The organism is Brucella pituitosa, from assembly GCF_965577835.1.
GTDB classification, from domain to species: Bacteria; Pseudomonadota; Alphaproteobacteria; order Rhizobiales; family Rhizobiaceae; genus Brucella; species Brucella pituitosa.
This window is the reverse complement of the sequence record NZ_OZ264093.1, coordinates 1,037,940-1,499,312: the sequence shown is the minus strand read 5'-3', so window position 1 is coordinate 1,499,312 and position 461,373 is coordinate 1,037,940. Positions and strand designations below refer to the sequence as shown.

Sequence of the window (461,373 nt, the reverse complement as noted above, 5' to 3'; positions counted from 1 at the left end):
CGACTAAGGCCAAAGCTCTGCCAGCCTTCGGGCAAAACTTTCATCACCGTAACGCGCGCATCAATCGGCTCTCCGGCTTGCGGACCAGATTTGCCGCCTATACGCAGATCGATGACTGCGCCTTCGCCTGCCGCGTGGCAAAAAGTGACGGCCAGTGTATCCCAAATGGTCGCAACCGCGGCTTTCTGGATGTTGCGCTCTATCAGCCTGCGCAGAATATGCGTGCCGTCGCCCGCAACACCACCACCTGGATTATCCCATACATCGGCAATCACGGCAGGCTTTGCAGGGTTGACGGTATGTGCTGCAATCGCACGGTCGATGCCATCGTCGATATCGTACATGGTCATCAATGTCTGCTCACGCATACCAATAAGCTCTCGCCCCAGTTTTTCTGCGAGCGCATCGCCTTTTGCGCGGTCGTTATCAGTGACGACAAGAATACGTGTCCCCATTTCAGGGACATCTGCCGCCATGAAACCATGAATAACCGAGATGGAAAGTATGCCGTCCTTGCCATGCATGGCCTTTATGCGATCGATAAATGAGCGCATGGGTTCTTTGCTTGTCGGGAAAACCCCGATCATGCGGCAGTCAAAGGTAGAAATGACGGGCTTGATTTTGCCCTTCAATGTGTCAAGCGCCATAGACACGACATGTTCACCGCGCTCATAGAAATCCGTATGAGGAAATTCGAGGAAGGCAGCGTAAATATTCAGGTTTTCCACCCGCTTTTGCGTGAGATGACTATGCGGATCGAACTCGCTGGCGACCAGAATGTCAGGTCCCACGATTGCACGCACCCGTTCCAGCAAATCGCCTTCGCAATCATCATAGCCTTGCGCAACCATGGCTCCGTGCAGGCCAAGCACGACGGCATCTACCGGCATTGCAGCTTTCAATTGGTCGAGGATTTCATCGCGCAGTTCTTCAAAGGCTTGTTTCTGCAACAAGCCGCCCGGTTCCGCCCATGTGGCGGTGCCTTCGATAACGGTCAGCCCTTCCGCAGCCGCTCGCTTGCGCAATGCAACAATTGGCGATGAACACAGCGTCGGAGTATCAGGGTGTTTGCCCGGTGCCGCATAGAAAGCCATTTCAAACGACGCGCGGTCGGTTGGTACGGGCGAAAAGGTGTTGGTTTCAGTAGCAAGCGACGCGGTGAAAATACGCATATGGTCTGCCTGGGTTATTTTTGCGGTGCGTAAGCGATGGCTTCAATCTCGATCTTGATGTCAATCATCAGACGGGATTCGACCGTTGTGCGTGCTGGAGGGTCTTTCGGGAAATAGGTTGCATAAACCGCATTCATACGCCCGAAATCACGCGCATCTTCGAGCCAGATGGTCGTCTTGACGACGTCTTCCATGCCAGCCCCTGCAAGGGCTAATGCTGCTTTGACGTTTTCGAGCACCTGCGCGGTTTGCGCTTCGATGCCGCCTTCGACAATCCTGCCATTTGCTCCCATAGGCACCTGACCGGAAATATAGACGGTGTCGCCAGCGCGCACGGCGGGAGAAAGCGGCACATGTGATGCGCCGAATGCCTGTTTCTTGGACATGTTGAACTCCGCTTATTTTACAGCGCCGAGCGAAAGACCTTTGATGAGGTAACGCTGCAGCCATATGAATAGGATTGCGACGGGTAGAGTGGCGACGAGTGTTGCGGCCATGACATAGTGCCATTCAACGGTGTAGCGGCCCGCCACCAACGAGAAAACCTGGATTGGAAGCGTATAGCTGCTCTGACTGCGCAACATGGTAAGCGCCACCACGAATTCGTTCCATGCATTGATGAAAGTGAAGATCGCGGTTACGGCGATGGCCGGTATGCAGAGCGGCAGGAACACTTTGACGAGCGTTTTGAAGCGGCCAGCTCCTTCCATCCATGACGCTTCTTCAAGGTCTTTTGGAATGGTGTCAAAATAGCTCTGTAGCATCCAGACAGTGAAGGCGATGTTGAAGGCCATGTAAATCGCGCCAACCGCCGTAACACTCTCGATCAATCCGTAAGCTGCAAGCAGGCGGAACAGGCCAAGCACCAGCACGATTGGCGATATCATCTGCGAAATGAGCAGGAACTGACGGAATGCGCCGTGGCCCGCAAAGCGAAAGCGTGACATGGCGTAGGCCGCTGGAATGGACACGATGATCGCTCCAACGGAAGCGATGACCGATACATAGAACGAGTTCAGCAATGCATTGCCAAAGCCGGTTCGCACCCACATTTCAGAGAAATTCTGCCAGCGGAATTCGCTTGGCCACCATGTTGGCGACAGGACTTCCTGAGGTGGCTTAACTGCGGTCAAAAACATGACCGCAAAAGGAAACAGCGTCAGCACGATCAGCGGAGCGAGAATGATCCAGGCAAGGATGGTGCGTTTGATTTTGGATGCGATCATGTGCGTTCGCTCCGCATGGATAGCCGGATATAGAAGGCTGTGAAAACCAGAAGGATGGCGAGCATGATCAGCGAGACCGCCGAGGCTTCACCGAGTTTTCCGAGCCTGAAAGCCAGCTTGTAAAGGTGAGTCACGAGAATATCTGTCGTGTTTGCCGGTCCGCCCTGGGTCATTACCCAAATGATCGGGAACGAATTGAACACATAGATCGTGTTGAGCACGATTGCGATGTTCACGAATGGCTTGAGTAGCGGCAAGGTGATTTCACGAAACTGCTGCCAGAGATTGGCTCCCTCCAATGACGATGCTTCGTAGAGATCGTCTGGAATGGAAGAGAGGCCACCGAGAAAGATCGTGGTTGTGAATGGCACTGTTACCAAGATGCCCACGAGAATCTGCATTGGAAAGGCAGTCGTGGCGCTGGCCAGCCACTGAATATTGCTGTCGATAATGCCGAGATTGCGCAGTGCGGAGTTAAGCATTCCGCTTTCGCCGTTCAGCGCCCAGCGCCAGACAATTGCCGTCATGGTCAAAGAGACAGCCCATGGCAGCATAACGATGACGCGTGCGACGGATCGACCGTAAAAATCCATATTCAGGATGATCGCGACTGGTATCGATACGACAAGGGCACCGCCGACAACGGCTACGGTCCATACGGCTGTTCGCCACAATGCATTCAGAAAATCGGGTGATGCGAAAAGGGCTGTGAAGTTTGCACCATCGTTGAAATCGCGCAATTGCCCGAAACGGTTCACATCATGGGTGGCGATCTCAAAGAGATGCACGACCGGCCAGAAGATCACTACCGCAGCCAGCAGCAGGCTTGGCAAGATCAGAAAATAGGGCAGGGTGCGATTTTGCATCGGCCAAAAATTCCACGGAATAAAAGGGACCCGGCAGCAGAACAGTTTAAACTGTCTACAGTTTCCGTCCGCTGCCGGGGTGATGGGATTACTTCTTCAGGATTGCATCCGCCTTGGCGGCAGCTTCCTTAAGAACAGCTTCCGGTTCGCCCTGACCAAGATAGATGCTCTGCATCGCATTGGACGTGATATCGGCGATTTCTTCCCAACCCGGAATGATTGGCGCAAAGCGCGCATCAGGAAGCAGGGCAGTGAAAGCAGCGAGATCGGCATTATTGACGTAATAATCCATCTTCGCTTCTTCCTTGTTTACAGGCAGGAAGCCTTCACCCTGTGTAAACTTGGCGCGCCATTCTGTCTGGAACAGGAAGTCGAGAACTTTCCAGGCCTCTTCCTTGTTCTTCGAGTTCTGGAACATGATAACGGAGTCCGTTACGCCATAAGTGCCACGAGCACCCGTTGGACCGGCAGGAATTGCAGTCACACCATATTTCAGATTTGGTGCTTCTTCCTTGATCTGGTTCGACAGGAACGGCGCAGTGATCATCATGCCGACCTTGCCCTGCTTGAAGAGATTCTGCACATCTTCACGAGCATAGGAGGTGACACCCGGTTGTGTCAGGCCGCCATCAATCATCGACTTATAGAGCTTGGCTGCTTCAAGAGCGCCCGGCGTGCTCAGGCCTGAAGTGCCATCCTTGTTGAGGATTTCCGCACCCTGTGACCACATCGCGTAATAGTAATAAACGTCAGTTTCGATTTCTTTGCCCTGAAGGCCGAAACCATAGTTTTCACCACCAAGCGCTTTGATCTTTTCAGCAGCAGCTTTGACTTCATCCCAGTTTGCAGGAGGGTTGGCGACGCCAGCTTTCTCCAGCAGATCCTTGTTGTAGTACATAGCGCGTGCAGATGCTGCGATCGGCAGGCCGTATGTCTTGTCTTCCAGCACCGAAGGCGACAGGAATGTTTCGATGAAACGACCCTTGAATGCATCGTCCATATAGCCGTCAAGCGGCTCCGCGATGCCCTGCTGTACGAAGTCGATCAGCCAGCGCGTACCAATGATCGAAAGATCGGCATTGGTGCCAGCTGAAATGTCGGTGGTCAGTTTCTGCAGAAGTACGTCCCATGGCACGACTTCAAAATTAAGCGTGATGCCGGGGTTTGCGGCTTCAAAAGCCTTCTTTACTTCCTCAAAATATGGGCCGGTCTTCGAGCTGTACTCAGCGACCGTCATACGCACTTCGCCGGCCTGTGCGGCTGAACCAAGTGCCAGAATGCTCAATCCAGCCAAAAGGCCGGCCTTCCATTTATTGATAGACATTTTCCCGTTCCCTTGTTTGCCCATGCTTCATGTGAAGACGTCTTAATTTTTGTTATTTTCTTACATTATCGGCAAATTTTGCGCTTTCAAGTAAAAAGTTTTGTTGCAAACTTACATTTTCACTTTTAGGCTGGCCTGAATAAGTATGCGCGAAAAGTGCTTTAAAAGGGGAAGAGAGTGGAGCATTCAGGCGAATTTGCCGGAAAATCCGTATTGATTACCGGTGCCGGGGGCGGTGTCGGCACTGCGCTTGTGAAAATATTTTCATCGCGCGGGGCAAAAATTATCGGCTGTGATTCCACTCTGGAAGTCATGCAGGCTGATAATCTTTACAGTCGTCATGCATTTGACCTGCTTGACCGCAACTCGCTGCAGTCTGCCGTAAACACCATTACAGATGCCGACGGCGTGCCTGATATTGTTGTCAACAATGCCGGATGGACCCGGGCTGAATCATTTGAAGAGCTTGATCAGGCGCGAATCAATCAGGAGATTGATCTCAATCTCACTGGGGTCTGTTCGTTTTCTGCAGCGCTTGCACAGAAGATGGCGGCCAATGGCTGTGGTGCTTTTGTCTTTATATCCTCGGTTAACTCGCTTTCGCATTTCGGCAATCCAGCCTATGCGGCAGCCAAGGCCGGCATAAACGCTTTCGCACGCGCTCTTGCAGTTGAATATGGGCAACAGGGATTGCGCGCCAATGTGGTGTGCCCTGGCTCAATCCATACACCGGCATGGGATCATCGCATCAAGAATGACCCTGCCGTTTTCGATAAGCTCAAGCGTCTTTATCCGCTGGGCCGTATTGTCAACGTTAATGAGGTGGCCGAAGCGGTTGCCTTTCTCGCATCTGACCGGGCGTCCGGCATAACCGGCACAATTCTGCCCGTTGATGCCGGATTGATGGCCGGTTGCAGGCCTTTTATTGAAGATATCTTAGGTGGGAACTGAGTGATGAAAAATGTTTCCCTGCGTGGAATTACCAAATCTTTCGGACAGATGAATGTTCTGGATCGCGTTGATCTGGAGATTGAGGATGGCGAGTTTCTCGTCCTCGTTGGTCCATCCGGCTGTGGTAAGTCCACACTTTTACGTATGGTCGCGGGACTGGAGCCAATTTCCGGCGGTGATCTGATCATTGGCGGCGAACGCGCCAATGAACTGCCACCGCAAAAACGCAATATCGCGATGGTGTTCCAGTCTTATGCGTTGTTTCCGCATATGACGGCACGAGAGAATATCGGTTTTGGCCCACGCATTCGGGGCGAGGATAGCTCGACCACAGCAACAAAGGTGGACAAAGCTGCATCGATTCTCAATTTACACTCTTATCTCGACCGCTATCCGCGCCAGCTTTCAGGTGGTCAGCGACAGCGTGTTGCTATGGGCCGGGCAATTGTACGCGAACCATCAGTGTTCCTGTTCGATGAACCCTTGTCCAATCTGGATGCTCAGCTTCGAGTACAGATGCGTACTGAAATCAAGGCGCTGCATCATCGGCTGAAATCAACGGTAATCTATGTGACACATGATCAGATCGAAGCCATGACCATGGCCGACCGCATCGTTGTTATGAATCAGGGTAAGATTCAGCAGATCGGTGCACCGCTTGAACTGTATGATCGACCTGCAAACAAATTTGTGGCGGGGTTCATCGGATCACCGTCAATGAGCTTCATTCCGGGTGCTGTGATCGAGGGTGGCAAGTTCCGCACAACTGACGGCGAAGAGATTTCTACGCCGGGACGCAAGACATCGGAGCGTGGCGCGGAGCTGGGTATCAGGCCGGAAAATTTCATCATCGCGAAAGACGGCGAGGGGCTGACGCTTGCTATTGAGGTTGTCGAACCAACAGGGCCAGAAACCCACGTTTACGGGAAAATTGCCGGTGAAGCTGTGCGGGCCGTATTCCGTGAGCGAATTCACCTTGCACCGGGAGAGCGAGTCCCTGTAACGGCGAAGCCCGAACACATCCATCTCTTTGATAAGGAAAGCGGTTTACCGCTGTAGAACTCGTATGAGCAAGGTTGCGGACATCATCACAAGGCTTCATGCCGCAGCACAGGAGGGGTCGAAATCCGACCGTCGACTGGCTGCACTGGTGTTGTCTGATCCTGATTATGCATCCAAGGCGGCCATATCTGAAATCGCGGCTCGTGCTGAAGTAAGTGAGCCAACAGTCACACGGTTCTGTCGTGGGCTGGGCTGTGACGGTGTGCGCGATTTCAAGTTTTTTCTGGCACAGGCACTGGCAATTGGTGGTCAATATCTGACGGCGGAAGCGCCCGCCCGCGATATTCGCGAGGCGCGTATCGCTGCGGCAGTTACAGATGCGGCGGTTGCGGCTATTCATCGTGCCAGCGATAATCTGGATATGTCTGTCGTCATGAAAATTGCCGAGCGGATAGCTGTGTCAGGCTCGGTTCTTTGCTTAGGCTCGGGCGGCATTTCTTCTATGATGGCGACAGAGTTGCAAAATCGACTGTTCCGACTGGGTATTCCTGTTCTGGCGCAGGTGGATGGGCAGTTGCAGCGTATGTACGCAGCAGTGGCGACGCGAGATACGACGGTAATTGCATTCTCGGTTTCGGGTTATGCCCGCTCTGTGGTCGAAGCGATTTTGGTCGCCCGGCAATATGGTGCGGAAACTGTGGCGATCACCGCTCAAGGATCTGACCTCGCAAAGGCAGCCAATACGGTCATTCCGTTTCAAGCTGATGAAGACGGTAATTTGTATAAGCCGACATCGTCGCGGTTTGCTTTGATGGCAATACTCGACATGATCGCGACTGCGACGGCTGAAGTTCATGGACCGAAAGTGCTTGAGAGCCTGCGCCGCATCAAGCACAGTTTGAACACACTCAAGATAGACGATCCGCGCTTGCCCCTAGGTGACTGATGGGTGACGGATGGGAGACTGACCAATGACACGGCCTAAAACTGTCCACGAAATCGATACGCCTGCTATTCTGATTGATGTTAATCGTGTTCAGGCCAACATCAAGAAAGCGCAGGCTCATGCTGATGCGATTGGCGTAAAGCTTCGCCCGCACATCAAAACGCATAAACTGCCGTTCTTTGCGCGCCGTCAGCTTGAAGCGGGTGCTGTGGGGATTACCTGCCAGAAGCTTGGCGAGGCTGAGGTTATGGCAGATGCGGGAATTGTCGATATTTTCCTGCCCTATAATATTCTGGGTAAGCAAAAGCTCGACAGGCTCTATGCTCTTCATCAGCGCATCACAATCTCCGTCACGGTCGATAACTCCACGAGCCTCGAAGGACTCGTATCGCGGTTTAACAATGAAGGGCGTCCGCTCACTGTATTGGTCGAATGCGATACCGGCATGGGGCGCTGCGGTGTTCAAACACCTGAAGAGGCGCTGGAACTCGCGCGTCAGATCGAGCAGAGTAAGGGGCTCAGGTTTGGTGGGTTGATGACTTATCCGGCGACGGGCAAAGCTGAACAAGCTGAACAATGGCTTGTTCAGGCACGTGATCTCCTCGCTGCGAACAACATCCAATGTGAAACCATTTCAAGCGGCGGCACGCCGGATATGTGGCGTTCTCCAAAGGAGAGTGTGATCACGGAATATCGGCCTGGCACTTATATTTATTTCGACCGCTATCAAGTCGCAAAGGGAGCGGCAACGCTCGATGACTGCGCATTGACCGTGCTGTCAACAATCGTCAGTCACCCGACACCCGATCGTGCGATTATCGATGCCGGTTCCAAGGCGCTTTCAAGCGACACTCTCGGTCTCGCTCATTTCGGAGAACTGGCCGGGAGGACTGATGCTCGTGTCACAGGCCTAAGTGAAGAACATGGTACGCTTAAGGGCGATATTACCGGGTTGAAAGTGGGTGACAAGGTGCGGGTCATTCCCGATCATGTCTGTGTGGTGTCCAATCTCTTTGATGAGGTGCATCTCATATCTGGCGATGATGTTATCGACATCTTGCCGGTGGCTGCACGTGGAAAGCTGAATTAATTAGGGGGGGCGAGTATGAAAGAAGTCATCAATCCATTTGCAGGCGACAAAGATCGTGAGCAGATTTGGGAAATGCTCGTGCGCCGCGATATCGAGGCATTTGTAGGCCAAAACTGGGCGCTTGTTGCCGATGATTTTGATGAGGCGCGGTTCTTGGGCATTCATGCGCATGGAGAGGCTAATCCTGATAAGTGGGATGCGGCTTTTCCAACCTTGACCGCCTATCGCGATGAATGGTTGCGCCAGGCTGCCGAGAGTGCGGCGACTGAATATGCCGAATCTCTGGCTGACGGCGTGTTCCGCGCAACGAATCTTGGCGTCATTGACATCAATGGCGACGTTGCTGTCGCGCGCAAAAAGTTCGATGGCACGATCAAAAAAGCAGATGGAACCCATGATCGGCTGTATTGGCAGACACTTTATTTTTGCCGTCGGCACGGAGAGCGTTGGCGTATTACGGGCTTCATTGGATATATGGTTAATAGCTAATTCAGCCCGGTTTGAACGGGAGGATTTTATGGGCGCGGATCGCTTGATCTGCGCCCATTTTTCTGGCAAATGGCGTCAGATAAGGCAAAAGTATAATCACACAAATTTACTGCAATTAAGAGAAATTATATTCTACGAATACTAAATTGCCTCATGTCGCAGCTAATTGCATATTTGTCGCAGCCCGCTCGTGTGCAGCGCTTTCACAGGATTACTATTATTGGCAGGCTAGCCGATTATTTCTGATAATCGGATGTGTCGGTTAGTCCGCATATTTCGTCGCGCAACCCATCAAAAACAAACAAGGGGACGGGTCGCGCAAAGATGAATCCATGACTGTGGGTGGACATGTCGGGAAATGGTCTATATAAATACGTCACACCAATCGCTAATCATTCTCTGTGGGTCGTTCGCTGCCTGCAAGTTGCGCATGTCCAATTCGCGCAAGAATGAAGAAATAATGATGTTAAAAAGGAGATTAAACCTGCCTGCACAGCGGGGTTAAACATAATGCATGGTATTTTATACAAGGAAGATAGTATGAAGTCGCCTGCTAAGACAAAGATAAGCTTGAATGGCGTGTTTAAAGTCTTCGGCGACGATCCGGAGCGCGCAATGCAGGAATTGCGTGCAGGTAAATCAAAAGCCCAGATTCATAGTGATCATGGTGCTACAATCGGCGTAGATGACGCGACCTTCGATATTAAAGAGGGTGAAGTATTCGTCATTATGGGCCTCTCAGGCTCAGGTAAATCTACACTTCTGCGCCTGCTCAACCGCCTTATCGAACCGACTGATGGTTCCATCGAAGTTGATGGTCGTGACATTGTCAAAATGTCGAAACGCGAGCTGATCGATCTTCGCCGCCGCGACATGAGCATGGTGTTTCAGTCTTTTGCGCTGCTTCCCAATCGCACGGTGTTGAACAACGCCTCTTTCGGTCTTGAAGTGGCTGGAATGGGTGAAGCCGAGCGCCACGAGAAAGCATTGAAAGCGCTGGCCGCTGTGGGGCTCGAACCCTATGCCAATAGTATGCCAGATCAGCTTTCGGGCGGCATGAAGCAACGTGTCGGCCTCGCGAGAGCGCTGGCGAGTGAGCCAACAATCCTGCTGATGGACGAAGCTTTCTCCGCGCTCGATCCTTTGATCCGCACGGAGATGCAGGATGAGCTGAAACGCCTTCAGGCCGAAAACAGCCGCACAATCATTTTCGTGAGTCACGATCTCGACGAGGCAATGCGAATAGGCGACCGTATCTGCATCATGCAGCACGGCAAGGTTGTTCAGGTTGGAACGCCGAACGAAATCGTTTCTTCACCTGCCAATGATTACGTCCGCTCATTCTTCCGCAATGTTGATGTTTCGCGCGTTTTCAAGGCGTCGGATGTCGCTCGGGATGACGAGATGATCATGTTCGATCCAGCACAGTTGACTTCGGCATTAGAGCGTCTTGATGCAAGCGGACAGACATATGGCGTTTTGCTTGACGCCGACAGGATTTATCGCGGTGTCGTTACGCGTGATGCTCTTGCCAGTGGCAGTTTCAAATTGGGTGATGATCAACTTGACAGCGCCGCCGCTATACAGGCCGACGCGCCACTTTCCGGACTTTTGACGCGTGTCGCTGAAAGCCCATGGCCAGTGCCGGTGACGGATCGGAACAACCGATATCTCGGGGCGATCAGCAAGTCGGCACTCCTTGAAACACTCGGCCGCGCTGGCTGATTTTGACACGTATATGCCTGTCGGGCAAAAGCCCGGCATTTTACAGGATTGGTCCAATCCAGAGGCAACAAAATCTGAAATGGACGGTAAAATATGGATTTGAATTTTAGTATTGGCGGATGGGCGGACGTGGTGGTCAACTACATTCTTGACCACTTTACGCCAGCGCTCGATATGATCGCCGCCACAATCGGTTTCGTCACAGACGGAATTCAGAATGCACTTCTTTCCATCCCACCTGTGGCGGGCATCGGAATTCTTACTTTGCTCGCGCTTTGGCGTGTGAGCTGGAAGTTTGCAATTTTCACCGCACTTGCACTGTCGCTCATCATCCATATGGGGCTGTGGAGTGGCACAATGGAAAGCTTGTCGCTGGTGCTGGCTTCCACAATCATCGCGGTGGTGATTGGTATTCCGCTTGGTATCGCCATGGCCCGCAGCGATGCAGTGGCTTCCATTGTCCGCCCTGTGCTTGATCTCATGCAGACCATGCCTGCTTTCGTATATCTCATTCCAGCAGCAATGTTTTTTGGTCTTGGTGCCGTGCCGGGTACGATTGCGACCGTGATCTTCGCGATGCCGCCGGTTGTGCGTCTCACCAATCTCGGTATTCGTCAGGTTCACGCCGAGTTCGTTGAAGCAGGATTGGCATTTGGCTGTACCTCGCGGCAGCTGCTGTTCAAGGTTCAGCTTCCCAATGCCATGCCATCAATCATGGCGGGTATGAACCAGACAATCATGCTGTCGCTTTCGATGGTGGTGATTGCATCGATGATTGGTGCTGGTGGTCTTGGGAACACGGTTCTTACGGGTATTCAGCGTCTCGATGTGGGCAAGGGCTTTGAGGGCGGCCTCGCCGTGGTCATTCTGGCAGTCATTCTTGACCGCATCACACAAAGCTTTGGCAAAGGAAATTCGGGGGGCTTGTTGGGCTTCTTCAAAAGGCTGTCCTTTATGAAAAAGACAGCGGGTGAGCAGTCCTCATCTGCGCTCCGCAAGCAGGAAGTATGAATAACATTAGAGCATTTCCAGCAAAAGTGCGAAGCGGTTTTGCGTCGGATAATGAGAAAAAAACAAATACTTAGAGCGCCGATCTGATCCAATCAGATCGAAACGCGCTCTAAACGGGAACGACAGTTAATCGAAAAAGGAGAAGCCATGTTAGGAAAGCTGACAAAATTCGGTCTCGCAGCAGTAGTTGCAGGCAGCATGACTGCCGGAGCGGCTTTCGCGCAAGATAGCAAAACAGTCAAAATCGGCTGGGCTCCATGGTCTGATGCTGAATTTGTGACCAAACTTGCCGCAAAGCTTATCGAGGACAATCTCGGTCAGAAAGTTGAACTGGTGCAGACCGATGTTGCACCGCTTTACCAGGGTGTAAGCCGTGGTGACATTGATGCGATGATGATGGCGTGGTTGCCTGAAACCCATGCAGATTATTACAAGCGCGTCGAAGACAAGGTCGAAAACCTCGGTCCACTGTATGAAGGCGCGAAGCTTGGCTGGATCGTTCCGGACTATATTCCTGAAAGCGAAATCAGCTCGATTGAAGATTTGAAAAAGCCGGAAGTTCGCGAGAAGCTGAAGGGCGAAATTCAGGGTATCGATCCGGGTGCAGGCTTGACCCGCCTGTCGGACGAAGCAATCAAGAAATATGGACTGGACTATAAGCTGAATATTTCCAGTGAAGCCGCGATGTTGACGACTGTCGACCGTGCGACACGTTCCGATGGCTGGTTTGTTGCCACGTCATGGAGCCCACACTGGATGTTCGGCAAATATAAGCTGCGTTATATTGCTGATCCGGAAGGTGCATTGGGTGGCGCAGAACACGTCGATGCAATTGCACGCAAGGGCTTCAAGGAAGACAACCCTAAAGCAGCAGCATTTCTTTCAAAGATGAGCATTCCGATCAACGAGCTTGAAACTGCAATGTTTGAAGCGCAGGAAACATCTTATGAAAAGGCTGTCGACAAGTACATTGCCGAACATCCTGATCGGATCAAGGAATGGCTGGCTGAATAACAAATCGGTCGGCAATGAATAGAATAAAGCCCCGGCAAATGCCGGGGCTTTTTGCATTTGTGATGTTCAGTAAAATGAAAAGGAGCAGGCTCCTCCCCAAGAACCTGCTCCTTAATGCATCGCCCCCCGCCAAGGGTTGGTCGATGCTTGACGTAATACTATCAAGATTAGGACTAACTCATTGAGGTCGCTAAATCTTGTGTGGCAACTTTAACGCACGTTTTATTATGGATGCAACTAGATTCTGGCTCTTCTTATATCAAATTAGACATTTTTAGGGTTTGCCGGAAAAGCTGATATTTCTACGGGTTTTTCATTCAAGCCCGCAAGCGCGCAGAAAAAGCGTCGAAACTTCTTTTTCAATGCGATCAAGATCGAGCGGTTCGTCGTTGCTCAGTTCCATCATACTGCGGACCTGCGTTTCAAAATCTGCATAATGCTGGGTGACAGCCCATATATGCATTTGAAATAACAGCGGATCGACCGGCTTGATACGGCCATCATCTACCCATGACTGGATGAGCTTTACCGCGTTGTGCGTTGCACTGACATGCTTTGCCCAGTGGCGGCGGAGATAGGGCGCACCGTTGGCAATTTCGGTGGTGAATAGGCGAGAGGCCTTGGGGTTATTCTGACTATATACGAGCTTTGCGCGAATATATTGCCGGATCACCTTTGCCGGGTCTTCCTCGGAGCTGGCACCGAGGAAGATATCTTCCCACTCATCGAGGATGAAGATGATGATATCTTCGTAGAGTTCTTCCTTGCTGGAAATATAGTAATGAAGCTGCGGCTTGGTCAGGCCTGCGCGATGTGCGATGCCTTGCGTTGATGCGCCCACCAGTCCTTTTTCCGCAAACTCATCGATAGCGGCTGTGCGAATAGCACCCTGAATGCGACGCCTGCGGCCGAGAACCTTGTCTCGTCCGGTGAGTTCGTTATCGTCATTCTCGTTGTCGGTTGTCATATCCGCCAGCCAGGATCCGAAGGGAAGCCGCCCTGGCGGCTCCCCGATTTAGTTGGAGGCGCTTATTGGCCCAGTTGCTTCTTGATGTCGAGACCTGCGCCTTTGTTTACGAACGCGTCGGTGGCAACTTTGGTCATGTCCAGTTCGTCGCCACTCACGATTCCGGACTTGCGCGCTAGCTCATAGAACTCCTTGACGCGGTTCATGTCGATTGCGCCGATGCCCTTTTCCAGCGTGTCACCGCTGTCGATAAGCTTTAGGTCCTTGAGGCGTGCAAGTTCGGCATCCAGCGTTTCCTTGCTCATGTCAGCGTTGTCCTTGAGGATCAGCTCATAAGCCTTGCTGTTGTCGCCATAGAGGAAGTTGGTCCAGCCTTCGATGGAAGCCGTCACAAAGCGCTGTACGAGGTCAGGGTTCTTTTCGACCAAATCCTGACGCGTTTCGATGGTGTTGGCATAGGTGCTGTAACCCTGATCAGCGAGCAGGAAGGTTGTGACCTTCGCGCCTTCCTTTTCGGCATAGATCGGCTCGGCAGTCGCATAGGCCTGCTGCACGGTCTTCTTGTCGCTGAGGAACTGCGCGAGGCTATAGCCATATGGACGAAGCTGCTCGTCCTTGAAACCGAAATCCTTTACCAGCCACGGCCAAAACGAGAACTGACCATCCTTGGAAATCAGGATGGTTTCCGCATTGGCGAGATCTTTGAAACCCTTGTATTCGCCTTCATGCGCCATCAGCGCCTGAGGATCTTTCTGATAGAAAGCCGCGACAACCGTTGTTGGCACGCCATTGGCAACATTGTTGAACGACAAAAGCAGATTGCCGGTCAGCAGAAAGTCGAGACGACCAGCGGCAAGCATTGGACGGTTGTTGACTTGTGGTCCGCCCATTTCGATCTTCACGTCGAGGCCGTATTTTTCATAGGTTCCATCGGCGAGGGCCTGATAGAAACCGCCATGACCTGCCTGTGCCAACCAGTTGGTGCCGAGCGTCACCTTATCGAGCGCATAGGCCATTTGCGCGGAAAGGCCCATAGAGAGCGCAGCAAGAGCTGCGACGAGTGTCTTTTTCATTTTTGTTCCCCTTGTTTTAGTTCTTCAATGCCATGTCGGCTGTCCAGCCGCGGGTTTTGCCTGGATTGAGCAGGCCATAAGGATCGGCCTGCTTCTTGAATTCGATCTGCACGCTGTCGATTTCCTTCATGCCGCCGTCTTCGATCGTATAGGCGTGAGGATCGTAGATATCGCAGCCGTCAACCTGTTCCAGCTCTTCGATGAGGCGATACATTTCATCACGGCCTTCAAAGCGCACAAGCGGAAGCGCAAAAATCTGCACCTCACCTTCAAGGCGCGCCATTTCGTGATGCATATATTGCGTCTCGCCATAACGTTCGATCTGGCGATTGACTAGTGCCACATCAAACGGACGAGGGTAGGCAACCTGTAGATAGGTCCAGCCCGGTTCCGCTTTCAGCGCCTGAAGGGTTGTGTGGTTCCAACCACATTCATAGGCAGGCTGAAGACCTGCCTTGTGCAGTTCATCCAGCGTCATTGAGAACGAAACCTTGCCGCCGAACTCTGTGGCCAGCTGTTCAAAACGTGCCAGTTCTTCCGGTGCGATCATTGCGAAAACCGCATCTTTTTCGGATGGGAAGAGTTCGCCAAATTTAGTGTAGAAGCGCGCAAAACGGCGATCCACAGTCGTCAGCAGATAGCAGTCGAGGTTGTCTTCCAGTGCCTTCAGGCAGAAGTTTAGCGTTGCCTCATAAGTATCGAATAATGCTGCCGTATGCACCCATTCTGTTGCTTTCGTCAGGCCGATTTCAAGCTCAAGAATGATCCCGTTGGTACCATAAGCGTGCTGCACCTTGTGGATGTCACGACCTGTCAGTTCGATAATTTTTGGTTCTGGTTCAACAGTGAGAACCTTCACGGAAAAGACGTTTCCATCGTCGCGCAACATACCATGGCGCAGCGAACCAATGCCGCCGGAGCCGCCTGAGAAAAAGCCGCCAATAGTGGCGATGCGGCGGGTCGACGGATACATCAGCAGTTCCTGCCCCGTTTCGCGCACAGCATCGTCGAGGCGGGAAATACGTGCACCACCTTCAACACGAACCTTGCCGGGCTCAATTGCGATGATGCGGTCAATCTTGGTCATATCGAGAATGACGCCGCCTTCAAGCGGAACACACTGGCCATAGTTGCCGGTGCCGCCACCGCGAACGGTGATCGGAATGCGAAGCTTGGCGGCAGCAGCTGCCACGCGGCGCACTTCATCCTGATCTTTCGGGATGACGACGAGATCGCCGAGATAATGGCCGATGTCTTCGGTCAGGATCGGACTGTACCAGAAATAATCGCGGGAACGCAGTTCGACCTGCTTGGGGTCGTCATAAATGCGGATACCTTCGATTTCGGCGCGAAATGCTGCCCAGTCATAGATGCGCTGTGGTGCGACAGAATTCATGGGGTTCTCCGATTAAATTATAGTTCCATCACGCCAGATGACGCGACGCGTCTGCGGACGGCTGATGAGGTCGTTAATGTCTGTGGCGTCATGCCAGATGAAATTCGCGGTCCCGCCTGCCGACAGCCCATGTACGCGGTCGCTTCCAATGAAACGGGCGGGTAGGGTAGTGATGCTGTCGAGCCATTCATCCGGCTCAAGATGGCAGACCGGGGCTGCGAGGCGCAGAACCGAAAACGGATCGTAATCGCCATAGGGATAGAAAGCGTCGCGCACATTGTCGGAGCCAAGCATGGCGTCCATACCTGCCCGACGCGCTTCTTTCAGCGGTGCCACACCGCGAAGGCGAGGCGACTTTCCGCCAAGCCTGTCTTGCAGATAGAGATTGGAAGTCGGCAGCGAAACGAGTGCGGTTCCCGCATCCGCTGCAGCATCGAGAATGCGGCTCAGTTCTTCCGGTGAACGCAGCGAAAGCGAGCAAGCATGGCCACAAAGGACACGGCCCGCCATCTTGTGGCGCTTGGTTGCAGCAACGATCAGCGAGAAGCCGTCAGCCTCCGGTTCAAGCCCTTCATCGACGTGAAAGTCGAGCTTGAGATCATACTGCACGGCCAGACGAAACATTGCTTCGATCTTGGCTTCCAGATCAGCATTGCGATAGAAGAAAGCACCGAGCACGCCGCCATCTTTTGCGACCCGTTCGGCAATCGCTGCTCCTGCGTTCAGCACAATATCGCCATGGATGAGGGCTGCAAGCTCAAGGTCGATGTGGTCTTTCCATTCCTGACGCAGCTCATTGAGAACTGGCCACGCGGTCGGCACATCAGACATTGTCCAGTCGACATGAGTTCGCATGGCACCAACGCCTTGCGCATAAGCTGCTTCAAGGCCGCGCGTAGCACGCGCGCGAATATCGTCGGCGTTCCAGTTTTGGCGATCAACGTTCATCAGATCGATGGCATCGAACAGACACTCGACTTTGGCGCTGCCGCGTTCGGCTATACGGCCAATCGTGAATGTCTTGTCGAGATGCACATGAACGTCTGCGAGAAGCGATGTGATAAAGCCGCCGCCTGTTGTTTGCGATGGCTTCAGCGATGCAATGCGCCCACCATCGATGCCGATGTCGTAGTGACCGCTCATGCTAGTAATGGCGACACCTCTTAACATATCAGCGTTCACGGCGGATCTCGCTTTCATGCCAGCGTCCAAGAACAAGGCGCGAAAGCCAGCTTGTGATAAGGAAAATCACAATGCCAAGCAACGAAACGAGGAAAAGTGCAGCAAACATGCGCGGGATTTCGTTGCGGAAGCTTGATTCCAGAATACGTGACGCGAGGCCTGTGCTTTGGCCAGCGCTGCCTGCAACAAATTCCGCTACCACAGCGCCGATCAGCGAAAGGCCACCAGCGATCTTGAGCGCCGCCATAAAGTAAGGCAGTGCGCTCGGTGCAAGCAGATAACGCAAGCGTTGCCACGGCGAAGCGCGATAGAGTTTGAACAGATCGCGCAGATTGTGATCCGCACTGCGCAGGCCGATGACTGTGTTTGACAGGATCGGGAAGAAGGCCACGATCCATGCGCAAATCAGCAGCGCCGAGAACGTATCGCGCACATAGATCAGGATCAGTGGCGCAATAGCGATAACCGGCGTTACCTGAAGAATAACGGCGAACGGGAAGAATGCCATTTCAATTGGTCGCGACAGCGCGAAGATCATGCCGAGCAGAACACCGCCAACAATCGCGCAAAGCAGCGAAATCAGCGTAAGCTTGACCGTGAACCACATCGACGTCATCAGAGACGGTCCGTCTTTAATCAGTGTTTCACCGATGAGAGACGGGGCTGGGATCAGGTAATGCGGCACTTCGTAAAAGCGTACCAGACCTTCCCAGATACCGAGAGCGATGATGATCGCAAGCGTCGGCATGATGATCCGCAAGTTGCGGTCTCTGCGGGCGAGGCGATGTTGTTCGGAATTCAGAACAGGCAGTTGGGTTTGCATCTGGTTCATTTTCCCGTCCCGTTTTTTCTGTGCATTGTCCTACGCAAAACCGCTCCGCACTTTTGCTGGAAATGCATTAGTGATCGATGTCTTGCGACGAAAGCGTTGCGGTGAGTGCATCGGAAACGCGTGCGCAATCCTTTGCGTAAGCTTCCGTGGTGCGGAAGTTTTCAGCGCGTGGATAGCTACCCTCAATCGCGATATCGGCAACCACGCGTCCGGGGCGTGCGGCCATGACAATGACGCGGTTTGAAAGATAGACCGATTCATAGACGCTGTGTGTGACGAAGATCACGGTGAGACCGTGTTCCTGCCAGAGCCGCAACACATCGTTATTGAGCTTGAAGCGTGTCATTTCATCGAGCGCTGCAAACGGCTCATCCATAAGCAAAAGACGAGGACGCGTGACCAGCGCGCGGGCAATCGACACGCGCATTTTCATGCCACCGGAAAGCTCACGCGGATAGGCGCTGGCAAAACGGGAAAGCCCGACCTGCGTCAACACTTCTTCAACGCGCGGCGTGGCTTCTTTGCGAGAAAGACCGGAAAGACGAAGCGGCAGATAAACATTATCGAAAACGCTGGCCCACGGCATCAGCGTTGGTTCCTGAAACACGAAGCCGATGTCCTGCGCACCAACCGGACCCTTGCCCGGTGCGTGGCCATTGACACGAATGTCGCCTGCGGAAATGGATTCAAGGCCCGCGATCATACGCAAAGCCGTGCTCTTGCCGCAGCCCGATGGGCCGAGAAAGCTAACGAACTGGCCCTGTTCGATCTTGAGCGACATGTCGCTCACGGCCATGACGCCAGTGCCGTACTGCTTGTAGACGCTGTTAATCTCAATCAGGGAAGATGAAGCTTGCGAGTTGGGGGCCACGCTTATCCTCCTTACCAGGCAGGTTTGTTGGCGAGCCACGAGAGTGGCGCGCGTTCGATTTCATCCAGCACCTCAACCAACCTGTCGGCGGCGAAATCAATTGTCTTGCGACCTTTTTCGGCTGTAGCAAGCGTTGCATCGCCCGCCGCACCGTAAGGATTGATGTCCTGTATCTGCCAGGCGGGTTTTGCGCCGCCACTCAGCGAAAGATGCTTGTATTCGCTTGCAAAAGTTTCCGTAAGGGTACGGAAATCCTGCGCTTTTGACATGTCCACCAAATCCGGATGCAGTTCCAGCATAACCGATGTTTCCATGTCGCCAGCATGAATGCCGTGCCTGAGATCGTGTTCGCTATAGATGCCTTCAGGCATGCCGAGGGCAAACCAGTTGACGCTGACCACCATCATGTTGTGTTTGATACGCAGCTCGCGTGCGACGATATCCATCACGCTGATCTGTCCGCCGTGGCTGTTAAGCAGCACCATCTTTCGCACGCCGCTTGCGGCTACACAGTCGCCAATCTCGCACCACATACGGATGATCGTTTCAGCAGAGAAGGTCAGCGTGCCGGGATAACGGCTATGCTCATTGCTCTTGCCAATGGCTTGCGTGGGGAGAAACAGCGCGTGGCTTTCATCAGGCAGACGCGCGATGGTTTCCTTGACCATGCCGTCCACGATTGCCGCGTCGACTGCTACCGGCAAATGGGGACCATGTTGTTCAATCGCACCAACAGGCAGAACTGCCACGAGCTTCTCACGATTGAGGCGTGAGAACGCTTCGCTCGTATAATCGGACCAATATCGCTTCAAGGTGGCGCTCCTTGCTTGCTTCGGGGCTTGCTTTTGGGCTGGCTGCTGGCTGTGAGCTGCATGCTGAAGCACAGAACTTACTAAACAATCTGACCGATCGGTCAAACTAAATGTTTAAAATTTCAAAGATGCGTGCAATTAAGGTGTGAATCCGTGACGAATTCGCCACGCGACAGCCCGCCACATGATTATGATGCGCGGGAATTTTCCGGAGGTCCTATGGACAACAGATGCATTATTATTGGTGCGGGCCATGCTGGTTCGCAGGCTGCAGTCAGTCTGAGGCAGGAAGGCTATGCTGGCGAAATCGTTCTCATCAACGATGAGCTGGATCTTCCCTATCACAAGCCGCCTTTATCCAAATCCTATCTGAAAGCTCCTGAAAGTGGTGTTCTGGTGCTTCGCCCGGAAAATACCTATCGCGACAATAATATTGAGATGCTTTTCGGCCGTCGCGTGGATGGTGTTTCGCTGACTGACAAAACCGTCACTCTTGACGATGGAAGCATCCTTGCCTGGTCGGAACTGGTATTCGCCACGGGTGCGCGTGCGCGGATTCCTGATGTCCCGGGCGTTGGTCTTGATGGTGTCGTCACGCTCCGCCGCCTGGAGGATGCGCGCCGCATTGCCGACATGATGCCAAATGTGCAGAATGTTGTGATTATCGGTGGTGGTTTTATTGGCCTTGAAATGGCGCATAGCGCCATAGCGCTCGGTAAGAAGACCGTGTTGATTGAGGCGGCTCCGCGCGTTCTCGGACGTTCTGTTGCAACACATATTTCTACCCATGTCGAAGCACGCAGCCGTGCTGCCGATATTACGCTTTTAACCGGACTTGGCGTCACCTCCATTGAAGGTGAAAATGGGCGTGTGACGGGCGTGGCGGCGACAGATGGCACAGTCTTTGCTGCGGATATGGTTGTGCTGGGCACCGGTGCTGTTCCAAACGTTGAGCTGGCAACGCAAGCCGGACTTGCTATCGATAATGGCATTGTAGTCGATGAATATATGCGCACATCAAGCGAGCATGTTTATGCGATTGGTGATTGTGTCAGCTATGCTCATTTCCATGCCGGACGTCGCGTACGTCTGGAATCGGTGCAGAATGCCACGGATCAGGCCAAACATGTTGCACGCTCAATTGTCGGTCGCGGCACGCCATTTCGCGACGTCGCATGGTTCTGGTCGGATCAGGGTGATATGAAGTTGCAGACGGCTGGGCTATCCTTTGACGCCGACCGTCATATTCTGTCAGGCAATCTGGAGGATAATGCTTTTTCGGTATTCCATTTCGCTGGCGATAAACTGATTGCGGTCGACTCTGTCAATCGTCCGGCGGACCACATGATTGCGCGGCGGCTTCTGGCGGCGGGCATCAGTCCTACCGAGGAAGACATCACGGCGGGTGCTGCGCGTCTCAAAGAATTGCTGGCGTCTGCACCAAAAGCTTGAGGACAAAAAATGACTGTTTTGAAACATCTGTCGCCTGCCGATATGGCGGCACCCTTTGCCGCCTATAGCCATGGTGTGAAGGTAAGCACTGGTGCGGAACTGGTTTTCTGCTCCGGTCAGCTTGGTATTGGAACGGATGGAGCTGTTCCGGAAGATGCCGGTGCACAGGCCGAGCTTTGTTTTGAGAATATCCGGCGCATCCTGCGCGATGGAGGCATGGAACTGTCAGATGTCGTGCGTATCAATGCCTATGTGACGGATCGCGCCTATATGCGTGCCTATATGGATGTGCGTGACCGCCTGTTTCCGCAGCCTGCACCAGCCTCGACGCTGGTGATCGTATCCGGTTTTACACGGGAAGAATTCAAGGTCGAAATCGAGGCTGTTGCAGCGCGCTGACACGATACCGCATCACAATAATGCGTATCGCCTTTGCCTGAAAGGAATGGTAGGGTTGTCCGACATCCTCCACTCCCTTCAGGCTCATTCATGTCTCAGTTAAAGTCCTCCGCTGCGCTGCGGGAAACATCGCCGCGTGCATCCGCAAGGTTGGCAGAACTTGCACTTGCCATCGGCGGCTTCGGTATTGGCACCGGAGAATTCGCGATCATGGCGCTTTTGCCTGATATCGCGCGCGATTTGAATGTGACTATTCCGAGCGCTGGGCACCTTATCAGCTCCTATGCTTTGGGCGTGTTGATCGGTGCGCCTGTGCTGGCCGTCCTTGGTGCAAAGCTTGATCGCCGCAAGTTGCTGTTTTTGCTGATGGGGCTTTTTGCCTTCGGTAATCTCGCCAGCGCATTTATGCATGGCTATACTGGTCTTTATATAATGCGTTTTGTTGCGGGCTTTCCGCACGGTGCCTATTTCGGCGTAGCCTCACTGGTTGCGGCATCATTGGCGGAGCCTGGCAAGCGCGCGCAAGCCGTTGGGCGTGTCATGATGGGGCTTACCATTGCGACATTGTGCGGCACGCCATTGGCGACATGGCTGGGGCAAATTGCCGGTTGGCGTGCGATGTTTGCGGCCGTCGGTCTGATTGCCATTCTCACAATGGTGCTGGTCATGATTTATGTGCCGAAGCAGCCTGCCGATGAAGGTGCATCTCCATTGCGGGAGCTGGGGGCATTTCGGCGCAAGCAGGTTTGGCTGACGCTCGGTATTGGCGCCATTGGAACCGGCGGTCTGTTCTCCGTTTTTACCTATATCGCTGCCACGGTGACGGAAGTTTCACATATCGACGTAAAGTGGATGCCGGTTGTGTTTGCCACATTCGGTCTTGGCATGGTTCTCGGCAACATCGTCGGTTCAAAACTGACCGACCGCTCTGTTATGGGAACGGTGGGAATGGTGCTGCTTTACGATATGGCCGTCATGCTGGTCTTTCCGTTTCTGATGCAACATCCAGCCACGGCATTTTTAAATATCTTGCTTGTTGGCGGTGGGTTTGCGCTTGTTCCAGCTCTTCAGACACGCTTGATGGATGTGGCCGCTGACGCACAGACGCTGGCCGCAGCACTCAATCATTCCGCACTCAATCTCGCCAATGCAATTGGCGCATGGTTGGGTGGGCTTGCGGTTGCATGGGGCTTTGGCTGGACATCGACGGGAACCGTCGGTGCATTCCTGGCCGTTGCAGGCCTTGCCGTGTTTGCTTTGTCGATTGTGTTGGATCGCGCAGGGCGGGAAAAGGCTGTACTAGCAGCGTAATCAAGCGCGTAAAAAACAACACCCGTCGCAGGGGAGGCGACGGGTGTTGTTTAGGGTAAGACCGGCTTGGGAGGAGGAGTTCCGGTCTTTATATTCACCGAGGGTAAATGGGAGGAGAAAACACCCCGGCGATATCTGGAAACTGTGAGGACCGCACGGTTTGTCGGGCGCGGTCCCGAAAAGGCTTTCATGTGAAGCCTTATATTTGGCGCTTGCCTTCCGAACTAAACGTAGCTTGTTCTAAAACCGCTTTACGTTTTACGGAATTCGCTATTAGCGGGCAGCAGCCTTGCGTGCGACGAACGGAATTTCCGAAGGCATGATGCCGAGGTCGTTCAGTTCACGTGGGCTCAGGCGGCTCAGTTCGTTTACAGTGTTACGGTAACGGCGCCAGTTGTTGTACGAGCGGATCAGGTTCATTTCTCTCACCTAGTCAAAAAATCAAATCTCTTTGTTGCCAACAGCATATAGGTGGGTTGCTCTGAAAGTTGCAGAGACAGATTTGCATAGCTGCTGTGCAATTTAGCCTGTCGATTGCACGTCTTTTACGCAGCTTGGTCATTATGTGATCACAATTGTCGATCCACATGGGCAAATCACCATATTTGCGGAATTTCGCGACGCTAATCTTTAATGATTCATTAATGCATAGTTGAGTCCGCTATAATCGCCATTCTGAATGGAGAGTTCCCTTTCGCAGCGGAAATAGACAAAGATTTTGTCGCAAAAGTTCGGGAATTTGTCGGCTGAAGACAATAATCCACATGACACCCAAATCGGATTGCTTTAAAGGGTGACATGTCGTGTGCAGGCGTGTGACTCTTAAGCAATCACATTCTTGTACTGTCTGTCTGCGGGAGAGCGCTTTTAAAGCCGCCGAAGGGGAAATCGCCCGAAATCTCTCAGGTACAAGGAACCGCAGACGGGTAAGGCAACTCTGGAAAGTCGGAGGAAACTCCGCGCCGAAGGTGTAAGTATGGCTTTCTATATAGCCATGCGAGTCTCTCAGGCCTGAGACAGAGGGGCACGAAGCAACCGCATTTTGCGGAGGCACACGTGCGACTTTGGAGTTGTTATGGGCGATACCGCAAATCTGAATACCCTGCCTTTGCAGGATCTGCATGAGGAAGCCGGCGCACGCTTTGGCGGTTTTGCCGGCTGGAACATGCCGATCACTTATCCGCTCGGCGTGATGAAGGAGCACCTTCATACGCGTGAGCATGTCGGCCTTTTCGATATTTCACATATGAAGCTGATCGAAGTTTCAGGCGCAGACGCTATTGCTCTTCTCAGCGAGACCTGTCCGCTTGATCCGTCGGTTCTGAAAACCGGCCAGTCGAAATACACTTTCTTCCTCAATGACCAAGGCGGCGTTCTTGATGATTTGATCGTCACGCGCCTTGGTGAAGACCGTTTCATGGTCGTTGCCAATGCTGGCAACGCCGATGCTGATATCGAGCATCTGAATGAAGCGGCATCTGGCAAGGACGTAAGTGTCAATCCGCTGGATCGCGTTTTCTTGGCCATTCAGGGCCCGGAAGCTGAAAGCGTCATTAATGATGCTGGTCTTAAAGGTGCAGAACTCTCATTCATGAGCGGCTTTGAGCCAAAGGCTGGTTGGTTCATGACCCGTTCAGGCTATACCGGCGAAGATGGTTTCGAAATCGGCCTGCCTGCCGACGAAGCGCGCGCGCTTGCAACCAAGCTTCTGGCCGACGAGCGCGTCGAATGGATCGGCCTTGCTGCCCGCGATAGCCTGCGCCTTGAAGCTGGTCTATGCCTACACGGACAGGACATTACGCCGGAAACCGATCCGGTTTCGGCTGGCCTCACATGGGCAATCACCAAGCCGGTGCGTGAAAAGGCTGCCTTCAATGGCGCCAAGGCCGTTCTGGACGCGATTGCCAAGGGGGCGGTCGCCAAGCGCGTCGGCCTCAAGCCCGAAGGCCGCCAGCCAGTTCGTGGCGGCGCAGAACTTTTCGACGAATCCGGTTTTCAGATCGGAACAGTCACATCGGGTGGCTTCGGCCCATCCGCAGGTTTCCCGGTTGCCATGGGTTATGTCGAGGCAAGCCTCGCAGTCCCCGGCACCCGCGTTTTCGCAGACGTTCGCGGTAACAAGGTTCCCGTTGATGTTCATGCACTTCCCTTCACACCGCATCGCTATCGCAAAGGATGATTTCCATGGCCAATATCCTGTTCACCGAAGATCATGAGTGGATCAGCGTCGAAGGTGGCGTTGCCACTGTCGGCATCACGATCCACGCACAGGAACAGCTGGGCGACCTCGTATTCGTAGATCTGCCGGAAGTCGGTCGCACCGTTTCCAAGGGCGAAGGCATTGTGGTTGTGGAGTCGGTCAAGGCCGCTTCTGACGTTTATGCTCCTGTCGATGGCGAAGTGGTTGAAGTTAATGACGCCGTTTCAAGCGATCCGGCTCTCATCAATCAGGCTGCGGAAGGCGAAGGCTGGCTGTTCAAGCTGAAGCTTTCCGATGAAGGCCAGCTTACTGGCCTGCTCGACAAGGCTGGTTACGACAAACTCGTAGGATAAAGAAATGACGCAACAGGTTCTTCCCTTTGTTGCCCGTCATATCGGGCCAAGAGTTGAAGACGAGCGCGCAATGCTTGCAGCGCTCGGCCTTCCTTCCATGGAAACACTGATCACGCAGGCTGTTCCGGCATCCATCCGCCTCAACCGCGCGCTTGATCTGCCAGCGGCTTTGAGCGAACACGCAGCACTTGCTGAGCTTAATGAAATCATGGGCCGCAATGTGGTGAAGAAGAGCTTCATCGGTGCGGGCTATCATGGTGTGCAGACGCCACCTGTCATTCAGCGCAACCTGTTTGAAAACCCGGCATGGTACACGGCTTACACGCCTTACCAGTCGGAAATCAGCCAAGGCCGTCTGGAGCTTCTGTTCCATTTCCAGACGCTCGTTGCCGAGCTTTCCGGCCTGCCGGTTGCCTGTGCATCGCTGCTGGATGAAGCAACTGCTGTTGCTGAAGCTGTGGGCGTTGCTGTTCGCCATCACCGCGACAAGCGCTCGCGCATTCTGCTTGCAGGCGATCTGCATCCGCAGAGCGTGGATGTGATCAACACCCGTGCAGAGCCGCTTGGCTGGCAGGTTGAAGCCGGAAGTGCTGTCGACGACAATACCGCTGCCGTCATCGTTCCATGGCCGGATACGCGCGGCGTTTATGGCGACTTCACCGCTGTCATCGCCGATGCAAAAGCCAAGGGCGCTTTGGTTATCGCTGTTGCCGATCCGCTGGCGCTGACCATTCTGGAAGCGCCTGCCAAGTGGGGCGCTGACATGGCTGTCGGCTCCATGCAGCGTTATGGTGTTCCAATGGGTTTTGGTGGTCCACACGCTGCATATCTCGCAGTATCCGAGCCGCTGACCCGCATCATTCCGGGCCGCATCGTCGGTCAGTCGGTCGATGCGCATGGCCGTGCCGCTTATCGTCTGGCGCTTCAGACGCGTGAGCAGCATATCCGCCGCGACAAGGCAACATCCAACATTTGCACCGCGCAGGCACTGCTCGCTAATATGGCTGCATCCTTTGCCATCTGGCATGGACCATCGGGTCTTCAGGCGATTGCTACGCGTGTCGCAACGCTTGCATCGCGCTTTGCAACGGGCCTCAAGGCTGCTGGTGTTGAGATTGCAGGTGATAGCCTGTTCGACACAGTAAGCATCAAGGTTTCCGGCAAGGCGCAAGCCATTGCTGACGAAGCTGATAAGGGCGGTCGCCTGCTCCGCATCATCGATGCGGATATGGTTGGAGTCACCTTTGACGAAACCTCGACGGAAGACGATCTTGCAGCACTTGCCGTTCTGTTTGGCGCTAAGCCAGTCGGTAACGACGATCTGCTGGTTCCGGGCAAAGGCCGTGGTGAAGGCTTCCTGACACAGGATGTGTTCCATTCACACCGTTCGGAAACTGAGATGATGCGCTTCCTGCGTCGTCTGGCCGATAAGGATCTGGCGCTTGATCGTGCGATGATCCCACTTGGCTCCTGCACGATGAAGCTCAATGCGGCAGCAGAAATGATGCCTGTGAGCTGGAACACGGTTGCCAATCTGCATCCGTTCGCGCCTGCGGCCCAGACTACCGGCTATGCCAAGATGACTTCGGATGTCGAAGCATGGCTTTGCGAAGTCACCGGCTTTGCAGGTGTATCGTTGCAGCCAAATGCTGGTAGTCAGGGCGAATATGCGGGTCTTCTCGCAATCCGTCACTATCACCAGTCACGCGGCGAAGGTCATCGCAACATCTGCCTTATCCCATCATCTGCACATGGCACCAATCCTGCCAGCGCATCAATGGCTGGCATGAGCGTTGTCGTGGTCAATTGCCGTCCGGATGGCGATATCGACATTGATGATCTGAAAGCCAAGGCTGAGAAGCATCGCGATAATCTTGCGGCCTTCATGATTACCTATCCGTCGACCTATGGCGTTTTTGAGGAAGGCATCAAGGCTTTCTGCGAGATCGTCCATGATAATGGCGGTCAGGTCTATTTCGACGGCGCAAACCTCAATGCACTCGTTGGCCTTGCGCGTCCATGCGATATTGGCGCTGACGTCTGCCACATGAACCTCCACAAGACCTTCTGCATTCCGCATGGCGGCGGTGGTCCGGGTGTTGGTCCTATTGGTGTGGCCAAGCATCTGGTGCCTTACCTGCCGGGTCATGTTGATCTTGGTTCCAAGCACGCTGTTTCCGCAGCACCGTTTGGCAGTGCATCCATTCTGGTCATTACGTGGATGTATATCCGCATGATGGGCGGTGCGGGTCTCAAGAAGGCAACCGAGGCTGCAATCCTCAACGCCAACTACATCGCGCATCGTCTGAAGGACGCTTATCCGATCCTTTACACCGGCGCACATGATCGTGTGGCGCATGAGTGCATCGTGGATACGCGTGTTCTCAAGGATAGGGCAGGCATCACCGTAGAAGACGTGGCCAAGCGCCTAATCGACTATGGCTTCCATGCACCGACCATGTCATGGCCTGTTGCCGGAACGCTGATGATTGAGCCAACCGAGTCTGAGCCAAAGTCGGAAATCGATCGTCTTTGCGATGCGATGATTGCCATTGCAGGCGAAGCAAAGAAGGTTGCCGATGGTGTCTGGCCTTCGGATGACAATCCGCTTGCCAATGCACCGCACACGGCAGGCGATACGCTGGCAACGGAATGGACACATCCTTACACCCGTGAGGAAGCAGTGTTCCCGGGAAGCGCTTTGAGCGGTGAGTTCGACACGACGGCGAAATATTGGCCGCCGGTCAGCCGTGTTGACAATGTGGGTGGTGACAGAAATCTTATCTGTTCTTGCCCGCCGGTTGCGTCTTACGGCTGATACAGCTTGCTGGTCGTATTTTAACGTTTTGTAAAGTGACAGGTCGGAGCGGTACTCTATCGCTCCGACAGAAATAAAATTACCGGGTCCGGATGCCGATTTTGTTTGTCGGCGAAAGAACTTGGAATGCGTTTTTACGGCTGGATTGATGACGAGAACCATGTTCTCCGACAGTCATTTCCGACGAGGAATATGCATTGTTTTTGAAGGCGCTGCGGTAACGCGGCGCTTTTTTATTTTCGTTCTAACCGACTGAAATTTAGGCAAAAAAAGAGCCGGACTAAAAAGTCCGGCTAAGTTATGAAGGTGCCATAAAGGCAAACCTCCAGAGGGGAACACTTACCGCGCGCAATGGGAGGAGGCGCAAGCGGTAAGCACTTGTCATATGGACCGGTTGCAACCATTCTTCAACCCCTGAAGCACGAAATTTTTGACCATTTCGGAAAATTCTGAAACTTTTCGGAATTTTGACGGTTTCAGGAAGCTTACTGGTCAATATTCGTGCTCGTCCGGGCTTTCAGAGTGCTCCAAATCGAAACAATCTCCTGTTGCAATGCCAAGATAGTTGCGACTCATAAATCGGACCCCAAAATTTTGGGATGTATTCGCGCTGGCTGATGGCTAGGATGTTGAAGGGAAAAAATACACTGGCATCGCTGCGAACGGGAGAGTTTATGGATTTGCGGCTGCTTCTACTTATGGTTATCGCCGGGATAGGTTTCGGCGTGTTGGCAATTCATTTTCTGGGTGGGGGAACAAAGCGCAGCATTCTTTCTGACGATGAAACGGTCAAAGAGCGCTTTTTTGTCGACTATCCGGAAATCGAGATTGGTGAGATTTGTTATACGAATGATCGTCGTACGGCATTTTTCCCGTTGGGGGAGGCCAAAACGGGGATAGTCCATAGCATTGGGGATCGTTTCTTGACGCGATGCGTGGGTGCGTCCGATGTTCTTGCCCTTGAGAAGAAGGGCGACACTGAACTCATCTTGCACATGCAGGATTTTACCTGGCCCAAGGCACGGCTTCTTTTCAGCAATGCTGCAGATCGGGAGAGAGTGATAAACTGGCTTTCAGGCTCGGATGGGGGGGAGGATCCGACATGGATAGCAATCCGGTATTCTTCGATGTGACGCGCGTTGCAATCCCGCTTTATGTGCTTGGAATTTTGATTGAACTGGTGGCAATCCGCTACTGGCAGCGCAAAGGCGAATTTGAAACGCGCGATGCTTTTACAAGTCTGCTGATGGGCGCCGGCAACGTTGCGGCGGGGCTGCTGCTTGGCTTCGTTTCGTTGACAGCGCTGATTTGGGTTTGGCAGTTCCGCTTTTTCGATCTTGGGCTGCATTGGTGGGTGTTTGTAATAGCCTTCATCTTCGATGATCTGCGCTATTATTGGTATCACCGGATTGCACATCGCGTTCGCTGGGTTTGGGCGGAGCACGTCAATCATCATTCCAGCCAGCATTATAACCTCACAACCGCTTTGCGGCAGTCATGGACCGGCCAGATGACCGGCATGTTCGTGTTGCAGGTGCCTTTGGTTTTGCTCGGATTTCATCCGGCGGTGATTGCCTTCGTTTATGGCTTCAATCTGATTTATCAGTTCTGGATTCACACCGAAGCCATCGACAAACTGCCGAAACCTATCGAGCTTATCTTTAATACGCCTTCGCATCACCGTGTCCATCACGCGACCAATCCGCGTTATCTCGACGCCAATTATGCAGGCACGCTGATTATCTGGGATCGCATGTTCGGCACTTTTGTCGAAGAACTGCCCGAAGACATGCCGCGATATGGCATTGTGAAGAATGTTGGCACATTCAATCCAGTGCGCGTGGCGTTCCATGAATGGGTTGGCATGTTCAAGGACGTGTTCTCATCCGGTCTCAGCTTTCGTCAGCGGCTGATGTATATGATTGCGCCGCCTGGCTGGAGTCATGATGGAAGCCGCAAAACCTCTGAAGATTTGAAGGCTGACTATGTGAGGCTTAACCCATCGGAAGCGGGCAAAGCAGGATTGCCCGGAAATATTGAACGGTAATTCGATAGCATTGCGGACGGCAGCCGAGGCTTGATAGCCGCAGTTCGACACATAGAAAGGCTTCACTATGAAGCCTTTTCAAAGGCTTACTGCGCCTCCATAAAACTTGCAGCCTCATCAGGGGTGGCTAACTTACATCGCTGTAAGTTTCTGAAATAGTTAGAATAATTCTAAAACATTCCCATGGTAGTCAACTTCATTTGGCTTGCAGTGGTGCGCGCGTAGATATAGAAAGATGACCAATAGACGAAGGCTTGTGCCGGTTGTGAAGAGTGTCAATCAAGGGGCGGATTGATCACTCTGCCTTTTGGATGAACTCGAATGCTCGTACCATTTCTCATCATGTTCCGCGAAGGCGTGGAAGCTGCGCTAATCGTTGGCATTATCGCGAGCTATCTGCACCAGACCGGACGCAGCGCCTGGATGCCGGTTGTTTGGATTGGTGTTCTGCTAGCCCTGGCGATGTCGCTGGCAGTTGGCGCGATCCTTCAGCTCGTAAGCGCAGAATTCCCACAGAAGGCGCAGGAGCTTTTCGAGGCCATTATCGGACTCATCGCAGTTTTCGTGCTGACGTCCATGGTTTTCTGGATGCGTAAGGCTGCCCGTTCCATCAAGGCGGAACTGCATCATTCCATCGATGCGGCATTTGAAACGCCAACGCATAAGGGCTTCGGCCTGATCCTGATGGTGTTCTTTGCTGTGGCCCGTGAGGGGCTTGAGTCGGTCTTCTTCCTGCTCGCCGCATTCCAGCAGAGTGAGGGTGGCGCTGCACCGCTTGGTGCATTGCTCGGTGTTCTGCTTGCCGCTCTGGTTGGTTACGGCATCTATCGTGGTGGTCTGAAACTCAATCTGCGCCGTTTCTTCCGCTGGACGGGTGTTTTCATCCTGATTATTGCGGCGGGCATTTTCGCAAATTCGGTGATGGCGCTGCATGAGGCTGGCATCTGGAACCACTTCCAGACGGTCGTGTTCGACACAAGCGAAATCCTGCCGCTCGACAGCACGCTTGGCTCTGTTCTGGCTGGTATCTTCGGCTATATCGCGACGCCTACGATCAGCGAAGTGGTTGCCTATCTCGGCTTCCTCGTGCCTGCGCTCATTATTTTCCTGATGCCGCCTTCCGCACCTGCGCAGAGCGCAGCCGCGAAGCCCACAGTTTAATCGAAGAGATTTTCCATGACCAAGCCGCAAAGCCCAAAACCTGCTGCACCAATCTCCCGCAACCTCGTGCGAGCGGTTCTGGTGCTGGCCATTCTGCTGGTGCTGGCGGCGGGTGCTGCTTTCTATTACGCCTCGCGCGTTTCGGATAAATCGCGCCATGCAGATGGCGATGGCAAAGTGCAGATCGTGGTCAACGCGAAAAGCTGCGATCCAAGTGAACTGACGGTTCCGGCTGGGCGCACGGTCTTTGAAATCGTGAACAAGTCTGACCGCTCGGTTGAATGGGAAATTCTCGACGGCGTGATGGTTCTCGAAGAGCGCGAGAATATAGCACCGGGCTTCAAGCAGACACTTTCCGCCAAGCTTTCGCCAGGCGAATACCAGATTACTTGCGGCCTTCTTTCCAATCCGCGCGGAAAATTGATTGTGACACCATCGGCAAGCAGTGAAGCCGAAAAGGGTAAGATGCCGCTAACCGCTTTCCTTGGTGCGCTGGCTGAATATCAGATTTATCTTGCTACCGAAGTCGCTGAGTTCCAGAAGGCTGTTGCAGCGCTTTCCGATGCCGTTTCAAGCGGCAATATCGAAGCTGCGCAGGCCGCTTATGCGCCGGCCCGTGAAGCTTATGCACGTATCGCACCGGTTTCAGAGTCTTTCTCTGATCTTGATACGGTAATCAATGCGCGCGCCGATTTCTTTGAGAAGCGTGAGCAAGACCCGGCGTTTGGTGGTTTGCATCGCATTGAATATGGGCTGTTTGAACAGAAGTCGCTGGATGGCTTGCAGCCTGTCGCCACAAAGCTTGTTCAGGACGCGGCTGGTCTGAAGGATCGTATCCGCGCGTTGCGTATTTCGCCTGACCGGATGCTGGCAGGCACATCGTCAGCGCTCAACCGCTTTGCGTCTACCGCTGCTGACGCAGGCGACGATCGTTACGCACACACGGATTTGCAGGTATTTGCAGGCCTTGTTGAAGGCTCCGCAAAGACGGCGGACGTATTGCGTCCGATCGTCATCAAGGTCGATCCCAAGGCTTTCGACGGGATCGACGCTCAGGTGTCTGCCGTGAAGGCGCTGCTTACGACCCAAAACGGCAAGGCATATGACACGCTTTCTGCTGATGAGAAGACAAAAATCAAGGACGGCGCAACTGCTCTCGCCGACCAGTTTTCAAAACTCCGCGATCAACTTGGAGTGGATTAATGACCAAGAAATTTTTCAAAAACGATAATACAGATAAAGACCTACCAGTTTCTTCGACACGCCGCGCACTTTTGCTCGGTGCCGGTGCCACAGGCGTCGCGTGTGTACTTGCACCGCAGGCGGCTAACGCGCGCGCCTCCAACAATGGACTTTCATCGGAAAGCGTGACCAATGCACCTGAAAGCGACAAGCTGCAGGAGAGCCAGCCATTTTATGGCGTGCATCAGCCTGGCATTGTGACACCGCGTCCTGCAACTGGTCTCGTGGCCTCTTTTGATGTTCTGGCGCGTGATCGCGCGGGTCTCGAACGCATGTTCAGACTTTTGACAGAACGCGCAGCCTTTCTTATGAAGGGTGGCGAGCCGCCGGCGCTTGATCCTAAGTTTCCGCCATCCGATTCCGGCATTCTTGGGCCGACCGTTACCCCTGATAACCTGACGATCACCGTGGGGCTGGGTAGCTCGCTTTTTGATGATCGTTTTGGGCTCAAGCCGTTCAAGCCAAAGCAGTTGCAGCGCATGACGGGCTTTCCCAATGATGCATTGCAAAAAGATCTCTGCCATGGCGATCTGGTGATCCAGTTCTGCTCCAACACCGCAGACACGAACATCCATGCGCTGCGCGATATCATGAAGAACATGCCTGATCTTCTGATGGTCCGCTGGAAGCAGGAAGGCTCTGTGCCAGTGCAGCCGCCGCATTCGCCAAAAGCCAAGGAAAGCGCACGCAATTTCCTCGGCTTCCGCGATGGATCGGCCAATCCTGATGCTGCTGACAAAGCCTTGATGGACCGCATCGTCTGGATTCAGCCAGGCAAGGATGAGCCTGAATGGGCTTTTCACGGCAATTATATGGCTGTCCGTCTGATCCGCAATTTCGTCGAACGCTGGGATCGCACGCCGCTGCAGGAGCAGCAGACAATTTTCGGCCGTCACAAGGATAGCGGTGCGCCATTCGATGGCAAAACCGAAGCTGATGTGCCTGACTATTCAAAAGATCCGGAAGGCAAGGTTACGCCGATGGATTCTCATATTCGGTTGGCCAATCCACGCGATGCCAATGCCGAACAACATCTGATTTTGCGTCGTCCGTTCAACTATTCCAATGGGGTCACGAAGTCCGGTCAGCTCGATATGGGGCTGCTGTTCATCGCTTATCAGGCCGATCTGGAAAAGGGCTTTATCACTGTTCAGAAGCGCCTCGATGGTGAGCCTCTGGAAGAGTATATCAAGCCAATCGGCGGCGGTTATTTCTTCACGCTACCCGGTGTGAAAAATCAGGATGACTTTTATGCACGAGCACTCCTGCAGGCGAGTGGGCCGCAGAATGCGCGTGGGTGAGGGTCTTATCACCACGGAGAGGTAAACATGAAATATCGTCTGCCACTGCTCGCGTCGGCTTGCGTCGTCGCCCTGTCTCTCAGCTTCGGTGCTGCAAAAGCCGAAGTGTCCCCACTCGATCTGGTTCAGCCTATTGCCGACTACAAGATCTATATTCAGGACAACCTTGATATCCTTGTAAAAGACACGAAGGCTTTCACCGATGCGATCAAGGCTGGCGAACTGGATAAGGCGAAAGAGCTTTATCCTTCCTCGCGCGTCTCATACGAAAAGATCGAGCCGATTGCAGAGCTTTTTGCGGATCTCGATGCTTCTATCGATAGCCGTGCTGACGATCATGAAGATGCAGAAAAGTCGGAAGACTTTACCGGCTTCCATCGCCTCGAATACGGCCTGTTTGCACAGAACTCGACCGAAGGTCTCGATAAATATGCTGACAAGCTCTACGCAGATGTTGTCGAGCTGCAGAAGCGCATCAAGGATATGACCTTCCCACCTGAAAAGGTAGTTGGTGGTGCAGCAGCACTTATGGAAGAAGTCGCAGCAACCAAGATTTCCGGTGAAGAAGATCGCTACAGCCACACGGATATCTGGGATTTCCAGGCCAATGTTGATGGCTCGCAGAAGATCGTCGAACTTTTCCGTCCGCTGATCGAAAAGGAAAATCCTGAGCTTCTGAAGAAGTCGGATGCCAATTTCAAAACCGTCAACGACATTCTTGTGAAATACAAGAAGGGCGATGGTTATGAATTATACGACAAGCTGACCGAAGAAGATCGCAAGGTGATGGCTGGAGCGATCACGACTCTGGCAGAAGATCTTTCGACGTTGCGCGGCACGCTGGGCCTGAACTAAGGTTGTTAAATTGTTTGGAAAATGGCGGGCTTTGCCCGCCATTTTCATTTGTAGTGAATGATATTTATAAAGAGATATTGCCCCTCGGGATATCAAGCCATAGGCTGGGTTGTCTGGATTCATCGAGGAGGATTGTAAGTCATGACCAAGCTGTCGCGCGCAACGCTCAAGAGCTTCAACAAAGTTCACAAGCCTGGTTATGATCTGGAGGCGCTGACACCGGGGATTGTGCATTTTGGCGTGGGCAATTTCCATCGCGCGCATCAAGCGGTTTATCTCGATGATTTGTTTGGTTTGGGGCTCGATCAGGACTGGGCTTTGGTCGGTGCGGGTGTTCGCGCCAGCGACGATGCTATGCGCGATACGCTGAAAGCGCAGGATTGGCTCACCACTGTTGTCGATCAGGAGGCAGAGCATTCGGAAGCGCGCATCACTGCGTCTATGGTCGACTACGTGACGATTTCCACTGACGAAGGGCGCAAAGCGCTGATGTCCTATCTCACGTCACCGGATATCCGCATTGTCTCAATGACGATCACTGAGGGCGGCTACTACATTGATCCGGCAAGCCAGCATTTTGATCCGGCGCATCCCGATATTGTGTATGACGGCGTTCATGCCGACAAGCCGAATACGGTCTTCGGACTCATCGTGCAAGCGCTGAAACTGCGCAAGCAAGCCGAAGTTGAGCCGTTCACAGTCATGTCCTGCGATAACATTCCCGGCAATGGTCATGTGACAGAAGACGCCGTGGTTGGTCTCGCCAGGCTTAGTGATCCGGAATTTGCTGATTGGATTGCTACGAATGTGGCTTTCCCGAATTCGATGGTTGATCGCATCACGCCTGCAACCGGTGCGCGTGAACGCGACATCGCGCTGAAGGAGTTTGAAGTTGAAGATGGCTGGCCGGTCTTCTGCGAAGGTTTCAAACAGTGGGTGGTCGAAGACAAGTTCCCAACCGGGCGGCCGCGACTGCATAAAGTTGGCGTGATCTTCTCCGATCAGGTCGACGCTTATGAGTTGATGAAAATCCGCATCCTCAACGGCGGACATGCGGCGATAGCCTATCCGGGTGGGCTTCTCGACATCCATTTCGTGCATGAAGCAATGGAAAATCCGCTGATCCGGCAATATCTGGAAAAGCTCACCAAGGAAGAAATCATTCCCGAGGTGCCACCGGTTCCAAATACGGTTCTGGAAGACTATCGCCTGCTTATCGACAAGCGTTTTGCCAATCCAAAGATCGGCGACACAATCCGCCGCCTGTGTCTTGACGGTTCCAACCGTCAGCCGAAATTTATTCTGCCGACAGTTTCAGATCGCCTGGCCAAAGGTCATTCGGTCACGGGCCTTGCACTGGTATCCGCTCTCTGGTGCCGCTACTGCTATGGAACGACGGACAGCGGTGCGGTGATCGAACCCAATGATCCGTCATGGGATCGTCTGGTGAAGCAGGCGGTGCTTGCCAAGGACGAACCAACACGCTGGCTTGAGATGACGGATATTTTCGGCGCACTGGCCACAAATCCCGTCTATGTAGAAGCCTTCTCGGCGGCGCTCAAGCGTATCTGGCAGGATGGTACAGCCAAAACGCTCGAACGGTATCTGGCAGACCAGCCGTTATAAAACCTATCCCGAAAAGTGGAACCAGTTTTCGGGATAGGCGTGAAATGAACAGTTACAATGCGCCCGGATAGACTCTGACCGGGCGGTTGTCTTTGACGGACTCCATCACCACAAAAGTGGACGTGCTTGCCACATTGGGCAGGCTCGAGATTTTCTCACCCAGCACCTCGCGGTAACGCCTGATGTTGGGCGTCCGCACTTTCAGCAGATAGTCGAAAGAGCTTGCAATCATGTGGCATTCTTCGACTTCGCGTATCTTGCGCACCGCAATGTTAAAGGCGGTGAGGGCCGCTTCGCGCGTGTCGGATAATTTCACGGTCGTAAAAGCGATATGATCAAGGCCAAGCTTTTCGGGATCAATCGCTGCGCGAAAGCCGATAATATAGCCTTCATCGACCAGTCGTTTGACGCGTGCCTGACATGGCGTCTTGGAAAGACCGACCTTTTTTGACAACTCCGTCATGGCAATGCGACCATCATCGCTCAGCACTTCAAGAATGCGGCGATCGAACTGATCCAGATCGTCTACAGAGTCTATCTTTCGCATTCAAAATGCCTCTTGAGGTCGTTTTAATAAGATCGATTTGCCTTTATATGGTTCAAATGAAGACAGAATGCAATTTGCGTCGATGATAGTGTGCGACCACATATAAGCATAGTTGAACTGGGCCTAAGCCTGTTTTTGCGAGCATTGCACCATGACTGATAAAGTATCCGCTCACACCACTCCTGTTTTCCAGAGCTTCGCGCCGCCAATCCGCGAGCAGACGCCGTTGCGCAAGGCAATCACCGATGCCTATCGTCGGCCAGAAGCTGAATGCGTGACCGCGCTGGTTCAGCAGGCGACCCTTCCTGAAGAAACGACCAAGCAGATCAGAGCGACCGCTCGCAAGCTGATCGAAGCACTGCGTGCCAAGCACAAGGGAACGGGCGTTGAAGGTCTGGTGCATGAATATTCGCTTTCGAGCCAGGAAGGCGTGGCGCTGATGTGCCTTGCCGAAGCTCTGCTGCGTATTCCGGATATGGCAACGCGTGATGCGCTGATCCGTGACAAGATTTCCAATGGCGATTGGAAGTCGCATGTTGGCGGCGGTCGTTCGCTGTTCGTCAATGCTGCAACCTGGGGTCTTGTTGTCACCGGCAAGCTCACCAACACCGTCAATGACAGCGGTCTTTCGGCAGCGCTTACTCGCCTGATCGCCCGTTGTGGTGAGCCGGTCATCCGTCGCGGCGTGGATATGGCCATGCGCATGATGGGTGAGCAGTTCGTCACCGGCGAAACTATCGATGAAGCACTGAAGCGCGCAAAATCGCTTGAAGAGCGCGGCTTCCGTTATTCCTACGACATGCTCGGTGAAGCAGCCACGACTGCTGCCGACGCAGAACGTTATTACAAGGACTACGAGACTGCGATCCACGCGATCGGTCGCGCTTCCGCCGGCCGCGGCATTTATGATGGTCCGGGCATTTCGATCAAGCTTTCGGCGCTGCATCCGCGCTATGTTCGCGCGCAGAGCGAACGCGTCATGGGTGAACTTCTGCCAAAGGTGAAGGCGCTCGCAGCCCTTTCCAAGAAGTATAATATCGGTCTCAACATTGATGCTGAAGAAGCAGATCGTCTTGAGCTTTCGCTCGATCTTCTGCAGAGCCTGATTGAAGATCCTGATCTGGCTGGCTGGGAAGGCATCGGCTTCGTGGTGCAGGCCTATGGCAAGCGTTGCCCGTTTGTGCTTGATTTCATTATCGATCTTGCCCGCCGCAACAATCGTCGCGTCATGGTTCGTCTCGTCAAGGGCGCTTACTGGGATGCTGAAATCAAACGTGCGCAGGTCGATGGTCTGGAAGATTTCCCGGTTTATACCCGCAAGGTTCATACCGACGTCTCCTACATTGCCTGCGCAGCCAAGCTGCTTGGTGCCCGCGATGTGATCTTCCCGCAGTTTGCAACGCATAATGCGCAGACGCTTGCCACGATTTATCATCTGGCAGGCCCGGACTTCAAAACCGGCTCTTATGAATTCCAGTGCCTGCATGGCATGGGCGAGCCGGTTTATGACGAAGTTGTCGGCCCGTCGAAGCTGGGTCGTCCAGCCCGCATTTATGCGCCGGTTGGTACGCATGAAACGCTGCTGGCCTATCTGGTCCGTCGTCTGCTCGAAAACGGTGCGAACTCTTCCTTCGTCAATCGCATTGGCGACAAGAGCGTGTCGGTTGATGAACTGATTGCCGATCCTGCGGAAGTCGTTCGCTCGATGGCCGTGGTTGGTGCACGTCATGACCAGATCAACCTGCCGGAAGGCCTTTATGGTATTCGCAAAAACTCGGCAGGTTTCGACCTTTCCAACGAAGAGCAGCTGGCAGAATTGAGCGAAACGCTGAAGGCCAATGCTACGCGCGCCTGGACTGCGGAACCGCAGGTCGCGGGTGTCAAGGTTAAGGGTGAAAGCCGTCCGGTTCTGAACCCCGGCGATCATTCCGATGTCGTGGGTACGGTTACGGAAATCGCTGCAGACGATGTTGCGCAAGCAATGAAGGCGGCTGAGAAGGCTGTTGCAAGCTGGTCTCAGGTTTCGCCTGCTGATCGTGCAGCCTGCCTTGATCACGCTGCCGACATCATGCAGCGTGAAATGGCAGAACTGCTCGGCCTCATCATGCGTGAAGCTGGCAAGTCCATGCCAAACGCGATTGCTGAAGTGCGTGAAGCCATCGACTTCCTGCGCTATTATGCAGAACAGACCCGCCGCACACTGGGCGTTGCGCACAAGCCCCTTGGTCCAATTGTCTGTATCAGCCCATGGAACTTCCCGCTGGCGATCTTCACCGGCCAGATTGCAGCAGCACTTGTTGCTGGCAATCCGGTTCTGGCAAAGCCTGCCGAAGAAACCCCGCTGATTGCAGCGCAGGGCGTTCGCATTCTGCACGAAGCTGGCATTCCTGCCGATGCATTGCAGCTTCTGCCGGGCGATGGCCGCATTGGTGCAGCGCTTGTTGCAGCGCAGGAAACCTGTGGTGTGATGTTCACCGGCTCGACCGAAGTTGCACGTCTTATTCAGGCACAGCTTGCCTCGCGTCTGCTGCCTAATGGCAAGCCGATCCCGCTGATCGCTGAAACTGGCGGCCAGAATGCCATGATCGTGGATTCGTCGGCTCTTGCCGAACAGGTCGTGTTCGACGTGATTGGTTCGGCTTTCGACAGCGCCGGTCAGCGTTGTTCTGCTCTGCGCGTGCTTTGCCTGCAGGAAGATGTCGCGGATCGCATTCTGACCATGCTCAAGGGCGCACTGAAGGAATTGTCCATTGGCCGCACCGACCAGCTGAAAGTTGATATTGGCGCTGTTATCACGGCGGAAGCCAAGGACATCATCGAGAAGCACGTTCAGACGATGCGCGATATGGGTCGTAAGGTGGAGCAGCTTCCGCTTGGACCTGAAACCGGGAAGGGCACTTTCGTTGCGCCAACCATCGTCGAGATCGACAGTCTGCGCGATCTGAAGCGCGAAGTGTTCGGCCCGGTTCTGCATGTCGTGCGCTATAAGCGTGATGACATGGATCGTCTGATCGATGACATCAATGCAACCGGTTATGGTCTGACCTTTGGTCTGCATACACGTCTTGATGAAACCATCGCTCATGTTGCCGACCGTATCCGAGTTGGTAACATCTATATCAATCGCAACGTTATTGGTGCGATTGTGGGCGTCCAGCCTTTCGGTGGCCGTGGTCTGTCCGGCACGGGCCCGAAGGCTGGCGGTCCACTCTATCTTGGTCGCCTTGTCGAAACAGCGCCAATCCCGCCACGCATGGCTTCGGTTCATACCGATGCAGCGCTCAACGATTTCGCAAAGTGGCTTGGCAATCGCGGCATGAACGAACTGGCGCAAGCCGCTCGTGAAACCGGCAGTGCTTCTGCCCTTGGTATGAATATCGAGCTGCCGGGTCCGGTTGGTGAGCGCAACCTCTACGCGCTTCATGCGCGTGGTCGTATTCTTCTGGTTCCGCAGACTGAAATCGGACTCTATCGTCAGCTGACAGCCACACTTGCCACTGGCAACGAAGCTGTGATCGACGAGGCTTCTGGTCTGCGCAATGTTCTGAAGGACTTGCCTTCGAGCGTTGCTTCGCGTGTGGTCTGGACAAAGGACTGGCAGGCAGATGCGCCTTTCGCCGGTGCGCTTGTTGAAGGAGAGGGCGAACGCCTGACCGACATCAACAAGAAGTTGGCAGCCCTTCCAGGTCCACTCGTGCTGACACAGGCAGCAACTACGGCGCAGCTGGCCCAGAACGCCGATTGCTATTGCCTGAGTTGGCTGCTTGAAGAGGTTTCGACCTCCATCAACACAACTGCTGCTGGTGGCAATGCGAGCCTGATGGCAATCGGCTGATAAGCCTTTACAATGTTTGAAAAAGGCGACCTTCGGGTCGCCTTTTTTATGTTCTGCACAAACTTGCAAAGCTGTGCAGAAACAGAATTATTAGATCGTTTCCAGAATTTTCAGAATGAAATTTACAAAAGCAGATTGACACATAAGTGTAAAAAGCAAAGACTGTGCACAGGCTTGCAAAAAGCCGCAGCGTGGAGGCGCTGATCATAGGGAGGAATAATGATGCGTTGGGCACTTACGGCCGCGGCACTCGCCGCTGGCGTTTCATCATTTGCGGTTTCTGCACAGGCTTCTGGCAATCTCAATCTCATCTGTTCGGCAGACGTTGTGATCTGCGAGCAAATGAAGAATAATTTCGAGAAAGAAACGGATATCAAGGTCAATATGGTGCGCCTGTCTTCTGGCGAAACCTATGCGAAGGTTCGTGCCGAAGCACGCAATCCGAAGACCGATATCTGGTGGGCAGGTACTGGCGATCCGCATTTGCAGGCTGCATCCGAAGGGCTGACGCTCGAATATAAATCGCCAATGCTCGACCAGTTGCAGGATTGGGCGAAGAAGCAGGCAGAAAGCTCTGAATTCCGCACTGTCGGCGTTTATGCTGGTGCGCTCGGTTGGGGCTACAACACCGACATCTTCAAGAAAAAGAACCTGAAGGAACCGGCCTGCTGGGCCGATCTGCTTGATCCGTCCTATAAGGGCGAAATCCAAATGGCTAACCCGAATTCATCCGGGACAGCCTATACGGCTCTTGCCACTCTGATACAGTTGATGGGCGAGGAAAAGGCTTTTGAATATCTGGCAAAACTCAATGCCAATGTTTCGCAATATACCAAGTCGGGATCTGCACCGGTAAAGTCGGCTGCGCGCGGTGAGAATGGTATTGGTATTGTGTTCATGCATGATGCGGTTGCAATGACTGCTGAAGGTTTCCCGATTAAGTCAATCGCACCTTGCGAAGGTACGGGCTATGAAATCGGTTCCATGTCGATCATCAAGGGCGCCCGCAATCTCGAAAACGCCAAGAAGTGGTATGACTGGGCTTTGACAGCCGAAGTGCAGTCAAAAATGAAGGATGCCAAATCCTTCCAGCTTCCGTCTAACAAAAACGCAGAAGTGCCGAAAGAGTCGCCGCGCTTCGAGGATATCAAGCTGATCGACTACGACTTCAAGACCTATGGCGAACCGACCAAGCGCAAAGAAATCCTTGAACGCTGGGACAAGGAAATCGGCGCAAAGGCAAATTAAAGCTTCGCCATATCGGCGACTAGCAATCCATTTTCGTTATCGACCCTCCCGCCGCTATCCGGCGGGAGATGGATAATTGTGTCCACTTTGCCCGCCATGAGCAAAAAATGAGCAGAAAAGCGGATAGATATGAAACAACACAATCGACGGCTTGATGTGGTTCTGGCGCTGGCTTTGGCCGCGCTCCTGATCCTGCCTTGGTATCGCATTGAGCAAGGCTTCTTCCGTTTCAGCTGGCTTGAAGGGTTTTTCAGTCAGGCCGAGAATGCTCCCGGTATTCTGCAAATATTCACTTATGGACGCCCCTGGCTCGCTGTTGTTGCGATACTGATGCTCTTATGTGTCTTTGCACGCTTTGTGATGTCCCCGGAAAAGCGGACATCCGTTCTGATTGGTGCAAGCCTTTTGGGCGCTGGCTTTCTCGCACTGCAAGGACTGGCAATCGGCTTCACCGGCTGGAACTGGACATTTACCGAGGCACTCTTCGGTCAGCTTGCCGATGGACAACCGGCCTTTGGTGCCGGAGCTGTGCTGACTGGTCTTTGTTTTCTGCTGATTTTTTCCTTCGCTCTTGCTGAACGCGGGGTGATGAAAGGCGATGCTTTTGTCGTTTCCTCTATCACGCTGCTCGTCGCATTGGTCAGCGTCTTTGTATTCTATCCGATCTTCAGCATGTTTGCAGGCTCCGTTCAGGATTTTGATGGTTCCTTCAAACCGGATGGCTTCATCGGCAATATTCAGGATTCTTCGATCTGGAGTCTTGCCTGTGTGATCGGCGAGGGACGCTGCGGCGTTGCATGGCGAACGCTGTGGCTGGCGCTAATGACGGCAACCGGCTCCACAGTGCTTGGGCTTTCTTTCGCACTCGTCGCAACCCGCACAGGCTTTCCTTTCAAGAAGGGCTTGCGCATTCTCACAGTGCTGCCGATCATCACACCACCATTTGTCATTGGTCTGGCGCTCACATTGCTGTTCGGTCGCGCTGGTGTGGTGACTGAACAGATTTCCTATTTCTTTGGCGTTGAACCCGGCCGCTGGCTTTATGGCCTTACGGGCATCTGGATCGCACAGGTACTTTCCTTCACGCCAATCACCTTTCTGGTTCTGATCGGCGTTGTTGAGGGTGTTTCGCCTTCCATGGAGGAAGCATCACAAACCCTGCGTGCTGATCGCTGGCGCACGTTCAATCGTGTTTCGCTGCCGCTCATGGCACCGGGGCTAGCCAATGCATTCCTGATCGCCTTCATCGAAAGCATGGCAGATTTTGGCAATCCGATGGTGCTTGGCGGTAGTCACGGCGTGCTCTCAACCGAGATATTCTTTGCCGTTGTGGGCGCGCAAAACGATCCGTCGCGTGCTGCCGTGTTGGCTATCGTGTTGCTCTGCTTCACACTGTCGGCCTTTCTCATTCAGCGTCTGTGGCTATCGGGCAAGAACTTTGCCACCGTCACCGGCAAGGGCGATTCAGGCATTCATGCCGGCTTGCCAAATGGATTGAAGATTGGCGTCTATGCCCTTGTTATTCCGTGGATGATATTCACGGTCGTTGTTTACCTGATGATCCTTATTGGCGGTTTTGTGCGTACATGGGGTCTCGATAATTCGCTGACATTCGATCATTATCGTCGTGCTTTCTCAGTTGCGTGGACCGATAGCGGCTTTGCCTGGACGGGTGTTGCCTGGAACTCGTTCTGGACGACGATGGAAATATCGCTCATCTCCGCACCGCTTACTGCCGCTGTCGGCTTGCTCACCGCATATCTGATCGTCCGGCAGCGCTTCTTCGGGCGCAGTGTGTTCGAGTTTGCACTGATGCTGAGCTTCGCCATTCCGGGCACGGTTATCGGTGTCAGCTATATCATGGCTTTCAACCTCCCACCGCTTGAAATGACCGGCACGGCGCTGATCCTGATTGCCTGCTTCGTGTTCCGCAATATGCCGGTTGGTGTGCGCGGTGGCATTGCAGCGATGAGCCAGCTCGACAAAAGTCTTGATGAAGCGTCGCTCACGCTGCGTGCGGGCAGTTTCCGTACCATCCGCAAGGTGATCCTGCCGCTTCTGCGTCCGGCCATTACAGCTGCACTGGTTTATTCCTTCGTGCGTGCCATCACATCGATCAGCGCCGTGATCTTCCTTGTATCGGCGGAATACAACATGGCGACTTCTTATATCGTAGGCCTTGTCGAAAATGGCGAGTTCGGTGTGGCGATTGCCTACTCATCGGCACTCATTCTCGTAATGGTAGTTGTGATTGTCACCTTCCAGCTCCTTGTCGGTGAACGCCGATTGCGGCGCGAAAACCGCGTTGCCACGCACACGCCGATTAAAACCGTTCAACAGGAGAAAGCCGTATGACTATGATCCGTCCCGGCTCCGTTACCTTTCAAAACGTCACCAAGAAGTTTGGTAATTTCACCGCTCTGCCTGATCTGTCGCTGACAGTTGAACCCGGCACACTTGTGACCTTGCTCGGCCCGTCCGGTTGCGGCAAAACCACGACCCTGCGCCTTCTGGCGGGGCTGGAGCATCCTACATCGGGTCGCATTCTGATCGGTGGCAAGGATGTGACCATGCTCCCTGCCAACGAGCGCGATGTATCGATGGTGTTTCAATCCTATGCTCTTTTTCCGCATATGAGCTCGCTCGACAATGTTGCCTATGGACTTGAATCTTCGGGACTGAAGAAGAAAGAAGCGCGTGAGCGGGCCGAAGAAGGGCTGAAGCTCGTGGGCCTTGCAGGCATGGGGCATCGCCTTCCTGCAGAACTGTCCGGAGGGCAGCAACAGCGTGTCGCAGTTGCCCGTGCATTGGTGCTGGAGCCACAGGTGTTATTGCTCGATGAACCGCTGTCCAATCTCGACGCGCGGTTGCGTCGTCGGGTGAGAACCGAGATCAGAGAACTACAGCAAAGACTTGGTTTCACAGCAGTTTATGTTACCCACGACCAAGATGAAGCTTTGGCAGTATCCGATACAATTATTGTCATGAAAGACGGCGATATAGCGCAGCAAGGCAGTCCGCGTGATCTTTATGAGTCGCCTGCATCTGCCTTCATTGCAGACTTCATGGGTGAGGCAAATGTCGTGCCCTGTGAAGTCATCAGTGCAGCAAATGGAGAAGCTGTTATTCGTATCGGGAAACTCGAGCACCGTTTGGCATCGGCAAAGGCAAAGCCGGGGCCGGCCCAATTGGCGGTTCGTCCCAATGCGGTGAGCCTGCAAGCCCAGAGTGGCGGAGACTTCCCCGGACGCGTGGCACATTCCGCTTATCTTGGTGATCATATTGAATATGAAATTGAGACTGAGCACGGCAAGCTTTTCATTGTCGATCCGGCGGTGGAAGAGGCGCTTGCACCACAAACCGACGTGGCGATTCATTTCAAGCCGCGCGGCCTTGCCATCATCAACAATTGAGCGCATGAACCTTGCGCCTTTATTCCCTCTGACTGGAAACCAAGCATGACATCGGACATTTCAATAGAACTTGAAACGCGGTTTAAGCTTGCGCAGGAAATTGCGCGTGAGGCAGGCGCTATGGCGCTCGATTACTTCAATCGCCGCGAAACACTTGTGATCGAAATTAAACGTGATCCGCAGGATGTGGTGTCCATCGCCGACCGCAATGTCGAACAGCTGATAAATGAGCGTGTTTCGACAACCTTCAGCGAAGATGGCTTTCTGGGTGAGGAATACGGGCTGAATGCAGGTAGCTCAGGCTTCACATGGGTTGTCGACCCCATCGACGGCACCAGTCCGTTCGTCAATGGAATGCCGAACTGGTGCGTTTCCATTGCGGTTCTCAAAGATGGTGAGCCGGTCATCGGTGTTATTCAGGCACCTTGCTTTGATGAGCTTTACACATCTGCCAAAGGGCAGGGTGCAACACTTAATGGCAAAAAGCTGACGCTTGATCCATCTCGCAATATCCGCAATTCGGTGACCGGCATTGGCGCTAACAATTATGTAACGCCGCAGGTGGTTGCGAAGATCGTGGAAGATCTGCTTGAAGCGGGCGGCACATTCATCCGTAATGGTTCCGGTGCGCTTATGATCGCCTATGTCGCGGCCGGGCGTCTGGTTGGCTATTATGAGCCATATATGCATGCATGGGACTGCATGGCCGGTTTCTGCCTCGTTAAGGAAGCAGGCGGCTATGCACATCCTTTCCCGACGGAGGGTGAGCAACTGACCAAAGGCAACAAGGTGTTTGTAGCGGCGCCCGGTGCAATCGATGATCTTAAAAAGATTGCCCGACTGTAAGAAATAAGCCCCGGAAATCCGGGGCTTATCTTTATGACGACGGATTATCGCGCTTATAAATCCAGTCATGATCTGGGTGGTTCTTGAACCGCCATTTACGGATCGGACCGGCCATGACGTTGAGATAATACATCTCATAACCATAGGGCGCGCCGCATGGGTGATGTCCCTTTGGCACGAGAACTACATCGCCGTCAGAAACGGCCATGGTTTCATCGAGACTGCCATCTTCGGTGAAAACCCGCTGAATACCATAGCCCTGCGATGGGTTGAGGCGATGATAATAGGTTTCTTCCAGATATGTCATATCCGGGAAGTTATCTTCATCGTGCCGATGAGGCGGGTAGGATGACCAGTTGCCCTGCGGCGTGAATACTTCCGTCACCAGAAGGCTGTCGGCGACATCCCGACCTTCCATAGCAATATTGAAGATATTGCGGGTGTTGGCGCCTTGGCCGCGCGTATCGAAAGTCAGGCCTTCAGGTCCAAGTTTTTGCGCCTTGCGACCCGGTTTGCCCGGCGCGGTGCAGACAGCAAGCACGCAATCGGTTGTCGCCACGGCATCCCAGTCGCTCTCAGCAGGCACATAGAGACAATGCGGGGCGAGCTTTTCAAACACGCTCATCCGTTCGCCCATTTCGCCGAAATCCTCGCCAGAAGCCTTGAGCTTTGCCTTGCCTTCGACCAGCACCAGAATGACTTCGCGGTCGCCGGTTTTCTCAGTCGCGGTTTCACCTGCTTTCAGACGATAGAGGCCAAAGCCGACATAGCCCCAGTTGGCACTTTCCGGCGTGATGTCATGCACCTTGCCATGCTTGCCATTGGGTTTGCGTAACAGATTGGCCATGGCTCAGTCTCCCTTATCGAGTCCTGCTTCGCGCGCAAATGCTTTGAGCGATTTCAGCCCCAGTGTCTGATATTCAAATGGATTACGCACATCGGGATCTTGCTCTGCTTCGATGACCAGCCAGCCCTGATAGCCGTGCTGGGCTGCGACCTTGAGTACTGGTACAAAATCCACGCCGCCCTCCTTATCGCCCGGAACTGTGAAAACGCCGCGGCGCACACCTTCCAGAAAGGACAGGCTCTGATCGCGCACTTGTGTCGCAATCGTCGGGCGCACGTTCTTCGCATGAATGTGGCGAACGCGACCCATATGGTTCTTTGCAACACGTTCAGGATCGCCGCCGCCAAACAGGCAATGCCCTGTATCAAGCAGCAGCTTGGCGTGTGGCCCGGTATGTTTCATCAGAAGATCGATCTCATCTTCGTTCTGAACAATCGTACCCATGTGATGGTGATAGACGAGTGCAATGCCTTGCGTGGCGGCACACTCGGCCAGTGCTTCTACGCCTGCGCCAAACTTTGCCCAAAGGGCTTCTTCGAGTACCGGGCGCTCAGAGAGCGGCTTGTTATCGTCGCCATGAATGGCGTTCGATGTTTCGCAAACGATGATGACCTTGCAGCCCATGGCCTTGTGAAGATCAAGCGCTGGCTGCATCGCAACCTTCTCATCCTCAACGGAATTGGTAAGAAGATTGAGCGAATGCCAGCCAGAAACGTAACGCAGATTGCGTGGTTCGAGTACTGCTTTAAGTTCCGCTGCAACCTGCGGAAATTTATGGCCTTTTTCAATTCCGTCGAAGCCGATTTTAGAAGCCTCATTGAGGCATTGATCAAGGCTTATATGTGCGCCGAGGCTGCGATCATCATCGTTCGACCAGGCAATCGGGTTGGTGCCATAGAGGATCATCGGTCAGTTTCTTTCTTTGATCTGAGCTTCATAATTTTCACGCGCGGCGCGTACTTGTTCGCGGTCAGAGACTTCCGGCACAGCCACGTCCCACCACCAGCCGCCGGTTTCAGGCGTCGGGTAAGGATCGGTATCGATGACGATAACTTTGGTGCGCGGGCTGTTGCGCGCTTCTGCTAGCGCATCTTCGAGTTCGCGGATGGAGCCGACCTTTTTGCTGTCGGCACCCATCGCACCTGCATGGGCTGCGAAGTCGATATTCGATGCATTCACATGGGTTGTGTGGTCGAGCAGATTGTTGAACTCGGCACCGCCGGTCGCCATTTGCAAACGGTTGATGCAGCCATAACCGCGATTGTCGGTAAGCACGACTGTGATCTTGATGCCCATCATTACAGAGGTCGCAAGCTCGGAATTGGCCATCATATAGGAGCCGTCACCGATCATCACGATCACGTCGCGGTCCGGCTCCGCCATCTTTATGCCAAGCCCACCTGCAATCTCATAGCCCATACAGGAGAAGCCATACTCCATGTGATAGGACATCGGGCGACCGGCTTTCCAGAGCTGGTGTAATTCACCCGGCATGGTTCCAGCCGCGCACATGACGACGGTATTTTCTTTCGACTGACGCTGCACTGCGCCGATCACCTGCATGTCTGTGGGAAGCTGGTTGGCATCACCGGGAGAAGCTGTGAAACGGTCCGCCGCTTCAAACCATTTTGCCTTGAGGCTGCTGTCTAGAGATGGGCGTTTGTAGCCTTTTAATCCTGCAGAAAGCCCATTAAGGCCGACTTTTGCATCAGCCACGAGTGAGATAGAGCCATGTTTGTGACTGTCATAAGGTTGAACATTAAGGGAAAGCAGCTTGCGGTTCGGATGTTTGAACAGTGCCCATGAGCCGGTCGTGAAATCTTGAAAGCGCGTTCCGACACCGATCACCAGATCCGCATTTGCTGCAATCGCATTGGCAGAATCTGCACCCGTAACACCGACCGGGCCAAAATTGAGCGCATGATCCCACGGCAGTGCCGACTTACCAGCCTGCGTTTCGATAACGGGGATATTGTGGGTTTCTGCAAAGCTTTTCAGCTCTTCGTGCGCACCTGAATAATGGACGCCACCGCCTGCAACGATAACCGGCGTCTTGGCAGCCTTGATTGCGGCAATAGCAGTTGCAAGCTCCTGCTCATCGGCTGGCGGGCGTCGCCAATGCCAGACTTTTGGTGCGAAGAACTCTTCCGGCCAGTCATAGGCTTCGGCCTGAACGTCCTGACAGAAAGACAACGTCACAGGACCACAATCTGCTGGATCGGTCATTGTGCGGAAAGCGCGCGGCAGGGCTGTCAGAAGCTGTTCTGGACGGGTGATACGATCAAAATAGCGGCTCACCGGGCGGAAACAGTCATTGACTGTCATGGTGCCGTCGTTGAAATCCTCGATCTGCTGAAGCACAGGATCAGGACCACGATTGGCAAAAACGTCTCCGGGGATGAACAGAACCGGCAGGCGGTTAACATGGGCGAGTGCTGCTGCCGTCACCATATTGGTTGCGCCGGGCCCAATGGAGGAGGTGACAGCGCAGGCGCGTTTGCGACCGAGCTGCTTGGTATAGGCAATGGCTGCATGAGCCATGGTTTGCTCATTATGGCCACGCCATGTAACGAGCTGATCGCGGATACCATGCAGTGCCTCGCCAAGCCCTGCGACATTGCCATGGCCGAAAATAGCCCAGACACCAGCGATGAAGGGATCTCCCTCTGGCGTCATCTGATTGGCTATATAGCGCACAAGAGCCTGTGCCGCTGTCAGTCGAACGGTCTTCATCTTTCCTCCCGGCGGAAATCCGCATTCTCGCAATCTCACAAGACAGGCCTCCACCTGTGCCAGAGATGCGTTTATTTCTGTCGCAGCCTATCCCAAAGATCGCAGAAACCGCGATAGCGTTTTGCCATTTCTGCAACTGCGTCGGTGTCGCTCATTTTGCCGGCGAGCCATTGGCGAGCGACATCGCCCAGAATGGTGCGGCCGATGGCAAAACCCTTCACCAGATCAAAATCCGCAGCGATTTTCAGGCTTGCTTCCAGTTCTTCGGCTGGCGCATCAAGCCCCAGCACAACAATGCCGCGCGTGTGAGGATCGTTATGGGTGATCGCTTCGCAAGCATTGTGCCATGCCTTGGCAGTCTTCAGCGGCTCAAGCTTCCACCAGTCAGGATAAACGCCAATTTCGTAGAAACGCTCGATGACTTTGGCGGTGCTCATATCATCGACGGGCGCTACCTTGGATGGAATGACTTCTAACAGAAACTCGAGACGGTTGCGGCGAGCAGCCGTGAAAAGTCGCTTCACGGTGGCTTCCTGTTGCGCCTTCACGTCGGCGCTGTCATCAGGGTGATAGAAGCATAGAACCTTGACGACGTTCTCGACAGGCCATTCAACAAGGCCGCCGCAATCAGGACCGAGTTCAGGCTCAAGCTCCAAAGGGCGCGAGCTGGGCCATTCGGTTGGGCGTCCGATCCACAGGCCGGTCCCGGCCGCACGGTAGAGCGCATCGCGTCCAAGACGACCGTCGCAAAGAATGCCATAGCCGCTTTCTCCGCCTGAAACCTCCAACGCAGCATTCAGGCATAGTTCTTTGAATTCACCGATCTTTTCATCTGTGGCACCAGTTTCCTGCGCCATCTCCTCCAGCTGGATACGATGGTCAAAAGCGAAGACGCGCATATGGGGCCATTCACCATTACGGTTTGTGGACCAGTGCACCTGTTCAAGTGCCAGATCTTTGCGCAACGCCTTGTCGCGAATACCGGTCTTGAAGAAATATTGCAGCTCTTCCCAGCTTGGATAAGCGGGTGTGCAGCCATGACGCGACACTGCAAAGGCACCACAGGCATTGGCGAACTTCAGGCTGGTTGGCCAGTCTTCACCCTTGAGCCAGCCGCGCAACAGACCAGACATGAAGCCATCGCCCGCGCCAAGCACGTTGAAAACTTCAATCGGAAAACCTTGTCCTGATTGCCCCTTGTCGAGATTGTCAGGAATGTCGCCCTCAAAGACCACGGCGCCCATTGGTCCGCGTTTACAAACGAGTGCCGCCTTCGTGACTTTGCGAACGGCTTTAAGCGCTTCAACCGTATTGGTCGAACCACCAGCAATATGAAACTCTTCTTCGGTGCCGACGATGAGATCAAAGAGATGCAGTGTCGATTGCAGTTTGGTGGTGACGGAAGCGGACTCGATAAAACGGTTCTCGCCATCACCATGGCCGGAAAGCCCCCAGAGGTTGGGGCGATAATCGATGTCGAGCACCGTACGACTGCCGTTTTCCCGCGCAAGCTTCAAAGCTTTGAGGACAGCAGCTTCCGTGCGCGGATGCGACAGATGCGTGCCAGTGGCGAGTACACATCCGGCCTCGGCAATGAAGTCCGGATCGATATCGTCTTCGCAAAGCGCCATGTCGGCGCAGTTTTCGCGATAGAAGATGAGCGGGAAATGTTCCTGATCGCGGATGCCAAGGATCACCAGCGCTGTCAGGCGTTGCGGATCGGTGACGATACCGCGCGTATCCACACCTTCACGCGCAAGTTCGCGCAGCAGAAAGCGCCCCATATGCTCGTCACCGACGCGGGTTATGAGTGCGGATTTGAGGCCCAGTCGAGCAGTACCAGTCGCGATATTGGTGGGAGAGCCACCGACATATTTGTTGAAGGATGACATGTCTTCAAGCAGACCGCCGACCTGTGCGCCGTAAAGATCCACCGAAGATCGGCCAATCGTAATCAAATCCAGCCGCTTCATTAAAGTCCTCCCTCGGCGCATGCTTTTTTAGCTTGAAGAGGCTGCCTGTGAGTCACGACACGCAGCAACCATTCTATTTCTGATTAAAATGGATTTATTATTCCATTTCAATCGAAAAATAGAATGTCGTATCATTTTACGACTGTCGTTCCGTGCCAACGGCGACGGCAAGCGTAATCGCAAGGCAAAGTGTAGCGGAAAGAGAGCGGAAGGCACCGAAGTCAACTTCGGAGACAAGCAGCGACTCATTGGCAAACTTGCTCATTGGGCTGACAATCGTGTCGGTAATCGCAACAACATCAACGCCGCGCGTGGCGGCATTTTCTGCCATGGCAATGGTTTCAGGCGAGTAGGGCGAGAACGAAATCGCGAGCAACACATCGCCTTTACGGATAGCGTGCTGGTTTTCCAGCTTTCCGACAGTGCTGTGAAGCATGGCCGGAACCTGCATCTTTTCAAGCGCGTAGGCCAGATAGCTCGCAACCGGAAATGCTCGCCGAACGCCGATGATGTGAATGGTTTCTGCTGTTGCCAGCAGCTTGACGGCTTTCTCAAGTGCCTCCGGCTCGATGGTCTTCAACAGGCTTTCTAGTGAAGTGCGGCCGGCCTCGGCAAACTCTGCCAGAAGGGCCGGGGCGCTTCCTGCCGCCGTTTCGCGCAAATGCTCAAGACGTGTGGAATAATCGGGCCAACCGCCAGCATAGGAGTCGCGAAAAAGCTTCTGCATTTCCGAAAAACCGGAAAAGCCCAATATCTGGCAAAATCGCATGAAGGCCGAACTTTGAACGCCTGCGCCTTCTGCCATTTCCGCGACCGTTGAAACGGCGATCCGGTCCTGATTGGCGGCAACGTAATCGGCGCATTGCTTCAGGCGCTTAGGCAACCGGTCAGCGACTTCGAGCAGTCTTGCCTCGAATTCTTTTACATTCGCTGGGGTAGGGGCTGGCACACTGGCGGAAGTCTCGGCTTGCGCAGCAACAGCTTGTTCGGTGTCCATTGCCATCCTTTCAGAAACGGTCTCTTGACATCCCATATATCACAATCTAGCAAAATAGAATAAATATTCCATTGAGCTTTGCATCCGTGACATAATCGGGAAATGAGCAGAACGGAATAGCGAAACTGATTTGTCGGTCAATCGAGGATGGCCGTTTTGGGAGGATGAAGGCAATGGTTACACGTCTTGCTCTGCTAGGCGCCGGTCGTATCGGAAAAGTACATGCGGGCGCAATCGCTTCCGACAAGCGGGCGCAACTGATTGCGGTGGCTGATGCCAATCAGGATGCAGCGCGTGCAATTGCTGATGCGGCTGGTGCGGAAGTGCGTTCCATTGACGAGATCGAAAACTCGTCCGATGTGGACGCTGTGCTGATCTGCACGCCAACCAACACCCATGCCGATCTGATCGAACGATTCTCACGCGCAGGTAAGGCGGTTTTCTGCGAAAAGCCGATTGATCTCAATATCGAGCGCGTACGGGCTTGCCTTGGTGTCATCAAGGAAACCGGTGGCAAGGTCATGCTCGGTTTCAATCGCCGTTTCGATCCGCATTTTGCCGCTGTTCGTAAGGCGATCAATGATGGTCGTATCGGCAAAGTCGAAATGGTCACAATCACCAGCCGCGATCCGGGCGCTCCGCCTGCGGAATACATCAAGGTATCGGGTGGTATTTTCCGCGATATGACGATCCATGATTTTGACATGGCGCGTTTTCTGCTGGGTGAAGAAATTGCAACGGTTTCTGCATCTGCTTCGGTTCTTGTCGATCCAAAGATCGGTGAACTCGGTGATTATGACAGTGCGAGCGTCATCCTGACCACGGCTTCCGGTCGCCAGTGCGTGATTTCCAATTCACGCCGTGCATCCTATGGCTATGATCAGCGCATCGAAGTGCACGGATCGGAGGGAGCGGTTTCGGCTGAGAACCAGCGTCCGGTTTCCATCGAGGTTGCATCGAAGGATGGCTATACGCGTCCACCACTGCATGATTTTTTTATGACTCGCTACACAGATGCGTATGCCGCAGAAATTGCAGCTTTCATTGATGCGATTGATAGTGGCAAAGCACCCACACCTTCTGCCGAAGATGGTTTGCAGGCTTTGGCACTTGCCGAAGCAGCACTTCTCTCTGTCAAAGAAGGGCGTGCTGTGAAAGTTGCGGAAGTTCTCGCCTAAGCACGCCTTTTCGTTTGCCTTTCTCTGCAATCGACTGCGATATGCGGAACATGGCTTATGAAATCGACAAGCTGCCGCTCGAAGAGTTTTTTGTGCCCGTGGCGAATGCTACGGCTGCACTAGCAAGACTTGACGAGCGACTTGCACGCTCTCCGATCCGCGATGGAATGCTTGAGCGCATGCATATGCATGATGCGGTTGCATCCATGTGGCTTGAGGGCGAACTGGTGCATCTCGAGGATCTCGTGCTGCACGATGCCCTGATGGATAGCCGCACCCCAAGCCATGCACTGACAATCTCTCATTCTGTGCTGCGCTTGCGACGACAGATTTTCAGTCGTTCACCAAGCTGGGCTCTTAGTCCGGCGGGTATGCAGCAGGTTCTCGGGCGGAATATTGACGTCCGTAGCGAAGAGACGCGTGACTATAGCCATCAGGAAGATGAGGATAACGATCCTCTACTTGATGATGTGGATGCCTTGCTTGCGCGCACGGACGCTCTGCTGAAAGGCATCTTAAAAGAACAGTCGAAACCACAGCCGGTGGAAGCAGATTCGCTTCTTTACGATGACGATTGGGATGAAGACACCCGCTTGCAGGAGTGGCGGGATCTATTTGCCAAGACGGCTCATTTACCACCACTTCTACGTGCTGCGCTGATGCATGATGCATGGTTTTCACTGGAAGTGGTGCAGCGTTCAAACTGGATAGGGCGGCTGCTTGCGGCCGCATATTTGCGCCAGTCGGGCATCGCCACCAATCATTTGCCAGCGCTTAATATAGGTCTTCGCACAAAGCGTCCTGATGAGAGGCGCTCAACCAACCGATTGGTGCGGCTTAAGACATTTCTTGCGGCGACTGAGGAAGCTGCGGAATTAAGCATGAAAGAGCATGACCGCCTTTTGCTTGCGCGTGAGCAGATGCAGCGCAAGCTCAAGGGTCGGCGCTCCAATTCGCGGTTGCCGCAACTTGTCGACATGATGATGCGCAGCCCACTGGTTTCAAGCCAGATGGTCGAGAAAGAACTTGAGGTCACGCAGCAGGGCGCGCTGAAGCTGATTTCCGATCTCAATTTACGAGAAATCACCGGGCGCGGACGGTTCCGCGCCTGGGGTATTCTTTAATTTACTTCTTCATGCAGTGATTGCGCAGATGGGTTGCGAAAAGCTGATACTCGTTGCGTCGAGCAGCATTCGCTCGCCATGCCAAGGCAAGTGAGCGGAAATTGTGTTGTCCTTCATAGGGCACGATGCTGATTTCGCTGCCGCGTGTAACGCCCGCCTTGATAGCGACCTCCGGTAACAGCGTCACACCCATGCCAAATTCAACCAGCTGTACCAGAGTCATGATACTTGTTGCATGAACATCGCCACCTGTCTGTGTGGGCTTTGAACCAATGGCTGCCATGACGTGCTCACGCAGACAATGGCCAGTCTCCAGCAAGAGAAACGGTTGGTCCTGAAGATCGCTCGCTTCAATGCGGTCTCGGTTGGCCAGCGCATGGTCGCGGCGTACCGCAAGAAAAAATGGGTCTTGTCCTATCTCCGCGACTTCAAAATCATCAAGATCATAGGGATGAGCAACAAGCGCCACATCAAGCGTTCCCGAGCGCAGATTGTCGAGGAGGGTACGCGTCAGTCCTTCCCGCACGCTCAATTGCAGCTCTGGAAAAGCCTTGGCTGTTGTTGGCAGCACCTTTGGCAATAAAAACGGCGCAATGGACGGGATGACACCCAATCGCAAGCGTGTTGTCAGCGGGCGTTCGGCCTGACGCGCATGTTCCGGCAGCTCCTCAATTGAAGCCACGATCTCGCGCGCACGGTTGAGGAAATCCTCTCCGGCAGGCAGCAATTGCATCCGTCGCCCCGTGCGATCAATCAAGGTTACGCCAATCTCTGCTTCCAGGGTCTGAATGGCCGCGCTTAATGTGGATTGCGTAACGCCAACCGCCTCGGCTGCGCGCGAGAAGGAACCTGCTTTGACGAGAGCTATAAAATAGTGAAGTTGACGAACACTGATATTGAGCATGGTCTTCAGTCTGAAACTTATCCCCATCGTTTAAATCGATGGATTGGATCGTTTTAATCGCTTTGACCGATTGATTTAGAGCGCCTATATATGACTCGCAAGCAGTTAGTTCTGAAACTTCTGAATTTTCTGCATAACAACGAATTTACAGGCAGGTATGAGATGCTCGGTATCGGTGACAAGCTTCCTTCTTTCAAAGTAACTGGCGTTAAGCCTGGCTTCAACTTCCACGAAGAAAACGGCGTGTCGGCTTTTGAAGAAGTCACCGAAGCAAGCTTCGAAGGCAAGTGGAAGGTCATCTTCTTCTACCCTAAGGACTTCACTTTCGTTTGCCCAACCGAAATCGCTGAATTCGCACGTCTGGCTTCCGATTTCGAAGACCGCGATGCAGTTGTTCTGGGCGGTTCGACCGACAACGAATTCGTGAAGCTCGCATGGCGTCGCGATCACAAGGACCTCGACAAGCTGCCAATCTGGTCTTTTGCAGACACCAATGGTTCGCTGGTTGACGGCCTCGGCGTTCGTTCGCCAGATGGCGTTGCTTACCGCTACACCTTCGTTGTCGATCCGGACAACACGATCCAGCACGTTTACGCAACCAACCTCAATGTTGGCCGTGCTCCTAAGGACACGCTGCGTGTTCTCGATGCTCTGCAGACCGATGAGCTTTGCCCATGCAACCGCGAAGTCGGTGGCGAAACGCTCAAGGCTGCTTAATCAGCCTCAATGATTTGAGACAAGGCGGGTTAAGGCCCGCCTTTTGTTTATTCAGAACTGACAAATAAAGAGGGTTCCATGTCCATTGATGATCTGAAGTCAAAAATCCCGGATTTCGCCAAGGATGTTCGTCTCAATCTTTCGTCTATGGCAAGCGATGAAACGCTGACACCACAGCAGAAATATGGACTGTTCATTGCTTGCGGCATTGCTTCGCGTAACGCCGATGTGCGCAAGGCACTGGTTGCTGAAGCTGCTGGAAAAGTTGATGCGACGGTTGTGCAAGCTGCAAAGTCGGCTGCATCGATCATGGGCATGAACAATGTCTATTATCGTTTTGTGCATCTTGCGACCAACAAGGACTATCGCACCATGCCAGCAAAGCTGCGCATGAATGTGATCGGCAATCCGGGCGTGGACAAAGTCGATTTCGAACTGTGGTCGTTGGCCGTTTCCGCAATCAATGGCTGCGGCATGTGCATCGACGCACACGAAGACGTACTGCGCAAAGCAAATGTGACAACCGAGGTGATCCAGACCGCTGCGCGGTTCGCATCGATCATTCAGTCAGTGGCAATTGCCCTGGAAGCTGCTGACGCCGAATAAGTTTCTTAGTCGAGCTTATATAAAGAAAAGCCCGCGCGGAGCGATCCGCGCGGGCTTTTTTATTTGCGTTAAACGGGGCTTACTCGCCGCGTTTGAACGAAATAAATGCAAAGCCAATCAACGAGACAACGGCTGCGGCAGACATGTAATAGCCGACATAGTCGAAGCTATAATGCGTTGCGAGCCAGGTTGCGATGTAAGGTGCAACCGATGCGCCGAGAATGCCTGCCAGATTGAAGGTAAGCGAAGCGCCCGTATAGCGAACCGAGGTCGGGAACGGTTCAGCAAGAGCTGCGCCAATCGGACCATAGGTCAGTCCCATCAGGCCAAAACCGATAATGAGGAAGGCAAGAACGCCAACGGTTCCGCTGAGGAAGAGTGGAGCCATGATGAAACCGTACAGACCGATCAGGACTGTGACGATGATCATGACAGGACGCATGCCGTATTTATCGGAAAGTAGAGCTGCAACCGGGATGGTGAGGCCGAAGAAGATCACGCCAACCATCTGCAGGATGAGGAACTGTTCACGGCTATAGCCGAGCGCGCGCGTACCCCAACCGAGCGAAAACACGGTCATGAGATAGAACAGTACGAAAGTTGCAACTGCGCCGATGGTGCCGAGGAACAGGCTCGACTTATGTTTCTTGAACAGGGTTGCGACCGGAACTTCGACGCGTTCAGCTTTGTCGATTGCCTTCTGGAATTCTGGCGTTTCAGCGATCTTCAGACGAATGAAGAGGCCAACACCAACCAGCAGTGCACTGGCGATGAAAGGAATGCGCCAGCCGAAAGACATGAACTGTTCTTCGGTCAGAAGTTCAGCCAGGATCAGGAAGATACCTGTTGCGAGAATGAAGCCGACGGGTGCTCCGAGCTGCGGGAACATGCCATACCATGTACGTTTGCCTTCGGGCGCATTTTCGGTTGCGAGCAGAACTGCACCGCCCCATTCACCGCCGAGGCCAAGGCCCTGACCCAGACGGCAGAGAGCGAGCAGGAGGGCTGCCCAGACGCCGATGGATTCATAGGTCGGCAGAAAGCCGATTGCGACCGTGGAAATACCCATGGTCATAAGTGCTGCGACGAGCGTTGCCTTACGGCCAACCTTGTCGCCGAAGTGGCCGAACAACGCGCCGCCGATCGGGCGTGCGAAGAAGGCAATAGCGAAAGTTGCTAAGGACTGGAGCAGCGCCGAGTTACCGTCACTTGCCGGGAAAAAGAGATGCGGGAACACGATTACCGCAGCGGTGGCATAAATATAAAAGTCAAAGAATTCGATAGTTGTGCCGATCATGCTCGCGGCCAGAACGCGGCGCGCAGAATTTTTCTTCGGAACAACTGCTTGAGCGACAGTCATTGTTTCATATCCATATTTGTGGGCTGTACGTTTTGGGAGGAAGCCCGAGATGTTGCCTTCTTAGTGCCACAAAACACGAAACCGCAAGCTTAAAAGGGCTCTCACGTAATTTTCTAATTTCGAATGTGCTCTTTTCGAAACAAAATGAACATACGAAGCGGATTCAAGGGAAAAAGCCAGGGCCTTTCAATTGCCTTAAGGCAGCCTTAAGATGAATTTCGCAACTTGGAATCACAATGACTGCGCAGGCTTTCAGATACGGAAACATTGGCATGAACTTTCGCAAACATTCTGTTTTGCGAATGCCTTCCCGTATGCTGATTGCTCTATTGTCGTTGCTCTTTTTGGTTTCCACGCAGCTTTGCTATGCCATGGCGCACGATCTTCCGCAGACTGTAGCAGTCACCGACTGCCATGAGACGGTTAAGATTCTAAAACATGATATGGGGCATTCCATGCCAGCCGATCACGGCAAGAAAGCATCTGCTGCCTGTGTCATGATGAGTTGTGGCGGCATCATACAGCTTGCTTCAGATGTCACTCTGTTCACGCCGGATCATGAGTTCGGGCTTCCTCCGCGTGTTGCTGCATTGAACAGCAGCGATCCATTTGGCGTATTACGCCCCCCAATATCTTACCAGATCTAATCCCTAGAAATGCTGCCACCTCTTTGGCGGCAATGAGCGCATTCCAGAATTCATGAAATGATTTCGGGCGAGATGCGCATTGGTAGAGATATTATCTGGAGAATGATCATGACGAGCATGACTCGCCGCCGTCTGCTGACGCTTGGTGTAAGCGCGGCTGCTTTATCTGTCGTCCGGCCTTTTGAGGCCTTCGCGCAGGACGCCCATCAGCAACATATGCAGCATGGTGCACCCACAGCACAGGCAAAAGCACAGACTTTGCCTATTCCAACATTATTGGAGCCGGATGCTGCAGGCATCGTAAAGCTGAAAGTTCAGAAAGGGCGCCATTCCTTCACTGAAGGGAGCGATGCGGCTTCTGCGGGGGTTAACGGCACCTATCTTGGCCCGGTTGTCCGTTTGAAGAACGGAGAGGCCGTCACGCTATCGGTTGAGAATGGTATGGATGAGGACACAACCCTTCATTGGCACGGTCTTTTCGTACCATCCATTCTGGATGGTGGGCCACATAATGTGATCGCAGCAGGCAACAGCTGGGAGCCAAAGGTTACAGTCAATCAGCCTGCATCGTTTAACTGGTTCCATCCGCACTTGCATGGCGACACCGCCCGACAGGCACATATGGGCATTGCCGGGCTCATGATTGTCAGCGATGGCAAGGATAGCGAACGCGGAGTGCCTGAAACCTATGGTGTTGATGACCTGCCGCTTGTCTTGCAGGACCGCAGGGTTATCGAAGGCGACAAGGTTTACCAGCCCGATATCATGGATCTGATGCACGGCTTTCGCGGCGACAAGCTAATCGTCAACGGCGTGATTGCACCGCAAGCGCATGTTCCGGCGTCTGTTGTAAGATTGCGCATTCTGAACGGTGCCAATGCGCGGAACTTCCATATCCGTCTCAGCGATGACCAGCCGTTGCATGTCATCGGATCGGATGGCGGCTGTATAAGCAAGCTCGATACAGTCCAACGTCTGACGATCAGCCCAGGCGAGCGCTATGAAGTTCTGGTCGACTTTTCCAAATCGAAAGGCACTCTGGATTTGCTTACGGCCAGCGATGACAGCGGTGGCGGCGATGTGCCTTTGATGCAATTCATCATTAATGACCAAATCGATGGCGCAATCAAAAACTTGCCGACGAAGCTTGATGGCCCTGAGGCACCTGACGTGAAGCTATCAGCACGCAGGCGGTCGTATTTCTTCGATGAACGCATGGCCGAAAATATGAAGCTCATGATGGGCGGCATGTCGAGTGATCCTCATGCCGGGCACAATATGCCAGCGATGAGTGATCACGACATGCATTCGGGTCGGAGCAATACTGACGCCGGACCTGCATTGCAGGCTTTGACATCAGGCGTTCAGATGGCGATTGCTGAAAAACCTTTCGACATGAGCCGTATTGATGCCGAAGTTAAGCTTGGATCGTGGGAAATATGGGAGCTGACGACGAAAGAAATGGCGCATCCATTCCATATCCATGGAGCGTCATTCCGCATTCTGACGTTGAACGGGGAAGCGCCACTGCTCCATCAATCAGGTTGGAAGGATACGGCGTTGATCAATGGCAAGGCCGAAATTCTGGTCCATTTTGATCGCGAAGCTACGCCTGATCATCCTTTCATGTTCCACTGCCATGTGTTGGAACATGAAGACGTCGGCATGATGGCGCAATTCGTTACGACCTGATTTTCAAATATGCTGCGCGCTGTCTCAACCGGCGCGCAGTTTTATAAGTTTCGAACAATTCGCGCCGTAGTGCGTTTACCGCTTATCACCAAACCAAATAAGAGGAGGAGATAATGCGATCTTTCGTTCTTGCTTCAACTATTGCACTTTTCGCCATGCCTGCGTTTGCCCAAGACACAACAGTTAAAATGTACGAGGCTCTCGAAACAGGACAGGGGAAGGAAATGGGGACTGTTACAGTCTCCCAAAGTACTGATGGGCTTTCATTCAAAGCGGATTTAAACGGAATGCCGGGCGGTGAACATGGCTTCCATGTTCATGAAAAGGGCAGCTGTGCGCCTGCCGAACAGGACGGGACAATGGTTCCTGCTCAAGCAGCCGGTGGCCATTACGATCCGGAAGGCTCGAAACATCACATGGGTCCAGAAGGACATGGTCATATGGGCGACTTGCCACTTTTGAAGGCCAATGCTGATGGCAAGGTCAGTGAAACGGTTGTTGCGCCACGTCTCAAGTCGCTGGATGAAATCAAAGGGCGGGCGCTGATGGTTCATATAGGCGGCGACAATTATGCCGACCAGCCCAAGCCGCTTGGTGGTGGTGGTGCACGTATTGTCTGTGGTGTAATCGAATAAACTAACCCCAGTTTTCGATACGGATTTTCGATCCGTCCGAGAAACGCGAAATATGGAACGGCGACGGATCGACAACTGGCGTTTCGCCGCTGACCATATCGGCGACCAATCGTCCTGCACCGGGGCCGATGCCAAAGCCATGCCCCGAAAAACCTGTTGCAACGATTAGCCCATCAATGTCGGGCAGGGGGGAGATGACTGGAATAACATCCGGCATGGTGTCGATCAGGCCCGCCCATTCCTGTGCAATTGTTGCAGATGCAAAGGATGGAATTGCAGCCTTGAGTTTAGCCAACACTGCCGCATTCGCAACACGGTGCGGCTCGGGATCAAGCGTACGAATTTTTTCAAAGATCGAGACCTGATCTGCCGGCCGGAGCTTCCACTGGAAAGCTTCTTCAAAAAAGCGCTCACCAAAACGGAAACGCAGGGATTTCCATTCGGTTGAGAGCGACGGAAGGAAGTCGCGGAAAAAGCGGAAACTGTCAGGCACGATATCCGCAATAGAACCGCCGAGGCTCGCGACCGTATAACCACCATCAAGCCGCTTACGCAGCGCGAAATCTGAAAACGCAATTGCTGGATCGACATTTGCCTCAATCGGGGCCGTGCTAAACACCGATGATTTGACTTTGAGTTGCGGAAGGCGGGCCTTGAAATCCGATATGATCAACCGTGACCAGGCCCCGCCTGCAACGACTATCGCCTCACAGGCAACACGGCCTTTCTCGGTCAAAACTGCTGAAACGCGGCCATTGGTTGTCTCTATGCCGCGCACCGCACAATTTTGCAAAATGACAGCGCCCAGTTCCTGCGCCTTGGCGGCGAAAGCCGGTACTGCTTTCTGTGGCTCTGCACGCCCGTCAAGCGGGGTGATCATGCCGCCTTTGAGCTGACGCGTGAGACCGGGGGTAAGGCTGGCCGCCTGTTTGCTGCTTAAGAGTTCTGTCTCTATGCCGTGCTCGCCCGCGATTTTAATCCACTGAGCATAGCGTTCGACTTCCTCTTCTTTCTCGGCGGTATATGCGATACCCGTGATACGAAAACCGGTTTCTCGCCCGGTACGCTCATTCATGCCTTCCCAGAGGCGCATACTCTCGACAATCAGCGGCATTTCCCGGCTGTCACGACCAGTCCGGCGGCACCAGCCCCAATTGCGACTTGATTGCTCGCCCGCAATTTCACCTTTTTCAAACAGAGCAACAGGTATCCCGCGCTCGGCCAGGAAAAGGGCTGTCGATACTCCGATCACACCACCACCGATAATGGCAACCTTCGTTTCCTGTGGCAAACGCTCAGCGGTTGCCACCTTGTCGGTGATCGGCCCCATGATCAGACTCCTGCAATGCGAATATCGAATTTGGATGAAAGCAACATTGCGCGATTTGCGAGCTTGTTCAACTGGATAGTGCAGCAAATTGTTGCGTCTTCAAGTGCGTTTCGGAAAATGCCTGACACCTTTGGTCGGGTTTTATTGGCAAAGTCGTTCAAGTGCATTTATATGCGGTTCGATGATAACAGGACTCTCGGCCTCATCTATGGACGCACACACTTTGCAAGACACCAAGCTTGGCAACAATATGGCTCCAGCGCTAACGCTCTCAGGCATTAGTCGCCAGTTTGGAACAGTGCGTGCCGTTGATGATATTTCGCTCGATGTTCAACCGGGAGAGATCATCTGTCTCGTCGGTCATTCTGGCTGCGGCAAGACCTCGCTTTTGCGGATTATTGCAGGGATCGACGCGCCGGATGAAGGTCAGCTTGCCATGGGTGGCAAGGCGCTGGTCAGTTCCTCCATCTTCGTGGAACCAGAAAAACGCAACATAGGTGTGGTGTTTCAGGATTATGCGCTTTTCCCGCATCTGACTGTCAGGGAAAATGTGCTGTTCGGTTTGCGCAAGATGCGCAAGGATGAGGCGAAAGCGCGGGTTGATGAGTTACTTGCGCTGGTTGGCCTTGCCGCGATGGGGGATCGCTATCCGCATATGCTTTCGGGTGGCGAGCAACAGCGGGTCGCTCTCATCAGAGCACTGGCACCAAAGCCTGATCTGCTGTTGATGGACGAACCCTTCTCCAATCTTGACCGCGGTTTGCGTGCTCGTGTGAGAAGCGAGACTGTTGCTTTGCTTCGTGCATTGGGTACGCCGGTCATTATCGTGACACATGAGGCCGAAGAGGCATTGTCTACAGGCGATCGCGTAGTGTTGATGCGTTCCGGAAAGATCGTTCAGGCCGGTTCAGCCCGCGAACTTCATAACCAGCCTGCAACGCGCTACGCTGCGGACTTCTTCTGCGATTTCAATGCTCTTGAAGGCAAGGTAAACGGTGTTGTTGTCCAAACGCCTGTCGGCACATTGACGCTTCCGGATGATATGCGAACAGAAGGAGATGTCGCTGTCTATCTGCGTCCACGGGATATCGAGGTCATATCCTGTGAAGCGTCTGCAAAAGACGGGTTGAGCGGTCATATAGAAAACCGAACCTATTTGGGCGAAACCGAGGAACTGACAGTTCGTCTGGATCAACAGGACTTCCGTCTTCGTGTCCGAACAGATCAGCATGTCGCAGCTGATGCAGCGTATGTCACCTTACGGATCGACTGGAGCAAAGCACTGGTTTTTGCGAAAAAATGAGTAAATAACTCATATTTCTTGGCGTGAATTATTGACCCTGAATATGCCAGTTCCTATAATCTTGATGCATTACACATAGTTTCAAATGAACCAAATTCTACCGGAGGTAAAATGCCCAAGATCGCGCGTGCTGGATTGGCTCTAATGGCAGCGACGTTTCTCTCAGGTGCAGCTAATGCAAATGAGGTGAATATTTACACGACGCGTGAACCTGGTTTGATCCAGCCTCTGCTGGATGCCTATAAGGAAAAGACGGGCACCACCGTCAATACCGTTTTCCTGAAAGATGGCCTTGCCGAGCGCGTTGCGTCTGAAGGCGACAAATCGCCTGCTGATATCCTTATGACAGTGGATGCAGGCAATCTGGTTGATTTCGTCGATAAGGGCCTCACTCAGCCGATTGATTCAGCTGCTCTCAAGGCAGCTATTCCTGAACAGCTCCGCGATGCAAACGACAACTGGTTTGGTCTGTCGATGCGCGCTCGCGTTGTCTATGCAGACAAGGATCTCGAACTCGACAAGATCACCTATGAAGAACTGGCTGATCCAAAGTGGAAGGGCAAGATCTGCATCCGTGCTGGCCAGCATCCCTATAACACTGCTCTGATTGCCGATTATATCGCTCATCACGGTGCAGAAAAGACCGAAGAATGGCTGACTGGCCTCAAGGCCAATCTGGCGCGTAAGGCAGCCGGCGGTGACCGTGACGGCGCTAAGGATATTGTTGGCGGCATCTGCGATATCGCAGTTGCGAACTCCTACTATGTCGGTCTGATGCGCTCAGGTAAGAGCGGCGACGAGCAGAAGGCGTGGGGCGATGGCATCAAAGTCATTCTCCCAACCTTTGCCGATGGCGGCACGCAGGTGAACATCAGCGGTGCAGCTGTTGCCAAGAATGCGCCAAACAAGGACGAAGCCGTCAAGCTTCTCGAATATCTTGCATCGGACGAAGCCCAGCAGCTTTATGCAAAGGCTAACTACGAGTATCCGGTTAAGGCAGGCGCTCCGGTTGATCCAATTGTCGCATCTTTTGGTGAACTGAAGATCGACAAGGTCCCGCTTTCGGAAATCGTAAAGCATCGCAAGCAGGCCAGCGAGCTGGTCGACAAAGTCGGCTTCGATAATTAAAAGCTGACTACCAGTGAAAAAATAACGCCGGTGCAAAATCATTGCGCCGGCGTTGTAATATGAAGGTCGACAATAGCATGCCGGAACCTTTGCAAGCCGCATCGTCATCCATGCCTTATCGCACCCGCTCGGGGAGAGGCTGGTTGTGGCTCTCAGGATTGATTACGCTGTTGGTTTGCCTGCCGGTGCTCGCACTGGTAATCGAAGCGCTACGCGGTTCTTCCGGCCTTTGGAGCCATCTTTTCTCGACGATCTTCGCTACAGCCTTCACCGATACGATCATTCTGCTGGCAGGCGTCGGGCTTATCACTGCATTTGTCGGCACGTCTGCTGCATGGCTTGTAACGGCTTATGATTTTCGCGGGCGTGGTGTGCTCGAATGGGCGCTTTTGCTGCCCCTCGCGGTGCCTACCTATATTATCGCCTACGCCTATCTCGATATTCTGCATCCGATCGGGCCGATACAAAGCGCGATCCGCTTTGTGCTTGGCTATGATACGCCGCGCCAGTTTCGCTTGCCGGATATAAGGTCGATGACCGGCTGTATTATTCTGCTCGGCTTCGTTCTCTATCCTTATGTTTATATTCCGACACGGGCGATGTTTCTCACACAGTCCGCCAGCCTGATTGAAGCAGCACGCACATTGGGCGTTACCCGTAGAGGTATTTTCTGGCGTGTAGCATTGCCACTCGCGCGCCCCGCAGTTGCCGTCGGTGTAAGCCTTGCTTTGATGGAAACACTCAATGATGTTGGTGCTGCCGAGTTTCTTGGTGTGCGGACATTGACGGTTTCGATCTACACAACATGGGTCACGCGCTTTGATTTGCCCGGTGCCGCACAGCTCGCCCTGGCGCTTTTGTTACTGGTCGTGGCGCTTGTATCGATTGAGCGTTGGGCGCGACGCAAGCAACGTTTCTCGTCCAACATTCGCCGCTCGCGTGGGTTTGAGCCGCTTAAGGTGAGCGGAATCAACGGCCTCTGGCTATTTGTGCTCTGTGCTGCACCAATTATCATCGGCTTCATCATGCCTGCGACCTATCTCGTCATAGAAGCAGTCAAGCGTATGCGCTTTGCAGGCATATCTCCACGTCTTGCCGGCGAAGCATTCAACACGGTGATGCTGGCGTCGGTCGCAACCGTTCTGGTTCTGTTGTTTGGCATGGTGGTGGCTTATGCGATGCGGCTCTTTCCCGGCACAGCATCGCGCTGGTTCTACCGTTTTTCGACCATGGGCTATGCGGCACCCGGCACTGTGATAGCAATTGGCATCATGATTGTTTCAGGTGCGGTCGATCGGCTGTTTGATGGAGTTTTCACCTATTTCTTTGGTATTTCAACAGGGTTACTGCTGATCAGTACGGGAGCTGCCATCATCTATGCCTATGCGGCGCGCTTTCTGGCAATCTCTGCCGGAGGCATAGATGCAGGGCTCGAACGTATTCCACAATCGCTCGATCATGCTTCACGCACGCTGGGGCGCGGGGTAACCACAACATTCTGTCAGGTACATTTGCCGCTTTCAAAAACGGCTATCGTTGCCGCTGGACTTTTGGTGTTTGTCGATTGCGTGAAAGAACTACCCGCAACGCTTCTGTTGCGCCCTCTCAATATAGAGACTTTTGCCACCCATCTTTATGGCGAAGCTGCACGCGGTACATATGAAGAGGCTTCAGTTGCCGCTTTGGCAATTGTGGCGGTTGGCATAATGCCGGTTATTCTGCTTGCGCGTGTCGGGCGTCGTTTGGGTGGACAACGCAGTTAACAGCGGAAGTTCTGCAATATCAAATTGTTACAAAGCCGTTATGTATCGCGACTTTAACGCGGTAATACTTACCTGCTTCCGAAGTTCCATAAATCCAAAAAATCCAGCTCTATCAAGGGCTTTGGAGTGGTGCATCGGTGCGGCCTGGCCCAGATAGATCAATGATTTCAACACGATATTTCGCGTGAACGCAATAATATGTGACTGTATTATGAAGGGGTTTCCATGCTTCTACCACGTTGAAGCCACAAAGCGGAAGCTGAATGGGCACATGGAAACAACGTCCCGGATTTAGACACGATAGCCATACGGGCTGGTCTTAAAAACTCCGGACATGACTTGGATGATGAAAACAATGCTGGATACGCAACAATGGCTCCCGGTCGAGTTGCTGAATATTGGTTTGGCTGCCGCCGTTTTCTTCGCCTGCCTTGTGCACTCTTTGTGGAAGGCGGTCTTTGATGAGCTCAACCCCGTTTTCTGGCGTCGCACCGCGGCAGTTCTCTGGGCGGGTGTTGTTATCGTTGCTTTGAGCAGCGGAATTGAAAGCTTCAACTGGCCAATGATTATTGGCTGGATGATGGTGGCGGGCGGTGTCGTTGCGACAGCTATCCGCACAGGCATGGGTTATTATCGCCAGTATTCGGCGCATAATGTGCGTCGTACGAAGTTTACAAATACGCGCTTTTCTGGCCCACGCGTTTCTGGACGGTGATAGCCATGTTTGCAAAGACTGCTCAAATGCCTCTGCGGCTACACCGTCCAAATAGTCTGCGTTCGTTCTTTATCCGCGCTTTTGGTTCTGGACGATACCGTAGATATTCGTAGAACGGGCGCCTGAGCGGCAATAGCCGAGAATAGGGCCTTCGGCTTCGTTGAGAGCCGAGGCCATGTCATCGACATTCTCCTGGGTCAGCTGGCCGCCAACAACCGGGATGTAATAGGTCTTGATGCCAGCCTTTTCGGCAACCTTGGCAACTTCGGCAAAGCTGGGCTGATCTTCACCGCCTTCACCATCGGGACGATTGCAGATAATCGTCTGAAAACCTTCAGCCGCAATATCACGCACATCATCCGGCGAGATTTGTCCAGTGACTGAGTAATTGTCGTCGATCTGCCGAATATCCATCGTTTTTCACCTATAATATAAGTCGCTGAAAGGCTCATTTCCGGTTAGCGGGTATAGCTCGTTATCGACTTGATCCGCAAGTGTTGAGCCGCTGGACTTGCCTGCTGCAGAGGTGTTGGATACTAATTCCGCATGAGGGCAGAAATGACAGGCGGCGGAACGACATGACGATGCAGAACATCAGCCAAAGTGTTCCGCGTCTTGCTCGTCGTGAATCCGGCCTCCACGAAAGCAACCGTGATGTCCCGGAAGAAGTGCCAGTGGCGATGAGCTATAATGGCACGACGCATGCTGTTATGATGGCAACACCCGATGATCTCGAAGATTTCGCAGTGGGTTTCAGCCTGACCGAAGGTATCATAGGGTGTATCTCGGAAATCGAAGATCTGAACATCGAAGTCTTTGGAAAAGGCATCGATATTCAGATGCGGCTTGTCGATCAGCGGGAGGAAATGCTTGTCGCTCGCCGCCGCTTTATGGCCGGGCCGGTCGGTTGCGGCTTGTGTGGGATCGATTCCATCGATCAGGCAATACGTCCATTATCTGCGATCAAGGCGGATGGATTTCAGCTGAAAGCGGGATCAATTGTTGCTGCAATGGATGCCTTGGGTGGCGCACAGCAATTGAATAGGCAAACACATGCAGTGCATGGCGCTGGCTTTTTTGTGCCGGGCGAGGGGCTGTTTGCCGTTCGCGAGGATGTCGGACGGCACAATGCTTTAGATAAGCTTATCGGCGCAATGGCGCGTGCTGACCGGCCTGCGGAGAAAGGTTTGGTGGCGATTACGAGCCGTGTCTCAGTCGAGATGGTCCAGAAGGCCGTTATTCTCGGCGTACCACTGCTTGCAGCGATTTCAGCGCCAACAGCGCTTGCCATTCGCACAGCAGACGAAACCAATCTAACGCTCGTAGCGCTTGTCAGAGGCGATGATTTCGACGTCTACACCCATCCTGAGCGTATCGTAAGCGAGTAGCCGGCTTCGCAATCGCAAGGCCGGCCAATCTTTACTATATGAGTGCTGCAATACGAGCGCGTTCACTAACAATCTGCAAAGCTGCGTGCGCGGCTTCAACACCCTTCACCTTGAAATGGTTGAAGAAGAAGTCGTGATGCTCTTTACTGTCGTGGTAATGATGCGGGGTGAGCGATACGCTAAGCACCGGAACTTCGGTCTCAAGCTGTACCTGCATCATGCCGTTGATGACGGCCGTGGCGACGAAATCGTGGCGGTAAATTCCGCCATCGATCACGAATGCAGCGCCCACAATGGCAGCATAGCGGCCAGTCTTGGCAAGCGTCTTTGCATGAAGCGGAATTTCATAAGCACCGGGAACGTCGAAAACTTCGACTTCCACGTTGCTGCCAGTTTTTGCGGCGAGTTCAGCGATGAAGCTCTTACGTGCTTCGTCAACGATATCCGCATGCCAGCGAGCCTGAATGAAGGCAATTTTGAAGGATGTCTTGTTCGGATAGCTCTGGTTCATAGGTTCCTCACGAAACTAGAATCAGGGCGCACAAAGGAACGCGAGCCACGCCGAATTGAGCGTAACCAAACATTCTTTCGCTCTCTTCCATCCGGACTTTAACCGTCGGCTCCGGCATCTCACCGGATCTGCTGACCCTGAAACAAATAGCCGAATCGGCTTTCTGCTGCAGGCGCTCGCGGGCTCGAAGATCGCTCTTCATACCGCCGGTGGGGAGTTTCACCCCGCCCCGAGAACAAACCCGCACACCATTGTGCGAGCGACTGGAAATTATGCATTCCGGAGGATAATGTCCAGTCCACTCACAGTAATTTTATACTGCCTAAAAAAGCACAACGCGTTGCGTTTTGCCGATTTTCCGAACTGAGCAAAGTTTTGTCATCAGAAATATGGTGAACGAACCAAGTGTTTAATTTTACTGGGATATTTGGTCAATTTTTTCAGCTATCGACACGCTTGAATTGAATGTCTCGATTTTTCTCACCTAATCCATATTGACACACATCCCGTATTTGAGCCTATCCTAAGAGCACATCTTGTCTTGCAGGTGATTTTCATTCAAAAAAGACAACGTTGTCAATCGCAGAAGGAGCTGCGAGAAACAGAGTGGGATGGAGGTCTCAAAGCAGATTGAACGATCTTCTGGGTGTGCGGGCCTGATGCCTGACGACAGCATCCGACGAAATTTTGTTTTGTAGAGTTCTACGGGAGGTAGACACATGCATAAGTTTTTCAGAATGGCCGCGATGGGCACAGCTGCCTGTGCAATGCTTGCAGCAATGGCACCTGTTACAGCCAGCGCACAGGACAAGCAGAACGTTGAAGTCCTGCATTGGTGGACAGCTGGCGGCGAAGCTGCGGCACTCGATGTTCTGAAGAAAGACCTTGAAGGCAAAGGCATCAGCTGGACGGATATGCCAGTTGCAGGCGGCGGCGGCACAGAAGCCATGACGGTTCTGCGTGCTCGCGTTACGGCAGGCAATGCGCCAACTGCAGTGCAGATGCTCGGCTTCGATATCCGCGACTGGGCGGAGCAGGGCGCTCTCGGCAATCTTGATGAGATTGCTGGCAAAGAAGGCTGGGACAAGGTTATCCCGGCACCTCTGCAGGAATTTGCCAAATATGACGGCCACTGGATTGCAGCGCCTGTAAACGTTCATTCCACCAACTGGATGTGGATCAACAAGGCAGCCCTCGACAAAGCTGGCGGCAAAGAGCCGACCAACTGGGATGAACTTGTAGCGCTTCTCGACAAGTTCAAGGAACAGGGTATTACCCCGATCGCTCACGGTGGTCAGCCATGGCAGGATGCGACGATTTTTGATGCCGTCGTGCTCTCTTTTGGCCCGGACTTTTACAAAAAGGCTTTCGTTGATCTGGACCCGGAAACTCTGGGTAGCGATAAGATGAAAGAGGCCTTCGATCGCATGACCAAGTTGCGGTCCTATGTGGATGACAACTTCTCCGGTCGTGACTGGAACCTTGCTTCGGCGATGGTTATCGAAGGCAAGGCTGGCGTTCAGTTCATGGGTGACTGGGCAAAGGGCGAATTCATCAAAGCCGGTAAGAAGCCAGGCGAAGACTTCGTCTGCATGCGTTACCCGGAAACACAGGGTTCTGTAACCTTTAACTCCGACATGTTCGCGATGTTCAAGGTTGCTGAAGACAAGGTGCCTGCACAGCTAGAAATGGCGTCAGCCATCGAAAGCCCGGCATTCCAGTCGGCCTTCAACGTGGTCAAGGGATCAGCTCCAGCACGCACCGACGTGCCTGACACCGATTTCGACGCTTGCGGCAAGAAGGCAATTGCTGATGTGAAGGAAGCTGCTGAAAAGGGCACCATGCTCGGCTCCATGGCTCATGGCTATGCAAATCCGGCTTCCGTCAAGAACGCCATCTATGACGTCGTAACGCGTCAGTTCAACGGGCAGCTCTCATCTGAAGATGCTGTCAAGGAACTGGTTACGGCTGTTGAAGGCGCCAAGTAAGCAGATAAGGGGCGTCCGGGACACAGCACCCGGACGCTCTCATTACATACGCTATAATTCATTGAAAATAATGGCTTAATACCGCCGCAATACCTGCGCTCCAAGGTCTTGTTCTAACGCGTGTCTGATCCGAAAATCATATTTTATTTTTCGGGATGCGTTTTTAAACAAGCTGGCAGCACGAGGCGGTAGCTTAAACAGGATGGCGCAGATATGCAGCGTAACAGCCGACTACAAGAACTGGTGCCCAAGCTGGTTCTCGCGCCGAGCTTCTTGATTGTTCTCGTCTTTGTATATGGATTTATTATCTATACAGGCGTTCTTTCTGTCACAAACAGCCGCATGTTGCCGTCCTACGGTTTTGTTGGCCTGTCAAATTATGAAAAGCTCTGGGCATTGCCACACTGGTGGCGAGCGGTCACCAATCTTGCGATTTTCGCCTCGCTCTACATCATCATTTGTTCGGTTATTGGCCTCTTTTTGGCAATCCTGCTCGATCAGAAGATCCGTGGAGAAGGCTTTCTGCGTCCGATCTACCTTTATCCCATGGCGCTTTCCTTCATCGTGACGGGTACGGCGTGGAAATGGTTTCTCGATCCGGGTATCGGTCTTGAGCACACGGTTCGACTTTGGGGCTGGGAAGGTTTCACCTTCAACTGGATCAAGAGCAACACGATGGCAATTTACTGTCTGGTGATTGCTGCTGTCTGGCAGTCATCGGGCTTTGTCATGGCGATGTTCCTTGCAGGTCTGCGTGGTGTTGACAACGAGATCATCAAAGCGGCACAGATAGATGGTGCTTCGACGGGAACAATCTATCGCCGCATCATCATTCCTTTGATGCGCCCGGTGTTCCTGTCGGCTTTTGTGGTGCTCGCGCATCTTGCAATCAAGGCCTATGACCTTGTAATCGCCTTAACTGGCGGTGGACCTGGACAGGCAACTGAATTGCCCGCGACCTTCATGTATTCTTATACGTTTACCCGCAACCAGATGGGTATCGGTGCATCGTCGGCAATCATCATGCTTGTGATGATATTCTCAATCATCATTCCGTATCTCTATTCGGAAATTCGCGGAGGGTCACGCTCATGAGTGTTCAGACCCAGGAAAACGCGATCAACAGTGGCAAGCTGACACGTGCTTTGATTTATTCTGCACTGCTGCTGTTTGCAATTTACTATCTGCTGCCGCTCTACGTGATGCTGGTGAATTCGTTCAAGCCGCTTGAGGAAATTCGCCAGGGCGGTATGTTGGGCCTGCCGCAGCAATGGACAATTGAACCCTGGCTTTCGGCGTGGTCAACAGCACAAATCGGTGTACAGCCCACAGGCCTCAAGCCATTCTTTATCAACTCCATCCTGATGGTTGTGCCTGCGGTAGCGATCTCCACGGTTGTTGGTGCGTTGAACGGCTATGTGCTTACCAAATGGCGCTTCCGCGGCTCGAACATCTTCTTCGGTTTGCTTCTGCTTTCATGCTTCATCCCGTTTCAGATTGTCCTTATCCCGATGGCGCGCGTTCTGGGGATGCTTGGTATTGCGGGCACGATCTGGGGGCTGATCCTTGTTCACGTGGTCTATGGTATCGGCTTCACGACGCTTTATTTCCGCAACTATTATGAAGCGTTCCCGACTGAACTGGTGCGCGCAGCGCAGATCGATGGTGCAAGCTTTTTCCAGATTTTCTGGCGCATTCTTCTGCCGTCCTCTGGCCCGATCATCGTTGTCTCGGTCATCTGGCAGTTCACCAATATCTGGAACGACTTCCTCTTCGGTGCGTCTTTCTCCGGTGCAAATTCAACACCTATGACTGTCGCGCTCAACAACCTCGTTTCCTCCTCCACAGGCGTCAAGGAATATAACGTTCACTTTGCAGCTGCCATTCTGGCGGCTTTGCCAACGCTGATCGTTTACATTGTTTCCGGGCGCTACTTCGTGCGCGGCCTGATGTCCGGTGCCGTTAAGGGATAAGTCTGACATGTCATTTCTGAAAATTACCGATCTCTATAAATCCTACGGCAACGTCTCGGTCCTGAAGGATATCAATATCGAGATTGAGGAAGGCGGCTTTCTGGTACTCGTCGGACCTTCGGGCTGCGGCAAATCCACATTGCTGAATACGATTGCTGGTCTCGAGCCAATTACGTCCGGCGATATTCTGATCAATGACCGCTCGGTTTCCGGCTTGCATCCATCGCAACGCGATATTGCAATGGTGTTTCAGTCCTACGCACTCTATCCGAACATGACGGTGGCCGGAAACATCGCTTTCGGCATGGAAATTCGCAAAGTTCCCAAACCTGAACGCGAGAAAGCCATTCAGGAAGTCGCGGATATTCTGCAGATTGGCCATCTTCTCGACCGCAAGCCGAGCCAGCTTTCCGGTGGCCAGCGTCAGCGTGTTGCCATGGGGCGAGCACTTGTGCGCAATCCGCAGGTCTTCCTGTTCGACGAACCACTGTCGAACCTGGATGCCAAGTTGCGTGTTGATATGCGGACTGAGATTAAGCGCCTGCATCACCGCATGAAGACAACAATTGTCTATGTGACGCATGATCAGATCGAAGCCATGACACTTGCAACCAAGATTGCTGTTCTGAAAGACGGTATCCTGCAGCAGTTCGGTACGCCAGCGGAAATCTACAACAATCCGGCCAATATGTTTGTCGCCGATTTCATGGGCTCACCCGCGATGAACCTTCTTCATGCGGGCATTGAGAAGAATGGTTCTGACCTTGCGGTCGTGCTTGAACAGGGTGAGGGCGAAACGCTGAAGCTTCCGCTGAAAACAGCACCGCATAGTCTTGGCGAGTATGTTGGCAAGCAAGTCATGTTTGGCATCCGTCCTGAGGCCCTTACCGATCCTGATGGGGCGGATCGCAATGCTCATTCGGTGGTTGAAGGCGAATGTCTGATTGATGTTGTGGAACCAGCAGGATCGGATACATTCGCTGTGACGCGCATAGGTGGTAAGCAGGTTGTTGCGCGTTTGCGTGCAGATGCTCGCATTACCGCAGGCCAAAGGTCGCGGCTTGCTTTCAATCTCGACAAGTCGGTGTTTTTTGACCCATCAACTCAGGGTCGGATTTTATAGCGGTTCATTTCATCGGGCTATTCTTTGGAATAGCTCGAGCCGTGAATATGATTAGCTTCTTATGCATGGAAACTGAACGGAGAGTTCATGTCATGCATTGGAAGATCAAACTGGCAATCATGTTGACAACCACCGTCGTGTCGGGCGTGGCTCATGCTGAGAGTAAAAGTCAGTATGAAGCTTTCAGCACGCATCTAATTGCAGGAGACAGGACGACGGCTTTGCTGAATCTTGATGCATGTCAGCAGAAATCCGGTAGCAAGCTCAAAGGAAAGTCTATTCTCGGTGGTGTCGTTGTGCAGTCCTTCATGAAGCTCTCGAACCCCACCCAGTCGATTGTATTTTCAGACGCGCATATGACAGTCCGTGAAGACTTGACGCCTATCCTTGAGTTTATCCGGTATCGTGTAATGCCCGATGATAGCGCAACGATTACAGTTCAAATTCTCTCTCCAAGAACATACGACGCTATAACCGAGAAAAAGGTTTTCGATTGCAAGCTGGGTGATGGTCTGACTTTTGCCTATGGAACGAGGCAATAGCTGCGCACTATTTCCATTTAGAGCACGTCATTCAAAACCGGTTTCCACTTTTCCAGATGTGCTTCAAATCAAAAGGGTGCTCCCAAATTCAGGAACACCCTTTTTCATGCTTGCCTGGAGGGCAAAATTCTATTTTGTGGATGCCGCGTCTAACGCAGGAAGTCCAACCCAAGAAGACCAATTGCCAGTGCGGTATTCAGCGAAATGATCATCATGCCATAGACGATCGCTGTTCTTGTAATATCGCTCATTTTTCTACCTCCTTGAACCGCGACGCCTCCACATCGGATTCTAAAGCTCGAGAACTGTAACAAAATGTAACAGCCCGTTACGGGTAGCGCAACCCATTTTACATAAATGTGAACGAGTGTAACAGGGCGTGAAAATGCAAGAGCAACTCCCAGGAGTTGCGCCGATTTTGGGTATGTCACCGCATTGTGACGCGAAATTAACTGGTAAATTCTGTACAGGCGCTACATAAAGCAGTGGTTATGATTGACTGAAAAGTCGTCTTTAATTCTCTGCTTTTATTCGGATTTTCAACTTGAACCGGATCGTTCCACTCGTGCTGGCAATTGCTCTTTTCATGGAGCAAATGGACTCGAACGTTATTTCAACATCGCTTCCCGCAATTGCCGCTGATATCGGCACCAGTCCGATTGCGTTAAAACTCGCATTGACGGCTTATCTCGTCTCTCTCGCGGTTTTTATTCCTGTGAGCGGGTGGATGGCAGACCGATTCGGTGCCAAGAACGTCTTTCGGGCAGCGATTGCTATTTTCGTTGTCGGCTCACTGGCCTGTGCCGCATCCAACTCGCTGGCCGCTTTTGTTGTCGCACGGTTCCTGCAGGGTATGGGTGGCGCGATGATGACACCGGTCGGGCGACTGGTTCTTATCCGCTCGACACCCAGAAGCGAACTTGTTTCCGCCATGGCGTGGCTCACGATCCCCGCGATGGTTGGGCCTTTGGTTGGCCCGCCGGTAGGTGGCTTCATAACGACATTTTTCTCGTGGCACTGGATATTTCTGATCAACGTGCCGATTGGCGTGATTGGTATCTGGTTTGCAACCCGATTTTTGCCCGACAATGACGAGCGGATCACCAAACGTCTCGACTGGCCCGGCTTTTTCCTATCCGGGATCGCGATGTCGGGCGTGGTGTTCGGCTTATCGGTTGTAAGCCTCCCAGCTTTGCCGCCAGTGATCGGTGTTGTGACTGTAGCCATCGGTCTGGTCTGCTCGGTGCTTTATATTCTTCATGCGCGCCGCATAAGTGATCCGCTGCTTGATCTGAAGCTCTTTGATAATCAGGTCTTTCGCTCAGCGGTTTTCGGTGGCAGCGTGTTTCGGCTGGGCATAGGTGCTATTCCGTTTCTACTGCCGTTGATGTTCCAGCTTGGTTTTGGCATGACACCGTTTGAATCAGGCATGATGACGTTTGTTTCTGCGATAGGGGCCATCAGCATGAAATTCGGCGCCAAGCGTGTCTTCAGCCTCTTCGGTTTCCGAAGAACATTGATGTATGGTTCGCTGATTTCAGCGGCATTCATTGCAGCAAACGGCCTGTTTTTTCCGGAAACGCCCTATGGTCTCATCATCGGCCTTTTACTGATTGGCGGGTTTTTCCGCTCGCTGTTCTTCACCGGTGTCAATGCATTGGCTTTTGCCGAAATCCCTGATGCCAAAACAAGTCAGGCGACACCGATTACAGCCGTCGCGCAGCAGGTTTCAATTGCACTAGGTGTTGCTATGGCTGGTGGAATTCTCGAAATCAGTACCGCTCTGCGGGGCGCCCCACTGCAACTCGCAGATTTCCATATTGGGTTCTTTGTGGTTGCCGCTGTTTCAGCGACAGCTTTCTTCTGGTTCGCAAAGCTGGCACCAGATGCAGGACGCGAGCTTTCCGGTCCGGTAACAATCAAGTCCAGGAGTAAAGAGCGTACAGCTTTGGAGGCTGCGGACTCTGCCAATGGCAAATGAAAAAAGCGGCCGCTCGGACCGCCTTTTTCTCATTCTACCATATCGCGCTAAGGCTAACCCTTAAAGTCGCGAGCCAGAAGATACAGTTCGACAGATTCCGCACGCGATGCTGGTGGTTTGATATGATGAACAGAACGGAATTTCTGTTTCAGCATTGCCAGCAGGTCGTTTTCAGTGCCGCCCTGGAATGTCTTGGTCAGGAAGTGGCCACCCGGCTTCAGCACAGATACCGCAAAGTCGGCCGCCACTTCACAAAGATGCACAGTGCGCAAATGGTCCGTACGGCGGTGACCGGTCGTCGGTGCTGCCATATCTGAGATCACCAGATCAGGCTTGTCACCGAGCGCTTCCATCAGCTTCTCTGGTGCCGTTTCATCGAGAAAGTCCATTTCCAGCAAAATAACGCCGGGCAGTGGATCAACATGCAGATAATCGATGCCGACAACTTGCGGGTTTTCATCCGTGGAACCGACAATCTTGGCAGCGATCTGCGACCAGCCGCCGGGTGCAGCACCCAGATCGATAATTTTCTGCCCCTTTTTCAAAAGATTATAGCGATCATTGATTTCAATCAGCTTGTAGGCCGCGCGCGAACGATAACCGTCCTGCTTTGATTTGTGCACATAAGGATCGTTCAGGTGACGCTCCAGCCAACGGCGCGAGGACTCCTTGATCGTTCCGGCTTTTTTCTTCACACGAACGCGAAGATTGCTTGTGCCAGCACCGCCGCGTCCGCCGGTTTTCGTGCCGCCTTTGTTTCCGCCTGCTTTGCTCATCTTCAATGCCTGTTTCTTACGTCGGTTTTACCGCCAGTTTTGGCAGTTTGGGCGCGGTTATGGCGCCAGGCACCGTCACGCGACATGAGTTCGGTCAATATGCCTTCGCGTAACCCGCGATCAGCAACGAGAAGTTTTTCACTCGGCCAGACATTGCGTATGGCGTCGAGAATTGCACAGCCTGCCAACACGAGATCGGCCCGGTCGGCACCAATACAAGGATTGGCGACCCGCGCGTCAAAATCCCATGACAACAGACGGCTTGTCATCTGTGTCACCTCATCTGATCCCATCCACATACCATCGACGCGACGTCGATCATAGCGCTCCAGTCCAAGATGGATGCCAGCGAGTGTGGTCACAGTGCCTGAGGTGCCGAGCAGGTGAAAACGCGAGCTTGCAGCAAGTTGGCCCAGACAATGGCGTTCGGCAAAACCAGAAAGCAATTCCGTAACGTGACCGACCATGGCGTCGAAGCTTTCCTGCGTGACGTTGCGTCCACCAAAGCGTTCAGCCAATGTGACAACGCCGACGGGCAGGGAAGTCCATGCCGTAATATGTTCGGCAAGACGCGGCGAACGGCGCTGGGATACATCGATCAGCGCGATTTCTGATGAACCGCCTCCAATATCGAAGAGCACAACTGCATCAGTCTCGCGTGTTACGAGCGTTCCACAACCGGAAACAGCGAGACGTGCTTCTGTCTGGCGATCAACGATTTCAAGTTCAAGTCCGGTTTCCTCGCGGACGCGCGCGAGAAATTCTTCGCCATTGGCTGCTGATCGGCAAGCTTCCGTTGCTATCAGGCGTGCGCGTCTGATTTTGCGAGATGCAAGCTTGTCGCGGCAGATTTTGAGCGCATCGATCGCGCGCTGCATAGCATGTTCGCTCAAAAGCCCCGATGAGCTGAGGCCTTCGCCGAGGCGAACAATGCGCGAAAATGCGTCTACCACGCGGAACTGACCGGGGCGCGTTGGCGAAGCGATCAGCAGGCGACAATTGTTGGTGCCGAGATCCAACGCTGCATAAAGCGGTGCTTCCTGCACATTGCTGCGCGGAGTAATGTGCGTTCCAGCCTGATTGCGCTTGGATTGCTGTGACTGCACCGGAGAACTATCTGAGCGAGGAGCTGCATTCTGCGCCTTCGCTACGTTGTCCAAATGCGAAGGCACACCGCTTTGCTGGCGAGCCTGCTTTTTCTTGCGGGCGCGGCGACGGCGATTCGATATTTTTCCGACAGGTTTGCCGTCGACCGATTTGGCATCCACGATGGGAGCCTCAGCAACGACCGGCTTTTGCGTATGCGTCTCCGTACCGCGAGAGACTTTCCCGCGATTGCGACGACGTGCACGCTTGCGTTGGCTTTGCGAGCCTTTGCTTTCCGTGTCTGAGCGTCCTGAATCGGAGGCATTGGGTGCCTTGCCGACTTCTGAAACGGCTTCCTTGCGCGGTTTGCGCTTGCCGTTCTCGGGCGGATTCCGGGTCTGTAGATTGCCCGTTTGTCCACCGGACGCCCCTTGATGCGCCATTCCTGCAGGGCGCTCCTCGGGGTTCTTCAAGGTTTTTATCCTTATGGCGCCGCGCGAACCTGAAAGGACGCAAGCAAGGCGCTTCAATTTTTACGTTGCCCTTAATGTAACAGCGCTTTGGGCATTTACCAAGGGGCAGGCAGGGAAGTGTCATTGGAAAATTCATAAAACAACGAACGAATTTAATAAGGCCCATATGATCGGGGGCTTTCGTTGTTCACGAAAGCCCCTGACCTTGGAATATAAGCTGTTCTGTTGAGTGTTAGATATCGTAACTATGCGCCGCGTTGATCGTGGCCACGAACTGTTTCGTGCGTTCACGCGCCGGATTGACGAAGACGTCGTGCGCACTGCCAGTCTCGATAATGTTGCCCGACTCCAGGAAAACGACATTTTGGGCGATCTTGGAAGCAAGACGTAAATCATGCGTCGCAATAACCATTGTCGTGCCTTCCTTGGCGAGTTTGCTCAGCACATCGACCACTTCGGATGCAAGCTCCGGATCAAGTGCCGATGTAGGTTCATCACACAGAAGCACTCGCGGCGAAGGCGCCAGTGCGCGCGCTATGGCGATACGCTGCTGCTGCCCACCGGAGAGGGTTGCAGGCCAGGCATCAGCCTTGTGCGCCATCCCGACCTTTGTGAGCAGTTCCATCGCCCGTTCCTGAGCCTTTGCCTTTGGCCATTTTAAAACAGTGATCAGGCCTTCCATGACGTTCTGGATAGCAGTCTGGTGCGGGAATAGCTGAAAATTCTGAAACACCATGCCGGTTTGGCGGCGGATCGACTGGATCGCCTGCCAGCTTGGCTTGCGATCCGGATCAAGCGTAATGCTTTGGCCGCCAAGAACCAAAGTGCCTGAAGTTGGAATCTCCAGCAGATTGATGCATCGCAACAAGGTGCTCTTGCCGCCGCCCGATGGGCCGACAAGTGCCGTAACCGTACCTTCGGCGATTTTCACATTGATATCATTAAGGATAACAACGTTATCGAAGCTTTTTACGATATTCTTCAGCTCAATCATGCGTTTGTCTCCAACGTTCCGCCGTAGCGTCTGAAGCGCTTTTCGAGCCGTGCCTGAAGATGAGACAGGATTGTGCTGAGCGCCAGATAGATCAGCGCTGCTTCGATATAGAGGATCAGAGGTTCATAGGTGGTTGCAACGATGCGCTGCGCGGACTGGAAAAGCTCTGGCACCGTAATTGCTGCGGCAAGCGAGGTGTCTTTTACCAGCGAGATAAAGGTGTTCGACAGCGGAGGAACAGCTGTGCGGGTGGCCTGTGGCAGAATGGTGCGGGTCAGTGCCTGACGCCAGCTCATGCCAATCGAATATGCAGCTTCCCATTGGCCTTTTGGCACTGAGGAGATGACCGCGCGAATGACTTCGGAACTGTAGGCGCCGACATTGAGCGAAAAGCCGATGACCGCAGCCGTAAAAGCATCGAGATAAATGCCGGCACTTGGCAGACCGTAAAAGATTACGAACAGCTGCACCAGCATAGGTGTGCCACGGAAAATCCATACGTAGAAGCGCGCGATGAGCGACACCCATACTGGCGCAAACAGGCGTACGAGTGCCGTGAGAAGCCCTAGGGACAGTCCGAAGATAAAGGACAGAATTGTAAGCGGGATGGTGAACATCAGCCCAGCCCAAAGCAGGGTGGGCAGGGAATCCGCCATGAGTTGAAGCCAATCGGGCACGTGTTCGGTCCTTAGATGGAAGATTCCTGAAATAGACGTTTGCTGGATTTCTATATAGCCACAACGAAAGGAAGCCGGAAACATGTTCCGGCTTCCAAAATTGCGATTATCCGAAACTTACTTGTACCCGATAATTATTTGGAGACGTCCTGACCGAAATATTTCTGCGAAATCTTGTCGTAGGTGCCGTCAGCCTTGATTTCATCAAGCGCCTTGTTGATTGCAGCGACCAGATCGTCATCACCCTTGCGGACGATGATGCCTGAAGCATCTGCATTTTCCTTCTCAGCAACGACCTTTACAGGTGCGTTCGGCTGCTGCTTCTTGAAATCAAGATAGGACAGACTGTCATTGAGCGTCGCATCGGCGCGTCCCGTCAGAACCAGCTGGATCGACTGATCGAAGCCATCGGTAGCGACCAGTTCTGCACCAGCTTCCTTGGCAATGCGGCCATAATTACTCGTCAGTGACTGAGCCGACTTCTTGTCCTTGAGGTCAGCAAAGTCTTTGATCGTATCGTTCTTGTCATTGACGATCAGAACAACCTTGGAAACGATGTAAGGGTTGGAGAAGTTGAACTTCTTCTGGCGTTCTTCGGTGATACCAACCTGATTGATGACAGCATCATAGCGCTTGGCATCAAGACCGGCGATAAGACCGTCCCACTTGCCTTCAACAAATTCAGGTTTCACGCCGAGCTTCTGAGCAACAGCTTCACCGATTTCCACGTCAAAACCGACAAGCTTGTTTTCCTTGTCGTGGAAGGTGAACGGTGCATAGGTGCCTTCTGTACCGATCTTCAGCACGCCTGCCGACTTGATGGCGTCGAGGTTTTCACCGGCCATTGCGGTCGAGAAGAGGGCTGCCTGGAGAACACCAACGGTGGCGAGGATTTTTGCGAACTTCATTTGTAAGGTCACCTGTAAAAATATTCGATGAGACGTAAAATACAGGAATTTAATTCTAATGAAGCGTCTAAAATCGCAGCCTTAGCGTATCTTGAAGAAATTATTTCTATTTTATTATCAATTACGGCAATCTGAATCCGTATATCGAGATTTGGCAATTTCTAGTTCTAAAATGTATCGCATTTTATCATATCCATGCGACACACTTTAGTTTTTTGTTTTTACGCATGTCTTTGTCCCAAAACCGGTTCCCACTTTTGGGAGACATGCTGAACCACAATGAAAAACGCCGCCTTTCGGCGGCGTTTTTTACATGATTGCTTTCGCTATCAGGCCTTACCAAAGCCACCGCCTGTTGGCGTCACGACGGTAAAGGCTTCACCTGCTTCCAGAACGGTCTGATCGCAATTGCCGAGCACCTCAACGGTGCCATCCTTGCGGCGCACTTCATTGCGTCCAGTCTGACCGGGCTCCCCGCCTTCCAGACCGAATGGTGCCACGCGGCGATGACCGGACAGGATTGCGAAATCGAGCGTCTTCAGTGCACGGATCGTGCGCTTGGTGCCATCGCCTGCATGCCACTTGCCTTTGCCGCCAGAGCTTTCACGGATATGGAAGTCTTCCAGCAGTACCGGGAAACGTGTTTCCAGAATCTCCGGATCGGTGAGGCGGGAATTGGTCATATGCGTATGGACCGCATCAGCACCATTGAAGCCCGGCCCGGCAGGGGCACCGGAGCAGATGGTTTCGTAATACTGATACTCGTCATTACCGAATGTCAGGTTATTCATGGTGCCTTGTGCTGCAGCCATGGCTTTGGTCGCGCCAAACAGACAGTTGGTTACGGCCTGACTGACTTCAACATTGCCTGCAACAACGGCTGCCGGGAAGCGTGGTGAGAGCATCGAGCCTTGCGGAACGATGATCTTGATCGGGCGCAAGCACCCGGCATTCATAGGAATGTCGCCCTCAACGAGCACGCGGAATACGTAAAGCACGGCGGCGCGTGTTACTGGTTCCGGCGCATTGAAGTTATCAGGACGTTGTTCAGAGGTGCCGGTGAAATCGACCGTTGCTTCGCGTTTATCACGGTCGATTGTGACGCGAACTTCGATCTGGCAACCCTGATCCATTTCGTAAGTGAAATGGCCGTCTGGCAGCTTGTCGAGAACGCGGCGCACACTTTCAGCCGCATTGTCCTGAACATGGCCCATATAGGCTTTGACGACATCTTCACCGAACAGGCCGATGATCTTTTTAAGTTCAGCCACGCCTTTTTCATTAGCGGCGATCTGCGCTTTCAGATCATTGACGTTCTGCGTGAGATTGCGCACCGGGTAGGTCGCGCCTGTCAGAAGTGCAGACAGAGCATCTTCGCGGAAAGTGCCGCGATCAACGAGCTTGAAGTTGTCTATATAGACACCTTCCTGCTCGATATTGACCGCCAGCGGCGACATTGAACCAGGCGCAATGCCGCCAATGTCGGCATGGTGGCCACGGCTCGCAACCCAGAACCGAATTTCACGATTTTCATCGTCAAACACTGGCGTGCAGACGGTCAAATCGGGCAGATGCGTTCCGCCATTGTAAGGCGCGTTGATCAGGAACACGTCGCCCGGCTTGATATCTTTGTTCTCACGGATAGCCGTTGCAACGGATGCATCCATGGAGCCCAAATGCACTGGCATGTGCGGCGCATTGGCGACCAGATTGCCTTCGGCATCAAACACGGCACAAGAGAAATCCAGACGTTCCTTGATGTTGACCGAATAGGCCGTGTTCTGGAGTGTCACCCCCATCTGTTCTGCAATCGACATGAAGAGATTGTTGAAAATCTCCAGCATGACTGGATCGGCTTCGGTGCCAATCGCCGTGCGTAAAGGCAGAGCTTTGATGCGCGTCAGAACGATGTGATCATGCTGGGTCAGGCGGGCCTGCCAACCATCTTCGACAACGATGGTCTGGTTCTTTTCGATGATGATCGCCGGGCCTGAAACGGTCTGGCCGCGCTGGATCTTCTCGCGAAGAACAACGCCTGCATCATGGAATTCACCATGTGAGAAAAAACGTGTGCGCTTTGCCGTTTCAGCCTCAAGGTCGCTTTCCAGAGGTAGGCTCGTTTCCGTTTCGCCTGCGCCGCCACCGACGGCTTCGACTTCAACCGCATCGATAACCAATGCCTTGTTTTCCGCAATGAATCCGAAACGGCGCTTATGTGCGATTTCAAATTCTGAACGTAAACGTTCGGCACTGTCCTCAGCAGGGAAGGTCGCTTCGATCGAAAGTACCGTGTCGGTGCCAGCATAGCGGATATGTGCACGCAGATGACGTTTGATGGCACCGGTTTCGATGCCTTGCGTTGTCAGTTCTGCAACACATTCCTGTGCCAGTTCTTCACCAAGACTATTGAGTGCCGCTGGTGCAGAAGCATCAAGTGATACGCCAAGCGCCTTCTGGCGTGTGGCGCGAATATCCGCCAAGCCCATGCCGTAAGCGGAAAGCAGACCCGACATTGGATGAAGAAGGATGTTCTTCATGCCGAGTGCATCGGCAACGAGGCAGGCATGCTGCCCGCCGGCACCACCAAAGCAGCTCAATGCATAGCGGGTAACATCGTAGCCGCGCTGGACGGAGATTTTCTTGATCGCCTCGACCATGTTCGCAACAGCAATGCGAATGAAGCCGTCAGCAACCGATTCCGGCGATCGGTCGTCGCCAATTTCATCCGCAAGCGCGGTGAACAGCGTGCGAACACGTTCAACATCAAGCGGCTGGTTCTGCTCTGGTCCAAAAATCGCCGGGAAGTAGTCGGGGATCAATTTGCCAAGCATCACATTGGCGTCGGTTAAAGCAAGCGGTCCGCCGTTTCGATAGCAAGCAGGGCCGGGGTTCGCGCCTGCTGAATCTGGTCCAACACGGAAACGACCAGCATCATAATGCAGGATCGAGCCGCCGCCAGCCGCGACCGTATGGATCAGCATCATCGGCGCACGCACACGCACGCCTGCGACTTCCGTTTCAAATGCACGCTCGTATTCGCCATCAAAATGGGCAACGTCGGTTGATGTGCCGCCCATATCAAAGCCGATGACCTGCCCAAAACCCGCCGTCTCACCTGTGCGGGCGAGCCCCACGACGCCACCTGCAGGACCGGACAGGATTGCATCCTTCCCCTGAAAAAGATCGGCAGCGGTCAGGCCACCCGATGACATCATGAACATAACGCGAGCGCCGGTGCGTTCAACGTCGAGTTCATTGGAAACCTGTGCCACATAGCGGCGAAGAACAGGCGAAAGATAAGCATCGACCACGGTCGTATCGCCACGCCCAACCAGCTTGATCAAGGGAGAGACTTCATGGCTGACGGATACTTGTTCAAATCCGATTTCGCGCGCAATGCGAGCGATTTCAGCCTCATGCTCAGGAAATTTATAGGCATGCATGAGAGCAATCGCGATCGACTTATAGCCCTGTTCTTTAAGAGAACGCAGTGCTGCGGCTGCCTCGGCAGAATCAAGCGCTTTTTCAACAGTGCCGTCCGCATGGACGCGCTCATTGAGCTCGGTCACACTGTCATAAAGCGCTTCAGGCTTGATGATTTCGGTTGCAAAGATGTTTTTGCGTTCCTGATACCCGATGCGCAGAGCGTCGCGGAAGCCCTTGGTGGTGACAAGTGCCAGCCGCTCGCCCTTGCGCTCGAGAAGCGCATTTGTGGCAACAGTCGTGCCCATGCGCACTTCGCCAATCAGCCCGGCAGGGACCGGCTCGCCGGTCGTAAGACCAAGATGCATACGGATACCGTGGACGGCTGCATCCTTATAGGCTGAAGGGTTTTCGGAAAGAACCTTGCGTGCATGAAGAGTGCCCTGCGGGTCGCGTCCGATGACGTCGGTGAATGTGCCACCACGGTCGATCCAGAAGTCCCACACCCCGCTTCCCGTTCCGCTCATTCTTGGCTCCCTCATGCATGAAGACAGTGTATTTCGAAATCTTTTCAGAATTTCATACTCCCACTTTATTGACAAAATGTCGATAAGATGGTGACATAAAATTCACATAAATAAGGGAGCCGCAATAATGGGGAATAAGAGAGACTCGGAAGTGGCGGCAGAAATGCCCGCTGAGATGCGAGAGCAGGGCTTCGATGAAGTTTCACTGCCAAAGCATCTGCGTTCCGTTGCATCTCTCGGTCCTATTGTTTCTTCTGCCCATCTCGCTGAAGGTGGCTCACCCGGGATGTCTGAGGTTGAGTATGGCCTTATTCTGGCGTCGCACGCTTTCTCGCGCTGGATGGTTCGCTGCATGGCGGCAGCCGGTTTGCCAGGGCTTTCTCCAATCGAAGTGCTGATCCTGCATTCGATCCGTCATCGCGGACGGGAGAAGAAGCTCGCGGATATATGCCTCGTGCTCGATATAGAAGACACGCACATCGCGACTTATGCCATCCGCAAGCTGGAAAAAGCCGGGCTGCTGACAACCGGCAAGGCGTCTAAGGAAAAGACGGTCAAGATTACGGAAAAAGGCGCGGAGGCTTGCGCTCGCTATGCGCAAATCCGCGAACGTCTTCTGGTCGATTCCACAGCGAATGCCCGTCCATCTGAAGAGACACTATCTGAAGTCGCAGCGCTGCTGCGTTTCATGTCCGGTGCATTCAATCAGGCCACACGGTCTGCCATCACGTTGTAAGAGAGTTACGAGTTTGAACGGAACCGAGTTGAACTTATCTGTTTCAAAACCTCTGCTGACGGTCGAGGGCCTCAGTGTCGAATTCGGCTCGAGCCGGGTGGTCGATGATTTGAGCTTCTCCGTCGCGCCAGGGCGTACTTTGGCTGTCGTTGGTGAATCGGGCTCGGGCAAGTCGATCACGTCGCTTTCCATAATGCGGTTAGCTGACATGAGCGGTGCGAAATTTCCGTCCGGTCGCATTCTGTTCAACAGCCCGAATGGCGAACGCGATCTATTGAAGGCTGATCAGAAGGCGATGCGCGGTATTCGCGGTAAAGACATCGCGATGATCTTTCAGGAGCCGATGACGTCGCTCAATCCGGTGTTCACCATCGGAAATCAGCTTTCCGAAGTGCTGATGCTGCACGAGGGCATGTCGAAAGCCGCTTCTCTTGCGGAAGGCAAGCGCCTTTTGGAAATGGTGCGCCTGCCGGATGCAGAAGGGCTGCTCAAACGTTATCCGCATCAGCTTTCAGGCGGTATGCGCCAGCGTGTGATGATTGCCATGGCGCTCGCATGTCGTCCGAAGCTTCTGATTGCCGATGAACCAACAACGGCACTTGATGTCACCATTCAGGCTCAGATCCTGCATATTATTAAGGATTTGCAGAAAGAACTTGAAATGGCTGTCATTTTCATCACCCACGACATGGGCGTGGTGGCAGAAATGGCTGATGATGTCGTCGTCATGTGGAAGGGCAAAAAGGTTGAAGAGGGTCCGGTTGGGCGCATCTTTGAAGCGCCGCAGCACCCTTACACGCAGACGCTTTTGTCTGCCGTCCCCAAGCTCGGCAGCATGACAGGCGAAGCATTCCCCAAACGTATGCCGGTTATGATGATGCGCGATGGTGTTCCGGTTCTTTCCGGTGAAGAGCGCATTCAGGATACGGCGAGCTATAGTGATAAGCCGCTATTGGCTGTTGACGATCTTTACGTGCGCTTTCCGATCAAGAAAAACCTTTTCGGCAAAGTCACCCATGTCTGCAATGCCGTATCGAAAGTGAATTTCGATATCTATCCCGGCGAAACGCTGGCACTTGTCGGCGAGTCCGGTTCCGGTAAATCGACAATTGGGCGCACAATCCAGCAGCTGCAATCGCCGCTGGCTGGTGATATCCGTTTTAACGGAAAAGCCTATTCTGAAATGAGTTCTTCCGAGCGCTACGCAATGCGTCGTGAAGTTCAGTATATTTTTCAGGACCCGTTCGCATCGCTCGATCCGCGCAAGACGGTGGGCTTTTCCATTGCCGAGCCGATCCGCACTCACGGTCTTCTCGACAATAACAAGGCCATTAATGCACGCGTAGCCGAGTTGCTTGAGCGAGTAGGCCTCGGACCTGAACATGCATCGCGTTATCCGCATGAGTTTTCCGGCGGTCAGCGTCAGCGCATCTGCATTGCGCGTGCGCTTGCTTCAAAACCCAAGCTGATTATTGCGGATGAAGCGCTGTCTGCACTTGATGTCTCCATTCAGGCGCAGGTGATCAATCTGTTCATGGATCTGCAGAAGGAACATGGACTGGCCTATCTCTTCATCAGTCATGACATGGCTGTTGTTGAAAAGATGAGCCACCGCGTTGCTGTTCTGTATCTTGGTCAAATCATGGAACTCGGCTCGCGCAGGCAGGTTTTCGAGACGCCAACGCATCCTTATACGCAGCGCCTGTTATCGGCAGTGCCTGTCGCTGATCCTTCGGCCCGCACCGAACGCGCAGCACTGGAAGGTGAAATTCCAAGCACCACGCGCCGGATTGATGACAAGCCCACCATCTACAATCATCGCGAGGTTGCATCCGGGCATTTCGTCGCCGAAAGCACCTGAAGCATAAGAATTCAACAAAACCCAAAGGGGAAAAACAATGATAAGGAAAACACTTAAAGCCGTTCTCATGGCTTCCGCGCTGTCGGCGGCTGTGTTTGCATCCGCTCCGGCATTCGCCGCAGGCAAACTGACCATTTCATCGCCGCAGGACCCGGGCAGCTGGGACCCGATTGATACTTTCCTCGTCAACTGGGCGTCTGTTGCTACCAATATTTTCGACGGTTTGGTTTATCGCGGCCCTGATCTGAAAATCGTCCCGGGTTTGGCCACCTCGTGGGAAGAACTCGATGAAGGCAAGCGCATCCGCTTCACCTTGCGCGAAGGTGTCAAGTTTCATGATGGCGAGCCGTTCAATGCGGAAGCCGTGAAGTTCACTTTTGATCGTTTGCTTGGTGAGGAAGGCGCGAAAGGCCCGCAGCGTTCCAACTATATCGCAATCGAAAAGGTTGAAGTCATCGACGATAAAACAGTCGATTTTCACCTGAAGACACCGGACCCGGTTCTGATCACCAAGCTCGCCGGTTATGGCGCGATGATCGTTCCACCAAAATACATCACCGAAAAGGGTGACGACTATTTCAACACGCATCCGGTTGGTACAGGCCCATTCAAATTCGTGTCCTATGACCCGAAGGTCAACATTAAGCTCGAAGCATTCGCCGATCATTGGGGCGGTGCACCGAAGCTTTCGGAACTCGAATATCGCTTCATCACCGAGCCTTCGACCGCTGTTGCCGAACTTCAGGCCGGTCGCGTTGATCTCGTCATTCCGCCGACCATTCCGATCGGCATGATCCCTACAATTGAAGGCGATCCAAAGCTTGAACTTGTAACCGCTCCAGGGCCGACAGTTTATGCGCTGCGTTTCAACACCGCTGACGGTATCACCAAGGATGAACGCGTTCGCAAGGCACTCATCATGGCCGTGGACCGCGATGCGATCATTCAGTCTATCCTTGCCGGACAGGCCGAAGCGATTGCAAGTTTTCAGGGTGCTCTCTCGTTTGGTTTTGATCCAAACATGAAGCCACTGCCTTACGATCCTGAACAGGCTAAGAAGCTGCTTGAAGAAGCCGGCGTTCAGCCCGGTGCAACCGTTCAGATTGACGTGCGCGGTCAGGATGCGAGCTTCAATGAAGTGGCACAGGCAGTCGCAAGCTTCCTGCAGATGGTCGGCATCAATGCAACCATCAAGCCTTATGACACGAACGTTCTGCTCAACGACATTATCCCGCAGGGCAAGACCGGCGCGATGTTCCAGCAGGCCTGGGGTGGCTGGACCTTCGATTACGATAACACTGCTTACTCGATGTACCACTCGGGTGAAAAGTGGAACCCCTATGACAAGGACGAAAAGCTCGACAAGATGCTCGAAGCACAGCGTTCGGTTCTCGACCGCGGCGAACGTGAAAAGCTGCTTCAGGAGATCGCACATTACGCAGCTGATCGGGCTCTGGAAATGCCGCTTTACAACCTGAAGGCAATCTTCGGCGTGAACAAGCGCGTGAAGAACTTCGTTCCGGTTCCAGACAGCCGTCTGCGTCTGACTGACGTAACCGTCGAGTAGTAACTAATACGGCGAGCCGGTTATTATCGGCTTGCCGCAGCATTTCGGAGGCGCTCTGGTGGCCGGATTTCTCATAAAACGAATTTTGCAGGCGTTATTCGTGTTAATCGCGATGACGCTGCTCGTCGCATTTGCGATCCGCCTCACGGGCGATCCGGCATTGATGCTGACGCAGGGTGCGGGCAGTATTACAGAAGCCGATCTTGTGCGTATTCGCGAAGGGCTAGGCTTGAACCAGCCGTTCTTTGTGCAGTATTGGCAGTTCCTCAAGGGCCTGTTCACGCTGGATCTTGGGCGCAGCTTTCTTGGCGGCACTCAGGTGTCCGTTCTTGTGGGAAGCGCATTGCCTGCAACGCTGATGCTGGCCTTCGCGTCACTGTTCGTTTCTATCGTGATTTCGGTGCCGCTTGGCATCAAGGCCGCTGTTTCGCGTGGCAAATGGGCTGATCAGCTCATTCGTATCTGTTCGCTCGTTGGCCTGTCTTTCCCTAATTTCTGGCTCGCCACCATGCTGGTGCTGTTGTTCGGCATTTATCTGCAATGGCTGCCACCGAGCGGCATGGGCGGTGTCGCGAGCTTCGTAATGCCAGCGCTGACCATGGGCATCATTCTGACCGCAACCAATGTTCGTCTGGTGCGAACATCGATGCTCGAAACCCTGCAATCGCAGTATATTATGGTCGCCCGCGCCAAAGGCCTGAGCGAGAACAAGGTACTTTACAAGCACGCGTTGCGTAACTGCGCCATTCCACTCATCACCTATATAGGGCTTCAGTTTGGTGGACTTTTGGGCGGTATTGTTGTGGTGGAACGCGTGTTCAACTGGCCAGGCATGGGCACGCTTGCCTTTGAAGCCGTTGCCAGCCGCGATTATCCGGTCTTGCAGGCAACAATCGCAATTTTGTCGATGCTGATTATCGGCGTCAATCTTCTGGTGGACATCGCCTACGGCCTTGTCGATCCGCGCATTCGTACGGAGTAGAGCAAATGGCGACAAAAACATTGAGCCTCGCATACTCGCGCTTTGCAAGCCTGGAGTTTGTCGTCGGCTTTGCGCTGACCGGCGCAATCTGTCTTGCAGTGATTTTCTCCGGCTATCTCTTCCCAGCCGGTGCCAACAAGATCGATCTTCTGGCGCGTCTGACGCCGCCCTTCATAAATCCGGCCCATATTTTTGGCACCGATCCGCTCGGTCGTGATGTACTTGCACGAGTGGTCATCGGCGGCAAGATTTCGTTGTTCGTTGGCTTCGTGTCTGTGATCGGTTCAGTGATCATCGGCACGATCATGGGGCTGGTCGCCGGTTATTATCGCGGTTTCTGGGATATGGCGCTCATGCGCTTTGTCGATGTGCAGCTCGCAATGCCTTTCATCCTGCTTGCGATCACCTTCATGGCCATTCTTGGTGGTGGTCTGCTCAATACGATCATTCTTCTGATTGTCTCGCAATGCGTGCAATATGCACGATTGGTGCGTGGCTCCGTGCTGTCGCTGCGCGAACGTGAGTTCATCCTGTCGGCGCGTGCTATCGGGGTTAGGGATTGGCGCATCATTTTCCAGCATCTGCTGCCAAACCTGCTCGGACCGGTTATCGTTCTTATGACGCTGAATGTCGCCAACAATATCCTTCTTGAATCCAGCCTGACCTTCCTTGGCTTTGGTATTGATTCAACCATTCCAAGCTGGGGCGGAATGCTAGCCGATGGCCGCACCTATCTTCAGACTGCATGGTGGGTAAGCCTCTTCCCGGGCCTTGCCATTCTGTTCACGGTGCTTGGTCTCAATCTTCTCGGTGACTGGCTGCGTGATAGCCTTGATCCAACCGGCAGGACTTCGCGATGAGCGTGATTTTCGAGAAGACCTATCCGCGCTCAATCAATGTCCTGATCGAACGCTTTTCAAAGCCGGAAATGCGCGGCGCAAAACTAGAAGCTTGGTTGTTCGATGATCAGCCAAGCCGCTATGCTGCGGAAACGAAGCTTCGTGAGGCAGGGATCAATGCACATCTACGCTCAGCCTATAAGCCGCTTCTGCATTTTTTCCTTGAAGAAGTGGAAGGGCGCGCAGTTAAAGCAGCATCAATTCGCTATCCACGCCACGACAATTGCGTAGAAAATCGCTTTTTGCTGGAAACCTATCCGCTTTCGGCGCTTCTGCCTGATGCAAAAATCAGCTTCGCCGCCTCGGGCAAGGTCGATTTCTTCTATGAAGTTGATCTGACATTTGCCGATGGCCGTACTGAAAGCCACCGGGTCTTCGCGCCTAATCGCGTGCATGAAGATTTCATCGGCGAAACGCTTGTTTCACCAACCGGCTGGCTGATTGTCGACCATAAGGGCAGCGCAGAAAATGCGCGTTTTGAAACCGCTTATGAAAAGCTGTTTCATGATACGGTTTCGACTATTGCGGCCCATGACTGGGCCAGGGGCGAGCCTTATTTTGAAGAACTGAACATTTCAGTCAGCCTGCCGATCACGGATCGACGTCTTGCCCATGATGAGGAGGCGCTGAGTCTGACGGAAGCTCTGCACGAGGATATCTATTTCTCGCTGCTCGAAGTTTTCCAGAAAAAGTCCGGTCGTCCGGTCGGCGATCGTGGCTTGCAACCAGGTCAGATCGTACCGGAAGTTCGCTTCCGCGATGCCGAGCCAACAGTGAAAGTGGAAACGCGTCCACTTGCAACGGCAGACGCGCTGACTGCCGAGCAGGTTCTTGAAAATGCGCAAGCTCCGCTTTCCGCGGATCAAATCCGCCGTGAGATTGCAAAGCTTGGCGGTTCACCCTTTGAAGCGAAAGCCCGTTCGGGACGCAGCGTTCGCGCGACTTTTGTCAAAGGCAGCGATGCGCCAATGATGATCAGTGCCGGTCAACATGCCAATGAAACCACAGGTGTTGTCGGTGCATTGCGTGCAGCAAATCGTCTTGCTGCGCGCAACGGGGCGCATTTCACGATTTCTCCGCAGGAAAACCCGGACGGTTATGAAATCCACAAGCGTCTCTGTGTGTTGCAGCCGCATCATATGCATCATGCGTCGCGCTATACGGCTTTGGGCGATGATCTGGAATATCGTAGCGGCGAGGGTCTATTTGAGAAAGCAATCCGTGTAGAAGCGGAAGCGCTCACGAATGCGAAGCTTCATGTCAATCTGCATGGTTATCCATCGCATGAATGGACGCGACCGCTGTCGGGCTATGTGCCGCGATCCTTTGCAATGTGGACGCTGCCAAAGGGCTTCTTCCTGATTATCCGCCACCATGCGTCATGGGAAAAAGAAGCCGAACAGCTTATGGATCACGTGACCAGGCATCTTGGCGCGATCGACGGTCTTCTTGATTATAACGATGCGCAGATCAAGCTTTTCGAGCAACATGCAGGCGAAACGGGCTTCCGGATCATAAACGGATTTCCGTGCATGGTCGGTGTTGATGATCGTCATACGGTGCCATTGACACTGATCACCGAATATCCGGACGAAACCATCTATGGCGATGCCTTTGTCAAAGGTCATACGGCGCAGATGGAAACCGTTCTTTCAGCTTATGATGCCTTGCAACTCTTGTTGCCGAGCACACCGGTTGCGTAATTAAAGATAATAGATCCCAATACGATTGCCGCCGATCATTTCGACGGCAATCTCCATCTCGTAAATATCGCGCAGAATGTCCGGCTGAATGAGTTTTTCCGGTGATCCCTGATGCACGACCTTGCCCTTACGCATGGCAACAATATGGTCGGAATAGCAGGACGCGAAATTGATGTCGTGCAACACCAGAACGATAGTCTTGCCCAGTTCATCGGCCGCGCGCCGCAACAGCTTCATCATTGAAGCTGAATGCTTCATATCAAGATTGTTAAGCGGCTCATCCAGCAGGACGTAATCTGTGTTCTGGCAGAGAACCATTGCCACAAAAGCGCGTTGGCGCTGCCCGCCTGATAATTCGTCCAGAAAACGGGAGCCAAGGTCTTCAAGGCCGAGATATCCTATTGCCTGATCGACATGGTTGAGGTCTTCGCGTGTTGGCCGTCCCTTGGAGTGCGGATAGCGTCCGAAAGTCACGAGATCGCGTACGGTAAGGCGCGAATTAATAGCGTTTTCCTGTCTCAGGATCGAAAGGCGTTTTGCCAGCACGTCGCCCGGTGTGGTTGAAACGTCGAGTCCGTCTACGGTCACACGGCCCGTGTCCATTGGGAGCAGACGACTGACCATCGAAAGCAAAGTAGATTTTCCAGCGCCATTAGGCCCGATGATCGATGTAATCCCGCGTGCGGGCAATTGCAGTGTTACGTCATCGACGACGATTGCATCGCTGTAGGATTTGCTGACTTGGCTTATTTCGATCAACGTGCGTTCCCCCTGACGAGAAGGATGATAAAGACGAGGCCGCCCAGAAACTCGATGATGACACTGAGCGCAGTATTGAATGAGAAAATGCGCTCTAGAATGGTTTGGCCGCCGACAATGCACAGGATTGCAAGCAAAACGGCGATGGGCAACACCACGCGATGCTTTGATGTACCTGCGATCATGTAAGCAAGATTGGCGACCAAAAGGCCGAAGAAGGTTATCGGTCCGACAAGGGCAGTTGAAACCGAAACCAGGATTGTGACGATCAGCAGAATACGATGCACAACACGACTATGATCAACGCCAAGATTGATTGCGGGATCACGGCCAAGCGACAAAACATCGAAGACATTGAGGAAACGCAGACCGTAAAGCGTGACAGCCGCCACGATGATTGCCGCAAGCAGCAGAATGTCTGCGTTGACACTGTTGAAGCTCGCAAAGAAACGGTCCTGAAGTATCGCAAATTCGTTGGGGTCGATCATGCGCTGCATGAGGTTCGACAGACTTCGGAAAAAGACGCCGAACACAATGCCGACGAGCATGACGAGATGCAGACTGCGTGCCGCACCAGAAAACAGCCACGCATAAAGCGTGCTGGCAAAAACCACCATGATTGCCGTTTCTGCAAAGAAGCGGGCATTGGGTCCGACCCCGTTCACATGGATAGCGCCAAACGCAAAGACTGCCAATGTCTGGATCAGAATATAAAGCGCATCAAAGCCCATGATGGAGGGCGTGAGAATGCGATTGTTCGTAACGGTCTGAAACAGCACCGTTGAGACTGCAATCGAATAGGCAACCAGCACCATGGCTGCAAGCTTGGTGCCGCGGAAGGTAAGGATGAAAGACCAGCTGCCTTTTGCACCTAACGTCATGAAGGCTGCGCAGGAAACAATGACGAGGATTGCGAGAAGCGTGATGATGAAGCCGGGACGTTTAAGCAAGGCGTGATCCCCGGCGCAAAAGCAGATAGAGGAAGATCGCACTGCCAACGACGCCCATCATCGTACCGATAGGGATTTCATAGGGAAAGCGGATCAGGCGCCCGACGATATCGCAGGCAAGCACAAGGCCCGCGCCCAGTACTGCTACCCATGGCACGGCACGGCGCATATTATCGCCAATGAACATGCTGACCACGTTGGGCACGATAAGGCCCAGAAACGGGATCATGCCAACCGTTACAACCACGCAAGCACTGACCATCGAAACGATAACGAGCCCGAGCGTTACGACGCGGCGATAGTTGAGGCCGAGATTGGTAGTGAAATCTTCGCCCATACCAGCAACTGTGAAACGATCCGCTGCAATATAGGCAATGACAGTCAGGAAGAAGGAAAGCCACAGCAATTCATAGCGCCCACGTAGAACACCGGAGAAGTCGCCGGTGGTCCATGAATTGAGTGCCTGCAACAGATCATAACGATAGGCAATGAAGGTAGTTACCGCACTGATCACACCGCCCAGCATGATGCCGACGAGCGGCACCACGAGAACTGAACGAAGCGGAATACTGCGTAAGATTCTTAGAAAAAGGGCAGTGCCTGCAAGAGCGGTGATGGATGCCACCAGCATCTTACCGAAAACCGGTGTGTCAGGTGCAAACAGAATGACCAGCAGAATACCGAGGCTTGCTGATTCAACCGTGCCAGCTGTTGAGGGTTCGACAAATCGATTGCGGGTGAGCATCTGCATGATCATGCCAGCCACAGCCATCGACATGCCGGCAAGAATGATCGCGAGCGTGCGCGGTATGCGGCTGATCAACAACACTTCTGCTGCGCGATCAGTGCTATTTGCACCAAACAGTGTGCTGAGCGATACATCGCTGACGCCGATAAACAGGCTGATAAAAGCCAATATGACGACAACAATTATAGCTGCGGCGAGTGCCTTCACGCTCAATTCCTGCATTCATGCCTTGTCAGTCGGGCTGTCCCGACTGACTGGGTCAAACATTATTATTTTGCTTTGTCGAAAGCCGCCGAAAGCTGTTGGATCGTGTTGTGCAGAGCGCCCAGACCACCGCCGACCAAATACCAGTTCTGGGCGTTCAGATAGACGACCTGATCGTTCTTCCAGGCGTTTGTCTGACGCACGAGTTCATTGTCGAGCAACTGCTTGGCGGATGTGCCTTCACGACCAATGGCTGCATCACGGTCGAGCACAAAAAGCCAGTCCGGATTGGTCTCAAGAATGAATTCCGAGCTGATTGGCTGACCATGATTGCCAACGGAAAGGTCAGGGGCAGCCGGTTCAACACCAAAGCTGTCATGTAGAACGCCGAAACGGGAACCCGGACCATAGGCGCTGATCTTGCCACCAGACGTCAGGATCATCAGACCCTTACCTTTGCCCTTGGCCTTTTCTTTCAGCGCTGCGAGTTCGCTGTTGAGCTTTTCAACTTCTGCCTTGGCTTCCGTTTCCTTGCCGAAAATCTGCCCAAGCTTTTCGATATTGGCTTCGGTGCCGGAAATGAATTCCTTGGCAGGAACGGTAAGATCGATTGTCGGGGCAATTTTCGCGAGTTCACCATATTTTGCAGCCGAGCGACCACCTACGATGACGAGGTCGGGTTCCGCGGCATTGACGGCTTCGTAATCTGGCTCAAAAAGCGTGCCTACTTTGGTGTAATCAGCACTGTCATATTTTTTGAGATATTCCGGGAACGCGATGCTACCGGGAACGCCGATGATCTTCACACCAAGGCGGTCAAGATTGTCGAGCGTCGCAAAATCAAACACAACGACTTTCTGAGGATTGGTCGCAACCGTCGTTTCACCTTGCGCATGTTTGACCGCCACATCAGCAGCGTTAGCACCGGAGGCGAGGGTGGTCACAACAAGTGCTGCGCCGCATAGACGGGAAAAGTGTTGGCTGAATTTCAGCATGGCGTTCAATCCTTTCGTCAATCTTGTGCTTTATAGTCCGGTTTTCTTCCAGTCAAAGCCGGAAGACCATAATTCAGTTGTTTTGTTCGTCTGGGCTCTCATTGAGGAGGATGAATTTAAGGCTGTCCTCGACCGTGAGCGGGATCATCGAACCGTGGCTTTCATTTTCGAAGCGACGATAGGCGACCTCAAAGCTCGGCAGTTGTTTCAACTCGGTTTGAATATCTGCACCTGATGGTCCACCGCGCAGCTTCTTCAGGCGCTCAGTATCTTCCTGTGACTGGCCCGGACGTTCGCTGCGTTTACCGGAGGATTCGATCAAAAGCCGCATCGGTTTCGGATTGGCTTTGAAGCCTTCCACAAACCGATCCTTATCGGCAAGAATGGAGCGGCCGTTCCACCAGATCGATGGGTCGGCGGCGGCGTAAGTCTGAAATGAATCCGGGTGATTGAAGAGCGCGTAAAGCGTGAAAAGACCGCCAAGCGAGTGGCCGAACAGAGCCTGCTTGTTCTTGTCGATAGCAAAACGTTTTTCGATTTCAGCTTTAACCTGATAATCAATAAAATCGAAGAACGCATCACGACCGCCAGTTTTCGGGATATTGGTCTGAACAGGGATCAAATCATCTGGCGTCGGAGGCGTGAGATCGAAATAGCGCAGGCGAACAATCTCATCCTTGTCTTCAGTCGGATAGCCTATGCCGACAAAAACAGCGTTTAGTTTGGGATTTTCTTCCATCAGCTTTGCTGCAATTGGCAGCATTCGATTGCCATCAGTCATATAGACAATGGGAAAGCCATTGGCAGGCGCTTTATCTGCCGGAGCAGCAACGAGAATCCGATAGTCGATGCCGTTTGCTTGCATGTCAAAGGAGTCGACTTGTGGCTTTCCAGCATGTGCAGAGGCGCTCATGAGAATGCTTCCGAACATAAGGCAAACCTTCAAAAATACGTTCTTTGTCTTGCTCACAAGAGCATCCATTCCATAAAGAAATGACGCCAGCCAGGAGCAGCTGACGTCATAAAGTGTGTTAGAAGCGCGAGGTCATGCCGAGCCAGAGACGACGGCCTTCAACCACGTTATTGGTTTCATCCACAGTGACCTTCTTGTCGAAGATGTTGTAGACGGCGGCGTTGAGCGTCACGTTCTCGCTGAACTCATAAGAGCCGCCGAAGTCGACAGTGGCATAGCCCTTATATTTGCGGGCGATGACCTGACCTCTGCTATTATAAGCATAAGGCTCACCAAGGGTGCCGATGCGCAGGCCAGCGTTGATCTCCGGGCCGTGATAATTACCAGCCGCCCATGCAGTCAAACCATCGACTGGTGTTTCCCAATCAGCGCGGATGTTTGCCATGTGCTTTGGCGTGCGGGCCAGCGGCAGGCCAGCATATTCGCCGGTCTTCTGTTCAGAGTCGGTATAGGTATAGCTACCGCGAAGTTTAATCGTGTCGGTCGCCTCCCAATCCGCTGTCAGTTCTACACCCTGAATAACAGCTTCATCGATGTTGTAGCTGTAATAGAGGACGTAGTTTGGATCCTGAGCCCAGCGAAGTGGCTGACCTGTGATTGGGTCATATTGAATGTTGCTGGCGATCTTGTCCTTGAAGTCGGTGTAGAAGTAGGTCGCACCGAGACGCAAACCCTGCTGGTTATCCCAGAGCGCACTGGCTTCGTAGCTGGTGCTCTTTTCTGGCTGCAGATTTGGATCCCCAATGATGACGCCACAATTACCGGTCGGACCATAGGTACAATTGCCACCGCCCGTGGTGTAAGCGTAGCCCGGCGCGATCGTGCGAATTTCAGGGGCTCGGAAGCCGGTTGAGATACCGCCCTTAAGGGTCAACTGGTCGGTAGCATGCCACACGGCATACCCACGCGGGCTCCAATGCGAACCGTAGATTTCATGGTGATCCATTCGCAGACCACCGGTCAGGGCGAAGTCTGGCGTAATCCACCATTCATCTTCCGCGAAAAGTGCCCACTGCTTGATCGTGAACTGTTCATCCAGACCGGAGCGGTTGCCGGGATTCTGGTCAGTCAGTGTGGCGTCAATAAACTGGCCGCCCGTCACGAGCGTATGGTTGCCATAGAGTTCAAACGGTGTTGTGAACTTTCCGTCGAGGGTGGAGTTGCGGATATGCGGAGAACGCAGGTTCTCGACAAACTCACCTCTGGCGGTGTTCCAGTTGTAGTTCGTTCTTTGAGCAGTTTCCTGCATGAAAGAGAACTCTGAAGTCGTTGGGCCCCAGCGGCCTGTATGGCTGATCGACCAATGATTACGGTCATTGTAGTTATAGGAGTCGAGCGGCGCTGTGCTACCTGTTGCAACCGGATTGATCGTATTGCCAACGGTCGAGTCGCGACGCAAACTTGCTCTGCCGGCTTCAAACTGAATGTCATGATCAGCATTCGGCGTAATTGTGACGCGGCCGGTGATATCGATATCGCGTTGCTCAGGCGTGCCGCTGATGATGCTGTCTTCCTGACGCTTCAGACCTCGCCCCCAAAGCTGCACACCAACCAGATTGGGTACGAGAGGCCCAGTCATATAGTAAGAACCCTGAACCGAATTGCCGAATTTCGAGTGCTGCTGCACCGTGGTGTCGAAACTCAGTGAGCCGCTCCACTTGTCCGAAACCTTCTTGGTGATGACGTTGATGACGCCGCCCATCGCATCTGAACCATAAAGCGATGACATTGGGCCACGAATAACTTCGATGCGCTCAATAGCATTTGCTGGCGGCAGGAAGCTCTGTTCAAAGCCAGAATTGCCGTTGGTGCGGGCATCACGTGTGCTCTGACGCTTTCCGTCAACGAGAATGAGCGTATAGCTGCCCGGAAGACCGCGGATGAAAATATCCCGTTCTGCTGCAGCCCCCGTCACAGCAACACCCTGAACATCACGCAAGGCATCGCCAAGATCGCGATAGGAGCCTCTTTCCAGCTCTTCACCCGGCACGACTGAAATGCTTGCGGGCGCGTCGGTTATGTTCTGTTCAAAGCCAGTTGCAGAAACCACGATCTGGTTGAGTTTGATGCTGCCGTCGTTGCTTACTTGTTCCGCAGCTTGCGCTTCGGCCTGTTTCTTTTTCGCGGCTTCTTCTGCCGTAGTTGTCTGTGCAAAAGAAACGGTTCCACTCAGAATGAGTGCGGTCGAAAGGCATGTGCCCGCAAGAATGGCTTTGGCAAAAAGCGATTTGCTGGCCAATTGCCTGTTCTGCGTACCATCGGCGCGCAATCCCCGAAACAAGCTGGTCATAAATGTTACCCTTAAAGTTGAGTTTTCAGCTCTCCTTATGTATGGCAATAAGATGACGTCAACGGTCATCTTTTATAACGATTCCAAGTTTCATAAAACGCAACTGAACGGACAAGGCAGCAATGACTGGCAAGCGCATGAAATCACAGACAGAGGCTGGAAGTGCGGACGGCGAAAGCCTGAAACTCGGTCAACTACGTCTGTTGATTGCACTTGATGCACTTCTTGTGGAAGGAAGCGTCGGAGGTGCTGCCAGGCAGATGGGATTGAGCATGGCCGCCATGAGCCGGCTGCTCGGACAGATACGCGAGAAATTTGACGATCCAATTTTCATTCGGTCTGGGCGCAATATGATTGCCACTCCCAAGGCAGAAGCTTTACGCGGGCGCTTACGCCGTTTGGCAAATGAAACCGATGCGCTGATGAATTTCGATGGCAATGATACGCCGAAAGCCCATTGCAAAAACAGGCATGGTTGGGCACGCACCAGTGCCATTGTGGCACCGCCACCACTTGGTATCCGCAAAGTCGTGAAGCTTGAAAACCACCCCACGCCGGAACAGCTCGCGGCGCAGTTCGCTAATATTCAGGACGAAAACGACCCTGTAAGACGACTGGCGAAATATATCGCGATTACCGGGCGGAAGGTTGGATATACGCGCCCATTGGAAATGTATGAAGCGGAAGATGCCTTTACCACCATATTTGCAGGGGAGGCAGATCCCATGCAAATCAGTGCCTTGCTGCGATTAATTCATTATCGTGGTGAAACAGCCCCCGAGCTTGCAGGCATGACACAGGCAGCACGCAAATATTGCTCAACAAAAGCGAATAACCGCATATCTGCACTTGATTGGCCTGCTTATCTTTCACCGAACTCCCATCAAGCGCCGTGGTTCATGCTGGCTGCAATTCTTGTTGCAAGGGCCGGCTATCCAGTAGCGCTGCACGGCAATTGTGGTATGGGCGATCTGTCGGGCAAGCTTGAACTCGCGGCAGAATCTCTCAATGTGCCGATTGCCGGGTCGCTTTCGCTGGCTGAAAATGCGTTGAAAGCGCATGGCATCTGCTTCATGCCAGTGGCGGGGTTTGCACCGCAAGTTCATGCATTGCTCGCACTCTATCCACTCTTCGATTCACGATCATCCATTAACAGTCTCGCGCATCTGCTCAATCCAATGGGGCTTCCAGCCTCTTTCCTTGGGGTGACACAGCCTACTTATCGTGAATTACATCGCGATGCAGGAGCCCTGCTTGACTGGCCTTCTGTTTCAGTCGTCTCGACAAGCCGCGATGTCGCTGAACTGGTGCCGCACCATACGCATACGATCCACCGATGGTTTGGCGGTCAGAAATCAGAACTGACACTGCCAACCCTGTCGAAGGCTGGAACCGACAAACACGCAAGCCTGACGACCTTTGAATATTGGCTTGCGGTCTGGTCTGGCGCCGCCACCGACGAGCGCGCTGAACTGACGGTGATCGCTTCAACGGCCATGGCGTTAATGACAGTTCTTGCAGCCGATAATGACAGCTATGGCCAATTCCATAAAAAGGCTGAAGAACTTTGGAAGGCACGTCACCAAAACTGATTACTGATATTCTTGTGATCAATTTTTAAGCAGGCGTCGAAAACTATTCTACTTATGTCGTTTTAGGGAAAAGCATTCCGGTTGTAGAGGCAGAACAGCAAGCCGATGCTTTGTTTGATGTTTTTATAAGCCCTATCGTTCCGCCGTAACTCATAATACACAGCGGGGCGATTTGATGGTCAATCCAATATTCGGTGCAACAGGCACATCCATTTTTGAATCCATGTCGCGCCTTGCCGCTGAAACTGGATCCATCAATCTCGGGCAGGGGTTTCCAGAAGGCTTTGAGCCTCAGGAGCTTGTTGAAGCCGCAATCCAGGCTTTGCGCGATGGCCCGCACCAGTACCCGCCGATGCTCGGGCTTCCATCTTTGCGCAAAGCGGTGGCGGAAAATGCGCACCGATTTCTCGGATTGGACATAGATTGGGAGACTGAGGTTCTTGTCACATCCGGTGCTACGGAAGCCCTGACGGACACATTTCTGGCGCTACTCGACCGTGATGATGAAGTCATCCTCTTTGAGCCGGTCTACGACGCATATGCCACGCTCATTCGCCGTGCGGGCGGTAAAGTTGTTCCGCTTCGCCTGACACCGCCTCATTGGGAACTGCCGCGTGAGGCGCTGGAAAAAGCGATCACTTCAAAAACCAAGCTGATTGTCGTCAACACACCGATGAACCCGATCGGCAAGATTTTTGATCCGCAGGAGCTTGAGTTTCTGGCAGCCCTAGCGATCAAGCATAATCTGACAATTGTCTCGGACGAAGTTTATGAACACCTGATCTTCGACGGAAGACCCTTTCACTCGCTCTTTGCCGTGCCTGATATCCGAGATCGTGTTGTGCGGATCGGTTCCGCAGGAAAAAGCTTTTCAGTTACGGGCTGGAAAGTTGGTTATGTGACAGCTTCCGCGAAACTTCTCGCGCCGATTGCGCGCGCCCATCAATATGTGACTTTTACCACGCCACCCGCCTTGCAGGCCGCTGTGGCTGTCGGTCTTTCATTGCCGGACAGTTATTTCATCAATCTGCGTGAGACGCTGGCAGCGCGCCGCGATCTGCTACTTGGCGGATTGCGTAGTGCAGGATTTGAAATCGCAGATGCTCCGGCGACTTATTTTGCCGTCGCCGATATCAGCGCACTTGATCCAGATGGCGATGATCTCGCCTTTAGCCGCCGCCTCACGCTTGAAGCCGGTGTGACACCGGTTCCGGTCTCATCCTTCTACGGCGAACGCGATGTAAAAAGCCATGTTCGCTTCTGCTTTGCCAAGAAGGAAGCAACCCTTTCAGAAGCTGTCGACCGGCTTGGTCAATGGTCAGCAAAACAAAACTGGCGTGCGGCCTCCTGATGCGCCGTCCCTAAATCACTTCGAGGAATATCTGCATGAAATATACCCCATTCATTCGCGGCGCTCTATTTGCTGTCTTGCTTTCCCTGCTTGCGGCTTCGCCCGCATTGGCTAATAAGATCCGTCTCGGCGTCACATCAGGTCCGCATGCCCAGATCGCGGAAGCTATCGCGCCAATCGCGAAAGCCAAGGGGCTCGAGATTGAAATCGTCGAGTTTTCCGATGGCGCGATGATCGATCCGGCTACGAATGATGGAGACCTCGATGCCAACGGTTTTCAGCACACGCCATATCTTAATCAGCAAAACAAGGATCGTGGACTTAATCTCGTAGCAGTAGGCGGCAACACCGTGCTGCTGCCGATGGCTGGTTATTCGCATAAGTTCAAGACCTTGGCCGATTTGCCGGAAGGTGCACAGATTACAATCCCGAACGATCCAAGCAATGCCGGACGCGCGTTGAAGCTGCTTGAAAAGGGTGGGGTGCTCAAGCTCACACCCGGTGTGACATTCAATGCCACAGAACTCGACATTGTTGAGAATCCGAAGAACGTAAAAATCATTCCTATGGAAACAGCACAGCTTGCCCGTTCGTTGGAAGATGTTGATTTTTCGGTGATCACTTCTCATTTCGCGTTGAGCGCCGGTCTGGTTCCAAGCCGAGATGCAATCCTGATTGAAGACCAGTTGTCCGACTATTTCTGTCTCATCGCTGTTGCGGAAAAAAACAAGGATGCGCCTTGGGTCAAGACACTGATCGAGTCCTACAAGTCGCCAGAAGTCAAAGCCTTCCTCGAACAAAAGTTCGAGGGCAATATCATTGCAGGATGGTGAGATGAACCTTTCGGTTCGCATAGCTGAAACAGCGCGGAGCCAGATTGGCTCCGTACCGCCGATCATCGAGGTCAGGTCGCTGACCAAGACCTATGATCCGAAAGCCGGTGCGGTTTTGGATGACGTGTCATTGCAGGTGGGCAAAGGATCTATACACGGCATCATCGGTCGCTCTGGTGCTGGTAAAAGCACACTGGTGCGGTGCCTGAATGGCCTTGTGCAGCCGACGAGTGGTGAGGTTTTCGTTGCCGGGCGACAGGTTAGCCAGCTTGAAGGTCGCGAATTGCGACAGGCAAGACGCGATATATCGATGATATTTCAGCACTTTAGTCTCCTTTCTTCTAGAAGTGCTGCAGCTAATATAGCACTACCTATGGAATTGGCCGGTGTGCCGCGCGAAACCATTCGCAAGCGCGTAGCCGAACTGCTTGATCTGGTCGGTCTTGACGGAAAAGCCAATGCCTATCCCTCAGAATTGTCTGGTGGCCAGAAACAGCGTGTGGGGATTGCGCGTGCGTTGGCGCTGGAGCCGAGTGTTCTTCTGTCGGACGAGGCAACGTCTGCGCTTGACCCTGAAACAACTGAACAAATTCTCTCACTGCTCAAGGATATAAACCGGCGTCTGGGCCTGAGCATCGTTCTGATAACCCATGAGATGGATGTGGTTCGCCAGATTGCGGATCATGTGACCGTGCTTGAAGGCGGACGCGTGGTTGAGAGCGGTTCGACATTCGATGTCTTCGCCTTTCCTCAATCCACCATCGCGCGGTCATTTCTCTCGAGCATTGTGGCACATGATCTGCCGCCCGAAGTTGCACAGAAACTCCGGCCAGAAGCAGCTCCCGGATCAAATCCGGTATTGCGGATTATCTTCTCTGGGGAGGCGGCACATTCGCCTGTGGTCGCAACGCTCGTTCAGCGCTTTGGCATCAATCCTAATATCCTGCACGGACGCATCGATTACATCGGCGGAAAGCCGCTCGGCATCATGACGCTGATTGCCGAAAACGGTGAGCCTGAACTCGCTGATGTCCTCGCATATCTCAATTCGCTTGAACTGCATGGAGAGGTGCTCGGTCATGTTGTCTGATCTGCTTTCACCCGCACTCGTCAATCCGCTGCTTGAGTCACTCAAGCAGACAATAATGATGGTGGCCGCTTCTGCAATTCTCTCGACCCTGATCGGCTTACCGCTCGGCATCGCTTTGGTGGTCACAGCCCCCGGACAGTTTCTTGAGCGACCAGTTTTCAACCGCGTTGCAGGCACCATCGTCAATCTGGTGCGGTCTACGCCTTTCATCATTCTGATGGTGGCGATTATCCCATTCACCCGCTTTGTGGCAGGTACAACGGTCGGCACCTTTGCGGCGATAGTGCCGCTGACGGTCGCCATCATTCCGCTCTATGCACGCCTCGCAGAAACCGCAATGCGTGAGGTAGATCAAAGTCTTATCGAAGCTGCTGAAAGTATGGGAGCAACGCCGTTGCAGATTATTTTCAAGGTTCTTCTACCCGAGGCTTTACCTGGAATTATCGCAGGCCAGACTGTCACACTGGTGAGCCTTGTCGGCTACTCAGCCATGGCAGGAACCGTCGGAGGCGGTGGCTTGGGCGATCTCGGTATCCGTTTTGGTTATCAGCGTTTCATGCCGGAAGTGATGATCGCAGTCGTCATCATTCTTGTTGCCATCGTTCAATCCATTCAGGTTACGGGCGATTATGCCGCCCGGATCGTCAATCATCGCGTGGCGCGCAGTCGCCGCTCACGCTAAAATTCAGAGGAGACACCTAATGACCGCGCACTCACATCCCATCAATCTGCCTTTGCTGGACATATCCCGCTACAACGGCTCACCGGAAGAACGGAAAAGCTTCATTGAAGAGCTTCGCCGAACCCTTCATGACCACGGTTTTTTCTACCTGACAGGCCACGGTGTTGACCCCAAGCTGATTTCTGATGTTGTCGCTACTGCCAAGCGTTTCTTTGCTTTGCCGACGGAAGAAAAGCTTAAGATCGAGATGATCAACACGTCACATTTCCGTGGCTATAACCGTGCGGGTCTTGAACGCACTCGTGGTGAACAGGATTGGCGCGAACAGCTTGATATCAACACCGAAGCAGAGCCTGCCGACATCGGTCCCGACAGCCCGGCATGGAAGCGTCTGATTGGCCCCAATCAGTGGCCGGAAACGCTGCCAGAACTTAAGCCGCTATTGCTTGCATATCAGGCGGAAGTCACGCGCGTGGGTATCGATGTTCTCAAAGCCATAGCGCAGGCGCTTGGCCAAAGTGAAGATTTCTTTGCGCAGATTTATGAGCCACACCCATCGCAGCTTTTGAAAATCATTCGCTATCCGGGTCGTGATGTTGCTGAAAGCGAGCAGGGCGTTGGCGCACATAAGGACGGTGGCTTCGTGACCGTGCTGCTTCAGGATGTCGTACCGGGCCTGCGTGTTCAGCGTGAGGACGGTGTCTGGATCGATGCACCGCCTGTGCCGGGTACGTTTGTCATCAATACTGGCGAACTGCTTGAACTGGCGACCAACGGCTTTGTTCGTGCTGACGTTCATGGCGTTGTCGCACCACCCGCTGGAACTGAGCGCTTCTCGGTGGCGTTCTTCCTTGGCGCTCGCTATGACGCAACGATCCCTGTGATTGATCTGCCGGACGAACTCAAGACGAAGGAACGTGGCGTAACAGTTGATCCACTCAACACGCTCTTCCGCGAAGTGGGCCAAAACAACCTCAAGAGCCGCCTGCGCTCGCATCCTGATGTCGCACGTGCTCATCATCAGGACCTGTTGGATTCCCCGGAATTCGCCAGCTTGAAGCTGGGTTCAGCGTATTGATAAACCCATCCCTTGACGGTTGATCGTTGTATCTTTCTTTCGTCCGTCAAGGAACAGGCTCGGGGGTACAAAGGCATCATGTGCCCGTTTTGCCACTTAGGGTAGCTGGAAGGATTCGCATAAAAAGCGCCGGATTTCCGGCGCTTTTTTTCTTTAACTATTTGTTTTTACGTATTTCCAGAAAAATCACTTCGCACTTTTTCTGGAAATACTCCAATATTTGTCAGCCGCTGATGAGCTTCACTTCCATGAAGTCTTCGAGGCCCCATTTGCCGCCTTCGCGGCCGTTGCCCGACTGCTTATATCCGCCAAACGGGCTTCCGGGAGCGCGTGATGTGCCGTTGATCTGGATCATGCCGGCGCGGAGCTTACGCGCAACACGTTTGGCTCGTTCCGGGTTGCCCGTCTGGATATAGGCAGCCAGACCGTATGGTGTGTCATTGGCGACAGCGATGGCTTCTTCTTCCGTGTCGAAAGGGATCATCGCCAGCACAGGGCCGAAAATTTCTTCGCGGGCAATGGTCATATCATTATTCACATCGGCAAAGATCGTCGGCTTGACGAAGTCGCCTTCCGAAATGCCCTCCGGACGACCCGTGCCACCGACAACCAGACGCGCTCCTTCATCGATACCCTTTTGAATCAGCGCCTGAACCTTCTCAAACTGGATTGAAGAGGAGAGTGGGCCGATATGTTCGCCGTCCTTGGCCGGATCATCGACTGTGGTCTTGGCAGCTGCCTTTTCGGCGAATTCGACCGCTTTTTCGTAAACCGAACGTTCAACCAGCATACGTGTCGGCGCATTGCAGGACTGGCCGGTATTCTCAAAGCAATGGTTTACACCACGCTCAATTGCCTTTTCCAGATCGCTATCGGCAAATACGATGTTTGGCGACTTGCCGCCGAGTTCCAGTGAAACGCGCTTGACGGTTGCAGCAGCAGCACGTGAGACAGCAGTGCCAGCCCGGGTTGAGCCGGTGAATGACATCATGTCGATATCCGGATGCTGCGACATCGCTTCACCGACAACCGGGCCCTCGCCATTGACAAGATTGAACACGCCCTTCGGCAGGCCTGCCTCATCGACAAATTCAGCAAAGAGCATGGCTGACATTGGCGCAATTTCAGACGGCTTGAGCACGACTGTGCAACCAACAGCAATTGCCGGAATGACCTTGAGCGCGATCTGGTTCATCGGCCAATTCCATGGCGTGATCAGACCGCAAACACCGATCGGTTCACGCACAATGGCTTGATTGGGATGCTTGGGCGAAAGAATTTCTTCAAATTCGAAATTTTCAAAAGCTGCGATGAAAGCTTTGGTATGAGACAGCCCGGCTGCTGCCTGAGATTCACGTGCGAGCTTGATCGGCGCGCCCATTTCCTTGGAAATGGCCTGAGCCATTTCTTCAAGGCGGCGCTCGTAAATTTCAACGATACGGCGAATATAGCCAATACGCTCTTCCGCAGGCGTTTCGCTCCATATTGGGAACGCCTTGCGAGCGGCAGCTACGGCAAGATCTATGTCAGCAACGGAACCTGCAGAAATGACTGCATAAGGCTTTTCGGTTGCCGGGTTGATGACCTCAATTGCTTTTGCTTCAAGCGGAGAACGCCACGCGCCGTCGATATAGAAATCCGTTTTCTGATCCAGATTTTTCTGAAGCATGATGAAATCCTCCAATGCTTTGAATTTTATCTTAAGGGTGACGAACCACCCGTTTCCCTGGTTGCCGCGCAGACTACCCCCCAGCTATGACGCCGTCAAAACACAACGATCAATGGAAACATCAATTTTTCTTATTCATTATCGTAAGCTTCAAACTCAACGCCGAGCGTTTCCAGCCCTTCTTCAATATAATCACCCAGGAGTGGAATGCCGAGCAGATACTTGGCTTCGCGCCCATTGTGGCGGTCGCTTGCGGTCGAGAGAGCTTCTTCCCATTCTTCGGCACTGAAATCACCGCGCCCAACCCACACCAGGGCCAGTAGTTCAATCCTCTCATCTTCATTCAGAGAACGAATTGCTGCGACAAGCTCTTTGCGCGTCGGATTATCATTGGAGGCATCAAGGATATCAACATCGCCGTCGTCGGCGGCATTAGAGCCGGAATTTTCATCAACTGCGGGCACCTGAACGTCATATTCACGTGCTTTGGAGATAATGAATTCGATATTCTCGATATTATTTACCAGCTCAACCATGATGTTCCTCCGTTAACGTCATTTACTACTTATCGAACGTGGGACGATAGGTCTGGGTTCCGCCTTGATTGGCAAGCCTTTACAAAGCACGTGCGGCACCTCTTCCTGCAGCACGACCAGAGAATATGCAGCCTCCAAGGAATGTTCCTTCCAGCGCATTATACCCGTGATAGCCGCCACCTCCAAAGCCTGCTGCTTCTCCTGCGGCATAAAGGCCTGGAACGGGTTCGCCCCGCGCGTCGAGAACCGCTGAATCTAGATCGGTATGCAGCCCGCCCAGTGTTTTTCGGGTCAGGACATGCAGTTTGACGGCAATCAGCGGACCATTATTCGGATCAAGCAAAGCATGAAGCGGTACAGCCCGCGTCAGCCGGTCACCGATATAAGCCCGTGCATTGTGGATAGCGGTTATCTGCGCATCCTTGGAGTAGCGATTGGTAACTTCACGGTCGCGCGCTTCCATCTGGTTGCGGATATGAGTGAGGTTCAGCAGCTTCTGACCCGTCAACTGGTTCATCTTGACGACAAGTTCGTCAAGATTGGTCGCAGTGACGAAATCCTCGCCATGATCGATGAAAGCCTTAACCGGAGGCGGTGGAGTTTTACCGAGACGGCTTTTGATCAGAAGTTTCCAGTCCTTGCCCGTGAGGTCTGGGTTTTGTTCCGAGCCCGAGAGGGAAAATTCCTTGCGAATGATTTTCTCAGTCAGAATGAACCACGAATAGTCGTAGCCCGTTGCCAGAATATGCTTAAGTGTGCCGAGTGTATCGAAGCCGGGCAGATAGGGCGAGGGCAGGCGGTTGCCCTCCGCATCGAACCACATAGAGGACGGTCCCGGCAGAATGCGAATGCCATGATTGGGCCAGATGGGGTTCCAGTTGCGGAGGCCTTCCGTATAGTGCCACATACGGTCGCCGTTAATGACATGTCCGCCTGCCGAGACGGCAATATCGATACCACGGCCATCCACATGTGCAGGCACTCCAAGCACCATATTCTCAGGCGGATTGCCAAGCCTGTCGCGTGGCCATGCTTTACGGACACGCTCTGGATCGCCACCGATACCGCCAGACGTTACGATCACACAATTGGCGGATAGTTCGAATTGACCGGCGACGTCACGTGATGATGATTGTCCGCGCTCAACAGTGGAGGGCACAAGAATATCCCCACGTACCCCGCTTGCCTGACCGTTGGTCATGACAATTTCATTGACACGATGACGACATTTCAGTGTGAGCAAGCCATTTGAAATAGCCTCACGCATCAGGCGCTCGAAAGGAGCGACCACGCCGGGACCAGTACCCCATGTCACATGAAAGCGCGGAACGGAATTGCCGTGCCCGTGTGCTTGAGCGCCTCCGCGCTCTGCCCAGCCGACAACAGGAAACCAGCGCATACCGAGACTATGCAGCCAAGAACGCATTTCACCGGCTGCAAATTGCAAATAGGCTTCAGCACATTGTTTGGGCCAATAATCTTCCGAGCGATCAAATTGCGCCGATCCGAGCCAATCCTGTCGTGCCAGATCAAGGCTATCCTTTATGCCCAGACGCCGTTGTTCGGGACTGTCGACCATGAACAGGCCACCAAGCGACCAGAATGCTTGTCCGCCAACCGAATTTTCACCTTCCTGCTCAAGCAGGATGACTTTTCGTCCGGCGCTGGTTAGCTCATGAGCGGCCACAAGCCCCGCCAGACCTGACCCGATAATAATCGCATCCGCATTCTTCATATCCGCATCCTCCCTCGTCGGGAGAGTGGCTTATGGAGTTGCTGCTGGCAAGTGCAGTCAGGCTGTCAGGAAAGGCAGAACCCAATCGGCAATCAGTTTGATTGAAAGACCGAAAAGCGTGAGCTGGACCAACAGGAAAAATGGGCCATCGGGCATAATGCGAGTGAGCTTTGCTCCGACAAATGTTCCGACGATGGCGGCAGGCAAAAGCCAAAGACCGAGCGACCAGTCGAGATTGGAGAATTGCTGCAATTGCCAGTAAGGGATCAGCTTAACCGCGTTGACGATCGCAAAAAGGATGGTCGAGGTGCCAGCAAAGACAAGCTTTTCAAGATGCTGCGGCAACACATACATCTGGAATGGCGGGGCGCCCGAATGCGAAACAAAGCTCGTAAGACCAGTTAATATACCCCAGAACGTCCCGCCCGGAATATCTGCCTTGCCTGCCTGACGACGATATCTGGCGCCCACCCAGACATTGAAACAGAAAAATAGACCCACCAGCCCCACAAGCATTCCAATGAATGTGCTTGAAAGATGAGAGCTGAACAACCAACCAAGCCCGATGCCAACAATCGCGGCAGGCGTCAGGATCGCCAGATTTCGCTTCGAGAAATGATGACGATAGAGATAAAGACCGAACATATCACTGACGACATAGATCGGCAGCAGAAGAGCAGCGGCTGTGACCGGCGAAATAACCAAGGCCATCAGTGGCACTGAAAGTGTCCCCACCGATGGCAATCCGCCTTTCGATAGCCCGACCAGAAAAGCCGCGATAACGGCAACTGTCATAAACAAAGGGGTATGCTCAAGCATTCAGACAGTTACCATTACCAAAATTAACAAGAGGGTTTGAGCTGTATTTCTCAGCTATGCGCCCATTCCCAATAAAGCGAACGTGCGCGCTTGGTAACAGCACCATATTCCAGCTTGCGTTCATCGAAGCCGATGATTGGCACAACCTTGCTCATATTGCCCGTCGAGAAGATTTCATCTGCTTCGCGGAAGTCCTGAACTTTGAGTGTCGTTTCGTGGACGCTGACACCCGCCTCGCGCAGAAGTTTGATGACGCGCTGGCGCGTGATGCCATTCAGGAATGTGCCGTTTGGAACCGGAGTAAAAACTTCACCGCCACGAACCATAAAGACATTCGAGGTTGCTGTTTCTGCGACATTACCGAGAACATCGGTAACAAGCGCATTGTGAAAGCCCTTGGCTTTGGCTTCGCGCAACATGCGGCCATTGTTCGGATAAAGACAGGCCGCCTTGGCATTGACAGGCATAACTTCGAGGTATGGGCGACGGAAAGATGTCGTTGTAACGGTGAAACCTTTTGGTTCAACCATCGGAATGGCTTCGAGACAAAGCGCAAAGTCGGTCGATTCAGGAGCAGCAGCAACCGTGCTGGAGTCGCCTTCTTCGGCCCAATACATGGGGCGGATATAGACATCCGTGCCGGGAGCAAACTTCTTCAGCCCTTCACGGGCCAGTGCTTCGATGTCATTGCTGCTGAGTGTGGGAGCAAGCTCGAGTGCGCGTGCTGAATCGTTTGCGCGGGCTGCATGCAGATCAAGATCCGGTGTAACGCCTTCAAACAGACGCGCTCCATCGAAAACGAGCGAACCGAGCCAGGTTGCGTGCGATGCGGCACCAAGTATCCGTACATCGCCTTCACGCCATTCACCCTTATAGTAGGTCCACATTGCCCGCTTCTCGGTCATTCTCTTCGTCCTTCATCAATCTCGTTGTCGTGCCAAATCCGGCGCAAAACGCTTTCAGATTACTGATGCAATTGCTGGTAAAAGCGTGGGCGGGATATAAACGTAAGCTGTTATAGCACGCCACCTGAAACTGAAAACCAGTTTCAGGTCTGATATGGGCGCATAATATTCAATCCTGCGAGAGCATTGGCTTACTTCTCTTCGGCCAGAGCAGGCGATGGATCGGAAGTAGCAACCGCTGCCGGACCTTGCACACCACGCTGACGTTCGCGTACAAAAGTGAACAGGCCTGAAATCGTGATCAGGACGATGCCAATCAGCATAGGCAGATCGATATGGTCATGGAATATAAAATAGCCAAACAGGATCGCCCAGAGCATCTGGCTATACTGTGGTGACGCAATCGCGCTCGCAGGTGCGCGCTGCGCTGCAAGCATGAGAAGAATATTTGCCAATGCCGCAAGCAGGCCATAGCCCGCAAGGTAGCCCCATTGAACGGCTGAAGGTGTCTGATAGCTAGGGATCATCAATGCGCCACAGATAAGGATCGGCCCGATAAGACCCGCAGTATAAAGTGAAATACGCTTCTCCTTTTTACCCATGGCACGGAAGATCACGATGCTGAAGGCTCCGCCCAGTCCGCCGCCAAGCGCACCAAGATGGCCGATTGACAGTTCACGGAAGCCGGGGCGCAAAACAACCAGCACGCCGAGGAAGCCGATAATAACCGCCGACCATCGACGCCAGCCAACCTGCTCCTTGAGAAAGATCACCGAAAGTATCGTAACGAATGCCGGTAGCAGGAAGATAAGCGCAAAAGCTTCGGCCATAGAAAGATGCGTGAAGGCCACAACGCTGCCAATCACACCCATTGCAGCCGTGAGCGTGCGAAGTAACCAGAGTTTTATATTTGTGGTTCGAAACATATCGAGCCACTGATCTTCTGGTTTCTTTGTGAAGGGGATGGCCAGTGAGCCCAGAACAGCACCATAAAAGGCGACTTCATAGGGCGACAGCGTGCCATCGAGAAACTTGACGCAGGCGTCGCTTACAGCGAATGCAGCATAGGACGCAAACGCAAGGAAAATACCGTAAAGCATGGTGGTGTCCGCAATGGGCTAGAGATAATCTCCTCCGCAGACCGGATTAATCGATTAAAGCCGGTTTGGCAAAAGGCAATTTTATAAAAATTCAAAATAATGACCGGCCGCTATCCCCTATGACGTAGGCGATTGCGGCGTTTTCAAGAAGGCGAGCTCCAGCGAAAACGCATGCCTCATTTGCAATCATATCCGTGGTGTAATTTTGTGCAAAAGACTATTTAACAGGCATCCAACGAGGAGAAAACAAATGAACATTCGTCAGAAATTCCAGCAGTACGTTTCCCGCCGCCGCGCAATGCGTGAACTCGGTGCAATGGACGATCATCTTCTTGCCGATATCGGCGTTTCGCGTTCGCAGATCCAGAGCGCAGTTTTCGGTAAGTAATCACTGATGGCGCGGCTGATAATTAATCGCCCCGAAAGTGAAACTAAAATAATATAACAAAGCGTCGGTACTCCAGTCCCGGCGCTTTTGTTTTTTCTATGTATATTGCAATTTTATTCTATCGGCGGTTCATTTTAAACGCCCTGCAGATTTCGCAGAACGTCGGCGATCTGCAAATAGCGATAGAATTATTCGCGCCTGATGGCGACACTCTCCAATGAGACAAAACGATATTCAATTTGGGATTCCTGCCACTTGAGTGGAGGGTGACTGAAGGAGTATTGATTTGATGCGGGGGCTGGTGATGAAGATGGGTATGTGAATAGTTGCAACTGCTAATTTACCTGTCTTCATTGCCGCCATTTTATTAAGACTTTCATGACTGAAAGTTACTTTGACTGTTAATGTGAAGCATATTAGCGTTTTGTCTTATTGCCGAGCATTCGCTCAGACAGTGATTATATGCCTTGCGTGTCGGGCAGTCACACGGTTATGTGGCCGCCCGACGGCACAAGGACCTGACCATGCTCAATCTCATCATAAATGGAACTTTTATCGGCCTAGGCGCGACGATAGTTATGGATATCTGGGCATTGGTTCTTGCGCAGTTTCCAGGGCAGTCTCGTCCCAATTGGGGCCTTGTCGGTCGCTGGTTCTGGCATTTACGAGACGGCCAGATATTTCACGATGATATAGCAGCATCAAAGCCCTACGCCCATGAGGTTGCCCTGGGCTGGATCGGCCACTATGCGGTAGGCATTCTCTACGGCATCATCTTTGCGCTTTATGGCGGCGCAGCGTGGTTTGCGAATCCGATATTCCTTCCCGCCTGGATATTCGGAATCCTCACTGTGGCAGCAGGCTGGTTTCTATTGCAACCAGGCTTGGGAATCGGCTGGGCAGCATCGCGTTTGCCAAATGCCGGAAACGTCCGTATTCTCAACCTCGTCGCCCATACATTTTTTGCCTTCGGCATGTATGGCACCGGCGTTCTCCTGAAAACAGTAGCTTAATCATATAGATAGTTTTGGGTGCGGTAACTTAGACAGCTACCATTTTTGAAGCACTTTCAAAAATTAGAGCCTGAATAGGTGGCTGGCGCGCTTCTAAAAGTCAGTCCAAACTAAATCACGTTAATAAACAGGCATTCTTGCGGCAGAACTGTGTTTTTGATCGCGTTGGGTGTATGGGGAACAAATCCGCTCGCGCAAAATGCGGCTGCGGCTAACAAATACGGCAATCGCAATAGATTGCGCCGATTTTAACAGCTGATCGCAAGCAATTGCTCTCGGCTGATCATTGGTGCCTTTGAATGCGAGCTTTTGCCCTGGAGGGACCATGCTGGAAAAGCTGTTCAAATTGCAGGAACATGGCACATCGGTGAGAACGGAAGTCATCGCTGGCGTGACGACCTTCCTGACGATGTCTTACATTATCTTCGTCAATCCTGATATTCTGTCCACAACAGGTATGGATCGCAACGCAGTCTTCGTTGCTACATGTCTTGCGGCAGCATTGGGTTCGATTGTCATGGCGCTCGTCGCCAATTGGCCGATTGGCATGGCACCGGGTATGGGCCTGAATGCCTTCTTCGCCTTTACGGTCGTCGGTGCTATGGGCTTCTCGTGGCAACAGGCGCTTGGCGCGGTCTTCATTTCCGGCATTATCTTCCTGTTTCTCACGGTAACAGGTATCCGGCGTTGGCTGGTCGAGGGTATTCCGCATTCATTGCGTAGTGCGATTGCTGCCGGTATCGGTATGTTCCTGGCTCTGATCGGGCTCAAGAACGCAGGCGTCGTCGTTGACAATCCGGCAACGCTCGTAGGTCTTGGTGACTTGCGTGAGTTTGGTCCTCTGCTTGCAATCGCCGGCTTCTTCATTATTGCAGCTCTTGATGCACTCAAGGTTCGCGGTGCGATCCTGATCGGTATCCTTGTTGTAACCATTGCATCGATTTCGCTGGGTATCACCCAGTTTGGCGGCGTGTTCTCTGCTCCTCCAAGCCTTGCGCCAACCTTCCTGCAGCTCGATATCATGGGAGCGCTGCACACCGGCATCCTGCACGTCATTCTGGTTTTTGTGCTGGTTGAAGTGTTTGATGCTACCGGTACGCTGATCGGTGTTGCCAAGCGTGGCGGCCTGATTGAACCGGGCAAGCCTAACCGTCTTGGTAAAGCTCTGTTTGCAGACAGCACCGCAATTCTGGGTGGCTCGCTGCTCGGTACGTCTTCCACAACAGCATATGTCGAAAGTGCTTCCGGCGTTCAGGCTGGCGGTCGCACAGGTCTGACGGCGCTTGTTGTGGCTCTGTTGTTCCTTGCTGCACTCTTTATTTCGCCTCTGGCTGGCTCCGTACCTGCCTATGCAACAGCACCAGCGCTCGTTTACGTCGCTTGTTTGATGATGCGTGAACTGTCCGAAATCAAGTGGGACGAAATCACGGAAGCTGCACCTGCTGCTCTTACGGCGCTGTCCATTCCGTTCACCTACTCGATTGCAAACGGTCTCGCTTTCGGCTTCATCAGCTATGTTGTCCTGAAGGCTGTAACCGGCAAGGCTCGTGAGGTGCACCTTGCGACCTGGATCGTGGCGGCACTATTTGTGATCCGCTTCGCATTCTTCCCAGAATAACAACAAACGCCGGGGCAACCCCCCGGCGTTTTTCTTTGCACTTTATCTGGCCTACCTTATTTGGGAGTTGAGGTTATGAAACCGAAAGAATTGAAATTGCTCGAGATGCTTTTTAATGTCATCGAGCAAGACATCATTCCCCTGACGGAGCAGGGCGTTGCAAATGGCAACAAGGTTTTCGGAGCAGCACTACTCCGCAAATCGGATTTGTCTCTGGTGCTTGCTGAAACCAACAATGAGACCGAAAATCCGATGTGGCATGGTGAAGTGCATACGTTGAAGCGTTTTTATGAGATGCCTGAGCAGGGACGTCCAGACACAAAAGACATGGTTTTTCTATCGACACATGAACCGTGCTCAATGTGCTTGTCGGCTATTACCTGGACCGGTTTCGACAATTTCTATTATCTGTTCAGTCATGAAGATTCCCGCGATGCGTTTTCAATCCCGCATGATCTGAAAATACTCAAAGAAGTCTTCACACTGGAGCCCGGTGGCTATAACCGCGACAATAGTTTCTGGCACAGCCATTCGATCCCCAAAATGGTGGCTTCTCTTCCGGAGCCCGATCGTTCTCGTTTTGAAAAGCGGCTTGATGCAATTCGCGCCAAATATGATGCAATGTCCGGCGCATACCAATCTTCAAAAGATGGAAACGCTATTCCTTTGAACTAGAGCATTTCCTGTTTTTATTGAATCATTGAAAATGCTCTATCTCTTTGTTTTTTCGCATTATCCGACGCAAAACCGCTTCGCACTTTTGCTGGAAATGCTCTAATTCAAAGGCTGCATATCAATAACGATATGCAGCCTTTTCAATTTTAGATTTTGTCGAGCAGATTGCGCTTCTGCAGGTTCTGCATCAGCGCACGAATGCCAAAGGTCCATTCAGCGCAATTATCGGTGCGATCCACCCAATTGACCAAGCGTCCAAGCTTCGGTGTCGAAATTTCCACCTTATCGCCAATCTCATGAGTAAAGCCCTGACCTGCGCCACGACGGTCTTTGACCGGCGCAAACATGGTGCCGAGGAAAAGAACAGCGCCGTCCGGATATTGATGATTGCGGTTCATCATCTGTCCAGCAAGGTTTTCCGGATCGCGGCTGATTGCTTCCATTGGGCTTTCGCCGGTCATCTCAAAGCCGTCAATACCGTTGACTTTCAGCGAAAGCTTGAGCTTGCGCAGAACGTCCATGGTAAAGTCGCCGTCAAACAGGCGAATAAACGGGCCAATGGCGCAAGACGCGTTGTTGTCCTTGGCCTTTCCGAGCAGCAGGGCGGAACGTCCTTCGACGTCACGCAGATTGACATCATTGCCGAGTGTCGCACCGACGATACGGCCATCTGAAGCAACAGCCAGAACGACTTCCGGTTCTGGATTATTCCATTGAGAGATTGGCAGAATACCAACGGTCGCACCGCAACCGACTGCGGACATTGGCTGCGACTTTGTGAAAATTTCGGCGTCCGGGCCGATGCCCACTTCCAGATATTGCGACCAGAGACCCATTTCCTGAAGCAGCGCTTTAACCTGTGCCGCTTTTTCCGAGCCCGCTGCAACACCGCGCAAGCTGTCGCCGATCACCGGAGCCAAACGGTCGCGCACTTCGCGAGCACGACTCGGATCGCCCTTGGCCTGTTCTTCGATGACGCGTTCAAGCATACTGTCGGCGAAGGTTACACCTGCTGCCTTGATCGATTGCAGATCAATCGGTGCAAGCAATTCGCCCTTTTCGCCGGAAAGATAGTCGTCAAGCGTACCGAGATCAGCGAATTGGCCTGCGTCTTTCAACTCGCCGACCAGTTCCTTACGCTCCAGCAAACCTGATACGGTCGCGGAAAGGCTGGAGAGATTATGTACGTGCCCGTTTACAACCAACACCGGGCAGGGCCCATTTTCGGCCTTCGACCACACGCGTCCGATGAGCACTGCCGAAGCGCTGTCTTCTGGCAGGATGATGGACGAGTTCAGAGTATGCTTGTCTTGCACGGATATTCCTCCCGGTTCGTTCAGTTCAAAATGCGAGTAGTTGGATTTGCAGTCTGGAGGCGTGACGACGTTCAGATCAATGTGGGCACATCAAATGTGGGCACATCAAATGCAGGCCGCTTTTGGCCACGCTGAAAGCATCACAATTTAATTCCTCCAGGATTATATTGTTGGGTTGTCTGATAACTATATATTCAATGCTTGAAAACTCTTTTATGCGTCGATTGGCAGAATTGGAATGAAATAACCTGCCATGCAGCAAAAGTTCACGTAGACCAGAGATTAATGATCGCATGGCTTGAGGTTTTGAAATGCAGGAACGTTCGATATGAATACTGACCGGCAAGCAGCATTAAGACAGGCGCTCGGAGCGGATATGGTGCTAACCGATCCAGATGCTATGCAGCGTTTTTGCCGCGATTTTCCGGGCGACATTGAAAATGTCGCTATAGCGGTTTTGCGCCCGCGGACTACAGAAGAAGTCTCGCAAGCCGTCAAAATGTGCCGTTCGCTTGGTCTTGGTATTATTCCGCAAGGCGGTAATACAGGTTTGGTGCAGGGCGGGGTGCCTGATGGTCAAAGCGATGTTGTTATTCTTAGTCTTGAACGGATGAACAACATCAGGCAAGTCGACCCTGACGATTTTTCAGCTATTGTCGAAGCTGGATGCATTCTCCTTGAAATGAAAACGCAACTTGCCGCACAGGGCATGTTCTTTCCGCTTGCATTGGGCGCTCAGGGAAGTTGCCGGATTGGCGGTAACGTCAGCACCAATGCCGGCGGCGTCAATGTTCTCCGCTACGGCATGACCCGAGAATTGGTGCTGGGCCTTGAAGTCGTATTGCCGGATGGAGCCATCTTTAATGGACTTTCCACTTTGCGGAAGGACAATCGCGGAATTGATCTCAAGCAACTGTTCATCGGTGCCGAAGGCATTTTCGGGATTGTCACGGCAGTTGCGATAAAACTGATGCCTTTGCCCGATAAAATTGAAACTGCAATGCTTGGACTCAATTCGCTGGAGGATGCAATTGCGCTTTATCGCCGAGCGCGCGTTCAATGCTGCGATCTGATGTCGGCGTTCGAGTTTATGCCGCCAGTGGCTTTTACGCTCGCACAAGAAGCTATCCCCGATCTCGTAGCGCCTTTAGGGCAATACCCTGCCTATGTGTTGATGGAGATATCAGGTTCCGGTCTGGTCGATACGGCGGCACTTATGGAAGCATTTTTGAACGAAGCCCTGGAAAGCGGCCTTGTGCTCGATGGCACGATAGCTTCTTCACATATGCAAGCGCAAAATCTGTGGCAGTTTCGCGAAGGAATGAATGCAGGGCAGGGACTCCGCGGAAAGCATTTGCGCACCGATCTTTCTGTGCCGCTATCAAAGCTGGCTGCATTTGTGGCCGAGGCTGAGGCAGAACTGGCAGAGATTTTGCCTGATTGCCTGCCGATTTCTTATGGGCATGTAGGAGATGGAAATGTACACCTCAATGTCATCCCGCCGCGCGATTTGGATATTGCGAGCAAGGATGAGAAGATCAAACTTGCCAAGCAAACCATCAACGCGGTGCTTGATCGCTATGCAGGTAGTATCAGTGCGGAACACGGTATTGGCAGACTGAAGCGGGAGGACTTCGAGAAGCGTCTTGATCCTGTGCGCAAGGCAATTCTGAAGAGTTTAAAACAAGTGCTTGATCCTGATGCGATCATGAACCCCGGATGCCAGCTTTCGCTTGACTTGGGCAAAAACTGACGACAAATCAATGATAGAGGACATACAGGGAGGAGCAAGCAGTGTTCGGTGAAATCAGACGCAATGAGCAGCTGCCTGCCCGCATCGCTTCCGAGATTGTACGCCAAATTACGGAAGGTAGTTTTCTGCCGGGGCATAAATTGCCCACCGAACACAATCTGGCACAGAGCTTTGGCGTCAGTCGTTCGGTCATCCGCGAAGCAATCGCTCAACTGCGCAATGAGGGGCTGATCGAAACTCGGCAGGGCGTCGGAGCTTTTGTCACCGAGCCAGATCGTCGTCATGCAATCCGTATTGAACCAGAAACGCTTGCCGATCGGCATCATTTCCAGAGCCTGTTCCAACTGCGTATGGCTTTAGAGATTGAAGCAGCAGGCCTTGCCGCCGTGCATCACACAGCCGAAGACATGCGCAAACTTGATGAAGCCATGGCTGAGATGAACGGGACAGAGAAATGGACGGATGAGGGTATCTCTGCCGATCTGACATTTCACCGCGCTCTTGCAGCTGCAACGCACAATGAATATTTTCCGCTCGTCTTAGGCTTCATCGCTGAGCGGATAAATCAGGCAATCCGGGCGGCGCGAGCACGCGCTGTGCTTGAAGAGATCGTCGAAGTCACCATCGCTGAACACACTGCTATTCGAGATGCGATAGCACTGCGCGATCCATTGAAGGCACGCGAAGTCATGCGGCATCACGTCGTAAGTGCGGCGAGTCGTGTTAATCTCCAACTCGAAATATTCTAAGGAAAATAAACTTGCATATCATCGTAATGGGGGTTTCAGGCTCAGGAAAGTCAACGGTTGGAGAAAAGTTGGCTTCAGCCCTTAATCTGTCCTTTCTTGAGGGCGACAGTCTGCATCCCAAGGCCAATGTCGACAAGATGGCCTCCGGAATTCCGCTGCAGGATGAAGATCGCTGGCCTTGGCTCGATAAGATTGGCGAACGACTGGCAACGGCAGAAAACGGTATAATCGTCTCCTGTTCATCGCTTAAAAAGAGCTATCGCGACCGCTTGCGCAATGCATCTCGTGGTCCACTGTTGTTCGTGTTCCTCGATGGAAGCTTCGATGTGTTGTATGAGCACATGGGCCACCGTACCGGGCATTTTATGCCGGTGGCAATGCTTGAAAGCCAGCTTGCAACATTGGAAAGCCCTGTTGGCGAGCCTTTTGTATTCCGCGCCGATGTTGCTGATCCGATTGAGAAAATTGTTGCTGCAAGTCTCAACTGGGTTCAGGTAACTGCACAGGCAGACAATCTACTTTAACGGCCAGAAGAACATAAGCGCTGGAACAGTCGCAAGTGCGATGATGATCGATAGCGGCAGTCCAAGCCTCGGATAATCGCTGAACTTGTAGCCGCCAGGCCCCATCACAAGCGTATTGCACTGGTGCCCGATTGGCGTGAGAAAATCGCAACCCGCACCAATCGCCACCGCCATCAGGAATGCTTCTGGTTTGAAACCAAGGCCCGAAGCAAAACTTGTGGCAATTGGGGCCATCACCAGCACGGTTGCCGCATTATTGAGAAACGGCGTGACCATCATAGCCGTGACCAGAATAAGCGCCAGTGCGCCAGCTGGTGGCAGTTGGTGACCTATGCTCGCCAACCCCTCCGCAATAAGCTCTGTACCGCCTGTGGTACGAAGGGCATCGGATACAGGTATCAGTGCTGCAAGCATCACCAGAATAGGCCCGTCAATCTCATCATAGACTTCATTGATCGGAATAACTTTGAAGAGCAGCATGGCAACCGCCGCCGCGAAGAACGCAACGGCGACAGGAACGAGGCTGAGTGCTGTCGCGCCGATTGCCGCAATCAGGATTGCCAGTGGGATCAAACCGCGCCTCACACTACCGAGCATAAGTTTGCGCCGCGCGAGCGGCAACAGCTCAAACTCCGGCAGATAAGCCGAGAGAGCAGCCTGTCGTCCTTGAAGGACGACCACATCACCGAAACCGAGTATGACTTCGCTTAAGCGTTCTGTAATGCGTTCACCGGGGCGACTGACGGCAAGCAGATTGACCTCATAGCGCGAATAAAGGTCAAGCCGCTGGGCGGTAAGCCCGACAAGCCGCGAGTTCTTTCCAATCACGGCTTCCACAACTTCAATATCTGTCGAACCGCTGGTGTCGGAAGGATTGCGGTTTTCGCTTAAAGTCAACTTGCCCGAATTGACAACGAGGTCGAGTGCTTTCGGATCGCCTTCAAGCAACACCACGTCGCCCTCAGCGAGAACGGTATCGGGCAGGGGTGTCATCCGCTGTTTCTTCCGGATGATTGCTGTCACCATGGCCTCACCTTCGGCAGGCTTGATGAGATCGGTGATACGCTTGCCGACCATAGGCGAGTTTTTCAAAATACGCGCTTCTGAAGCGTAATTTTTGATCTTGATTGCTTCATCGAGTGATACGCTCTCGCGTGCACGCTGGGGCACGAGCCAATAAAAAGTAACGAGATAAATCAACCCAACAACTGCCAGAACCGCACCAACCGGCGTGAAGTCAAACATGGTGAAGGGTTCACCAACCATCTCACCACGAATGCGTGAAACCACAATGTTGGGCGAGGTGCCCACCTGTGTCATCAAGCCACCGAGCAACGCACCGAATGCCATCGGCATCAGGAATGTTGATGGGGAAACGTTCGAACGGCGTGCAAACTGAAATGCGACGGGGATCATGATTGCCAGGGCACCCACATTTTTCACGAATGCGGATAGAACCGTGACGATCGCCACAAGAACAGCGAGTTGTAAACGCACGCTGTTCATCTCGGGAAGAAAGCGCTGCACCGCCTCTTGCATAAGCCCGGATCGTGCAACGCCAGCGCTAACGATGAGTGCGCTACCGACGATAATGACGATATCGTCACTGAAACCCGTAAACGCTTTATCGAAGGGTACAACCCCGACGCCAACAGCCAGCAACAGTGAGCAAAGAGCCACAATATCGTAGCGAAACTTACCCCAGATAAATGCCCCCATCATGAGAATAATCACGGCGAAGGACAGTATCTGCTGGTGGGTCATCCTATGCGCTTACCTCGAAAAGAGAAAAATATTCTACTTTGTGTAGCGCATAAAAAAGAAAACGAAAACGGATAATTAGAGCGCCGGGCGCCCTATTGGGCGCGCAAAGGCCGCTCTAACACTTTAAAATTAGAGCATAATTTTACCTTAAACTGATCCAAGCTTAAGGAATTATGCTCTAAATCGAATTCTTATGTATCGGGCGCTCAGAATCCTGAACGCCCGACACTGAATTTAGTTGCTTACGCGACGTCCGTCGGCACCGAAAATATGAATGTCCTTCGCAGACGCACCGATCTTGACGACTTCATCGACCGAGTGTTCCGAACGCCCCTGAACACGGAAGATCAGCGGCTTGCCATCGGTGAGGGAGCTATGAATATAGCTCTCCGCACCGACCAGCTCGATGGCATCAATGCGCACCTCGGCATTGAAGCCATCAGCTTCCGGTTGACCATTTTCTATGATGCGAATGTCTTCCGGACGCACGCCAAAGCTATACTTGTCCGAAGGCAGGGTAACAGCCTTACCCGGCTGCCAGACGTTCTTCTCATCGCTTTCAAGCAGGTTCATGGATGGTGAACCAATGAAAGTTGCAACGAAGGTCGAGGCTGGCTTTTCATAAAGTTCGATCGGCGTGCCAACCTGTTCGATATTGCCAGCGTTGAGAACGACAAGACGGTCTGCCATGGTCATGGCTTCCATCTGGTCGTGGGTCACATAAACGCTTGTGGTGCCAAGCGAACGCTGCAGGCGCTTGATTTCGACGCGCATCTGCACCCGGAGCTTGGCGTCGAGGTTAGACAGTGGCTCATCAAAAAGGAATGCAGCCGGTTCACGCACGATAGCGCGCCCCATGGCAACACGCTGGCGCTGACCGCCTGAAAGCTGGCGTGGCTTACGATCAAGGAACTGCTCGATTTCAAGCGCTTTCGCAGCCTTGGCGATGCGGCGCTCGATCTCGTCCTTTGGCGTTTTACGGTTCTTCAAGCCATAGGCGAGGTTATCGCGCACGGACATGTGCGGGTAGAGCGCATAGTTCTGAAACACCATTGCGATGTCCCGCTCAGCAGGTTCCACATCGTTGACGACGCGATCGCCAATGGCGATCGTGCCGGAACTGATGCCCTCAAGGCCAGCGATCATGCGCAGAAGTGTTGACTTACCGCAGCCAGAAGGGCCGACGAGGACGACAAACTCACCGTCCTTGATCTCCAGCGAAACGCCTTTGATGACTTCAATACCGCCGCCATAGCTCTTGCGGACATTATCAAGAATGATCTTGCTCATTATTTTTCCGTTTCAACGAGACCTTTGACGAACCAGCGCTGCATCAATACCACCACGAGGATAGGCGGTATGATAGCCAGAATGGCCGTTACCATGACGTAGTTCCACGGTGTGGAAGCATCGGCGAAATCCACCATGCGGCGCAGGCCGATGATGATGGTGTTCATTTTCGCGTCATTGGTGACGAGCAGCGGCCACAAATACTGGGTCCAGCCATAAATGAAGAGAATGACGAAGAGGGCAGCGATATTCGTCTTCGACAGCGGCAGCAGAATGTCACGCATGAAGCGGAACGGTCCTGCATTATCAATGCGTGCAGCTTCGACCAGTTCACCGGGAATGGTGAGGAAGAACTGACGGAAGAGGAACGTCGCCGTTGCCGATGCCATAAGTGGCAGTGTCAGGCCTGCATAGGTATCGATCATACCGAGATCGACGATGACCTTATAGGTCGGCAGGATACGCACTTCGACGGGCAGCATAAGCGTGACGAAGATCATCCAGAAGAAGAACATGCGGAACGGAAAGCGAAAGAACACAATCGCAAACGCCGACATGAAGGAAATGATGATCTTACCGACCGCAATCAGCATTGCCACTACAAACGAATTCCACAGAAGCCGTTCTAGGCTGACGCCGACCACACGCTCGACGCCACCGAAAATGGCGTCGCCATAGTTTTCCATCATGTGCCCACCGGGCACAAGCTGGATTGGCGGACGAATGATATCGCCAGAGGTCAGTGTCGAAGCGACGAAGGTATAATAAATCGGAAAGGCAACAACGATGATCCCGATGATCAGGATCAGATGGCCTAACAGATTTGAGACTGGGCGTTTTTCAATCATGGTCGCCTCACTCACGAATAATGCACGCGCTTCTCAATGAAGCGGAACTGGAATGCGGTCAGGGCGATTACGATAATCATCAGAATAACCGACTGCGCCGAGGAGGAGCCGAGGTTAAGATTGACGAAGCCGTCGTTATAAACCTTGTAGACCAGGGTTTCGGTGGCTTTGGCAGGACCACCGCCAGTGACGGCATGGATGATGCCGAATGTGTCGAAGAAGGCATAAACCGTGTTGACCACCAGCAGGAAGAACGTTGTTGGTGCCAATAGCGGGAATACAATCGACCAGAAACGCCGTGCGCCGCGTGCACCGTCAATGGCTGCCGCTTCGATAAGTGATTTCGGGATTGCCTGAAGGCCCGCGACAAAGAACAGGAAGTTATAGGAAATCTGTTTCCATGCTGCTGCACCCACAATCATGGCCATCGCCTGATTGCCGTTGAGCAGTGGATCCCAGGCAAAGCCGCTGCTGCGCAGCAAATATGCAAGCGTTCCCATGGCAGGATTGAACATGAACAGCCACAGCATACCAGCGACAGCCGGTGCCACGGCGTAAGGCCAGATCAGCAACGTACGATAAAATGTCTTGCCGCGAATGACGCGGTCGGCGGCCGTTGCAAGCAATAATGCTGCGCCCATGGCCACAAAAGCGGTCAAAAGATTGAAGACAACCGTAACCTGAACAGAATGCAGGTAATTGGGGTCGGCCAGCACATTCGTAAAATTGGCGAGCCCAACGAATGTAGATTTCAATCCAAATGCGTCTTCGCGCATGAAGGACTGGTAAATTGCCTGACTTGCTGGCCAGAAGAAGAAGATCACAGTCAATATGATCTGCGGGGCCAGCAGGAAGTAGGGTAAGATCTTGTTTGGAAACGTGACTTTCTGCACGGGAAGTTTCCTTGCGGATAGCAATGCCGCCAACCCCTTATATGGGCAGGCGGCACGCTCTAGTTCATCAGATTATTGTGCTGCTGCAATCGCTGCGTTTGCGCGTTTTACGGCGTTATCAAGCGCAGTCTTTGCATCCTGCTTACCACCGAGCATGGCCTCGAATTCCTCATTGAGGATGTCGCGAACCTGCGGCAGATTGACGAGGCGAACACCCTTGGAGTTTTCCGTTGGAGCCTTGCCCATCATCTGAAGGATTGGTGTTTCACGGCCCGGATTCTTTTCATAGAAATCCGAGTTCTTCGTTGCTTCATAAGCAGCCATCGTCACAGGCAGATAGCCGGACTTTTCATGCAGCTTCTGCTGAATCTTGGTCTGCGAAAGGAAGTTGAAGAACTGCGCAATGCCTTTGTACTGGTCATCGCTGAGGCCAGCAAAGACCCAAAGGCTGGCACCGCCCGGGATCGTGTTCTGTGGACCATGACCTTCATAGTAAGGAAGCTGGCCAATGCCGTAATTCATGCCCGACTTGACGACATCGCCGAGGCCGCCCGAAGATTCCGTCAGCATCGCGCATTCGCCGGAAGTGAAAAGCTGCTTTGCTTCAGATGTACGGCCGCCATAGCGGAAGGTGCCATCCTTGGCGAGATCGGCAATAGCCTGGAAGTGCTCAACGAAAAGAGGTTCGTTGATCTTGAGTTCGACATTGGTGCCGCCGAGGCCGTTTTCATTGGTGCCATAGGAAACGTTGTTCCAGGCAGCAAAATTTTCGGTCTGAATCCAGGTGAGCCAGGTCGAAGTGAAGCCACAGGCAGATGCGCCGCTCGACTTGATCTTCTTGGCTGCTTCAAAAACTTCTGGCCAGGTCTTTGGCGGGTTGTTTTCGTCGAGACCAGCCTTCTTGAAAGCGTCCTTGTTATAATAAAGGATTGGCGAAGACGAATTGTACGGGAAGGACAGCATAGTGCCGTCTGGTTTCGAGTAATAAGCAACAATGCCTGGCAGGTACTGCGACTTGTCGAACTTGAAGCCACCGTTTTCGAGCACTTCAGCAGCAGGAATCATCGCACCTTCAGCGGCCATCATGACACCGCTCCCGGCATCGAAAACCTGGATGATTGCTGGCGGCTGTTTCGAACGGAATGCGGCGATGCCCGCATTCAACGTTTCAGGGTAGCTGCCCTTATAGACCGGAACGATCTTGTATTCGCTCTGGCTTTCATTGAACTCTTTGGAGAGCTCATTGACCATTTCGTTGTTGGCACCGGTCATGCCGTGCCACCAGCTGAGCTCCGTCTGTGCGAAAGCCTGCGAACCAATGGTGAGGGCGAGGGCGCCAGTCAGCGCCGAAGTCGTGATCAGACGGGTAAGCATATTTCCTCCTCGGAAATGAGGTTGCGTTAACATCAAGAGTGGAATCCTCCGCTCGGGGTGCCGGAACCTGCATTATTGTTATTACACTTATATGACTGCAATTTCACTGGATCAACTTCCAGATGGCTATAATAGAATAAAACCGAAAATGTTAATGGTTAAAAGGAAAAAAAGCGAAAAAGAATCTATAATATTGGGGAGAAGATGTGGATAGTTTTCTAATCCATCTCTTTATCTTAACAACAACAGCTCTCGACCCTGTAGCCGCCTTACAAACTATCTCCGCATTTGTTCCGTGCTCCTCAGAATTGGATGACCTTTTTGCTCCCATTAAGAGTGCGGTATAAAATTCAGTAAACTCAGGGGCTTGCGTGACCACAAGAATCTCAATTATGTGGTTGCTAACCTTTGAGGGTTGCCGTTGAGTGTGCTCGACATATAGTCAATCCTTACAATCATACATTAGTGCGCCGTGCGTTCTTTCGGACGCACAAAGGACGCTCTAAACTATTGAATCTACGCATCGGCCGAAAAAATCGATTCCGATTTTGGAGGCCGATGCCGCAGAGTAATTGCATATATGGAGCAGGTTGCTGTTCCGAAAACCGCATGACGGAGTTTTTATGCCCATTCGCACTGACTGGAATGCAGCCTCATTGTCTGCAAAGTTTTATTCCAGAATCTGGGGCAAGAATGAACCTGGCGGCGTTATTATCGGGTTCGATCCGCAAGGCGTTAAGTTTGCTTATGCAGGTGGCCTGGAAAGTCTCGCGACTAGGGTTCCTTTCACAGCCAACACCGTTGTCCGCTACGCATCTATAACCAAGCATATCTTCTGCACCATGGCATTGCGTCATGCAGATGTGATCGACCTCAACGATAGGCTTGGCGATCATCTGCCAGAATTGCAGAGCCCCTTGGCTGACGTTTCTATCGGTCGTGCGCTTGATATGACGTCGGGCTTGCCGGATGTGCGCGAATGCCTGACACTGCTGGGATTGTCCGTCTACACACATACCAATGCGGAAAGCCTTTTAGAGTTTCTTTCAACAATGAACCGGCTGAACTTCAATGCCGGTAGCGAAATTTCCTATTCCAATACGGGGTATAGGCTCGTTGAGGCAGCATTTGAACGTAAAGGTCTGTTTTTTAAGGATTTTGTTAAATCAGAAATCAGCGACCTGCTCGACACATTGATTGAAGTCCCGGACATTTGGGCCGACCCCGTCAAAGGACTTGCACCGGGCTATTGGAAGTCGGGAGACAAATGGCAGGAAAGCACGGCTGGCCTTCAACTTTCCGCGTCCGGCAGTCTGGCAGGCAGTGGAATGGCGCTCACAAAATGGGCGCAGGCTCTCCTTGAAGACGAGGGGCCGTTTAACGGTCTTCTTTCGCGACTTTCAGCTGAACGTTTCCTCAATGACGGGCGGCCAACCGGTTACGGCCTTGGTTTGCGTTGGAATGAAATTGGCGGCGCACGCTTCATTGGTCATGGTGGATCGCATCCGGGTTATAAAAGCTATTTTCTGCTCGACCCTGCGGAGAAAACCGGAATCATAGTTGTGAGCAATCGCGAAGACGCTGATGCTTACAAAATTGCGCGCGACTGCATGGCCGCACTCAATGAATTGGATCTGCCTGATACCAGCTGCACCATTCCGGACGGAATATATGTAACTGAAACAGGGCCGTTCTGGATTGAGATGCAGGAAGGTGTCGCTAATTATCTTGGTGCTGAAGATCGTCTCCACGATATAGGCGATGGCTGGTTCTCTTCGCTATCTCCGTCATCGCCAATGACGCTGCGCTGGACTGGCGATGCGCTGCAAGGCAAAATCGGTCATGTAGAGCGCGAATTGAAATCTGTAGCCGCTCGTCCCGCAGGTAAAGAGTTTGATGGCCAGTGGACTGCACCACTTTATGGAGCCTCCTTCACTATCGACAATGGCCATATCATCATGGGAATTGGTCCAACGCGACAGGTCATGCCATTGGAGGATCTCGGACATGGCCGAGCGCTGTTCACATTGCGCGATGGGCCATGGAGCAAGCGCATCTGTATCCATATGCTCGATGAAGATCGTCTCGAACTGGTACTTAACCGCAGCCGCATGATTGAATATCAGCGTTGAAAGCGCTCTAAATATTTGTTTTAACGCGCAGCTTTGTCCGAAAACCGTTTTGCATTGGACAATGCGAAAAAACGGATAGTTACAGCAGCTCCAACGACTCAGTCTTAACTGGAACCGCTGTATGTTATTTTCGGGAAATTGATTCCGAAAATGATTTTGAAGGGAGTGAGCCAATGCTTGAACAGATGATCGATCAGGGTGCTGGTCGCGAACCTGCCGATATCGTGCTGAAAGGTGGCCGCTTCTTTGATCTTGTAACCGGTGAACTGGTTGAAAGCGATATTGCGATCAGCGGTGACCGCATCGTGGGCACCTTTGGGAGCTATCAGGGCAAACAGGAAATAGATATTTCGGGACGCATCGTCGTACCGGGTTTTATAGATACGCATTTGCATATCGAGTCCTCGCATATCACGCCGCATGAGTTCGACCGTTGTGTATTGCCGCAAGGTGTAACCACTGTCGTCTGTGATCCACATGAAATTGCTAATGTGCTGGGCGCGGAAGGCCTCCAATATTTTCTCGATAGCTCGCTTGAAACCATCATGGATATTCGCGTTCAGCTCTCGAGCTGCGTGCCTGCAACACATATGGAAACCTCGGGTGCAGAACTTCTGATCAACGATCTGCTGCCTTTTGCCGATCATCCCAAGGTCATTGGACTGGCCGAATTCATGAATTTTCCAGGCGTTCTCTCCAAAGATCCCGAATGCATGGCGAAGCTCAAAGCATTTCAGGGACGCCATATCGATGGTCACGCGCCACTTCTGCGTGGGCTTGATCTGAATGGTTATATTGCTGCCGGTATTCGCACCGAACACGAGGCGACAAGTGCTGAGGAAGCACTTGAGAAGATGCGCAAGGGGATGCATGTGCTCGTGCGTGAGGGCTCAGTGTCGAAAGACCTTCATGCATTGATGCCGATTATTACCGAGCGCCATTCGCAGTTTCTCGCGCTCTGTACCGACGATAGAAATCCTCTCGATATCGCCGATCAGGGACATCTTGATTATCTCATCCGCACGGCCATTGCCGGAGGTGTTGAGCCGCTTGCTATTTATCGCGCAGCCAGTGTTTCAGCAGCACGTGCATTTGGCTTGTTTGATCGCGGACTGGTAGTACCGGGGCAACGTGCTGATCTCGTGATTGTTGACAGTCTTGAAGGTTGTCATGCCGAAATCGTGCTTTCGGCGGGCCGGGTTGTTTCCGAAGAACTGTTTTCGCGTCGCAACCCGGTCGCAGAAGTCGGACGCAACAGTGTGAAAGCACCGACAGTCAGTGCGTCAAACTTCAGGTCGCAATCCAATAGCGGCAAGACGCGTGCAATCGGCATCATTCCGGGCAAAATCATCACCGAAAGTCTCGAATTTGACCTGAAGGTGGGACCACATGGCGTTGAACCCGATCTTGAGCGCGACGTTGTCAAAATCGCAGTCGTCGAGCGGCATGGAAAAAATGGCAATATCGCCACAGGTTTTGTCCATGGATTTGGTTTGAAAGCAGGCGCAATTGCTTCAACTGTCAGCCACGACAGCCACAATATCTGCATTGTCGGTGTCTCGGATGAAGATATCGCTGCTGCCGCCAACCGCTTGGGCGAAATTGAAGGTGGCTTTGTCGTTGTGCGCGATGGCAAAGTGCTCGCAGAAATGCCTTTGCCGATTGCCGGACTGATGAGCATTGAACCTTATGAAACAGTCCGAGAGCAGCTTCGCGAGCTTCGCCATGCAGCCGAAGAGCTTGGCTCAATTCTTGAAGAACCATTCCTTCAGCTGGCTTTTGTTGCGTTGCCAGTTATCCCACATCTGAAGATCACAGATCGCGGACTAGTCGATGTCGATAAATTCGAGTTTGTTGGAAACTAGAGCATTTCCAGCAAAAGTGCGAAGCGGTTTTGCGTCGGATAATGCGAAAAAATAAAGAAATAGAGCATTTCCAATGATTCAAGAAAAACAGGAAATGCTCTAATAAAATCAGCGATCAATTCGCGTAGAAAGAATGATCGAGGACATGGTGCGCTCAACACCTTCGAGCGCACCAATCTTATCCAGAACAACATCCAGTTCCTGTATCGACGGCGCTTCGACCACAACAATCATATCGAAATGGCCGCTGACTGAGTGCAGCGTGCGCACAGCCATGATGCTGCGCAGTGCGGTTTCAACCTTTGGTGCAAATTTCGGCAGTGCTGTCACCAGCACATGCGCACGCACCAGATCACGCTCAAATTCCGGAGCGATTCGAACGGTATAGCCTTCGATTACACCCCGCTTTTCCAGCTTTTCCAGCCTGCTTTGCACGGTTGTGCGTGACACGCCGAGCCTTCTTGCAAGGTCGGCTGTGGAGGCACGGGCGTTTTCACGCAACAGGGCGATAAGGGCAAGATCAGCATTTGTCGTCATAATGCATATTAAATACGTCATATTGTACAAACAAACAACGTGAAATCGTCAGTTTAGATGCTTCTTTTCGCCGGAAATTGTGAGATTCTTCAGGAATTGAAATTGCATTACCCAACATGCCTTGATTAAGGGGAAAACACATGAAAGAGATCGTTGTTGTAGGCGCGGGCAAAATCGGCGCGACCATTGCCGATCTTCTGGCTTCGACTGGTGATTATGCTGTAACGGTTGTTGACCGTTCGCAGACACAGCTCGATGCGTTAGACACTGGTGCAGAGGTCAAGACTCAGGCTCTCGACATCGCAGACGCCAAGGCTCTTGAAGCAGTTCTTACCGGTAAGTTTGCAGTTCTGAGCGCTGCACCATTCCAGCTGACCACGCTCATTGCAGAAGCAGCTGCGAAGACCGGCGTTCATTACCTCGACCTCACCGAAGACGTTGCCAGCACCAAGCGCGTCATGGAACTCGCACAGGATGCAAATACCGCGTTCATTCCACAGTGCGGTCTGGCTCCAGGCTTCATCTCGATCGTTGCTTACGATCTCGCAAAGCGCTTCGACACGCTTGAAAACGTGCGTATGCGCGTTGGCGCCCTGCCAGAATTCCCGTCCAATGCTCTTAATTACAACCTGACCTGGAGCACCGACGGCCTGATCAACGAATATATCGAGCCATGCGAAGCCATCGTAAACGGCAAGCTGACCAAGGTTCCAGCACTTGAAGAGCGTGAAGAGTTCTCGCTCGACGGCGTGACCTACGAAGCATTCAACACGTCGGGCGGCCTCGGCACGCTTTGCGATACGCTTGAAGGCAAGGTTCGCACGCTTAACTACCGCACGATCCGTTATCCGGGCCACGTTGCGCTCATGAAGGCGCTGCTCAACGATCTCGGTCTTCGTCATCGCCGTGAAGTGCTCAAGGACATTTTCGAAAATGCTCTGCCAAGCACGCTGCAGGACGTTATCGTGATTTTCGTAACCGTTTCCGGCACAAAGAACGGCCGTCTGGTTCAGGAAACCTACGCGAACAAGGTTTATGCCAATCAGGTTGGCAAGATCGTTCGTTCGGGCATCCAGATTACGACCGCTTCAGCCATCTGCGCCGTGCTCGACATGCTGGCCAAGGGCGAAATTGCACAGAAGGGCTTCGTTCGTCAGGAAGACATTACGCTTGATGCATTCCTCGCAAACCGCTTCGGCAAAGCCTATGCACAAGACGATCATTCGACGCGTCTCGTTGCCTGAAAGCACCGTTGAGGCCATATCAGACCCGTTGCGTTAAACACGCAGCGGGTCATTTTGCGTTCAGTCAATGACACCAAAGTTGCGATTGAATTTGTTCGGCTTTACGGGCAATCCGAACTGAGGACTTCATAAAAAGCCCGTAACAAACAAGTGGAATAGGGAAGCGATGTTTAAAACAATTTTGCTGGCCGGACTGGCCTCCGTCGTTCTTGCCTTGCCTGTGCAGGCAAAGGAATGGAAAGAAATCCGTATTGCCAGTGAAGGTGCTTATCCGCCCTTCAACTTCATGTCGCCAAGCGGCAAGCTTGAAGGCTTCGACATTGATATTGCCAATGCGCTTTGCGAAGCCATGGAAGCCAAGTGCGAGATCGTTTCCAATGACTGGGATGGCATGATCCCGGGCCTGCAGGCCAACAAGTTTGATGCCGTTATTGCTTCGATGGCAATCACTCCAGAGCGTGAAAAGCAGGTTGCTTTTTCGGAACGCTATTATACGACGCCACTGGCAGTCGTGGTTCCTAAAGACACCGACATTACCTCGCTTGAGCCTTCTGCATTCGACGGCAAGACTGTAGGCGCACAGGCTGGCACAACACAGGGCAACTATGCCGATGACGTCTATGGCAAGGCTGGCGCAGATGTGAAGCTCTATCCAACGGCTGACGAAGCAAATGCCGATCTGGAAAACGGTCGTATTGACGCTATCGCAGCTGACAAGTTTTTGGCCGCCGACTGGCTGAAGAAGCAGGGCGCTGATTGCTGCAAGTTCCTGGGCGATATTCCGGGTTCTGAAACCAAGATTTCCGTTGCTCTGCGTCAGGGTGACGATGATCTGCGTGAACAGTTCAACGCAGCGATCAAAAAGATCCGTGACAACGGCACTTATGAAACAATTCGCAAGAAGTATTTCGACTTCGACATCTACTGATAAAATTATCGGACGCCGCTCAATCTTTAACTTGAAACAAGCGGCGTCCGGTGCTTCATTCGATCCATAATATTGCGGGCGGGCAACCCGCAAAACAGAACCATAACAACGGTCAAGGGGAATATTATGCTAAAATCAATCCTGTTCGCAGGCGTCGCTTCCATTATCGCCGCACTTCCAGCACAGGCGAAAGAATGGAAGGAAATCAAGATTGCAACGGAAGGCGCTTATCCTCCGTTCAATTTCGTCGCGGCTGATGGTTCTTTGCAGGGGCTGGACGTTGATATTGCGAATGCGCTTTGCAAGGCAATGGAAGCCAAGTGCACGATCGTCGCCAATGATTGGGACGGTATGATTCCGGGCCTTCAGACCAACAAATTTGATGCCGTTATTGCATCGATGAGTGTAACGGAAGAGCGCCAGAAACAGGTATCTTTCACCGACAAATATTATTCGACACCGCTGTCGGTTGCCGTTCCGAAAGACAGTCCAATCACTGCGCTTGATGCAGAAGCCTTCAAGGGTAAATCAATCGGCGCGCAGGGATCGACCACGCAGGCAACCTATGCCGAAGACGTCTACGGCAAAGCCGGTGCCGATGTGAAACTTTATCCGACTGCAGACGAAGCCAATGCCGATCTCAAAAGTGGGCGCCTTGACGCCGTCATTTCGGACAAGTTCCCGATTTCCGATTGGATTAAGGGCGATGGCGGTGAGTGCTGCAAACTGATTGGCGATGTGCCGGGTACGCAGACAGACACAGCTATTGCTGTGCGTAAGGACGACAACGATCTGCGTGAACAGTTCAACGCCGCAATCAAGAAAATCCGTGAGGACGGCACCTACGCAACTGTGGTGAAGAAATATTTTGACTTCGATATTTATTGATCGAAGATAAGTTACTTGTAAAAAGTTTCACTCTTTGATGTATGCAAGGGCGCGCTGGCACATCGTCAGCGCGCTCTTTCGTGTGATGGGATTGGCGGGAATACCATGCAGCAACAAGATGTCATCGTTCTGGGGGCGGGTATCGTCGGAGTTTCCGCAGCGTTGCATTTGCAAGCGCGCGGTCGTTCGGTTGTTCTGGTTGATCGAGGCGAACCGGGGCAGGGCACGAGCTTTGGTAATGCTGGTCTCATTGAACGCTCCAGCGTTATTCCGTATTCATTTCCTCAAGGCTTTGGCACACTGCTGCGCTATGGCCTTAATCGTCGTTCCGACGTGCGTTATGATCCATTCTATGTGTCGCGCATTGCGCGCTGGCTGTTCCAATACTGGCGCGAATCCTCACCAGAACGGTTAAAGATTGCAACAAATGCAATGCTGCCGCTTATTGAAGCGAGTGTTCGCGAACATGATGTGCTGATTGCCCAAGCTGGTTGTGAAAGGCTTGTTCGTTCGCAGGGCTGGATCGAGGTGTTCCGCAATGAACCAGCATTCAATGCGGCCGTGCAGCGCCTTCCGCAATTGCAGCCCTATAATCTCGCCTATGACGTGCTTGATTCCAATACTCTAAGGCAAAGGGAAACGACCCTTGGTGCGGTTGCCGGTGGCATTCATTGGCTTGATCCCAAGACGATCGTAAATCCCGGTGGTCTTGTGCAAGCCTATGCTGATCTTTTCCGCCAAAATGGTGGGATTTTTGTGCATGGCGATGCGGCCTCGCTTGTTGAAGCCGGAAATAGCTGGCAGGTGACCACCGAACAAGGTCCGATCTCTGCACGCGATGTTGTGGTAGCTCTTGGTCCTCAGTCCGGCCTGATTTTCCAGAAATTCGGCTATGCAATTCCGCTTGGTATCAAGCGTGGACATCACATGCATTTTGAGATGCAGGATGGTGCGCGGCTCGGCCATACACTGGTCGATGAGGAGGCCGGTTATGTACTTGCACCGATGGTGCAGGGTGTGCGCCTTTCGACAGGTATCGAGTTCGCTTCGCCTGATGCACCTGCCAACTTCATTCAGCTTAAACGAGCAGAAAAGGTCGCCCGCCGCCTTCTGCCGCAGCTGGGTAATGCTGTGGAAGCGAAACCCTGGCTCGGTTTGCGTCCTTGTCTACCAGATATGCGTCCAGTGATCGGGCCAGCACCACGCCATAAGGGACTCTGGTTTGATTTCGGTCATGCCCATCATGGTCTGACGCTTGGACCGGCCAGCGGCCGCTTGCTCGCTGAAATGATGACAGGCGAGAAGACATTTACCGATCCTGCACCTTATTCAGCAAAACGTTTCTAATAAGCGACTTCAAATATTAGCGAGAGGCCTTGTCAGCGGCGGCATCGCGGGGTTATCAATTCGGTCTCCGTCCAATCCGCGTTCTGCGGCCAAACTGATCCGGAAAAATCTCGTGAAAATGAAAACTTTGGGCCGTACAGGCCTCAATGTAACTGAAATTTGCCTCGGCACCATGACATGGGGCGTGCAGAATACTGAAAACGACGCCCACGAACAGCTCGATTATGCCGTCGATGCCGGTGTCAACTTCATCGATACTGCCGAAGGTTATGCAATTCCGATGAGCCCGGAAAGCTACGGTAAGACCGAAACCTATATTGGCAACTGGTTCAAAAAGTCCGGCAAACGCGACCGCGTCATCCTTGCCAGTAAAATCGCAGGTGGTGGCCGTCAGGAATGGATCCGCGGAGGTGCAAAGCCAAGTCGTGCAAGTGTTGCTGATGCGGTGAATGACAGCCTGAAACGTCTTCAGACAGATTATATCGATCTTTACCAGATTCACTGGCCATCACGTCCGCATTACCATTTCGGTCAGGGTTGGAGTTTTGATCCATCCAAAGTTGACCCGAAGGCCGAAACCGCACAGATTCACGACGTTCTTCTCGGCCTTGAAGATGCAGTTCGTGCGGGCAAAATCCGTCATGTTGGCCTTTCCAACGAAACGGCCTGGGGCACGATGCAGTGGCTGAAAATCGCTGACGAGCACAAGCTGCCGCGTATGGCGTCAATCCAGAATGAATATGGCTTGCTACAGCGTCAGTTTGATTTCGACCTGGCAGAAGTTTCGTTGTTCGAAGACGTTGGTTTGCTCGCTTACTCAACGCTTGCTGCCGGCGTTCTGACCGGAAAATATCTTGGGGGGAAGATCCCTGAAGGCTCGCGCGCTTCCGTTACTGATGGTGGCCTTTGGCGCGACAATTCCCATTCAGAACCTGCCATTCGCGCTTACATTGAAGTTGCAAAGAAGTACAATCTCGATATCGCGCAGATGGCAATCGCTTTTTCGCTGACGCGCCCCTTCATGACCTCAGTCATTATCGGAGCGACATCAGTAGAACAACTGAAGATCGATATCGCTGCGAGCGAAGTAAAGCTTTCAGATGAAGTTCTGGGAGACATTGAAAAGGTCTACCGCACCTATCCGCGTCCACTTTAATTAAAAAAGGCCAGCCGCGTGTTTTGTGGCTGGCCTAGCCTTCAGATCGACGTTCTAACCTATTCTATTTTAAGCATAATCTTATCGGTCCTCGTTTCACGCCGGTCGGACTATGCTCTGAGATAAATCTCGTGTTTTACATGCCACTCGTCGATCGGCGTATCACTTGATGAGCTCACGATCACCAGACGGTCGAACCGCAGCTTTCGCCCTGAAAGCTCTTTGGCGAGGCGCTGCATTTCAAAATGTTTGAGCGTTGAATCGTCAACACCATAGGCCAGCGAGACATGTGGCATAAAGCTCTGCAAGCTTGCTTCACCGGATATTTCAAGAGAATCTTGTTTAAGACGCATCAAGGCTGGAGCTTTTTCCAGCGCTGCGTAGAACGAACGAAAATAGGCCTCGCTTCCGGTAACGTCATCGATTGCGAGTTCCAGTGGTTCGTGTCCAATTGCAAGACTCTTCACCTGTGGCAGAAGCGCTTCTGCTGAACAGTTCATGTCAGGCACGAGCGTTGCATGCGGCTCGAACGCAGGCGAATGGAAGCGTTCACTTAAATCCCGGACAATTTCTTGGAGAAATATAAGATCATCATGCGCAGGGCTCAGCCAAATTGAATGATCGGACATTCAGGTTCTGCTTCCGTTAGCGGTATTATCAGTTTTAAGGGGTCGCACGCTGCCGCGCAGGATGAGCGGTGTGTCAATCATCACCATTTGTGGCGGTGCATTAGGCGCACTCTGCCGCTCATCAAGCAGGCGGATAATCTCCGCTGACAGGCGCTCGGCATTCTGGTCAAACGTTGTGAGCCTATAGGCACCCCAACGCGCTTCAGTGACATTGTCGAAACCAATCACTGAAAGATCGTCTGGTATAGAGAGATTGAAAACGTCGCGCGCGCAATCAATCAGCCCGAACGCCATCAGGTCGTTGACGCAAAACACGGCTTCGACGCGGTCTCGCTCACTGAGCAGGAGTGATGCCGCAGCAAAGCCACCATCATAATCCGTCAATTCTCCCCGCTGAACGCTGACATCCAAACCAACGCTTTTTGCACGAGCGATATAGGCTTCCTCGCGTTCCAGCAGATTAGGGCTGCGAACATTCGATGTCACAAGCCCCAATCGTTTCATGCCGCGCGCTACGAATACGTCAACCGCCGTCTCTGCCGCTTGTCGGTTATTGATCCGAATATGGTCCGGACCATCTTCATTGCGCCCCACAACAATCAACGTATGACCGTTGCGCTGAGCCAGTTCGACAAAAGAGGACGAAGGCATACCGGACAGAACAACTGTCGCTTCCGCTCGATAGCGGAGAAGCGTCTGATGCGCAGCGGATAGATTTTCGCCATGCTGGCCCGTTGGGATCAATACCGGAACGCTGCCACGCGCCGTTAGCCTGCGTGAAAGTGCTGCAATCTGACGCGAGCGGAAGGGGCTCGCCGGATCAGCCGCAATCATACCAACAATACGGCTGCGCTTGGCCAACAGACCACGCGCAAGATCATTGACCTGATAGCCCAGTTTTTCGGCTGCTTTCAGCACCTTTTCGCGCGTGGAAGGCGACACACTGGCACCGGGCGTAAAAGTTCTGGACACGGCAGAACGAGATACGCCAGCTTCGACCGCGACTTCATGAGCGCTGATAAAACGCGGCAGATGTTCTGAGAGCTCATCCTGAAGGCGATCATTGTCTGCCATTGTTATCGACCCACTTTGGAAAGCACATCGGCTCTCAGGAAACGTTCAACCACGAACATGAAGGCAATTGAAGGCACTAGCAGGATCAGCGCGCTGATCGATGCAATCTGGTAATTGCCGCCAGAACTCGCTGTATAAAGCATGAGCGGTAAGGTTGTAATGTCGGGTGCACCCACAAAATATGTCCCGGTGAATTCATCGAGTGATTCAAGGAACACGAAGATGGCGCTGGCAAGCAGGCCAGGTGCTGCAATCGGCAATGTGATATGAAAGAAAGTCTTCATGGCGGATGCCCCCAAGGAGCGTGCGGCTTCTTCCAACTCGCGATCAATTGCGGAGAAAGCAGCAGTCGCAATCCACACTGCATAGACCAGCCCATGCGTCACATGCACCAGAACCACGCCTGTAATCGTGCCATTCAATCGCAGAGAATAGAACATCTGCGCGATATTGACGTAGATTGGCAGATTTGGGAATGCCTGCGGAATCAACAAGATGAGCAGAACGAGCCCGCGAAACGGAAGCTTCAATCGTGCCAGCGCATAGCCTGCCGGAATAGCAAGACCGAGCGAGACGACCACCGTCAGGCTTGCGATAACCACACTTGTTCCGAGCGAGGAAAGCGCATTGCCACGCGCTGAAAACACATTCGCCCAGAAGGAAAAGCCATACTGAATGGGCAGGGTATGCGGAAAATACCAGCGTTCTGCAACTGCCCAAAGAAGCAGATTGGCGAGCGGCCCGAAGATTGCGAAGGCCAGTAAACCAAGCACGATGCCGCGCGGTATCCAGCGCCAGTCAAACACGTTGCTCATCAGCCGTGCTCCTTCATGGTTTGTCTAAGATAAATCCATGCAACCAGACTGGTCATCAGGAGCGAGATGGTGCCAAGCGCATTGGCAACGCCGTAATCGCCATAAGCATTAATGCGGAACGCCATATTAGCGGTGATCATGGTTGGAGATTGGGCGTTGATCATGAGCGGTACGGAAAGCACAGACATCATGGTTACGAAACTGAGGATCAGGCCTACCAGCAGCGTTGGGCGCACTTGCGGAAGTACGATTTCGATTAGAATGCGCAGGCGTCCTGCACCGAGATTGCGCGCCGATTCAATCGTGCTGCGATCAATCGATGCCATAGCACCAGCCAGTAGCAATGTGACGAAGGGCGTCTGTTTCCAGACGAACGCGATCACGATGCCGCGCCAGTCAAGAAAGCTCATAGCTTGGAGTGGTGTCAGAACGCCGCTTTCGATCAGCAGGCTGTTCATCAGACCATTCTTGGCAAGAAACGTGCGCAAGATCTGGCCAACGACAATGAAAGGAATGAACAGCGGCCAGCGATAGAGCCAGCGCAAAACCGTAACGGCACGCTGATTGGAGCCGAGTGTCAAATATCCGCCAATAGCGATGGAAAAAAGCGCGATCAGCGCAGAGGAGAGGGTGACGATCACAACCGTAAACAGCATATCGCTTGAATAAAGCTCAAATGCCTTTGTGAAATTGCCGAAACCCCAGTCTTCGCCAACATGAAATGCACCGGTTATCGAGCCAAACAGCGGCACGATGAACAGAAACAGCACGATGGCCAATGCTGGAGCAACCAGCAGAAAACCCGTCATTCTCTGCGACATGGATATTCCCCGAATTTTTGAATTATCGACCGGATGCGTGCTAGAGCGTTTCCTACTTTGATTGAATCAGCAGAAACGCTCTAAACATTTGTTTTATCGCATTATCCTCACGCAAAACCGCGTCGCACTTTTGCTGGAAATGCTCTAACGCACCCGGTCTATGCCTTTATCAGTTGCCGACCTGACGTTCGTAAGCTTCCAGGATCGCGGTGTTGTATGGTGCGATCGGGAAAGGCTTACCGTAATTGGCCAGATCTTCTGGCGAAATGTCCGTGAAGAGCTTGTTCCAGGTATCGGCATCAAGCTCCGCCTTGACGTGATCGGCATCAATGCCGGGATACCAGTTGAAGCGCTTCACGATGCCTTCGGCCTGAACTTTCGGACTGGTTGCCAGTGCCACGAATTTTTCAGCCAGTTCCTTGTTGGCGCTCTTTTCAGGAATGACGTAATGCATCGGCTGACCCGGCATACCCGGCGAAGGCAGCACAAGCTTCATTTCTGGCGGAAGCTGACCATTGGCCTTCCACGAATAGAACATATCGACCCAGACCGGCCCCATAGCAATTTCGCCGCGGCTCAGCATGTCGAGCGTACCGGCATTTCCCGGCGTCAGCGTTGCATTAGTGGTAAAATCTTTGAGAGATGCAAAAGCCTTATCCCAGTTCTTGGCTTCACCTTCTTCAAACGGGCCCTTCATGAGTTTATCGGCATCGCCGCCATAGGCATAAATCCAGCCCATCACGAAGCTCACGCCTGATGCGCCGCCCTTGATGCCGTTATAGCCGAACTGCTTCGGGTTTTCCTTGGCCCATGTGACCAGTTCATCATAGCTTTTTGGTGGGTTGGCAACGAGAGCTGGATTATAGGCAAGCGCGGTCTGGCTGTTGAACATTGGCATGACATAGCCATCAACATCCGTACCAAGCGCCATCTTGGCGTTGCCGCGCGTTACAAGCTTGCCGCTGTCGATCTTGCTGCGATAGTTTTCGAGAAACTTCTTTTGGACCATTGGGCCGGCAAATTTTTCATGGACAACGGCAACATCGGCGTCCCACTTTTCAACGCCAGCCTTGGATTGTGCTTCGAAGCGCTCGAGAATTTTTTGCGAACCAGCATCGCCCGGTCCCGTGCCGACAACGCGAACCGTCGTGCCCGGGTTTTCCTTCTCGAACAGTGGGCCGAGATATTCGTTCACATAATCGACCATGTTCTGGTCGCCTGCGGTCAGAACGGTCAGTTCATTGGCTGCGGCGGGTGATGCGGTCAGACCAAGGACGAGAGCTGTTTTCAGGATCGTCTTCATCGAATAGTTCCTGCTTCTTTGATCCGCTTAGCGGAAGATTTCGACGGTTGGATATTGGATATCCGGTGAGGTGTGATCGGGAATTTTGTGCGGCTGCGGGCAGTTTAGGGCCCGCAATCCTGTGGTGAGCAGTTGGTACTGCTAAGATCGATTTTCGGCGCAGTTTCATCGCAATGCACACCTGTGCATCTTCAAGATTCCTGCCGAATTGATCGATCAAATCACTTGTCGAACAGAAATAGAGCCTGTTCGGGAATGCGAATTTCTACCTGTGAGCCGGGTTCGTGACTTTCCGGGGCATCGACCAGAAGATGCCTGCGGCCTACGCTAATCATGTGTCGCCAAAGGCCGCCCGGATAGCTGGTCTGGTCGACGGTTCCGGACAGGATAAGTTCCGGCGTTGTGGCTGAATTGGACGAACCGGGTGCCGCGAGCTTTGCCGCTTCACTGCGAAAGCGCGCTTTAGCAATACCGTCAGATAAATTACGGCGACCCGCCGGAATTGTGCTCGCCTTGTTATCTGGTCCGGCGGCAATCTCGATACGGTCAGCTTTGACCGTAACAGGCAGCTCAATAAGGTTTTCAGCCCCCATGAATGCCGCTACAAAATCAGAAGCCGGGTGATTGTAGACTTCTTCGGGAGCACCGGCTTGCGCCACTTCACCGTTGTTTAGGATCACGATGCGATCTGCCATGACCATGGCTTCTTCGCGATCATGGGTCACATGAACCGCGGTAATGCCAAGGCGACGCTGTAGAGCGCTGATCTCATGACGAACCGACAGGCGAATACGTGCGTCAAGATTGGAAAGCGGTTCATCGAGCAACAGGATATCGGGTTCAATAGCCAGTGCGCGTCCTAGTGCAACACGCTGGCGCTGACCACCGGATAGTGCAGCTGGCTTACGATCAAGAAGGGCGTCAAGCCCCAGAAGGCGCGCAACTTCCTGAACTTTTTGTCGGATTGTATCTTTTGCAGTTCCGCGAATGCGCAATCCATAACCAATGTTCTGGGCAACTGTCATATGCGGCCAGAGCGCATAGGACTGAAAAACCAGAGCCATGCCGCGCTTGTCTGGCGGAAGGCGAGTGACATCCTTACCACCGACGCGGATCGCTCCATCGCTAGGCGTATTGAAGCCCGCAATCGCACGCAGCAAAGTTGTCTTTCCACAGCCCGACGAACCAAGCAGCGCTACGAATTCACCTTTCTTGACCGAAAGGTCTACACCTTTAAGAATCTCATTATTGCCATAACGGACGCGTGCATCCGCTACCTCCAAAAACGCAGGCATATGCGTATCCTCCCCAGGATCGACGGCCGGTTTTATTTTTTCTGCACAGCCGTGCAATCTGGATTGAAGCATTTTTATTTTACCTCGACAAGCAACAAATTGAAATGCGCTGGAAAATCGTGAGCAGCTTTTATCAGCTGCCTGTTGATGTCGTTATCTAACGAGGTTTTATAACAGTCGTATGACTGGAGCTGCGCAGCTGTGCAAAAACGTGGACAGCTTTGCAAAGCTGTCCACGCTGCACGCAAGCAGCCCTCAGATAAGGGAGCGGCTTACAAATAAATAATCAAACAGTCTCAGCCTCATGCTGTGCTTCTGTTCGCGCTGTGCGCCATGATGAGAACAGGAACGCTACAATGAAAATTACAGTCATCAGCAGTACGATTGTCGGAGCAGGGGCGCTGTCGATGAAGAAAGACAGATAAACTCCCATGAATGATGAAAAGACTGCAACAATAACTGCGACAATCATCATGCTGCTGAACCTGCGGGTGAGGAGAAAGGCGATTGCACCGGGCGCTATGAGCAATGAGATGGCGAGAATAATGCCGACTGCTTTCAAAACACCGACAATCGTCAGCGAAATGAGGCACAGAAGCCCATAATGCAGAAGCCTGACGGGCAATCCAACCGCACGCGCTTGTGCCGGATCGAATGCATGAAGCAGAAAATCTCGCCATTTCACAATAAGTACACCGGCGGTCACCGCGGCGATGATTGCGGTTTCGATGAGATCGCCTGTGTTGATGCCCAGAATATCACCGAACAGAATGTGATCGAGGTGCACATTTGCGCGTACCGATACGTAAAGCACAAGCCCCAGCCCGAACATTCCGGAGAAAACAATACCCATCACCGTATCTTGCTTGATACGGCTGTTTTCCTTGAGAAATCCGGTCGCAAGAGCGCAAATCATGCCTGCAATGAAAGCACCGATGCCAAAGGGCAGTCCTACCATATAGGCAATGACGACGCCCGGCAGAACCGCATGACTGATAGCGTCGCCCATCAGTGACCAGCCTTTAAGCACCAGAAAGCAGGAGAGCAGGGCGGTTGGTATGGCAATCAGCACCGAAGCGATCAGCGCATAGACCATGAAATCGAACTGAAATGGCATCAAAAGCATGTCAGGAAAACTCATGGCTGCACCTCCCGCAATGCGCTTGCCGCACGTCTTCTCGCTGCCAGCATTCCATGTTTGGGTGCGAGAAAGAACACAGTCAGGAAGACCAGTGTTTGCAATACGACAATGATGCCACCCGTTGCTCCGTCCATGAAATAGCTGACATAGGCACCGATAAAGCTCGTCAGCGCGCCAATAATGACGGCAATCCATAAAAGCCGCGAGAAACGGTCCGTCAGAAGATAAGCCGTGGCGCCGGGGGTCACAACCATACAGATTACCAGAAACGCGCCCACCGTCTGCATTGCAGCAACCGTCGAGGCCGAAAGCAGCGTGAAGAACATGATTTTCAGTGCGGTTGGTTTTAGGCCGATCGAACGCGCATGGCTTTCGTCAAAAAAGACCACCATCAGGTCTTTCCATTTCAACAGCAGCAATGCAAGCGAGACAAAGCCGATGATCGCCAGTTGCAGGATATCGCCCGGTGTGATCGCGAGGATATTGCCGAGCACGATTGTCTGAATGCTGATCGAGGTTGGCCGTAGTGAAATCATGAAAAGGCCAAGCCCAAAGAAGGCCGTGAAAATCAGCCCGATGATGGCATCTTCTTTGAGTTTCGTGCGCTGATTGAGAAACAGCATGGCCGCAGCCGCCAGTCCACCGGAGAAGAATGCTCCTATGGAAAAGGGCAGGCCCAGCATATAGGCACCCGCAACGCCCGGAACGATGGAGTGGGAAAGGGCGTCACCAATCAGCGACCAGCCTTTAAGCATCAGATAGGCAGATAGAAACGCACAGACACCACCGACAAGGGCAGAAACCCACATCGCATTGATCATGTAACCATATTGAAACGGTTCAAGCAGAAGGGCCATCAATCGTGTCCCTTTGTGTTTTGCTCGTATAGAACAAAAGGCCGCTCATCATCGGTGATTACACCGACAGCCGAGCGATTTTGTTTGGTTGCCTCATCCAAAACCAGATGACGCAGAACGCCGCCAAACGTCTTTTCCAGATTGGCTTGCGTAAAAATCTCGTCTGTGGGGCCGTAGGCGAGCACAGTATTCTTGACCAGAACCGTGCGATCACAGAATTCCGGCACACTGCCAAGATTGTGTGTCGAAACCAACATCACACGCCCTTCGTCACGAAGTCCGCGTAGGAGGGTGACGATTGCTTCTTCCGTCTTCACATCTACGCCGGTGAACGGCTCATCAAGCAGGATTACGCGGCCATCCTGCGCAAGTGCACGTGCGAGAAACACGCGCTTCTTTTGCCCCCCGGAGAGTTCACCGATCTGACGCTTACGATATTCGAGCATGTTAACCCGGCTCAGTGCCTTTTCGACCGCTTCGTGATCAGCACGGCGGGGAATCCGCATCATACCCATATGGCCGTAACGTCCCATCATGACGACGTCCTCGACCAGAACAGGAAAGTTCCAGTCAACTTCTTCGCTTTGTGGAACATAGGCGACAAGATTTTTCTTTAGCGCTTCTTTGACCGGCAGACCAAGGATTGTGATTTCACCTTTGGCAAGGCGCACAAAGCCCATAATAGCCTTGAACAGCGTCGACTTGCCCGAGCCATTCACACCAACAAGTGCTGTAATCGTTCCAGTCGGGATATTGAAAGTAGCATTGCGCAAGGCAGTATGCCCGTTGCGATAGGTTACAGTCGCATCTTTCACGTTCAACCCGTTGGCCGCGCTTTGTTCAAGCGCAGCTAGATTGTCAGCATGATGACTGATCGAGACGTTCATTGTTTGAGGCCTTTTGCAATGGTACTCGAAGTGACTTTCAGCAGATCAAGATAGGTTGGCACGGGTCCATCGGTTTCTGAAAGAGAATCGACATAAAGAACACCACCATATTTCGCGCCAGTTTCGCGCGCGACTTGCTCTGCAGGAGCGGCAGAGACCGTGCTTTCCGAGAACACCGCAGTAATGTCATTCTCCCGCACGGCATCAATCACCTTGCGAACCTGCTGCGGCGTGCCTTGCTGATCAGCATTGATTGGCCAGAGATACTGTTCTTTCAGGTTGAAATCTCGCGCGAGATAAGAAAACGCACCTTCGCTCGTCACCAGCCAGCGCTTGTCTGCCGGAATTGAATCAAGCTCAGCATGGATCGGATCAATCGCAGCCTTGATTTGCGCTTTATAATTTTCTGCATTCGCCTTGTAGATGTCCGCATTCTCCGGATCATATTTTACAAAGGCATCACGGATATTGTCGACATAGATGAGAGCCGAGGTAGGGGACATCCAAGCATGGGGATTGGGTTTGCCGCTATATGGGCCTTCACTAATATCCATCGGTACAACGCCGTCAGACGCAACCGCGCTTGGCACATCTTTTAGTCGCGAGAAGAATTTTTCGAACCACAATTCCAGCCCAAGGCCATTCCACAACACCAGTTTCGCATCCTGCGCCTTAATAAGATCGCCGGGTGTTGGCTGATATTCATGAATTTCAGCGCCTGGCTTCGTAATTGATTCAACCGTTGCTGCGTCACCCGCAACATTGCGTGCAATGTCCGCAATCACCGTGAATGTGGTCACAGCTTTGAACTTTTCAGCAGCCAAAGCCGCGCCAGACACTGCGCAAAGCAACACACTCCCGGTAAGGCCAGCCGTCAGAGCCCGCATGAAAAGTCGAATCATTCTCATCTCCTTGATGCCAATCATTTGCAATTGCATAAAACAGAAAATAGCTACCCACAAGCGCTTTTGCAAATCATTTGCAAAAAGGAGGAGTGCATTTTGCGGGCCGGACTGCCTGATAAAAAGAAATTACACCTATAAATTGTATTTTTGATTTTTGTTGTGTAACTTCTCGTATCGTAAATATAGCCCTTTTGGGGTATTTCGGGCGTTTCTTATATCAGAGATACCAATTAATTCAGCTTAGGCAGACGTGCATGCGTTCGGAATCATTCTCATATCTGTTTTTTTGAGACGGGAACAAAGATGCATTCGAAAACCGATAATATTAAGAAAAATCACGATCTTACGTCTTATCCAACGACTTACCCGAGACCGGGGCAGTACACCAAAATGATAAATTCCACAAAAAGCCGCTTCACCTATGGCGTGACTAAAGTTGGTCACCACGTTTATGCATCAGATCAGGCTTTTGCGATGATCTTGTTAGAACCGGTACGCAATCTAAGGTGGAAATCAGAGGGTGACGAAGAATTGGTTTCAAGTTACACCGCTGGAACGGCTTTCGTTATTCCCGCAAAACGAACCATGGAGACCTGCTGGACGGAACCTGTAGAATATCTGCAGGTAACGATCCCGACAGCCAGCAATTCGGTCGAGAATGAAAGAAACAGCGCGGCTGATGGAAGCGCCACAGCCGACAGTATTGTAAGTTTTTCCAGCAAGCAGTGTCTGCAGGTGAGTCAGCTTGTCGTTGAGCAGTTGATGGAGCACGATGAAGAAAAGCAAGACTATCTTGCTTCTCTTCATTCCGTCCTAGCCCATTTGTTGCAACGGAATGCTCTGACAATTCGGTCATCGATGGTGATGCCAGCCGGTCTCAGCAGCTATGCAGCTCGTCAAATAGAGGCTTATTTGAAAGATAAATTCCGTGAACCGGTGTCTGTGCCCGATATGGCTTTGGCTCTGGGGATATCGGCTGGGCACTTTGCAACACGTTTTCGAGAAAGCTTCGGACAGACGCCCCACCAATATCTGATGAGCTTGCGGCTGGATGAAGCTGAGCGGTGGCTGAGAGAAACAGATATGCCAATCAGTACTATCGCGGCACGATTAAGTTTTTCAAGCCAGAGCCATCTTACAACCGCTCTACGAAAATACAGACGTCTTACACCTGGGGAAATCAGACGCCGCAGTTCACACCTGCGATACCGCAGGCCTTAAATAGCCCGCATATTAAATAGCAATCGTAGATGAAGACTAATTCGCCGTTGTTGTCGAGCCACGTTTTAGCCATTTGCGCCAGATGTGAATTTCGCTTCTGCGTCGCAAGCGACGGACGCGGTGAGAGTCGTGAGATAAGACGATTAAACCGAGTGGCAACATCCAGAAGCCGAGGACCGGTAAGAACCCCAATGCTCCACCGACGACGAGTGAACCACCAAGTGTTCTTCGCATCATGACGGATTGCGGCATCGGGATTCGTTTTCCAAGAATCACAATCGCGCGTTTTCGTGGTTTTGGTTCGTATTCTTCAGTCACTCGACATTTCTCACAGGTTGGAATGGGGCGTTCCGCATCTGGAAACGTACCAGAGAATATAGGGTTTCGCGATCAGAATGCAAAAAGTTGGAAAAAATTGAAATTAGGGCTTTGCAAATCAGAAATCCTCCTGCTATACGCCACCTCGCTGACGCAACGAGCACCTCTTCCCCGGTAGCTCAGTGGTAGAGCAACCGGCTGTTAACCGGTTGGTCGCTGGTTCGAATCCGGCCCGGGGAGCCACTTCTCTTCAGAAGTTGCTTATTTCTCAATGTTTTCAATACCTAAGGTTTCCTTCCAGTACACAACGCGGTACACTGAGGGATACACATGGGGCTTATCTTGAAGTACGTGCAGAAGACCGCTGCTGGAACATTCCGGTATCGTCGGCGGGTTCCCGAGGAACTGAGAGCGATCATTGGCAAAAGAGAACTGACCGAGTTTCTGGGTGATACTCAGAAGCAAGCAGCCGTTCGTTACGCCAAAACCCACAGCAAATTTGAAACCACCCTCAGAAACGCATTGCTGAAATCAGCAGGTGCCACACACGTATCCAAGCAAGAGCTTTCAGATTTGGAAATTTGGCAGGGTCTGCGAACACGCCTACGTGAAATGGGCTTTGACCCTCATTGGAATGGCGAGACTGACCTAGATGATCCGCACGACGAGGGAATGCAGCGCGAAATCTTGGCCGACATTCTTGCGGATAGTCATCCTATAGATGATGAGACCGGCTACCCCCTTATCAAAGATCGGGAACAAAGCGCCTTTCTTAATGCGGTGAGAAACGGAATAGGCCGACCACCTTCACCAACGTTGGAAGACGCCAAGAAACTTTATCTCAAAGAGCGTGTCCAAGGCGGGAGTGACGAGAAGAAAAACCGTCTTCATGTCGAGCGGATTATGAATTGGGTCAAGATAGCACTCGGTGGAGACGTCGAGCTTAAGCGTATTAAGCGCTCAGACGCTCGTGAGGTGCGCGATTATTTGATGAATGAGGCGGGAGACGGCAAGCTAAAGCCGACTTCTGTAAAGCGGTATATGAATACACTGAGGGCGATCATCAACTTTGCTATCGAAGAGTTTGACCTTAACGGAGTAGTAAACCCATTCAATGGACTTGAGGTGAAGCGGCAGGGCCTCGAGCGCGACGACCGTCTCCCAATCCCGGAGAACGTGCTTAAAGCGGCCCGTAAGCGTATTCTTGAGCATTCCGCAGAAGGATCGGATTTGCCTCTTATTTGGCGGTTGCTCGAAGGAACCGGGTGTCGTCTTAGTGAAATCACAGGCATGTGGAAGACAGACATCGTTCTTGATGATGAGTTTCCGCATTTGAAGATTGAGCCGCGCATTAACAGGCGGTTGAAGACAAAGGGTTCAGAGCGTCCTGTGGCGCTTGTGGCAGACGCCTTTGTCGCCGCTAAGGAGGCTTTAGCTTCGTCACCAGAGGGTTCGCCATACGTGTTCCCGAAGTATGCAGACAATGCGGGAGATAAGCGGGGTGCTGATATGGCATCGGCAGCGATAATGAAGCACATCAGAACAGTGAGCGATAATAAGAAACATACGATCCATTCACTGCGCCACAACATGAAGGATCGGTTGATCGGCTCGGGTGCCTCACAGCAGGACCAAGACGCAATCCTTGGGCATTCCGCAGGTAAAGTTGGCGACACCTACGGAGGCGTCAGGGCGAGGCTTGTGGCGACCAGCGAGGCGCTTAAGAAGGCGTATGGTCAGACCTAAGTTAGGCGACGAGGGCAGCCTTCATCGAATAAAGCTGAGGAAATAGCCGTCAGCGTTAAGCAGCGGTATTCGCTCGGTCGTTCTTGTCATGGTAGAGTAAATTGAATTTTCTACCATTCGTGGAAAACTTACGAGGGGCCGATGTCTAAAGCCGACATGATTGATGATTTTCCACTCTCCGACCCGCGCAGCTTTGGGTTTCATGCAGCCAAGTTGGGCGTCGGCCTGGGTGATATTGCTTTCCCCGGCTTCGGGTATCTTTTGCAGTTGGGCGTGGATAAGCTAGCTGGTGACCCCTTACAGGAACGTAGGGTTAGGTGGCTTGTTTCTGTAGGCGAAGGATTACGTGAACTTCAGGGCCGCTTTGAAGGTTTTGATCCTTCTGCCTTGAATGAAAATGAAGAATTTCTCAGTGCTGTTTATGACGCTACTGAAGCATCCATGAAGACCCACAAAGAGTTCAAACGGGAAGCGCTTAAAAACACTGTACTTAATGCAGCGGTCAATTTCACGATAGACGATGCATTACGCGGACGTTTCATGTCCTGCATAGACCACTTCACAGAGAAACACGTCCGTATCCTTAACGTCCTACACGATCCGAGCAAATTTCCAGCATGTGTCGATATGGCATCAAGAATGATGGGCGCTCAAATGCACATAATTCGTGCAGAAATACCCGACAGTGAGATTGATGAGACTGTTTTCAGTATAATTATAAATGACCTTTCGAGAGAGGGAATGATCGAAGGCAGCTTGAACACTATGGTGTCGGGAAGCTCATTACTGGCGAAACGCTCAACACCTGTAGGAGATGCGTTCTTGCGTTTTATACGCGCACCGGAGCCTATCTAAAAACCCCGTAACCGGCTCTTTTAAGAAATGTCAGGTAATACGATAGGTGACGGGCATAATAGATGAAGCGGCACGAATTTACGATTGACTAACAGGGGCAAATAGCATCCCCATCGTCATGGGGAAAATTGCACATCGGGCGGATGAATTGGGAAAGCGTAGCATTACAGATGAGGAGATAGGCTTTATTAAAGCTATGCTTCTCAGGGGAATGAAGAATAGAGACATTCAGTTTTATTTTAACCGTCAAGACAGGCCCGTAAACTCCGGTCGGATTACACAGATCAAAGGGAGTAGTTACGGACCGGAAGTCGCCACGGCTACGGAAGAAGCACTGAATTGCTTTCTTTCAAATTTTGAAGCTGCTCAGATAGGTGCAGTCGTCGAAACAGTAGGTGCCGTCCGTGAGCTAACTCTTGGTGAACGAGCTAAGGCTCTATTTGTAAAGACAGCGCAAGGTTGGTCATTAAGCAGTCATGAAACAGAACGTGTCGAATGCAAAGAAAGTTTTTGTCTTAAGCCTGAAGGTCGTTTCGCCGATCCTCTCAGGTCAATAGCGGGTTTGGCCAACAATGATGGCGGTATGCTATTGTTTGGTATTAAAGAGCTTCAGGACGGTACACTTCACGTTAAAGGACTGAGCGATAACGCTTTCACCCAAACCGACCCTTCTGAGTTAAATCGGTGTCTTGCCGGAAGTCTGCATCCTGTACCCGTTTTCAGTACATGCACTATTGAGTTTGACGGCCTGAAAGTAGGCGTTATAGGCGTCGAGAAGCACCCCCATCCCCCTGTTATGGCAATCAAGAATGTTAATAGTGAGGTCCGAGAAGGTGCTGTTTATTTTCGGTACGTAGGTGAAACTAGGGCGATAAAACCCGGCGAGCTTCAACAGATCATTGCTTATCGCGAACAAAAAGCTGTTGCCGAGTTTTCTCGACGGATAACGGGAATTGCTACAGGGGCGATTGCCACCCTCGACCTTAACAGCGGTAAGGTTGAAGGACGTGATAGTAGTTTCGTCATCGATGAGGCACTTCTTCCTAAAATTCAGTTTTTGAGATCAGGGGAGTTTTCAGAAGAAAAGGGAGCGCCTTCCCTACGTTTAATTGGTGACGTTACAGCAGTCCAAGCTGTTAAGACCAATACAATTAGGGGCAATGTCACCGGTGAAGCGATGTTGCTTAACTTTTTGAACGACACGCCTGTCGCTGAACCGGTCCAATATGTCCTTCATTCAGCTCATTCCGCTAGAACATGGTTACCGATTTTTTATTATGTACGGATTTCCACTATGCCACTTGATCGTATAGTGGGGCTTCTAGCTGCGGAAAAGGCAACTTACCCCAAGAGCCGTAACATTGCAGCTAAACGTGTGCAAAGCGGGGGGCCTAGTGCTTACAGGCCAGCTGTTGGACGAGGTAAGCAGTTACTTTCGTCTGTTCTTGACGGGCAAGTGGTTCTACCTACGACTGTCGAAGAGCTGGCTCCGATATTGTCCGCAATCCAAGCAATACCGAGCGACGTTGGGAAGCTGGACTTTCGACTGCTAAAGAATATATTATTAACAGCTTATACACTAACTGATACCAGTCAGGCGGTACGAAGTAGCGTATACAGGGCCTCTTGCCGTGTTGATGAGCTAGAGTTTGCTGCTTCCTTTCCACCCGAATGTTCACTACAAAAATCTGAGCGGCCAATCTGAGATAGATGATTAGCGCAGTACCCCCGTGTACCCCTTCGATAATCCTAATCGTAGGTCATTGAGCGGCCTTACGTACGCACATGCGCGTTTCCCATGGCGTTCGGTAGGTTAAGAGCCAGACAAGGCAGAACGACTGTCCTGAGGTGTCTGTGGCGGGGGGGGCGGGGTAAATAGCCTGCCCAGTGGCAGCACGTCAGCACTTAATCGGGCCTACAGTAGCAGTGGCGAACCTTTCTTCTGTGCATTCCAAGAGTGAAGCATCCCGACTGTCGCCTTAATAGTCCAACAGGGCTTGATCGTGCTGGACTGGACCAAATGCCGTCCCGATAGTCCAATTAGAATAGGTATTGATTTTATGGACTACCTGTCCGATAAGTCTATAACGCTATTTGGACTTAAGGGAACTCTCGGATGAACTCGACACACACCACTACGGCTTCCTACAGGGGACAGCTTGTCGGCTATGCACGTACCTCGACCACAGACCAGAAGGCAGGGCTAGCAGCTCAGGAGCGTGACCTACACGCGGCAGGATGCGACCGCATATTCAGTGAACAGACATCAGCCAAGAAGGCTGAGCGGCCTGAACTTCAACGTGCCCTTGATCATTTGCGAGAAGGTGACACGTTCATTGTCACTAAGCTGGACCGTCTGGCGCGTTCTGTTGCTGACTTGGTGGATATTACGTCTAAGCTGAACAGCAAGGGCGTGGCGCTCCGTATTCTTGCGATGAACCTCGATACAGCGACACCCACGGGTAAGCTTATGCTGAACCTATTGGGTTCCATTGCGGAGTTCGAGCGTGAACTTATGCTGGAGCGTCAGCGTGAAGGCATTGCAGCAGCTAAGGCAGAAGGCAAATACAAAGGTCGTGTCCCAACAGCACAGCGTCAAGCTGACGAAATTATCCGGCTGAAGGATGAAGGGAAGACCGTGGCTGAGATTATGGCAAAGACCGGGGCAGGACGATCAAGCGTATTCAGTATTCTTAAGGAGGCCGGAAAGACGGCTGAACGTGGTGGCTGAGGGGGCGTTTTGAGGATGACTGGAGATTGAGGCTAAGCCCTGAGCAAGAAAGACTACTGAGGTTTGCCACCGAATAGGGGCAACAGAAGCAGTAACCAACTCGAATAGCCTCCACAGTAGCAGCCACCGTCTCGACTTCCAACTCTGAGTGTTCTCCTGTCCATTCTCAGCCGTTTGACCAGTTCAGACAGCACAAGGGCGAATAGGGTGAACAGGAGCAATACCTCAACCAAGGCAATTAGGTTGCACAGGAGCAGGATAAGCGAAAAAGTCCTCAGTTACCGAAAGTAACCATAATAGGTTACGCAGTGGCAGCACCTCGTCCGAATACCCACTCCAATAGCAGTATGCTTACGTACCGCTGTAACTGATAAGACGATTGGCTCCCTGTAGGTGGAACTACAAGAATGGCCTGCACAGCAGCCGCCATGTCTGAACACCTGCTCCAGTGGCAGTATGCGTCATTTCGACAATAGCCCTTACAGTAGCAGCAATCAGCCGATTGAAGCCAGAAACCATCAGCAATGCTGGGACGTATGGCCGCTAATCGGTGTCCGTAGGACAAAACGCGATACGCCAGTCAGACACCTCAACACCGACTTAAACAACATCCTCAGACAACAAAGGAATAACCATGAGTGAACCTCAGGGAACGCGGCTGCTTGCCATACGGCTAGACAGCGTGGTCCTCAATCCATCGACCCAGATCAGAGAGAAGAGCATTAATCCCGAGGTTGTTAAAAATTATCGGGAGGCCATGCGTCAGGAAACCCAGTTCCCTCCAATCACGGTCGTTCCTGTTGACCCCACAGACGACGGCAGGGGCTTCATCTTGATCGACGGCTGGCACAGGTTCAGGGCCATGCAGGAACTCGGGATCGATTACACAGACGCCAATGTCATTATTGAAGCGGACCCGAACAGATACCAATGGCTCGCCGCTCAGGGCAACCGTACCCACGGGCTAAGCCTGACACGCAAGGACAAGCGAAGAGTGTTCAGAGCGTACGTGAAGGCGGGTGAACACCGAACAGGAAAGATTGGCAAGGCAAAAGTTAAGTCGGCAAGACAAATGGCGAAGGAACTCCAAGGGATCGTCAGTCACCGTCGATTGCCAGATTGGATGCAGCAGGACTTCCCTAGCGTGTACAAACTCATGAGTGAACCCGATGCCACCAATGAGGAACCTGAGCAGCCATTTGGGAAAGCCCAGAGAGAGAAAGCACGGGCTAGGGAAATTATGATCCACGCAGGAGAGGTGAAATCAGCATTTTATTCGCTCACGAACATGGAACTTAGGAGCCAAATTAGGCAGCGCTACAGTTTCCTTCAGTTGGAAAGGCTAGAGCGCCCCGAGAGTGCCGTCCAAAAGGACTACGACAACGACGAGTTCTAACAAATTCAATAGGTTAGATAACGTGGTGTGAAATTTCACATCTCCGGGGGGCCAGTGGGTCCCCGAACCACCTGTCCAGCAAGGGGGCAGCGCCAAATTACCCCAAAACAAACAGCATGAAACAGAAAGAGAATTGAAGCATGTACATGAGAAACCAAACACTCCTTCCAGCTATGCCCGAACGAAATTTCCAGATGACGGCTAAGGAGCGCAGGGAGGAAGTCTGGCGGCTTATTCGCTTAGGCCTCGGTAGCCAGGACGATCAAGCACGGGCGACAGGCTTCACCGTGTCCCGCGTATGTGATTATCGCAGACTGTGGAAGTTCATCTTAAGAGAACACCCAGCGATTGTCGACAGTGTGACATGCGAGGAAGCCCTGAGCCTAGCCAAAGAGCAAGGCATTAAGACCAAGCGATAAAATAGAAGAACAGATAACTAATTGGAAAGAATGACAAACACCGAAACCGCTCTGAATGTTACGACACATGCCACCACAATCTACACTGACGGTTCTTCCCTATCGAACCCGGGTCCGGGTGGCTGGTCTGCTATAATCCTCCGCGACAATAGCGAACCTCAGGAAATCTCAGGCGGCACCAATGAGGAAACGACAAATAACCGCATGGAAATGACGGCGGCAATTGAGGCGCTTAAGGCCGTTTCACCAATCGTCTTCCGCGTGACCATCATTAGCGACAGCGAGTATGTCATCAAGGGCATGAGCCAATGGCTTCAAGGGTGGAAGACGAAAGGGTGGAAGTCTTCAAATAAGAAGCCAGTGAAAAATCAGGACCTTTGGGAAGAGTTGGACAAACTCAATTCGTCGCTGATCAGGTGGTCGTGGGTCAAAGGCCATGCAAGGAATGAGTGGAATGAACGGGCAGACGTGGTGGCGAACACAGCAGCGCAAAAGGCGGCAGACTTGATTGCACGGCAGATCAACTAGCCAAGAATACGCGCTATACGCCTCAGAGGTTCTCTTGCAACGACATTCTTGCTTCCCGTGGCGTTTGTGGGCCTCCTTGCAGTTAGAGCGACGCCCACAACAAGTTTTCTAGTTTTATTACCAATTGCCCGAGCAGAAACGTTAATATCCTTATAATCTGAAGGCGGTTATCATACGACTGATCTGGACATGCCACGTGCGGGCCGCGAGCATCACTGGTTTTCAGCCATAAACGCTGCTCTTCTATGAGGGCTTTGCGGCGTTCGTTCTAGCCGTAACTTCGCCGGTAAAATCCCGTATCTATGTGCATTGCCCTTCAAAAGCGCATATGAGGTATTGATCAGAAGTAATGTTGTTTGGATTTGATGTGTGAATTTATCCCTATAATATAGAATTGATAAAATAATAATGAGAGTAAAAATTTGAACGTCACCAAATAGGCGCTTGTATTGATGCCGATAGCACTTTATGCAATATTCGATCTATAGCAGATATTAATTGTTGAACATCTTTTATATTTCTTCTTACGTCAATATAAGTAAGTTGTGGTGGGTTTGAATGGGCAAGCGCAGTTCTAACGGAGTTGAAGCTCTCTAACCGAAATTCGGCATCTGCTTTTATCCTAGCTGATACTAAATCAAAAATGTTATCTATACCGAGTCGCGAGAAGATCACTTTCATATTCTTAGGTGATGGATACTTTTTTTCAGCAAATACCACACCGCCGTCAAAGGTCATGGGTATTTGTCCGCTGCCTTGTAGGAATGGCCAAAGGTCAGCATCTCGTTCGATGGTTCTTAAGAAGCGACCTTCGTCACCAGTATATGCTAGGGTCGAGAAATGCTGGGTTAAGCGGCTTTTCGCGACCGCTACTCTAGTACGCATGGGTATAGCGTTACTTTGCGCGTGGTTCATTGTGCGTATCTTGAATGCCCACGCCTCAAACACTGCTTTTATGTATTCCTCGATAGCTGCGCTAGTCTGCAGGATTGAGCACTGAAAGGCTAAGTCTCGCACTCCATGCGGCACGTGTTTCTTAGTCGCTAAACGTGAATTTCGTATCAGCTGTTCTGTGCGCGTATTAAAGCTATTTCGGTGAATGCTAATTCGATATCGCAAGTTTAAAACCTGTTAAATAATTGAATTGCGCGAGATATACGAGTATTTACGGATGCCTCATCACTAGTTGCTCTTTGTACGCTCTGCGCAAATGCAGGGTCGGTCATGAGGTCAACAAAGCCTTGTTGAACGCTGTTTCTATCTGCTAAGCGCCCCCGAAGTCTGGCACTATTAGTCTCAGCCATCCCGATCATTTGTGCATCATATATAGCCGAATTAAAATTGCCCGCCGTAGTTAAGTTGGGCTTAATTATTTTGAATGCGTTTTTTCCAAAATAATAATCCACGAGATTCAAGTTATCTAAGAATTCTGAAGTCCATTCATCAAGTTCATTTTCACTAATTGAACGGTAAGTCGTCGTAAATGTATCTAGAAATCCAGACAGCGGTTTTGAATATATTTCCCTAGAATGCCTGAATGCGAAAAACCTGAGTATTAGCTCAGCGCCTTTCATCCTCTTGTCCGATTTGATGCCGCTGAGCTTTTTCCATGTTTCATTCTTTACGAGCTCGTCCACACGCTTCATTAATGATCCGTGGTTTACACCATGCCGTAACTCCTGACCGTTAAGCTTTACGGAGCCGGTATTCAACCTCTCAAATACATCGAATTTGATTTGAGGATGTGTATCCTTCAGGATTGTAATGCAGCGTATAGTTCTATTATTAATGTGATCTCGAAATCTCGGGTCGAGTTGACTCCAAGTATAGCCAATTAACTCAGGGTATGTGGTGAGGCCCTGTAATTCAAAACCGTCGTTCAGAAATAGTTTTATTGACATAAGCCTTTGATTTCCGTCAATAACTATAAGGTTATTGTTGGGAGACTGACTGAAATATACCACTGGTATTGGGCATTGAATTATAAGGCTCTCTATAAGCCTTGAAGCCTGTGTTCGCGTCCATACGTAGCCTCTTTGGAACTCTGGAATTTCTATTTTTCCGGTTGCCATCAGTTGGTGCAGGGAGCCGACTGTGAGATCGGCTGTCTCCGTATGTAGGCGTCTCTGCTCGGGAGGAATATTTCTTAATTCAGCGTCGTCTTCTTGCGCCGCTGCAACTGGGAAAAGCTTATCTGCTAGCGCTTGTATCTTCGTTGTCATTTACTATTCCGCCACTGCTGGGCACACACGTCCCATTCTATCATAGTCTGTATTTGAGTATTATTTACAAACTGGAAATCTACGCTACGATACAACACCCGTTTTCTTAATTGCAACCATCTAATGAAGATTAGAACCTCATTCCTAAAGCTATTTGCAGCTTTGGGTTTTTCATCCTGAGAATGTTTTGCGGAACTTATTCAAACATCGCAGGAAACACCTCCGTGCCGATCGCCGAAGCATTTGGAGTTGAAGATCAGTAACTAAAGACACTGCAACGTTCATCTGCAGATTTTCGATAGCCATCAGCCTGAGCCTATACTTCGAACACTGTCACCAAGACGAACAAGAACCTTTCGGCTTCCTATCTCAAGGGGCAGGACAAGGAGTTTATTGACGGCTTCTTTGCAACGCGGGAAGCGTTAGGTCGGGACGATACAGCCGCTTTTATCACTCGCCTATGCGGTCACCAATCCGTCTCCTCAGGCAAGAAGCAGGGACTTTGCGGCACGTCACGACATAACGAACGCTTTGAATGCGTTCAGGGATAGCAAATGGTTCAGCCTGAGTAATCCTAGCATGGAGAACTCAGGCATGGTTGAAGACCATCTTTGGGATTTGTCAAAGAAGTATGCCGCTGCTGGTCTTAGTGGTCAGGACGCGGTTGCTGCTGCAAAGTCGGCAATTGAGAAGTTTGCAATCCATCATAACGGCACCCTTATTGATGTCAGTTCAATCAACACCCGTGCTGAAATGCCAAGTGATTTGAAGGGGCTGTAAAGGCTCAGGTTGCGGCGTTCCTTGAGGACAGCAAGGGGAAGGCTTACGATGCATCTCAGGTTACGATCTATAAGACCGGCGACAAGGATGGTCGTTTCTATCTGGTCGATAAAGACACCATGTTCCCCGTGACTGACGACAACGGGGCAATGCATTTCTTCACGCTCAGCAATCTCAGGGCGTGGGATAACGCAAACCGTCAAATGCTCGAGAAGGCGAATGCATCGTACAACGCATTTAACCAGAGCGTGAACGCCAAGGGTCTGTTTCAGGCGCTCGATAAAGACGGCTCCACTGTCTGGATCAACACGGATAGGGAAATCTGGCACAACACTGCTGAGGAAGGCCAGACGCCAAACTGGAAGAAGACCGGGAAACGTTACAGCAGGACCACTGCAATCAGCCCTAGCGGCTTACCTGTCTTCAAACGCCCTGAGCGCATGAACCAGAAACTCAAGGCTGCTTCAACTTGGTATCAGCGTGTGGTCGTGGGTGCAAAGATCACGGCATCTGCTGTTGCGGACAAGTATGCCGACGAGATGCAGAACGATGCAAGTTACAGCGATATTGCTAAGGAGACAGGAGGCCGGATTGCAGAACCCGTTAAGGCAGCAACAGACGCCACAATTGGCAGCGCAGGGCGTACAGCAGCGGAAATGATCAACGGCGCTCAGGACGTTATCTCAGTCGGGAAGAAAGCTGAGGACGCGATTAATGAAAGGAACCGGGGCCGTTAAGTGCGGATAAGGGGATGATAAAGTTGGCCTCAGGGGAAACTCTGGGGCCGGTTATCTGCATACTCACCAATGACCACGAACTTCAAGCTCGCGTTGGCCTTTTGCCAATTCGATTTCAAAGTTATCGTTCCAGCCTTCGGGAACCTCTAAAACGAAATCAAACTTAAGAGTACCTGATGTCGCATCTCCCGTGCCTATTGTTCGGAGAAATGCAGGAAGTTCAGGGAACCTCTTCAACATATGAAGAGGAGCGCTTGCTATTACTTCAGCAGCACCCGCAAAGCCGTCAGGAACCCGCGCGAACATAACTTCCTCCGCAGTGTTAACGATATGGCGCACTAGGCCACCATATAGTCTACACACATGAATTATCTCATCCACATCGCCGGGAACACCGCTTTCGCCCCATGAGCTTTGAAATTCTGCAAGCAAACCATGCGTTGCTCTTGAGACTGCCAACAGATCATCGACTTTAGTCAATATCCAAGGCGTGAAATTGTCCCCAGATATGAGGGTCTTAGGGCGAATAACTATGCCTTTTTCTAAATCCGCCCCATGCCTTAAGATCGGGCCACAATAGAAATCAATTAATTCGGCAGTTAATATATATTCCCAGTAATCTGGTTTATCTCGAATAATTGCTTGAATGAATTGTGGAAACTCTCGGTAGACCTCAGTCTGCTGAATTTCAGCTTTCTTTTTCAACCGATCGCCATCGGTGCCTAACTCCTTCAATATTTTCTCCTCATGTGCATCCTTCCAGATAAATAATAAACTGTCTGAGAAGCCCCCGGGGTCTTTATCAATCTTCCCGTGGCAGTTTCGGCAAAGCCAGATCGCGTTAGAAATGGATGCCCTTCCGAGATCGGTCATCTCAGGTCGATAGCGCCGTTCACTTGGCCTCGCACCATAAATATGAGCCGCTTCTCCAATCTTAAGAGACTTTTCTTCAGTTGTGTGGGGACCTACTGTCAGAATATCGCAGTCAGGATTACTACAGCGATAAGCCGCTCGTGCAGCCAAAACATCAATTGTTGATTTAGTAAAATCTGGAGCCGCCAACGTGTTTTAAACCCTTTATCATTTTTATGCGTTGAGAGATCAACGATCTTATTTTATATACGCAGAGCAGTACACAAAATTGCATGGACAAAGTACACACAACAATTTTAACCTACTGGTAGATATACATCTAAGGTATTGAAAATAAAGGGTTAAACTGCCCTTGGCTAACGGTTTGATTTCCACAAATCTCTCCGGCCCGGGGAGCCACTTACTTCTTGTAAGTATTTGGAGACATTACGTTTCTCCATCGACTCGAAACATTTCTAGTTTCATTTTTCAACGTGTCATTGAGAACTGTCTTTATTTGTTGTCATTGAATGACGATTGCGAATCGGTGTTTTATTTTGCTTCTTTGCCTAGAAAGCAATCTCGAACAGAGTTTATTTTATAGAATCGTAGCTTGTTTCATCAATCATGGAACCGGATTGCACCCGTCGCAGTTATATCTCTATCTATGCAGGAGAGAAATATGCTGACCGCAGATGCGATGTGGCTTTTTGACGTTCAGGTCACCGTTCACCGTACTTCCGATTCATTTTCTGGTTTTTCGTAACCACTGACGAGTGCTCTGCCTTCAATCATATCTGCGTGTTGAAAACACAACGTGATGACGCCGTATCCTGTTCTTCGACTATCCTGCCTAATATCGCCAAGTCTCATGAATGGAGAAAGATATGAAGCTTTCTGTGATTTCGCTGGCCGCTGCGATGGCTATATTTTCATTTGGCGCGAATGCAGCGCCTGTTTCGATGCCAGAGCCTATCAATCAGAGCGGTTTGACGCATAAAGTCGATTATCGGTGTGGACCGGGTCGTGTAACTGACCGTCGCGGACGTTGCGTGCGTGTGCGTCGTGATGCACCGCCGCCGTCACCTCGCTGGCATCGCGATCGCCCATCCCGTGATTGGAGAGGTGACCGCCATCACAGGTCTGATAGGCATTACCGTGATCGGGGCAATGGCTACTTCATTCCCAAAAAACGCGAATCTCACAACTAGAGCGCCGGGCGCCCTATTGGGCGCGCAAAGGTCGCTCTAACACTTTAAAATTAGAGCATAGTTTTACCTTAAACTGATCCAAGTTTAAGGAATTATGCTCTAGAATTATCCAGCCCGTCAAATCTACAATATTGCCCTGTCAGCTCAACAGCCGTCAGGTTTTTTGCACGCCCTTGACTTGGCGATACATCGCTACATTATCAAGCTAAGATCAATTGGGTGGACGCTATGAAAAGATCTCTTCTTGCTGCCATTATTGCTTTTTCCGCTTCGCCGGTTTTTGCGGATAAACTCTATGACAAGTGTATTGACCAGTCTGACGGAACCAATACTGCGTGGGGACAGTGTGGTGGTGACTGGCTAAAGCGCGCCGACGGTAAGCTGAATGCGACCTGGAAGAAAATCTATGGTCAGGCTGACGGGCAAACCAAAACCGATCTGCTGGCTGAACAACGTTTATGGAACAGCTATAAAGAATCGTCCTGCAATTTCTATGCAAATGGCGATTGGGGAAGGGAAGGCCAAATACTGCATTATCCTAGCTGCAGAGCGAGCGTGATCGAAGCTCGCACAAAGCAATTACAGGAGTATATCTCATTCACTGCTGGTCAGTAGGGCTGCCCCGCAAACGTTAGGAGAGGTCTAGACAACCCTGCCTGTGTTTTGGTGTTCGACGTGGAAGCTGTCCGAAAGGACGGCTTGGATAGGGCTTGAGATTGGCTGGTTCCTGCCAAGCATTGATTGGCGGTATCTGCAGTTTTGATCCTTGTTGATGCAAATAAAGACCTGCCGTCAAATAAGCATCTTCCAGAGCCCCATGGCGAACTCCTACACGCGATAAACCGATTCTGGAAAGACAATGGTCCAGCTTGGCAGATTCACCTCTCCAGAGCCGTCTGGCGCCATCCATCGTGCAATAGACCGGCTGACTGAGCATCTGGACTTCGGCCTTGCGGAATTCCCGTTGAATATAACGCATATCAAATTCAGCGTTGTGCGCCACCAGTTCGTCTGCCCAGCCGAGCCACTGCCGCAATGAGCTTGCCAGATCGGCAAACAGATCCTGATAGCGCGTCATCCAGTTGTCAAATCCATGAACCGCTTCAGCTTGCGGTGAACTGTCTTTTCTTGGATCGAAAATCAAATAGAGCGACTGCTTAAGCAGTTCGTCACCTTCAATTTTCACCGCGCCAAGCGTGATAATGCGATCATACGGTAATAGTCCCGTCGTTTCAGTGTCGAAAACAATGATCTTTTTCTTACGTGTGTGGACTGCGGGCGTGAAAATATCTGTCATGCTATGCCTTGTTCATGCTTTGCCGAAATAAGCATATTTCCTGAACAAGTTGAAGGTTTGCAAAATTGGGAGAGCGACGAAAAGACCAGCTTAAATGTGACACCAATAGCGGTATATGGTCGAGCTGAAAAATTCAGGCAATTAGCTACCCATAAATTTCGGACGCAAATACAATCATGGAAGCCGCGTTGTCCATTCAAGAACCGAGCTTTCTGCCTCAGGCTTTCGAAGCTTCCGAGTTGCACAGCTCCCCACGTTTTGGTGATTGTCTTACATCTGCCGCAAGAGAACTTCTGGCCATTACAGGTCGCTTGCCGCGCGAAGTGCGCTATCTTTCCGACATGCAGAAATGGTTGCTCAGCCAGGCCACGTTTGCTGTGCATTTCGAACACGTGACCAATCCGAACAATCCACCGATCTCGCCGACGAACCTGCTCAATTTCCTCAAAGGCACACCTATTGCCAGCAAAAATACGACGCTGGCATTTCTGCAGGAAACTCGCCACTACAAATTGCTTGAGGCCATCCCGACCGCGGATCGACGGCAGCAAGTATTTCGTGCGAGGCGGGAGACAGAAGGTCTTATTCATTTATGGCTGAGGACGCATCTTGCTGCGTTGGACTTGATGGATGGTGGCAATCGCGCTCGACTTATCGATGCAAACCCCGATTTGTTGCGCTACACCCAACCGCTTATGACTCGCGAGGTTCTGCACAACAGCGATTGGTGCAGACCTGTGGCGAGCATCGCAAATTTTACGCGCGCAGAATCTGGAAATAATATCCTGCACGATGTTGCGTCACGCGCGCCCTGGGAGTTTTCCGGTGATCGGATATGGATCGGGCAGGTAACCTCAAATGGCATATCAAGTCGATACCGCATGTCACAAAGCAACACAGCACGGATTCTCGCTCGTGCTCGTGACGCTGGCCTTATGGGCTGGGAGCGCCCCGGCAATCGTGGCGACTGCTGGCTATCTGCCACTCTGGTTAACGATTATCGCTATTGGCAGGCGCTCAAATTCGCAGCTATTTCCAAAGCTATGCGCAGCGCCGTCATAACAATGGGTATTGGCATCTGAAATAAACCAAACAAAAAAGCGGCCAGACTTTAAAGTCCAGCCGCTATTCCCCGCCCAAAAGTAAGCCTATTCCTCAATGGTATAGGTGCTGAGTTCGCAGAGATCCTGCGTGTCTGTCGTGGTGTCGAGATCATCACTATCCTGAAACTCGAAACGCATGTCGTATTTGCACACGCGACGACCGTCAGCGATCGTGATTTCGATCGTTTCACCCGGATTTAGGACTTGCTGCCCAAAAACATCACCTTCCCATTCATTGACGCCAACTGGAGAAGTATAAAAGTGCGTCAGAACAGAATTCGTACCGTTCTTTAGATTGAATACCAGATCATCTGCTTTTGCGACGCCGACAAACATCAGCAATGCAGCCGAAATGGCACCTGCTATCTTTATTCTTTTCATAATTATTACCCACCCGCTCAACATCGAGCCAAAAAATATTAGTTAGAAATATTTAAGCCGTAAATAGCTGTGATCGTTCAGGAATAACCCTTTTTTGGGCGTAATTTTCTTTCGAGAACTGCCAACAAAATTCTTAAATCTCATTCCATTTGCGTTGATACCTGCAGGACATGAGCGAAACCTCTTTGGCATGACCGTTATATCTTGGCGTCTGATTGAACCAAATCGCTGTAGCTGCGTTGTTTAGCTGTCGTTAACCATAATGGAGGCTGACATGCTGCTATATTCAAAAATTGAAACAGGCATTGCCGCTGCATTTCTGATTCTCGTACCGTTTGTGCTTTTTCTGGTATGAATAGTATGAAGCGCGCATTCCAAGGGCGACATTGAAGGCCGTTAGCTTTGAATGTCGCCCAATCCTCTTTCTGATCACATTGATTTTATTTAATGTTTGGATCCTAATTCATTCATCTCGCGTTCACTCCAACGAGTGATACATTCGTATCAACACAAAAGGAGTGTCCCATGATTAAGAAAGCCGTTCTCGCCGCTATTGCCCTTTCGTTTGTTGGCGCGCCACTTGCACAGGCTCAGGATTATCATCAGCCGCGCAAGCCGGGATACAATCGGGTAGAACCTGCTCGTCCATCGCATGGCAAGGAATTCCAGCGCCATGATCGTCGGGATCAGGGACACAAGCGTTGGTCGCGCGGTGAACGCTACAACAACTGGCAGCGCCATCAGGAAATTCGCGATTACAAACGCTATGGCCTTCGCAAGCCCGGCCGTGGCCAGCATTGGGTAAAGGTCGATAATCAATATCTGCTGGTAACCGCTGCAACCGGCCTTATCGCAGGTATTCTTGCAGCGCGATAAAACGAAAAATCTCAGAGTTTAGAAACAATGAAGGCGGCATTAGCCGCCTTTTTTCATTTGAGTATGTAAACAAGGAAGCAAGCCCAGCCACTGCAAAGCCATGAGACGAACGCTGCGCATGGCTTGCCGAACTACGTGCGAGTCTGCAATGTAGACTTATTGGAAACGTTACCCGTGCCACGTGAAGACAGGAGCGGCGCGTTACAGCGATTCAAGTTGGTGCTAGATCGTTGGGACCGTTTCGCACTTTTGCTGGAAATGCTTTAAGCGGAGAAACTATATGAGCGGCTTTCTGGCCCTTCTGGATGATGTCGCAGCGATCGCCAAGATTGCCGCTGCATCAGTGGACGACATATCCGCGAACGCCGCGAAAGCTGGCAGCAAGACCATTGGTGTGTTGATTGACGATGCTGCCGTCACACCCAACTATGTGGTTGGTATAACCGCCGCACGTGAATTGCCGATGATCGGCAAAATTGCGATGGGAAGTCTCCGAAATAAAGCGCTGCTTATTCCTGTTCTTCTTGCACTCGATTATTTTCTGCCGATAGCAATTACCGCACTATTGATGATTGGTGGTGCTTATCTGTGCTTCGAAGGAGCCGAAAAGGTCTGGCACAAACTTTTTCCGAATGAAGAGCACCATGAAAATGGAGCGCAAGAGGATAAAGACCCAACTGCACTTGAAGAAAAACGCGTCGCAGGTGCTATTAAAACCGATCTCATTCTTTCCGCAGAAATCATGACACTGGCCCTTTCGATGATTGAAACCAACTCAATCTGGATCGAGCTTGCCACGCTTATAGTCGTCGGCATCATGATTACGGTACTGGTTTATGGCGTTGTAGCAGTTATCGTAAAGTTAGATGATTTCGGCGTGTTGATGGCGCGAAAGGGGCGTCTTTCGGCTACACGGGCATTAGGACGCTTTACGGTTCGCGCGGTTCCTAAGTTGCTGTTAGTGCTTACAATCATCGGCACTGCTGCAATGCTCTGGGTTGGAGGAAATATTTTTATCCATGGGTTGCACGGATTGGGTGTTCACCAGCCCTTTGCATGGATTACGGAAACCGCCGCCGACCTTGCAACCTATGTGTCAACTGGCCTTGCCAGCACAGCAAACTGGTTTGCAACTGCCTTCGCAGATGGTGTGTTCGGTTTTGTGCTTGGTTCGCTGATTGTGATTTTCATGGCCAAAATTGCAGAACCACTTTGGAATGCCACGACGGGCAAAGCCTGAACCAAAGCAAAGAGCGAGGGAAAACCCTCGCTCATTTACCTGATGGGTGTCAGATCATGCCGCCATTGGCGCGTAAAACTTGGCCGTTAATCCAACGTCCATCGTCGCCGACCAGAAATGCGACTGCTGCAGCGATATCTTCAGGTGTTCCAAGCCTTTCCAGCGGGTTCATTTTCGCCATCCGCTCAATCAATTCATCGGATTTGCCATTCAGGAACAAATCTGTTGCCGTTGGTCCGGGAGCGACCGCATTGACAGTGATGTCGCGGCCACGCAGTTCTTTCGCAAGAATTGCAGTCAATGTTTCAACGGCGGCCTTCGTTGCGGCATAAACACCATAATTTTCAAGCTTCAGTCCCACTACGCTCGTCGAGAAATTGACAATGCGTCCACCGTCACGCAAGCGTTGGGATGCTTCCCGCATTGTGTAAATACTACCTTTGAGATTAATCGAAATCTGGCTATCGATGACTGAATCGTCGCCATCCTTCACAGAAGCAAGTTTCATAATACCTGCGTTGTTGACCAGCACATCGATACCACCAAAGGCAGATTCAGCGCTTTCGAACATGCGTTTCACAGCTGCTGCATCGCTTACATCGGCCTGATGTGTCACCGCTTGCCCGCCGGACTGGATAATCTCGGCCGCCAATTCTTCGGCCGCATTTTTACTGCCTGCATAATTGACGATAACGGTGAAACCATCCGTTGCCAATCGACGCGCGATAGCAGCGCCTATACCACGTGATGCACCTGTAACGATTGCAACCCTGTCATTGTTGGCTGGCATGAACTTAGCTTTCCTTTGGCGCGCCTTTCAAAGAAGTTTGAGAGGCGACACGCATTAAAATAAATGGCGAGCGTCGATCGATAGCGGTGCGCGCTCTATTCGAGACAAACATAACGCTTCTATAAAGCCGGATAATCATGCATAATTCAGCATCACTATCCGAAAATAGCGAATAATATTATGGACCGATTTGATGCTATGCGGGTTTTTACCCGAGTTGCGGAACGCCGTAGTTTCACGCTTGCTGCGGAAGATTTGGGGCTGCCACGGTCGACTGTTACGGATGCGGTGAAGCAGCTGGAGAAACGTCTTGGTGTCTGCCTTCTTCAACGCACCACCCGCCATGTCAGCCCAACGCTTGACGGTGAAGCCTATTATCGGCGCTGCTTATCTATTCTCAAAGAACTGGAGGACGCAGAAGGCGCTTTTGCCGGACACAAGCCTAAAGGAACATTGCGCATCGATGTGCATGGCACGCTTGCCCGTCATTTTCTGCTGCCAGCGCTGCCACGATTCTTCGAAGCTTACCCCGGAATTGAAATCCACATGAGCGAAGGCGACCGTTTCGTCGATCTCGTCCGCGAGGGTATTGATTGCGTACTGAGAGCCGGAACATTACAGGATAGCGACATGATTGCTCGCCGTGTCGCCTTGCTGAAAGAGATAACGCTCGCCTCTCCGGCCTATCTGGAACGCCACGGCACGCCCACACATCCGGATAATTTGGCCCACAGTCATTGTATGGTCGGATTTCATTCAACATCAACCGGCGGATTGCTGCCTTTAGAATTTACCGTCGCGGGCAGGGTGGTTGAAGTCGGCTTACCTGCACCCATGTCAGTCAATGCGGCTGAGAGTTATGTATCGGCTGCTTGTCTCGGTCTGGGGCTGATCCAGGTGCCGATCTATCACGCCATAAAGCTGATGGAGTCCGGCGAATTGGTTGAAGTGCTTGCGGATTTCCCTCCAAAGCCAACACCTATTTCCCTGCTTTACAGGCGTGAGCGCCAGCTTTCGCCACGTGTGCGAGTTTTCATGGACTGGCTGCAACAAGAGTTCAAAGAAGCGCAAACGTCCAACACGGAACTTGCATTCTTGTAGTCTTGGGATATGTCAGTGCGCGGGGGTCTTTTTCAAACATGGTGTGTTTGCAATCTTTCAGGCGAAACATGCGGTACGCAGCAATGCGGATCGGATTGAACGCAATTGCCTTCTCAGGCCTGGATAAATTGTTTCCGTCTGCTGGCGGACGAGGCGTGGTCTTCACGCTGCATCACGTTGGCCCAAACCAGACTGGTAAATTTCAGCCCAATTCCATTTTGTCGGTTACTCCGGAGTTTCTCACTCAAACAATTCAAACGGTGCTTGAGTTTGGCCTAACGCCCGTTCACCTGCATGATTTGCCGACACTGCTTGCAGACAAATCCGATAATCAAAAGTTTGTGGCTTTCACATTCGACGATGGTTATCGAAATAACGCAGAGATTGCCGCCCCAATTTTCCGAAAATTTGGCATTCCCTATACCGTTTTTCCGACCACGGGCTTTATTGATCGAACACACACAATCTGGTGGGAAACGGCTGAAGCACTTTTAACGAATACGCCGCAAATCAGGTTCGATTTTGGTAGAGGGCTGGAGACAATACGGACTGAAACGGTTGCACAAAAATATGCAGCATTCGACCGATTGACTGCGTTTGTGCGTAACGGTCAAGAAGATGAAGCTGTCCGCCGCATCGACGAACTTGCAACGACGCAATGCGGTATTGATCCTCGTGCTATTGTTGACGAACTGGTCATGGACTATGTGCAGCTATGCGCCTTGGCCGCTGACCCACTCGTTCACATTGGCGGACACACAATCACGCATGTCAACCTTCGCCGAGTGAACAAAGAGCGTCTTGCTCAAGAAATAGACGGATCAACAGCTGCAATTGAGCGTTGTGTTGGCTATCGTCCCAAATCATTCTCATACCCTTACGGCTGGTCCTCGGCTGTTGGGGAGCGCGAGATAGAGATGACAGCAAAGGCCGGTTTCCAGGTGGCCGTAACGACCCAGCCGGCAGTGCTTCAGCGATCAGACGCTTTAAGACCCACCGCCATGAAACGTATTTCGCTCAATGGGAACTTTCAAAAACAGCTTTATGTCAAAGCCCTGATCTCAGGCCTTGCGTTCAAGTTTCTATAGGTTCGGCTCGGACTCGAGCAGTTCCATGCACAAAGCTTTGGCGGCAACGGAAATATCAGGATTGAACACCAGCCAATAGCCTTTCCTGCTTGTGAGCGTAACATCGCAAGCAGGAACAAGTTGCCCCCGTTTAATCGCACCGTCGATCAGTCCGGCCCATCCTAGCGCCACTCCCTGCTCAGCAATGGCAGCTTCAAGAACGAGATTATATGTGTTGAAAACCAACCCATAATTACCGTCGTCGATTTCCTCATCAATGGCATCAAGCCAAGTCTGCCACGTAAACCAGCGATCCCCTTGCAAGGTATCGAGATGCAAAAGTGCTGTTGAGCCCAAACCCTTTCCATTCGGAAACGGCCCGTGCCGCTCAAGAAAGCCGGGGGAACAGACCGGCACAACAGATTCCCCTACAAAAGCGATCGCGTCTTTTGGAAAATCCTCACGTGAGCCAAACAGAACGGCAATATCTGCCTCTCTGTGATCAAGAGGCTGCAACATGGACGACGCAGTGATACGAACATCCACCTCCGGATATTTCGGGCGAAATTTTGCAACACGCGGCATCAACCAGAAGGCAGCAAAGCCATAATCCGTGGCTATTCGAAGCCCCGGTGTTCGTTGCCTGCGCCTGATCTGCTGAATGGCCTCCTCGATTCCATCGAGGCCGAGACGCACTGCCTCATAAAGTATGCGCCCCTCGGGCAAGATTTCCACACCACGGGCACGTCTTGCGAAGAGTGACACGCCCAGCCGGTCTTCCATCCGCTTTATTTGATAGCTGACTGCTGGTTGCGTCATACCCAATTCACGCGCTGCAAGGGTCAGATTTTCCAACCGTCCGACCGCTTCAAAAACGCCAAGACTACCAATATCCCAGGACGAAGAAACCATAGAAAACCTTTATGTCTGCAATAAAAAATGAATGTCTTTTCCCTTATCCATAAAGATGTTTTCCTTGAAGGCAGAATGCAAGTCATAACGAAATTTGATTTTACGGATCGGATTTTGTCAAAGCGGAACAGGGGAAAACGCATGCGCTATCTCAAAATGACAACACTTGCACTGGCGGCGTTCACGGGGCTTACGAGCGTGGCTTCTGCAGCAGATCCTGCAAAGTGCGAAACTATTCGTATGTCTGATCCGGGTTGGACAGATATCACTTCAACAAATTCCATCGCCAGCGTGCTGCTCGACGGTCTGGGCTATAAGCCCGATGTAAAAACCATGTCGGTGCCGATTGGCTATGAGGCCCTTAAAACTGGCAACACCGATGTATTCCTTGGCAACTGGATGCCGGCGCAACAGAAATTCCGTGACGATCTCGATGGCGCCAAGGCTGCTGAAGTTCTGGTGAAAAATCTCGAAGGCGCCAAGTTCACTCTGGCTGTACCAGATTATGTCGCCAAAGAAGGCGTGAAGGACTTCGCCGATCTCGCGGCTCATGCCGACAAATTTGATAAAGAAATCTTTGGCATCGAGCCGGGAGCTCCGGCCAATCAAAATATTCAGAAAATCATCGAAGACAAAAAATTCAAGCTCGACGGCTGGAAGATCGTAGAATCGAGCGAACAGGCTATGCTTGCACAGGTTGATCGCAGAAACCGGGACAAGCAATGGGTGGTCTTCCTGGCCTGGGCGCCGCATCCCATGAACACCAAGCTTAACATCGAATATCTGTCTGGTGGTGATGATTACTTCGGACCCAACTATGGCGGCGCTGAAGTTTATACCCTCTCTCGCACTGGCTGGGCGGGCGAATGCCCGAATGCAGCGAACTTCTTCAAGAAACTTGTCTTCACGGTCGATATTGAAAACGAGTTGATGGATAAGATCCTGAATGAAGGTGCCGAAGGGCCAGCAGCAGCTACTGCATGGCTGAAAGCCAATCCCGAGCATATCGATAAGTGGCTCGAAGGCATCACCACTTTTAAAGGCGAACCAGGAGCAGCGGCGGTCAAGGCAAAACTCGGCCTTTAAACTGCGCTAAACATCCATTTTCGGCGGGCGTTTTCAACGTCCGCCGCTCTGCGTTTGATTTCTTTTAATTTATGGTCTTAGCCAAATGAAAAAGCCGAATATCCTCGTTCTGATGGTTGATCAGCTGAACGGAACATTCTTTCCTGATGGGCCTGCTGAATTTCTGCATGCGCCAAACTTGCGCAAGCTTGCCGAGCGCTCAGCGCGTTTTGCAAATTGTTATACCGCAAGCCCTCTATGTGCTCCGGCACGTGCATCGTTCATGTCTGGACAGCTACCGTCTCGAACGGGCGTCTACGACAACGCTGCTGAATTTTCCTCCGAAATTCCAACCTATGCGCATCATTTACGCAATGCGGGCTATCAAACAGCTCTATCTGGCAAAATGCATTTTGTCGGTCCGGATCAACTGCACGGCTTTGAGCAGCGCCTGACGACAGACATCTATCCCGCTGATTTTGGCTGGACACCTGATTATCGCAAGCCCGGCGAACGCATTGATTGGTGGTATCATAACCTCGGTTCGATCACTGGTGCGGGATCGGCAGAAATTACCAATCAACTCGAATATGACGACGAGGTCGCCTATCAGGCAGAAGCCAAGCTCTACGATCTCGCTCGCGGTCATGATGAACGCCCCTGGTGTCTAACGGTGAGCTTCACACATCCGCATGACCCCTATGTAGCCCGCAAACGCTTCTATGATCTTTATGCGGATATTCCGGAACTTGATCCTAAAATCGGACCATTACCAGAAACCAAAATCGACCCGCACAGCGAGCGTCTGCTGTGTGCCTGCAAGGCCGAAGATTACGATCTCACACGTGAGCAGATAAGAACTGCCCGGCAGGCATACTTTGCCAATATCTCCTATGTCGATGAGAAAATTGGCAGTCTTCTCGATGTGCTTGAACGGTGCGGCATGAGTGAGAACACACTGATCGTATTCACTTCAGATCATGGTGATATGCTCGGGGAACGTGGCCTTTGGTTCAAAATGAACTTCTTTGAAGGCTCTGCGCGTGTGCCACTGATGATCGCGGCACCCCAGTTAACGCCGGAATTGGTAGAAGAAGCCGTATCCACGCTTGATGTGCTACCAACGCTTTCCGATCTTGCGGGCATAGACCTTAAGGGCATCATGCCATGGACAGATGGTGTATCGCTTGTTGATGTTGCTTCAGGAGCAACGTCGCGTGGCGCAGTGCCTATAGAATATGCTGCCGAGGGCACCATTGCACCGATGGTTTCTTTGCGGGAAGACGACTGGAAGCTGAATATCTGTAGGGTCGATCCCCCGCAATTGTTCAATCTTGTGAATGATCCGCATGAACTGGAAAATCTGGCGGCCTCGCCTGAGTATAGGGAAACATTTGAGCGTCTTATCCGCCAAGCCGAGAAGCGTTGGGATCTTGAGCTTTATGATAGTCAGGTGCGAGCCAGTCAGGCGCGGCGCCATGTGGTTTATCCAGCACTTCGCAATGGTGCTTATTATCCATGGGATTATCAGCCATTGCAGAAGGCATCGGAGCGTTACATGCGCAATCATATGGATCTGAATGTTCTTGAAGAAAATCAGCGCTTTCCGCGTTAACTCTAATAAAAAGGCTGATCTTTGATCAGCCTTTTTATTTAACGGAGAATGTCTGAAAGGCGCTTCTGTTCTTTTTCCATGCGATCAAGATTGAGACCTGCAAGCAGATCCAGAATATGCGTCTTCATCAAGGTTTCCGCGTCTTCAACCTTATGCTGCTCAATAGCATCCACAAGCGCATTATGAGCATGGCTTTCGCAGGTCGTTTCCCGGCGTTGCCAATAAAGCGCAATAATCAGCGATGAGCGCGGCAACAGTTCGGCAACAAAACCTGCCAGAATGGAATGCCCTGCAATCTCTGCAAGGTCGAGGTGAAAGCGCGCCGAAAGCCTGATCGCATCGCTGTCGCGACCGGCATGGAGGGCGGCATGTTCGTCATCAAGATGCTTGCGGAGCCTGGCGATATCGGCCGCTGTAGCCACCTTGGCCGCAAGTGCCGCAACTTCCGGCTCAACCAGAGTTCGAGCCTCAAACACTTCTCGCGCTTCTTCCCGCGAGGGTTCGGCAACAAAAGCGCCGCGGTTGGGTTCAAGCCGCGCAAGGCGATCATGCGACAGCGCTTGAAGAGCCGATCGCACGACTGCACGGCTGACAGAATAGATCGTTGCCAGCTCATCTTCCGGTAGTTTGGTGCCAGGCAGTAACTGATGGCTGACGATTGCATCACGCAAGCCTTGATAAACGGAATGCCAGCGTGCCGCCCCATTATTATTGCCGTTTTCAGTCGTGTCTGGTGCGTTAGAGCCAAAAAAATTCATTTGTGTCCGGATGCCAGGTTATTCAGACCGCAGAATGCTCTGCGAACATACAGAGCCTTCAGAGCTTTTCATGTACATATCGAACTCACCTTAATAATTGTCAACAAATTCGGTCATTTGATCTACAACATGGTGTCGATACATTATCCTTATGCTCAGCTCACCGCCCTGGTGAATATGGTTCAAACATCCCTTCAAAGGTCTTTGTCCGCGGTGGCAAATATCCGCCTCTCTTGGATGTCTTCAAGCCGAGACTAACCAGCCCTTCGCAGAGCTTGACCGCAGCGGTGACACCATCAATTACCGGCAAGCCATGTTCCTGCGATAAGGATGCAGCGAGATCAGCCATGCCTGCACAGCCAAGCACAATCGCTTCCGCATGATCATCCCGGATCGCGCGCGCTATCTCTTCAGAAATTCGCTTTCGTGCATCAGAATCGGGAATTTCGAGTTCCAACACGGCAACATCGCTGGCTCTTACACGAGCGCAACGCGTCGCCAACCCGTAGCGTACCAGATTATGCTCGATAGCAGGTACGGAGCGGGAGAGGGTGGTTACCACACTGAACTTGCCTGAAATCAAGCTCGCCATGTGGAAAGCAGCCTCACCGATGCCAATCACAGGCATTGTGCTGGCACAGCGTGCAGCATCCAATCCCGTATCGTCGAAACAAGCTATGATGCAGGCATCAGCCGACGAATGCTTTTGCATTTCGCCGATCATACCAGGAATTGCAAAAACCTCGTCGAAGTAACCTTCTATGCTGGGTGGGCCGTCCTTGGGATTGACGGCTATGATATTGGTATCGGTCGCTGCTACGCTTCGCGCGGCTTCGCCGATTTTACGCGTCATGGAAGCGGTCGTATTCGGGTTGACGACAAGTATGTCCATTTCCTCAAACCATCTTTTTTTATCGTTGTTGATGGCTTAAAGCGCGTTGCCCTTGCAATATTCACTTCGCGCTTCAAGTTATTGTTTTCAAGCAGAAATCCTGATCTCGATTTCTGAAAATTCTTTAGGCATAGTAATGCCTCAAAGCAGAATTCAAGCAGCCGTGCCTTGCCCCCACGACACGGCTGCTGATCCGGTGTCGCAACTTAGATTTCGCCCCCCAGATAAAGTTTCTTCACGCGCTCATCAGAGATGAGTTCTTCTGAATTGCCGGAGAGCACAATCTTACCGGTGGTGAGCGCATAAGCCCGCTGCGAGATACGAAGTGCCATACGCGAGTTTTGCTCAACGAGCAGAACACTCACTTTTTCATCGCGGTTGATGGCTACAATCGAACGCGCAATATCCTGCACAAGCTTTGGTGCAACGCCCAATGATGGCTCATCAAGAAGCAATAGCTTAGGTTTTGCCATAAGCGCGCGCCCGATAACCAGCATCTGCTGTTCACCACCACTCATGGTGCCTGCTGCTTGCGAGTATCGCTCCTTCAGACGAGGGAAGCGGCCCATCACCATTTCCAGCGTATTGGCGATTTCTGCCTTGCTGGAGCGGGTAAAGGCTCCCATCAGGAGATTGTCACGCACGCTCATATATGGAAAGACACGGCGTCCCTCCGGCACCATAGCGATACCCATTTCAACAATCGTATCCGAACGTGTTCCATCAAGGCGACGTCCCTCGAAATAAATCTCGCCTTTGCGCAATTTGTTCAGCCCTGTAATCGCTCGCAGAATTGAGGATTTTCCAGCGCCGTTTGCACCGATGAGGGCTACTGTCTCGCCTTCATTGACTGTCAGCGAAACGCCTTTGAGGGCATATACGTGATCATAATAGAGTTCGGCATCGTTGACTTTCAGAAGCTCTGTCATGATCAGTATCCAATCGTTTCATCTTCTGCGCCGAGATAGGCTTCGATGACTTTTTCGTTCTCCTGAATCTCCTTAGGCGTACCTTCCGCAATCTTCTGACCGAAATTGATGACAACGATCCGATCAGAGATATTCATGACGGCTGGCATATCGTGTTCAACGAGAAGAACAGTGACCCCGCGATCCCGCACGGCACGCACCATTTCCACTGCTTTGACGGTTTCATCGTGGTTCATGCCGGCAAAAGGTTCATCAAGCAGCAGGATCTTAGGCTCCGTGGCCAACCCGATCGCGATGCCAAGCGCTCGAAGATGACCATGGGGAAGGGTCTGGGCAACTTCATTGCGCTGACTGCCAAGCCCTAGAAACTCAAGAATTTCGTCGGCAGAACGGCCAAATTCCTCCTGATCTTGTCGAGCCAGCCCCGTGCCGACATAACATCCGAGGAAACTTGCTTTGGCGCGCAGGTGATGAGCGACAATCACATTGTCTCGCACCGTCATGCCTTTGAAGATAGTCGTTTCCTGAAACGTGCGAACTACGCCTTTACGGGCGACGATGTGCGGAGCAAGCCCCGATATACGTTCACCTTTAAAGCGAACTTCGCCGGTCGTGGGTGTGATAAAAGACGCGATCAGCTTGAAAAGAGTCGACTTTCCCGCACCGTTCGGCCCGATCACAGATAGAATTTCCTTTTCCTTTACCGAGAAGGAAACCTCGTTGACTGCCACAAGCCCGCCAAAACGCTTGGTCAGCCCTTTGACTTCGAGAAGTGCACTCATGATCTCGATCCTTTCTTGCCAGTCAGTCGAAGGCTGAGCAGGCCGTTAGGCAGGAACAGCATCAGAATGATCAACAGGCTTGAGAAGATAAGGAGCTGGAATTTTCCGGTCTGAAACAGGAAATCCCAACCGAAATAGAGGACAAAAGTGCCGATGATTGGCCCGAAAACATAGCCAAGCCCACCAAGGAAGCAGTTGAGCATGAAGTTGACAGAGTCCGTAACAGTGAAACTCGAAGGATAGATTGACTGCGAGATTGCCACGAACATCGCACCGCCAAGACCGCCAAGGAAAGACGAAATGGCATAAGCCAGTACGCGCAGATAAGTAATGTTGACGCCAATAGAGGACGCGAGTTCTTCGTTCTGTTGCAGCGACTGGCAAAGCCCGCCGATGCGCGAATGAATAAGCCGGTAAAGCCCGGCGAAGCAGAGCACCATCAGCACAACCGACACGTAATAGAAGGCTGCACGCGGGTTCTGGAGCGTTGCGAAATCCGGCAGGATCGTCAGGCCGAATATCGATATGCCGCCGGGCATCGGAATGCTGACCATGCCCTTCGCACCATTGGTGATTGGCAAGGCCATCGCCAGCAACCGCGCAACTTCCGTGAGCACCAGTGTGACCATAGCAAAGTAAACACCGCGAAGCCTCAGGATCGGTATGCCGATAAGGATACTGGCGAAGGCACAGAACAGTCCGGCCAATGGCAGCGTCAGCCAGAAAGAAATGCCATATTTGACCATGAGGATGGCCGAAACATAGCCGCCCATCAATGCGTAGGCACCCTGACCGATATTGATGCGGCCAATATAGAAGGTAAGCCAAACACCACCGCTGACGATAGATAACAAGGCCACGGAAGTCAGTGTATAATAAAGGTCGTTGCGTCCGGTTACTTCGATGAGCAGCGGAATGCCGATCAGTACGAGTGCGAGAAAGGCAACGACGCCAAGGAGTTTTGTTGTCTTTGTCATGATTGCCCCCATCAACCCCAAGGTTTGCCCATAAGCCCATTCGGGCGGAGACTGAGGAAGACCATCAGCCCGGCAAAGATGACGAGATAGGTGATATCACCATAAGGACGCAGCACAGTGAGGCCGACCGACTCCAGCATGCCTAGGATGAAGCCGCCGGCAATTGCACCGCTGACGACACCTGCGCCACCAATCATCACCATCATGAAAGCCTTGATGGAAATTGCTCCACCAATACCTGAATTAACACCGGTAATGGCAACCAGCAGACCGCCGACGAGGCCTGCCAGCATAGCTCCCATTGCGAAGCCAATCATCGAATATCGATCAACATTCACACCCATCAACTGCGCAGCCACGCGGTCCTGGGCGAGCGCGCGCATTGCACGACCGGGTTTCGTAAACTGCATAAAGAGAACGAAAGCAGCGATGAAGATGACGGCGAGTGCGCCGATCAACATGCGGTCATAAGGCATTATCAGCCAATCAGAAACGAAGACACCGTTTATGATTTTTGGCACGCCGCGCTGCTTTTCGCCAAAAAGCAGAAGGATAATCGCATCGAGAAAGAACGCGACCGCCGCCGCAAGCAGCATTGTGCTTTCATCTCGCAGACTTCGTTTGATGACGGGCCTGAATAAAAGCTTCTCAATCAGTGCACCGACAATCATCAAAGTGACTGCAGAGGCGAGCAACGCCACGACAAATGGTAAGCCGAGCTGACCATAGATCGTGTAAGTGACGAAGCCGCCGAGCACATACATCTGGCCGTGCGCGAAGTTGAGGACGTTCATCAGTGCGAAAATCAGCGTCAATCCTAACGCGATCAGTGCATATTGCGCACCGAGATACAGCCCATTGGCTATAATTTGTTCCATGAAGGCAGACTCCCCCTGCGGAGACAGGGCCAAGCCAAAGCCTCCGTGACAGTTCTTTACGGTTGGGAGGCCTGATGCGGACCATAACACCGCATCAGGCTATTGCTTGAGTGCCGTTCGTTTAATCGACTTTCGCCACGAACAGCGTTTCAAACTTGCCGTCCTTGTACTCTGTCACAACCATCGGAATGCCGATCTGGCGCTTCTGGCCAAACGACGTCGTGCCAACATAAGTCAACTTCGCATCGTCCCCCTTCACGAAAGGGTTCTTTGCGGAAAATGTATCCATGGTCTTCATGAATTCTTTGACATTGTCGATTGCAGCAGGATTGGCTTTGATCGTTTCGATAATATAGTCGAGCGCATAAACCTTGGTGTTGGACTCGTCATTATACTCGCCGTAGGCTTTCGTGTAGCGATCAACGAATTCCTTCATGGTGTCTGACGCGATTTCCGGCGTCGAAGCACCGCCTACAGAAATGAAGCCATTCGCAAGCTCACCCGCACCTTCTTCAAGAACTTTGGCGTCTTGAGCAGTTTCGGTTGAGATGAAGCCCTCGTAACCGAGCTCACGCGCGGCACGGATGAGAAGTGGCGCATTGCCTGGTGCAACACCTGAAAGAACCAGAAGGTCAGGCTTCTGCATGATGATCGGTGTCAAAACCGGCGTAAAATCACGGGTGTCGTTCTGGTAGGCATCGCTGGTAGAAACGACTTCAAGGCCAAGAGCCTTGGCAGCTTCGATGCCGCTATCGCGCTGGCTCAGCGGATCTGATTCATTGGCGGCAACGAATGCGACGCTCTTAATGCCCTTATTGTCCTTGAGGTATTTATAGATCGCCGGACCGGACTGATAGTTGGCGATCATACCCAGAACAGCGTTGGATGCTGGGGGCGTATAAAGCTCTTTCGGGAATGAATAAGGGAAGTAGATGATCCCTTTGGATTCGGCGACCGGCCGCACGGCAGCGGCACCGTCATCTACATTTGGCCCTACGACGTAATGCACGCCTTCCTGAGCCATTTTTTCCATGCCGGCAATGGCACGCTTGGGATCTTTCTGGTCATCGAAAGTGACGATGTTGATCTTGTAAGTATCATCGCCGATCTTCACACCACCGGACTCATTAAGCCAGTCTGCACGTACCTGCATCGAACGAACGTTAGAAGTGCCCCATGCCGCAGCGGGCCCACTGGTTACACCGACAAAACCGATTTTGAGTTCTTTGTCTGCTGCTTGGGAGGCATTGGCGGACATGAGCGCAAAAAGTGAAACGGCGCCCAGCGCCGCAGTTTTGATAACTGCGCGTCTGTTAAACATTTTTATTCCCCTTGTTTAAATCACCCCTCTCTCGTTTGATGGAGAAGAGCATGATGGATTGAACGTCACATCTAAAAGATTGTCAACAATATTAATTCCCATCATAAACAAAATGGCGATAAGGTGATCACAATGCTTATTAGCAAGAGATCAAACACTTCATTTCTAATGGCTTACGTCCAACCAGCGCCTGTGAAAAATACAGACTTAGTCAGGAGACAATTTCATTCAATATTGAATCGTTCAAACCACGTTATTTGTTTGTTTTATCGCATTTGCCTCACGTAAAACCGCTTCGCACTTTTTGCTCAAATGCATTAGTGTTTGTTGAATGCAAAATGAATTGCGGTCACGTTTGACGCAAACTCCAGACTAAAGAGATCTCATGTCCGTCCAGCGCGTAAGTTTCTATATTCTTCTGGCTCTGGTCACTATAGCCTTCACGTGGCTGCTTATTCCTTATTATTCTGCGGTTCTTTGGGGCGTTATCCTCGCGGTCATATTCTATCCGGTTCAACAATGGCTGCTGCGGGTTCTGCGTGGGCGGCGCAATGTTGCCGCGCTGTTGTCGGTGTTGATGTGTATCTGTTTGGTGATCATTCCAACGCTTTTGATCTTTGGATCGCTGGTTCAGGAAGGCAATTCGCTCTATCAGCGGCTCAGTACGCGTGAGTTCGATCTGAATAGCTATATAACCAGCATTCTGGGAGCTTTGCCCGACTCCCTTGAGGAATGGATGGTTCGTTTTGAACTTGGTAGTTTTGCCGAATGGCGTTCGCGCATTTCATCCGCCATCTTGCAGGGCAGTCAAATCTTTGCTGGCCGGTTGGTGAGCTTTGGTCAGAACACACTTCAGTTCTTCATCAGCTTCGGCATCATGATCTATTTGCTGTTTTTCCTGTTCCGCGATGGCGCAGAACTGGGCGCTAAAATTCGCCAGGCCATTCCTCTTACCGATGAATATACTGGCCAACTTCTGGATAAGTTTACCGCAGTCATCCGCGCCACCGTTAAAGGCAACATCATTATAGCGCTTATTCAAGGAACGCTTGGCGGCTTGACCTTCTGGTTCCTTGGCATTGAGGCCGCATTGCTTTGGGGGGTGATGATGACAATCTTCTCACTGCTTCCCGTTGTCGGCGCTTCTCTCGTATGGGGACCGGCAGCCATCTGGTTTATGGTCAACGGTATCTGGATAAAGGCGGCAGTCCTTGTGTTCGTAGGTGTTTTCGTAATCGGCCTGATCGACAACTTCCTGCGCCCGCCGCTGGTCGGTAAAGGCACGCGTATGCCCGACTTTGTCATACTCATCTCGACGATTGGCGGTATTTCGCTGGTGGGAATAAATGGTTTTGTCGTCGGCCCAATGATTGCGGCAATGTTCATCGCTGCCTGGTCGCTTTTGGCTCAAGAGCAGAACACGGTAATTCCGCCTCAGACAGACGCTGATTAAAAACTCACACGGTGCGGGAGGGGCTTAAAAGCAAGAAAGCCCGCTGCACTGGGAGGAGGAGTGTGCAACGGGCTGATCTGTAAAGCGCGACTGGGAGGAGGAGTGCCGCGCTTCGCGTTCAGTTTCTGGGAGGAGGAGTGAAACTGAACAACCCCAAAATAGGAGCGGGACCCGCCACTTACAAGAGGCGATGCTGCAAAGCAGTTATGCATTTATGAATAGCTTAAAAAAGAAACCGCCCCGCAGCGATATACGCGCTGGGGCGGCTCTATCCTCCTCCAAGTGGAGCCGACAATAACGGCCAGCGATTAAAAAGCAACCCCTTAATATTCAACTCTAATTTTCAGAATTTACTGAAATCAATGTAGGAATGAGCACTCCTACAAAATAGCTATGAAGCTTTAATTTCACAGTCTTCATCGCCCAACTTGCATTGTGTAATTTTTTAATCCTTATGTAAAAAAATACACAAGTCGATCAGATGTTATATCTCTTCCCAACGAACTTAACGTTCCTTTCTTTAATCGATTAAACCTTTATGACGCCTGGCGTTCCACAACCCGCGCATACCCCTTATCCACATTTGTATATTTAAAGTTGACTCATAATATCATGATTAATATAGCCTCCAGTTAACATGAGTCTTTTTATCATCTTAATGACATGGCGGTGACAGCCAATTCGGGGGTTGCAATGAAAATGAAGTCGAGACGCGGCAGCTATCTGTTGGAAACAACGGTTTTGGGCGGAGCAATTGGTTTGAGTCTTCTGGCGGCAATGCCCGCTTTTGGACAAACTGTTCAGAATCAAAAAGCGGCGGGGGCGGATCAGCTGGCTCAAAAGAAAGAGCAGGCACTTCAACTCGATACAATTACCATTTCCCCAAATATTCAGAACCAGGCTGCCATTGATGCCATGGCATCCACGAGTGTCATCACGCAGCAGCAGCTTGATCGCATTCAGGCAACGACGGCCGCTGACATTTTCCGTTCGACACCCGGCGTGCATGCGTCCTTGAACGGAGACGACCCGGCGACATCGATCAATATTCGCGGTCTTCAGGAGTATGGTCGTGTTGCAGTAACGATTGACGGCGCACGTCAGGATTATTGGCGTGTCGGTCACGGCTCAGGTTCATTCTATATCGACCCGGAAATGCTCAAGCAGGTAACGGTTATTCGCGGACCTGTTTCCAATGCATACGGTTCTGGTGGCATCGGCGGTCTTGTCGCTTTTGAAACCAAAGATGCGGGCGACTTCCTGCGCGACGACGAAACCTGGGCGTTGAGCGAAAAGCTGCGTTACGAAAGCAACGGAAATGGCTGGATGACCAGTACGGTCGGCGCCTATCGCCTCAATCCGAACTTCGATGTTATTGGCAACATCAATTATCGTGATAGCGATGCCTATAAGAATGGTGATGGCGATGTCGTCCGCTGGACCGGTGAACGCGTCGTCAGTGGCCTTGGTAAAATCACAATCCGACCGGCAGACGGTCACGAGGTCAAACTCGGTTTCCAGCGCCAGAAATATAACGACATCATGACGGGCAGCAGCGGATCTACCTCCAGCACACTGTCTCGCTATAATGCTGAAACGATTGTCAGCACCTATACCGGCAACTACACCTATAAGCCTGACGATAATCCATTCTGGGATCTGTCGGTTAATGCCTATTACAGCGATACCGACAATGACCAGTATCAGGTCTGGACCAAGGCCAACATAGGCAAGACCCGTTACTACGATGTTTCGACAGCTGGTTTCCGTGCCTATAACAGTTCACGCTTTGAAACGGCGGCCATGAGCCATACGCTCACTTATGGCGTGGACTATTATAAGATGCGCGGTGAATCTGACACCGACAACTTTGGCAACGGCGAACAGCAGGCTTATGGCGGCGTTATCCAGTGGCAGGGTGATTATCAGAAGTGGCTCGAGCTGATCGGTGCCCTGCGTTACGATGGCTACCGCCTTGACGGCACGACCAAGGCCACCAATGTTCTGCCTTCGGAAGATGTCAGCGTCGATGGCAATCGCGTTTCGCCGCGTTTCAGCGTCGGTGTGACGCCGTGGGATGGTGTTCAGTTTTACGGCCTGTATTCTCAGGGATATCGAGTTCCCCATATGCAGGACATGTTCAGGCAGAACGGAGCGCACGGTTCAGGATATGAACCGAACCTGCTTCTCAAGCCCGAAGTCGCAACTTCTTATGAATTTGGCGTCAATCTGCGTCAGGATGGCATTCTGGACGCTGGCGATCAGGTTCGCGCCAAGCTCAACCTCTTCCATACAGACGTCAAGAATTACATCAACACCGTCAAGACCGGCAGTGTGACGACATCTGAGAATGTCGGCGATGCACGTCTGCGCGGGGTGGAGCTGGAAGGCACCTATGACAACTGGTGGGGCTACGTGAACCTTGCGGCTTCTTATACCGACGCGGAAATGAAGGATGGTGTTTACAAGGGCGAAAGCCTGAGCAACACGCCGCTCAACAACCTCAGTGCAACGTTGGGCCTGAAGGCCTTTGAAGAAAAGCTGGTTTACGGTGTCGAATATGAAAGCATCGGCAAGGTCAATCGTGCGCTTACAACGGGTGGCATCAAAGTCTATCCGCGCGTCGATCTCGTAAACATCTTCGCCAATTGGCAGGTTACTGACAATGTGAAACTCGACTTCGGCGTCGATAACCTCTTCAACAAAGCCTATACCGATGCACAGACCGGTTGGGCCACAAGCACGGACATCGAACAGGCAAAAGGGCGCACTTTTAAGATCGCCATCACTGGTCGCATCGGCGGCTGATTTTGCAGCGGGCGAGGCGGCTATTTACCTCGCCCGCCACCTCCGATCAGAACAACAAAACTTTTCCAGAACACTCAACTTTATGCTAGTAAGATTCTGGAAAACACAGATTGAGAAAAGCCGTGTCCAAGACGTCATCAGAACTGACAGCCAGGCTGACAAGCCATTCCCATATTAGCCTTCAGAAAGGCGAAGCTTATCTGCCGAGCATTATTGACCGGCTGAATTCCTATCAGGCTCAGTATGATAGCCATGAAGGTCGCCATGCTTTCGGTTACGATTTCGGTCGGATAGAAATTGATGCCGCTGATAACGGCTATCGCGTTTCGCTTTTCGCTGATGAGGATATCGGTTTGCATCGTCTCAAAGACCTCGCAGCCGTCGCCATCAAGCTTTACACCAAAGAAGAAGCGCCGGAGATTGTGTGGCAAGGCGACCGTGCAGGAGAACAGGTTCTGCCGCAGTTTCGACTGATGCACGTTTTATCGACGAGCCTTTTCACACCGCATATGTTGCGCGTGCGGCTTGCCGGAGAAGACCTGAAGCGCTTTTCGCTCTTTGGAGCTATGCATGTTCGCCTATTACTTCCGACAGAAGAGGTGCCTGAGCCAGTCTGGCCTATCATGGGACCAAATGGCCTGCCATTCTGGCCCGATGAAGCACGCAAACCGGCATCACGTGCCTATACGATCCGCGGACTTGATATCGATGCTGGCTGGCTTGAAATAGACTTCTATCTGCATGAAGTGGAAGGCTTGGCCTGCAAATGGGCTAAAGGCGTGCAGATTGGCGATACTGTTGGCCTGATGGGACCAGTGGGACGTCCGCTGCGCCAGGCGAGCCGTTACCTGATCGGAGCCGACGCCACCGGGTTGCCAGCTATAGGACGTATGCTGGAGGAATTTTCCCCGGACGTAACAGGCCGTGTTATCATCGCTGTCGATAGTGAGAAAGACGTACAGCCGTTGCAGCATCCGCAAGGTGTTTCCGTCGACTGGATTATCGATTCAGATCAGAAGCGTGCCGCAGAAACATTGACGCAAATTCTCTGCGAAGCCGAATGGCCAGAAGGTCCGGATAGTTTCGGCTGGTTTGCGGGCGAGGCGGATCAGGCCAAGATTGTTCGACAATATTGGCGGCAGACACTCGGCAAGAGCCGAGAGAGTACACTTGTTGCCGGATATTGGCACAAGGACGCAGTAGGTTTCATGGCCGGTTAATGCAGACTGAAGCTAGAGCGCATCCCGAAAAGTGTGAAACGGTTTTCGGGCAAAGATGCGCGTTAAAACAAATATTTAGAGCGTCGAGCTGATCCAATCAGATCGAAACGCGCTCCAAAACAAGCGGTTTGGGCACATTTGTTTGCCCCCGCTTGATTGATAGGCTGTTTCCGAAAAATGCTGACCTCGGAGTTCATAATAACCTTTCGCTTGCAAACGGAATGCGCTAGGCACCCTACTAATTGTGAATAGAAGGAGCCGGGCCGTGGCCGATTTGTTGAAACGCTTTGCCAGCTATTACCGACCGCATCGCGGTTTGTTTATACTGGACTTTTCAAGTGCTGTGGCTGCGGGTCTTCTGGAGCTCGCCTTTCCGATTGCAGTAACACTCTTCATCGACCGGCTGCTGCCAACGGGCCAGCTTGGCCTTATTTCACTGGCAGCCATCGGTTTGCTTGGGATCTATGTGCTCAATGCTTTCCTGCAGGTTATCGTAACCTATTGGGGCCACATGCTCGGCATCAATATTGAGACCGAGATGCGCCGCAAGGCTTTCGATCATTTGCAAAAGCTGTCCTTCGGCTTCTTCGATAATCAGAAAACTGGCCATCTGGTTGCCAGATTGACGAAAGATCTCGAAGAGATCGGCGAAGTCGCGCATCATGGACCGGAAGATCTGTTTATCGCCATCATGACACTGATCGGCGCGTTCTGTCTTATGATGTGGGTTCATGTTCCATTGGCCCTAATAACGGCTGTGATTGTGCCGCTTTGCGCCTATGTGACGCTGCGCTATGGCGGCCGCATGACAACAACATGGCATGCGCTCTATCGCCGTGTCGGTGACTTCAATGCCCGTATTGAAGAAAATGTCGGCGGTATCCGTGTCGTGCAGGCCTTCACCAATGAAGACCATGAGCGCAAGCTCTTTGCGGAAAGCAACGAGAACTATCAAAAAACAAAGCTCGCCGCCTACAAGATCATGGCAGCCTCTATGTCGCTGTCTTATCTCTCGATGCGCTTTGTGCAGGTCGTGGTTATGCTTGCAGGTGCCTGGTTTGTCGTGCGCGGTGAACTGACTGCGGGTGGCTTTGTCGGCTTCCTGTTGCTCGTCAACGTCTTCTTCCGCCCAATCGATAAGATCAATTCGGTTATCGAAACCTATCCGAAGGGTATTGCCGGTTTTCAACGCTATATCCAGTTTCTCGATACCCGCCCTGATATTGCTGATCGTCCGAATGCAAAATCGGTTGCACGCCTCAAAGGTGATATCGAATACCGCGATGTCAGCTTTGGTTATAATTCCGAGCGACCAATCTTCGATGGCCTGAACATGACAATCAATGCGGGCGAAACAATCGCTTTTGTTGGCTCGTCGGGGGCGGGCAAGACGACGATCTGCTCGTTGTTGCCACGGTTTTACGAAGTTAATGGCGGGGCCATTCTGGTTGACGGTATAGACATTCGCGACATGACGCTGAAATCGCTGCGTTCCAACATCGGAATTGTCAGTCAGGATGTCTTTCTGTTCGCAGGAACTATCCGCGAGAATATTGCCTATGGTCGTTTGGACGCAAGTGATCAGGAAATTGCCGATGCCGCCCGTCGCGCGCGTCTGGATGCAGTCATTGCTGCAATGCCAGAAGGTTATGACACGGTTATCGGCGAGCGGGGCGTCAAGCTTTCCGGTGGACAGAAGCAACGTCTCGCAATCGCGCGTATTTTCTTGCGCAATCCACCGATCCTGATTCTCGACGAAGCCACCTCTGCTCTCGATACGGAAACCGAGCGCGCGATCCAGCAGTCTTTGTCGGAGCTTTCAGTTGGTCGCACAACGTTGGTAATTGCACATCGCCTTGCAACCATCGTTAATGCGGACCGAATTATGGTTGTCGAGGATGGCCAGATTGTCGAGCAGGGCAATCATGCCGAACTCCTGTCTGTAAAGAATGGACGCTACAAGCGCCTCCATGCGGTACAGGCAGGCTCGTCAGGTGACGGGCTGTTTTCAGCCGCCGGTTGACTGGAGGCTTCACCCTGAATGCATCAAGAGCTATTGTTTCCTGAAGTCATCTAGGAAACAATGTCATGACCACGATCAGCATCAAGCGGATTTATGAAGTACCACAATCCGAAGACGGATTTCGCGTATTGGTTGATCGTATATGGCCACGTGGCATGACCAAAGAGAAAGCAGCACTCGATCTTTGGGCCAAAGACATTGCTCCTTCGTCAGCGCTGCGCAAATGGTTCAACCATGACATCTCCAAATGGAGCGAGTTCGAGAACAGATATCGTGGCGAGTTGGCAAACAACGAGGCCGCGATACTCGAACTCATGCAGAAGGCGGCTCAGCGGCATTTGACGCTGCTTTATGGAGCCCGAGATGAGCAGCATAATCAGGCAGTCGTCCTGCGAGATTTCATTCAGTCTCTCACCTAAATTAATCACAAAGAATTATGAATATCTATCTGTAATATATAGAATAATAGAACACCCTGAATATGAGAATTCAGGGTGTTTTTATTTGTCAGCTTTTAGTCAGAGCGCTATTCTACCACTTGGTGTGGACTTTCAGCAGAGCCTTACGACCTTCGCCATACCCACAGACGAAGACGCCCTGACATCCGGCGACATAGTTCTTGTCGAACAGATTGGTCACGTTGAGATCAATGCCCCAGTTATCCTTTTCATAGCCGAGTTTCAAATCGGCGAGGGCTACGGCTGGGACCTTAAGCGTGTTTTCCTCATCAGCATAAGATGAGCCAATATAACGGACACCACCACCCAGAGTTACACCTTCGAGCTTGCCTTCAGGCACCTTATATTGAACAAAAACAGATGCCTGCTGTTCAGGCAAAAGATATGGCCTCTTGCCAACGAGTGCGTCGTTGCTCTGGTTTTCTTTGATCTTCAAGTCATACGCGGTCACTGAAGCTGTCAATTTCCATGCATCGGTGATGTTGGCCTGGACTTCCAGTTCGAAGCCGCGCGAATTAACCTTGCCAAGCTGCTCGCGAGCAAAGCTGGTGCCGGTTAGCGCATTTTCTTTGGTCAGATCGAACAGCGACGCCGTGATCAGACCGTCAAAGAGTTCAGGACGATATTTCACGCCCACCTCATATTGCGTGCCTGTTTCAGGTCGGGCATAGCTGCCGTCATAAAGCGTTTCGATGATCGGATTAAAGAAGGTCGCAACGCTCAGATAAGGCGTGATACCATTGTCAAATTGGTAACCCACACCGGCACGGCCCGACAGGCGACCAGTATTATACTCATAAGCGGGCAGGCCGGTTGCATCGGTCCAGACATAATCATAACGACCGTTTGCCGTCACAATCCAGCCATCACCAAATTCGATACGATCCTGCGCATAGACGCCAAGCTGATGACGGCGCAAATCCTGATCAATATACGGGTCCCACATTGGCCCCTGTGGCTCGCCATAAACCGGATCATATGGATTGATAGGCGTCGCACCGCCGGTTTGCTGCATCTGATTGATGCGGAAATACCGATATTCAGCACCGAACAGCAGATTATGGGTCAGAGCACCAGTAGTCACAGCACCTTCGAGCTGATTATCGGCCTGAAAGGTATGGACGGTCGTGTCGTGCTTGAAGTTGATGCGCGAGACATTCGGATCGCCGGGCGCGGGCTGTGGGAGAAAATTATAGCCATATGCATAGAGGCTATGTTCTTTGACATGCGCAAAGCCGTAGCGAACATTCTGACGAATGGTCCAGTCATTGTCGAACTGGTGTTCGAACTCGTAACCGATCTGGGCCTGCTCTCGCTTATAATCGTCCAGATATGGCTCAGTGAGGTTGGTCTTGCGCGAAATCTTGCCAAATTCGGTAGGAACGACTGTGCCAAAGTAAGGGAGGAAGCCGCCGCCATCATGTGTCAGGTCGAGGTGCGTATAATTGGCAAGAATGGTCAGACGTGTCGATTCATCCGGCTTATATTCAATGCTCGGTGAAATGACGCCGCGGAACTCCTTGGAATAGTCAGTATAGTTGTCGCCACCCTGAATCTTGCCATTGATGCGATAATTGACCGTATCGGTAGCCTTATCGCCAATATCGAAACCGAGATAACCGTTGCCGTAGCTGTTGATACCAGCTTCCAGGTAGCGGATGCGTTCACCGGTCGGACGCCTGCTGATATAGTTGACGATACCGCCCGGATTGGCCCCACCATAAAGTGCCGAGGAGGCACCGCGCAGGACATCGATACGCTCGATATCAAAGCTATCGATAAGAAAGCCCCCGAAACCGTAGCTGAAATTCTGCAATCCATTGAGATAAGTGCCGTACTGCGTCGCTTCAAACCCGCGAATATAGATCCAGTTTGTATCGTTATCGACGCCGAAAGGCTGACCGAGTACGCCCGGTGTGTAACGCAAAGCTTCATCGAGCTTCTGTGCACCTATGGCATCCATTTGATCGCGTCCAACGACAGAAACCGATTGCGGGATTTTCTCAATCGCCACGCTGCTTTTTGAACCCGTCGTCGTTGCTACCGGAACAAAGCCTTCTACCGGTGCTGTGCCATCTGATGACCTGCCACTGCCAGTCTGTACGACAACGGTATCAAGACGGATCGATGTATCAGCATCTTGTGCGTAAGCTGACGTGCCCGTGAGCGGAAGCAACGCAAGCGCGGTTCCACTCGCCAACAGCATCATCATTTTTTGCTTCATCGATATCGTCATATGGCTATGGCCCCTCATATAATCTGATAAATGCCTGCTTGATTGACCGAAATATCCCCTCCGGGCGTATTCTCAGGCATGATCATTGCAAACCCTGATCAGACTGCAATTAATATGAGTATTTACATCAAGATATTATGCGAAGATTGATCGTTATTACGCTAAATTGAACGATATTTTGCTAATATGATGGTCCTCTCAGAAGAAAGCTCTAGGAGCGCGACCGCAGCCAAGCAGCGGGTGTAATACCGATCAACTTCTTGAATACACGCGTAAAATGAGCTTGATCGGAAAAACCGGTGATAGCGGCTATATGGGGCAGCGATGCGCGGGGCTGCAGGAGAAACATCTGCGCATGGTCAATGCGCCGCTTCATCTGCCAGGCGTGTGGAGAAACACCCGTCGATGCTTTGAATGCGCTGCAGAAATAGGATTCTGAAAGCTCTGCAAGCGATGCAAGCTCCTGAAGACGGATTATGCGATAATAATTTTCCTCGATGAAATCAGTGACACGGCGTAACTGCCACGGCGAAAGTTTGCTCTTGCGTGTCGCCTGTTCGGACCGTGCTTCAAACAACTCGCTGACAAGTGCATTGATCAGGCTCTCACCATAAAGCCCATGCAATGGGGCGTCCGAGAGACACTCCTCCGCAAGGAGCGCACCAATCTGTTCGATTTTGTTATTGGAGAAGAGCAGGCGCGGACGCTCCACGGCATTGATGTCAAGCGCATTGCCGAAGCGCTGTTGGAGCGTGCGGATATCGAGATGTAAATCGAGATGTTTCAGTTTTCCCGGTCTGGTAACACGGCTCCAGATTGTCATGCCTGCGGGTATGTAGCAGAGCTTCGGTTGTTCCGCTGTTTGCGCAACGGCTCGAGCGCTTTGCTCAGGCTTGATCGCCAACTCGCCGCGACTTTCAAGTACCAGAAAAAGACGTGGGGCCTGCGAAACATATTCTCCACGCGCGCCAGGACCGCATTCCACTGTCCACACATCCGCAATGGCACCATTCCAGACGCGATAATGAAGATCGTCCAGCAAGCGGACGTCTTCGATGTGGCTTTTCATATGCGGATGGAAGCCCAATAGGATTTTTCCCGATGAAACAATTTTAACATGTATATATTCGTCATGTTTTGCTATCAACCGGCCAAACATAGTTTTAACGCACGGCTGCTATCCGAAAACGGGATAAATTGATGACTTCCGCATTGTTCGAACTTGAGAATGTCAGCTTCGCAGTTCCCGGGCGCACCTTGTTGCAGCCTTTGACCATGTCGATCCCAGCGGCAAGCCTCACAGCACTCATCGGACACAACGGGTCAGGAAAGTCGACGCTTTTAAAAATTCTGGCCCGCCAGCACCCTGCATCGGGCGGAACAGTGCGTTTTGCAGGCAAGCCGCTAAACGAGTGGGGTGATCGCGAGTTCGCGCGCAAACTCGCTTATCTACCGCAGCAAACAGCGGCAGCATCGGGCATGCTGGTCAAAGAGCTGGTCGCACTTGGTCGCTATCCATGGCACGGCGCACTTGGCCGCTTCGGCACAACTGACCGTCAGAAAGTTGAAGAAGCCATTGAACTGACGGGCATCTCACCTTTTGCGGATCGTATGGTCGATACGCTTTCGGGGGGCGAACGTCAGCGCGTTTGGCTCGCAATGCTGGTCGCACAGGATGCAGAATGCCTGCTGCTGGACGAACCGACATCGGCGCTCGATATTGCACATCAGATTGAAGTTCTCTCGCTTGTGCAGAAACTCTCGCATGAAAAGAACCTGAGCGTGTTCGTTGTTCTCCACGACGTGAATATGGCGGCACGTTTCTGCGATGCTGTATTCGCACTACACAGCGGTCGCCTGATCGCTCAATCGACACCGACCGGGATTATGGTGCCTGAGCAGCTAGAAGAGATTTACGGCATTCAGATGGACGTCATGAAACATGCATCAACGGGCCACCTGATCGCCGCACCTCGATAAAAGGATGTTTCAGTTTTCAGATTTGTAATCCGCCCGGTTTATCCCGTGGCGCTGCATCTTGTCGTAAAAGGTCTTGCGCGGGATACCGAGGGCTTCGAGCGTTTGCTGCACATCGCCATTGTTCGTTGCAAGCGTCTCGCGGATAAGGGTCGCTTCATAAAGCTCAAGTCGCTTTGGTAGCGTCGTTTGCTCGTCCGGAACCGGCGCAGGCTTGGCAGGAGCAGTAACGCCCAGCGAAAATCTCTCCGCAAAATGCACAAGTTCGCGGACATTGCCTGGCCAGTTATGCTCCATGAGATGTCGGTGCGTGGCGGCATCCAGCACGGGAATATCCCGATTGAAGCGCCGAGCAGCACGTGCAAGAAAATGCGAAAAGAGCAGAGGGATATCCTCACGACGTTCGCGCAAAGGTGGTATCGTCAGTGTGACGACATTCAAACGGTAATAAAGGTCTTCGCGAAAATCGCCGCGCTGTTCGGGATTGCCGAGATCAATCTTGGCTGCCGCCACCACGCGAAGATCAACTGGCCGGACTTCGTTGGTTCCAAGTGGGGTAATCTCGCGCATTTCCAAAACACGTAGCAGCTTCACCTGCGTTGCGGCTGGCATGCTTTCGATCTCATCGAGAAACAGCGTGCCACCACTTGCGTGCTCAATGCGTCCGACACGCTTTTTCTGAGCGCCGGTAAAGGCTCCCGGCTCATGACCGAACAGTTCACTTTCGATCACAGTTTCGGGCAATGCGCCGCAGTTGAGCGCAACGAAATTGCCTTTTCGCCGTCTTCCCCAATCGTGAAGCAGTTGAGCCACAACTTCCTTGCCGCTGCCGGTTTCACCTGCGATCAACACATCGACATCTGTATCGGCGATATCGCGTATTGTGCGGCGAAGATTCTCAATCGCAGGCGTTTGACCTATGAGCGGCATATCATTCTGTGCTTCATCGGCCATCTGACGCAGACTGCGGTTTTCCAGAACAAGCTTGCGCCGCTCGCCAGCTCTCAGAACGCTGTGAACCAGCCTGTCAGTCGCAAACGGCTTGGCTATAAAATCATATGCGCCATCCTGGATAGCCCGAACGGCCATCGGAATATCGCCATGACCTGTGATCAGGATGACCGGCAGATCGGGATCAATTTCGCGAATGCGGGCGAATAGCTCAAGTCCATCAATCTGCGGCATACGCACATCTGTAACGATCACGCCTTCGAATGAGGCGCTGATGCTAATCAGCGCGTCACCGGCATTACTAAAATCCAACACCTCGTAACCCGCAAGTTCCAGAGTCTGTCTGGTTGCATGGCGTAGTGCTTTGTCGTCATCGACGAGTATGACCGGAATATTCATCATGCTTTCTTGAATTCCACGCGGAATAGAGTGCCATCAGCGCTGCTTTTCACTGAAATCTTGCCGCCATAATCGGTCAGAATTTCCTTGGCGATCACCAGACCAAGCCCAAGGCCTCGTTCCTTGGATGTGTTGAACGGCGTAAAAAGATTATCCAGAATGTGCTGTGGGATGCCGGGGCCATTATCGGAAACCGTCAGCACAACGCTCTTCGAGAGAGCTTTTGTTCGCACCTCTACATGACCATCATTTCCTTTATTTTCAACAGCTTCCAGAGCATTTTGAAATAGATTTATTAGAACTTGCTCAAGTCGAATTGAATGTCCGGCTACACAGAGATCAGGCGCAGGCAGTTCAATATTGAGCTGATCCATGCTGCCCGCAAACCGACTGCGCAGCAGCACCAATGCGCCCGAAATCACTTGCGCAAGCGGCACCGGTTCAGAAGCACGATGCCCCTTACGAGCGAATGCGCGCAAATCGCCGGTAATCGTTCCAATACGTTCCGTGAGCGATGCAATTTCCACCAGATTGTCCGCCGCCGCATCCAATCGCTTTCGATCGATGAAGATGCGGGCATTGTCCGCATAAGCACGAATTGTCGCGACTGGCTGGTTAATCTCATGCGCGACGCCCGCCGCAACTTGCCCCATAATGGCAAGTCGGTTTGCATGAACGAGGTCTTGTTGCACACCTTGCAGCATGCTCTCAGTTTTATGGTGGTCGTTAATCTCGGATTCTAGACGGTCACGCGCTGTAATGAGATCACTGGTACGCTCGGCCACGCGCTGTTCGAGTTCAATCTGCCTGCGTTGAGCGTCGGCAATTCGCGCGGCAACGCGCTGGCGACGACGCAATAGGATTCCAGCAACAGTGGCAATACTCGCAAGCAGAATGAAGGCAATCAGCCGTGCTTCACGTATGGCCGCTTCGACAGGCTGTCTGACGGGCGCGAGGCTATACATCAGCCATGGTGTACCCGGCACATGGGAGCGAATGGCCAGAAAGTCCTTGCTACGTGCCGAGCCCGGCAGAATGGCGTCGACCAGAACCATATCATCACCAGCCACGGGCTTTAGCGAAAGTGGCAATGGCTTTAAAGGCGCATCGCCAAACTGGAGGCTGTTGCGGATGGTTTCAACATTCTGAGGCTGTAGTTCACCAATCGTCATGAACCGCCAGGACGGCAGCGTGGTAATCAGCACGATATTTCTATCGTCTGTCACGAAAGTTGGGCGTCCGGTCTCATTCCAATCGCTTTCGAGCTGATCGAACGACAGTTTCACCACAACAACGCCAAGCGGTCCATTTGGCCCATCGACACGGCGTGAAATATAAAGACCCGGACGACGGCTGACATTACCGAGCGCAAAATACTCGGCATTGGTATTTTTCAAAGCGTCGTTGAAGTAAGGACGAAACTTATAGTCGTTGCCAACAAAGCTGTCGGGCTCGCGCCAGTTACTGGCCGATATCGCATAGCCGTGAAGGCCGACAAGATAGATCACGGCTGCTTGCGTACCTTCAGCGAGCGCCTCCAGTTTACGGTTCAGTTGATCGATAGCCACCGCACTCGGCATTGCGAGCGCATCCGCCAATTCCTTGTCCTTGGAAAGGACCAATGGAAGTGCACGCTGTTTCTCTAGAACAGTACGGAGGAGGGCCGTGTTCAGATTAGCATCAATCCGCGTCTGTTCGCCCAGCGAGAGCAAAGCGCGCTCGCGCGCAGCATCGCCAACAATCCAGAAAGCCATTGCGAAAATGCCAGCGCAAATCACGCCAAATATCCACCAAGTGCGGCGATTACTGGCGGGTGGCGAGCTTGTTTCGATTACGGAGCCGGTGACTTCTTTCATGGAGCCTATTGTGCACTATTCCGCACTTACTGAAAAGATATGCGTGCGATAGTTCGCACAAACGAACGGAAGCACTCGGCATGAAATAAAAAATATCATTGTATTTCAGTGCATTAATCTACGCAAAGGAAACTGGCACAGACCTTGCAATTCATGATGTGAGCGGCGGCGAGGGCCGCTGAACAAGAGGACGAAAGGCTCGGGAGGCTGGACGGGATCCAGATAGAGCCAAACGGAGGACATCATGATTGCCGTACCGAATGGCGCTGTGGCTGAACCACGCCGCCCAATCCCATTTTATAAGCAACTTTATGTGCAGGTTCTGTTCGCGATTGCTGCAGGTATTTTGCTTGGACATTTCTATCCTGAGCTTGGCACCTCTTTGAAGCCTTTGGGCGATGCCTTTATCAAGCTCGTGAAGATGATCATCGCTCCGGTGATCTTCCTGACGGTAGCAACCGGCATTGCCGGTATGACCGACATGAAGAAAGTCGGGCGCGTGGCCGGTAAGGCCATGATCTACTTCCTGACGTTTTCCACACTGGCACTGATCATTGGTCTCATCGTTGCCAATGTTGTGCAGCCGGGCGCAGGTATGCATATTGATCCGGCCTCGCTTGATCCAAGCGCTGTCGCAAATTATGCCGAAAAAGCGCATGAACAGACGATCAGCGGCTTCCTGTCCAACATCATACCAACCACAATCGTTGGCGCATTCGCTTCTGGAGACATTCTTCAGGTTCTGTTTTTCTCGGTCCTGTTCGGTGTCTCTCTTGCCATGGTTGGCGATAAAGGCAAGCCAGTTACAGACTTCCTGCAGATGCTGACTGCACCCGTTTTCAAGTTGGTTTCGATCCTGATGAAAGCTGCGCCAATTGGTGCCTTCGGCGCAATGGCATTCACAATCGGCAAATATGGCATCGGGTCTATTGCCAATCTGGCAATGCTCATCGCTACATTCTACATCACGGCATTGTTGTTCGTACTCGTGGTGCTGGGTGCTGTTGCTCGCTATAACGGGTTCTCGATCATTGCGCTCATTCGCTACATCAAGGAAGAGCTCCTGCTGGTTCTTGGTACATCTTCTTCGGAAGCCGCGTTGCCGAGCCTCATGGACAAAATGGAAAAGGCAGGTTGCAAGCGCTCCGTCGTTGGCCTTGTTATCCCAACTGGTTACTCGTTCAACCTTGATGGCACGAATATCTACATGACGCTTGCAGCACTGTTCATCGCGCAGGCGACAGATATTCCACTCTCGTTAACCGACCAGATTCTGCTGCTTCTTGTGGCTATGTTGAGTTCTAAGGGTGCAGCGGGCATCACCGGTGCTGGCTTCATCACCCTTGCTGCAACACTGTCGGTTGTTCCAGCAGTTCCGGTTGCCGGTATGGCGCTGATCCTGGGCATCGACCGCTTTATGTCGGAATGCCGTGCACTGACCAATCTTGTCGGCAATGCAGTTGCAACCATCGTGGTTGCGCGTTGGGAAAACGAACTGGATGTCGAGCGTCTTAATGCCGCGATGAATGGCAAACCGATAGTCATAGAACCGGAGCCAGTGGGCGAACTGGTTTTGCAACCTGCAGAGTAATATCTCAGGCAACAGAAACGGCCCGCTTTTGGCGGGCCGTTTTGCTTTATTTATTGTCTTCTGCGGCTTTGCCCTGCGTAATCAGGCGAGCGCTGTGCTGGCCCGATATGAAGGTCCAGAGCCAACTCCACGCCACAGCGGCGCGGCTGCGCGTACCAATCAGGAAGAAGATATGGGCAATCCCCCATACCCACCAGGCAATCGCGCCTTTTAGCTTGATACGTCCCATATCAACCACAGCCGCACCTCGACCGATGGTCGCGAGATTGCCCTGATGGCGATAGCGGAATGGTGCCGGGATGGCCTTACCGGACGTGCGGCTGCGAATAACCTTCGCAACATAAGCTCCCTGCTGCTTGGCCGCTGGTGCAATGCCCGGCACAGGCTTTCCATCCGGTCCTTCAACCAAAGCCGTATCGCCGATCACAAAGATATTCTCATGGCCGACTACAGTCAGATCCGGAAGAACACGAACGCGACCAGCGCGGTCGCTCTCGGCACCCAACCATGCTGCCGCAGGTGATGCAGCAACACCAGCGGCCCAAATAGCTGTTATGCAAGGAATGAACTCCTCGCCAACAGTCACGCCATCCTCTGTGATTTCCTTAACCGGTACACCGAGGCGTACTTCAACGCCGATCTTCTCCAAAGCATTTTGCGCGTAGTTTGATAGATCTTCCGGAAATGCTGCCAGAATACGTGGACCCGCCTCAACGAGCAGAATACGTGCCTGCCGCGTATCGATATTGCGGAATTCCGGCCACATGGTCTGCTTGGCCAGTTCTGCAATAATGCCCGCTAATTCTACGCCGGTCGGTCCCCCACCAACCACCGAGAATGTGAGCAAAGCCTGTTGTTTCGCAGGATCGGTTTCGCGCTCCGCACGTTCAAATGCGAGAAGCAAACGGCGGCGAATGGTCGTAGCGTCCTCCAGCGCTTTCAGACCAGGAGCAACTTTTTCCCAACGATCATTGCCAAAATAAGCGTGGCGTGCGCCCGTTGCGAGTACCAGCGTGTCATAGGCAATCTCCTCACCGTTTTCGAGCCGCACCTTTTGGGCAGCAGCATCCACCCCGACAACCGTTCCAAGCAAGGTTGTGACTTCCTTACGGTCGCGAAAGAGGTGGCGGATCGGCCAGGCAATTTCAGAAGTCGCGAGAATGGTTGTGGCGACTTGATAAAGCAGTGGCTGGAAAAGATGGTGATTGCGCTGATCGACGAGCGTTATGCGAACATTCGCGCCTTTCAGATCATGGATGAATTGCAGGCCGCCAAAGCCTGCGCCGACGACAAGGATATGGGGGGTATCCGGTCCGTTCATGGAAATTGTACACCTGCGTTAGGCGTGAAGCCGAGTCACGCTCGTCAAAAGATAGTTACGCTTTGCAACCTAACGCTATCAGGTGGATCGTAAAGAGCCTAGAACATTTGAGCCGAAAGTCCGAAGCTGTTTTTCGTCAGATAATGCTTAAAAACAACTGGTTAGAACGACCGCAGCGATGCAATCTGAAATATGACCATTCTAACGGCCAAGCGACACCAATTCCTGACGGAACAATTCAAGGTTATTGCCGGGAAATGTGCTTTCGAGTTTTGCATGTGCTGCCGTCCAGATAGGAACGGCAGAAGCAAGCACTGATTGTCCTTCAGATGTTAGAACAAGAAGCCGCTCGCGACGATCTTTCGGATTAACGACAACTTCGACCCAGCCATTTCGCTGCAAGGGTTTTAGTGCTGCGGTGAGGGTGGTCTGATCCATGGCGAGAAGCTCAGCCACTGGTTTCATAGGAGGTGGGCTAGGACGGTTGAGCGACATGAGCAGCGAGAATTGCCCGTTGTTCAGGCCTGATGGGCGCAGTTCCTCATCAAAATAGCGCGCAAGTGCACGTGCCGCACGCTGAACATGCAGACATAAACAGGTGTCACGCACAAGAAGCGTGGTTTCAAACGGGACGTCGCGAACTTCTGGCATTGCCTAGTAATGTTGATATCAATCTATTTCGTCAAGCCAGTTAGTTAGCCTCATCACGAAATGACCGCTTTAGAAGTCGTCTCCGTGATGCATATGGCGAAGATAGGCGAAAGCTGTTCCTGCCAGAATCGGCAGAATGACAAGCGCCATCCAGAAAATAATATTGCTCATTTCTCCCTCCCTTTTTCCGTGAGTTTAACATATCTGCCGGATAAAGGAAAAACGTATGAAATGGCGGCTGGTTCCCGGCATATATCAATTGCGAGGCTTTCCACTCGAAAGTACTCATTCGCTTTGAAAAGACAGTCCATTTCGTCTTCAGCCTGAAAGCGCAATCGGACCGCCTCTGTTAGCCTGATGATTGGGATAAAATTCCGATGCATTGAACCGACGGATGTTTAATCACTATTGCCAGTACGCATCAGTTTGAGTAGAAGTAGCGTCACATCAAGAGTTGGGGCGACGCCCAACGCCAACCTGCCTTTCCGGGCAAGGTGGTACTTCCTTAAAAGGAAGGATGTGGCCAACCGGCAAATATACGGATGAAGCCACGCGCGTCTGCTCTGACACAACGAAGGACCGACGCGACATGCCTATTAAAATTCCTGACGATCTGCCCGCAACCAGTGTTCTCGAAGCCGAGGGCGTTATGGTTATGCGTGAGGCGGATGCTATCCGTCAGGATATCAGGCCGCTAAAGATTGGCCTTCTCAATCTGATGCCGAATAAAGCCACGACGGAAACACAGATTGCGCGGTTACTGGGTGCAACCCCACTGCAGCTCGAACTAACGCTCGTGCGCATTACCAATCATGTTGCACGTCATACGTCAGCCGATCACATGCTCTCCTTCTATCGTCCGTGGGAAGAGGTGCGTGATGAGCGCTTTGATGGCTTTGTCATTACGGGTGCGCCGGTTGAACGTATGCCATTTGAGGACGTCACCTATTGGGATGAAATGCAGCGCGTTTTCGACTGGACGCAGACGCATGTTCATCGCACGCTGAATATTTGCTGGGCGGCGCAGGCGGCTGTGCATCATTTTCACGGCATGGGCAAATATGATCTGCCCGGTAAAGCCTCCGGCGTTTACAGCCAACAGAATTTGGCGCCGTCTTCACCTTATTTGCGCGGCTTCTCCGATGACTTTGCAATTCCGGTCTCTCGCTGGACAGAAGTGCGCAAGGACGACATTCCGTCAGATAGCAGCCTGAAGGTTCTGGTCGATAGTCCAGAGAGTGGCCTGTGCCTGCTGGAAGATCCGCAGCATCGTGCTCTGCACATGTTCAACCATGTTGAATATGATACGACATCGCTTGCGGATGAGTATTTCCGGGATATCCAGCTTCAGCCTGAAACACCATTGCCTGCCAACTATTTTCCAAATGATGATGCGAGCCGTAAGCCGCAGAATTGCTGGCGCGGCCATGCACATCTGCTTTTTGGCAACTGGATCAATGAGATGTACCAGTCTACGCCTTACGATCTCGAAAATATCGGCAAGTCGTGATCCGAAAAATGAGCTAGGGTCTGTGGGGAATTAGGTTTTGAGCGTGGCGTGAGACGGATTTTGTTTCTGAACAGGAGAACAGGACGCCGTGGAGTGTATCTCCACAAGGGCTGTTCGACGCATTCAGAGAGAAAATCCGCCGCGTCCCAAAGGGATATAGTGAAAATGGACCAGTTTTGCGTCGCAAAGCCTCGATGGAGAACCACTCCACCTTCGGCTTTGCTCCTAAACCTGTGCTATTTTCATCCATACCACGCTTCAAAACTAACTCCCCACAGACCCTAATCCCCGAAAGGGGATTAGCATTTTAAACATCAGGATTGACTGGCAAAACGGTCAACCCATTTGTGCCATTGTTCTTCGCTTCCGTGGAATACGTTCAGGTCAATCTTACCATTGACACCCTGAGACAGGCCCGAGCCAGAATACTGCCAGAAGACCCAGCGACGACCTGGATAGACCTTGGATGGGTGCTGAGCCACAGCACGCAGCCAGAACGGATAATCCGTAAACGCACCCTTGAGGTTGTCATCATAGAAATCCGGAGCCGTGTAGATAACCGGGCGCTTGCCGTAATGGCGCTCAAGCGCATCCATGAACACCTGCATCTTTTCGCGCACCTGTGCTGGTGATGGGCGGCGTTTGCAGGATGAATCACCATTCCATTCCACATCGATCACAGGTGGCAGCGCGTCAGGATCAACCGGAACGTTACGGATAAACCAGTCAGCCTGCTGGCTTGCCACACGGCACCAGTAGAAGAAGTGGTAAGCACCACGCTTCAAGCCTGCGGCCTTTGCGTCGCGCCAATTCTTGCGGAACATCGGATCAAGATGGTCGCCACCATCTGTCGCCTTGATATAGGCGAAATTCGCTCCGTTCTTGCGAAGGGTGGCCCAGTCGATATTTCCCTGCCAACGCGAGACATCGACACCATGCACAGCGTGCCTGCGTGGAGATACACTACCGAAATTGATCGGCTTCGCATCGCGGAAGCGTTGGCTGTAAACCCGTGAACGCTGTTGCGGTGCAAGACGCACAGGTGGATAGGCGGCGACTTCCGGCTTGGGAACGGAGATAGGTGCCGCCACCCTTTGTTCAGGGCGTTGGGACAAAGGAGCGGGAGGCTCGGTTTTAAAAGGGCCTGCATCGGGAACGGGACCTGCCCAGGCAAGAACTTCCTCCTGCGGTGCTGTGGGCATCGATTGCTGTGCCCTCGCTGTTTCTATCACAGGCGCGGATGGCCGAACCACGGAGCTGGTCAGCTCAGCAGATGGCTGCGGCATAAGACCGTCGATGCCGGAACTTGACGTACAACCCGCCAGAGCGGTGCAGGCAAGGGCAATTGCTGACACAACTGAAAAACGCATGATACCCGTACACAAAACTCAGGCGCTCTACAGCCAAACAAAAAAGGTTGCAGAAATGCCATCAATCAACACTCGCAACGCTCCTCCCGAGCAATTTGCTAACCAAAGATTACCGCACAAAGCTGAATCCAAAGTTTACGAAAGGCTTAAATGCAATCGAACGAAAGAGTGGGGATTAGTCAGATACTATGAAATTAAAACAATATGTTAGATATCTAATTTAATACTCTACATCAAATATACAAAACTGCAGCAATTGAATGCGCATAAATTTTTTGAGTTTTAACGGAGGTGTCAGGCACTTTTCACAGTGCGATCGACATCCTGCTCAAAGACCTGCTCTGCAAATAGCTTTGGCTTCACGCTTTCGACCTGGATCATGAGATCGGCGATTTTCTGAGGATCTGAAATACCACATTCATAAATCTGGATGATTTCGCGCGCCATTTCATCCTTCTGGGGGGAGGTTATCGGGCAACGCCCCAGACGCTGGCACGTCTCTATGAAGGCCGCCTGCAACTGTTCAAGTTCAGCGGGCTTGAAACGCTTGAAATAATAATCTCTCGAAAACGGCATATCAATTCATTCGCAGTTTGGTCGTGATTGACCGAATTTCATTACCTGGACGATAGCTTAAGAGCACTTATCGATCTGATTGCACCAGATAGGCGCTCTATTTCTTTGTCTTAACGTACATCTTGTCCGAAAACCGCTTCAAATTTATCGGGATGCAATCTAAAGGCATGTCCTTAGTAAATCTGGATGCACTACTACCATACATGTGGATAGTTTACATTCAGTAACTGGTTTCAACTGCGCATAAGTTCTACTCGCGCTGCGATTGCAGCGATTTTTTCTGGGTCGCACTCACCGGATTGAAACGTCCTGATAATGGCGCGTGCAAGATCGTCTTTGGCCTCATGTGTCGTTGGACAACGCTCCAACAATGCACAGCTTCGGTTATAAGCGACTTGCATCAACTGCAAGTCCTCGGGCGTGAACGTTCCGTAATACTGGCTGCCTTTAAATGGCATGGTGTTCTCCCCCTGAATTATTTGATTGAAGCTCTAATTTCAGAGGAAAGCAACAGCATTTTAAAGCGCGCCTGATAAACTGTTTTTGCGATATATCCGCCTGGAACCCAAACCTTCACAAGTCTTAGAGGTAGCTGTATAAGCCAAGCCAAAAGTGCAATGAAAAGGATAGGATAGTGAAAATCGGCGTCATTACAGTTTCTGACCGTGCAAGCCGCGGCGAATACGAAGATTTGAGCGGTCCGGCAATCGAAACCTGGCTTAAAAGCGCGATTGTAACGCCGTACGAAATCGTCAGACGTGTCATTCCTGACGGAATGGAATCCGTGCGCGACACACTGATGGATCTCGCAGACAATGTCGGATGCGATTTGATCCTCACCACAGGCGGTACAGGCCCAAGCCCACGTGATGAAACACCCGAAGCGATGAAGGCCGTTTTACATAAAGAATTGCCCGGGTTTGGCGAACAGATGCGCCGCGCAAGCCTAGAGCAAACACCGACTGCAATCCTCTCTCGTCAGACTGCTGGCAGTCGCGGCAAGAGCTTCATACTAAATCTGCCGGGCAAACCCGTCTCCATCGCTATGACCTTACAGGCCATTTTCCCGGCTGTGCCTTATTGCCTCGATTTAATTGGAGCAGGCCGTATTGAGACCGATCCGGCCGTTGTCAAAGCCCATCGTCCGGGCTGAAATTTAGAACCGAATATCCGTTGCGCGGAATTAGAAACTATCGCTAAGCCGCTGTCGCGACGAAATTGCGCAACCCAGCCTTGCGCTTTTGCATGATATGCACACTTGCATTTCCCCGATTTGGAGCTGAGTATTAGCGAAAAGAAGGGGAATTAAGTGAAGCCATTCGATGAGATGCTCAATCATGGCGGGAGTGTCCGCCAACCATACGAATTTCTCAAGCAGTGGCTCGGCCAGCAGGATCAACACAAACTTCTGCAGAAAACGCAGGATGCCGAGAGCGTCTTTCGCAAGACGGGCATTACCTTTGCGGTTTATGGCGACGAAGATGCAGCAGAGCGACTGATCCCGTTTGACATCATTCCACGTATTATTTCAGGCCAGGAATGGCGACGGCTTTCACAGGGCATTGAGCAACGCGTCATGGCGCTCAATGCTTTTCTGGACGATATCTATCATCGACAGGAGATTGTCAGGGCAGGGCGCATCCCCAAGGAACTCATTACCAATAATGAGGCTTTCCTGCCGGAGATGATCGGATTTCGCCCACCCGGTAATGTCTACACGCACATCATCGGTGTCGATATCGTGCGTACGGCCGAGAACCAGTTCTATGTGCTCGAAGACAATGCCCGCACGCCTTCCGGTGTGTCTTATATGCTGGAAAACCGCGAAACCATGATGCAGCTCTTCCCGGAGCTGTTTCAGAATGTGAAGGTTCGCCCGGTCGAGAACTATCCGCAATTGCTGCGCCAATCACTGGCAAGTGTGGCACCACCCGGAACACAAGGCGTGCCGACGGTGGCAGTGCTGACGCCCGGCATCTACAACTCGGCCTATTTCGAGCATGCCTTCCTGGCGGATCAAATGGGTGTGGAGCTTGTAGAGGGGAGTGATCTGCGCGTTGTGGATGGGCGTGTCGCCATGCGCACGACAAAAGGTTATCGCGCAATTGATGTGCTTTATCGCCGTGTCGATGATGATTTCCTTGATCCACTGACATTCAGACCAGATTCCACGCTGGGCGTCGCGGGCATTATGGATGTCTATCGGGCAGGGAATATCACTATTGCCAATGCGCCTGGGACCGGCATCGCAGATGACAAGGCGATCTATTCCTACATGCCGGAGATCGTGGAGTTTTATACGGGCCGCAAGGCCATTCTTGAAAACGTGCCGACCTGGCGCTGTTCGGAGCCGGACAGCTTGGCTTATGTGCTCGATAATCTTGCCGATCTCGTGGTCAAGGAAGTGCATGGTTCCGGCGGCTATGGCATGTTGGTCGGCCCAGCAGCGACCAAGGCCGAACGCGATAGCTTTGCGGAGAAGCTGAAAGCGCGCCCTCGCAACTATATTGCACAACCGACATTGGCACTTTCAACGACACCTATTTTCACCGAAAGCGGCCTTGCTCCACGCCACGTTGATTTACGACCGTTCGTACTGGTTTCAGACCGCATTCGTATTACACCCGGTGGGTTGACGCGTGTAGCGCTGAAGGAAGGCTCGCTCGTTGTGAATTCCAGTCAGGGCGGCGGCACGAAGGATACTTGGGTACTCGACGATTAAAGTGCGTCTCCCAAAAGCGGGAACCGGTTTTGGGAAAAGACATGCTTTAAGGACAGTTTTTGGAATTGCGCATCAAAACCGGCGATAAGACCGGAGCGTGTGGAAGGGGAATGAATTTATGCTTCTTGGCCGTACGGCAAACGGGCTTTACTGGATGTTCCGCTATATCGAGCGCGCTGAAAACATGGCGCGTCTGGTGGATGCGGGATTGCGTATGGCACTTACGAAAACATCGGATGCACCGGAAGAGTGGTCTTCTGTAGTAGTATCGGCAGGCGCAAGCCAGACATTCTCGGCAAAATATCACACGTATAATGCTGCTAACGTCGCCGACTTTCTACTGCGCGACATGGACAATCCATCAAGTGTGATGTCTTGCATGGAAACAGCGCGTTCCAATGGGCGGATGGTGCGAACAGCGCTAACCCGTGAAGCATGGGAAAGCGTCAACGAAGCGTGGATGGTGCTTAAAAAATCGCTCTGCAAGCCACTGAAAGAAGCTGATCTGCCACCATTGCTCGATCAGATAAAACGCGAGACAGCGCTGATCCGGGGAGCCTTTCACGGTACGATGTTACGCAACGAGATCTTCGATTTTGCGGGGCTCGGAACCTTCATTGAGCGCGCAGACAATACGGCACGCATTCTCGACGTGAAATATTATGTGCTTCTGCCAGCTGTTTCTTATGTCGGAACCACGCTCGACAATTATCAGTGGGAGTCGATCTTACGGTCAGTTTCCGCGCACCGGTCTTATCGCTGGGTTTATGACGGCGACTATCGTCCTGCGCATGTCGCTGATTATCTGATCCTCAATGGCCGTATGCCACGATCACTCAACTATTGCTATCAGAGCATCAATGGTCATTTAAATTATCTGGCGAAGGATTATGGCGATAGCGATGTCTGTCACCAGACCGGCGAGAAAATCTATGCCACTCTGCAAAATCAGGACATCGGTGCGATCTTCGATGTAGGCTTGCATGAGTTTCTGACCGATTTTATTTCCCGCAACAACCGGCTCGGCAACGAGATCGCTGAAACCTATAATTTTTATTGAGGTGATTGCTTGTTGCTCAATATCCGCCACGTTTCGCATTATCGATATGAAAACCCGGTTCCTTATGCAGTTCAGCGGTTGCGTCTGCGCCCGCCGACATTGCCCGGCCAATTGATCAAGCACTGGGAACTGAAAATCGAAGGTGGTGAGCCGGAAGTTTCCTATATTGATGGCTTTGGCAACAAGACTGATCTTGTCCAGCATGCACGCAATGTGAATGAGATCATTATAACGGCCAGCGGCAGTGTTGAAGTGGAAGATCGCGTCGGCGTTCTGGGTCCGGTCTATGGCTATGCGCCACTATGGCTGTTTGAACGCGAAACACATCTGACCACACCCGGTGAACGCATCCGGGCACTTGCTGGCGGTCTGGTGAAAAATCAGGATCGCCTTGCATTGCTACATGAACTGATGAATTCGGTTCATACCGCAGTGGCCTATATGCCTGGCACGACGAGCGTTGCGACAAACGCAGAAAGCGCACTTGAGGCGGGCAAGGGCGTTTGTCAGGATCACAGCCATATATTCCTGTCAGCAGCACGACTGCTTAAAATTCCGGCCCGCTACGTTTCCGGCTACCTGCTAATGGAAGGCACCGAGGAGCAGACGGCAAGCCATGCATGGGCGGAGGCGCATATCGATGGACTTGGCTGGGTAGGGTTTGATGCTGCAAACAATGTCTGCCCCAATGATCGCTATGTTCGTCTGGCAACGGGGCTTGATTATCGCGATGCCGCACCAATTTCCGGGGTAAGGCTTGGAGGCGCTGTCGAAAGTCTTGCGGTTCACATCAATGTAGGGCAGTGATTGTTTAAGATTATAGAGCGCCTGCCGGAAACTGCTGATGACTTATTGCGTTGGAATGAAAATTGATCGCGGCCTCGTATTTATGTCCGATACAAGGACAAATGCAGGCCTTGATAACATCTCGACATTCTCGAAAATGCGGAGCTGGAACAAAGCTGGCGAACGCGTGATCGTACTTTTATCAGCTGGTAATCTCGCCACTACGCAAGCCGTTGCCAGCCTGCTTGAAGAGCGCATGAAGGCTCCGGAAGACAGGCATCCATCGGTATTCGATGCCCCCTCCATGTTTCAGGTGGCACGTCTCATCGGCGACACGGTCAAGGAAGTCATCACAAACTCAGCGACTGGCGGGCAAAGTGCAGACGCATTCGGCGCATCGTTCATTCTGGGTGGTCAGATCAAAGGTGGACAGCCACGGCTCTTCTATATCTATCCTGAAGGCAATTTCATCGAAAGCTCGGTCGATACGCCATTTTTCCAGATTGGCGAGAACAAGTACGGCAAGCCAATTCTGGTGCGTGCCTATCAGGAGACGATGAGTTTCGAGGACGCAGTGAAGCTTCTGCTGGTTTCTTTTGACTCGACGCTAAAGGCAAACCTCTCGGTAGGTCTGCCACTCGATATGCAGATTTACGAGACCGACAGCCTCAAGCTCGGCGAACACAGGCGCTTTGAAGCAAGCGACCCTTATTATCAGACAGTTTCGGAAAGCTGGTCTGAGGCGCTGAAGTCAGCGCTCGAGCAATTGCCATCTTTCAGTTTTGATAAATAAACAAAAGGCCGGATGCGTTAAAACATCCGGCCTTTCTATTTTATATCAAGGCGGCTCAAGATGCTAACGCATCACGCCTTGATAAAGTTCAAGCGCCACTCGGGCTTCTTAACCAAAGTCCAATGAGTTTCACTCTATGAATTTTGGTATTAGTCCTTAGTTACAGTCGCAACATAGTTCGCATCAGCGACCATGTCGAAATTGTGAACATTGGATGCTGTCACAGCCGTTTCGATCTGCTGATAAATGACCGTGATCGGACTATCTTCCTGAAACTTCTTTTGAAGATCATGGTACATAGCTTCGCGCTTGGCTGTATCGCGTTCCTCTGCCGCCGCCATGGTTTCTGCCGTCAGTTCAGGAATATCCCATGAAGCTTGCCAGGCGGTTGTGCGCAGGTTCACTTCATCACCATTGTTTGGGTTGTTGGTGAATGTGACGGCATTGGTGTGTGGGTCCCAATAATCCGGCCCCCAGATACCCAAAGCGAGCTGATGTTTGCGCGCACGAACCTTGGTGGTCGTGAGCTTGCCATCGCCCTGCAGGATTTCAACATTGACCCCGGCCTTGGCCATGGTTTGCTGGATACTTTCAGCAATTCCGACATATGGCTGGTTGTTACGAACATCCAGCGTTATGCTCAGCCCATCTTTTAGCCCTGCCTTTTCAAGCAGTTCTTTTGCTTTCTCAACATCATACTTGAAAGGCTTGTCATCGACCGCGCCAAACATGCCTACCGGCAGGAAGGATTGATGTGTGCGGCCAATGCCCTTGATCAGAGTCGCTTCAATCGTGTCGTAATCGATCAGATACTTCAATGCCTGACGTACTTCCGGTTTGGCCAGCTCCGGCACATTCTGGTTCGCACTCAGAAAATAGATACGGCCCTTGGGCGCATTGATCACGCTGAACTTGGCATCTTTGCCCAGTTCTTCAATGTCACCGGGTTCGAGATTGCGGGCAATGTCGATATCCCCCGCCTGAAGCAGCAGGCGCTGCGAAACACCTTCCTTGATATGACGATAGATGACGCGCTTCATTGCGGGCTTGGTGTCAGCATAGTTCTCATTGCGTTCAAGAAGCATAACTTCATTGGCACGCCACTGTTTCAGAGCAAATGGGCCGGAACCGGCATAATTGTTTTTCAGCCACTCGTATCCAAAATCGGTGTCATAAGCATACGTGTCCGTCTTCTCGGTCTTCTGCTCGTGTTCCTTCACCAGTTTGCTGTCGACAATCGATGCAACGCTGGAGGTCAGGCAGTTCATGACGAAACTTGGTGCGAAAGCCTTGCCGGTGGTGAAAACGAATGTCTTGTCATCGGTTGCAACGACATTCTGGTCAACATTTTCAGCTGTGATGCCAAACTGACTCAGAATGAATGCAGGGCTTTTGTCGAGCTTGATTGCGCGCTGGAGCGAATAGGCAGCATCATGCGCCGTAATCGGGTTGCCGGAGGCGAACTTAAGACCATCACGAATTTTGAACGTGATCGATTTGCCGTCGTCGGAGAAACTCCAGCTCTCAGCAATCTGTGGAATAATCTTGGTTGGGTCTTTCGTGTCTGTCGTCACAAGACGTTCATACGTGCTGGTCAGCATTTCAGACGTCGTGATTTCAAAGATTTCTGCCGGATCGAGCGAAATGATATCGTCGATACTCATTGCAATCACGAGCGTGTCGGATGGCGTGGCAGCTTCCACGGCTTTTGGTGATGCTGACAGGCAAAGCGCAAATGCCAGTGCCGCAGGAATGGACGCACGCATCAGTCTGGTGGTGAGCGTTCCGCGCTGCAAAGCAATAACGGGTAGTGCAGTTCCGAATTTCATATGTGTTCCCCTGGAGATCACGCCCATTCCCGGACGCGCTCATCAATTCTCTATTCGTTCCGGTGACGACTCTCCAGAACGCGGAAGTATTAGATTCCGTTTTTATAGGGGACACAATGGTGGGAAATACTTAGCCGCAAATAAAAAACGGCTGGAAAATTCCAGCCGTTTCACAAAGCAATAGCAAAGAATTATGCGAAGATTTTGAACCGTTCGGCATCATCCATGAACACCTTATCGCCAAAAGCCTGCTCATTCGAACCAAATGGCATTTGGGCGCGGAGCTTCCATGACGACGGAATATTCCAGGTTTTGGCAACTTCAGCATCGATCAGCGGATTGTAGTGCTGAAGGCTTGCGCCAATGTTTTCATTAGCGAGTGCCGACCAAACCGAAAGCTGTGCCATACCGCCAGCCTGTTCCGACCAAACAGGGAAATTGTCCGCATAGAGTGCAAAGTTATCCTGCAGGCCCTTAACAACACTCTGGTCTTCAAAGAACAGCACAGTGCCTGCACCGGCAGCAAAGCTGTCGATCTTGGCTTCGGTCTGCTCAAAAGCGTCAGCAGGAACGATCTTACGAAGTTCTTCCTTGGCGATGTCCCACAGCTTCTCGCTCTCAGCACCGAAGAGAACGATAGCGCGCGAGCTTTGCGAATTGAACGAGGACGGCGAATGCTTGATTGCTTCGCGGATCAGCTCGGCGGTCGCATCCTGGGAGAGGGGAAGGTTCTTGCCGAGTGCATATTGTGTACGACGCTTCTTAAGGGCGGCGATATAACTATTGCTCATCATCATTGTCCTGTTTTTACAGCGATTCTGTGCTGCGAACTTATTGCAGCGCTTGGGAAAATCTCATGCAAAATATTGTGATTTTAAAGCAAGGCGCCAGCCTGTATTTCTGAAACACACTGTCAACAGATGACACGTTTGTCCGCCAGACTGTCTCAACTCGTTGAACTGAACGACGGGGATTTTTGGGATAATTTGGCTTTTGTCTTTCGTTTCCATTCAAAATCTGACAAAATTTATCGGAATATGGGAACGTAAAAGAAAAAGTTGGTGTGAACCGCCGGTTCAAAACTGACTAAAGGTTACGAGGTCAAAATCGTTTGAAGTCATTCATTATTATCGGAGGCGGTGCGAGTGGTGTTCTCATGGCCGCACAATTGCTCGGCCGATCGGCTGAAACCAAGGTTTGCATTTTCGAGCGCTCAGGTAGTTTAGGTGCAGGAATCGCTTATTCGACACAAAATCCCAACCATCTGCTGAATGTCCGCGCCAGCAATATGAGCGCGTTTCCGGATCAACCCGAACATTTTCTCAACTGGCTTCAAAACAATTCTCACGCCATGACAGAAGGCGAGTGGCAGCCGCAATCCTTCGCACCACGCACTTTCTATCGGCTCTACCTCAACGATCTGCTCAAGCCATATCTTGAGAGTGACAAGCCACGTATTTTCATTGAAAACTCAGACGTTTCCGACGTCTCTTATGACGGCATCCGACCGCAGGTAACAAACTCTAAGGGAGAAAGCTTCCCGGCAGATGCCATTATTGTCGCCACCGGCAATGAAGCCGCAATTGCTGCTTCTGGTGGCCATGTCACAGAATACTGGTCCAGCAATGGCTATTTCGACATTCCTTCTGATCATTCAGTCGCTATTTTTGGCACCGGACTATCGATGATCGACAGCGTAATTTCGCTGCTCGACAGAGGACACAAGGGCCAGATTCATGCGATTTCCCGGCGTGGTCTGCTGCCTGCACGCCACGCACCGGCTGAACCATTCCCAATCGATGCGGGTACGCTGCCGGTTGCAGATGGATTGCCCGCGCTCTTGCATATTGTTCGTGGGATGATTGAGCAATGCGAGGCTAATGGCAAAAGCTGGCGCAGCGTCATCGACGGATTGCGACCTCACACGAAAAACATCTGGAGCAGATTGCCATTGAGGCAACGCCAGAGCTTTTTGCGCCATCTGCGACCGTGGTGGGACGTGCATCGTCATCGCATGGCCCCGGCAATCGCTGACCGTATTGAAGCCGCACAGCAATCTGGGCAACTTACAATTACTGCTGCCCATCTCGCTTCTGTTAAAAATAAGGCTGAACACATCGCAATTCGCTATCGTAAACGGCGGGGCGAGGGGCTTGAGGAGCTTGGCGTTCAAACGATCATCGATTGTCGTGGCGGAAGCTCACGATTTTCAACGACCCGCAATCTCGCATTGATCAGCCTGATGGAACACGGACTTGCAAAGCCAGACGCTATTGATCTTGGCCTTGATGTAACAGCCGATCTGCAGATCGTGAATGCGCGTGGCGAACCGGCAGGGCCAATCTTCGCGATTGGACCGATAACAAAAGGCATCTTCTGGGAAGTGACGGCAGTGCCGGATATTCGGGTTCAGGCCGAAAGACTCGCCAAGACAGTTCTTGAAGGTTAGGAATCACTAATTCAATCAGCCCGCGCACACTGAGCATGCTGTCATTCGGCTGCAAAAATTACGCGTCAATATGCCCGATAAAATGTGGTTGTGTAGAAAACTGGCCCCAAGGAGGCCGTTTTCTCGGGTGTTTGCAGACTAAAATGATTCAAAATATCGCGATAAGCCATTGAAAGCTATTGCCATAATAACTGCTAGCCGGTCATAATAAAGACATCGGAATAAATGATTCCTCGCGACATCTTACCGGAGCATTCCTGTTGCTGTTTTCATGAGCGGTGCCTGCTTCGGATCAACCTTGATTACGGAATGGAGGCCTGTGGCGCATGACGATGGACGGCAGAATGCTTTTCTTGCTTGTCCTTTTACCGTTTCTTGGCAGTGCCATAACAGGTCTATTCAAGGGCGTTGATCGCACCGGATCAGCGTGGTTTACAGCAGCCATAGCGCTTGTAGCCTTTGTCATCACAGCAAGCCTTTATCCTATCGTAGCTAATGGCGGCGTTGTTCGCGGATCAATTGACTGGCTTCCAAATTACGGCCTGAATGTAACGTTTCGAATGGACGGTTTCGCCTGGCTTTTTGCCATGCTGATTACAGGCATTGGCCTGTTGGTTGTCATTTATGCGCGCTACTACATGTCACCGGAAGACCCGGTCCCGCGCTTTTTCTCGTTCCTGCTATCGTTCATGGGGTCGATGCTCGGCGTTGTGCTATCGGGCAATATTGTACTGCTCGCCGTTTTCTGGGAGCTGACCAGCATCTTCTCGTTCCTGCTCATCGGCTACTGGTATCACAATGCCAGCGCCCGTGATGGCGCACGTATGGCTTTGACAGTAACCGGTATTGGCGGTTTCTGTTTGCTTGCAGGCGTGCTTTTGCTCGGCCACATTGTCGGCAGCTATGATCTGGACAAGCTTCTCGAAGCAGGAAATGTCGTTCGCGCACACCCGCTTTATACGGTCGCGCTTGTTCTTATTCTTATGGCGGCTTTTACCAAGTCAGCGCAGTTCCCATTCCATTTCTGGCTACCCAATGCGATGGCGGCACCCACACCGGTTTCCGCCTATCTGCATTCAGCAACGATGGTGAAAGCGGGTGTTTTCCTGTTGGCGCGTTTGTGGCCAGTCTTTGCCGGCACCGAAGAATGGTTCTGGATTTTGGGCCTTGCCGGCCTCACGACCTTGCTGATCGGTAGTTTCTTTGCGGTATTCCAGCAGGACCTCAAAGGTTTGCTGGCTTATTCAACCATCAGCAATCTTGGTCTTATTACTGCTCTGTTAAGCCTCGGCAGTCCGCTTGCCGCAGTCGCAGCGATCTTCCACATGGTCAATCACGCCATCTTCAAGGCGTCACTGTTTATGGCGGCAGGCATCATCGACCACGAAACCGGCACGCGTGACATGCGCAAGCTGAGTGGTCTGGCACGCGCCATGCCTTATACCGCGACGCTTGCCATGGTTGCGAGTGCTTCCATGGCTGGTGTTCCGTTGCTCAATGGTTTTCTGTCCAAGGAAATGTTTTTTGCCGAAGCTGTTGAAACGCACATGGCTTCGTCGCTGGATACACTCACGCCATATATCGCGACGCTCGCCGGTATATTCACGGTCGCTTATTCAGTGCGTTTCATCTATTCGACCTTCTTCGGCCCTGCACCGCACGACCTGCCGAAACAGCCGCATGAACCGCCGCACTGGATGCGTCGTCCGATCGAACTTCTGGTCTTGCTCTGCCTGTTGATCGGTATCATTCCAAATATCGCAATCGGACCTTTCCTGCATTCGGCAGTGGTTTCGGTACTTGGAGATGCAACACCGCAATATAGCCTCTCAGTCTGGCACGGATTTAATCTTCCGTTGATGATGAGTATTGTGGCGATGATTGGCGGTATCATTCTGCATTGGGCGCTGAAAAACTATCTTGCGACCAGTGAAGACGGCCCGCCATTTTTCCGTCATTTGCAGGGACAGCGTATTTTCGAACGCGTGCTCGTTACCGTTTCCTGGAACTGGGCACGTAAGGCTGAAAACTTCTTCAGTACGCGTCGTCTCCAGCCACAGCTGCGCATTGTCGTGGCCGTTGCGCTTGTCGCCGCTGCATGGCCAATTTTCGAAGACGGCATCCATGCGGGTATGCTTGGTGTGCAGCCTGTCGATCCGATCTTTGCCGGTCTTTGGATTTTGGGTGGAGCCTGTGCGATTGGCGCTGCTTATCAGGCAAAATATCACCGTCTTGCAGCGTTGATCCTGCTGGGCGGGGCGGGGCTTATCACCTGTATTACGTTTGTCTGGCTCTCTGCCCCCGATCTCGCGGTCACGCAATTGCTGGTAGAAATCGTGACCACCGTTTTGCTTCTGCTTGGCCTGCGCTGGCTGCCCAAGCGTTGGGAAGATCCCGATCCTATTCCGGTGAAGTTCGGCCCAAGACTGCGCCGCTATCGCGATTTCGCGTTGGCCATTGGCAGTGGCGTCGGTGTGTTTATCATCTCTTATGCAATGATGACCCGCCCATCGCCGGTTAGTATTGGCGATTATTTTCTGCAAAACGCCTATTCGGGCGGCGGCGGCAAAAATGTCGTGAACGTTATTCTGGTTGATTTCCGCGCCTTTGATACTTTTGGTGAAATCGCAGTTCTTGGCATCGTAGGCCTGACGGTTTTCGCACTGTTGCGCCGTTTCCGTCCTGCACCTGACAGCACCGGCTCGACTGCACAGCAGAAAATTCAGGACGCCTATGATGAAGCCATGGAAGACCGCGAAAAAGGTGAGACGCTCACCGACTATCTGGCTGTGCCTTCTGTAATCATGCAGTGGCTGTTCCCGGTCATTATCGTACTCGCGGTTCACCTAATCCTGCGCGGGCACGACCTGCCGGGCGGTGGCTTTGCGGCTGGCATCACCTTGGCGGTTGCGTTCATCCTGCAATATCTTGCCGCTGGTACGCGTTGGGTTGAAGATCATCTGCGTATCCTGCCTGTACGCTGGATAGGCGTCGGGTTGCTTGTTGCAGCCGCGACAGGGGCGGGCGCATGGATATTCGGCTATCCGTTCCTCACATCCTTCTTCCAGTATGCCGAGATACCGAATATCGGAAAAATGCCAATCGCGAGTGCGCTCTTGTTTGATATCGGCGTCTTCGCTCTGGTCGTAGGTGCCACTGTTCTGATGTTGATCGCCCTGGCCCACCAGTCGATCCGTAAACATCGTGTCGAAAAAATTGCCGCTGCGAAGGAGGAGAACTGATGGAACTGGTTCTCGCTATAGCAATCGGCGTGTTGATGTCGTCTGGTGTCTGGCTGATCCTGCGTCCGCGCACATTTCAGGTGGCCATAGGTCTGGCGCTTGTGTCTTATGCGGTTAATCTGTTCATCTTTTCGATGGGCCGTTTGCGCACCAACGCACCGCCGGTGCTTGATTCCGGCATCAGTGTTCAGGCTGCGCAATATACCGATCCTGTGCCTCAGGCGCTGGTTCTGACCGCTATCGTTATCGGCTTTGCTATGACTGCGCTTTTCCTTGTCGTGTTGCTCGCATCGCGCGGAATGACACGCACCGACCATGTCGACGGCAAGGAGAATTGATGATGGACTGGAAATCACACCTCATCGTCGCACCCATTCTCCTGCCGCTTGTAACGGCTGCATTGTTGCTGATGTTCGATGAACGCAAGCGCAAGCTCAAAATGGCGATCAATACGATTTCCATCATGGGCCTGATCTACATCGCTTATACGCTACTCGGTGTTGCCAGCGAAAAAGCGCCGGAAGCTTCGGTTTACCTGATTGGCAACTGGCCCGCACCATTCGGTATTGTGCTGGTTCTCGACAGGCTCGCTGCGCTGATGCTCATGCTGACCAGCGTGCTTGCTCTGGCGGCCCTCAGCTTTGCGCTTGCCCATTGGCACAAGGCAAGCCCGAATTTCCATACGATCTTCCAGCTGCTGCTGATGGGCCTGAATGGCGCATTTCTGACAGGCGATCTGTTCAATCTCTTCGTATTCTTCGAGGTTATGCTCGCAGCATCTTACGGCCTGGCACTGCATGGTTCGGGACCGGCGCGCGTCAAGGCGGGCATGCATTATATTGCGGTCAATCTGGTTGCGTCATCGCTATTCCTGATCGGCGTCAGTCTGATCTACGGTGTGACGGGTACGCTTAACATGGCGGATCTTGCGCAGAAGATTTCGCAGGTAACGCCGGAAGATCGCATGCTCCTTGAAGCAGGCGCTGCCATTCTCGCGGTCGCCTTCCTGGTGAAAGCAGGCATGTGGCCGCTCAATTTCTGGCTCGTGCCTGCTTATACGGCAGCGGCGGCTCCGATTGCGGCTATTTTCGCGATTATGAGCAAGGTCGGCATTTACGTTCTCTTGCGTCTTTCACCGCTCATGTTCGGTATTGGCGCTGGCGAATCCTACGGTTTTGGTAACGACTGGCTCTATTATGGCGGTATGGTCACGCTGGCTTTTGGCCTGATTGGCGTGGTCGCGTCGCAGGCCATGGGGCGTCTTGCGAGCTACAGCATTCTTGTGTCATCCGGTACGTTGCTCGCAGCCATCGGGAGTGGCAATACTGCGATGACCGGTGCGGCACTCTTCTACATGGTCAGCTCCACACTGACGATTGCTGCTTTCTTCCTTCTGATCGAACTTGTCGAACGCGGTCAGGATGCGGCGGCAAACGTTCTTGCGGTCACGATGGAAGCCTATGGCGACGACGAGGAGGAAGAAGAGGAAGAGGAAGTTGGCGTCGTTCTGCCTGCCACCCTCGCCATTCTCGGCACCTGCTTTGCCATAGTAGCAATTCTTCTGATTGGCCTGCCACCGTTCTCTGGCTTCATAGCCAAGTTCCTGATCCTTGCAGCCGTTTTCAACGGCGATGGGGCAGCCCCGACCTTAGCTATGCCGGTCAGCCCTGCAAGTTGGGCACTGATAGCGCTTATCCTGCTTTCGGGACTTTCAGCGCTGATTGCGATGACCCGCACAGGCATTCGCACGTTCTGGGCCTCGCTTGAGGGCAATGTGCCGCGCGTTCTGGTCCGCGAAGTGGTGCCAATTGCCGGCCTTCTGGCCGTCTGTCTGGCACTGACCATCGCAGCAGGCCCGGCCATGGGATATATGGATGCGACAGCTCGTTCGCTGCACAATCCAAAAGACTACATCAACAGTGTCCTTAATGCGCCGCGTGTAGACGGAGAAACGGTGGAGGTAAAATGAGAAAAATTCTACCTTTCCCGCTACTCTTCTTATCTTTGATTGTGTTCTGGCTTCTGCTGAACGGGTTTACACGCGCGCAGCTGATCCTGGGTATCATTATTGCGCTCTTTGCCTGCCACGCAATGACAGCGCTTCAGCCGCAGAAAAATCATCTGCGCTCGATCCCGACCATGTTGTGGCTGTTTTGGGCCGTCAGCATCGACATCCTCACATCGAACATTGCTGTTGTGAAGCTGATCCTGTCTCGGCGTAAGGAGCGTCACCCGGGCTTCGTGGTCATTCCACTCGATCTTGAAAATCGAACAGGACTGGCAGTCCTTGCTTGCATCATCACCACAACGCCGGGAACTGCCTGGGTTGATTACAACGTTGCCCGCAAGACGCTGACAATCCATGTTCTTGATCTGGAAGATGCAAAAACCTGGCGAACAACGATCAAGCAGCGCTATGAACAGCCTCTTATTCGTATATTCGGAGCGCGAGACATAGTGAAAGAGGAGCAATCGGCATGAGCGCAGTTATTCTTTTCTGGTCACTACTCGCTGCACAGATCATGCTCATAGCAGCCATGGGCTGTGTGGTTTATCGCTTGCTCATCGGACCACGCGCACAAGATCGCGTACTGGCAACCGACGCCCTGTATCTCAACGCGCTTCTGCTGCTGCTTACTTTCGGCATGCGTACAGGCAGCGTCATTTATTTTGAAGCCGCACTTATCATTTCGCTGCTTGGGTTCGTTGCCACGGTGGCACTTGCCAAATTCCTGATGCGCGGGGAGGTGATCGAATGATCGGAGCCGCTGATCTGCCCGTCTGGGCCGCCATCGTCATTTCATTTTTTCTGGTTTCCGGCGCCTTCCTAACACTCGTCGGTTGCATTGGACTTGTTCGTTTCAAGAGTTTTTATGAACGCATTCACGCGCCGACAATTGGTTCTTCGTTCGGCGCCGGTGGAATCTTGATTGCTTCCATCATGTTTTTCTCCATCTTGCAATCCAAGCCGATTCTGCATGAAGTGTTGATTACCGTCTTTGTGGTCATCACAACGCCGGTAACGCTCATGTTGCTAAGCCGCGCGGTGATTCATCGTGATCAGACGCAGGACAGCAAAGAGCTTCCTTCATCTTCCGACCAGAAATGATGGTTGGAAGCATCGGCCTGAGGCATTTGGAGGAGTGCTGAAGGCTGCGGCCAATTGTCCATATGCACCTTGCATCCAGACATGCGGATTGAAGGTTGAAGCCATTTGAATTATCTGAATTTCAGTAATTTCTGAAAATTCAGAATTTACGGGAGAGAGAACTTGGAATTATCGCCAATTGTTCAGTCGTTTGTACTCCACTTCGGAGAGATGGGTAGCCGCTGGGGTATCAACCGTACGGTTGGACAGATTTATGCGCTGCTCTATCTATCGTCTGAACCCTTGTGTGCGGATGATATCGTTGATGCGCTTGGTGTTTCGCGCTCCAACGTTTCGATGGGCATCCGCGAGTTGCAGGGCTGGAATCTTGTGCTGCTGAAGCACATACCCGGTGATCGTCGCGACTTTTTCACGACTCCGGGCGACGTGTGGCTGATTTTGCGAACGCTTGCGGAAGAACGCAAGAAGCGCGAAATCGATCCGACTTTGTCGGTGCTTCGCGAAGTTCTGATGGAGCAACCGGAAGGCGACAGCGACCGTTTTGCGCAAGATCGCATGAAGGACATGTACGCACTCATCGAGCGACTGACCAATTGGTACGACGACGTCAAGAAACTCGATACCGACAGATTGACCAGCCTTCTGGCGCTCGGCGCCAAGGTGACCCGCTTCCTGGAAACCACGGACAAGATAGTGGCGCTGGGACGCGGGAGAGCATCGGCCAAAAAGGAGCCTAAACGAGAGTGAAACCCGTTGTCCCCCGAACGGAAGAAACGGCACAACAAGACGGCGAAACACCAGACGACAAACGTCGTCCGCGTCGGCGTCCAGTTCCGTCTCTGCTGAAAACGGGGGCAAGGTTTCAGGCCGTGGCGGCACTTCTTTGGCTGCCACAGGCCGCACTTCTCGCCTATGGTGTAGGCTATCTCGCCAACACAGGTTTTGATGCCACAATCTATTATCTTGCTGCAGGGCTTTTTCTTATAGGCTGTTTGCGCAGCCTTCTGGATGCACACGGCGCAACGAAGGCTTTCGATGCAGCAAGAAGTGAACTAGCCAAGCTCCGAGAGAAAGCGGTAACTGCGTTATCGCAGCGTTCACCTCTTGATACATCTCGTCAATCTTCCGGAGAAGCTGCAAGCATACTCGCTGAGCAGGCAGAGATGGTTGTTCCTTATCTCTCTCGCTTTGTGCCAGTTCGCATTCGCGTCATGCTGGTTCCGTTGGCAATTCTTGCAGTCGTCCTGTGGTTTTCCTGGGTAGCAGCCCTGATCCTGCTGATAGCGGCACCTTTGATCCCGATTTTCATGGCGCTAATCGGCTGGCGTGCAAAAGCCGCCAGTGAGAAGCAACTCATGGCTTTGGGCGACATGAACGGTTTTCTGCTCGATCGTCTGCGTGGGCTTGCAACAATTCGCAGTTTTAATGCTGTCGATATGACCGCAACACGTCTCCGCGATAATGCCGAGACGTTGCGCAGCAAGACAATGGTTGTTCTGCGTATCGCTTTCCTTTCATCAGCCGTTCTTGAGCTCTTTGCAGCTCTTGGCGTCGCTATGGTAGCGGTTTACATCGGCTTTCATCTGCTCGGGCCTCTTGGCTTTGGTGCATGGGGACATAAGTTGAGCCTCGCTGAGGGCTTGTTCATTCTCCTGCTTGCCCCCGCATTCTTTGAACCTCTGCGCGATCTCTCCGCTGTTTGGCATGACAGGGCGTCAGGCGAAGCTGCCATTGATGCGCTCGAAGAGCTTGCAAAGCACGAAATGCCAGTGGTCGGAGGCACAGTAGTCGGCGGCATTGAAGCTACGGAAAAGGTCGGGAACACACCGTCGTTGATGCTGCGAAATATCCGTTTTCGGTACTCCACGGGTGAAGATGTGTTCGCCAGCTTTAATCTGGATATTGAACCGGGTGAGCATGTAGCGCTTCTCGCGCCGAGTGGTTATGGCAAATCGACATTGCTCGCCTTGATTGCCGGACTGGCAGCCCCCCAGGAAGGAGAAATCCGTATTGGCGGTGTTGTACTTCAGGATGAAACGGCCACAAGTCTTCGGGCGAGAATGCGATGGGTCGGTCAGAGGCCACATATTTTTGCAGGAAGTGCCCGACACAATATAACTCTCGGTCGCGATGCTGATGCTGAGAAAACCGCCTCGATAATCAACCAGATGGCCTTGAGCCATGTGGCAGGCATTACCGGAACCGGTGTGATCGGCGAAAATGGTGCGGGACTTTCCGGTGGCGAAGCGCTTCGATTGGCCTTGGCACGCATCGCTATGGATCAGGACACCGATATCATTCTCGCTGACGAGCCAACGGCGCATCTTGACCATGAAACGGCTGACCGTATCGCCGACACTCTGATCAGCCTCGCTAAAGGCAAGACGCTCATCATTTCGACGCATGATGAGAAACTCGCAAGCCGTATGGATCGCATTGTTCGGCTCGATGATTTGAGTGGCGAAGCCCAAGTCTGGCAGAAGAGGGCAGCAGAATGAACGGACTTCAATCGCTCCGCCCAATCCTGCAACTTTTCTTCCGCACAAAAGGGCTGATGCTTTACGCAGGCATTGCAGCTGCAACAGCGACGGTTCTCACAGGCATTGCTCTGCTCGGCCTTTCAGGTTGGTTTATCACGGCCACCGCTATCGCTGGTTTGAGTGTTGCAACAGCCGTAGTCTTCGATGTTTTTGCACCAGCTGCCGGTATTCGTCTTCTTGCAGTTTTACGTACGGGTGCACGCTATCTGGAGCGCCTTGTAACGCATGATGCGACGCTCGCCATTCTTGCAGCGCTGCGCGAAAAACTGTTCCGGAGTTGGGCTCGTCCGGCAGCGGCGAATGCATTGCTCAAACGGCCAGCACGGCTTCTGTTCCGACTAACCGCGGATATCGATGCGCTTGATTCACTCTATCTACGCGTCCTCGTACCAGCAGGTGCGGCGCTTGCAACCGCACTTATTACCGGTGTGGCGCTTGGCCTGATGCATCCGCTTTTTGGTCTGATCATTGCGTTGACGCTGCTTTTTGTCGGACTCGGACTGCCGCTTATTGCAGCCAGGCGTGCTGAAAAGCCTATGCGTCGGCGCGCCAAAGGCACCGAAGCGCTGCGTGCGCGGACAGTCGATCTGGTTGCAGGGCAGACTGAACTCATTATGGCTGGGCGGACGGACAGTCAGAATGCAAGCATCATGCGAGCCGATAGCTACATCGCATCAAGCGACCGCGTTCTCAACCGTATTGAAATTTCGACCGGTGCCGGTCTTGGCGTCCTCCATGCGGGTCTCCTCGCAGGTGGACTGGTTAGCGCCGGACTTCTTATGCAAGCTGGATTGATTAATGCTCCTGTGGCTGCTCTCGCGCTGCTGATTATCCTTGGCGCAATGGAACCATTTGCAGCACTGCGCCGTGGCGCAATGGAACTCGGTCGCACCATACTTGCGGCGCGCCGTGTAGCTCCAGCACTTGAAGCATCCGATAGGCTTCAAGTGCTGGCATCACCTGCAAAGGGCTATGCTGTGAACCTGAAACAGGTCACCGTTCGCCATGAAGGTGTTGTAGCGAAAGCTCTTGATATGGTTGATCTGAGCATTGCCGAAGGCGAGCACCTAGCGATCATCGGCACCAGCGGCGCTGGTAAATCTACTCTTTTCAATCTGCTGGCAGGCGAGATCAGCGCCGAGAATGGCAATGTCCGAGTTTTACCAGCACGACTTCTGACGCAACGAACCGAGCTTTTCAAAGACAGTATTCGTAACAATCTCAAGCTCGCGAAGTCAGATGCAAGCGATGCGGAGCTAAACGCCGCATTGGAAGCCGCCGGTTTAGGCGACTTCATGAAAGCCCAGACCGAGGGACTGGATACTGTTCTGGGCGAGGGGGGACTTGGGCTCTCTGGTGGTCAGGCCAGACGCCTAGCTTTGGCCCGGCTGTTCCTGACAGACGCTCCTTTATGGCTCCTTGATGAGCCCACTGAAGGGCTCGATCAAGCTACCGCCGAGGATGTGCTTTGTCGCCTTGATGAACAGGCCAAAGATCGAACCTTGTTGATAGCGACGCATATTCAACGCGAAGCACGCATTTGTGATCGTGCGATTGTTTTGGATCAAGGCGTGCTCATTAACTCGATGACCAAAGGAGAACCCTCGTTCGAAGAAGCCCTCAAATCCTTGAGGTGAAATTTAAGTAGGGGGGCTGTGAGCCGGCCCATCGTCGGTAACAGCTCATAACATCAGGAGGGCCGGACTTGCCGGCTTAAAGAGATGGAATTCGATATTGTCTCCCTGTCGAGATTGCAGTTTGCAATCACGGCACTTTATCACTTCCTCTTCGTACCTCTGACATTGGGTCTATCCGTGCTGCTTGCCATCATGGAAACCGTTTATGTCATGACCGGAAGGCTCATCTGGCGGCAGATGACCAAGTTCTGGGGTACGCTGTTTGGTATCAACTTCGCTATGGGCGTCGCTACCGGCGTTGTGATGGAGTTCCAGTTCGGTATGAACTGGAGTTATTACAGCCACTATGTAGGCGATATTTTCGGCGCGCCTCTGGCGATCGAAGGCTTGATGGCCTTCTTCCTTGAAGCAACCTTCGTGGGCCTGTTCTTCTTTGGTTGGGATCGCCTTTCCAAGATCGGGCACCTTATGGTGACCTATGCCATTGCTGCGGCTTCAAACTTCTCCGCGCTCTGGATTTTGATAGCAAATGGCTGGATGCAAAACCCGGTCGGCTCAGCTTTCAATCCGGAAACCATGCGCATGGAAATCACTGATTTCTTCGCGGTTCTCATGAACCCTGTGGCACAAGCGAAGTTCGTCCATACAGTTTCGGCTGGTTATGTAATCGCTTCGGTTTTCGTACTCGGCGTTTCAGCCTGGTATCTGCTAAAGGGGCGCTCAACCGAACTTGCCAAGCGGTCGATGACCGTTGCGGCATCTTTTGGTCTTGCGGCGTCTCTCTCCGTGGTTGTTCTCGGCGATGAAAGCGGCTATCTCGCCAACGAACATCAGAAGATGAAAATCGCGGCCATCGAAGCCATGTGGGAAACAGAGCCAGCCCCGGCTTCCTTTACCCTCTTCGGTTTTCCAGATCAGGAAGCGCGTGAAACCCATTTCGCCGTGCATATTCCCTGGGTCATGGGCCTGATCGGTACACGCTCGCTCACAACGCCGATTGAAGGCATCGAACAGCTTGTCGAAAATGCGCAAGGGCATATCCGCAAGGGTATCATCGCTTATGACGCGCTTCAGAAAATCCGTGCCGCAGGCGATACAAACGCTGTGCCACAGGATGTTAAAGACGTCTTCGCCGACAACAGCCAGTGGATGGGCTATGCGCTGCTCTTGAAACGTTATGTCGATGATCCGCGTCAGGCGACAGATGCGCAGATCACGCAGGCGGCCAACGATACGGTTCCGGGCGTTCTGCCACTGTTCTGGGCATTCCGCATTATGGTCGGTATAGGCTTCTTCATGATCTTGTTGACCGGCACATTCTTCGTGCTGTCGGCACAACGCAAGCTGGATCGTTATCCGTTCCTGCTGAAAGTTGCAGTATTCGCAATCCCACTTCCCTGGATCGCCGCCGAGATGGGCTGGATCGTTGCCGAATTCGGACGACAGCCGTGGATTATCGAAGGTATTCTGCCGACTGCGGTCGCAGTCTCCAATCTTGGTGCTTCAACGGTTCTTCTCACCATCGCCGGATTTGTCGCGATCTATACGGTCCTCTTCATCATAGAAATGGGCCTGATGTTGCGCGCTATCAAAGCCGGTCCTGAACCCGATAGCAAACCAGAAGCAAAGCTTGCACCTGTAAGCATTGCGCCAGCGGAGTAAAAATTATGATACTCAGCGATTTATTGGACTATGAAACACTCCGCATCATCTGGTGGGTGCTGCTCGGTGTATTGCTGATCGCCTTTGCCGCGATGGACGGCTTCGATCTCGGTGTCGGTATATTGTTGCCATTCGCAGGCAGAACCGACGTGGAACGCCGCATTGTCATCAACACGATCGGCCCCGTATGGGAAGGCAATCAGGTGTGGCTGATCCTTGGCGGTGGCGCTATCTTCGCCGCCTGGCCTCCACTTTATGCCGTATCTTTCTCAGGCTTCTACCTGGCGATGTTCCTCATATTGTTCGCCCTGATCCTGCGTCCGGTTGGCTTTAAATTTCGCTCCAAGCGCGATAGCGTTGCCTGGCGTACAGGCTGGGACTGGGCGCTATTCATCGGCGGCTTTGTGCCCTCATTGATCTTTGGCGTTGCAGTCGGAAATGTATTGCAGGGCGTTCCATTCCGATTCAACGACGATCTGCAGATCTTCTATGACGGAACATTCTTCGGCTTGCTCAATCCGTTTGCTCTTCTTTGTGGCGTCCTTTCTGTCACGATGATGACGATGCTCGGAGCAAGCTGGCTGGTGCTGAAGACCACTGGCGAAGTGCAGGCACGAGCGCGTTCATATGGCAGTATTGCTGCGCTGCTAACGACCGTACTCTACATCGTAGCGGGCATCATCAGTTGGTTCTGGGTGTCGGGATATGCCATCACAAGTACTGTGGTGACAGGTGGACCATCCAACCCGCTACGCAAAGCTGTTGAACTCGATCATGGTGCCTGGTTCGTCAATTATATGAACTACCCGGTACTGCTGATCGCGCCTGCACTCGGTATTCTCGGTCCGCTACTGCTCTTCATCATGCTTCGCAGTAAACGAGAAGTAACCCCGATACTTGTCGGGCAACTATCCGTCTTCGGCATCATAGCCTCGGTCGGCGTTTCGATGTTCCCGTTCATTCTGCCATCTTCGATTGATCCTCGGTCGAGCCTGACGGTCTGGGATGCTTCGTCAAGCCACATGACTTTGTTCATCATGCTGGTGGTGACGTTGATCTTCCTTCCGCTGATCGTCGCCTATACCTCATGGGTTTACAAAGTTCTGTGGGGCAAGGTTGATAAGGAAATGATCGAAGACGAGAGCAACCACGCTTATTAGAGCGCCCGATAAATCCAAACTGAGAAAGGAAGAGCAAAATGTGGTATTTCTCCTGGCTTCTGGGCCTGCCGCTTGCTGTAGCTTTCGCCGTATTAAACGCCATGTGGTATGAGTTGATGGATGATAGGGTGCGCAAGCGCCTTGCTGGCGACCCAACCGCTGACCTGGCGCGCGAAGGCAACAAGCATCATTGATGTTTTAAAGTAAAATGGCCCGGAAACGGGCCATTTCTTTATTTGACGTCAAAACCAAATCAATTCCCGCAATCCGACAACCAACACGGCATTAGAGCGCGTTTCGATCTGATTGGATCAGATCGGCGCTCTAACTTCTTCTATTTTAAGCATAATCTTATCGATCCTCGTTTCACTCCGGTCGGATTATGCTCTAGAGCTGTGGACAAAATGCCTCACATGGGAGTAAAGCGCCAAGTTTTCTTTCTGCTTACATCGTAATCGTACCAATAGGTACTGACGTATTCGTCAACGTAAAGAAATAATATTGCGCTGTATGGACACATTCTTATCATTAAAAACGTATATGAAATCAGTTGTATAAGCTTGTTTCGATAGTGAGTTTCAGCGACCTTTATTTCTCTTCGGAACCATCCAGATTTTTATGGAATGCGGTTAGCGAAGAATAATCTTGCTTTATTCTGAAAGCCGTTCCACCCTGAATGAAGTGAAATCGGAGGAGGAAAACCGGCTTCACGTCGCATGGGAGGAATGAAGCCAGCCTGCTTAGGGTTGGCTATCGGTGAGGCGCAGGTGCTTTACCGGAACAAAATCGAAATCCACCCGTTCGACATTTTGTGCCAATTTGCGAGGCCAATTTGCGAGGTATGCCCGCATGAGTGACGATGTCGTCCTATCCCTGCATGTTCCTGAACCGGAATGGCGGCCCGGCGATGCGCCGGATTTCTCCCATGTCAAAATCCCACGTGCAGGCAGTGTCCGCCGTCCCGAAATAGATGAAAAGCCGGAAGCCATGCGCGATCTGGCGTTCAGCATCATCCGGGTGCTCAATCGGGATGGCGAGGCGGTTGGTCCCTGGGCTGGAACCCTTACAGATGATGAGCTGAAAGAGGGTCTGCGTCATATGATGATACTGCGCGCTTACGATGCGCGCATGATGATGGCCCAGCGTCAGGGCAAGACCTCGTTCTATATGCAGCATCTGGGCGAAGAAGCAGTCAGCTGCGCTTTCCGTAAGGCGTTGCGCAAGGGCGACATGAATTTCCCGACCTATCGACAGGCGGGATTGCTCATTGCTGACGATTATCCACTCGTCACGATGATGAACCAGATTTTCTCCAACGAACAGGACCCGCTGAAAGGTCGCCAGCTTCCGGTGATGTATTCATCACAGGAGCATGGCTTCTTCACTATCTCCGGCAATCTCGCCACGCAATATACACAGGCCGTCGGCTGGGCCATGGCATCGGCTATCAGCCACGACACCAAGATCGCCGCTGCCTGGATTGGCGATGGTTCGACGGCAGAAAGTGATTTTCACGCAGCTTTGGTCTTTGCTTCGACCTACAAGGCGCCTGTGGTGATGAACATCGTCAACAATCAGTGGGCGATCTCGACATTTCAAGGCATTGCACGCGGCGGCTCCGGTACGTTCGCGGCGCGCGGCCATGGCTTCGGCATTCCGGCCCTACGAGTTGACGGCAACGATTATCTGGCTGTTCATGCCGTGGCCAAATGGGCGGTCGAACGCGCGAGACGCAATCTTGGCCCGACCATCATTGAATATGTAACTTATCGTGCCGGCGGGCATTCAACATCCGACGATCCATCCGCCTATCGTCCCAAGGCTGAAAGCGATGCATGGCCTTTGGGTGATCCGGTCCTGCGATTGAAGAACCATCTCATTTTGCGCGGTGTGTGGAGTGATGAGCGCCACAAGCAGGCCGAAGCAGAAGTGATGGACATGGTTGTTGCTGCACAACGCGAAGCAGAGGCAATTGGCACGTTGCATGACGGGCGCAAGCCTTCCATGCGCGACATGTTTGAGGATGTCTACGCAGAGACACCACCACATTTGATCCGCCAGCGCCATGAAGCGGGGTTCTGATACATGAGCAAGACGACAAAAATGACCATGATCGAGGCCATTCAGAACGCCCATGACATTGCCATGGAGCGCGATCAGAAGGTTGTCGTGTTCGGTGAGGATGTCGGTTACTTTGGCGGTGTGTTTCGGTGCACCGCCGGTTTGCAGAAAAAATACGGCAAAGAACGATGTTTCGACGCGCCGATCAGTGAACTTGGTATTGTCGGTACAGCCATCGGCATGGCGACTTATGGCTTGCGCCCCTGTATCGAAGTGCAGTTTGCGGATTATGTCTATCCGGCCTATGACCAGATCGTCTCGGAAGCGGCGCGCTTGCGCTATCGTTCGGCGGGTGAATTTACATGCCCTCTGGTGATCCGTATGCCGTCAGGCGGCGGCATCTATGGCGGGCAGACACACAGCCAGAGCCCGGAGGCACTTTTCACTCATGTTTCGGGCTTGAAAACGATAATGCCTTCAACGCCGGCCGACGCGAAAGGCCTGCTCTTGGCAGCCATCGAAGATCCTGATCCCGTCATCATGTTTGAGCCGAAACGGCTTTATAACGGCCCGTTCGATGGTCACCACGATAAGCCGGTTACCTCGTGGAAAAAGCATGATCTGGGCGATGTGCCTGAAGGTTATTACACTGTACCACTCGGCAAGGCTGCAATCCGTCGCGAAGGCAATGATGTGACCGTTCTGGCATACGGCACCATGGTTCATGTCGCTCTCGCAGCCGCAGAAGAGACAGGCGTCGATGCTGAAATCATCGATCTGCGCACGCTTCTTCCGCTTGATACCGAAACCATCATGGCGTCTGTCAAAAAGACCGGACGCTGTGTGATCGTGCATGAAGCAACGCTTACCTGTGGCTATGGAGCGGAGCTTGCAGCCCTCGTGCAGCGTGATTGTTTCTATCATCTCGAGGCGCCAATCGTTCGTGTGACCGGCTGGGACACGCCATATCCACATGCGCAGGAATGGGCCTATTTCCCTGGTCCCGACCGGGTCGGCCGCGCGCTCACATCGATCATGGAAGCCTGAGGGGAGAGAAACATGGCTCATTTTACAATCAAACTCCCCGATGTTGGCGAAGGCGTTGCAGAGGCCGAACTTGTCGAATGGCATGTGAAAGTTGGCGATATTGTGCGGGAAGATGATCTTCTTGCTGCCGTCATGACCGACAAGGCAACAGTAGAAATTCCCTCATCACGCGGCGGCAAGGTCATCGCCATCAATGGCGAAGTCGGTGAAAAGATCGCCGTAGGCTCTGAACTGGTCCGTCTAGAGATCGAGGGCGGTGCGACTGAAGAAAAGCCTGTCGAAAAAATCGAGAAAAATCCGGCTCCAGCGACGGTGGAAACGGTCAAACCGCAATCGGCACCAGCTCCTGAAACACCCGTTCTGCTGCAGACGCCGGTTCCTCCAAAAGCGGCTGCTCCCAAGCGTGAAGCCACAAGCCGCGCATTCTCTGGCGCAGGTCCAGTACGCAGCGAGGGTGAAAGGCCGCTGGCAACACCATCCGTCAGATTACGCGCCCGCGATGCAGGCGTCGATTTGCGTCGTGTTCGCGGCACGGGTCCGGCGGGACGTATCACGCATGAGGATATGGACGCATATTTCAAGCTGGAAGCTGGTGGTTCCCCGCAAACAGCCGGATATGTGGCTGATACGACGGTCAATGAAATCAAGGTAATCGGGCTTCGACGCAAAATTGCTGAACGCATGGCGGAAGCCAAACGTCATATCCCGCATATCACCATCGTCGAAGAGGTAGATGTCACGCAGCTCGAAGAACTACGTACGGGTCTTAACAATGAGAAGAAGGAAGGGCGTCCGCGGTTGACGCTGCTGCCTTTCGTCATCCGCACAATCGTCAAGGTTGTGAAAGAGCAGCCGGGACTGAATGCACATTTTGACGACGAAGCCGACATTATCCGTCAGTTCGGTGGCGTGCATGTTGGCATCGCCACGCAGACGCCGAATGGGCTGATCGTTCCGGTCGTGCGTCATGCTGAAAGCATGAGTGTGTTTGCGGCAGCAACCGAGCTCACGCGCGTTACAGAAGCTGCTCGCAACGGCACTGCAAAGCGCGAAGAACTGTCCGGCTCCACAATCACAATCACATCGCTCGGGCCGCTCGGTGCAATCGCCACGACACCAATCATCAATCGACCGGAAGTTGCGATTGTCGGCATCAACAAGATGGCCGTCCGCCCGATGTGGGACGGCACACAATTTGTGCCGCGCAAGATGATGAACCTTTCGTGCAGTTTCGACCATCGCGTGATCGACGGCTGGGACGCCGCTGTCTTTGTACAGAAACTAAAAAGCCTGCTCGAAACACCTGCGATGATCTTTGTGGAAGGCTGACACTATGAGTGAAATTTCCTGCAAACTTTTGATCATTGGTGGTGGTCCCGGCGGCTATGTCTGCGGCATCCGCGCAGGTCAGCTTGGTATTGATACAGTGCTGATCGAAAAGAAGCGTCTCGGCGGAACGTGTCTGAACGTTGGTTGTATTCCGTCGAAGGCGCTGATCCATGCTGCAGACGAGTTTCATCGTCTCACAACATTCGCAAACAAGGGTTCCCTTGGCATTTCGGCACAAAACCCCGCGATTGATTTTGCCAAAACGCTTGAGTGGAAAGACGGTATAGTCAATCGCCTCAACAGCGGCGTGGCAGGACTTCTGAAACGCTCTCATGTGCGTATGTTTCAGGGGCAAGCCCGGTTCATCGATGGCAAGACTGTACTGGTCGATACCGACACTGGGCGCCAGACAATCCACGCGGAAAATATCGTTATTGCGACGGGTTCTGTGCCGGTCGAAATCACCTCATTGCCGTTTGGTGGCAATATCATTTCATCGACCGAAGCACTCGCTCTCGAAAAGATACCCGAAAAACTGGCAATCGTTGGCGGCGGATATATCGGGCTCGAAATAGGCACCGCCTTTGCCAAACTCGGCTCGAAAGTTACTATCGTAGAAGCGACTGACAGGATTTTACCACAGTACGATGTGGAACTGACGCGACCAGTCATGGCGCGATTGAAACAGCTCGGTGTTGAGGTGCTCACCAATACCTCTGCCAAAGGCATGAAAGCAGATGGCCAAGCGCTGGAGATCACCACATCTGATGGCGCGACCCGTTCTATCGATGCGGACAAGGTTCTCGTCACGGTCGGCCGCAAGCCGCAGACGGATGGCTGGGGTTTGAGCGAAATCCGGCTTGATATGGAAGGGCGTTTTATCCGCATTGACGACAAATGTCGCACATCCATGCGCGGTGTCTATGCGATTGGCGATGTGACCGGCGAACCGATGCTTGCGCATCGAGCTATGGTGCAAGGCGAAATGGTGGCCGAGATCATTGCGGGCGGTAAACAGGTCTGGGACAAACGCTGCGTTCCTGCAGTCTGCTTCACTGATCCTGAGATTGTGACAGTGGGCTTATCTCCTGATGAAGCCCGCAAGGCCGGATATAATATTCAGACCGGTATTTTCCCATTCCAAGCCAATGGCCGCGCAATGACCATCGAGAGGGAGGACGGCATGATCCGCGTTGTAGCACGGGCTGACAATCACGTCATCCTTGGTATTCAGGCAGTCGGGGTCGGCATTTCGGAATTGTCAGCGGCTTTTGCTCAAGCGGTTGAAATGGGCGCGCGTCTGGAAGATATCGCAGGTACGATCCATGCTCACCCGACACTCAGCGAAGGCTTTGCCGAAGCCAGCATGAAGGCACTCGGCCACGCGCTCCACGTTTAATCCTTTGGCTTGCGCTCGTGCCGCCAGACAAAAATGGCGGCACCGGCAACCATTGCTGCAAGTGCAAACCATGTAATCGCATAGGAAAGATGGTTGTTGCGGAAAGTGACAACAGTCAGACCACCAATTGGCACGTTGCCCGGATTTGACTTTGCGTCAGCATCGATGAAATAGGGCGCTACAGTGCCAAGACCTTCCTTGGTTGCAAAAGCCACCACATCGCGCGAGTTCCATTCATTGCGGTCGGGGTCGTTGGGGCGAAGGAAAAAGCCATCCGGCTCCGGCATACGCAGCAGACCAGTCACGGTTGTCTCACCTGCAATCTGTGTTTCGACCCGCAATGCAGGATCGCGCCTGGCATCCGGTATAAATCCACGATTGATAAATGTCAGAGCACCATCATCAGAACGCATAGGAGTAAGAACCCAAAAGCCTGATCCGCGCTCGGTCAGCGCACGGACGAGTACTTCCTTGTCGTTAAGATAGGTTCCCGTAAGCGCAACATGCCTGTATTCATCTTCAGCCTGATTGACATTGGCCCAGTCATCACGCCCCGGCGCTGCAACTGGCTCCGCATGCACCCGCGCATCGACGCGCGCAATGAGATCAAGCTTCCATTGCAAGCGCTCTACCTGCCAAATTCCCAGACCAAGAAACAAGGCAAAGAAACCCACAGCCAGAACTGACAAAAAGCCGAGGAAGAAACGCGATTTCTTCTTTTGAGGGGCTTCGTTCATTTCGGCCGGGGCGGACATGGCAATTTCCTGATCTTGGGGGAGGGTAAGCTGCCCTCAGATACCCCAGATGGCATATTTAAGAAAGTGCAGCGCACGGCAAAAGAATGTTACTGAGAAGCGCTCTTAGCCAAAAAAACAGCGCCGTATGTCCTCTTAGCGGACATGGCGCTGGCATTTATAAATTGGGTTATGCGCTTTTATGAACTCTGCGTCTGCGATGCGAATAACCACCTTTAGAAAGGCGCAAAACATTGCAAACCTGTGTCCGATCTTCGGACGGCTTTTCCATCTGGGATTTTATGTTTAGCAATGCCTGCTGTGTGACCACTCGATCTCTGTCGCTAGGTCCAACAATTATGCTCTTCATCGATCATTCTCCCTGTTTTTGGGCGCGGCGACAGCTTCGAAAGCTACGCCGACCGGTCGTCAAGAATGTACGAATGAACCAATTATTAACCTAAATGGGTAGCTTGACAAGCGCCGTTTTGCAACCTTGCGTAAGCCCTTGTCCATACGTATGAAAAAGCCGGAACGCCCACGCGTCCCGGCTTTCTGCCACTGTCATTTCAATCGATCAGTCGCGATTGCCACTCAGAATTTCGCGTTTTCCGACATGATTGGCGACACCAACCAGGCCTTCCTGTTCCATACGTTCAACGAGCGAAGCAGCACGGTTATAGCCGATGCCCAAACGGCGCTGGATGTAAGAGGTGGAGCATTTCTTGTCACGCATCACAACCTTGACGGCCTGCTCGTAAACATCATCACCATCTTCCGAACCCATAGCGGAGCTGTCAAAAACCGCTGTATCCTGCGCTGTGTCGTCGTCTTCTTCATCTTCGGTCACAGTCGCCAGATAATCTGGACGGCCCTGTTCCTTCAAATGATTGACGACCTTCTCGACTTCCTCGTCTGAAACGAACGGTCCATGAACGCGGACGATACGGCCGCCACCGGCCATATGAAGCATATCGCCCTGACCAAGAAGCTGTTCTGCGCCCATTTCACCAAGGATCGTACGGCTGTCGATCTTAGACGTAACCTGGAACGAGATACGGGTCGGGAAGTTGGCCTTGATCGTGCCGGTGATAACATCGACCGAAGGACGCTGCGTCGCCATGATGAGGTGGATACCAGCAGCACGCGCCATCTGTGCAAGACGCTGTACGGCACCTTCGATATCCTTGCCAGCAACCATCATCAGGTCGGCCATTTCGTCGATGATAACGACGATATATGGCATTGGCGTCAGATCGAGTTCTTCCTGAACGTAAGTTGGCTCGCCTGTTTCCTTGTCAAAGCCGGACTGCACCGTGCACATCACGGTTTCGCCTTTGCCCTTGGCAGATGCGGCACGCTGATTGAAACCTTCAATGTTACGCACACCCAGACGTGCCATCTTGCGATAGCGGTCTTCCATCTCGCGCACGGCCCATTTCAGAGCCACAACGGCCTTCTTCGGGTCGGTAACAACTGGCGTCAGAAGGTGCGGAATACCATCATAGATGGAGAGTTCGAGCATCTTTGGATCGACCATGATCAGGCGGCATTCTTCCGGCTTGAAGCGGTAGAGCAGCGACAGGATCATCGTGTTGATGGCAACCGACTTACCGGAACCAGTGGTGCCGGCAACGAGCAGATGAGGCATCTTAGCCAGTTCTGCAATGATCGGCTCGCCACCGATGCCTTTACCGAGGCAAAGTGGCAGACGATAGTTCGAGGATTCGAACGTACGAGAGTCGATCATCTCACGGAGATAAACCGTTTCGCGATTGGCATTCGGCAGTTCAATACCGATGACATTGCGACCCGGAACGACGGCGACGCGAGCCGACAATGCCGACATCGAACGGGCAATATCATCAGCAAGACCAATAACACGGGAAGACTTCACACCCGGTGCAGGTTCAAATTCATAGAGTGTAACGACCGGGCCGGGGCGAACATGAATGATCTCGCCACGCACGCCAAAATCTTCCAGCACGCTTTCAAGAAGGCCAGCACTGCGTTCAAGCATTTCCTGCGTGATCACATTGCCTTCAAGCGATGGCGGCTCCTGAAGCAGATCACGCGGCGGAAACTCATAGTCGCCATGCATTACAACAGCTTCCGTCCGGGGGAGGGGCTGAGGCTGATAAAGCGCAATAGAAGGCGCTGCTTTCGCTGGAACAGGAGCAGCAACTGGCGCTGGCTGTTCTACTTCTTCAACAATCTGTTCTTCGACACCATTGAGAACCACATCGGTTTCGACAATTTCTTCAACTGGCCCTGCGATTTCTTCAACCTTCGGTGCCGCCGCTTCAATTGCTGGTGCTGCAGGTGCTTCAACCTGAACGGCAACAGGTTCAGGTACGACCGGTGCTTCAACCTTTACCTCTGCTACAGGCGTAACAATGGGCTGTGGCGCAGGTTCGGTGACGACTGGCTGCGCAATCGCGACAACTGGAGTCTCGTCAACTTTCTGCTTGTTCCACTCGACAGTGCGGAACTGCGCAATGATGGATTCAACCGTTGGAACAGGACGCTTTGGTGTCTCTGCGACGACAGCAGCAACTGGCTGCGCCGGGGCTGAATCGAAATCGAAGCTTTCCCAGAATGCGAAATCCGACAGATGGGCGAATGCGGAAACAGCTGCATTGCTGATCGGTTCAGCATGCACCGTTACCGCAACCTGCACGGGTGCAACTTCAATCGGCTGCACAACGGGCGGCTGCGCGATGGGGGCAACAGCGGCGGCTGTCACAACTGGTGGCACAGGTGCGACAGGCGTGCGAACCATATTTTGGGACACGGATTGCTGAAGAGCAGCGACAGCCATCGGCTGGGCTTCTGCGACCTTCGCAACCTCGGCAGGAGAGGTCTCTGGAGCGGCTGTCTTGGTACGACCGTTGATATCCGGCAGATCTTCGCCACGGCGCCGAACGAGTTCAACCTCCGGCGTACGGGTAAAACGTACATTTGCCCCCAGCGCGAAATGCGCCTTCCATGCTCCGTCCGAATCCGGTGAATGCGCTCCCAACGGGTCGCGTTGCGGCTTCTGCTCGGAAGCAGTTTCTGCACGATTACCATTAGTATGGGGAAAATTTTCTCTCAAATTACGCATGATACCTGAACCATAGATATGTCGCCCGAATGAGCCTTAGTAATAAAAAATGAAGGTTAACAACCCCCTTCACAATTCACTCAAAACCGACAAATTTCTTAGACAGGGCCAGCCGCACGACAATCATGAAATCATCTGAAAAGACAGTATTTGCATTAAATAACAACGATATAAAAATAATTTTTAAATTAAACTATTAGTGCCATACCAACACACGACAAGGTTTACAGTTGCGGTAGCGATTGAATGCGGGCGCCACCCTGAGACTCATTGTGCCGCCATCTGTTCGAGTCGTTCGCCGGTAAGCAGTATCCATTCTGTAACAAATGCCGAGTTGGAAGCTACGTTCTGCATCGAAGCGCTTTGAGAGTGTCATGAAAGTCGCACCGACGCATTACTTATGCTCACTTTAAGCAAAAGTGGGGATTTTCTTAGAGCTCTCATTGACAGATGCCATTCGGAGGCGCAGCAAAAGCACCGTAGAATTTCGGCCGGAAAGAGGGGATCAGCGCGGCATGAAAGTTACTATCGAACAAACGCTCGATCAGGCCGGAGCAGGCCCCTTCCAGCGTAACCTTCTCGGCGTATTCGGACTGGTCTGGGCTGCAGATGCCATGCAGGTACTGGCTGTGGGTTTCACCGCCGCTTCAATCGCCATGACTTTCGGCTTAACTGTTCCACAAGCCCTGCAGACCGGAACGCTGTTCTTTCTGGGGATGCTGATAGGTGCCGCGCTCTTCGGCAGACTCGCTGATAAATATGGCCGTCGTCGCGTGCTTCTCATCACCGTTGCCTGCGATGCCGTGTTCGGCCTGCTATCAGCTTTCTCTCCCAATTTTGCCATTCTGCTTGGCCTGCGCTTTCTGACAGGCATCGCGGTTGGCGGCACCTTGCCCGTCGATTATGCAATGATGGCGGAATTCCTCCCGTCCAAGAATCGCGGCCGCTGGCTGGTGATGCTTGAAGGTTTCTGGGCCGTCGGAACCGTCATCATCGCGTTGGCCGCATGGGCCGCAAGCCTTGCAGGCGTTGCAGACGCGTGGCGCTATATCTTTGTCGTCACTGCTGCACCCGCTTTAATTGGCATCTGGCTGCGTTTCTGGGTACCAGAATCGCCGATGCATCTGCTCAAAACAGGTCAGAGCAAAGAAGCAAAGGCCGTTATGAATCGCGTCCTTCGCAAAAACGGCAAAACTGAACTGCCGCCCAAAGCAATGCTTGAAGCACCGCTTCTTATTACCAATGAAAGGCTGTTATCGCCCAACTTGCGTCAGCGCACGCTAACCACCCTAGCGATCTGGTTTCTTGTATCAGTCTCCTATTACGGAATTTTCACATGGATCCCGGCAAAGCTTGCCGGTGACGGCTTCGGTTTCGTGCGCGGATATGGCTTTCTGGTGATCGTCGCTCTGGCGCAATTACCGGGCTATGCGCTTGCAGCCTATGGCGTCGAAGCATGGGGGCGCAAGAAGACTCTGATCAGCTTTCTCTTCATCAGTGCGGCGGCCTGCGCGCTCTTCACCGTTGCGGGCAGCTCGACCCTGGTTGGCGCTTCAATCCTGATCATGAGCTTTGCTCTGCTTGGCACGTGGGGCGCGCTTTATGCCTTTACGCCTGAGCTTTATCCAACAGCATTGCGTGCAAGCGGGATGGGTGCAGCAGGCGCTATGGCTCGCCTTGGCGGCTTGCTCGCACCGTCTGCCCTCGCTTTGGTTATCAGCCAAAGCTTCAATATGGCGGTGGCGATGTTTGCAGGGTTGCTGGCATTGGCCGGGATCGTCGCGTTTTTCATCAATGTGGAAACGCGTGACAAGGCACTGAACTGATAAATGAATGCCCGGATTTCAGATGTGAAATCCGGGCTCTCTTTATTAAGTTTATTAATTAGATAAACTTACCCATTGTTTTTTATAATCTTTATATCGATCATCATTAGCTGAATATCTTTGATTGTGCATCACCGGAATTGCAGCTCCGGCTAATAGTCCTGCACCTGATGCCGTTCCAGTCGAACCCGAAACAGCAATCACTTCCCGCTCTGAAAATCCGGCCAATGCTGAGAGATAGAAACTGTTTGCTGCAAATGGTCCTTCGACAATAATTGGCCCGTTCGCACCCAACAGATCGAGACAGGCTTCTGTCATCAGTGCCGCATAAAGGCAGGCGGCCACATAACGCGCTTCCGAGCTGGCGCCTTCTGTATTAACCCAGCGCAGACTTCTATCCGGGTAAGGACCGCAGCCGGGAACAGCCGATGGCAACGCCATGATACCACACTTCAGAACTTCATCGAGTATCCCGGCACTCTCATTCAATGAAGGCGCTTCCAGACCTTCCGTCATAAGGTCGAATTCCCGCCCACCCATATAGCGTGCAGATGGAACCGCACGGCCATAGGCGTCAACATTAGCCAGCGTATCGCGTTTTGGGTCGAGGCCATTCAGATCACCGCCCACCGCAAAGCTCACCACCCAGGTGCCGGTGGAGACGACCGAAAACGGTGGCTTACGATCCAAGAGGTGCGCCAGCAGCGACGCATTGGAATCGTGAATACCGCAGTGAACCTCCACAAAGTTCGACAATCCTATTTCATCGGCGAGTTCCGGGCATAGCGCGCCGAGCGCATCAAATGCGGATCGCAATGGGGGAAACTTTCCCTCGAGGCCCAGACTTTCGACCAGCGAAGAATAGGTGCCGTTCTTTGGACACCACAGATCAGTGTGGCAACCGAGCGATGTAACTTCAACGGAAGCAATGCCGGTAAGCCGATATGCCCAATATTGCGGATAGGTCAGAATGAGGTGCACGTCGGCAAAATTATCGGGAAACTCCGTTTTCAGATAATGAAGCTGTGCGCCGACATTGAGCCCAAGCGATAATACCGGTGAGAAGGTTTCATCAAAAGGTGGTTTGATACGCGCATAAGCTGCGCGAATTTCAGGCCCGTAGTCATGCTCGTAATCGAGCACCGGCATGGCGAGTTCGCCATTCTTGTCTAGCAGTGCAGCACTCGCACCGTGGGTCGTTATCGATATGGCGTCAAAGCCCGGTTCTTTCGCAAAGGCTTTCAGACTATGGAGAAAAAAGCTCCATAAGGCCTCAATGTCATAATGAGGATAGGGGCCATCGCGTCGTACTGTGTTTGGTATACGATGAACGGCGATCTCTTCTCCCGTTTCGGCGTTCAAAAGAACAGTCTTGGCATTGGTTTTGCCAATATCGAGAATGGCAATGCGCTTCATGGCATATGAAATACGGGTTTGAGGTCTGAGGAGATCGGCGAGTTATCTGGATTGGTTTCCATGATGTCCGCCATATGCGCCCACCACTTTTTCATCACAGGATGATCGGGCAGGGCGGCCATGTCATGCGACTTCGTGCGCGTGAGAATACCAAACAGAATATGCGTTTCCTCATCCAGCCATATTGAATAATCAGACACGCCCGCCTCATGCAGAAGACCAACAAGTTCAGGCCAGATTTCGTCGTGGCGGCGTCGATACTCAGCCTCCATAGCGGGATGAAGCTGCATCCGGAAAGCATGGCGCTCCGTCGTCATGTTCTGTGCCTCGCCTTGATTTTGCGCCCAAGGATTGGAAGCGAAATGGTGATGATCAGCAAAAGGCCGATAAAGATCGACATCACAATGCCCGGCACATTGAGAAGTCCAAGCCCAAAGGTCACAAGTCCCATAACGAAGGCGGCGATCACCACACCGATGATGCTGCCTGCGCCACCCAGGATCGACACACCGCCAAGCACCACCATTGTCACCACCTCAAGTTCCCATCCCTGCGCGATCGACGGGCGAGTGGAGCCAAGGCGAGATGTAAGGCAGACAGCTGCTATGCCGCTCATGACGCCGGTCAGCAAAAACAGAGTGAATTTCATCCGCTCTACCGGAATGCCGGAAAAGCGCGCTGCAAACTCATTGTTGCCGATGGCATAAATCCGGCGACCAAAGCTGGTGCAATGGAGAAGCACGCCGAAAATAATGGCGGCAACAATGAACAGCACAAATTCAAATGAGAAAACCCAGAAGACATAGCCTTGTCCGAAATAGGCAAAGCTTGCCGGGTAGCCGCCATAGGCTTTATCACCAAGCACAATATAGGAAATGCCGCGAAAGAGGCTCATAGTGCCGATGGTGACGACAATGGAAGGGAGTTTCAGCCCCGCGACAAGACCGCCATTGATCGCTCCACAGACAAGGCCTGTGCCAATACCGATCAGGACCAATCCGGGCGTGCCGACACCGGCTTGTGCTGCGGCTCCCATCGCTGTGGATGCGAGCGCGATAATGGCAGCTACCGACAGATCAATCTCGCCGGAGATGATCAATAGCGTCATGGCAAAAGCGATGAGTGCTTTTTCCGTGAAATTGAAAGTCGCGTCCGACAGGTTCCACGCATTGAGGAAAAACGGCGAGGCAAACGCATTTGCAATGAAGATCGCAATCGCAACACCAAGCAGCAGCATTTCCCAACTGGCGAACAGGCGGGTATAGGAGGTTCCCAGCCGATCGGGAATTTGGCGGCGTTCGGTTATGTCGCTCACGCTGCTGGCTCCTCATAAGTCTTTGCGGCCTTGTCGCGCAGAATGATACGTCCGCCGCGTTTCTCCTGTCGCGCATTGAAAATCACGGCTGCAATGATAACTGCGCCGGAAATCGCCATTTGCCAGAAGGGTGAGATGTTGATGACGGGCAGGGCGTTTTTGATGACGCCGAGAAACAGCGCACCCAGCACTGCGCCAAAGGCCGTGCCAATGCCGCCGATGATAGAAATCCCGCCGATCACGCAGGCAGCAACGCTGTCGAGTTCAAATCCGTTGGCGATATCGACATAAGCAACCGCATAGCGCGAAACCCAGAGATAACCGCACAACCCTGCTAATGAGCCGGAAAGCACAAAGGCGAAGAAGCGCGTGCGGCCCACATCGATACCGGCATAGACCGCAGCCGTCGGATTGCCACCTGATGCATAAAGTGCTCGGCCAAAGAAGCTGCGAGTGAGCAGCACATAGATGAGGCCGATGATGAGCAGTGCCGTCCAGCCAAGGAGCGGAAGCCCCAGAAACACCGTGCGCGGCGTATTAAGAAACGGCCCGGTCATCTGATGAGCATTGACCCAGCCACCACCCGACAGAACAAAGGCCATGCCGCGATAAATGGTCAGTGTGCCAAGTGTGACCACAATGGCTGGAATATCCAGCTTCCAAACCAGAATGCCATTGATCGCACCCAGAATGGCACCAATGCCTACGGCTGAAACAATCAGCACGACCAGCGGTATTTCAGGGTAGGCGGCATTGAGCATCGCCACCGCCATGCCGGTAAATGCCAGATTGGCCGCGACCGAAAGATCGATGGACTTTGTCAGGATCACCGACATCTGACCCAGAGCCAGAATAATCAGGATCGACGTGTCGTTGAAAATGTTCGCGAGATTGCGTGGCGAGCTGAAACCCGGCGCACGCATCGAGAACAGCCCGATCATGATTGCAATGATGACAAGAAGCAGGAGTTCGCGCTGTTTGAGAAGTTGTTTCATATCTTACTCCGCATTCTCACCGGCATTTCCAGTGGCCGCACGCACCAGAACTTCGGCATCAAGGTCCGCACGATCAAAAATGCCTTCCACCAGCCCTTCGCGCATCACCATGACGCGATCCGACATACCTATAATTTCGGGTAGCTCGGACGAGATCATAATGATGCTCAGACCTTCCGCAGCTAACTCACTGATAAATTCATGCACGGCTGCTTTCGAGCCAATATCAATCCCTTTGGTCGGTTCATCGAGAATGATGACCTTTGGATGGGTCGCGAGCCACTTACCGATAACCACTTTCTGCTGATTGCCGCCGGAAAGCGTTCCCACCGGCACAGAAAGTGCGGCGGCGCGCAAATCAAACCGCTCGGCATATTTGCGTGCGAGCTTGAATTCTTCCGCCATGCGCAGAAACCCGCGCCGCGATGTGCGCGCCAGCGAGGGGAGCGATACATTCTGAAAAATCGGCATCTGCAAAACCGCGCCATGCCGTCCGCGCTCTTCTGGCACATAGACAATGCCTTGAGCAATTGCATCGCCCGAGCGGCGGATTTTGATTTCCTTGCCTTCCAGCACAACTTGACCGAATGAGGGCGTCGTCATGCCAAACAGCGATTGCGCGAACTCAGAACGACCAGCGCCCACCAGACCATAGACACCGAGTATTTCACCGCGCCGCAGTTCAAAGGATATATTGCGGAACTCGGTCGGATGAGAATAGTTCGTAACCTTCAGCACCGTGTCGCCAAGCGCAACATCCTGCTTGGGAAAAGCCTTTTCCACCGAACGTCCAACCATCAACCGGACAATTTCGCGTTCATTCATCTCCGACAATAGTCCGTGCCCGACCGCACAACCATCGCGGAAAACCGCATACCGATCCGCTATCTCATAGACTTCATCGAATTTGTGGCTAATGAACAGGATTGCTTTGCCCTGTGATTTCAGCCGCTCGACGATGCGGAAAAGATCATCGACTTCCTTGCGCGACAGAGCTGCTGTCGGCTCATCCATGATGACGACGCGGGAATCCACCGAAAGCGCACGCGCAATCGCCACAAGATGCCGCTGCGCGATGGAAAGTTCTCGCAGCTTGATACGTGCATCAACCGTGATTTCCAGCGAAGAGAGCAGAGCCTGTGCCCGTGCAAAAACTGCCGCCCAATTGACGAAGCCAAGCTTCGTGCGGGGGGCGTGGCCGAGATAGATATTCTCGCCAACGGATAATTCGTCGAAAAGCACTGTTTCCTGATGAATGGCGGTTACACCGGCGTCGGTCGCATCCTGCGCAGTCGAAAAATGAACCGGCTGATCATCAATCAGAATTTCGCCTTCGTCCGGATGATAAATTCCCGTCAGAATTTTGACGAGCGTCGACTTGCCCGCTCCGTTTTCGCCGATCAGTGCTGTTACCTGGCCTGGATAGAGCGCGATGTTGACGTTATCGAGCGCTCGCACTCCGGGAAATGTCTTGGCAATGCCGCGCATTTCCAGCAAAGGCGTATCCGGATGGCCGGCAGGCAACACCGATTGCCCGCTTTTCTGCAAAGCTGCATTCATCAGAAATACCTGAATTCAATTCGGAAAATGATGGCAGTGCAAGATTATCCCTCGCACCGCCAGCCTCAGTCTTAAAATTAAAAGACCTTGGAGAATTCGTCGATGTTCGATGCGTCATAGACAAATGGATCGCTCATCGCGGCTTCGCCGTTTTCGCCAATCTTGATTTTGCCCATGCGACCGGCTTCGATTTCCGAGCCCGGCTTGCCGTCTGCATCACCCTTTACAAGATGGTAGGCAATCTGCGTTGCAGAATAGCCCAGATCGATCGGGTTCCAGATCGCGAATTCCTTGGTTGCACCCGACTTGATGGCGCCTGCCATTTCAGACGGCAGGCCAAGGCCGGTTACATAGACATCGCCGATCTTGCCAGCGTCTTTGACTGCCTGCGAGGCAGCAAGTACACCAACGGTGGTCGGAGCGACAATCACCTTCACATCAGGATTGGAAGTGAGGAGTCCCTGTGCTTCGCGATAGCTCTTATCGGCAAGGTCATCGCCGTAAACGGTGGTTACGAGATTGAGGCCCGGAAAATCCTTGAGCTGCTTCTTCATCTCGTCAATCCAGATATTCTGGTTGGTCGAGGTGGTCGTTGCCGAAAGGATCGCGAAATCACCCTTACCATCTGGCAAATGATGCGCTGCCAGCGTCAGGCACATTTTGCCGATTAGATCGTTCGATGATGGATTGAGATGGACGATGCGGCCTTCAGGCGCGACACCGGAATCCCAAGAGATAACCTTAATACCGCGCTGCGCAGCCTTTTTGAGAGCTGGAACAACCGCATCCGGGTCGTTTGCAGAGATTGCAATCGCATCCACGCCTTGCGCAATCAGCGAATTGATGACTTCAATCTGACCTTCGGCAGTCGTTGTCGTTGGTCCGGTATAGATAACTTCAACGCCACCCAGTTCCTTGGCAGCTTCCTGTGCGCCCTTATTGGCCGCTTCAAAAAAACCATTGCCCAACGATTTCGCAACGAGTGCGATCTTCATGTCGGCAGCCTGTGCGGCATTCGCCATGAAAGCAACAGCCAGTGCTGTGCTCAATGCCAGTTTCGTGAAAAGTTTCATGTCCCATTCCTCCCGATTAAGAACATTCATATGTTTGGTTATAGCTTAGGCAACTTCTGTGGCTTCCCCCCGTTCGTCACCCTTGCCAGCATTTGCAGAGACCTGCGCTACGATGAGCTTGATGCCCGCATTCTCCACCATTCGCCGCGCATCATCCGAAATGCCTTCATCGGTGATCAGTGTGCTGACCCGATCAAGAGGGCAGAGGATAAGGCTTGAGCGACGTGTGAATTTCGATGAATCAACCATAAGAACGATCTCGTCCGCCTGACCCATCAGCTTCTGCTCACTTTGAATGACCAGAGCATCAGCCTCCATAACGCCAAGTGGACTAATACCCTGACACCCCAGAAACATGCGGCGTCCGTAGAAATTACGGATAACATCATTGTCAAATGGCGATAAAATAAGACTCTGTTCGCGATAGATAGCACCACCCGGAACCAATACGGTGCTTTTTGACTGCCGCAGAAGATGCTCAGCGATTGCAAAGGAGTTAGTCAGCACCTGCATTCGTCGTGGTGCGAGATAATGCACCATCTGAAAAGTGGTCGAACCACCATTAATGATAATGCTGTCACCTTCCTCGCAAAGAGACACAGCCTCACGAGCAATTAAGCGCTTGCGATCAGCATTTTCCGATTCCGACACTTTGAAGGGGCGACTCGCAAGACTTGCAAACTGCGGTGGGTGAATAGCTTCCGCGCCACCACGTACCCGTTTGATACGGCCCTGCATATGAAGGGATGCAATGTCACGTCGAAGCGTCGCTTCCGACGCTTCCGTCAGCTCCACCAAATCCTGAATGGTGATGACCGGCTTTTCCTGAACTGCGGTCAGGATAATACGGTGGCGCTCTCTTTCGTGCATGACTCCTCCTAATTCTTTATCGAATACAAATAGCAGCAGTGTCAATCATAAACAATCACAATCGCGCAAAAATAAACAAGCAAGAATGCTCATTTTTGATCGAATGTGATTGACAGTAAATTATCAAATACGCCATACCTACAAATGAATTGATCGTTTGTGCGCGAAAAAGAAAGCGCGCAATCAGGTCTTCACCATAAAACGGGAGGATGACATGGTGGCCCAAAGCAGGCTTTTGGATAACCGGTGGGATGACGCCAAAGCAGCGACGCTGGATGAACCGGGCAAACTGCTCTATCGCTCCAATCTCCTTGGCTCCGACAAGCGCATCACCAATTATGGTGGCGGCAATACGTCTGCAAAGGTTGAGGAAATTGATCCGCTGACAGGTCAGAAGGTTCAGGTTCTCTGGGTCAAAGGCTCAGGCGGCGACGTCGGCACGATCAAGCTTGATGGCTTTGCCACGCTTTATCAGGACAAGCTCGATGCGCTGAAAGGGATTTACAAAGGCGTCGACGATGAAGACCGCATGGTCGGCTTTCTTCCGCATTGTACCTTCAACCTCAATCCGCGCGCAGCGTCCATCGATACGCCACTGCATGGTTTCGTACCATTCACCCATGTTGATCACATGCATCCTGATGCGATCATCGCAATTGCCGCATCAAAGAACTCCCGCGAACTGACCGCCGAGATTTTTGGCGATGATATTGGCTGGCTGCCATGGCGTCGTCCCGGCTTTCAGCTGGGTCTCGACCTCGAAGCCTTTGTGAAGTCAAATCCGAAGGCTAAAGGCGTAGTCCTTGAAAGTCATGGGCTTTTCACCTGGGCCAATGATGCAAAGACCTGTTATGAGACAACCCTTGCAATCATCAACAAGGCTATTGAATGGCTTGATCAGAAGACGAGCAGCAAAGCTGCATTCGGCGGAGCTGTTGCGCAAAGCCTTGAAGCATCGGAACGTCGCGCCATTGCGGCGCGTCTTATGCCGGAGGTTCGCGGGCTGATCAGCAAAGACGAGCGCAAGCTTGGTCATTTCGATGATCAGGATGCCGTGCTTGAATTCGTGAATGCGAAAGATCTTCAGCCGCTGGCCCGCCTCGGCACGTCTTGTCCGGATCATTTCCTGCGCACGAAAATCCGTCCGCTCGTGATCGATTTCAATCCAGCCAAGCCGGATATTGACGGCATCGTTGCCGGACTTGAAGCATCGCTTGAAGCCTATCGCACCGATTACACGCGCTATTATGAGAGCTGCAAGCACAATAACTCACCCAAAATGCGCGATCCAAACCCGGTGATTTTTCTCATTCCCGGCGTTGGAATGCTGTCATTTGCGCGCGACAAGGCCACCGCACGCATTGCTGGCGAGTTCTATGTCAACGCGATCAACGTTATGCGCGGCGCGTCTGCCGTGTCCGAATATCAGGGCTTGCCTGAACAGGAAGCCTTCGACATCGAATATTGGTTGCTTGAGGAAGCCAAGCTTCAGCGCATGCCAAAGCCTAAAAGCCTTGCAGGTCGAATTGCACTCATCACCGGTGGAGCAGGCGGTATCGGTTATGCGACCGCAGAACGCCTTGCAGGCGAGGGCGCTTGCGTGGTTTTGGCAGATATTGATGCAGGATCGCTCAAATCCGCTCATGAGAATCTGTCGAAACGCTTCGGCTCGGATCAGGTACGCAGCGTCGAGCTGAATGTGACTGATGAAAAGGCGGTGATAAATGCCTTCACTGAGGCCAGCGCTGAACTCGGCGGCATCGATATTCTCGTATCCAATGCAGGCATTGCATCGTCGGCACCAATCGAGACGACAGAACTTTCGATGTGGAACCGCAATATAGATATTCTGGCAACGGGCTATTTCCTCGTTTCACGCGAGGCGTTCCGCCTGTTTCGACGTCAGAAGATCGGTGGCAACGTTGTCTTCGTTGCCTCAAAGAACGGCCTTGCCGCATCACCCGGCGCATCTGCTTATTGCACGGCAAAGGCCGCCGAAATTCATCTGGCACGTTGTCTGGCGCTTGAAGGTGCAGAGGCTGGCATCCGGGTGAATGTCGTCAACCCTGATGCGGTTTTGCGTGGCTCGAAGATCTGGGACGGTGAGTGGCGCGAACAGCGTGCAGCTTCTTCCAAAATCGATGTCACGGAACTGGAAGAGCATTATCGCAAGCGCTCGCTGTTAAAGCTCAATGTGCTGCCGGAAGATATTGCGGAAGCGATCTACTTCCTTGCGAGTGATGCTTCGGCCAAATCCACCGGCAATATCATCAATGTGGATGCAGGAAACCAGCAGAGCTTTCCGCGCTGATCATTGAAAAGGCGGGCGAGGCGATCTTGCCTTCCTGCCTTTTATCCAGGAAATTGAGGACATTCTGGGAGGAACCATGTCCGAACAACGTATTGCAGCCGATTTCATCGCTGAGCATAATTTCGGTTACGAAGACGCATTGAAGAGCGACTATCAGGCACTTGGCGAGCAGCTTGCACGTCGCGGCATCGAAATCGAAAAGATAACCCAAAAAGTCGCGGAATATTTTGTTGCCGTGCCTTCATGGGGTACAGGCACCGGGGGCACACGCTTCGGTCGTTTCCCCGGTCGCGGTGAACCACGTGGTATTTTCGACAAGCTCAATGATTGTGCCGTCATCAACGAGCTCTCCCGCGCAACACCAAATGTCTCGCTGCATATTCCATGGGACAAAGCCGATCCAAAAAAGCTGATGGCACATGCCACTGCCTTGGGGCTTGGTTTTGACGCGATGAATTCCAATACCTTTGCGGATTCAGCTGATCAGCAGCATTCCTATAAATATGGCTCGCTTACGCATGTGGATGCGGCGGTCCGCGCGCAGGCTGTTGAACATAATATTGAGTGTATCGAAATCGGAAATGCCATTGGTTCAAAAGCGTTGACCGTTTGGCTTGCTGACGGCTCAAACTTTCCGGGCCAGCAGAATTTCACTCGCGCTTTCGAGCGCTATCTGCATTCGATGGGCGAGATTTATAAGGCACTCCCGGACGATTGGCGGCTGTTTTCCGAACATAAAATTTATGAACCGGCCTTCTATTCCACCGTCGTACAGGACTGGGGCACCAATTATCTCATAGCGAGCACGCTCGGTCCGAAAGCACAATGTCTCGTCGATCTCGGTCACCATGCTCCCAACACCAATATCGAAATGATCGTTGCGCGACTAATGCAGTTCGGAAAACTTGGCGGCTTCCACTTTAACGACAGTAAATATGGCGACGACGATCTCGATGCAGGATCTATTGATCCTTATCGCCTGTTCCTCGTTTTCAATGAGTTGGTTGATGCGGATTATCGCGGCGTGAAGGATTTTCATCCCGCTCACATGATTGATCAGTCGCATAATGTAACCGATCCACTGGAAAGTCTTATCTCTTCAGCCAATGAAATCCGCCGCGCCTATGCGCAAGCACTATTGGTGGATCGTGAAGCGCTGGAAACCTATCAGCAGGAAAATGACGCACTCATGGCGTCAGACACGCTGAAACGTGCTTATCGCACAGATGTAGAACCGATATTGGCCGAAGCACGTCGCCGAACAGGCGGAGCGATCGAGCCGATTTCTGCTTATCGCGCGAGTGGCTATCGTGAGAAAGTTGCCAAGGAGCGCCCGGAAAGCAGAAGCGACGGCGGCGCTTTCAACTAAGGCATATCTCAATCGGGGAGCGTCCTTATAAGAACGTTCCCCGTTTCTTTTGGTCTAGAGCATGTCTCCAAAAATGGGAACCGGTTTTGGGATAAAGACATGCGTAAAAACAAATGGATAGAGCATTTCCAATGACTCAAGCAAAACAGGAAACGCTCTATTGAGCTTTTCTGAATGTCAGATTGTAGCGATGGCGCCCCAACTGCGGGTGTTCCCCGTCTTTAAGCGCCAGAATACCATGATAGAACAGCCGTGATGGGCCACCCCAGACGACCACGTCGCCGTGATACAGCACAAATTTGCGCACCAGGTCATTGCGCTGCAAACCACCGAACTGAAATGTCGCGGGAAGGCCAAGCGATACGGACACAATCGGATTGGTGAAATCCTTTTCGTCCTTATCCTGATGCAGCGACATCTTCGCGCCCGGCTCATAGCGATTAATCAGGCAGGCATCGGGTGAAAATTCAGCGTAACCCGCTTCCTGTGCAGCAGTTTCCGCAAGGCTGCGCAAAGCATCCGGCATCTGAGGCCAGGGCCGGTCAGTCTCTGGATCAACCGGACTGTAACGATAGCCGCGTCGATCCGTGACCCAACCGTAATTGCCACAATTGGTCATCGCCACAGACATGCGAAAACCGCCCGGGGTCGTCATGTGGCGAAACGGTGCTTCACCAGCAACACCTTCTAAGGCACTGATAATATTTTTGTCGTTCGCAAGAGAAAAGCTGCGCAAAAGCACGGCACCGTCCGCGAGATCTTCGCGTGTTTCGAGACTGGAAAAGAGATCGTTCATCGAGCGATCTTAGCACAAAGCCTTGCCACTGCTTCCCGAAAGTTGCTTCCAAACTTTGTGCTCTTGACAACACTCAAGACTCGTAACATATAAAGTTACATGAAAAGAGATAGCAAATTATCGGGCGTTCTGCACGTCCTCCTTCACATGGCAGAATATCAGAAGCCGGTGACTTCTGAGGTGCTGGCCAAAGCAATGGGCACCAATCCTGTTGTTGTCCGCCGTGTTATGGGCGGCCTGCGTGAGCAGGGTTATGTTCGTTCCGAAAAAGGACACGGTGGCGGTTGGGAGATTGCCTGCGATCTATCAAAGGTCACGTTGCGGGACATCTATAATGCCATCGGCAAACCTTCGCTGCTTGCCATGAGCAACCGTACCGAAATACCGGGATGCATCGTTGAGCAGGCAGTCAATGCCTCTCTGAATAAAGCGTTTCACGATGCTGAGGAACTCTTGTTGAAACGCTTTGGCGAAGTGTCACTCGCCATGTTGAGCGAGGATTTCCATAAACGCGCCCTCGAACGCGGCGCGACATTCGATCTGGAGACAGCGCATGACGCATCATGATGCAATCATTATCGGCGGTAGCTTTGCCGGGCTTACCGCGGCAACTTACATCGCTCGTGGCAGACGATCAGTCCGCGTGATCGACGCAGGCAAACCCCGCAATCGCTTCGCTGAGCATTCGCATGGCTTCTTCGCACAGGATGGAAGCAATCCGGCAGCCATGCTCGAAACGGCAAGGGCTCAAGTGCAAGCCTATCCAGGCGTCGCAATAACCCATGGGAAGGCGATAGATGGAGCCGGAGGGCTTGATGATTTTTCAGTACAGCTCGACTCAGGCGAGACCGTGCGCGGACGCAGGCTCATTTTTGCCTTTGGCATCTCGGACGAGTTACCAGATGTTCCGGGGCTTGCGGAACGATGGGGCAGTTCGGTAATCCACTGTCCATATTGCCATGGTTATGAGTTCAGCGGCAGAAAACTTGGCGTGCTGAACCTTTCACCCATGTCTGTCCATCAGGCCATGCTGATCACAGAATGGGGGCCAACGACATTCTATTTGAACGGTGGCGATGAACCGGATGCTGCGACACTCACAGAGCTGGAAAAACGTGGCATCAATATAGAAACTGCCAAAGTGGCCCATTTACGAGGCGAGGGCACTTCTCTGTCGGAGATTGAATTGGCTGACGGCCGGATATCGTCTGCGGAAGCTCTGTATATAGCTCCCCGCAATCGGCTCAATAGTTCCATTGCCGAGCAGTTCGGCTGCACGCTTGAGGACATGCCGCTCGGTAAAACTATCAAGACCGACGAGATGAAAGCGACCAGTGTTGCGGGTATTTATGCAGCGGGCGACGTTTCACGCGGTGCGCATAGTGTTGCCTGGTCGGTTTCAGATGGCGTTACCGCAGGCGTCTCGGCTCACCGCTCGCTAGTCTTCCAGAGCTAGATTGCATTGTAAAAAACGGGGCTAATGCCCCGTTTTTATTTTGTAATTTAGAGCTAAGCGTCAGTGCCGAAACGTTCCTCGCTGAGTGCCGCCGCCATCAGCGCTTTGGTATATTCCTCACGCGGACTATCGAAGACTTGTTCCGTATCGCCTTGCTCCACGATCTTACCGTTCTTCATCACGATCACGTAGTCTGATACCGCACGGACCACTGCCATATCATGGCTGATGAAGATGTAGGAAAGACCATAATCCTTTTGCAAATCGCGCAAGAGCGTGACGATTTGTTTCTGGACCGAACGATCAAGCGCACTTGTCGGCTCGTCAAGTACGATCACCTTTGGTTTCAGGATCATGGTGCGTGCAATGGCGATGCGCTGACGCTGACCACCCGAGAACTCGTGCGGATAGCGATTACGCATCGCCGGGTCCATGTCGACTTCCTTAAGCGCTTCACAGGCACGGCGGTCGCGTTCTTTGGCCGACAGGTTCGGCTCATGGATCAAAAGCCCTTCGGTAATGATGCGGCCCACAGTCATGCGTGGGCTTAGGGAACCGAACGGATCCTGGAACACAAGCTGCAGTTCCCGGCGCTTTGGACGCATCGCCTGCGATTCCGTCGGCAATTCCTTGCCAAGATAAGCGATGCGGCCTTCTGACGGCAGCAAACGCAGAATAGCGCGGCCAAGTGTCGATTTTCCGGAACCGGATTCCCCGACAATACCGATGGTCTGGCCCTGTTTGAGAGTCAGAGAAACATCGTTGACGGCTGTGAGATAGGTTGCAGCGCCGAGCCATGGCTTGTTGATAAGGAAATTGACCTTCACATTATCAGCACGGATGAGCACCGGCGCTTCATCAGGCGGTGAGAGTTTTTCACCTTCCGGTTCAGCATCCAGCAGCATCTTCGTATAAGGATGCCCCGGTGCTGTGAAAAGCTTCTCGGTTTCGTTGGTTTCAACCACCTCGCCATAGCGCATGACATAAACCCGGTCAGCAAAGCGGCGGACAATCCCGAGATCATGCGTGATGAAGACCACTGCCATGCCGAGCCGCTTTTGCAGATCTGCCAGCAGGTCGAGTATCTGCGCCTGAATGGTAACGTCGAGCGCAGTCGTCGGCTCGTCAGCGATCAGAACATCCGGCTCGTTGGCAAGCGCCATGGCAATCATCACACGCTGGCGCTGTCCGCCCGAAAGCTCGTAGGGATAGCTGTCGATGCGGCGCTCCGGTTCTGGAATACCAACCAGTTTGAGCAATTCAAGAATACGCGGGCGCGCTTCCTTTTTGCTCATGCCACGATGATATCGCAGCGGTTCGGCCAACTGATCGCCAATGCGATAAAGCGGGTCGAGCGAGGTCATCGGCTCCTGAAAGATCATCGTGATCTTTGCACCGCGTATCTTATTGAGTGCCTTATCGGTCATACCGATCAGGTCCTGCCCGCGATAGAGCGCTTGCCCCGTAGCCGTACCGTTCTGGGCCAGCAGGCCCATCATCGCCATGGTTGTCTGACTTTTACCGGACCCGGACTCACCGACGATAGCGACGGTCTCACCGGCTTTGACATCCAGATTGATGCCACGGACGGCCTCAACCGGTCCGTCGTTTGTATCGAAGGTAACGCGCAGGTCGCGCACGCTCAGAATGTTTTCGTTCGTCATCTCAGCGATCCTTCGGGTCAAGGCTGTCACGCAGGCCGTCGCCAAGGAAGTTCAGCGCAAACAGGATGATGGTCAGCGTTGCGGCCGGCCAGATCAATTGCCAGCTTGCGCCGCGCATGTTCTGAGCACCTTCCGAAATGAGAAGACCGAGCGAGGTGAGAGGGTCCTGAACACCGAGGCCGAGGAACGACAAGAGGCTTTCAAGAAGGATTGCCTTGGGCACCAGTAGCGTCACAAAGACGATAACGGGACCAAGCGCATTCGGGATGATATGTCGTGTGATGACACCACGCCGTGTTGCGCCAAGTGCTTCTGCCGCCTGCACGAATTCCTGACGTTTGAGGCTCAATGTTTGCCCGCGCACGATGCGCGCCATATCCAGCCATTCCGTTGCGCCGATGGCGATGAAGATGATCAAAATGGATCGCCCGAAGAAGACGAGCATCAATATCACGAAGAAGATGAAAGGCAGCGAATAAAGGATGTCGACAAGTCGCATCATAATGTTGTCGGCACGTCCGCCGAGGTAGCCCGATATCGCACCGTATCCAACACCAAGCACCAAAGCCATCGCCGAAGCCAACAGACCGATGGCAAGCGACATACGAACGCCAATGAAGATGCGTGTCATCAGATCGCGACCGAGATTATCAGTACCAAGTACGAAATAATTACGCGCGACATTCAACGTAAGCTTACCCGACAGCCCATCTGCAGCAAGTTCAATCTTAGGATTGCTAAACAGGTCAGAGCGCTGGAAATAGCGCAACACCCGCTCATCCGTCGGACGCTGTGTGGTGAAGTCAACTACGATATTGTTGCCCGTCAGCTCCGGCTCCGCGGACGCATTCAGACGGGCGCGGGCAAGCTCGCGTTCCAATCCAGGCATGATCGTATCAGCACGCGGATAAGCCTCCAGACTTGGAGCCACGCGCACGAACTGCGGATAGATTTTGTCGTAAGGATGCGGGCTGACCATAGGGCCAAAAATGCCGACAAGTGCCAATATGATCAGGACGATTGCACTTGTTACTGCTGCCTTGTTCTTGCGCAGGCGCAACCAGGCATCCTGCCAGAGCGAACGGCTTGCGACAGCTGCAAGCTTTTCTGTTTCTGTCGGTACGGTAAGGTCAGTCATAGCGAACCCTCGGATCAAGCCATGCATAAAGAAGGTCGACGATGAGATTGAACACCACGACGAAAACGGAAATCACAACCACGGTGCCCATAACCATCGTGTAATCGCGGCTCAACGCGCCTTGCACGAAGTAACGACCGATACCGGGAATACCGAAGATGGTTTCAACAACAACTGAGCCGGTGAGAAGTGCTGCAGCTGTTGGTCCGAGATAGGAAACTGCGGGCAGCATGGCAGCACGCAAGGCATGTACCCCAACCACAACACGCGACGGCAAGCCATAGGCGCGGGCGGTGCGAACATGATTGGCGCGCAATGCTTCAATCGTTGCACCGCGCACTAGACGGGCGATCACACCAACCTGCGGTAAAGCCAGTGTCAGTACCGGCAATATCCAGTACGTGATATTCGCGGAGGACCAGCCACCGGCTGGCACCCAACCGAGAATGACACCAAAAAGCAGGCTGAGGAGAGGGGCAACAACGAAATTCGGTGTGGTAATGCCAAAGGTGGCAAGTGCCACAACGAAATAATCGATCGGCGAATTCTGTTTCAATGCCGCGATTGTACCGAGAAATGTTCCGATAATCGCAGCCAGACTAAGGGCCAGCGCACCAAGCATGATCGAAACCGGAAGACCGGAGGCGAACAAGTCATTGACGGTGAAGTCGCGGCGCGTGAAGCTTGGGCCAAGATCACCGCGCAACAGATTGCCCAGATAAATCAGATACTGCTGCCAAAGCGGCGCATCCATATTGTAGGCTTTCTTGAGGTTTTCGAGGATCAGCGGATCAATCGGGCGCTCAAGATCGAAAGGACCACCCGGCGCAAGCCGGATAAGGAAGAAAGTCAGTGTGACGATGATAAAGATAGTTGGTATTGCACTACCCAATCGTCGGAGCGTGTAGCCCAGCATTTTTATTTCCCTTCTTTGCCGGAACGCTCAAAAAGCGACCCGGCAAATCCCACTAAGGGCGTTCCTGTTTTTGTTTAGCCTTTTATCGACAGCCAGTGTGTGGCGTGCGAATTCATCAGGTTGTCGTCGTAGCCTTTGACTTTGTCGGCAACCAATGCGGTAGATGAATAGTAGAGCAGAGGAATAGCAGCCCCGTCTTGAAGCAAAATCTTCTCTGCGTTGGCGAGGATTTTCGCCCGTTCACCCAAATCCGCTGTGATGGCTGACTTCATCATCAGCGCGTCATAGTCCTTGTTCGACCATTGCGCATAATTGAAGTAGCTGTCGCTCGTGAAGAGTGACAGAAACGAATTCGGGTCGTTGTAATCCCCAACCCAACCATCGCGTGCGATATCGAACATGCCTTTTTGCTCAAGATAATTGAAATAGGTCGTGCCATCGACTTCGTCGAGAGTGGCATTGATACCAATACCCTTGAGCATGTCGGCAATCGCCGCCATCGTGTTCTTGTGATTTTCCGACGTGCTATATCTCAGCACTATCGACAGACTACCAGGTGTGACGCCCGCATCTGCCAACAGCTTTTTTGCCTTGTCTTCGCGATCAAGAATGTCTTCTTTGGCGTAGCTTAGCTGCGGTCCGTCTTTGACGTAATTATTGATGCCGGGAGGCACCATCGAGCTGGCAGGAAGCATTGTACCGCGCCAGACTTCCTGTGCCAGAAAATCACGATCAATCGTCATTCCAATGGCTTGTCTGACACGCGGGTCGCGCAACTTGCTGGAAGGCTCACCTTTGATGTCGATGTAATAAATGCCCAGCAGCGGCGCCTGATGAAACCATTTACCGAGGTTCTGTTTCACATAGTCCATCTGCTCGGCGGCAACATCAGAGCAGATATCAACTTCTTTCGCCTCAAACCGGCGCATACAGCTGGAGCGGTCCTGAAACGGTATCCAGTTCACCTGATCAATCTGAACATGCTCCGCATCCCAATAATAGGGATTTTTCTTCATAACGATCTTGTCGTTCGGATTGAAACTGACAAGCTCATAAGCGCCATTGCTGACCATATGGCCCGGCTGGCTAAACTTTGACCCGAATTCCTTTACGGCTTTCGGATTGACCGGAAATCCGGTGTTATGGGTCAATAATTCAATGAAATATGGAGTAGGGGCATTGAGCGAGATCTGGAGCGTTTTGTCGTCGAGTGCCTTCACGCCAAGCTGATCGACATACATATGACCCGTCGCGATCTGCTCGGAGTTCTTGATTGAATAAAAGACACTGGCGTAGCCCGCAGCCGTCTTAGGGTCCATCAGGCGGCGAAATGAAAACTCGAAATCGCCTGCCGTTACAGGATCGCCATTCGACCATTTTGCATTGTCGCGCATGTGAAAAGTATAGGTGAGGCCATCAGGCGAAATTTCCCATGATGTCGCCGCACCGGGAACTGCTCTGCCGTGGCTATCCTGCGCCACCAGCCCCTCATAAAGATCTTTTAAAACGCGGTCTTCCTGAACTGTAGTGGTGAGCTGCTGATCCAGCGTTGAAGGATCCATATCATTGCCACGGTTAAGCACAATTGCAGCAGACGCGGCGCTGCCAAGCGAAATCAGGCAAACGCCTGCCAATAAAATTCCGCGAACCATCGTGAAACTCCCATAAGTCTTAAAAAAATATCTGTCCCATGAAAAGAGGGACCCTCCGACCCTCCCAGGTCGAAAGAAAAAGGGGCCGCGCCGAAAGGCGCAGCCCGAGCTGAAAATTTATTGTTTGAACGAGAGCCAGCGGGTTTTGTGGCTGTCCATAAGGTTGTCGTTCCAGCCATCAATCTTGTCAGACACAAGAGCGCGCGAGGAATAATAAAGAATAGGAATATTGCTCATGTCATCGAGCTTGAGCTGCTCAGCTTCAGCCAGAACCTTGGCGCGGGCATCCAGATCAAGGATCTTTGCTGCTTCAGCCATCTTCGCATCATATTCCGGGTTTTTAACCTTGGAATAATTGAAGCTGACATCACTCTGGGCAATGTAGAGGAAGTTCTGCGGATCGTTGTAATCGCCGATCCAGCCAGCGCGTGCGATATCGAACGGACCGTCTTCACGCAGGAAGTTGAAGTAGGTAGCGCCTTCGGTTTCGTTGAGCGTTGCCTTCACACCGATATTGCCAAGCTGATCGGCAATTGCTGCCATCGTGTTCTTGTTGTTTTCAGATGTGTTGTAGAGCAACTCAATCGAAAGTGTGTTTGGCTCAACGCCTGCTTCCTTCAACAGCTCCTTGGCCTTGTCTTCACGATCCAGCATGTCATCGGAATAGTTGAGCTTAGGCGCATCCTTGACGTAGTGGTTGATACCTGGAGGAACCAGCGAATAACCGGGGAGCATGGTGCCCTGCCAGACCTGATCGGCAATGAAATCACGGTCGATAGCCATGGAAATCGCCTGACGGACACGAGGGTCCTTCATCTTGCTGTCAGCGGTTTTGCCCTTAACCGGAAGATAATAAACGCCGAGATAAGGTGCCATACGGAATTCGTTGGCGAGGTTCTTCTTCACATAATCCATCTGTTCGGCTGGAACGTCCGAGCAGACCTGAACTTCCTTGGCCTCAAAACGACGCATGCAGCTGGCGCGATCTTCGAATGGAATCCAGTTGATGGTGTCGATCTTGACCTGATCGGCTTCGTAGTAATTCGGGTTCTTCTTCATGACGATCTTGTCGTTCGGCGTGAAGCTGACCAGTTCGTAAGCGCCGTTCGTCACCATCTTCCCAGGTGTCGTGAACTTGTCGCCATTTTCCTCAACGCTCTTCTTATGCAGCGGGAAGCCCGTCTGGTGCGTCAGAAGTTCGAGGAAATAAGGAGCAGGGGAGTTGAGTGTTACCTTCAGCGTGTGATCGTCAACGGCTTCCACACCGAGTTCATCGACCGGCTTTTTACCACCAGCAACGTCTTCCGCGTTCTTGATGACAAACAACATGCTCGCATAGCCAGCAGCTGTCTTAGGGTCCATCAGACGGTGAAAAGCGAAGCTGAAATCACCAGCCGTTACCGGATCGCCGTTCGACCATTTTGCATTATCGCGTAGGTGAAAGGTATATGAGGTGCCATCTTCTGATATATCCCAAGACTTCGCTACTCCTGGGATAGCTTCGCCATCAGCATTCTGAATGGTCAGGCCGTCGTAAAGATCACGAAGCACATTGCCTTCGGAAACAGTGGACGTGCGATGATGGTCAAGCGTTGCTGGATCGGTGTCGTTGCCACGGTTGAGAACAGTCTGAGCCGATGCCGCTCCCATCAGTGCCAAAAGACATACGCTTGTCAGTAAAGTTTTGCGAAACACGAAGAACCCCTCCTTGGTAATTTTTGAAATGGTGTGCATCTTATGGATAAGATCGGCTCTTGCAAGAGAAGTTCTCAACACACTGAATTGTTTCACAGATTGACGACAGCAAAGCTAATTTAGAAGGCAAAATTTTGGTACGCAACAGCAGCCTAACGACCGATTTGTGCTTGATACAGGACGCATAAAAATCACGAAAACTCCTTATTTTACGGACTTTTGCGCTACTGTTGTCAGCAGTTTCATTCGGTTCAAGACGTGCGATTCGCCTAATTTTTGATCAATGAATTCGAGTTGTGGAAAACACTTATCGTAAGACAACTTCGGCAGACCATCTGGGCATTATATTAAATCCGCCGCAAATGTTTTACCCCAATAAGGTGCTGGCTTCCTGCTTGCGTTAAGTTCCATAACATACGTTATGTGATTTATATGTATTATGCATTTCTCACTGAGATTAACGGCGGCTGAGTTCTTCACTCAGCCGCCGTTTGCTTTATTTCAGTGCGAAGACTGGCCCCGCACAGCAGCAACATCGGCAGCAGAAGCAGCACCAGCCTTGTTACCCCAAGCCGAACGAACAAAGGTTGCAAGCTCAGCAACTTCCTCATTCGACAAGCGGTCGGCATACCCCTGCATCACCAGACGCATTGGACGCTTTTCGGTCGAAGGCACTTCCGCACCATGCAGAATGATCGAAATCAGAGGCTTCACTTCTGAACCAGTGACCAGATCATTATCAGCCAATTCCGGGAAGATACCCGGAGCGCCCTTGCCCGTCACAAAATGACACGCTGCACAGTTGTCAATGTAGAGACGTGCGCCGACAGGCATGTCCGGAGATGCTTCAGTCAGCATCTTTGCAGTCTCTTCACCGGCAGCATCTGCAGGAGCTGCAGGCAGTGCAGTCGGAACCTTCTCGGCAAAGCTCTGCGGAACTTCAGCCGCGGCACCATCGACACCCTTGAGGAACGCCGCAATCGCAAGATTATCCGCATCGGTCAGATGCTGAAGCGAATGTTCTACAACGAGGCCCATTTCGCCATTGGCGGTCGAATGTGCATTGCGACCGGTTGCGAGATAGGAAGCCATTTCCTCGACGGACCATTTCTGTGGCGCCGACTGTGGACCACGCAGCGCAGGTGCATTCCAACCATCGACAACACCGCCTGTGAGGAAAGCCTTGTCGCCAGCCTGAACACCATCCTGCGCCATGAACGCATTGCGCGGGCTGTGGCAGGCAGCACAGTGGGCTGCACCTTCAACCAAATACTGGCCACGTTCCTGAACTTCGTTCTTACCCGCAGGCGTGAAGCCAGCCTTGTGGTTCAGAGCGAGCCAGTTCCATGCGCGGATACCGAACCGCATGTTGAACGGGAAGCCAAGTTCGGTCTCCTGCACTTCGTTCTTTACAGGTCCCACTTCATGCATGAAGTAGTCGTAAAGCGCACGGACATCTTCTTCGTTCAGCTTACGATAATTTTCGTAAGGCATGGCGGGATAAAGATGCGCGCCATCGGCACGAATGCCATCATAGAGCGCTGCACGGAACTGATCGAGCGTCCAGTTACCGATGCCGGTTTCCTTGTCAGGGGTGATGTTGGTCGTCCAGATCGTGCCCATCGGGCTTGCGATCTTACGGCCACCGGCAAATGATTTGCCGCCTTCCGCTGTATGGCAAGCCATGCAGTCGGAAGCATACATCACATATTCGCCCTGCCCCTTTGCAGGCTTCCAATCAGCAGCAAGCTCTTTCGTTGGCTTGGTCAGCTGAACCGGAACGAACAGGAAAGCCAGAAACGCTATAACTCCAAGAACAACCAGAACACCGATGATGCGAAGAAAAGTTTTCATGACTATTCTCCTCAAACCAGCGGACGCGGATTGGAAAGATACTGCGTGCGGATCGCATGCGCAGTCCAGTAAGCCAGACCACCGAGAAGACCGGTCGGATTATACTGCGTGTTCTGCACGAAGTTGCCCGCGCCCAGCATGAAGACGTTGTGCTTGTCCCATGCCTGCGAGAAGCGGTTGACCACACCCTCTCGCGGATTGGCCGACATAGTGTGACCACCCGTCGTATGCGTCGTCTGGTAAGGACGAACGTCGAACTGAGAACCTTCCTTCTTGAAGGATGACTGAATGAGGTCGGGGTTCATGGTCTTGGCCAGTTCTTCCGCCTTGCCCTTCATGAACTGGGTCATCCGGATATCGTTCGGATTCCAGTTGAAGGTCATACGCATCAAAGGACGGCCGTGCGGATCTTTATAGGTCGGATCAAGGTCAAGATGATTGGTCTTGTACGCCATGACAGAACCATGCGTTCCGATATTCATGGAGTGACCGTACCACTCGGCGATTGCGCTCTTCCAGCCTGCACCCCAACCCGGCGTGCCCGAAGGAAGCGTCATGCTGCGGATCGGTTGGCCGTTGGTCTGGCCCGAACGCCAATAAGCACCACCAATAAAGCCTTCACGACCAAAGTCGATCTGGTTTACACCGAAGTCATCGATGCACATGCCGTTAGCACCCGTACCGATGAACGGGTTGAACTCTTCGTTTTTGAAGAAGAGCGTCACACCGCCGGTCAGCTGATAGGCATAATTACGGCCCGTCACACCCTCGCCGGTTACCGGATCGTAAGGCTTGCCGATGCCTGAAAGCAGTGCCAAATGTACGTTGTTGAGCTGGAACGAAGCCATGATGACGATGTCGGCGGGCTGGAAGACTTCTTCCTGCGTCTTGTCGTCAAAATAGGTAACGCCGGTTGCAGTCTTGCCGTCCGGTGCCATTTCGATACGCAGAACTTCAGATTCCGTACGATATGAGAAATTCGGCATGCGCTTGAGCGCATCGAGAATGGTCGTCTGTGGCGACGACTTCGAATATTGGTAACAACCGAAACGCTCGCAGAAACCGCAATGGTTGCACGGCCCCATCTGCATGCCATATTCATTGACATAGGACGTCGAGGCAATGCCGCCCGGTGACGGGAACGGGTGATAACCCATGGCCTTTGCCGCATCGGCAAATTTCCGGCCATCCCATGTCGTATGCATTGGCGGCATAGGATATTCGTTGGCGCGCCAGCCTTCAAAAGGATTGCCGCCCTCAACGGTCTTGCCGTTGAGGTTGCCAGCTTTGCCGGAAATGCCTGCAACACGTTCGAAGCGGTCGAAGAACGGTTCCATTTCGTCATAGGTCACAGGGTAGTCGCCAAGCAACATATCTTCCGGGATGATCTGCTCACCCCAATTTTCAAGAACATGCGAACGCAGCCGCAGTTCTTCTGCCTGTGGACGCCAGTTGAGGCCGTTCCAGTGCGTACCAGCACCGCCGACACCATTGCCCGGAAGGAATGAACCGAAGCTGCGGTAAGGCAGTGCAATTTCGCTGTCACTGCGACGTATGGTGACGGTCTGCTGGCTGGCGCGCTGCATCATCTTGAGACGCACGCCGTATTTCAGCTCATCGATCATGTTCGGATATTTGAAGTCCGGAACGGTGTTTTGGTCGTGACCGCGCTCAAGAGCGACGATTTCAAGACCTTCCTGCGCCAATTCCATAGCTAGAATCGCACCCGTCCAGCCGAGGCCAACAATGACCACGTCTTTTTTCTTTTCCTGACGTGCCATTTTTAAGCCCTCTCGCCCTTGATGGAAACCGGGCCTAGTGGGTAGCGAACATTGTAACGCTCAACCCATTCCTTATAGCTGCCGCGTGCGCCGGGGAAGCCGATATAGGTCCACGACTGCATGCCGTGATTGCCGCCATACATCGGATCAGCAAAATAACCTTCCTTGGTATTCTGCAACAGGATACCGAAGAAATCGCGCAATTCAGGTTGCAAGCCAACTTCACCCTTCTGAAGGGAAGTTAGTGCTGCGTCCTGCTGCTCGGCAGTCAGTGCCGAGAATGCAGCGCCATATTTCTGCTCGCACCAGCCGTTGAATGCTGGAATAGCCTGTCGATAGATCTGTGCAGGGTTAAGCGGGGTCTGCCAGCCGCGCGTCGGATCTGCCGAGGCATCATGCGGGCCAACCATGTACCAGTCGTCTGCGCGACCATAGTCGCCAGCAAGCTGAAGATCGATGAATACAGGTACACGGGTTTCGATAGCACCAGGGCCATCACCATCAGACGGGATCAGCCTTGCTGTTGCAGCAAGGATGAAAGTCCATTCAAGATCGTTAAAATATTGACGTTCGTATTGTTCAAGGGCAACAGGGGGCGTCGACTGTTGCGCCTGAGCTGACACAGCCAATCCTGAAAGCATCACGCTTGCTGCGGATGCTTTCAAAAAGCTGCGCCGGCTCGGATAGCCGGGGAGGTCGGTCATTTGTCGTTTCCTGCCGATTAGGTGGGTAAGACGGTTAAATTTGTTTCGGGGGGGCTCCATATAAAATGGCAGTATGAAACAAAGCGCCTCGTTATACAAACATTTGCCACAATTCAAATTTCGCAAATCCGGTTTGTTTATTGCCAGTGACGCTCAAGGCTACGTGCGGGGCGTCGCTACATATCGAAAAATTTTCTAATAGAATAATGAATTCAATGAGATAAATTGTTCAGAATATCGCTAAAACTTGCGATTTAATTTCATATTTTCTCATATGCACAAAACCGTGATCAGGCTCGAAATCCCCTCCTCCGAGCCATAACTAAGTCACGATTCTCTTGGCATTCGCGGCAAACTTGCCAGCAGTTTTCGCGTATAGCCATGTTGCGGATTGGCAAGAATGTCGCGCGTATTGCCCTGTTCAACGATCCTGCCCTTTTCAAGCACGATCAGTCTTTCACAAAGCAAAGCCACAAGTGCAATATCGTGTGAAACAACCACGAAAGTCGTGCGCTTTGACAAAGTTTGCATCAGTTCGATAATGCGAGCACGGGTCGTGAGGTCGAGTGCGCTTACCACTTCATCGGCAATGATGAGATCGGGATTGGCGACGATCGCCCGCGCAATTGCGATACGCTGACGCTGACCGCCGGAAAACTCGTGCGGATAACGTGTGGCTGCATCTTCTGGCAGATCAACGGCAGCCAGTGCCTGCGCGACAGCCTGCGCAATGTTCGTCTCGATTTTCAGCGAGCGCAGCGGTTCAGCAATGATGTTGAACACGCGCTGGCGCGGATCAAGCGAGGAGTAAGGGTCCTGAAAAACCGCCTGTACCGAGCGACGAAAGCCGCGCATAAAACTGCGGTCTTTGATGTTGAGCTTCTGGCCGCGAAAATTTACATCGCCGGACGTTGCAACCTGCAATCCAAGCAGCAGTTTGAGCATGGTTGTCTTGCCGGAGCCCGATTCACCCACAATGCCAAGATTGCTGCCGCTCTCAAGCGTGAGGTCAATGCCATGCAGCACGGTTTTGCCGCCACTATAGGCAAAGGATACGTTGGATAAATCAATGAGGCTCATCGCGCCACCTCCAATGCAGCGTCGAAGGCACGCGCGGCAGCAACCAGTCCCTTGGTATAGTCTTCTACCGGCTTTGCAAAAAGTGCGGTCACTGGCCCCTGCTCTATCAAGTTGCCATGTCTGAGCACGAGTGCCCGTTCGGCAATGCTTGCGACAACCGGCAGATCATGGCTGATGAACAAAAGCCCCATGCCTTCATCGTGAACGAGTTGCTCAAGCAGCTTGAGGATTTCCGCCTGCGTCGTCACATCGAGCGCTGTTGTCGGCTCGTCGGCGATCAGCAGCTTCGGACGACAGGCAAGCGCCATGGCAATGGCTGCGCGCTGCCGCTGGCCCCCTGAAATTTCATGCGGCCATGAGCGCGCAATGCGGGTCGGTTCCGGGAGGGAAACGCGTTCCAGAAGCCCGATAACCTCGCGTTTGAGTTCCGCTTTGCCAAGCTTGCGGCCATCGCGCGATGCGCGGCGCTGCACCACTTCTGCGACCTGTTTGCCAATGCGCATCAGCGGATCAAGCGCGGTCATCGGTTCCTGAAAGACGGTAGCGACACTTCGCCCGCGCAGCGGAACAAGCGCACGGTCCCGTGCACCGATAATCTCATGACCATCGAGCGTGATCGAGCCGGTTGCTTTCATTCCGTCGGCAAGCAGTCCCATCACCGCCAATGCTGTCAGTGATTTGCCTGAGCCGGATTCACCGATCAAGCCGACGCGTTCGCCCTGCGCAACCGAAAAAGACACGCCTGAAACGAGAACGCGGCCTGCTGTTTCGATCGCAAGATTTTCAACGTTCAGCAATGGGCTCATCGTTGCCTCCTCCGCGTTGGATCGGCCACATCGCGCAAGCCATCTGCAAAAAGATTAAGCCCGATGACGAGCGAAACGAGTGCCAGACCCGGTGCGATTGCACCGAAGGGAGCTGTATAAACCGAAGCCTGCGCTTCCTGCAGCAACCGTCCCCAGGATGCATTTGGTGGTGGCGCGCCAAGCCCAAGATAAGACAATGAAGCTTCGGCGATTACAGCAAGCCCGAACTGCAGCGCGAAATTGACAATCAGTGTCGGCCAGATGTTCGGCAGCACATGGATACGAACGACACCGAGCCACGAAGTGCCGGAAATGCGCGACGCCGTAACATAATCCATCGCCAGAACGCGTTTGGCGAGAATGCGGGTCAATCGCGCGACGATGGCTGATGCCGCAATGCCGATTGCGAGAATAGCGGTCGAAAGGCTTGCGCCATCGCTTGAAGCGACGATCAGCATAGCGAGCAACAATGTCGGGAAGGCAATCAGAATATCGAGCGTTGCAGCCAGCATATCGTCGAGTGTCTGCGTCGCAAAAGCGGCCAGAACCCCGATGGTGACGCCAATCACAGCGCTGATGGTGACGGCTCCAAGCCCGACAAAAAGCGCGATACGCGAGCCGACCATGATCTGCGTCATCAGATCGCGACCGAGGCGATCCGTGCCTGCCCAGTGCTCCCATGATGGCGCTGCCAGCCGTCCGCCAACCATATCGCCGGCGCCGTAAGGCGTCCAGAACAGGGTAAGCAGGGCTACAACGACATGCATACCGACAAGGATACCACCCACTACGAGCGGCCAAGGTAATCGGAAACGTTGCGAAGTTGTGGTGATGCTGCTCATGCGCGGCCTCCCGCAGACCTGCTGCGCAATCGCGGATCGATCAAACGTTGCACCAGATCGGCAGCGAAGCCCACCAGAAGAACCAGAAGCGTCGAGACAAACAAGACGCCTTGCACGTTAGGATAATCACGCTGCTCAATACCCAAAAGCAGCATGGAGCCGAGGCCAGGGAGCGAGAAAACGCGTTCCACCACCACAGCGCCGAGAAGCGTAGAGGCGAGTTCGATGCCAAGGATGGAGATCACCGGCACCGCGCCATTGCGGATGCCATGGCGGATCAGCGCTTGCGAGAACGTAGAGCCCAGCGCGCGCGCCGTGCGCAGATAATCGCTGCCCAGAACGTCCTGCGTTGCCGAACGAACATAGCGGATAAGCGATGCCGACATGACAATGGCAATGGTGATGACAGGCAATGTCAGCGACTGAAATGCAGCAGGTGCTGATTGCCATCCACGCGATGGAAAGCCGCCCGATGGAAACATGCGCAGTTTCACCGCGAACACCCACACCAGAAGAATGCCGATCCAGAAAACAGGCACTGCGATGCCCAACTGTGAGATCACTGAAATGATCGAGCCATACCAGGTTTTCTGACGCACAACAGACAGGATGCCGAGCGGCACGGCGATGATGATTGCGAGCACAAAAGCCATCAGTGTCAGTGGCAGCGTCACGATCAGGCGTTTGCCGATTTCGGTCAGAACAGGCGCACCGCTGACAAAGGAATTGCCGAGATCAAAGCGCACAAGTGAGCCGATGAACTGTGTGAATTGCTGATAAAGCGGGAGATCGGACCCGACCTGCTTGCGCGCAGCTTCAATCTGTGCGGCATCCGCACCAACTGATACGAGCGCATTTGCCGGATCGCCCGGCAAAAGGCGCAGCAGCAAAAACAGAACGATAGCTGCAATAAATACCGACAGGATCAGAATGGCCGAACGGCGCAGAATATAGGCAAGAATGGCGAATACCTCTCGGGCATGAGGAGCAGTTTTTAGCCACTCAAAAATGCTATAACGCCGCCGGAAAATAATTCAGGCGGCGCTCTCTGTCGAGCATCAGTTCTTAATTATAGACAACCGATTAGTCTGCTGATTTCACAATATCATAGGCAAAGAACTGCGAGTTCAGGCCATTAACCGGATAGCCGGTAACCGACTTTTTTGAGACCACGATCTGCGGATAGAGATAAAACCAGTTGCTGGCTGCATCTTCTGCAATGATCTTGTTGGCTTCGGTCAGCTTGGCCGTCTGTTCATCGGTCGTGGAGCTGGCTTCGGCTTCCTTGATCAGATCAACAACCTTCGGGTTGTTATAGCCCCAATAGAAATCCGGATTACCATAAAACACGATATCACGGTGGTTCACATGCTCCTGCAAAGTCGCCTGGAAATCATGCGCCTTATAGACCTTTGTGTACCATTCATTGGCCGTGATGATGTTGATGTTCACCTTCACGCCGATCTTTGCCAGTTCGCTCTGGATGAACTGCGCGGCAATCGGGTGCGGATCGTAATTCGGTGTATCGATGGTGAAGCTGAAGCCATCCGGATAGCCTGCTTCCTTCAAGAGCTCCTTGGCGCTTTCAGGATTATAGGCATCCACACCGGTTAAATCGACATACCACGGATCTGTTGGCGGAACAAACGAGCCAATCAGCGTGCCATAGTCGCCCCAAACGGCATTCAGCAGCTTCTTGTCGTCGATGGCACGCGCCAGTGCCTTACGAACCTTCACATTGTCGAAAGGCGCAACACGGTCGTTATAAGCGAGAAGCAGCTTGGTCGTGGACTTCCCTTCACTGACGGTGAAATCAGGATTATCCTTGAACTGCGCCAGCGAATCCGGGCTCTGAACCGAGGTGATGATGTCAACCGAGCCTGTCAGAAGCGCATTGTTGAGCGCGCTCGCATCGGTGAAATACTGGAAGACAACTTCTTCATTTTTCGGCTTGGTGCCCCAGTAACCATCAAAGCGCTTGATGGCGAGCGATGAACCGCGGCGCCAATCTTCCAGCGCATAAGGTCCAGTACCGTCTTCCTTCGACTGGAAGTCAGTCGCTTCGTCATTCACGACCCAGACATAGCTGAGATTGTATGGCAGCGAGATCGAGCGGGACGAAAGCTTGACGACGACTGTTTCATCATCCGGTGTTTCGACGCCAACAATGGTCTTGAGGCTGCTTTTGCGCGAGCTTTTGGATTCAGGCGCTGCAACACGCTCGATGGAGAACTTGACGTCCTTCGAGGTCAGCGGCGCGCCTGAATGGAATTTGACGCCCGGCTGAAGCTTGAACGTATAGGTCAGGCCATCGTCGCTGACGGTGTATTCCTTCGAAAGAACTGGCTCAACCTTGCCATCGTCATCCAGACGGAACAATGCTTCATAAACATTGCCGTTGAAGGCCTCGTTAATGCCCTGCCCTGCGCCTGCAGTGTTGTCGAGGTTCTGCGGCTCATAGAGCGATCCGATATTGATAGTGGCGTCCGGGTCGCTTTCTTGTGCGTGCGCCTGAGCGAACGAACCGAATGCGAGCGCAACGGTCAGCGCCGTGGTCAGGCCCCAGTTACTCAACTTCATTTTGCGATTAAGAATGGTCAAACCGCTCATTTTATTCTCCTGCTTCGAGGTCGCCATAAGGGCCTCAGTTGATACAGGTTATACAGCGACCGTCTGAGCCTCGATAAGCGGCGGAGCTGTGCTATACGGGGATTCTTTAGAAGATTATTCTATAATAAATAAAATTGGTAGATGATTTATCCTTCACGATAGACTGATATCCACCCAACTTTAAAAATTGAGTTACCAAGCAGCCCAGTCTTATATAGACGACGACAAACCAAAGGCTTCGCGAAGCCCCATCACGGCCCGGTGGCATTGAGAGAACATAATGAGCCAGATCAATCGCGGTAGAACCCAGTCTCTTCTCGAAGCGGAAGGGCTTGATGCACTTGTGCTGTTTCAACCTGAAAACTTCCGCTATGCAACCGGTGTTGCAGCCGGTGTTGCGACGATGTGGGGTCGGGCGGGTTCGGCAATTGCGCTGGTGCCAGCCGATGAAAAGGCAAAACTCGGTGCCGTCATCAGCGATCATGCCTATGCTGCGGCAGCGCATCTTGGCGACAGGATTGATTTCCGCACACACCGCATCTGGATCGACATGGTTATGGTCGAAAATGCCAGGACAATTGAAGATATCAATGCAGCCTACAGGCAGGCAAACAATGTCGGCCCGCGTGCTGAAACTTTCGATCAGGATGCAGCTTTCAGGCTTCTAGGCGAACTACTGGCAGAGCGCGGACTTTCCAAAGCAAAGATCGGTATTGATCTGGAGTTCATGCCGGCGGCTGATTTTGCGGCTCTCAAAAAAGCGCTTCCATCAGTTGACTGGCGGGATGCATCAACTCTCGTCAAGCGCTTGTGCCTCATCAAGAATACTCATGAAATCGAGTATCTGCGCAATGCAGCACACTATGCGGAAAGCGGGCTGGAAAATATGCTGAAAACCGCCCGACGCGGTTCCAGCCTGAATGCGCTTTCGGCAGCCTGGCTTGATGGAGCAACACAGGAAGCCAGCCGGAATGGTCAGGCTCTTTCCGGGCATTGGGCTTATATCTCGACGGGCCCTGATCTTCAGGACATGAAGGCCGAGCTCAAAGAAGGTGATCTTGTGAAAGCCGATGTCGGCACCCTCATCAACGGCTATTCGTCGGATGGTGCGCGCACTTATGTCTGCGGCCAGCCTGATCCGCTTGCGAGTGAGATCTACAAGGTGTTGCAGGAGAGCTTTGCCGTGGGCGAAGCATTGTTAAAGCCCGGAACGCGGTTCTGCGATGTTCATGCTGCGATGCTTGGCACCATGCGGCAGAGCGGTTTCAGCGAATATTATCGCGGCCATTTTGGTCACTCGGTGGGTGCGGCCGTTGGCATTGAAGAATGGCCTTTCATCTCAAGCAGCAACGAAATGCTGATTGAACCAAACATGGTGTTGGCTCTGGAAACCCCGTTCTATGCTAACGGGCTCGGTGCTCTGATGATTGAAGAACAATTTCTGATTACAGAAAGCGGTGCGGAAAGCATGAACAGGCTTTCACGCGAATTGACGCCCATCGGATAGAAATACCCTATGAGCGAAACTTAATCGCCGCTTGCGATAGTCCTGTCGCGGAGGCGACGTTTCCATGGCCACTCACCATCGATTTCCTCTTCCAGTGAAAAGCTGAGGAAGGTTCTGATCAGAACGATCAGGCCCAGCAGGCCAACACTTTCCCATGTAAGCGGGGAAATAATGGTAGCGATGATATCCGCACCGATCAGGATTTCGAGGCCGAGCAGAATGCCGCGACCAAGATTGGCGCGATAGCGCGTATAGGCTTTCTCGCCCGAAAGTACGAACACGTCTTTAAGATAACCAAGCGTTGCAACGGCGACACCGATCAGGATCACTGCCACACCAAAAAATTCAAGAGCAGACGCCATCGGCTCCAGAATTGGCGCAATCAAACTTACGAATTCGCCGCGTTCCACACCCGCATTCATGTTTGCGCTCCCCAGTGCCCATTAGTCTCAAACTTGAGCTTAGTTCGGAAAACTTAAAAAAGATGCGGCAAGCATTCCTGCCGCGTGGCTGTAACCCGAGTTGTTCCGCGTGTGCTTAACAGCCATTTTTCGGCCTCATAGTGTTCACATATACTTGAATAAATCGTGTCATATTGGACACTCAGCCCGTTTCAAGGCTTTATTGTTCACATTTTGCGATACATTCTGTGAACCATATGCTGTCTAGGCGCGGCCGATGGAAAGGCCTATCTCTTGCTCATCGAAACGACGAACAAACCGTCGCTTCACAAAACCAAGGAGATAGAAAATGAAAAAGTTTGCTCTTGCTGCCGTAGCCGTTGCCCTTAGCGCCGGTGCCGCTTTCGCTGAAAACCCAAATGTTGGCACCCCTGCCGATCTTTATGCAAACGACCGTACACCCGTTACAACCCAGCAGGTTGATAACACTGCAACCGCTTCCATCGGCCAGTCGTCGTTCCAGGATGGTTCGGCTCATCGCTTCGGTGATGCATCGCCTTCGAGCTTCCAGAACTAAGCCCGACTTTTAATGCGCGCATCTTATCCGAAAACCGCTTCACACTTTTCGGGATGCGCTCAAAACAATCCCGCCTGACGGAATAATCCGAACGGCACCCCAGTTATCTCCCCGGTGGATGGCATTGGTGTCACCCCGGTGTCCCCGGAAGCACTGATGCCATCCAAAGGGGCGATTAGAAGGAATAGAAAAATGAAGAAGTTTGCTCTTGCTGCCGTAGCCGTTGCCCTTAGCGCCGGTGCAGCACTCGCTGAAAATCCACATGTTGGTGAACCTGCCGATCTTTATGCAAATGACCGCACGCCAGTTGCAACCCAGCAGGTTGATAACACTGCAACCGCTTCAATCGGCCAGACAACCACCTATCAGGACGGCTCCGCTCATCGTTTCGGTGATGCGTCCCCATCAAGCTTCCAGAACTAAGACCCGCGGAAGCAGGTCCAATACAAAAAGGCGAAGCCTCTTCAGGCTCCGCCTTTTGTTGTTTGTGGGGAAGCGCCTATTATTCCATCCGTGTAATGATCGCTTTGATTTCCCGCTCAAAGAAATCCGAAAATGCCGCAATACGTGGCGGCAGTTTCTGGAATGGCGGATAATAAAGAGTAAGCCAGAGCTGCGGCGGCGACCATTCCGGCAAAATCTGCACGAGCCGTCCGGTGCGCAGATGTTCAGCCACAATGAAGACAGGCAGTATTGCGACTCCTGCCCCGTCGGCCGCCATATTGGCCAGCACTTCACCATTATTCGCGCTTATCATACGTCCGGCGGAAATATTGACCGTCGAACTTCCATCAGACAAAATCCAGTTTTCGCGGCGACTTTGAAAACTATAACCTAAGCAACCATCAACGGTCAGCTCGGTCGGATGCTTAACATCGACGAAAACCGTACCGGGGGCCGCAACCAGAATGCGCTTGATCGCACTAATCTTGCGCCAGATTGTAAATTTATCAGACGGTGCGCCTGAAATGCGGATCGCGAGATCAAAATCCTGCTCGACCATATCCAGCATCTGATCGGTCAATGACAATTCTATTTCAATCCTGGGATAGAGCTCACGAAATGCAGAAAGTATTTGCGGCAACACCTGCTGACCAAGCGACATCGGCGCATTGATCCGCAAACGTCCCTGATCGGCCTTATGAACATTCATCAGTTCCAGCCGAGCCACCTCCAGCGCCGTGACCGCTGGCTCGATACGGGCTGCAAACACAGCCCCATCAGTGGTCAGCGAGACTTGCCGTGTCGTGCGCACGAAAAGCTGGACGCCCAGCTCTTCTTCAAGTGCTGCGATTGTCCGTGTGACGGAAGCCGGCGTCATATCCAGCTCTCGCGAAACCTGCGCAAAATTACGCTTCTCAGCGGCCAGTAGAAACGTCTTGAGGGCTTTAAGCTCGTTCATTCGTTCATTTCCACTGATGCAATATAGTTACAACCATTGCATCAGTGGTTATCAACAATCAACCCGCAGCAGTTACTTGCTCACGGGCAAACCATTTCCCGTCCATGCTTCGAGTCCACCGCGATACCAGAAAGTAGTCCAGCCGAGCATAGCTGAACGCAGTGCAGCATTATAGGACGAACGGTCATTCATGCCCTTGCCGAAAAACACCACGCCAACACTTCTGTCACCACCAGCCTTCTCGTTGAGCCACTCATCCAGCGCCTGCTGCAGACTATCTGTAACGCTGCCATCGCGCCCGGCATCTACGAGAGAATAGGCGTTCTGCATGGTTTCCTGCAAACCGCTGGTATCAACGAAAAGAGTTTTACGTCCGTTCGCGATGATCTTCACAACTTCAACGGTGGTGATAATCGTTGCTTTGGCATGCTTGCTGGGCGTTGGCCCGGTATATGGCGACTGGAACAGCACCATGCTTGCAGCCACGCCGTCATCACGCAGTTCATCCAGAGTCGCACCTGCCGCACCGCCTGAAGCTGGCGCGGATGCATTGGTTGGCTGTCCTGCAGCATCTCCCTGCGCACTTCCTGTCTCAACGTCAGAAATCATAACCGCCAGATGTTCGAACAGGTCATAACACATGGTAATCGAACCCTCTTTCGGGTCGTACCATGCATTCAGCTGATCACAGTCACGGAACGTGACCGTTATGGGTCTTGGCAGCACATAGGTCTGGGACAAGCCATCGAAATAACCTGTCAAAGCAGTCGAGAGCTTTGTGGCGTAGAAATCGCCCACTCTGCGCGAAGAAGGCTGAAAGACCGTCTTGATTGTTGCGCCCGGGGCATTTGCCGGTTGTTCGCCTTCCGGGTGCCATTCGCCGGAACGCGTGTGAGGGGCGAGGATTTTGCGCCATGCGCGATTTTGCTTGTTGAATTCATCCGAACAACGAAAACGCGTGCGCTCATCCAGCTTCACCCCATCGGCAATCGAGCTGAAAACTTTCGGGTTGCCGCCATACATAATGCAAAGCATATTGCGAAAGCGCTTAAGATCGGCCGTGTGCTCATCCTGCCATGGAGAAGGCGAACTGCCCTTCATCTCGTTGATTTTGCCGCTATAATACCACTGCAATGCCGCATAGCTTGCGCTGCCAATTGCCATGTCGTCGATTTCTTTATCACCGGACGGATACATTGTCGGTTCGACAATTTGCAAAGCGGAATAGATATCGACAGCATCCTCTTCAGGGCCGGTCGATGGGAGTTGCAATTCCCCAATCAACGCATGTCCAAATTCATGCGCAAAGATGCTGCGCACCAGTCCGTAATAAACTGATGCGATACGCCCCCCATCCCCGCCAAAGTCGGGCAGAGGACCAGAAACTCCTGCCGCACCTGATGCAGGTTGAGAACCATTGCCGGTCGTTTGCGGTGCTGGTTGGGAACCGGTATCAGCTGTCTGTGGTGCCGAACCGCCACCCTGCCCGCTTCCAACAATTGGTTGCGTCGGGACGTTCTCGCCGTCAGACGTGATGCTGAAATTAGCGATCCCGAACATTCCAATATCGTAAGCCATTACGCCGATTTGTGCGCCGAGGGCCGGTGAACCCTGAACGTCGCCGATCATTCTTCCATTCAGAAGGAAGCGTGTCACGCCGGGAACATCGATCATCTCGATGACATCGGTACCGTCGAGCCTGGCTACATTCGGTATAGTTGCAATATTGCGCTGCTGACCATTTTCCATGCAGAACAGCTTAACGCTCTTATCTGCGACGACCTCCATCAGACAGATCGCTTTATTGGCTGGGTTTGATGCAACCAGCCCCAGCGAGGCGCCTGATTTGGATGAGTTAACTGCAATCGTTACCTTCGTTGCGCGTCCGGCTTCGGGCGCGGGTCCGGCATTGACGACCAGTGTCTGCTCAGTACCGCTGGACTGCTGGTTGTTGAGAACGAACCAACCGTCATTGGCGGAACCAGTCCATCCCTGAACAATCTGCGAGGATACAGCTGAGGCAAGCGGGCCGAGTTCCCTCTCAAATTCGGCATGGGCAGGAAGATTGGACGCGATAAAACTCGCGAAAAAAACCGCACCCAAAAGACGCATTCGAAAGTCCCCATTCCGCTAATGTCATCAATATGGCGCGGCACTTATCGCGGATAGCAAGGCGCCCAAAACTATGATCTGCCATTCAACTCGTTTATTGCAATACGATTCAACAGATTGATGTCAATCAGTAATTGCTCATTCGCCTAAGCAGATGGTGGATTACCACCCAATAAATTGGCCCTCAATCTACGATTTGGAGAACCGGACTATCTATGTTGCAACTCGCGCCGCCCTTTTGAGATCATCACCCAACCGATGACCGTCAATATTCCGCCACCGATTGCCATTGGCAATACAAGGACGAACAACCAGAACAAAAATGCCGTAGCTGCATCGTTACGACCTGACGCTACGAGATTCGCTCCTTCCTGCATCTCTGAACCAGATACAAATACCGTCGCGAGCAAACCGAGGAGGATAACAGCTCCCAGCACAAAGCAGCCCCAACCAATTTGAAGTTTGCGGGTTGTAAATCGGGACAACCAAATAGCGCCCACAACCACCACCAAAACCTGCACAAGTATAGTGATGATAATTGCACTATTAAGACCGTCTGCATTGGCTGTTGCAGTGGTTACGGTGTCCATCTGGGCTGGGAAAAAGGCCATTGCTAACGGAGCCAGGAGGCCAAAACCAAAACGTGCCAATAGAACGCCAAACACGATACTAATAAGCCACTTGGTCCATACTGAGTTCATCAGACATCTTTCCTGGAGCCGTTTCGACCCGGTTGAATCGGATCGGCACGAATTGCCTTACATTAGCGAACACTAGACGGAAGATCGGAGAGAGGTCAATTCAGTATTGTCCACAGAGCAGACAATTGACTCATCTGGGAATGTTTGTAATGCGATAGCGAATGATTGCTTTCGTTCTGGCTGAAGATGCGGAAGTTCCAATTATCTATTGCGAGCCGTCATCAATGCTTTCCAGTAGTGCAGGCATTAGACCAAAACTAAGAAAGCATCTGAAATGAACCGAACACTGCGCGCACTTGTCATGGCATCAACCATCAATGCAGCTTTCGCAATCTCCTTCGTTGCCATTGGAAACGCGGGGCCTGCCGCAGGAGCTGAAACGGTGGTCGTGCAGGCGGAAATACAAGAGCAGCCTGCACCCGAAACAGACACGTTCGGACGTTCTCAATTCATTCTGTCTGGCAATCCGATCATCCCACCGCGCGATTACGGCAAGGGATTGCAGCTTCCTGATACAAATGAATACAGCCCGGATGAAAGCGGAACGATCTACGATATTGCTTTTCTCGGGATCGAAAATGGCGAAATGCAGTTTGAGGTCCGCGGCTACTCAATCGCAGATTTGAACTCCCCTGCGACAGGACAGACTTCATCTTTCCCGCAAGATCAGAAGACCATTGAAATACGCGATATTGTTATTGAGATTGAAGAAGTCACGGATGGTAGCCTGACTTACAAAATCGTGTATCGCAAGTAATCGGTCGTTATGCCGTGAGTTTGGCCCATTCAGGCGCAGTGCCATCATCCTCAAGCCCGCCATTTAGCGCAAATTGGTCGAGGGTCATGGCATCCAAAACGCCGACGATTGCCTCGCGGACAAGCAACATGGAACGGCGAACCTGACATGCCTTGTGATCCTCGCAATCTTCGCAAGGTTCATAAGCGGTGCGACTGGCACAACGGATAGGTGCCAGCGGTCCATCCAGAACGCGGACGGCCTGGCCGATCGTGATTTCGCTGGCTGGTTTTGCCAAACTATAACCGCCACCCGGCCCTTTCTTTGAACGCAAAATACCGTCGTTGCGCAACTCCAGCAGGATCGCATCCAGAAATTTCTTTGAAATATTGTTCTTGGCTGCAATTTCCGCAACAAATGCGCTCTCACCTGGAGGAAGCAAAGCAAGGTGTGCCAACGCCTTTAGGCCGTATTTCCCCTTTTTCGTAAGCATGCAACCCTCCGCCGATTTGGTAGATTGTGCATTTGCACTAAATCGAGCGGATTAATAGTCTTTTACAACTGACCAAATGTCACATTCAGTCAGCTGATGGATTTTATCTGGAGCGCATCCGAAAAGTGCGAAGCGGTTCAGTGAGAGACACACAGATTGCCCGAATGCGACTTGGCGGATGCTGGCTTGTTCAACTCGTAAAGTTCGGCAATTTCCGTCGCGACGAGCTCCTGAAGCTTCCATAGATTGCGGTCGCGGATGCCCTTTTCTTCCAGATGCTTGACTGTAAGATAGAGGTATTCTGCGCAGGAACCAATGTGCCCACAGGCACGCGCCAGAGTTCGGGCCACTGTCTCAAGCGGCAAACCGTTCAACACACGGTCTCCGCGGGGGCCCGCCCAGAATGTAAGCGCCCTTACAGGCCCCTCAGGTGTTTCAAGAAATACCCAGCGAATGCTCGATGCATCGCTAATCGAGCTGATCTCGCGGCGGATCATACGTTGAATCTGACCCAATCTGTCTTCGTCAGAGAGCCGAAAAGCGATCCCATTACAACTGCCACCTCGCCTTAAAGCAAGCATCAAACCCGGCTGGCTTTGTGTGCCGCGCCAGCGTGTCAGCCGCAAGCAAAACGACCTGTGCCAGCCTCTCAATCCACCATAACGCCAGTCGACAGCATTGAAATCAGGTTTCCAGATCAGCGAGCCATAAGCAAACACCCACAATGGATCTTCACCGCTTTCAAGATATAGTTTTTCAGAAAGTTTTTGCACATCAAGATCGGTCATCGGAGCTTTGTTCGGCTCCGGCCCTCGATCTACTTCCGCCCGAATGCTTAGCGAAACCAATTCTTCAGTCAGCGTCATTCTGGATGTAAAATCAGTCAATGCACTTCTTCCCGTTCAAACTCACTTCGCGCCGGACCATGAAACCCGATCATTATGAAATGAATATGCCGTCATGCTCAAGCCCGCAAAGACGCCTTTGCATCGTCAAGCTGCCGGATTTTTGAAAACAAAACTTCACGATCAGATAAATGACGTTCAAACAGAGCAATGAAAATTGTATTATCAGCGATATGCGGCAGTGGAGCGGACTGAGCACGGCGCAAGCTCTCATTTGCCGCCTGCTTGGCGGTTTCAACTGCAGCCAATAGTGACGCAATCGTCCCTCGCGCTTTCCCGCTGTCGGCATAGCTCGGTGATGAAGAATGCTGATAGTCTGACTGCGCTTGCATCATAATCACATCTCCTATCAATGACATTTACGATTTAAGGGCTGACATCGATTGTAGCCTCTAACGCGCGGCAGAAACGAGGCACTTCAAGCTATTCATGCGCAGAAATCAGAAATATCGGTATTTGATAGATCGCGATTAATGGAAAAAAGCCCCATACGAGAAGTGGCGACCAAAGCCGCCACTTCATTACTCACAGTGTGAAAACTGATTTCACTGCCAGATCAGAACGAACGCTGGAAGCGGACCACACCCTGCCAGGCGTCCTGACCTTTAAGGATCGAGTTCTTGTCATCCCATTTGGTGTAGGAAACCTGTGGTGTGATGGTGAAACCCGGAACCAGCTGATAGGCAACGTTTGCACTGGCTGCGAAGGTCTTGGCGTCTTCATAGGCCAGCTGAACGTTAAAGACTGCCTTGCTGGTGGCTTTGAACTTGGCACCACCCCAGACTGCCCAGTCGCCGCCCCATGTTCCATAGAAACTGTCGATGACACGCACACCGCGATAGGTGCTGCTACCACCGTCATGGACGACAGTACCTCCAGCATCGTAGTGGACATAGTGATCATCATTCGACTTATATGCGCCGAGCAGCCAGAGAGAGAACTGTTCAGTTACATTGACATCGAGACGAACCTTCCCGGCCCACTCTTCGTTGACGGCATCATAGGCGGCGACACCGGCAATCGACCCCCAACTCTGCGCATATTTCAAACCACCGACCACATGTGGTGTGTAATCATCGATTACGCCATTCCAGTCGACATCAACATTATTACCCTGCTCAAGCGCGATGATGGCCGAAAAGCCGTTTCCGCCCTTGAAAGTGTAGCTGATCTGGTTGGTGCGATAGCCACCGGCGCTGATAACGTCGTCATTCAGCACATCACCGAAATATCCAGTGAAGGTATAAAATGCCGTGTCATCCAGACCAACGCGAAAGCCGCCCAGCTGAATGTAAGCGCGGTTGAGGGTGGTGCCGGCATCCACGCCATTGCCGAAGTTAAAGCGCGTTTCGGTAAAGGTCGAAAGCGTGCCGAGTTCGGTTTCCGAAGCCGTCGATGTGCGCAATGTGAAACGTGTGTTGTTGGTCCAGGTATCGTAAGATTTGCCGCGCGGGCTCAGATTATAGGCACTTCCGTCCGGAGCACGGCTGATGCCTGCACCACGGTAGTAGACGTTATCACCTCCCCTCAGGTCATAACGAACATAACCATGGATACGCAGGCAAGTTTCAGTGCCCGGAATGTAGAAATAACCCGCTCCATAAGCATCGCAGACGCGGACATATTCTACAGCTTCTGGTTCCGGCGCGACGATTGCATCGGCCGCATTTGCATTCGTCACCCCGAGAACAGCAAATGCCGAACCGATTACAGTGTTTTTCAGAATCATAATTATCCCCACTAACAATAAACAAAATCGTTCTATTTCAGAGAGATAATCCGATTAAGGCAATTATATCTAATTATTGTAAAATATATGACAAATAATATTTTATATAATAATATTCAAAATTGATATAATCACACATCTCAACAAAATTATATTCTATAGATTTGACCAGAAGAAATAATATAAATTATATAATATTGTTTACTTGCTCATTATTTTCTTTTGCATTCAATAATAGTCGAACCAGCCGCTAATCCGCTATGACTGGTTCTTGAAACAGCGACAAATAGCGCTCTCCGCTATCGGGCAGAACGGCAACGATGGTCTTTCCCGCATTCTCCGGGCGCTTCGCGATTTGAAGGGCCGCAGCAATGGCCGCCCCGGAAGACGTGCCAACCAAAAAGCCCTCTTCCCTTGCAACTGAAAGCGCCGCACGCCGGGCTTGCTCTGTCGTCACGGCAACGATTTCATCGACAATAGCCTTGTCGTAATTCTCTGGCAGAATGGTCTCATCGATCTCAGTGACTTTATGGACGCCTTCAATAGTCTCTGCTCGCGGATTATCGATTGAAGGCACTGAATCTGCCGTTGGCTCCACCAGAATGACACGAAGAGAAGGCTTCTTTTCCTTGAGATATTTACCCGCGCCGGAAATGGTGCCCCCCGTACCCACGGTGCTCACCAGAATATCCACCGCGCCATCCGTATCACGCCAGATTTCCGGACCGGTCGTTTCGAAATGGATTGCCGGATTGGCAGGATTGGACCGTTGACCGGTATAGTAGGCGTCAGGATTTTCGCTGCGAATACGATCAAGCACCTTTTGCAGAGCCCCTGGCTCCAGCAGCTCGTCATTATCAATCAGCACAATTTCGGACCCGAACTGGCGTAGGATATTGATCTTGTCTTCGCTGATCGTATCACGCAGATAAAACTTCGTCCGATAGCCCTTTGCGGCAGCAACGGCCGCAATACCAATCCCGGTATTTCCGCTCGTCAGGTCTACCAGAAGATCGCCCGGCTTGATTTGACCTCCGCGTTCGGCATCACGAATAATCCCCCATGCCGTGCGGTCTTTGATGCTTCCAGCAGGATTGAGATACTCGATCTTTGCGAGAATACGCGCAGAGAGATCATTGAGTTTCTGCAAACGCACGAACGAAACCAGAGGCGTATTGCCGACAAGCTCCGAAAAGCCATTGTATATTTTACCCACAATCCACTCCCTCTTACTGACAGCATTAATATTCAGCGCTTAATTTTCGTCAGATATTGAATTTTATTAAGAAAATTATTCACTTAGTTCATTCGGCTCATAGATTTTTACTCCATAACGGACGACCAACTTGCATTTATATCCGCACGTCAGCATCACTCAGATCATCATGAATGATGTCCCTTGTTCAACAAGCTGACCGGATTCGCGCGAGCCTTCTGGATCGCAGCTGCGAGGGTCGAAAAGCTTAAATCTTCACGCACTGACCATCGAAATCGTATCCACCCATTCTGATCCACGAGAACGCTTGTCTCTTGGGACGTTGGTGTCAAAAGCTGCACAGCAAGAGCCGCAGTCTGGTCGGGAACATCGCATTTTTTTGCCCCACCATCGTTGTCGACGGCAAAGACATTCAGCTGCTGACTCTGAAGACTAAGCAACCAAAAGCTGTCAGATTGGCGCCCCACGTCATGCCGCTCCTCATCGCAATAGACCGTGATCCGTGGGCTCGCAGCCGGATAAACTTCACCATCAGGCGCAGGCAAACTGATCGTCCGGGTGGAAGCAATCATGCGGATATAGTCTACAATCGACCATGCGGTTTTCGCGTCCAAAGCCGTTTCAAAACCGGGCATGGATTGCCGACCATCTTGCAGCTGCTTGCCATGCATGATTGTCCAAAAGATTTCGCCGTCACTACGGTCAGCAAACAAGGGCGCGGTCAGATCTGGTGGCCATACCGGATCGCCAGTGGCCTTCTCCCCACGACCGCGCCCGTCATTGCCATGACAGGAGGCACAATTGCCTCCGAAAGCCGCCGCGCCGCGCGCAATTGCGATAGATGTATAGGATGTGAGCGAGCGCAGAAAACTTGCTTCATTGGCATCCTGAACAAACAATCCGATGCGTGGTGGCTGAAACAATGCAAAGCCTGTAACAGCAACGACAATGATCGCTGGCCAACGCCATTTCGGCAGAAACAGACAGCCGATACCGATCAGAAGTGCCAGCAGAAGTGGCTTGAAGCTGCGCCATGCGGCATCGACAAGAAACGCATCACCCAGAATATTGTCGCGCAAACGATAGGCAAAAGGCCAGATAATGTCCTCATGCACGCCGGGTGGTTGGGTCGCGAGAAGGGATGCTGCGAGAAACACCATGAGGCCAATAGTTGCTTCAAAGATCAGCGCATAGCGAAGCCCTTTGCCGCTGCTGCCGTCACGGCTCAGCCAGAAGCGATTAAGTGCTGCAAGTGTCAGCATGGCAGCCAGAAGCGCGACCTTAATGATCATGATCCTGCCGTAAGTCGTACCAACCAGCCCCGGTAAACCACCCGTCAAAAGCCATCCGGCAATTGTGGCTCCTACAATAAGAACTGCAACAAAAACAATGCCAAACAGAGAAAAGCGCCGCGCGGCCTGAAGGCCTTCAACACGCGAAACACGTAAGAGAAGATAGAGCGGCAAGAGCGATCCGAACCACAGCGCGCCTGCAATCACATGCGCTGATACGGCCAGCGGTAGCCAGATAGTCTCAGCTGCTGCGGCGTGTCCCATGCGTATCTGAAGACCAAGCGCCAGAACAGCGATCAAAAACAAAATGATACGGATGGCTTGAGATTTTATCGCGTACGGCAGAAGCAAAGCAGCAAGCACGATTGCCAAAGCGCGCAGGCCTGATGCAATGCCGAAGGCAGTTCCAATAAGTCCGCTTGGGAGAAAAGCGAATGCGTCGAAAAGACTATTCGCACCTGAGAGCAATGAGAACTGAAGTGGCACCCACAGAACCAGTCCAAAGGCGCTGATTGCCACGGAATAGCCGCAAATTAGCCACCAGAATCTCACAAAAGCCGCAAGTTTGCTTTCGCTTATTGTGCTGGGAACGAGCAATATCCGAAAAAACATCGCCCCTGCAAGCATCGCAAGGCCCGCAAAATTGAGGCATCGCACAAGCGCAATGACGATATCAATTCCAGTCATTGCGCCCGGCGACCTTAATTAGCAATCTTGAATTTGAACGCGCCTTCGGTGCGGTGCGTATCGACCGACGCAGCGCCCCACTCGACCGTATAAGTACCCGGCTTCAAAGCTGGCGGTGTGACCGAGAGCGTCTTTGTGTTGCCGTCAATATGTTCAGGCTTACTGGTCTCGATAGTCGCCCCGCTCTCATCTTTCAGGACAAGTTTGCTAAGGCCGAGTTCCAGCGCTTCGGTATATTCGATGGAAACAGTGGCAGGCGTTTTATTGAGCACAGCGTCTTCGGCTGGCTCGGATTGTGCGAGATGAGCATGAGCATAAAGTTGCGTCATCGACCCCAATAAAAGGGCCGTTGTAAGAATTGCTTTTTTGAACATATTTCTTTCCTGTTTTTACCAGTCGGCATCCAGCCCAAGATGCGCAAGCGCCTGCCTGCGCAGTTCCGCTAGTCGCGGATCGCCGCGATGGCGTGGATAGCTGAGATCCACTTTAAGTTCGGCTTCGATGCTTGCCGGACGGTTACCAAAGATGATGACCCGCTGCGCAAGGAAAATCGCTTCCTCGACATCATGTGTGACGAGCAGTGTGGTAAAGCCGTTGCGCTGCCAAAGATCCAGAAGCTCAGCCTGCATGGCAAGCCGCGTCAGGGAATCGAGTTTCCCCAATGGCTCATCCAGAATGAGCAATTTCGGATCATTGACGAGCGCACGCGCCAAGGCTGCACGCTGCGCCATGCCGCCCGAAAGCTGGCGCGGATAAGCATTGGCAAAAGCCGACAATCCCACCAGCTCAATCGCTTCATCGATCCGGTGTCCCTGAGTTTTCAGCACGCCACGCGCCTGAAGCCCCAAAGCCACGTTGTCCCGCACCGTTCGCCACGGATAAAGTGTGGGGTCCTGAAAGACCACCACGCGCGACGGATTTGGTCCGAGGATTTCCTCGCCATCGGCCAAAATCCGCCCTTCGCTTGGCGGTTCCAACCCGGCAGCGAGCCGCAAAAGCGTACTCTTGCCGCAACCCGATGGGCCCAGAATAGCGACAAACTCACCGGGTTTCACATCAAGCTCGATGTGGTTGAGAACCGGCAATGACTTACCTTCAAGACCAAAGCGATGGCTCACATTCTCAACCTGAATATGAAAGCCACGGCTTTCATCAGCAGAGGCGGCAGGCGTTTGTTTGAGGGCAGCATTCACCATTTCACATCCCCCTTCTGCCATGTCAGAACGCGATCACGCACCGTAAAGAGCAGCGTAATCAGACCGGAAAACACAATCGCCATGATGATGAGCGCGCCATAGAGATTGTTATAGGCCGCCCAGCCTTGTGCCCATTGCAGATACCAGCCGAGACCGGACTTGACGCCCATCATTTCGGCGGCGACCAGCACCGAGAAAGATGCACCCAACCCCATGAAAAGACCGACAAAAACATGCGGCAATGCTGCAGGAATTGCGACACGCAGTATCAGGAACAACTGACTGGCGCCCAAAGTGCGGGCAACATCGTAATAGGCTTTATCGACACTCGCCACGCCCGACCATGTCAGAATCGTAAGCGGGAACCATGTTGCAAGCGCGATGAGAAAGACTGCTGCTGAAAAGCCTGACGGGAAGAAATAGAATGCCATCGGCAGCAGTGCAGTCGAAGGAATTGGCCCCAGAAACCGCAACACCGGATGAACCCAATAACCGATTGCCTGTACCCAGCCGATGGAAACACCAGTCAGAAAGCCCGCAATCGCACCAAGCACAAAACCCGAAGCCAGCAGCTTGAACGAGTTGTAGAGGCTGTCGAGCAGACGCGGCCAATCATCGAGATAGACTTCGAGCAGAGACGAAGGCGGCTGGAAAAACGGCACAGGGAGCCATGCAAACTTGGCCGTAAGCAATTCCCAAACACCAAAAAATACCGCCAGAGCCGTCAGCCATGGCGACCAGTAAACCAGCCTTTTGCCAAATGCCGGATAGACCGCAACCAATGCTGCACCGACTGCCAGAAGGATCGTCCAGCCGATGAACAAGCCATTGGTTTCACGAACATAAAGCGGCTCAGCAAAACCAACCACCACATTGGGAAGGAAGACGGAAATAGCACTCACGATGGCCCAGGCGATCACCGCCACGAAGGGCCATAGCGAACGGCGAAGCGCGGAGGGCAGAGCCTCCCGCGCATCGTCCTTGGACGAGATATAGACGGCGTCAGGTGATGACATTGGCGACGATCTTTTCGGCAAATGCATCCGTGTTTGTGTTTGGCCGGATGACATTGATGATCTTGAGTTCGTCCACGAACAGAGCGACATCCTTGCGCAAGGCATCACCCGTCGAATGGTGGTCATGCGTGTGACTGCGCAGGATACGCGCCACATTGAACCCCAGCGTTACAAAACGGAGACGGGCGCCGCCTTTTTCATCTCGATGCCCTGGTGGTGCTGCTCTTCGGTGCCCGACCGACATGAGAACACATCACCACAACAATGACCCAGACAGACACACAGGTGGCTGCTCACTGCAGCTCCAGCAGCAGCCTCCCCTGGCATGAAGCTGGAGTGCCATGCCCACATCTCACTTTGACAGCTGAGGAAGAAAAATGACAAATACATACTGCAGTTCACTCCTCCCTCCTGATTCAAAAAAAAAATAAAAAATTAAAAAAAAAAAAAAAAAAAAAAAAAAAAAAAAAAAAAAAAAAAAAAAAAAAAAAAAAAAAAAAAAAAAATCCAACCCAGCCCCTAACAAAAAAAAAAATTTTCTGCTCTTGAATAAAATAAAATCAAAAAAAACAAAAAAAATAAAAAAAAATAACAAAAAAAAAAAAATGGTGGTGGTGGTGGTGGCACTGTTACAACAGTGATCAGCCTGGGTGGTGGTGGCAAAAAAAAAAAAAAAAAAAAAAAAAAAAAAAAAAAAAAAAAAAAAAAAAAAAAAAAAAAAAAAAAAAAAAAAAAAAAAAAAAAAAAAAAAAAAAAAAAAAAAAAAAAAAAAAATAAAAAAAAAAAAATAAAAAAAAAAAAAAAAAAAAAAAAAATTTTTTTTTTTTTTTTTTTTTTTTTTTTTTTTTTTTTTTTTTTTTTTTTTTTTTTTTTTTTTTTTTTTTTTTTTTTTTTTTTTTTTTTTTTTTTTCCTCCCTCCTTCCTTTCTTCCTTTTTTTTTCTTTTCTTTAACAGTTTGCACAAAAAAAAAAAAAAAAAAAAAAAAAAAAAAAAAAAAAAAAAAAAAAAAAAAAAAAAAAAAAAAAAAAAAAAAAAAAAAAAAAAAAAAAAAAAAAACAAAAAAAAAAAAAAAAAAAAAATCCAGCACATGGTCTCTCTCTGTCTGTCTCTCTCTCTCTCTCTCTCTCCTTTTTTTTTTTTTTTTTTTTTTCAGCAGACGCACAGTGAAAAAAAAAAAAATTTTTAATGCGGCTTTAAAATAACTTATTGATCAAAGTGGTGGGATTATTTAAAATTAAATAGACAGTTGAAAATTATTTCTTTTAAATTTTTCAATAATTCCTAAAATAGGAAAAGCCGAAGAATATATTCTTCGGCTTACGATAATATATACTTTAAACAAATTTATAACCCAAGCAATCGATAACCGCCACCGTGATAAAGAAGCGGCTCACCTCCGCCTGTCACAATCTTCAGTGCCCGTCCGATAATGATAGCGTGGGTATGGCGCTCAATAACGTCCTCAACCGCACAATCGACCGAGGCCAACGCGCCATGCAACGCCAGCGCGCCGCTTTCCAGTGCATACCACTCACCACCATCATAGCGAGCAGCCCCCTTGATACCATCTTTGCCCGCGAAACGATCAGCAATGGCCTGTTGACCGGCAGACAGAATATTGACGCAAAAATGGTTGTGACGGCTGATCACCGGCCAGACCGAGGAACCACGGTTGATGTTCACGATGATTGTTGGAGGATCGACAGACAGTGCCGTCGCTGACGTCACTGTTGCGCCCGTGCGTCCTTCGTCAAACCCCGCTGTAACAACGCTTACCCCACCCGCTAGCTGTCGCATAGCGGCCTTGAGTTCACCTGGAGAAACCTCGATATCTACAGGCTCTTCAACATACTGCGGAATACTCTCGCGGAGATATGTTACCGTTGATCCCATGTCTGTTTATTACTCCAGATTTATCAATCCGTCACACGGTAGCAGCGCTCGACAGATTGGCCGAGAATGCGCTTTCTATATTCGACTGATTTTGTAGAAAATTAGAACCAGCAACGGCGCAATTACGCGCCACTGCTTATTGTTCTTGGCGGTTAAGCTGATACGCCGAGATTATCTTTCAATGTTTCTCCGGCATAATCGCTGCGGAACACGCCTTTGTCCTGAAGGATCGGTACAACCTTTTCAACGAATTCGTCGAAGCCTCCGGGCGTAAGGTGCGGCGCAAACACGAACCCATCGGCTGCATCAGCCTGAACATAGGCGTTGATTTCGTCCGCTATAGTCTGCGGCGTGCCAACAAATTGCTGACGCGCTGTAACCTTAATAATCAGGTCACGGATGCTGAGTTTGTCACGTTCAGCGAGCTCGCGCCACGCACGCGCCGTATCAATGCGGTCATCATAACGTGTTGCACGCCCGAGAGCCAATTGCTCGTGTGCAACATCCGGCTCCAATTCCGGAAGCGGTCCATCCGGATCATAGTTTGAAAGATCGCGGTTCCATACCTGTTCCAGAAAAGTAATTGCCGATCTTGGACTGACCTGCTGCAGACGGATTTCCCGAAGCTTTTCTTCTGCATCTTCCTGCGTATCGCCCAAAACGAAATTGGCGCCCGGCAGGATTTTCAGCGAATCCGGACTACGCCCATAATGAGCCAAACGCTGCTTCACATCGCGATAAAATTCCTGCCCCGCTTCCAGTGTGCCATGGCGGGAATAGATGACATCGGCGTGGCTTGCGGCAAGCTCGCGCCCTTCCTGCGAGTCGCCAGCCTGTGCAATAACGGGCGCGCCTTGCGGTAGCGGTGCCAGATCTGAGTGACCAGCAATGTCAAAATGCTTGCCCTTGAAAGCAAAATCACCTCCAGCCCAGATTTTTTGCGCGGCATCAAGAAATTCGCGCGCACGCTCATAGCGTTCCTTGAAGGGCAGATGATCGCCTCGCCGGAAATTCGCGCCAGTAAATGCACCCGGTGATGTCACCACATTCCAGCCTGCACGCCCGTCGGAGAGAGTGTCAAAAGTCGCAAGCTGTCGCGCAAGCGCATAGGGTTCGTTGAATGTGGTTGTTAGCGTACCGATAAGGCCCACATTTTCGGTGATTGCAGAGAGTGCGGTGAGAATAGCCAGCGTATTGGGCCGACCAGCAACATCAAGCTCGTGAAGCTTTCCCTTTTGCTCGCGCACGCGCAAGCCTTCCGCAAGAAAGATGAAATCAAACTTCCCGCGCTCGACCGTTTCAGCAAAATGCTTGAACGAAGAAAACTCGATCTGGCTGCCCGCTGCCGGATCACTCCATACGGTGAAATTGTTGACGCCCGGAAACTGCGCTCCGAGAATAACCTGCTTCAGCTTTGTCATTTTCCCGGTTCCTTCGCTCAAGCGGCTGTTGAATAACGATTGATTGCTTCCGGCAGGCCAAACCGCGCCCTCAGCGTGGTGCCTTCGCCGTTGTGAACAAGCTTGTGAGCCTGCAATGCGGGCAGCAGTTCTCTGAGAACGAAATCGCTTTGCGATTGCGGATCAGACAAGAGCAACCTTATGCCCGAAGCGCCCCATGCTTGGTTCTCAATAACGGCATCAATCGTTTCCTGAACACTTAGCTTGTCAGAAAGCGCGATGTCGGCGACGACAACCGGCGCTGTGCGATCATGCACGGATGCGCCAGCAGCCCTGATAAGCTGCTCATCCGCTGCAACAAACACCACATCCGCATTCCGGGCGACATTCAGCTCATCGAGGTTTGAAAGTTTGGTGGCTACAATCGGCTGGCCCTGCGGTGGACGCGGGGTGATTGAAGGCCCAAGAATTCGGAAATTGTCGCTTTCAAAGTTGATGTAGTGCAGTTTGGATGCATCAAGAAAACGCTGCGTTTTCTTATCGCGGATAACGGCATCGTCTTCCCAGCTATCCCAAAGCCTGCGGATAACTTCGATTGCATCCTGGGCGTCCGTTTTAAGCGCCTGTTGAGCAAGCAAAGGATAACCATTCAACGCACCCAGCGCTTTGCTGGCTTCCAGATTGCGCTGTTTTGTGAGCTGCTGCACAAGCAGTCCAGCGCGCCCTTCGCTGACATAATCAAGCGTCGCAATGGCTGTCGAAACGTGAAACGGTTCCAGAAAATTCACCGGAGCACCGGCGATGATACCAATATTGGTGAGACGTGGTGCAAGCCAGTTGGCCAGCAAGATGGCATCCAGCCCATCGCCGCCCTTGTGTGCGAACTCATCTTCCAGTGTCAGAAATGCAAACGCACCATCAAACGGTTTTGTCAGCTCCGTCCAGAACTGCCGCGATTGCTTGAGGCTCGTTTGAGGTGCGGTTGCGGCGCTGATACCCACGCCTAAGAGCAGGGTTTTAGACTGCGTCATGATTTTATTCCGATCGTCATTGAATGAATTGGATAACTAGCCAACGCGAACAACGCTCAGCTCTGGCTTGCTTGCGCCCGAGGCGGGAAGAAGCCGCGCAAAGTCTGTGAGTATTTGCGCATAATCCTCGGCGTGAAATTCGTAAGGCAGCTCCAACCGAAATTCGGAGACACGCGGGAGAACAGGATCGGCTGCAAGTGTTTCCAGAATTTGCTCTGTCGTGCCCACAATATCGGGCAGAAACAAAGTGCGGCGCGGACCATGGGCGAAACCCGTTCGCTTGTCGCGTTCGGAGGCGAATTCCGCATAGCGACGGCGCGCATCGGGACTTGCACTGTCCGTGGGCAAGATCACCCGGCCAAGTGCGACACGCGGCGCACGCTCATGCACCCATTCCTGACGGAACCGTTCTATGAGTGCTTTTTGGGCTGTCAGAAAATCATCCGTGTTCTCACCGCTGACAATGTTTCCCGTCAGAAGATTAAACCCAGCCTGCCCCGCCCAGCGTGCTGAATTCTGTGATCCACCGCCATACCACAGGCGGTCGGTCAGCCCTCTAGCAAAAGGCCTCAAACGCGGGATTTGCGCACCAGCGGCATTGCCCGCTTCGGTCTCGCCCGAAAGCGGTTCTGACCGCAGAGCCTGTGCCAGTTTTTCTGCACGCGCATGACTGAAATCAGCGATGGGAGCGGCATCGACGAAATCTGCAATAAGATGCGCAAAAGGCGGCGCACCAACTGAAACGCCAACATTCAGCCTGCCGTTTGACAGCAGGTCCACAGTTGCCAGATCTTCGGCCAGCCGGAACGGGTTTTCATATCCAAGCTGGATGACCGCAGTGCCAAGACCGATGCGTTTTGTTCGCTGTGAAGCGGCGGCGAGGAAGGTAGCGGCAGATGAAATGCCGCGTTCCAGATGGCGCTGGCGCACCCATGCGCTGTCATATCCCAGCTGCTCTCCATGTTCGAAAAGTTGGAGCGTATCCTCTAAACCCCGTGCGGGATCACTCTCGTGATGACTGCCGGGAATGAGAAAGGCGAAATGTTCGATATGTGAAAGGGGCATGGCTTGTTTCCCTTCTCACGCAGCGGTTTCGCGATAGCTTTGAAGTCGCGCAAGAATTTTTGCTTCCTGCACCGCCTTACGTTCCTGCACGCGCTGCGTTGCCTCCTCAAATGAGGCCGATGCGGGATAGAGCGGCGAGGAGATCTGCTGGCCTAGCTTGGAGCCGATGTGCTTTTCAAAAGGCAGCGACCGATATTGCTGAACATCTAAAGATGTGTCGAAGAGCGGGCGATAGCCGAGTGAAATGTAAAGCGCTGTGGCCTCGGGTTGGCGAAAGCCGGTCGAGAGATAAGCCCGTGTGTAACCTAGCTCACCGGCACTTTCTTCAAGCGCCAAAACGATGCGGCGCGCCAGTCCCTGCCTACGCAAATGCGATGCCGTCCAGATACGCTTGAGTTCGACGGTTTCATCGTCGTGGCTCATATAGGCACCCCCGGCAATGGTCTCCCCATCGCGCTGAAGCAGCAGGAAACCGCCAAGCGGCGCCGCAAATGCCTCTGTGGGATAGCGCAGAATTTCTGTGCGCGCGCCGCCCGGTCGGTCCAGATTCGCATAACGGCTGTCATATTCATGAACCAGCCCATCGATGAGAGGCTGTGCTGCCGGGTCCAAAAGAGAAGACTGGATAATAGTATCAACCATAGAATGCCTCCGCTGAAACAAATCCTGTCCGACTTGTGTTGAGTGGAAGCATAAAGCTGCCATCGAACAGTATCTCTCCTTAACGGTGCCTCTTTGCTCGCACGTTTGCACGGCATGAACGTTTAATGAGCGTGCAAATATTGGAAGATCGTTGCTCGATTAATATTCTACAAAAAACATAGATTATCTCCTCATTGAAGTTGTTGGTGAGGATCAAATGCCCTACGCGCTCAGTTTTCTCGATAAAAGTCCCATTCATGACGGCGAAGCAGCCCAGGCGGCGCTGACCCGCACGATAAAGCTTGCGCAGAAAGCAGAAGCCGCAGGCTTTCATCGTTTCTGGGTGGCAGAGCACCACAACTCACCGGGGCTTGCCAGTTCGTCACCGGAGGTACTGATCGGCTTTTTGTTGGCTCATACCCATCATATCCGGATTGGTTCTGGCGGTGTGATGCTGCAGCATTACAGCGCGTACAAAGTCGCTGAGAACTTCAATCTGCTTGCATCACTTGCCCCGGGACGGGTCGATTTGGGCGTCGGAAAAGCGCCGGGTGGCTTGCCGCTGTCAACTCGCGCATTGCAAGGGGCTTATGACCCAGACCGAAAGCCATCTTTTAAACAGCAACTCGCAGAGCTTGATGGGTATCTCGATCATGGTTCAGAGAAACCAGATGATGAAAACGGTATTGCCGCCTATCCGGTTCCGCCGCAAAAACCTGAACGTTTCCTGCTGGGTGCGAGCGTCGAAAGTGCTGAACTTGCGGCGCAGCTCGATTGGAACTTCGTTTATGCCGGACATATTCAGGGCGATCCGGCAGCCATCAAAGAAGCGGTTGAAGCCTATCGGACAATTACGAACCGCCCTGCCATTTTAGCGGTCAGCGTTATTGTTGCTGAGAGCGATGCCGAGGCGGAAAAACTGGCAGGCGATATTCGCCGCTTCCGTGTCGCGGTCGAAGGCCTGCAGCCAGTCAATGTCGGCAGTCACGAACAGGCGCTTGAATATGTGCGACAGGCCGGTGCCACACAATACAGCATCGAAGAGCGCACGCCTCGTGTGATCCGTGGCACAGCCTTGCATGTTCACAATGAGCTTCAACGCCTGCATCGGGAGTTGGGCATCGCCGAGTTCGTTGTCGACTGTCCTGTTTCAGAAGGCAGCCATCGTCTCAAAACCATTGAGCTGCTCGCCAATAATCGCCCGGCAATCGCGGCATAAACTCTCCCAATTTCCCGACACTGGATATTCAACGTGGTAACAAGACGAGCTTTCCTGGCTGGCGCCAGCGCCCTTACTCTGATCATTGCTGCTGGAGCTGAAATCACTTCGGCCAAAGCGAATGCTGAACCCGTCAGCGGTGGTTCTCTCACATGGGGCGTGGAGACAGAACCAAGCACACTTAACCCCCATTTGAACGGTCAGGCCAAAGCCAAGCTCATCTTGCGCAACAGCTATGAATCCCTTTTGGCCCGCACACCGGAGGGTGGTTATGTGCCGTGGCTCGCCAAGAGCTATGAAGTTTCTGAAGACGGCAAAACCTACACGTTTAAACTACGCGACGGCGTGAAGTTTTCGGATGGTGAGAAATTCGATGCGGCGGCTGTTGCTCTCAACTTTAGCAAACTCAAAGAGCCCACTTATTCTGGAAGCATCAGTGCAGGCCATGTCGCGCGTGTCAGCGAAGTCACGGCCGTTGATTCACTGACTGTCGTTATAAAACTCGACCGCGTTTACGCACCTTTTCTGGATGGTGCGGCGGGCATTGAACTGATCTCGCCCAAAGCATTCGAGTCTACACAGCTGAAGGCTGGTGGAACAGAAGTTGCCGGAACAGGCCCCTTCATTATCGACCGTTATATCAAGGGTCAGGAAATCCGCTTCGTTAAAAACCCGGATTATAATTGGGCGCCCGAAAATGCCGCGCATCAAGGCCCGGCCTATCTCGATGATGTGACCTATCGTTTCCTGCCTGAATCCTCAGTGCGTATCGGCGCACTCACTTCCGGGCAGATTGATGCCGCAGAAGGTATCTCCGGCAACGATGCGCAACTTTTCAAAGATAACCCGGAATTTAGCTACCAAACTTCAACCAACACAGGAACGCCTTATACGCTCTATCTCAACATCACCCGCGAACCCACTTCCGACGTCAATGTCCGTAAAGCAGTGCTGGCTGCCGTCGATGTCGAACGCATTATTCAGTCGGTTTATCGCGGTGAACGCGAACGTGCTTGGGGCATTCTTACGCCCGCCGACACAGACTTTTACGACAAGTCGATTGAAGGCACTTACGGGTTTAATCCAGAACTAGCCAATAAGCTTCTCGATGAAGCTGGCTGGACGGAACGTGATGCGGACGGCTTCCGCACCAAAGACGGCAAACGTCTGACAATCGAGATTGTGCAGTCACAATCCACCGTGCGCGACCAGCGGGATATTCTGTTACAGGCGGTACAGGCCCAGGCGCGGCAGAATGCGGGCATCGATATTGCGCTGCAATATGTCGATGCTGGTACCTATTCCAGCCGTCAGACAGACGGCGAATACGGCATCATTCCAAACTCGACCACGACGCAGGAAAACGGCGTCACCATCTACTTCCATTATCTGCCACGAGATAAGGGCGGCTCGATCAACTATAGCCGGACAGAAGACCCCAAAGTCTCCCAATGGTTGGACCAAGGCGCTTCGACGCTCGATCCCAAAAGGCGCTTTGAGACTTACGCAGAACTGCAACGCTTCGCGCTGCTCGATCAGGCTTACGGCCTGCCACTTTATGTTCCAGCCGATCAGATCGTCGCATCATCCCGCGTTCAAGGCATTGGTTTCCGCCCTTTCAAGCGGCTTCCGGAAAACGCCTACGACATCTGGCTTCAAAATTAATTTCATCGCTCTTAAGAGAGACAAATCCATGCTTAATCGCCGATATTTCCTGACACTCGGAACCGCCCTTATCGCAGCGGTCGCACTGCCAAAAATCGCATTCGCGGAAGATGCCAAACCCGTTGAAGGTGGCAAGCTGGTCTGGGGCGTTGAAACTCAGCCTGCAACACTCAATCCGCAACTCAATGGTCAGGACAAAACCAAACTTCTGTTGCGCAATGCTTATGAATCGCTGCTCGCACGCACCGCTGACGGCGGTTATGTATCTTGGCTTGCGAAAGATCATAAGATTTCGGACGACGGTAAAACCTACACATTCACGCTACGCGATGATGTGAAGTTTACGGACGGCGAAAAATTCAATGCGGAAGCCGTAGTAGCCAACATTACGGCACTCAAAGACCCGGCCTATTCCGGCAGCACAAGCACCGGGCCAGTGTCGCGCATTGCAGAAGCGAAAGCGCTTGACGAAAACACCGTCAGTTTCACGCTCAAAGGCATTTACGCGCCATTTCTCGATTATATTGCCAGCCTGGAAATTCTCTCGCCTGCTGCATTCAAATCCGAAGAAATCAAATCCGGTGGACCTGAGGTTGCAGGAACCGGTCCTTTCATTTTGAAGCGCTATGCCAAAGGACAGGAACTCAACTTCGTAAAAAACCCGGATTACAACTGGGCACCGGCAAATGCCGGTCATCAGGGGCCAGCCTATCTTGATGAAGTGACCTACCGTTTCCTGGGCGAGTCTTCGGTCAGAACCGGCGCCCTTACGTCTGGTCAGGTTGATGTCATTGAAGGTGTGTCGGGCAATGATGCGGCCTTGTTCAAGGACAATCCTGATTTCACCTATCAGACGGCCTTGAATACCGGCACACCTTATTCGCTTTTCCTCAATGTCGAATGGGGGCCGACGCAGGAGCTTAATGTTCGCAAAGCACTGGCTGCAGCGATTGATGTCGATGCCGTTCTCAAATCTGTCTATCGCGGGGAACGCACCCGCGCATGGGGCATCACTTCGCCTATTGATCCGCAGTTCTACGATAAAAGCATCGAAGGAAAATACGGTGCCAATCCAGAGCTTGCCAACAAGCTTCTCGATGAAGCGGGCTGGACCGAACGCAATGCGGAAGGCTTCCGCACCAAGGATGGCAAGCCGCTGACCATCGAAGTTATTCAGGCACAGGCAACCGTGCGTGATCAGCGCGATGTTCTTTTGCAGGCTTTGCAGGCACAGGCGCGCCAGAGTGCGGGCATTGATCTCAAGATCGTTTATGTGGATGCCGGAACCTACACAGATCGCCGCAAGACCGGCGAATTTGGCTCGATTGCCAATTCCAATACGCCAACCGATGCTATCGATATCGAGCTGCATTACCTGCCACTCGATAAGGGCGGTTACATCAATTACAGCCGCGCTTCAGCACCTGAATTAGCGCAATGGCTGAATGAAGCCGCCTCAACGCTCGATCAGACCAAGCGGTTTGAGCTTTACAGCAAGCTGCAAAATTTCGCCATTTTGGATCAGGCCTATGCCTTGCCGCTGTACGAGCCTGAAGATCAGGTTGCCGCTGCAAGCTATGTCAAAGGCATCAGCTTCCGCCCATTCAAGCAACTTCCAGAAAGCGCGCACAATATCTGGCGCAGCGAATAAGCACGCTTTTCGCGGACTTCGTCACAAAGGAGCTACAGATCATGGATGCTGAAAATACCACGACCATCGGTCGCGCACCTGCAAGCTGGTTGCCCCGGCGTTTCGGAGTCCCGCGGAACAGTCTTACGGGACAAATCACCCTGCGCATAAGTTCAGGTCTGCTGGTTCTTTGGGCTGCAATCACGCTGAGCTTCATCAGCGTCCATCTCGCGCCGGGCGACATCGTCAGCATACTGATTGGCGAGCAGTTACGCACGCCTGAAGTCGAAGCTGCCATTCGCGCTGAATGGGGGCTGGATGATCCAATCTTCATGCAATACCTGTCCTATCTCGGACGTATTCTGCATGGCGATTTTGGCCGCTCCTATTATCTACAGACAGACGTTTCACAGCTGTTGTTTTCGCAGATGTGGCCGACGCTCAAGCTCGCGGGGGCCGCGCTCTTTGTGGCAATCGTCTTTGCTGTTGGCAGCGCTGTTTTGACAGCCGGTAAAAAGCTGCCGCGCTCAATCGCGGCCGGCACAGAACTTGTGCTGATTTCAACGCCATCCTTCTGGCTTGGCATCGTTCTGCTCTTCGTCTTCTCCTTCACACTCAAGCTGTTTCCGGTGTCTGGGGACAGGAATTTCGCAGCACTCGTTCTTCCAGCTCTATCGCTTGGTTTGTCTTTAGGTGCGGTGATCGGACAGGTCCTACGCGAAGGTCTGGAACGCGCACTGGAAGAACCCTTTGCGCTGACTGTGCGAAGTTGGGGTACCAGCAATCTTGTGCTGCGTTTGAGACATGGTTTGCGCCATGCATCGCTACCAGCAGTGACACTGACCGGCTGGCTGATTGGTGGGCTTCTTTCAGGCGCCGTCATTACCGAAGCCGTCTTCGGGCGTCCCGGTCTTGGCCGCATCACGGTTGATGCAGTGCTTTATCACGACCTGCCGGTGGTGCTGGCAGTCGCTATTTTCTCGGCGTTTATCTATGTGGTGATGAGCACCATCGTTGATGTGCTCTATCTGCTGATTGATCCGCGCCTGAGAACCGAAGGCCGGAGATAGATCATGAGTGTCACCCCCGCACTTGAAACACACTCGACGGCAAAACCGGCTGGTACAAGCTTACGTAATCTGGCCCGATTGGTCCTTTCGCGCCCGGCACTGGCACTACCATCACTCTTTCTAACGCTAATTGCCGTTGCAACGCTCTGGCCGGGTTTACTTACAACAGCCGATCCATTGCTGGCCGATCCGCTACAAGCACAATTGCCGCCTTCTGCAGAACATTGGTTTGGCACCGATCATCTTGGCCGCGACGTGTTTTCACGCGTGGTTCACGGTGCGCGCTATTCCGTTCTGATCGGCTTTAGCGCTGTGGCTATCGGTGCTATCGCTGGCTCGATTTTGGGGCTGCTGGCTGGATTATCGCGCGGCTTGGTTGATGAAGCAATTTCCCGTTTTCTTGACGTGGTGTCTTCGTTTCCCGATCTGCTGCTGGCTCTTGTTTTCATCTCGTTCACAGGACCGGGCACCGTCAATCTGATCTTTGCGCTTGGGGTTGCCATCATTCCGCGTTTCGCCCGCGTCGTGCGCGCGCAGACCTTTGTTATCGCGCAAAGTGGTTATGTCGAGCAGGCGAAAACATTTGGGCTGAAGCGTCACATCCTCGTACTGCGGCACGTATTGCCCCACGCCATTGCGCAGGTACCAATCCTTGCAACAATCGGGCTTGGCACAGCGATCATCAGCGCTGCGGGCTTGAGCTTTCTTGGCATGGGACCGCAGCCGCCAGCTCCCGAATGGGGTGCGATGCTCTCAGAAGCGCGCAATTATCTGCGTGTTGCATGGTGGATTGGCGTCTGGCCCGGTCTGGCCATCACACTCACCGTTATCTCCATCAGCATTCTCGGACGACGCTGGCAACTTGCCTTTGAAGGCCGGAGGCAGTCATGACAACGCCCCTTGTTGAAATTCGCAATCTATCCATCAGCTTTCAACGCGATGACCAATTGGTCAAAGTCGTCGAAGGCATCAATTTGACCATTCACCCCGGTGAGACGGTAGCGCTTGTTGGAGAGTCCGGTTCGGGTAAGTCAGTGACGGCACGAGCACTGATCGGACTTTCAGGCCCAAGCGCTATCGTCAAGGCTGACCTTTTCGAGATCGATGGTCTGAGTGTCCTTGATTACCGCGATAAGGAATGGCGGGGGTTGCGCGGCAACAAGATCGGTTTCGTCCTACAGGACGCGCTGGTTTCGCTTGATCCACTACGTCGCATCTCGCAACAGCTTTCCGATGCCTTTGGCGTCAAGGGCTTCTTCCGAAGGCCGGATGTCACGGATCGCAGCAAGGCATTGCTGCGCTCGGTCGGCATTCCCGACCCTGATCGCAGATTGCTGCAATATCCACATCAGCTTTCCGGCGGTTTGCGGCAACGCGCACTGATCGCAACAGCGGTTGCCCGCTCGCCGTCACTGCTTATTGCCGACGAACCGACCACAGCGCTTGACGCGACGGTTCAGAAGCAGATCCTCGATCTTCTTGCGGAGCGTCGCCGGGCGGGACACACACTTCTGCTGATTAGCCATGATCTTGCTGTTGTCTCAAGGCTGGCCGATCGCGTTCTGGTCATGCACAATGGCCGCATCGTTGAGGAAGGCCCAACAAGGCAGATACTCAGTGCGCCGAAGGAAGCCTATACGCGACATTTGCTTGAAGCCGTGCCATCGGCAGGTTCGCGCGGTTACAGGCTTTCGCCAACGCAGCCGCACCAACCACAAATCCGGGTGGCTCTGCCAGCAAAGCGCATCGATGAGAGCACCAATGTTCTCGAAGCCAAAGGGCTTTTCAAACATTATGGCAAAGCCAACACGCCTTTGGCCGTCAATGATGTCTCATTCTCGTTGAAAGCTGGCGAAGCGCTCGGCATTGTTGGGGAATCCGGCTCTGGCAAAACCACCGTCGCAAAGATCGTCCTGGGGTTAACTGAACCCGACCAGGGTAAGGTGCATATTGATGGCAGGCTCTGGAGCAATCTGCGTGAGGAGCAACGCCGCGAACAACGTGCGCATATGCAACTGATTGCGCAGGATGCGCTCAGTTCGTTCGATCCGCGTTACACGGTTGAAAAGATCGTCGGTGAAAGCCTTGATTCAGTTCATGTCTATGGCGATGAACGCCGCAAGCGCGTGGTGGAAGTGCTGGATGCTGTGCGTCTGGGCGCTCAGTTTCTCAAGCGCTATCCCCGTGAATTGTCGGGCGGTCAGCGCCAGCGTGTCGCCATCGCGCGTGCCTTTGCACCGCGCCCGAAATTGCTGGTCGCCGATGAGCCTGTAAGCGCGCTTGATGTATCGGTGCAGGCTCAGGTGCTCGACCTTTTGGCCGAGCTACAAGCAGCTTCAGGCACATCGCTTTTGTTCATTTCCCACGACCTTGGCGTCGTCCATCATCTGACAGACCGCGTTCTGGTGATGAAGGACGGTCGCATCGTTGAAAGCGGCGCTGTTGAACGCGTCTTTTCCCAGCCACAGCACAATTACACACGCGCCCTGCTGGATGCCGTTCCAACGATTAGCGCCGCTTGAATTACTATTTAACGCGCATCTTGTCCGAAAACCGTTTCACACTTTTCGGGATGCGCTTCTTGAGGAGATCACTATGACAAGAATACGTACCCGCCGCTTGAAAACCCTGTTCGGTGCCAGCAACGTTGTTTCCGCGGACAATGACCAGGACAAGACCTTTGGGTTCAAACGCGCAATAGAGTTGGCAAAGAAGGCGGAAGCCGAGAAAATCACCGGTCTTTTTACTGCCGACCTTCTGCAACTTGACCCGGCGGGTCTTGCAGGCACCACTGGCACGCAAGACCCGGTTATCGCGCTTGCAGCGCTGGCACATGCCACATCGCATATCGGGCTTATTGCGACCGTCTCAACAACATTTTTGCATCCTTATAATCTCGCACGCCAGATCGGAACGCTGGATCATTTGAGCGGTGGCAGAACGGGCTGGAATGCCGTGACCTCTTCGGTCGGCGAAGAGAATTTCGGCGGCGATCTGCCAAGTCCGGAAGAGCGCTATGAACGTGCTGCGGAATTTATCGAGATCGTCAACGCGCTCTATGATGCAAATGAACGTGATGCGATCACCCGCAAAGCGTCGGGTAATATCTCTGTCCACCCGGAAAAATTTCACCCCATCAACTATCGTGGCAAGCATTTCAGCGTAGAAGGGCCACTGAATGTGCCACCTCTGCCGCAGGGTCGTCCGGTTCAGTTTCAGGCCGGCCAATCCGACGCCGGTGTCACCGTTGGCGCCCGCTATGCTGAAGTCGTCTATACGTCACAGCCGAAGCTCGAAGATGCTGTGGCCTTTGCCACCGAGCTGCGCCGCAGAGCAGCACAGTTTGGCCGAGCCAACAATCTGCCATTCATCATGAACTCGCTTCATTCGCTAATTGGCTCATCGGAAGCCGATGTTGTTCGCCGTCTGAAAGACAAGCATGAGGCAATCGATTATGATCAGGGACGTGTCAAACTTGCAGATATGCTCGGCGGCCATATTGATCTGAGCGAGCTGCCGCTCGACAAGTCTCTACCGGAAAACCTGCTGCCGGAAGTCACCAGCATTAACCGCCGCCGGGGCCGTGTTGAAGTCTTCCGCCGCTATGCGCGTGAAGGTCTGACCCTGCGTCAGTTGATTATTGAGGCACAGGAAACCGGTCACTGGTCGATTGCAGGTACGCCGGAGCAACTTGTTGATGCGATTGAAGAACGCTTCAATACGGGTGCTGTCGACGTTCTAACACTGCACGGCATTGGCAATCCCGATCAGGAAGATTTGCTTCTAAATGGCCTGATCCCTGAGCTTCGCCGCCGCTCGCTGATTGATACGGATTATATCGGTTCTGACTTCCGCGCCAATCTGGAACTGCCAGCCTTATCCGTTGCAACACCATCTCAAGCCCGGAGCGCCTGAAATGGCAAAGCGTGAGGGTTTTCTGCGTTTTGGCTTGTTCGTCTATCCGGTCGGCCACCATATTGCGGCATGGCGGCACCCTGATGCTGTTGCAAATGCTGGCATCAATTTCGATTATTACCGCAACGTTGCCTCGCTGGCAGAAGCAGCCAAATTCGATCTGCTGTTTCTTGCCGATGGTGCAGGAACTCGCGGCGACAATCTCGAAATTCTGAGCCGCACAGCGCACAGCTATGTAGCACAGTTTGAGCCGCTCACGCTTTTGTCCGCGCTCTCGGCTGTCACCAGCCATATCGGTCTTGTTGCGACGGCCTCATCAAGTTTCAATGAGCCTTTTCACATCGCACGAAAATTTGCCTCGCTTGACCATTTAAGCGGTGGTCGCGCGGGCTATAACCTTGTGACGTCGGCCAGCGACTTTGAGGCGCGCAATTTCAATCTCGACCGTCATTATGAACATGCCGACCGTTATGAACGGGCGGAAGAATTTGCCGATGTCGTCACGGGGCTATGGAACAGCTGGGAAGATGATGCCTTTCTTTATGACAAGGAGCAGGCACGGTTTTTCGACCCTAACAAGCGGCATGTGCTTGATCACAAAGGCAAGCACTTCTCAGTGCAGGGACCGTTGAATGTGCCGCGTTCGCCGCAAGGGCATCCGGTGACCGTGCAGGCCGGTTCATCGGCGGCTGGAAGGGAATTGGCAGCAAAAAGTGCAGATGTTGTTTTCACGGCACAGCAGACTGTTGAGGAAGCTTCCGCTTTCTACAAAGATGTCAAACAGCGTGCAGCACACTATGGGCGTGATGCCGACGATATCAAAATCATGCCAGGCATTTTTCCGGTTGTTGGTCGCACGAGGCAGGAGGCTCAGGACAAATTTGTTAAACTTCAGAACCTCATTCACCCATCGGTGGGACTAAACATTCTCTCGTCAGGCTGGTCTGGTCCCGACCTTTCGCAGTTTGATCTCGACGGTCCCGTGCCTGAGTTGCCGGAAACTCAAGGCAGCAAAAGCAGACAAGAGCTTCTGTTTGAATTGGCGCGGCGCGAAAATCTGACCATTCGTGAGCTTTATCTACGGGTTGCGGGCGCGCGTGGTCATCTGCAAATCGTCGGTACAGCGACGGACGTGGCTGACGCGCTCGAAGAGCGTTTTGAAACCTATGGCGCGGATGGCTTCAATGTGATGCCGCCGATCTTCCCGGCAGGTCTGGAAGACTTTGCCGAGCTGGTGCTGCCGGAGCTTCGTCGCCGCGGGCTTGCCCGCAGCGATTATGATGGTCCGACATTGCGGGACAATCTCGGTTTGAAAATACCGATCCATCCCGCGACATCGGTTCAGAGTTCAGACACCTTAGCTGCCATCAAAAAAGCGGTTTGAAGGGCGAGGGAGGCCCAAGTGTTCACGCAGTGTGCTGCCCTCGTAATCGGTGCGGAAGATACCACGGCGCTGTAGCTCAGGCACCAGTCTTTCCGCCACATCATCAAGGCCTTGCGGAAGGAAGGGGAATACAATCGTGAAGCCGTCACTGGCATCCTCTTCCAGCCATTTCTGCATTTCATCGGCAACGCTTTCGACCGTTCCGACGAAAGCAAGGCCTGAATAGCCACCGTAACGCTGGGCAAGCTGACGGACAGTCAGCTTTTCCTCTTCGGCCAGTTTAAGAACCTGCGCCCTGCCAGACTTGCTTGCATTGGTTTCGGGAATTTGAGGCAAATAGTCGTCTGGATCAAAACCTGATACATCGTGGCCCAGAGCAATCGATAGCGATGCGATACCGCTATCATAGTGAACAAGACTATCGAGCTTCGCACGCTTCTGCTTGGCTTCCTCAAGGCTATCGCCAAGGACGATGAAGGCGGCAGGCAATATCTTCAACGACGATGGCGCGCGACCGGCGGCAGCCAATCGCGACTTCAAATCAGCATAAAGCTTTTTTGATTCAACAATGTCTCGCGGCGCACAGAATACCACTTCCGCAGTTTCTGCCGCCAGCTGGCGACCCGGTTCTGATTGACCAGCCTGAACAATCACCGGCCATCCTTGTACGGGACGCGCGATATTGAGCGGTCCACGCACATTGAAATCATCGCCATGGTGATCCAGAACATGCATCTTGGCAGGATCGAAGAAGATACCGCTTTCCTGATCCCGGATGAATGCATCATCCGCAAAGCTGTCCCAAAGCCCCGTTACAACATCATAGAACTCGCGCGCACGCTTGTAGCGTTCGCCATGCTCGACATGCTCGTCCTTACCGAAGTTGAGCGCTGAATCAGGATTGGACGTCGTGACGATGTTCCACGCTGCACGCCCCTGACTGATATGGTCAAGCGAGGCAAAACGTCTGGCAATATGATAGGGTTCATCAAATGTCGTGGAGGCCGTTGCAGCCAATCCGATCTTGTCAGTCACCGCTGCCAGAGCCGACAGCAGCGTGAATGGTTCAAATGATGTAACTGTATGACTACGCTTCAACGCCTCGACCGGCATGTTGAGGACAGCGAGGTGATCCGCCATGAAGAATGCGTCGAATTTCGCTGCTTCAAGTTTCTGGGCGAAAGCCTTCAGATGCTTGAAATTGAAATTCGCGTCGGCATAGGCACCGGGATATCGCCAAGCGCCAGTATGCAGGCTTACAGGACGCATAAACGCCGTAAGATGAAGAGACTTGTTCAATTGATTGTTCCTGAGGCTATTGCAAAATGAGGTGGGCGCTTCTCGATGAGCGTTTGTCAGATCGGTGATTTTACGACTACGCACTCATTGAGCTAAGAAATATGATTGCGCAGCCTGCGCCACTCAAGGAATTTGCACTTCATATTTCCGTGATTCATGGATCATCGTGCTAAGCGCCCGTCACAGAGCAATGTTAGACTCTATCCCAATATCTTGCGTTGGCTTTATTGGGTTTTATCGACAAACTCGACATGGCATATTTTAGGAGTGGAACCGACATCGACCTTTGACGTTGAAGATGACGATCCGGCGCACGCCTGAGGACGGAGACGTTTCTACTGAAAAATACAAAGTGGATCGAAGGGAGGTCAGAGAGATGAAAGCACGAACAGCGAGTGTTGGTGATCTTGAAAGCGTTTTTCACGACCTTTCAGAGCGAATGGCCACAGAATATATTGCGGCCGGTAAAGACGTGAGGTCTGCCTACGACAATCTTACCATGAACCTGCGTGAAGGACGCGCACATGCGTTGATCGAAAACGACAAAGTCGTTGCGATCATTGCATGGCAGGAAGCGGACGAGGCAACGGATACACTGTTTGCGGCAAAAGAAGATTTCTTCAATGCACGATCCGTCCGGTTCTGCCGAAAACACATAAAGCAGATTCAAGCTTTATCGGGTGATCGTCCGATACATTCCAGAAGCTGGCTTGATCGTCCTGACGTTGTGAGATGGTTCAGGATCATCGGCTATCAAGAAGCGGGACATGAAGATGGAGCCCAGCTTTTCGAGCTTTTGCCGCCCAAAGGAAACAGCCTCTCAAGCCAGTAGTTTTGTTTCCAATCGTGTTTTTTATTGCGTCGTGCGGATTCCGCGCGACGCAGCTCAACGCAATGCTTTTGCGATTGCATCAATCGTCACCCGAACGCGGGATGTTAAAGCACGTCCTCCCGGCCATATGATATGAATAGGTAATGTGGGCATTCTGACGTTTGACAGCACGGGGATCAGTGCTCCAGAGCTAAGCTGGTTCTCAACGAGCCAGTGCGGCACCTGTGCCAGCCCCAACCCGCGAGCCGCCGCATCCACAATCATGTCCACCGCAGCAAAACTATGGTTCGACGGAATATTGCGTCTGACCTCTTCTCCCCGCTCATTTAGAACAATCCATGGCTCGCGCTGACCACCACGAAACTGCGTAATACATCGATGCCGCTCAAGATCGTCCAGCATCGCGGGCATACCATGAACTGCAATATACGAAGGCGACGCACAGATAATCACTTCCTGCTGACCGATACGTTTGGAGATAAGGTCCGCACTATCAGGGAGTTGGCCAATCCTGACAGCAAGGTCATAGCCCTCGTCGATCAGATTCACGATGCGATTTTCAAAGGAAACTTCAAATTGGAGCTCATGATATTCATTAGCCAGTTGCAACAAGACCGGCGCCACACATCTGCGTCCATATAAATCCGGCAGATTAATTCGCAGCCGTCCGGCCGGAATTTCCCTTCTCGCGGAAAGTGCAATTTCCGCAGCCCCCAACTCTTCGAGCGCACGGCGGCAGCTCTCGAGGTAGACGCGTCCTTCATCAGTAAGGCGCAAACTGCGCGTGGTGCGATGAAACAACCGCACTCCAAGACGATCTTCAAGCCGCGCAATCGACTTGCTGACCGCAGATTGCGATAGCCCCAACAATGCTGAGGCCGCAGCAAAACTGCCCGACTGTTCTGCCTGCACAAAAGCCCTGATACCGTTGAACCGCTCGGTTGAAATCATCATTCGATCTTTTTTGTCCTGATTGAAGATAATTAATGCCAGAAATGCGATTTCAACTCCATGATAAGTTGCCAACCGCTCGTAAGCACATGTGTGACGAAAGGACCAGGCATGGTTGAGATGTTGAACGATAAAACTGTTGTAGTGATCGGTGGCAGCGCAGGCATCGGCCTGAATGTTGCGCAAGGAGCAATTGCACGAGGTGCCAATGTGGTGATCGGCGCACGCGATCCCGCCAAACTCACACAGGCCGCAGACGCGCTGGGGAGCCGTGGCAGAGCTTTACAGGTGGATACCGCCGATCACGCTTCGCTGGCAGGTTTTTTCCAGACAATAAGCCAGTTTGATCATCTTTTCATTTCAGCTGCGACTTATACGGTCGTTGGGTTGGATAGCGATGACGAACAAGCCATAGAAAGCCCATTCCGCTCAAAATTCTGGGGCCAATACTGGGCAGTAAAGCTCGCTATTCCCTATCTGGCAAAAGATGGCTCTATTACTCTGATGGCAGGTGCCGCTGGCGCAAGGCCAATCAAGGGTGGAGCGGTTTATGCTGCGTGCAACAGCGCGATTGAAGGACTCGGGCGCGGACTGGCGATTGATCTCGCACCCATCCGGGTGAATACAATATCTCCGGGCACGATTAACGGCCACCTCTGGCAAAACCGTCCGGCGGAAATTCGCAACGCCGCATTCAAGCATTATAGTCAGATCGCGCTTGCCGGGCGACCGGGAACCGAGGCAGAAGTTGCAGACACTGTGCTCTACCTGATGAGCAATAGCTTTATGACAGGCTCAGCTCTTTACCCGGATGGCGGCTACGCTCTGCGTTAAAAAATGGCTGCGTTATAATAAGGTTTTAACGCAGCCACTTGAAGTTAAAAGGTTTCGCCACGCAAGTGATTGGCAAGAAAACCGAGATTATCTTGTCCCCAATAGGTCTCCGTATCGTAGATATAGGTCGGAAAACCAAAAACGCCCTTATCGACGGCACGTTCGCGATCCGATTTCCACTTGGCCTGAACGTCGTGATCATTCTCACGCCCAACCAGATACTGACCGTTGAAACCAGCTTCATCGGCCACGGCACTGCGGACTTCCGGTTTGCCAATATCCTTTGCCTCAGACCAGAATGCTTGCTGGAGGGCGCGGGTCAGCTGCAGCCAGTTCTGCCCCTCAAGATAGGCAGCAATCACCGTAAACGAAGCTGGCGTCGGATCGCTTAAAGCTGGGCGCTCATCAATGAACAGCGGCTTGCCACGAAACTTGGCCCAACGCTTGAGATCCTGCGTGCCATAAGCGCGACGGGCTTCTGGACGATTGCGCGAAAAGATGCCACCATTTTCCTCGATGACGGTAGCAAGATAAGGCTTGATTTCAACCACATGCCGCTCTGCCAGTTCCTCAAGCGTATCAAGCCCGAGATATGACCAGGGCGAGCCGATGGAAAAGAAATAATCGATAGTTTTTGGCACGTTCTGTCCTTCGCTATAAGCTTCACTCAAGAAATTATTTAAACCTCGGCAATCCGGGCGGATTGGTTTCCGATTGCTCCAGTGCTTCCTCTTGGAGATGCCAGCGATCAAGAATGCGCGTATAGTCTCCATTCTTGATCAAACCATTGGTCGCGATGGTCAAAGCATTGGCAAGTCCACTGCCTTTGCGCGTTGTAATTGCCACGTCCGAGCGATCCGGCCAGCCTGCGCTCAGCGTGCCGACACGTTTGATATTCTTGTCGCGCGAGGCGATGAATACGAGCTGCGCGTGAGGCTGCACGATCACATCGGCCCGACCCGATTGTAGAGCCAGAAGGCTGGCAGCCTCATCATCGTAATATTGCAGCTCCAGCGGCTTCAGCCCCGCCTTCTCATTCTCTTCGCTCCACTTGACCAGAATGCGCTCCTGATTGGTCCCGGCGCCCACGATGATGCGGAGGCCTGCAGCATCCTTTGGTTCCTTGATGGGGATAACGCCACTGTCGGCTTTCACAAAGAAGCCATGCAGGCCCTGCCGATAGGTCGAAAAATCGAACTTTTCCTTACGCTCTTCGGTCACTCCAACATTGGATATCACGGCATCATATTTGCCCGATGCGAGACCCAGCGGCCAATCGATCCATGCAACCGGAACGCTTTCGAGTTCGAGCCCAAGGCTTTCGGCAATGGCCGACGCATAGTCTGCATCCGCACCCACAACGGTCTTGGCATCCGTCGCATAGGCTGCAAGCGGCGGACCGCCCGGTGCAACAGCAACAGTCAATTTGCCTGGTGTGACGAATTTGAAATCAGCAGGAATGGCAGCGATTGCTGCGGCATCTTTCTGCACATGAATGCGGCCGGTCTGTTCGGGTGACAAATCAAAATCATCTTCCGAAAAGGCTGGCAGAGATGAAGCACTTACCAATGCCCATGTAGCTATTAACAGAGCACCTGCTCTCATGAACCACTCTCCATTTATGTAAAGTACGGCGGGCCGGCACAAACGTCCCCTCTTGTACCGGCCCTGCCCCTCACGAACCGCTTTTCGGCAGGCCCTGTGGATTGGTCTTGGCCTCACTGATGGCCTCCGGTCCGAGGTTCCACGTATCGAGAACCTTGGTATAGGCACCGCTTGCGATCAGATCGTTGAGAACATTGGTCAGCGGCGCTGCAAGTCCGCTGCCCTTACGCGTTGTGACCGCAATCTCGGCAGTGATCGGCCAGCCGCCACTGACAGTGCCAACCAGCTTGGTCTTGCCGTTGATGCCCGCAGAATAGGCCTGCGTCGCATTCACGCTGAATACAGCATCTGCACGGCCACTTTGAATGGCGAGATCTTTGACCGCGTCATCGTCGTAGTATTGCACCTCAATCGGTTTCAGACCGGCTGCAACATTCTGGCGATCCCATTCCAGCAGCACCTTTTCCTGATTGGTGCCTGCATCGGTGATGATCTTGAGGCCTTCAATATCCTTGGGCTGCTTCAGCTCTTTGATCGCACTGTCTGCCTTCACATAAAAGCCAAGCTCATCCTTGCGATAGGTGGAGAAATCGAACTTCTCCTTCCGCTCTTCCGTCACTGTGACATTGGAAATCACAGCATCGAATTTGCCTGAAGCAAGCCCAAGAGGCCAATCGGCCCATGCAACCGAAACCAGTTCCAGATCACGTCCGAGACTGTCGGCAATGATCTGCGCCAGATCGACATCGTAGCCGATGACAGTCTTGGAATCTGATGCATAGTCATGCAGCGGCAGATGCCCGCTGGTGCTGATCCCGATGGTCAGAACACCGTCTTTGACGAATTTGAAATCCTTGACCTCATCGATACGCTTATCGATTTTTTCAACCCGCAAACGGTTTGGCTGTTCGGGGCTGAGATCAAATTTGCCCTCACTCCATGCAGCATTCGTCATCAGCAAAGCCCCTGAAATCAGGCCCGCAGTGAAGTATCCCGCTTTTCTGATATAAGTCATATTCCCATCTCCTTGAGTGTAAAACTCTGTGTAATGACCTGATTTCTTTACATTTCGCCCCGTTACGAGCGGATCTTACGATCCGCTTTTCGGCAATCCGGCAGGGTTGGTTTTGGCCTCGTCAACGGCTTCTGAACTCAGGCTCCAGCGCTCAAGCACCTGATGATATTTGCCGTTCTTGATGAGTTCATTGAGCGACAGCGTCAGCGTATCGGCCAGACCGCTGCCTTTGCGTGTGGTGATTGCCACTTCAGCGGTCTGTGGCCAGCCGCCGCTTACCGTTCCGACGAGCTTGGTTTTGCCGTGCTGCGATGCCGCATAGGCCTGCACTGCATTGACACTGAAGACCGCGTCAGCACGACCGGATTCAAGCGCGAGGCTCTTGACCGCATCGTCGTCATAATACTGCACTTCAACGGGCTTCAGACCGGCTGCAACATTCTGCTTGTCCCACTGCAAAAGGATGTTTTCCTGATTGGTGCCGGGATCGGTAATGATCTTCAGACCCGCAATGTCCTTGGGCTCTTTCAGCGATGTAATCGCACTGTCCGCCTTGACGTAAAATCCAAGCTCATCCTTGCGATATGTTGAAAAATCAAACTTTTCCTTGCGCTCTTCGGTCACGGTCACATTGGAAATCACGGCATCGAACTTGCCGGATTCAAGCGAAAGCGGCCAGTCGGCCCAGGCGATTGGCACCAGCACAAGCTCGCGTCCCAATGTATCTGAAACCAGCTGAATGAGATCGGGATCGAAGGCCACGACAGTCTTTGCATCCGTTGCATAAGTGCTGATCGGAGGCACCCAAGGATTGATACCGACGACGAACTTGCCGTCCTGCACGAACTTGAAATCCTTGGGAACGGCATTGACGACGGCTTCGCTCTTTTCCGCGCGCAGACGGTTTGGCTGTTCCGGGCTCAAATCGAGTTCAGCGGAAAAGGCTGGCGCGCTGAACAGCGTTGCTGCTGCCAGAAAGCTGCCCAATATTGCGTTCTTGTAGTTGCCTGATTTCATTGAATGACTCCTGAGAATAATCTGAATTTTGGACAAACAATCCCCGTCGATTGCTCCGTCAGGGCGATCGTAAATGTCGGGAGTTGTGGTTTGAACTTGAGCGCATCCCGAAAAGTGCGAACCGGTTTTCGGGATGCGCTTAAAAACAACGGGCGTTCTTGCGTCAGAGGACTTTTGCGAGAAACTCCTGGGTTCGGGGATGCGTTGCCGCATTGAAAAGCTGCTCCGGCCTGCCGGTTTCGAGAATACGGCCCTCTTCCATAAAGACTACCGTATCCGCCACTTCACGGGCAAAGCCGATCTCATGGGTTACGATGACAAGCGTGGTGCCAGAGCGCGCAAGCTCCTTGATGACATCCAGCACTTCACCAACCAGTTCCGGGTCGAGCGCCGAGGTTGGCTCGTCGAACAGGATGACTTTTGGATTAAGTGCCAGTGTGCGGGCGATGGCGACACGCTGTTGCTGACCGCCGGAAAGCTGACGCGGATAGGCATTGATTTTTTCGCTGAGACCAACACGCGCTAGCAGACGTTTGGCAATCACGGTCGCGGCATCCCGGCTCAGGCCACGGACAATCATCGGTGCTTCGATTATGTTTTCCAGCACGGTCAGATGCGGGAAGAGATTGAAGTTCTGAAACACCATGCCGACATCGACGCGCTTTTTCAGAATATCTTTTTCTTTCAGCTCATAGAGGGTGTTGCCGCTCTGGCGATAGCCCAGCAGTTCGTCATCGATTGAGATAAAGCCGTCGTCAACACGCTCCAGATGATTAATCGACCGCAGCAATGTCGACTTGCCCGAACCCGATGGGCCGAGGATTGCAGTCACACTACCGGGCTTGATGTGCAGGCTGACATTATCGAGAACGAGATTGTTGCCGAAACTCTTGGATACACCGTGGATATCCACCGCACCGCGTCGTGCACCGGTGAAGCCACTGACGGCCAGCGTTTCGGTAATCTGTGCATCCTGGTCACGGCTTACGACGTTCTGGGCTGAGGTCGGTGTCGTGGCTTGTGCCGGAATAAAACGGGCAAATAAGCGTGTCAGAATTGCTGGCGGCGGATTGCGCAATGCACCGCGCGAGAAATGCCGCTCGATGTAATATTGCGCGATCGACAGCACCGTCATGATGATCAGATACCAGACGGTCGCAACCATCAGCAGCGGGATCACTTCAAGATTGCGGCGGTAGATGACCTGCACCGTGTAGAAGAGTTCAGGAAGCGCAAGCACGTAGACCATCGATGTGCCTTTAGCGAGACCGATAATCTCATTGAAGCCCGTTGGAAGGATCGTGCGCATGGCTTGCGGAAGCACGATGCGGAAGGCTTGCCTGCGTCGTGGCAAACCAAGCGCGGCGGCGGCTTCGAGCTGACCCTGATCGACAGACAGAATACCGCCACGGATGATCTCGGATGAGAAAGCAGCCTGATTGAGACTCAATCCCAGAAGGGCGGCAGCAAATGGACTGAGGATCTGAACGGTTGGATATTCGGCAAAGGTGATATCCGTATAAGGCACACCAAGCCTAACAGTTTCATATAGATAGCCGAGATTGTTGAGAACGAGAAGTAAGACGATCAGCGGAATGGATCTCAGCAACCAGATATAGGCCCAGGAAAGACTCGATAGCAGCGGAGAGCGTGAAACGCGAGCAAGCGCCAGCGCGGTTCCCAGCGCAAAACCGAGAACTGTTGCGAGCGCCGTCAGCCACAAAGTCCGCATTAATCCTACGAGGACGGGCTCAGACAGAAACCATTCAGCAAAGACCGGCCAGCCCCATTTCGGATTTGTCAAAACAGACTGGATAACCGCGATAATCAGTCCTGCGGCAAAGATTGTTCCAATCACGCGCGCCGGATAACGCGCCGGAACGATCTTGTAGTGCTTGAAGTCGCCCGGACTTACGCGGGAAGTATCTTCCCTATCTGTCCCTACAAAATCTGTAGCAATTGCCATGATCAACGTCGCTCCGAAATATCATTTAACTTATGATCCAATACAGACGCGTCTGCCATGGAAGTCACTGAACTCAATATTCGGAGAAGAGAGGATAAGTTTCAAAACAAATAAGTCTATTTAAACACTGTTGAATGGATGTTTTTTCCATTATTCGCGATCATCTGTCACGCATTGACTTAACCTGAAGCTGCCTTTTTCAATTCATTATCGACAGTGTGAAAATCGACTTCATGAATATTATGAAGGCTCTTCTCAAAAGGAAGTGTCCCATAAATTTCCGGATCGGCGGACACATCAAAGAGCGCCGTATATCCGTTTCTTAAGTAAAGCTCTTTGGCTTCCGGCTGCCGGAAACCGGTGGTCAGATAAACGCGCTTGTAACCCTGACGATGCGCCTGCGCTTCCAACTCTTCAAGCACCCTTTTGGCCAACCCCTGTCGGCGCAAATTGCTATGCGTCCAGATGCGCTTGAATTCGGCTGTAACATCGTCATAGCGCATGAATGCACCGCCACCGATTGTCTGGCCATCACGGAGCAGCAGCAGGAAATTGCCGTGCGGAGGCGCGAAGGCTTCCGGCGGATATTTGTTCATTTCCGCAGCCGCACCTTCGTCACTGAAATAATTACCGTAGCGCGTGTCATACTCGATTGTCAGCGCCTCGATCAGCGGCACTGCACGAATGTCAGTCGTTGAAGTGTAGAGAAATTCATCCGCCATGATATGGACTTCCGTATCAGTTGAGAGAAGCTTCGGTCAGACGCACCCAGAACAGGGCTGCTGGCAGTAAGATGTCATCGTTGAAATTATAGTCAGGACTATGCAAACCGGCGCTGTCGCCATTACCGATGAAGAAATACGTCCCCGGTTTCTGTTCGAGCATAAAGGCAAAATCCTCACTGGCCGTGCGCGGTCGGAAATCTTCGATGACAGTGCCGCTGGAGAAAGTGCCGAGCGCGACCTGTCGTGCAAAATCCGTCTCGGCTTTTGCGTTGATCAGCGCAGGAAAGCCCCACTGATAATTGACATCAGCAACAGCACCAAAACTTTCGGCCTGAGAACGCGCGACAGCTTCAATCCGCCGCCGCAATTCCTCGCGCACAGTTTGCGAGAATGAGCGAATGGTAATGCCAAGATCGACATGCGCTGGAATGACATTCAACGCATCGCCGCCATGAATGGAGGCCACCGTCACCACACCCATATCGAGCGGATCGAGATTGCGCGCGACCACCGTTTGCAGGGCCAGAACAATGGATGAAGCAACCACAACCGGATCGACCGACTTGTGCGGCTCCGCACCGTGACCACCACGCCCGTTTACGCGAATTCTTGCACGGTCTACCGATGCCATCGCGGGGCCGGTCACAAAACCAAATTTTCCTGCGGGCACACCCGGCCAGTTATGCAGCCCATAAACGGCATCGCACGGAAAGCGCTCAAAGAGGCCGTCTTCGATCATGCGTCGGGCACCTGCCCCGATCTCCTCAGCAGGCTGGAAAATGAGATGCACAGTGCCGGAAAAACGACCGGACTGGGCGAGATAGCGAGCCGCTGCCAGCAGAATGGTCGTATGTCCGTCATGGCCACATGCGTGCATCACACCGGAATTACTGCTTGCATAATCGAGCCCGGTATCCTCGATGATCGGCAGGGCGTCCATGTCCGCCCTGATGCCGATGGTCTTGCTGGAGTTGCCACGCTTCAATGTGCCAACGACGCCAGAACCGCCAACGCCGGTTGTAACGTCGTAGCCCCACTGACTGAGATGGTCCGCCACCAGAGCAGAGGTCCGTGTCTCCTTGAACGCCAGCTCCGGATGGGTATGAATGTCGCGACGCAAAGCGATAAACTCGTCGATAAACGAGGCAAGACCTGCCTCGATTTCCAGTTTCCGGTTTGCATCTGGCGACCGTTGAATATTCATGCCGCACCCTTTCGGTGACTTCCGGCATCATTGTTTTCAACGGGCTTCGCATAACGGCTCTGCGGATGCTCCAACCCAAGATTTCTGCGCAGCGTATCGTGTTTCAGGCTGCCTTCATGATATCCGCGTTCTTCCAGAATTGGCAGAACATGGGCAATGAAATCATCCAGCCCTTCGGCAATCACCGGGAAACCAAGGATGAAACCGTCAGCAGCCTTCTGCTCTTTCCAGAGAATGATTTCGTCAGCAATCTTCTCTGCCGTGCCGATGAAGGACGTGCGTGGTGTGGCTACATTCAAGGCCACTTCACGCAAGGTCAGCTTATTCTCAGACGCGTCACGCTTGATCCGATCCGTTGTCGAACGGAAGCTGTTCTTGCCGACATCGCCAAGATCAGGGAACGGCGCATCGAGATCATAGGCGGTAAAATCATGATGATCAAAGAAACGACCGAGATAAGAGAGCGCCTCATTCACGCTCACCAGATTACGGATCGCCTGATATTTCTCTTCGGCCTCTGCATCGGTTCGCCCGACTATGGGACCAATGCCGGGATAAATGCCGACATCATCCTGCGAACGCCCATGCGCAACAGCGCTAGCTTTGATCTGCGCATAAAATGTCTGGCTGTCCTTGATGGTGCCCGCATTGGTGAACACGGCGTCCGCGTGTTTGCCCGCAAGTCCGACACCCGCCTCGGAAGCACCGGCCTGAAAGATGACAGGCTGGCCCTGAGGGGAGCGCTGGATATTAAGCGGCCCTTCAACCGAGAAAAAGCGCCCCTTATGGTCGAGCCGATGGAACCCTTCAGGCTTGTAAAACTGCCCGCTCTCACGATCACGAACGAAGGCGTCTTCATCCCATGAATCCCAAAGGCCTTTGGTCACGTCGAGGTATTCATCGGCGATTTCATAACGCAGAGCGTGCTCGGGATGCGGTTTGCCATAGTTGCGGCCTGACCCTTCGAGCGGCGATGTCACCACGTTCCAGCCCGCACGCCCGCCTGAGATGAGATCAAGCGATGCGAACTGTCGTGCAACCGTAAATGGATCGCTATAGGACGTCGAAACCGTGCCTGCCAGACCAATGCGCTTCGTGTTCGCTGCGAGCGCCGAAAGCACGGTCAAAGGCTCAAAGCGATTGAGAAAATGCGGAATGGAAATCTCGTTGATATAGAGCCCGTCTGCGATGAAGGCGAAGCTGATGCCAGCCTCTTCGGACTTGCGTGCCGCATCAATGAAAAACTGGAGGTTCACACTGGCATCTGCCGGCCCGGATGGATGTTTCCAGGCATTCATATGTCCGCCTGCACCCTGCAGCATCACACCGAATCTAATCTGCTTGGAACTCATTTGAGGTACTCCCTATAGCCAGTGGCTTTGATCAGGCGGCAATAGCCAGACGTTCGCCTGCGAGGCTTTCGATGGCAGCTAATCTTTGCTCATGTGAAACGGCGGGGAACTCGAGCACAAACTCGGTCACCCCATATTGCGCATGCAGCTCATCGAGCTTCTGCTTCACCTGTTTTGCTGAGCCTGCGAGCACATTTGGATGCTTTTCTTCAATGCGATAATCAGTCTCTCCAGCCTGACGCGCAAACTCGGCGGCGGCTTCCGGAGTGCCTACTGAAACCGATGTTCCAGAGGAGAGATGAACCTTGAAGATCTTGATTTTCGAGACTGCGGCATCAACCGCGTCTTGGCTCTCGGCAACCACTGCACCAAGCGCCAGCACCGGCACTTTTCCAGTCACATTGCGATAGGCGTCGAAGGTCTTTTGCAAATTGGCAGTATCGCCGTTCAAATGACCGGCATAGACAAAATCCCAGCCGGAATGTGCGGCAAGCAGCGCGCTTTCAGGGCTTGCACCTAGTACAAATTTTTCCGCAGACGCCTGTGGTTTGGGGGTTGCGGCCAGTCCTTCAAACGGACCGGAAGCGATCTTGTCACCACCAAGAAATGCGCTGAGCTGTTCAAGCTTGCTGTTAAAATCGAGCCGCTCTTCGCTGCCTGTTTCCTGCTGCAAGGCCTTGGTTGACAATGGAAGTCCGCCCGGAGCCTTGCCGACACCGAGATCAACGCGCCCACGCCCGAGGGCGGCTAGAAGGTTGAAGTTTTCGGCAACTTTGTAGGGGCTGTAATGCTGAAGCATCACGCCGCCAGAACCAATTCTGACCCGCTTTGTCGATGCCAGAAGATAGGAAACAAGCACCTCGGGCGAAGGTCCGGCCAGCTCATCCGCGTGATGATGCTCCGCAACCCAAAAGCGTTTGTAGCCCGCTTGCTCCGCAGCCTGAGCATAAGACACGGTATTCGCAAGGGCGGTTTCCGCATTACCAGCCTGTGCTACCGGGCTCTTGTCGAGAAGGCTTAACTGATAGGGCATTGGCGCATCCATTTTCGCTGAGCATCAGATTTTTGAGGCGGAGCCTTCTGTGCAGCGCGCACGAGCACGGACCAGCCGAGCATAGTTTCTCGACTTCGCGACAAAATCTCAAAGATCAGGCGACTGAAATATGCAGTGTTGAGGCAAATTTATTCTTTGTGGATGGAATATGTTGAAATGGACAGCTTGGTGACTGTCGCTCCACCGGTCTTGATAAAAATGATAGGTAGACTCTCGCAGCGGCTAAAATGCACTGCCGCTGCGATCCATTCTCGTGTCGAACTCAGAGATAACGGCGTGGGTTGGCTGCCAGATAGAAAGTATTGATCAGCGTGTTGATGTCGAACACCGGTAAACCGGATTCAGCAGCCACATAGGACGAAAACGGGCACATATTTGTGCATTCAAACAAGATCGCGCCTGGATTTTCACAGCTCGCCATGAACTCCCGCGTCATTTCCAGCATCTCTTCCTTCAGCACTTCTGTGTCGAGATAATCGCGGCCTTCGATATAGGTCTGCGGAAACTCGGCATCCTGCTTCATGCCCTGCACCTGCACAGGAATAACCTCAGATGACCAGCCAACACCTTTGAAATGTGCATCATTCATATGATGCGCGCGCTCGGTAAAGACGCCGATGACTTTGCCAGGAGCCAGCATTGCATGAACAATCGGTGCCTGCATCAAGGACGAAGTGAAGACCGGAATGTTGACCGCTGCCGCGATATCCTTTTGAAACGGCCCAAGAAAGCCGCAACTCGTGGTAATGGCGCGAACGCCTTCCGCTTCCAGCTCGCGCGCGGCTTCGATAAAAGGCTCAATCAGCTTGGGATCAGGATTATTGCCCATAATGCGTGTGGCATGAGCACCTTTCACCGTCTTGTAGCGAACGGGAAAATCATAGGACAGGGCATTGCCAATATCGCCAGCCGGACGAGGAAAAATCGTATCCAGCATAAGAACGCCGATCTGCTGGCCATAATTGGTGTAGCCACCTTTGAGCATCATTGTTTTATTCCTTTGGATTAAGAAAACTAGTGACCGAAGCGAGAAGGCGAGAAGACGCGAGCGCTTTCGGAAGGTAGGTTGTTGATTTCATCGAACACCATATCGGCGGTCTTGGGGGCTGCAGCGATCCCGATATGACCATGACCGAAAGCTGCTATAATTCCGGGATGGCGTGTGAGTTTTCCAATCACCGGAATCCCATCGGCAGGCGATGGCCGGTGCCCCATCCAAAGTTTCATATGCTGCAAATCATGCTTTGCCAGATTGGGATAACTCGTCAGCGCGTGTTTCAGCAGCACTTCTGAACGTCTCCAGTCGGGAGCTTTCTCTACAGTTGCCAGTTCAACCTGACCGGAAAGCCGCAATCCCATATTGGTCGGCGTATTGCCCATTCTCCCGGTGCTCGGCATGATCGGGATATCGAAGGGGACCTCTGTCATCGGCAGGGTTACGTGATAACCGCGCTCGCTCTGCATAGGCACATGCATGCCGAGATCGTGCATAATACGCCCCGAATGGATGCCTGCTGCCAGCACAATATGATCGGCGGCAATACTCTCATCATTATCGAGCACAACACGCGGCGAAACGCCGGTGAGAACTCTCACGACATTTCTTCGGATGAAGCGAACATCGGCTTTTTCAGCCTGCGCCACGATACCTGCGACATAACCTCCAGTATCGAGACAATGTGCGCCTTCTGTCACATGTATGGCAAAGCGATAGTTGCTCCCAAGCGCCGGGATACGTTCACGCAGTTCCGCTTCCTGCCACTCGTCGAACAGGATGCCGTTATCGCGACGCAGCTTCCAGCTGAGTGCTTCGACCTCAAATGCAGCCCTGTCAGGATAGGCGTAAAGCAAACCCTTCTGCACAATGAGATGTTCCTGCCCGGTCTTTCTGGCCAGCTCAAGATGCCGTTTTGGTCCGTCATTGAGCAACCAGTTGAGCTTGGCCGCAGTTTTCGTCACGCGTGATTTGGTTGCGCCCGCAAGCAAAAACCGCATCAACCACGGCGTCAGCCTTGGAACCGATTTCCAGTCGAGGGTCAGTGGCCCGTTGCGATCAAGCAGAAAGCCCGGCACCTGCCGCCATAGTCCCGGCATACTCATTGGAATGATCGAAGCTGGGCTGATCCAGCCACCATTCCCGTAGCTTGCACTTTGCTCACCACCCGGCTGTGAGCCATCACACAGCGTAACCTTCAGGCCTGCCTCAGCAAGCCGCAAGGCGGTTGTGGAGCCGATAATGCCAGCCCCAACGACAATAACATTGCCTGTCATGACATTTACCCGTTCTGCACGTGCATTTATGCGAGGCCGCCATGGAAATGGCTTAAGAACTCACGGGTTGCAGCTTCGCGCGGCTCATTGATCACCTGACGAGCATCGCCGGTTTCAACGACGTAACCGTCCTGCATAAAGATGACTTTGTCAGCGACATCGCGCGCGAAAGCCATTTCATGGGTGACAAGGATCATCGTCATGCCCTGCTCGGCCAGTTGTCGAATGACCGCCAGAACTTCACCGACCAGCGCCGGATCGAGTGCCGATGTCGCTTCATCAAACAGCATCACGTCGGGACGCATCGCTAGCGCTCGTGCAATCGCCACACGCTGTTTCTGTCCGCCGGAAAGCTGCTCAGGTCTGGCATCGGCACGAGCTGCAAGCCCAACCTTCTCCAGCAGTTCCATAGCCAGTTGACGCGCTGCCCTTTTGTCCTGCTTGAGAACAGTGACCGGCCCGATCATCACGTTATCGAGGACACTCATATGCGGAAACAGGTTGAAGTTCTGGAACACCATCCCGGTATTGGCGCGGAATGCCGCGAGATATTTGTCTTTAAGCGACACGTTCCCGAACGAGAAATCTATCTTCTGCTCACCAATTGCGATGCAACCCCCATCGGGCAGCGAAAGCAGATTGAGACTGCGCAACAGCGTTGATTTGCCGGAGCCGCTTGGTCCGATAAGCGCTACCACCTGTCCGCGCTCGACAGTGAGGCTGATATTGCGCAGCACCTCGATGTCGCCGAAAGACTTTTTCAGCCCACGCACTTCAATCATCGGTTCAGCACTCATAGCTTATCTCCACAATGACGATTCGCTCAATACGGTTCATCATTTCAGCCTGCCTTCCAGCCCATGGGCGAGCCGCGTCAGAGGGAAGAGAACGGCGAGATAAAGCACTGCAATCAGGGTGTAGGTTTCAAGCGGCCGATAAGTAGCCGAAGTTACAAGCTGGCCCTGATAAAGAAGATCAGGCACAGCTAGAACCGATAAAAGCGATGTGTTTTTCAGCTGAAGCACAGACTGGTTGACCAGCGGCGGCACCATGCGGCGCAGTGCCTGTGGCAGAATGATCTTGCCCATCAACTGACCGCGGCGCATACCGATTGCACGTCCAGCGTCCCATTGCCCTGCATCAATTGAAACAATACCGCCACGGATGATTTCTGCATAAAAGGCCGCGCCATAGAAGGTAAGCGTGATGAAAGCCGCCATGGCGGGCGAAATTTCAAAGCCAATCAGCATTGGAAGCGCGTAATAGCACCAGACAAGCTGCACCAGCACCGGCGTACAGCGGAAAATTTCAACGACCGTCATGATGGGAACGGTGATAATCTTGTTGCCTGAAAGCCTGCCCAGAGCAAAAACCGTTCCGACGAATATGCCCGAGAGTACGGTTATAATCGTGAAACCGACGGTGTAGGCCAGGCCCTGAAGGAATAAACCCCGATACTGCCAGAGGCCGGAAAAGTCCCATTGATAGTCCATTAATTCACTCTTTCTGACATCCCGGTAAAGGCGCGGGAAGACGTTGAGCTGAACAGCCAATGTCCAAGCGACAGAACATCGAACACAGGCAAGCCGCATGTTTTTGCAACGGCTTGAGCGAATGGCGGCATGTTCGTGCATTCAAGAACAACAGCACCAAGGTCGGGTTCGCGCGACTTCAACTCTCGCGCCGCATGTGTGATTTCAGCTTCAAGCGCAGCGCAATCATAAGTTCCACTGCCTTCAATCAGTTCACGAAATGCGCCGCCGTCTGGCATGCCAATCCGTGGCGTCCTGATGTCGGCACCACAAGCAGCAAAGATCGCATCATCGAGGCTCGCTTCATCATAGGTGATCACACCCACTTTGCGTTGCGGTCCGATCAGTGTGCTTACCATCGACAACTGAAGCAGGCTGGAAGTGGCAATCGGCACCGAAAGCTTTGCACTCAGCGCGCTTTGGTGGCGTGCCATGAAACCGCAAGACGTCACCAGCGCGCTACAGCCTTCAGCAATCAAGGCTTCACCCGCAATGACGAAGTCTTCGATCAGTCCGGAGCCACCCTGACGAATGATCTTATCAGGCGATGCTCCTGTTACCTTTTTGAAACGCACTGGCATCTCCCAGGATGCCGGATTGCCGACATCTCCAGGCGGACGCGGAAAGCCGGTGTCAAGCATGATGACACCGAGTGATTTTTGCTCGAGCTGCATGATGGTGGACGCGTCAGAACTTCAGAGTTGGCGGCAGGTCAGATGGCTGCACGCCAACAAGCGAAAGGCTGCTGACGATCCACTCATTGACCTTGCCCTCCTCGCGACGCTTTTTGAGCCAAACATCAACGTAGTCGCGGAATTCGCCCTTTTCGTCTTTACGCACACCAATCGTCGTTGGCTGGCTATCCAGCGGCTCCGGAACAAAAACCTTAAATTTGCTGCCAAGCTTGTGCGCCGTTACCACAGACATCAGCGCAACCTGCACAATCGCATCTGCCCGGCCAGACTGTAGTGCGATAACTGTTTCATCCGCACCCTTGAGCGCAACGAGCGTGCAATTGGGTAAGGTTTTGCGGGCGAAAAGATCCTGGGTTGATCCGAGATCAACCGTGACGCGGATTTCCGGCTTGTTCAATTCTTCCCAATTTTTGATCTCGCGGTCCGCACTGGTGATGACGGTGAAGACGTTATCCATCATGGCTTCGGTGAAATCGACGGATTTCGCGCGCTCAGGATTGTTGCTGAGGGCAAACATGATGTCGATTTTGCCGCCCTGAAGGTCCATGACGGAATTACCCCAGGTGGTTTCGACCATTTCGAGCGGAACGCCAATATATTCAGCCAAGTCTCTGCCCATGGAAACGCAGAAGCCATCCCATTCACCAGTGGCGAGATTTTTCTGATAATAAGGTGGCGTGCCGTTAAATACACCGATACGCAGAGCGCCCCGGTCCTTGATGGATTTCAGTGTCACACCTTCTTCGACAGCCCACGAAAAGCCGGGGGCAAGCATGACAGCAGTACCACCCAAAAGCGTCGTCTGGATAAACTTACGTCTATTCATTGTTGTTTCCCTCTTTTTGAATCGAGCATTCCATTGAGCATTATTGGGCACTTGAATGCGCCAGGCTGCTTTCTCTATTAAACTTATTGGAAAGTACCACCGAGTAACTGACGTTCTCGATACCTTCGATTTGTGCCAGCTCCTCGATGAGTGCTTCCAGATCTTCGAGAAACCCGACATGAACCCGGCACAATATGTTGGCCGGGCCACTAATAGCATCAGCGGTCAGGATTTCCGGATAGGCGCGCAAGGCTGCAAACAAGCGCTGCACAATGCGTTGTGAGGCCGTGATGAACAAATAGGCGGAAATGCTGTTATCATCCTTCGCCCGGCGAACGATAGCCCGATATCCCAATATGACGCCACGACGTTCCAGACGGCCTATTCGCTCCTGAACACTTGATCGGGCAAGGCCCACGCGCCGCGCCAGTTCACTCGCCGGGAGACGTGCGTTTTCCTCCAGGATACTGACCAGATTTCGGTCGATACTATCACCGTAGTCCATCGTGTTCCCTTATGTTTATTTTTAATGAGAATGCGGCGCTTTCTCATCAAATAAAAGCATTGAAAATTGGATTAAGCATGACTTAAACTCATGATCAAACTCAGAGGTATCCAATGCGCCGCTTTCTTCCATCCCTTTCAGCTCTGCACGCTTTCGATGCTTCGGTACGCTATCTGAGCTTCACGCGCGCATCGGAAAATCTTGGGATGACCCAAAGCGGAGTGAGCCGCCAGATACAGAATCTTGAATCTTTTCTTGGGCTTAAACTGTTTGAACGCGCTGGACCGCGACTGGTTCTGACCGAAGAGGGGCAGAACTATTACGAGGAAGTTTCGCGCATTCTGGCAAAGCTTGAAGAAGTGTCGATGGATGCAGTCCGTGGGTATAAAACGCAAAGCCTGCTCAAAGTGGGTCTGCCGCCGACACTGATGCGCAAATGGGCACCAGGCATTATCAGCACCTTTGCGAGATCTCATCCGCAGATTTGGTTTGAGGTGTTTCCCTGCTCCCACGATCTTGACTGGGGGAAGTCCGATCTCGATCTTGCCGTACTGCGCGGCATCGGCAATTGGGCCAATGTGCGTAGCCATTTGCTTTTCGATGAAGAGCTCGTCGTGATCGGATCGCCTGACATCGTGCCTGAAAACGGGCTGGCCGGAGATGTCGAATTGCTCGACTTTCCGCTGATCCAGAACTCAAACAGGCCTAGCCTATGGCTGCATTGGCTGCGCGGCGCGGGTATCCATTACAACAAGCGTATCTTTGGGCCGCGCCTGCCAACGCATGACGTTATTATCGAATGCGCCGTGGCGGGTATGGGGCTCGCCATCGCGCCCAGAATTTTCGTACAGGAAGAATTGCGTTCCGGAAAACTCAAACTGGCACTTGAGCGCGTGCAGACATCTGGCGAGAGCTATTTTCTTTGCTCAGCGCAGGCGCGTCAGGGTTCGAAAAATGTCCGTCTGTTCCGCGATTGGTTTATCACTGAAGCAAAACGCCACAGACATTCTCTGCCTGTGGCGCCGTAAACTACGGTGTTCAAAAACGGCTTAGACGTATGAGCGTTCAACCGGCTTCAGATTGAGCGGGTCTTCGCCGCGCTTCAAAAGCCATGAATAGACCGGCGGCACACGGTCAGCGATCGATTCAACATAAATATCGACAAAGCAAGGACCGTCCTTCCACGCGAAAGCTTCGGCCAAGGCTATATCAACCTCCGCAGCGGTTTTGGCAGTCCACGCTTTCAGGCCGTAGGCTTCGGCAATGGCTTGCCCCTTTGGCGCAAGAAAATCGACGCCAAAACATTGATTGTGCCCCTTCAACCTGTGCAAACCTTTGATCCAGCCAAATGTCGCGTTGTTGAACAGGATCAGAATGGCCGGCACCTGCAAGCGCACCAGCGTTTCAAGCTCGCCTACCGTCATGCCGAAAGAACCATCACCGAACAGTCCGATGGGACGCTTGTCCGGATCGGCACGCCAAGCACCAACCGTGGCTGGAAGTGCTGATCCAAGACCACCAAAAGCACGCGGAATGGCAAACCGTGTTTCCTGATCGTTGATTTTCAAGAAACGTGTCATATAGGGCGTTGGTGTACCTGCATCAGAGTAAATCAGGGCTGGCTGTCCCGATTGACTCAATGCATCATTGAAGGAACGAACAACCCGTTCAGGACGCAACGGCACACGCTCATCGTTCAAAGCTTCCTCAGCATGTTCCCAGAATATGCGCCTGCGAGCATTCAATTCCTCGATCCAGCCATCGTGCTTTTTCGGTTCAATCGTCAGCTCGATCTGTAGTAATTCTTCAAGAACCAGCAATGCATCGCCCTGAATGGAGAGCAAATTCTCATAGTTGTTGGCCATGATTTCAGGCGAAATATCGATTTGTGCAAGGCGCCGATTGAGCGTGATCTTGGGAAAGGTCCAGCCAATCGTCACGACAGAGCCGATGCGTGATCCGACAAACAGGGTAAAATCAGAATGTTCCAAAGCCCAATTGGCATGGGGATGATAACCATTGTCGCCGATCACCCCGATGGCCAGACGATGATCGTCATCAATCGCTCCCTGCCCCGTCATGGTTGTGCACATTGGAATGTTGTATTTCTCGGCCAGCCTTGAAATCTGATCGCCCGCTCTGGCACGATTGACGCCGCCACCGGCAACAATCAGAGGTCGTTCTGCTTTCGCAATCAGTTCGAGCAGTTCATGCAGCTTCTGTTTTGGCGGCAGTGTCGGGAAAGCCGGGAAGGTTTTGCACTCTTCTTCAATGTGCAGTGAAATGCGTGCAGGATCGACCTCAGCGAGAAGCATGTCCTCGGGGATCTGGAGATGCACCGCACCCGGTTTTCCGGAACAGGCGACGCGAAACGCACGACGGATGATTTCCGGCAATTTCTCGGCAGATTTTACCTGAACGGACAGCTTGGTCACAGGCTCAAACAGTTTGGCGCAATCAAGCTCAGTGAGAACACCGCGCCCTTCTCCCGGCAAAGGAATATCAATGGTCAGGAGGATTACAGGTATCGACGATCCATTCGATTCAGCGACAGGCGGCAGCGAATACATAGCGCCTGCACCCGACGGACACTCAAAGACACCGGGCTTATTGGTAAAACGACCATAGGCATCCGCCATATAACCGGCAGAGCGTTCATCACGCGCCATGATATGACGAATTTCGCCTTCTCGCTGTTGCAGAGCTTCATAAAGAGGCACGTTGGTATCGCCCGGCACCCCGAAGATTGTCTCCACACCATAGCCAATCAACATTTGGACCAAAATATCTGCGCCGCGCATTCTTTACTCCTTTGGAATCGTGTTGGCGCAGCTTAGGAGCAATTAATTGCGGGCTGGACCGGCGGATCGGCGGCTTTATCGTATGAGCGCCGACGAAACGCAGGCATGCAACGGCGATACCGCACTTTTACAGCGGTTCCATCGGACAAGTTGGCGTGATATTTACGAGGTTATATTCCTGCGCCCCGAAGCAGATTGAGCCGCGATTTACGCTTCTTTGGTGGCTCTGGTTCCTGAAACCGTAGCGAACGAGCCAAAGCACTCAACAAGTCCGTCTGCGAAATTAGCCCCTGAACGACATTATCCTGATCCGTTACGATAACGGCATGGGAACGGCCATCTGTCAGCAGCGGCACCAGTTTCACAACCGGTTCGTCTCTCTGGGCTGTTACAGCCTCAATCATCAGCGAACTGACATTTGCCGCAGATTGGCCCAGCTCGCGCAACCCCACAGTACCAAGCAGTTTTCCCTGCTCGCCAATCACGGGCAAGGTGCGGATATTGTGCTCAAGCAACAAGCGCCGCGCTTCGCCTGTGCTGTCGTGCTCCGCAATGCTGATAACATCACGCGACATGATATCTTTGGCCGTTACAGTACCATGGGTGCGGATAAGCGCCTGCAACTCGACCTGCCTCAGCAGTCGATCCAGATCGCCCGGATCAATATCAAACGTCTCATCGACTTCCTTCAGCGCCGAGGCAATATCATCGGATGTAAAGCCTACGCGCAAAGGTGCGGGAAGATCGTTTGTCTTATGGGTATTGGCCGGAGCTGCAACCGGCACATGGGGATATTTTCGCCCAGCCAGTTTGTGAAAGGCGATACCGAGGGCGACCAGCAATACAGAGTTGAGCCCGACAGGTATGAGAGCAAAGTGATAGCCCAGGTCAGTCACGCTCGAACCGCCAATAACAGCTGTCAAAGCGGCAGCTCCACCCGGCGGATGCAGGCAACGCGAAAGCGACATGATCGCGATAGCAAGAGCAACACCAACCCCGATGGCAATCAACGGATTACCTATGAAACGGGCAACTGTAATGCCAACAAGCGCTGAGATCACATTTCCACCGATGACCGACCAAGGTTGCGCCAGTGGACTTGCGGGAACTGCAAATATCAGCACAGCAGAAGCGCCGATTGGTGCCACGATCAAAGGGAGCTCGATCCCCCTGCCCACAATGAGAGCGGTTATCAGACCCGTCAGGCATATGCCGATCAATGCACCCAGACTGCCGATCAGCCGGTCACGCAGACTGGCACCAGCCAATATGGGCACAAAAAGCCGAAAACCGTTGAACATCATCGGTTCCTATTTCTAACCGTGAGCAAGAATATCTATCGATCCCAACAATTTCAGTAACCGGAACGAGGAACGATGTCGCGCAGGCTTATATCAAGTTGTTCTCGATTACGAGAATGCTTTTTCGTCGGTGACACAAACGTTAGACCAGCCACCCTGATCGAAGAGACCTCGATTGATCCAATAATTTACGGCTCTAAGCGTCGCAAAAACAAACAGATAGCGATAATTTTGAGAACTCGCTAAAGAGCTTCTGCCTGTTTCAAGTATCAAGGACGACTCGCATGAAATCGCGCATCATCACTTCTCAGGGCCGTGTAGCAGATCGTACTCCCGGCGCCATTCCGGGCGCTCTGGCCGTCGCAAAAGCTCTGGCGGCGCGCTATGATCTTTCCGTCAAGACTGTAGGCACACCCGCACCTGCTGTCTCCGATGACTGGCGCGAAGCGCTGCCGCAAGCTCATGAAACGCTTAAGGGTCTTGCTGCGGCTGTTTCAGAAGAATTGACTGCTGGACGTCGACCTCTCCTTGCCACCAACACCTGTTCGGCGAGCCTTGCGACGATTCCACAAGCAGCAAGCCAAATAAATGGACTGACCGTCCTGTGGGTCGATGCGCATGGTGACTTCAACACACCTGAAACAACAGATTCTGGTTACATGGGCGGAATGGCGCTTGCTGGTATCTGCGGACTTTGGGATAGCGGATATGGCGGCAATGTTGCGCCGGAAAAACTCGTGATTTTCGGAGCGCGTGACATCGATCCGGAAGAAATGGAAACGCTTAACCGCAAAAAAGTTACGGTAATTAAGCCTGAGGCAGCCAATGCACAATCGCTTTTAGCGGCAATCGGCACAGGGCCGCTTTGGATTCATATTGACTGGGACGTCATGGAGCCCGGGCTAATTCCAGCAGCTTACGCAATCGAAGACGGACTACTTGCGCCACAACTGCGCGATGCGCTGGCCGCAATTCCCGCCTCTCAAATTGCAGCAATCGAACTTGCAGAATTTGAATTGCCCGAAGACAAGCAAGCTGCTGATCACGCGCTTGACCTGATCCTCGAAATCACCGCACCGCTTTATGAAAGCATCGGTGTCTAGTGCATTTCCAGCAAAAGTGCGAAGCGGTTTTGCGTCGGATAATGCGAAAAACAAAGAGATAGAGCATAATTCCTTAAACTTGGATCAGTTTAAGGAATTATGCTCTGATTTTAAAGGGTTAGAGCGACCTTTGGGCGTCCAATAGGACGCCCGGCGCTCTAGTGCAAATTGGAGCGCCAGAATTGAACAGGATTCAGCTCTGGCGCTCTTTTTTGATGATCAGAAGATGGAAGCAATGCGGGCAGGCTTTGCTGATGACGACATGCTCGTGACAACGATCATCTTATCAAATTCGCCACGCTTGAATGCGTTTAAGAACCGCTTGTAGTCCTTGAAGACGACACAGCCATTTGAATCGCCGGCGCGACGAAGCATGTAGGTATGAGCCAGCAGTCCATCCCGATTATACGGGTTACGTCCATCGACGGGGAGTAAGCGCACAGCTTCGACGCCATGGAAAAGGCTTTCGCGCATACGAAGTTTATAGGTGCTCGGCGGTGTCGCACCCCGCATCTTCTGATCAACATAGCGCGGGTTGTCACGCATGTGACCCATGCCCGAATGCGCTTCCAGTTTTTCACCGCTCGGCAGATAAACCGTTGCTGCGGAAATATCATAAATCGCAGTCTTGTTGCGGGCTGCCTGACCAAAGAGCCGACCAAAAAGCCCGCGCTGAATATTTTCGGTTTGGCCGCTTGGAGGCGCATAAGCCAGCTGTGTTTTTTCCTGCTTTTCAGGCTTTGCAATAGTTGGTTTATCAATGATGGGCTTCTGGCCAGGAAACGGCACTTCATCAGGCAGGAAGCTGTCTGTATCGTTTTCAATTGGCGCGCGCGCTATTTGGGTATCCGGTGCAGCCATCGGAACGGGGACCGCATCGCCGGATGGCAGCGTATCCCGCAAACGGGCGCTATAATCTTGTGCTGCGGTCTGCGCCGCAATAGAGGCCGAGGCGATCACGGCGGGAGAAACAACATCCTGGGTGGGTGCAAGTTGTGCCACGCGCTCTTCGCGCGGTTCAACCACCTCGGTCGTTGCCACGGGCTGATCTTCTATGACCGATTCAGGACCGACATCTGCAATGATAGGTGCATCCGCAATTGCCTTGTTGCGCCGCCAGTCAAGATTGGAATATGGCGCATCAGCAGTATAGGCCTCAATGAAGCGCTGGCGGATAACGTGACCCATGCCAATTTTATGATCCACAACGGCCAATTGATGTGGTGTCGCCGTCGGAAGACGGCGCATGACAGGCGCTAAAGGCACGAAGGCTGGCAGCACGGCTTCCACAGTACCCAAGGCAGTCATAAGGCAGCTTCCCGCCAGAAGGCCCGCGCCCAAAAGACCTGCAACACGCAAAACACCTTTAAATACAAAAGGGTTAGGAATGTTAATCCCACGCGGCAATGCAAAATCATACGGTTCTGTGACGAACGCCATACTACTCGTCCTGAAAAATAACTGGTTTTCTCGCTGTCGCTTTGCATGAAAGTTCGGCGGAAAAGCGAAGCAATCATGGCAAAAGTGCCAACTTGAAAGTCACGCTAAGCATGGAGAATTATGGTAACTAAATTCTTTACAATCGCCCGGCTGTAGCAAAGAAAGTATGGCTGCTGCTCTCAGGCGGGCTCTCTATGCCGTGAGCAAATAGCCAACATGGGTGGTGTTTTGAAACTCAAAACCCTCGACGGCTACGCGGTTACGTCCACGACGTTTCACCCTTAAAAGGGCAATATCTGCGCGTTCCGCAGCATCCCAGATGCTCTCGTTTTTGCGCATGAGAGCCACGCCAAAACTACTGGTAAGTTTGCGCCCATTCGGCAACATTGAGAAACTATAGCGTGCCACATGATTGCATAGGCGATTGGCAAAGACTTCACATTGTTGAGCGTTGCCTTCCACAATCACGATGAATTCTTCGCCGCCAATCCGACCAACAATTCCTCCTTTTTCGGTCATTGATTGCAGCAGAGACGAAAACTCAACCAAAACCTGATCACCGATAGAGTGCCCAAATTCATCGTTAATCGCTTTGAAATGGTCGATATCCGCGATGATGATAGCGCGTTTGTTCGTATCCGAGACGATGAATTTCCGTTTAAAAGATCGCTCCAACCCACGGCGATTAAGGGTACCGGTGAGCGGATCTGAATCCCGCTCTCCTTGTAATTCGTTGATCACGTCAGCGGTCGCGACGACCAGAATGACGAGGCCGAGTAAGACCCCGATGAAGGAGACGGAAATCGTAACAAGGGCCCAATACTGGGAGTTGATCAATTGTTCACTGCTTTTAACGCCGTCAAGCATATTGAAGGTGAGTACACTTCGAAGATAAAAATGCATCGCAAATATCACAAGAACACTGTGCAATGTTCGCTCGATCCAATTACCTTCAGCCAGTTTCCGGGACTTTATACAAAGAACAGCAATCATTGTTCCAAGCCCGAAGTTCGAAGCAATCGCCATATACTTGTAAGCGATGCCAGCTTGCGCGAAATAAGCAATTATCGCCAGTGTGAACACACTGATCGATGCCCCGACAAACGGAGAAAATGGCCTGCCAAGACGAACCATGACAGCTTCACAGAAGAACAGTCCGGCCAGAAGATAGAGGGCAGTTGCAGCAAATACCGCCCCATTCAAACTCGGAAACAGATGCAAAACCTGAAGCAGTAAGCCAGTCCCAAAGGTTGCGAAGCCCAATCCGAACAGCAATATGTGTCTGCGTTTTGTGTCGAGCATCCAGACGCCCGACATCGTCGTCGCAAACAACATAATCAGAAGGGGCGGAACAAAATTCACGACAGAAGATACCGTTAAATTAAAAATTATACTAAAATCGAAATTGAACATCCTTCAAACGATAATAACTAATTTAAATCAAGTGTAATTACAGTATTAATAGCTAGGCGTTTTATATAATTACTTTATTATAAAATAATGATTTACTAATAATTATCTACAATCAACAGGATGCCAGCGCTGACAGCAGCGTTTGAATTTTAAAGACCTGTAGTTATCCCCAGATACTGATTTCAAAAATTCACCAAAATAAGGCGATGAAAGCCAAAAATACCAACATTACCTGTTACTAAATTTATTGAGGGCTTGGTGACGAGGCTCTGAAATGTCATTTTATCAGCAGGCACAGCCCCAGCGGAGAAAACATATGCGCCATCAGTTCGACCTTTTTGCTCCTCCCGCAGTGGACGGAGATAAACAGGCGGAACTGCGCCCTGCCCGCACCAAACCTGGCAAGACGACCGGTATTGATGAAGCTGAAATGATACAGCGCCTCAAGGATAGTGGTCGTTATAGGATTTTGCGGCGGCTCGACCCGGCACCGATTGTGCCCAATGCCGACAAACTCGCTTTCCCGCGTCTTGGCATCGTGGTCGATACGGAAACGACCGGGCTTAATCCTGCGCAAGAAGAAATTATCGAAATAGGTGCGGTTGCCTTCCGCTATGCAGATGATGGGTCTATCGGCGATGTCTGCGCCACTTTTGGTGCGTTGCAGGAACCATCGAAACCCATTCCCGCCGAAATCACGCGCATCACCGGTATCACTGATGAGATGGTGGCTGGACAGATGATCCCGCGTGCGAAACTCGACGCACTGATCGCGGACGCTGATCTGATCATCGCGCATAATGCAGGTTTCGACCGGCCTTTCCTCGAGCGCTTCTCACCAGCCTTCGCAAACAAGCCATGGGCCTGCTCGGTTAAGGAGATCGACTGGACGGCACGCGGCTTTGAAGGCACGAAGCTTGGCTACCTGATCGGCCAGAGTGGATATTTTCATAATGGTCATCGCGCCGAAGATGATTGTCAGGCGCTGCTGGCCGTGTTGCGCGAAACATCAGGTCGCAAACAAACCCCATTTTCCGAGTTGCTCAAGGCCAGCCGCAAATCGCGTCTGCGGATCTATGCTGAAAACAGTCCCTTTGAAATGAAGGACAAGCTGAAAGAGCGCCGCTATCGCTGGTCGGATGGCACCGATGGTCGCCCGAAATCCTGGTGGACGGAAGTCGATGAGGAAGAGTTGGACGCAGAACTGGAATATCTGCGTACCGAGATTTACGGCTGGCGTGATGCCGATCCGCTTATCGTGAAGCTGACGGCAACCGAACGCTACAAAGAGCGAACGCCGCTCAGATAAAAACAATGAAAAGGCCGCATAATGCGGCCTTTCTATTATGCGATGGTAGGCCATGGCCTTTGAGCCGGCCGCATGTCCTCATAGGCTTTTGCCAGACGCAACACGCCGAGATCATCGAAACGCTGGCCGAAAATCTGCAAGCCGATTGGCAATCCCGTCGACGTATAGCCGCAATTGATTGAAATCGCAGGTTGCTCGGACATATTCATTGCCACGGTGAAAGCGATATGCTCGAACGGACGCTGGGGATCGTTGACCGGCGATGCCCATTCCGCCGGATAGGTCGCCATCGGCGAGGTTGGCGAAATGATGAAATCAAAACCTTTCGATGCGGCAAGCGCCGCATTGCGCATGGCATCAATCTGGGCGAAACCCATATAAACTTCTTCGCCTGACAGGCCTTCGGCGGTTTCGGTCCACTGATAGATATATGGCAGGATTTTCGCGCGATTTTCGGGCGTCATCTTCTTGATATCTGACCATGAACGCGCACGCCAGAAACGATCAAGACCGTCGATCATTGTGCGATTGAGGAACGGCGCAACCGGCTCTATGATAGCACCAGCATCGGCGAAAAGCTTTGCCGCAGCTTCCACGGCAGCTTTCGTTTCTTCGCCAACTTCTTCGCCAAAACCGGCATCAAGCCATAGGCCGATCTTCAGGCCCTTTACATCAATGTCAAGGTTCATCCAGTCGATATCCTGCTGGGGCAGGCTCATGCCGTCGCGGCGATCTGGCTTTGACAGCACCGACATATAAAGTGCGGTATCGGCAACATCACGGGTCATTGGCCCGGCAACGCGACCGAGAAATGCCGGATCAATGGGAATGCGCCCGAAAGACGGCTTGAGGCCCACAAGACCACACCAGCCAGCAGGCAGACGGACCGAACCACCAATATCAGTACCGACATGCAACGGACCATAACCGGCAGCAGCGGCACTGCCTGCACCCGCACTCGACCCACCCGGATTTGTGCTCAAATCCCACGGATTGCGTGCAAGCTTGTGGAAGCTCGACAAGCCCGACGACAACATGCCGAGGTCGGGCATAGTCGTCTTGGCGAGGAGAACGCCGCCAGCTTCGCGGGTGCGAGCCGCAGCCGGGGCATCAGCAGTGGCAGGCTTCAGCGGCAGCGCCGCACAGCCAAGCGGAACCGGCAGACCTTCCGTTGCGATATTTTCTTTCAGCGTCAGCGGCACACCGTCAATTGCACCCGCAGGTTCGCCCTTCACCCAACGCGCTTCCGATGCTTTTGCCGATGCACGCGCAGCGTCCGGATCATAGGCCCAAAGTGCATTGAGTTTCGGCTCATAGGCTTCGATGCGCTCTATCACTGCTTCGGTCACTTCAACCGGAGAAAGCGTCTTCGCTTTATAGGCATCGACAAGCGCAACGGCCGACAAATCCGCAAGATTTGACATTTAAGTTCCCTTTTTTCATTCCGGCAATTGAAGATTGGCGGTCTGCCGCGGAGCGCGTTTACGCCGTCCCGAGAACGGCTTTGGCACCGCATCGACAAGCGCACGGGTATAGTCGTGCTGCGGATTGTCGAAGACTTCGTTGGTTAGCCCCTGTTCGACGATATTGCCGCGATATATCACGGCAACGCGGTCAGTAATCGCACGTACCACGCCAAGATCATGGCTGATGAAGAGATAGGAAAGGCCGAACTTCTCCTGCAAATCCATCATCAGGTTAAGCACCTGCGCCTGAATAGAAACATCAAGCGCAGAAACCGGCTCGTCGGCAACGATGAGTGCTGGCTTTGTAATCAGCGCGCGCGCAATCGCGATACGCTGACGCTGGCCGCCGGAAAACTCATGCGGGTATTTGTCTGCAGACGCCGGCGGCAATCCAACCGCCGCCAACACTTCCGCCACACGCTCATTGCGTTCAGCCGCGCTTGTTCCTCGTTCCAGAGAAACAATAGGCTCGGATATAATCCGCCGCACTGTATGACGCGGATCAAGCGAACCATACGGATCCTGAAAAATCGCTTGAAAGCCTTTGCGTGCTTCGCGAAGCCCGCCACGATCAAGCGCATAGATGTCCTGCCCGTTGATGAGAATTTGCCCCGATTGCGGGCGTTCCAGCCCCATCACCGCGCGAGCCAACGTGGATTTTCCCGAACCGCTTTCGCCGACAATGCCAAGACTTTGCCCTGCTTCAATGTCAACACTGACGCCATGGAGCACCCGGAGACTCTCCTGCTTCGACAAAAACGAAGCACGCGGCAGGCGGTATTCGCGCACAACGTTGCGCACTTCCAGAATGTGCTTCGTCATGCCATCACCTCGCCTTCGCAAGGATGGAAACAGGCAGCGCGATGCGTAATCCCGTTGTTCTCACCCAGCATATCAAGCGGTGGGATTGTCTGACGGCAATCATCCTGCACAAAGGCACAGCGATCTGCAAATGTGCAATGTGCCGGACGTGTAAGCGGATCAGGCACAACGCCCGGAATAGCCTTCAACCGTTGGCGCCCGCCGGAGCTTGGACGCGCCAGTGCTACACCATGCGGCGAAGCCGCAAAGAGACCACGCGCATAAGGGTGCGCCATGCGGCGAAACACGGCCTCGGTTTGTCCCGTTTCCACAATTCGTCCGGCATACATGACCGCAATACGATCAGTCATTTCCGAAACCACGCCAAGGTCATGGGTGATCAGCATCAGAGCTGTGCCAGTTTCGTCGATCAACTCGTCCATGAGATCGAGAATCTGCGCCTGAACAGTTACATCAAGTGCAGTTGTCGGCTCATCGGCAATCAGCAAATCAGGCTCACAGGCAATCGCCATGGCGATCATCACACGCTGGCGCTGTCCACCCGAAAGCTGATGCGGATAGAGAGCAAGATTAAAACGCGGCGCGGGCAATCCAACGCGGTCGAGAAGCTCGCGGGCTTTTCGTTCTGCATCCGCACGGCTTTCACCAAGATGCAGACGGCGGCCTTCCGCAATCTGCGCGCCGATGGATTTCACCGGATTAAGCGCCGTCATCGGCTCCTGAAAGATCATCGCCATACGGCGCCCACGCATTTTGCACAATTGCGCTTCCGGCAAAGACGCAAGGTCCTGACCGTCAAACCGGAGTGTGCCCCGCACGCGCATGCGATCAGGAAGCAGGCCCATAGCCGCAAGCGCGGTAATGGATTTGCCGCTGCCCGATTCACCCACTATACCGAGGCGTTCGCCGCGATTGAGCGTAAGCGTGATATCGGACACGATATCCGCGACCTTGAGACCGATCGGCAGTTCGACTGACATATTTGTCATTTCAAGCAAAGGAGCGGTCATCTCTGCCTCCTTACGCGCGGGTCGAGCACATCACGCAGCCCATCTCCGAGCATGTTAAGCCCCAGAACGGCAAGCGTGATGGCTAGGCCGGGAAAAATGGCGAGCCATGGCGCGTCATAGATAAAGGTCTGTGCATCGTTGAGCATCTTGCCCCAGCTTGGCATCGGCGGCTGGGTGCCAAGCCCGACATAGGAGAGGCCCGCCTCGGCAACGATTGCCAACGCGAACTGGATCGTCGCCTGCACGATCAGCACGTGATTGATATTTGGCAGCACATGCAGAATTGTGATCGAAATATCGCCACGACCTGCGCAACGTGCGGCCTGCACATATTCCCGCTTCCAAAGTCCAAGTGATGCTCCGCGCGTTACACGCGCAAAGACCGGGATATTGAAAATGCCGATGGCGATCATCGCATTGACGGCACCCGGACCGAAAATAGCGGTGATGATGACAGCGGTAAGAAGTGCCGGAAACGCAAAGGCCAGATCGGTCATGCGCATGACAAAGCCGTCGACCATCCCGCCACGCGCTGCGGCAAAAGCCCCAAGCGGAATACCAAGACCTGCACCGACCAGCACGGCAATGATCGACACGGCAATCGAATTGCGCGCGCCGACCATAATCATGGAAAACACGTCGCGCCCAAAATTATCCGTACCGAAGAAATGGCTGAAGCTCGGTCCCTGCAATTTATCGCGGAAATTCATCGCTGTTGGCGAATAAGGCGTCCAGAAATAGGACACCAGCGCCATAGCTACCAAAATGACGGTAATCAGCGATCCGATAAACAAGCTGCGGCTTAAAAACAGCGTTCGGAAGCGGTTCGGCTTGGCGATGGTCTGAACGTCGCTCATCGGCTACCTCCCGTCGAAAGGCGCGGATCAATGAAGCCATAGACCAGATCAACAACAAAATTGACCGCAATGACGGAGGCAGCAAGCAATGTCACCAGCGACTGCACTGTAATGAGATCGCGCTGCGCAATAGCCTGAAATACCAGCCTTCCAAGACCAGGCAAATTGAAGACGTTTTCGATGATGATGGTTCCTGCGAGCAGAAAGGAGAATTGCAGGCCAATGATGGTGACAACCGGGATCAGCGCATTGGGCACCGCATGACGCCAGAGTGCGGCGTTACGTGTGAGCCCCTTGGCGCGTGCAGTACGCACGAAGTCTTCGCCGAGTGTTTCAATAACGGCGGAGCGTGTCACGCGAGCAAGAATTGCAGCAAGTGGCAAGGCAAGGGCGAGCGCAGGAAGAAACAGCGAACGAATACCTGTCCAGAAGCCATTCTCCCATCCGGCAAAACCAGATGCTGGAAACCAGCCGAGCTGTAGCGCAAACAGAAGGATCAAAAGCAGGCCAAGCCAAAAATTCGGTATTGCGACACCAACCTGCGCTACGCCCATGGAGAGCACATCGCCGGTCTTGCCGCGCTTCGAAGCAGCGTAGACACCAACGGGGATAGCGACCGCGACGGACAGCACCATGGACAGAAGCGCCAGTGGCAGCGTGACCATGATGCGCGGCCCAAGCAATTCGCTGATTGGCACGGAATAAGTATAGCTCGTTCCGAAATCACCTTTCAGGAAACCGCCAATCCAGGAAAGATAGCGCCACCAGAGCGGCTGATCGAGGCCGAGCTGCTTGTGAAGTGCTGCAAGCGTTTCAGGCTGCGCATTGATGCCGAGGATGACTGCTGCGGGATCACCCGGCAGTACCTGCATCAGCAGGAAGACGATGACGGAAGCCGCAAGCGTCGTAAGCAGGAGCGAAACCAATCGCCCGGATATATAAGCCAGCAAAGCGACCTCCTTGAAAAGACGGATACCCGCTTTCCACATTCCAACTCACCGCACGCCCTCCCCTTATCTTTATGGGGTGCACGGCCATTCGTGTTGTTTCCCGCCCCTTTGCCTGCGCGCCGGGGCGGAGTTCTTTTTATTCAGCCCAATAGGCTTGCGTCAGATCATCAGCCGGGATCGGCATGTTCTTCCACAGACCCTTGACGTTCTTGTTCCATACGCCGATTTTCGGCAGCGCATAGAGGAAGATGTTCGGCTCGTCAGCAGCAAGTTTTTCCTGCAGCTTCTTTACGAGTTCGAGCTGTTCCTCATCACTTCCAGCCTCGGCATAGGCCTTGTAGAGCGCCTTATATTCCGGGTTGTTATAGTTGAAGTAGTATTTGTCGCGGGCATAGATATCGAGATCGCGTGCTTCAGTGTGCGCGATGATCGTCGCATCGAAATCCGAGCGTTTGAACACCTGATCCAGCCACTGCGCGAACTCGATCGGCACCAGATTGACCTGAATGCCGACCTCAGCCAGCATCGCCGCAATGATCTCGCCGCCGCGACGCGCATAGGCCGGTGGCGGAAGCGTGATGGTGATCGACGTGCCAGCCGGCACGCCAGCCTCTTCCAGCAACTGCTTCGCCTTGGCCGGATCATATGGATAGGTTTCCGACAGATCGACATAGCCCGGATCGACCGGCGCATAATGCGAGCCAATGGGCGTGCCGAAACCGGAATAAACGCCTTCGATCAGCGCCTTGCTGTCGATGGCATGAGCCAGTGCCTGACGCACCTTCACATTATCGAACGGCGCCTTGGCATTGTTGAGCGACAGCAGAACCTTGCCTGCCGTATCACCCACTTCGACCTGCAGCTTGTCGTCGCTCTTGAAGCGGCTGATCAGCTCCGGTGCCTGGAACATCGGGAACACGTCGATGTCACCGGCGAGGATAGCCGCAGCAGCTGCCGACGGATCGCTCACGAAGCGGAACGTGACGGCTGAAAGCTTTGCAGGCTCGCCCCAATAATCCGCATTGCGTTCCAGCTCCACGCGGTCGCCCTGCACCCAGCGCTTGAACTTGAACGGGCCCGTGCCCACAGGCTTGGTCTTGTTGTCGGCAGCCGAATTCGGCGCGACCATGACCGCGTCACCCCAGCCCATATTGAACAGGAAGTTCGAGGTAGGCCGCTTCAGCGTGACAACGGCAGTTGCGGGATCAGGGCATTCCGTGCTCGCAATCGGTTCAAACAGCCCCTTTTGCGCGTTGGTGGAATCAGGTGCCACCGCACGCTCATAGGAGAACTTTGCGACCGAGCAGTCAAACGGCGTGCCGTCATGAAACTTCACGCCTTGCCGCAGCTTGAACGTATAGGTTTTCTTGTCGTCGGAGACAGTCCAGCTTTCGGCCAGAAGCGGCTTCACCGTGCCGTCTTCGACAATGCGCACCAGACCTTCATAAAGGTTGGCATAGGTAACCTGCCGGATACCGGCGGCGGCATTGGCCGTCGGATCGAGGCCCGGCGGTTCCAGCACTTCGCCAACCACCAGTGTATCTTTTGCAAATGCACCGTTGATCGATGCCAGCATCGCGGCTGTTATCAGCCCGGCTTTCAGCAGTTTACCCATTGTTCCTCTTTGGCTCCCCTTGCCTCTTTTTTAAATCGAACGCCCACCATCCACGTCGAGCGCAACCCCGGTAATCATAGAGGCAGCGGGCGAGCAAAGGAAAGCCGCAGCTTCAGCCAGATCGTCGGGTTTCAACAGGCGGCCCATCGGGATGGAATCGCGGAACTTCTTGCGGATTTCCTCGGTGTCCTCGCCCATGAAGGTGGTGAGAAGCGGCGTTTCACCGGCAACCGGGTTCAATGCAACCACGCGAATCTTCGCTGGAGCAAGCTCGATAGCCAGCGCCTTTGTCACCGACACGACCCAGCCCTTGGTGGCATTGTACCAGGCGAGGTTCGGACGCGGGCGACCGGCACCAGTCGAAGCGACGTTCAGAATGACGCCTTCACCGTTCTTTTTCATATGCGGGATGAGCTTGCGCGTCATCAGATAGACGCCGCGCACATTGACGCCGAGAATGCGGTCAAATTCTTCCGGCTCAACCAGTTCGGCATTTTGCGGCTTGTGACCGATACCGGCATTGTTGATGAGAATATCAACCTTACCGAATTTCGACAGAGCGGCTTCCACCGCTGCATCAACATCGGCTTCCTTGGAAATATCGGCAGCCACAGCCAGCGCCGCATCGCCGATTTCGCCTGCGACGCGCTCAGCACCTGCCTTGTCGCGGTCGACGATGACGACCTTCGCGCCGCCACTAGCGAAGCGCTTCGCCATGCCTTCGCCAAACCCAGAACCTGCTCCCGTGATGAGCGCGACCTTACCTTCAAGCGACACTGTAATTCTCCCGAATGCTATTTCCAGCGCATTTTCGGACGGGAAACCGGTTCCCACTTTCCCTGAAAATGCTAATTTCAGCCATGCCAGACCGAGATGGTTTTCAACGAGGCAAACCCGTAGAGCGCCTCAAAACCCTTCTCGCGACCATGGCCGGATTTCTTCACGCCACCGAATGGCAGCTCGATACCGCCACCGGCACCGTAATTGTTGATGAACACCTGTCCCGAATGGATCGCATGAGCGAGTCTGAACTGTCGTCCGCCGTCATTGGTCCAGACACCGCAAACAAGGCCGTAAGACGTGCCATTGGCAATCGCGATGGCTTCTTCCTCAGTGTCGAAAGGCAGGATGACCTGCACCGGACCGAAGATTTCTTCCTGCGCCAGACGATGATCGGCAGGAACATCGCGGATCAAGGTCGGTAGAACATAAGCCCCGCCTTCCGGCGCGTTATCGGCAAGAACACCTTGCGCAGCGATGGCCAGACCATCTTCTTTAGCGACATCAAGATAGCCTTCGATAATTTCTTTCTGACGCTGCGAGACAACCGGACCGACTGACAAATCTTCTCCTGCCGGGCCAACCTTCAATGCGCGATAGCGTTCGCTCATCCGGGCGACGACATCCTCGTAGATACTGCGTTCGACCAGAATACGCGACGACGCCGAGCAGGTCTGACCGGCATTTTGGATACCCGCGTTCACAAGGAATGGAACAGCGCGCTCGATATCAGCATCAGCAAAGACGATCTGCGGAGACTTGCCACCAAGTTCGAGCGTAACAGGCACGGTGTTTTTCGCAGCTGCGGCCTGAATGAGTTCACCAGTGCGCACCGATCCGGTGAACGAGATGTGATTGACGTCAGGATGTTCGGAGAGCGCCGCACCGGCTTCCGCGCCGAGTCCGGTCACCACATTCAACGCGCCTTTCGGAAGGCCCACCTTCTGAGCAATCTTCGCGAATTCCAGAATCGTCAGGCAGGCTTCTTCGGCAGGCTTGACCACGGCTGCATTGCCCATGGCCAGCGCTGCGCCAAGGCTGCGGCCCAAAATCTGCATCGGATAGTTCCACGGAATGATGTGCCCCGTGACGCCATGCGGCTCATAGATCGACAGAACCGTAAAACCATTCTGATAAGGCAGCGTGTCGCCATGCACCTTGTCGGCAGAAGCGCCATAAAATTCGAGGTAACGCGCCAGCGCCACCACATCGGCACGCGCCTGTGTGACCGGCTTGCCGACATCTTTCGATTCCAGATCGGTCAGGAGATCGATATTCTTCAGCACTTCTTCCGAAATGCGGTGCAGCACACGACCACGCTCGGTCGCCGTCAGCTTGCCCCACTCGCCGGAAAGCGCGCTACGGGCCGCAGCCACTGCCAGATCGATATCGGCCTTGGTGCCACGCGCAATCAGCGCAAGATCGCTGCCGTCGGAAGGATTTCGGAGCGTGATATGCTCGCCGCCAACGGCATCCTGCCATTCGCCCGCGATGAAATTGCCATAACGGAGCAAGCCGGCTCCTCCCGTCTTGTTCTCATGCTTCATTTTCATTCTCCCGAAGAGGCATTTCCGCCTCAAGTCTCGCGGTTGTGGCGCGAATATGCGCCCGCGCCAGCCGCTCGGCTTCTTCGCCATCGCGTGCAGCAATGGCTTCGACAATTGCGCCATGTTCGCGGATAGCATCGCGCGCCCTGTCCACGGACAACGAGAACGAAGGCGCAAAAACCTGCGATGTCATCCGCAGAAGCGGCACGAAGGCTATCAGCGACGCGTTGCCCGCCGTGCTCATCACCGCCATATGAAAATCGACATTGGACTGGGTATAGGCTTTCGGGTCCCACGGATCGACGACCGTACCCTGACCCACAACATGTGCGCGCAGTTTTGCAATATCCGCATCGCTGGCCCGCTCGGCGGCAAAACGCGCGGCCACACCGTCGAGCACTTCACGCACGGCATAGGCATCAATCAGGCGGGTAAGATCGGCAGAAGCCACGCGAACACCACGACCGGGAAGATGAACAACCAGTCCGTCACGCTCCAGAACACGCAAGGCTTCCCGCAAGGGCGTCCGACTGATGCCAAACTCAGCGGCCATGTGCTCCTGTCGGAGTATCGCGCCCGGCGCATAGACGCCCGCATAGATTCGCTCGCGAAGTGCCTCTGCAACTTCATCCAGCAAACGGGTCTGACTGCGCCATTCAAAAGCCGCCAATAGAAAAGCCTCCCAACTTTTCTGGACACAATATCCTGGATACAAAATCAGTCAATCCGAAATTGAAGCCTATTCCGAAAAGTATCCAAGGGGGTTTGGACAAAGGCCACCAGCATCAAAAATAGCCTCAAACTGAAGAGGATACCTGGCTGCAACAAGGGCGAATGGAGCAAAGCAGTTATCGAAGAGCTTTGGCAAATTTGAGAATTTTCTTACGACATGATCCAGTGCTAGCCAGTCAAGGCTAATGCAAACTATATTTATCCTATGGATAATCTCGTATCACGACAGTATAGGTCAGGCGACTTTTCTGCCTGTATGGCGATTTTCGATAGCAATGTGCCAACCTTTTTTGCACTGCAAGAACGCAAGGAGTTTTGCGAGTATTTGCAAAGCATCAACACCGCAGGCATGCCTTTTCTGGTATTTTTGCACAAAGGCTCAATCGTTGCTTGCGGAGGGCTTACAATCGAACCAGACAAGCGGCAAGCGTCTCTATCGTGGGGAATGGTCGGCAAGGCATTTCACAGACAGGGGTTGGGTACCCATTTGGTGGAAGCGAGGCTGACGTTGGCACGTTCTATACCAGAAATCGATGAATTGGTGTTGGCGACCAGCCAGCATACCCACGGTTTCTATGAGAGATTCGGCTTCGTAATTTCTAAAATTACACCTGATGGTTTCGGTTCTGGATTGGACCGCTGGGATATGACTCTGCGTTTCGAATAGAGCCCGCTTATAAAATCGGATTTTCAAAACCGAGGTATTTAAACATCAATACCCAACCGGATGTGAGCCGCATAAAAACGCCGCGACAAGCGCGGCGTTTTTTCTGCATATTTCGATTTACAGGAAGCTCTCTGGAATTGGCTTCCACTCGCCATCTTGATTATCGAACTGCGGAATATGCGCGAGACTGTGAAGCAGCTTCACATCATCGCCAAGCACTTCCTGCCAATCCCTGGCTTCAGTGAGGATAACGCCAACACCGACAACTTCGCCGCCTGCCTTACGCACCAGCTCAACCGAACCCTTGAGGCTCGAACCGGACGCAACCACATCATCCACCACAACTACGCGCTTGCCTTCAAGCAGCGGAATTGCCTGACGGTCGAGAAGCAGACGCTGCTCACCCTTCGACGTGATGGACGAGATTGTCTGTACCAACGCATCGCCAAGATGAATCTTTGGTGACTTTTGCAAGATCACATAATCATCAAGACCAAGAGCACGTGACACTTCAATCGCTACCGGAATACCAAGTGTTGCAGCGCCGACGATCACATCTGGCTTCAGCGGTGCAAGCTTTTCAGCCAATGCCTTGCCCACATGCTCACCAAAATGCACACCGAGATCAATGACCATCATCAGCGAAATAGCGAAGTTCGGATTGATCGGCACGATCGGCAGATCAACCTTGCTGCCCGCCACATCGACGGTCCAGACCTGACCGTTTCCGGAGAGTTTCGCACTGTCTTCAGTCATCGTTTTGCATCCTTGGGATTGAAGCATTTCCAGCAAAAGTGTGAAACGGTTTTGCGCCCGGAAATGCGTGAAAACAAACCGTCAGAGCGGTTCCAACTATTCATCTTTTGTGGGCACCGCTCTGAGTCTCGATTCGACCAGCAGGCCGACATTACGCCATGTGGTACGCTTGCGCTTGGTGTCAAAGCCATAAATAGCAAGAGACAGCGAAATAGCGTGGGCCATACGGATCGCCTGCACCAGAAGCGGCACTCCGCGCGCCAGTGCAAAACGCAGACGCATGGGGAACGAAACGTCGTCAATTTCCATACCGCGTGCACGCTGCGCATCAGCGATGCGCTCGAAATCCTCACGCAACATCGGAATGATACCGAACGTCAGTGACAAGACAAGCGTCACCATTGGCGGCAGACGTGCAGCGCTGGCCGCAGCCAGAATGGAGCCGGGTGTGCTGGTTTCCATAACGAAATAGAAGGCTGCGGTGGTCGTTACCAGACGCGCCGCCATGCCTGCTGCAATAGGCAAAGTATCAACGAATGCCATGCCTTGCAGCACGAGATTGAGAATCCAGCTTGCCATGACGAGCAATGTCAGAAGCACTGCACCTTTGAGATAGCCGCGAAGGCCCGGCACCTTGACCAACACCAGAAAACCGACCGTGACCAGCGCAAGCGGTAAACCATATTTCCAGCCCGGCACCAGCCAGGCTGCAAGCATGACCAGAAATGCTGCTGCAAGTTTTACGAAGAAGTTGAGGTCATAGAAGATTTTCATGCCGCTTCTCCGGTCTCGACAACACGCGGCTTCGGCCAGCCAAGTGCACTGTATGCCTCTGAACTCCATGATGCATCCACATCGCCGTCAAAGGTGACATGGCCACGATCCAGGATCATGACGCGAGATGAAACATCATCCACGAGTTCCAGATCGTGAGAGATCAACATCACAGCACGGTTTTCAGCGAGCGCTGTTTCCAGGAACAGCTCCAGCATGCGCCGACCGTTTAAATCACGCGCCAGAAGCGGCTCGTCGAGAATTGCAACTGAAGCACCGGCTGCCTCTGCACAAGCAAGCCCAAGCAAAGCCTGCTGACGCGACGAGAGAGCAAACGGGTTGGTTTCCTCGTGTCCACCAAGGCCATATTTTTGCAAACAAGCGGTCGCACGTGCCGTAACCACATCGTCTTTTGGTGCGCGCGTGGCAGCGGTAATCGCAAACACCACTTCTTCCAGCACTGTCATATTGAACAGGATACGGCGCATATTCTGTGGCAGATAGGCGATGGAACGTGCGCGCTTTGCAGCCGTCCATTTGTCGGCATTCTCGCCGCCAATGGTAATGGTGCCAGCCGCAATTTTCTGAAGCCCCAGAATAGACTGAAACAGCGTAGTTTTGCCCGCACCGTTTTTGCCGATCAGTGCAACAACTTCACCAGCGCGAATTTCAAAATTCACGTTTTCCAGAACCGGTTGCCCATCACGGCGCTGAAGCTGGGTCTTGATCCCGGAAACAGAAACAAGCACTTTGCCATTTTCTTTGGCGCCTGCAAGACGCTTGCGAACGCCAATGGGCGGAAGAACGCCTGCATCTTCCCAAGCCGCAGCATCATTGATGATTTCGGAAAGCGACACCAGAGGCGCCAACTTTCCATCTTTCAACAAACCGACATTCGTCACCACAGCCTGCAAAGACGCCGGGTCTTGTTCTGCGATCAGCAGAGCTGGGATTTCCGCGCCGAGCTTCTTCAAAACGCGGACAAGACGCTGCCGTGCAGCTGGATCGAGACCCGTGGTCGGCTCATCGAGAATAAGCAGCTTCGGCTCTGCTGCCAGTGCCGCAGCCATCGCAACCATCCGGCGCTCGCCGCCCGACAGCGTCAGCACGCGACGACCACGCAAAGCGTTAAGTTCCAGCTCATTCAGGAGATCGTCGATCCGTGCACGGATGACATCTCTGGCGAGACCGCGATTTTCCAGCGGAAATGCGACGAGGTCTTCAACGCTCAGATCCCATAGCTGGTCTTCGACATTCTGCGACACCACCCCGACCATGCTGAAGAGTTCGTCCTTCGGCATGGAGGAAAGTGGCTTACCATTAAGCGATATTTCGCCAGCGAAAACCTGAGGCGTGATCAGACGCGGCACAATGCCAGACGCAGCGTTGAGCAGCGTGGTTTTACCACTACCGCCCGCGCCGCAAATAAGAAGGCGTTCGCCATCACGAATATTCAGGCTGGCTTCGGCGATGCCCAAAACGGAATCGCCAAAGCCTACTTTTACATTCTGTAGTTGGAGCACTTTTTTAGGCTCGCAATCAGAAACGGGTAAAGCCGGACGGATGAGCGCCCTTGAGGATCTTCAGAGCTGGAACGACCAGCAGTGGCGTACCAATGAGCATTGGTACGATATCAGAGAGACCGAGATACATAACCGCCCACCAATATGGGAAAATGCCAAGATAGGCCAGGCTGGCCGAAACAGCAGCCACCATCAAAAGACCAACAACAAGGCAGGTTGCCGCAATTTTAATCAGCGTTGCGCGATTGAATGTGGTGGTCTTTGGATCAAACAGCATGCCCGGGATCAAGCCAGTCAGACCGACCATGATGCCATCGATGATAAGCGAATGCGCAGGAATGAATGTTCCAGCAAGCAACGACCAGATAACGGTGCCGAGATAACCGCAGATAAAACCGCTTTTACGGCCAAGAAGAATGCCGACGAGCGGCGGAAGGAAAGCGAAGATACGCCACTGGATAACACCAGGCACGAGCTGGATAGGGTTCGCATAGGCCCAGAGAACGCCTGTTGCAGCAGCAGCAACGATTGAAAGAACGATTGGAAACAAAGTGTTTCCATCATTGTGAGTGATGGTGGTGTTGGACATTATCATAATCCCGTAAAGCGCCTCCCGCTTGCAATAAGCAAGAACCATGCCGTTTGGCTGTCGCAGCGAGCGAAAGGAACTTTAAGATGGTAAAAGTGGGGGCTATCCTGTCGGCATATCTGTAGCGCTATGAACAGGCAAAAACACTGCGCTTGCAGTAGAGTCAAGCAGTCTCACGGTGTTTGACGCAATGAGTCACATTAAATCGGCCTGTTAAAGCAATATTCGATCATTCCCCCACAATTTCGGAAAGCATTTCGACCAATTGCCGTATCTGGTCGGGGCCATTCTCCATATGTCGGATGACGATTTCCATAGGATCAACAGCAGGCAAACCCGCTGCAGCAGGCACAATGCGGTGCACAGGCTGCGCGACACGTGTAGGGAGAAGGCTGACGCCCAATCCTTCTGCAACTGCACTTTGAACACTTGCGAGACTGGAACTGGTAAAAACGACATGCCACGGCCGTCCGATGCGGTCGAGCGCTTCCATCATATCACTGCGGTAAAGGCCATTTGGCGGGAACACGACCAGCGGCAAAGAATCAATATCCGAAACCGGATAGTCCGCACTTTCCAGCCATGACAGTGGTTCAGGCCAGTGCATCGTCCCCACAGTCTCTCCACGTTTCTGCTTGATCATGACAAGATCAAACTCGCCCGTTTCAAAGCCCTTCTGTAGCTCGCGACTTAACCCACTGGTCACTTCCAGCTTCATGTTGGGATGTGTACGCAGGAAAGCTGCGAGCGCCGGCGTCACGAGCCTTGCCGCAAAATCCTCAGCCAATCCAAGTCGGAAAACGGCGGTAAGCGCGTTACCGGTCATGGCTGCAGCCGCCTCATCATGCAAATGCAGCATGCGTCGTGCATAGCCGAGCAGCTTTTCGCCAGCGTCTGTTGGGCGGATATCATGGCGTGCACGCTCCAGAAGAGATTGCTCCGCTGCTTCTTCAAGGCGGAGGATTTTCTGGCTTACAGTCGATTGCGTGGAATGCAACTGTTGTGCGGCGACCGTGAAGCTCCGGCTATCAACAACAGCCACAAAAGCACGCAGGAGATCGAGACTGAATACGTTATTCATAATCTGAATGAATACCAGTTGAACATTTAATTTCTAAATATGACTTATAGCTAGTATTTAATCAATAAATTAGGAGCACCGCCGATGCGTCAAACGATACTTAGCTTGAGTGCCTTGGCATTGATTGCAGGGACGATAGTCGTGACCGAACCAACTCTGCCGAGCCACCACGCCGCAGCACGCGCGCAAAGCTCGCTCATTGACGCCGCCACAGCAGGCAATCTTCCCGCTGTAAACGATGCCATTAAAGCAGGTGTTAATCTGGACGCGCGTGGCAACCGGGGCGAAACAGCCCTGCTGGCTGCCACCCATGCCAATCATGTCGATGTCGCTCGCGCGCTTATTGAAGCGGGCGCGGACGTAAACGCCAAAGATGCGATCAAGGATAGCCCTTATCTTTATGCGGGCGCACGCGGTCATCTCGAAATCCTGAAACTCACGCTCTCTCACGGGGCTGACCTTAAAAGTACCAATCGCTATGGTGGCACAGCACTGATCCCGGCGTCAGAACGTGGTCATGTGGAAACCGTACGGACGCTGATTGAAGCAGGCGTGAAGGTCGATCACGTCAATAATCTCGGTTGGACCGCTCTTCTCGAAGCCATCATCCTGGGTGACGGTGGGCAACGTCATGTCGATATCGTGAAATTACTGATTGATGCAGGAGCAGATGTAAATCTTGCCGATAATGATGGCATTACGCCATTACAGCATGCACGTCAGCGCGGCTTTGCGCCCATGGTGGCGATGCTGGAAAAGGCTGGCGCGAAATGAGTATGAACAACGCATTTCTTGATCAGGCAATTGCGCTTGCGTTTGAAAACGTCGAGCAAGGCGGACGCCCATTCGGTGCAGTCGTCGTAAAAGACGAAAAGGTCATCGCCACGGGCGTTAACCGCATGCAGGCAGATTGCGATCCAACTGCCCATGCCGAATTACTGGCACTGCGCGCAGCAGGCAAAATATTGCAGTCCCCGCGTCTCGACGGTTGCAGTGTTTATGCAAGCGGCCAGCCCTGCCCCATGTGTTTTGCTGCCATGCGCATGTCAGGTGTTACCGAAATCGTGTTCGCCTACTCAAACGATCAGGCTGCCCCCTACAATCTCTCGACGGCAAAAATTGCCGAAGAGCTTTCCAGGCCTATAAGCGAGCAAACGGGCATCAAGGTTGAGCATTGCTCCCCTGACGATGGCGAACGGCTCTATCGCGCATGGCAGAAAAAAGAACAGTCAAAGCGCTAGATAAAATGCATCCCACCACAACTGCGCCAGCTGGCAAACAGGCCAGTTCAGTCGCTCTTATAATACTCGTCGTCTTGATCGGCCTTAATCTCCGGCCTTTCCTCACGGCACCGGGGCCTGTTCTCACGGATATCGCGAACGATACCGGAATGGGCTTTGGCGCGCTGTCATTACTCACGTTTCTACCGATGTTATTGATGGGGCTTGGTGCCTTTGTCGCGCCACGCATTCAATCATTGATCGGCACGCGCCGAAGCATGTTCGCAGCACTCGTGATACTCGCCGCCGGTTCGGTCTTGCGTGGTTTCGTACCCAACGGTTTATCATTGGTGCTTACCGCCGTCCTCTGCGGTGCAGGCGTTGCCATGATTCAAGCAATCATGCCCGGGCTCATCAAAGCGAAATTTCCTGCAAGTATTGCAGCCGTTACAGGCCTTTATTCAGCAATGATTATGGGCGGCGGGGCGCTTGGCGCCCGTTTGACACCTTGGCTGGCGGGTTCGGAACATAATTGGCGCCTTGCGCTTGCAGTTCTCGCAATTCCTGCAGTTGTGGCTTTGTTCGCAGCAATACCAATCCTGAGTGAAACGGCCTCATCCGGTTCGAAATCGGGTATAACGATCAAACTTCTTCGACGCCCACGTACATGGGTTTTGATGGCGGCCTTCGGACTGGTGAATGCAGGTTACTCATCAATGGTAGCCTGGCTTGCACCTTATTATCAGTCGCTCGGTGTCGAAGCTTCCGCGACGGGCAATCTGGTGGCGATCATGGCAATTGCTCAGGCGCTCTCGGCCTTTGGCCTTCCACTTCTTGCACGACGCAGTATCGACCGTCGGCCCTGGCTTTTTCTGACATTGGCTATGCAGGGCTTAGGATTTGCAGGCCTCGCCTTCGCCCCGCAGCTTTCTCCACCGTTCTGGTCTGCTATCTGTGGAGCTGGTCTTGGCGGCAGTTTTGCACTAGCGATGATAACGTCGCTCGACCACCTTCCAAAACCGGAAGAAGCTGGCGCACTGGCGGCCATGATGCAAGGCGGCGGCTTTCTGATTGCTGCCCTCGGCCCGATTGCAACAGCTTTCCTGCACAATCTGACTGGCAGCTTTGCTTCAGGCTGGATTATGCATCTTGTTCTGGTTGCAAGTATCTGCCCGCTTTATCTGAGCTTCAATCCGCGACACTATGCACGTGTGATGAGTTTCGTAATGGCTACTGAAAACAGCACACAATAACGTTACCTGACCCATTTCATGGATCAAAGCCGGTGTTTTGCGCGAAATTTTGGAGTAGATGCCTTGTTGACCTTACCAATCCGGATAAGGTTGGCAGAATTCTTTCGTTTATTCGCAGCGCAACGCTCTGTCGCTCGTCACCCATATAATTGGTCGATGAAATGAAGCATGAAACGGTCGTCAAAGAAGGGACATTCGTAGCACCTGATGGCCTTCCCAAGCCACGTATCTATTGGGCTTGGGCAACGCTCATGGTGGGGCTTACCCTTGCCGTGATTGATGGCACCATCGCCAATGTTGCACTTCCGACCATCGCTGCCGACTTTTCTGCGGGACCGGCCGCATCGATCTGGATCGTCAATGGCTATCAGTTGGCAATCGTCATCACACTTCTGCCTTTAGCGGCATTGGGTGAAATTTACGGCTACCGGCGCGTCTATCTTATAGGCGTATCATTGTTCACGCTTGCCTCGATCGCCTGCGTGTTTTCCCGTTCCCTGGAAGCACTCACAATAGCGCGCGTCATTCAGGGCTTTGGCGCTGCAGGTCTGATGAGCGTCAACACTGCATTGTTGCGCTATACGGTTCCGCAGGCCAAATTCGGCACGGCCATTGGCCTCAACGCACTCTTTGTTGCAGTTTCCTCGACCATCGGCCCAACACTTGCCGGGATCATCCTGCATTCACTGAGCTGGCCATGGCTTTTCGTGATAAACATTCCGCTTGGAGTGCTGGCTGTCGCGATGGGCCTCAAAAGCCTGCCAGACAATGAGCGCTCGTCGCGCCGGTTCGACTATCTGAGTGCAGTTCTCAGTGCGCTGGCGCTCGGATTGCTGGTAACGGTGATCGATAGTGCAGGCAATGGCGTCGATGCTGGCTGGCTTTTACTGCAAGCTGCGGCCTGTGTGTTCGCTGCAACCTGGCTTATCCGCCGCTCGCTTCGCACCAGCGATCCGCTGCTACCGCTCGATCTGTTACGGATTCCTGTTTTCAGCCTGTCGCTTTGCACATCCATCATGTCATTTCTGGCGCAGATGATGGCCTTCATCTCTCTGCCATTCCTGTTTCAGAGTGTTTACGGCTTCACACCCATTGAAGTCGGCTTCCTGATAATGCCATGGCCAATTGCACTGGCTATCATTGCCCCGCTATCCGGTAAACTTTCAGATAAATACTCGCCCGCAACACTTGGTCTTGTTGGATTGATTATCTTTGCGACAGGTCTGGCCCTGGTTGGCCTTCTGCCGGAACAACCAACAATACAGGATATTTGCTGGCGCATGGCGATTTGTGGCATCGGATTTGGCTTCTTCCAGGCACCGAACAACCGCATGATCATAACCTCTGCTCCTCGCGCCAGAAGTGGCGCTGCAAGTGGTATGCTCGGAACTGCAAGATTGATGGGGCAGTCGCTCGGCGCGGCCTTTGTTGCCTTCCTGCTAGCCCATTGGGGGATCGCGAATATCCCCAACATCTTGCTCGTTGCTGCGGGCTTTGCCGCATTCGCCTCCATCATCAGCATTGCGCGGCGCAAGCGTTAACGACTGAATGGATCAGCCTGTGAATCTTTGTAAATATCTTAGTCGAAACATCAAATTCCCTGTTGCAATCCTGAAATCATTAGTCCATATAGCGCGTGCCTAACGGAAACGACTTCTCTCAGAGAAGACTGGCGCGAGCGGGTGTAGCTCAGGGGTAGAGCACAACCTTGCCAAGGTTGGGGTCGAGGGTTCGAATCCCTTCGCCCGCTCCAGTTTTCCGAGGCTTTCCAGAACAGTACAGAGAATTAACACCTCCGAGCGCGTTTCTATCTTTGGAAATTTTATTCGCAATACGCAAAACCTCCGCTGCATCCGAAGATTTCCGCCAACCTCATTTAGGCCTTTCCCATGATCCGTAGTGTCTGTTTGTTAATCGTCGGCATCGGCGCGCTCATTCAGGGGATTTTAAAACTGGGATATCCGGCTCAGGCAGTTGAAAAATCGGGCTGGCTCTATCAGCAGTTTGGTGATCAGGGTGTCGCCTTCGGAATGATAATTCTTGGTATAGTTGCTTTCATCATCGGTGCTATAATGTTCAATAACAGCTGGATCAAAGCTATTCGCGAACGCGCGCAGCGTTGAACTTTCAAATCATTGTTGAAAAATCGAAAGTATCAGCGGGCGAGACATGCCCGCTGTATTATTTCAGCATCCAGCGAACGACTAAAAGCGGGTCAACGCTTAAGCGTCATCTGCAGGTTCATCAGCACCAGATTTGATATCTCAGCATGAATATCTTTGCGCGCTCTGCCGGTCTCTTCACAGATCGGATCAACTTCTCCAACTGAATCGAGAAACTCAGACGCTCCTTCCTTACACTCGGGCAGGAAACTGAAATGGTCCGAACCTTTGACTGTGGCATAGCTGCTGTTTGGAACGAGTGCCGCCAAATGGCCCGCTTGAACTGCGGTTGGAATATTTCCTTCGCTGCCCAGATTAATAAAGCCCATTGGAATTTTGATTTCCTCGAGACTCTGAGCCACATAGGCTTGAGCCAGACCCGGATCGATCATCACAGCAGCCTTGATACGCTGATCGAGATTTGACTGTTCAAAACGTGCCTTATCGACACGACGCAGATCAAGCTTTTCAACATTCACCGCTTCATCATCGGCATAGCCCCGACCGCCCGCATACCAGGCGCAATCCCATTTCGTGTAAGTGTCGCAATAGCGCACATATGCTTCCAGATTGGCCCGAGCACCGGCAATTTCCATTGCAGTTGAGCCGCCAAGCGAAAATCCGACAACGCCGATACGATCTGCATCTATATGATCCTCCCAGTTTGAGTTGCCGATCAGATAATCGATGACCGTCGAGAGATCCTGTGTGCGCTCCCAAAGCTTCGGTGTTGCAGCAGGCAAGGAGTCACCAGAAGTCGTGCCTGGATGATTGGGGCCTGCAACAATAAAGCCAGCCTTTGCAAGCTCGACGGCAAGCCAACCCGCCGCCTCGGCGCGACCACCCGAGCCATGGGAAAGCATGACAAGCGGAAACCGCCCGTTACCGAGCGGCGCGTCTTTTGATGCCGTACTGCCTTTAAATATCCTGTTATCACCGAACAGTACGGCAGCCCCCGCTCCCGTCGCAGGATACCAGAGTGTCACAGCGAGATTTTTCCCGCGCCCTTGTGATGGCACTTCAACTGTGCGGACACCCACATCAGCAGCAAAAGCATTGGAAGCGGCAAGCGTTGTGCCAATAGCAAAGGCTGAAAACAACAGATTAAAGCGGCTCATCGTGTATCTCCATATTTCATACGATGAGCCATGCTTTCCAGAGAACGTATTATCTGGCGTTCTAAATCACGATTCAGGTCGTTCAGAATCGCGATATAGATCAATGATCGGCAACATATCGCCCATCAGATTGCGAGACCGCTTTTGATTTTCGTTCCTTTGCCCTTTGTCGTTGCGCTTTTGCTGCTCATCCTTCTGGTAGTGATGTGGCGTCGTCAGGAGAATGCTGCCTCCAATCACCCATTCCAATTGCTGATCGTATTGTGCGCGGCGCAATCCGTGGCTGTGGGCCTTCGCTGGGGCTATGGGCTGGCAGAAGTTCGCTATTTGCTTCCCATTATCGCGAGCTGCCTGCCTCCACTCGTATATGTGAGTTTTCGGAGCCTGATACGTGGAGACAGCAAGGTTCAAACCCGTCATATCTGGTACGTTGCAGCTTTTCCGGTTGTGACTACAGCCATCCTGCTGACTGTTCCCGTTCTCTTGGATGCTGGCCTTATTGTTCTATTTGTGGGATATGCACTCGCACTTCTCTATCTTGGCAGAACCGGCCCAGACGGGCTTGACGATGCGCGTTTCGACAGTGCGATTTCGGCGCATCGCGCGCTTATTATTGCTGCAGTATCGCTTTGCCTGTCGGCCTTTTTCGACCTTGCCGTTTTGATGGACTTTGAATGGACGAATGGTAAGAATGCAGCACTGATCGTCGGCAACGCCAATCTGCTCGGGCTGCTTTTCGTGGGCCTGACAGCGATGGTTGCAAGCCGCGCAAAACCTTCTGCACCTGTTCCGCTTGAAGAAAGCGAAAACGAGGCCCGCAACGAGCAGGATCGGGATAGTCTCGCGCGTGTAGAACATGTCCTCATTCAGAACCGACTATATCTGGACGAGAATTTGACTCTTATAAGGCTTGCGCGAAAAGTGGGTCTGCCAGCGCGCCAGATTTCGAGCTCCATAAACCGGATTACCGGTAAAAACGTATCCCAATACATCAATGATTATCGCATCACTGAAGCCTGTCGACTGCTGCAAGAAACTACACTGCCCGTTACGACGATAATGTTTGAATCAGGGTTTCAGACCAAATCCAATTTCAATCGGGAATTTCGGCGTGTCACCTCGTTAAGTCCTGCAACTTGGCGCGACCAACAGGGAGCAGCATGATAGAAAATGTGGGGTATCAATAATATTTTCTTAGGGTCGCTCAAAAAGTTCTGCCCCGCGAATTGCGAAGCAGAACTTTGTCAGCTCTTTAACCGAAAATAGTTTTACCGCCGGAGAAACCGCCGCCCGGCACGGAGATTCTACCCACCCGATTTGGTCCTACTGCCAACTGGATCTTGGTGCCCTGTTCCTGCTTCACTGTGGTCGATGTATCAACCTGACCGCTGGTTGGGGCTGCGGCGAAGGCTGCACTGGCAGTCATCAATGAACCGGCTGCAAATAACAAAATAGTCTTCATCTTTTCCTCCGATACTGGCAAAGGCCAGAAAGCGCCATGAACCAAAATACAAGGGGATCATGCTGGCGCTGCTTCACAATCCAGCATGACACTAATCGGAGGGGGCAGATCGGCACATACGTCAGATGTCGTATTTCGTCATAGCTGAAGGCTAGAGAACTTCCAGTTCATAATGAATCATAGGAACTCTCTATCTGTTTGTTTTTACAAATGTTTTTATCAAAAAGGCTTCACACTTTTGGGAAACATGCTTTAGTATGATTTAGAAATGAAGTACCAGTCCCAGTATCGGTCCTTTTTGAACCACATCGTAAACGAAACCATCGTGACTATAGTCGACACCAAGCGCACGATAGCCTGCAACGGCAGATAGATTGTCCCTGAACTGATATCCGAATGTTCCGGCAACATCCCAATCCATTCTTGCCTGCCCCGCACCCACGATGCCCCAACCACTGAAGTAAAGATCATTCGTCAGGAAGTACTTACCGCGTATTCCGGCAACGGCATCGACCCATGCAGCGCTGTCACGCCCGCTGTGCCCGTCCAATAATCCACCATCAAAAGAGATTTCCGTACTCGCGTACCAGACGCGCGCGCCTGCCACTACATCCAGCCGGCTTCTCCCTTCTTCTAGAAGACTGTAACCTCCGCCGAAAAAGCCGGAAAACGTCTCGGATTTAATATCGACGCTGTTGCTCAACACACCGTAAGGGGTCTGACCACCTGTCGATATTTTTGTATAAATGATATCGCTGAACAGACTATAGCGATCATAATGCCCTTCAATGACACCCATGAACGAGAAGTCGAGTTCTTTGAAGAGGCTCCCGAAGTCAGATTTCATTTTTGCGGGTGGCAACCCAAATTGGCCCGCTGTGCCACTGATACCGGCTGCCCAAAAATATGGGCTTGCACTAAAGCGCCATCCATCCGGTTTGATCTCTTGCCTTACAGGCTCTGAGACAGTGGGCGCCAACAGAATATCAGCAGCGACGGCCATATGCTGACTGCCAATCAAAGCACTCAGCGCGATCGCGAAAAATCTATAGTGATGCATTGTCCCCCCGAAATTCCGCTTCGGTGATCAGTTGAGGGAAAGGGCTGTCATTGCATTTGCTCTGAGAGCGCCTGCTCCTCAACAGCGCAATCGACAGACGGTCTGCTCGCGGCTTCCAGTTCTTTGCGCGCGGCCTGAATATCAGCAAGGAATTCGGGATTGCTGTGCAGTTTAGCAACTGTCGCTGCGCCCATAATGCGTCCCGCGTCAACATCACTTTGCCAGTGCGCGTTACAGATCACCCGGCTTTGTCCAAACGACAACCCGCGTTTGAACAGATCATCGGCGCGCTTTGGATTGACTTCTGCCAATGTGAGCGCCCATGCCCATCCTGCAGCTGTGTGTCCCGACGGATAGGAGCCGTCCTGACGCAACACAGCTTCCTCATCCGGCTGGCATGTGCCTTCGTTGTGCACGACGAAAGGGCGGGTTCTGTTATACTTGTTCTTGATGCCATAGGTGGAAAGCCCTGCATCGGTAAGAACTCGCTGCATCAAATTGTAAAGATGCGGGGTCTTCTCTTCACTAATATCAACGCCCATGGCGCAGGAGAAATTCTTCGCAGGCTGTGGGAACTGCAAATCAGCATCCGTCCGCGCCTGATCCCAACGTGCTTTTCCGCGGAGCGCAATGGTAGCCTCTCTTGCAGCCTCATCACGTGCCAGTGCCGCACTTCCTTCCGCTGGAGGTGAACCAAGCAAAACAAGACTGTTGGGAAGCTCACTCGGTTGCAGATAGCCCGGTGCGAGATGAAAATGCGGATCCGTTACCTTCGGGCCAACGGCATTGTCGGCCAGAGCGAAACTCGCTACTTGGCCAGACAATACGACAGAGCTGATCAAGACCACCCGAGAAATGTTCGAAAACATTCCAGTTCTCCTCAAAATGGGATTCAGGCTGTTTACTGGCGGGCGTCAGTCATACTTCCACAGATAGCGGACGGATAAACGGACACCTCATCACTGCATAAACACAAGTGGAGGAGCGGCCAAAACCCACATCCCATGGGACAAGACCGCTTCGCCAGGCATTCAGCCGATGTGACTTAGTTCAAACGCGGCTTGGCCTCGGGAAACTTCCACTCGCCGCTAACAACGGATTGATCTGGACGATAAAGTCTTACGGTGTAGTTCCAGCCTTCAACAACGGGCAGGCAGTTTGGAATTTTGCCGTCACAACCACCAAATTGCGCAGTCACCGACCCGTCAGCATTTTTCTTTGCGGTGATACTGTTGAGCGAATAGGCACTATACTCATTCTTTTCGAAGAAGCCTTTGGCGTTATAAACGCTGATCGACCAGAAGGCCTGCACAGGCACATTCTTTGGCACATCCAGCGTATAGACAGTTTTTCCATCGTTTTTCTCAGGCGTAAAACTCGGATACATCGCATCCTTTTCCGGAATGCCGCCCCATCCAGAGGCTGTACCAATCAGATGCCGGATCGGATCGACGTGACCACGGGCTCCAAAAGAACCGTTATACGACGTCTGATGCTTTGCTAATGAGAGCAGCGCATTACGGATGTCAGTCAGGCTTTCGTCATCCCAGTTTGGCAGATCAAGTTTGCCTGAATCCTTCTGGCTGACCTTGATGGCATCCTGAAGCTTATGGACCTCGTCAAGATCCTTTGGATCATTGGGGTCAACAAGTGTGCGAACGGCGACGAAAGCATATTTGCTACCAACCGATTCCTGCGTCAGCGTAACCGGCTTCGTGCCATAAGCGACAATGGGTAGATAGTGATCCTGATCGACGACCATCATCGACATATAGCGCTTGCCCGTATCAGGCAGAGAGAGCGTTACCGGCCCGGCAGCAAGATCAAATACGGCAAATGAATAAAGCGTATCGCGGTTCATACGGATGACGGTCTGCTTATCGATCGCCACAGGTTCCCGAGAATGCTTGAACTGGCCCAGTTTGCCTATGTCCTTAACATTGGCTGCAAGGTAATGATCGGTCTCAGCGCGGACAAAATTGTCAACGGTGACTGGTATCTTGCTGTCTGAGGTCTCAGCATACGCTCCCCCGACCCAAACAGCCGAGGCGACGGCAAGACTGATCCCAACCGAACGGAACATGGAATACCTCTTCATTCAATCAAACTAACAACCACGGTGCCCCTCCACAGGATGCGGCAGGGATCAATTCAAACACCACCAGCAAATCACTATTTGATCAGCTGACAAATCTTATCCCGATCGCTTCTAACATTCGCGAAATACCAGTCTTGCCATTTCGTGCCATTTTCCATTTCGCCTATTCCGGGAACATAAGGGTCAGGGTCGTACGCAGTCCCCACTCTGGAGTACCGGCAGGACCATCGGCGTAGTAGCGCCCGCCCACCTGAAAGCTCATAGCCTGATCATTCACCTTGAAAACCTGAGTAGCACCCAAATTAATTGGCACCAACCACTGTCTGGCCTCCCAGTCATAGGTTGAATCGACACTGAGCGACATCGATCGTCCCTGGCCAAAATTATAAGAAACAAACGGCTGCAACAGACTGGCGCTCACATCTTGCCGGCCCGAAGGACCGGCAACAGACCAAACATGATTACCCAATGCGCCGACCGTCCACGCTTTTTCCTGAACAAGCGCTACCGCTGTCGGACCAAGCCCGAATTTGCCACTACCAAGATATTCATCGGTGGCCGTAGGAAGAAGAAACACCGGACCGACGCCCCATATCAAACCACCGGGCCCCGGTTTTGTGGGAGACAGAAAAAAGCTGGCATTTATATCGCCTAAACCGGAAACGCTGCCACCGGGCATATAATCCCGATAAGCGATTGGTATGATCGTGCGCGATATAAGATTCCACTCATCGTTTAAACTGAATGGAATAACAGGCTGAATGTTGAGGCCGTAGGCAAAGCCGTCTTTGTTCGGGCCTGCCTTGAAATCAAAATTATTTTGCAAGGGAACGCTGATCAGGCTGGCGAGAGGATTGGCTAGCTGTTGCGACAGATCATCAGCAGAAGATTCGGACCATGCCAAACCAGTATTAAAGGTTATAAAGCCGGTGATCGAGATAATCATGGCACATGACCGCTTAAGCCCCTTGAACAGACCATTCATGAACTGCATTCCCCGTAAACAAATACTGAAATTGTCTTACATCAGCAAAAAGATGCCATTCCGCAGAGCGTGATCTGGCCAATACCAACAGCAGCTAGCCGATCATTGCGTGATGGCCGACAAATTCCGATCAAACCGTTTCTAGCGGGGGCAGATCATCAATCTTGCCATTTAGTGCCAACTTCTGGCTGGCAACGGTTTTCTTGCACTGAAAATCAATAAATGTAATGCACCTATATTCCGGGCAAACCCCACCTATCGCAACCGCGACTGCTCACGAAATTGACGTGGTGTAACACCAGAAATCCGGCGAAATGCTCGCGTAAAATGAGCAGGGTCAGAATAGCCCGACGCAAAAGCTATATCAATGATCTTAGAATTGGATTCACACAACAAATGGCTTGAGCGCTCAAATCTCACGGCATCCAGAATATCTGAATATACAAAACCGATATTCGCGAGTTTACGTTGAAAAGTGCGCGTACTGACGCCAGCCATCTCTGCAATCTCAGCAAGCGTGGGAACCCCTCCATCAAGATAGGATGGCAACATCAGTTTGAGAAGTTCCACAACATCGTAGCCAGAAGGCCCATCCTCCTGATCCAGAACCGGATTAAATGATCCAGTCAAACAGTTGGAGAGACTGAGACACGAAATCGGTATGCTGATCCAGGCGGCGTGCTGCCCAGATAGGAAGCGCACATTTGGCCAGAAGGATTGGGTCGCTTCACTCGGCGTATAATGCGCTTCAAAAGCCATTGTCGGCGGCGTCCAGTTGGGACCAGTGAATTGCCGCACGATATAGATCGAGAAAATATTCTGAAGCCATTGCGCATGCTCAAGATGCTGAAGCTCTTTTGTTATTGCGAGCTTGCTGCAAACCCGCACGTGATCGTTATCGTGTTCGATCCACATGCTCAGGATCGTATCTTCCCTTGAAGCCTCGCTGCAGGCATGTCGCAACGCAACGAGCAATGTCGGAGAATGAGCGATCAATGCTCTGGTTTTCTCTCTCAGATGAGAAAAATGCAGCCGCTGGCTGGCCAGGAAACCGAAATCTGTGATGCCCTGAGAGCTTTGGGCAGTTTCAATAAACCGAATTGCTGGCAATACCGGAACATAGAGATTGCTCTTTGCCTCAAGAGAGGATGGCAGTCGGGCTTTCTCCAAAAGCGAACTCGTAGGCGCACCCAACTCATCAAGTATACCCATAAAAGGAAGAAGAAATTGGCTACGCGTTAAAGGGATGTTGGCCATCGCATCTTTTCTCCCTCGCTCAGCTGATGTTTTCTTGCAAGAAATTGGGCGAAATACAACGACTATATTGTCGAGCTGGAGAATTGAACTCGAAGAAAGCATCCTGCTTGCCGATATGCGCTGCGACGAGTTCAGTATTGAGGCCTAAATTAGCCAATCACCTTCCCCGAGTGATAGCGCACGAGGAAATTGCACACGCCTGGTGCCACGCCATCCGATAACTTCTTTACCTAGGTTTTCTGTATTTGAATTAGGACGAACGCTCCAGCGGCCACACTTCAACGACACCACGAGCAACAGCGCAGGGAGTTCGTGACACCATCTCAATGGCTTCATCCAGATTAGCAGCTTCAATTATAGCAAATCCGGCCACTGGTAGCGAAGAACTCATGAATGGACCGCTCATCGTTTCAACCCGGGCAGAGTCAAGATTGCGTACCTGCACCGGGTTCCCAGCGATCCCCATTAAAACTCCATCTTTCTGCAATTTTGCATCATGGGCATGAGCTGCGTCTCGAATGGGTTTCGGAGTTTGATCGTAGCCCTCCCGATCTCCATATCCAATTGTTACGAATTTAGGCATAGCTATACTCCTCATAAGATGCGCGTAAAAATGAACACTTGTTGCGCCGATCTGATTCAATCAGATCGGCGTTATAGGATAGCTATGCTTGCCTGTTTCTATTTCAACAGTTTCATCAGTTCACTAATGATTATGACGCGGTGGTGTTTTGGCCAGTTGGCGGAATTTATCAGCATCGCGGATCGTAGCTCCATCGGCCAGCTGCGTTACCGTCTGTCGATAGATCATCTGCCAAGGCGTTGCATCTGCCGGTGTCTGCGGAATACCTTCTGCCTTGCGACGTGCGATTTCCGCCTCGTCCACCAGCATATCACACCTCCCCTTGTTGAAGTCTATGCGAATGGTGTCACCGTTGCGCACCCAGGCCAGACCACCGCCCGCTGCACTTTCCGGTGAAGCATTGAGAATGGACGGGCTATCTGCTGTGCCCGATTGGCGACCGTCACCGATGGTTGGCAAACTTGTGATTCCACGCTTGATCAGATGATCCGGCGGCTGCATGTTTACGACTTCGGCAGACCCCGGCCAACCGAGCGGACCAGCGCCCCGAATGACCAATATGCAGCGTTCGTCAATGTTGAGCGCAGGATCGTTGATGCGCTTATGATAATCTTCCGAGCCATCGAAAACGATAGCCCGTCCATCGAAAATCCCTTCCTGTCCCGGCTCTGACAGATAGCGATCACGAAACTCCGGTGACACCACACTCATTTTCATAATGGCAAAATCAAACAGATTGCCCTTCATAACGAGGAAGCCAGCGCGCTCCTTGAGTGGTTTGTCATAAGGGAAAATGACATCACGATCCGATGATTCCCGACCTTCGAGATTCTCCGCCATTGTCTTTCCGGTGACACTCGCGCAAGAGCCGTCGATTTTTCCTGCGGATAGCAGTTCCCACATAATCGCAGGCACACCACCTGCTCGATGAAATTTCTCGCCAAGATATTTGCCAGCCGGCTGAATATTGGCAAGCAGTGGAATATCAAATCCTTCATCCTGCCAATCGTCAGGCTTCAGCTCCACACCTGCATGTTTTGCCATTGCCATAAGATGTGGCTGGGCATTGGTCGAGCCACCAATGGCGGAGTTGACCTTGATGGCGTTTACAAACGCCGCTCGTGTCAGAATGTTTGAAGGGCGGATGTCTTCTAGCACTAGCTCCACCGCACGGCGACCCGTGCGATACGCCATCTGACCACGCTCACGATATGCAGCCGGAATGGCAGCGCAACCTGTGAGCGACATGCCTAAAGCTTCGGCCATTGCGTTCATTGTGGAAGCCGTACCCATCGTATTGCAATGGCCGACCGAAGGCGCGGAACTGAGTGCCGCTTCGAGGAATTCTTCCTTGGTGATTTCACCAGCCGCATATTTGCGACGCGACTGCCATATTACCGTGCCGGAACCGACGAGCTTGCCTTCATGCCAGCCATCAAGCATCGGACCACCGGAAAACACGATAGCCGGAATATCCACGGTGGAAGCCGCCATCAATGCGGAAGGCGTAGTTTTGTCACAACCGGTTGTGAGGACAACACCATCAAGCGGATATCCATACAAGATCTCGACAAGCGCCATATAGGCCAGATTGCGGTCGAGCGCTGCGGTTGGTCGCTTGCAGTTTTCAAACAGAGGGTGGCTCGGAAACTCGATAACAATTCCGCCTGCATCGCGAATGCCATCGCGGATGCGCTTGGCGAGATCGAGATGGTGACGATTACAGGGGTTAAGATCGCTACCAGACTGCGCAATGCCAATAATTGGCTTACCCGAACGCAGCTCTTCCGGCGTCGTGCCATAGTTCATGAAGCGCTCCAGATAGAGCGCTGTCAGATCAAGATGGTCGGGATTGTCGAACCAGTCCTGCGAACGCAGGCGGCGCGGTGTGTTTTGATCATCACTCATTTATCGTCTTCCCGCTGGCGATTATTGATTTTTTCAATATGCAGCAAAATGCCCGAATGATCCGCTTCCGCATGTCCGGCTTCTACAAAAGCGCGGAATTCGTCGCGAATTTCTTCAGTCAACGGCAGCGTGAGCGAAAGGCTCTCAGCCATCGCAGCCACGGCATTCAGATCTTTCAATTGCAGACCAGAAGGACCGCCCGGTTGGAAACTACGATCCACCATGCGTTTCCCATGCAATTCAAGAATGCGACTTTCCGCAAAGCCACCCCGAATGGCATCACGGAACTTGCCACGATCCGCACCACCAGCTTCCACCAGCATCATTGCTTCAGCAACCGCGCCAATCGTGATTGCTACAATCTGCTGGTTAGCCAGTTTGCAAATCTGCCCTGCACCCGAAGGACCGACATGCGTGACGCGGCCCAGCGCTGCAAAAACATCCGCCAGTTCTTCGATCAGGGCCGCATCGCCGCCAGCCATTAATGCCAGCGTTCCGGCTTCCGCACCAACAGTACCACCTGATACAGGACAATCGATGTGACGAATGCCGATTGAACTAAGCTTCTCAGCATGTTCTCTGGCAATTGGCGGCGCAATTGAAGACGTGTCGATAACGACCGCGCCAGCTTTCAGTGCCTCTGCGACACCGCCATCAAACAACACTGAACCTACCGCCTTACCATCGGACAACATGGTGAAGACGATATCGGCGTTCGCGACGGCTTCAACAGCACTTGATGCCACTTCCACGCCGTCTTTGACCAATGCTTCAGCTTTGGATGAGTCACGATTCCACACGCTAACGCTGAAGCCAGCATTCAGAAGGCAGCGCACCATTGGTGCACCCATAAGACCGGTGCCGAGAAATGCGATTTTACGTGTCACAGCGAACCTCCAAGCTCATCCTCAATATGGGCACGGATGATTTCGTCAAACGAGGTTTCGGCGGTAAAGCCCAACTCGCGCGCGCGTTTCGCTTCAAAACCCGGAGCCCAGCCCGCGCACATGCGCATGATCATCTCATCCGGTTCACGACGGATGAGAGCAACGGCCTTATCACCCGCTATACGGTGGAGCGCTGCAATCTGCTCTCCCACAGTAGCAGACAGGCCGGGCATGGACAGATTGCGACGCGAACCCACACGCTGGAGATCCATAGTCGCTCCATGGATCAGGAAGCCAACTGCAGAACGTGGCGACGTGTGCCAATGGCGAACATCATCTGAAACCGGTAGGACAGCTTCCTGACCGACCAGCGGTTCGCGCAGGATATTTGAGAAAAAGCCTGATGCAGCCGCATTGGGCTTGCCGGGTCGAATGCAGATCGTAGGCAGTCGAATGCCGATGCCATCGAAGAAGCCGCGGCGGGTATAATCGGACAGCAAAAGCTCGCAAATAGCTTTCTGCGTGCCATAGCTGGTCAGCGGTGTCAGGTGGAACTCGTCGGGAATTGGGAAAGGCAGTGGTGCGCCGACAACTGCAATCGATGAGGTGAAGACGATGCGTGGGAAATACCCATCTTCATTGTGGGCAATACGGACAGCATCGAACAGGTAGCGCGTACCATCAAGGTTGATGCGGTATCCTTTGTCGAAATCGAGCTCAGCTTCGCCCGAAACGATGGCGGCCAGATGAAAGATAACGTCAGGGCGTCGGGCGATCAGCTTTTCAGCAGTACCCGGCGCAGAAAGATCACCAGTTTCAAGTGTTACCTGCCCGGTAAAACCCGCAGGTGCCTGCGGTGTCACCACATCCACCAGCGTAAGCGCTTCTATCGGCTTACCATCAAGCGAACCGTCTTTCGTGAGACGTTCAGAGAGTTTGCGGCCAACCATACCTGCCGCGCCGATGATCAAAATGTGCATTTGTTTCTCCTCCACCATGTACCGTATTCGATTTCACCCTCGTAAAAACAACGATTGTGAAAAAGTATTTGTAAGGTTGTCTGATAACCTTATATCATGCGATTGAAAACCAAAATAATGCAGTTGCCACCCACTTCGCATGGGAAGCAGGCAGCAGGAGGAAACATGTCCCAGGAACACGAGATGATGAGCGTCGACACCCAGACGCGTGAGCATGTACAGGCACTGGTCGACAGCCTTGGCATGGACCTTGTTCTCTCGGGCGAAGAGATCGCGCACTATTGCAGCGACTGGCACGACGATGTGAAGAGCAATGCAGTTGCAGTGCTTCGTCCCCGTTCCACGGCAGATGTGTCCGCTTGCGTGAAGGCTGTACGCGCGCGCGGCCTGTCGATTGTTCCGCAAGGCGGCAACACTGGGCTTGTGCTGGGAGCAACGCCCGATTCGCCCGAATCTCAGGTCGTGATCAGCCTCGAACGCATGACTGCAATTCGCAGTATTGATACGGATGATTTTTCCGCTGTGGTGGATGCAGGCTGCATCCTTTCCGAATTCAAAGACAAGGTGGAAGCAGCGGGAATGTTCTTTCCGCTGGCGCTCGGCGCACAGGGTTCTTGCCGCATTGGCGGTAACGTTTCGACCAACGCGGGTGGCATCAATGTTTTGCGATATGGCATGACACGTGAACTCGTGCTCGGCCTTGAAGTCGTCCTGCCTGACGGGTCCGTTTTCAACGGTCTTTCTACCTTGCGTAAAGACAATCGCGGCATTGATCTCAAACAGCTTTTCATTGGCGCTGAGGGGACTTTGGGGATTGTTACAGCAGTCGCCGTAAAGCTTATGCCGCAAGCAGAACAGGTTGCGACTGCATTGCTCAGTCTTAATGCGCTCGAAGACGCAATCGCGCTTTATCGCCGCGCGCGACGCGATTGTTGCGACTTGATGTCGGCATTCGAATTCATGCCGCCGCTTGCTTTCACATTGGCACGAGAAGCAATGCCGGATTTGGCCATGCCGATGGACGGCAATTATTCGGCCTATGTACTGATGGAAATCTCCGGCTGCGGATTGATCGACATCGAAGATCTCATGGGGCGCTTCCTTGAAAAGGTTATGGAAGAGGGGCTGGTGGCTGATGGCGTCATCGCGACATCGCGAGACCAATCCCGCAAGTTGTGGCTGTTCCGTGAAGGCATGAACGAAGGCCAGGCCAAGCGGGGCCCTCATTTGCGCACCGACGTCTCCGTGCCCCTATCGCGCCTTGCGGATTTTGTGCGTGATGCAGAAGCTGCGGTCTATGCTGGCCTGCCAGATTGCGTCTGCGTATCTTATGGCCATGTAGGCGATGGGAATGTTCATCTCAATGTATTGCCGCCGAATACGCTCGACCGTGCGGAGATCGATGCTCGTATCTACAAAGCAAAAAACATTATCAACGATGTACTTGATGGTTATCGCGGTTCCATGAGCGCAGAGCATGGAATTGGTCGGCTCAAACGACCGGATTTTGAGAAGCGCATGCCAGACGTACAACGCCAATTGCTATCCGCAATCAAGCTTGCGATAGACCCTACCCTTGCGATGAACCCCGGTTGCCAAATGAGCTTGCCACCTTGTCCAGAGACGAGCAATTAAAAGGACGTAACATGTCGACGGATTTTGGCCATATAAAGCGTAGTGAGCACCTCCCTGCGCGGATCGCCACCCAGATCGGCAGCGACATCCATGAAGGACGGTTGCAGCCTGGCGACAAACTGCCGACGGAACACGTTCTGTCAAAATCCTTTGGTGTGAGTCGCTCAGTTGTTCGGGAAGCGATTGCGCAGTTACGCAATGAAGGTCTCGTCGATACGCGTCAGGGCGTCGGTGCCTTCGTAACGGAGCGACAGGCACGATCGATCCGAATAAATGAGGATGAGTTGTTCAGCCGCGATAGCTTTCGCGACCTGTTCCAATTGCGCTTCCCTCTGGAGATTGAAGCGGCAGGATTGGCTGCAGCCCATCATACAGCCGATGACTTAGCGCGGCTTGATGAAGCCCTCGAGCAAATGACCGGGGCAGCAAAATGGACGGACCAAGGTATCGTTGCAGACCTCGCCTTTCACAAGGCAGTGGCCGATGCGACCGGCAACGAATATTTTTCCACATTCGTTGGGTTCATCATTGAGCGCATCAGCCATGCAATCAATGTCGCCCGCTCAAAAGCCATTCTGGAGGAGATCGTCAATATAACGATTGACGAGCATGTCAGCTTGCGCGACGCCATCGCCAGCCGCAACCCGCTGGTAGCGCGCGATGCCATGCGCAAGCATCTTATGGGGGCAGCAGCCAGAATCGGACTGGCACTCGAGTCCTATTAAATTTGGTCGCTGTTCTGTAGTTCAGAGAAAGCTGAAAGCTGCATTTTTCTGAACAACCGATTTCGGTTCTGGACAGCGATAAATTCTCGAACTAAAACGATATGAATGGTTGTCAGACATCCTGACAATAAGGCAAGCTGGCTTTGGAGGGTCACTGCCTGAACAGTGGGAGACGCCGCAATTGGCGAGAGGGAGCAGATAAACCAACGGGTTAACCCGTGGGAACCGTCAACCTTCAGCAACCACTGCGCCGGACTGGAGCGATATAATTGCGGCTCTCCATTTTGATGGAGGCTGCCGGGAGGAGGATAGCTTGACTTCAAAGCATTCGTTGAGTGCACATCAAATTTTGCCTGATGACGCCAAGAACGCCATTCTGGTAGGACGCGTCTGGTCTAGAGTTGCAGACGGCCCCTGCCCTGTTCTGGTGCGGGATGAACGTGTACTCGACCTGACAGCTATTGCCGCAACCGTGTCGAGCCTGTTTGAGATCGATGGTATTGCAGCGAAGCTTGCTAGCACCACAAATCTGCCTGATCTCGGCTCTTTGGACGATTTTCTGAGTGGCACGACAGGCCATCTTCTGGCTCCGATCGATCTGCAAGCCGTCAAGGCGGCCGGAGTGACTTTTGCCGACAGTATGCTGGAACGCGTTATTGAAGAGCAGGCGAAGGGTGATCCTTCACGCGCTCGTTCCATCCGTGAAAAGCTTGCTCCCGTCCTTGGCGACAGCCTGCGCGGTGTTACAGCTGGCTCAGAAAAAGCGGCCAGCATTAAAACCCTTCTTCAGGACATGAACCTCTGGTCACAATATCTCGAAGTCGGCATTGGACCGGACGCCGAGATCTTCACCAAAGCACAGCCGATGTCCTCGGTTGGATGTGGCGACAAAGTTGGCATTCACCCGATTTCCGAATGGAATAATCCGGAGCCGGAAGTGGTTCTGGCAGTGCGTTCCGACGGCGAAATTCTTGGTGCTGCACTCGGTAACGATGTCAATTTGCGTGATGTGGAAGGCCGATCTGCTCTGTTGCTCGGAAAAGCCAAGGACAACAATGCTTCCTGTTCTGTTGGCCCGTTCATCCGCCTGTTCTACGATACCTTCACGCTCGACGTTCTTTCCAAGGTTCGCGTTTCACTGCTGGTAAAGGGAGACGACGGCTTTGAAATGACCGGCGAAAGCCCGATGGAAGCGATCAGCCGCTCACCTGCCAATCTCGTATCGCAGCTTCGCAATCGTAATCATCAGTATCCCGATGGGGCTGTCCTGTTTCTGGGAACCATGTTCGCCCCCGTCAAAGACCGGCGTGGCGTCGGCCAGGGGTTCACGCATGAAATCGGCGACCGCGTGGAGATTGCAACGCCTCTTCTGGGCCGTCTTGTCAATTGGGTTGATCGCACCGATGCGTGCCCGGAATGGACTTTCGGCACAACGGCACTCTTCCGGAATCTTGCCGCTCGCGGCCTTCTCGAAAAGGTATGATCCTATGATTCAGAAGCTGATCGACCTGTTCTTCCGCTTTCTGGCACTGCTCATGATTTTGGCCCTGGCAAGCATGGCACTGATGGTATTCGTCAATGTCGTCCTTCGCTATGGCATGAATTCAGGCATTGCCATTTCCGATGAAATGTCACGATACTTTTTTGTCTGGCTGACCTTTATTGGCGCTGTCGTTGCGCACCGTGAAAACCTGCATATGGGTGTTGAAACGGTCGTTTCCCGCTTCGGGCGCAAGGGCCGAATTGTCCTCATGGGCGTTTCCAATCTGGTTATTCTGGGCGTTTCCGCAATTCTCTTTCTGGGAACCTGGCAACAGCTGCCGATCAACTCATCCATGGTTGCACCCGTGAGTGGCCTTTCCATGGGCTGGGTCTACGGCATCGGACTGTTCACTGGTGCCGGTATTTTCCTGATCTCGCTTGAAAGACTGTTTCGCATTTTGACAGGTCGCGTCACCGATGAAGAGATTTCGGCATTCGCCGGAGAACACATGAGCATTGAACAACTTTCGGAGCGTGCCTGATGACTCTTCTCGTATTCATTGGATCGCTCGTCGGCGCTATGGCCATCGGCGTTCCCGTCGCTTTCGCTCTTATGCTCTGTGGTGTCGCGCTTATGTGGCACATGGACATGTTCAATGCGCAAATCATTGCGCAGAACATGATTGCAGGCGCAGATACATTCACGCTGCTGGCAATCCCGTTCTTCATTCTTGCTGGTGAATTGATGAACTCGGGCGGTCTGTCCCGCCGTATTATCGACTTCGCGATTGCCTGTGTTGGTCATATTCGTGGTGGACTTGGCATCGTCGCAATTTTTGCCGCGATCATCATGGCGTCGATTTCCGGCTCCGCAGCCGCAGACACCGCAGCCCTGGCCGCCATCCTCATTCCGATGATGGCCAAAGCGGGCTATAATGTTCCGCGCTCTGCCGGTCTTATCGCTGCAGGTGGCATTATTGCGCCGGTCATTCCACCTTCGATGGCCTTCATTGTCTTTGGCGTGGCCGCCAATGTCTCCATCACCAAGCTGTTCATGGCCGGTGTATTTCCCGGTATTCTGATGGGGGCATCCCTCATCATCACCTGGCTGTTTGTTGTTCGTAAGGACAAAGTTGAAACTCTTCCACGCGTTTCAGGCAAAGAGCGCCTGAAAGCCAGCGGTCGCGCTGCCTGGGCGCTCGGAATGCCCGTCATCATTCTGGGCGGCATCAAGGCTGGCATAGTCACGCCAACGGAAGCTGCTGTGGTTGCCGCCATGTATGCGCTTTTCGTGGGCATGTTCATCTATCGCGAACTGAAGATCACCGATCTCGGTCACGTGTTCCTTCGCGCCGCGAAAACGACTTCCGTCGTCATGTTCCTCGTCTGCGCGGCCCTCGTCTCTGCATGGCTCATTACAGCGGCAAATATTCCAGCTGAGATCAGCAACTACATTGAGCCACTGATCGATCGCCCGACTTTGTTGCTCTTCGTCATCATGCTTCTGGTTCTGGTCGTTGGTACAGCACTTGATCTGACACCGACGATCCTGATCTTGACGCCGGTCCTTATGCCGATCATCCAAAAGGCAGGCATTGACCCTGTCTACTTCGGCGTCCTCTTCATAATGAACACATCTATCGGCCTTCTCACACCACCCGTCGGTGTCGTCCTGAATGTGGTTTCAGGTGTAGGACGCGTTCCACTTGGTCGGGTCATAACAGGTGTTTTCCCGTTCCTGCTTGCCGAGATTTTGGTGCTGTTCCTTCTGGTTCTGTTCCCCGATCTTGTTCTTGTTCCCGCCAGCTGGCTCTATTGAGCCACTGGTATTCTTTCATTTTCTCTAAACTCTGGGAGGATACTCATGAGAAAATTCCTAATCGCAACAACCGCACTCGTTTCTGCCGCGGCCACTTTTGCCGTCGGACCAGCACAGGCTGAGTTCAAGAGCCGCAATATCCGCGTCTCCAATGGTATCAATGCCGATCACCCGGTTGGTGATGGCATCAAGGCGATGCAAGCATGTCTTGATGAAAAATCAAATGGCAATCTGAAGCTCACGGCGTTCTGGGGCGGTGCGTTGGGCGGTGACCTTCAGGCAACGCAGGCTCTGCGCTCCGGCGTCCAGGAAGCTGTTGTGACGTCTTCTTCGCCTCTGGTTGGTATTGTTCCGGCACTTGGCGTCTTTGATCTTCCATTCCTGTTTGCCAATTCCGAAGAAGCTTATACCGTCATGGATGGTGAGTTTGGCGATCTGCTGAATGAAAAGCTTGAGGCAGCCGGTCTGGTTAATCTGGCTTATTGGGAAAACGGTTTCCGCAACCTGTCAAACTCCAAGCATCCCATCAACAAATGGGAAGATCTTGAAGGGATGAAGGTTCGCGTGATGCAGAACAATATCTTCCTCGATACGTTCAAGAATTTTGGTGCCAATGCGACCCCGATGGCATTTGGTGAAATTTTCTCCGCGCTGGAAACCAAGGCTATCGACGCCCAGGAAAATCCATATGTGACGATCGACACTTCAAAATTCTACGAAGTGCAAGCCTATGTTTCGGAAACCAAACACGCCTACACACCATTCCTTTTCTTGTTCTCTAAGCCAATCTTCGACACCTATTCTCCTGAAGAGCAGGCTGCTCTGAGGGAATGTGCTGACGTCGGCCGTGATGTCGAGCGCAAGGTGATCGCTGAACTGAACAAGAAGTCGCTAGAAAAAATCGAAGCGGCTGGTGTGAAGTTCAACACGATTACGCCGGAAGAACAGGCGCGTATTCTCGAAAAGTCCCAGGTGATTTACGAGAAGCATAAAGCTGATATCGGTACTGATATCGTGGAACGCGCTCAGAGTATCCTTGCCGACCTGCGCAAGTAAGCCTTAGTTCAAATGCACAAAAAGCCCGCGGTGATATCTCACCGCGGGCTTTTTTTACAAAAGGATTCACGGACGGGACAATTGCCCATCCATTTACGCTCCCCGCTTCACTCGCTGCTCACGGAAGAAAATAAACAGACCCGATCCAACGATCAGCGCCGCACCGATCAACATGCTCGCTTTCGGAATATCTCCGAAGAACATCCAGCCAAAAAGCACAGCCCATAGCAAAAGCGTATATTGTAGCGGCGCTACAGTCGCCGCATCTGAGATTTTCAGCGCACGGTTGACGAGCATATGAGCCCCCATCGCCACAACACCCAAAAGCAGCATCAGCCCGATCTCGGCCGGTGCCCCCAATGGTCGCCAATCTAGTGGCGCGAAAATGACGCCAGCGATGAGCGCGCCCATCAATTGAAAGAAAACAAGTGTCTTGTCCGGTGTAGCGCGCAGACTCCGGCCCGAAATCATCATGAATGCAAAGGCAATGGTGCCAAGGATTGAGATGATAGCTGGCGCGGTAAACATGGCGCTGGACGGATTGAGCGCAATAATGACGCCCACAAAGCCGATACCGATAGCTGTCCAGCGACGCCAGCCGACTTTTTCACCAAGCAGAAAAGGCGATGCCGCCGCCACATAGATCGGTGCAGCCAGCCAGTAGGTCATCACATCAGCAAGCGGCAGATACATGACAGCAAAGTAGAACGCAAAAACCTCAAAGGTCGAAAAGAAAACACGCGCTGCCTGCAGAAGCGGCTTCTCTGCTTTTATAATAGGTTGCAGACCAGCCCGCCAAAGAAAAGGAGCCAGAATGACAAGTGCTGCAACGCTGCGGATCAGAATGACCTGACCAACACTGTAACTGGCGACAAGCCATTTACCCATTGCGTCGTTTAATGAAAACATCAGCATGCCGATAAGCATGAGTGCCGGTCCGGCGATTGCCGGAACTGCACTGCCGCCGTGCTGCTGTTGCGTGGTGGCAGACATAGAGCCTCCGTTCAGAGCTGTTCGTTATTGCCCGACATCAAGTTGAGGTTGCATCCGAAATACGACGGCTCACCGTGAATGCTTTATCGAGCTCCGGGTTTAGCTCCATGCCAAGGCCAGGGCCGGGAGGAACCGTAATCATACCGTTCTTCACCTCCGGGAGAGCTGTGACCAGATCCCGATACCATGTCCGGTAAAAGGCGCGGACACTCTCCTGCACCAGCGCGTTCGGCGCGTTCAGTGAAAGATGGGTCGAAGCACACAAAACGACCGGTCCAGTGCAATCATGCGGAGCAACAGGTAGATGCCATGCTTCCGCCATCGACGCAATTTTCCGGGCCTCAGACAGCCCCCCACACCAGGAGATATCCAGCATGACAATCCCCGCAACGCCCGTTTCAAGATAATCGCGAAAGCCCCAGCGGGAGGCTAATGTTTCAGATGCGGAAATGGGCGCAGGAGAGACTTCTGCGTAGCGCTTGAGGCTGGAAAGACTATCCATCTTGATGGGATCTTCATGCCAGAAGGTGCCATAGGGCGTTAGCGCTTTCGCGATCTGCATGGCTGGCAAAAGCTGCCACATGGAGTGAAACTCCACCATAATGTCAATGCGATCGCCAACAGCTTTACGGATCTTCTCGAAAGGCTCGAGTGCGGCTTTCATATCTGTTGAAGAAATATACTGCCCCCGCGTTTTTTCCGCAGCTGCATCGAACGGCCAGATTTTCATAGCAGTGATGCCATCTTCAAGCAGGGAGTGGGCTAATTCATCAGCCCTATGCAGAAAGCCGTTGAGATCGTCGTAATCGCGGCCGCTGGAAAGACCGTAATTGCCAGTGGTCTGGCCGGTCGCTTTTTTGATGTACTCGGTGCCTGCACAGGTATTGTAGGTTCGGATTTCCCGCCGCGAAAAGCCACCGAGGAGCTGTGCTATCGGTTGATTGGTTGCCTTGCCGAAAATATCCCACAACGCGATATCGAAGGCCGAATTTCCGCGCACTTCCGCGCCGGACGAACGAAAGCCGACATAGCCAACGAGATCCGATGCCAGCAGGTCGATTTCCAAAGGATCGCGACCTATGACCCTCGGTGCAACATATTCGTGAATATAAGCTTCGACCGTTTCTGCGCCGAAAAATGTTTCACCAAGCCCGGTAATACCTTCGTCCGTATGAACAAGAACCCAGAGCAGGTTAGCGCGTTCAGCCACGCGCACGGTTTCCAGCGCAGTGATCTTCATAAATTCCTCCTAAAGCCCCCAAGATTACTCCTCATAAGTCCTTGGGATTGCTCGCAACCTGACTGATGAAAGTATCAAATTCGTTAGCATTTGGCGTACTGGGCTTTAAAAGCTCAGACGAATTTTTCGCAGAGCGATTCTGAGCTCAAATTGCGCGCGAGGTATCGCAGCATTCGGGAAAATCTGGACTTGTGTGGAAAACAAAATGGCGGAGGGGGTGGGATTCGAACCCACGGTACGATCTCTCGCACGCCGGTTTTCAAGACCGGTGCCTTAAACCGCTCGGCCACCCCTCCGCATCTGAACGAAGCAGACTTGGACGTCTCTTTATCGTTATCAAATAGCAGCGTCAATCTGCCACTTGCTATCATCCGCTATTAAATGCCTGAAAGTCTTGCTCTCAGTGTTAACGAAGTCTAAACATGAGGATAATAGTCATAAAGAAAAGGGGACTCATGAGTCTGGAATCGGTCAAAGCTTTTTTCGCGGACAAAGCACCAGAAATAGAAGTGATCGAATTGCCCACCAGCACCGCGACAGTCGCTCTCGCTGCTGAAGCACATGGTGTGGAACCAGGGCAGATCGCTAAAACGCTGTCCTTCTCGGCGAAAGACCAAACCATCCTGATCGTTACGCGTGGAGACGCGCGAATTGATAATCGAAAATTTAAAGACCGTTTCGGCACTAAACCACGCATGCTGGATGCCGAAAGCGTGTTGAACGAAACAAGCCATCCTGTTGGTGGTGTTTGCCCATTCGGGTTGCCGAGTGCCCTGCCCGTCTATTGCGATTTATCGCTCAAAAGTTTTGAAGAAGTTGTACCAGCCGCTGGTGCCACAAATAGTGCGGTGCGGATCACGCCACAAAAAATAGCCGAACTTGTTTCTGCAGAATGGATTGATGTCTGCCAATGACAACAATCATTGTCCGAAGTACCTGATCGCGACGACGTGATAATTGAAGCGCTTTTTTACTCTTTAAAGGTGATAAAGGGCTTCATATATTTTAAGAATAGTTCTAAAGTGGATTCGAGATGAATGCACTCGCTTGGCACATGCCCCTGCCGAAAACTCCGGCTTCGGATGGGACTGTGACGTAACAAAAGCAGAGTTTTCCTGTGGATAAGACCATCTGGAAGGCTTGAGAATGTGCTGAAAGGAATAATCAATGCGTCTTACTCGTCAGACGAATTATGCCATTCGCATGCTTATGTATTGTGCCGCCAATGACGGCAAACTGAGCCGCGTTCCGGAAATCGCCCGCGCTTATGGCGTGTCGGAGTTGTTTCTTTTCAAGATTTTGCAGCCTCTTGTCGAGCACAGTCTGGTTGAGACCGTGCGCGGACGAAATGGTGGTGTGCGTCTTGGGCGCGCAGCAAAAGATATCTCTTTGTTCGATGTCATACGCGTAACCGAAGAAAACTTCGCAATGGCAGAATGCTTCGAGAACGATGCCACTGAATGCCCGCTCGTCGATAGCTGCGGCTTGAATTCTGCGCTACGCGAAGCACTGAATGCCTTCTTCGGTGTTCTGATGAAGTACAGCATTGCGGATCTGGTTAAGGCGCGTCCCAATGTTCGCGCCTTGCTTGGTATCGATGAAGTTGAAGTAGAGCGCGTTGCCAGCTGATCTTTAGCTGCAACCGGAAAATACAAAAAGGCTGAGAACTGGATAAGTTCTCAGCCTTTTCTTATTGCTAGAGCATTTCCAGCAAAAGTGCGAAGCGGTTTTGCGTCGGATAATGCGAAAAAACAAAGAGATAGAGCATTTCCAATGATTCAAGAAAAACAGGAAATGCTCTAGAGCTTTTTACAGTGCCGCAGCATAAGCTGATTGCGGCAGCACGAATGGAACGCCCTGTGCTGGCGGCACCCCTACCCGCAACGAACATTCATAGACCCGTTCCAGCCGATCATCCGTCAGAGCATGTTGCGGCGTGCCGATAGTATCGAGTCTGCCTTTGTGCATGACCGCAATGCTGTCCGCGAACATGGCTGTCAAATTGAGATCGTGAAGGATCGCAATGACGCCGCCGCCTGCTGCTGCAAAATCGCGCGCAATTTCCATCACTGTGATCTGATGCTTGATATCAAGGCTCGAAATAGGTTCATCCAGAAACAGATAACGCGGCTTGCCGTCAACAACAGGCTTCCAGACCTGACACAACACGCGCGCAAGCTGTACGCGCTGCTGTTCACCACCGGAAAGCTCCTGATACAGCCTGCCACTGAAGCCCGCCAGATCGACTTTCTGCAACGCAAGATCAGGCAGCCTCTCCTGTTCAGCACCTGTTACACCGCTAAAGCCACCCGTCAGGCCAATATGCACGATCTCGCGGACGGTAAACGGGAATGACAAGGCACTGGCTTGTGGCAATACTGCACGCCGTGCCGCCATACGCCATGGCTTGATCCCTGAGAAATCTTCGCCATCGAGATAGGCCGAGCCGGCATAGGAAAGATCGCCCGAAAGCGCACGCAACAAGGTGGTTTTTCCAGAGCCGTTGGGACCGACGATCGCCGTCACTTCCCCCGGGCGTGCAACAAAATCGATGTTCTCGATGATTTGTTTGCTGCCGATGGAAACGCATAGGTTTTTGGTTTCAATCATCTCGTGCCTCACAGATCAAGAACGCCGCGCTGACGCAGCAATATCCAGAGGAAAAATGGAGCGCCACAAACTGCCGTGATGATGCCAATTGGCAATTCCGCAGGGGCAACGATCGTACGGCTCACAGCATCTGCAAGCAGCAACATGATAGCGCCGAGAAGTGCTGCCGAAGGCAACAGGTAACGATGATCCGGCCCGATGCTCAGACGGAGCATATGCGGCACCACAATACCGATAAAGCCAATACCGCCGGATATAGCCACAGTTGCACCGGTTGCCGCCGCCACTGTAACAATTGCTACGTTCTTGATCCGCTGCACAGGTATGCCAAGGTGTCCGGCTGCGGCCTCACCCAAGGCTAACGCATTGAGACCGCGTGCCAAAAACGGCGTTGCAACCAAAACAACGGCGATGATCGGACCAGCGGTGGCAATCTTGCCCCATGTGGCCCCGGCCAACGAACCAAGGCCCCAGAAAGTCAGGTCACGCAACTGGCGGTCGTCGGAAATATAGACAAGCGCACCTGTTGCAGCACCTGTGAGTGCTCCAAGCGCGATACCAGCCAGAAGCATCGTCGCTACAGACGTGCGTCCGCGCCGGGTCGCCACGCGATAAAGAAGAAGCGTGGTGATAAGTCCGCCAAAAAATGCCGCGAGTGGCAAGGCATAAAGGCCGAGCAGAAGATAAAGTGGAGCGAGTGCTGTTCCACCCAGAACAATCATCGATACGGCACCGAGACTGGCACCAGCAGACACGCCAACAAGACCCGGATCAGCAAGAGGATTACGAAACAATCCCTGCATAACTGCTCCTGAAACCGCCAATGCAGCACCAACCAATATTCCCATGACGATGCGCGGCAAGCGTATTTCCATGATGATCAGATGATCGCGACGGAATGCCTCAACGCTTTCCTGCGTGCCGAAAATGAGCGCACGCATAACGCTCAGAACAGAAGCGTCCGAAGCACCGGCCGTCAGGCTGAAGAGTGCTGTGAAGCAAAGGGCTACCGCAAGAATTATAATAGCCATACGGGCTCGCACGGAGCGATCTCCGGCATGCTTGCTGGTGACTTGATCACGCACGGCAACGCCCCCGGGATTTGCCGCGCGATCTTGGCTGGTCATTTCGATATGTCCTCACTGCGGGTTTCCGCGAGTGCCTGTCCGTATTCTCCCCCGGCAGGCATATATTTTAGAGCGCGTTTCGATCTGATTGAATCAGATCGGCGCTCTAAATATTTGTTTTAACGCGCATCTTTATCCGAAAACCGTTTCAAACTTTTCGGGATGCGCTCTAATTTGCGGCCTGCTTGCCATAGAGCTTTTCTGACAACTCGCGACTGGCTGCACCCGTGCGTGGACCAAAGCCAAGGAGATAGAGCGAATCCATCTGCACGATATTTCCGCTGCGCCCTGCGGGGGAATTCGCAAGTGCCGGGTTCTTCAGAAGGTCATCTTTCTGAATACTGTCCTTGCCGATATCCATGGTGAGGATCAAATCCGGTGCTGCCTTTTCGACAGCTTCATCTGTCAGCTGCTTGTAGCCTTTATAAGATTCGATGGCGTTCACTCCGCCTGCAAGCGTGATGATGCCATTAGCCCCCGTGCCGGTGCCAGACGCCATAATACGTCCTTCCTGCGCCGACATGATAAACAGCACACGCTTGCGCGGGTTCTGATTGGCAGAGATTTTCTGCGCGGCTTCCAGATCACGCGACACATCTGCTGCAAGGGCGTTGGCCTTGTCTTCTAGCCCAAGAGCTTTGCCAACCGCTTCAATCTTCTGAATCACGCTCTCAGCAGTGTGGTCGTCAGGAATAATAGCGATAGGAACAGAAGCTTTCTTAAGTACTTCCAGCGTTTCCGGGGGACCGCTTCCTTCCGATAATAGAATACCAGTCGGGTTGACTGAGAGAACGCCTTCCGGCGAAAGGCGGCGCATATAGCCCACGTCAACAAGCTTCCGGGCTTCTTCCGGATAAGTGCTGGTCTGATCGCGAGCCACCAGCCTATCGCCCGCACCGAGCGCATAGACGATTTCGGTCACAGCACCACCGACTGATACAAGTCGCGACGTATCAGTGATTTTTTCAACTGTATCGGCTTGTGCTACTCCGCCAAAGGCAAGCGAAGCAGCCAAAGCGGCCCAACGCCCGATGCTCGATGAAATGATTGACATGTTCTGTTTCCCTAAAGCACGCCGCGGAAAATTCGGAACCGACGCTCCGCTGAAGATGTGCATAAAAACTATGGTTCTGACTGCAGTCCGGAAATGAACGTCACTTCCGGACTGCACATCAGAACAAAGGCTTAGCTGCTATTTTTTCAAGCAGCGCTCGACTGCGGCAAGCGCGGGAGATTTTCAGCAATCATGCGCCAGTCAGCAAGTTCGACTTCACCTTCGTGACGCTCACCGAAGAACTGAATGATCAGCTCACCATTGGCGTCATAAGCTTCGAGCGATGTGACATGACCATCTTTCGTTGGCTTGCGAACGACCCAGGCGTCAGCAATGTGGTCGGCACGCAGATGCAGATGGAACGTCGGGTCAAGCACATTGAGCCATGGACCCATCGTCTTGATTTCCGCAATCGTGCCAGTGTGGATCTGAATACAGCCACGGCTACCGACAAAGCACATGATCGGGATCTGTTCCTGAACCACGTGGTTCATCATCGCTTCGACTGCTGAAAGATCAACGCGCCAGGCAAAGTCCTGTCCGGCAAGATGCACAGCCTGATGACGATCAACACCAAAGTCTTTCAACAGGCCGACAAACTGATGAACATCGGTCAGAGAGCCCCAGCGTTCGCGGAATGCATCGCCGTCAATAGTCGAAGCATCGGCTTTTACTGCCTTTGCAGCGATTGGCTTCGTTTCGATGGCTGGCGTCTGATCGTCGAGCAGCAATTCGGAAACGAGTTGCTCATAAGCTTCCAGATTGGATGCCGGACGAAGATGAATTTTGTGAACGGCTTCGCCCGATGCATCGAAAAACTGCAGGCTTCGGCGAACATGCTCACCATCAAGCTTTGCTACAGCAAAACCATGCACCCAATGCTTCGGGAATATGCGGAGATCGATTTCCTTACCGAGCGTAAGGGACGCGTGCGGACCCCAAATCGTCTTTTCAAAAGGACCGATCTTTTCATGCACAGCGCTTTCATTGCGCGTCAGCGCCATAACTTCGCCAAGCGAAGGCGCATGTTTAAGCAGGGTTTCCACATCTGCACGGATGCGGCGAGCAGAAATCGCGCTGTCAGCTTCTGCACCGGTGTAAGCCGCAATGAAATCGGCTTCCGATATCCCGAGACTTTGAGCGAAATCACGCTCGCGCATTTTCGGGTTATCTGCCCGTGCCTTGAGTATCTGCTCTGGGGAGGGCTTGGTCTGGGTCGTCATCTGTTGTTTGCCTATTTGTTCAGGATGAGCTTGCCTTGACGGGTGATCTTCAAACGATAGAGAGAGCCGCCATGCTCTATCGCCACTTCACGGGAACCGTTGAAGAGTTCACGGCTGCCATAAGTCTGGAGCTGCGGCTCGAGCGGAGATTCAGAAGTGCGCGCTTTGATTTGTCCGTCCGCAGCAAGGCGGGACTGGATTTCGGGCATGCGGCTGGAGACGCGTTCCCGCGGCAACCGCACCTGCATGTCGATGTGAATACGCCTGTTCATTTTTCTGCCTCTGCGCCAGTTATGGAGCCGTCTTGTTAACTGACCGAATGTCGACCAAATCATTAGTTGACATCTAAAGTCATGTTTAATAATCACTGCCTTACTGGATTAAACGAGTCAAGTTTAATTCTTGTTTTTTCCAGAGCAAGCCCGAAGGTTTCTCCTTCCAGCCAGCGTTGAGACTCCCCTCGGGATGGGGAGATCATAACCTATTGAGAAACTTAAATTTCTCACCTCCGGCGGGGCGTGAGAATTTTGCTTTGTCCTTCAGGAGAAACTAGGCAATGCGGGCAATAAACGGGGAACAGAAGCGGTCATTTTTGGCGAGCACCGGTCTCGCAGTCGTAATTCTGGCAATGGCGTCGGGTGCATACGCGCAGGAGCAAACTGCAGCGACTGACAGCAACGGCGTTGAGCTGAAACCTATTGTTATCAAGAACACACGTGGAACAAAGGGCTCGGTTTCCGATACACCTTTGGCAAACGTCACGACTGCTGACGAAATCCGCAAGAAGGACATCGAATCCGTCAAAGACCTGTCCAATACGCTGGAGCCTGGCCTTGCTGTGAACACGACAACTGGCAGCGTAAATATTCGTGGCCTTCAGGATGATCGCGTATTGACGACCATTGATGGCATTCCAATTCCTTATCTTGATGCGACTGTCCGTACAGATGTAAACGGCGGCGGAAGCGATGCATATGACATTTCCGCTCTCTCAACATTTGACGTCCTCTATGGCGCTGATGCCAGCCGTCTTGGTTCAGGGGCCATGGGCGGCGCCGTTGCACTGAAGACATTGGAACCTGAAGATCTGCTCGCTCCGGGCAAGGCATTTGGTGGTCTTGCTAAGCTTACCTATGATGGCTCCGACAAATCCTTCATCGGTTCTGCTGCTGTCGCTCAGAAAATACAGAACACCTCAGTTCTGTTCCAGGGTTCTTATAAGCGTGGTCATGAAGTTCAGGGCACCGGAGACATCGGCGGATATGGCGCAGCCCGTACAGAAGCCGATCCGAAAGATTATGATCGCAGCAATCTTATGTTCAAGCTGCGGCAGGAGCTTGAAGGTGGCCACACCATCGGCATCACAGCTGAACGCAATCGTTATGATTCCGACACCAATCTGAATTCGGATGCAGGGACGACCTACGACAATCGCGATTACAATCAAAACCGCAAAAATGATCGTGACCGTGTATCGCTCGATTATCGTTATGAGAGCCAGGATGATGGCATTGTAAACAATGCATGGGCAACCGTTTACTGGCAGAAGATGACACGATCTTATGGCACCGACACCATCCGCAAAGGTGCGCTCGCAGGTCCTTTTAGCCGCCACTACAAACTTGAAGATGAGCGTTACGGTGCAAGCGGTTATACCAATCTCGGCTTCGACACGGGAACACTTTCTCACTCGCTGACTGTTGGCGGTGATTTCAGCATCGGCAAAAGCACTCAGTCGTTTACAGGTGATGACGCATGTATTCGTGGTGTTCAAAGCCCGACCTGCGCATTCTTGCATATCAATCAGGCAGATACACCTGACGTCGACAACTATCGCTTTGGCCTCTTCGCTGAAGACCGTATCGAAATAGGCGATACGCCTTTTGCCATCACTCCGGGTATGCGGTTCGACTGGTTTAAGTATGAGCCAGATTCGATAAGCGGTTATGCTAACAATTCGGACAGCCGCATTTCGCCAAAGATCCGCTTCTCGTGGCAGGCCACACCAGCTCTTGAACTCTTTGCGCAGGTATCTACGACTTACAAAGCTCCGGAAATTGATCAGCTTTATGTCACCTACCTGTCTGCTGGCTATGGCACAATCGGCAATCCTGACCTTAACCCTGAGAAGGGATACGGCATCGATGTCGGCGCAAATTTCGGCGATCAGAATTCAGGCGGTAAAATCACGGCATTCGTGAACCGCTACAGTGACTTCATCGATACCGTAACCACCCGCACAACCGAATTTCCAATGGGCCTGACCGAGTATCGTAATCTCGATAAGGCGCGGATTGCCGGTATCGAAGTAAAAGCGCACCATAACTTCGTGAACGGCTTCAATGTGCACGGCACGTTGGCTTACGCGAAGGCTATGAACCTGGATGATAATATCCCATTGGCATCATCACAGCCCTTCAAGGGCGTGTTCGGTGTGGGTTACAATGCTGAATCCTGGGGCCTTGACACCAGTGTTGTCGCAGCGGCCTATGTTAATCAGACTATTTCAACCCAAACAGGGACACAAACACGTCGTTTGCCCGGCTATGGTCTCGTCAATCTGACAGGTTGGTGGGAGCCAAAACAACTGAATGGCACGCGTCTTCAGGCTGGCGTCTACAACATATTCGACAAGACCTACTACAACGCTATGAATGTAAACAGCTTAGCTAACGTGACTGAACGTTACTCAGAAGCAGGCCGTTACTTCAAAGTATCGCTGACGCAGAAATTCTAAAAACATTCGGGAGGCGACAGCCTCCCGAACATCAATCGTCGTGTCTACGAAGTCCACCCATCTCTGACCGCGGCTGTGGCCTTCATATCCCGAGATACGGCGCGGCGAGTGCGGGCCCTACCACCGCACTCGCCGGAAAACCGACAGGACACGGCAGAACATCTATGCGATTGTTCTGGAGATTTTTTGTAGCCAGTCCATCTTTGTAAAGAAAAGGATCAGCAATGTTCATCGCAATGAATCGCTTCAAGGTTCTCATCGGCAACGAAGCCGATTTCGAGACCGTTTGGAGAAACCGCGATTCCCAGCTCTCCGAGCTTCCCGGCTTTGAAAGCTTCAATCTGCTGCGCGGCGCGACCAATGAGGAAGAAGGCTATACGCTCTATTCTTCCCATACAGTCTGGCGCACTCGTGATGATTTCGTCTTCTGGACCAAATCTGAACAGTTCCGCAATGCCCACCGCAACGCTGGCAATAACAAGCCTCTCTATGCAGGCCCACCACAGTTCGAGGGATTCGAGGCCGTTGAAGGCGTTTGAGCCACTGTCACGCGGTGTTTTCCACATCGTGCGGCGAAATGGCGCATAAGTTTGAAGCAGGGCAAAAACTGCCCTGTTTTGCCCCATGTAAAAGTCTAATTAACGTTTAAAGATGGGTGCTTAACTCATATTTAGAATAATTCTAAGTTGTTGATTTTTAGAACGTTTCAAAAACATAAAATTTGACAGAACCACCCCACCCCAGCCATAACCTGACTTAAATTGGTGGGTTTTTAAAGACTTGCCCAAGACTACCTTTGATGTTCGGGCCTTTAACCCCTGCGATTGGAGGAACCTTTGTTCGGTTCAACACGGCATTTTGCCAATATTGAAGTAAAAATCGGCGCGATAAGCGGCATTTTTAGCGATGACAATAGCAACGAACAAAGTGCGTCACTCCGCGTTGTGAATTTTATACAATCACATAGCATTGCAGATGCTGGAGTTTACTTTTCATGCTAGTCTGCAGCTGCAACGTTATTACCGAAAAAGATATTGAAATCGTTGTTACGCAGCTTCTTGATGAAGACTGCTGGCGATTAATCGTACCTGGCACCGTCTATAACGCCATGTCCAAGAGCGGTCGCTGCTGTGGCTGCTTCCCAAACGTCGTAGAAACGATCATAAGGGTGACTGAAGAATACCATCTTCGTCACAACCAAATGGACGAAAACGTGGTCCTGTTCATGGATCGTGTGCGTTCTCTACGAGACAAATTCGGGAGTTCATGGAATGAAAGGCGAACCAAAGGTCATCGAGCGGCTTAACGAGGCACTGTTTCTCGAGCTTGGTGCAGTAAACCAGTACTGGTTGCACTATCGTCTGCTCAACGACTGGGGTTTCACGCGTCTTGCGAAGAAAGAACGTGAAGAATCCATCGAAGAAATGCAGCATGCGGACAAGCTGATCGACCGCATCATCTTCCTTGAAGGCCATCCGAACCTGCAGACGCTTGCGCCACTGCGCATCGGACAGAACGTCAAGGAAGTTCTGGAATGCGATCTTAAAGGCGAATACGACGCTCGCGCATCCTACAAGAAGTCCCGCGAAATCTGCGATGAACTTGGTGACTATGTTTCCAAGCAGCTTTTTGACGAGCTTCTGGCGGATGAGGAAGGTCACATCGACTTCCTCGAAACCCAGCTCGATCTGCTCGCCAAGATTGGCGAAGAACGTTACGGCATGCTCAATGCAGCACCTGCCGATGCAGCCGAATAAGTTCGGCTGAGCGAACTTTTAAACCGGAGCTTTGCTCCGGTTTTTTTGTTTTGGCTTTCGTAACGGTGTGCGAACACATAGGCTTGTTTTTTCAGAATCCAAGCCCGTGGAAGTTTATCATGACCGATACCACCATATCCATTCGCAAAGCCATTGACGCCGATCTTACGGCGATTGTAGCCATGCTGGCGGATGACGCGCTGGGGGCCACGCGCGAGGATAACAGCAGCCCGCTGAACCAATGCTACATTGACGCGTTCAAAGCCATAGACAACGATCCCAACCAATTGCTTGCCGTGGTCGAGCATGACGGGATAGTGGTCGGCTGCTTACAGCTCAGCTTCATTCCGGGATTATCGCGCAAAGGCATGTGGCGCGGGCAGATCGAGAGCGTGCGCATCACCAGTGATATACGTGGCGGTGGCATAGGCAGACAAATGATTGAATGGGCAATTGAACAATGTCGCAAACGCAACTGCGGTTTGGTGCAGCTTACGACCGATAAATCTCGTGCCGACGCGATACGCTTCTACAAGTCTCTCGGCTTTGTCGACAGTCACGAAGGTATGAAATTGTCGCTTTAACAAGGGCAAATAATCCGCTGATTAAAAACAAAAAGGGCGCTTGAAGCGCCCTTTTCTTTTAAGCCTGTCACAGTTTATTGCGGCAGCTTGTCGTCAACGCCTGCGACGTAGAAGTTCAGACCAAGCAAGGTCTTGTCGTCAGCCTGTTCGCCTTCCTTGAGCCACTCGGAGCCGTCCTGCTTCTTGATCGGGCCAGTGAACGGCTTAAGTTCACCCGACTTGATCTTGGCTTCGGTTTCCTCGGCCATTTTCTTAACATCGTCAGGCATGTTGGTGTAAGGCGCCATCTTCACGAGGCCTTCCTTCATGCCCCACCAGATGTTCTGGGTCTTCCACGAACCGTCAAGAACAGCCTTGGCACGGTCGATATAGTATGGACCCCAATCGTCAACAATCGCCGTCAGCTGGGTTTCAGGGCCGAACTTGATCATGTCCGAAGCCTGACCGAAAGCCTTGATACCGCGCTCATGTGCAACCTGAATTGGTGCGGTCGAGTCCGTATGCTGGGTGAGAATGTCTACACCCTGATCGACGAGAGCCTTGGCAGCATCCGCTTCCTTGCCTGGATCAAACCACGAGTTAACCCAGATAACCTTGACCTTGAAATCAGGGTTGACCGACTGTGCACCGAGCATGAATGAATTAATGCCCTGTACAACTTCCGGCACTGGAACTGACGCGATGTAGCCTGCGACGCCCTTGGTGGACAGCTTGGCTGCAATCTGGCCCTGTACATAGCGGCCTTCATAAAAGCGCGCATTGTAGGCCGCCATGTTGTCTGCGGTCTTGTAGCCGGTTGCGTGCTCAAACTTCACATCCGGGAACTTGGCAGCGACTTTGAGCGTCGGATCCATGTAACCGAAAGAGGTCGTGAAGATCAGCTTGTTGCCTGCACGCGCCAGACGTTCAATCGAACGTTCAGCGTCCGCACCTTCCGGTACGTTTTCGAGAAAGGTCGTTTCGACCTTGTCGCCAAGAGCTTCGATCATCTCCTTGCGGGCAACGTCGTGCTGGTATGTCCAGCCGAAATCCCCTGGAGGTCCGATATAGATGAAGCCGATCTTCAGCTTGTCTTCTGCATGTGCCGCCCCACCAAGCATAAAGCTGGCCGCGGTGGCGATTGCCAACAGCGTCTTTTTCATGTTCCCTGCGCTCCTTTTTTCACCCTCAAAATAAAACGGCAGACTGTGGGAGCCAGACCGCCGTTCAAAACTATTATCTGTCCGGCACGAAAGTTTTACCGAGCGACGCAGGTGTATTCATCATCGTCAAACGCCTGTTGCGCGAGATGATGACCAAAACCACGATGGTCGCGAGATAAGGCAATGCCGACAGAAACTGCGATGGCAGGCCAAAACCAAGCGCCTGCGCGTGCAACTGACCGATTGTAACCGCACCAAACAGGTAAGCACCGATCAGCACGCGCCACGGACGCCATGACGCGAATACAACAAGTGCAAGCGCGATCCAGCCACGCCCTGCCGACATGTTCTCGACCCATTGCGGCACATAAACGAGCGAAAGCTGCGCACCGGCAAGCCCCGCACAAGCACCACCAAACAACACAGCGAGATAACGGGTGCGCACCACATGCACGCCAAGCGCATGCGCCGAGCCATGGCTGTCACCAATGGCACGCAATTGCAGCCCCGCTCTGGTGCGGAACAGGAACCATGTCACGCCAATAACCAGCAGAATGGAGATGTAGAAGATCGGGTCCTGCCCGAACAGGAAACGGCCAACATAAGGAATATCACTGAGATATGGAATGCTGATTGCCTCAAGCCGCACACCCGGCATACCGACAAAGCTCTCGCCGAGCATAGCCGAAGCACCGATGCCGAGAATGGTCAGCGCCAGCCCCGTCGCAACCTGATTGGTCACAAGCGTCAGTGTCAGGAATGCAAAAATGCCTGAAAAGAGACTACCAACAAAGATAGCGGCGATCATGCCAAGCCAGGCCGAGCCTGTATATTGTGCGGCGGCAAAGCCCGAAACCGCACCCATCAGCATCATGCCTTCGACGCCAAGGTTCAGCACACCAGAGCGTTCGACGACAAGTTCGCCAATCGCTGCAATCAGCAAAGGTGTTGCAGCAGTTGCAATGGTGAGAAGGATTGCCTGTGTCAGATCCATTAATCACACCTTTCCTGCTGTGCGGCCCGCTACAAAGCGGATGCGATAATGGATGAGTGTGTCGCAGGCGAGCACGAAGAACAGGATCATGCCCTGAAACACGCGGGCTGATTTTTCCGATATGCCGATGGCAACCTGTGCGGCCTCGCCGCCCAGATAAGACAGCGCAAGCACAAAACCTGCGGCTATGGCCCCGAGTGGATTAAGACGACCAAGAAAGGCAACGATGATCGCCGTAAAACCGTAACCGGGTGAAATGACTGGACGAAGCTGGCCAATGGCACCCGATGTTTCCGCAATACCGGCGAGACCCGCAAGCGCACCTGAAACAGCGAAGACAAAGAAGACCAGCTTGCCGGAACTGAAGCCAGCAAACCGCCCTGCCCTTGGGCTTTGCCCGATGACCTTGACCTCGAAACCCTTGAGCGTTTTGGCCAGAAGGAACCAGACAGCAACAGCGGCAATGATTGCAAAGATGAAGCCCCAATGGGCGCGACCCGATGCGCTCCAGATTTCCGGCAATACTGCACTCGGATTGAACTGGCGTGTTTCCGGGAAGTTATAGCCTTCAGGATTGCGCCATGGTCCACGCACCAGCCAGTCAAGAAACAGCTGCGCGACATAGACCAGCATAAGGCTCGTCAGAATTTCATTGGTGTTGAAACGAACCTTGAGTAGCGCCGGAATGGACGCATAGGCGGCACCACCTGCCATGCCCATCAGCATCATCAGAGGCAAAACGATCCAGAGTTGCAGTTCAGGAAACATGACCGGCAAAATGGAGCCGGTTATCGCACCGATAATGAACTGACCTTCAGCTCCAATATTCCAGTTATTGGATAAGAAACAGACGCAGAGACCCACCGCAATCAGGATAAGCGGCGTCGCCTTGACCAGCAACTCATGCCACGACCACACATCAAACAACGGCTCAACGAAAAAGACGTAAAGCGCCTGAAACGGGTCTTTGCCCATCAGTGCAAAAGCGAGGCCACCAAAGACCATCGTGAGCGCAAGCGCCAGCAAAGGTGAAACTGCACTGAAGATTTTTGAAGGCTGAGGCCGTTTGACAAGTTCTATCCGCATTATGCTGCCCCTGTCTGATCCGTGCCGGATACACCGCCCATGAGAAGGCCGATCTTTTCCAGCGTCACTTCGGCAATGGGCATAGGATCAGAAAGCGCACCATGGTTCATGACAGCAATACGATCGCTGATTTCAAGCAGCTCATCGAGATCCTGGCTGATGACGAGAACGGCAGAGCCGGAACGCGCCAGATCGAGCAGTGCCTGACGGATATGCGCCGCAGCGCCTGCATCCACGCCCCATGTCGGCTGGTTTACAACCATGACAGACGGAGAGCGATCGAGTTCACGGCCAATAATGAATTTCTGGAGATTCCCGCCAGACAATGCTGAAGCTGGCGGGTTTTCAGCGCTTTTGCGGACATCCATCGTTTCAATAATGCGCTTTGCAGCCGAGCGCAGAGCGCTTTCCGCAATCAGCTTCAGTTTGCCACCGTGCAAAAACGCTTTCGCATCAGTCTTATAACGCGACAGGAAGAGATTATCCGTCAACGGCAGGGATGGCACGGCACCATGGCCAAGTCGTTCTTCGGGGACAAAGGCTGCGCCCATCAAACGTCTTTCGCTGATACCGAGCTTGCCTGCATCCTTGCCGCGAATGCGCACGGCAGACGCTGATGATTGAAGAAACTCACCGGAGACAGCTTCAAAAAACTCGCCTTGCCCGTTGCCCGCCACACCTGCAATACCAACAACTTCACCCGCCTTTACCGAAAGCGAGATATTGTTGAGAGCGGTCGAAAACGGGCCGCGCGGGGCCTGAGACAAATTTTTGATTTCAAACAGTGACGTGGCCGCAGTTTCAGCCACATCAATCGGTCTGCGCGCTACGACTTTGATATCATTGCCAACCATCATGCGTGCGAGCGACGCCGCAGTTTGTTCTCGTGGATCGCAATGCGCGACCACCTTACCATGACGAAGCACGGTCGCACGGTCGCAAAGCCGCTTCACCTCTTCAAGGCGATGACTGATATAAAGGATCGACTTGCCTTCTGATTTCAGGCGCTCCAGCGTCTCAAATAAACGATCAGCTTCCTGTGGTGTCAGCACTGAGGTCGGCTCATCGAGAATGATCAGATCCGGCTCTTGCAGGAGACAACGCACAATCTCGATACGCTGACGCTCGCCCACCGAAAGATCGCCAACATGCGCCTGCGGATCAATCGGCAGACCATAGGCTTTCCCGATCTCGCGGGCACGCTTCGCCACTTCAGGGAGCGGCAGTGAACCATCAAGAGACAGGGCAATATTCTCGGCCGCAGTCAGCGAGTCAAACAGGGAGAAATGCTGGAAAACCATACCGATGCCCAGCTTCCTTGCTGTACCGGGCTGGGTAATGGTGACGCGTTCACCCTTCCAGACGATTTCGCCTTCCAGCGGCTGCAACGCGCCGAATAGCATTTTAACGAAGGTGGATTTCCCAGCACCATTTTCGCCCAGAAGCGCGTGGATTTCCCCCTCTGCAATGACGAGATCTACCGCGTCGCAGGCTCTGAGTTGACCAAATACTTTGGTGAGCCGGCGGACATCCAAAAGAGGCCGGTCGGATAAAGGCGCTGACATTGTTCCCCGAATTTATTTTTTTAAGACCTTATCCAGCAAGATCGCAATTGAAAAGCCAAAAAGAAATCGGCGGAGGACATATGCACACCGCCGATATTTCCAAGGCACAATTTCATACCCACTATGGGAGCAGGATACTCGCCCCCGTCGTCTTGCGTGCTTCCAGATCTTCATGCGCTTTGCGCACATCTTTGAGCGCATAAGACTGCTTGATCTCAATCTTGACTGCACCGCTTGCCACAACGTCAAAGAGATCGTTTGCGGTTCTCTCCAGATCGGGGCGCTTCGCAACATAGTTGAACAATGTAGGGCGGGTCGCAAAAAGCGATCCCTTCTGCGCAAGAATGTTCAGATCAAATGGCGGGATTGTTCCGGAAGACTGGCCGAAGCACGCAAACATGCCAAGCGGCTTCAACACATCGAGCGAGCCCATATAGGTGTCACGACCAACCGAGTCATAGACAACATCCACGCCTTCGCCACCGGTCAGTTCCTTGACACGCTCGACAAAATTTTCCGTGAGATAGTTGATGACATGGTCATAGCCATGCGCCCTGGCTAGCGCGATCTTGTCTTCTGAACCCGCCGTTCCGATGACGGTTGCACCAAGATGCTTGGCCCATTGACCTGCGATAAGGCCAACGCCGCCTGCGGCCGCGTGAAAGAGGATCGTGTGGCCGGGTTTAACAACAAAGGTCTGACGCAGCAGATATTGCGCCGTCATCCCCTTGAGCATCATCGCAGCAGCCGATTTCAGCTCAATCGTTTCCGGCACTATCAATAGACGACTAGCAGGCAGGATACGTTCATCGGCATAAGAACCCGGTGTCGCAGCATAGGCGACACGATCACCAAGCTTGATGTCATCGACGCCAGAACCAACAGCAACGACAATGCCTGCGCCTTCATTGCCGGGAATGAACGGCATCTGTGCCGCCTTGTATAGCCCGGTGCGGAAATAGACATCGATGAAGTTCAGGCCAATTGCCTCGTGGCGCACCTTCACCTCACCCGGACCTGGATCACCAATTTCAATCTGTTCATATTGCAGAACGTCAGGGCCACCGGTCTGATGGACACGAATTGCATTGATCATGATGCTTCTCCAGTCGTTGTCTTCTTGGCACTCGCAGCTTCAGCAGCAATCACCGCAGCCGTCCGACCAAGATTGGGGAAGAATTGCATGATGGCACCGATGAAGTAGATATAAAGCCCTGTCACAGTGATACCGACACGTACCCAGAGCGGTGCATCCAGCGTGTAATACAGGCCTGCCGCACCGAAAGCGCACCACAGCAGGAAGACAGTCAGGTTCAATGGACGCAGACGCACCACGCGCACAGGATGCAGGAAACTGATCGGCAGGAAAGAGAGGATCGCTGAAGCAACGACGATGGCGAAAGCTTCCCACTCGCCGGGTCTGACGATAAAGAGCGTGAACACCACCATGTTCCAGACAACCGGGAACCCCTTAAAGAAATTCTCTTTCGTCTTCATTCCCGTGTCAGCGTAGTAAATAGCGCTCGAAACCACGATGATTGCGCCAGATATAAAGGACAGGTTTGTCCCCATAAAACCGCTTTGATAAAGCGCGAAGGCCGGTATCAAAACGTAGGTCACATAGTCGATGATATTGTCGAGCAATTCGCCGGACCAGTTGGGCAGCACATATTTGACTTCGAGCTTGCGCGCGATTGGGCCATCGATACCATCGACGAACAGAGCCAGACCCAACCACCACCACATTGCGGTGTAGCGGCCATCACTCGCCGCAACGATCGACAGAAACGCAAGAAACGAGCCTGATGCCGTGAGAAGATGAACAGAAAATGCCTTTGCCTGCGGCGCTGTCACTTTCTTGGCTTTGAGTTTTCCGGTCAGTCTGGTTTTCACGCCGTTCGCCATTTCTCTTGAAGGCTGCCCTCAATCTTCCAGCGTTCATTCTGCCGGGTGCGGGTCAGCCAATATAACTCTGAGGCTCTGAGCCAAAAAGTCGTGATCTTTCATAAAGCTTTCCCCGAATAAGGCGAAAAGAGCAAGTAAGTCATGAGACAAAACCGCCCTCATTCCACCAAAGATTAGGTTTTAATTAACGCGACATTGGCCTTTTCGGCCTATTTGCGTTTAAGTGCGGCTGAACCAGAACGAATAAGAATCGCTTTCGGCCAGCATTTTGGCGAAGGATAGAATACGATGAATGACGTGGTTGTCGATAAGCCCCTCACCGAGATCGTCATCAGTGGCGGTGGACCAGCCGGGATGATGGCAGCACTTGCGTTGAGTGCAAAAGGCTATCGGACAGCGTTGCTAGGCCCTGAAACCGACAAAAACGACCGTCGCACGACCGCACTCATGATGCCTGCAATTCGCTTTCTCGAAGAGATTGGCGTTTGGGGCGACATTGCTCCGGAAGCAGCTCCTCTCGCCTCTATGCGCATTGTTGATGCAACCCATCGCCTCATCCGCAGCCCGGCAGTTACATTTCGCGCTGGCGAGATTGATGAGGTGGCTTTCGGCTACAACATTCCAAACGCGGCACTCAATCAGAAACTTGCGGAAGCAGTTGAGAAGAACAGCGCGATTGAGCGCATCACGCTTCCGGCCATCGAATACCGTAACAATGACGACCACGTAACGATCACGCTCAAAGGCGGCGATACGCTCCACACCCGCCTTGTTGTTGCTGCCGATGGCCGCAACTCAGCCGCACGCGAAGCCGCAGGCATTCGCACGCGCCGCTGGAGCTATCCGCAGACAGCTGTTGTGCTGTCGTTCAGCCATACGGTCGATCATGAAAATATCTCGACCGAGTTTCATACCGAAGAAGGGCCGTTCACACAGGTTCCGCTCAAGGGCAAGCGTTCCAGCCTTGTCTGGGTGGTTAATCCAGGACGTGCAGAAACGCTGCTCGCACTTGACGATGAAACGCTTGGTCAGCGCATAGAAGAAATGATGCAGTCCATGCTCGGTAAGGTCACTCTGGACATCCGTCCTCAGGCGTGGCCGCTCTCTGGTCTGGTTCCGCATGCTTTTGCTGCCAAGCGCACGGTGCTGATAGGCGAAGCTGCTCACGTGTTTCCCCCAATCGGCGCGCAGGGCCTTAATCTCGGGACGCGCGATGTGGAAACGCTTGTGAAGGCCATTACAAGTGATCCATCGGATCCCGGTTCGGATCGTGTCACGCGCGCTTATGATCGCGGTCGTCGCCCAGACATTCTGGCGCGCACGGGATCTGTTGATGCGCTGAACCGATCCCTGTTATCTCCAATGCTGCCAGCACAGATTGCACGCGGCGTGGGCCTTGAAATGCTGCGTTCATTCGCACCGCTCAGAGCATTCTTCATGCGCGAGGGTTTGCGTCCCGGCAGTGGTTTTTCGCAGTTTATGCCTAAGCTTCCAAGCTTGGCCGAACGCGGGAAAACGTCACCAAAGCAATAAAGCGCTCCAATAATCGACCCTGAAACCTCCCGCAGCTTTATTTCGGCGCGCGGTGAACTACATATGTCTTATGAGTATGGCACAGATAAAACACGCTAAGTTTCAGATCGGACAGGTGGTCAAGCATCGACTGTTTCCCTTCCGCGGGATCATTTTCGACGTCGATCCGGAATTCGCCAATACGGAAGAATGGTATGAATCCATTCCCGAAGAAGGGCGTCCGCGTCGCGATCAGCCATTCTACCATTTGCTGGCTGAGAATTCAGAGTCGGAATATGTGGCCTATGTTTCGGAACAGAATCTTGTTCCCGATCTCAGCGATGAACCGCTTCGCCATCCACAGCTCAACGATATGTTTGAGCGTCTGGAAAACGGATCATATCGCGTAAAACTGCACGCAAACTGAGCTTTATACCAAGGCGGCTCAAGATGCTAATGCATCACGCCTTGATAAAGTTCAATCGCCACTCAGGCTTAACCAAAGTCCAATGAGTTTCACTCAATGAACTTCGGTATTACGGGTTCTTTCATTGAATAGTGCAACAAAAAAGGGCGCTTTGAAGCGCCCTTTTAAATTCCTTGCATCAGAGCAGCTTAGTTAGCTGCACCCTTTGCCTTGGCCTGTTCAGCCTTCATCTTTTCTTCAAATTCCTTCTGGCGCTTTGCAACAGCGTCCTGAAGTTCCTTCTGACGTTCTTCAAGTTCAGACTGCTTCAAGCCCGGGCCCGTAAGAGCTGCCGAAAAGCCCGTCAATGCAACTGGAATCGGGTTCTGCTTGTTCTGGTAGTTGACCGAAGTCAGAGTTACCTTGCTGCCCTTCTTGAGAGCATTGATCAGATCGTCGGAAAGCGGAGCTTCCGCAATGCAGCGATCCGGGAAGCAGATGCCGTATTCAAGCTTGGTTGGCTTGTTGTTGTCGATCTGCAAACCGACGCCAGCAGGGATCAAACGGCCAATCGGTACGGTGACCTGAAAAATCTTACGATTGATCTTGCCCTTGATTTCGATGAGGTTGACAGCGGTCAACAGCTGGCCGGAGTCAGCAGTGATAATGTTCTGCGTGTTGCAGATGTCGTTATCTTCCTGCTTCGAGCAAACCTTGAACCAGCCCTGTGGCGGCTGCTGCTGTGCGGCTGCAGGCATCGTCGCAGAAGCAAGCAGGGCGAACGCGCCAGCAAATGCAGATGCGGCAGCGATTGTCTTCGTGCTGGTCATGATCAACAGTTTCCTTCCAAGGCTTTGATCTTCCGGTCTCTGGTTTGAGTCAGCGATAGACCGTCACTGATTTGAAAATGCGGCAACAGCGTGACCTCCGGGACTTATCATCCCAATCCGAGGGCCGTGTTACAACGACTTCAGCTGTGAATCCAGATGGTCGACCACATTCAGACAGCAAAATACGCCATATTTTTTGTTTTAATCTGCACTGTCGCGCGCCAGACACGCTCTTAATCCGCACAAATGCAAGGTTCATGCTAATTTCGCCACACGAATCAATACTAAACTCACACTTATTTACAATGGACCTATCAAGTTGAACGGGGACGCGAGAAAGTTGACTGGATTGTTTGCTCTTTTCCGCAACACAGCTTTAGCAAGCCTGATTGGCATCTTTGCGAGCATTGCTTCAGCACAAGCGGAAAATAACGCTTCGCCCAATTATGCGCTTTCAATGCATGGCGACGTGGCCCTGCCCGCTGATTTTACGCATTTTCCTTATGCGAACCCGGATGCGCCCAAAGGTGGTGCGCTTAAAATGGGTGTGGTCGGAACATTTGATAGTCTCAATCCATTCGTGCTCAAAAGTATGCGCACGACCGCCCGCGGTCTGTTCGGCGATCTCGACTTTGGCAATCTTCTCTATGAAACGCTCATGCAGCGTTCACGCGACGAGCCGTTTACCCTTTATGGGCTGCTTGCTGAAAAAGTTGCAGTCGATCCGGAACGAAAATGGGTCGAATTTACGCTTAACCCGAAAGCCAAATGGTCCGACGGTGAGCCTGTCACCGTGGATGATGTCATCTTCACCTATGACATTCTGACCGAGAAAGGTCGCCCACCTTATAACAATCGTATGAGCCGGATTGAAAAGATCGAGAAGACCGGTGAACGTTCGGTGCGCTTTGTCTTCAATGACAAGTCGGACCGCGAATTCCCACTGCTGATTGCTGCAACCATGCCGGTTCTTCCCAAGCATGCAATCGATCCTGCGACTTTCGGCAATTCGACGCTTAAAGCGCCGGTCGGCAGCGGTCCCTACATTGTATCTGGCGTGCAACCAGGCCAGCGCATCGTTTACAAACTGAATCCTGACTATTGGGGCAAGGACCTGCCCGTTCGACGCGGTTTCGATAATTTTGAAACCCTGAGCATCGAATATTATCGCAACGAAACGGCCTTGTTTGAGTCCTTCAAGAAAGGACTGCTCGATGTGTTTCTTGAAGGCAACCCGACACGCTGGGAGAAGTTCTATGATTTCCCGGCTGTGACACAGGGAAAGGTCATCAAAGAGAACTTCGAGAAAGGTACACCGGCAAACATGCTGGGCTTTGTCTTCAACACGCGTCGTCCGGTTTTCGAAGATCGCCGCGTGAGACAGGCGCTGGGACTGTTGTTTGATTTCGAATGGGCCAATCGCAATCTCTTTGCTGATCAGTACAACCGCCTGCAAAGCTTCTGGGAAGGCTCAGAGCTGTCATCCGTTGGCAAGCCTGCAAGCGCGCGCGAACGCGAGTTGCTACAACCGTTCCCCGATGCCGTTCGAAAGGACGTTCTGGATGGAACGTGGCATCCGTCGACCACAGATGGGAGTGGTCATGATCGCGGACCGGCAAAGGCAGCCTACGAGCTTCTCATTGAGGCGGGTTTCTCTTTCGAGCACGGCAAAGCGATAGATCCATCCGGCAAGCCTTTGCAGTTTGAGATCATGACACGCTCGCCAGACGAGGAAAAAGTAGCACTTGCCTATAAGCGTAATCTTGGACGCCTTGGTATCGATGCCGAAATTCGCAGTGCCGACGATGCACAATATCAGCAACGCCTGCAGACCTTTGACTATGACATGATCCTCGGCGCCTTGACCGGCTCACTATCACCGGGCAACGAACAATGGCAGCGCTGGGGCTCAGCATCGCGCGAAGCTCAGGGTAGCTTCAATTATCCCGGCGTTGCCGATCCGGCGGTGGATGCCATGATCGAAGCAATGCTTGCCGCACGCAAACGTGAAGATTTCGTCAGCGCCGTTCGCGCGCTCGACCGCATTCTCATATCCGGAGACTACTATATCCCGCTCTATTATCTGCCTTATCAGTGGGTAGCGCGCTGGGATCGGATCGGACATCCGGCGAAAACATCGCTGTATGGCTATCAGCTTCCCACATGGTGGCAGGTCGCCCAATAGCGTCAGTTGATAAGGCCGTAATTCACCCTACATTTTGGAATTATAAAGATAAGCGAGCAGGAGAATACGTCTCCTGCTCGTCGAACGGAGCACCTTTATGACCGCAAGAAAAATCACCATCGATGTTGTTTCAGATGTCGTCTGCCCATGGTGCTTCCTTGGCCGCAAAAGGCTGGAACAGGCCCTTGCACTAGCGCCCGACGTCGATGCCGAGGTCCGCTGGCGTCCTTATCAGCTTGACCCGTCTTTGCCTGCGCAGGGCAAAGATCGTCAGGCCTATATGCGCGAAAAATTCGGCACCGGCTCGAAGATTGACGACATTCATAAGCAACTCACTGAGCTTGGCGAAGAGAACGATATCGTCTTCGATTTCGAGGCTATCACGCGGGCACCGAACACGCTTGATGCACATCGTCTGATCCATTGGGCTGCACAAGCTGGTCCGGGAAAGCAGGATAAGCTCGTCGGCACACTGTTCTCGCTCTATTTCGAGCAGGGACAGGACATCGGTGACCATGACGTGCTCGTTGATGCCGCAGCAAGCATCGGCATGGAAGCGCCAGTCGTCGCCCGGCTTCTGCAAACGGATGCCGATAAGGCCACGATCCGTGAGGAAATCGATACCGCCAATCGCATCGGCGTGCGCGGCGTTCCCTGCTTCATTATCGATCAGAAATATGCAGTCATGGGTGCGCAGTCTGCGGCTGTTCTGGCTGATGCCATTCAGCAGACTGCGGAAGGCTTTGAACCAGGAATTTCTGAAGATCGCTGAAAACAGAGCTATACAATAAAAAGCCCGCGCTCCATCCGGATGCGCGGGCTTTTGGCTTAAATATCAAGAAAATTCTTACATGCTTTCGTCGGATACGCGAACCAGAGTCCAGCATGGCTGCTTGGCAAATTCGAATTCCATGTATTCGCCATTGTCAGTGCCTTTGATCACGACAATCTTGTTACCATTCTCACCATCTTTGTACTCAGCCTGCCGTTTTCTTCCGGCCAGCGTTTCCACGTCTGGCATCACCGGCCATTCAACGTCAGCAAGAGGAACTTGCCTGCTGACCTTCTTTGGCTCAGGGTCGGCTTCCATATCCATGCTCTCAAAGATGACTGTCTTTGCGGTAGAGGCTTCCTGAATCGCGATATCGTGGCTGAAGTTCTTAACGAAATTCTCAATCTCCTGCACCTTGCAATTAGGCGTAGACAGAGCGAAAGCCGATTGAGAAACCAATACGAGTGCGGCAGCAGCGCAGGAAACGCGCAAAGCATTCTTAAGCATCAAAGTTCTCTCCGTTTTTAAACTTCAGAGCCGGGGGATTGGCTCCGAACCCTCAATGTTTAATCTCTGTGTATCTCAGCCACCAGCCGCGATTTTTGCAAGCTGCGTCATGATAACTGCCGAGCCGTTAAGCCGCTTTTCCGGGGTTGCCCAGTCGCGAATGAAAACGATGCTTTGGTCCGGTCTGATCTTGGCCATTGAGCCCTGCTCGCCGATCATCTTCACCAGCCCAACCGGGTTTGCAAAGGTTGCATTGCGGAACTGGATAACCACGCCCTTCGGACCGGCATCGAGCTTTTCGACATTGGCGCGGCGGCACAGCGCCTTGATATAGACGATCTTGAGCAAGTGCTGCACTTCTTCCGGCATCGGGCCGAAACGGTCGATCAGTTCTGCGCCAAAGGCGTCGATATCCTGCGGTTCTTCAAGATCGGCCAGACGACGATAGAGCCCAAGACGCAATTGCAGATCAGGCACATAAGCTTCCGGGATCATGACAGCTGTACCAATCGCAATCTGTGGCGACCACTGGCTGTCTTCAACCTCAATTGTGCCCTTGAGCGTCGCGACCGCCTCTTCCAGCATCTGCTGATATAGTTCGAAGCCGACTTCCTTGATGTGACCCGACTGCTCTTCGCCGAGCAGATTGCCCGCACCGCGAATATCCATGTCGTGACTTGCAAGCTGGAAGCCTGCGCCAAGTGTATCGAGCGATTGCAGAACCTTAAGGCGACGTTCGGCAGTGGCGGTCAGTGTGCGTCCGGCAGGGAGTGTGAACAATGCAAATGCACGCTGCTTGGAGCGACCAACACGTCCACGCAACTGATAAAGCTGCGACAGACCGAACATATCGGCACGGTGCACAATCATCGTATTGGCCGTCGGAATATCGAGGCCGGATTCAACGATGGTCGTGGAGAGCAGCACATCATATTGCCCGTCATAGAAGGCATTCATGATGTCATCGAGTATACCCGGCGCCATCTGGCCATGAGCCACGGCCACTTTCAGCTCCGGCACATGTTCCTTCAAAAACTCTTCAATCTCGGTGAGATCGGCAATACGCGGGCAAACATAGAAACTTTGGCCGCCACGATAGCGTTCCCGCAGCAATGTTTCACGGATTACAAGCGGATCGAAAGGGGAGACGAAAGTGCGCACCGCCATACGATCAACGGGCGGCGTCGTGATCAGTGAGAGCTCGCGCACACCTGTCAGTGCAAGCTGCAATGTGCGCGGGATTGGCGTTGCTGAAAGCGTCAGCACATGAATGTCCGACTTCAGCTCCTTCAGCCGTTCCTTGTGCTTAACCCCAAAATGCTGTTCCTCATCGATGATAAGCAAGCCAAGATTTTTGATCTTGATCGAATTGCCGAGCAACGCATGAGTGCCCACAACAATATCGACCGTGCCATCTTCCAGCCCCTTTTTGGTAGCGGCCAGTTCTTTTGTACCCACAAGCCGCGAGGCATGAGCCACATTGACCGGCAAACCATGGAACCGCGCAGAGAAGGTCTTGAAATGCTGGCGCGACAGAAGTGTCGTTGGCACGACCACCGCCACCTGAAAGCCGCTCAAGGCAGCAACAAAAGCTGCGCGCAGTGCCACTTCCGTTTTGCCAAAACCGACGTCACCGCAGATGAGGCGATCCATCGGCTTGCCTGCCGCAAGATCGTCAGTGATGGCATCAATCGCACGCAGCTGATCTTCGGTTTCATCATAAGGGAAGCGCGCGGCAAATTCGGCATAAAGTCCATCGGGGGGCGTCATGGACGGCGCGCCACGCATCTGCCGTTCAGCAGCAATCTGGATCAGATGACCGGCGATTTCAAGCAGGCGCTTCTTGAGTTTGGCCTTGCGCATCTGCCATGCGCCGCCGCCAAGCTTATCAAGAACAGCTTCAGACCCTTCCGAGCCGAAGCGAGAAAGCAACTCGATATTTTCAACCGGCAGGAACAGCCGATCATCGCCGGCATAATGTATCTCCAGACAATCATGTGGCGCACCCGCCGCCGTGATCGTCTTGAGACCAATAAACCGCCCGATACCGTGATCGACGTGGACGACGATATCGCCCGCTGAGAGCGACGCCACTTCGGAAATGAAATCCTGATCGCGTTTGCGGCGCTTGGTACGGCGTACAAGACGGTCACCAAGAATATCCTGTTCGGCAACGACGACCAGATCGCCTGCATCAAAGCCGCTTTCGACCGCAAGAACGGCTGCTGTGATTTTGTCACGTGAAAGCGCCTTAACCGTCGAAAGGCGATCAACAGTTTCGATTTTCTCAAGGCCGTGCTCGTCCAGCACCTGTAAGAGACGGTCGAGCGAGCCTTCAGACCATGCAGCAACCAGTACTTTTTTGCCAGCCCCGCGCAGATCGCCGATGTATTTCACCACCGCTTCAAAAAGGTTCACATCGGTTGCAGCACGTTCTTCCGCAAAGCTACGGCCCTTATGCACATCGGCATGAACGACCGTCCGACCGGAGACTTCTGGTGTGCCAAATGGCGTAAGATCGATACGCAGACCCGTCGACGCGGCAACCGCTTCGACTTCCCTTGGTGTCAGATAAAGCGCTTCCGGCTTGACCGGCTTGTAGGGAATGGCATCGCTGCCCGGCTCTTTACCTTCTGCTTGCCTGAGACGTGCCTCATAATGATCGACGACCATTGTATGGCGTTCGGTCAGCGCCTCATGCACCAGATGATCGAACACCACCGGCATATCGCCCGCATGGTCGAACACTGTTTCAAGATTGTCGTAGAACAGTGGCAGCCAGTGTTCCATGCCAGCAAAGCGACGACCTTCACTGATTGCCTGATACAGCGCATCATCGCGCTGTGGTGCGCCAAACATCGCCACATAGTTTTTGCGGAAGCGGCTGATCATATCCGGCGAAAGCGAAATTTCGCTCATTGGCTGGAGTACGAATTCCTTGCGCGCGCCTGTGGTGCGTTGCGACGCCGGATCAAAAGCGCGGATTGTTTCCAGCGTGTCGCCAAAGAAATCAAGACGCAGCGGTTCTTCTGAACCCGGCGCATAAAGATCGAGAATGCCACCACGAACCGCATATTCGCCGATGTCACGCACAGTCGAGACACGTTCAAAACCGTTGCGTTCCAGCCGCGCACCCAGATCGTTCATGTTGAGCTGGTTGCCGGGACGCGCCGAAATTACCTGCTCGGCAATTGCTGCCTGTGGCGGCAGCTTTTGCAAAATGGCATTCGCCGTTGTGATGATAACTGCCGGATGCGGCGACTTCTTCAGCGAAGCCAATGCGGCCAGTGCCGCAAGTCTGCGCGCCGATGCGTCTGCTCCGGGCGACACACGATCATAGGGCAGACAGTCCCATGCCGGCAGATGCAGAACCGGCAGATCGGGCGAAACGAAATTCAGCACCTGCTCCAGATCGGCAATGCGCTGACCGTCACGGACGATATACAGAACAGGCCCGCGCTCACCGATCTCCTCGACCAGACGCGCAAGACAAAAGGCTTCGAAACCATCGGCAACGCCGTCGATTACGATATGCCTGCTGTTTTTGACGCCTGGACTGGTTTTAAGACCGAGTTTGCTGAATACGGGCATGGGGACTTATTCTCAGAATTCTATGCGGTCGCGGAAAGCGATAATGTCTCGAAACAAAGGCGTATCATATTCTTGCGGTGTTTCGCTTTCGCCTGTCACCCATTTCAGAAGATCGCGATCAAGAACTTCAAGAATCTGCTCAAACTCATCGAGTTGTTCATCGGTGAAGGCTGGAAGATACTGATCGGCATATTGGCCGAGGATCAGATCCATCTCGCGCATACCGCGATGCCAGGCGCGAAACAGAAGCTTGCGACGCCTTACATCAAGATTTCCTGCCGCAAGTGTGCTGCCAGTCATTGTTTGAGCGCTCCATTAACAAAATATGCTGCCGGTATATAGCATCTACGGCGCAAGTGGGAACCCATTTAGGCAACAAGAACAAAAATAGTACAAAATCATTTCAAAGGGTTGCGCAGAAAAGCAAAGCAGTTAATGCTCGCCGCCATGCGTCCGTCTGTGCTTGATCCGTTTTTCGCTTCCGTCCGCTCGCTTTCCGGCATTGGTCCGAAAGTGGCTGCCTTGCTTGGTAAACTTTTGGGCACTGATGTTCCCGGTGCGGAGCCGAGAGTTGGCCAGCTTCTCTTTCTGCCACCGCATAGTGTGATCGACCGGCGCAACCGTCCCGGCGTCGCTTTTGCGCAGGAAGGCGCGATCGTTACACTGGAAGTGATGATCGATCAGCATCAGCCCGCCCCGCGTGGGAGAGGCAACGTTCCGCATCGCGTCATTGCCCATGACGATACCGGTGAAATCATTCTCACCTTCTTTCATGCGCAATTGCCATGGCTTGAAAAGATGTTGCCTGAAGGCGAAACCGTCATCGTTTCTGGCAAGGTCGAATGGTTCAACGGGCGCGCCTCGATGGTGCATCCCGATTATATTGCGAGCCTCGAAGATGCTGCTAGTCTCCCGATGGTTGAGCCAGTCTATCCGCTAACGGCTGGCCTTTCATCCAAGACCCTTGGCCGCGCAATGAAAGAAGCGCTGACCCGCGTGCCGGTTCTGCCCGAGTGGATCGACAGGCCGCTGATCACACGCGAGCGTTTTCATGCTTTCAAAGATGCACTCGACACAATGCATCTCCCGGAAGACCCGAGCGATATTGCACTTGAAAGCATCACGCGCCGCAGGCTTGCTTATGACGAGTTTCTGGCTGGTCAACTGGCTTTGGCGCTGGTGCGTGCCAAAACGCGCCGCCTTTCGGGTCGCCCACTCGAAGGCAATGGACGTATTGTTGCAGAAATCATGCGCCACCTGCCTTATCAACTGACCAAAGGTCAGGAGCAGGCCGTGCGCGAAATCATCACCGACCTTAAATCGCCAGAGCGTATGCTGCGGCTTTTGCAAGGCGATGTCGGTTCCGGAAAAACGGTCGTGGGGCTGCTTTCCATGGCGCATGCAGCTGAATCCGGCGGGCAGTCAGCGTTGATGGCACCCACAGAAGTTCTTGCGCGACAGCATTTTGCAACAATTGCACCTCTGGCTGAAAAAGTCGGCCTGAAAGCAGCCCTGCTTACAGGTCGCGATAAGGGCAAAGAGCGCAATGCTGTTCTTGAAGGCCTGAAAAGTGGCGAAATCGATATTGTCATCGGCACTCATGCACTGTTTCAGGAGAAGGTCGAATATCACGATCTGGTCTTCGTTATTATCGATGAACAGCATCGTTTTGGCGTGCATCAGCGTTTGATGCTGACTGCGAAGGGCACTGCTCCCGATATGCTGGTCATGACAGCAACACCCATCCCACGCACGCTGGTTCTGACCGCCTTTGGCGATATGGATGTATCGAAACTTACTGAAAAGCCAGCCGGGCGTCAGAAGATCACCACAGCAATTCTGCCTATGGAGCGGATGAACGAACTTGTTGAACGCATCCGAAAGGCAGTCCAGGAAGGGCAGAAAATTTACTGGATCTGCCCTTTGGTGGAGGAGTCCGAACTCGTTGAGCTGACCTCCGCCGAAGAACGGTTTGAATCGCTTAAACCTGTTTTTGGCAACAAGATCGGACTCATTCATGGCCGCATGAATGGCACGGAAAAAGATGAAGCCATGCGCGCCTTCAAGCAGGGCGAAACACGGCTTCTGGTGGCAACGACCGTGATTGAAGTTGGTGTCGACGTGCCGGATGCAACAATCATCGTCATCGAACATGCCGAGCGTTTCGGGCTTTCACAGCTGCATCAGTTACGTGGGCGCGTTGGCCGTGGCGACAAGCCATCCACTTGCCTGCTGCTCTATAAAGGCCCGTTGGGAGAAATCGGTCAGGCACGTCTTAAGGTGATGCGCGAAACGGAAGATGGTTTCCGTATTGCCGAAGAAGATTTGAAGCTACGCGGCGAAGGCGAGTTGCTTGGCACAAGGCAATCGGGTACACCGGGCTTCCGGCTTGCTTCAATTGAAGCTCATGGTGACCTGCTGGAAATCGCGCGCAAAGACGCACGTTATATTCTGGCAAGCGACCCGGATCTTGAAGGCGAACGCGGGCAAGCGCTGCGCGTGCTTCTCTATCTGTTCGGTCGTGATGAAGCGATCCGCCTGCTTCGAGCAGGATAATGGAAACAGAAATGGCCGCATTGCTGCGGCCATTTCTATTCATCTATTAAAGCCCATCTATAAAAGACTGTTTTTCTTTTACTCTACAGTCACCGACTTCGCGAGATTGCGCGGCTGATCGACGTCCGTACCCATCAGAATAGCGGTATGATAAGCGAGCATCTGGATCGGCAGAGCATAAACCAGCGGCGTGATGAACTCTGGTACGTCAGGCAGAACGATGGTTGCCATCGTATCAAGACTTGCTGCCGCCGCACCCTTCTTATCGGTGATCAGAATGATACGACCGCCGCGTGCTGCGACTTCCTGCATATTGGAAACGGTCTTCTCATAAAGACGATCCGACGGTGCAATGACGATAACCGGCATGGTCTCATCAATGAGTGCAATCGGGCCGTGCTTGAGCTCACCAGCCGCGTAGCCTTCGGCGTGAATATAGGAGATTTCCTTGAGCTTCAGCGCGCCTTCCATGGCCAGCGGGAAGGATGTTCCACGGCCCAGATAAAGAACGTGATTGACCTTGGCCAATTCAGAACAAACCGCTGCGATCTGATCTTCAAGCTTCAATACCTGATTGATGAAACGCGGCGCTTCAGAAAGCTGACGCACCAGTTCCTGCTCACGCTTGTCATCAATCGTGCCGCGAACCTTTGCGGCAGCAATTGCAAGTGACGCCATGGTCGAAAGCTGACAGGTAAAAGCCTTGGTCGATGCAACACCGATTTCAGGACCGGCAAGTGTCGGGAACACAGCATCCGATTCACGGGCAATGGTCGAGCCGGTGACATTGACAACAGAGGCGATCTTCAGACCTTGCGACTTGCAATAACGCAACGACGCCAGCGTATCAGCAGTTTCGCCAGACTGCGAAACGAACATCGCAAGCGAGTCTTTTGAAAGCGGCATTTCACGATAGCGGAATTCCGAGGCGATATCGCTGTCGACTGGAAGGCGGGCAATCTGCTCAAACCAGTATTTGCCGACCGAAGCCGCATAAAAGGCGGTGCCGCAGGCAGAAATGGTCAGACGGTCGACCTTGCTGAAATCAATGCCGACTGCTTCTTCACGGACTCTGCCAGTGGTGAAATCGAGATAGTTTGCAAGCGTATGGGAAATGACTTCCGGCTGCTCAAACATCTCTTTCTGCATGAAGTGGCGGTGATTGCCCTTCGACACCAGCATATTGGCAGTCTGCGATTTCTGAACCGTGCGCTCAACCTCAACATTGTTCTCGTCATAGACGGTCACGCCCTTGCGGGTCAGCACAGCCCAATCACCATCTTCGAGATAAGCAATCGTGTCGGTAAATGGTGACAGTGCGATAGCGTCGGAGCCGAGGAACATTTCACCATCGCCATAGCCGACTGCCAGTGGTGGTCCCTGACGCGCACCGATTAATGTTTCTTCATCGCCTTCAAACAGGAATGCGAGTGCAAAAGCACCCTGCAACAATGGCAGGCTGTCACGCACGGCTTCCACAGGCGACTTGCCCTTTTCCAGCTCACGCGTCACGAGATGCGCGACAGCTTCGGTGTCAGTCTCGGTCTCGAATTTACGGCCTTCCGCTTCGAGCATCGCACGCAGTTCGGCAAAATTTTCGATAATGCCATTGTGCACCACAGCCAAACGGGTGGTGATATGCGGATGCGCATTACGTTCAACCGGCTTGCCATGCGTTGCCCAGCGAGTGTGGCCGATGCCGATCACGCCCGGAAGCGGGTCGCCCGCCAGACGCTTTTCCAGATTGACAAGCTTGCCCTCGGCACGACGGCGAGCAAGCTTTCCATCGAGCAGCGTGGCGATACCGGCAGAATCATAGCCGCGATATTCAAGTCGCTTCAGCGCATCGACCAGACGCGGTGCGACTTCGTCATTGCCGATAATGCCGATAATTCCACACATAGGGTGCTCCAAATCCGAGATTCACGCATATAACTGCGATTTAAAGAGTCTAGCGCGGAACGGCAACCCAAGGGACTGCCGTTCTCTTCATCTGTTCGTCGATTTATTTCGAAGAGGTTTTAGCCGCTTTGATGGCAGCATACTTCTCCCGCAGGATCTTTCCCCGGCCTTCTTTGGTTTCCTGTCGGGCACGGCCAAAGGCCAACGCATCTGCCGGCACATTATCTGTGATCGTGCTGCCTGAAGCGATATAGGCATTATCACCAATTTCGACCGGCGCCACGAGCGAACTGTTCGAGCCTACGAATGCGTTTTCACCGATAACCGTCTTATATTTGTTGTAGCCATCGTAATTGCAGGTGATCGTGCCTGCACCGATATTGCTTGATGCTCCGACAATCGCATCGCCGATATAGGTAAGGTGATTGATCTTGGCACCCTTGCCGACTTCCGCGTTCTTCACTTCGCAGAAATTTCCGACCTTGGACTTTTCACCAAGATTTGCACCCGGACGCAAACGTGCAAACGGTCCAATCTCGGCTTTCTCACCAATATTTGCGCCTTCAATATGTGAAAACGCATGGATCAACGCACCGGATGCGACATGAACCTTCGGTCCAAAAAACACATTCGGTTCAATTACAACGTCGGCTTCAATCAATGTATCATGCGAGAAAAACACAGTTTCAGGTGCAATCAGCGTCACACCCGCCAGCATCATGTCCTGACGCTTACGGTTCTGCCAGATGGTCTCTGCCTCTGCCAGTTCTGCGCGATTGTTGATGCCGATCACATTGTCCACTGGCACTTCGATGGCAGTGACGTTCAGCCCCTTGTCATGAGCGATAGACACGATATCGGTGAGGTAATATTCGCCTTTGGCATTGTCATTGCCAACAGCGTCGAGCAAAGCCAGCGCGTGGGCACCACGCACAGCCATCAAACCACCATTGCAGAAACCAATCTTTTTTTGCTCAAGGGTGGCTTCCTTTTCCTCAACAATGGCGACCAATTGATCGTTCTCTTCAATGAGACGACCATAACCATGCGGGTTCGCCGGACGGAAGCCGATCACAACCACGTCCGCACCATGGGTCAGTTTTTCACGCGCGACCAGAAGGGATTGGGCTTCGATCAATGGTGTGTCGCCGAAGACAATCAGCAGATCGTCATAACCGCGCTCGATGGCTTCGCGTGCTGCAAGAACCGCGTGGGCTGTACCAAGACGTTCTTTCTGCTCGAAAGCCGAAACTGCGTCGGCAACTTTTTCGACAGCGCTACGCACTTCATCCGCTCCGCGCCCGACGACCAGCGCCACATCGCTCTTGCCGGTGTCCTGAACGGCTTTCACCACATGACAAACCAGCGGAAGCCCTGCCACCTGATGCAGCACCTTCGGCAAGCTCGATTTCATACGCGTGCCTTCGCCCGCGGCAAGCACGATGGAAAGGCAGGTACGGTCTGTCCTAGCACTGTCTGTCATTATATCGTCCAGAATGATTGAAGGCTCATCTGCTCATAGCATTAAAGCGTATATGGAAACTTACGGATTGCTTAGCCCAATCGTCCCAATGCCGGGAAAGTCTCAAGCAACCAGAACGAAAACGACTGCATGCCGCCGGTAAGAAAAAGGACACCGGCGATAACGAGAAGTGCACCCATTGCCTTTTCGACTTTGCCAAGATGAACGCGGAACTTTGACAGAAACCGCATGAATGCGCCCGAAAAAAGAGCCGCGATCAAAAACGGAATTCCCAAGCCTAGCGAATAAACAGCCAAAAGTGCGGCCCCCTCACCCACCGTGCTGCTGCCGCCCGCCAATGTGAGAATTGGCCCGAGAACCGGCCCTATACAAGGGGTCCAGCCGAATGCAAAGGCCAGGCCCATCACATAAGCCCCAAGCGGTGACGCAGGTGCATTGCGTGCCTGAAAACGGGCTTCGCGGGACAAGAACGAGAAACGCAATATGCCAAGGAAGTTGAGGCCCATCAAAATGATGACGACCCCAGCCACCATGGCGATTTCCTGCTGCCACATGCGCAAGAATGCGCCAATGGACGAAGCACCGGCGCCAAGCGCTACAAAAACTGTGGTGAAGCCAAGCACAAATGAGATCGCAGCCAATGCCAGCGAGCGACGCTGCAAGGAAGCGGCGGCAACCCGTGATTCCTTTTCGGCGCGAAAATCTTCAACGCTCACACCCGCCATATAACACAGATAAGGTGGAACCAGCGGCAGAACGCAGGGCGATAAGAACGACAGCGCACCCGCACCGGCAGCCGTTAGATAAGAAACACTGAGCACCAAAACCTCATTTTTTCACATAGAGCAGTTATTATCTGAACCAGATAAGCTGTTCTATTGAATTGTTTTTGAGCAAATTACGAAAAAATATCTAACTTTCCAACTTCACTCAAAATGCTTGCGGCGAACGCCGTTTGCTGGCCTTATACCCTAACTTCGACATTACTTTGAATATTTTCAATGCGGCATCTCGCTCGAACATAAGTTCGCCCTAAATCAGGATCACTTGCGCAATTTTAGATTGCTCCAACTGGACGACGCTCCGATGAGCTTAATTGATAATGAAGAACCTTCTTCAGTATCCACCAGACAGAATAAGTCTTTCGGATTTCTGAAACGATACCAGCATTTTCTGTTTCCCATAGCGGGCATCGCCATCGCCCTCTTAGCAATATACGTTCTGGAAAATCTGCTCCAGAACACCTCACGCAAAGACACGCTTGAGGCCCTTCATGCCATTTCGTGGACGACCATTGGGCTCGCCGTATTTTTCACGATGCTAAGCTATGCAGCTGTGGCGCTGTATGACGTGGTTGCGGTGGACACAATAGCACCCAACCAAATCCCGCGCCGCATTGCAGCCGTGGCTGGGGCCGCAGGCTATGCGATTTCCAATGCAATTGGCTTCTCGCTTCTGACCGGCGGTGCGCTTCGCTATCGCATCTATGCGGCTGAAGGCATCAGCCTTGCCGATATCGGAAAGATCGTCGGTACTTCCTGGTTTGCGATCTGGTTTGCACTCATCATCATGGTGGGGGCTGCACTCCTTATCGACCCGCAGGACGTGCCGTGGATTTCTACGATCGACGCCCGCATCGATATTGTTGCTGGCATCATCATTCTTGGTGGCATCAGCTGGCTGATCTACTGGCTTTCGCATGGCGAGCGCACACTGCGCCTTGGCTCACTTAGCCTGCGCCTGCCTAACTCCAAGGGTGCCATTACACAGATTTTTGCGGGTCTTGTCGATGTCGGTGCTGCTGCTGCAACGCTCTATGTGCTGATGCCTCAGGATGCAGTGCCAAGCTTTGCTGTCTTCGCGCTCGTCTATGTCATCGCCATTGTACTTGGCATTGCCAGCCATGCTCCGGGCGGGCTCGGTGCCTTCGAAGCGACGATTATTGCTGGCCTCGGCATTGGCGGACAACCTGACGCTATCGCCGCTCTCCTTGCCTATCGCGTGATCTATACGGTCATGCCGCTTGTGGTCGCCACAGCAGGCATCCTGATATGGGAAATCATGAGGCGCAGGCAGATGCTGGGACGGCAGGCCAAGTTTGCCAAACGTCTCGTTGAGCCTCTGATACCAGGGCTTTCCGCCAGTATTATCTTCCTTGGTGGCATTATCCTGCTGGTTTCAGGCGCAACGCCGGATATGCGATACCGCGTAGAAATTCTCTCCGACATCGTGCCAGAGTTTTTCGTCGAAACATCGCATCTTGCAGCAAGTCTTGTGGGCGTTGCCCTGCTCATCGTTGCGCGCGGTCTGTTCAAACGGCTGGAACGCGCGTGGATTGCTGCCCTCATTCTTCTGCTTTTCGGTGCGGTTTTCTCGCTCACAAAAGGTCTCGACTGGGAAGAAGCAACCATTCTTTGCGTCTTTGCCTTTGCCCTATGGGGCTTCCGCGATTCCTTTTATCGCCGTCCGATTTCTGGCCCGTTTGAACTGAGCTGGAGCTGGATCACATCAGTCGGCACCACCGTTATCGTTTCGACATGGCTGGGTTTCTTCGTTTATCGCCACGTTGAATACTCCAATAATCTCTGGTGGGATTTTGCATGGAATGCCAATGCGCCGCGCTTCCTGCGTGCGACCGTTCTGGTCTTCGCAGTTGTGGCGGCAGTTGGCCTCCATTCGATCATCAACCGGCATAGCCAGCGCAAGCGTAAACGCGACTACTCTATTCCAGAGGCTGTTCCTGCACTTGTCGCCGCCTGCCCGCATACCGATGCTGCGCTTGCAATGCTGGGCGACAAGCAATTCCTGCTCGCACCTGATAACAACGCATTCATTATGTATGCGCAATCCGGTGGCAGCCTGATCGCCTTGGGTGAACCAATCGGAGACAAAAAAGCCGCCAGAGAACTTGCATGGTCGTTCCACGGCCTCGCCGACAAAATGGCATTGCGCACGGTGTTTTATGGGGTTGGGCCTGAAAGCCTGCCGCTGTTTCTGGATATGGGCCTTGTAGCGCTGAAACTCGGCGAAGTTGCTCGCGTCGATCTGACTGATTTCTCGCTTGAAGGTCCTCGTCGCCAGCCATTTCGTTATGCCGATCGTAAGGTCGACAAGGATGGGCTGACCTTTGAAGTCATCGACGTGAAAGATGTGTCGCCACTCGTCCCCCGCTTGCGGGAAATCTCCGATGCATGGCTCGACCATAAATCCGGCAGCGAGAAAGGCTTTTCTCTCGGCTATTTCGATGATGATTACATGGAGCGTTTTGACGTCGCCGTGATGAAAAAAGATGGTGAGATTGTTGCCTTCGCCAATTTGTGGCGTGGAGCCGACAAATACGAAATCACCGTCGACCTGATGCGTTATATGCCCGACGTACACAAGCTGCTGATGGATGCGCTTTTTGCCAAACTGCTGATGTATAGCAAGGATCAGGGCTATAAATGGTTCAATCTGGGTGCGGCACCGCTCTCCGGCTTGAACCGCAGCAGACTCGCATCACGCTGGAACCGGTTCGGTTCATTCATATATCGGCGCGGTGCAGACCTCTATCACTTCGACGGCCTCAAGGCTTTCAAAGAAAAGTTCGACCCGATCTGGACACCACATTACATGGTTTGTCCTGGGGGTCTGGAAACGCCTCGTGCTCTTATCGATGCCACAACGCTGATCAATGGCAGCCCTCTGGAGTTCATCCGCAAATGAAGAAGCGACGCATTCTTTTAACTGTTCTTGGGTTAGCGCTGATAGGAGGTGCCGGTGCCTATGCAGCACTTCACCCCGGCAAGATTGCGCGCCAGTGGGCGCAATTCTTCAACGCGGACGAACCGGTCATTCACGCAAGCGCCGAGCGGCTTTCGAATATTCCAGTCTACATGCCGAAGGGCGATCCGGTCGGGCTTGCCATTCTGCTCAGTGATGAAAACGGCATCGGCGACAAAGAACGCAGCTATATGGATGCAATGCTTGCGCGAAACATAATCGTTTTGCCTGTCGAGCTCGGTCCCTGGCGGGCGGCGCTCGATAAGGAAGATGGCGAGTGCAACTATCTCGACTCTGATTTTGAAGCCATCGCCAAGGAAGCACTGCGCGGACTTGATCTTGATGTTTACTTTCATCCGGTCGTAACCGGCATTGGTCAGGGCGCAACGATTGCCTATGCAGCCGCATCAGATTCGCCTGCTGCGACCATTGCAGGCGCTATTGCTCTTGATCCAACACCTGCAAAGACGCGCCTGCCTTCCTGCACAGAAGCAGCTGAAGCCACCAAAACACCTGATGGCGGCTTCACCTACGGTTTTGACGTAAATATGCCCGCTCCGACACTTGTGATTGGGCCAACTGGCTCGCCGGTGAATAACCCGGTTGACGCACGTCAGAAGAAGATTGCCGTATTGCAATCAGGCCCCGACTTTCCCGCACGCATGAAGATGGCAGTCGATAACGTCGTCGCTATGGCCGATCAAGACGCCAAGAATGAAGCGCTACCAATTGTCGACCTTCCAGCCAAAGGCGGCAAGAGCGATATGGTCGCCGTGTTCTATTCAGGCGATGGCGGCTGGCGCGATCTCGACAAATCGATCGGCGAGTGGCTGCAGGCTCATGGCGTTCATGTGATCGGCGTTGATTCACTGCGCTATTTCTGGTCCGAGCGCACGCCAGAAGAAATCGCTCGTGACACAACGACAATGATCGAAAAAGCCGATCCAACGGGAAAACTGCCGTTGGCCGTTCTCGGTTATTCCTTCGGAGCGGACACATTCCCCTTTGCATGGAAATATCTCGATCCGGCGCTTCAGGACCGCACGAAGATGGTCGGACTTCTCGGCGTTGAAACCACCACGACATTTCAGGTTTCTATTGAAGGCTGGCTTGGCATGGATGGAGATAAGGACGTTGTGCCGGCTATCACCACCATCCCGCTTGATCGTGTTGTCTGCGTCTATGGCGAAGAAGAAGACGATACCGCCTGTACGGCACCTGAGCTTAAAGGTGCAGACCTGATGAAGCTGTCCGGCGGCCATCATTTTGATGAAAACTATGAGCCGATAGCGGCAGCTTTGCTTGATAAGATGCGCGCTCGCGCAGGTCTGCCACCGCGCCCTGCCAGCTAGAGCATTTCCTGTTTTTCTTGAATCATTGGAAATGCTCTATCTCTTTGTTTTTTCGCATTATCCGACGCAAAACCGCTCCGCACTTTTGCTGGAAATGCTCTAAGATGAAAATGGCACCGACAGAGAATGTCGGTGCCATTTTTACTCATGCTTTCACAATCTTTGCGCCGCCCAATTTCCAGCGAACAAGATCAATCAGCAAAAATGCGATCAGGCTTAGACCGATCATCGGCAGAGCCCAACCAACCGCGGCTGCAATCAGCACCACCGAAAGCTTCTGCGGCATGCTAAGATAGAGCCAGCTCTGGATCAGGGTTCTTGGCATGGAGCCAGCAGGCGGACGCCGCTGCCACCAGATGCGATAGCCATAGATAATCATACCAATCAGCGCCAGGCCCAACAAAGCCATAACAATCTGATTGGCGACACCAAACAGCACGCCCATATGCAGATCAATCCCCCAGCGAATGAGCTTGGCAATGATCGGGAATGTTTCGAAATCAGCCCGGCTGATTACCTTCATATCCCGCGGATCGATAGCAATCGTATCAACCTGTGTCGGCCATGAGCGATCATACTCACGGACCAGCCATGACTGATCCGCATTGCGCGGAATACGAATTTCCAGCATTGGCGATTGAAGACCGGACTGTCGTGACAGGAGATTCACCGCATCCAGCTGGCTGACGTAATCAGTTGTCGGTGCAACAGAACTTTGATCCTGATGGCCTCCGTGGTCATGATGTTCAGCATGCGGATCGGCCATCACAGCAGGTTTGTCGAGTGCGGTCGAAACGGACGGTGTTATCCATCCGACTGCCGCGCGAAAATCGTCAATCCGCCCGCCTGCCAATTGCGACCAAGTCATGCCTGTCGCCGAAAGAAAGACTAAGCCTGCAGCGATCCAGATGCCAATCTGGCTGTGCAAACGCCTCGTACGCAGATGCACATTTTCTTTGGCCTTTGAGCTACGCCGGATATCCCGCTTCCACCACCAGAGCAGAACACCGCCGAGCGCTGCGACCCACAGCCAGGAAGCGGCAAGTTCGCTGTAATAGCGGCCAAAATCCCCAAGCATGAGATTGCGATGCAGATAGTCGATCGACGCGCGCAATGGCAACACTCCGCTCGTGCCATAGACGACCAGATCGCCCCTGATTGCCAGCGTAATTGGATCGACAAAAATTGCTCGGCTTTCAGATTCACCCAGACCCGGCACGCTGAACATAACGCGTGTGTTCCAGCCTGGGCCTGTCGATGGGCGGATAGCAAACAGCCTCGGATCGTCACCGATAAAATCGCGGGCGGCCTTAACCTGATCGGCCAAAGGCTGCACCGTGCCCAGGGATGCTGTACGCAATTGATCGCGATAGACGATATCTTCGATTTGCGGCGTCAGCACATAAAGCGTGCCCGTGATCGCGGCGATCAGGATGAATGGGCCAACAAATAGCCCAACATAAAAGTGTAGCCTTGTGATGAAGGCCTTTAAACTCGAACCGGCAACGCGCGTTGTCTCGGCAGGACTGTTCTTCGATTGAGTGTTTGGCAGAACAACATCGGTCATGGCTGCACCTCATTTCGTGCAGCACATTCGTGTAGATAAAAAGAAAACATTGGCATCTCCAGCCAGTGTGAAACAGCCGGACGGCACGCAACTGCGCTTCAGTTAAAGTGAGCACGGCTGCGAAACGCCGGAATTGAATCATGCATCAGCTGAAAATGTAGGCGGGCCTCTGGGGAGATAGGTTTCGGCCAGAAAATTAGGCGGACCGTGCACCACAAGTCGCACAACATGATAACGGGCGACCAATACTGCGTGGTAGGCAAACGAAAGCGTTTGAGCGGCGAGACCAGCACCGACAGCACACGCTGCCTGACAAAGTGTCGAACAGCACGAACGCGCAAGATCCTTGAGCGGAGCTTCATCGCCATTGGCTTGACCTTCATGGATCGAGCAAATGACTGAAGTTTGGCCATTGGACCACGCAACCATCGAGGCTTGTGCGTAGGAGGTTATGATCCCCTGAAACAGAATGACGAGCACGATTGATGCCGCCCAAAGGGCTGCTTCAAACTGATTGCCAATTATTCTGGCTTTGAGGCTCATAATCGCTCATCTCATCCCCTGATGAGATTGTCACTGCGACAAATACGAGAACCAGACGAGGAAGAGCCCCGTGAGCTTATTTTTTCCGCCCTTCAAGCACAGGGATGGTCGGTGTGACACCGGACTGAGGCTTTCCGCGAGGATCATCGGAACAATCAAACTGATAGAGTTGTGGTGTCGGTAACGGCTTAATCCCAAAAAGAGGCTGGGCAACAGGAAGGCTCGACTCTCCGGTTCCGGCCAATGGAACCAGATTACAACTCACCGGAGCCTTTGAATCAGCATTGGCAGCACTGCACGACAGTACAACGGCAGGTAGAGCAAAAAATCTTAAAGCAAGGCGCATTATTATTCCTTAAACAATTATGCGCAATCTAAGGAAATCGTCTGCCAGCGGTATCGCAATGCTTTGCCGCCCCAAAAAAGGGAACAACGATGCCGGGAACTTTTGGAAAACACTGACGAATGATCTGGCTGCCACGTGTAAAACGATGACGACCTTTAAAACGTGTTTTGTATGTTCGGCTAAATCATTGAAAATGGTGAGCGCGCAGGGATTCGAACCCTGGACCTACTGATTAAAAGTCAGTGCATTAAACCTTATTTTTCAATGTCTTATAATCATCATGTGTCATTCATGTGCCAACTTATCATCACGCGAGAGTTTCTGCAATCTTATCGAACGCAGCTTTGTGATCATCAGAAGGGAACAGGTGGCCATAGCGATTCATCGTGATGGCATAGCTCGCGTGGCCTGCCAAAGTCTGCACCGCTTTTGGTGAAAGGCCAGCCTCAATCCAAGTCGAAATAGCGAAGTGTCTAAGAGAGTGCCAACCAATATCTTCAACCTTTGCACTTTTGATCATCGACTTCCAATCTCGTTTCATAAAATTGGTATGACGCACAAAGCCGCCCTTACTGTCGGTGAAAACAAAGTCGTCAGGCTCGCTATGCTTCGTTTCACTCTTCCAAGATTTCAACTGCTCGATCATCGCTTTGCCGATGGGCACGGTGCGACGCCCTGCAGATGACTTTGTCGTGTCAAACTCACCATATGCATCCACGCGCGTTTCGACCGAGACAGAGCCCTTTTTCAGATCCAGGTGTACCCATCGCAGTGCCCACTGCTCAGAAGCTCGCAAGCCTGATGAAGCAGCAAACTTGATTCGAAGAGCTAGTTTCTCGTCAGAATTTTTCAGGATTATTGCCAGAGCCGCTTTCGACGGTGGCGTGACCCTTTCTCCGGCCTCATCTCGCTTGCCAATAACTCGCACGCCTTTGGCGACATTTACGCCGACTTTATCCGTTTCGACGCCATGCTTCAAAATGCGGCTCAGTGTTCCGAGAACCCGCCGCGTAGTAACAACGCCGGCCGATGCGTCGCGCATTTCATTCCTGAGCTTTATCACGTCCGCCGTCGTCAGTTCTGATAGGGTTTTGGCTCCGATCCCTTTCGTGAACCCGACAGCGCTTTCTTCTTTTGGATCAATCCAATTATCTATGTGCTGCTTTGTAGTGCGCAGATACGACTGAACAACGCTTTCACCGCGTTTGTTGCGCTTTTCCATCTCTTCATAATAATCACGACAGACATCAGCAACAGTCGTCTTTTGAGCTGCTTCCTTATAGGTCGCCGCGCCTGTCTCAGTCATAAGATCAGCAAGGCGAGCTTCGGCTTCCCGTTTTTTCGCGTATTGTTCTCGGTGGCGTTTCCCATGCCTGTCAGTGAAATCCAACTGCCAAGCTTCATGTTTTCCGCTCGCGTTTTCCCACGAGCGCTTCTTTATTTTTGCCAAGAATGATCTCCTGATATTCTAGGCACACACTATAGTTCGGCACATGATATCGCAAGAGAAACTAAATCTTGACTCTTAATTCGGACTGGAACATAACAAGAACATTGGCGGTGGTAATAAACAAGCAGGAGAACGTCATGAATGCTGTCGCTGAGAATTACGACGATGAGATTGAATTAGTTCTCGCCTATCACAAAGGCGATATGCGCGCCGCTATGGAAGCGCTGTTGAAAGACCGGGATTTCCTCATCAAAGAAATTGAGTACGCCAGCCTCGCCATGTCTCTTGGGTTTTCACGTGGCTGGAAACCGACGGTGTTTACGAGATGACTCGTTCTCGCGGCGCAGAAAGCCCGTCCGTCATAAATATGAACTACCCTTATCAGGTCGTCATTCATTTAACGCAGTGGCATCGGACGAATCTTATCCAGCTTTTGACTGATCGTGGTCGACTTGGCGGATATCGTCTTTGGACAGGCAAGCAGCATGGACTGAATTCTTTCAGCGTTGCTCATTTCCCCACAAAGGAAGGACAGGAAGAGTTCATCCGCCTTTATGGTGGCGTGCCTTACGATCCAACGGACAAGAAATCTAAGCCGTGGGAGACGTATTTTGAGAAATGAGATCTCGGCCCCGTTACTTAGAAGGCATGCCTGCAGAGACACGTATTAAGGACGTGGATTCATGGTACGAGCTGCACGGCTTTTGTTATCAATGCGGTCATATCGGTCCAATCGAGCAGAGAATAATTCTGCGTAAATTTGGGACACACACTTATTTTGTGGATCTTCATAAACGCATGCGCTGCACAATCTGTCGCTCTAAAGGCGAAAGCCAGTTCGGCTTAACAAAAATACCGAGATAAAAATGACCGGATACAACAACGATAAAGCGCCCGCTTCACAACCGGGCAGACGGTTCGAGCATTGGTGTGACGATGCCGACTGCAAGGCATGGGGAACATACGGGTATAAAACGGGGCGTGAGCAGTTCTGGTTCTGCAAAGAACATAAGCAGCAGGGAGAAGATCTGCTCGCAGGTGGAAAGAAATAGGAGCCCGTGAAAAGGCTCCTGTTGGAATTATTTGCTTTTCTTACACTCATAGCATTGCTTTGCTGGCGGTTTCCAACTCGCCATCGCCGAAGCTGTCGATGCGCCAGCCAGCAATGTGGCTAAAACGATAATTGCGTATTTCATGTTGCCCTCCTATCAAGCCTTCCGACTTCGGAAGGTGGGAGGACATTCAATCAATCTTGCTTAGGTTGAAATACGACAGACGCCGTATTTCAACAGCTGGACGCAGATAAATTGCGCGCTATTCTCTTCCTGTCAGGAGGAGCGCATGTGCAATCTATACAACATCACGACCAATCATGAGGCCATGCGCCGTCTGTTCCCGAAATTCGGTGACGTGACGAACCGGGTTGATCCGCAGCTTGACGTGTACCCAGATTATCCGGCACCAGTGCTGCGTAATTTGGCAGATGGTGAGCATGAGCTTGCACTTCTTCGTTGGGGAATGCCGACGCCCCGCGAGTTTCTGAAAACGGAAGTCGATAAAGGCGTCACTAATGTCAGAAATCTAAAGTCATCTCATTGGCGGCACTGGCAAGGTATAGAAAGCCGCTGCGTTGTTCCAGCCACTTCGTTCTCGGAATATGAGGAAGATCCTGACCCAGTTACCAAGCGTAAACGGATACACTGGTTCGCATTGAATGAAGATAAACCACTCTTTGCGTTCGCCGGTATCTGGACGACATGGAAAGGTGTGCGGAAAAAGAAAGAAGGGCCGGTTGAGATCGATATCTTTGCTTTCCTCACCACCGAGCCTAACGTCGTGGTTAAGCTCGTTCACCCAAAGGCAATGCCGGTCATTCTCCGCACAACAGAGGAAATCGATACCTGGTTGCGCGCGCCATGGGATGAAGCAAAGGAAATGCAGAAGCCATTGCCCGATGCGGATTTGATCGACATGACGCCGAGCAATGATAATAAGGAAGATTAAGCTAGCTTGTTTTGACTGTATCGGTGCCGGCATAGCGCAACCACATACGCACAAAAAACACTTTTCAAAGAAAATTCGCTTTGATAAATTATTGTTGCGCATCGTGTCAGGAAGCTGGGTCCAAGCGCATGCGCAGCCCCGGTCACTCGATCACACCTCTCGTGCCGGGGCTTTTCCTAGTAGGATTTACTTCGCGCGCCGCTCGATCGCTTTCAATCTCTCAGCAAAGAATATGATTTTATTCAGATCATAAAGACGGCTGGCCGCGTCCTTCTCGCCGAAACGGTAGCAAGCCTTAAAGATATTGCCGAGCGCGAAGGACATGCCTTTGTGCTCAATAAGATCGTTTAGCTCGCTCGCGCCCTCGGGCAGCTCGTAATAGCTGGTCGAGCCGCCGTCAGAGGTGATTGTGGAAGGGATACCGGGATCGAAGGTGTTAGGCACACTTGCTCCATCGATCGACGAAGCTATTTCCCGCTCCCGCTGTGCCCACCATGCACGTGTAGCTGCCTCTCCTGCCTCCTTATTGCGAGCGCAGAGGTCTGCAAACGTGGGCTTATCCATCTCTCCCCGGGTGATCTCACGATCAATCCTTGCGTCTGGCACCATCACACTTCCTCCCTCACCTTACGCTTTGGCTCTTCGAACTTCTCGGTAATAGGCCCGCCAGCCAGCAAGCCGCGCAACGCTGAAAGCTTATCTTCCACGAGCGGACGGAATCTGCTCACTGTAAAAGGCGGGTTTTCATAACCAAACTGAGGGCACGTTCCACGATCGACGCCCTTGAGCCGCACACCGATGTAAGAGCCGTGAATATAATGCTCAAATGGACCAATCCACTCGATCTCGTAAATATCGCCTTCCTTGATTTCGAGAAATTGCTCAAAGCCAACGACTGAATCGATGCAGACCACTTTCTGGCCAACGTGGAATTGGTTCATGCTGAATCTCCTGCGAGAATGGACTCGGCTATAATGCCTCCTGCGGTTCTATGGCTATCAGGCCAGACATCGTCATCGTCAAAAACGCAAAGCGCTATAGCTGCACATCGCCGGCGCTCTGCGAGGATGGCTGCCTGCACAAGCTCTTCGATGTGGTGTTCGAGGCTTGATGCCGCGATATCGTCGTCAATCATGCCGCCGCCCTCGCCTCAATGCTTCGATACTCGACAGCCACATCGTGCTGGATCGCTCGAACTAGTCCTTTTCTCATGCCGGCGCTGATACCACGATCAGTGTAAACAACGCATTTCGTTGCCACGCGATACCAGGCAAGACCTGCTTCAATTCCCAAGGACCGCTCATCGGGCTGCATATCGTCCAGCACTTGCGTGTGCAGCAAATGGCTGGCAATCGGAGCCTCGCCTCGCCGCAGGCTGTCTAGAAGGCAAGCGCGCGCGTATGCGGTGTTGGCTTCCACGTCGCCGCTGTAAGGCGTTTCGATGATCACGAGGTCGGCAGGCTGCTTGACGGGTGGCCGAGTGTTTATGAAATATGTGTCTATCCAGATACCGTCGTCGCCTTTGATGCCTAGTACGATTCCGTCAGCCCGCAACGTAACGCGCGTAACCGGGCCTTCTCCGGGCCGCCCTTCAACTGCCGCACGTGCGGCTTTGTCTTCTGCTTCTTCAAGCATATTCTCTCCTCGTGTTGTGGTGAAACGCCGCTTGGTGGGCGGCGTTGTTGGTTGGTTACTGCGCGCAGATTGCAAGAAAGTCCTGCTTGCTGGCAGTGGCAAGTCTATCGCAGAATGCTTTATCTCCAAATTGGTGCGACCAAACAGGGTGCCCTAACACTTTCTCCGCATATTCATGAATCGCATCAAAAGGGCCTGCGGCGATACCCGTATATGCACCGATAATGGCAGCCTGTTCTTTCGTCAGTCTTGGCAAACTCATGCCACCCTCCTGCTCTGCTCAACATTATCATTCGCGGCCGCATATTTCCCCGCAACCATTTCAGGCCGGAGCGTCAGGCGCGAAACCTCTCCGTGTAATTTTGAATAGGTTATGATCTTCGCGCTTCTTCCAGAGAGCCAGCCTCCGCCAGCGGCATAAGCATCAGGAGCAGCAAGTGTTTCATGGCGCTCAACATACATCAGGCCTGATTTGCGCCCTTCGTCAGAATGCAGATGACCAATGTGCGCATAGGCATATTTGCTGCGTCCGTACATTTCGCGAAATTTACCGGCTAGCGTTGCATCAACATTGTTGACGCCCCGCTTGTGACCGTGATGCGCAAAGATGGCTGTTCTGCCCCACTCATAAGCATAATAGAGGCTGGGCGAGTTATCGACGGTAATACGCGGCTCATTCTCATACATCGCTGCCAACATTTCGCGCAGCCATGCAGATGAGGCGGGATCGTGGTTGCCCTGCGCCATAATGATATGAACATGCCGATGCTTTTGCAGCAACATGTCGATAACACGTCGAACAGTCCGGATGATCACTCGAATAATCTTCTGCAAACGTGAATCAGAATCCAGCACATGCTTGCTGGCCGGTGTAACCGTTTCCATGCTGTCGTAGTGCGCAAGGTCGCCAAGCTGGGCCAGTACTGCCGTATGTGCATCTGGCGCAAGGTCAACCGCAGATGCGAACCAATCCGTTATAAGTTTTTCAGCAATCTCAACATCATAGTCCGCGCCGGTTTCTTCACCCCATGATAATGAGCCGAAGTGGGTGTCGGTCACGCAGAAGAAGTTCAGCAGATCCTCCCGACAACCCTTCGGTGCGGGCATAATAGATACGCGGGGCAGGTCTTCCTTCAGTGCTTCAACCATGGCTGTGATTGCAGCCCGTTGCTGGTCTGCGTCCGCACGCTCCATGATGTGCTGCGTAACGATGCGGCCTTCGCTGTTAACGAGTGTCGTCTTGCCTTTGACCGCCAAACCGGCGGTAGCCTCATAGACAGGGCCAGCCTCTTTCGTCTGGCGCATGTAAGTGCCGTTAGGTGTCTCGGTCAGGCTTTTGATTGCATAGCCGGGTAGCGTTTCCTTTGGACCCATTAATCCGAGCTCAGCTGCGCGTTTGATGCTGTCATGAAACGCAGACTTCTTGACGCCGCAAGCCGTTGCAGCCTTCGTTATCGTGCCGTGCTTCTGATACGCAGCAACACGGCGGGCTAGTTCTTGTTTTGAGAGCATTTAGTGTCCTCTGGCAGCAATCATGGCATCGGCGTAAGCGTAAGCTAGAGAGGAAGCCACCTTTACAATTGTTGTATTGTTCATCTCTGCGACGGTCGCCATCTCATGGTGCGACCCGCCAATAAGGCCGGTCAGTGCCTGCCCCGCAAAATGATCACGTAGTGTCATGCCATGGCTAGCGTCCGGACCTTTCCAGTCACCGTTCCAGTCTGGTGAAGGAAAGGCGTTGCCACCCGTGTTTACGCGCGCACCCGCGCCCTGTGCCTGTTCAGACATACAGTCTCCTCGTGTTGGTTGGTTTGCGGGTTGGTGGACCGCAATTTGTCATTGTGGTGGAAGTGAAAGAGGCGTCAAGTGATTAAGAAAAACTCTGTGATTAAGTATTTCAGAACCTTAGTGGATCGTTGAGTAAAATAACTTCCGGTGACATGATAATATCGTAAAGTAGGGGGCGGGCAATGGCTGCAAAGAAGCGAATTTTCCTTGACGACATGACGTGGTTGCGACCTTGGATTTGTCTAGTTTGCCTCGGTGTAGCAATTTTCATCAGTTTGCCAACGATTTCTGCCATCCTTCTTAGCTTAACCAGCGCTGCTAACGCACAATCTATTGCCACAGTGCTTTCCGCCATGATCGGATTTGGTGGTGTGATTTTAACTACACGATCAGGCTTTAAAAACCTTATAGCGTCGCAGGAAGCCCAAGCTAAACGTGAACGCGACGATCGTGATCATAAAACGAAACTTCAACAAGAATCTAAGATTGAAGCTTTAAAGCACGACAAAGCTGTACTTGTCGCTTCTCTGCAAGCAGAACTATCAATGCTTCTTGATCAAGTACACGGGCAGAGAAATATTATTTTTACACAAACAGCAATGATGAGAACAGCCAAAGACAGCCCTTATTTAAGAGATCAAGAGAGTGAAATAATTCTTCCTATTTATAAAACGCCTATATATGACGCCCATATTGATAAGCTAGGCTTACTAGGTTTTAGCCTGGCCTCTGATGTCATAAAAGTATACTCTGGAACAAAAATGACTTCTAACAATACGAAATTCAAGCCTGAGCAACAGTTAGTTTTATATGAAGCATTCAACTCCTTCTATGGTAATTGGAGCGGAGAAATAGTTCACGTAGTTACGCGGCTCAATTCTGCATTGGGATACTGTGACGATCCGGGTAACTTGTATCAGTTTAGAAATGAGAGAGATGCCGCGATTAACAATAAAGATGCAGGACGGAATGTTTAGTGGCAACCATAAACAATCGCGGGATGTGCATAAATCTTTCAGTTTAGGCTATGGATTACTCACCCCCTCGACCTAGTCGTCTTCTGCTCAAACACACGATCCATACGCTCGGTGAGCCCGTCGATGCGGTTTGCAACGCTTTCAATGGCACGCATGATCTGCGAGGTCTGTTCCTGCATCCCGGCCTTAGTGGCAAAGGTCTCAGCCGCACGTAGCTTGTAGTCGGACAGCTCCTGCCGCGTTAGTGCGGCAAGCTCTGTGGCTGCTTCGGCTTTGGCTCCGCACTCCGAGCGCACGGTCTTGATGTGGCCTTCGACATACTTCCAAAGGCCAAACAGAAAACCAAACAGCATCACGATGAAGCCGACAACGCCCATGATTTCAGCTCCGGTCATTTCTCTTTACCCATCAATTCGTTCATTGCAGCATTCCTCAAGGCCGTACCCCGCATAGCTTTTCCATTTTCTCATTCTCGGCCAGAATCTGGCGTTTGGTTTCTGACGTGTCGTCATGGCTGGCATAAATCGCCCGCGCCACATCACAGTAATTACCGCTTGTCGCGCATCCACTTAGCAAGCCGAGCGTCAACAGCGCTGTCATCAAGACGGCTGACTTCATTTTCTATCTTCCGTGCTTTGGTTGCGGATTGTGCGTCGCGCGTGGTCTGGGCTGATTTGCTGTCAGACCGGCCTTTGAGGTACGCGCTGACGAGGACGGACAGCGCCGCGCTAAGAACAACTGCGTAGCCTGTAAGCTTAGAGCGCAATGTTAAAAGCCACGTCACGCCGCCGCCCTCTTCAGTTCAAGCCTGCCTGTATGCCAAAGCCAGAAGCCGCCACCCAAGGCAACCACGATCAAAGCAACCGTTAGGAATGCCCATGGATTGGAAACTGCGCCGATAAGGCCGGTCACGAACGTACCGCCACCAGCTGCGACGATGGTCTGCACCGTCTTGTCCTTAAGCAAAGGCACGTCGTCAGGCTTGGCGTCGTCAGGAGCAGCAGCTTTCATTTCGCGCGCAGCAATCAGACTGTCGAGGAAGTTGCGGTAATAGCCGGCGATCAGCGTGGCCTTGTCGGTGCCGTTGACGATGACACGCGCGCCTTCAGGATCTGCTTTGCCCTTGCCGAGAAAGTCACTCAGCTTGCGGCCCGTAAACTTGCCCAGCACCATTCCTTCAAACAGGATGCGGATTGCAGTGGCTAACTCCAGCGCCTTCTCCGGTGTATCGGCAATGCCGAACTTCTTGTAATTGTCCTCGCCAGTGATCTGAGGCAGGCCACGTCCGCGATAGGTCCAGCCGTCGTTAACGCTGTCGTTACCCATGCGACCGCCGTAGACCTTGTTAGCGAGCTTTTGAGGCTGGCGAACATAAGGCTGGGCCGCAGCAATGGACGAAAAACGCTTTGGCCATGTCTTCCGAATTTGCGCCGCACTTGTGTAGTTCAGATTTTCGACAACAGGCTGCATCTTGCCGCCAGTCTCATGAAAAACGGTTGCAAGAATATAAGCAGTCTGCTCGTCGGGCAGGTTGCGGCGCTCAGCTTCAGCCAAGATAGCCGATGTGCCATCAACTTGAGCCTGGCTCAAACGGCCGCCAAAAGGCGCGCGCCTCGCATACGCGAAGAACGTTGTTTTGTTCATTTGATTGTCCTTGGAGTTTAAACGAGCAAATGCGCCGCCGCGTTTATGCGTCGTGCCATTGTGTTTTCCTTAGATTGTGATTGTGAGGGTCTTGAAACCGATAGATTTTTGACTAAATCGAAGCCGTCATTCCAACAATATGCGTTCGATCAAATGGAGGTTTCGATGAGCGACCGTTTGTTTGACAGTCCTGTTTTTGTGAAGGACGGCCCTTACCTTATACGTGAGATTGCCAGCATCGGAGATGCGCTAGATTTTCTCTACGAGTGGCCCGAATATGACCGTGGCCTCATTTACGAAACCGCTTGGAAAGCGTGCTGCGACAGTCACGATGGCATCAAACCAGTGAAAGTGGCAGAGAGCGCCATTCGAGGTTTCGCCAAGAAGAACGGAATTCTCGAAAAACCAGAAGTTGCGATCCCTTGGATGAAGGGCAAAAAATCAGGAGGCGGCCTAGTTCAGGCTTGAAAGCTCATCATGATTTGGGTTTTGCTATTTGAAGCGGCTATCCTTGCTACGCTTTCTTACGTGGTAGCCTTAATCGGCTGGAAAGAGATCAGGTATTACATGAACAACCGACGTAAACTGTAACACTAGTTTTAAATCAAACCCCGGCGATGAGGCCGGGGTTTTTGTTTGCAGTTTCCATATGGCTGTATCATCGTATGAATGGGCCATACCGCAATCATTGTGTTTTCCTTTTATTGTGAGATGATCGTTAGGCAAGCTGTCCTGACCCACATCAGAACAAGGCGCATTACCCCGGTGGGCTTTGCGGTCGCCGGGGTTTTTATTGTCTTTTGACACGATTGTGAGATGATGAATGGGCGTGTAGACCAGCTGCGAACTGTCGAAGCGCAGCCCCGGATGTGACACCCCTCCGTCTGGGGCCAGCCCCAGAGATTTCAAGCGCCTCTGGGGCTTTTCATTTTGAGTAGCCCTTGCTAACTAAGGCTGCGTTCAACGGTTCCTGATCATTGCTTTTGAACGCAACCCCGGTATGGTTGTGCGATCCTGCCGGGGTTTTATTCATTCAAGGCCCGGTTTAAGCTTGCCAAGCGTAGATCATCCTCGTGACGCGACTGGCGATCTGCGCAGCCCCGGCAGATGGGGATCTGCTGGGGCTTTCTATAGCGCCAGCAACGCCGCCGCCCTTTCCGCCCCGAACAGCTCTTTCGCCATCTGCTCTAACAGCGGCCAAAGCTCATGATCTGATCGAAACGTATTTGCAGTCGTGAAAATGCGCTGTGTGCGCACTGGCTGCGTTGCCATGGCCTCATTCACCTGATCGGCTTCATCTTCCGTCAACCGCTCCCAGAGCGTAACGGCTGGAAGGATTGTCACGACAGGCTCTGGTTCGGGCATCGGAGGCGTATAATCCACGACACTCTCACCGTCCCAACGCCGAGCCGAAGGATAGTCCATCAGCTCTTTCCACTGATCATCGGTTATTTCAACCGCATCGGCAGGGATGCTACATACTGGATTTGGTTTCCAATCGGCGATTGGAACTTTATCTGACTGATCATCTCCCTCAGCATAAACGGGCAAAAGCCGAGCACCGTGCACATCTTCCGAATAAAAACCACGTGGCAGGCCGTCACTGTCAAATACAGCGTATCTTTGCATAGCAAATTATCCTTCACCAACCGATTGCAAACCAACGAAGTGGTAAATTTGATTGAGGGCCGACTAACCCGCCGTTTTGAATGACACGGCAACGCGCATCAAACCCCGTATTGTCGAGGTTAGACGTTGACGCTGCCATGTATGTATTGTTAGCCCCGCCATAGTCATAAACGTTAATCATATTCACATACATCACGAAGCCGGGGAAAGAAGTCGGGAAGTACACTCTATAGTCGGGGTTAGGGCTGCTTACGTTCCCCCACATTAAGTAAAGTCCGAATGATAGCTTGCAGTACCCGTTGCCCAGAAAACTCCATACATTGCCGAGAGTTACAGCCATGCTTGCAGGATTGGGATCATCTAAAAGTGAGCGGGCAAAAGCTGTGATTGGTGTTAGACCGGCACCACTAGCTCCCGTAAGATAGGGTAAACGATCAGCCTCAGCCGCTCCGCTTAGATTGAGCAGTGCGATAGCAGCTGCGCCGAGATCGCTTAACGCAAGGTCGCCGTTTGCGTCAGTGCGTAAGAACTTATTGGCGGCAAGAGCCAGTGTTTTCAGTGCACCGTTCTCGTCCGTCTGCAATATCTGACGATCCGCCAAAGTAAGCGCCGCAAGCTTACCAAGGCTACCATTTGGGTCTTGAACTCCAAACTCATCAGTATCTATAAGCTCATACTCACCCGCCGCATTGCCGACAGGCACCTTGCCATCCTCGACGCCAAGTTCAGCAAGGTTGGACAACACGCCATTGCCGAGCAATTCGATCAGCGTTGTCGCCTGCGCAGTTACGCGCGCACCGTCTGGCAAATACCGCGCTCTATAGGGCGCATCGGCCAGCGAAATGCCAGTCCACGGCGCTGTCAGCGTCAACTGCGTGTTACTGTCCACGCTGGCAATAACAGCCGTCAGGTTCTCTATTTGAAGCGTGTCACCTTCGCGAAACTTCGCCACATCGAACAGTGTGCCGGTTCCGGTCACAGCCGTTGAGCCATTGGCGAGCGTGATCGTGCCAGAGGTGTAATCTGACAAAACAGCCATAGTATTCTCCGATTTCGGATTGTTAGAGCGTTGTGGCGCCGAGGATGTAGTAGCGGACGCCAACAGGGTCGGGAAAACCCGTCACATTACCGGCGCTGTTGCCGGGTGAGATATGGACAATGCAATGATCACTATTGACCACCGTCGCCATTGAGTGGCGAAGCACTTCAACGCCGCCACCCGGTGACAGATACATTGTGTGATTGCCTTGTCGGAACATGTCACCAAAATCGACAATAACCTTGGGAAACACGAACAAGCCTTGGCTGTCGAAATCAATCCGAGCGGCAATATTCCCGTAACGCCAGTGAACCTGATTGGCTGCACTGAAACTTGAGGCTGGGATGTACCCTTCTGCCAATACCGTCACAGCTGCGAAACGAGTGTCCAGAAGGATATCGTTGTATCCCGGTGCAACATCACTGGAACCCGGCCTTTTGATCTGAAAATACTGGCCTTCAACTTTTCGGATTACAGCGCTTCCGCCCGTCGTATGGCCTTGAATGCCGGTTGCGTAGAGCATGAAACGAATAGCAACGGAGTGCGTACCAACGACCGAAAATCGAATGCCTCCCGCCTCAACACGGTAGTATGCCCATGTCTGTTCCTCATCAAAACCAGTATTCAGATTGACTGGAGGAATTGCGAACCCCCAGCCATTCAGGCTGCAAATCGTATCGCAGACCATCGAAGGAGACAGGTCGAAGTCAATCGATGTAGGCTTTGCGACAAAGTAGGACGTACCGGGCGCGATAGCAGGCGTCTCACCCATCATCACACACTTGATCGGAGTCCTGTCACTATCCATAATCAGCTGACGCCCTGTCGCTGTATCAATGGAAAACCCCGGCCTTGCCATCTTGATGCGGTTATTGGACGCCTCAAACGCTATCTGTCCTGCAATAGGCGTTCCGATAGGCTTAGGGATTGGCACATTGTTGCAAGGCAAATCCCAGATCATCGTATTCACGTATTCTTTGTCGCCACCAAGGTAGGTGTCAAAACTTGCAGACGCGTCCGATGGCCTTATGCACCATCCCGTATAGCCGAAGTCTGAAGGAATACGTCGATAGCCGAGGCCCGTTGTGCCAGTTTCCGTCGAGTAGCAAGTCACGCCGTAGTTGGTCACACTGAAATAATAGGCGCTCGAACTTCCCGGCTTATTGTTCCAAAGAATGCGAGATGTTCCATCCGCAGAAATGAACTTCACCTCTGCAAATGGGATAGTGCCTGCGAGGTCAGACATTCGACCAATGAGGCCATAAATGTCGTACCGAGTGCCAGTCTCGCCAGCCGTCGTGTAGGTGCTTTTCATCACCCATTGATCGCCAAGCGAACCCGTTTGCAGGCCATACATGCCTCCCGGGAGATATCCCCCGGGATAGTTCGATTTGTTCAAGGGCTGCGGTGTCTGAAAGTTTCCAAACACATAGGAAAGATTACTCGCCTCCGAATTGAAGTAGAAGCGATTATGCGCATCGTTCGGCACGTCTAACGGCCAATCGCTGTCATACTTATTGACCTTCATCACCGCGCCTACGCCCGGCTTCCAGCCCACAAACCAACTGACCATTAGACGATAATCCTCAGATATGCGTTGCCGCCATCCCCGCGAGCATCAAACTTGCTGTTGTTTGACAGGAGACGATCAAACCTCAACGTTCCGAGGCGAACGCTTTGCATGTAAATCTCACCATTCTGAGCGACAAACGGATACGTAAAGCTGCCGTCATCGTTCGGGTCAGCTATCGCGAACTGGTTGGAAACGATGACAAACTGGCTGCCTGTCGGAGTGACATTCACAAACCACCCGGCTTGTTTCCAACTATCGCCAGACCCAATGCGGCCAAACGCTGAAATCTTGACCGACTGTCCGCCACTTCCCTGTGTTGCCGTCATGCGCCAAGCGGCATTCGAGACAGTTCCATCTACCGATGCATTGACCTCAGTCAGCGCATTCGAAATGGCAGTCATATCGCCTTCGACGCCATCCACGCGGCTTTGCAATAGCACGACTGTGCTGGCATCTGCCTTGGTGCCAAGGCTGACATTGATCTGCGTCAGCTGTTGCCCAATGGCGCTATTTGGACCCGTTGCGACAAGGATATCCTCTTGCCACGATGCTTTTGCCGTTCCGTACGTGCTGGTCAGCTGGCGGCGAATGGTCTGCAAGTCAGCGTAGTTGGTGTTGTGATTGTCGGCAGTGCTGGTTGCCAGTTCCTGTGCTTGCCTTTTAAGCTCGCGCATATCGTCAGTTATCCAGTTGATCAGACCCGACAAGTCGTCATCAAGACGGCCATAATCGACCGGGCTGGCATCGCCTGACACCTCTTGCGTCAGAACCAGCACTGGAGCAGACCAAACCACAGGACGCGTTCCTGCCGCCACTCTGAAGCGATAGCGAACGTTCCATTCTGATTTACTGGTCAGTCCGTTGACGATCTGAAAGACGGTCACATCACGCGGCACGTAAGCCGTGAATATCTGCGACGGATCATTCTCTGGCCAATACTGGATTTCGACACCTTCGACAGTAGTGTCGGTAATCTCGTCCCAGAACAGACGAATGCCGGGGTATTCCTGACCATCATCGCCTATGACCTTGTTCGGGATGACATTGAAGTTGGCAAGCTGCGCCTGATAATCCGGTGGCTGGTTGGGGATCAGAACAGGCGGGTTTGTCTCGTAAGCGGTTGGATCAAAGATGCCCTCACCTACCTCCTGCCAAGAAATTGAAACATCGCGAACGCTGTCGCTGCCCATCGCACCAAGAGACTTGGAGTGGATCTGCATCTTGATCGTACGATTGTAACGATCAGACTGCCATTGCACCCACTGGCCTACCTGAAGCGCCAGAAACTTTGGATGAACCGTAAAGCTGCCGTTGGCCTGGTATCGGGAGGCACGGATAGCAATATCCGCCAGCCGGTCGCCAACGCGATGATCGGTAACCGCCGTGTAATCGACCTTCGACGCCAAGCGCTCACGATCCTGCGCCAAAGCAAGTGCATCAATGCGGGTGGTCAGTGACGTGGTTTCATAGAATAGGTCCGGACTGACGTACGATGCAGCGACCGTATTAACGAGCTCGGTTCGCGTGCGCGTCAGCGATAGCTGGAACGACTTTTCCCATGCGATGTCTTCGTCAGTGATTGTCGCAACGACAGCCTGATTGGCTCCGACGATTGGATATTCGCCCGTAACGGCTTCAATCCACGAACCTGCACATGCTTCGCGCAATGGCGTCATATTGGTTTCGTGGGTGACGCCATCACCAGATGACGCAATCAGCGCAGCGCTATAGCGCTTGCTGCCGTCTGACATGATTTCATCGCAGATATTCATTGCGGTGAACCAATCAGACAAAGGCAGGCGGCTTGCAGCCACACCACGTCCGACGATCTTTTCAGTGCCGATGTACAGGCCTCTTTCAAGGTTATACATCATCACGGCATTGTTGTTGCTGAACTCCCAAGTGCTCTGGTCATTCCAGCGATGTGCGCCGAAACCGCCGACAGAGGTGTCTTTGCGCGGATCATAAAGAGGAGCCCCGCGCACTTCGAACATGATGTTTGGAACTGACGTAAGATTGTCCACGTCGGTCATCGTCGTGACGATTGCGTAACAAAGGCCAGCGCCACGATGTGCCGATGTCCAGCGACCGGCAGGATTGGCATAAGCGATCAAAGCAGGGTCGGCAGTCTGGTCAAGCGTACCCTGATAAAAGCGCACAAAGCATTGTCCACCATCCTTTACGCCAAGGATGCGCTGACCATAAATACGGCCTTCATCGCCTTGCTGATCTGGCGAGAGTGATTTCCATTCACCATCCATCTGCACGCGAAGAAGCTCAAGGCATCGGAAATCCGACAGCTTGAACACGTCCTGGACAATGTGATTGCCCTTGTCGAAGGCGTTTCGGTAGATGTGATGGCCCATAGTGCCGAACACACCAAGACCGACCTCGCGCACGAGGTTTTCGCCATACTTGGTTTCTGTGGCCGATGCGGAAGACTTCGGGGTCTGCTGGAAGATCGATGTCAGCGCATATTTGGCTGCCACCAGAAGACCGCCCAACACGATGTTTGCAAGTACGGTGCCGCCAAATAGCCATGATCCAAGGCCGACAATGCCTGTCACAAGTGAAACAGGGTCCGCCGCCGCAGGCGTTGCCAGCAGCGCGAATAAAATCGCCAGAATGTAAAACATCAGGAAACCTTGAAGGCCCTCTCGGCCATTGTGCGCGGCAGGAAGCGCAAACCGTCCTCGCCTTTCAAAGCAAAGCCGTATTCACAGAAGTAGCCGACAGTTTTCTCAAAGATGCCGACGTCACCACGCTGCGCCATAGCGACAGGGATTTCTTCAAATCGATCGGCCAGAACTGCGCCAAGACTGTCGAAGCCGCGCAGTTTGATCAGACGATATGCGCCAGCACGGCTTTTGTATTTGCCACGGACTTCTATCGCTGGATCAGTGCCGATAACGGCCTCAATGGCATCACAGGTGGTCAGGAGGCAGTCAGACTTTCCCCAAACCAAAGGCGTGTTCATGTGCGCCTCCGTGACAGCCACGAGGCGTTTTTCCCATTGCTGGTGCATGGCGGTCCTTACTGTCAGGAGGGCTTATTGATATGGCGTGATGTAGAAGTTCTCACGCTTCACGGTCGAGGCGTATTCGAAAATCTTGTCACCCGGCGAGATAAGCTGCTGATCTTCATGTGAGGCAGTGCGGTAGCCGTCCCGATGGTTTTCCAGCGCCGACGTTTCCACGTTGGCTTTCAGCACCATTTCACCGCCGTCTATGACGTGATCAACGGTATCGATATAGCCACGATACATCGGTTCGACATGCAGCAGCTCGCGCGTGTCCGGATCAAAATAAGCATCCGACAGAATAACCGTGCGGCCTTTGTAATCGACGCTCTCAATTTGTGCGAGCTTATCAGGCGTCACACCGTAATCAGCAGCCGTGGGCATGGTGATAGTGATTGGCAGCGCTTCCGCGCCCATCTGATACGGTGGCTCTTCAATCGCAATAAGCTGATTTGGAATGTAGGTGTTGCCGTTCCAAGTAAATTCGGACGAGCCATTCCACATGTACCAAAAGCCCGTGCCGAATTGGAATTCGCCGAGTGAGCGCACGACGATGCGCCCCTCTTCCAGCAATTGCTGTAGACGGGTTGGGAAAGCCATGAAGCCTCCGAATTGTAGGAAAGTGTAATCGACTATTGGTTGCGACTCAGCTTTGATGCACGCGTCAACAATAGGGAGGCTTGATATGAAGCAAATAAAGTTACCGGCGCAGCCGCATAAAGGCGAGATAAAGATCGATGCTACATTCTTCGCGGGCTATAATCAGACCGATGAAGGCATAGACCTGATTTGTGGCAACCCGGACTGCACACACATTATGTATCCGAAGTACCCGCCTCACGCGGGAGGCGATACGATGCATGTTGAAGGCATACAATGCCCATCATGCGGCTGGGACAACACTCTTAGTACCGGGACAATCAAGTGAAAACGAACCTTGGATCGTAAGAATGACTTGGGGCTGTCCATCAACGTAAGGCATCTGATCAAATACGATGCGTGACAGCCCTTCTCCGATTCGCTCTGCTGTACGAAGCTTCAACACTATTCCCACTATTTCCTCCATCACCTCGGCACCTCAATCAGTTGGAAAGATGCTGTTGGCCGCGGACCTTTCGTCATCTGGAAGCTGTCCTTCACAAGCCGCGTATTCATTTCTGGCTGCTTGAACCGAGCTGTTGCGCCTGCTGCGATATATGACGCAATCGGCTGATCCACCTTAACCGTGATCGTCGTGCTTACCGCTGTTGCTCCACCGCCATAGGCGATCTGCAAGAACTGGCGATAGTCGCCACTCTTGAGTGAGAACATATCGCCGTCCATCAATTGCAAACCTGGAACAACGCCGGTCAGTTGCACTGTGTAGCCACCAGTCACTGTCCCACGTGAAGCCGTTCCAGTAATGTGTGTGTTGTTAGGATCGCCCCAATAGGCGCGCGGAATACAGATGTGTTTCGGACGATAGACAATCGTCTCCATCCCGCCGCGAGCCGACGCAATGAAGGCCTGAAGCTGAACAGCCTCGCTGGCCTTCATCGGCAAAGTTTCCATATCCACAGTGCGATAAGGATCAACGAACTCAACCGTGGATATAACCCGACCGCCAAATTTCGTCTGGCTTGTCGGGTTGTTGAGCATCGGGTAGGACGGCACAAAGCGGACGGTTGAGAGAAGATCGATCATCGCACTAACCCCCGCCTTGATGCCTGTTTACTGTCCCGTGCAAAGCGCATCGGGCCTGATTTGTCGTACTGACGAAGTCCCTGACTAACGCCGTCACTGACAACGGCGCGGATGTAATCGTCACCGCTCGCGCTTGCCACGTTGATGTTGATCTGTGGTGCCGCCTGTGCAGCACTTGGCCTTTGCGGCGCGCTGAGTATCGGCATTGAGGGGGCGTGCAGACTTGGCGTGCCGGTAGCAAAGGCCGGCAAATTATCTTTATTGATTGCTTCCAGCAGTCTGCGATGTTTGGCAGTCGAACGAGCATTCGTGATGAACTCTCTGTTCGAAACTCTTGCGAGAATACTATCACTGCGCCCGGTACCACGTCCGCGAATGAGGCCGGGACCGGGTCGCGAAGGCGTTCCATTGGCAAACTTAGGCAGTCCGCCGTCTTTAAAGCCCATAAACCCGCCAAACAGACTTCCTGACTTGCCGAATAGACCGTCAAACAAGTTGTTCAACGTCATGTCGAGCAGCTTATCGATCAGTTTCTGAACAGCATCTGTAAGTGCTTCGACAGCATCTTTCCCAGATGACAGGTCAGTAACAAGCCCCTTGAATGCATCCAGCTCCGTGCTTCGCCATTCTTGAGACTTCTGCCTTAGTTCACCTTGAGCTTCGTTAAGCTTGTTGGCTTCCGCGGTTGCGAGTGCCCACTGATCGGCGGTTTGAGCAATCTGCGATCGAAGCTCTGGAGTGATGGCAATGCCAGCCTTTTGAGCTGCGTTGAGTAACTCCTGCTCCGTGCGTGCCTTTTCGGCAGCAAACCCGTAATCGTCGATTAGCGGGTTGATCTGACGAAGAGCCTCAGTTTCCGCGACAAGTTCAGCGGTGCGGTCGTTAGCGTCCTGAACTGTCGTGTCGAATTTTTCAGCCGGTGTCTTTTTTTCCTTCTTCGGCTTCTTGCCTTCGGCAGTTCGGCTTTCCTGTGCTGCTACATTCGCGCGTGCGATGGCATCAATTTGCTTTTCGGTAAGAGCAATGCCGTCTTTAGTTGCTGCGTCGCGAACTTTCTTGCGCTCCATTTCGAGCGCGTGTTCTTTCTTGCTGAGGGCGGCTAGGCGAAGCTGATCGCGTTCATACTCATTCGCAGCTTCACGCTGCATGATGTAGGGATCTTTAGCTGAACGGGTCGAACGGTCTTCGATAACCGCACGCGCGCCAGATACCGCAGCAAGATCTGCGGCGGCACCTCGTGCAGCTGTAGAAACCATAGCCAAATGATCGAGGATCGGGCCAATTGCGTCCGCAACTTCCTGAAAGTTGTAGTCAGCGTTTGCCATAGCGAACAGGGACTGCTTGGCGCCCTCTGCCGAAACAGTGCCTTCGTTTACTCCATCACGAAGACGAGCCAGCTCATCGTATTGTTCCGGAGTAATAAGGCTCATCGACGAGACTTGAGCGAACGAGGCCAGCATGTTCACTGCGGCTTCGCGGGCATCATCAAGCGCAACAACCGAAGCCTCAACTTCTTTGCTCAGTGAGTTCTGTGTATACGCGTCGTTCTGTCTGCCGGCCTGTTCAACAGCGTTGCCGGAAGACTTAGCGGCCTCTTCAACCTTTTTAAGTCGCTCGGCAAAGAGCGTTGCTCCCTGGCTCGATTCACCGACTGTTGAATTGTAGAGAATAAGCGATGAAACAACCGCACCACCGATGACCATACCAACAGGACCAGCTGCGGCACCAAGACCACCGAAGGCTGTTGCTAATCCGCCCATTGTCTGGGCTGCAGCAAGCGCCTTTCTGAATTGGCCCAAGGCCGTCACGCCAAGACCGAGCGTACGGATCATGCCAAGGAGCGACCGACCAACCAAGGCACCCGCAATCACCGCAGCGACCTGCAAAGCGCCATCTGCGACCTTGTCGAAGTTGTCGGCAATCATGACCAGTGCTTCGGAAATCTTCGCAGACACACCAGCTGCACTGTCTGCATTGCCAACGTACTGAAGCAGCGCATTGTTCAGGAGAGTAAAGCCGTCGCCGATCGTGGCAGGCATGTCAGCCGCTTCCTGACGAAGCGTTTCCATCTGGCTCGATAGGCCGCGAACAATATCGTTACCAGTAATCTTGCCCTGCGAGCCAAGCTTTCGCAGACCGCCTACTGTCGTATCGAGACCGGCTGCCAGCGCTTCCGCGACACGACCACCCGATTCAATTACTGTATTGAGGTTATCACCCTGCAGTTTGCCAGTCGCCATAGCTTTGGCGAGCGCATCAATAACTCGTGCAGCGCGATCGCCCTTGGCACCCGACACAACCAGAGCGTTGTTTAACGCCTCGGTGTAGTTGAGGGATTCATCGGTGTTATAGCCAAGTTCACGAAGGGCTGTGGCATTAGAAAGATAGCTTTCAGCAGTCTGTGATAGGTCGGAATACGTACGGCGCGCCATCTCACCGAGACGGCCCATGACCTCCGTGCCTTTATCAATAGACCCAGCGGCAAGGTTTACGCGGGACGTCATATCCGTCCACGTATCAGTCATCTTGCGAAGCTGATCGACACCCAGAGCAGCGCCAATCCCGGCGAGCGGTGCCGTAAGGCCACTAAACGAGCGTGTGAAAATACTATCCAGATTCTTGTTCATCTGGCGGGCGCGACGTTCAATCGCGTTAAATTGGCGATTAGAAACATCGTTGGCGCGAGCCAGGCTTTTTTCAAATGACTTGAAGTCAGCAGAAAGCTGAACAACCAGACTTTCGAGGTCGGTTCTTGCCATACTCAACGATGTCCTGATAAGAAAAAAGCCCGCACGAATGCGAGCTTGGGGAAGCTGATGAAATTATTGATTGGTGCAGCCTGCATCGCGATTATCGCGTTCGTCGGGTACTATTTTTGGAATGAATACCGGACAGCAGAAATGCTGAAGAGGCGGGCGTTCGCCACCGATTGCGGGAAAATTACCAGTAATAGTCCGACATTCGACGAGGCTTACACGAAGGCGATCCCACATGCAGAACACGTAAATCGTCTAAGGAAATGTCTCGATTTCTACGAGAGTGGGAAGATGCGTTAAGCAGTTTTCAAAGCGACATGAATTTGTCTGCCGTTAGACTCGACACCATAGAACCGTTCTGTTTATCTAAGAACTGGGAACTATAGGGGGCGGAATGCGCTATTTGACAATATGTGCCGCGGGATTATTGCTGTCGTCTTGTGGAAGCTACACAACCCCCGCCGCGGTTAAGTTTGACGACGGAACGGCTCTTCTTGGAACAACCACTGCTGCGATCTCTGGCGGGCATTTTCAATTATCAACACCTGACAAATCATTGATATGTGGCGGCACATACGATGCCTTGGATATGAAGACAGTCATAACAATTCCAGTTTCTTGCAACGACGGCAGATATGGAAGTGCTGTTATAACACGAAATCGCGACGGTCTTGGCGGCAGGGGCTATGTAACCACGTCAGATGGTAAAAGAGGCGTAGTGGCATTCGGCAACAATGCGGGGGCCATCTTGACCGCTTCTCCACGAAGCAGTGTCGTTACATCCCCTAGTTACAGACAGTCTTCATCGTATAGCGGTCGTAGTTCATCCAGCTACCGCACGTACCATCTCGGTCCACGCGGAGGTTGTTACTATTTCAACGGCAGCGGAAACAAACAGTACGTTGATAGAAGCTTTTGCCGATAGCCAAAACAGACCAGCATCACCCAGCCTTAATCCAATCCCAAAGATCGTCCTTTTCGGAATCGGACAGCTTACCCGGCTCGTCTGGCGTATTTGCTTTGATGTAACCATCAAGCGCGGCCATATACTGCCACATGGACATTTTACGAACGTCCTGCGGTGTGTAGCCTAGAACTGCGCCGTTTCCGTAGATGGCGGCAAATCTGATTTTTCCATTGGGGAGGCTGTCGATAGGGTCTGACTTGCCGCTCCCTGCTCCCCCACAGGCTCCTCCGGTACGCCCTGAATCCCCGCCTGAAGGATCGCAATAGCGTGCAGCAGATTTTCGGCGGGTGGGCGCTTTTCGACATATCGCTGCACAAGCTTCGTGGCGTCGGTCGGTTTCATATCACCGCCGATCAGCCCTTGGCGAATTACATTTGCAATATCGCCGATGAAGCACTGCTTCGAAATCAAGCGCTCAAGAATAACCCAGGGGCCCGCGTCGCAGGCCTCCTGAAGTGCTTCAAGTTCGCTCCATCCAAGGCGGAATGTGTAATCATCATCCGCCCAAGTTAGCTCGATCGATGCATCGCGCATTATGGTGTAGCCGGTGTAGACGTACGGACCATCTGACCGTCCGACTGCAGGCTGACATTCAGTGTTGCGCGCTGACCATTGGTGGCGCCTGCCTCGATGCTTTCGACATGCATCAGACCAGTCCATGTGATGGTTTTTGCGGGGAATTCCCACTCAACTTTCACTGGAATGGAATCCAGACTATCGACAGCATCCAACCAGACATCAACGCTTTCAGCAGCAAGTACACCTTCGCCGCTCACGCTCATCGATAGACTGGTTGCGTCGCGGCCAACCCAATCGACCTTGTCAGGGTCGGTACAGTCTGGAACATTGATTTCTTCAAGGCCCTTGTTGATCGTGATCGATCGCTGCGTGAAGCCGCAAGGGTTTTCGTAAACAATAGGATCGGCATCATCGCCGATAAGGACGCGGAATTTACCGCCCTTGATAGTTGTTGCAGCTACCATGTGGAGCTCCATATAAAAAAGCCGCCCATGGCGACCTTAAAAGAGAATGAGTGGTGAAACCCGGCGCGAGGGCTACGGCGTCTCGATGACGGCCGTGTATTGGATCGAAGCCTGGTTGATGCCGGGAGCGCGGATGTAGTCGGTGCGCCAATAATCGAAGGTGACGAGAGCGTTCACTGCGAGCGGCGGTTCCCATCGTCTAAGCGCCTTGGTGACGGCGTCAGCGATTTGCCGAACCTGTTTTTGGCTTGGCAGAGAAGACCAGCAATTAATTTGGAAAGTAACGTCAACCGCATCAACGCAATCGGCACTGTCATCAGAAGATGAAGCGCTGCCGAATGAAACATATGGATAGGTCGCGGCCGGTATATTGCCATTAGGATCGGCGGGAGGATTGTCATAGACTTTGTCAGCGCCGATTAGCGTTGTCAGCGCAGCATTCTGCGATAACCGCGCATAGATCGCGGTTTGAAGTTCCCATACAGGGTCCATCCATCAGCCTCCTGCGGCTACTGTTTTCGCTGCTTTGGTGACGGCTCGACGGATGCGGCTTTTGACTTCTTTTTCTTTGGCTCGCCACGTCACGTAGAAGAATGGTTGTTTTCCCTGACCGGGGTTCTTTGTGCCGGGAAACATGCCTTTATTGGCAAAGCCTACCGTACCAAACTCAATCCAGCGCGCGTAGTAAGCTTCTTTGTTTCCTGCATAGATCGTGATCGTCCAATCAGCTGCAAGGCTGGCTTCGACTGTCGCGATCACCATGCTGCCCTTTGGAGCTTTGCCCCACGTCCAGCCAATGCTTTCCCGCAGTGCACCATCATCTTCAGCAACACGACGTTTCATCATGTCGACGATATCGTCAGCGCCCTGCTCCATTGCACCGCGAACCATGTCGCGAGCGACTTTCGGCAAGCGTTTGAACTTCTGTTCGAGTTTAGCGAGCCCCAGAATTCGAGCACCGATAGCCATCAACCACCGCCCTGCACTACAGCGCGCATTTCGATGTACTGATTAACCTCGTCGGGGTTAGCACATGACTGGATCTCGTAAAGAACGCCAGTTCGCTTGTTTCTAGCGCGCCATGACGGCGTAACGCCTCGCGTTCGCGGTTCGCTGCGAACAACAAGCGTATAAGGCTGGATGCCTTGAGTACGAGCCGCAATATCGTTTTCAGAACCAAGGCGGGGCTGCAAACGAGCGGCGGTTTCGAACCTGTCTACCCAATCCTGGCTAGTGCCGCCGCCCTCGTCCCTCACCGCTTCACGCTGCTGAAAGACGACGATGTTGTTGAGCGCGCCTGCACCTTTACGTGTCGCCATCCTTCTCACCTTTTCTCGGAGTCTTCAGGCGAACAGCCTTGTTTCGTTCGATTGCAGCTGTTGCGCAAGGTGTAGTCACGAGGCCAGACCAGCTAGCCTTATAAGCAATGGTCACTTGCGGGAGTGGCTTCCAATCAAAATCTGAGGAGAAGCGGACGTGAGGCATTAGCCTGCGGCGGCCTCAAGGGCTGCGATACGAGTTGCGAGCGCCTGTAGCGTGACCTGCAAATTGCCAGCTGCGAGGCCACCAGTACCGGCAACAACTTGAAGCGCAGTAGCTGCAGGAAGAGCGTGCACATGATCTGCACGTGCAGCGGTAGTGCCTGTTCCGACAGCGGCAGCGGCGGCCAGTGCTGCTGGAGCCGTGGTTGCTACGGCCAAGCTTGACGTACCTGCTCCAATAGCAGTTCGCGCAGCGGACTGATCCGCACCAGCCGCGATTACGGCAGGCTTGCCGGTAATGTCGTCCCAAGCAGCAGCGCCGCCACCACCTTCAAGGCCTTCAACCGTTGCACCGGCCTCAACTTTCAGCGTACCGCCGATGACAAGCGTATCGCCGCCGTCGGTAGAGTAGTTTTTAGTTACGTAAGACATATTTGTCTCCTAAACGCGAAGTAGGCGATACGGATCGATGAGCCGTCGTGCCGTTGGGATTTCTGCTTGGATCGTGCCTGTGATAACCATCTCGCGGTTTTCAAACATGCTGGACATCATCAATAATGCTGCCGCATCAAACGCAAACTCAGCGCCAACGGGCACCGTCTCGCGCTTGGTATATGTCATCGTCCAATTGACTGCCGCCGCTAGGTACAGATCGATCTCATCATCTTCGTCGTCATACGAAACGCGGAGATGCTTCTTGGCAATTTCAAGCGTTACCGCCACGAGGGCCGCCCTTCTTCTTCACGAGATCATCATCGGCGCAACCCAGAGCGCGAGCAATTTCAGCCATCCGGTCGTTGACTGTTTCACCCACCTTAAATTCTCGCGGGTAAACATCGCCAGTTGGCACCGCTCTGAATGCCTTAGAAATACGCACTTCCATCAGCGCCTCCAAGTATAAGGGCGACCCGAAGGCCGCCCCATATTCGTTAAGCTGCGATTTTGTGATAACGCAGAGCCGTTGGATCGGTAACACCGCCACCAACGCGCTTGGTCGTGTAGAACTGCACGAATGGCTTGTTGCTATATGGATCACGCAGAATGCGAATACCCATGCGATCGATCACGAGATAACCACGCTGGAAATCACCGAAGACGACCGGAATGGCGTCTGCTGCAATGTCAGGCATCGCAGCAAGCTCCGTGACCGGGAAGCCAAGGATCGTTGCTGGCTGTCCACTCTGGAGGCCTGGCTGCCAGATGTAGTTGCCGTTACCGTCCTTCAGTTTGCGAATTTCACCCTGCGACTTGCGGTTCAGTGCAAATCGAGCATTCGGCGTCCGCTCGCTCGGCAGATCATAGACGAGATTGACAAGACCGTCAGTGGTCAATGCGGCCGCATCGCCAGAATTGACCGTAGGAATAGCGCCCCAAGGATGGGATGGAGCGGTCGTATAGGTCAGAAGCCCCTTTGGCTTGTCAGTGCCGTTGCCAGAGACGAACGCAAGACCTTCCTGATACGCAAACTCAGTTTCGACTTCACCAGCAAGCCAGCTTTCCAGATTGATTTCGGAATCATCTAGCAGTCTCTGAGTTGCGGCAGGGTTCGCGTAAATCTCGCCAGTGTTGAACTTCACTTCTGCAAACTTTGCAGTTGTGGTTTCAGGGCGAGCGGCAGTTTCACCAACCCAACCGGATGCAGTCGCACGGTCGTTATACAGCTTCGAGAAGCCAGTACCGCTGATCGTCTGAACCGTTGCGATCTGGCGCATCGGTGAAACAATCTTCAGCTTGTCGGTAATCGTGCGATCCCATTCTGTCGGAGCGGTATAGCCGCCTTCTTCTGGGACGCCGACGCTCATTCCGGCCTTCACGCCAGCAGCTGAAGCCGCTTCAAGACCAGATTCATCGCCCTTACGGAAGAAGCGATCAAACGCCTTTGCATATTCACCGCGGCCTTTTGCAGGTTCACCAGCACCACCGACCATAACGGCAGCAAGCTTGGAGTTTGCATCGTCGATAGCGGCCGTAAGATTGCTGATGTCCGCGTTGATACGATCAACCTTTTCGGCCTGCACCACATCCTTGCGAACGTCAGCGAGTGCCTTGGTGTGTTCGGCCTTGAAAGCTTCAAAGGCTTCGCCCTGCTTTTCAATGAGGGCCGTTACAGTATTGATGTCAGTCATGGGATACTCCTAACGCTGACGTTAATTTCGTAAGTGAAGCCGCGAGTGCGGCGTATTCAGACTGAGCAACATCAGCGTTGGAATTGGGCTCAACGGCATCGTCGCGCGCGGCCTTCTTCATGTCTGAGATAGTTGTTTTGGCTTCTTTGGCAGACGCACCAGCAAGCCTCAAAGCGCGTTCAGTTTGCTTTTCAGCGCGAAGCGCGTTCGCTTTTGTGTTCGGCTCTGACTTGATACGGTCAGCCGGTAGCAAAGCAGTAGCAAAACCAGCATCAATTGCCGCCTGACCGGAGAACCAAGTTTCTGCATCCATCATCGCAACGATGGATTCCTTATCATTGCCGGTTCTGGCCTCATAGACAGACGCCATGTTGGCGTCGAACTGCTCCATCGTGACTGCCATTTCGGCAAAGTCACGACGATTGCCTTGTGCGATGGTCCAGCAGTTGTGGATCATAATCGATGCCGAAGAACCGATTTCAATCTCGTCACCAGCCATTGCGATCACGCTTGCAGCACTTGCTGCAACGCCGAGCACCTTGACTTTGACCGTCAGATTGTTGGCATCAGCGTGGTCGCGGATCTTGTTGAAGATCGCCACACCTTCGAACATATCGCCGCCTGGTGAATTGATATGAACTTCGAAGTCGCGACGTCCAATGGTTCGGAGGGCTGCATCTAGTCGCTTGAGCGTAAAGCCGCCCCCGGTCCAGAAGTCTTCGCCGATCACATCATAGATTGAGATTACATTGTCGCCGATTGCATCTGCAGAGAGGATGGAAGCGTCCCACTTCTCCAAGACAGCATCAGGCGTTCGTGCGCGAATGCCATCTCGCACCGGCACAGCAATTCTAGGTAGGTCCATGTTTGATTATTCCTGTGGCAAGTCTGCCGTGGATGGTTGTGAACCAACTGGCGCCATATTGAGTGGCTGGAGATATTCGTCGCCGCCCTCAATTGGGTTCATGTCTTCCAGCGCGCGGATGTCGTTTGACGAAAGCCAGCCCCACTGCTTGCCAGTGGCGTAAGCGCCATATCGAGCGACTGTGTCACCCTTGAGCAGTGCAGCATGGTTGAACTTGGCGTAAAGATCGGTTTCTTTCTCATCGATCAGATCACGCCCAATGGCCTGCTCCCACATCGTGAGCCAGTCCTGCATGGTATAGGTGACGAAGCCGATGCCCATCTGCTCAATGCCGGTTCCCCAGCTCGATGCTTTGTCGTTCAATCCAATAAGGTGTAATGGCACACCAAAATACATTCCGATCTCGGCGAGGGACTGAACACGCGTTTGAATGAACTGCGCATCGACTGACGTCATCGCCAGCCGGTCGTATTCCATTCCCTCTTCAAGAATAAGGTCCCGGCCCTCCAGAGCGCCACCGGATCGGTAGTAATCCAGACTTTCACGAAGGGCGACAACGCCTTCCTCGCCCAACGTTCCAGGGTGCTTGATGACGCCACCAGCGCGCGTACCATTCTTGAAGAGTGCGCCCGCATGATTTTCGGTGGCGATCGCAAGTCCCATTGCCTCGCGTGCATAAGTGATCACCGGCAACCCGGTTACGCCATCCATCGTTAAGCCGCGCAGATGAAACATATCGCGTTGCTTGAGAATTGTGCGCACACCGGAAGGCAGCGTGACCGTGTAACTTATCGATAGGTCTCGCTCTTGCTTCGGCTCAACGTTGTCAGCGTTAAGAGGAATAAGCTCAAGCACCTTTTTACCCGACCGAACAATAAGCGCATATCCATTGCCGCGCAGCAGAACACTCGCCTGCATCATTCGCCTGAACTCAGCAGTTGTCTGCCACTTGTTCGGTTTGCGTCGCAACACCTGCCAGAGATCATGATCTTCAGCGTCAACCCGTGCACCATTGACGCGTCGCTTTAAGTCAAGCGGCAGAGTAGCAACCCCACCCGAAATCAGATTCACGCAGCGCCAAACGGCAGAGATCTTCATCGCCGCATCGGCAGTTACGTTCGCACTTGGCGTCTGTCCCGCCAGATATTCTTCCAGCGTCGAAGCCGCCATGCTATTCCATGAAGGACCAACGAAAGCTGGATCTCTTCGCGGCGTAGATGGGGCAGATGTGCCCGACCCACGCCACCAATCTCTCAAGCCCATGCGGCCCTCACAATATTAAAAGGCCACGGCCTTTGCGGTATACGGATGGTTCAGGAACTTCCTGCTCGTATGTGCTTGCGACGGCAGTCGCCATGGCAAGCGCAACAGCGCCATCAATGCGTCCACGCGACTTTTGCTTGTCGAGTTTCCGATTGCCGGAAGGATCTTGCTTTACAGTCGCGTTGACCATGCACATGTTGAGAACAGGGTGTTCGCCATGAGCAATCTTCTTGCTGAGAAGCAGGCTTTCCAGCGTTCGCAGAGCCGGTGACATTGAAGCGAAGCCTTGCCCGAAAGGTTCGAACAGTGCGGCGTCGCCTTCGGTTTCTTCCTCGGTGAATCCAGCATTCAAAAGCCAAGGCTTGAGATGCCGAAAGTTCCATCGGTCAAATGCGATCTTGCGAAGGTCGGATGACTGCTTCAATGAAAATAGGTGATGAGCAAGAAACTCATAATCAACAGTCGGACCGGGTGTGGTTTCTAAGAAAACATCGCCGTTATCAGATGGTTTAGCCCAAATATCGTAGGGCACGCGATCATCTTTTGCCTTTTGCCTCAACCCATCGCTCGGCAGCCAGAATGTAGGCCTCACATGCCAAATGCCATCCTTGGGAGCCATCAGAACAAGCGCGGTAAGATCATTCACCTCAGATAGATCAAGCCCGCCGAACACCGGCAAGCCTCCGAAGTCTGCCAATTCAGTGCGTCCACATTCTTTCCAGACCGCAGGAGTTACAAACGGCGCAGATGCGTCGATACGCTGATTGAGGTGCAACCAACGAAAGCTTGCTTCAACTGTTGGCTGACGGGCAGCTCGTGCTGCAAAATCCCTCACGTCACTGACTGATTTGAAAATGCCTAGCGCTGGATTGGCAGCGCGCCACGCTTTCTCATCCTGAAGATCACATTCCGCGTCCGCCGAATAAACGTGGCTAACAATGCGGGGATCTTTCGATGTTTCAGCATCATCGATCCAGCGGCTGAACATATCGTTGTCGGTTGCAGCCTGCGTCGAAATAGCAATCAGCAGCGCCATACCTTCGTAAGCGCCCTGTGAAGTTTCAATAGCCTCAACGAAATCGTCAGTAGGTCCTTTGACCTGCCCCACCTCATCAAGAATAGCCAGGATTGGCGATCCGCCGTGAGCGGTTGCGGCTTCTGCCGAGATGGCCTGATATTCGACGTTCTTCGTATAGCCGATAATCGTCTTGCTAGACGGAATACAGCGGCCAAGCTTTTTAAACGCCGGCTGCATCATGAACATCTTAGAGGCGTAATTGAAAACTTCCGCAGCCTGCTTACGCGAACGTGCACCAGAAATGATGCGGCTATTCTGATACGCTTCCGGCCCGATGATGTGCGCGAGTAGCAAGCAAGCTATGATCGCGGTCTTGCCATTCTTTCTTGCAATAGACAGGTAGGCTCGAGATGTGCCACTCGGGTTGTCATAGACGTCGGTTATAAATTTTTTCTGAAACGGGAGCAGCCGAACCGGCTTACCGAGCAACGTGCCTTCCGGCACAATGCAAAACTTTTCCACGAACGCAATAACACGTTCGCCGCGCGTTAATATCTTACCCGCCATTTACCTCAATCGGGCCGCGCCAGTAGATCGTCCTCTAGCGGGTTGCCGTCCTCAATGTCTTTGGCGGACGCACGTCGTTTTGCAACATCCCGGCCCTCGCCCGCTTGCGCACGCGCGTGAAGCGACAGTGAACGGCGAAAGGAAAGGATTGAGCTTGCGTGCATCTGCACGATCGACTTGCGCGGATTGGCGACAGGTGTACCTTTGTCAGAATATGCGATACCGCCCTCATCTCGCAGCAAGCCTTGCTCGCGCGTTAGATCAGCCATTGTGCGCGCGAGTAGTGCCGCGAGCTCAAGCTGGTGGGCTGACCATTCCGACCTTGCATATTCGGCAATAACATTCTCGAAAAATGGAATGTCCTCATCAGAGAGTGGAATGTTCGATGGACGCTCAATACTGGCAGCAGCCTTCGCCATCACGCGCACGGTTTCAGCCGCGCTATCGATGCGGCTTTTACGCTTCGCCATAATTACCTCATTGAAAAAAACTGTATTAGCGCTAGAAGGAACTTCCCTCGCCGTTCCGCGCTCTAGCGGTCGGGAGACTTTTGACCCCGCCCCCACCATCGATGTGTGACATTTTTGACACGTTCGGGATGGTAATGTTGCATTTTTGCAACATTTCGGTTTTCAGTCGAGAGGGTATCCATCGGCCCCAAAGGTCACGGCAACCTTGCCCGCCTCTTCAATCTGCTTGTCGCGTGAATGGCATGACGCACAGAGTGGCTGCAACTCACCGTGCCAGAATAGCTCAGGATTTCCACGATGTGGCGTGATATGATCGGCAGTGTTCGCAACCGTGATCTCTTCACGCTGCAAGCACTTCACGCACAACGGCTGTTCAGCGAACAGAGCTTGCCGACGTGCTTCCCATCGCTTGAGCTTATACCATTTGATCCAAGGTCTATTCTGAGAGCTCATCAATCAGCTTCTTAAGATATGCAGCGCATGACTGACCATAGTCAGGCTCAACGCCATCCTGCTGGTGCTCAAGGAACTTGCTGACCGTTTGCCATTCACGCTCAAAGCCGTTCGGGTCTTCAGTGTAGCGGCGCATCCATTCGTTGAATGCGTTGGCGATAATTGTCTGGCCCTTACTCATGCTCTTACTCCTCGTGTAGGTAATCAGCAATCCGCGTGACAGATCACGCAAATTTGCCTTGATCGTGAAACTCTCGTGGGGCTATCAACGGGCATGAAGATCATTTCAATCATTACTGCGTCAGTGCTGCTGATTATACTTGGCTGCTATATTCAGGTAGTCGCAGCGTTGCGCACCATGCCCGCGTAAGCGCGTTGGTCACACCAGCACCTTTGCGATAGTAACCAGCTTAGGTGCGCTTCATTGTCATTGCTGGACACGATAGGCGTTGCTGGTCTTGTTTGGTTGCGGCAGGTCGGATTCGAACCGACGATCTCTTGGTTATGAGCCAAGCGAGATGACCACTTCTCCACTCCGCATAATTCTTCTTGATGAAACTGGTCAAGGTGGCAGGGCTTGAACCTGCGGCCTCTCGGACCCAAGCCGAGCGCTCTACCTGCTGAGCTACACCCAGATGAAGATTGGCGAATGTGGCTGGAATCGAACCAACATCGACGGTTTTGGAGACCGTTGCTTTACCATTAAGCTACACAAACATGAATTGATCGGCGGGGAGGCACTGGCTTTATCTTGCCAACCTCAACCCGCCGTATCCCGTCTGCCGGAGGAGAAACGGCGCCGGGGATTGTTACGCCCGGTTCATCACTGACCGAGCGTCTGTCGCTGGCATCGGCCTGTGCGCACAGAACGTGGAATGAATTGGAAGATTGCCTTCCCACTATTACCAACGTTCTGGCGGTTTGAATGGCCACTCACTTTTAAAAGTCTTCGCGATCCAATCTTCCAAGCATGTCGCGCAATGTTAGAAGCGATGTATGAATGAGTGCCCGACCAGCGCCAGTTGCGGCGTGCTTGTGCACAATATCAAGCGTTGCCCCAACCTCTGCGTACGTCTTTCCATCAATACAAGCCAACTCGAACGGCTCACAAAGATAGCCAAGCGCCGATTGTAGTTTAGCCAACTTGCGTTTCGCATCTATCATATCGTTGACGGGTGCATCGCCTTTCCATGGCTTCGGTACGTTGGTGTAACCGCTTTCCGATTTGTCAGAAGTCAACTGCGTCTCAGAGTCGGTAATGCTTTTCTTGCGGGACGGGATATCTACGCTGGCAGCCGTGGATTGCCTGACATGCTTGTAGGCGATGCTTCCATTCGGGCGAACATGTATATGGCGATCAAGAGCCATTCCTTCGCCCAGCGTCACAGTTGCCCCTCCCAGTAGCGCATTGCTTTTTGCTGCGGTGTAAATGCGGCGATACATCATTGCGTATTTTAGAAGGTCTGTATTGCCTTCCCTGATCAAGGCTGTTGCCAATGGCCAAGCGATGTTGTCGTTTGCAGCACGGCCATCCCAATCGCTTCCAATTCCTTGCCGTTTATTGATACGGCGACGCAACTTTGCCAAAGCCTTTACTTCACGAGCACGTTCAAGCCGCATTTGCTCCCTCGCTGCCTGCCTTTGCTCTGGTGCGCGTTCTGGGCTGTGTGACCCATGAATGGCACTGGTCATGATATGTGGCTTTAGATTAAGCTGCGTCATTGATGTTCTCCTCGTGCGGTTTTGGTTGGTTATCGTTCGAAGCTTCCAGCAGCCAGCCTTTAACCAGCCTCACTGCCTGCTCTGCTGCATCGTCTTCGGTGATTGCCCTGACGACCACGACGGGAAACCCAAGAGCATCAAGCAACGGATGACGGGTTATCTGGCTTGGTTCGAGTTTGGCCTTGCCGACCTTGTTTTCAATCTGCCGCAGCACACCACCGTAGAGATAGATCCGGACGTCTGCTTCTCCCGGCGTCAGCCCTGCAGCTAATGCCTCGGCTCTCGCCTTGGGGCCGCGCTTGGCTGCGTTTTGATCTCCAGCCAGTGTGAATGTTCCTGGCCTCACCTCGCGCGCGGTGTGCGCGTATTCTGGCAATCTGCGTAATGCCCGGACCTGTGCAGCTTGCAGTTCCCACTCCAGAGGCAGGGCTGCCTTTGTGGTCACCTTGCCATTGCGTGTCGTGATGATCGTTCGGACGCCATTGATGCGCACGGTCTGGGTTGTGGCTTTTGGCTTTGTTGCAGATTTGGTGCTGGTTGCTGGTCTGGAACTGAGCTTGCTTGAACTGAGCTTGCTGGATGACGCGCATTTCAGCGCACGTCTTCGTGTCATGGTCTCTCCTCGTGTTCATGGTGCGTCAGCTTGGTTTGCTGACAATTCACATCATGGTGGGAGTGACACGTCGGTCAAGCGTCGACCGGGATAATTTCAACCAACCTCAACTCAGGTTGTATTTTACCATCCTTCAAAGTGCGTAAAGTGCGTAAAGTTCCAACACTGCAACATTACGCGCTGCGCGCTCAAGTGCGTAATCATCTATAGAGGATTGATTACGCACCTTAAGCAGCGTGCAAATGCGTAGAGTTGATGCAGAAAAAATCAACTCTACGCACAACTTTACGCGTTACCTATGGTTGTATTTTGATTGTGACAGTGGGTTGCAATTAGGGCGGCGGGAGGTCGGCTTTACATCCGCAACTCCCGGAGATTAGAGCAGAGACTACGCCTTATTGATTTGACTGATTGCAAGGTTCGTTAACTTGCTATTGGCCGCTTTTTCCTGATCAAGTATCTCACTCAGCAAAGTGTGAGCTTCGGTATAACCAAGCTCCTTTGCCCATTCCCGCAGCGAGCCATACCTCGAGATTTCATAATGCTCAACGGCTTGACAAGCAGCCAGAAGACCTGCGTCAAGCGCTGTTCCGCTGGCTTTTTCCATCAAGCTGTCGGCTTCCTTTATCAACCCCTCGATGGCGTCGCATTTTTCAGCGCTCGGCTTCATTTTGAGGTATTTGAACACCTCATTCAGGGTAACAATCTGCCCTTTTGTTTCCTCTAAATGCGCTTCTGCGGCCGCTTTTAGCTTTTCATTTTTAACGGCCTTGGCAATTTTAGGCAACGCTTTGGTAATCGCGTTTTCAGCGTAATAAATGTCCTGCAACGTATGCTCGAAAATATCAGATAGCGTTTTCATACCGTCCTCCTGACTGTAAGGGTAAAACGTGCCATCTGCGTATAAGTTCCTCGGGATAATTCGGCGTTGGAGTTGTCTGCAAGATTCGATGGCAAACACCCGCAAAGCTTTGCGGTTAGATGAGATATTCAAGAAAATGTGCCAACGGTCGTCGCATTGCAGCCTTATTTGCTTTCTCGCCATGGAAGGCGCATGGTCATTATCACGACAGCAATTGAAACGGGCGCTGTCGTCAGAGGGGCGAACCCCTAGCCCGCAACAAAGGAGGACGTCATGTCTTCCACCCACTTGGATGCCCGCAACATTACCATGATTTCCCGCCTTCTCAGGAATGCCCGCGAACCCGGCGACACGCAAGATTTGCGCACGGGTGCGGCGAGATATCTCACGCGCCGTTTTCAGGAAGGCACCTTTGATGAAGTTCGCCTTCGAATTGCATTGAACCTGTTCATCAAGCAGCATCAAACAATGACAAAGGCCGTTGATCGCTGGCATGATGAAGGCGGAGCAGTCAAATGCAAAAAACAATGACCCTTTCGTTTCCAAACCCTAGCCGAAGTTTCGATGACTTGGAGATGGGGGTGCGCTTCGTCGGCTACGATGGAATGACATCGGTTCCGTTCCTAGTTGAAAAAACCGCACTGGAGAAAAACGGGGCTATCGCCGCGACGGAATCGTCACTTCTCGCTGCATTCGACGCGTCTCGGAGACTTATTTACGACGTTGCCCGAGAAGTTTATTCCAGCGCTCGCCAAACTTCCTATCGGATTTCGGCGGAAGATATGGTGTAGATAGTGCTGCAGACGAAAAAAGCGGAGCTGAAGCCCCGCTTTCTTACCCCTAGTTGCTAGCGCTTTTGCTCGACCCATAGAATGGAATCTGGGTCAACTCCAAGCTGCCGTGCGACACTGATAGCCTTGCCCTTTATTTTCTTAGTCAACGTAGGCTGACGGGACAGTACCCAGAAATACTTTTCTGGTTTGTCTCCTGCCACGATTGACCATTGGTACTTTCTATCCAGCGCCACGACGTTATAATCGCCATAAAACGGCCCGAAAAACGAAACCTTCAAAGCACCCACATCTGAAGCACCTGCGAATTTCGCCTTCCCTGTAGCGCTCCTGAAGGCACCTTTTTGCGGGTCATAGCCCGCGTTCACCACCTTGATCGTCCCATCGGTGTTCGTCGAATATTGAGCGGTTGTATGGGTCATGCCGCGCTCAAACCGGTTTTCGATGCGTCCAAGTTCGTACCATTTTCCAAGATAGCGTTCAGCATCAAAGCCACTTACTGCTTGGACCTGCGACGGTCGACCGGTCGTTTTACATGCTGTTAATGCCCCTGCCAACAAGGTGAAGGCCAGGAGTGAGAGAAATCTCTTTTTCATTATTCCCACCAGGTAAGATATCAGCATCGAGATAATGCTGAACCTAATATTTGGTTCCCATTCGCACTAAAACGCCGGCCGCCTTTTTACACCGCTCTGACAAACGTCGTCATACGTCGTTGGATCGGGTCTCGTTCTTCGACCTTCTTCAGAAAGCCTTCCGCAAAGAGCGCCTTGGTTATGACTCCGGCACGTTTCTTGTCGGATTCTTCATCAACGTCCAACTGCAGAGCGTAGGCCACTGCTAGCCCGACCCATTCCTTAGCGTTAGGTGCTTGCTTATACATCCCGCCATTAACGGCACCACGGATGGCCTCGCGCTGCGCTTCTGTAAGTTCGTCTGCAATGTCCTCGCTGGTCGGCCAAGTCCAAGCGATAACGACCGGCGCATGATCCTGCGGCTTTGTCAGCCCCTGCCCGTTGCCAAGCGCAACACTCTCCAGCTTGCGCCAATCAGCCTTGTGCGAAAGAGGTGCAAGGTTAGCCTTCCCGTATGTGACAGAGAAATACGCAAACCGATCCATTGACCCCATCCCTGCGTCTTTGGCTTGCGCTTCAGACATGCGGTTGAGCACACGCACGGAGCGCGCAGCACCGATAAGAGAGACTGCTCCGCGAGCGTCTTCCACCGTAGCTTCCCGATCGCTCACCTTGCGTAGATGATGCACGATATCGATTGAGCAGTTGGTCCGGTCAGCGACCTGCGCCCAGAGCTTGGCAACCTTGTCGATTGCGCCATTGTCGTTTTCATTGACCTGGTGCGTCGACACGAACGGGTCAACAATCATCACGTCAATGCCAAGCTCAGAGATGGTTTCAACGACAGCTTCAACAACGGGCTCCTGAATGCGCACGCCTTTCTTGTCGTCGATCGCTATGACCAGTTCCTGCTCGCGGCCTGTGTCTAGAAACAGATGCCCGTCGATATCAGCAGGCTTCAGATTGAAATGAATGCAGGCTGCCATGATGCGGCGCTCAAGCTCGTCGCGTGGATCTTCGGCATTGAACAACCAGACCTTCAGACGCTTCGGAGGCTTCGTGCCATTGAGCGCTTTACCCGAAGCCATGGCCAGCGCCTCGACGATGCTGTTCGCAGTTTTGCCAAGACCACCCGGCGCGACTGTCACTGAAACATACTTGCGAATGAAGTGCTTACCAAACGCAAACTCGCGCCGTGGAAGCGTCGCCGGGTCTTTCCATACGAAAGGGGTTGCGATGATTGCGCGTTTATTTTCAGTGGCTTGCTCCGGCTCGCTTACAGATAAATCGAAGTCCGCAACTTGCTCGGCAATAACGTCAGTGCGCGCCTCCGCTTTCGCCAAGCCGTTGGCAATCATGCGGCTGATATCGACCAGACGTGTGTTGTCGTTGTCATTCTGCGGCACGCTGCGTGGGCTGCGTGCACCAGCAGCCAGGCCGTTGTCGATGGTCTTCACGCAGCGCGGCCAATCTCGGCCCCAACCTCTGGCAACATCTTGTAGCAGCGCGCGCGCTTCGGATTCCGCCAGTGCGCCTGCCCCGACAAAAGTGCCCAAACGGAACGCAGCGTCGTTCAGACGGTTGTTGCGGTTACCCATCGGTTCAAGCGCAAGATCGTCCAGCTCTGATTGAACTGCACGCTCGACATAACGGTCGTTGATCTTGCCGCTAACAGACGGTGCCGCGGTGTAAGTGCTTTCGTATGAGCGTGGCAGCACCAGCTCCAGCAACCAGTCTGGCGCGTCGACCGGCTCTTGCTCAGACACCCAGCGATAAGGCAGGCCAACCTCCGGCACGCTTCCGGCCGCAATGACATAACCGCCGTCACCGCGAACATCGACGCCGGAGCCAAGCGCGCCGCGGTTGCGAACGCCCTGTCGATGACGAAAGAAGTAGTGACGGCCTCCACTCGTGGTTTCTGCGGTCAGGGTTGCAGGCAGATCGCCGTGTTCGGCCTCCAACACTGCAAGCGTCTCGTCGCCGCCGTGTTTCGGATCAATATCAAGAACCCATGCACCAATAGGCGCACCTGTTGGCACGCCGATCATCGCGGATGGATTGCGGCGCCAGTATTCACGGACGATACGCTCGTTGAGCGTCGCACCACGGAACCCGTTGCTCGTAAGCGGGGTCTTGATGGCGAGGATCTCAATGCACCCATCTTGATCGACATATTCATCGTCACGGTGACGGCAAGGAAAGACTGGCCAGTTTTGCGCTTGATACGACAGCGCTACGTCGAGCATTGGGTCTTCTTCGACAACGGATGTGATGTTAGTATGCATGTTTGTTTCCTTGGAGAAAACCAATGAACGAAGCCAGATACAGCATTCGAGAAATGCCAGACGGAACCTGGGCCGTTATTGATAAAGTGACGGAACAAGTAGCCGAGCTCGGCGGTAACGTTCAAACCGGGTTTGAGCAGTGGCAGGCCAACTATACCGCTGGCCTACTCAACCATCTCTATGCGGAGGGCCACAGCGTATTGCTGCAGTGATTGTCGTTGGCTGCTTTCGGCATTAACCGCTCGATTCGCTCGCCAACCCATCGGAACTTGGGAACGGCCCAGCTATTGCCTAATGCCTTGTAGCGCGGCCCATCAGCGGCCATTTTCTTTCCGACAGGGATATTCGTGTATCCATCTGGAAAGCCCTGCAGGCGTTCGCATTCTGTTGGCGTGAGGCGGCGGACGGCCCAAGATGTTATGACTGCATGACTATGAGCAGCTTGAAGCGTGAACGCTGGATCACCTATTTCACCGATCCCAACGCCCTCACGGTTTGTGTTCGAAGTGTCGGCTCCGCGTAAGCCCATCTGTGTGTTAAGAGGTGCGCAGATAGATATCGGCGGAATGCCAGTATCTATTGGTCCTGCCTTATCACCGTAAACCAGAACATCGGACTGCCTGGCATCGAATGCTATGGGGATGAAATGACCAGCTGCGGCGCCTTCTGGCCTACCGCCTGCGCCACCCGTGAAACTGTCTTTGCAGATAGCGCCAGCAACCGCGATCATCGTCTCGGTTTCATAATCCTGTCGGCCCATGCCACCGGCATTTAGGCAGTGAGAGACATCGCCGGACGACGAGACTGCCACATATGCGTCGCTATCGTCCCTCAGGGAGCAATTGCTCTGTGCTCTAAGGCTTGGCGCAACATCTCTGGTAAGGCTTTTCTGCGAGCTGCGGCGCGGCGGAGTATTCCCTGACAGGCTTTTGCGCTCAAATAGAACCGCTGCGGGATCTGCCCCGTTTCCAAAATCTGCGATAACGATGACACGCTTGCGTCGTTGGGCCAATCCGAAATATTGAGCGTCGAGAAACCGCCAAGCGGCCCGTGCCCGTGGCCCGGCAACCATACCTGCGTTGGGCCATTTGTGCCCGTCTGGCGGCAGCAAGGTATCATCTGCTCCGACAAGTCCTGCCAGGAAACATCCGAATGCGTTGTCTTTGGTCGATATGACGCCGGGGACATTTTCCCAGACGGCGTTGCGAAGTCCATTTCCTGCTGCAAGCTCATGTGCAAGCTCCACAAAGGCTAGGGTTAAGTTGCCGCGTGCGTCTTCAAGCGACCTGCGCGCGCCCGCAATAGAGAATGCCTGACAAGGTGTGCCACCGCAGAGGATATCGACACGACCGAGTGCGGATGTGTCGATCTTTGTGAAATCTCCAAGGTTCGGCACATCTGGATAATGATGCGCCAGCACCGCCGACGGGAATTTCTCAATCTCGCTAAAAGCAACCGCCTGCCAGCCGAGAGGGCTCCACGCAACCGAAGCCGCCTCGATCCCGCTGCAGACTGAAAGAAAGCGCAGCGCGTTGTCGTCGTTGTCGTGTTTCATCAAAACGGCGCCTTTCCTAAAATGGAGCTTCTTTAAGAGCTTCCCGCATCCCTCGCCCGCAGCCCTCCCATGCGGCTTTCACCAGCATGCGTGCTTCCAGCTCGTCGCACTCAGCAAGGTCGGTTTTGCCTATGGACCCAAGGAAGGCCCCGACTGACTCAACGCCGGCATCAAGAGCGCGCAGTTCGTACGGATCTAGCCTGCGGCGGGTACGGATATGCTCGGCAATGTCTGCGCATTCCTTGCATAGCCAGCGGATCGGCTCTTTGTGTTCCTGGACGCCGAGGCCCACAGCCCTGCGAAGGCAGATATGGCATTGATCTGGATGGCTCATGCTGCCACCCTCCCCTGCAAATCTTGATTGTCGTTTGCCGCCACATACTTCTCAGACTCGTTGCCCCATGAAGACCAGCCCGGCCACGCTTGACGGGCGAATAGTTCGAGATAAGGACCATCAACTAGCTTCTCGATGCGCCCGTATTGCTCATCCGGCTTGCGCGAATGCTCGCGGCGTGGAGCTTTGATAAGAGAGCGCACGCCCTTCGACAGACGGCGAGGCTTACCGCGCTTGAACAGATGACAGATTTCGACTTCCTGCCGTGTCCAATAGCCCATGCCCATGCGGCCTTTGTCCCATACAAAAGCAACACTGACAGGTTTGAATCCCCACGCAGCAGCCACATCGATTGCAGCGGCCTGCAGGTGCGAAACCGTCCACATGAATAACAAACAGTCGCGAGCGCATACCTGTTCGACAGGCAGCGCTTTGATATCGTCAAGTGACATCACGCCGTAAGGCTGACGGCCTCGTGCCGGTGCAACGTCTTTTTTTCCGTATGTTCTGAAAGACCATGGCGCGTCAGCAAGGACGCAGCCGAAAGGCCCGCTGGGTAGCGGTGCATGCATTCATTCTCTCCTCGTGTGTGGTAACCCGCCAGTTGGTGGCTGGCGGGGTGTTGATCGTCGTTCGAATTTCTGCCAATCAAAGCCTAAAGGGTGGTGGCAGATGAAATTATTGGGTTGGGCGCTTGTCGCGCTGTTCGCGGTTTGGTTGACAGCTTTTGTCGGTATCAAAATTTATGATTTGGGTTGCGCTGCAGATTCATATGCATGCGTCACAGAGACCTTAATTTGGCTGCGCAAGTTAGTTCTTCTCGAGTGGGCGTCGAAGTGGCAGACTCTCATTGCCGGAATATGTGCGCTATTCGCTGGTGCCTTTGTAATGTTTGCAGCCAACAGGACTGCACACATTGCGCGTGTTAACGACCAAGAGGCACGAAAGCGCCAATCAACTATCGCATGTAGCCTGATATCTGATGAGTTCAGAGATGCAGCTTATCAGATAGCTCACTATGCTCCCGACCGGGCCCGTGACTATTTTCCCTCAACTTCGGCGTATCTTCCCTCACTTTCTCTCATAAACCCAATGCTGTCCTCAATCATCAGCGCAACCAAACGTGATGCGCTACTGCACATAGAGGACAGCTTGGCAAAATTGCTGTACGGCGGTGTTTCTCCGATTGCTCAACATCAGGAGGCGGCAAAATGTTACGTAATCTGGAGGATATTGTTCCACATCTCTGAGAATATGGAGGATGACGGCACATACGATTTATTCAACGAGGGAAGCATACCAGCCAAGGAACTAAAAAACATATTAAGCGGCCTCGCCGTGTCGCCCCGATCGCTTACAGGTCTCAGTGGTTTTTTTGACTGGTCAAAGTAGCCCTCACCGCGCCACCCGTTCTTCCCGTACCGTAAACCCCGGCACCTGACGCATACCGGCGCGTACGGTTTCCTCGGCCATTGCCTGCACAACAGCTTTGAATCGCTCCGGCGCACGGCCATATGCCCAATCAAGCGCGACGCCTTCGTCAACCAGATCGCAATGCCACACCGAGCGCAGGCCAGTGCCAGTCGTGGCCGCCTTGTCTTCGCGTTTCGCCCAACGGTCAGATTGTTTGGCTTCCTTGACCAGTTCCTCGGCCTGCTCGCGCGCTTCCAGATTGCCAGCGCTCGCCTGCATGGCTTCCTGCGCCTCGCGGATTACGCGGTCCGCTTCCTCACGCGCGGCTTTAGCCGCAGCTTCCTTTTCAGCAGCAACCTTATTGCGCCATGGAGTCAGCAGCCCTTGCAGCACTTCCTTGCCAAGCACGACCTTGCCCTTGCCTGACGTCTTGGTGTTGCCGATCAGCTTATTGTAACGCGCCTGGATTTCAGCTTTGGCGTCGTCGTGCGGCTTAGCTTCAGTCTTGCGAGCGGTATCGGCACGGTTGCCAGCATCATGCAGCTTGTCGTGCAGTTCGGTCACGGCATCAGCGAGAGCCTGATTGTCGATCGCTTCGCCGTCCGCGAAGTTCTTCGCCTCGTCGAACAGGTCTTCGATTTCCTGCTTGATCTCTTCATACGGGGAAGTCGGCGGGTTGTTGTGGCCCGGCTGAACTGCGGTTCTGGCGTTGTACGGATCATATGTATCTGCGTCGATATTCTTCATGTTTTCTCCTCGTGTGGTTTTGGCTGGTAAGGCCTGGTAATGCTCATTGTGGTGGGGTCGACAGCGGGCGCAACAGGAATCTAAAGTAAATGTAACTTTTACTTGCAGGTCTCAGATGTTACGGTTGTATCGCGTATTGGCTTCCGGGTGGGGGCGCCGTACGCAGTCGCTCTGACGGCTCTCGCTGCAGGGCGACTTTTTTGGTTGCGGCACTAACCATTTGCAACTGCAACAAACTGTCATTTCGGAATTCATCGCTCGTACCTATTTAATGTCGGCATCCTGTTCGCAGGACGGCACCCGTATCGCGCAACCCAAGCCCCCCGCCCAAAGCGCGATACGGGTCTCAAAATGGAATTTCGTCGTCCAGAAGCTCTGAAAGACCTATCGACATATTGTCGTTCGCATGCTCCGGAACATTGTCGTTGTCTGCTGCTACACCTGCCCGCACGTCTTTCACATTCCAATATTTGCCGTTTGGCACAACGCTGATTTCGTCGGTGGTGAGCAACTCGCGCTGGCGTTCGAGCCACTCCATGACCGTTTTAGGGAAAGGTCGCTGACCGCCGTGCTGCGTCCACCATCGATGCGCCTTGGTTTGTGCGAAACCAGTATGCTGCGGGCAAAGCCATTCATTGATCTGCGTATAGCCTGCGATGTAGCTGCACTTCACCGACGGCGGCTTGTCGCCCTTTCCTTCGTGGAAATGAAACGTCCTACCGGTTACCTTGCGCCATTCTGCTTCGGCGGTGCTGACAATCGGAACGTCGGCGGCCTGCCGTGTTAGCTTCTCATCCTCATTCGGCGGGAAGTCATATCCGCAGCACGGGCACTTCATGAGCGAGATGTGCACCTTCTCACCGCAACCGACTGCTCCGTTGTCGTCTGGCACTGTCGGGCAAATCTTGATTGGCGGCTCGCCGTTGCCAGCACTCGGAGCTTTCGGCTCAACCATGTCGACAGGCCCGTGCCTGTCTACGAGTTTCGCGAAATCCAGAACGAGGCAATTCTTCTTCAGTCCTGCACTGATAGCAGCTAGCCGCTCCTCAACGGTATCCAGAGGCGCACCTACCTTATAGAGCGGACGAGTACCACGACCCGCCATCTGGACATACAAACTCAAAGACAGAGTCGGGCGCATAAATGCAATTAAATCAACGCCCTTATGATTAAATCCTGTTGTAAGAACTGAATTGTTCGTTACGCACTGGATACGGTATGACTTGAAGTCCTCTAGGATGCGGCGACGTTCTTCCTTTGGCGTGTCGCCTGTTACGGCTTCACAGGAAATGCCACGAGATCTGAACACGTCGCGCACGTCCAGCGCAGCCTTTACGCCGGCACAGAAACAAAGCCACGAACGACGGTCTGCGCCCTTCGCGATGATCTCAGAAACAACCGCGTCATTAAGGTCAGTTCGATTGATCGCTTCTTCCAGTGCACGCTGCTTGTAATCTCCGCCAAGACGCCCGACGCCTTTGACGTCGTATTCTGTAGCCGTCGGCTTGCTGGTGAGCGGGGCAAGGAATCCGTCACGGATACCGTCAGCAACGCCGTAGGTGTAGACGATCTGGTCAAACAGGCGATCTGCGCCCTCATCCAGGCGACCGCTATCCAGCCGATAAGGCGTCGCAGTCAGTCCGAGGATCTTCATATCCGGGTTGATTTCGAGCAGCGCATCAATGAACTTGCGATACATCGTATTGCTGTTGATTGGGATGAGGTGGCACTCGTCGACCATAAGCACGTCGACATGCCCGATTTGCTCCGCCTTGTTGTGAACAGTCTGAATTCCGACAAACACGATCTGACTGCGCGCATCACGACGACCCAAACCAGCTGAATAGATACCTGCAGGCGCGAATGGCCAGACGCCAAGCAATTCCAGATAATTCTGTTCGATCAGCTCCGCGACGTGGGTGACGACCATCACTCGCATATCAGGCCATCCTTCAACGAGCCGCTGGATCAACGACGCCATAACCAACGACTTGCCGCAGCCGGTCGCAAGATCAACAAGCGGATTGCCTGCCTCCTCTTGCCAATAGTCGAATACGGCGTCTATTGCTTCTGACTGGTAGTTTCGTAAGGTTAGCATGTTGGGGGCGTCCTAGTGTCAAAGTTCAAAATTACAGTGCAGCCTGAGGCAATGGATCAACCATCTAAGGTTCTAGCCCTACTGGCCAATGCCGAGAGACTTGGTGAAGCTGATCTAGCTATCCGGTGTAGAAAGAGGCTGTTCTGGCTTGCAGGAAGAGATCATGAAGATCCTTTAGAGCAACGTTTCTGGGAAATGATCGCCGCATACGAAGACCTGTTGACCAAGAAAAATGGCCGTAAAACTCTTGCTAACCGAACCCGTAAGAAAGTTGCGGCGAAGGGTGTCGTGGAGACAATTCGATCATGGGTTCACGGACGAGAGACAACTGGATTTGAAGTTTTGATCGAAGCAGGCTTTCCTGAACTGACTGGTGAATACATAATACTCGAGCTGCCGGATCGTTTTGAAAAGAAAGACTGGGAAGCAGCGATAGATCGTCTGGGTGACTATGACATTGATATCCCAGATGCCTTCGCTTCTCATGTTCATTTACTTGGCCCGTGACCATCCACCCAAACCTCTCCCGACTTCATCCTGTAAGTTATCGTCTCAGCGTCCTCGTCGACATCGATCTGCTCGCCATTCACCATGCCCGGCAGGTACAAGTGCGCCGGGCAGCCGTCACGCTGTTCGTCGATTGACAATGGCTTTGCCCATCGCGCACATGAGATATGGCAATCTCCGCCGCTTTCTGGCTGAGCATGAAGGCAGGTTCGGCAATTCACACGCGGCTGTGCATCGTGATGACAGACCGTTTTATGCTTGCAGAACATGCATCCAAAGAACTCCGGGTTTTCGCTAATCCTGCTCGGAGGCATGTCCGAAAACACGATGCGTTCGCAGCGCGCGACCAGTCGCAGGCAGAATTCCAGATCGTATTCGATGCGCTCGGAATAAAGGCTGTCGCTGTCCTTGCACGACACCAGATAAAGGCAGCGGCTTAAACTGAAGGCATGCATTCCAAGCTGGCACTGCGCATAGTGCAACGGCTTTGCTTTCTGGCATCCATCCTTAACAATCAACGCGAAGCCCTTGGCATTGCTCGATTTAAACTCTAGCAGGTGCTCTGTCTTCGACGCCTCCGGCACATTCATTGCCTTACCGTCACACTTGCCGCGCACGAATCCAGACACTAGCCGGATCTTGTCTTGCTGCCCGTACACGTCGACGCCGATACGCTCGAGATCAGCGACCAACCGGTCTTCCTCGATGTTGCCCGTTTCAAACAAGCGCAGCTGGCGGCCGCTGTGCACCTCGTGGGCGGAAGCCCACCTGAAGCCATACCAAAGCGCCCTGTCGCATTCTGTGCCAGCCTCGCCCACGCTGATGCCCCACGAGTCCCAGGATTTCGCCCGGGCCTCGTAAGCAGCATAGATCGCGCCGACGGTTGTAGATTGTGGTTTGGGGAGTGGTGCCATTGTCCTACACGCGCATGGGCATAAGGACTGTGCGAAAGCCCGGCCGACCGGCTGACGTGATCAGCGCAGGCGAACCGGAGTCCGCCATCGACATCGTGATTTCATCCGCACCAAACGCCGCCATCAGATCGGTGACATACTGACCGTTGAAACCGATCGTCAGAGGCTCGCTGCTGAAGTTGACTTCCATCTCCTCAGTTGCGTCGCCGCGATCTGGATTAGCAACATTGAGCGTCAGAGCATCCGAAGCAAATGAGAAGCGAACTGCCTTACCGCGCTCACTGGCGATAACAGACGTGCGGCCGACAGCTTCGCGCAGTGCTTTCGCCGACAGCGTAGCGACACGCTCCGATGGCTTGGGAATAACGCGCTCGTAATCTGGATATGTGCCGTCGACTAGTTTCGACACGATGACAGTCGAACCGCTTTCGACCATCACTTTGTTCGACGACAACGAAACGGACACAACTCCGGCCGGCAGCAATGACAGAAGTTTGTTAGGAAGAATGACCGACGCAAACGTCGCCTCCTGCTCAATGCGTGTCGACGCAAGGCGATGACCGTCTGTTGCCGTGGCAACGATATGGCCGTCCTTGGCTTCCAGAAATACGCCGTTCAGGTAATAACGGGTTTCTTCTGTGCTGACAGCGAATTGCACTTCTTGCACGAGTGATGCCAGATCGAACTCGATCGTGGTGTCGAAGCTTCCGTGACTGAAGGACGGGAAGTCAGCGGCTGGCAGCGTGTCCAGCTTGAAACGGCTCTTGCCAGATTTAACGATCAGATGATTGCCGCCGGATTCCAAGCTAATGTCACTTGTGGCGCGCTTCGCAATATCCAGAAGTAGCTTACCTGCAACCGTGACAGTGCCGTCCTGGCTATCCAGAACCGGCAAGCTGGTGCTGATTTCCAAGTCAAGATTGGTGCCTGTGATGCTCAGCTGTCCTTTGTCCGCGAACAAGAGCACGTTGCCAAGGATTGGGATTGTCGTTCTGGCCTCAACTGCCTTTGTCACTGTCGACAAGGCGTGCGCAAGCTGCGCTCGGTCAAGCGTTACCCGCATGGGCTTCTCCTCGTGCTGGTGGTTTAGGCGCGGCTGGTGACCGCGCCGTGGTTGGTTTAGGCTGCTAGAGGCCAGCCGTCTTCGTCAAGCTCAGGCGGAACAAATTCGATGCCATTGAGATCGGCAAGGTGGTTCAGCAGCGCTTCGGCACTGCCCGGCATGTTATCGTTGGCCGGTTGCACCCATGGTTCGCTTTCGGCATCGTCAACAGTCAGTGCCTCGATCGCCGCCTCAATGGTGAAGGGCTTGTCCTCATTACCCAACACAACCTTGTCACCATACGCGCCGCCGATCTGGTCTTTCAGATCTTCCCAAGTTTCAATTTTCACACCCCGAACGGCCAAGGCAACTTTCATAATGTCGCCTTTGCCTATCGTGTAGCCACGCTGTTGATACTTCAGGACGCGTGTAGCTGACGCGAGTGGATAGCGAGTGCCAGCATTGAATTTCAGAAAGCGCTGGCTGTTGTGCTTCAGAAAGTCAGGATGAAAGGTAAATCCGGAATCTGGGCTGTTGGCGCCTGCATCCAGATCCACCGCGCCCATGCAGATGGTGAAGTCAAAAGCGTCAAAAATAGACAGCGCACTTGGGAAGAAGTCAAAATACATCAACTGAGCAATATTGTTGCTCCGGTCAGTAAAGGTAACGGCGCGCTTACTTGCAGCCACACACCAAAGGCCCTCCTCATATGCATCATAAACAGCTCGCTCGAATGCGCAGCGAGATTTGAAATACAAGTCAACGTCATTGATGTCAGTCCCGGTAAAGACGCTTGTGACTGCGCCACCAGCAACAAACGCACCGTCGAAGCGTATCGGAAGCGCACCATCGATCTGTCTGCGCTCGGATTCGTAAGCCATACAAAACTCCTCGTGTTCGGTTCGGTGGGCTACCGGCGCGCTAGCACCGGCAGCTTGTTGGGCCTTTACTTAGACCAAGGACGGCTGCCCGCAGCTTTTGCAGGCTGCGCTGGCTTGTTGTTGTTTGCCGCTGCAGGGCGGTTGTCATTGGCTGGTCGCTGCGCTGCCGCCGCAGGCTGTTGAGCGTCAATGCTCGGCTCTGGCACGTTGTTTTCGTCGGGATAATAGAATCTGACGATTTTATTACGTTGCGCATATCCTTCTTGTGGTTTTTCAAGACCAACTTTTGCTGTAAAAGCGACGAAGTGAAGTTCCTCGCTGTCTTCCAACTCTGAGATGCCGATAGCCCGGCAAAGGCTCCCAAGTTCCCTTTGGCCAATCTCTTGAGCGGTTGGATTGGCGTTCTGGATATTGATGTTCGCAAAAATCTTACGTCCAACATGTGGATCAGGCTCAACGACGTCATACGTTAATTTGAGGATTGTTCCCGTCCCCGCCTTAGTTGCCGCGACTTCCGATGCGGTGACTTCAAGGCGATAAACACCTAAAGGTAGAGTTGAAAAATCTTGTGGTGCGGTATCGACAGATGTCGCGTCGAATTTAGTTCCTAATTGGGCCATATCAGGCTCCTCGTGTTTTTAGTGGTGGTTGGTTGTCGTTAACTGTCATCGCTAACGATGGTTGGAAAGGCGCGGTGAGTTTTGCGCCTTTCGATAGGTTATCGCGCCACCATAAAGGCTGCATATTGTCCAGCGCCCAACAGCGCTTGAAATCTATGTCTTCTGGCTCTTCGTAATTGAATACCGATCGAGGGATGATGTGGTCGATGTGCCAGCCGTTTTGTCCGTAGTTTTGCCAAGACATACCGGGAAGAAAATTGCTTTCCAGGTGAGCCATCAAATCTTTGACGGAATATCCGACTAGTTTTTCCCAACTTCGGCCAGCCTTATTGCCTTGAACGGCTTGGTAGATACTCGACGACATCACATCGTCCAGCCTTCCTTTTGTCGTTAGC

At 52.7% G+C, this 461,373-nt stretch carries 426 protein-coding genes, 5 tRNA genes and 3 riboswitches (2 of these 434 running past the window's edge); of the genes, 181 read left to right on the top strand and 250 right to left on the bottom strand.

Features of this window, described 5'->3' with window-relative positions:
- The 5 genes from ACSME1_RS18220 to ACSME1_RS18200 form a co-directional block, all read right to left on the bottom strand.
- Positions 1-1,172, bottom strand: partial view of a M81 family metallopeptidase gene (locus ACSME1_RS18220; RefSeq protein WP_435655145.1) — the 5' portion only. It extends 298 nt beyond the left edge of the window; only the first 1,172 of its 1,470 coding nucleotides appear in the window; its start codon is at positions 1,170-1,172; the stop codon falls past the left edge of the window.
- A gap of 14 nt (positions 1,173-1,186) precedes the next feature.
- Complete coding sequence (locus tag ACSME1_RS18215; RefSeq protein WP_024896375.1) at positions 1,187-1,558, bottom strand: RidA family protein; 372 nt, start codon at positions 1,556-1,558, stop codon at positions 1,187-1,189.
- Positions 1,559-1,570: 12 nt separating this feature from the next.
- Complete coding sequence (locus ACSME1_RS18210; protein WP_024896374.1) at positions 1,571-2,398, bottom strand: carbohydrate ABC transporter permease; 828 nt, start codon at positions 2,396-2,398, stop codon at positions 1,571-1,573.
- Positions 2,395-3,264 (bottom strand): carbohydrate ABC transporter permease, encoded by an 870-nt coding sequence (locus ACSME1_RS18205; RefSeq protein ID WP_435655144.1) that lies wholly within the window; start codon positions 3,262-3,264, stop codon positions 2,395-2,397. The genes ACSME1_RS18210 and ACSME1_RS18205 overlap by 4 nt, the downstream gene beginning before the upstream one ends.
- A gap of 88 nt (positions 3,265-3,352) precedes the next feature.
- The gene (locus tag ACSME1_RS18200; protein ID WP_024896372.1) at positions 3,353-4,588 is read right to left on the bottom strand and encodes an ABC transporter substrate-binding protein; all 1,236 of its coding nucleotides are present in this window, start codon (positions 4,586-4,588) and stop codon (positions 3,353-3,355) included.
- 177 nt (positions 4,589-4,765) lie between these two features.
- On the opposite strand from ACSME1_RS18200, the gene ACSME1_RS18195 reads away from it, so the two are divergent.
- The 8 genes from ACSME1_RS18195 (at position 4,766) to ACSME1_RS18160 (ending at position 12,816) form a co-directional block, all read left to right on the top strand.
- Positions 4,766-5,539 carry an SDR family oxidoreductase gene (locus tag ACSME1_RS18195; RefSeq protein WP_435655143.1) on the top strand — a complete coding sequence of 258 codons (774 nt, stop codon included), beginning with the start codon at positions 4,766-4,768 and terminating at the stop codon, positions 5,537-5,539.
- A 3-nt stretch (positions 5,540-5,542) separates the two neighbouring features.
- Positions 5,543-6,598 carry an ABC transporter ATP-binding protein gene (locus ACSME1_RS18190; protein ID WP_100556919.1) on the top strand — a complete coding sequence of 352 codons (1,056 nt, stop codon included), beginning with the start codon at positions 5,543-5,545 and terminating at the stop codon, positions 6,596-6,598.
- Positions 6,599-6,605: 7 nt separating this feature from the next.
- Positions 6,606-7,487, top strand: a complete 882-nt coding sequence (locus tag ACSME1_RS18185) for a MurR/RpiR family transcriptional regulator (protein WP_024896369.1) — start codon at positions 6,606-6,608, stop codon at positions 7,485-7,487.
- 25 nt (positions 7,488-7,512) lie between these two features.
- Complete coding sequence (locus tag ACSME1_RS18180; RefSeq protein ID WP_435655142.1) at positions 7,513-8,577, top strand: D-TA family PLP-dependent enzyme; 1,065 nt, start codon at positions 7,513-7,515, stop codon at positions 8,575-8,577.
- 15 nt (positions 8,578-8,592) lie between these two features.
- On the top strand, positions 8,593-9,066 hold the full coding sequence (locus ACSME1_RS18175; protein WP_435655141.1) for a hypothetical protein: 474 nt from the start codon (positions 8,593-8,595) through the stop codon (positions 9,064-9,066).
- A 540-nt stretch (positions 9,067-9,606) separates the two neighbouring features.
- Entirely contained in the window at positions 9,607-10,791 is a 1,185-nt protein-coding gene (gene proV, locus ACSME1_RS18170) for a glycine betaine/L-proline ABC transporter ATP-binding protein ProV (RefSeq protein WP_435655140.1), read from the top strand.
- 93 nt (positions 10,792-10,884) lie between these two features.
- Positions 10,885-11,802 (top strand): ABC transporter permease, encoded by a 918-nt coding sequence (locus ACSME1_RS18165; protein WP_424576787.1) that lies wholly within the window; start codon positions 10,885-10,887, stop codon positions 11,800-11,802.
- Between the two features lie 147 nt (positions 11,803-11,949).
- Positions 11,950-12,816, top strand: coding sequence for a glycine betaine ABC transporter substrate-binding protein (locus ACSME1_RS18160; RefSeq protein ID WP_024896364.1), 867 nt, complete (start codon positions 11,950-11,952; stop codon positions 12,814-12,816).
- A 313-nt stretch (positions 12,817-13,129) separates the two neighbouring features.
- Here ACSME1_RS18160 and ACSME1_RS18155 read toward each other — a convergent pair whose 3' ends face one another.
- The 7 genes from ACSME1_RS18155 to ACSME1_RS18125 form a co-directional block, all read right to left on the bottom strand.
- Positions 13,130-13,783 (bottom strand): TetR family transcriptional regulator C-terminal domain-containing protein, encoded by a 654-nt coding sequence (locus ACSME1_RS18155; protein WP_424576788.1) that lies wholly within the window; start codon positions 13,781-13,783, stop codon positions 13,130-13,132.
- Between the two features lie 62 nt (positions 13,784-13,845).
- Positions 13,846-14,856, bottom strand: coding sequence for an ABC transporter substrate-binding protein (locus ACSME1_RS18150; RefSeq protein ID WP_435655139.1), 1,011 nt, complete (start codon positions 14,854-14,856; stop codon positions 13,846-13,848).
- A gap of 16 nt (positions 14,857-14,872) precedes the next feature.
- Positions 14,873-16,252 carry an FAD-binding oxidoreductase gene (locus ACSME1_RS18145; RefSeq protein ID WP_105706219.1) on the bottom strand — a complete coding sequence of 460 codons (1,380 nt, stop codon included), beginning with the start codon at positions 16,250-16,252 and terminating at the stop codon, positions 14,873-14,875.
- Positions 16,253-16,264: 12 nt separating this feature from the next.
- Positions 16,265-17,452, bottom strand: a complete 1,188-nt coding sequence (locus ACSME1_RS18140; RefSeq protein WP_435655138.1) for an amidohydrolase family protein — start codon at positions 17,450-17,452, stop codon at positions 16,265-16,267.
- The gene (locus ACSME1_RS18135; RefSeq protein WP_207902342.1) at positions 17,424-18,266 is read right to left on the bottom strand and encodes an ABC transporter permease; all 843 of its coding nucleotides are present in this window, start codon (positions 18,264-18,266) and stop codon (positions 17,424-17,426) included. Before ACSME1_RS18135 ends, ACSME1_RS18140 begins: the two co-directional genes overlap by 29 nt.
- Positions 18,267-18,333: 67 nt before the next feature.
- A complete protein-coding gene (locus ACSME1_RS18130; protein WP_024896358.1) occupies positions 18,334-19,143 on the bottom strand; it encodes an ABC transporter ATP-binding protein in 810 nt (269 codons plus the stop codon).
- 5 nt (positions 19,144-19,148) lie between these two features.
- The gene (locus tag ACSME1_RS18125) at positions 19,149-19,949 is read right to left on the bottom strand and encodes a creatininase family protein (RefSeq protein ID WP_105706222.1); all 801 of its coding nucleotides are present in this window, start codon (positions 19,947-19,949) and stop codon (positions 19,149-19,151) included.
- A 219-nt stretch (positions 19,950-20,168) separates the two neighbouring features.
- Here ACSME1_RS18125 and ACSME1_RS18120 point away from each other — a divergent pair, with 219 nt between their 5' ends.
- The 3 genes from ACSME1_RS18120 (at position 20,169) to ACSME1_RS18110 (ending at position 23,111) form a co-directional block, all read left to right on the top strand.
- Positions 20,169-21,401: an NAD(P)/FAD-dependent oxidoreductase gene (locus ACSME1_RS18120; protein WP_105706223.1), complete on the top strand. Its 1,233-nt coding sequence runs from the start codon at positions 20,169-20,171 to the stop codon at positions 21,399-21,401.
- A 9-nt stretch (positions 21,402-21,410) separates the two neighbouring features.
- Positions 21,411-21,800 carry a RidA family protein gene (locus ACSME1_RS18115; protein ID WP_100556930.1) on the top strand — a complete coding sequence of 130 codons (390 nt, stop codon included), beginning with the start codon at positions 21,411-21,413 and terminating at the stop codon, positions 21,798-21,800.
- A gap of 90 nt (positions 21,801-21,890) precedes the next feature.
- Positions 21,891-23,111, top strand: a complete 1,221-nt coding sequence (locus tag ACSME1_RS18110; RefSeq protein ID WP_105706225.1) for an MFS transporter — start codon at positions 21,891-21,893, stop codon at positions 23,109-23,111.
- Between the two features lie 273 nt (positions 23,112-23,384).
- On the opposite strand, the gene ACSME1_RS18105 is transcribed toward ACSME1_RS18110, so the two are convergent.
- Positions 23,385-23,531: a DUF1127 domain-containing protein gene (locus ACSME1_RS18105; RefSeq protein ID WP_084486680.1), complete on the bottom strand. Its 147-nt coding sequence runs from the start codon at positions 23,529-23,531 to the stop codon at positions 23,385-23,387.
- 424 nt (positions 23,532-23,955) lie between these two features.
- Positions 23,956-24,040: riboswitch (glycine riboswitch) on the top strand.
- Between the two features lie 146 nt (positions 24,041-24,186).
- Between ACSME1_RS18105 and gcvT the strand changes: the two genes are divergently transcribed.
- From gcvT to ACSME1_RS18055, 10 genes are all read left to right on the top strand, one after another.
- Positions 24,187-25,290, top strand: a complete 1,104-nt coding sequence (gene gcvT, locus ACSME1_RS18100; RefSeq protein WP_105706226.1) for a glycine cleavage system aminomethyltransferase GcvT — start codon at positions 24,187-24,189, stop codon at positions 25,288-25,290.
- Positions 25,291-25,295: 5 nt separating this feature from the next.
- Complete coding sequence (gene gcvH / locus ACSME1_RS18095) at positions 25,296-25,664, top strand: glycine cleavage system protein GcvH (RefSeq protein WP_024896352.1); 369 nt, start codon at positions 25,296-25,298, stop codon at positions 25,662-25,664.
- Between the two features lie 4 nt (positions 25,665-25,668).
- The gene (gene gcvP / locus ACSME1_RS18090; protein WP_024896351.1) at positions 25,669-28,482 is read left to right on the top strand and encodes an aminomethyl-transferring glycine dehydrogenase; all 2,814 of its coding nucleotides are present in this window, start codon (positions 25,669-25,671) and stop codon (positions 28,480-28,482) included.
- Between the two features lie 599 nt (positions 28,483-29,081).
- Positions 29,082-29,615, top strand: coding sequence for a hypothetical protein (locus tag ACSME1_RS18085; protein WP_435655137.1), 534 nt, complete (start codon positions 29,082-29,084; stop codon positions 29,613-29,615).
- Positions 29,585-30,529: a sterol desaturase family protein gene (locus tag ACSME1_RS18080; RefSeq protein ID WP_024896349.1), complete on the top strand. Its 945-nt coding sequence runs from the start codon at positions 29,585-29,587 to the stop codon at positions 30,527-30,529. Before ACSME1_RS18085 ends, ACSME1_RS18080 begins: the two co-directional genes overlap by 31 nt.
- Positions 30,530-30,850: 321 nt before the next feature.
- Entirely contained in the window at positions 30,851-31,690 is an 840-nt protein-coding gene (gene efeU, locus ACSME1_RS18075; protein ID WP_024896348.1) for an iron uptake transporter permease EfeU, read from the top strand.
- 15 nt (positions 31,691-31,705) lie between these two features.
- Positions 31,706-32,893, top strand: coding sequence for an iron uptake system protein EfeO (gene efeO, locus ACSME1_RS18070; protein ID WP_435655136.1), 1,188 nt, complete (start codon positions 31,706-31,708; stop codon positions 32,891-32,893).
- Positions 32,893-34,233, top strand: coding sequence for an iron uptake transporter deferrochelatase/peroxidase subunit (efeB, locus tag ACSME1_RS18065; protein ID WP_435655135.1), 1,341 nt, complete (start codon positions 32,893-32,895; stop codon positions 34,231-34,233). The genes efeO (ACSME1_RS18070) and efeB overlap by 1 nt, the downstream gene beginning before the upstream one ends.
- Positions 34,234-34,260: 27 nt before the next feature.
- Positions 34,261-35,088, top strand: a complete 828-nt coding sequence (gene efeO / locus ACSME1_RS18060) for an iron uptake system protein EfeO (protein WP_024896345.1) — start codon at positions 34,261-34,263, stop codon at positions 35,086-35,088.
- A 141-nt stretch (positions 35,089-35,229) separates the two neighbouring features.
- Positions 35,230-36,714 (top strand): mannitol dehydrogenase family protein, encoded by a 1,485-nt coding sequence (locus tag ACSME1_RS18055; RefSeq protein ID WP_435655134.1) that lies wholly within the window; start codon positions 35,230-35,232, stop codon positions 36,712-36,714.
- 52 nt (positions 36,715-36,766) lie between these two features.
- On the opposite strand, the gene ACSME1_RS18050 is transcribed toward ACSME1_RS18055, so the two are convergent.
- The gene (locus tag ACSME1_RS18050) at positions 36,767-37,261 is read right to left on the bottom strand and encodes an Lrp/AsnC ligand binding domain-containing protein (RefSeq protein ID WP_112813875.1); all 495 of its coding nucleotides are present in this window, start codon (positions 37,259-37,261) and stop codon (positions 36,767-36,769) included.
- Between the two features lie 151 nt (positions 37,262-37,412).
- On the opposite strand from ACSME1_RS18050, the gene putA reads away from it, so the two are divergent.
- The 5 genes from putA (at position 37,413) to ACSME1_RS18025 (ending at position 46,603) form a co-directional block, all read left to right on the top strand.
- Positions 37,413-41,096: a trifunctional transcriptional regulator/proline dehydrogenase/L-glutamate gamma-semialdehyde dehydrogenase gene (gene putA / locus ACSME1_RS18045; RefSeq protein ID WP_435655133.1), complete on the top strand. Its 3,684-nt coding sequence runs from the start codon at positions 37,413-37,415 to the stop codon at positions 41,094-41,096.
- 222 nt (positions 41,097-41,318) lie between these two features.
- Entirely contained in the window at positions 41,319-42,344 is a 1,026-nt protein-coding gene (locus ACSME1_RS18040; protein WP_024896341.1) for an ABC transporter substrate-binding protein, read from the top strand.
- Between the two features lie 129 nt (positions 42,345-42,473).
- Positions 42,474-44,699, top strand: a complete 2,226-nt coding sequence (locus ACSME1_RS18035; protein ID WP_435655132.1) for an ABC transporter permease — start codon at positions 42,474-42,476, stop codon at positions 44,697-44,699.
- Complete coding sequence (locus ACSME1_RS18030; protein ID WP_024896339.1) at positions 44,696-45,757, top strand: ABC transporter ATP-binding protein; 1,062 nt, start codon at positions 44,696-44,698, stop codon at positions 45,755-45,757. The genes ACSME1_RS18035 and ACSME1_RS18030 overlap by 4 nt, the downstream gene beginning before the upstream one ends.
- A gap of 45 nt (positions 45,758-45,802) precedes the next feature.
- Positions 45,803-46,603 carry an inositol monophosphatase family protein gene (locus ACSME1_RS18025; RefSeq protein WP_435655131.1) on the top strand — a complete coding sequence of 267 codons (801 nt, stop codon included), beginning with the start codon at positions 45,803-45,805 and terminating at the stop codon, positions 46,601-46,603.
- Between the two features lie 31 nt (positions 46,604-46,634).
- On the opposite strand, the gene iolB is transcribed toward ACSME1_RS18025, so the two are convergent.
- From iolB to ACSME1_RS18000, 5 genes are all read right to left on the bottom strand, one after another.
- On the bottom strand, positions 46,635-47,450 hold the full coding sequence (gene iolB, locus ACSME1_RS18020) for a 5-deoxy-glucuronate isomerase (protein ID WP_435655130.1): 816 nt from the start codon (positions 47,448-47,450) through the stop codon (positions 46,635-46,637).
- Between the two features lie 3 nt (positions 47,451-47,453).
- Positions 47,454-48,356, bottom strand: a complete 903-nt coding sequence (gene iolE / locus ACSME1_RS18015; protein ID WP_435655129.1) for a myo-inosose-2 dehydratase — start codon at positions 48,354-48,356, stop codon at positions 47,454-47,456.
- A gap of 3 nt (positions 48,357-48,359) precedes the next feature.
- Complete coding sequence (gene iolD / locus ACSME1_RS18010; RefSeq protein ID WP_435655128.1) at positions 48,360-50,183, bottom strand: 3D-(3,5/4)-trihydroxycyclohexane-1,2-dione acylhydrolase (decyclizing); 1,824 nt, start codon at positions 50,181-50,183, stop codon at positions 48,360-48,362.
- Positions 50,184-50,254: 71 nt separating this feature from the next.
- Positions 50,255-52,156 (bottom strand): bifunctional 5-dehydro-2-deoxygluconokinase/5-dehydro-2-deoxyphosphogluconate aldolase, encoded by a 1,902-nt coding sequence (locus tag ACSME1_RS18005; RefSeq protein WP_435655127.1) that lies wholly within the window; start codon positions 52,154-52,156, stop codon positions 50,255-50,257.
- A gap of 136 nt (positions 52,157-52,292) precedes the next feature.
- Positions 52,293-53,153 (bottom strand): MurR/RpiR family transcriptional regulator, encoded by an 861-nt coding sequence (locus ACSME1_RS18000; protein ID WP_111787095.1) that lies wholly within the window; start codon positions 53,151-53,153, stop codon positions 52,293-52,295.
- Positions 53,154-53,326: 173 nt separating this feature from the next.
- Between ACSME1_RS18000 and iolG the strand changes: the two genes are divergently transcribed.
- The gene (iolG, locus tag ACSME1_RS17995) at positions 53,327-54,331 is read left to right on the top strand and encodes an inositol 2-dehydrogenase (RefSeq protein WP_424576808.1); all 1,005 of its coding nucleotides are present in this window, start codon (positions 53,327-53,329) and stop codon (positions 54,329-54,331) included.
- Positions 54,332-54,381: 50 nt separating this feature from the next.
- Entirely contained in the window at positions 54,382-55,455 is a 1,074-nt protein-coding gene (locus ACSME1_RS17990; protein ID WP_435655126.1) for an RHE_PE00001 family protein, read from the top strand.
- A gap of 1 nt (position 55,456) precedes the next feature.
- On the opposite strand, the gene ACSME1_RS17985 is transcribed toward ACSME1_RS17990, so the two are convergent.
- Positions 55,457-56,359, bottom strand: coding sequence for a hydrogen peroxide-inducible genes activator (locus tag ACSME1_RS17985; protein WP_435655461.1), 903 nt, complete (start codon positions 56,357-56,359; stop codon positions 55,457-55,459).
- A 162-nt stretch (positions 56,360-56,521) separates the two neighbouring features.
- Between ACSME1_RS17985 and ACSME1_RS17980 the strand changes: the two genes are divergently transcribed.
- Together ACSME1_RS17980 and ACSME1_RS17975 are read left to right on the top strand one after the other, a co-directional pair.
- Positions 56,522-57,076 (top strand): peroxiredoxin, encoded by a 555-nt coding sequence (locus ACSME1_RS17980; protein WP_024896329.1) that lies wholly within the window; start codon positions 56,522-56,524, stop codon positions 57,074-57,076.
- Between the two features lie 78 nt (positions 57,077-57,154).
- Positions 57,155-57,682, top strand: coding sequence for a carboxymuconolactone decarboxylase family protein (locus ACSME1_RS17975; protein ID WP_435655125.1), 528 nt, complete (start codon positions 57,155-57,157; stop codon positions 57,680-57,682).
- Positions 57,683-57,761: 79 nt separating this feature from the next.
- Here ACSME1_RS17975 and ACSME1_RS17970 read toward each other — a convergent pair whose 3' ends face one another.
- Complete coding sequence (locus ACSME1_RS17970) at positions 57,762-59,042, bottom strand: MFS transporter (RefSeq protein ID WP_424576810.1); 1,281 nt, start codon at positions 59,040-59,042, stop codon at positions 57,762-57,764.
- A 272-nt stretch (positions 59,043-59,314) separates the two neighbouring features.
- Between ACSME1_RS17970 and ACSME1_RS17965 the strand changes: the two genes are divergently transcribed.
- The 3 genes from ACSME1_RS17965 (at position 59,315) to sodC (ending at position 62,016) form a co-directional block, all read left to right on the top strand.
- Positions 59,315-59,689, top strand: coding sequence for a hypothetical protein (locus ACSME1_RS17965; RefSeq protein WP_245872245.1), 375 nt, complete (start codon positions 59,315-59,317; stop codon positions 59,687-59,689).
- A gap of 108 nt (positions 59,690-59,797) precedes the next feature.
- Positions 59,798-61,381, top strand: coding sequence for a multicopper oxidase CueO (cueO, locus tag ACSME1_RS17960; RefSeq protein ID WP_435655124.1), 1,584 nt, complete (start codon positions 59,798-59,800; stop codon positions 61,379-61,381).
- A gap of 113 nt (positions 61,382-61,494) precedes the next feature.
- Positions 61,495-62,016 (top strand): superoxide dismutase [Cu-Zn] SodC, encoded by a 522-nt coding sequence (gene sodC / locus ACSME1_RS17955; protein ID WP_435655123.1) that lies wholly within the window; start codon positions 61,495-61,497, stop codon positions 62,014-62,016.
- 1 nt (position 62,017) lies between these two features.
- Here sodC and ACSME1_RS17950 read toward each other — a convergent pair whose 3' ends face one another.
- The gene (locus ACSME1_RS17950) at positions 62,018-63,346 is read right to left on the bottom strand and encodes an NAD(P)/FAD-dependent oxidoreductase (protein ID WP_435655122.1); all 1,329 of its coding nucleotides are present in this window, start codon (positions 63,344-63,346) and stop codon (positions 62,018-62,020) included.
- A 208-nt stretch (positions 63,347-63,554) separates the two neighbouring features.
- Here ACSME1_RS17950 and ACSME1_RS17945 point away from each other — a divergent pair, with 208 nt between their 5' ends.
- From ACSME1_RS17945 to ACSME1_RS17930, 4 genes are all read left to right on the top strand, one after another.
- On the top strand, positions 63,555-64,649 hold the full coding sequence (locus ACSME1_RS17945; RefSeq protein WP_435655121.1) for an ABC transporter ATP-binding protein: 1,095 nt from the start codon (positions 63,555-63,557) through the stop codon (positions 64,647-64,649).
- A 111-nt stretch (positions 64,650-64,760) separates the two neighbouring features.
- Positions 64,761-65,777, top strand: a complete 1,017-nt coding sequence (locus tag ACSME1_RS17940) for a Fe(3+) ABC transporter substrate-binding protein (protein WP_024896321.1) — start codon at positions 64,761-64,763, stop codon at positions 65,775-65,777.
- A gap of 77 nt (positions 65,778-65,854) precedes the next feature.
- Positions 65,855-67,540, top strand: coding sequence for an ABC transporter permease (locus tag ACSME1_RS17935; protein WP_435655460.1), 1,686 nt, complete (start codon positions 65,855-65,857; stop codon positions 67,538-67,540).
- Positions 67,541-67,883: 343 nt separating this feature from the next.
- Positions 67,884-68,255: a hypothetical protein gene (locus ACSME1_RS17930; protein ID WP_435655120.1), complete on the top strand. Its 372-nt coding sequence runs from the start codon at positions 67,884-67,886 to the stop codon at positions 68,253-68,255.
- A gap of 69 nt (positions 68,256-68,324) precedes the next feature.
- Here ACSME1_RS17930 and ACSME1_RS17925 read toward each other — a convergent pair whose 3' ends face one another.
- Entirely contained in the window at positions 68,325-68,669 is a 345-nt protein-coding gene (locus tag ACSME1_RS17925; RefSeq protein WP_024896318.1) for a TIGR01244 family sulfur transferase, read from the bottom strand.
- Between the two features lie 164 nt (positions 68,670-68,833).
- Here ACSME1_RS17925 and fdhD point away from each other — a divergent pair, with 164 nt between their 5' ends.
- Complete coding sequence (fdhD, locus tag ACSME1_RS17920; RefSeq protein WP_424576814.1) at positions 68,834-69,643, top strand: formate dehydrogenase accessory sulfurtransferase FdhD; 810 nt, start codon at positions 68,834-68,836, stop codon at positions 69,641-69,643.
- A gap of 34 nt (positions 69,644-69,677) precedes the next feature.
- On the opposite strand, the gene ACSME1_RS17915 is transcribed toward fdhD, so the two are convergent.
- Positions 69,678-70,154 (bottom strand): 6,7-dimethyl-8-ribityllumazine synthase, encoded by a 477-nt coding sequence (locus ACSME1_RS17915; protein WP_435655119.1) that lies wholly within the window; start codon positions 70,152-70,154, stop codon positions 69,678-69,680.
- A gap of 75 nt (positions 70,155-70,229) precedes the next feature.
- A riboswitch (FMN riboswitch) is annotated at positions 70,230-70,395 on the bottom strand.
- 478 nt (positions 70,396-70,873) lie between these two features.
- On the opposite strand from ACSME1_RS17915, the gene ACSME1_RS17910 reads away from it, so the two are divergent.
- From ACSME1_RS17910 to ACSME1_RS17885, 6 genes are all read left to right on the top strand, one after another.
- Positions 70,874-72,142, top strand: coding sequence for an ABC transporter substrate-binding protein (locus tag ACSME1_RS17910; RefSeq protein WP_024896314.1), 1,269 nt, complete (start codon positions 70,874-70,876; stop codon positions 72,140-72,142).
- Positions 72,143-72,355: 213 nt separating this feature from the next.
- A complete protein-coding gene (locus ACSME1_RS17905; RefSeq protein ID WP_024896313.1) occupies positions 72,356-73,237 on the top strand; it encodes a carbohydrate ABC transporter permease in 882 nt (293 codons plus the stop codon).
- Complete coding sequence (locus ACSME1_RS17900; protein ID WP_024896312.1) at positions 73,234-74,115, top strand: carbohydrate ABC transporter permease; 882 nt, start codon at positions 73,234-73,236, stop codon at positions 74,113-74,115. The genes ACSME1_RS17905 and ACSME1_RS17900 overlap by 4 nt, the downstream gene beginning before the upstream one ends.
- Before the next feature lie 7 nt (positions 74,116-74,122).
- On the top strand, positions 74,123-75,238 hold the full coding sequence (locus tag ACSME1_RS17895) for an ABC transporter ATP-binding protein (RefSeq protein ID WP_435655118.1): 1,116 nt from the start codon (positions 74,123-74,125) through the stop codon (positions 75,236-75,238).
- A gap of 92 nt (positions 75,239-75,330) precedes the next feature.
- On the top strand, positions 75,331-75,780 hold the full coding sequence (locus ACSME1_RS17890) for a VirK family protein (protein ID WP_435655117.1): 450 nt from the start codon (positions 75,331-75,333) through the stop codon (positions 75,778-75,780).
- A 544-nt stretch (positions 75,781-76,324) separates the two neighbouring features.
- Positions 76,325-77,761: a DHA2 family efflux MFS transporter permease subunit gene (locus tag ACSME1_RS17885; RefSeq protein WP_024896310.1), complete on the top strand. Its 1,437-nt coding sequence runs from the start codon at positions 76,325-76,327 to the stop codon at positions 77,759-77,761.
- Positions 77,762-77,814: 53 nt separating this feature from the next.
- Here ACSME1_RS17885 and ACSME1_RS17880 read toward each other — a convergent pair whose 3' ends face one another.
- From ACSME1_RS17880 to ACSME1_RS17855, 6 genes are all read right to left on the bottom strand, one after another.
- Positions 77,815-78,537, bottom strand: coding sequence for an RlmE family RNA methyltransferase (locus ACSME1_RS17880; protein ID WP_094539123.1), 723 nt, complete (start codon positions 78,535-78,537; stop codon positions 77,815-77,817).
- A 2-nt stretch (positions 78,538-78,539) separates the two neighbouring features.
- A complete protein-coding gene (locus ACSME1_RS17875) occupies positions 78,540-80,096 on the bottom strand; it encodes a Ppx/GppA phosphatase family protein (protein WP_435655116.1) in 1,557 nt (518 codons plus the stop codon).
- Positions 80,097-80,328: 232 nt separating this feature from the next.
- Positions 80,329-81,090 carry an amino acid ABC transporter ATP-binding protein gene (locus tag ACSME1_RS17870; protein ID WP_128093833.1) on the bottom strand — a complete coding sequence of 254 codons (762 nt, stop codon included), beginning with the start codon at positions 81,088-81,090 and terminating at the stop codon, positions 80,329-80,331.
- Positions 81,087-81,767: an amino acid ABC transporter permease gene (locus ACSME1_RS17865; protein ID WP_024896306.1), complete on the bottom strand. Its 681-nt coding sequence runs from the start codon at positions 81,765-81,767 to the stop codon at positions 81,087-81,089. Before ACSME1_RS17865 ends, ACSME1_RS17870 begins: the two co-directional genes overlap by 4 nt.
- 134 nt (positions 81,768-81,901) lie before the next feature.
- Positions 81,902-82,675 carry an amino acid ABC transporter substrate-binding protein gene (locus ACSME1_RS17860; RefSeq protein ID WP_024896305.1) on the bottom strand — a complete coding sequence of 258 codons (774 nt, stop codon included), beginning with the start codon at positions 82,673-82,675 and terminating at the stop codon, positions 81,902-81,904.
- Between the two features lie 329 nt (positions 82,676-83,004).
- Positions 83,005-86,640, bottom strand: coding sequence for a hydantoinase B/oxoprolinase family protein (locus ACSME1_RS17855; protein WP_435655115.1), 3,636 nt, complete (start codon positions 86,638-86,640; stop codon positions 83,005-83,007).
- Between the two features lie 112 nt (positions 86,641-86,752).
- On the opposite strand from ACSME1_RS17855, the gene ACSME1_RS17850 reads away from it, so the two are divergent.
- From ACSME1_RS17850 to ACSME1_RS17825, 6 genes are read left to right on the top strand one after another with little or no spacing between them, the layout of a single operon-like run.
- The gene (locus tag ACSME1_RS17850; RefSeq protein ID WP_024896303.1) at positions 86,753-87,361 is read left to right on the top strand and encodes a winged helix DNA-binding protein; all 609 of its coding nucleotides are present in this window, start codon (positions 86,753-86,755) and stop codon (positions 87,359-87,361) included.
- Positions 87,362-87,374: 13 nt separating this feature from the next.
- Positions 87,375-89,222 (top strand): ABC transporter ATP-binding protein, encoded by a 1,848-nt coding sequence (locus ACSME1_RS17845; protein ID WP_435655114.1) that lies wholly within the window; start codon positions 87,375-87,377, stop codon positions 89,220-89,222.
- A 37-nt stretch (positions 89,223-89,259) separates the two neighbouring features.
- Positions 89,260-90,789 carry an ABC transporter substrate-binding protein gene (locus ACSME1_RS17840; protein WP_024896301.1) on the top strand — a complete coding sequence of 510 codons (1,530 nt, stop codon included), beginning with the start codon at positions 89,260-89,262 and terminating at the stop codon, positions 90,787-90,789.
- A gap of 58 nt (positions 90,790-90,847) precedes the next feature.
- On the top strand, positions 90,848-91,771 hold the full coding sequence (locus ACSME1_RS17835; protein WP_024896300.1) for an ABC transporter permease: 924 nt from the start codon (positions 90,848-90,850) through the stop codon (positions 91,769-91,771).
- Positions 91,772-91,776: 5 nt separating this feature from the next.
- Positions 91,777-92,631: an ABC transporter permease gene (locus ACSME1_RS17830; protein ID WP_024896299.1), complete on the top strand. Its 855-nt coding sequence runs from the start codon at positions 91,777-91,779 to the stop codon at positions 92,629-92,631.
- Positions 92,628-94,373: a peptidase M14 gene (locus ACSME1_RS17825; RefSeq protein WP_435655113.1), complete on the top strand. Its 1,746-nt coding sequence runs from the start codon at positions 92,628-92,630 to the stop codon at positions 94,371-94,373. Before ACSME1_RS17830 ends, ACSME1_RS17825 begins: the two co-directional genes overlap by 4 nt.
- On the opposite strand, the gene ACSME1_RS17820 is transcribed toward ACSME1_RS17825, so the two are convergent.
- The 6 genes from ACSME1_RS17820 to ACSME1_RS17795 form a co-directional block, all read right to left on the bottom strand.
- Positions 94,374-95,132, bottom strand: coding sequence for an iron ABC transporter ATP-binding protein (locus ACSME1_RS17820; protein ID WP_094539131.1), 759 nt, complete (start codon positions 95,130-95,132; stop codon positions 94,374-94,376).
- On the bottom strand, positions 95,129-96,082 hold the full coding sequence (locus ACSME1_RS17815; RefSeq protein ID WP_435655112.1) for an iron chelate uptake ABC transporter family permease subunit: 954 nt from the start codon (positions 96,080-96,082) through the stop codon (positions 95,129-95,131). Before ACSME1_RS17815 ends, ACSME1_RS17820 begins: the two co-directional genes overlap by 4 nt.
- Positions 96,075-97,037: an ABC transporter permease gene (locus tag ACSME1_RS17810; RefSeq protein ID WP_105706446.1), complete on the bottom strand. Its 963-nt coding sequence runs from the start codon at positions 97,035-97,037 to the stop codon at positions 96,075-96,077. The genes ACSME1_RS17815 and ACSME1_RS17810 overlap by 8 nt, the downstream gene beginning before the upstream one ends.
- 62 nt (positions 97,038-97,099) lie before the next feature.
- A complete protein-coding gene (locus tag ACSME1_RS17805) occupies positions 97,100-98,029 on the bottom strand; it encodes a siderophore ABC transporter substrate-binding protein (RefSeq protein ID WP_435655111.1) in 930 nt (309 codons plus the stop codon).
- A gap of 73 nt (positions 98,030-98,102) precedes the next feature.
- Positions 98,103-98,942, bottom strand: a complete 840-nt coding sequence (locus tag ACSME1_RS17800) for an alpha/beta hydrolase (protein ID WP_435655110.1) — start codon at positions 98,940-98,942, stop codon at positions 98,103-98,105.
- Between the two features lie 118 nt (positions 98,943-99,060).
- Complete coding sequence (locus tag ACSME1_RS17795; RefSeq protein ID WP_235822379.1) at positions 99,061-101,292, bottom strand: TonB-dependent receptor domain-containing protein; 2,232 nt, start codon at positions 101,290-101,292, stop codon at positions 99,061-99,063.
- Positions 101,293-101,429: 137 nt separating this feature from the next.
- Here ACSME1_RS17795 and ACSME1_RS17790 point away from each other — a divergent pair, with 137 nt between their 5' ends.
- The 6 genes from ACSME1_RS17790 to ACSME1_RS17765 all read left to right on the top strand — a co-directional run bounded on the left by ACSME1_RS17790 (position 101,430) and on the right by ACSME1_RS17765 (position 107,918).
- Positions 101,430-102,884: a glycosyl transferase family protein gene (locus ACSME1_RS17790; protein WP_424576828.1), complete on the top strand. Its 1,455-nt coding sequence runs from the start codon at positions 101,430-101,432 to the stop codon at positions 102,882-102,884.
- Positions 102,885-103,059: 175 nt separating this feature from the next.
- Positions 103,060-104,235 carry an aminotransferase gene (locus ACSME1_RS17785; RefSeq protein ID WP_435655109.1) on the top strand — a complete coding sequence of 392 codons (1,176 nt, stop codon included), beginning with the start codon at positions 103,060-103,062 and terminating at the stop codon, positions 104,233-104,235.
- A 35-nt stretch (positions 104,236-104,270) separates the two neighbouring features.
- A complete protein-coding gene (locus tag ACSME1_RS17780; protein WP_435655108.1) occupies positions 104,271-105,068 on the top strand; it encodes a MetQ/NlpA family ABC transporter substrate-binding protein in 798 nt (265 codons plus the stop codon).
- A gap of 1 nt (position 105,069) precedes the next feature.
- Complete coding sequence (locus ACSME1_RS17775; RefSeq protein WP_424576831.1) at positions 105,070-106,158, top strand: methionine ABC transporter ATP-binding protein; 1,089 nt, start codon at positions 105,070-105,072, stop codon at positions 106,156-106,158.
- On the top strand, positions 106,148-106,840 hold the full coding sequence (locus ACSME1_RS17770) for a methionine ABC transporter permease (RefSeq protein WP_435655107.1): 693 nt from the start codon (positions 106,148-106,150) through the stop codon (positions 106,838-106,840). Before ACSME1_RS17775 ends, ACSME1_RS17770 begins: the two co-directional genes overlap by 11 nt.
- Before the next feature lie 19 nt (positions 106,841-106,859).
- The gene (locus ACSME1_RS17765) at positions 106,860-107,918 is read left to right on the top strand and encodes an isopenicillin N synthase family dioxygenase (protein ID WP_435655106.1); all 1,059 of its coding nucleotides are present in this window, start codon (positions 106,860-106,862) and stop codon (positions 107,916-107,918) included.
- 223 nt (positions 107,919-108,141) lie between these two features.
- On the opposite strand, the gene ACSME1_RS17760 is transcribed toward ACSME1_RS17765, so the two are convergent.
- The 6 genes from ACSME1_RS17760 to ACSME1_RS17735 form a co-directional block, all read right to left on the bottom strand.
- Positions 108,142-109,587, bottom strand: a complete 1,446-nt coding sequence (locus ACSME1_RS17760; protein WP_435655105.1) for an aldehyde dehydrogenase family protein — start codon at positions 109,585-109,587, stop codon at positions 108,142-108,144.
- 131 nt (positions 109,588-109,718) lie between these two features.
- On the bottom strand, positions 109,719-110,123 hold the full coding sequence (locus tag ACSME1_RS17755) for a DUF3775 domain-containing protein (RefSeq protein WP_024896284.1): 405 nt from the start codon (positions 110,121-110,123) through the stop codon (positions 109,719-109,721).
- Between the two features lie 79 nt (positions 110,124-110,202).
- Positions 110,203-111,858, bottom strand: coding sequence for an FAD-binding dehydrogenase (locus ACSME1_RS17750; RefSeq protein ID WP_435655104.1), 1,656 nt, complete (start codon positions 111,856-111,858; stop codon positions 110,203-110,205).
- 57 nt (positions 111,859-111,915) lie between these two features.
- A complete protein-coding gene (locus ACSME1_RS17745; RefSeq protein ID WP_435655103.1) occupies positions 111,916-112,677 on the bottom strand; it encodes a sulfite exporter TauE/SafE family protein in 762 nt (253 codons plus the stop codon).
- Positions 112,678-112,727: 50 nt separating this feature from the next.
- A complete protein-coding gene (locus tag ACSME1_RS17740; RefSeq protein WP_424576836.1) occupies positions 112,728-113,582 on the bottom strand; it encodes a branched-chain amino acid aminotransferase in 855 nt (284 codons plus the stop codon).
- Positions 113,583-113,773: 191 nt separating this feature from the next.
- Positions 113,774-114,682, bottom strand: a complete 909-nt coding sequence (locus tag ACSME1_RS17735; protein ID WP_024896280.1) for a DMT family transporter — start codon at positions 114,680-114,682, stop codon at positions 113,774-113,776.
- 250 nt (positions 114,683-114,932) lie between these two features.
- Here ACSME1_RS17735 and ACSME1_RS17730 point away from each other — a divergent pair, with 250 nt between their 5' ends.
- The 4 genes from ACSME1_RS17730 (at position 114,933) to ACSME1_RS17715 (ending at position 118,376) form a co-directional block, all read left to right on the top strand.
- The gene (locus ACSME1_RS17730) at positions 114,933-115,070 is read left to right on the top strand and encodes a DUF1127 domain-containing protein (protein WP_084486677.1); all 138 of its coding nucleotides are present in this window, start codon (positions 114,933-114,935) and stop codon (positions 115,068-115,070) included.
- Between the two features lie 524 nt (positions 115,071-115,594).
- Positions 115,595-116,083 (top strand): DUF2938 domain-containing protein, encoded by a 489-nt coding sequence (locus ACSME1_RS17725; RefSeq protein ID WP_024896279.1) that lies wholly within the window; start codon positions 115,595-115,597, stop codon positions 116,081-116,083.
- 325 nt (positions 116,084-116,408) lie between these two features.
- On the top strand, positions 116,409-117,701 hold the full coding sequence (locus ACSME1_RS17720) for an NCS2 family permease (protein WP_024896278.1): 1,293 nt from the start codon (positions 116,409-116,411) through the stop codon (positions 117,699-117,701).
- A gap of 75 nt (positions 117,702-117,776) precedes the next feature.
- Positions 117,777-118,376 carry a deaminase gene (locus ACSME1_RS17715; RefSeq protein WP_424576837.1) on the top strand — a complete coding sequence of 200 codons (600 nt, stop codon included), beginning with the start codon at positions 117,777-117,779 and terminating at the stop codon, positions 118,374-118,376.
- A 146-nt stretch (positions 118,377-118,522) separates the two neighbouring features.
- On the opposite strand, the gene ACSME1_RS17710 is transcribed toward ACSME1_RS17715, so the two are convergent.
- Entirely contained in the window at positions 118,523-119,692 is a 1,170-nt protein-coding gene (locus tag ACSME1_RS17710; RefSeq protein ID WP_435655102.1) for a fumarylacetoacetate hydrolase family protein, read from the bottom strand.
- A 328-nt stretch (positions 119,693-120,020) separates the two neighbouring features.
- Here ACSME1_RS17710 and ACSME1_RS17705 point away from each other — a divergent pair, with 328 nt between their 5' ends.
- Genes ACSME1_RS17705 through ACSME1_RS17695 form a run of 3 tightly spaced genes read left to right on the top strand, consistent with a single transcriptional unit; the run spans position 120,021 to position 122,718 of the window.
- Positions 120,021-121,445: an FAD-binding oxidoreductase gene (locus tag ACSME1_RS17705; RefSeq protein WP_424576839.1), complete on the top strand. Its 1,425-nt coding sequence runs from the start codon at positions 120,021-120,023 to the stop codon at positions 121,443-121,445.
- Between the two features lie 41 nt (positions 121,446-121,486).
- On the top strand, positions 121,487-122,194 hold the full coding sequence (locus tag ACSME1_RS17700) for a FadR/GntR family transcriptional regulator (protein WP_100556979.1): 708 nt from the start codon (positions 121,487-121,489) through the stop codon (positions 122,192-122,194).
- A 26-nt stretch (positions 122,195-122,220) separates the two neighbouring features.
- The gene (locus ACSME1_RS17695) at positions 122,221-122,718 is read left to right on the top strand and encodes a gluconokinase (RefSeq protein ID WP_435655459.1); all 498 of its coding nucleotides are present in this window, start codon (positions 122,221-122,223) and stop codon (positions 122,716-122,718) included.
- On the opposite strand, the gene ACSME1_RS17690 is transcribed toward ACSME1_RS17695, so the two are convergent.
- From ACSME1_RS17690 to ugpB, 5 genes are all read right to left on the bottom strand, one after another.
- Complete coding sequence (locus tag ACSME1_RS17690) at positions 122,710-124,482, bottom strand: SLC13 family permease (protein WP_024896272.1); 1,773 nt, start codon at positions 124,480-124,482, stop codon at positions 122,710-122,712. The two genes, ACSME1_RS17695 and ACSME1_RS17690, sit on opposite strands and share 9 nt — an antisense overlap.
- A 234-nt stretch (positions 124,483-124,716) precedes the next feature.
- Positions 124,717-125,772: a sn-glycerol-3-phosphate import ATP-binding protein UgpC gene (locus tag ACSME1_RS17685; protein ID WP_024896271.1), complete on the bottom strand. Its 1,056-nt coding sequence runs from the start codon at positions 125,770-125,772 to the stop codon at positions 124,717-124,719.
- Positions 125,772-126,620, bottom strand: coding sequence for a sn-glycerol-3-phosphate ABC transporter permease UgpE (gene ugpE / locus ACSME1_RS17680; protein WP_094574358.1), 849 nt, complete (start codon positions 126,618-126,620; stop codon positions 125,772-125,774). The genes ACSME1_RS17685 and ugpE overlap by 1 nt, the downstream gene beginning before the upstream one ends.
- Positions 126,621-126,631: 11 nt before the next feature.
- Positions 126,632-127,513, bottom strand: a complete 882-nt coding sequence (gene ugpA / locus ACSME1_RS17675) for a sn-glycerol-3-phosphate ABC transporter permease UgpA (protein ID WP_424576841.1) — start codon at positions 127,511-127,513, stop codon at positions 126,632-126,634.
- Between the two features lie 72 nt (positions 127,514-127,585).
- Positions 127,586-128,887, bottom strand: a complete 1,302-nt coding sequence (gene ugpB, locus ACSME1_RS17670) for a sn-glycerol-3-phosphate ABC transporter substrate-binding protein UgpB (RefSeq protein WP_424576842.1) — start codon at positions 128,885-128,887, stop codon at positions 127,586-127,588.
- A 623-nt stretch (positions 128,888-129,510) separates the two neighbouring features.
- Between ugpB and ACSME1_RS17665 the strand changes: the two genes are divergently transcribed.
- Positions 129,511-131,019 carry a serine hydrolase domain-containing protein gene (locus tag ACSME1_RS17665; RefSeq protein WP_435655101.1) on the top strand — a complete coding sequence of 503 codons (1,509 nt, stop codon included), beginning with the start codon at positions 129,511-129,513 and terminating at the stop codon, positions 131,017-131,019.
- Between the two features lie 173 nt (positions 131,020-131,192).
- On the top strand, positions 131,193-132,884 hold the full coding sequence (ade, locus tag ACSME1_RS17660) for an adenine deaminase (RefSeq protein ID WP_435655100.1): 1,692 nt from the start codon (positions 131,193-131,195) through the stop codon (positions 132,882-132,884).
- Between the two features lie 108 nt (positions 132,885-132,992).
- On the opposite strand, the gene ACSME1_RS17655 is transcribed toward ade, so the two are convergent.
- Positions 132,993-133,421, bottom strand: coding sequence for an Lrp/AsnC family transcriptional regulator (locus ACSME1_RS17655; RefSeq protein WP_024896265.1), 429 nt, complete (start codon positions 133,419-133,421; stop codon positions 132,993-132,995).
- A 140-nt stretch (positions 133,422-133,561) separates the two neighbouring features.
- On the opposite strand from ACSME1_RS17655, the gene ACSME1_RS17650 reads away from it, so the two are divergent.
- The 5 genes from ACSME1_RS17650 to ACSME1_RS17630 all read left to right on the top strand — a co-directional run bounded on the left by ACSME1_RS17650 (position 133,562) and on the right by ACSME1_RS17630 (position 138,984).
- Positions 133,562-134,665, top strand: a complete 1,104-nt coding sequence (locus tag ACSME1_RS17650) for a saccharopine dehydrogenase C-terminal domain-containing protein (RefSeq protein ID WP_424576845.1) — start codon at positions 133,562-133,564, stop codon at positions 134,663-134,665.
- 166 nt (positions 134,666-134,831) lie between these two features.
- A complete protein-coding gene (locus ACSME1_RS17645; protein WP_424576846.1) occupies positions 134,832-135,593 on the top strand; it encodes an ABC transporter substrate-binding protein in 762 nt (253 codons plus the stop codon).
- A gap of 126 nt (positions 135,594-135,719) precedes the next feature.
- Positions 135,720-136,481: an ABC transporter substrate-binding protein gene (locus tag ACSME1_RS17640; protein WP_105706249.1), complete on the top strand. Its 762-nt coding sequence runs from the start codon at positions 135,720-135,722 to the stop codon at positions 136,479-136,481.
- 105 nt (positions 136,482-136,586) lie between these two features.
- Complete coding sequence (locus ACSME1_RS17635) at positions 136,587-137,828, top strand: NAD(P)/FAD-dependent oxidoreductase (RefSeq protein WP_424576847.1); 1,242 nt, start codon at positions 136,587-136,589, stop codon at positions 137,826-137,828.
- A gap of 118 nt (positions 137,829-137,946) precedes the next feature.
- Positions 137,947-138,984 carry an aldo/keto reductase gene (locus ACSME1_RS17630; RefSeq protein WP_424577660.1) on the top strand — a complete coding sequence of 346 codons (1,038 nt, stop codon included), beginning with the start codon at positions 137,947-137,949 and terminating at the stop codon, positions 138,982-138,984.
- A gap of 110 nt (positions 138,985-139,094) precedes the next feature.
- On the opposite strand, the gene ACSME1_RS17625 is transcribed toward ACSME1_RS17630, so the two are convergent.
- The 10 genes from ACSME1_RS17625 to ACSME1_RS17580 form a co-directional block, all read right to left on the bottom strand.
- Complete coding sequence (locus ACSME1_RS17625) at positions 139,095-139,613, bottom strand: 2'-5' RNA ligase family protein (RefSeq protein ID WP_424576848.1); 519 nt, start codon at positions 139,611-139,613, stop codon at positions 139,095-139,097.
- On the bottom strand, positions 139,614-140,687 hold the full coding sequence (locus tag ACSME1_RS17620) for a LacI family DNA-binding transcriptional regulator (RefSeq protein WP_024896258.1): 1,074 nt from the start codon (positions 140,685-140,687) through the stop codon (positions 139,614-139,616).
- A gap of 2 nt (positions 140,688-140,689) precedes the next feature.
- The gene (locus ACSME1_RS17615; protein ID WP_435655099.1) at positions 140,690-141,502 is read right to left on the bottom strand and encodes an ABC transporter permease; all 813 of its coding nucleotides are present in this window, start codon (positions 141,500-141,502) and stop codon (positions 140,690-140,692) included.
- Positions 141,502-142,323, bottom strand: coding sequence for an ABC transporter permease (locus ACSME1_RS17610; protein ID WP_094539159.1), 822 nt, complete (start codon positions 142,321-142,323; stop codon positions 141,502-141,504). Before ACSME1_RS17610 ends, ACSME1_RS17615 begins: the two co-directional genes overlap by 1 nt.
- 169 nt (positions 142,324-142,492) lie before the next feature.
- A complete protein-coding gene (locus ACSME1_RS17605) occupies positions 142,493-143,626 on the bottom strand; it encodes an ABC transporter substrate-binding protein (RefSeq protein ID WP_132227823.1) in 1,134 nt (377 codons plus the stop codon).
- 221 nt (positions 143,627-143,847) lie between these two features.
- Positions 143,848-144,921, bottom strand: a complete 1,074-nt coding sequence (locus ACSME1_RS17600) for an ABC transporter ATP-binding protein (RefSeq protein WP_424576850.1) — start codon at positions 144,919-144,921, stop codon at positions 143,848-143,850.
- Between the two features lie 286 nt (positions 144,922-145,207).
- A complete protein-coding gene (locus ACSME1_RS17595) occupies positions 145,208-146,062 on the bottom strand; it encodes a metal ABC transporter permease (RefSeq protein ID WP_024896253.1) in 855 nt (284 codons plus the stop codon).
- Entirely contained in the window at positions 146,059-146,919 is an 861-nt protein-coding gene (locus ACSME1_RS17590; protein ID WP_036566736.1) for a metal ABC transporter permease, read from the bottom strand. The genes ACSME1_RS17595 and ACSME1_RS17590 overlap by 4 nt, the downstream gene beginning before the upstream one ends.
- Positions 146,919-147,806, bottom strand: coding sequence for a manganese/iron ABC transporter ATP-binding protein (locus ACSME1_RS17585; protein ID WP_424576851.1), 888 nt, complete (start codon positions 147,804-147,806; stop codon positions 146,919-146,921). Before ACSME1_RS17585 ends, ACSME1_RS17590 begins: the two co-directional genes overlap by 1 nt.
- On the bottom strand, positions 147,803-148,693 hold the full coding sequence (locus tag ACSME1_RS17580; protein WP_435655458.1) for a metal ABC transporter substrate-binding protein: 891 nt from the start codon (positions 148,691-148,693) through the stop codon (positions 147,803-147,805). Before ACSME1_RS17580 ends, ACSME1_RS17585 begins: the two co-directional genes overlap by 4 nt.
- Before the next feature lie 321 nt (positions 148,694-149,014).
- On the opposite strand from ACSME1_RS17580, the gene ACSME1_RS17575 reads away from it, so the two are divergent.
- Positions 149,015-149,932, top strand: coding sequence for a helix-turn-helix domain-containing protein (locus ACSME1_RS17575; RefSeq protein WP_435655098.1), 918 nt, complete (start codon positions 149,015-149,017; stop codon positions 149,930-149,932).
- 36 nt (positions 149,933-149,968) lie between these two features.
- Here ACSME1_RS17575 and ACSME1_RS17570 read toward each other — a convergent pair whose 3' ends face one another.
- Entirely contained in the window at positions 149,969-150,250 is a 282-nt protein-coding gene (locus tag ACSME1_RS17570; protein WP_084486668.1) for a hypothetical protein, read from the bottom strand.
- A gap of 168 nt (positions 150,251-150,418) precedes the next feature.
- On the opposite strand from ACSME1_RS17570, the gene ACSME1_RS17565 reads away from it, so the two are divergent.
- From ACSME1_RS17565 to rnhA, 7 genes are all read left to right on the top strand, one after another.
- Positions 150,419-150,493, top strand: a tRNA-Asn gene (locus ACSME1_RS17565).
- Between the two features lie 87 nt (positions 150,494-150,580).
- Positions 150,581-151,996 carry a tyrosine-type recombinase/integrase gene (locus ACSME1_RS17560; RefSeq protein WP_435655097.1) on the top strand — a complete coding sequence of 472 codons (1,416 nt, stop codon included), beginning with the start codon at positions 150,581-150,583 and terminating at the stop codon, positions 151,994-151,996.
- A 141-nt stretch (positions 151,997-152,137) separates the two neighbouring features.
- On the top strand, positions 152,138-152,851 hold the full coding sequence (locus ACSME1_RS17555) for a hypothetical protein (RefSeq protein ID WP_435655096.1): 714 nt from the start codon (positions 152,138-152,140) through the stop codon (positions 152,849-152,851).
- A 118-nt stretch (positions 152,852-152,969) separates the two neighbouring features.
- Positions 152,970-154,556, top strand: a complete 1,587-nt coding sequence (locus tag ACSME1_RS17550; RefSeq protein WP_435655095.1) for an AlbA family DNA-binding domain-containing protein — start codon at positions 152,970-152,972, stop codon at positions 154,554-154,556.
- 411 nt (positions 154,557-154,967) lie between these two features.
- Positions 154,968-155,582 carry a recombinase family protein gene (locus ACSME1_RS17545; RefSeq protein WP_435655094.1) on the top strand — a complete coding sequence of 205 codons (615 nt, stop codon included), beginning with the start codon at positions 154,968-154,970 and terminating at the stop codon, positions 155,580-155,582.
- 634 nt (positions 155,583-156,216) lie between these two features.
- On the top strand, positions 156,217-156,978 hold the full coding sequence (locus ACSME1_RS17540) for a ParB N-terminal domain-containing protein (protein WP_435655093.1): 762 nt from the start codon (positions 156,217-156,219) through the stop codon (positions 156,976-156,978).
- Positions 156,979-157,427: 449 nt separating this feature from the next.
- Positions 157,428-157,925, top strand: coding sequence for a ribonuclease HI (gene rnhA / locus ACSME1_RS17535; protein ID WP_435655092.1), 498 nt, complete (start codon positions 157,428-157,430; stop codon positions 157,923-157,925).
- A 429-nt stretch (positions 157,926-158,354) separates the two neighbouring features.
- On the opposite strand, the gene ACSME1_RS17530 is transcribed toward rnhA, so the two are convergent.
- Complete coding sequence (locus tag ACSME1_RS17530) at positions 158,355-158,942, bottom strand: HEPN domain-containing protein (RefSeq protein WP_435655457.1); 588 nt, start codon at positions 158,940-158,942, stop codon at positions 158,355-158,357.
- A gap of 104 nt (positions 158,943-159,046) precedes the next feature.
- Positions 159,047-160,147 carry a GmrSD restriction endonuclease domain-containing protein gene (locus tag ACSME1_RS17525; protein ID WP_435655091.1) on the bottom strand — a complete coding sequence of 367 codons (1,101 nt, stop codon included), beginning with the start codon at positions 160,145-160,147 and terminating at the stop codon, positions 159,047-159,049.
- A gap of 594 nt (positions 160,148-160,741) precedes the next feature.
- On the opposite strand from ACSME1_RS17525, the gene ACSME1_RS17520 reads away from it, so the two are divergent.
- A complete protein-coding gene (locus ACSME1_RS17520) occupies positions 160,742-160,927 on the top strand; it encodes a hypothetical protein (protein WP_435655090.1) in 186 nt (61 codons plus the stop codon).
- Positions 160,928-161,055: 128 nt separating this feature from the next.
- Complete coding sequence (locus tag ACSME1_RS17515) at positions 161,056-161,664, top strand: hypothetical protein (RefSeq protein WP_435655089.1); 609 nt, start codon at positions 161,056-161,058, stop codon at positions 161,662-161,664.
- 63 nt (positions 161,665-161,727) lie between these two features.
- Here ACSME1_RS17515 and ACSME1_RS17510 read toward each other — a convergent pair whose 3' ends face one another.
- Positions 161,728-162,726: a hypothetical protein gene (locus tag ACSME1_RS17510; protein WP_435655088.1), complete on the bottom strand. Its 999-nt coding sequence runs from the start codon at positions 162,724-162,726 to the stop codon at positions 161,728-161,730.
- Between the two features lie 677 nt (positions 162,727-163,403).
- Here ACSME1_RS17510 and ACSME1_RS17505 point away from each other — a divergent pair.
- Both ACSME1_RS17505 and ACSME1_RS17500 read left to right on the top strand, forming a co-directional pair.
- Entirely contained in the window at positions 163,404-163,727 is a 324-nt protein-coding gene (locus ACSME1_RS17505; protein ID WP_424576853.1) for a hypothetical protein, read from the top strand.
- Positions 163,728-163,955: 228 nt separating this feature from the next.
- Positions 163,956-164,342 (top strand): lysozyme inhibitor LprI family protein, encoded by a 387-nt coding sequence (locus tag ACSME1_RS17500; RefSeq protein ID WP_105706265.1) that lies wholly within the window; start codon positions 163,956-163,958, stop codon positions 164,340-164,342.
- 16 nt (positions 164,343-164,358) lie between these two features.
- On the opposite strand, the gene ACSME1_RS17495 is transcribed toward ACSME1_RS17500, so the two are convergent.
- Positions 164,359-165,024, bottom strand: coding sequence for a 3'-5' exonuclease (locus ACSME1_RS17495; protein WP_435655087.1), 666 nt, complete (start codon positions 165,022-165,024; stop codon positions 164,359-164,361).
- Positions 165,025-165,212: 188 nt separating this feature from the next.
- On the opposite strand from ACSME1_RS17495, the gene ACSME1_RS17490 reads away from it, so the two are divergent.
- Positions 165,213-166,106: a hypothetical protein gene (locus tag ACSME1_RS17490; RefSeq protein WP_424576855.1), complete on the top strand. Its 894-nt coding sequence runs from the start codon at positions 165,213-165,215 to the stop codon at positions 166,104-166,106.
- Between the two features lie 66 nt (positions 166,107-166,172).
- Here the strand turns inward: ACSME1_RS17490 and ACSME1_RS17485 are convergent, their stop codons facing one another.
- Positions 166,173-166,463: a hypothetical protein gene (locus tag ACSME1_RS17485; protein WP_374844453.1), complete on the bottom strand. Its 291-nt coding sequence runs from the start codon at positions 166,461-166,463 to the stop codon at positions 166,173-166,175.
- 570 nt (positions 166,464-167,033) lie between these two features.
- Between ACSME1_RS17485 and ACSME1_RS17480 the strand changes: the two genes are divergently transcribed.
- Positions 167,034-167,384 carry an RcnB family protein gene (locus tag ACSME1_RS17480; RefSeq protein ID WP_024896243.1) on the top strand — a complete coding sequence of 117 codons (351 nt, stop codon included), beginning with the start codon at positions 167,034-167,036 and terminating at the stop codon, positions 167,382-167,384.
- Positions 167,385-167,664: 280 nt separating this feature from the next.
- Positions 167,665-168,624 (top strand): DUF808 domain-containing protein, encoded by a 960-nt coding sequence (locus ACSME1_RS17475; protein WP_024896242.1) that lies wholly within the window; start codon positions 167,665-167,667, stop codon positions 168,622-168,624.
- A 49-nt stretch (positions 168,625-168,673) separates the two neighbouring features.
- Here the strand turns inward: ACSME1_RS17475 and ACSME1_RS17470 are convergent, their stop codons facing one another.
- Positions 168,674-169,414, bottom strand: a complete 741-nt coding sequence (locus ACSME1_RS17470; protein WP_111787136.1) for an SDR family oxidoreductase — start codon at positions 169,412-169,414, stop codon at positions 168,674-168,676.
- Between the two features lie 180 nt (positions 169,415-169,594).
- Between ACSME1_RS17470 and ACSME1_RS17465 the strand changes: the two genes are divergently transcribed.
- Positions 169,595-170,515 (top strand): LysR family transcriptional regulator, encoded by a 921-nt coding sequence (locus ACSME1_RS17465; protein WP_435655086.1) that lies wholly within the window; start codon positions 169,595-169,597, stop codon positions 170,513-170,515.
- An 83-nt stretch (positions 170,516-170,598) separates the two neighbouring features.
- Positions 170,599-171,603 carry a polysaccharide deacetylase family protein gene (locus ACSME1_RS17460; RefSeq protein WP_424576858.1) on the top strand — a complete coding sequence of 335 codons (1,005 nt, stop codon included), beginning with the start codon at positions 170,599-170,601 and terminating at the stop codon, positions 171,601-171,603.
- On the opposite strand, the gene ACSME1_RS17455 is transcribed toward ACSME1_RS17460, so the two are convergent.
- A complete protein-coding gene (locus ACSME1_RS17455) occupies positions 171,598-172,494 on the bottom strand; it encodes a LysR substrate-binding domain-containing protein (RefSeq protein WP_100556998.1) in 897 nt (298 codons plus the stop codon). The genes ACSME1_RS17460 and ACSME1_RS17455 overlap by 6 nt on opposite strands.
- A gap of 141 nt (positions 172,495-172,635) precedes the next feature.
- On the opposite strand from ACSME1_RS17455, the gene choX reads away from it, so the two are divergent.
- On the top strand, positions 172,636-173,580 hold the full coding sequence (choX, locus tag ACSME1_RS17450; RefSeq protein ID WP_435655085.1) for a choline ABC transporter substrate-binding protein: 945 nt from the start codon (positions 172,636-172,638) through the stop codon (positions 173,578-173,580).
- A gap of 85 nt (positions 173,581-173,665) precedes the next feature.
- On the top strand, positions 173,666-175,174 hold the full coding sequence (gene betC / locus ACSME1_RS17445) for a choline-sulfatase (RefSeq protein ID WP_435655084.1): 1,509 nt from the start codon (positions 173,666-173,668) through the stop codon (positions 175,172-175,174).
- Positions 175,175-175,212: 38 nt separating this feature from the next.
- Here betC and ACSME1_RS17440 read toward each other — a convergent pair whose 3' ends face one another.
- From ACSME1_RS17440 to ACSME1_RS17410, 7 genes are all read right to left on the bottom strand, one after another.
- Positions 175,213-175,932 carry a GntR family transcriptional regulator gene (locus tag ACSME1_RS17440; RefSeq protein WP_051514714.1) on the bottom strand — a complete coding sequence of 240 codons (720 nt, stop codon included), beginning with the start codon at positions 175,930-175,932 and terminating at the stop codon, positions 175,213-175,215.
- Between the two features lie 160 nt (positions 175,933-176,092).
- Positions 176,093-176,824, bottom strand: coding sequence for an aspartate/glutamate racemase family protein (locus ACSME1_RS17435; RefSeq protein ID WP_424576862.1), 732 nt, complete (start codon positions 176,822-176,824; stop codon positions 176,093-176,095).
- Positions 176,825-177,030: 206 nt separating this feature from the next.
- A complete protein-coding gene (locus ACSME1_RS17430; protein ID WP_024896233.1) occupies positions 177,031-177,753 on the bottom strand; it encodes an ABC transporter ATP-binding protein in 723 nt (240 codons plus the stop codon).
- A 2-nt stretch (positions 177,754-177,755) separates the two neighbouring features.
- Positions 177,756-178,535, bottom strand: a complete 780-nt coding sequence (locus tag ACSME1_RS17425) for an ABC transporter ATP-binding protein (protein WP_424576863.1) — start codon at positions 178,533-178,535, stop codon at positions 177,756-177,758.
- A complete protein-coding gene (locus tag ACSME1_RS17420; protein ID WP_036566741.1) occupies positions 178,532-179,512 on the bottom strand; it encodes a branched-chain amino acid ABC transporter permease in 981 nt (326 codons plus the stop codon). The genes ACSME1_RS17425 and ACSME1_RS17420 overlap by 4 nt, the downstream gene beginning before the upstream one ends.
- A gap of 11 nt (positions 179,513-179,523) precedes the next feature.
- Positions 179,524-180,390: a branched-chain amino acid ABC transporter permease gene (locus tag ACSME1_RS17415; RefSeq protein ID WP_024896230.1), complete on the bottom strand. Its 867-nt coding sequence runs from the start codon at positions 180,388-180,390 to the stop codon at positions 179,524-179,526.
- A 121-nt stretch (positions 180,391-180,511) separates the two neighbouring features.
- Positions 180,512-181,711 (bottom strand): ABC transporter substrate-binding protein, encoded by a 1,200-nt coding sequence (locus ACSME1_RS17410; protein WP_024896229.1) that lies wholly within the window; start codon positions 181,709-181,711, stop codon positions 180,512-180,514.
- 385 nt (positions 181,712-182,096) lie between these two features.
- On the opposite strand from ACSME1_RS17410, the gene ACSME1_RS17405 reads away from it, so the two are divergent.
- From ACSME1_RS17405 to ACSME1_RS17385, 5 genes are all read left to right on the top strand, one after another.
- Positions 182,097-183,164, top strand: coding sequence for an AI-2E family transporter (locus ACSME1_RS17405; protein WP_024896228.1), 1,068 nt, complete (start codon positions 182,097-182,099; stop codon positions 183,162-183,164).
- Positions 183,165-183,863: 699 nt separating this feature from the next.
- Complete coding sequence (locus tag ACSME1_RS17400) at positions 183,864-185,972, top strand: TonB-dependent hemoglobin/transferrin/lactoferrin family receptor (protein WP_435655083.1); 2,109 nt, start codon at positions 183,864-183,866, stop codon at positions 185,970-185,972.
- A 122-nt stretch (positions 185,973-186,094) separates the two neighbouring features.
- Positions 186,095-187,192 (top strand): siderophore-interacting protein, encoded by a 1,098-nt coding sequence (locus tag ACSME1_RS17395; RefSeq protein ID WP_424576865.1) that lies wholly within the window; start codon positions 186,095-186,097, stop codon positions 187,190-187,192.
- A 265-nt stretch (positions 187,193-187,457) separates the two neighbouring features.
- Complete coding sequence (locus ACSME1_RS17390) at positions 187,458-189,215, top strand: ABC transporter ATP-binding protein (protein ID WP_105706286.1); 1,758 nt, start codon at positions 187,458-187,460, stop codon at positions 189,213-189,215.
- 65 nt (positions 189,216-189,280) lie between these two features.
- Positions 189,281-189,634 carry a DUF488 domain-containing protein gene (locus ACSME1_RS17385; RefSeq protein ID WP_024896224.1) on the top strand — a complete coding sequence of 118 codons (354 nt, stop codon included), beginning with the start codon at positions 189,281-189,283 and terminating at the stop codon, positions 189,632-189,634.
- A 112-nt stretch (positions 189,635-189,746) separates the two neighbouring features.
- On the opposite strand, the gene ACSME1_RS17380 is transcribed toward ACSME1_RS17385, so the two are convergent.
- Complete coding sequence (locus tag ACSME1_RS17380; RefSeq protein WP_435655456.1) at positions 189,747-191,879, bottom strand: TonB-dependent siderophore receptor; 2,133 nt, start codon at positions 191,877-191,879, stop codon at positions 189,747-189,749.
- Positions 191,880-192,120: 241 nt separating this feature from the next.
- Positions 192,121-192,978 carry a helix-turn-helix transcriptional regulator gene (locus ACSME1_RS17375; RefSeq protein WP_424576869.1) on the bottom strand — a complete coding sequence of 286 codons (858 nt, stop codon included), beginning with the start codon at positions 192,976-192,978 and terminating at the stop codon, positions 192,121-192,123.
- A gap of 131 nt (positions 192,979-193,109) precedes the next feature.
- Between ACSME1_RS17375 and ACSME1_RS17370 the strand changes: the two genes are divergently transcribed.
- Complete coding sequence (locus ACSME1_RS17370) at positions 193,110-193,889, top strand: ATP-binding cassette domain-containing protein (protein WP_100557010.1); 780 nt, start codon at positions 193,110-193,112, stop codon at positions 193,887-193,889.
- Positions 193,890-193,898: 9 nt separating this feature from the next.
- Here ACSME1_RS17370 and ACSME1_RS17365 read toward each other — a convergent pair whose 3' ends face one another.
- Both ACSME1_RS17365 and ACSME1_RS17360 read right to left on the bottom strand, forming a co-directional pair.
- Complete coding sequence (locus ACSME1_RS17365; RefSeq protein WP_100557011.1) at positions 193,899-195,239, bottom strand: sigma-54-dependent transcriptional regulator; 1,341 nt, start codon at positions 195,237-195,239, stop codon at positions 193,899-193,901.
- On the bottom strand, positions 195,236-197,092 hold the full coding sequence (locus tag ACSME1_RS17360; RefSeq protein WP_435655082.1) for a sensor histidine kinase: 1,857 nt from the start codon (positions 197,090-197,092) through the stop codon (positions 195,236-195,238). Before ACSME1_RS17360 ends, ACSME1_RS17365 begins: the two co-directional genes overlap by 4 nt.
- Before the next feature lie 244 nt (positions 197,093-197,336).
- Between ACSME1_RS17360 and ACSME1_RS17355 the strand changes: the two genes are divergently transcribed.
- On the top strand, positions 197,337-198,683 hold the full coding sequence (locus ACSME1_RS17355) for a dicarboxylate/amino acid:cation symporter (protein ID WP_095444392.1): 1,347 nt from the start codon (positions 197,337-197,339) through the stop codon (positions 198,681-198,683).
- A gap of 46 nt (positions 198,684-198,729) precedes the next feature.
- On the opposite strand, the gene ACSME1_RS17350 is transcribed toward ACSME1_RS17355, so the two are convergent.
- Complete coding sequence (locus ACSME1_RS17350; protein WP_435655081.1) at positions 198,730-200,004, bottom strand: NAD(P)/FAD-dependent oxidoreductase; 1,275 nt, start codon at positions 200,002-200,004, stop codon at positions 198,730-198,732.
- Between the two features lie 201 nt (positions 200,005-200,205).
- A complete protein-coding gene (locus ACSME1_RS17345) occupies positions 200,206-200,655 on the bottom strand; it encodes a MarR family winged helix-turn-helix transcriptional regulator (protein ID WP_435655080.1) in 450 nt (149 codons plus the stop codon).
- Between the two features lie 439 nt (positions 200,656-201,094).
- Positions 201,095-201,203: riboswitch (SAM-I-IV-variant riboswitch) on the top strand.
- Positions 201,204-201,244: 41 nt separating this feature from the next.
- On the opposite strand from ACSME1_RS17345, the gene ACSME1_RS17340 reads away from it, so the two are divergent.
- Complete coding sequence (locus ACSME1_RS17340) at positions 201,245-202,165, top strand: homoserine O-succinyltransferase (RefSeq protein WP_024896214.1); 921 nt, start codon at positions 201,245-201,247, stop codon at positions 202,163-202,165.
- Between the two features lie 314 nt (positions 202,166-202,479).
- Here ACSME1_RS17340 and ACSME1_RS17335 read toward each other — a convergent pair whose 3' ends face one another.
- The 3 genes from ACSME1_RS17335 to ACSME1_RS17325 all read right to left on the bottom strand — a co-directional run bounded on the left by ACSME1_RS17335 (position 202,480) and on the right by ACSME1_RS17325 (position 204,569).
- Positions 202,480-203,535 carry a GH25 family lysozyme gene (locus ACSME1_RS17335; RefSeq protein ID WP_435655079.1) on the bottom strand — a complete coding sequence of 352 codons (1,056 nt, stop codon included), beginning with the start codon at positions 203,533-203,535 and terminating at the stop codon, positions 202,480-202,482.
- Between the two features lie 294 nt (positions 203,536-203,829).
- On the bottom strand, positions 203,830-204,111 hold the full coding sequence (locus ACSME1_RS17330; RefSeq protein WP_024896211.1) for a hypothetical protein: 282 nt from the start codon (positions 204,109-204,111) through the stop codon (positions 203,830-203,832).
- 233 nt (positions 204,112-204,344) lie between these two features.
- A complete protein-coding gene (locus ACSME1_RS17325) occupies positions 204,345-204,569 on the bottom strand; it encodes a hypothetical protein (protein ID WP_024897876.1) in 225 nt (74 codons plus the stop codon).
- A 176-nt stretch (positions 204,570-204,745) separates the two neighbouring features.
- Between ACSME1_RS17325 and mog the strand changes: the two genes are divergently transcribed.
- From mog to ACSME1_RS17300, 5 genes are all read left to right on the top strand, one after another.
- Complete coding sequence (mog, locus tag ACSME1_RS17320) at positions 204,746-205,264, top strand: molybdopterin adenylyltransferase (protein ID WP_435655078.1); 519 nt, start codon at positions 204,746-204,748, stop codon at positions 205,262-205,264.
- A gap of 156 nt (positions 205,265-205,420) precedes the next feature.
- A complete protein-coding gene (locus tag ACSME1_RS17315) occupies positions 205,421-206,833 on the top strand; it encodes a circularly permuted type 2 ATP-grasp protein (RefSeq protein WP_435655077.1) in 1,413 nt (470 codons plus the stop codon).
- A 118-nt stretch (positions 206,834-206,951) separates the two neighbouring features.
- Positions 206,952-207,893, top strand: a complete 942-nt coding sequence (locus tag ACSME1_RS17310; RefSeq protein WP_132229360.1) for an alpha-E domain-containing protein — start codon at positions 206,952-206,954, stop codon at positions 207,891-207,893.
- Between the two features lie 9 nt (positions 207,894-207,902).
- A complete protein-coding gene (locus tag ACSME1_RS17305) occupies positions 207,903-208,700 on the top strand; it encodes a transglutaminase family protein (protein ID WP_024897880.1) in 798 nt (265 codons plus the stop codon).
- Between the two features lie 37 nt (positions 208,701-208,737).
- On the top strand, positions 208,738-209,472 hold the full coding sequence (locus ACSME1_RS17300) for a proteasome-type protease (protein ID WP_132229356.1): 735 nt from the start codon (positions 208,738-208,740) through the stop codon (positions 209,470-209,472).
- 149 nt (positions 209,473-209,621) lie between these two features.
- On the opposite strand, the gene ACSME1_RS17295 is transcribed toward ACSME1_RS17300, so the two are convergent.
- Together ACSME1_RS17295 and ACSME1_RS17290 are read right to left on the bottom strand one after the other, a co-directional pair.
- Entirely contained in the window at positions 209,622-211,301 is a 1,680-nt protein-coding gene (locus ACSME1_RS17295; RefSeq protein ID WP_132229354.1) for an ABC transporter substrate-binding protein, read from the bottom strand.
- A 191-nt stretch (positions 211,302-211,492) separates the two neighbouring features.
- A complete protein-coding gene (locus ACSME1_RS17290) occupies positions 211,493-212,092 on the bottom strand; it encodes a nitroreductase family protein (RefSeq protein ID WP_100557020.1) in 600 nt (199 codons plus the stop codon).
- Between the two features lie 320 nt (positions 212,093-212,412).
- On the opposite strand from ACSME1_RS17290, the gene ACSME1_RS17285 reads away from it, so the two are divergent.
- The 17 genes from ACSME1_RS17285 to lpdA all read left to right on the top strand — a co-directional run bounded on the left by ACSME1_RS17285 (position 212,413) and on the right by lpdA (position 232,936).
- Positions 212,413-213,750 (top strand): FAD/NAD(P)-binding protein, encoded by a 1,338-nt coding sequence (locus tag ACSME1_RS17285; protein WP_435655076.1) that lies wholly within the window; start codon positions 212,413-212,415, stop codon positions 213,748-213,750.
- Positions 213,751-214,076: 326 nt separating this feature from the next.
- Complete coding sequence (locus tag ACSME1_RS17280) at positions 214,077-216,992, top strand: monovalent cation/H+ antiporter subunit A (protein ID WP_435655075.1); 2,916 nt, start codon at positions 214,077-214,079, stop codon at positions 216,990-216,992.
- Positions 216,992-217,330, top strand: coding sequence for a Na+/H+ antiporter subunit C (locus ACSME1_RS17275; RefSeq protein ID WP_024897886.1), 339 nt, complete (start codon positions 216,992-216,994; stop codon positions 217,328-217,330). The genes ACSME1_RS17280 and ACSME1_RS17275 overlap by 1 nt, the downstream gene beginning before the upstream one ends.
- Before the next feature lie 2 nt (positions 217,331-217,332).
- A complete protein-coding gene (locus ACSME1_RS17270; protein WP_128094440.1) occupies positions 217,333-218,961 on the top strand; it encodes a monovalent cation/H+ antiporter subunit D in 1,629 nt (542 codons plus the stop codon).
- Positions 218,958-219,473, top strand: a complete 516-nt coding sequence (locus ACSME1_RS17265; protein ID WP_435655074.1) for a Na+/H+ antiporter subunit E — start codon at positions 218,958-218,960, stop codon at positions 219,471-219,473. The genes ACSME1_RS17270 and ACSME1_RS17265 overlap by 4 nt, the downstream gene beginning before the upstream one ends.
- Positions 219,470-219,751, top strand: coding sequence for a K+/H+ antiporter subunit F (locus tag ACSME1_RS17260; protein WP_024897889.1), 282 nt, complete (start codon positions 219,470-219,472; stop codon positions 219,749-219,751). The genes ACSME1_RS17265 and ACSME1_RS17260 overlap by 4 nt, the downstream gene beginning before the upstream one ends.
- Complete coding sequence (mnhG, locus tag ACSME1_RS17255; RefSeq protein WP_024897890.1) at positions 219,748-220,101, top strand: monovalent cation/H(+) antiporter subunit G; 354 nt, start codon at positions 219,748-219,750, stop codon at positions 220,099-220,101. The genes ACSME1_RS17260 and mnhG overlap by 4 nt, the downstream gene beginning before the upstream one ends.
- A 162-nt stretch (positions 220,102-220,263) precedes the next feature.
- A complete protein-coding gene (locus ACSME1_RS17250) occupies positions 220,264-220,848 on the top strand; it encodes a GbsR/MarR family transcriptional regulator (RefSeq protein ID WP_024897891.1) in 585 nt (194 codons plus the stop codon).
- The gene (cydD, locus tag ACSME1_RS17245; RefSeq protein ID WP_435655073.1) at positions 220,845-222,599 is read left to right on the top strand and encodes a thiol reductant ABC exporter subunit CydD; all 1,755 of its coding nucleotides are present in this window, start codon (positions 220,845-220,847) and stop codon (positions 222,597-222,599) included. Before ACSME1_RS17250 ends, cydD begins: the two co-directional genes overlap by 4 nt.
- Entirely contained in the window at positions 222,596-224,278 is a 1,683-nt protein-coding gene (gene cydC, locus ACSME1_RS17240; protein ID WP_435655072.1) for a thiol reductant ABC exporter subunit CydC, read from the top strand. Before cydD ends, cydC begins: the two co-directional genes overlap by 4 nt.
- Positions 224,279-224,362: 84 nt before the next feature.
- Positions 224,363-225,940: a cytochrome ubiquinol oxidase subunit I gene (locus ACSME1_RS17235; protein ID WP_207488813.1), complete on the top strand. Its 1,578-nt coding sequence runs from the start codon at positions 224,363-224,365 to the stop codon at positions 225,938-225,940.
- A 5-nt stretch (positions 225,941-225,945) separates the two neighbouring features.
- The gene (gene cydB, locus ACSME1_RS17230) at positions 225,946-227,100 is read left to right on the top strand and encodes a cytochrome d ubiquinol oxidase subunit II (RefSeq protein ID WP_424576879.1); all 1,155 of its coding nucleotides are present in this window, start codon (positions 225,946-225,948) and stop codon (positions 227,098-227,100) included.
- A gap of 38 nt (positions 227,101-227,138) precedes the next feature.
- The gene (gene cydX, locus ACSME1_RS17225; RefSeq protein ID WP_100557025.1) at positions 227,139-227,294 is read left to right on the top strand and encodes a cytochrome bd-I oxidase subunit CydX; all 156 of its coding nucleotides are present in this window, start codon (positions 227,139-227,141) and stop codon (positions 227,292-227,294) included.
- A 655-nt stretch (positions 227,295-227,949) separates the two neighbouring features.
- A complete protein-coding gene (locus tag ACSME1_RS17220; protein ID WP_100558003.1) occupies positions 227,950-229,182 on the top strand; it encodes a 3-methyl-2-oxobutanoate dehydrogenase (2-methylpropanoyl-transferring) subunit alpha in 1,233 nt (410 codons plus the stop codon).
- A 3-nt stretch (positions 229,183-229,185) separates the two neighbouring features.
- On the top strand, positions 229,186-230,208 hold the full coding sequence (locus tag ACSME1_RS17215) for an alpha-ketoacid dehydrogenase subunit beta (protein ID WP_435655071.1): 1,023 nt from the start codon (positions 229,186-229,188) through the stop codon (positions 230,206-230,208).
- Positions 230,209-230,220: 12 nt separating this feature from the next.
- Positions 230,221-231,537 carry a dihydrolipoamide acetyltransferase family protein gene (locus ACSME1_RS17210; protein ID WP_435655070.1) on the top strand — a complete coding sequence of 439 codons (1,317 nt, stop codon included), beginning with the start codon at positions 230,221-230,223 and terminating at the stop codon, positions 231,535-231,537.
- Between the two features lie 4 nt (positions 231,538-231,541).
- Positions 231,542-232,936, top strand: coding sequence for a dihydrolipoyl dehydrogenase (gene lpdA / locus ACSME1_RS17205; protein ID WP_435655069.1), 1,395 nt, complete (start codon positions 231,542-231,544; stop codon positions 232,934-232,936).
- Here lpdA and ACSME1_RS17200 read toward each other — a convergent pair.
- The 3 genes from ACSME1_RS17200 to ACSME1_RS17190 form a co-directional block, all read right to left on the bottom strand.
- The gene (locus ACSME1_RS17200) at positions 232,933-233,691 is read right to left on the bottom strand and encodes an SURF1 family protein (RefSeq protein WP_207488808.1); all 759 of its coding nucleotides are present in this window, start codon (positions 233,689-233,691) and stop codon (positions 232,933-232,935) included. The two genes, lpdA and ACSME1_RS17200, sit on opposite strands and share 4 nt — an antisense overlap.
- 169 nt (positions 233,692-233,860) lie before the next feature.
- A complete protein-coding gene (locus ACSME1_RS17195; protein WP_084486815.1) occupies positions 233,861-234,040 on the bottom strand; it encodes a hypothetical protein in 180 nt (59 codons plus the stop codon).
- A 207-nt stretch (positions 234,041-234,247) separates the two neighbouring features.
- Positions 234,248-236,776 carry a DNA translocase FtsK gene (locus ACSME1_RS17190; RefSeq protein ID WP_435655068.1) on the bottom strand — a complete coding sequence of 843 codons (2,529 nt, stop codon included), beginning with the start codon at positions 236,774-236,776 and terminating at the stop codon, positions 234,248-234,250.
- 515 nt (positions 236,777-237,291) lie between these two features.
- On the opposite strand from ACSME1_RS17190, the gene ACSME1_RS17185 reads away from it, so the two are divergent.
- Positions 237,292-238,602 (top strand): MFS transporter, encoded by a 1,311-nt coding sequence (locus ACSME1_RS17185; protein ID WP_435655067.1) that lies wholly within the window; start codon positions 237,292-237,294, stop codon positions 238,600-238,602.
- A 54-nt stretch (positions 238,603-238,656) separates the two neighbouring features.
- Here the strand turns inward: ACSME1_RS17185 and ACSME1_RS17180 are convergent, their stop codons facing one another.
- The 7 genes from ACSME1_RS17180 to ACSME1_RS17150 form a co-directional block, all read right to left on the bottom strand.
- Positions 238,657-240,018, bottom strand: coding sequence for an FGGY-family carbohydrate kinase (locus ACSME1_RS17180; RefSeq protein ID WP_435655066.1), 1,362 nt, complete (start codon positions 240,016-240,018; stop codon positions 238,657-238,659).
- Positions 240,015-240,335 (bottom strand): L-rhamnose mutarotase, encoded by a 321-nt coding sequence (rhaM, locus tag ACSME1_RS17175; protein ID WP_424576887.1) that lies wholly within the window; start codon positions 240,333-240,335, stop codon positions 240,015-240,017. Before rhaM ends, ACSME1_RS17180 begins: the two co-directional genes overlap by 4 nt.
- Positions 240,332-241,333 carry an ABC transporter permease gene (locus tag ACSME1_RS17170; RefSeq protein WP_207488803.1) on the bottom strand — a complete coding sequence of 334 codons (1,002 nt, stop codon included), beginning with the start codon at positions 241,331-241,333 and terminating at the stop codon, positions 240,332-240,334. The genes rhaM and ACSME1_RS17170 overlap by 4 nt, the downstream gene beginning before the upstream one ends.
- Positions 241,330-242,328, bottom strand: coding sequence for an ABC transporter permease (locus tag ACSME1_RS17165; RefSeq protein ID WP_435655065.1), 999 nt, complete (start codon positions 242,326-242,328; stop codon positions 241,330-241,332). Before ACSME1_RS17165 ends, ACSME1_RS17170 begins: the two co-directional genes overlap by 4 nt.
- A gap of 3 nt (positions 242,329-242,331) precedes the next feature.
- Positions 242,332-243,888, bottom strand: a complete 1,557-nt coding sequence (locus ACSME1_RS17160) for a sugar ABC transporter ATP-binding protein (RefSeq protein ID WP_435655064.1) — start codon at positions 243,886-243,888, stop codon at positions 242,332-242,334.
- A 77-nt stretch (positions 243,889-243,965) separates the two neighbouring features.
- Positions 243,966-244,961 (bottom strand): rhamnose ABC transporter substrate-binding protein, encoded by a 996-nt coding sequence (gene rhaS, locus ACSME1_RS17155; RefSeq protein ID WP_007879134.1) that lies wholly within the window; start codon positions 244,959-244,961, stop codon positions 243,966-243,968.
- Positions 244,962-245,006: 45 nt separating this feature from the next.
- Positions 245,007-245,831, bottom strand: a complete 825-nt coding sequence (locus ACSME1_RS17150; RefSeq protein WP_435655063.1) for a DeoR/GlpR family DNA-binding transcription regulator — start codon at positions 245,829-245,831, stop codon at positions 245,007-245,009.
- 214 nt (positions 245,832-246,045) lie between these two features.
- On the opposite strand from ACSME1_RS17150, the gene ACSME1_RS17145 reads away from it, so the two are divergent.
- Together ACSME1_RS17145 and rhaI are read left to right on the top strand one after the other, a co-directional pair.
- Positions 246,046-248,142 carry a bifunctional rhamnulose-1-phosphate aldolase/short-chain dehydrogenase gene (locus ACSME1_RS17145; RefSeq protein WP_435655062.1) on the top strand — a complete coding sequence of 699 codons (2,097 nt, stop codon included), beginning with the start codon at positions 246,046-246,048 and terminating at the stop codon, positions 248,140-248,142.
- Between the two features lie 76 nt (positions 248,143-248,218).
- Entirely contained in the window at positions 248,219-249,511 is a 1,293-nt protein-coding gene (gene rhaI / locus ACSME1_RS17140) for an L-rhamnose catabolism isomerase (RefSeq protein WP_424576892.1), read from the top strand.
- 157 nt (positions 249,512-249,668) lie between these two features.
- Here the strand turns inward: rhaI and alkB are convergent, their stop codons facing one another.
- Positions 249,669-250,307, bottom strand: a complete 639-nt coding sequence (gene alkB / locus ACSME1_RS17135) for a DNA oxidative demethylase AlkB (protein ID WP_435655061.1) — start codon at positions 250,305-250,307, stop codon at positions 249,669-249,671.
- A gap of 99 nt (positions 250,308-250,406) precedes the next feature.
- Between alkB and ACSME1_RS17130 the strand changes: the two genes are divergently transcribed.
- A complete protein-coding gene (locus tag ACSME1_RS17130; RefSeq protein WP_105706319.1) occupies positions 250,407-250,874 on the top strand; it encodes an Rrf2 family transcriptional regulator in 468 nt (155 codons plus the stop codon).
- Positions 250,861-251,763 (top strand): NAD(P)/FAD-dependent oxidoreductase, encoded by a 903-nt coding sequence (locus ACSME1_RS17125; protein ID WP_435655060.1) that lies wholly within the window; start codon positions 250,861-250,863, stop codon positions 251,761-251,763. Before ACSME1_RS17130 ends, ACSME1_RS17125 begins: the two co-directional genes overlap by 14 nt.
- Before the next feature lie 53 nt (positions 251,764-251,816).
- Here ACSME1_RS17125 and ACSME1_RS17120 read toward each other — a convergent pair whose 3' ends face one another.
- From ACSME1_RS17120 to ACSME1_RS17060, 13 genes are all read right to left on the bottom strand, one after another.
- Positions 251,817-253,427, bottom strand: coding sequence for an ABC transporter ATP-binding protein (locus ACSME1_RS17120; RefSeq protein ID WP_435655059.1), 1,611 nt, complete (start codon positions 253,425-253,427; stop codon positions 251,817-251,819).
- A 1-nt stretch (position 253,428) separates the two neighbouring features.
- A complete protein-coding gene (locus ACSME1_RS17115) occupies positions 253,429-254,565 on the bottom strand; it encodes an ABC transporter permease (RefSeq protein WP_435655058.1) in 1,137 nt (378 codons plus the stop codon).
- On the bottom strand, positions 254,558-255,481 hold the full coding sequence (locus ACSME1_RS17110) for an ABC transporter permease (protein ID WP_435655057.1): 924 nt from the start codon (positions 255,479-255,481) through the stop codon (positions 254,558-254,560). Before ACSME1_RS17110 ends, ACSME1_RS17115 begins: the two co-directional genes overlap by 8 nt.
- 74 nt (positions 255,482-255,555) lie before the next feature.
- Entirely contained in the window at positions 255,556-257,133 is a 1,578-nt protein-coding gene (locus tag ACSME1_RS17105; protein ID WP_435655056.1) for a peptide ABC transporter substrate-binding protein, read from the bottom strand.
- Positions 257,134-257,250: 117 nt separating this feature from the next.
- On the bottom strand, positions 257,251-258,828 hold the full coding sequence (locus ACSME1_RS17100) for a peptide ABC transporter substrate-binding protein (protein WP_435655055.1): 1,578 nt from the start codon (positions 258,826-258,828) through the stop codon (positions 257,251-257,253).
- A gap of 501 nt (positions 258,829-259,329) precedes the next feature.
- The gene (locus ACSME1_RS17095) at positions 259,330-260,682 is read right to left on the bottom strand and encodes a cytochrome c (protein WP_105706327.1); all 1,353 of its coding nucleotides are present in this window, start codon (positions 260,680-260,682) and stop codon (positions 259,330-259,332) included.
- Between the two features lie 11 nt (positions 260,683-260,693).
- Entirely contained in the window at positions 260,694-262,463 is a 1,770-nt protein-coding gene (locus tag ACSME1_RS17090) for a GMC family oxidoreductase (RefSeq protein WP_024900095.1), read from the bottom strand.
- 2 nt (positions 262,464-262,465) lie between these two features.
- Complete coding sequence (locus ACSME1_RS17085) at positions 262,466-263,167, bottom strand: gluconate 2-dehydrogenase subunit 3 family protein (protein WP_095444456.1); 702 nt, start codon at positions 263,165-263,167, stop codon at positions 262,466-262,468.
- Positions 263,168-263,494: 327 nt separating this feature from the next.
- A complete protein-coding gene (locus ACSME1_RS17080) occupies positions 263,495-264,247 on the bottom strand; it encodes an ABC transporter ATP-binding protein (RefSeq protein WP_105706329.1) in 753 nt (250 codons plus the stop codon).
- Positions 264,244-265,053 (bottom strand): ATP-binding cassette domain-containing protein, encoded by an 810-nt coding sequence (locus ACSME1_RS17075; RefSeq protein WP_105706331.1) that lies wholly within the window; start codon positions 265,051-265,053, stop codon positions 264,244-264,246. The genes ACSME1_RS17080 and ACSME1_RS17075 overlap by 4 nt, the downstream gene beginning before the upstream one ends.
- Positions 265,050-265,895 carry an ABC transporter permease gene (locus ACSME1_RS17070; RefSeq protein ID WP_105706333.1) on the bottom strand — a complete coding sequence of 282 codons (846 nt, stop codon included), beginning with the start codon at positions 265,893-265,895 and terminating at the stop codon, positions 265,050-265,052. Before ACSME1_RS17070 ends, ACSME1_RS17075 begins: the two co-directional genes overlap by 4 nt.
- A complete protein-coding gene (locus tag ACSME1_RS17065) occupies positions 265,892-266,842 on the bottom strand; it encodes an ABC transporter permease (protein WP_282183931.1) in 951 nt (316 codons plus the stop codon). Before ACSME1_RS17065 ends, ACSME1_RS17070 begins: the two co-directional genes overlap by 4 nt.
- Positions 266,843-266,978: 136 nt before the next feature.
- Positions 266,979-268,505 (bottom strand): ABC transporter substrate-binding protein, encoded by a 1,527-nt coding sequence (locus ACSME1_RS17060; protein WP_100557048.1) that lies wholly within the window; start codon positions 268,503-268,505, stop codon positions 266,979-266,981.
- Between the two features lie 280 nt (positions 268,506-268,785).
- On the opposite strand from ACSME1_RS17060, the gene ACSME1_RS17055 reads away from it, so the two are divergent.
- Positions 268,786-270,012, top strand: coding sequence for a M24 family metallopeptidase (locus tag ACSME1_RS17055; protein WP_105706337.1), 1,227 nt, complete (start codon positions 268,786-268,788; stop codon positions 270,010-270,012).
- Positions 270,013-270,032: 20 nt separating this feature from the next.
- Here ACSME1_RS17055 and ACSME1_RS17050 read toward each other — a convergent pair whose 3' ends face one another.
- On the bottom strand, positions 270,033-270,434 hold the full coding sequence (locus ACSME1_RS17050) for a DUF1622 domain-containing protein (RefSeq protein ID WP_105706342.1): 402 nt from the start codon (positions 270,432-270,434) through the stop codon (positions 270,033-270,035).
- Between the two features lie 328 nt (positions 270,435-270,762).
- Between ACSME1_RS17050 and ACSME1_RS17045 the strand changes: the two genes are divergently transcribed.
- Positions 270,763-270,990 (top strand): hypothetical protein, encoded by a 228-nt coding sequence (locus ACSME1_RS17045; RefSeq protein WP_024900086.1) that lies wholly within the window; start codon positions 270,763-270,765, stop codon positions 270,988-270,990.
- Between the two features lie 192 nt (positions 270,991-271,182).
- Positions 271,183-271,413: a hypothetical protein gene (locus ACSME1_RS17040; protein WP_024900085.1), complete on the top strand. Its 231-nt coding sequence runs from the start codon at positions 271,183-271,185 to the stop codon at positions 271,411-271,413.
- 79 nt (positions 271,414-271,492) lie between these two features.
- Here ACSME1_RS17040 and ACSME1_RS17035 read toward each other — a convergent pair whose 3' ends face one another.
- The 3 genes from ACSME1_RS17035 to ACSME1_RS17025 form a co-directional block, all read right to left on the bottom strand.
- Complete coding sequence (locus ACSME1_RS17035) at positions 271,493-272,392, bottom strand: LysR family transcriptional regulator (RefSeq protein ID WP_024900084.1); 900 nt, start codon at positions 272,390-272,392, stop codon at positions 271,493-271,495.
- Between the two features lie 72 nt (positions 272,393-272,464).
- The gene (locus tag ACSME1_RS17030) at positions 272,465-274,504 is read right to left on the bottom strand and encodes a DUF4344 domain-containing metallopeptidase (RefSeq protein WP_105706344.1); all 2,040 of its coding nucleotides are present in this window, start codon (positions 274,502-274,504) and stop codon (positions 272,465-272,467) included.
- Positions 274,505-274,713: 209 nt separating this feature from the next.
- Complete coding sequence (locus ACSME1_RS17025) at positions 274,714-275,205, bottom strand: hypothetical protein (protein ID WP_024900082.1); 492 nt, start codon at positions 275,203-275,205, stop codon at positions 274,714-274,716.
- A gap of 274 nt (positions 275,206-275,479) precedes the next feature.
- Here ACSME1_RS17025 and ACSME1_RS17020 point away from each other — a divergent pair, with 274 nt between their 5' ends.
- On the top strand, positions 275,480-275,962 hold the full coding sequence (locus ACSME1_RS17020; RefSeq protein WP_051514972.1) for a hypothetical protein: 483 nt from the start codon (positions 275,480-275,482) through the stop codon (positions 275,960-275,962).
- Between the two features lie 7 nt (positions 275,963-275,969).
- On the opposite strand, the gene ACSME1_RS17015 is transcribed toward ACSME1_RS17020, so the two are convergent.
- From ACSME1_RS17015 to ACSME1_RS16945, 15 genes are all read right to left on the bottom strand, one after another.
- Entirely contained in the window at positions 275,970-276,434 is a 465-nt protein-coding gene (locus ACSME1_RS17015; RefSeq protein ID WP_024900081.1) for an RrF2 family transcriptional regulator, read from the bottom strand.
- 137 nt (positions 276,435-276,571) lie between these two features.
- Positions 276,572-277,300, bottom strand: a complete 729-nt coding sequence (locus tag ACSME1_RS17010; RefSeq protein WP_165902920.1) for a gamma-glutamylcyclotransferase — start codon at positions 277,298-277,300, stop codon at positions 276,572-276,574.
- Positions 277,301-277,398: 98 nt separating this feature from the next.
- On the bottom strand, positions 277,399-277,674 hold the full coding sequence (locus tag ACSME1_RS17005; protein ID WP_024900079.1) for a hypothetical protein: 276 nt from the start codon (positions 277,672-277,674) through the stop codon (positions 277,399-277,401).
- 221 nt (positions 277,675-277,895) lie between these two features.
- Complete coding sequence (locus ACSME1_RS17000; RefSeq protein WP_105706347.1) at positions 277,896-279,068, bottom strand: porin; 1,173 nt, start codon at positions 279,066-279,068, stop codon at positions 277,896-277,898.
- Between the two features lie 250 nt (positions 279,069-279,318).
- Positions 279,319-280,284, bottom strand: coding sequence for a PLP-dependent cysteine synthase family protein (locus tag ACSME1_RS16995; protein ID WP_105706349.1), 966 nt, complete (start codon positions 280,282-280,284; stop codon positions 279,319-279,321).
- A 167-nt stretch (positions 280,285-280,451) separates the two neighbouring features.
- Positions 280,452-282,263, bottom strand: coding sequence for a CopD family protein (locus ACSME1_RS16990; RefSeq protein ID WP_105706350.1), 1,812 nt, complete (start codon positions 282,261-282,263; stop codon positions 280,452-280,454).
- Between the two features lie 14 nt (positions 282,264-282,277).
- Complete coding sequence (locus ACSME1_RS16985) at positions 282,278-282,637, bottom strand: copper resistance CopC family protein (RefSeq protein WP_024900075.1); 360 nt, start codon at positions 282,635-282,637, stop codon at positions 282,278-282,280.
- 15 nt (positions 282,638-282,652) lie between these two features.
- Positions 282,653-283,459 (bottom strand): ABC transporter ATP-binding protein, encoded by an 807-nt coding sequence (locus ACSME1_RS16980; protein ID WP_024900074.1) that lies wholly within the window; start codon positions 283,457-283,459, stop codon positions 282,653-282,655.
- Positions 283,453-284,475: an ABC transporter permease gene (locus ACSME1_RS16975; protein ID WP_024900073.1), complete on the bottom strand. Its 1,023-nt coding sequence runs from the start codon at positions 284,473-284,475 to the stop codon at positions 283,453-283,455. Before ACSME1_RS16975 ends, ACSME1_RS16980 begins: the two co-directional genes overlap by 7 nt.
- Positions 284,462-284,719, bottom strand: a complete 258-nt coding sequence (locus ACSME1_RS16970; protein WP_435655054.1) for a hypothetical protein — start codon at positions 284,717-284,719, stop codon at positions 284,462-284,464. Before ACSME1_RS16970 ends, ACSME1_RS16975 begins: the two co-directional genes overlap by 14 nt.
- 1,100 nt (positions 284,720-285,819) lie before the next feature.
- On the bottom strand, positions 285,820-286,368 hold the full coding sequence (locus ACSME1_RS16965) for a flavin reductase family protein (protein WP_024900071.1): 549 nt from the start codon (positions 286,366-286,368) through the stop codon (positions 285,820-285,822).
- Positions 286,369-286,520: 152 nt separating this feature from the next.
- Positions 286,521-287,789, bottom strand: coding sequence for an LLM class flavin-dependent oxidoreductase (locus ACSME1_RS16960; RefSeq protein WP_024900070.1), 1,269 nt, complete (start codon positions 287,787-287,789; stop codon positions 286,521-286,523).
- Positions 287,790-287,806: 17 nt separating this feature from the next.
- Positions 287,807-288,799, bottom strand: coding sequence for an LLM class flavin-dependent oxidoreductase (locus ACSME1_RS16955; protein ID WP_105706353.1), 993 nt, complete (start codon positions 288,797-288,799; stop codon positions 287,807-287,809).
- 36 nt (positions 288,800-288,835) lie between these two features.
- Positions 288,836-289,864, bottom strand: coding sequence for an LLM class flavin-dependent oxidoreductase (locus ACSME1_RS16950; protein ID WP_105534610.1), 1,029 nt, complete (start codon positions 289,862-289,864; stop codon positions 288,836-288,838).
- 15 nt (positions 289,865-289,879) lie between these two features.
- Positions 289,880-290,506, bottom strand: a complete 627-nt coding sequence (locus ACSME1_RS16945; protein ID WP_100557062.1) for a GNAT family N-acetyltransferase — start codon at positions 290,504-290,506, stop codon at positions 289,880-289,882.
- Positions 290,507-290,723: 217 nt separating this feature from the next.
- On the opposite strand from ACSME1_RS16945, the gene ACSME1_RS16940 reads away from it, so the two are divergent.
- The 8 genes from ACSME1_RS16940 (at position 290,724) to ACSME1_RS16905 (ending at position 301,389) form a co-directional block, all read left to right on the top strand.
- Entirely contained in the window at positions 290,724-291,725 is a 1,002-nt protein-coding gene (locus ACSME1_RS16940; protein ID WP_105534611.1) for an LLM class flavin-dependent oxidoreductase, read from the top strand.
- A gap of 33 nt (positions 291,726-291,758) precedes the next feature.
- Positions 291,759-293,390, top strand: coding sequence for an ABC transporter substrate-binding protein (locus ACSME1_RS16935; RefSeq protein WP_024900066.1), 1,632 nt, complete (start codon positions 291,759-291,761; stop codon positions 293,388-293,390).
- A 28-nt stretch (positions 293,391-293,418) separates the two neighbouring features.
- Positions 293,419-295,041 carry an ABC transporter substrate-binding protein gene (locus ACSME1_RS16930; protein WP_105534612.1) on the top strand — a complete coding sequence of 541 codons (1,623 nt, stop codon included), beginning with the start codon at positions 293,419-293,421 and terminating at the stop codon, positions 295,039-295,041.
- A 41-nt stretch (positions 295,042-295,082) separates the two neighbouring features.
- On the top strand, positions 295,083-296,090 hold the full coding sequence (locus ACSME1_RS16925; RefSeq protein ID WP_007878999.1) for an ABC transporter permease: 1,008 nt from the start codon (positions 295,083-295,085) through the stop codon (positions 296,088-296,090).
- 3 nt (positions 296,091-296,093) lie between these two features.
- Positions 296,094-296,981 carry an ABC transporter permease gene (locus ACSME1_RS16920; protein WP_100557067.1) on the top strand — a complete coding sequence of 296 codons (888 nt, stop codon included), beginning with the start codon at positions 296,094-296,096 and terminating at the stop codon, positions 296,979-296,981.
- Positions 296,978-298,612: a dipeptide ABC transporter ATP-binding protein gene (locus ACSME1_RS16915; protein ID WP_105706357.1), complete on the top strand. Its 1,635-nt coding sequence runs from the start codon at positions 296,978-296,980 to the stop codon at positions 298,610-298,612. The genes ACSME1_RS16920 and ACSME1_RS16915 overlap by 4 nt, the downstream gene beginning before the upstream one ends.
- Positions 298,613-298,685: 73 nt before the next feature.
- Positions 298,686-300,005 carry an NtaA/DmoA family FMN-dependent monooxygenase gene (locus ACSME1_RS16910; RefSeq protein ID WP_105706358.1) on the top strand — a complete coding sequence of 440 codons (1,320 nt, stop codon included), beginning with the start codon at positions 298,686-298,688 and terminating at the stop codon, positions 300,003-300,005.
- 1 nt (position 300,006) lies between these two features.
- Positions 300,007-301,389 (top strand): LLM class flavin-dependent oxidoreductase, encoded by a 1,383-nt coding sequence (locus ACSME1_RS16905; RefSeq protein ID WP_105706360.1) that lies wholly within the window; start codon positions 300,007-300,009, stop codon positions 301,387-301,389.
- Here ACSME1_RS16905 and ACSME1_RS16900 read toward each other — a convergent pair.
- Positions 301,363-302,658 (bottom strand): LLM class flavin-dependent oxidoreductase, encoded by a 1,296-nt coding sequence (locus tag ACSME1_RS16900; RefSeq protein ID WP_105706451.1) that lies wholly within the window; start codon positions 302,656-302,658, stop codon positions 301,363-301,365. The genes ACSME1_RS16905 and ACSME1_RS16900 overlap by 27 nt on opposite strands.
- 406 nt (positions 302,659-303,064) lie before the next feature.
- Between ACSME1_RS16900 and ACSME1_RS16895 the strand changes: the two genes are divergently transcribed.
- The gene (locus ACSME1_RS16895) at positions 303,065-303,520 is read left to right on the top strand and encodes a hypothetical protein (RefSeq protein WP_024899977.1); all 456 of its coding nucleotides are present in this window, start codon (positions 303,065-303,067) and stop codon (positions 303,518-303,520) included.
- A gap of 54 nt (positions 303,521-303,574) precedes the next feature.
- Here ACSME1_RS16895 and ACSME1_RS16890 read toward each other — a convergent pair whose 3' ends face one another.
- Positions 303,575-304,657, bottom strand: coding sequence for a LysR family transcriptional regulator (locus ACSME1_RS16890; RefSeq protein ID WP_146113561.1), 1,083 nt, complete (start codon positions 304,655-304,657; stop codon positions 303,575-303,577).
- On the opposite strand from ACSME1_RS16890, the gene ACSME1_RS16885 reads away from it, so the two are divergent.
- A complete protein-coding gene (locus ACSME1_RS16885) occupies positions 304,592-305,305 on the top strand; it encodes an SDR family oxidoreductase (protein ID WP_435655053.1) in 714 nt (237 codons plus the stop codon). The two genes, ACSME1_RS16890 and ACSME1_RS16885, sit on opposite strands and share 66 nt — an antisense overlap.
- A 44-nt stretch (positions 305,306-305,349) precedes the next feature.
- Here ACSME1_RS16885 and ACSME1_RS16880 read toward each other — a convergent pair whose 3' ends face one another.
- The 16 genes from ACSME1_RS16880 to ACSME1_RS16805 form a co-directional block, all read right to left on the bottom strand.
- On the bottom strand, positions 305,350-305,946 hold the full coding sequence (locus tag ACSME1_RS16880) for a 2-hydroxychromene-2-carboxylate isomerase (protein ID WP_024899979.1): 597 nt from the start codon (positions 305,944-305,946) through the stop codon (positions 305,350-305,352).
- Between the two features lie 34 nt (positions 305,947-305,980).
- Positions 305,981-306,910 (bottom strand): ABC transporter substrate-binding protein, encoded by a 930-nt coding sequence (locus tag ACSME1_RS16875; protein ID WP_105706364.1) that lies wholly within the window; start codon positions 306,908-306,910, stop codon positions 305,981-305,983.
- A 70-nt stretch (positions 306,911-306,980) separates the two neighbouring features.
- Complete coding sequence (locus ACSME1_RS16870) at positions 306,981-307,865, bottom strand: ABC transporter substrate-binding protein (protein WP_435655455.1); 885 nt, start codon at positions 307,863-307,865, stop codon at positions 306,981-306,983.
- 135 nt (positions 307,866-308,000) lie between these two features.
- Positions 308,001-308,942: an ABC transporter substrate-binding protein gene (locus tag ACSME1_RS16865; RefSeq protein ID WP_100557077.1), complete on the bottom strand. Its 942-nt coding sequence runs from the start codon at positions 308,940-308,942 to the stop codon at positions 308,001-308,003.
- A 163-nt stretch (positions 308,943-309,105) separates the two neighbouring features.
- Positions 309,106-310,908: an amino acid ABC transporter permease/ATP-binding protein gene (locus ACSME1_RS16860; RefSeq protein WP_105706366.1), complete on the bottom strand. Its 1,803-nt coding sequence runs from the start codon at positions 310,906-310,908 to the stop codon at positions 309,106-309,108.
- A gap of 179 nt (positions 310,909-311,087) precedes the next feature.
- On the bottom strand, positions 311,088-311,630 hold the full coding sequence (locus ACSME1_RS16855; protein WP_105706367.1) for a GNAT family N-acetyltransferase: 543 nt from the start codon (positions 311,628-311,630) through the stop codon (positions 311,088-311,090).
- 16 nt (positions 311,631-311,646) lie between these two features.
- Entirely contained in the window at positions 311,647-312,837 is a 1,191-nt protein-coding gene (locus tag ACSME1_RS16850; RefSeq protein ID WP_100557080.1) for a M20 aminoacylase family protein, read from the bottom strand.
- Entirely contained in the window at positions 312,834-314,189 is a 1,356-nt protein-coding gene (locus ACSME1_RS16845; RefSeq protein ID WP_100557081.1) for an LLM class flavin-dependent oxidoreductase, read from the bottom strand. The genes ACSME1_RS16850 and ACSME1_RS16845 overlap by 4 nt, the downstream gene beginning before the upstream one ends.
- A gap of 31 nt (positions 314,190-314,220) precedes the next feature.
- Positions 314,221-315,222 carry an MsnO8 family LLM class oxidoreductase gene (locus tag ACSME1_RS16840; protein ID WP_105534724.1) on the bottom strand — a complete coding sequence of 334 codons (1,002 nt, stop codon included), beginning with the start codon at positions 315,220-315,222 and terminating at the stop codon, positions 314,221-314,223.
- Positions 315,223-315,505: 283 nt separating this feature from the next.
- Positions 315,506-316,231, bottom strand: coding sequence for an aspartate/glutamate racemase family protein (locus ACSME1_RS16835; protein ID WP_105534622.1), 726 nt, complete (start codon positions 316,229-316,231; stop codon positions 315,506-315,508).
- 26 nt (positions 316,232-316,257) lie between these two features.
- Positions 316,258-317,514, bottom strand: a complete 1,257-nt coding sequence (locus tag ACSME1_RS16830) for an NAD(P)/FAD-dependent oxidoreductase (protein ID WP_105534623.1) — start codon at positions 317,512-317,514, stop codon at positions 316,258-316,260.
- Between the two features lie 26 nt (positions 317,515-317,540).
- The gene (locus ACSME1_RS16825; protein WP_435655052.1) at positions 317,541-318,311 is read right to left on the bottom strand and encodes an amino acid ABC transporter ATP-binding protein; all 771 of its coding nucleotides are present in this window, start codon (positions 318,309-318,311) and stop codon (positions 317,541-317,543) included.
- Positions 318,312-318,350: 39 nt separating this feature from the next.
- Positions 318,351-319,007, bottom strand: a complete 657-nt coding sequence (locus tag ACSME1_RS16820; protein WP_012093406.1) for an amino acid ABC transporter permease — start codon at positions 319,005-319,007, stop codon at positions 318,351-318,353.
- Positions 319,007-319,720, bottom strand: coding sequence for an aspartate/glutamate racemase family protein (locus ACSME1_RS16815; protein WP_105534625.1), 714 nt, complete (start codon positions 319,718-319,720; stop codon positions 319,007-319,009). The genes ACSME1_RS16820 and ACSME1_RS16815 overlap by 1 nt, the downstream gene beginning before the upstream one ends.
- 13 nt (positions 319,721-319,733) lie before the next feature.
- Positions 319,734-320,567, bottom strand: coding sequence for a transporter substrate-binding domain-containing protein (locus tag ACSME1_RS16810; protein WP_105534626.1), 834 nt, complete (start codon positions 320,565-320,567; stop codon positions 319,734-319,736).
- Positions 320,568-320,607: 40 nt separating this feature from the next.
- Entirely contained in the window at positions 320,608-321,072 is a 465-nt protein-coding gene (locus ACSME1_RS16805) for an Lrp/AsnC family transcriptional regulator (protein WP_010659259.1), read from the bottom strand.
- 113 nt (positions 321,073-321,185) lie between these two features.
- Here ACSME1_RS16805 and ACSME1_RS16800 point away from each other — a divergent pair, with 113 nt between their 5' ends.
- Positions 321,186-322,100, top strand: a complete 915-nt coding sequence (locus tag ACSME1_RS16800) for a LysR substrate-binding domain-containing protein (protein WP_105534627.1) — start codon at positions 321,186-321,188, stop codon at positions 322,098-322,100.
- A 21-nt stretch (positions 322,101-322,121) separates the two neighbouring features.
- On the opposite strand, the gene ACSME1_RS16795 is transcribed toward ACSME1_RS16800, so the two are convergent.
- On the bottom strand, positions 322,122-323,873 hold the full coding sequence (locus tag ACSME1_RS16795) for a thiamine pyrophosphate-binding protein (protein WP_435655051.1): 1,752 nt from the start codon (positions 323,871-323,873) through the stop codon (positions 322,122-322,124).
- A gap of 170 nt (positions 323,874-324,043) precedes the next feature.
- Positions 324,044-325,177 (bottom strand): HPP family protein, encoded by a 1,134-nt coding sequence (locus ACSME1_RS16790; protein ID WP_105706369.1) that lies wholly within the window; start codon positions 325,175-325,177, stop codon positions 324,044-324,046.
- A gap of 281 nt (positions 325,178-325,458) precedes the next feature.
- Here ACSME1_RS16790 and ACSME1_RS16785 point away from each other — a divergent pair, with 281 nt between their 5' ends.
- On the top strand, positions 325,459-326,277 hold the full coding sequence (locus ACSME1_RS16785; protein ID WP_105706370.1) for an arginase family protein: 819 nt from the start codon (positions 325,459-325,461) through the stop codon (positions 326,275-326,277).
- Positions 326,278-326,496: 219 nt separating this feature from the next.
- Here ACSME1_RS16785 and ACSME1_RS16780 read toward each other — a convergent pair whose 3' ends face one another.
- On the bottom strand, positions 326,497-327,717 hold the full coding sequence (locus tag ACSME1_RS16780) for a DUF2778 domain-containing protein (protein ID WP_105706372.1): 1,221 nt from the start codon (positions 327,715-327,717) through the stop codon (positions 326,497-326,499).
- A gap of 192 nt (positions 327,718-327,909) precedes the next feature.
- Entirely contained in the window at positions 327,910-329,079 is a 1,170-nt protein-coding gene (locus ACSME1_RS16775) for a GGDEF domain-containing protein (protein ID WP_105534632.1), read from the bottom strand.
- A 367-nt stretch (positions 329,080-329,446) separates the two neighbouring features.
- Here ACSME1_RS16775 and ACSME1_RS16770 point away from each other — a divergent pair, with 367 nt between their 5' ends.
- A complete protein-coding gene (locus ACSME1_RS16770; RefSeq protein ID WP_105534633.1) occupies positions 329,447-330,439 on the top strand; it encodes a 3'-5' exonuclease in 993 nt (330 codons plus the stop codon).
- A 35-nt stretch (positions 330,440-330,474) separates the two neighbouring features.
- Here ACSME1_RS16770 and ACSME1_RS16765 read toward each other — a convergent pair whose 3' ends face one another.
- The 9 genes from ACSME1_RS16765 to ACSME1_RS16725 form a co-directional block, all read right to left on the bottom strand.
- Positions 330,475-331,863, bottom strand: coding sequence for an amidase (locus ACSME1_RS16765; protein ID WP_105706374.1), 1,389 nt, complete (start codon positions 331,861-331,863; stop codon positions 330,475-330,477).
- A gap of 15 nt (positions 331,864-331,878) precedes the next feature.
- Positions 331,879-332,727 (bottom strand): ATP-binding cassette domain-containing protein, encoded by an 849-nt coding sequence (locus ACSME1_RS16760; RefSeq protein WP_105534634.1) that lies wholly within the window; start codon positions 332,725-332,727, stop codon positions 331,879-331,881.
- Positions 332,724-333,737, bottom strand: a complete 1,014-nt coding sequence (locus ACSME1_RS16755; RefSeq protein WP_105706376.1) for an ABC transporter ATP-binding protein — start codon at positions 333,735-333,737, stop codon at positions 332,724-332,726. Before ACSME1_RS16755 ends, ACSME1_RS16760 begins: the two co-directional genes overlap by 4 nt.
- The gene (locus ACSME1_RS16750) at positions 333,734-334,594 is read right to left on the bottom strand and encodes an ABC transporter permease (protein WP_100557096.1); all 861 of its coding nucleotides are present in this window, start codon (positions 334,592-334,594) and stop codon (positions 333,734-333,736) included. The genes ACSME1_RS16755 and ACSME1_RS16750 overlap by 4 nt, the downstream gene beginning before the upstream one ends.
- A complete protein-coding gene (locus ACSME1_RS16745; RefSeq protein WP_100558007.1) occupies positions 334,591-335,544 on the bottom strand; it encodes an ABC transporter permease in 954 nt (317 codons plus the stop codon). Before ACSME1_RS16745 ends, ACSME1_RS16750 begins: the two co-directional genes overlap by 4 nt.
- Before the next feature lie 136 nt (positions 335,545-335,680).
- Positions 335,681-337,159: an ABC transporter substrate-binding protein gene (locus ACSME1_RS16740; protein WP_100557097.1), complete on the bottom strand. Its 1,479-nt coding sequence runs from the start codon at positions 337,157-337,159 to the stop codon at positions 335,681-335,683.
- Positions 337,160-337,189: 30 nt separating this feature from the next.
- Positions 337,190-337,936 carry an SDR family oxidoreductase gene (locus tag ACSME1_RS16735; RefSeq protein WP_100557098.1) on the bottom strand — a complete coding sequence of 249 codons (747 nt, stop codon included), beginning with the start codon at positions 337,934-337,936 and terminating at the stop codon, positions 337,190-337,192.
- A 77-nt stretch (positions 337,937-338,013) separates the two neighbouring features.
- On the bottom strand, positions 338,014-339,486 hold the full coding sequence (locus ACSME1_RS16730; protein WP_105534636.1) for an aldehyde dehydrogenase family protein: 1,473 nt from the start codon (positions 339,484-339,486) through the stop codon (positions 338,014-338,016).
- Positions 339,476-340,156, bottom strand: a complete 681-nt coding sequence (locus ACSME1_RS16725; protein ID WP_105534637.1) for a GntR family transcriptional regulator — start codon at positions 340,154-340,156, stop codon at positions 339,476-339,478. Before ACSME1_RS16725 ends, ACSME1_RS16730 begins: the two co-directional genes overlap by 11 nt.
- A gap of 318 nt (positions 340,157-340,474) precedes the next feature.
- Here ACSME1_RS16725 and ACSME1_RS16720 point away from each other — a divergent pair, with 318 nt between their 5' ends.
- Positions 340,475-340,885: a GNAT family N-acetyltransferase gene (locus ACSME1_RS16720; RefSeq protein ID WP_235822375.1), complete on the top strand. Its 411-nt coding sequence runs from the start codon at positions 340,475-340,477 to the stop codon at positions 340,883-340,885.
- A gap of 117 nt (positions 340,886-341,002) precedes the next feature.
- Here ACSME1_RS16720 and ACSME1_RS16715 read toward each other — a convergent pair whose 3' ends face one another.
- From ACSME1_RS16715 to ACSME1_RS16695, 5 genes are all read right to left on the bottom strand, one after another.
- On the bottom strand, positions 341,003-341,641 hold the full coding sequence (locus ACSME1_RS16715) for a phosphoribosyltransferase family protein (RefSeq protein ID WP_105706377.1): 639 nt from the start codon (positions 341,639-341,641) through the stop codon (positions 341,003-341,005).
- Between the two features lie 96 nt (positions 341,642-341,737).
- Entirely contained in the window at positions 341,738-342,415 is a 678-nt protein-coding gene (locus ACSME1_RS16710; protein WP_105534640.1) for an energy-coupling factor transporter transmembrane component T family protein, read from the bottom strand.
- On the bottom strand, positions 342,412-343,938 hold the full coding sequence (locus ACSME1_RS16705; protein ID WP_105706379.1) for an ABC transporter ATP-binding protein: 1,527 nt from the start codon (positions 343,936-343,938) through the stop codon (positions 342,412-342,414). The genes ACSME1_RS16710 and ACSME1_RS16705 overlap by 4 nt, the downstream gene beginning before the upstream one ends.
- A 16-nt stretch (positions 343,939-343,954) precedes the next feature.
- Positions 343,955-344,527, bottom strand: coding sequence for an aminotriazole resistance protein (locus ACSME1_RS16700; RefSeq protein ID WP_100558008.1), 573 nt, complete (start codon positions 344,525-344,527; stop codon positions 343,955-343,957).
- 229 nt (positions 344,528-344,756) lie between these two features.
- A complete protein-coding gene (locus tag ACSME1_RS16695; protein ID WP_105534642.1) occupies positions 344,757-345,608 on the bottom strand; it encodes a LysR family transcriptional regulator in 852 nt (283 codons plus the stop codon).
- Positions 345,609-345,692: 84 nt separating this feature from the next.
- On the opposite strand from ACSME1_RS16695, the gene ACSME1_RS16690 reads away from it, so the two are divergent.
- From ACSME1_RS16690 to ACSME1_RS16665, 6 genes are all read left to right on the top strand, one after another.
- A complete protein-coding gene (locus ACSME1_RS16690; protein ID WP_105706381.1) occupies positions 345,693-346,382 on the top strand; it encodes an ankyrin repeat domain-containing protein in 690 nt (229 codons plus the stop codon).
- Positions 346,379-346,849, top strand: coding sequence for a nucleoside deaminase (locus tag ACSME1_RS16685; protein WP_105706383.1), 471 nt, complete (start codon positions 346,379-346,381; stop codon positions 346,847-346,849). The genes ACSME1_RS16690 and ACSME1_RS16685 overlap by 4 nt, the downstream gene beginning before the upstream one ends.
- 5 nt (positions 346,850-346,854) lie before the next feature.
- Positions 346,855-348,081: a cyanate transporter gene (locus tag ACSME1_RS16680; RefSeq protein WP_105706385.1), complete on the top strand. Its 1,227-nt coding sequence runs from the start codon at positions 346,855-346,857 to the stop codon at positions 348,079-348,081.
- A 161-nt stretch (positions 348,082-348,242) separates the two neighbouring features.
- Positions 348,243-349,622, top strand: coding sequence for an MFS transporter (locus ACSME1_RS16675; protein WP_105534726.1), 1,380 nt, complete (start codon positions 348,243-348,245; stop codon positions 349,620-349,622).
- A gap of 137 nt (positions 349,623-349,759) precedes the next feature.
- Positions 349,760-349,834, top strand: a tRNA-Gly gene (locus ACSME1_RS16670).
- 136 nt (positions 349,835-349,970) lie between these two features.
- Positions 349,971-350,204, top strand: coding sequence for a hypothetical protein (locus ACSME1_RS16665; protein WP_181153626.1), 234 nt, complete (start codon positions 349,971-349,973; stop codon positions 350,202-350,204).
- Positions 350,205-350,296: 92 nt separating this feature from the next.
- On the opposite strand, the gene ACSME1_RS16660 is transcribed toward ACSME1_RS16665, so the two are convergent.
- Positions 350,297-351,361 (bottom strand): alpha/beta hydrolase family protein, encoded by a 1,065-nt coding sequence (locus tag ACSME1_RS16660; RefSeq protein WP_105706387.1) that lies wholly within the window; start codon positions 351,359-351,361, stop codon positions 350,297-350,299.
- Between the two features lie 144 nt (positions 351,362-351,505).
- Here ACSME1_RS16660 and ACSME1_RS16655 point away from each other — a divergent pair, with 144 nt between their 5' ends.
- Positions 351,506-352,525 carry a helix-turn-helix domain-containing protein gene (locus tag ACSME1_RS16655; protein WP_105706389.1) on the top strand — a complete coding sequence of 340 codons (1,020 nt, stop codon included), beginning with the start codon at positions 351,506-351,508 and terminating at the stop codon, positions 352,523-352,525.
- Between the two features lie 88 nt (positions 352,526-352,613).
- On the opposite strand, the gene ACSME1_RS16650 is transcribed toward ACSME1_RS16655, so the two are convergent.
- The 10 genes from ACSME1_RS16650 to denD all read right to left on the bottom strand — a co-directional run bounded on the left by ACSME1_RS16650 (position 352,614) and on the right by denD (position 362,581).
- Positions 352,614-352,823 (bottom strand): hypothetical protein, encoded by a 210-nt coding sequence (locus ACSME1_RS16650; RefSeq protein ID WP_100557111.1) that lies wholly within the window; start codon positions 352,821-352,823, stop codon positions 352,614-352,616.
- A 262-nt stretch (positions 352,824-353,085) separates the two neighbouring features.
- The gene (locus ACSME1_RS16645; protein ID WP_105706390.1) at positions 353,086-353,883 is read right to left on the bottom strand and encodes a hypothetical protein; all 798 of its coding nucleotides are present in this window, start codon (positions 353,881-353,883) and stop codon (positions 353,086-353,088) included.
- A 47-nt stretch (positions 353,884-353,930) separates the two neighbouring features.
- Positions 353,931-354,752 carry an acid phosphatase gene (locus ACSME1_RS16640; protein WP_105706392.1) on the bottom strand — a complete coding sequence of 274 codons (822 nt, stop codon included), beginning with the start codon at positions 354,750-354,752 and terminating at the stop codon, positions 353,931-353,933.
- 176 nt (positions 354,753-354,928) lie between these two features.
- The gene (locus ACSME1_RS16635; RefSeq protein WP_435655050.1) at positions 354,929-355,966 is read right to left on the bottom strand and encodes a DUF1254 domain-containing protein; all 1,038 of its coding nucleotides are present in this window, start codon (positions 355,964-355,966) and stop codon (positions 354,929-354,931) included.
- Positions 355,967-356,144: 178 nt separating this feature from the next.
- Positions 356,145-356,966: a transporter gene (locus tag ACSME1_RS16630; protein WP_235822373.1), complete on the bottom strand. Its 822-nt coding sequence runs from the start codon at positions 356,964-356,966 to the stop codon at positions 356,145-356,147.
- Between the two features lie 255 nt (positions 356,967-357,221).
- Entirely contained in the window at positions 357,222-358,223 is a 1,002-nt protein-coding gene (locus ACSME1_RS16625; protein ID WP_105534650.1) for an AraC family transcriptional regulator, read from the bottom strand.
- A 250-nt stretch (positions 358,224-358,473) separates the two neighbouring features.
- On the bottom strand, positions 358,474-358,806 hold the full coding sequence (locus ACSME1_RS16620) for a YciI family protein (RefSeq protein ID WP_024900336.1): 333 nt from the start codon (positions 358,804-358,806) through the stop codon (positions 358,474-358,476).
- A gap of 123 nt (positions 358,807-358,929) precedes the next feature.
- Positions 358,930-360,714, bottom strand: coding sequence for an IlvD/Edd family dehydratase (locus tag ACSME1_RS16615; protein ID WP_105534651.1), 1,785 nt, complete (start codon positions 360,712-360,714; stop codon positions 358,930-358,932).
- Positions 360,711-361,565 carry an NAD(P)-dependent oxidoreductase gene (locus ACSME1_RS16610; protein ID WP_105534728.1) on the bottom strand — a complete coding sequence of 285 codons (855 nt, stop codon included), beginning with the start codon at positions 361,563-361,565 and terminating at the stop codon, positions 360,711-360,713. Before ACSME1_RS16610 ends, ACSME1_RS16615 begins: the two co-directional genes overlap by 4 nt.
- Positions 361,566-361,597: 32 nt before the next feature.
- Positions 361,598-362,581, bottom strand: a complete 984-nt coding sequence (gene denD, locus ACSME1_RS16605) for a D-erythronate dehydrogenase (RefSeq protein ID WP_100557117.1) — start codon at positions 362,579-362,581, stop codon at positions 361,598-361,600.
- A gap of 183 nt (positions 362,582-362,764) precedes the next feature.
- Here denD and ACSME1_RS16600 point away from each other — a divergent pair, with 183 nt between their 5' ends.
- The 6 genes from ACSME1_RS16600 to ACSME1_RS16575 all read left to right on the top strand — a co-directional run bounded on the left by ACSME1_RS16600 (position 362,765) and on the right by ACSME1_RS16575 (position 369,298).
- Positions 362,765-364,216, top strand: coding sequence for an FAD-binding oxidoreductase (locus ACSME1_RS16600; protein ID WP_024900334.1), 1,452 nt, complete (start codon positions 362,765-362,767; stop codon positions 364,214-364,216).
- An 11-nt stretch (positions 364,217-364,227) separates the two neighbouring features.
- Positions 364,228-364,941 (top strand): FadR/GntR family transcriptional regulator, encoded by a 714-nt coding sequence (locus tag ACSME1_RS16595; protein WP_105534652.1) that lies wholly within the window; start codon positions 364,228-364,230, stop codon positions 364,939-364,941.
- Between the two features lie 313 nt (positions 364,942-365,254).
- Entirely contained in the window at positions 365,255-366,424 is a 1,170-nt protein-coding gene (locus tag ACSME1_RS16590; protein WP_024900332.1) for a fumarylacetoacetate hydrolase family protein, read from the top strand.
- Positions 366,425-366,431: 7 nt separating this feature from the next.
- A complete protein-coding gene (locus ACSME1_RS16585; protein WP_024900331.1) occupies positions 366,432-366,965 on the top strand; it encodes a TRAP transporter small permease in 534 nt (177 codons plus the stop codon).
- Entirely contained in the window at positions 366,965-368,242 is a 1,278-nt protein-coding gene (locus ACSME1_RS16580; protein ID WP_100557120.1) for a TRAP transporter large permease, read from the top strand. The genes ACSME1_RS16585 and ACSME1_RS16580 overlap by 1 nt, the downstream gene beginning before the upstream one ends.
- Positions 368,243-368,287: 45 nt before the next feature.
- Entirely contained in the window at positions 368,288-369,298 is a 1,011-nt protein-coding gene (locus ACSME1_RS16575; RefSeq protein ID WP_100557121.1) for a TRAP transporter substrate-binding protein, read from the top strand.
- Positions 369,299-369,391: 93 nt separating this feature from the next.
- Here the strand turns inward: ACSME1_RS16575 and ACSME1_RS16570 are convergent, their stop codons facing one another.
- From ACSME1_RS16570 to ACSME1_RS16560, 3 genes are all read right to left on the bottom strand, one after another.
- A complete protein-coding gene (locus ACSME1_RS16570) occupies positions 369,392-370,291 on the bottom strand; it encodes a DMT family transporter (RefSeq protein WP_198513175.1) in 900 nt (299 codons plus the stop codon).
- Between the two features lie 37 nt (positions 370,292-370,328).
- Positions 370,329-371,531: a mandelate racemase/muconate lactonizing enzyme family protein gene (locus ACSME1_RS16565; RefSeq protein WP_100557122.1), complete on the bottom strand. Its 1,203-nt coding sequence runs from the start codon at positions 371,529-371,531 to the stop codon at positions 370,329-370,331.
- Between the two features lie 206 nt (positions 371,532-371,737).
- Positions 371,738-371,827, bottom strand: a tRNA-Ser gene (locus ACSME1_RS16560).
- 159 nt (positions 371,828-371,986) lie between these two features.
- Between ACSME1_RS16560 and ACSME1_RS16555 the strand changes: the two genes are divergently transcribed.
- Both ACSME1_RS16555 and rirA read left to right on the top strand, forming a co-directional pair.
- Positions 371,987-372,445: a YbaK/EbsC family protein gene (locus ACSME1_RS16555; RefSeq protein ID WP_036568663.1), complete on the top strand. Its 459-nt coding sequence runs from the start codon at positions 371,987-371,989 to the stop codon at positions 372,443-372,445.
- Between the two features lie 253 nt (positions 372,446-372,698).
- A complete protein-coding gene (rirA, locus tag ACSME1_RS16550) occupies positions 372,699-373,160 on the top strand; it encodes an iron-responsive transcriptional regulator RirA (protein ID WP_024900279.1) in 462 nt (153 codons plus the stop codon).
- A 180-nt stretch (positions 373,161-373,340) separates the two neighbouring features.
- On the opposite strand, the gene ACSME1_RS16545 is transcribed toward rirA, so the two are convergent.
- From ACSME1_RS16545 to hemP, 5 genes are all read right to left on the bottom strand, one after another.
- The gene (locus tag ACSME1_RS16545) at positions 373,341-374,141 is read right to left on the bottom strand and encodes a heme ABC transporter ATP-binding protein (RefSeq protein WP_024900278.1); all 801 of its coding nucleotides are present in this window, start codon (positions 374,139-374,141) and stop codon (positions 373,341-373,343) included.
- 8 nt (positions 374,142-374,149) lie between these two features.
- Positions 374,150-375,268, bottom strand: a complete 1,119-nt coding sequence (locus ACSME1_RS16540) for a FecCD family ABC transporter permease (protein WP_024900277.1) — start codon at positions 375,266-375,268, stop codon at positions 374,150-374,152.
- A 169-nt stretch (positions 375,269-375,437) separates the two neighbouring features.
- A complete protein-coding gene (locus tag ACSME1_RS16535) occupies positions 375,438-376,322 on the bottom strand; it encodes a heme/hemin ABC transporter substrate-binding protein (RefSeq protein ID WP_105706410.1) in 885 nt (294 codons plus the stop codon).
- A 146-nt stretch (positions 376,323-376,468) separates the two neighbouring features.
- The gene (locus ACSME1_RS16530) at positions 376,469-377,545 is read right to left on the bottom strand and encodes a hemin-degrading factor (protein ID WP_105706412.1); all 1,077 of its coding nucleotides are present in this window, start codon (positions 377,543-377,545) and stop codon (positions 376,469-376,471) included.
- Positions 377,546-377,556: 11 nt separating this feature from the next.
- Positions 377,557-377,817: a hemin uptake protein HemP gene (gene hemP / locus ACSME1_RS16525; protein ID WP_024900274.1), complete on the bottom strand. Its 261-nt coding sequence runs from the start codon at positions 377,815-377,817 to the stop codon at positions 377,557-377,559.
- A gap of 320 nt (positions 377,818-378,137) precedes the next feature.
- Here hemP and ACSME1_RS16520 point away from each other — a divergent pair, with 320 nt between their 5' ends.
- The 5 genes from ACSME1_RS16520 to ACSME1_RS16500 all read left to right on the top strand — a co-directional run bounded on the left by ACSME1_RS16520 (position 378,138) and on the right by ACSME1_RS16500 (position 382,623).
- The gene (locus tag ACSME1_RS16520) at positions 378,138-380,282 is read left to right on the top strand and encodes a TonB-dependent hemoglobin/transferrin/lactoferrin family receptor (protein ID WP_435655049.1); all 2,145 of its coding nucleotides are present in this window, start codon (positions 378,138-378,140) and stop codon (positions 380,280-380,282) included.
- A gap of 224 nt (positions 380,283-380,506) precedes the next feature.
- A complete protein-coding gene (locus tag ACSME1_RS16515) occupies positions 380,507-380,821 on the top strand; it encodes an antibiotic biosynthesis monooxygenase family protein (protein ID WP_024900272.1) in 315 nt (104 codons plus the stop codon).
- 455 nt (positions 380,822-381,276) lie between these two features.
- Complete coding sequence (locus ACSME1_RS16510; protein WP_084486986.1) at positions 381,277-381,588, top strand: (2Fe-2S)-binding protein; 312 nt, start codon at positions 381,277-381,279, stop codon at positions 381,586-381,588.
- Positions 381,554-382,039 carry a bacterioferritin gene (bfr, locus tag ACSME1_RS16505; protein WP_024900271.1) on the top strand — a complete coding sequence of 162 codons (486 nt, stop codon included), beginning with the start codon at positions 381,554-381,556 and terminating at the stop codon, positions 382,037-382,039. The genes ACSME1_RS16510 and bfr overlap by 35 nt, the downstream gene beginning before the upstream one ends.
- Positions 382,040-382,158: 119 nt before the next feature.
- Entirely contained in the window at positions 382,159-382,623 is a 465-nt protein-coding gene (locus tag ACSME1_RS16500; RefSeq protein ID WP_024900270.1) for a GNAT family N-acetyltransferase, read from the top strand.
- A gap of 74 nt (positions 382,624-382,697) precedes the next feature.
- On the opposite strand, the gene ACSME1_RS16495 is transcribed toward ACSME1_RS16500, so the two are convergent.
- The 6 genes from ACSME1_RS16495 to pcsA all read right to left on the bottom strand — a co-directional run bounded on the left by ACSME1_RS16495 (position 382,698) and on the right by pcsA (position 389,315).
- Positions 382,698-383,765: a BMP family ABC transporter substrate-binding protein gene (locus ACSME1_RS16495; protein ID WP_024900269.1), complete on the bottom strand. Its 1,068-nt coding sequence runs from the start codon at positions 383,763-383,765 to the stop codon at positions 382,698-382,700.
- 73 nt (positions 383,766-383,838) lie between these two features.
- Positions 383,839-384,759, bottom strand: coding sequence for an ABC transporter permease (locus ACSME1_RS16490; protein WP_024900268.1), 921 nt, complete (start codon positions 384,757-384,759; stop codon positions 383,839-383,841).
- 3 nt (positions 384,760-384,762) lie between these two features.
- Complete coding sequence (locus ACSME1_RS16485; protein WP_024900267.1) at positions 384,763-385,845, bottom strand: ABC transporter permease; 1,083 nt, start codon at positions 385,843-385,845, stop codon at positions 384,763-384,765.
- A complete protein-coding gene (locus tag ACSME1_RS16480) occupies positions 385,845-387,410 on the bottom strand; it encodes an ABC transporter ATP-binding protein (protein WP_024900266.1) in 1,566 nt (521 codons plus the stop codon). The genes ACSME1_RS16485 and ACSME1_RS16480 overlap by 1 nt, the downstream gene beginning before the upstream one ends.
- Before the next feature lie 121 nt (positions 387,411-387,531).
- Positions 387,532-388,506, bottom strand: a complete 975-nt coding sequence (locus ACSME1_RS16475; protein WP_024900265.1) for a quinone oxidoreductase family protein — start codon at positions 388,504-388,506, stop codon at positions 387,532-387,534.
- Positions 388,503-389,315: a phosphatidylcholine synthase gene (gene pcsA, locus ACSME1_RS16470; RefSeq protein WP_024900264.1), complete on the bottom strand. Its 813-nt coding sequence runs from the start codon at positions 389,313-389,315 to the stop codon at positions 388,503-388,505. Before pcsA ends, ACSME1_RS16475 begins: the two co-directional genes overlap by 4 nt.
- 288 nt (positions 389,316-389,603) lie before the next feature.
- Between pcsA and ACSME1_RS16465 the strand changes: the two genes are divergently transcribed.
- A complete protein-coding gene (locus tag ACSME1_RS16465; protein WP_024900263.1) occupies positions 389,604-390,848 on the top strand; it encodes a UbiH/UbiF family hydroxylase in 1,245 nt (414 codons plus the stop codon).
- Positions 390,849-390,918: 70 nt separating this feature from the next.
- Complete coding sequence (hspQ, locus tag ACSME1_RS16460; RefSeq protein WP_024900262.1) at positions 390,919-391,254, top strand: heat shock protein HspQ; 336 nt, start codon at positions 390,919-390,921, stop codon at positions 391,252-391,254.
- 188 nt (positions 391,255-391,442) lie between these two features.
- On the opposite strand, the gene ACSME1_RS16455 is transcribed toward hspQ, so the two are convergent.
- A complete protein-coding gene (locus ACSME1_RS16455) occupies positions 391,443-392,063 on the bottom strand; it encodes an invasion associated locus B family protein (protein WP_024900261.1) in 621 nt (206 codons plus the stop codon).
- A gap of 457 nt (positions 392,064-392,520) precedes the next feature.
- On the opposite strand from ACSME1_RS16455, the gene ACSME1_RS16450 reads away from it, so the two are divergent.
- Entirely contained in the window at positions 392,521-394,248 is a 1,728-nt protein-coding gene (locus tag ACSME1_RS16450; protein ID WP_084486995.1) for an extracellular solute-binding protein, read from the top strand.
- 97 nt (positions 394,249-394,345) lie between these two features.
- Entirely contained in the window at positions 394,346-395,020 is a 675-nt protein-coding gene (locus tag ACSME1_RS16445) for a DsbA family oxidoreductase (protein WP_024900259.1), read from the top strand.
- A gap of 75 nt (positions 395,021-395,095) precedes the next feature.
- Here ACSME1_RS16445 and ACSME1_RS16440 read toward each other — a convergent pair whose 3' ends face one another.
- From ACSME1_RS16440 to ACSME1_RS16430, 3 genes are all read right to left on the bottom strand, one after another.
- Positions 395,096-395,527 carry a hypothetical protein gene (locus ACSME1_RS16440; protein WP_024900258.1) on the bottom strand — a complete coding sequence of 144 codons (432 nt, stop codon included), beginning with the start codon at positions 395,525-395,527 and terminating at the stop codon, positions 395,096-395,098.
- 75 nt (positions 395,528-395,602) lie between these two features.
- A complete protein-coding gene (mfd, locus tag ACSME1_RS16435) occupies positions 395,603-399,118 on the bottom strand; it encodes a transcription-repair coupling factor (protein ID WP_024900257.1) in 3,516 nt (1,171 codons plus the stop codon).
- A gap of 12 nt (positions 399,119-399,130) precedes the next feature.
- Entirely contained in the window at positions 399,131-399,418 is a 288-nt protein-coding gene (locus ACSME1_RS16430; RefSeq protein ID WP_024900256.1) for a succinate dehydrogenase assembly factor 2, read from the bottom strand.
- 135 nt (positions 399,419-399,553) lie between these two features.
- Between ACSME1_RS16430 and recG the strand changes: the two genes are divergently transcribed.
- Entirely contained in the window at positions 399,554-401,674 is a 2,121-nt protein-coding gene (gene recG / locus ACSME1_RS16425; protein ID WP_024900255.1) for an ATP-dependent DNA helicase RecG, read from the top strand.
- Between the two features lie 78 nt (positions 401,675-401,752).
- On the opposite strand, the gene glmS is transcribed toward recG, so the two are convergent.
- The 3 genes from glmS to ACSME1_RS16410 form a co-directional block, all read right to left on the bottom strand.
- Positions 401,753-403,576, bottom strand: a complete 1,824-nt coding sequence (gene glmS, locus ACSME1_RS16420) for a glutamine--fructose-6-phosphate transaminase (isomerizing) (RefSeq protein ID WP_024900254.1) — start codon at positions 403,574-403,576, stop codon at positions 401,753-401,755.
- A 103-nt stretch (positions 403,577-403,679) separates the two neighbouring features.
- Complete coding sequence (glmU, locus tag ACSME1_RS16415; protein ID WP_036568658.1) at positions 403,680-405,059, bottom strand: bifunctional UDP-N-acetylglucosamine diphosphorylase/glucosamine-1-phosphate N-acetyltransferase GlmU; 1,380 nt, start codon at positions 405,057-405,059, stop codon at positions 403,680-403,682.
- A 71-nt stretch (positions 405,060-405,130) separates the two neighbouring features.
- On the bottom strand, positions 405,131-405,880 hold the full coding sequence (locus ACSME1_RS16410; RefSeq protein ID WP_024900253.1) for a cytochrome c biogenesis CcdA family protein: 750 nt from the start codon (positions 405,878-405,880) through the stop codon (positions 405,131-405,133).
- 265 nt (positions 405,881-406,145) lie between these two features.
- Here ACSME1_RS16410 and mprF point away from each other — a divergent pair, with 265 nt between their 5' ends.
- On the top strand, positions 406,146-408,764 hold the full coding sequence (gene mprF / locus ACSME1_RS16405) for a bifunctional lysylphosphatidylglycerol flippase/synthetase MprF (RefSeq protein WP_105706416.1): 2,619 nt from the start codon (positions 406,146-406,148) through the stop codon (positions 408,762-408,764).
- Entirely contained in the window at positions 408,761-410,173 is a 1,413-nt protein-coding gene (locus ACSME1_RS16400) for a virulence factor family protein (protein WP_024900251.1), read from the top strand. The genes mprF and ACSME1_RS16400 overlap by 4 nt, the downstream gene beginning before the upstream one ends.
- A 145-nt stretch (positions 410,174-410,318) precedes the next feature.
- Here the strand turns inward: ACSME1_RS16400 and ACSME1_RS16395 are convergent, their stop codons facing one another.
- The 3 genes from ACSME1_RS16395 to ACSME1_RS16385 form a co-directional block, all read right to left on the bottom strand.
- Positions 410,319-411,740 carry a PepSY-associated TM helix domain-containing protein gene (locus ACSME1_RS16395; protein WP_105534654.1) on the bottom strand — a complete coding sequence of 474 codons (1,422 nt, stop codon included), beginning with the start codon at positions 411,738-411,740 and terminating at the stop codon, positions 410,319-410,321.
- Between the two features lie 138 nt (positions 411,741-411,878).
- Positions 411,879-412,283, bottom strand: coding sequence for a hypothetical protein (locus tag ACSME1_RS16390; RefSeq protein ID WP_024900249.1), 405 nt, complete (start codon positions 412,281-412,283; stop codon positions 411,879-411,881).
- A 653-nt stretch (positions 412,284-412,936) separates the two neighbouring features.
- On the bottom strand, positions 412,937-414,079 hold the full coding sequence (locus ACSME1_RS16385; protein ID WP_245872265.1) for a tyrosine-type recombinase/integrase: 1,143 nt from the start codon (positions 414,077-414,079) through the stop codon (positions 412,937-412,939).
- 137 nt (positions 414,080-414,216) lie between these two features.
- Here ACSME1_RS16385 and ACSME1_RS16380 point away from each other — a divergent pair, with 137 nt between their 5' ends.
- The 4 genes from ACSME1_RS16380 (at position 414,217) to ACSME1_RS16365 (ending at position 416,083) form a co-directional block, all read left to right on the top strand.
- Positions 414,217-414,408: a hypothetical protein gene (locus ACSME1_RS16380; protein ID WP_100557140.1), complete on the top strand. Its 192-nt coding sequence runs from the start codon at positions 414,217-414,219 to the stop codon at positions 414,406-414,408.
- Positions 414,405-414,701 carry a hypothetical protein gene (locus tag ACSME1_RS16375; RefSeq protein WP_435655048.1) on the top strand — a complete coding sequence of 99 codons (297 nt, stop codon included), beginning with the start codon at positions 414,405-414,407 and terminating at the stop codon, positions 414,699-414,701. The genes ACSME1_RS16380 and ACSME1_RS16375 overlap by 4 nt, the downstream gene beginning before the upstream one ends.
- Positions 414,702-414,945: 244 nt before the next feature.
- Entirely contained in the window at positions 414,946-415,131 is a 186-nt protein-coding gene (locus ACSME1_RS16370; RefSeq protein WP_435655047.1) for a hypothetical protein, read from the top strand.
- Positions 415,132-415,420: 289 nt separating this feature from the next.
- Positions 415,421-416,083, top strand: coding sequence for an SOS response-associated peptidase (locus tag ACSME1_RS16365; RefSeq protein WP_435655046.1), 663 nt, complete (start codon positions 415,421-415,423; stop codon positions 416,081-416,083).
- Positions 416,084-416,269: 186 nt separating this feature from the next.
- Here ACSME1_RS16365 and ACSME1_RS16360 read toward each other — a convergent pair whose 3' ends face one another.
- The 7 genes from ACSME1_RS16360 to ACSME1_RS16330 are packed head-to-tail and all read right to left on the bottom strand — an operon-like array spanning position 416,270 to position 419,506.
- Positions 416,270-416,692: a hypothetical protein gene (locus tag ACSME1_RS16360; RefSeq protein ID WP_435655045.1), complete on the bottom strand. Its 423-nt coding sequence runs from the start codon at positions 416,690-416,692 to the stop codon at positions 416,270-416,272.
- Positions 416,692-417,024: a hypothetical protein gene (locus ACSME1_RS16355; RefSeq protein WP_435655044.1), complete on the bottom strand. Its 333-nt coding sequence runs from the start codon at positions 417,022-417,024 to the stop codon at positions 416,692-416,694. Before ACSME1_RS16355 ends, ACSME1_RS16360 begins: the two co-directional genes overlap by 1 nt.
- On the bottom strand, positions 417,021-417,218 hold the full coding sequence (locus tag ACSME1_RS16350) for a hypothetical protein (protein ID WP_435655043.1): 198 nt from the start codon (positions 417,216-417,218) through the stop codon (positions 417,021-417,023). Before ACSME1_RS16350 ends, ACSME1_RS16355 begins: the two co-directional genes overlap by 4 nt.
- Positions 417,215-417,718 carry a DUF7768 domain-containing protein gene (locus ACSME1_RS16345; protein WP_435655042.1) on the bottom strand — a complete coding sequence of 168 codons (504 nt, stop codon included), beginning with the start codon at positions 417,716-417,718 and terminating at the stop codon, positions 417,215-417,217. The genes ACSME1_RS16350 and ACSME1_RS16345 overlap by 4 nt, the downstream gene beginning before the upstream one ends.
- A 55-nt stretch (positions 417,719-417,773) precedes the next feature.
- Positions 417,774-417,980, bottom strand: coding sequence for a DUF7736 domain-containing protein (locus ACSME1_RS16340; protein WP_435655041.1), 207 nt, complete (start codon positions 417,978-417,980; stop codon positions 417,774-417,776).
- The gene (locus ACSME1_RS16335) at positions 417,977-419,230 is read right to left on the bottom strand and encodes an oxidoreductase (RefSeq protein WP_435655040.1); all 1,254 of its coding nucleotides are present in this window, start codon (positions 419,228-419,230) and stop codon (positions 417,977-417,979) included. Before ACSME1_RS16335 ends, ACSME1_RS16340 begins: the two co-directional genes overlap by 4 nt.
- The gene (locus ACSME1_RS16330) at positions 419,231-419,506 is read right to left on the bottom strand and encodes a hypothetical protein (RefSeq protein WP_435655039.1); all 276 of its coding nucleotides are present in this window, start codon (positions 419,504-419,506) and stop codon (positions 419,231-419,233) included.
- 182 nt (positions 419,507-419,688) lie between these two features.
- Here ACSME1_RS16330 and ACSME1_RS16325 point away from each other — a divergent pair, with 182 nt between their 5' ends.
- Complete coding sequence (locus ACSME1_RS16325; protein WP_435655038.1) at positions 419,689-420,483, top strand: hypothetical protein; 795 nt, start codon at positions 419,689-419,691, stop codon at positions 420,481-420,483.
- Between the two features lie 59 nt (positions 420,484-420,542).
- On the opposite strand, the gene ACSME1_RS16320 is transcribed toward ACSME1_RS16325, so the two are convergent.
- The 3 genes from ACSME1_RS16320 to ACSME1_RS16310 form a co-directional block, all read right to left on the bottom strand.
- Positions 420,543-420,878 (bottom strand): hypothetical protein, encoded by a 336-nt coding sequence (locus tag ACSME1_RS16320; RefSeq protein WP_435655037.1) that lies wholly within the window; start codon positions 420,876-420,878, stop codon positions 420,543-420,545.
- A gap of 37 nt (positions 420,879-420,915) precedes the next feature.
- A complete protein-coding gene (locus tag ACSME1_RS16315) occupies positions 420,916-421,101 on the bottom strand; it encodes a hypothetical protein (RefSeq protein ID WP_024898763.1) in 186 nt (61 codons plus the stop codon).
- A gap of 162 nt (positions 421,102-421,263) precedes the next feature.
- Positions 421,264-422,127: a chitinase gene (locus ACSME1_RS16310; protein WP_435655036.1), complete on the bottom strand. Its 864-nt coding sequence runs from the start codon at positions 422,125-422,127 to the stop codon at positions 421,264-421,266.
- 165 nt (positions 422,128-422,292) lie between these two features.
- On the opposite strand from ACSME1_RS16310, the gene ACSME1_RS16305 reads away from it, so the two are divergent.
- Positions 422,293-422,595 (top strand): DUF982 domain-containing protein, encoded by a 303-nt coding sequence (locus tag ACSME1_RS16305; protein WP_105534730.1) that lies wholly within the window; start codon positions 422,293-422,295, stop codon positions 422,593-422,595.
- Between the two features lie 660 nt (positions 422,596-423,255).
- On the opposite strand, the gene ACSME1_RS16300 is transcribed toward ACSME1_RS16305, so the two are convergent.
- The 26 genes from ACSME1_RS16300 to ACSME1_RS16175 all read right to left on the bottom strand — a co-directional run bounded on the left by ACSME1_RS16300 (position 423,256) and on the right by ACSME1_RS16175 (position 444,654).
- Positions 423,256-423,756, bottom strand: coding sequence for a hypothetical protein (locus ACSME1_RS16300; protein ID WP_435655035.1), 501 nt, complete (start codon positions 423,754-423,756; stop codon positions 423,256-423,258).
- Positions 423,757-423,769: 13 nt separating this feature from the next.
- A complete protein-coding gene (locus ACSME1_RS16295) occupies positions 423,770-424,795 on the bottom strand; it encodes a gp53-like domain-containing protein (protein ID WP_435655034.1) in 1,026 nt (341 codons plus the stop codon).
- 22 nt (positions 424,796-424,817) lie between these two features.
- Entirely contained in the window at positions 424,818-426,368 is a 1,551-nt protein-coding gene (locus ACSME1_RS16290) for a hypothetical protein (RefSeq protein ID WP_435655033.1), read from the bottom strand.
- Entirely contained in the window at positions 426,368-429,004 is a 2,637-nt protein-coding gene (locus tag ACSME1_RS16285) for a phage tail protein (RefSeq protein WP_435655032.1), read from the bottom strand. The genes ACSME1_RS16290 and ACSME1_RS16285 overlap by 1 nt, the downstream gene beginning before the upstream one ends.
- Positions 429,004-429,345, bottom strand: coding sequence for a DUF6950 family protein (locus ACSME1_RS16280; protein WP_435655031.1), 342 nt, complete (start codon positions 429,343-429,345; stop codon positions 429,004-429,006). Before ACSME1_RS16280 ends, ACSME1_RS16285 begins: the two co-directional genes overlap by 1 nt.
- Before the next feature lie 72 nt (positions 429,346-429,417).
- Complete coding sequence (locus tag ACSME1_RS16275; protein WP_105706421.1) at positions 429,418-429,987, bottom strand: hypothetical protein; 570 nt, start codon at positions 429,985-429,987, stop codon at positions 429,418-429,420.
- A gap of 465 nt (positions 429,988-430,452) precedes the next feature.
- Positions 430,453-431,070: a hypothetical protein gene (locus ACSME1_RS16270; RefSeq protein ID WP_435655030.1), complete on the bottom strand. Its 618-nt coding sequence runs from the start codon at positions 431,068-431,070 to the stop codon at positions 430,453-430,455.
- Positions 431,067-433,829 carry a tape measure protein gene (locus ACSME1_RS16265; protein WP_435655029.1) on the bottom strand — a complete coding sequence of 921 codons (2,763 nt, stop codon included), beginning with the start codon at positions 433,827-433,829 and terminating at the stop codon, positions 431,067-431,069. Before ACSME1_RS16265 ends, ACSME1_RS16270 begins: the two co-directional genes overlap by 4 nt.
- Positions 433,830-434,767: 938 nt before the next feature.
- Positions 434,768-434,890: a hypothetical protein gene (locus ACSME1_RS16260; protein WP_435655028.1), complete on the bottom strand. Its 123-nt coding sequence runs from the start codon at positions 434,888-434,890 to the stop codon at positions 434,768-434,770.
- Between the two features lie 26 nt (positions 434,891-434,916).
- Complete coding sequence (locus ACSME1_RS16255) at positions 434,917-435,327, bottom strand: gene transfer agent family protein (RefSeq protein WP_435655027.1); 411 nt, start codon at positions 435,325-435,327, stop codon at positions 434,917-434,919.
- Positions 435,327-435,776 carry a phage tail tube protein gene (locus ACSME1_RS16250; RefSeq protein ID WP_435655026.1) on the bottom strand — a complete coding sequence of 150 codons (450 nt, stop codon included), beginning with the start codon at positions 435,774-435,776 and terminating at the stop codon, positions 435,327-435,329. The genes ACSME1_RS16255 and ACSME1_RS16250 overlap by 1 nt, the downstream gene beginning before the upstream one ends.
- 72 nt (positions 435,777-435,848) lie before the next feature.
- Positions 435,849-436,268, bottom strand: coding sequence for a DUF3168 domain-containing protein (locus tag ACSME1_RS16245; RefSeq protein WP_435655025.1), 420 nt, complete (start codon positions 436,266-436,268; stop codon positions 435,849-435,851).
- Positions 436,269-436,271: 3 nt separating this feature from the next.
- The gene (locus tag ACSME1_RS16240) at positions 436,272-436,745 is read right to left on the bottom strand and encodes an HK97-gp10 family putative phage morphogenesis protein (protein WP_435655024.1); all 474 of its coding nucleotides are present in this window, start codon (positions 436,743-436,745) and stop codon (positions 436,272-436,274) included.
- Positions 436,745-437,095, bottom strand: coding sequence for a head-tail adaptor protein (locus ACSME1_RS16235; RefSeq protein WP_435655023.1), 351 nt, complete (start codon positions 437,093-437,095; stop codon positions 436,745-436,747). Before ACSME1_RS16235 ends, ACSME1_RS16240 begins: the two co-directional genes overlap by 1 nt.
- Before the next feature lie 165 nt (positions 437,096-437,260).
- A complete protein-coding gene (locus ACSME1_RS16230; protein ID WP_435655022.1) occupies positions 437,261-437,689 on the bottom strand; it encodes a hypothetical protein in 429 nt (142 codons plus the stop codon).
- Between the two features lie 9 nt (positions 437,690-437,698).
- Positions 437,699-437,980 carry a head-tail connector protein gene (locus tag ACSME1_RS16225; protein ID WP_435655021.1) on the bottom strand — a complete coding sequence of 94 codons (282 nt, stop codon included), beginning with the start codon at positions 437,978-437,980 and terminating at the stop codon, positions 437,699-437,701.
- On the bottom strand, positions 437,964-438,140 hold the full coding sequence (locus tag ACSME1_RS16220; protein WP_435655020.1) for a hypothetical protein: 177 nt from the start codon (positions 438,138-438,140) through the stop codon (positions 437,964-437,966). The genes ACSME1_RS16225 and ACSME1_RS16220 overlap by 17 nt, the downstream gene beginning before the upstream one ends.
- A gap of 46 nt (positions 438,141-438,186) precedes the next feature.
- Entirely contained in the window at positions 438,187-439,383 is a 1,197-nt protein-coding gene (locus tag ACSME1_RS16215; RefSeq protein WP_435655019.1) for a phage major capsid protein, read from the bottom strand.
- Positions 439,376-440,248, bottom strand: a complete 873-nt coding sequence (locus ACSME1_RS16210; RefSeq protein WP_435655018.1) for a head maturation protease, ClpP-related — start codon at positions 440,246-440,248, stop codon at positions 439,376-439,378. Before ACSME1_RS16210 ends, ACSME1_RS16215 begins: the two co-directional genes overlap by 8 nt.
- Before the next feature lie 6 nt (positions 440,249-440,254).
- The gene (locus ACSME1_RS16205; RefSeq protein WP_435655017.1) at positions 440,255-441,418 is read right to left on the bottom strand and encodes a phage portal protein; all 1,164 of its coding nucleotides are present in this window, start codon (positions 441,416-441,418) and stop codon (positions 440,255-440,257) included.
- A 100-nt stretch (positions 441,419-441,518) separates the two neighbouring features.
- Complete coding sequence (locus ACSME1_RS16200) at positions 441,519-443,096, bottom strand: terminase large subunit (RefSeq protein WP_435655016.1); 1,578 nt, start codon at positions 443,094-443,096, stop codon at positions 441,519-441,521.
- A gap of 5 nt (positions 443,097-443,101) precedes the next feature.
- Entirely contained in the window at positions 443,102-443,566 is a 465-nt protein-coding gene (locus tag ACSME1_RS16195; protein WP_435655015.1) for a terminase small subunit, read from the bottom strand.
- Between the two features lie 162 nt (positions 443,567-443,728).
- Positions 443,729-444,019, bottom strand: coding sequence for an HNH endonuclease (locus ACSME1_RS16190; RefSeq protein ID WP_435655014.1), 291 nt, complete (start codon positions 444,017-444,019; stop codon positions 443,729-443,731).
- Positions 444,003-444,200, bottom strand: coding sequence for a hypothetical protein (locus ACSME1_RS16185; RefSeq protein WP_435655013.1), 198 nt, complete (start codon positions 444,198-444,200; stop codon positions 444,003-444,005). Before ACSME1_RS16185 ends, ACSME1_RS16190 begins: the two co-directional genes overlap by 17 nt.
- A gap of 282 nt (positions 444,201-444,482) precedes the next feature.
- Positions 444,483-444,559 (bottom strand) — tRNA-Met (locus ACSME1_RS16180).
- Between the two features lie 19 nt (positions 444,560-444,578).
- Positions 444,579-444,654 (bottom strand) — tRNA-Pro (locus ACSME1_RS16175).
- Between the two features lie 116 nt (positions 444,655-444,770).
- Between ACSME1_RS16175 and ACSME1_RS16170 the strand changes: the two genes are divergently transcribed.
- A complete protein-coding gene (locus ACSME1_RS16170) occupies positions 444,771-444,944 on the top strand; it encodes a hypothetical protein (RefSeq protein ID WP_435655012.1) in 174 nt (57 codons plus the stop codon).
- 14 nt (positions 444,945-444,958) lie between these two features.
- On the opposite strand, the gene ACSME1_RS16165 is transcribed toward ACSME1_RS16170, so the two are convergent.
- The 3 genes from ACSME1_RS16165 to ACSME1_RS16155 form a co-directional block, all read right to left on the bottom strand.
- Positions 444,959-445,741 carry a hypothetical protein gene (locus ACSME1_RS16165; protein WP_435655011.1) on the bottom strand — a complete coding sequence of 261 codons (783 nt, stop codon included), beginning with the start codon at positions 445,739-445,741 and terminating at the stop codon, positions 444,959-444,961.
- On the bottom strand, positions 445,728-446,354 hold the full coding sequence (locus ACSME1_RS16160) for a VRR-NUC domain-containing protein (RefSeq protein ID WP_435655010.1): 627 nt from the start codon (positions 446,352-446,354) through the stop codon (positions 445,728-445,730). The genes ACSME1_RS16165 and ACSME1_RS16160 overlap by 14 nt, the downstream gene beginning before the upstream one ends.
- Positions 446,355-446,742: 388 nt before the next feature.
- Positions 446,743-447,216: a ferritin-like domain-containing protein gene (locus tag ACSME1_RS16155; protein WP_435655009.1), complete on the bottom strand. Its 474-nt coding sequence runs from the start codon at positions 447,214-447,216 to the stop codon at positions 446,743-446,745.
- A 273-nt stretch (positions 447,217-447,489) separates the two neighbouring features.
- On the opposite strand from ACSME1_RS16155, the gene ACSME1_RS16150 reads away from it, so the two are divergent.
- On the top strand, positions 447,490-447,747 hold the full coding sequence (locus ACSME1_RS16150; RefSeq protein WP_100557186.1) for a hypothetical protein: 258 nt from the start codon (positions 447,490-447,492) through the stop codon (positions 447,745-447,747).
- Complete coding sequence (locus ACSME1_RS16145) at positions 447,732-448,007, top strand: DUF1488 domain-containing protein (RefSeq protein ID WP_425427564.1); 276 nt, start codon at positions 447,732-447,734, stop codon at positions 448,005-448,007. The genes ACSME1_RS16150 and ACSME1_RS16145 overlap by 16 nt, the downstream gene beginning before the upstream one ends.
- Positions 448,008-448,063: 56 nt before the next feature.
- Here ACSME1_RS16145 and ACSME1_RS16140 read toward each other — a convergent pair whose 3' ends face one another.
- Both ACSME1_RS16140 and ACSME1_RS16135 read right to left on the bottom strand, forming a co-directional pair.
- A complete protein-coding gene (locus ACSME1_RS16140; protein ID WP_435655008.1) occupies positions 448,064-448,603 on the bottom strand; it encodes a lipocalin family protein in 540 nt (179 codons plus the stop codon).
- A gap of 86 nt (positions 448,604-448,689) precedes the next feature.
- The gene (locus ACSME1_RS16135; RefSeq protein ID WP_435655007.1) at positions 448,690-450,867 is read right to left on the bottom strand and encodes a bifunctional DNA primase/polymerase; all 2,178 of its coding nucleotides are present in this window, start codon (positions 450,865-450,867) and stop codon (positions 448,690-448,692) included.
- 23 nt (positions 450,868-450,890) lie between these two features.
- Between ACSME1_RS16135 and ACSME1_RS16130 the strand changes: the two genes are divergently transcribed.
- A complete protein-coding gene (locus ACSME1_RS16130) occupies positions 450,891-451,079 on the top strand; it encodes a hypothetical protein (protein WP_007878742.1) in 189 nt (62 codons plus the stop codon).
- On the opposite strand, the gene ACSME1_RS16125 is transcribed toward ACSME1_RS16130, so the two are convergent.
- The 3 genes from ACSME1_RS16125 to ACSME1_RS16115 are packed head-to-tail and all read right to left on the bottom strand — an operon-like array spanning position 451,046 to position 453,328.
- Positions 451,046-452,422 (bottom strand): DNA cytosine methyltransferase, encoded by a 1,377-nt coding sequence (locus ACSME1_RS16125; RefSeq protein WP_435655006.1) that lies wholly within the window; start codon positions 452,420-452,422, stop codon positions 451,046-451,048. The two genes, ACSME1_RS16130 and ACSME1_RS16125, sit on opposite strands and share 34 nt — an antisense overlap.
- Positions 452,423-452,438: 16 nt before the next feature.
- Positions 452,439-452,756, bottom strand: a complete 318-nt coding sequence (locus ACSME1_RS16120) for a DUF6511 domain-containing protein (protein WP_435655005.1) — start codon at positions 452,754-452,756, stop codon at positions 452,439-452,441.
- A complete protein-coding gene (locus ACSME1_RS16115) occupies positions 452,753-453,328 on the bottom strand; it encodes an MT-A70 family methyltransferase (protein ID WP_435655004.1) in 576 nt (191 codons plus the stop codon). The genes ACSME1_RS16120 and ACSME1_RS16115 overlap by 4 nt, the downstream gene beginning before the upstream one ends.
- Positions 453,329-453,428: 100 nt before the next feature.
- Between ACSME1_RS16115 and ACSME1_RS16110 the strand changes: the two genes are divergently transcribed.
- Positions 453,429-454,148, top strand: a complete 720-nt coding sequence (locus ACSME1_RS16110; RefSeq protein ID WP_435655003.1) for a hypothetical protein — start codon at positions 453,429-453,431, stop codon at positions 454,146-454,148.
- Between the two features lie 3 nt (positions 454,149-454,151).
- Here the strand turns inward: ACSME1_RS16110 and ACSME1_RS16105 are convergent, their stop codons facing one another.
- On the bottom strand, positions 454,152-454,916 hold the full coding sequence (locus ACSME1_RS16105; RefSeq protein WP_435655002.1) for a hypothetical protein: 765 nt from the start codon (positions 454,914-454,916) through the stop codon (positions 454,152-454,154).
- A gap of 346 nt (positions 454,917-455,262) precedes the next feature.
- Entirely contained in the window at positions 455,263-457,014 is a 1,752-nt protein-coding gene (locus ACSME1_RS16100; RefSeq protein WP_435655001.1) for a DEAD/DEAH box helicase, read from the bottom strand.
- 15 nt (positions 457,015-457,029) lie between these two features.
- Between ACSME1_RS16100 and ACSME1_RS16095 the strand changes: the two genes are divergently transcribed.
- Positions 457,030-457,521, top strand: coding sequence for a hypothetical protein (locus ACSME1_RS16095; RefSeq protein WP_435655000.1), 492 nt, complete (start codon positions 457,030-457,032; stop codon positions 457,519-457,521).
- Here ACSME1_RS16095 and ACSME1_RS16090 read toward each other — a convergent pair.
- From ACSME1_RS16090 to ACSME1_RS16070, 5 genes are all read right to left on the bottom strand, one after another.
- Complete coding sequence (locus ACSME1_RS16090; RefSeq protein WP_435654999.1) at positions 457,503-458,435, bottom strand: oxidoreductase; 933 nt, start codon at positions 458,433-458,435, stop codon at positions 457,503-457,505. The genes ACSME1_RS16095 and ACSME1_RS16090 overlap by 19 nt on opposite strands.
- Positions 458,436-458,439: 4 nt before the next feature.
- Positions 458,440-459,498, bottom strand: a complete 1,059-nt coding sequence (gene dnaN / locus ACSME1_RS16085) for a DNA polymerase III subunit beta (protein WP_435654998.1) — start codon at positions 459,496-459,498, stop codon at positions 458,440-458,442.
- A gap of 56 nt (positions 459,499-459,554) precedes the next feature.
- Positions 459,555-460,358, bottom strand: a complete 804-nt coding sequence (locus ACSME1_RS16080; RefSeq protein WP_435654997.1) for a hypothetical protein — start codon at positions 460,356-460,358, stop codon at positions 459,555-459,557.
- Between the two features lie 65 nt (positions 460,359-460,423).
- Positions 460,424-460,978, bottom strand: coding sequence for a DUF669 domain-containing protein (locus ACSME1_RS16075; RefSeq protein WP_435654996.1), 555 nt, complete (start codon positions 460,976-460,978; stop codon positions 460,424-460,426).
- A gap of 1 nt (position 460,979) precedes the next feature.
- A protein-coding gene (locus ACSME1_RS16070) for a hypothetical protein (protein WP_435654995.1) crosses the window boundary here: on the bottom strand, positions 460,980-461,373 show its 3' end. Its footprint extends 407 nt past the window's final position; only the last 394 of its 801 coding nucleotides appear in the window; the start codon falls outside the window, past its right edge — the gene reads right to left on this strand; its stop codon occupies positions 460,980-460,982.

Excerpts from the sequence above, each read along its gene's own strand:
- ugpE (WP_094574358.1), bottom strand. The coding sequence starts at position 126,620 with ATGATTGAAAAACGCCCAGTCTCAAATCTGTTAGGCCATCTGATCCTG.
- efeU (WP_024896348.1), top strand. The coding sequence starts at position 30,851 with ATGCTCGTACCATTTCTCATCATGTTCCGCGAAGGCGTGGAAGCTGCG.
- ACSME1_RS16750 (WP_100557096.1), bottom strand. The coding sequence starts at position 334,594 with ATGAGCGACGTTCAGACCATCGCCAAGCCGAACCGCTTCCGAACGCTG.
- ACSME1_RS17425 (WP_424576863.1), bottom strand. The coding sequence starts at position 178,535 with ATGAGTGCACTTCTCGAAGTCAAAGGGCTGACCAAGCGTTTTGGCGGG.
- ACSME1_RS16360 (WP_435655045.1), bottom strand. The coding sequence starts at position 416,692 with ATGGTGCCAGACGCAAGGATTGATCGTGAGATCACCCGGGGAGAGATG.
- ACSME1_RS18150 (WP_435655139.1), bottom strand. The coding sequence starts at position 14,856 with ATGAAAAAGACACTCGTCGCAGCTCTTGCTGCGCTCTCTATGGGCCTT.
- ACSME1_RS16120 (WP_435655005.1), bottom strand. The coding sequence starts at position 452,756 with ATGAGCCATCCAGATCAATGCCATATCTGCCTTCGCAGGGCTGTGGGC.
- ACSME1_RS16115 (WP_435655004.1), bottom strand. The coding sequence starts at position 453,328 with ATGCATGCACCGCTACCCAGCGGGCCTTTCGGCTGCGTCCTTGCTGAC.
- ACSME1_RS17985 (WP_435655461.1), bottom strand. The coding sequence starts at position 56,359 with ATGCTCAATATCAGTGTTCGTCAACTTCACTATTTTATAGCTCTCGTC.
- ACSME1_RS16430 (WP_024900256.1), bottom strand. The coding sequence starts at position 399,418 with ATGACTGGCAGCACACTTGCGGCAGGAAATCTTGATGTAAGGCGTCGC.
- ACSME1_RS17010 (WP_165902920.1), bottom strand. The coding sequence starts at position 277,300 with ATGACGCTGACTGAAGAATTGGTTTCGCTAAGCATTCGGGCGGAAGTA.
- ACSME1_RS17085 (WP_095444456.1), bottom strand. The coding sequence starts at position 263,167 with ATGACCGACCTCCCCGGCTATCCGAGCCGGCGCAGCTTTTTGAAAGCA.
- ACSME1_RS18135 (WP_207902342.1), bottom strand. The coding sequence starts at position 18,266 with ATGAACCAGATGCAAACCCAACTGCCTGTTCTGAATTCCGAACAACAT.
- ACSME1_RS16160 (WP_435655010.1), bottom strand. The coding sequence starts at position 446,354 with ATGACACGAAGACGTGCGCTGAAATGCGCGTCATCCAGCAAGCTCAGT.
- ACSME1_RS18085 (WP_435655137.1), top strand. The coding sequence starts at position 29,082 with ATGTATTCGCGCTGGCTGATGGCTAGGATGTTGAAGGGAAAAAATACA.
- ACSME1_RS16265 (WP_435655029.1), bottom strand. The coding sequence starts at position 433,829 with ATGGCAAGAACCGACCTCGAAAGTCTGGTTGTTCAGCTTTCTGCTGAC.
- ACSME1_RS18005 (WP_435655127.1), bottom strand. The coding sequence starts at position 52,156 with ATGAAGCGGCTGGATTTGATTACGATTGGCCGATCTTCGGTGGATCTT.
- ACSME1_RS16800 (WP_105534627.1), top strand. The coding sequence starts at position 321,186 with ATGCGCCGCTTTCTTCCATCCCTTTCAGCTCTGCACGCTTTCGATGCT.
- ACSME1_RS17050 (WP_105706342.1), bottom strand. The coding sequence starts at position 270,434 with ATGAATGCGGGTGTGGAACGCGGCGAATTCGTAAGTTTGATTGCGCCA.
- ACSME1_RS17630 (WP_424577660.1), top strand. The coding sequence starts at position 137,947 with ATGAAAACTTTGGGCCGTACAGGCCTCAATGTAACTGAAATTTGCCTC.
- ACSME1_RS16455 (WP_024900261.1), bottom strand. The coding sequence starts at position 392,063 with ATGACCAGCACGAAGACAATCGCTGCCGCATCTGCATTTGCTGGCGCG.
- ACSME1_RS17990 (WP_435655126.1), top strand. The coding sequence starts at position 54,382 with ATGGCTTATGAAATCGACAAGCTGCCGCTCGAAGAGTTTTTTGTGCCC.
- ACSME1_RS17505 (WP_424576853.1), top strand. The coding sequence starts at position 163,404 with ATGAAGCTTTCTGTGATTTCGCTGGCCGCTGCGATGGCTATATTTTCA.
- ACSME1_RS17070 (WP_105706333.1), bottom strand. The coding sequence starts at position 265,895 with ATGAGCAGCATCACCACAACTTCGCAACGTTTCCGATTACCTTGGCCG.
- ACSME1_RS17435 (WP_424576862.1), bottom strand. The coding sequence starts at position 176,824 with ATGGACATACTTGTCGTCAACCCGAATACGACCGCTTCCATGACGCGT.
- ACSME1_RS17365 (WP_100557011.1), bottom strand. The coding sequence starts at position 195,239 with ATGATGAATATTCCGGTCATACTCGTCGATGACGACAAAGCACTACGC.
- ACSME1_RS16720 (WP_235822375.1), top strand. The coding sequence starts at position 340,475 with ATGGCGATTTTCGATAGCAATGTGCCAACCTTTTTTGCACTGCAAGAA.
- ACSME1_RS16900 (WP_105706451.1), bottom strand. The coding sequence starts at position 302,658 with ATGCGTCCTGTAAGCCTGCATACTGGCGCTTGGCGATATCCCGGTGCC.
- ACSME1_RS16340 (WP_435655041.1), bottom strand. The coding sequence starts at position 417,980 with ATGAGTTTGCCAAGACTGACGAAAGAACAGGCTGCCATTATCGGTGCA.
- ACSME1_RS16850 (WP_100557080.1), bottom strand. The coding sequence starts at position 312,837 with ATGAATATTCAACGGTCGCCAGATGCAAACCGGAAACTGGAAATCGAG.
- ACSME1_RS17025 (WP_024900082.1), bottom strand. The coding sequence starts at position 275,205 with ATGAACTCAGTATGGACCAAGTGGCTTATTAGTATCGTGTTTGGCGTT.
- ACSME1_RS16600 (WP_024900334.1), top strand. The coding sequence starts at position 362,765 with ATGATGAGCGTCGACACCCAGACGCGTGAGCATGTACAGGCACTGGTC.
- efeO (WP_024896345.1), top strand. The coding sequence starts at position 34,261 with ATGAAATATCGTCTGCCACTGCTCGCGTCGGCTTGCGTCGTCGCCCTG.
- iolD (WP_435655128.1), bottom strand. The coding sequence starts at position 50,183 with ATGAAGACCGTTCGACTGACAGCGGCACAGGCTCTTGTGCGCTATATA.
- choX (WP_435655085.1), top strand. The coding sequence starts at position 172,636 with ATGCGCTATCTCAAAATGACAACACTTGCACTGGCGGCGTTCACGGGG.
- ACSME1_RS16930 (WP_105534612.1), top strand. The coding sequence starts at position 293,419 with ATGCTTAATCGCCGATATTTCCTGACACTCGGAACCGCCCTTATCGCA.
- ACSME1_RS17805 (WP_435655111.1), bottom strand. The coding sequence starts at position 98,029 with ATGCTGAAATTCAGCCAACACTTTTCCCGTCTATGCGGCGCAGCACTT.
- ACSME1_RS16325 (WP_435655038.1), top strand. The coding sequence starts at position 419,689 with ATGGCTGCAAAGAAGCGAATTTTCCTTGACGACATGACGTGGTTGCGA.
- ACSME1_RS16860 (WP_105706366.1), bottom strand. The coding sequence starts at position 310,908 with ATGGCAATTGCTACAGATTTTGTAGGGACAGATAGGGAAGATACTTCC.
- ACSME1_RS16130 (WP_007878742.1), top strand. The coding sequence starts at position 450,891 with ATGAACGAAGCCAGATACAGCATTCGAGAAATGCCAGACGGAACCTGG.
- ACSME1_RS17355 (WP_095444392.1), top strand. The coding sequence starts at position 197,337 with ATGATTGCCGTACCGAATGGCGCTGTGGCTGAACCACGCCGCCCAATC.
- ACSME1_RS16825 (WP_435655052.1), bottom strand. The coding sequence starts at position 318,311 with ATGAGTGCTGAACCGATGATTGAAGTGCGTGGGCTGAAAAAGTCTTTC.
- ACSME1_RS17650 (WP_424576845.1), top strand. The coding sequence starts at position 133,562 with ATGAAAGAGATCGTTGTTGTAGGCGCGGGCAAAATCGGCGCGACCATT.
- ACSME1_RS17330 (WP_024896211.1), bottom strand. The coding sequence starts at position 204,111 with ATGCCGTTTTCGAGAGATTATTATTTCAAGCGTTTCAAGCCCGCTGAA.
- ACSME1_RS17005 (WP_024900079.1), bottom strand. The coding sequence starts at position 277,674 with ATGATGCAAGCGCAGTCAGACTATCAGCATTCTTCATCACCGAGCTAT.
- ACSME1_RS16960 (WP_024900070.1), bottom strand. The coding sequence starts at position 287,789 with ATGACAAAGCTGAAGCAGGTTATTCTCGGAGCGCAGTTTCCGGGCGTC.
- iolE (WP_435655129.1), bottom strand. The coding sequence starts at position 48,356 with ATGATCCTCTATGGCACCAACCCGATTGCCTGGTCGAACGATGATGAT.
- ACSME1_RS17150 (WP_435655063.1), bottom strand. The coding sequence starts at position 245,831 with ATGCACGAAAGAGAGCGCCACCGTATTATCCTGACCGCAGTTCAGGAA.
- ACSME1_RS17525 (WP_435655091.1), bottom strand. The coding sequence starts at position 160,147 with ATGACAACGAAGATACAAGCGCTAGCAGATAAGCTTTTCCCAGTTGCA.
- ACSME1_RS16125 (WP_435655006.1), bottom strand. The coding sequence starts at position 452,422 with ATGAAACACGACAACGACGACAACGCGCTGCGCTTTCTTTCAGTCTGC.
- ACSME1_RS18080 (WP_024896349.1), top strand. The coding sequence starts at position 29,585 with ATGGATAGCAATCCGGTATTCTTCGATGTGACGCGCGTTGCAATCCCG.
- ACSME1_RS16145 (WP_425427564.1), top strand. The coding sequence starts at position 447,732 with ATGCAAAAAACAATGACCCTTTCGTTTCCAAACCCTAGCCGAAGTTTC.
- ACSME1_RS17055 (WP_105706337.1), top strand. The coding sequence starts at position 268,786 with ATGAGCCAGATCAATCGCGGTAGAACCCAGTCTCTTCTCGAAGCGGAA.
- ACSME1_RS16475 (WP_024900265.1), bottom strand. The coding sequence starts at position 388,506 with ATGATCAATGCAATTCGTGTCCATCAGACCGGTGGCCCTGACGTTCTG.
- ACSME1_RS16190 (WP_435655014.1), bottom strand. The coding sequence starts at position 444,019 with ATGAGCTCTCAGAATAGACCTTGGATCAAATGGTATAAGCTCAAGCGA.
- ACSME1_RS17770 (WP_435655107.1), top strand. The coding sequence starts at position 106,148 with ATGTTGTCTGATCTGCTTTCACCCGCACTCGTCAATCCGCTGCTTGAG.
- ACSME1_RS16610 (WP_105534728.1), bottom strand. The coding sequence starts at position 361,565 with ATGGGTGCACCAATGGTGCGCTGCCTTCTGAATGCTGGCTTCAGCGTT.
- ACSME1_RS17740 (WP_424576836.1), bottom strand. The coding sequence starts at position 113,582 with ATGACCGAGAAGCGGGCAATGTGGACCTACTATAAGGGTGAATGGCGT.
- ACSME1_RS16515 (WP_024900272.1), top strand. The coding sequence starts at position 380,507 with ATGTTCATCGCAATGAATCGCTTCAAGGTTCTCATCGGCAACGAAGCC.
- ACSME1_RS17400 (WP_435655083.1), top strand. The coding sequence starts at position 183,864 with ATGAAGTCGAGACGCGGCAGCTATCTGTTGGAAACAACGGTTTTGGGC.
- ACSME1_RS16755 (WP_105706376.1), bottom strand. The coding sequence starts at position 333,737 with ATGACCGCTCCTTTGCTTGAAATGACAAATATGTCAGTCGAACTGCCG.
- ACSME1_RS17745 (WP_435655103.1), bottom strand. The coding sequence starts at position 112,677 with ATGCTTGAGCATACCCCTTTGTTTATGACAGTTGCCGTTATCGCGGCT.
- ACSME1_RS16315 (WP_024898763.1), bottom strand. The coding sequence starts at position 421,101 with ATGAAGTCAGCCGTCTTGATGACAGCGCTGTTGACGCTCGGCTTGCTA.
- ACSME1_RS16275 (WP_105706421.1), bottom strand. The coding sequence starts at position 429,987 with ATGGCTTTCCCAACCCGTCTACAGCAATTGCTGGAAGAGGGGCGCATC.
- ACSME1_RS17765 (WP_435655106.1), top strand. The coding sequence starts at position 106,860 with ATGACCGCGCACTCACATCCCATCAATCTGCCTTTGCTGGACATATCC.
- ACSME1_RS16875 (WP_105706364.1), bottom strand. The coding sequence starts at position 306,910 with ATGAGAGCAGGTGCTCTGTTAATAGCTACATGGGCATTGGTAAGTGCT.
- ACSME1_RS16975 (WP_024900073.1), bottom strand. The coding sequence starts at position 284,475 with ATGTCATCACCTGACGCCGTCTATATCTCGTCCAAGGACGATGCGCGG.
- ACSME1_RS18035 (WP_435655132.1), top strand. The coding sequence starts at position 42,474 with ATGAAACAACACAATCGACGGCTTGATGTGGTTCTGGCGCTGGCTTTG.
- ACSME1_RS16940 (WP_105534611.1), top strand. The coding sequence starts at position 290,724 with ATGCCCTACGCGCTCAGTTTTCTCGATAAAAGTCCCATTCATGACGGC.
- ACSME1_RS16980 (WP_024900074.1), bottom strand. The coding sequence starts at position 283,459 with ATGGTGAATGCTGCCCTCAAACAAACGCCTGCCGCCTCTGCTGATGAA.
- ACSME1_RS17615 (WP_435655099.1), bottom strand. The coding sequence starts at position 141,502 with ATGAGCAACGTGTTTGACTGGCGCTGGATACCGCGCGGCATCGTGCTT.
- betC (WP_435655084.1), top strand. The coding sequence starts at position 173,666 with ATGAAAAAGCCGAATATCCTCGTTCTGATGGTTGATCAGCTGAACGGA.
- ACSME1_RS16500 (WP_024900270.1), top strand. The coding sequence starts at position 382,159 with ATGACCGATACCACCATATCCATTCGCAAAGCCATTGACGCCGATCTT.
- ACSME1_RS17300 (WP_132229356.1), top strand. The coding sequence starts at position 208,738 with ATGACTTATTGCGTTGGAATGAAAATTGATCGCGGCCTCGTATTTATG.
- ACSME1_RS17120 (WP_435655059.1), bottom strand. The coding sequence starts at position 253,427 with ATGACGAACGAAAACATTCTGAGCGTGCGCGACCTGCGCGTTACCTTC.
- ACSME1_RS16375 (WP_435655048.1), top strand. The coding sequence starts at position 414,405 with ATGACTCGTTCTCGCGGCGCAGAAAGCCCGTCCGTCATAAATATGAAC.
- ACSME1_RS16480 (WP_024900266.1), bottom strand. The coding sequence starts at position 387,410 with ATGTCAGCGCCTTTATCCGACCGGCCTCTTTTGGATGTCCGCCGGCTC.
- ACSME1_RS17755 (WP_024896284.1), bottom strand. The coding sequence starts at position 110,123 with ATGGTTGAGCTGGTAAATAATATCGAGAATATCGAATTCATTATCTCC.
- ACSME1_RS16780 (WP_105706372.1), bottom strand. The coding sequence starts at position 327,717 with ATGGCGTTCGTCACAGAACCGTATGATTTTGCATTGCCGCGTGGGATT.
- ACSME1_RS18160 (WP_024896364.1), top strand. The coding sequence starts at position 11,950 with ATGTTAGGAAAGCTGACAAAATTCGGTCTCGCAGCAGTAGTTGCAGGC.
- ACSME1_RS16535 (WP_105706410.1), bottom strand. The coding sequence starts at position 376,322 with ATGTCAATCATTTCATCGAGCATCGGGCGTTGGGCCGCTTTGGCTGCT.
- ACSME1_RS17145 (WP_435655062.1), top strand. The coding sequence starts at position 246,046 with ATGGTGGCCCAAAGCAGGCTTTTGGATAACCGGTGGGATGACGCCAAA.
- ACSME1_RS16615 (WP_105534651.1), bottom strand. The coding sequence starts at position 360,714 with ATGAGTGATGATCAAAACACACCGCGCCGCCTGCGTTCGCAGGACTGG.
- ACSME1_RS17780 (WP_435655108.1), top strand. The coding sequence starts at position 104,271 with ATGAAATATACCCCATTCATTCGCGGCGCTCTATTTGCTGTCTTGCTT.
- ACSME1_RS17335 (WP_435655079.1), bottom strand. The coding sequence starts at position 203,535 with ATGCGTTTTTCAGTTGTGTCAGCAATTGCCCTTGCCTGCACCGCTCTG.
- ACSME1_RS16250 (WP_435655026.1), bottom strand. The coding sequence starts at position 435,776 with ATGGTAGCTGCAACAACTATCAAGGGCGGTAAATTCCGCGTCCTTATC.
- ACSME1_RS16270 (WP_435655030.1), bottom strand. The coding sequence starts at position 431,070 with ATGATCGATCTTCTCTCAACCGTCCGCTTTGTGCCGTCCTACCCGATG.
- ACSME1_RS17125 (WP_435655060.1), top strand. The coding sequence starts at position 250,861 with ATGACGCATCATGATGCAATCATTATCGGCGGTAGCTTTGCCGGGCTT.
- ACSME1_RS17545 (WP_435655094.1), top strand. The coding sequence starts at position 154,968 with ATGAACTCGACACACACCACTACGGCTTCCTACAGGGGACAGCTTGTC.
- ACSME1_RS17850 (WP_024896303.1), top strand. The coding sequence starts at position 86,753 with ATGGGGAATAAGAGAGACTCGGAAGTGGCGGCAGAAATGCCCGCTGAG.
- ACSME1_RS16235 (WP_435655023.1), bottom strand. The coding sequence starts at position 437,095 with ATGGCGACACGTAAAGGTGCAGGCGCGCTCAACAACATCGTCGTCTTT.
- ACSME1_RS17080 (WP_105706329.1), bottom strand. The coding sequence starts at position 264,247 with ATGAGCCTCATTGATTTATCCAACGTATCCTTTGCCTATAGTGGCGGC.
- ACSME1_RS17900 (WP_024896312.1), top strand. The coding sequence starts at position 73,234 with ATGAGTGTTCAGACCCAGGAAAACGCGATCAACAGTGGCAAGCTGACA.
- ACSME1_RS17265 (WP_435655074.1), top strand. The coding sequence starts at position 218,958 with ATGAGAAAAATTCTACCTTTCCCGCTACTCTTCTTATCTTTGATTGTG.
- ACSME1_RS17905 (WP_024896313.1), top strand. The coding sequence starts at position 72,356 with ATGCAGCGTAACAGCCGACTACAAGAACTGGTGCCCAAGCTGGTTCTC.
- ACSME1_RS17555 (WP_435655096.1), top strand. The coding sequence starts at position 152,138 with ATGTCTAAAGCCGACATGATTGATGATTTTCCACTCTCCGACCCGCGC.
- ACSME1_RS16990 (WP_105706350.1), bottom strand. The coding sequence starts at position 282,263 with ATGACTGGAATTGATATCGTCATTGCGCTTGTGCGATGCCTCAATTTT.
- ACSME1_RS16185 (WP_435655013.1), bottom strand. The coding sequence starts at position 444,200 with ATGAGTAAGGGCCAGACAATTATCGCCAACGCATTCAACGAATGGATG.
- ACSME1_RS17030 (WP_105706344.1), bottom strand. The coding sequence starts at position 274,504 with ATGCGTCTTTTGGGTGCGGTTTTTTTCGCGAGTTTTATCGCGTCCAAT.
- ACSME1_RS17405 (WP_024896228.1), top strand. The coding sequence starts at position 182,097 with ATGTCCGTCCAGCGCGTAAGTTTCTATATTCTTCTGGCTCTGGTCACT.
- ACSME1_RS17560 (WP_435655097.1), top strand. The coding sequence starts at position 150,581 with ATGGGGCTTATCTTGAAGTACGTGCAGAAGACCGCTGCTGGAACATTC.
- ACSME1_RS17975 (WP_435655125.1), top strand. The coding sequence starts at position 57,155 with ATGTCCATTGATGATCTGAAGTCAAAAATCCCGGATTTCGCCAAGGAT.
- alkB (WP_435655061.1), bottom strand. The coding sequence starts at position 250,307 with ATGAACGATCTCTTTTCCAGTCTCGAAACACGCGAAGATCTCGCGGAC.
- ACSME1_RS17520 (WP_435655090.1), top strand. The coding sequence starts at position 160,742 with ATGGTTGAAGACCATCTTTGGGATTTGTCAAAGAAGTATGCCGCTGCT.
- ACSME1_RS16205 (WP_435655017.1), bottom strand. The coding sequence starts at position 441,418 with ATGGCGGCTTCGACGCTGGAAGAATATCTGGCGGGACAGACGCCAAGT.
- ACSME1_RS17215 (WP_435655071.1), top strand. The coding sequence starts at position 229,186 with ATGAGCAAGACGACAAAAATGACCATGATCGAGGCCATTCAGAACGCC.
- ACSME1_RS16105 (WP_435655002.1), bottom strand. The coding sequence starts at position 454,916 with ATGAAGAATATCGACGCAGATACATATGATCCGTACAACGCCAGAACC.
- dnaN (WP_435654998.1), bottom strand. The coding sequence starts at position 459,498 with ATGCGGGTAACGCTTGACCGAGCGCAGCTTGCGCACGCCTTGTCGACA.
- ACSME1_RS17705 (WP_424576839.1), top strand. The coding sequence starts at position 120,021 with ATGAATACTGACCGGCAAGCAGCATTAAGACAGGCGCTCGGAGCGGAT.
- ACSME1_RS17470 (WP_111787136.1), bottom strand. The coding sequence starts at position 169,414 with ATGCCAGCCAACAATGACAGGGTTGCAATCGTTACAGGTGCATCACGT.
- ACSME1_RS16335 (WP_435655040.1), bottom strand. The coding sequence starts at position 419,230 with ATGCTCTCAAAACAAGAACTAGCCCGCCGTGTTGCTGCGTATCAGAAG.
- ACSME1_RS16700 (WP_100558008.1), bottom strand. The coding sequence starts at position 344,527 with ATGTCCAACACCACCATCACTCACAATGATGGAAACACTTTGTTTCCA.
- cydX (WP_100557025.1), top strand. The coding sequence starts at position 227,139 with ATGTGGTATTTCTCCTGGCTTCTGGGCCTGCCGCTTGCTGTAGCTTTC.
- ACSME1_RS17495 (WP_435655087.1), bottom strand. The coding sequence starts at position 165,024 with ATGACAGATATTTTCACGCCCGCAGTCCACACACGTAAGAAAAAGATC.
- ACSME1_RS17590 (WP_036566736.1), bottom strand. The coding sequence starts at position 146,919 with ATGGCCCTTCTGCTTGAACCGTTTCAATATGGTTACATGATCAATGCG.
- ACSME1_RS18115 (WP_100556930.1), top strand. The coding sequence starts at position 21,411 with ATGACTGTTTTGAAACATCTGTCGCCTGCCGATATGGCGGCACCCTTT.
- ACSME1_RS16495 (WP_024900269.1), bottom strand. The coding sequence starts at position 383,765 with ATGAAAAAGACGCTGTTGGCAATCGCCACCGCGGCCAGCTTTATGCTT.
- ACSME1_RS17595 (WP_024896253.1), bottom strand. The coding sequence starts at position 146,062 with ATGAGTTTTCCTGACATGCTTTTGATGCCATTTCAGTTCGATTTCATG.
- ACSME1_RS17840 (WP_024896301.1), top strand. The coding sequence starts at position 89,260 with ATGATAAGGAAAACACTTAAAGCCGTTCTCATGGCTTCCGCGCTGTCG.
- ACSME1_RS17695 (WP_435655459.1), top strand. The coding sequence starts at position 122,221 with ATGGGGGTTTCAGGCTCAGGAAAGTCAACGGTTGGAGAAAAGTTGGCT.
- ACSME1_RS16970 (WP_435655054.1), bottom strand. The coding sequence starts at position 284,719 with ATGTCGGTCGGGCACCGAAGAGCAGCACCACCAGGGCATCGAGATGAA.
- ACSME1_RS17855 (WP_435655115.1), bottom strand. The coding sequence starts at position 86,640 with ATGAGGGAGCCAAGAATGAGCGGAACGGGAAGCGGGGTGTGGGACTTC.
- ACSME1_RS16945 (WP_100557062.1), bottom strand. The coding sequence starts at position 290,506 with ATGGTTGATACTATTATCCAGTCTTCTCTTTTGGACCCGGCAGCACAG.
- ACSME1_RS16620 (WP_024900336.1), bottom strand. The coding sequence starts at position 358,806 with ATGCCTAAATTCGTAACAATTGGATATGGAGATCGGGAGGGCTACGAT.
- ACSME1_RS17640 (WP_105706249.1), top strand. The coding sequence starts at position 135,720 with ATGCTAAAATCAATCCTGTTCGCAGGCGTCGCTTCCATTATCGCCGCA.
- ACSME1_RS17480 (WP_024896243.1), top strand. The coding sequence starts at position 167,034 with ATGATTAAGAAAGCCGTTCTCGCCGCTATTGCCCTTTCGTTTGTTGGC.
- ACSME1_RS17410 (WP_024896229.1), bottom strand. The coding sequence starts at position 181,711 with ATGTTTAACAGACGCGCAGTTATCAAAACTGCGGCGCTGGGCGCCGTT.
- ACSME1_RS16295 (WP_435655034.1), bottom strand. The coding sequence starts at position 424,795 with ATGGCTGTTTTGTCAGATTACACCTCTGGCACGATCACGCTCGCCAAT.
- ACSME1_RS17580 (WP_435655458.1), bottom strand. The coding sequence starts at position 148,693 with ATGCGGGCTCTGACGGCTGGCCTTACCGGGAGTGTGTTGCTTTGCGCA.
- ACSME1_RS16355 (WP_435655044.1), bottom strand. The coding sequence starts at position 417,024 with ATGAACCAATTCCACGTTGGCCAGAAAGTGGTCTGCATCGATTCAGTC.
- ACSME1_RS18040 (WP_024896341.1), top strand. The coding sequence starts at position 41,319 with ATGCGTTGGGCACTTACGGCCGCGGCACTCGCCGCTGGCGTTTCATCA.
- ACSME1_RS17440 (WP_051514714.1), bottom strand. The coding sequence starts at position 175,932 with ATGAATTTTTTTGGCTCTAACGCACCAGACACGACTGAAAACGGCAAT.
- putA (WP_435655133.1), top strand. The coding sequence starts at position 37,413 with ATGACTGATAAAGTATCCGCTCACACCACTCCTGTTTTCCAGAGCTTC.
- ACSME1_RS16950 (WP_105534610.1), bottom strand. The coding sequence starts at position 289,864 with ATGCCCCTTTCACATATCGAACATTTCGCCTTTCTCATTCCCGGCAGT.
- ACSME1_RS16350 (WP_435655043.1), bottom strand. The coding sequence starts at position 417,218 with ATGATTGACGACGATATCGCGGCATCAAGCCTCGAACACCACATCGAA.
- ACSME1_RS17635 (WP_424576847.1), top strand. The coding sequence starts at position 136,587 with ATGCAGCAACAAGATGTCATCGTTCTGGGGGCGGGTATCGTCGGAGTT.
- lpdA (WP_435655069.1), top strand. The coding sequence starts at position 231,542 with ATGAGTGAAATTTCCTGCAAACTTTTGATCATTGGTGGTGGTCCCGGC.
- ACSME1_RS17160 (WP_435655064.1), bottom strand. The coding sequence starts at position 243,888 with ATGAATGCAGCTTTGCAGAAAAGCGGGCAATCGGTGTTGCCTGCCGGC.
- efeO (WP_435655136.1), top strand. The coding sequence starts at position 31,706 with ATGACCAAGCCGCAAAGCCCAAAACCTGCTGCACCAATCTCCCGCAAC.
- ACSME1_RS17180 (WP_435655066.1), bottom strand. The coding sequence starts at position 240,018 with ATGAAGCGCATTGCCATTCTCGATATTGGCAAAACCAATGCCAAGACT.
- ACSME1_RS16440 (WP_024900258.1), bottom strand. The coding sequence starts at position 395,527 with ATGCTTAAGAATGCTTTGCGCGTTTCCTGCGCTGCTGCCGCACTCGTA.
- ACSME1_RS16450 (WP_084486995.1), top strand. The coding sequence starts at position 392,521 with ATGCATGGCGACGTGGCCCTGCCCGCTGATTTTACGCATTTTCCTTAT.
- ACSME1_RS17165 (WP_435655065.1), bottom strand. The coding sequence starts at position 242,328 with ATGAAACAACTTCTCAAACAGCGCGAACTCCTGCTTCTTGTCATCATT.
- ACSME1_RS17750 (WP_435655104.1), bottom strand. The coding sequence starts at position 111,858 with ATGAAGAATGCGGATGCGATTATTATCGGGTCAGGTCTGGCGGGGCTT.
- ACSME1_RS16215 (WP_435655019.1), bottom strand. The coding sequence starts at position 439,383 with ATGACTGACATCAATACTGTAACGGCCCTCATTGAAAAGCAGGGCGAA.
- ACSME1_RS17730 (WP_084486677.1), top strand. The coding sequence starts at position 114,933 with ATGAACATTCGTCAGAAATTCCAGCAGTACGTTTCCCGCCGCCGCGCA.
- ACSME1_RS16080 (WP_435654997.1), bottom strand. The coding sequence starts at position 460,358 with ATGGCTTACGAATCCGAGCGCAGACAGATCGATGGTGCGCTTCCGATA.
- ACSME1_RS16805 (WP_010659259.1), bottom strand. The coding sequence starts at position 321,072 with ATGGACTACGGTGATAGTATCGACCGAAATCTGGTCAGTATCCTGGAG.
- ACSME1_RS16135 (WP_435655007.1), bottom strand. The coding sequence starts at position 450,867 with ATGCATACTAACATCACATCCGTTGTCGAAGAAGACCCAATGCTCGAC.
- ACSME1_RS17945 (WP_435655121.1), top strand. The coding sequence starts at position 63,555 with ATGGACGCACACACTTTGCAAGACACCAAGCTTGGCAACAATATGGCT.
- ACSME1_RS16200 (WP_435655016.1), bottom strand. The coding sequence starts at position 443,096 with ATGGCGGGTAAGATATTAACGCGCGGCGAACGTGTTATTGCGTTCGTG.
- ACSME1_RS17600 (WP_424576850.1), bottom strand. The coding sequence starts at position 144,921 with ATGCCTGCGTTTTTGGAGGTAGCGGATGCACGCGTCCGTTATGGCAAT.
- rhaS (WP_007879134.1), bottom strand. The coding sequence starts at position 244,961 with ATGAAACTTTTCACGAAACTGGCATTGAGCACAGCACTGGCTGTTGCT.
- ACSME1_RS17040 (WP_024900085.1), top strand. The coding sequence starts at position 271,183 with ATGAAGAAGTTTGCTCTTGCTGCCGTAGCCGTTGCCCTTAGCGCCGGT.
- ACSME1_RS17925 (WP_024896318.1), bottom strand. The coding sequence starts at position 68,669 with ATGGATATTCGGCAGATCGACGACAATTACTCAGTCACTGGACAAATC.
- ACSME1_RS18165 (WP_424576787.1), top strand. The coding sequence starts at position 10,885 with ATGGATTTGAATTTTAGTATTGGCGGATGGGCGGACGTGGTGGTCAAC.
- ACSME1_RS16855 (WP_105706367.1), bottom strand. The coding sequence starts at position 311,630 with ATGGCGGATGAATTTCTCTACACTTCAACGACTGACATTCGTGCAGTG.
- ACSME1_RS17290 (WP_100557020.1), bottom strand. The coding sequence starts at position 212,092 with ATGAGCAATAGTTATATCGCCGCCCTTAAGAAGCGTCGTACACAATAT.
- ACSME1_RS17385 (WP_024896224.1), top strand. The coding sequence starts at position 189,281 with ATGACCACGATCAGCATCAAGCGGATTTATGAAGTACCACAATCCGAA.
- ACSME1_RS16485 (WP_024900267.1), bottom strand. The coding sequence starts at position 385,845 with ATGCGGATAGAACTTGTCAAACGGCCTCAGCCTTCAAAAATCTTCAGT.
- ACSME1_RS17350 (WP_435655081.1), bottom strand. The coding sequence starts at position 200,004 with ATGAACGGACCGGATACCCCCCATATCCTTGTCGTCGGCGCAGGCTTT.
- ACSME1_RS17270 (WP_128094440.1), top strand. The coding sequence starts at position 217,333 with ATGGACTGGAAATCACACCTCATCGTCGCACCCATTCTCCTGCCGCTT.
- ACSME1_RS17130 (WP_105706319.1), top strand. The coding sequence starts at position 250,407 with ATGAAAAGAGATAGCAAATTATCGGGCGTTCTGCACGTCCTCCTTCAC.
- ACSME1_RS17415 (WP_024896230.1), bottom strand. The coding sequence starts at position 180,390 with ATGGAACAAATTATAGCCAATGGGCTGTATCTCGGTGCGCAATATGCA.
- ACSME1_RS17910 (WP_024896314.1), top strand. The coding sequence starts at position 70,874 with ATGCATAAGTTTTTCAGAATGGCCGCGATGGGCACAGCTGCCTGTGCA.
- glmU (WP_036568658.1), bottom strand. The coding sequence starts at position 405,059 with ATGACAGACAGTGCTAGGACAGACCGTACCTGCCTTTCCATCGTGCTT.
- ACSME1_RS16280 (WP_435655031.1), bottom strand. The coding sequence starts at position 429,345 with ATGAACACGCCTTTGGTTTGGGGAAAGTCTGACTGCCTCCTGACCACC.
- ACSME1_RS17430 (WP_024896233.1), bottom strand. The coding sequence starts at position 177,753 with ATGACAGAGCTTCTGAAAGTCAACGATGCCGAACTCTATTATGATCAC.
- ACSME1_RS18025 (WP_435655131.1), top strand. The coding sequence starts at position 45,803 with ATGACATCGGACATTTCAATAGAACTTGAAACGCGGTTTAAGCTTGCG.
- mprF (WP_105706416.1), top strand. The coding sequence starts at position 406,146 with ATGAGCTTAATTGATAATGAAGAACCTTCTTCAGTATCCACCAGACAG.
- ACSME1_RS16915 (WP_105706357.1), top strand. The coding sequence starts at position 296,978 with ATGACAACGCCCCTTGTTGAAATTCGCAATCTATCCATCAGCTTTCAA.
- denD (WP_100557117.1), bottom strand. The coding sequence starts at position 362,581 with ATGCACATTTTGATCATCGGCGCGGCAGGTATGGTTGGCCGCAAACTC.
- ACSME1_RS16790 (WP_105706369.1), bottom strand. The coding sequence starts at position 325,177 with ATGATGTTCAACGGTTTTCGGCTTTTTGTGCCCATATTGGCTGGTGCC.
- ACSME1_RS16330 (WP_435655039.1), bottom strand. The coding sequence starts at position 419,506 with ATGTCTGAACAGGCACAGGGCGCGGGTGCGCGCGTAAACACGGGTGGC.
- ACSME1_RS17460 (WP_424576858.1), top strand. The coding sequence starts at position 170,599 with ATGCGGATCGGATTGAACGCAATTGCCTTCTCAGGCCTGGATAAATTG.
- efeB (WP_435655135.1), top strand. The coding sequence starts at position 32,893 with ATGACCAAGAAATTTTTCAAAAACGATAATACAGATAAAGACCTACCA.
- ACSME1_RS17375 (WP_424576869.1), bottom strand. The coding sequence starts at position 192,978 with ATGAAAAGCCACATCGAAGACGTCCGCTTGCTGGACGATCTTCATTAT.
- ACSME1_RS17200 (WP_207488808.1), bottom strand. The coding sequence starts at position 233,691 with ATGTCCGCCCCGGCCGAAATGAACGAAGCCCCTCAAAAGAAGAAATCG.
- ACSME1_RS17340 (WP_024896214.1), top strand. The coding sequence starts at position 201,245 with ATGCCTATTAAAATTCCTGACGATCTGCCCGCAACCAGTGTTCTCGAA.
- ACSME1_RS16905 (WP_105706360.1), top strand. The coding sequence starts at position 300,007 with ATGGCAAAGCGTGAGGGTTTTCTGCGTTTTGGCTTGTTCGTCTATCCG.
- ACSME1_RS16230 (WP_435655022.1), bottom strand. The coding sequence starts at position 437,689 with ATGTCTTACGTAACTAAAAACTACTCTACCGACGGCGGCGATACGCTT.
- ACSME1_RS17420 (WP_036566741.1), bottom strand. The coding sequence starts at position 179,512 with ATGACAAAGACAACAAAACTCCTTGGCGTCGTTGCCTTTCTCGCACTC.
- ACSME1_RS16625 (WP_105534650.1), bottom strand. The coding sequence starts at position 358,223 with ATGGCCAACATCCCTTTAACGCGTAGCCAATTTCTTCTTCCTTTTATG.
- ACSME1_RS16075 (WP_435654996.1), bottom strand. The coding sequence starts at position 460,978 with ATGGCCCAATTAGGAACTAAATTCGACGCGACATCTGTCGATACCGCA.
- ACSME1_RS16895 (WP_024899977.1), top strand. The coding sequence starts at position 303,065 with ATGAAAGCACGAACAGCGAGTGTTGGTGATCTTGAAAGCGTTTTTCAC.
- ACSME1_RS16555 (WP_036568663.1), top strand. The coding sequence starts at position 371,987 with ATGAGTCTGGAATCGGTCAAAGCTTTTTTCGCGGACAAAGCACCAGAA.
- ACSME1_RS17260 (WP_024897889.1), top strand. The coding sequence starts at position 219,470 with ATGAGCGCAGTTATTCTTTTCTGGTCACTACTCGCTGCACAGATCATG.
- ACSME1_RS16810 (WP_105534626.1), bottom strand. The coding sequence starts at position 320,567 with ATGAATAGACGTAAGTTTATCCAGACGACGCTTTTGGGTGGTACTGCT.
- ACSME1_RS16785 (WP_105706370.1), top strand. The coding sequence starts at position 325,459 with ATGAAATCGCGCATCATCACTTCTCAGGGCCGTGTAGCAGATCGTACT.
- ACSME1_RS17360 (WP_435655082.1), bottom strand. The coding sequence starts at position 197,092 with ATGAAAGAAGTCACCGGCTCCGTAATCGAAACAAGCTCGCCACCCGCC.
- ACSME1_RS16660 (WP_105706387.1), bottom strand. The coding sequence starts at position 351,361 with ATGAGCCGCTTTAATCTGTTGTTTTCAGCCTTTGCTATTGGCACAACG.
- ACSME1_RS17880 (WP_094539123.1), bottom strand. The coding sequence starts at position 78,537 with ATGAGCAAAGCAGGCGGAAACAAAGGCGGCACGAAAACCGGCGGACGC.
- ACSME1_RS17625 (WP_424576848.1), bottom strand. The coding sequence starts at position 139,613 with ATGTCCGATCATTCAATTTGGCTGAGCCCTGCGCATGATGATCTTATA.
- ACSME1_RS17790 (WP_424576828.1), top strand. The coding sequence starts at position 101,430 with ATGAAATCACAGACAGAGGCTGGAAGTGCGGACGGCGAAAGCCTGAAA.
- ACSME1_RS18180 (WP_435655142.1), top strand. The coding sequence starts at position 7,513 with ATGACACGGCCTAAAACTGTCCACGAAATCGATACGCCTGCTATTCTG.
- ACSME1_RS18205 (WP_435655144.1), bottom strand. The coding sequence starts at position 3,264 with ATGCAAAATCGCACCCTGCCCTATTTTCTGATCTTGCCAAGCCTGCTG.
- ACSME1_RS17940 (WP_024896321.1), top strand. The coding sequence starts at position 64,761 with ATGCCCAAGATCGCGCGTGCTGGATTGGCTCTAATGGCAGCGACGTTT.
- ACSME1_RS17295 (WP_132229354.1), bottom strand. The coding sequence starts at position 211,301 with ATGAAATTCGGAACTGCACTACCCGTTATTGCTTTGCAGCGCGGAACG.
- ACSME1_RS18055 (WP_435655134.1), top strand. The coding sequence starts at position 35,230 with ATGACCAAGCTGTCGCGCGCAACGCTCAAGAGCTTCAACAAAGTTCAC.
- ACSME1_RS16580 (WP_100557120.1), top strand. The coding sequence starts at position 366,965 with ATGACTCTTCTCGTATTCATTGGATCGCTCGTCGGCGCTATGGCCATC.
- ACSME1_RS16090 (WP_435654999.1), bottom strand. The coding sequence starts at position 458,435 with ATGGCACCACTCCCCAAACCACAATCTACAACCGTCGGCGCGATCTAT.
- ACSME1_RS17725 (WP_024896279.1), top strand. The coding sequence starts at position 115,595 with ATGCTCAATCTCATCATAAATGGAACTTTTATCGGCCTAGGCGCGACG.
- ACSME1_RS17280 (WP_435655075.1), top strand. The coding sequence starts at position 214,077 with ATGACGATGGACGGCAGAATGCTTTTCTTGCTTGTCCTTTTACCGTTT.
- ACSME1_RS16390 (WP_024900249.1), bottom strand. The coding sequence starts at position 412,283 with ATGAGCCTCAAAGCCAGAATAATTGGCAATCAGTTTGAAGCAGCCCTT.
- ACSME1_RS17465 (WP_435655086.1), top strand. The coding sequence starts at position 169,595 with ATGGACCGATTTGATGCTATGCGGGTTTTTACCCGAGTTGCGGAACGC.
- ACSME1_RS16100 (WP_435655001.1), bottom strand. The coding sequence starts at position 457,014 with ATGCTAACCTTACGAAACTACCAGTCAGAAGCAATAGACGCCGTATTC.
- ACSME1_RS17195 (WP_084486815.1), bottom strand. The coding sequence starts at position 234,040 with ATGAAGAGCATAATTGTTGGACCTAGCGACAGAGATCGAGTGGTCACA.
- recG (WP_024900255.1), top strand. The coding sequence starts at position 399,554 with ATGCTCGCCGCCATGCGTCCGTCTGTGCTTGATCCGTTTTTCGCTTCC.
- ACSME1_RS17610 (WP_094539159.1), bottom strand. The coding sequence starts at position 142,323 with ATGTCGCAGAGAATGACGGGTTTTCTGCTGGTTGCTCCAGCATTGGCC.
- ACSME1_RS16630 (WP_235822373.1), bottom strand. The coding sequence starts at position 356,966 with ATGAATGGTCTGTTCAAGGGGCTTAAGCGGTCATGTGCCATGATTATC.
- gcvP (WP_024896351.1), top strand. The coding sequence starts at position 25,669 with ATGACGCAACAGGTTCTTCCCTTTGTTGCCCGTCATATCGGGCCAAGA.
- ACSME1_RS18105 (WP_084486680.1), bottom strand. The coding sequence starts at position 23,531 with ATGAACCTGATCCGCTCGTACAACAACTGGCGCCGTTACCGTAACACT.
- ACSME1_RS18175 (WP_435655141.1), top strand. The coding sequence starts at position 8,593 with ATGAAAGAAGTCATCAATCCATTTGCAGGCGACAAAGATCGTGAGCAG.
- ACSME1_RS16690 (WP_105706381.1), top strand. The coding sequence starts at position 345,693 with ATGCGTCAAACGATACTTAGCTTGAGTGCCTTGGCATTGATTGCAGGG.
- ACSME1_RS17760 (WP_435655105.1), bottom strand. The coding sequence starts at position 109,587 with ATGCTTCAGAAAAATCTGGATCAGAAAACGGATTTCTATATCGACGGC.
- ACSME1_RS16665 (WP_181153626.1), top strand. The coding sequence starts at position 349,971 with ATGATCCGTAGTGTCTGTTTGTTAATCGTCGGCATCGGCGCGCTCATT.
- ugpB (WP_424576842.1), bottom strand. The coding sequence starts at position 128,887 with ATGCTTACCCGTCTGATCACGACTTCGGCGCTGACTGGCGCCCTCGCC.
- ACSME1_RS17935 (WP_435655460.1), top strand. The coding sequence starts at position 65,855 with ATGCCGGAACCTTTGCAAGCCGCATCGTCATCCATGCCTTATCGCACC.
- ACSME1_RS16545 (WP_024900278.1), bottom strand. The coding sequence starts at position 374,141 with ATGATTGAAACCAAAAACCTATGCGTTTCCATCGGCAGCAAACAAATC.
- ACSME1_RS16760 (WP_105534634.1), bottom strand. The coding sequence starts at position 332,727 with ATGACGAAGCACATTCTGGAAGTGCGCAACGTTGTGCGCGAATACCGC.
- ACSME1_RS17540 (WP_435655093.1), top strand. The coding sequence starts at position 156,217 with ATGAGTGAACCTCAGGGAACGCGGCTGCTTGCCATACGGCTAGACAGC.
- ACSME1_RS16150 (WP_100557186.1), top strand. The coding sequence starts at position 447,490 with ATGTCTTCCACCCACTTGGATGCCCGCAACATTACCATGATTTCCCGC.
- ACSME1_RS16885 (WP_435655053.1), top strand. The coding sequence starts at position 304,592 with ATGTTGAACGATAAAACTGTTGTAGTGATCGGTGGCAGCGCAGGCATC.
- ACSME1_RS16710 (WP_105534640.1), bottom strand. The coding sequence starts at position 342,415 with ATGAAAATCTTCTATGACCTCAACTTCTTCGTAAAACTTGCAGCAGCA.
- ACSME1_RS16110 (WP_435655003.1), top strand. The coding sequence starts at position 453,429 with ATGAAATTATTGGGTTGGGCGCTTGTCGCGCTGTTCGCGGTTTGGTTG.
- ACSME1_RS17950 (WP_435655122.1), bottom strand. The coding sequence starts at position 63,346 with ATGGGGCCGATCACCGACAAGGTGGCAACCGCTGAGCGTTTGCCACAG.
- ACSME1_RS17665 (WP_435655101.1), top strand. The coding sequence starts at position 129,511 with ATGCCCATTCGCACTGACTGGAATGCAGCCTCATTGTCTGCAAAGTTT.
- ACSME1_RS17455 (WP_100556998.1), bottom strand. The coding sequence starts at position 172,494 with ATGGTTTCTTCGTCCTGGGATATTGGTAGTCTTGGCGTTTTTGAAGCG.
- ACSME1_RS17000 (WP_105706347.1), bottom strand. The coding sequence starts at position 279,068 with ATGATTCTGAAAAACACTGTAATCGGTTCGGCATTTGCTGTTCTCGGG.
- ACSME1_RS17210 (WP_435655070.1), top strand. The coding sequence starts at position 230,221 with ATGGCTCATTTTACAATCAAACTCCCCGATGTTGGCGAAGGCGTTGCA.
- ACSME1_RS16920 (WP_100557067.1), top strand. The coding sequence starts at position 296,094 with ATGAGTGTCACCCCCGCACTTGAAACACACTCGACGGCAAAACCGGCT.
- ACSME1_RS17690 (WP_024896272.1), bottom strand. The coding sequence starts at position 124,482 with ATGACCCACCAGCAGATACTGTCCTTCGCCGTGATTATTCTCATGATG.
- ACSME1_RS16445 (WP_024900259.1), top strand. The coding sequence starts at position 394,346 with ATGACCGCAAGAAAAATCACCATCGATGTTGTTTCAGATGTCGTCTGC.
- ACSME1_RS16220 (WP_435655020.1), bottom strand. The coding sequence starts at position 438,140 with ATGGAAGTGCGTATTTCTAAGGCATTCAGAGCGGTGCCAACTGGCGAT.
- ACSME1_RS16300 (WP_435655035.1), bottom strand. The coding sequence starts at position 423,756 with ATGCAAAGATACGCTGTATTTGACAGTGACGGCCTGCCACGTGGTTTT.
- ACSME1_RS17275 (WP_024897886.1), top strand. The coding sequence starts at position 216,992 with ATGGAACTGGTTCTCGCTATAGCAATCGGCGTGTTGATGTCGTCTGGT.
- ACSME1_RS17895 (WP_435655118.1), top strand. The coding sequence starts at position 74,123 with ATGTCATTTCTGAAAATTACCGATCTCTATAAATCCTACGGCAACGTC.
- ACSME1_RS17715 (WP_424576837.1), top strand. The coding sequence starts at position 117,777 with ATGAAACCGAAAGAATTGAAATTGCTCGAGATGCTTTTTAATGTCATC.
- ACSME1_RS17620 (WP_024896258.1), bottom strand. The coding sequence starts at position 140,687 with ATGGCAGACAATGATCGCCTTCAGGATGAGCTCTCAGAACATCTGCCG.
- ACSME1_RS16575 (WP_100557121.1), top strand. The coding sequence starts at position 368,288 with ATGAGAAAATTCCTAATCGCAACAACCGCACTCGTTTCTGCCGCGGCC.
- ACSME1_RS18185 (WP_024896369.1), top strand. The coding sequence starts at position 6,606 with ATGAGCAAGGTTGCGGACATCATCACAAGGCTTCATGCCGCAGCACAG.
- ACSME1_RS17185 (WP_435655067.1), top strand. The coding sequence starts at position 237,292 with ATGAAAGTTACTATCGAACAAACGCTCGATCAGGCCGGAGCAGGCCCC.
- ACSME1_RS18050 (WP_112813875.1), bottom strand. The coding sequence starts at position 37,261 with ATGCGAAAGATAGACTCTGTAGACGATCTGGATCAGTTCGATCGCCGC.
- ACSME1_RS16715 (WP_105706377.1), bottom strand. The coding sequence starts at position 341,641 with ATGACTGAAGACAGTGCGAAACTCTCCGGAAACGGTCAGGTCTGGACC.
- ACSME1_RS16795 (WP_435655051.1), bottom strand. The coding sequence starts at position 323,873 with ATGCGCGGCGCAGATATTTTGGTCCAAATGTTGATTGGCTATGGTGTG.
- ACSME1_RS18000 (WP_111787095.1), bottom strand. The coding sequence starts at position 53,153 with ATGGACACCGAACAAGCTGTTGCTGCGCAAGCCGAGACTTCCGCCAGT.
- ACSME1_RS18145 (WP_105706219.1), bottom strand. The coding sequence starts at position 16,252 with ATGAATTCTGTCGCACCACAGCGCATCTATGACTGGGCAGCATTTCGC.
- ACSME1_RS16815 (WP_105534625.1), bottom strand. The coding sequence starts at position 319,720 with ATGCAGCTCGAGCAAAAATCACTCGGTGTCATCATGCTTGACACCGGC.
- sodC (WP_435655123.1), top strand. The coding sequence starts at position 61,495 with ATGCGATCTTTCGTTCTTGCTTCAACTATTGCACTTTTCGCCATGCCT.
- ACSME1_RS17685 (WP_024896271.1), bottom strand. The coding sequence starts at position 125,772 with ATGAGCAAGATCATTCTTGATAATGTCCGCAAGAGCTATGGCGGCGGT.
- ACSME1_RS16310 (WP_435655036.1), bottom strand. The coding sequence starts at position 422,127 with ATGAACAAAACAACGTTCTTCGCGTATGCGAGGCGCGCGCCTTTTGGC.
- ACSME1_RS16465 (WP_024900263.1), top strand. The coding sequence starts at position 389,604 with ATGAATGACGTGGTTGTCGATAAGCCCCTCACCGAGATCGTCATCAGT.
- ACSME1_RS16985 (WP_024900075.1), bottom strand. The coding sequence starts at position 282,637 with ATGTTCAAAAAAGCAATTCTTACAACGGCCCTTTTATTGGGGTCGATG.
- bfr (WP_024900271.1), top strand. The coding sequence starts at position 381,554 with ATGAAAGGCGAACCAAAGGTCATCGAGCGGCTTAACGAGGCACTGTTT.
- ACSME1_RS18215 (WP_024896375.1), bottom strand. The coding sequence starts at position 1,558 with ATGTCCAAGAAACAGGCATTCGGCGCATCACATGTGCCGCTTTCTCCC.
- ACSME1_RS16830 (WP_105534623.1), bottom strand. The coding sequence starts at position 317,514 with ATGACAGGCAATGTTATTGTCGTTGGGGCTGGCATTATCGGCTCCACA.
- ACSME1_RS16285 (WP_435655032.1), bottom strand. The coding sequence starts at position 429,004 with ATGTTTTACATTCTGGCGATTTTATTCGCGCTGCTGGCAACGCCTGCG.
- ACSME1_RS17550 (WP_435655095.1), top strand. The coding sequence starts at position 152,970 with ATGGGGAAAATTGCACATCGGGCGGATGAATTGGGAAAGCGTAGCATT.
- mfd (WP_024900257.1), bottom strand. The coding sequence starts at position 399,118 with ATGCCCGTATTCAGCAAACTCGGTCTTAAAACCAGTCCAGGCGTCAAA.
- ACSME1_RS18140 (WP_435655138.1), bottom strand. The coding sequence starts at position 17,452 with ATGAAAGCGAGATCCGCCGTGAACGCTGATATGTTAAGAGGTGTCGCC.
- ACSME1_RS17785 (WP_435655109.1), top strand. The coding sequence starts at position 103,060 with ATGGTCAATCCAATATTCGGTGCAACAGGCACATCCATTTTTGAATCC.
- ACSME1_RS16865 (WP_100557077.1), bottom strand. The coding sequence starts at position 308,942 with ATGAAATCAGGCAACTACAAGAACGCAATATTGGGCAGCTTTCTGGCA.
- ACSME1_RS16765 (WP_105706374.1), bottom strand. The coding sequence starts at position 331,863 with ATGTCAAATCTTGCGGATTTGTCGGCCGTTGCGCTTGTCGATGCCTAT.
- ACSME1_RS17310 (WP_132229360.1), top strand. The coding sequence starts at position 206,952 with ATGCTTCTTGGCCGTACGGCAAACGGGCTTTACTGGATGTTCCGCTAT.
- ACSME1_RS16570 (WP_198513175.1), bottom strand. The coding sequence starts at position 370,291 with ATGTCTGCCACCACGCAACAGCAGCACGGCGGCAGTGCAGTTCCGGCA.
- ACSME1_RS16770 (WP_105534633.1), top strand. The coding sequence starts at position 329,447 with ATGCGCCATCAGTTCGACCTTTTTGCTCCTCCCGCAGTGGACGGAGAT.
- ACSME1_RS16595 (WP_105534652.1), top strand. The coding sequence starts at position 364,228 with ATGTCGACGGATTTTGGCCATATAAAGCGTAGTGAGCACCTCCCTGCG.
- ACSME1_RS16155 (WP_435655009.1), bottom strand. The coding sequence starts at position 447,216 with ATGAAAACGCTATCTGATATTTTCGAGCATACGTTGCAGGACATTTAT.
- ACSME1_RS17475 (WP_024896242.1), top strand. The coding sequence starts at position 167,665 with ATGAGCGGCTTTCTGGCCCTTCTGGATGATGTCGCAGCGATCGCCAAG.
- ACSME1_RS17915 (WP_435655119.1), bottom strand. The coding sequence starts at position 70,154 with ATGAACCAGAGCTATCCGAACAAGACATCCTTCAAAATTGCCTTCATT.
- ACSME1_RS17870 (WP_128093833.1), bottom strand. The coding sequence starts at position 81,090 with ATGATTGAGCTGAAGAATATCGTAAAAAGCTTCGATAACGTTGTTATC.
- fdhD (WP_424576814.1), top strand. The coding sequence starts at position 68,834 with ATGACGATGCAGAACATCAGCCAAAGTGTTCCGCGTCTTGCTCGTCGT.
- ACSME1_RS16395 (WP_105534654.1), bottom strand. The coding sequence starts at position 411,740 with ATGACCGATGTTGTTCTGCCAAACACTCAATCGAAGAACAGTCCTGCC.
- ACSME1_RS17020 (WP_051514972.1), top strand. The coding sequence starts at position 275,480 with ATGAACCGAACACTGCGCGCACTTGTCATGGCATCAACCATCAATGCA.
- ACSME1_RS16730 (WP_105534636.1), bottom strand. The coding sequence starts at position 339,486 with ATGAAGCATGAGAACAAGACGGGAGGAGCCGGCTTGCTCCGTTATGGC.
- ACSME1_RS16910 (WP_105706358.1), top strand. The coding sequence starts at position 298,686 with ATGACAAGAATACGTACCCGCCGCTTGAAAACCCTGTTCGGTGCCAGC.
- ACSME1_RS17930 (WP_435655120.1), top strand. The coding sequence starts at position 67,884 with ATGATGAAAACAATGCTGGATACGCAACAATGGCTCCCGGTCGAGTTG.
- ACSME1_RS17190 (WP_435655068.1), bottom strand. The coding sequence starts at position 236,776 with ATGCGTAATTTGAGAGAAAATTTTCCCCATACTAATGGTAATCGTGCA.
- ACSME1_RS16255 (WP_435655027.1), bottom strand. The coding sequence starts at position 435,327 with ATGCGCGATGCATCGATCGAGCTAACTTGGGCGGATGATGATTACACA.
- ACSME1_RS16290 (WP_435655033.1), bottom strand. The coding sequence starts at position 426,368 with ATGGTCAGTTGGTTTGTGGGCTGGAAGCCGGGCGTAGGCGCGGTGATG.
- ACSME1_RS17970 (WP_424576810.1), bottom strand. The coding sequence starts at position 59,042 with ATGACTGTCGCTCAAGCAGTTGTTCCGAAGAAAAATTCTGCGCGCCGC.
- ade (WP_435655100.1), top strand. The coding sequence starts at position 131,193 with ATGCTTGAACAGATGATCGATCAGGGTGCTGGTCGCGAACCTGCCGAT.
- ACSME1_RS16320 (WP_435655037.1), bottom strand. The coding sequence starts at position 420,878 with ATGACCGGAGCTGAAATCATGGGCGTTGTCGGCTTCATCGTGATGCTG.
- ACSME1_RS17830 (WP_024896299.1), top strand. The coding sequence starts at position 91,777 with ATGGCGACAAAAACATTGAGCCTCGCATACTCGCGCTTTGCAAGCCTG.
- ACSME1_RS17325 (WP_024897876.1), bottom strand. The coding sequence starts at position 204,569 with ATGCCATTTAAAGGCAGCCAGTATTACGGAACGTTCACGCCCGAGGAC.
- ACSME1_RS17045 (WP_024900086.1), top strand. The coding sequence starts at position 270,763 with ATGAAAAAGTTTGCTCTTGCTGCCGTAGCCGTTGCCCTTAGCGCCGGT.
- rhaM (WP_424576887.1), bottom strand. The coding sequence starts at position 240,335 with ATGACGACGGAGCGCCATGCTTTCCGGATGCAGCTTCATCCCGCTATG.
- ACSME1_RS17115 (WP_435655058.1), bottom strand. The coding sequence starts at position 254,565 with ATGACTGACCTTACCGTACCGACAGAAACAGAAAAGCTTGCAGCTGTC.
- ACSME1_RS16680 (WP_105706385.1), top strand. The coding sequence starts at position 346,855 with ATGCATCCCACCACAACTGCGCCAGCTGGCAAACAGGCCAGTTCAGTC.
- cydC (WP_435655072.1), top strand. The coding sequence starts at position 222,596 with ATGAACGGACTTCAATCGCTCCGCCCAATCCTGCAACTTTTCTTCCGC.
- ACSME1_RS17775 (WP_424576831.1), top strand. The coding sequence starts at position 105,070 with ATGAACCTTTCGGTTCGCATAGCTGAAACAGCGCGGAGCCAGATTGGC.
- ACSME1_RS17500 (WP_105706265.1), top strand. The coding sequence starts at position 163,956 with ATGAAAAGATCTCTTCTTGCTGCCATTATTGCTTTTTCCGCTTCGCCG.
- ACSME1_RS16840 (WP_105534724.1), bottom strand. The coding sequence starts at position 315,222 with ATGCCCTATCAGTTAAGCCTTCTCGACAAGAGCCCGGTAGCACAGGCT.
- ACSME1_RS16955 (WP_105706353.1), bottom strand. The coding sequence starts at position 288,799 with ATGACGCAGTCTAAAACCCTGCTCTTAGGCGTGGGTATCAGCGCCGCA.
- ACSME1_RS18120 (WP_105706223.1), top strand. The coding sequence starts at position 20,169 with ATGGACAACAGATGCATTATTATTGGTGCGGGCCATGCTGGTTCGCAG.
- ACSME1_RS16925 (WP_007878999.1), top strand. The coding sequence starts at position 295,083 with ATGGATGCTGAAAATACCACGACCATCGGTCGCGCACCTGCAAGCTGG.
- ACSME1_RS16370 (WP_435655047.1), top strand. The coding sequence starts at position 414,946 with ATGACCGGATACAACAACGATAAAGCGCCCGCTTCACAACCGGGCAGA.
- ACSME1_RS18110 (WP_105706225.1), top strand. The coding sequence starts at position 21,891 with ATGTCTCAGTTAAAGTCCTCCGCTGCGCTGCGGGAAACATCGCCGCGT.
- ACSME1_RS17655 (WP_024896265.1), bottom strand. The coding sequence starts at position 133,421 with ATGACGACAAATGCTGATCTTGCCCTTATCGCCCTGTTGCGTGAAAAC.
- ACSME1_RS17980 (WP_024896329.1), top strand. The coding sequence starts at position 56,522 with ATGCTCGGTATCGGTGACAAGCTTCCTTCTTTCAAAGTAACTGGCGTT.
- ACSME1_RS17220 (WP_100558003.1), top strand. The coding sequence starts at position 227,950 with ATGAGTGACGATGTCGTCCTATCCCTGCATGTTCCTGAACCGGAATGG.
- ACSME1_RS16245 (WP_435655025.1), bottom strand. The coding sequence starts at position 436,268 with ATGGACCCTGTATGGGAACTTCAAACCGCGATCTATGCGCGGTTATCG.
- iolB (WP_435655130.1), bottom strand. The coding sequence starts at position 47,450 with ATGGCCAATCTGTTACGCAAACCCAATGGCAAGCATGGCAAGGTGCAT.
- ACSME1_RS16740 (WP_100557097.1), bottom strand. The coding sequence starts at position 337,159 with ATGGGTAAACTGCTGAAAGCCGGGCTGATAACAGCCGCGATGCTGGCA.
- ACSME1_RS17035 (WP_024900084.1), bottom strand. The coding sequence starts at position 272,392 with ATGAACGAGCTTAAAGCCCTCAAGACGTTTCTACTGGCCGCTGAGAAG.
- ACSME1_RS16365 (WP_435655046.1), top strand. The coding sequence starts at position 415,421 with ATGTGCAATCTATACAACATCACGACCAATCATGAGGCCATGCGCCGT.
- ACSME1_RS17060 (WP_100557048.1), bottom strand. The coding sequence starts at position 268,505 with ATGAGCGGTTTGACCATTCTTAATCGCAAAATGAAGTTGAGTAACTGG.
- glmS (WP_024900254.1), bottom strand. The coding sequence starts at position 403,576 with ATGTGTGGAATTATCGGCATTATCGGCAATGACGAAGTCGCACCGCGT.
- ACSME1_RS16530 (WP_105706412.1), bottom strand. The coding sequence starts at position 377,545 with ATGACGACCCAGACCAAGCCCTCCCCAGAGCAGATACTCAAGGCACGG.
- ACSME1_RS16565 (WP_100557122.1), bottom strand. The coding sequence starts at position 371,531 with ATGAAGATCACTGCGCTGGAAACCGTGCGCGTGGCTGAACGCGCTAAC.
- rirA (WP_024900279.1), top strand. The coding sequence starts at position 372,699 with ATGCGTCTTACTCGTCAGACGAATTATGCCATTCGCATGCTTATGTAT.
- ACSME1_RS16260 (WP_435655028.1), bottom strand. The coding sequence starts at position 434,890 with ATGTCCATGTGGCAGTATATGGCCGCGCTTGATGGTTACATCAAAGCA.
- ACSME1_RS16490 (WP_024900268.1), bottom strand. The coding sequence starts at position 384,759 with ATGGATCTGACACAGGCAATCCTTCTCACCATTGCAACTGCTGCAACA.
- ACSME1_RS17235 (WP_207488813.1), top strand. The coding sequence starts at position 224,363 with ATGGAATTCGATATTGTCTCCCTGTCGAGATTGCAGTTTGCAATCACG.
- ACSME1_RS18190 (WP_100556919.1), top strand. The coding sequence starts at position 5,543 with ATGAAAAATGTTTCCCTGCGTGGAATTACCAAATCTTTCGGACAGATG.
- ACSME1_RS16845 (WP_100557081.1), bottom strand. The coding sequence starts at position 314,189 with ATGAGTTCCAAGCAGATTAGATTCGGTGTGATGCTGCAGGGTGCAGGC.
- ACSME1_RS17860 (WP_024896305.1), bottom strand. The coding sequence starts at position 82,675 with ATGAAGTTCGCAAAAATCCTCGCCACCGTTGGTGTTCTCCAGGCAGCC.
- ACSME1_RS16635 (WP_435655050.1), bottom strand. The coding sequence starts at position 355,966 with ATGTTCCGTTCGGTTGGGATCAGTCTTGCCGTCGCCTCGGCTGTTTGG.
- ACSME1_RS17015 (WP_024900081.1), bottom strand. The coding sequence starts at position 276,434 with ATGCTTACGAAAAAGGGGAAATACGGCCTAAAGGCGTTGGCACACCTT.
- ACSME1_RS16675 (WP_105534726.1), top strand. The coding sequence starts at position 348,243 with ATGAAGCATGAAACGGTCGTCAAAGAAGGGACATTCGTAGCACCTGAT.
- ACSME1_RS17110 (WP_435655057.1), bottom strand. The coding sequence starts at position 255,481 with ATGCTGGGCTACACGCTCCGACGATTGGGTAGTGCAATACCAACTATC.
- iolG (WP_424576808.1), top strand. The coding sequence starts at position 53,327 with ATGGTTACACGTCTTGCTCTGCTAGGCGCCGGTCGTATCGGAAAAGTA.
- rhaI (WP_424576892.1), top strand. The coding sequence starts at position 248,219 with ATGTCCGAACAACGTATTGCAGCCGATTTCATCGCTGAGCATAATTTC.
- ACSME1_RS17095 (WP_105706327.1), bottom strand. The coding sequence starts at position 260,682 with ATGAAAACTTTTCTTCGCATCATCGGTGTTCTGGTTGTTCTTGGAGTT.
- gcvH (WP_024896352.1), top strand. The coding sequence starts at position 25,296 with ATGGCCAATATCCTGTTCACCGAAGATCATGAGTGGATCAGCGTCGAA.
- ACSME1_RS16640 (WP_105706392.1), bottom strand. The coding sequence starts at position 354,752 with ATGTTTTCGAACATTTCTCGGGTGGTCTTGATCAGCTCTGTCGTATTG.
- ACSME1_RS16140 (WP_435655008.1), bottom strand. The coding sequence starts at position 448,603 with ATGAAAAAGAGATTTCTCTCACTCCTGGCCTTCACCTTGTTGGCAGGG.
- ACSME1_RS17890 (WP_435655117.1), top strand. The coding sequence starts at position 75,331 with ATGCATTGGAAGATCAAACTGGCAATCATGTTGACAACCACCGTCGTG.
- ACSME1_RS16835 (WP_105534622.1), bottom strand. The coding sequence starts at position 316,231 with ATGATGCTCAAAGGTGGCTACACCAATTATGGCCAGCAGATCGGCGTT.
- ACSME1_RS16870 (WP_435655455.1), bottom strand. The coding sequence starts at position 307,865 with ATGACGAATGCTGCATGGAGTGAGGGCAAATTTGATCTCAGCCCCGAA.
- ACSME1_RS16210 (WP_435655018.1), bottom strand. The coding sequence starts at position 440,248 with ATGGACCTACCTAGAATTGCTGTGCCGGTGCGAGATGGCATTCGCGCA.
- ACSME1_RS17105 (WP_435655056.1), bottom strand. The coding sequence starts at position 257,133 with ATGGTTCGCGGAATTTTATTGGCAGGCGTTTGCCTGATTTCGCTTGGC.
- ACSME1_RS17485 (WP_374844453.1), bottom strand. The coding sequence starts at position 166,463 with ATGTTTGTCGGCGTCGCAAAAGCAGATGATCTGGTATTCAATCTAAAG.
- hspQ (WP_024900262.1), top strand. The coding sequence starts at position 390,919 with ATGAGTATGGCACAGATAAAACACGCTAAGTTTCAGATCGGACAGGTG.
- ACSME1_RS18200 (WP_024896372.1), bottom strand. The coding sequence starts at position 4,588 with ATGTCTATCAATAAATGGAAGGCCGGCCTTTTGGCTGGATTGAGCATT.
- ACSME1_RS17345 (WP_435655080.1), bottom strand. The coding sequence starts at position 200,655 with ATGCCAGAAGTTCGCGACGTCCCGTTTGAAACCACGCTTCTTGTGCGT.
- pcsA (WP_024900264.1), bottom strand. The coding sequence starts at position 389,315 with ATGGCGAACGGCGTGAAAACCAGACTGACCGGAAAACTCAAAGCCAAG.
- ACSME1_RS16685 (WP_105706383.1), top strand. The coding sequence starts at position 346,379 with ATGAGTATGAACAACGCATTTCTTGATCAGGCAATTGCGCTTGCGTTT.
- ACSME1_RS16965 (WP_024900071.1), bottom strand. The coding sequence starts at position 286,368 with ATGGGATCAACGGTAACATATCTCCGCGAGAGTATTCCGCAGTATGTT.
- ACSME1_RS16195 (WP_435655015.1), bottom strand. The coding sequence starts at position 443,566 with ATGGCGAAGCGTAAAAGCCGCATCGATAGCGCGGCTGAAACCGTGCGC.
- ACSME1_RS16695 (WP_105534642.1), bottom strand. The coding sequence starts at position 345,608 with ATGAATAACGTATTCAGTCTCGATCTCCTGCGTGCTTTTGTGGCTGTT.
- ACSME1_RS17370 (WP_100557010.1), top strand. The coding sequence starts at position 193,110 with ATGACTTCCGCATTGTTCGAACTTGAGAATGTCAGCTTCGCAGTTCCC.
- hemP (WP_024900274.1), bottom strand. The coding sequence starts at position 377,817 with ATGAACAGGCGTATTCACATCGACATGCAGGTGCGGTTGCCGCGGGAA.
- ACSME1_RS17735 (WP_024896280.1), bottom strand. The coding sequence starts at position 114,682 with ATGCTTTACGGTATTTTCCTTGCGTTTGCGTCCTATGCTGCATTCGCT.
- ACSME1_RS17645 (WP_424576846.1), top strand. The coding sequence starts at position 134,832 with ATGTTTAAAACAATTTTGCTGGCCGGACTGGCCTCCGTCGTTCTTGCC.
- ACSME1_RS17075 (WP_105706331.1), bottom strand. The coding sequence starts at position 265,053 with ATGAGCCCATTGCTGAACGTTGAAAATCTTGCGATCGAAACAGCAGGC.
- ACSME1_RS16820 (WP_012093406.1), bottom strand. The coding sequence starts at position 319,007 with ATGGACTATCAATGGGACTTTTCCGGCCTCTGGCAGTATCGGGGTTTA.
- ACSME1_RS17800 (WP_435655110.1), bottom strand. The coding sequence starts at position 98,942 with ATGAGCGCCTCTGCACATGCTGGAAAGCCACAAGTCGACTCCTTTGAC.
- ACSME1_RS16650 (WP_100557111.1), bottom strand. The coding sequence starts at position 352,823 with ATGAAGACTATTTTGTTATTTGCAGCCGGTTCATTGATGACTGCCAGT.
- ACSME1_RS16305 (WP_105534730.1), top strand. The coding sequence starts at position 422,293 with ATGAGCGACCGTTTGTTTGACAGTCCTGTTTTTGTGAAGGACGGCCCT.
- ACSME1_RS17795 (WP_235822379.1), bottom strand. The coding sequence starts at position 101,292 with ATGACCAGCTTGTTTCGGGGATTGCGCGCCGATGGTACGCAGAACAGG.
- ACSME1_RS18210 (WP_024896374.1), bottom strand. The coding sequence starts at position 2,398 with ATGATCGCATCCAAAATCAAACGCACCATCCTTGCCTGGATCATTCTC.
- ACSME1_RS17720 (WP_024896278.1), top strand. The coding sequence starts at position 116,409 with ATGCTGGAAAAGCTGTTCAAATTGCAGGAACATGGCACATCGGTGAGA.
- ACSME1_RS16400 (WP_024900251.1), top strand. The coding sequence starts at position 408,761 with ATGAAGAAGCGACGCATTCTTTTAACTGTTCTTGGGTTAGCGCTGATA.
- ACSME1_RS17380 (WP_435655456.1), bottom strand. The coding sequence starts at position 191,879 with ATGCTGTTGGCGAGTGGAACCGCGCTTGCGTTGCTTCCGCTCACGGGC.
- cueO (WP_435655124.1), top strand. The coding sequence starts at position 59,798 with ATGACGAGCATGACTCGCCGCCGTCTGCTGACGCTTGGTGTAAGCGCG.
- gcvT (WP_105706226.1), top strand. The coding sequence starts at position 24,187 with ATGGGCGATACCGCAAATCTGAATACCCTGCCTTTGCAGGATCTGCAT.
- ACSME1_RS18030 (WP_024896339.1), top strand. The coding sequence starts at position 44,696 with ATGACTATGATCCGTCCCGGCTCCGTTACCTTTCAAAACGTCACCAAG.
- ACSME1_RS17575 (WP_435655098.1), top strand. The coding sequence starts at position 149,015 with ATGCATTCGAAAACCGATAATATTAAGAAAAATCACGATCTTACGTCT.
- ACSME1_RS17605 (WP_132227823.1), bottom strand. The coding sequence starts at position 143,626 with ATGAAGACGATCCTGAAAACAGCTCTCGTCCTTGGTCTGACCGCATCA.
- ACSME1_RS16240 (WP_435655024.1), bottom strand. The coding sequence starts at position 436,745 with ATGGCTATCGGTGCTCGAATTCTGGGGCTCGCTAAACTCGAACAGAAG.
- mnhG (WP_024897890.1), top strand. The coding sequence starts at position 219,748 with ATGATCGGAGCCGCTGATCTGCCCGTCTGGGCCGCCATCGTCATTTCA.
- rnhA (WP_435655092.1), top strand. The coding sequence starts at position 157,428 with ATGACAAACACCGAAACCGCTCTGAATGTTACGACACATGCCACCACA.
- ACSME1_RS17090 (WP_024900095.1), bottom strand. The coding sequence starts at position 262,463 with ATGGCACGTCAGGAAAAGAAAAAAGACGTGGTCATTGTTGGCCTCGGC.
- proV (WP_435655140.1), top strand. The coding sequence starts at position 9,607 with ATGAAGTCGCCTGCTAAGACAAAGATAAGCTTGAATGGCGTGTTTAAA.
- cydB (WP_424576879.1), top strand. The coding sequence starts at position 225,946 with ATGATACTCAGCGATTTATTGGACTATGAAACACTCCGCATCATCTGG.
- ACSME1_RS18155 (WP_424576788.1), bottom strand. The coding sequence starts at position 13,783 with ATGACAACCGACAACGAGAATGACGATAACGAACTCACCGGACGAGAC.
- ACSME1_RS17965 (WP_245872245.1), top strand. The coding sequence starts at position 59,315 with ATGAACTTTCGCAAACATTCTGTTTTGCGAATGCCTTCCCGTATGCTG.
- ACSME1_RS17825 (WP_435655113.1), top strand. The coding sequence starts at position 92,628 with ATGAGCGTGATTTTCGAGAAGACCTATCCGCGCTCAATCAATGTCCTG.
- ACSME1_RS16165 (WP_435655011.1), bottom strand. The coding sequence starts at position 445,741 with ATGACGCAGCTTAATCTAAAGCCACATATCATGACCAGTGCCATTCAT.
- ACSME1_RS16510 (WP_084486986.1), top strand. The coding sequence starts at position 381,277 with ATGCTAGTCTGCAGCTGCAACGTTATTACCGAAAAAGATATTGAAATC.
- ACSME1_RS16540 (WP_024900277.1), bottom strand. The coding sequence starts at position 375,268 with ATGACCAGCCAAGATCGCGCGGCAAATCCCGGGGGCGTTGCCGTGCGT.
- ACSME1_RS16345 (WP_435655042.1), bottom strand. The coding sequence starts at position 417,718 with ATGCTTGAAGAAGCAGAAGACAAAGCCGCACGTGCGGCAGTTGAAGGG.
- ACSME1_RS17585 (WP_424576851.1), bottom strand. The coding sequence starts at position 147,806 with ATGAACGTCTCGATCAGTCATCATGCTGACAATCTAGCTGCGCTTGAA.
- ACSME1_RS16645 (WP_105706390.1), bottom strand. The coding sequence starts at position 353,883 with ATGCATCACTATAGATTTTTCGCGATCGCGCTGAGTGCTTTGATTGGC.
- ACSME1_RS16380 (WP_100557140.1), top strand. The coding sequence starts at position 414,217 with ATGAATGCTGTCGCTGAGAATTACGACGATGAGATTGAATTAGTTCTC.